The 448578-nt window shown below is 65.0% G+C and carries 453 protein-coding genes, 6 tRNA genes and 2 pseudogenes (1 of these 461 only partly in view); 269 read left to right on the forward strand and 192 right to left on the reverse strand.

The window, feature by feature from the left end; all coding sequences use genetic code 11:
* The 8 genes from J0H39_08215 to J0H39_08250 all read left to right on the forward strand — a co-directional run.
* On the forward strand, positions 1-957 hold a 957-nt coding region (locus J0H39_08215), incomplete at its 5' end, for a filamentous hemagglutinin N-terminal domain-containing protein (GenBank protein MBN9496725.1).
* A complete protein-coding gene (locus J0H39_08220) occupies positions 954-8495 on the forward strand; it encodes a hypothetical protein (GenBank protein MBN9496726.1) in 7542 nt (2513 codons plus the stop codon). The genes J0H39_08215 and J0H39_08220, both read left to right, overlap by 4 nt.
* Positions 8496-8602: 107 nt before the next feature.
* A complete protein-coding gene (locus J0H39_08225) occupies positions 8603-9211 on the forward strand; it encodes a TetR/AcrR family transcriptional regulator (protein ID MBN9496727.1) in 609 nt (202 codons plus the stop codon).
* 116 nt (positions 9212-9327) lie between these two features.
* Positions 9328-10200 (forward strand): TauD/TfdA family dioxygenase, encoded by an 873-nt coding sequence (locus J0H39_08230; GenBank protein ID MBN9496728.1) that lies wholly within the window; start codon positions 9328-9330, stop codon positions 10198-10200.
* 14 nt (positions 10201-10214) lie between these two features.
* A complete protein-coding gene (locus J0H39_08235) occupies positions 10215-11102 on the forward strand; it encodes a sugar ABC transporter permease (protein MBN9496729.1) in 888 nt (295 codons plus the stop codon).
* Positions 11092-11925: a carbohydrate ABC transporter permease gene (locus tag J0H39_08240; protein MBN9496730.1), complete on the forward strand. Its 834-nt coding sequence runs from the start codon at positions 11092-11094 to the stop codon at positions 11923-11925. The genes J0H39_08235 and J0H39_08240 overlap by 11 nt, the downstream gene beginning before the upstream one ends.
* Positions 11926-11974: 49 nt before the next feature.
* Positions 11975-13252: an extracellular solute-binding protein gene (locus J0H39_08245; protein MBN9496731.1), complete on the forward strand. Its 1278-nt coding sequence runs from the start codon at positions 11975-11977 to the stop codon at positions 13250-13252.
* 9 nt (positions 13253-13261) lie between these two features.
* A complete protein-coding gene (locus tag J0H39_08250; protein ID MBN9496732.1) occupies positions 13262-14818 on the forward strand; it encodes an FGGY-family carbohydrate kinase in 1557 nt (518 codons plus the stop codon).
* Here J0H39_08250 and J0H39_08255 read toward each other — a convergent pair.
* Positions 14815-15534: a GntR family transcriptional regulator gene (locus J0H39_08255; protein ID MBN9496733.1), complete on the reverse strand. Its 720-nt coding sequence runs from the start codon at positions 15532-15534 to the stop codon at positions 14815-14817. The two genes, J0H39_08250 and J0H39_08255, sit on opposite strands and share 4 nt — an antisense overlap.
* Positions 15535-15728: 194 nt before the next feature.
* Between J0H39_08255 and J0H39_08260 the strand changes: the two genes are divergently transcribed.
* The 7 genes from J0H39_08260 (at position 15729) to J0H39_08290 (ending at position 22997) form a co-directional block, all read left to right on the forward strand.
* On the forward strand, positions 15729-16781 hold the full coding sequence (locus tag J0H39_08260) for a cyanuric acid amidohydrolase (protein MBN9496734.1): 1053 nt from the start codon (positions 15729-15731) through the stop codon (positions 16779-16781).
* A complete protein-coding gene (locus J0H39_08265) occupies positions 16778-18148 on the forward strand; it encodes an amidohydrolase family protein (GenBank protein ID MBN9496735.1) in 1371 nt (456 codons plus the stop codon). The genes J0H39_08260 and J0H39_08265 overlap by 4 nt, the downstream gene beginning before the upstream one ends.
* 2 nt (positions 18149-18150) lie before the next feature.
* Positions 18151-19044, forward strand: coding sequence for a polysaccharide deacetylase family protein (locus tag J0H39_08270; protein ID MBN9496736.1), 894 nt, complete (start codon positions 18151-18153; stop codon positions 19042-19044).
* A gap of 120 nt (positions 19045-19164) precedes the next feature.
* Positions 19165-20223, forward strand: a complete 1059-nt coding sequence (locus tag J0H39_08275; protein MBN9496737.1) for an ABC transporter substrate-binding protein — start codon at positions 19165-19167, stop codon at positions 20221-20223.
* 61 nt (positions 20224-20284) lie between these two features.
* Positions 20285-21364 carry an ABC transporter ATP-binding protein gene (locus J0H39_08280; GenBank protein ID MBN9496738.1) on the forward strand — a complete coding sequence of 360 codons (1080 nt, stop codon included), beginning with the start codon at positions 20285-20287 and terminating at the stop codon, positions 21362-21364.
* The gene (locus J0H39_08285; protein MBN9496739.1) at positions 21361-22200 is read left to right on the forward strand and encodes an ABC transporter permease; all 840 of its coding nucleotides are present in this window, start codon (positions 21361-21363) and stop codon (positions 22198-22200) included. The genes J0H39_08280 and J0H39_08285 overlap by 4 nt, the downstream gene beginning before the upstream one ends.
* Complete coding sequence (locus J0H39_08290) at positions 22197-22997, forward strand: ABC transporter permease (protein ID MBN9496740.1); 801 nt, start codon at positions 22197-22199, stop codon at positions 22995-22997. The genes J0H39_08285 and J0H39_08290 overlap by 4 nt, the downstream gene beginning before the upstream one ends.
* Positions 22998-23025: 28 nt before the next feature.
* Here the strand turns inward: J0H39_08290 and J0H39_08295 are convergent, their stop codons facing one another.
* The gene (locus J0H39_08295; protein ID MBN9496741.1) at positions 23026-23874 is read right to left on the reverse strand and encodes an SDR family NAD(P)-dependent oxidoreductase; all 849 of its coding nucleotides are present in this window, start codon (positions 23872-23874) and stop codon (positions 23026-23028) included.
* Between the two features lie 119 nt (positions 23875-23993).
* On the opposite strand from J0H39_08295, the gene J0H39_08300 reads away from it, so the two are divergent.
* Complete coding sequence (locus J0H39_08300; GenBank protein MBN9496742.1) at positions 23994-24881, forward strand: LysR family transcriptional regulator; 888 nt, start codon at positions 23994-23996, stop codon at positions 24879-24881.
* A gap of 11 nt (positions 24882-24892) precedes the next feature.
* Here J0H39_08300 and J0H39_08305 read toward each other — a convergent pair whose 3' ends face one another.
* Positions 24893-26077: an acetyl-CoA C-acetyltransferase gene (locus tag J0H39_08305; GenBank protein MBN9496743.1), complete on the reverse strand. Its 1185-nt coding sequence runs from the start codon at positions 26075-26077 to the stop codon at positions 24893-24895.
* Between the two features lie 75 nt (positions 26078-26152).
* Here J0H39_08305 and J0H39_08310 point away from each other — a divergent pair, with 75 nt between their 5' ends.
* Positions 26153-26644, forward strand: a complete 492-nt coding sequence (locus tag J0H39_08310) for a helix-turn-helix transcriptional regulator (protein MBN9496744.1) — start codon at positions 26153-26155, stop codon at positions 26642-26644.
* A complete protein-coding gene (locus tag J0H39_08315) occupies positions 26641-27999 on the forward strand; it encodes an MATE family efflux transporter (protein MBN9496745.1) in 1359 nt (452 codons plus the stop codon). The genes J0H39_08310 and J0H39_08315 overlap by 4 nt, the downstream gene beginning before the upstream one ends.
* Positions 28000-28006: 7 nt before the next feature.
* On the opposite strand, the gene J0H39_08320 is transcribed toward J0H39_08315, so the two are convergent.
* The gene (locus J0H39_08320; protein ID MBN9496746.1) at positions 28007-28744 is read right to left on the reverse strand and encodes an Asp/Glu/hydantoin racemase; all 738 of its coding nucleotides are present in this window, start codon (positions 28742-28744) and stop codon (positions 28007-28009) included.
* 34 nt (positions 28745-28778) lie between these two features.
* Between J0H39_08320 and J0H39_08325 the strand changes: the two genes are divergently transcribed.
* Entirely contained in the window at positions 28779-30284 is a 1506-nt protein-coding gene (locus J0H39_08325; GenBank protein ID MBN9496747.1) for an amidohydrolase family protein, read from the forward strand.
* Positions 30281-31087: a beta-lactamase family protein gene (locus tag J0H39_08330; GenBank protein MBN9496748.1), complete on the forward strand. Its 807-nt coding sequence runs from the start codon at positions 30281-30283 to the stop codon at positions 31085-31087. The genes J0H39_08325 and J0H39_08330 overlap by 4 nt, the downstream gene beginning before the upstream one ends.
* On the opposite strand, the gene J0H39_08335 is transcribed toward J0H39_08330, so the two are convergent.
* The 5 genes from J0H39_08335 to J0H39_08355 are packed head-to-tail and all read right to left on the reverse strand — an operon-like array spanning position 31084 to position 35629.
* Positions 31084-31827, reverse strand: a complete 744-nt coding sequence (locus J0H39_08335; GenBank protein ID MBN9496749.1) for a hypothetical protein — start codon at positions 31825-31827, stop codon at positions 31084-31086. The two genes, J0H39_08330 and J0H39_08335, sit on opposite strands and share 4 nt — an antisense overlap.
* Positions 31827-32627, reverse strand: a complete 801-nt coding sequence (locus J0H39_08340; protein MBN9496750.1) for an ABC transporter permease — start codon at positions 32625-32627, stop codon at positions 31827-31829. Before J0H39_08340 ends, J0H39_08335 begins: the two co-directional genes overlap by 1 nt.
* Entirely contained in the window at positions 32624-33454 is an 831-nt protein-coding gene (locus tag J0H39_08345) for an ABC transporter permease (GenBank protein MBN9496751.1), read from the reverse strand. Before J0H39_08345 ends, J0H39_08340 begins: the two co-directional genes overlap by 4 nt.
* Before the next feature lie 2 nt (positions 33455-33456).
* Positions 33457-34545: an ABC transporter ATP-binding protein gene (locus J0H39_08350; GenBank protein ID MBN9496752.1), complete on the reverse strand. Its 1089-nt coding sequence runs from the start codon at positions 34543-34545 to the stop codon at positions 33457-33459.
* A gap of 25 nt (positions 34546-34570) precedes the next feature.
* Complete coding sequence (locus tag J0H39_08355) at positions 34571-35629, reverse strand: extracellular solute-binding protein (GenBank protein MBN9496753.1); 1059 nt, start codon at positions 35627-35629, stop codon at positions 34571-34573.
* A 269-nt stretch (positions 35630-35898) separates the two neighbouring features.
* Here J0H39_08355 and J0H39_08360 point away from each other — a divergent pair, with 269 nt between their 5' ends.
* Genes J0H39_08360 through J0H39_08380 form a run of 5 tightly spaced genes read left to right on the forward strand, consistent with a single transcriptional unit; the run spans position 35899 to position 40577 of the window.
* A complete protein-coding gene (locus J0H39_08360; GenBank protein ID MBN9496754.1) occupies positions 35899-36705 on the forward strand; it encodes a GntR family transcriptional regulator in 807 nt (268 codons plus the stop codon).
* Positions 36702-37754, forward strand: coding sequence for a TRAP transporter substrate-binding protein (locus tag J0H39_08365; protein MBN9496755.1), 1053 nt, complete (start codon positions 36702-36704; stop codon positions 37752-37754). Before J0H39_08360 ends, J0H39_08365 begins: the two co-directional genes overlap by 4 nt.
* A 60-nt stretch (positions 37755-37814) precedes the next feature.
* On the forward strand, positions 37815-38396 hold the full coding sequence (locus tag J0H39_08370) for a TRAP transporter small permease (GenBank protein ID MBN9496756.1): 582 nt from the start codon (positions 37815-37817) through the stop codon (positions 38394-38396).
* On the forward strand, positions 38393-39697 hold the full coding sequence (locus J0H39_08375; protein MBN9496757.1) for a TRAP transporter large permease: 1305 nt from the start codon (positions 38393-38395) through the stop codon (positions 39695-39697). The genes J0H39_08370 and J0H39_08375 overlap by 4 nt, the downstream gene beginning before the upstream one ends.
* Positions 39698-39701: 4 nt before the next feature.
* Entirely contained in the window at positions 39702-40577 is an 876-nt protein-coding gene (locus tag J0H39_08380) for a polysaccharide deacetylase family protein (GenBank protein ID MBN9496758.1), read from the forward strand.
* A 6-nt stretch (positions 40578-40583) separates the two neighbouring features.
* Here J0H39_08380 and J0H39_08385 read toward each other — a convergent pair whose 3' ends face one another.
* Positions 40584-41105 (reverse strand): PAS domain-containing protein, encoded by a 522-nt coding sequence (locus J0H39_08385; protein ID MBN9496759.1) that lies wholly within the window; start codon positions 41103-41105, stop codon positions 40584-40586.
* Positions 41106-41296: 191 nt separating this feature from the next.
* On the opposite strand from J0H39_08385, the gene J0H39_08390 reads away from it, so the two are divergent.
* The 13 genes from J0H39_08390 (at position 41297) to J0H39_08450 (ending at position 55158) form a co-directional block, all read left to right on the forward strand.
* Positions 41297-42256 carry a TAXI family TRAP transporter solute-binding subunit gene (locus tag J0H39_08390; protein MBN9496760.1) on the forward strand — a complete coding sequence of 320 codons (960 nt, stop codon included), beginning with the start codon at positions 41297-41299 and terminating at the stop codon, positions 42254-42256.
* A 302-nt stretch (positions 42257-42558) separates the two neighbouring features.
* Positions 42559-44283, forward strand: coding sequence for an SMP-30/gluconolactonase/LRE family protein (locus J0H39_08395; protein ID MBN9496761.1), 1725 nt, complete (start codon positions 42559-42561; stop codon positions 44281-44283).
* A 7-nt stretch (positions 44284-44290) separates the two neighbouring features.
* Entirely contained in the window at positions 44291-45298 is a 1008-nt protein-coding gene (gene ugpC / locus J0H39_08400) for a sn-glycerol-3-phosphate ABC transporter ATP-binding protein UgpC (protein ID MBN9496762.1), read from the forward strand.
* Positions 45295-46062 (forward strand): SDR family oxidoreductase, encoded by a 768-nt coding sequence (locus J0H39_08405; protein ID MBN9496763.1) that lies wholly within the window; start codon positions 45295-45297, stop codon positions 46060-46062. The genes ugpC and J0H39_08405 overlap by 4 nt, the downstream gene beginning before the upstream one ends.
* A 41-nt stretch (positions 46063-46103) precedes the next feature.
* On the forward strand, positions 46104-47384 hold the full coding sequence (locus J0H39_08410) for an extracellular solute-binding protein (GenBank protein ID MBN9496764.1): 1281 nt from the start codon (positions 46104-46106) through the stop codon (positions 47382-47384).
* Positions 47385-47391: 7 nt separating this feature from the next.
* Positions 47392-48342, forward strand: coding sequence for a sugar ABC transporter permease (locus J0H39_08415; protein MBN9496765.1), 951 nt, complete (start codon positions 47392-47394; stop codon positions 48340-48342).
* Positions 48342-49178 (forward strand): carbohydrate ABC transporter permease, encoded by an 837-nt coding sequence (locus J0H39_08420; protein ID MBN9496766.1) that lies wholly within the window; start codon positions 48342-48344, stop codon positions 49176-49178. Before J0H39_08415 ends, J0H39_08420 begins: the two co-directional genes overlap by 1 nt.
* Positions 49175-50095, forward strand: a complete 921-nt coding sequence (locus J0H39_08425) for a dihydrodipicolinate synthase family protein (protein ID MBN9496767.1) — start codon at positions 49175-49177, stop codon at positions 50093-50095. The genes J0H39_08420 and J0H39_08425 overlap by 4 nt, the downstream gene beginning before the upstream one ends.
* A complete protein-coding gene (locus J0H39_08430; GenBank protein MBN9496768.1) occupies positions 50092-51261 on the forward strand; it encodes a mandelate racemase/muconate lactonizing enzyme family protein in 1170 nt (389 codons plus the stop codon). The genes J0H39_08425 and J0H39_08430 overlap by 4 nt, the downstream gene beginning before the upstream one ends.
* Before the next feature lie 3 nt (positions 51262-51264).
* Entirely contained in the window at positions 51265-52185 is a 921-nt protein-coding gene (locus J0H39_08435) for a dihydrodipicolinate synthase family protein (protein MBN9496769.1), read from the forward strand.
* Complete coding sequence (locus tag J0H39_08440) at positions 52182-53426, forward strand: sugar ABC transporter substrate-binding protein (GenBank protein MBN9496770.1); 1245 nt, start codon at positions 52182-52184, stop codon at positions 53424-53426. The genes J0H39_08435 and J0H39_08440 overlap by 4 nt, the downstream gene beginning before the upstream one ends.
* Positions 53427-53437: 11 nt before the next feature.
* A complete protein-coding gene (locus tag J0H39_08445) occupies positions 53438-54322 on the forward strand; it encodes a sugar ABC transporter permease (GenBank protein MBN9496771.1) in 885 nt (294 codons plus the stop codon).
* A complete protein-coding gene (locus J0H39_08450; GenBank protein ID MBN9496772.1) occupies positions 54322-55158 on the forward strand; it encodes a carbohydrate ABC transporter permease in 837 nt (278 codons plus the stop codon). Before J0H39_08445 ends, J0H39_08450 begins: the two co-directional genes overlap by 1 nt.
* Here the strand turns inward: J0H39_08450 and J0H39_08455 are convergent.
* From J0H39_08455 to J0H39_08470, 4 genes are all read right to left on the reverse strand, one after another.
* A complete protein-coding gene (locus J0H39_08455; GenBank protein ID MBN9496773.1) occupies positions 55155-55898 on the reverse strand; it encodes an ABC transporter ATP-binding protein in 744 nt (247 codons plus the stop codon). The two genes, J0H39_08450 and J0H39_08455, sit on opposite strands and share 4 nt — an antisense overlap.
* A complete protein-coding gene (locus J0H39_08460) occupies positions 55895-56707 on the reverse strand; it encodes an ABC transporter permease subunit (GenBank protein MBN9496774.1) in 813 nt (270 codons plus the stop codon). The genes J0H39_08455 and J0H39_08460 overlap by 4 nt, the downstream gene beginning before the upstream one ends.
* 5 nt (positions 56708-56712) lie before the next feature.
* On the reverse strand, positions 56713-57747 hold the full coding sequence (locus J0H39_08465) for an ABC transporter substrate-binding protein (protein MBN9496775.1): 1035 nt from the start codon (positions 57745-57747) through the stop codon (positions 56713-56715).
* A 192-nt stretch (positions 57748-57939) separates the two neighbouring features.
* Entirely contained in the window at positions 57940-58140 is a 201-nt protein-coding gene (locus tag J0H39_08470) for a hypothetical protein (protein ID MBN9496776.1), read from the reverse strand.
* A gap of 152 nt (positions 58141-58292) precedes the next feature.
* Between J0H39_08470 and gcvA the strand changes: the two genes are divergently transcribed.
* Positions 58293-59222: a transcriptional regulator GcvA gene (gene gcvA, locus J0H39_08475; protein MBN9496777.1), complete on the forward strand. Its 930-nt coding sequence runs from the start codon at positions 58293-58295 to the stop codon at positions 59220-59222.
* A 68-nt stretch (positions 59223-59290) separates the two neighbouring features.
* Complete coding sequence (locus J0H39_08480) at positions 59291-61555, forward strand: xanthine dehydrogenase family protein (protein MBN9496778.1); 2265 nt, start codon at positions 59291-59293, stop codon at positions 61553-61555.
* Here J0H39_08480 and J0H39_08485 read toward each other — a convergent pair whose 3' ends face one another.
* From J0H39_08485 to J0H39_08510, 6 genes are read right to left on the reverse strand one after another with little or no spacing between them, the layout of a single operon-like run.
* Entirely contained in the window at positions 61556-62857 is a 1302-nt protein-coding gene (locus J0H39_08485) for a TRAP transporter large permease (protein MBN9496779.1), read from the reverse strand.
* Positions 62854-63348, reverse strand: coding sequence for a TRAP transporter small permease (locus J0H39_08490; protein MBN9496780.1), 495 nt, complete (start codon positions 63346-63348; stop codon positions 62854-62856). Before J0H39_08490 ends, J0H39_08485 begins: the two co-directional genes overlap by 4 nt.
* 58 nt (positions 63349-63406) lie before the next feature.
* A complete protein-coding gene (gene dctP, locus J0H39_08495) occupies positions 63407-64531 on the reverse strand; it encodes a TRAP transporter substrate-binding protein DctP (protein MBN9496781.1) in 1125 nt (374 codons plus the stop codon).
* A 19-nt stretch (positions 64532-64550) separates the two neighbouring features.
* A complete protein-coding gene (locus J0H39_08500) occupies positions 64551-65429 on the reverse strand; it encodes an amidohydrolase (protein ID MBN9496782.1) in 879 nt (292 codons plus the stop codon).
* Positions 65429-65899 carry a MarR family transcriptional regulator gene (locus tag J0H39_08505; GenBank protein MBN9496783.1) on the reverse strand — a complete coding sequence of 157 codons (471 nt, stop codon included), beginning with the start codon at positions 65897-65899 and terminating at the stop codon, positions 65429-65431. The genes J0H39_08500 and J0H39_08505 overlap by 1 nt, the downstream gene beginning before the upstream one ends.
* Positions 65896-66675, reverse strand: a complete 780-nt coding sequence (locus tag J0H39_08510; protein MBN9496784.1) for a crotonase/enoyl-CoA hydratase family protein — start codon at positions 66673-66675, stop codon at positions 65896-65898. Before J0H39_08510 ends, J0H39_08505 begins: the two co-directional genes overlap by 4 nt.
* Before the next feature lie 96 nt (positions 66676-66771).
* Here J0H39_08510 and J0H39_08515 point away from each other — a divergent pair, with 96 nt between their 5' ends.
* Positions 66772-68601: a feruloyl-CoA synthase gene (locus J0H39_08515; protein ID MBN9496785.1), complete on the forward strand. Its 1830-nt coding sequence runs from the start codon at positions 66772-66774 to the stop codon at positions 68599-68601.
* 4 nt (positions 68602-68605) lie between these two features.
* Complete coding sequence (locus J0H39_08520) at positions 68606-69367, forward strand: SDR family NAD(P)-dependent oxidoreductase (GenBank protein MBN9496786.1); 762 nt, start codon at positions 68606-68608, stop codon at positions 69365-69367.
* A gap of 3 nt (positions 69368-69370) precedes the next feature.
* Here the strand turns inward: J0H39_08520 and J0H39_08525 are convergent, their stop codons facing one another.
* The 6 genes from J0H39_08525 to J0H39_08550 all read right to left on the reverse strand — a co-directional run bounded on the left by J0H39_08525 (position 69371) and on the right by J0H39_08550 (position 74813).
* Positions 69371-70129 (reverse strand): ABC transporter permease subunit, encoded by a 759-nt coding sequence (locus tag J0H39_08525; protein MBN9496787.1) that lies wholly within the window; start codon positions 70127-70129, stop codon positions 69371-69373.
* The gene (locus tag J0H39_08530) at positions 70126-70905 is read right to left on the reverse strand and encodes an ABC transporter permease subunit (GenBank protein ID MBN9496788.1); all 780 of its coding nucleotides are present in this window, start codon (positions 70903-70905) and stop codon (positions 70126-70128) included. Before J0H39_08530 ends, J0H39_08525 begins: the two co-directional genes overlap by 4 nt.
* A 4-nt stretch (positions 70906-70909) precedes the next feature.
* On the reverse strand, positions 70910-71908 hold the full coding sequence (locus tag J0H39_08535) for an ABC transporter substrate-binding protein (protein ID MBN9496789.1): 999 nt from the start codon (positions 71906-71908) through the stop codon (positions 70910-70912).
* Position 71909: 1 nt separating this feature from the next.
* Entirely contained in the window at positions 71910-72689 is a 780-nt protein-coding gene (locus tag J0H39_08540; protein ID MBN9496790.1) for an ABC transporter ATP-binding protein, read from the reverse strand.
* On the reverse strand, positions 72686-74167 hold the full coding sequence (locus J0H39_08545) for a carboxylesterase/lipase family protein (protein ID MBN9496791.1): 1482 nt from the start codon (positions 74165-74167) through the stop codon (positions 72686-72688). The genes J0H39_08540 and J0H39_08545 overlap by 4 nt, the downstream gene beginning before the upstream one ends.
* A gap of 178 nt (positions 74168-74345) precedes the next feature.
* A complete protein-coding gene (locus J0H39_08550; protein MBN9496792.1) occupies positions 74346-74813 on the reverse strand; it encodes a MarR family transcriptional regulator in 468 nt (155 codons plus the stop codon).
* A 128-nt stretch (positions 74814-74941) separates the two neighbouring features.
* On the opposite strand from J0H39_08550, the gene J0H39_08555 reads away from it, so the two are divergent.
* From J0H39_08555 to J0H39_08625, 15 genes are all read left to right on the forward strand, one after another.
* Positions 74942-75937: an alpha/beta hydrolase gene (locus J0H39_08555; protein MBN9496793.1), complete on the forward strand. Its 996-nt coding sequence runs from the start codon at positions 74942-74944 to the stop codon at positions 75935-75937.
* A 47-nt stretch (positions 75938-75984) separates the two neighbouring features.
* A complete protein-coding gene (locus J0H39_08560) occupies positions 75985-76413 on the forward strand; it encodes an organic hydroperoxide resistance protein (protein MBN9496794.1) in 429 nt (142 codons plus the stop codon).
* A gap of 141 nt (positions 76414-76554) precedes the next feature.
* The gene (gene otsB, locus J0H39_08565; protein MBN9496795.1) at positions 76555-77286 is read left to right on the forward strand and encodes a trehalose-phosphatase; all 732 of its coding nucleotides are present in this window, start codon (positions 76555-76557) and stop codon (positions 77284-77286) included.
* Entirely contained in the window at positions 77283-79091 is a 1809-nt protein-coding gene (locus J0H39_08570) for a glycoside hydrolase family 15 protein (GenBank protein ID MBN9496796.1), read from the forward strand. Before otsB ends, J0H39_08570 begins: the two co-directional genes overlap by 4 nt.
* Positions 79073-80434 carry a trehalose-6-phosphate synthase gene (locus tag J0H39_08575; protein ID MBN9496797.1) on the forward strand — a complete coding sequence of 454 codons (1362 nt, stop codon included), beginning with the start codon at positions 79073-79075 and terminating at the stop codon, positions 80432-80434. The genes J0H39_08570 and J0H39_08575 overlap by 19 nt, the downstream gene beginning before the upstream one ends.
* Before the next feature lie 123 nt (positions 80435-80557).
* Complete coding sequence (locus J0H39_08580) at positions 80558-80860, forward strand: STAS domain-containing protein (GenBank protein MBN9496798.1); 303 nt, start codon at positions 80558-80560, stop codon at positions 80858-80860.
* Position 80861: 1 nt separating this feature from the next.
* Entirely contained in the window at positions 80862-82922 is a 2061-nt protein-coding gene (locus J0H39_08585) for a chemotaxis protein CheA (GenBank protein ID MBN9496799.1), read from the forward strand.
* Between the two features lie 11 nt (positions 82923-82933).
* A complete protein-coding gene (locus J0H39_08590) occupies positions 82934-83446 on the forward strand; it encodes a purine-binding chemotaxis protein CheW (GenBank protein MBN9496800.1) in 513 nt (170 codons plus the stop codon).
* Positions 83443-84270, forward strand: a complete 828-nt coding sequence (locus tag J0H39_08595; protein MBN9496801.1) for a protein-glutamate O-methyltransferase CheR — start codon at positions 83443-83445, stop codon at positions 84268-84270. The genes J0H39_08590 and J0H39_08595 overlap by 4 nt, the downstream gene beginning before the upstream one ends.
* The gene (locus J0H39_08600) at positions 84257-85339 is read left to right on the forward strand and encodes a chemotaxis response regulator protein-glutamate methylesterase (protein ID MBN9496802.1); all 1083 of its coding nucleotides are present in this window, start codon (positions 84257-84259) and stop codon (positions 85337-85339) included. The genes J0H39_08595 and J0H39_08600 overlap by 14 nt, the downstream gene beginning before the upstream one ends.
* A 50-nt stretch (positions 85340-85389) precedes the next feature.
* Positions 85390-85728, forward strand: coding sequence for a response regulator (locus tag J0H39_08605; GenBank protein MBN9496803.1), 339 nt, complete (start codon positions 85390-85392; stop codon positions 85726-85728).
* A gap of 10 nt (positions 85729-85738) precedes the next feature.
* Positions 85739-87835: a hypothetical protein gene (locus J0H39_08610; GenBank protein ID MBN9496804.1), complete on the forward strand. Its 2097-nt coding sequence runs from the start codon at positions 85739-85741 to the stop codon at positions 87833-87835.
* A 121-nt stretch (positions 87836-87956) separates the two neighbouring features.
* Positions 87957-89006 (forward strand): aromatic ring-hydroxylating dioxygenase subunit alpha, encoded by a 1050-nt coding sequence (locus J0H39_08615; GenBank protein MBN9496805.1) that lies wholly within the window; start codon positions 87957-87959, stop codon positions 89004-89006.
* A 5-nt stretch (positions 89007-89011) separates the two neighbouring features.
* Entirely contained in the window at positions 89012-89776 is a 765-nt protein-coding gene (locus tag J0H39_08620; protein ID MBN9496806.1) for a GntR family transcriptional regulator, read from the forward strand.
* A gap of 10 nt (positions 89777-89786) precedes the next feature.
* On the forward strand, positions 89787-90758 hold the full coding sequence (locus J0H39_08625) for an oxidoreductase (GenBank protein ID MBN9496807.1): 972 nt from the start codon (positions 89787-89789) through the stop codon (positions 90756-90758).
* Between the two features lie 25 nt (positions 90759-90783).
* Here J0H39_08625 and J0H39_08630 read toward each other — a convergent pair whose 3' ends face one another.
* The 9 genes from J0H39_08630 to J0H39_08670 form a co-directional block, all read right to left on the reverse strand.
* Positions 90784-91890: a 5-methyltetrahydropteroyltriglutamate--homocysteine S-methyltransferase gene (locus tag J0H39_08630; GenBank protein ID MBN9496808.1), complete on the reverse strand. Its 1107-nt coding sequence runs from the start codon at positions 91888-91890 to the stop codon at positions 90784-90786.
* Positions 91891-91910: 20 nt separating this feature from the next.
* Positions 91911-92621, reverse strand: coding sequence for an ABC transporter ATP-binding protein (locus tag J0H39_08635; GenBank protein ID MBN9496809.1), 711 nt, complete (start codon positions 92619-92621; stop codon positions 91911-91913).
* On the reverse strand, positions 92614-93366 hold the full coding sequence (locus J0H39_08640) for an ABC transporter ATP-binding protein (GenBank protein ID MBN9496810.1): 753 nt from the start codon (positions 93364-93366) through the stop codon (positions 92614-92616). Before J0H39_08640 ends, J0H39_08635 begins: the two co-directional genes overlap by 8 nt.
* A complete protein-coding gene (locus J0H39_08645) occupies positions 93363-94352 on the reverse strand; it encodes a branched-chain amino acid ABC transporter permease (GenBank protein ID MBN9496811.1) in 990 nt (329 codons plus the stop codon). The genes J0H39_08640 and J0H39_08645 overlap by 4 nt, the downstream gene beginning before the upstream one ends.
* 1 nt (position 94353) lies before the next feature.
* A complete protein-coding gene (locus J0H39_08650) occupies positions 94354-95169 on the reverse strand; it encodes a branched-chain amino acid ABC transporter permease (GenBank protein MBN9496812.1) in 816 nt (271 codons plus the stop codon).
* A gap of 100 nt (positions 95170-95269) precedes the next feature.
* Entirely contained in the window at positions 95270-96436 is a 1167-nt protein-coding gene (locus J0H39_08655) for an ABC transporter substrate-binding protein (GenBank protein MBN9496813.1), read from the reverse strand.
* A gap of 19 nt (positions 96437-96455) precedes the next feature.
* Positions 96456-97307, reverse strand: a complete 852-nt coding sequence (locus J0H39_08660) for a protocatechuate 3,4-dioxygenase (protein MBN9496814.1) — start codon at positions 97305-97307, stop codon at positions 96456-96458.
* Positions 97307-97645: an extradiol ring-cleavage dioxygenase gene (locus tag J0H39_08665; GenBank protein ID MBN9496815.1), complete on the reverse strand. Its 339-nt coding sequence runs from the start codon at positions 97643-97645 to the stop codon at positions 97307-97309. Before J0H39_08665 ends, J0H39_08660 begins: the two co-directional genes overlap by 1 nt.
* Positions 97642-98346: an alpha/beta fold hydrolase gene (locus tag J0H39_08670; protein MBN9496816.1), complete on the reverse strand. Its 705-nt coding sequence runs from the start codon at positions 98344-98346 to the stop codon at positions 97642-97644. The genes J0H39_08665 and J0H39_08670 overlap by 4 nt, the downstream gene beginning before the upstream one ends.
* Before the next feature lie 132 nt (positions 98347-98478).
* On the opposite strand from J0H39_08670, the gene J0H39_08675 reads away from it, so the two are divergent.
* The 7 genes from J0H39_08675 to J0H39_08705 all read left to right on the forward strand — a co-directional run bounded on the left by J0H39_08675 (position 98479) and on the right by J0H39_08705 (position 105758).
* Complete coding sequence (locus J0H39_08675; GenBank protein ID MBN9496817.1) at positions 98479-99387, forward strand: LysR family transcriptional regulator; 909 nt, start codon at positions 98479-98481, stop codon at positions 99385-99387.
* 131 nt (positions 99388-99518) lie between these two features.
* Positions 99519-100241, forward strand: coding sequence for a PIG-L family deacetylase (locus J0H39_08680; GenBank protein ID MBN9496818.1), 723 nt, complete (start codon positions 99519-99521; stop codon positions 100239-100241).
* Positions 100241-100939 carry a 4-carboxy-4-hydroxy-2-oxoadipate aldolase/oxaloacetate decarboxylase gene (locus J0H39_08685; GenBank protein MBN9496819.1) on the forward strand — a complete coding sequence of 233 codons (699 nt, stop codon included), beginning with the start codon at positions 100241-100243 and terminating at the stop codon, positions 100937-100939. Before J0H39_08680 ends, J0H39_08685 begins: the two co-directional genes overlap by 1 nt.
* Complete coding sequence (locus tag J0H39_08690; protein MBN9496820.1) at positions 100936-101760, forward strand: NAD(P)-dependent oxidoreductase; 825 nt, start codon at positions 100936-100938, stop codon at positions 101758-101760. Before J0H39_08685 ends, J0H39_08690 begins: the two co-directional genes overlap by 4 nt.
* Before the next feature lie 6 nt (positions 101761-101766).
* Positions 101767-103059: a gallate dioxygenase gene (locus J0H39_08695; protein MBN9496821.1), complete on the forward strand. Its 1293-nt coding sequence runs from the start codon at positions 101767-101769 to the stop codon at positions 103057-103059.
* Positions 103060-103104: 45 nt separating this feature from the next.
* Complete coding sequence (locus J0H39_08700; protein ID MBN9496822.1) at positions 103105-103557, forward strand: (2Fe-2S)-binding protein; 453 nt, start codon at positions 103105-103107, stop codon at positions 103555-103557.
* Between the two features lie 5 nt (positions 103558-103562).
* Positions 103563-105758, forward strand: coding sequence for a xanthine dehydrogenase family protein molybdopterin-binding subunit (locus J0H39_08705; protein ID MBN9496823.1), 2196 nt, complete (start codon positions 103563-103565; stop codon positions 105756-105758).
* Here J0H39_08705 and J0H39_08710 read toward each other — a convergent pair.
* Together J0H39_08710 and J0H39_08715 are read right to left on the reverse strand one after the other, a co-directional pair.
* Positions 105755-106123 (reverse strand): hypothetical protein, encoded by a 369-nt coding sequence (locus J0H39_08710; GenBank protein ID MBN9496824.1) that lies wholly within the window; start codon positions 106121-106123, stop codon positions 105755-105757. The two genes, J0H39_08705 and J0H39_08710, sit on opposite strands and share 4 nt — an antisense overlap.
* Positions 106111-106731, reverse strand: a complete 621-nt coding sequence (locus J0H39_08715; GenBank protein MBN9496825.1) for a DUF882 domain-containing protein — start codon at positions 106729-106731, stop codon at positions 106111-106113. The genes J0H39_08710 and J0H39_08715 overlap by 13 nt, the downstream gene beginning before the upstream one ends.
* Before the next feature lie 384 nt (positions 106732-107115).
* On the opposite strand from J0H39_08715, the gene J0H39_08720 reads away from it, so the two are divergent.
* From J0H39_08720 to J0H39_08730, 3 genes are all read left to right on the forward strand, one after another.
* Positions 107116-108738, forward strand: coding sequence for an MASE1 domain-containing protein (locus tag J0H39_08720; protein ID MBN9496826.1), 1623 nt, complete (start codon positions 107116-107118; stop codon positions 108736-108738).
* On the forward strand, positions 108735-109364 hold the full coding sequence (locus J0H39_08725; protein ID MBN9496827.1) for a response regulator transcription factor: 630 nt from the start codon (positions 108735-108737) through the stop codon (positions 109362-109364). The genes J0H39_08720 and J0H39_08725 overlap by 4 nt, the downstream gene beginning before the upstream one ends.
* Positions 109365-109446: 82 nt before the next feature.
* Positions 109447-109944: an Rrf2 family transcriptional regulator gene (locus J0H39_08730; GenBank protein MBN9496828.1), complete on the forward strand. Its 498-nt coding sequence runs from the start codon at positions 109447-109449 to the stop codon at positions 109942-109944.
* Here J0H39_08730 and J0H39_08735 read toward each other — a convergent pair.
* Both J0H39_08735 and J0H39_08740 read right to left on the reverse strand, forming a co-directional pair.
* Entirely contained in the window at positions 109941-110684 is a 744-nt protein-coding gene (locus J0H39_08735; GenBank protein MBN9496829.1) for an aspartate/glutamate racemase family protein, read from the reverse strand. The two genes, J0H39_08730 and J0H39_08735, sit on opposite strands and share 4 nt — an antisense overlap.
* Positions 110685-110693: 9 nt before the next feature.
* Complete coding sequence (locus J0H39_08740; protein MBN9496830.1) at positions 110694-111440, reverse strand: 3-oxoacyl-ACP reductase FabG; 747 nt, start codon at positions 111438-111440, stop codon at positions 110694-110696.
* A gap of 123 nt (positions 111441-111563) precedes the next feature.
* Between J0H39_08740 and J0H39_08745 the strand changes: the two genes are divergently transcribed.
* Both J0H39_08745 and J0H39_08750 read left to right on the forward strand, forming a co-directional pair.
* On the forward strand, positions 111564-112304 hold the full coding sequence (locus J0H39_08745; protein ID MBN9496831.1) for a hydantoin racemase: 741 nt from the start codon (positions 111564-111566) through the stop codon (positions 112302-112304).
* A gap of 4 nt (positions 112305-112308) precedes the next feature.
* Positions 112309-113175: a ribokinase gene (locus J0H39_08750; protein MBN9496832.1), complete on the forward strand. Its 867-nt coding sequence runs from the start codon at positions 112309-112311 to the stop codon at positions 113173-113175.
* On the opposite strand, the gene J0H39_08755 is transcribed toward J0H39_08750, so the two are convergent.
* From J0H39_08755 to J0H39_08785, 7 genes are all read right to left on the reverse strand, one after another.
* Positions 113159-113836: a hypothetical protein gene (locus J0H39_08755; protein ID MBN9496833.1), complete on the reverse strand. Its 678-nt coding sequence runs from the start codon at positions 113834-113836 to the stop codon at positions 113159-113161. The two genes, J0H39_08750 and J0H39_08755, sit on opposite strands and share 17 nt — an antisense overlap.
* Positions 113833-114756 carry a dihydrodipicolinate synthase family protein gene (locus tag J0H39_08760; protein MBN9496834.1) on the reverse strand — a complete coding sequence of 308 codons (924 nt, stop codon included), beginning with the start codon at positions 114754-114756 and terminating at the stop codon, positions 113833-113835. The genes J0H39_08755 and J0H39_08760 overlap by 4 nt, the downstream gene beginning before the upstream one ends.
* Before the next feature lie 11 nt (positions 114757-114767).
* Entirely contained in the window at positions 114768-115487 is a 720-nt protein-coding gene (locus J0H39_08765) for an ABC transporter ATP-binding protein (protein MBN9496835.1), read from the reverse strand.
* Between the two features lie 67 nt (positions 115488-115554).
* Positions 115555-116541: an ABC transporter substrate-binding protein gene (locus tag J0H39_08770; GenBank protein ID MBN9496836.1), complete on the reverse strand. Its 987-nt coding sequence runs from the start codon at positions 116539-116541 to the stop codon at positions 115555-115557.
* A gap of 50 nt (positions 116542-116591) precedes the next feature.
* A complete protein-coding gene (locus J0H39_08775; protein ID MBN9496837.1) occupies positions 116592-117380 on the reverse strand; it encodes an ABC transporter permease in 789 nt (262 codons plus the stop codon).
* Positions 117377-117829, reverse strand: a complete 453-nt coding sequence (locus J0H39_08780; protein MBN9496838.1) for a cupin domain-containing protein — start codon at positions 117827-117829, stop codon at positions 117377-117379. Before J0H39_08780 ends, J0H39_08775 begins: the two co-directional genes overlap by 4 nt.
* Positions 117819-118688: an IclR family transcriptional regulator gene (locus tag J0H39_08785; protein MBN9496839.1), complete on the reverse strand. Its 870-nt coding sequence runs from the start codon at positions 118686-118688 to the stop codon at positions 117819-117821. Before J0H39_08785 ends, J0H39_08780 begins: the two co-directional genes overlap by 11 nt.
* A gap of 132 nt (positions 118689-118820) precedes the next feature.
* Between J0H39_08785 and J0H39_08790 the strand changes: the two genes are divergently transcribed.
* The gene (locus J0H39_08790) at positions 118821-119591 is read left to right on the forward strand and encodes a DUF3750 domain-containing protein (protein MBN9496840.1); all 771 of its coding nucleotides are present in this window, start codon (positions 118821-118823) and stop codon (positions 119589-119591) included.
* A gap of 3 nt (positions 119592-119594) precedes the next feature.
* On the opposite strand, the gene J0H39_08795 is transcribed toward J0H39_08790, so the two are convergent.
* Genes J0H39_08795 through J0H39_08820 form a run of 6 tightly spaced genes read right to left on the reverse strand, consistent with a single transcriptional unit; the run spans position 119595 to position 125113 of the window.
* On the reverse strand, positions 119595-120407 hold the full coding sequence (locus J0H39_08795; GenBank protein ID MBN9496841.1) for an ABC transporter ATP-binding protein: 813 nt from the start codon (positions 120405-120407) through the stop codon (positions 119595-119597).
* A gap of 1 nt (position 120408) precedes the next feature.
* Positions 120409-121224, reverse strand: coding sequence for a creatininase family protein (locus J0H39_08800; protein MBN9496842.1), 816 nt, complete (start codon positions 121222-121224; stop codon positions 120409-120411).
* Positions 121225-121229: 5 nt separating this feature from the next.
* On the reverse strand, positions 121230-122048 hold the full coding sequence (locus J0H39_08805) for an ABC transporter permease (protein ID MBN9496843.1): 819 nt from the start codon (positions 122046-122048) through the stop codon (positions 121230-121232).
* Entirely contained in the window at positions 122027-123058 is a 1032-nt protein-coding gene (locus J0H39_08810; GenBank protein ID MBN9496844.1) for an aromatic ring-hydroxylating dioxygenase subunit alpha, read from the reverse strand. The genes J0H39_08805 and J0H39_08810 overlap by 22 nt, the downstream gene beginning before the upstream one ends.
* 5 nt (positions 123059-123063) lie before the next feature.
* On the reverse strand, positions 123064-124104 hold the full coding sequence (locus tag J0H39_08815) for an aromatic ring-hydroxylating dioxygenase subunit alpha (protein MBN9496845.1): 1041 nt from the start codon (positions 124102-124104) through the stop codon (positions 123064-123066).
* 31 nt (positions 124105-124135) lie between these two features.
* Complete coding sequence (locus tag J0H39_08820) at positions 124136-125113, reverse strand: ABC transporter substrate-binding protein (GenBank protein MBN9496846.1); 978 nt, start codon at positions 125111-125113, stop codon at positions 124136-124138.
* Positions 125114-125270: 157 nt separating this feature from the next.
* Between J0H39_08820 and J0H39_08825 the strand changes: the two genes are divergently transcribed.
* Positions 125271-126680 carry an FAD-binding oxidoreductase gene (locus J0H39_08825; protein MBN9496847.1) on the forward strand — a complete coding sequence of 470 codons (1410 nt, stop codon included), beginning with the start codon at positions 125271-125273 and terminating at the stop codon, positions 126678-126680.
* Positions 126681-126718: 38 nt separating this feature from the next.
* On the forward strand, positions 126719-128161 hold the full coding sequence (locus J0H39_08830) for a YdiU family protein (GenBank protein MBN9496848.1): 1443 nt from the start codon (positions 126719-126721) through the stop codon (positions 128159-128161).
* A 1-nt stretch (position 128162) separates the two neighbouring features.
* Here J0H39_08830 and J0H39_08835 read toward each other — a convergent pair whose 3' ends face one another.
* The 3 genes from J0H39_08835 to J0H39_08845 form a co-directional block, all read right to left on the reverse strand.
* Positions 128163-128630, reverse strand: coding sequence for a hypothetical protein (locus J0H39_08835; protein MBN9496849.1), 468 nt, complete (start codon positions 128628-128630; stop codon positions 128163-128165).
* Entirely contained in the window at positions 128627-130642 is a 2016-nt protein-coding gene (locus J0H39_08840) for a hypothetical protein (GenBank protein ID MBN9496850.1), read from the reverse strand. Before J0H39_08840 ends, J0H39_08835 begins: the two co-directional genes overlap by 4 nt.
* A 139-nt stretch (positions 130643-130781) precedes the next feature.
* Entirely contained in the window at positions 130782-131015 is a 234-nt protein-coding gene (locus tag J0H39_08845) for a hypothetical protein (GenBank protein ID MBN9496851.1), read from the reverse strand.
* Positions 131016-131192: 177 nt separating this feature from the next.
* Between J0H39_08845 and J0H39_08850 the strand changes: the two genes are divergently transcribed.
* Genes J0H39_08850 through J0H39_08860 form a run of 3 tightly spaced genes read left to right on the forward strand, consistent with a single transcriptional unit; the run spans position 131193 to position 134390 of the window.
* Positions 131193-131639: a pentapeptide repeat-containing protein gene (locus tag J0H39_08850; GenBank protein ID MBN9496852.1), complete on the forward strand. Its 447-nt coding sequence runs from the start codon at positions 131193-131195 to the stop codon at positions 131637-131639.
* 1 nt (position 131640) lies between these two features.
* The gene (locus tag J0H39_08855; protein MBN9496853.1) at positions 131641-133989 is read left to right on the forward strand and encodes a response regulator; all 2349 of its coding nucleotides are present in this window, start codon (positions 131641-131643) and stop codon (positions 133987-133989) included.
* Complete coding sequence (locus tag J0H39_08860; protein MBN9496854.1) at positions 133989-134390, forward strand: response regulator; 402 nt, start codon at positions 133989-133991, stop codon at positions 134388-134390. The genes J0H39_08855 and J0H39_08860 overlap by 1 nt, the downstream gene beginning before the upstream one ends.
* Here J0H39_08860 and J0H39_08865 read toward each other — a convergent pair whose 3' ends face one another.
* Genes J0H39_08865 through J0H39_08885 form a run of 5 tightly spaced genes read right to left on the reverse strand, consistent with a single transcriptional unit; the run spans position 134391 to position 137624 of the window.
* Positions 134391-134675: a hypothetical protein gene (locus J0H39_08865; GenBank protein MBN9496855.1), complete on the reverse strand. Its 285-nt coding sequence runs from the start codon at positions 134673-134675 to the stop codon at positions 134391-134393.
* Between the two features lie 60 nt (positions 134676-134735).
* Positions 134736-135932 carry a hypothetical protein gene (locus J0H39_08870; GenBank protein MBN9496856.1) on the reverse strand — a complete coding sequence of 399 codons (1197 nt, stop codon included), beginning with the start codon at positions 135930-135932 and terminating at the stop codon, positions 134736-134738.
* Positions 135914-136132, reverse strand: a complete 219-nt coding sequence (locus J0H39_08875; GenBank protein ID MBN9496857.1) for a hypothetical protein — start codon at positions 136130-136132, stop codon at positions 135914-135916. The genes J0H39_08870 and J0H39_08875 overlap by 19 nt, the downstream gene beginning before the upstream one ends.
* A gap of 27 nt (positions 136133-136159) precedes the next feature.
* Positions 136160-137380: an MFS transporter gene (locus J0H39_08880; protein ID MBN9496858.1), complete on the reverse strand. Its 1221-nt coding sequence runs from the start codon at positions 137378-137380 to the stop codon at positions 136160-136162.
* 1 nt (position 137381) lies between these two features.
* Positions 137382-137624 carry a hypothetical protein gene (locus J0H39_08885; GenBank protein MBN9496859.1) on the reverse strand — a complete coding sequence of 81 codons (243 nt, stop codon included), beginning with the start codon at positions 137622-137624 and terminating at the stop codon, positions 137382-137384.
* A gap of 352 nt (positions 137625-137976) precedes the next feature.
* Between J0H39_08885 and J0H39_08890 the strand changes: the two genes are divergently transcribed.
* From J0H39_08890 to J0H39_08900, 3 genes are read left to right on the forward strand one after another with little or no spacing between them, the layout of a single operon-like run.
* Positions 137977-138411, forward strand: a complete 435-nt coding sequence (locus J0H39_08890) for a helix-turn-helix transcriptional regulator (protein ID MBN9496860.1) — start codon at positions 137977-137979, stop codon at positions 138409-138411.
* Positions 138398-138691 carry a ribbon-helix-helix domain-containing protein gene (locus J0H39_08895; protein MBN9496861.1) on the forward strand — a complete coding sequence of 98 codons (294 nt, stop codon included), beginning with the start codon at positions 138398-138400 and terminating at the stop codon, positions 138689-138691. The genes J0H39_08890 and J0H39_08895 overlap by 14 nt, the downstream gene beginning before the upstream one ends.
* Before the next feature lie 50 nt (positions 138692-138741).
* Entirely contained in the window at positions 138742-139965 is a 1224-nt protein-coding gene (locus J0H39_08900) for an MFS transporter (protein ID MBN9496862.1), read from the forward strand.
* Here J0H39_08900 and J0H39_08905 read toward each other — a convergent pair whose 3' ends face one another.
* Positions 139966-140532: a hypothetical protein gene (locus tag J0H39_08905; GenBank protein MBN9496863.1), complete on the reverse strand. Its 567-nt coding sequence runs from the start codon at positions 140530-140532 to the stop codon at positions 139966-139968.
* On the reverse strand, positions 140529-141833 hold the full coding sequence (locus tag J0H39_08910) for an O-acetylhomoserine aminocarboxypropyltransferase (protein MBN9496864.1): 1305 nt from the start codon (positions 141831-141833) through the stop codon (positions 140529-140531). The genes J0H39_08905 and J0H39_08910 overlap by 4 nt, the downstream gene beginning before the upstream one ends.
* Before the next feature lie 65 nt (positions 141834-141898).
* On the opposite strand from J0H39_08910, the gene J0H39_08915 reads away from it, so the two are divergent.
* Together J0H39_08915 and J0H39_08920 are read left to right on the forward strand one after the other, a co-directional pair.
* Entirely contained in the window at positions 141899-143077 is a 1179-nt protein-coding gene (locus tag J0H39_08915; protein ID MBN9496865.1) for an MFS transporter, read from the forward strand.
* Entirely contained in the window at positions 143074-144246 is a 1173-nt protein-coding gene (locus J0H39_08920; protein MBN9496866.1) for an MFS transporter, read from the forward strand. Before J0H39_08915 ends, J0H39_08920 begins: the two co-directional genes overlap by 4 nt.
* Here the strand turns inward: J0H39_08920 and J0H39_08925 are convergent.
* Complete coding sequence (locus J0H39_08925) at positions 144236-144409, reverse strand: hypothetical protein (protein ID MBN9496867.1); 174 nt, start codon at positions 144407-144409, stop codon at positions 144236-144238. The genes J0H39_08920 and J0H39_08925 overlap by 11 nt on opposite strands.
* 139 nt (positions 144410-144548) lie before the next feature.
* On the opposite strand from J0H39_08925, the gene J0H39_08930 reads away from it, so the two are divergent.
* Genes J0H39_08930 through J0H39_08945 form a run of 4 tightly spaced genes read left to right on the forward strand, consistent with a single transcriptional unit; the run spans position 144549 to position 147448 of the window.
* Positions 144549-145424 carry a LysR family transcriptional regulator gene (locus J0H39_08930; GenBank protein MBN9496868.1) on the forward strand — a complete coding sequence of 292 codons (876 nt, stop codon included), beginning with the start codon at positions 144549-144551 and terminating at the stop codon, positions 145422-145424.
* A gap of 43 nt (positions 145425-145467) precedes the next feature.
* Entirely contained in the window at positions 145468-146343 is an 876-nt protein-coding gene (locus J0H39_08935) for a DMT family transporter (GenBank protein MBN9496869.1), read from the forward strand.
* Positions 146340-147206, forward strand: a complete 867-nt coding sequence (locus J0H39_08940) for a DMT family transporter (protein MBN9496870.1) — start codon at positions 146340-146342, stop codon at positions 147204-147206. Before J0H39_08935 ends, J0H39_08940 begins: the two co-directional genes overlap by 4 nt.
* Positions 147203-147448: a DUF2798 domain-containing protein gene (locus J0H39_08945; GenBank protein ID MBN9496871.1), complete on the forward strand. Its 246-nt coding sequence runs from the start codon at positions 147203-147205 to the stop codon at positions 147446-147448. The genes J0H39_08940 and J0H39_08945 overlap by 4 nt, the downstream gene beginning before the upstream one ends.
* Position 147449: 1 nt before the next feature.
* Here J0H39_08945 and J0H39_08950 read toward each other — a convergent pair whose 3' ends face one another.
* From J0H39_08950 to J0H39_08965, 4 genes are all read right to left on the reverse strand, one after another.
* Positions 147450-148382, reverse strand: a complete 933-nt coding sequence (locus tag J0H39_08950) for an alpha/beta fold hydrolase (GenBank protein ID MBN9496872.1) — start codon at positions 148380-148382, stop codon at positions 147450-147452.
* A gap of 146 nt (positions 148383-148528) precedes the next feature.
* On the reverse strand, positions 148529-148981 hold the full coding sequence (locus tag J0H39_08955; protein ID MBN9496873.1) for a hypothetical protein: 453 nt from the start codon (positions 148979-148981) through the stop codon (positions 148529-148531).
* Complete coding sequence (locus J0H39_08960; protein ID MBN9496874.1) at positions 148978-150981, reverse strand: hypothetical protein; 2004 nt, start codon at positions 150979-150981, stop codon at positions 148978-148980. Before J0H39_08960 ends, J0H39_08955 begins: the two co-directional genes overlap by 4 nt.
* 145 nt (positions 150982-151126) lie before the next feature.
* The gene (locus J0H39_08965; protein ID MBN9496875.1) at positions 151127-152341 is read right to left on the reverse strand and encodes an NADP-dependent isocitrate dehydrogenase; all 1215 of its coding nucleotides are present in this window, start codon (positions 152339-152341) and stop codon (positions 151127-151129) included.
* Between the two features lie 100 nt (positions 152342-152441).
* On the opposite strand from J0H39_08965, the gene J0H39_08970 reads away from it, so the two are divergent.
* Entirely contained in the window at positions 152442-153203 is a 762-nt protein-coding gene (locus J0H39_08970; GenBank protein MBN9496876.1) for a sulfite exporter TauE/SafE family protein, read from the forward strand.
* Here J0H39_08970 and J0H39_08975 read toward each other — a convergent pair.
* Entirely contained in the window at positions 153200-153784 is a 585-nt protein-coding gene (locus J0H39_08975) for a TIGR00730 family Rossman fold protein (GenBank protein MBN9496877.1), read from the reverse strand. The genes J0H39_08970 and J0H39_08975 overlap by 4 nt on opposite strands.
* Positions 153785-153958: 174 nt before the next feature.
* Between J0H39_08975 and J0H39_08980 the strand changes: the two genes are divergently transcribed.
* From J0H39_08980 to J0H39_09010, 7 genes are all read left to right on the forward strand, one after another.
* Complete coding sequence (locus tag J0H39_08980) at positions 153959-154405, forward strand: cytochrome c (GenBank protein MBN9496878.1); 447 nt, start codon at positions 153959-153961, stop codon at positions 154403-154405.
* Positions 154406-154501: 96 nt separating this feature from the next.
* Positions 154502-155383 (forward strand): c-type cytochrome, encoded by an 882-nt coding sequence (locus tag J0H39_08985; protein MBN9496879.1) that lies wholly within the window; start codon positions 154502-154504, stop codon positions 155381-155383.
* 79 nt (positions 155384-155462) lie between these two features.
* Entirely contained in the window at positions 155463-156467 is a 1005-nt protein-coding gene (locus J0H39_08990) for a LysM peptidoglycan-binding domain-containing protein (protein ID MBN9496880.1), read from the forward strand.
* A 109-nt stretch (positions 156468-156576) separates the two neighbouring features.
* Complete coding sequence (locus tag J0H39_08995; protein MBN9496881.1) at positions 156577-157272, forward strand: phosphatidylserine decarboxylase; 696 nt, start codon at positions 156577-156579, stop codon at positions 157270-157272.
* The gene (gene pssA / locus J0H39_09000) at positions 157272-158126 is read left to right on the forward strand and encodes a CDP-diacylglycerol--serine O-phosphatidyltransferase (protein MBN9496882.1); all 855 of its coding nucleotides are present in this window, start codon (positions 157272-157274) and stop codon (positions 158124-158126) included. Before J0H39_08995 ends, pssA begins: the two co-directional genes overlap by 1 nt.
* Before the next feature lie 144 nt (positions 158127-158270).
* On the forward strand, positions 158271-159137 hold the full coding sequence (gene motA, locus J0H39_09005; GenBank protein MBN9496883.1) for a flagellar motor stator protein MotA: 867 nt from the start codon (positions 158271-158273) through the stop codon (positions 159135-159137).
* Positions 159134-160795: a hypothetical protein gene (locus J0H39_09010; GenBank protein ID MBN9496884.1), complete on the forward strand. Its 1662-nt coding sequence runs from the start codon at positions 159134-159136 to the stop codon at positions 160793-160795. Before motA ends, J0H39_09010 begins: the two co-directional genes overlap by 4 nt.
* On the opposite strand, the gene J0H39_09015 is transcribed toward J0H39_09010, so the two are convergent.
* The 4 genes from J0H39_09015 to J0H39_09030 all read right to left on the reverse strand — a co-directional run bounded on the left by J0H39_09015 (position 160758) and on the right by J0H39_09030 (position 162167).
* A complete protein-coding gene (locus tag J0H39_09015; GenBank protein ID MBN9496885.1) occupies positions 160758-161042 on the reverse strand; it encodes a hypothetical protein in 285 nt (94 codons plus the stop codon). The two genes, J0H39_09010 and J0H39_09015, sit on opposite strands and share 38 nt — an antisense overlap.
* 36 nt (positions 161043-161078) lie before the next feature.
* The gene (locus J0H39_09020) at positions 161079-161567 is read right to left on the reverse strand and encodes a hypothetical protein (GenBank protein MBN9496886.1); all 489 of its coding nucleotides are present in this window, start codon (positions 161565-161567) and stop codon (positions 161079-161081) included.
* Between the two features lie 163 nt (positions 161568-161730).
* Positions 161731-161934 (reverse strand): hypothetical protein, encoded by a 204-nt coding sequence (locus J0H39_09025; GenBank protein MBN9496887.1) that lies wholly within the window; start codon positions 161932-161934, stop codon positions 161731-161733.
* A 159-nt stretch (positions 161935-162093) separates the two neighbouring features.
* A tRNA-Gln gene (locus tag J0H39_09030) sits at positions 162094-162167 on the reverse strand.
* 166 nt (positions 162168-162333) lie between these two features.
* Here J0H39_09030 and J0H39_09035 point away from each other — a divergent pair.
* The 8 genes from J0H39_09035 (at position 162334) to J0H39_09070 (ending at position 172243) form a co-directional block, all read left to right on the forward strand.
* Positions 162334-163278 (forward strand): Ppx/GppA family phosphatase, encoded by a 945-nt coding sequence (locus tag J0H39_09035; protein ID MBN9496888.1) that lies wholly within the window; start codon positions 162334-162336, stop codon positions 163276-163278.
* Positions 163271-163924, forward strand: a complete 654-nt coding sequence (locus tag J0H39_09040) for an RlmE family RNA methyltransferase (GenBank protein ID MBN9496889.1) — start codon at positions 163271-163273, stop codon at positions 163922-163924. Before J0H39_09035 ends, J0H39_09040 begins: the two co-directional genes overlap by 8 nt.
* A gap of 94 nt (positions 163925-164018) precedes the next feature.
* The gene (guaB, locus tag J0H39_09045) at positions 164019-165485 is read left to right on the forward strand and encodes an IMP dehydrogenase (protein ID MBN9496890.1); all 1467 of its coding nucleotides are present in this window, start codon (positions 164019-164021) and stop codon (positions 165483-165485) included.
* Entirely contained in the window at positions 165482-166804 is a 1323-nt protein-coding gene (locus J0H39_09050) for an RsmB/NOP family class I SAM-dependent RNA methyltransferase (GenBank protein ID MBN9496891.1), read from the forward strand. The genes guaB and J0H39_09050 overlap by 4 nt, the downstream gene beginning before the upstream one ends.
* Positions 166801-167397, forward strand: coding sequence for a GNAT family N-acetyltransferase (locus J0H39_09055; GenBank protein ID MBN9496892.1), 597 nt, complete (start codon positions 166801-166803; stop codon positions 167395-167397). The genes J0H39_09050 and J0H39_09055 overlap by 4 nt, the downstream gene beginning before the upstream one ends.
* Before the next feature lie 8 nt (positions 167398-167405).
* Entirely contained in the window at positions 167406-168953 is a 1548-nt protein-coding gene (guaA, locus tag J0H39_09060; GenBank protein MBN9496893.1) for a glutamine-hydrolyzing GMP synthase, read from the forward strand.
* 480 nt (positions 168954-169433) lie between these two features.
* Positions 169434-170792 carry a hypothetical protein gene (locus J0H39_09065; protein ID MBN9496894.1) on the forward strand — a complete coding sequence of 453 codons (1359 nt, stop codon included), beginning with the start codon at positions 169434-169436 and terminating at the stop codon, positions 170790-170792.
* On the forward strand, positions 170789-172243 hold the full coding sequence (locus tag J0H39_09070; GenBank protein MBN9496895.1) for a hypothetical protein: 1455 nt from the start codon (positions 170789-170791) through the stop codon (positions 172241-172243). The genes J0H39_09065 and J0H39_09070 overlap by 4 nt, the downstream gene beginning before the upstream one ends.
* A gap of 196 nt (positions 172244-172439) precedes the next feature.
* Here the strand turns inward: J0H39_09070 and J0H39_09075 are convergent, their stop codons facing one another.
* Positions 172440-173003, reverse strand: a complete 564-nt coding sequence (locus J0H39_09075; GenBank protein MBN9496896.1) for a TetR/AcrR family transcriptional regulator — start codon at positions 173001-173003, stop codon at positions 172440-172442.
* A gap of 49 nt (positions 173004-173052) precedes the next feature.
* Here J0H39_09075 and J0H39_09080 point away from each other — a divergent pair, with 49 nt between their 5' ends.
* Together J0H39_09080 and J0H39_09085 are read left to right on the forward strand one after the other, a co-directional pair.
* Positions 173053-173607: a dihydrofolate reductase gene (locus J0H39_09080; protein MBN9496897.1), complete on the forward strand. Its 555-nt coding sequence runs from the start codon at positions 173053-173055 to the stop codon at positions 173605-173607.
* 87 nt (positions 173608-173694) lie between these two features.
* A complete protein-coding gene (locus J0H39_09085) occupies positions 173695-174063 on the forward strand; it encodes a YciI family protein (protein MBN9496898.1) in 369 nt (122 codons plus the stop codon).
* An 11-nt stretch (positions 174064-174074) separates the two neighbouring features.
* On the opposite strand, the gene J0H39_09090 is transcribed toward J0H39_09085, so the two are convergent.
* The 3 genes from J0H39_09090 to J0H39_09100 are packed head-to-tail and all read right to left on the reverse strand — an operon-like array spanning position 174075 to position 175533.
* Positions 174075-174713, reverse strand: a complete 639-nt coding sequence (locus tag J0H39_09090) for a glutathione S-transferase family protein (GenBank protein MBN9496899.1) — start codon at positions 174711-174713, stop codon at positions 174075-174077.
* Positions 174710-175186: an SRPBCC domain-containing protein gene (locus tag J0H39_09095; GenBank protein ID MBN9496900.1), complete on the reverse strand. Its 477-nt coding sequence runs from the start codon at positions 175184-175186 to the stop codon at positions 174710-174712. Before J0H39_09095 ends, J0H39_09090 begins: the two co-directional genes overlap by 4 nt.
* Positions 175183-175533, reverse strand: a complete 351-nt coding sequence (locus J0H39_09100; GenBank protein ID MBN9496901.1) for a helix-turn-helix transcriptional regulator — start codon at positions 175531-175533, stop codon at positions 175183-175185. Before J0H39_09100 ends, J0H39_09095 begins: the two co-directional genes overlap by 4 nt.
* Positions 175534-175718: 185 nt before the next feature.
* Here J0H39_09100 and J0H39_09105 point away from each other — a divergent pair, with 185 nt between their 5' ends.
* Both J0H39_09105 and J0H39_09110 read left to right on the forward strand, forming a co-directional pair.
* Positions 175719-176360, forward strand: a complete 642-nt coding sequence (locus tag J0H39_09105; GenBank protein MBN9496902.1) for an FABP family protein — start codon at positions 175719-175721, stop codon at positions 176358-176360.
* 11 nt (positions 176361-176371) lie between these two features.
* Positions 176372-176785: a cupin domain-containing protein gene (locus J0H39_09110; GenBank protein ID MBN9496903.1), complete on the forward strand. Its 414-nt coding sequence runs from the start codon at positions 176372-176374 to the stop codon at positions 176783-176785.
* 13 nt (positions 176786-176798) lie between these two features.
* Here the strand turns inward: J0H39_09110 and J0H39_09115 are convergent, their stop codons facing one another.
* From J0H39_09115 to J0H39_09130, 4 genes are all read right to left on the reverse strand, one after another.
* Positions 176799-177743 (reverse strand): AraC family transcriptional regulator, encoded by a 945-nt coding sequence (locus tag J0H39_09115; GenBank protein ID MBN9496904.1) that lies wholly within the window; start codon positions 177741-177743, stop codon positions 176799-176801.
* Between the two features lie 57 nt (positions 177744-177800).
* Positions 177801-178289, reverse strand: coding sequence for an SRPBCC family protein (locus tag J0H39_09120; GenBank protein ID MBN9496905.1), 489 nt, complete (start codon positions 178287-178289; stop codon positions 177801-177803).
* Complete coding sequence (locus J0H39_09125) at positions 178286-178654, reverse strand: helix-turn-helix transcriptional regulator (GenBank protein ID MBN9496906.1); 369 nt, start codon at positions 178652-178654, stop codon at positions 178286-178288. Before J0H39_09125 ends, J0H39_09120 begins: the two co-directional genes overlap by 4 nt.
* A gap of 82 nt (positions 178655-178736) precedes the next feature.
* Complete coding sequence (locus J0H39_09130; GenBank protein ID MBN9496907.1) at positions 178737-179645, reverse strand: AraC family transcriptional regulator; 909 nt, start codon at positions 179643-179645, stop codon at positions 178737-178739.
* A 109-nt stretch (positions 179646-179754) separates the two neighbouring features.
* On the opposite strand from J0H39_09130, the gene J0H39_09135 reads away from it, so the two are divergent.
* The 8 genes from J0H39_09135 (at position 179755) to J0H39_09170 (ending at position 187151) form a co-directional block, all read left to right on the forward strand.
* Entirely contained in the window at positions 179755-180633 is an 879-nt protein-coding gene (locus J0H39_09135) for an NAD(P)H-binding protein (protein MBN9496908.1), read from the forward strand.
* Between the two features lie 67 nt (positions 180634-180700).
* Entirely contained in the window at positions 180701-181084 is a 384-nt protein-coding gene (locus J0H39_09140; protein ID MBN9496909.1) for a DUF1428 domain-containing protein, read from the forward strand.
* Between the two features lie 150 nt (positions 181085-181234).
* Positions 181235-181831, forward strand: a complete 597-nt coding sequence (locus tag J0H39_09145; protein ID MBN9496910.1) for a cold shock domain-containing protein — start codon at positions 181235-181237, stop codon at positions 181829-181831.
* A gap of 128 nt (positions 181832-181959) precedes the next feature.
* Positions 181960-182598 carry a tetratricopeptide repeat protein gene (locus J0H39_09150; GenBank protein ID MBN9496911.1) on the forward strand — a complete coding sequence of 213 codons (639 nt, stop codon included), beginning with the start codon at positions 181960-181962 and terminating at the stop codon, positions 182596-182598.
* Positions 182595-183920, forward strand: a complete 1326-nt coding sequence (locus J0H39_09155; protein MBN9496912.1) for a PQQ-binding-like beta-propeller repeat protein — start codon at positions 182595-182597, stop codon at positions 183918-183920. Before J0H39_09150 ends, J0H39_09155 begins: the two co-directional genes overlap by 4 nt.
* Before the next feature lie 10 nt (positions 183921-183930).
* Positions 183931-185331, forward strand: coding sequence for a ribosome biogenesis GTPase Der (gene der / locus J0H39_09160; GenBank protein MBN9496913.1), 1401 nt, complete (start codon positions 183931-183933; stop codon positions 185329-185331).
* Between the two features lie 45 nt (positions 185332-185376).
* Positions 185377-186291: a bifunctional helix-turn-helix transcriptional regulator/GNAT family N-acetyltransferase gene (locus J0H39_09165; protein ID MBN9496914.1), complete on the forward strand. Its 915-nt coding sequence runs from the start codon at positions 185377-185379 to the stop codon at positions 186289-186291.
* On the forward strand, positions 186288-187151 hold the full coding sequence (locus J0H39_09170; GenBank protein ID MBN9496915.1) for a DMT family transporter: 864 nt from the start codon (positions 186288-186290) through the stop codon (positions 187149-187151). The genes J0H39_09165 and J0H39_09170 overlap by 4 nt, the downstream gene beginning before the upstream one ends.
* On the opposite strand, the gene J0H39_09175 is transcribed toward J0H39_09170, so the two are convergent.
* The 14 genes from J0H39_09175 to J0H39_09240 all read right to left on the reverse strand — a co-directional run bounded on the left by J0H39_09175 (position 187152) and on the right by J0H39_09240 (position 199333).
* Entirely contained in the window at positions 187152-187862 is a 711-nt protein-coding gene (locus J0H39_09175; GenBank protein ID MBN9496916.1) for an SDR family NAD(P)-dependent oxidoreductase, read from the reverse strand.
* On the reverse strand, positions 187859-188314 hold the full coding sequence (locus J0H39_09180) for a hypothetical protein (GenBank protein ID MBN9496917.1): 456 nt from the start codon (positions 188312-188314) through the stop codon (positions 187859-187861). Before J0H39_09180 ends, J0H39_09175 begins: the two co-directional genes overlap by 4 nt.
* A complete protein-coding gene (locus J0H39_09185; GenBank protein ID MBN9496918.1) occupies positions 188311-189762 on the reverse strand; it encodes an amidophosphoribosyltransferase in 1452 nt (483 codons plus the stop codon). Before J0H39_09185 ends, J0H39_09180 begins: the two co-directional genes overlap by 4 nt.
* A gap of 47 nt (positions 189763-189809) precedes the next feature.
* A complete protein-coding gene (locus J0H39_09190; GenBank protein MBN9496919.1) occupies positions 189810-190508 on the reverse strand; it encodes a CvpA family protein in 699 nt (232 codons plus the stop codon).
* A gap of 25 nt (positions 190509-190533) precedes the next feature.
* Complete coding sequence (gene radA / locus J0H39_09195) at positions 190534-191937, reverse strand: DNA repair protein RadA (protein ID MBN9496920.1); 1404 nt, start codon at positions 191935-191937, stop codon at positions 190534-190536.
* Positions 191937-192710: an ATP-binding cassette domain-containing protein gene (locus J0H39_09200; GenBank protein MBN9496921.1), complete on the reverse strand. Its 774-nt coding sequence runs from the start codon at positions 192708-192710 to the stop codon at positions 191937-191939. Before J0H39_09200 ends, radA begins: the two co-directional genes overlap by 1 nt.
* Positions 192710-193486 (reverse strand): ABC transporter permease, encoded by a 777-nt coding sequence (locus tag J0H39_09205; GenBank protein ID MBN9496922.1) that lies wholly within the window; start codon positions 193484-193486, stop codon positions 192710-192712. Before J0H39_09205 ends, J0H39_09200 begins: the two co-directional genes overlap by 1 nt.
* Positions 193483-194577, reverse strand: a complete 1095-nt coding sequence (gene alr, locus J0H39_09210; GenBank protein MBN9496923.1) for an alanine racemase — start codon at positions 194575-194577, stop codon at positions 193483-193485. Before alr ends, J0H39_09205 begins: the two co-directional genes overlap by 4 nt.
* The gene (locus tag J0H39_09215; protein ID MBN9496924.1) at positions 194564-196132 is read right to left on the reverse strand and encodes a replicative DNA helicase; all 1569 of its coding nucleotides are present in this window, start codon (positions 196130-196132) and stop codon (positions 194564-194566) included. The genes alr and J0H39_09215 overlap by 14 nt, the downstream gene beginning before the upstream one ends.
* Before the next feature lie 180 nt (positions 196133-196312).
* On the reverse strand, positions 196313-196963 hold the full coding sequence (gene rplI / locus J0H39_09220; protein MBN9496925.1) for a 50S ribosomal protein L9: 651 nt from the start codon (positions 196961-196963) through the stop codon (positions 196313-196315).
* 20 nt (positions 196964-196983) lie between these two features.
* Positions 196984-197850, reverse strand: a complete 867-nt coding sequence (locus tag J0H39_09225) for a DUF2232 domain-containing protein (GenBank protein ID MBN9496926.1) — start codon at positions 197848-197850, stop codon at positions 196984-196986.
* 118 nt (positions 197851-197968) lie between these two features.
* Complete coding sequence (locus tag J0H39_09230; protein ID MBN9496927.1) at positions 197969-198256, reverse strand: 30S ribosomal protein S18; 288 nt, start codon at positions 198254-198256, stop codon at positions 197969-197971.
* 1 nt (position 198257) lies between these two features.
* A complete protein-coding gene (rpsF, locus tag J0H39_09235; GenBank protein ID MBN9496928.1) occupies positions 198258-198695 on the reverse strand; it encodes a 30S ribosomal protein S6 in 438 nt (145 codons plus the stop codon).
* A gap of 194 nt (positions 198696-198889) precedes the next feature.
* Positions 198890-199333 carry a copper chaperone PCu(A)C gene (locus J0H39_09240; GenBank protein ID MBN9496929.1) on the reverse strand — a complete coding sequence of 148 codons (444 nt, stop codon included), beginning with the start codon at positions 199331-199333 and terminating at the stop codon, positions 198890-198892.
* A gap of 126 nt (positions 199334-199459) precedes the next feature.
* Between J0H39_09240 and fabD the strand changes: the two genes are divergently transcribed.
* The 5 genes from fabD to mltG all read left to right on the forward strand — a co-directional run bounded on the left by fabD (position 199460) and on the right by mltG (position 203777).
* Positions 199460-200413, forward strand: a complete 954-nt coding sequence (gene fabD, locus J0H39_09245) for an ACP S-malonyltransferase (protein MBN9496930.1) — start codon at positions 199460-199462, stop codon at positions 200411-200413.
* A gap of 11 nt (positions 200414-200424) precedes the next feature.
* On the forward strand, positions 200425-201165 hold the full coding sequence (gene fabG, locus J0H39_09250) for a 3-oxoacyl-[acyl-carrier-protein] reductase (protein MBN9496931.1): 741 nt from the start codon (positions 200425-200427) through the stop codon (positions 201163-201165).
* Positions 201166-201291: 126 nt separating this feature from the next.
* A complete protein-coding gene (locus J0H39_09255; GenBank protein ID MBN9496932.1) occupies positions 201292-201528 on the forward strand; it encodes an acyl carrier protein in 237 nt (78 codons plus the stop codon).
* An 18-nt stretch (positions 201529-201546) separates the two neighbouring features.
* Positions 201547-202809, forward strand: coding sequence for a beta-ketoacyl-ACP synthase II (gene fabF / locus J0H39_09260; GenBank protein ID MBN9496933.1), 1263 nt, complete (start codon positions 201547-201549; stop codon positions 202807-202809).
* Positions 202806-203777, forward strand: a complete 972-nt coding sequence (gene mltG, locus J0H39_09265; GenBank protein MBN9496934.1) for an endolytic transglycosylase MltG — start codon at positions 202806-202808, stop codon at positions 203775-203777. Before fabF ends, mltG begins: the two co-directional genes overlap by 4 nt.
* Here the strand turns inward: mltG and J0H39_09270 are convergent.
* A complete protein-coding gene (locus tag J0H39_09270) occupies positions 203774-204535 on the reverse strand; it encodes an SDR family NAD(P)-dependent oxidoreductase (protein ID MBN9496935.1) in 762 nt (253 codons plus the stop codon). The genes mltG and J0H39_09270 overlap by 4 nt on opposite strands.
* Positions 204536-204606: 71 nt before the next feature.
* Here J0H39_09270 and J0H39_09275 point away from each other — a divergent pair, with 71 nt between their 5' ends.
* Genes J0H39_09275 through J0H39_09285 form a run of 3 tightly spaced genes read left to right on the forward strand, consistent with a single transcriptional unit; the run spans position 204607 to position 206991 of the window.
* Complete coding sequence (locus J0H39_09275; protein MBN9496936.1) at positions 204607-205497, forward strand: YicC family protein; 891 nt, start codon at positions 204607-204609, stop codon at positions 205495-205497.
* A gap of 4 nt (positions 205498-205501) precedes the next feature.
* Entirely contained in the window at positions 205502-206134 is a 633-nt protein-coding gene (gene gmk / locus J0H39_09280; GenBank protein ID MBN9496937.1) for a guanylate kinase, read from the forward strand.
* Positions 206131-206991, forward strand: coding sequence for a DUF1835 domain-containing protein (locus tag J0H39_09285; GenBank protein MBN9496938.1), 861 nt, complete (start codon positions 206131-206133; stop codon positions 206989-206991). The genes gmk and J0H39_09285 overlap by 4 nt, the downstream gene beginning before the upstream one ends.
* On the opposite strand, the gene rsmA is transcribed toward J0H39_09285, so the two are convergent.
* The 4 genes from rsmA to lptF are packed head-to-tail and all read right to left on the reverse strand — an operon-like array spanning position 206955 to position 211302.
* A complete protein-coding gene (rsmA, locus tag J0H39_09290; GenBank protein MBN9496939.1) occupies positions 206955-207806 on the reverse strand; it encodes a 16S rRNA (adenine(1518)-N(6)/adenine(1519)-N(6))-dimethyltransferase RsmA in 852 nt (283 codons plus the stop codon). The two genes, J0H39_09285 and rsmA, sit on opposite strands and share 37 nt — an antisense overlap.
* Positions 207803-209050 (reverse strand): peptidylprolyl isomerase, encoded by a 1248-nt coding sequence (locus J0H39_09295; protein ID MBN9496940.1) that lies wholly within the window; start codon positions 209048-209050, stop codon positions 207803-207805. The genes rsmA and J0H39_09295 overlap by 4 nt, the downstream gene beginning before the upstream one ends.
* Positions 209051-209084: 34 nt before the next feature.
* Positions 209085-210179: an LPS export ABC transporter permease LptG gene (lptG, locus tag J0H39_09300; GenBank protein ID MBN9496941.1), complete on the reverse strand. Its 1095-nt coding sequence runs from the start codon at positions 210177-210179 to the stop codon at positions 209085-209087.
* Position 210180: 1 nt separating this feature from the next.
* Positions 210181-211302 carry an LPS export ABC transporter permease LptF gene (gene lptF / locus J0H39_09305; GenBank protein MBN9496942.1) on the reverse strand — a complete coding sequence of 374 codons (1122 nt, stop codon included), beginning with the start codon at positions 211300-211302 and terminating at the stop codon, positions 210181-210183.
* A 168-nt stretch (positions 211303-211470) separates the two neighbouring features.
* On the opposite strand from lptF, the gene J0H39_09310 reads away from it, so the two are divergent.
* The 5 genes from J0H39_09310 to J0H39_09330 all read left to right on the forward strand — a co-directional run bounded on the left by J0H39_09310 (position 211471) and on the right by J0H39_09330 (position 216053).
* Positions 211471-212973: a leucyl aminopeptidase gene (locus tag J0H39_09310; protein ID MBN9496943.1), complete on the forward strand. Its 1503-nt coding sequence runs from the start codon at positions 211471-211473 to the stop codon at positions 212971-212973.
* Positions 212974-212984: 11 nt separating this feature from the next.
* A complete protein-coding gene (locus J0H39_09315; GenBank protein ID MBN9496944.1) occupies positions 212985-213446 on the forward strand; it encodes a DNA polymerase III subunit chi in 462 nt (153 codons plus the stop codon).
* Between the two features lie 135 nt (positions 213447-213581).
* Positions 213582-215135, forward strand: a complete 1554-nt coding sequence (locus J0H39_09320; GenBank protein ID MBN9496945.1) for an inverse autotransporter beta domain-containing protein — start codon at positions 213582-213584, stop codon at positions 215133-215135.
* 88 nt (positions 215136-215223) lie between these two features.
* Positions 215224-215646 (forward strand): nucleoside-diphosphate kinase, encoded by a 423-nt coding sequence (ndk, locus tag J0H39_09325; protein ID MBN9496946.1) that lies wholly within the window; start codon positions 215224-215226, stop codon positions 215644-215646.
* Between the two features lie 2 nt (positions 215647-215648).
* Positions 215649-216053, forward strand: coding sequence for a GFA family protein (locus tag J0H39_09330; protein MBN9496947.1), 405 nt, complete (start codon positions 215649-215651; stop codon positions 216051-216053).
* A gap of 12 nt (positions 216054-216065) precedes the next feature.
* Here the strand turns inward: J0H39_09330 and J0H39_09335 are convergent, their stop codons facing one another.
* Genes J0H39_09335 through J0H39_09350 form a run of 4 tightly spaced genes read right to left on the reverse strand, consistent with a single transcriptional unit; the run spans position 216066 to position 218754 of the window.
* Complete coding sequence (locus tag J0H39_09335; GenBank protein MBN9496948.1) at positions 216066-216833, reverse strand: DUF2927 domain-containing protein; 768 nt, start codon at positions 216831-216833, stop codon at positions 216066-216068.
* Between the two features lie 11 nt (positions 216834-216844).
* On the reverse strand, positions 216845-217012 hold the full coding sequence (locus J0H39_09340; protein ID MBN9496949.1) for an aa3-type cytochrome c oxidase subunit IV: 168 nt from the start codon (positions 217010-217012) through the stop codon (positions 216845-216847).
* A gap of 54 nt (positions 217013-217066) precedes the next feature.
* On the reverse strand, positions 217067-217687 hold the full coding sequence (locus tag J0H39_09345) for a phosphoribosylglycinamide formyltransferase (GenBank protein ID MBN9496950.1): 621 nt from the start codon (positions 217685-217687) through the stop codon (positions 217067-217069).
* Positions 217688-217692: 5 nt separating this feature from the next.
* Entirely contained in the window at positions 217693-218754 is a 1062-nt protein-coding gene (locus tag J0H39_09350; GenBank protein ID MBN9496951.1) for a phosphoribosylformylglycinamidine cyclo-ligase, read from the reverse strand.
* A gap of 85 nt (positions 218755-218839) precedes the next feature.
* Here J0H39_09350 and J0H39_09355 point away from each other — a divergent pair, with 85 nt between their 5' ends.
* From J0H39_09355 to J0H39_09425, 15 genes are all read left to right on the forward strand, one after another.
* Positions 218840-219946, forward strand: coding sequence for a DUF2066 domain-containing protein (locus tag J0H39_09355; protein MBN9496952.1), 1107 nt, complete (start codon positions 218840-218842; stop codon positions 219944-219946).
* Positions 219900-220508: a CDP-alcohol phosphatidyltransferase family protein gene (locus tag J0H39_09360; protein ID MBN9496953.1), complete on the forward strand. Its 609-nt coding sequence runs from the start codon at positions 219900-219902 to the stop codon at positions 220506-220508. The genes J0H39_09355 and J0H39_09360 overlap by 47 nt, the downstream gene beginning before the upstream one ends.
* A 50-nt stretch (positions 220509-220558) precedes the next feature.
* Positions 220559-221584 carry an AI-2E family transporter gene (locus tag J0H39_09365; protein MBN9496954.1) on the forward strand — a complete coding sequence of 342 codons (1026 nt, stop codon included), beginning with the start codon at positions 220559-220561 and terminating at the stop codon, positions 221582-221584.
* Positions 221581-222243, forward strand: coding sequence for a hypothetical protein (locus J0H39_09370; protein MBN9496955.1), 663 nt, complete (start codon positions 221581-221583; stop codon positions 222241-222243). Before J0H39_09365 ends, J0H39_09370 begins: the two co-directional genes overlap by 4 nt.
* 5 nt (positions 222244-222248) lie before the next feature.
* The gene (locus J0H39_09375) at positions 222249-223028 is read left to right on the forward strand and encodes an SDR family oxidoreductase (GenBank protein ID MBN9496956.1); all 780 of its coding nucleotides are present in this window, start codon (positions 222249-222251) and stop codon (positions 223026-223028) included.
* A 144-nt stretch (positions 223029-223172) separates the two neighbouring features.
* A complete protein-coding gene (locus J0H39_09380; GenBank protein ID MBN9496957.1) occupies positions 223173-224753 on the forward strand; it encodes a CHAD domain-containing protein in 1581 nt (526 codons plus the stop codon).
* 63 nt (positions 224754-224816) lie between these two features.
* Positions 224817-225167 carry a hypothetical protein gene (locus tag J0H39_09385; protein MBN9496958.1) on the forward strand — a complete coding sequence of 117 codons (351 nt, stop codon included), beginning with the start codon at positions 224817-224819 and terminating at the stop codon, positions 225165-225167.
* A 14-nt stretch (positions 225168-225181) separates the two neighbouring features.
* Positions 225182-227479 carry a response regulator gene (locus J0H39_09390; GenBank protein MBN9496959.1) on the forward strand — a complete coding sequence of 766 codons (2298 nt, stop codon included), beginning with the start codon at positions 225182-225184 and terminating at the stop codon, positions 227477-227479.
* A complete protein-coding gene (locus tag J0H39_09395) occupies positions 227479-227901 on the forward strand; it encodes a response regulator (GenBank protein MBN9496960.1) in 423 nt (140 codons plus the stop codon). The genes J0H39_09390 and J0H39_09395 overlap by 1 nt, the downstream gene beginning before the upstream one ends.
* The gene (locus tag J0H39_09400; protein ID MBN9496961.1) at positions 227898-228368 is read left to right on the forward strand and encodes a nucleoside deaminase; all 471 of its coding nucleotides are present in this window, start codon (positions 227898-227900) and stop codon (positions 228366-228368) included. Before J0H39_09395 ends, J0H39_09400 begins: the two co-directional genes overlap by 4 nt.
* 1 nt (position 228369) lies before the next feature.
* Positions 228370-229602 carry an MFS transporter gene (locus J0H39_09405; protein ID MBN9496962.1) on the forward strand — a complete coding sequence of 411 codons (1233 nt, stop codon included), beginning with the start codon at positions 228370-228372 and terminating at the stop codon, positions 229600-229602.
* Between the two features lie 54 nt (positions 229603-229656).
* The gene (gene ilvD, locus J0H39_09410; GenBank protein ID MBN9496963.1) at positions 229657-231387 is read left to right on the forward strand and encodes a dihydroxy-acid dehydratase; all 1731 of its coding nucleotides are present in this window, start codon (positions 229657-229659) and stop codon (positions 231385-231387) included.
* A gap of 9 nt (positions 231388-231396) precedes the next feature.
* Positions 231397-232902, forward strand: a complete 1506-nt coding sequence (locus J0H39_09415) for a M81 family metallopeptidase (GenBank protein MBN9496964.1) — start codon at positions 231397-231399, stop codon at positions 232900-232902.
* Positions 232903-232913: 11 nt separating this feature from the next.
* Positions 232914-233378: a molybdopterin-guanine dinucleotide biosynthesis protein A gene (locus tag J0H39_09420; protein ID MBN9496965.1), complete on the forward strand. Its 465-nt coding sequence runs from the start codon at positions 232914-232916 to the stop codon at positions 233376-233378.
* A 100-nt stretch (positions 233379-233478) separates the two neighbouring features.
* Positions 233479-234876, forward strand: coding sequence for a methyl-accepting chemotaxis protein (locus tag J0H39_09425; protein MBN9496966.1), 1398 nt, complete (start codon positions 233479-233481; stop codon positions 234874-234876).
* Here J0H39_09425 and xth read toward each other — a convergent pair.
* Together xth and erpA are read right to left on the reverse strand one after the other, a co-directional pair.
* On the reverse strand, positions 234873-235646 hold the full coding sequence (gene xth / locus J0H39_09430; protein ID MBN9496967.1) for an exodeoxyribonuclease III: 774 nt from the start codon (positions 235644-235646) through the stop codon (positions 234873-234875). The genes J0H39_09425 and xth overlap by 4 nt on opposite strands.
* Positions 235647-235652: 6 nt before the next feature.
* Positions 235653-236012 carry an iron-sulfur cluster insertion protein ErpA gene (erpA, locus tag J0H39_09435; protein ID MBN9496968.1) on the reverse strand — a complete coding sequence of 120 codons (360 nt, stop codon included), beginning with the start codon at positions 236010-236012 and terminating at the stop codon, positions 235653-235655.
* 145 nt (positions 236013-236157) lie between these two features.
* Here erpA and J0H39_09440 point away from each other — a divergent pair, with 145 nt between their 5' ends.
* From J0H39_09440 to J0H39_09535, 20 genes are all read left to right on the forward strand, one after another.
* Positions 236158-237321 carry a deoxyguanosinetriphosphate triphosphohydrolase gene (locus J0H39_09440; protein MBN9496969.1) on the forward strand — a complete coding sequence of 388 codons (1164 nt, stop codon included), beginning with the start codon at positions 236158-236160 and terminating at the stop codon, positions 237319-237321.
* Positions 237318-239075 carry an arginine--tRNA ligase gene (locus J0H39_09445; protein MBN9496970.1) on the forward strand — a complete coding sequence of 586 codons (1758 nt, stop codon included), beginning with the start codon at positions 237318-237320 and terminating at the stop codon, positions 239073-239075. The genes J0H39_09440 and J0H39_09445 overlap by 4 nt, the downstream gene beginning before the upstream one ends.
* A 2-nt stretch (positions 239076-239077) precedes the next feature.
* Positions 239078-240013 carry an SPOR domain-containing protein gene (locus tag J0H39_09450; protein ID MBN9496971.1) on the forward strand — a complete coding sequence of 312 codons (936 nt, stop codon included), beginning with the start codon at positions 239078-239080 and terminating at the stop codon, positions 240011-240013.
* A gap of 13 nt (positions 240014-240026) precedes the next feature.
* Positions 240027-241046: a beta-N-acetylhexosaminidase gene (gene nagZ / locus J0H39_09455; GenBank protein MBN9496972.1), complete on the forward strand. Its 1020-nt coding sequence runs from the start codon at positions 240027-240029 to the stop codon at positions 241044-241046.
* 148 nt (positions 241047-241194) lie between these two features.
* A complete protein-coding gene (locus tag J0H39_09460; GenBank protein MBN9496973.1) occupies positions 241195-242043 on the forward strand; it encodes a segregation/condensation protein A in 849 nt (282 codons plus the stop codon).
* A gap of 311 nt (positions 242044-242354) precedes the next feature.
* Positions 242355-243254, forward strand: coding sequence for an SMC-Scp complex subunit ScpB (gene scpB / locus J0H39_09465; GenBank protein ID MBN9496974.1), 900 nt, complete (start codon positions 242355-242357; stop codon positions 243252-243254).
* Positions 243255-243306: 52 nt separating this feature from the next.
* The gene (locus J0H39_09470) at positions 243307-244410 is read left to right on the forward strand and encodes an ABC transporter ATP-binding protein (protein MBN9496975.1); all 1104 of its coding nucleotides are present in this window, start codon (positions 243307-243309) and stop codon (positions 244408-244410) included.
* A 147-nt stretch (positions 244411-244557) separates the two neighbouring features.
* A complete protein-coding gene (locus J0H39_09475) occupies positions 244558-244791 on the forward strand; it encodes a twin-arginine translocase TatA/TatE family subunit (GenBank protein ID MBN9496976.1) in 234 nt (77 codons plus the stop codon).
* Between the two features lie 40 nt (positions 244792-244831).
* Complete coding sequence (tatB, locus tag J0H39_09480) at positions 244832-245305, forward strand: twin-arginine translocase subunit TatB (protein ID MBN9496977.1); 474 nt, start codon at positions 244832-244834, stop codon at positions 245303-245305.
* 43 nt (positions 245306-245348) lie between these two features.
* The gene (gene tatC, locus J0H39_09485; GenBank protein MBN9496978.1) at positions 245349-246260 is read left to right on the forward strand and encodes a twin-arginine translocase subunit TatC; all 912 of its coding nucleotides are present in this window, start codon (positions 245349-245351) and stop codon (positions 246258-246260) included.
* Positions 246261-246305: 45 nt separating this feature from the next.
* Positions 246306-247424, forward strand: coding sequence for a mandelate racemase/muconate lactonizing enzyme family protein (locus J0H39_09490; protein ID MBN9496979.1), 1119 nt, complete (start codon positions 246306-246308; stop codon positions 247422-247424).
* A gap of 111 nt (positions 247425-247535) precedes the next feature.
* On the forward strand, positions 247536-248354 hold the full coding sequence (gene surE / locus J0H39_09495) for a 5'/3'-nucleotidase SurE (GenBank protein MBN9496980.1): 819 nt from the start codon (positions 247536-247538) through the stop codon (positions 248352-248354).
* Positions 248351-248986, forward strand: coding sequence for a protein-L-isoaspartate(D-aspartate) O-methyltransferase (locus J0H39_09500; GenBank protein ID MBN9496981.1), 636 nt, complete (start codon positions 248351-248353; stop codon positions 248984-248986). The genes surE and J0H39_09500 overlap by 4 nt, the downstream gene beginning before the upstream one ends.
* Before the next feature lie 14 nt (positions 248987-249000).
* Positions 249001-250122: a LysM peptidoglycan-binding domain-containing M23 family metallopeptidase gene (locus J0H39_09505; protein MBN9496982.1), complete on the forward strand. Its 1122-nt coding sequence runs from the start codon at positions 249001-249003 to the stop codon at positions 250120-250122.
* 34 nt (positions 250123-250156) lie between these two features.
* Positions 250157-251236, forward strand: a complete 1080-nt coding sequence (locus J0H39_09510; GenBank protein MBN9496983.1) for a hypothetical protein — start codon at positions 250157-250159, stop codon at positions 251234-251236.
* An 84-nt stretch (positions 251237-251320) separates the two neighbouring features.
* Positions 251321-251848 carry a hypothetical protein gene (locus J0H39_09515; protein MBN9496984.1) on the forward strand — a complete coding sequence of 176 codons (528 nt, stop codon included), beginning with the start codon at positions 251321-251323 and terminating at the stop codon, positions 251846-251848.
* A 55-nt stretch (positions 251849-251903) separates the two neighbouring features.
* On the forward strand, positions 251904-252293 hold the full coding sequence (locus tag J0H39_09520; protein MBN9496985.1) for a helix-turn-helix transcriptional regulator: 390 nt from the start codon (positions 251904-251906) through the stop codon (positions 252291-252293).
* Positions 252290-253006 carry a DUF899 domain-containing protein gene (locus J0H39_09525; GenBank protein MBN9496986.1) on the forward strand — a complete coding sequence of 239 codons (717 nt, stop codon included), beginning with the start codon at positions 252290-252292 and terminating at the stop codon, positions 253004-253006. The genes J0H39_09520 and J0H39_09525 overlap by 4 nt, the downstream gene beginning before the upstream one ends.
* Positions 253007-253020: 14 nt before the next feature.
* Positions 253021-253632, forward strand: a complete 612-nt coding sequence (locus tag J0H39_09530) for a DUF899 family protein (GenBank protein MBN9496987.1) — start codon at positions 253021-253023, stop codon at positions 253630-253632.
* 4 nt (positions 253633-253636) lie between these two features.
* Complete coding sequence (locus tag J0H39_09535; GenBank protein MBN9496988.1) at positions 253637-254050, forward strand: GFA family protein; 414 nt, start codon at positions 253637-253639, stop codon at positions 254048-254050.
* Here J0H39_09535 and J0H39_09540 read toward each other — a convergent pair.
* A complete protein-coding gene (locus tag J0H39_09540; GenBank protein ID MBN9496989.1) occupies positions 254047-254904 on the reverse strand; it encodes an ATP-binding protein in 858 nt (285 codons plus the stop codon). The genes J0H39_09535 and J0H39_09540 overlap by 4 nt on opposite strands.
* A gap of 160 nt (positions 254905-255064) precedes the next feature.
* Between J0H39_09540 and yajC the strand changes: the two genes are divergently transcribed.
* Genes yajC through J0H39_09560 form a run of 4 tightly spaced genes read left to right on the forward strand, consistent with a single transcriptional unit; the run spans position 255065 to position 258617 of the window.
* A complete protein-coding gene (gene yajC, locus J0H39_09545; protein MBN9496990.1) occupies positions 255065-255619 on the forward strand; it encodes a preprotein translocase subunit YajC in 555 nt (184 codons plus the stop codon).
* Between the two features lie 16 nt (positions 255620-255635).
* On the forward strand, positions 255636-257243 hold the full coding sequence (secD, locus tag J0H39_09550; GenBank protein ID MBN9496991.1) for a protein translocase subunit SecD: 1608 nt from the start codon (positions 255636-255638) through the stop codon (positions 257241-257243).
* Positions 257244-257259: 16 nt separating this feature from the next.
* Positions 257260-258237 carry a protein translocase subunit SecF gene (gene secF / locus J0H39_09555; protein ID MBN9496992.1) on the forward strand — a complete coding sequence of 326 codons (978 nt, stop codon included), beginning with the start codon at positions 257260-257262 and terminating at the stop codon, positions 258235-258237.
* A gap of 2 nt (positions 258238-258239) precedes the next feature.
* Positions 258240-258617 carry an Mth938-like domain-containing protein gene (locus J0H39_09560; protein ID MBN9496993.1) on the forward strand — a complete coding sequence of 126 codons (378 nt, stop codon included), beginning with the start codon at positions 258240-258242 and terminating at the stop codon, positions 258615-258617.
* Between the two features lie 61 nt (positions 258618-258678).
* Here J0H39_09560 and J0H39_09565 read toward each other — a convergent pair whose 3' ends face one another.
* The 4 genes from J0H39_09565 to hpnC are packed head-to-tail and all read right to left on the reverse strand — an operon-like array spanning position 258679 to position 262185.
* Positions 258679-259278 carry a urate hydroxylase PuuD gene (locus J0H39_09565; GenBank protein MBN9496994.1) on the reverse strand — a complete coding sequence of 200 codons (600 nt, stop codon included), beginning with the start codon at positions 259276-259278 and terminating at the stop codon, positions 258679-258681.
* 14 nt (positions 259279-259292) lie between these two features.
* Positions 259293-260606 carry an FAD-dependent oxidoreductase gene (locus J0H39_09570; GenBank protein ID MBN9496995.1) on the reverse strand — a complete coding sequence of 438 codons (1314 nt, stop codon included), beginning with the start codon at positions 260604-260606 and terminating at the stop codon, positions 259293-259295.
* Positions 260603-261319: a squalene/phytoene synthase family protein gene (locus J0H39_09575; GenBank protein MBN9496996.1), complete on the reverse strand. Its 717-nt coding sequence runs from the start codon at positions 261317-261319 to the stop codon at positions 260603-260605. Before J0H39_09575 ends, J0H39_09570 begins: the two co-directional genes overlap by 4 nt.
* A complete protein-coding gene (gene hpnC / locus J0H39_09580) occupies positions 261316-262185 on the reverse strand; it encodes a squalene synthase HpnC (GenBank protein MBN9496997.1) in 870 nt (289 codons plus the stop codon). The genes J0H39_09575 and hpnC overlap by 4 nt, the downstream gene beginning before the upstream one ends.
* Here hpnC and J0H39_09585 point away from each other — a divergent pair.
* Positions 262162-262971, forward strand: coding sequence for a squalene/phytoene synthase family protein (locus J0H39_09585; GenBank protein MBN9496998.1), 810 nt, complete (start codon positions 262162-262164; stop codon positions 262969-262971). The two genes, hpnC and J0H39_09585, sit on opposite strands and share 24 nt — an antisense overlap.
* Here J0H39_09585 and trmFO read toward each other — a convergent pair.
* A complete protein-coding gene (gene trmFO / locus J0H39_09590) occupies positions 262954-264303 on the reverse strand; it encodes a methylenetetrahydrofolate--tRNA-(uracil(54)-C(5))-methyltransferase (FADH(2)-oxidizing) TrmFO (protein ID MBN9496999.1) in 1350 nt (449 codons plus the stop codon). The two genes, J0H39_09585 and trmFO, sit on opposite strands and share 18 nt — an antisense overlap.
* A gap of 40 nt (positions 264304-264343) precedes the next feature.
* On the opposite strand from trmFO, the gene J0H39_09595 reads away from it, so the two are divergent.
* Both J0H39_09595 and J0H39_09600 read left to right on the forward strand, forming a co-directional pair.
* On the forward strand, positions 264344-264736 hold the full coding sequence (locus tag J0H39_09595; protein MBN9497000.1) for a RidA family protein: 393 nt from the start codon (positions 264344-264346) through the stop codon (positions 264734-264736).
* Positions 264733-265662 carry a sel1 repeat family protein gene (locus tag J0H39_09600; protein MBN9497001.1) on the forward strand — a complete coding sequence of 310 codons (930 nt, stop codon included), beginning with the start codon at positions 264733-264735 and terminating at the stop codon, positions 265660-265662. Before J0H39_09595 ends, J0H39_09600 begins: the two co-directional genes overlap by 4 nt.
* On the opposite strand, the gene uvrA is transcribed toward J0H39_09600, so the two are convergent.
* Positions 265659-268556 carry an excinuclease ABC subunit UvrA gene (uvrA, locus tag J0H39_09605; protein MBN9497002.1) on the reverse strand — a complete coding sequence of 966 codons (2898 nt, stop codon included), beginning with the start codon at positions 268554-268556 and terminating at the stop codon, positions 265659-265661. The genes J0H39_09600 and uvrA overlap by 4 nt on opposite strands.
* Before the next feature lie 95 nt (positions 268557-268651).
* On the opposite strand from uvrA, the gene J0H39_09610 reads away from it, so the two are divergent.
* The 5 genes from J0H39_09610 to coaD all read left to right on the forward strand — a co-directional run bounded on the left by J0H39_09610 (position 268652) and on the right by coaD (position 273703).
* The gene (locus J0H39_09610) at positions 268652-269449 is read left to right on the forward strand and encodes a DNA/RNA non-specific endonuclease (protein MBN9497003.1); all 798 of its coding nucleotides are present in this window, start codon (positions 268652-268654) and stop codon (positions 269447-269449) included.
* A gap of 45 nt (positions 269450-269494) precedes the next feature.
* A complete protein-coding gene (gene ssb, locus J0H39_09615) occupies positions 269495-270001 on the forward strand; it encodes a single-stranded DNA-binding protein (protein ID MBN9497004.1) in 507 nt (168 codons plus the stop codon).
* 9 nt (positions 270002-270010) lie between these two features.
* A complete protein-coding gene (locus tag J0H39_09620) occupies positions 270011-270205 on the forward strand; it encodes a 4-oxalocrotonate tautomerase family protein (GenBank protein MBN9497005.1) in 195 nt (64 codons plus the stop codon).
* A gap of 256 nt (positions 270206-270461) precedes the next feature.
* A complete protein-coding gene (gene gyrA, locus J0H39_09625; GenBank protein MBN9497006.1) occupies positions 270462-273149 on the forward strand; it encodes a DNA gyrase subunit A in 2688 nt (895 codons plus the stop codon).
* The gene (gene coaD / locus J0H39_09630; protein MBN9497007.1) at positions 273146-273703 is read left to right on the forward strand and encodes a pantetheine-phosphate adenylyltransferase; all 558 of its coding nucleotides are present in this window, start codon (positions 273146-273148) and stop codon (positions 273701-273703) included. The genes gyrA and coaD overlap by 4 nt, the downstream gene beginning before the upstream one ends.
* 10 nt (positions 273704-273713) lie before the next feature.
* Here coaD and J0H39_09635 read toward each other — a convergent pair whose 3' ends face one another.
* The 3 genes from J0H39_09635 to J0H39_09645 all read right to left on the reverse strand — a co-directional run bounded on the left by J0H39_09635 (position 273714) and on the right by J0H39_09645 (position 276614).
* Positions 273714-274997: a TRAP transporter large permease gene (locus tag J0H39_09635; GenBank protein ID MBN9497008.1), complete on the reverse strand. Its 1284-nt coding sequence runs from the start codon at positions 274995-274997 to the stop codon at positions 273714-273716.
* An 18-nt stretch (positions 274998-275015) separates the two neighbouring features.
* Positions 275016-275540 carry a TRAP transporter small permease gene (locus J0H39_09640; GenBank protein ID MBN9497009.1) on the reverse strand — a complete coding sequence of 175 codons (525 nt, stop codon included), beginning with the start codon at positions 275538-275540 and terminating at the stop codon, positions 275016-275018.
* A gap of 84 nt (positions 275541-275624) precedes the next feature.
* Positions 275625-276614: a TRAP transporter substrate-binding protein gene (locus J0H39_09645; GenBank protein MBN9497010.1), complete on the reverse strand. Its 990-nt coding sequence runs from the start codon at positions 276612-276614 to the stop codon at positions 275625-275627.
* 209 nt (positions 276615-276823) lie between these two features.
* Here J0H39_09645 and J0H39_09650 point away from each other — a divergent pair, with 209 nt between their 5' ends.
* The 6 genes from J0H39_09650 to J0H39_09675 all read left to right on the forward strand — a co-directional run bounded on the left by J0H39_09650 (position 276824) and on the right by J0H39_09675 (position 284824).
* Complete coding sequence (locus tag J0H39_09650) at positions 276824-277555, forward strand: FadR family transcriptional regulator (protein ID MBN9497011.1); 732 nt, start codon at positions 276824-276826, stop codon at positions 277553-277555.
* Between the two features lie 84 nt (positions 277556-277639).
* Positions 277640-277715: transfer RNA gene (locus J0H39_09655), tRNA-Lys, on the forward strand.
* Positions 277716-277792: 77 nt separating this feature from the next.
* Complete coding sequence (locus J0H39_09660; protein MBN9497012.1) at positions 277793-278548, forward strand: FkbM family methyltransferase; 756 nt, start codon at positions 277793-277795, stop codon at positions 278546-278548.
* 313 nt (positions 278549-278861) lie between these two features.
* Positions 278862-281015, forward strand: a complete 2154-nt coding sequence (locus J0H39_09665) for a HAMP domain-containing histidine kinase (GenBank protein MBN9497013.1) — start codon at positions 278862-278864, stop codon at positions 281013-281015.
* Complete coding sequence (locus tag J0H39_09670; protein ID MBN9497014.1) at positions 280996-283224, forward strand: EAL domain-containing protein; 2229 nt, start codon at positions 280996-280998, stop codon at positions 283222-283224. The genes J0H39_09665 and J0H39_09670 overlap by 20 nt, the downstream gene beginning before the upstream one ends.
* Positions 283225-283318: 94 nt before the next feature.
* Positions 283319-284824: a diguanylate cyclase gene (locus tag J0H39_09675; protein ID MBN9497015.1), complete on the forward strand. Its 1506-nt coding sequence runs from the start codon at positions 283319-283321 to the stop codon at positions 284822-284824.
* 3 nt (positions 284825-284827) lie between these two features.
* Here J0H39_09675 and J0H39_09680 read toward each other — a convergent pair whose 3' ends face one another.
* Positions 284828-286075, reverse strand: coding sequence for a class I SAM-dependent methyltransferase (locus J0H39_09680; protein MBN9497016.1), 1248 nt, complete (start codon positions 286073-286075; stop codon positions 284828-284830).
* A 245-nt stretch (positions 286076-286320) separates the two neighbouring features.
* On the opposite strand from J0H39_09680, the gene ppa reads away from it, so the two are divergent.
* The 6 genes from ppa (at position 286321) to J0H39_09710 (ending at position 290221) form a co-directional block, all read left to right on the forward strand.
* The gene (gene ppa, locus J0H39_09685; protein MBN9497017.1) at positions 286321-286881 is read left to right on the forward strand and encodes an inorganic diphosphatase; all 561 of its coding nucleotides are present in this window, start codon (positions 286321-286323) and stop codon (positions 286879-286881) included.
* A 92-nt stretch (positions 286882-286973) separates the two neighbouring features.
* On the forward strand, positions 286974-287192 hold the full coding sequence (locus J0H39_09690) for a hypothetical protein (protein MBN9497018.1): 219 nt from the start codon (positions 286974-286976) through the stop codon (positions 287190-287192).
* Positions 287193-287237: 45 nt separating this feature from the next.
* A complete protein-coding gene (locus J0H39_09695; GenBank protein MBN9497019.1) occupies positions 287238-288203 on the forward strand; it encodes an NAD(P)-dependent oxidoreductase in 966 nt (321 codons plus the stop codon).
* A complete protein-coding gene (locus J0H39_09700) occupies positions 288200-289111 on the forward strand; it encodes a glycosyltransferase (GenBank protein ID MBN9497020.1) in 912 nt (303 codons plus the stop codon). Before J0H39_09695 ends, J0H39_09700 begins: the two co-directional genes overlap by 4 nt.
* Positions 289112-289220: 109 nt before the next feature.
* Positions 289221-289958 carry a hypothetical protein gene (locus J0H39_09705; protein MBN9497021.1) on the forward strand — a complete coding sequence of 246 codons (738 nt, stop codon included), beginning with the start codon at positions 289221-289223 and terminating at the stop codon, positions 289956-289958.
* The gene (locus tag J0H39_09710; protein MBN9497022.1) at positions 289955-290221 is read left to right on the forward strand and encodes a hypothetical protein; all 267 of its coding nucleotides are present in this window, start codon (positions 289955-289957) and stop codon (positions 290219-290221) included. Before J0H39_09705 ends, J0H39_09710 begins: the two co-directional genes overlap by 4 nt.
* Positions 290222-290224: 3 nt before the next feature.
* Here the strand turns inward: J0H39_09710 and J0H39_09715 are convergent, their stop codons facing one another.
* Entirely contained in the window at positions 290225-290707 is a 483-nt protein-coding gene (locus tag J0H39_09715) for a hypothetical protein (protein ID MBN9497023.1), read from the reverse strand.
* Positions 290708-290771: 64 nt separating this feature from the next.
* Here J0H39_09715 and J0H39_09720 point away from each other — a divergent pair, with 64 nt between their 5' ends.
* Genes J0H39_09720 through J0H39_09730 form a run of 3 tightly spaced genes read left to right on the forward strand, consistent with a single transcriptional unit; the run spans position 290772 to position 293625 of the window.
* Positions 290772-291881: an NAD(P)/FAD-dependent oxidoreductase gene (locus J0H39_09720; protein ID MBN9497024.1), complete on the forward strand. Its 1110-nt coding sequence runs from the start codon at positions 290772-290774 to the stop codon at positions 291879-291881.
* A gap of 28 nt (positions 291882-291909) precedes the next feature.
* Complete coding sequence (locus J0H39_09725) at positions 291910-292677, forward strand: 4-hydroxy-2-oxo-heptane-1,7-dioate aldolase (GenBank protein MBN9497025.1); 768 nt, start codon at positions 291910-291912, stop codon at positions 292675-292677.
* A gap of 3 nt (positions 292678-292680) precedes the next feature.
* Entirely contained in the window at positions 292681-293625 is a 945-nt protein-coding gene (locus J0H39_09730) for a 2-hydroxyacid dehydrogenase (protein MBN9497026.1), read from the forward strand.
* Here the strand turns inward: J0H39_09730 and J0H39_09735 are convergent.
* Positions 293619-294173: a hypothetical protein gene (locus J0H39_09735; GenBank protein MBN9497027.1), complete on the reverse strand. Its 555-nt coding sequence runs from the start codon at positions 294171-294173 to the stop codon at positions 293619-293621. The genes J0H39_09730 and J0H39_09735 overlap by 7 nt on opposite strands.
* Positions 294174-294185: 12 nt before the next feature.
* On the opposite strand from J0H39_09735, the gene J0H39_09740 reads away from it, so the two are divergent.
* Positions 294186-295058, forward strand: a complete 873-nt coding sequence (locus J0H39_09740; GenBank protein MBN9497028.1) for an alpha/beta hydrolase — start codon at positions 294186-294188, stop codon at positions 295056-295058.
* On the opposite strand, the gene recG is transcribed toward J0H39_09740, so the two are convergent.
* On the reverse strand, positions 295055-297151 hold the full coding sequence (gene recG / locus J0H39_09745) for an ATP-dependent DNA helicase RecG (GenBank protein MBN9497029.1): 2097 nt from the start codon (positions 297149-297151) through the stop codon (positions 295055-295057). The genes J0H39_09740 and recG overlap by 4 nt on opposite strands.
* A 72-nt stretch (positions 297152-297223) precedes the next feature.
* Between recG and J0H39_09750 the strand changes: the two genes are divergently transcribed.
* The 3 genes from J0H39_09750 to J0H39_09760 are packed head-to-tail and all read left to right on the forward strand — an operon-like array spanning position 297224 to position 303537.
* Positions 297224-297487, forward strand: coding sequence for a succinate dehydrogenase assembly factor 2 (locus J0H39_09750; protein ID MBN9497030.1), 264 nt, complete (start codon positions 297224-297226; stop codon positions 297485-297487).
* A gap of 31 nt (positions 297488-297518) precedes the next feature.
* Entirely contained in the window at positions 297519-301007 is a 3489-nt protein-coding gene (gene mfd / locus J0H39_09755; protein ID MBN9497031.1) for a transcription-repair coupling factor, read from the forward strand.
* 25 nt (positions 301008-301032) lie between these two features.
* A complete protein-coding gene (locus tag J0H39_09760) occupies positions 301033-303537 on the forward strand; it encodes an HAD-IC family P-type ATPase (protein MBN9497032.1) in 2505 nt (834 codons plus the stop codon).
* On the opposite strand, the gene J0H39_09765 is transcribed toward J0H39_09760, so the two are convergent.
* Positions 303534-304172: a DsbA family oxidoreductase gene (locus J0H39_09765; protein ID MBN9497033.1), complete on the reverse strand. Its 639-nt coding sequence runs from the start codon at positions 304170-304172 to the stop codon at positions 303534-303536. The two genes, J0H39_09760 and J0H39_09765, sit on opposite strands and share 4 nt — an antisense overlap.
* Before the next feature lie 77 nt (positions 304173-304249).
* On the opposite strand from J0H39_09765, the gene J0H39_09770 reads away from it, so the two are divergent.
* The 6 genes and pseudogenes from J0H39_09770 (at position 304250) to J0H39_09795 (ending at position 309873) form a co-directional block, all read left to right on the forward strand.
* Positions 304250-305896 (forward strand): acyl-CoA synthetase, encoded by a 1647-nt coding sequence (locus tag J0H39_09770; protein MBN9497034.1) that lies wholly within the window; start codon positions 304250-304252, stop codon positions 305894-305896.
* The gene (locus J0H39_09775) at positions 305893-306660 is read left to right on the forward strand and encodes an SDR family oxidoreductase (protein MBN9497035.1); all 768 of its coding nucleotides are present in this window, start codon (positions 305893-305895) and stop codon (positions 306658-306660) included. Before J0H39_09770 ends, J0H39_09775 begins: the two co-directional genes overlap by 4 nt.
* A gap of 16 nt (positions 306661-306676) precedes the next feature.
* Positions 306677-306976 (forward strand): annotated as a pseudogene (locus J0H39_09780) (NIPSNAP family protein).
* Positions 306959-307321: an NIPSNAP family protein gene (locus J0H39_09785; protein MBN9497036.1), complete on the forward strand. Its 363-nt coding sequence runs from the start codon at positions 306959-306961 to the stop codon at positions 307319-307321. The pseudogene J0H39_09780 and the gene J0H39_09785 overlap by 18 nt, the downstream one beginning before the upstream one ends.
* 9 nt (positions 307322-307330) lie before the next feature.
* Positions 307331-308527, forward strand: coding sequence for an acyl-CoA dehydrogenase family protein (locus J0H39_09790; protein ID MBN9497037.1), 1197 nt, complete (start codon positions 307331-307333; stop codon positions 308525-308527).
* Positions 308410-309873, forward strand: coding sequence for a phosphotransferase family protein (locus J0H39_09795; protein ID MBN9497038.1), 1464 nt, complete (start codon positions 308410-308412; stop codon positions 309871-309873). Before J0H39_09790 ends, J0H39_09795 begins: the two co-directional genes overlap by 118 nt.
* On the opposite strand, the gene J0H39_09800 is transcribed toward J0H39_09795, so the two are convergent.
* The 7 genes from J0H39_09800 to J0H39_09830 all read right to left on the reverse strand — a co-directional run bounded on the left by J0H39_09800 (position 309860) and on the right by J0H39_09830 (position 316031).
* Entirely contained in the window at positions 309860-310999 is a 1140-nt protein-coding gene (locus tag J0H39_09800; GenBank protein ID MBN9497039.1) for an alanine racemase, read from the reverse strand. The two genes, J0H39_09795 and J0H39_09800, sit on opposite strands and share 14 nt — an antisense overlap.
* Entirely contained in the window at positions 310999-312255 is a 1257-nt protein-coding gene (locus tag J0H39_09805; protein ID MBN9497040.1) for an EAL domain-containing protein, read from the reverse strand. Before J0H39_09805 ends, J0H39_09800 begins: the two co-directional genes overlap by 1 nt.
* Positions 312256-312430: 175 nt before the next feature.
* On the reverse strand, positions 312431-313234 hold the full coding sequence (gene blaOXA, locus J0H39_09810; protein ID MBN9497041.1) for a class D beta-lactamase: 804 nt from the start codon (positions 313232-313234) through the stop codon (positions 312431-312433).
* A complete protein-coding gene (locus tag J0H39_09815; GenBank protein ID MBN9497042.1) occupies positions 313231-313959 on the reverse strand; it encodes a class I SAM-dependent methyltransferase in 729 nt (242 codons plus the stop codon). The genes blaOXA and J0H39_09815 overlap by 4 nt, the downstream gene beginning before the upstream one ends.
* 80 nt (positions 313960-314039) lie before the next feature.
* The gene (locus tag J0H39_09820; protein MBN9497043.1) at positions 314040-314879 is read right to left on the reverse strand and encodes a class I SAM-dependent methyltransferase; all 840 of its coding nucleotides are present in this window, start codon (positions 314877-314879) and stop codon (positions 314040-314042) included.
* 104 nt (positions 314880-314983) lie between these two features.
* On the reverse strand, positions 314984-315688 hold the full coding sequence (locus J0H39_09825; protein MBN9497044.1) for a helix-turn-helix transcriptional regulator: 705 nt from the start codon (positions 315686-315688) through the stop codon (positions 314984-314986).
* 253 nt (positions 315689-315941) lie between these two features.
* A tRNA-Ser gene (locus J0H39_09830) sits at positions 315942-316031 on the reverse strand.
* A 109-nt stretch (positions 316032-316140) separates the two neighbouring features.
* On the opposite strand from J0H39_09830, the gene J0H39_09835 reads away from it, so the two are divergent.
* Together J0H39_09835 and J0H39_09840 are read left to right on the forward strand one after the other, a co-directional pair.
* The gene (locus J0H39_09835) at positions 316141-316905 is read left to right on the forward strand and encodes a HAMP domain-containing histidine kinase (protein MBN9497045.1); all 765 of its coding nucleotides are present in this window, start codon (positions 316141-316143) and stop codon (positions 316903-316905) included.
* Positions 316906-316957: 52 nt separating this feature from the next.
* Positions 316958-317881, forward strand: a complete 924-nt coding sequence (locus tag J0H39_09840; GenBank protein MBN9497046.1) for a YdcF family protein — start codon at positions 316958-316960, stop codon at positions 317879-317881.
* 1 nt (position 317882) lies between these two features.
* Here the strand turns inward: J0H39_09840 and J0H39_09845 are convergent, their stop codons facing one another.
* The 3 genes from J0H39_09845 to J0H39_09855 are packed head-to-tail and all read right to left on the reverse strand — an operon-like array spanning position 317883 to position 320475.
* A complete protein-coding gene (locus tag J0H39_09845) occupies positions 317883-318536 on the reverse strand; it encodes a histidine phosphatase family protein (protein ID MBN9497047.1) in 654 nt (217 codons plus the stop codon).
* Positions 318536-319348, reverse strand: a complete 813-nt coding sequence (locus J0H39_09850) for a 3-deoxy-manno-octulosonate cytidylyltransferase (GenBank protein ID MBN9497048.1) — start codon at positions 319346-319348, stop codon at positions 318536-318538. The genes J0H39_09845 and J0H39_09850 overlap by 1 nt, the downstream gene beginning before the upstream one ends.
* Positions 319345-320475, reverse strand: coding sequence for a phosphotransferase (locus J0H39_09855; GenBank protein ID MBN9497049.1), 1131 nt, complete (start codon positions 320473-320475; stop codon positions 319345-319347). Before J0H39_09855 ends, J0H39_09850 begins: the two co-directional genes overlap by 4 nt.
* Between J0H39_09855 and J0H39_09860 the strand changes: the two genes are divergently transcribed.
* From J0H39_09860 to J0H39_09880, 5 genes are all read left to right on the forward strand, one after another.
* Positions 320474-321463, forward strand: coding sequence for a lytic murein transglycosylase (locus J0H39_09860; protein ID MBN9497050.1), 990 nt, complete (start codon positions 320474-320476; stop codon positions 321461-321463). The genes J0H39_09855 and J0H39_09860 overlap by 2 nt on opposite strands.
* A gap of 78 nt (positions 321464-321541) precedes the next feature.
* Positions 321542-322753 (forward strand): septal ring lytic transglycosylase RlpA family protein, encoded by a 1212-nt coding sequence (locus J0H39_09865; protein MBN9497051.1) that lies wholly within the window; start codon positions 321542-321544, stop codon positions 322751-322753.
* Positions 322754-322818: 65 nt separating this feature from the next.
* Positions 322819-324030: a D-alanyl-D-alanine carboxypeptidase gene (locus J0H39_09870; GenBank protein MBN9497052.1), complete on the forward strand. Its 1212-nt coding sequence runs from the start codon at positions 322819-322821 to the stop codon at positions 324028-324030.
* The gene (tmk, locus tag J0H39_09875; GenBank protein ID MBN9497053.1) at positions 324027-324689 is read left to right on the forward strand and encodes a dTMP kinase; all 663 of its coding nucleotides are present in this window, start codon (positions 324027-324029) and stop codon (positions 324687-324689) included. The genes J0H39_09870 and tmk overlap by 4 nt, the downstream gene beginning before the upstream one ends.
* Positions 324690-324701: 12 nt before the next feature.
* Entirely contained in the window at positions 324702-325793 is a 1092-nt protein-coding gene (locus tag J0H39_09880) for a DNA polymerase III subunit delta' (protein MBN9497054.1), read from the forward strand.
* Here the strand turns inward: J0H39_09880 and hpxZ are convergent, their stop codons facing one another.
* Genes hpxZ through J0H39_09895 form a run of 3 tightly spaced genes read right to left on the reverse strand, consistent with a single transcriptional unit; the run spans position 325794 to position 327768 of the window.
* A complete protein-coding gene (hpxZ, locus tag J0H39_09885) occupies positions 325794-326177 on the reverse strand; it encodes an oxalurate catabolism protein HpxZ (protein MBN9497055.1) in 384 nt (127 codons plus the stop codon).
* Between the two features lie 14 nt (positions 326178-326191).
* Positions 326192-327583, reverse strand: a complete 1392-nt coding sequence (locus J0H39_09890; protein ID MBN9497056.1) for an AtzE family amidohydrolase — start codon at positions 327581-327583, stop codon at positions 326192-326194.
* Positions 327580-327768 carry a DUF4089 domain-containing protein gene (locus J0H39_09895; protein MBN9497057.1) on the reverse strand — a complete coding sequence of 63 codons (189 nt, stop codon included), beginning with the start codon at positions 327766-327768 and terminating at the stop codon, positions 327580-327582. Before J0H39_09895 ends, J0H39_09890 begins: the two co-directional genes overlap by 4 nt.
* Positions 327769-327848: 80 nt before the next feature.
* Between J0H39_09895 and J0H39_09900 the strand changes: the two genes are divergently transcribed.
* From J0H39_09900 to J0H39_09940, 9 genes are all read left to right on the forward strand, one after another.
* Entirely contained in the window at positions 327849-329435 is a 1587-nt protein-coding gene (locus J0H39_09900) for a methionine--tRNA ligase (GenBank protein MBN9497058.1), read from the forward strand.
* A complete protein-coding gene (locus J0H39_09905; GenBank protein MBN9497059.1) occupies positions 329435-330229 on the forward strand; it encodes a TatD family hydrolase in 795 nt (264 codons plus the stop codon). The genes J0H39_09900 and J0H39_09905 overlap by 1 nt, the downstream gene beginning before the upstream one ends.
* An 8-nt stretch (positions 330230-330237) precedes the next feature.
* A complete protein-coding gene (locus tag J0H39_09910; protein MBN9497060.1) occupies positions 330238-331053 on the forward strand; it encodes an MBL fold metallo-hydrolase in 816 nt (271 codons plus the stop codon).
* Between the two features lie 123 nt (positions 331054-331176).
* Positions 331177-332004 carry a pentapeptide repeat-containing protein gene (locus tag J0H39_09915; protein MBN9497061.1) on the forward strand — a complete coding sequence of 276 codons (828 nt, stop codon included), beginning with the start codon at positions 331177-331179 and terminating at the stop codon, positions 332002-332004.
* 22 nt (positions 332005-332026) lie between these two features.
* Entirely contained in the window at positions 332027-332836 is an 810-nt protein-coding gene (mazG, locus tag J0H39_09920) for a nucleoside triphosphate pyrophosphohydrolase (protein MBN9497062.1), read from the forward strand.
* Positions 332833-333690: an alpha/beta hydrolase gene (locus J0H39_09925; GenBank protein ID MBN9497063.1), complete on the forward strand. Its 858-nt coding sequence runs from the start codon at positions 332833-332835 to the stop codon at positions 333688-333690. The genes mazG and J0H39_09925 overlap by 4 nt, the downstream gene beginning before the upstream one ends.
* A gap of 74 nt (positions 333691-333764) precedes the next feature.
* Positions 333765-334751, forward strand: coding sequence for a threonine/serine dehydratase (locus tag J0H39_09930; protein ID MBN9497064.1), 987 nt, complete (start codon positions 333765-333767; stop codon positions 334749-334751).
* A gap of 155 nt (positions 334752-334906) precedes the next feature.
* Positions 334907-335950: an ABC transporter substrate-binding protein gene (locus J0H39_09935; protein ID MBN9497065.1), complete on the forward strand. Its 1044-nt coding sequence runs from the start codon at positions 334907-334909 to the stop codon at positions 335948-335950.
* A 158-nt stretch (positions 335951-336108) separates the two neighbouring features.
* Positions 336109-336477 (forward strand): response regulator, encoded by a 369-nt coding sequence (locus J0H39_09940; GenBank protein MBN9497066.1) that lies wholly within the window; start codon positions 336109-336111, stop codon positions 336475-336477.
* Positions 336478-336493: 16 nt separating this feature from the next.
* Here J0H39_09940 and J0H39_09945 read toward each other — a convergent pair whose 3' ends face one another.
* Both J0H39_09945 and J0H39_09950 read right to left on the reverse strand, forming a co-directional pair.
* Positions 336494-338701, reverse strand: a complete 2208-nt coding sequence (locus tag J0H39_09945; GenBank protein MBN9497067.1) for a xanthine dehydrogenase family protein molybdopterin-binding subunit — start codon at positions 338699-338701, stop codon at positions 336494-336496.
* 15 nt (positions 338702-338716) lie between these two features.
* The gene (locus J0H39_09950) at positions 338717-339175 is read right to left on the reverse strand and encodes a (2Fe-2S)-binding protein (protein MBN9497068.1); all 459 of its coding nucleotides are present in this window, start codon (positions 339173-339175) and stop codon (positions 338717-338719) included.
* Between the two features lie 263 nt (positions 339176-339438).
* Here J0H39_09950 and J0H39_09955 point away from each other — a divergent pair, with 263 nt between their 5' ends.
* Together J0H39_09955 and J0H39_09960 are read left to right on the forward strand one after the other, a co-directional pair.
* Positions 339439-339957, forward strand: a complete 519-nt coding sequence (locus J0H39_09955; GenBank protein MBN9497069.1) for a hypothetical protein — start codon at positions 339439-339441, stop codon at positions 339955-339957.
* Complete coding sequence (locus J0H39_09960; GenBank protein ID MBN9497070.1) at positions 339957-340499, forward strand: hypothetical protein; 543 nt, start codon at positions 339957-339959, stop codon at positions 340497-340499. The genes J0H39_09955 and J0H39_09960 overlap by 1 nt, the downstream gene beginning before the upstream one ends.
* A 7-nt stretch (positions 340500-340506) precedes the next feature.
* Here the strand turns inward: J0H39_09960 and J0H39_09965 are convergent, their stop codons facing one another.
* A complete protein-coding gene (locus J0H39_09965) occupies positions 340507-340749 on the reverse strand; it encodes a hypothetical protein (GenBank protein ID MBN9497071.1) in 243 nt (80 codons plus the stop codon).
* Between the two features lie 328 nt (positions 340750-341077).
* Positions 341078-341404 (reverse strand): DMT family protein, encoded by a 327-nt coding sequence (locus tag J0H39_09970; protein ID MBN9497072.1) that lies wholly within the window; start codon positions 341402-341404, stop codon positions 341078-341080.
* A 68-nt stretch (positions 341405-341472) separates the two neighbouring features.
* Here J0H39_09970 and J0H39_09975 point away from each other — a divergent pair, with 68 nt between their 5' ends.
* Positions 341473-341898, forward strand: coding sequence for a hypothetical protein (locus J0H39_09975; GenBank protein ID MBN9497073.1), 426 nt, complete (start codon positions 341473-341475; stop codon positions 341896-341898).
* 4 nt (positions 341899-341902) lie between these two features.
* On the opposite strand, the gene J0H39_09980 is transcribed toward J0H39_09975, so the two are convergent.
* Positions 341903-342781 carry a DMT family transporter gene (locus tag J0H39_09980; protein MBN9497074.1) on the reverse strand — a complete coding sequence of 293 codons (879 nt, stop codon included), beginning with the start codon at positions 342779-342781 and terminating at the stop codon, positions 341903-341905.
* Between the two features lie 52 nt (positions 342782-342833).
* Between J0H39_09980 and J0H39_09985 the strand changes: the two are divergent.
* Both J0H39_09985 and J0H39_09990 read left to right on the forward strand, forming a co-directional pair.
* Positions 342834-343499 (forward strand): annotated as a pseudogene (locus tag J0H39_09985) (RNA pseudouridine synthase).
* Positions 343500-344189: 690 nt separating this feature from the next.
* Positions 344190-344672, forward strand: coding sequence for a hypothetical protein (locus tag J0H39_09990; GenBank protein MBN9497075.1), 483 nt, complete (start codon positions 344190-344192; stop codon positions 344670-344672).
* Here J0H39_09990 and J0H39_09995 read toward each other — a convergent pair.
* From J0H39_09995 to J0H39_10035, 9 genes are all read right to left on the reverse strand, one after another.
* Entirely contained in the window at positions 344666-345661 is a 996-nt protein-coding gene (locus J0H39_09995) for a hydroxyacid dehydrogenase (protein ID MBN9497076.1), read from the reverse strand. The two genes, J0H39_09990 and J0H39_09995, sit on opposite strands and share 7 nt — an antisense overlap.
* 4 nt (positions 345662-345665) lie before the next feature.
* Positions 345666-346712, reverse strand: a complete 1047-nt coding sequence (locus tag J0H39_10000; GenBank protein ID MBN9497077.1) for a LacI family DNA-binding transcriptional regulator — start codon at positions 346710-346712, stop codon at positions 345666-345668.
* 9 nt (positions 346713-346721) lie between these two features.
* Positions 346722-348014 (reverse strand): TRAP transporter large permease, encoded by a 1293-nt coding sequence (locus J0H39_10005; protein MBN9497078.1) that lies wholly within the window; start codon positions 348012-348014, stop codon positions 346722-346724.
* Positions 348011-348493, reverse strand: a complete 483-nt coding sequence (locus tag J0H39_10010; GenBank protein MBN9497079.1) for a TRAP transporter small permease — start codon at positions 348491-348493, stop codon at positions 348011-348013. The genes J0H39_10005 and J0H39_10010 overlap by 4 nt, the downstream gene beginning before the upstream one ends.
* Positions 348494-348558: 65 nt before the next feature.
* The gene (locus J0H39_10015; protein ID MBN9497080.1) at positions 348559-349563 is read right to left on the reverse strand and encodes a TRAP transporter substrate-binding protein; all 1005 of its coding nucleotides are present in this window, start codon (positions 349561-349563) and stop codon (positions 348559-348561) included.
* Between the two features lie 133 nt (positions 349564-349696).
* A complete protein-coding gene (locus J0H39_10020) occupies positions 349697-350542 on the reverse strand; it encodes an amidohydrolase family protein (GenBank protein ID MBN9497081.1) in 846 nt (281 codons plus the stop codon).
* A 32-nt stretch (positions 350543-350574) separates the two neighbouring features.
* Positions 350575-351756, reverse strand: a complete 1182-nt coding sequence (locus tag J0H39_10025; GenBank protein MBN9497082.1) for an MFS transporter — start codon at positions 351754-351756, stop codon at positions 350575-350577.
* An 87-nt stretch (positions 351757-351843) separates the two neighbouring features.
* Complete coding sequence (locus tag J0H39_10030; GenBank protein MBN9497083.1) at positions 351844-352131, reverse strand: hypothetical protein; 288 nt, start codon at positions 352129-352131, stop codon at positions 351844-351846.
* 7 nt (positions 352132-352138) lie between these two features.
* Positions 352139-352717, reverse strand: coding sequence for a TetR/AcrR family transcriptional regulator (locus tag J0H39_10035; GenBank protein ID MBN9497084.1), 579 nt, complete (start codon positions 352715-352717; stop codon positions 352139-352141).
* 147 nt (positions 352718-352864) lie between these two features.
* Here J0H39_10035 and J0H39_10040 point away from each other — a divergent pair, with 147 nt between their 5' ends.
* Positions 352865-353710, forward strand: a complete 846-nt coding sequence (locus J0H39_10040; GenBank protein ID MBN9497085.1) for an SDR family oxidoreductase — start codon at positions 352865-352867, stop codon at positions 353708-353710.
* Positions 353711-353714: 4 nt separating this feature from the next.
* On the opposite strand, the gene J0H39_10045 is transcribed toward J0H39_10040, so the two are convergent.
* The 4 genes from J0H39_10045 to J0H39_10060 form a co-directional block, all read right to left on the reverse strand.
* Positions 353715-355397, reverse strand: a complete 1683-nt coding sequence (locus J0H39_10045) for an iron ABC transporter permease (GenBank protein MBN9497086.1) — start codon at positions 355395-355397, stop codon at positions 353715-353717.
* Positions 355394-356335 carry an ABC transporter substrate-binding protein gene (locus tag J0H39_10050; protein ID MBN9497087.1) on the reverse strand — a complete coding sequence of 314 codons (942 nt, stop codon included), beginning with the start codon at positions 356333-356335 and terminating at the stop codon, positions 355394-355396. The genes J0H39_10045 and J0H39_10050 overlap by 4 nt, the downstream gene beginning before the upstream one ends.
* A gap of 20 nt (positions 356336-356355) precedes the next feature.
* Entirely contained in the window at positions 356356-357309 is a 954-nt protein-coding gene (locus J0H39_10055) for an ABC transporter ATP-binding protein (protein MBN9497088.1), read from the reverse strand.
* A 185-nt stretch (positions 357310-357494) separates the two neighbouring features.
* Positions 357495-358565, reverse strand: coding sequence for a putative zinc-binding peptidase (locus J0H39_10060; GenBank protein ID MBN9497089.1), 1071 nt, complete (start codon positions 358563-358565; stop codon positions 357495-357497).
* 145 nt (positions 358566-358710) lie between these two features.
* Between J0H39_10060 and J0H39_10065 the strand changes: the two genes are divergently transcribed.
* Positions 358711-359580, forward strand: a complete 870-nt coding sequence (locus J0H39_10065) for a pirin family protein (protein ID MBN9497090.1) — start codon at positions 358711-358713, stop codon at positions 359578-359580.
* A gap of 11 nt (positions 359581-359591) precedes the next feature.
* Complete coding sequence (locus J0H39_10070; GenBank protein MBN9497091.1) at positions 359592-359891, forward strand: N-acetyltransferase; 300 nt, start codon at positions 359592-359594, stop codon at positions 359889-359891.
* Here the strand turns inward: J0H39_10070 and J0H39_10075 are convergent, their stop codons facing one another.
* Positions 359892-360791 carry an HNH endonuclease gene (locus J0H39_10075; protein MBN9497092.1) on the reverse strand — a complete coding sequence of 300 codons (900 nt, stop codon included), beginning with the start codon at positions 360789-360791 and terminating at the stop codon, positions 359892-359894.
* Between the two features lie 263 nt (positions 360792-361054).
* Positions 361055-361146: transfer RNA gene (locus tag J0H39_10080), tRNA-Ser, on the reverse strand.
* 324 nt (positions 361147-361470) lie between these two features.
* Between J0H39_10080 and J0H39_10085 the strand changes: the two genes are divergently transcribed.
* Together J0H39_10085 and J0H39_10090 are read left to right on the forward strand one after the other, a co-directional pair.
* Positions 361471-361701 carry a hypothetical protein gene (locus J0H39_10085; protein MBN9497093.1) on the forward strand — a complete coding sequence of 77 codons (231 nt, stop codon included), beginning with the start codon at positions 361471-361473 and terminating at the stop codon, positions 361699-361701.
* Positions 361702-361815: 114 nt separating this feature from the next.
* Positions 361816-362934 carry a 2'-deoxycytidine 5'-triphosphate deaminase gene (locus J0H39_10090; protein MBN9497094.1) on the forward strand — a complete coding sequence of 373 codons (1119 nt, stop codon included), beginning with the start codon at positions 361816-361818 and terminating at the stop codon, positions 362932-362934.
* Here J0H39_10090 and J0H39_10095 read toward each other — a convergent pair.
* A complete protein-coding gene (locus J0H39_10095) occupies positions 362931-364265 on the reverse strand; it encodes an MFS transporter (protein MBN9497095.1) in 1335 nt (444 codons plus the stop codon). The two genes, J0H39_10090 and J0H39_10095, sit on opposite strands and share 4 nt — an antisense overlap.
* A gap of 140 nt (positions 364266-364405) precedes the next feature.
* On the opposite strand from J0H39_10095, the gene J0H39_10100 reads away from it, so the two are divergent.
* Positions 364406-365311: a LysR family transcriptional regulator gene (locus tag J0H39_10100; protein MBN9497096.1), complete on the forward strand. Its 906-nt coding sequence runs from the start codon at positions 364406-364408 to the stop codon at positions 365309-365311.
* Here J0H39_10100 and J0H39_10105 read toward each other — a convergent pair.
* Genes J0H39_10105 through gatC form a run of 6 tightly spaced genes read right to left on the reverse strand, consistent with a single transcriptional unit; the run spans position 365286 to position 370605 of the window.
* Positions 365286-365906 (reverse strand): glutathione S-transferase N-terminal domain-containing protein, encoded by a 621-nt coding sequence (locus tag J0H39_10105; GenBank protein ID MBN9497097.1) that lies wholly within the window; start codon positions 365904-365906, stop codon positions 365286-365288. The genes J0H39_10100 and J0H39_10105 overlap by 26 nt on opposite strands.
* Positions 365903-366517: a glutathione S-transferase family protein gene (locus tag J0H39_10110; GenBank protein ID MBN9497098.1), complete on the reverse strand. Its 615-nt coding sequence runs from the start codon at positions 366515-366517 to the stop codon at positions 365903-365905. The genes J0H39_10105 and J0H39_10110 overlap by 4 nt, the downstream gene beginning before the upstream one ends.
* Positions 366514-367323, reverse strand: coding sequence for a glutathione S-transferase family protein (locus tag J0H39_10115; protein ID MBN9497099.1), 810 nt, complete (start codon positions 367321-367323; stop codon positions 366514-366516). The genes J0H39_10110 and J0H39_10115 overlap by 4 nt, the downstream gene beginning before the upstream one ends.
* Positions 367324-367372: 49 nt before the next feature.
* Positions 367373-368827, reverse strand: coding sequence for an Asp-tRNA(Asn)/Glu-tRNA(Gln) amidotransferase subunit GatB (gatB, locus tag J0H39_10120; GenBank protein MBN9497100.1), 1455 nt, complete (start codon positions 368825-368827; stop codon positions 367373-367375).
* 3 nt (positions 368828-368830) lie between these two features.
* Positions 368831-370294: an Asp-tRNA(Asn)/Glu-tRNA(Gln) amidotransferase subunit GatA gene (gene gatA, locus J0H39_10125; protein MBN9497101.1), complete on the reverse strand. Its 1464-nt coding sequence runs from the start codon at positions 370292-370294 to the stop codon at positions 368831-368833.
* Entirely contained in the window at positions 370294-370605 is a 312-nt protein-coding gene (gene gatC / locus J0H39_10130; protein ID MBN9497102.1) for an Asp-tRNA(Asn)/Glu-tRNA(Gln) amidotransferase subunit GatC, read from the reverse strand. Before gatC ends, gatA begins: the two co-directional genes overlap by 1 nt.
* 54 nt (positions 370606-370659) lie before the next feature.
* On the opposite strand from gatC, the gene ruvX reads away from it, so the two are divergent.
* Positions 370660-371130 carry a Holliday junction resolvase RuvX gene (gene ruvX, locus J0H39_10135; GenBank protein MBN9497103.1) on the forward strand — a complete coding sequence of 157 codons (471 nt, stop codon included), beginning with the start codon at positions 370660-370662 and terminating at the stop codon, positions 371128-371130.
* Here ruvX and J0H39_10140 read toward each other — a convergent pair.
* Positions 371127-371666, reverse strand: coding sequence for a hypothetical protein (locus J0H39_10140; protein ID MBN9497104.1), 540 nt, complete (start codon positions 371664-371666; stop codon positions 371127-371129). The two genes, ruvX and J0H39_10140, sit on opposite strands and share 4 nt — an antisense overlap.
* Positions 371663-372289 carry an HD domain-containing protein gene (locus tag J0H39_10145; protein MBN9497105.1) on the reverse strand — a complete coding sequence of 209 codons (627 nt, stop codon included), beginning with the start codon at positions 372287-372289 and terminating at the stop codon, positions 371663-371665. Before J0H39_10145 ends, J0H39_10140 begins: the two co-directional genes overlap by 4 nt.
* A 27-nt stretch (positions 372290-372316) precedes the next feature.
* Here J0H39_10145 and J0H39_10150 point away from each other — a divergent pair, with 27 nt between their 5' ends.
* On the forward strand, positions 372317-373897 hold the full coding sequence (locus tag J0H39_10150) for a Na+/H+ antiporter (protein ID MBN9497106.1): 1581 nt from the start codon (positions 372317-372319) through the stop codon (positions 373895-373897).
* A gap of 91 nt (positions 373898-373988) precedes the next feature.
* Here J0H39_10150 and J0H39_10155 read toward each other — a convergent pair whose 3' ends face one another.
* Positions 373989-374759 (reverse strand): sulfite exporter TauE/SafE family protein, encoded by a 771-nt coding sequence (locus J0H39_10155; GenBank protein ID MBN9497107.1) that lies wholly within the window; start codon positions 374757-374759, stop codon positions 373989-373991.
* Positions 374760-375097: 338 nt separating this feature from the next.
* On the opposite strand from J0H39_10155, the gene J0H39_10160 reads away from it, so the two are divergent.
* The 6 genes from J0H39_10160 to J0H39_10185 are packed head-to-tail and all read left to right on the forward strand — an operon-like array spanning position 375098 to position 380207.
* Positions 375098-376270: an FAD-binding oxidoreductase gene (locus tag J0H39_10160; GenBank protein ID MBN9497108.1), complete on the forward strand. Its 1173-nt coding sequence runs from the start codon at positions 375098-375100 to the stop codon at positions 376268-376270.
* A gap of 43 nt (positions 376271-376313) precedes the next feature.
* Positions 376314-377540 carry a CoA transferase gene (locus tag J0H39_10165; GenBank protein MBN9497109.1) on the forward strand — a complete coding sequence of 409 codons (1227 nt, stop codon included), beginning with the start codon at positions 376314-376316 and terminating at the stop codon, positions 377538-377540.
* Entirely contained in the window at positions 377537-377722 is a 186-nt protein-coding gene (locus tag J0H39_10170; GenBank protein ID MBN9497110.1) for a hypothetical protein, read from the forward strand. Before J0H39_10165 ends, J0H39_10170 begins: the two co-directional genes overlap by 4 nt.
* Positions 377723-377752: 30 nt before the next feature.
* Positions 377753-378106: a hypothetical protein gene (locus J0H39_10175; GenBank protein ID MBN9497111.1), complete on the forward strand. Its 354-nt coding sequence runs from the start codon at positions 377753-377755 to the stop codon at positions 378104-378106.
* Positions 378107-378148: 42 nt separating this feature from the next.
* Positions 378149-378670 carry a YcnI family protein gene (locus J0H39_10180; protein ID MBN9497112.1) on the forward strand — a complete coding sequence of 174 codons (522 nt, stop codon included), beginning with the start codon at positions 378149-378151 and terminating at the stop codon, positions 378668-378670.
* Position 378671: 1 nt separating this feature from the next.
* Positions 378672-380207: a copper resistance protein CopC gene (locus tag J0H39_10185; GenBank protein MBN9497113.1), complete on the forward strand. Its 1536-nt coding sequence runs from the start codon at positions 378672-378674 to the stop codon at positions 380205-380207.
* Here J0H39_10185 and J0H39_10190 read toward each other — a convergent pair.
* Positions 380204-380440, reverse strand: a complete 237-nt coding sequence (locus J0H39_10190) for a hypothetical protein (protein ID MBN9497114.1) — start codon at positions 380438-380440, stop codon at positions 380204-380206. The two genes, J0H39_10185 and J0H39_10190, sit on opposite strands and share 4 nt — an antisense overlap.
* Positions 380441-380584: 144 nt before the next feature.
* On the opposite strand from J0H39_10190, the gene J0H39_10195 reads away from it, so the two are divergent.
* The 10 genes from J0H39_10195 (at position 380585) to J0H39_10240 (ending at position 392975) form a co-directional block, all read left to right on the forward strand.
* The gene (locus tag J0H39_10195; protein ID MBN9497115.1) at positions 380585-381559 is read left to right on the forward strand and encodes an aspartate carbamoyltransferase catalytic subunit; all 975 of its coding nucleotides are present in this window, start codon (positions 380585-380587) and stop codon (positions 381557-381559) included.
* Positions 381556-382896 (forward strand): dihydroorotase, encoded by a 1341-nt coding sequence (gene pyrC / locus J0H39_10200; protein ID MBN9497116.1) that lies wholly within the window; start codon positions 381556-381558, stop codon positions 382894-382896. Before J0H39_10195 ends, pyrC begins: the two co-directional genes overlap by 4 nt.
* A 25-nt stretch (positions 382897-382921) precedes the next feature.
* On the forward strand, positions 382922-383572 hold the full coding sequence (gene plsY / locus J0H39_10205; GenBank protein MBN9497117.1) for a glycerol-3-phosphate 1-O-acyltransferase PlsY: 651 nt from the start codon (positions 382922-382924) through the stop codon (positions 383570-383572).
* Positions 383573-383603: 31 nt separating this feature from the next.
* The gene (gene dprA, locus J0H39_10210) at positions 383604-384713 is read left to right on the forward strand and encodes a DNA-processing protein DprA (GenBank protein MBN9497118.1); all 1110 of its coding nucleotides are present in this window, start codon (positions 383604-383606) and stop codon (positions 384711-384713) included.
* 42 nt (positions 384714-384755) lie between these two features.
* Positions 384756-387446 carry a type I DNA topoisomerase gene (topA, locus tag J0H39_10215; protein MBN9497119.1) on the forward strand — a complete coding sequence of 897 codons (2691 nt, stop codon included), beginning with the start codon at positions 384756-384758 and terminating at the stop codon, positions 387444-387446.
* A gap of 2 nt (positions 387447-387448) precedes the next feature.
* Positions 387449-389638, forward strand: a complete 2190-nt coding sequence (gene rnr, locus J0H39_10220; protein ID MBN9497120.1) for a ribonuclease R — start codon at positions 387449-387451, stop codon at positions 389636-389638.
* 141 nt (positions 389639-389779) lie between these two features.
* Entirely contained in the window at positions 389780-390154 is a 375-nt protein-coding gene (locus J0H39_10225; GenBank protein ID MBN9497121.1) for a DUF983 domain-containing protein, read from the forward strand.
* Positions 390155-390166: 12 nt separating this feature from the next.
* Entirely contained in the window at positions 390167-391768 is a 1602-nt protein-coding gene (locus tag J0H39_10230; protein ID MBN9497122.1) for a S41 family peptidase, read from the forward strand.
* Between the two features lie 120 nt (positions 391769-391888).
* On the forward strand, positions 391889-392056 hold the full coding sequence (gene rpmG, locus J0H39_10235; GenBank protein ID MBN9497123.1) for a 50S ribosomal protein L33: 168 nt from the start codon (positions 391889-391891) through the stop codon (positions 392054-392056).
* A 130-nt stretch (positions 392057-392186) separates the two neighbouring features.
* Positions 392187-392975 carry a sulfite exporter TauE/SafE family protein gene (locus J0H39_10240; protein ID MBN9497124.1) on the forward strand — a complete coding sequence of 263 codons (789 nt, stop codon included), beginning with the start codon at positions 392187-392189 and terminating at the stop codon, positions 392973-392975.
* 10 nt (positions 392976-392985) lie between these two features.
* On the opposite strand, the gene J0H39_10245 is transcribed toward J0H39_10240, so the two are convergent.
* Entirely contained in the window at positions 392986-394368 is a 1383-nt protein-coding gene (locus J0H39_10245) for a PleD family two-component system response regulator (GenBank protein MBN9497125.1), read from the reverse strand.
* A gap of 16 nt (positions 394369-394384) precedes the next feature.
* Entirely contained in the window at positions 394385-394750 is a 366-nt protein-coding gene (locus J0H39_10250; protein ID MBN9497126.1) for a response regulator, read from the reverse strand.
* A 110-nt stretch (positions 394751-394860) separates the two neighbouring features.
* On the opposite strand from J0H39_10250, the gene J0H39_10255 reads away from it, so the two are divergent.
* Positions 394861-395772: an ROK family protein gene (locus J0H39_10255; GenBank protein MBN9497127.1), complete on the forward strand. Its 912-nt coding sequence runs from the start codon at positions 394861-394863 to the stop codon at positions 395770-395772.
* Between the two features lie 19 nt (positions 395773-395791).
* On the opposite strand, the gene J0H39_10260 is transcribed toward J0H39_10255, so the two are convergent.
* The 3 genes from J0H39_10260 to aspS all read right to left on the reverse strand — a co-directional run bounded on the left by J0H39_10260 (position 395792) and on the right by aspS (position 399317).
* Complete coding sequence (locus tag J0H39_10260; protein MBN9497128.1) at positions 395792-396490, reverse strand: OmpW family protein; 699 nt, start codon at positions 396488-396490, stop codon at positions 395792-395794.
* Positions 396491-396650: 160 nt separating this feature from the next.
* Positions 396651-397436, reverse strand: coding sequence for a DUF1849 family protein (locus J0H39_10265; GenBank protein ID MBN9497129.1), 786 nt, complete (start codon positions 397434-397436; stop codon positions 396651-396653).
* 90 nt (positions 397437-397526) lie between these two features.
* The gene (gene aspS, locus J0H39_10270; GenBank protein ID MBN9497130.1) at positions 397527-399317 is read right to left on the reverse strand and encodes an aspartate--tRNA ligase; all 1791 of its coding nucleotides are present in this window, start codon (positions 399315-399317) and stop codon (positions 397527-397529) included.
* 109 nt (positions 399318-399426) lie between these two features.
* Between aspS and rnd the strand changes: the two genes are divergently transcribed.
* Positions 399427-400605 (forward strand): ribonuclease D, encoded by a 1179-nt coding sequence (gene rnd, locus J0H39_10275; GenBank protein MBN9497131.1) that lies wholly within the window; start codon positions 399427-399429, stop codon positions 400603-400605.
* Here the strand turns inward: rnd and J0H39_10280 are convergent.
* The 4 genes from J0H39_10280 to J0H39_10295 form a co-directional block, all read right to left on the reverse strand.
* Positions 400602-400802 (reverse strand): hypothetical protein, encoded by a 201-nt coding sequence (locus tag J0H39_10280; protein ID MBN9497132.1) that lies wholly within the window; start codon positions 400800-400802, stop codon positions 400602-400604. The genes rnd and J0H39_10280 overlap by 4 nt on opposite strands.
* 92 nt (positions 400803-400894) lie before the next feature.
* On the reverse strand, positions 400895-401575 hold the full coding sequence (locus tag J0H39_10285) for a dienelactone hydrolase family protein (protein MBN9497133.1): 681 nt from the start codon (positions 401573-401575) through the stop codon (positions 400895-400897).
* Positions 401572-403068, reverse strand: a complete 1497-nt coding sequence (locus J0H39_10290) for a Ppx/GppA family phosphatase (GenBank protein ID MBN9497134.1) — start codon at positions 403066-403068, stop codon at positions 401572-401574. The genes J0H39_10285 and J0H39_10290 overlap by 4 nt, the downstream gene beginning before the upstream one ends.
* A 1-nt stretch (position 403069) precedes the next feature.
* On the reverse strand, positions 403070-405223 hold the full coding sequence (locus J0H39_10295; protein ID MBN9497135.1) for an RNA degradosome polyphosphate kinase: 2154 nt from the start codon (positions 405221-405223) through the stop codon (positions 403070-403072).
* A gap of 82 nt (positions 405224-405305) precedes the next feature.
* Between J0H39_10295 and J0H39_10300 the strand changes: the two genes are divergently transcribed.
* Positions 405306-405839 (forward strand): histidine phosphatase family protein, encoded by a 534-nt coding sequence (locus tag J0H39_10300; protein MBN9497136.1) that lies wholly within the window; start codon positions 405306-405308, stop codon positions 405837-405839.
* Here the strand turns inward: J0H39_10300 and J0H39_10305 are convergent.
* On the reverse strand, positions 405809-406423 hold the full coding sequence (locus J0H39_10305; protein MBN9497137.1) for a hypothetical protein: 615 nt from the start codon (positions 406421-406423) through the stop codon (positions 405809-405811). The genes J0H39_10300 and J0H39_10305 overlap by 31 nt on opposite strands.
* Before the next feature lie 310 nt (positions 406424-406733).
* Here J0H39_10305 and J0H39_10310 point away from each other — a divergent pair, with 310 nt between their 5' ends.
* Together J0H39_10310 and J0H39_10315 are read left to right on the forward strand one after the other, a co-directional pair.
* Positions 406734-408761 carry a HAMP domain-containing protein gene (locus tag J0H39_10310; GenBank protein MBN9497138.1) on the forward strand — a complete coding sequence of 676 codons (2028 nt, stop codon included), beginning with the start codon at positions 406734-406736 and terminating at the stop codon, positions 408759-408761.
* Between the two features lie 64 nt (positions 408762-408825).
* A complete protein-coding gene (locus J0H39_10315; GenBank protein MBN9497139.1) occupies positions 408826-410541 on the forward strand; it encodes a sensor histidine kinase in 1716 nt (571 codons plus the stop codon).
* Positions 410542-410554: 13 nt separating this feature from the next.
* Here the strand turns inward: J0H39_10315 and J0H39_10320 are convergent, their stop codons facing one another.
* The 5 genes from J0H39_10320 to J0H39_10340 form a co-directional block, all read right to left on the reverse strand.
* On the reverse strand, positions 410555-413311 hold the full coding sequence (locus tag J0H39_10320) for a valine--tRNA ligase (protein ID MBN9497140.1): 2757 nt from the start codon (positions 413309-413311) through the stop codon (positions 410555-410557).
* Between the two features lie 34 nt (positions 413312-413345).
* The gene (locus tag J0H39_10325; GenBank protein ID MBN9497141.1) at positions 413346-414020 is read right to left on the reverse strand and encodes a DUF2497 domain-containing protein; all 675 of its coding nucleotides are present in this window, start codon (positions 414018-414020) and stop codon (positions 413346-413348) included.
* A 196-nt stretch (positions 414021-414216) separates the two neighbouring features.
* Positions 414217-415632, reverse strand: coding sequence for a TolC family outer membrane protein (locus J0H39_10330; protein MBN9497142.1), 1416 nt, complete (start codon positions 415630-415632; stop codon positions 414217-414219).
* A 34-nt stretch (positions 415633-415666) separates the two neighbouring features.
* Positions 415667-416002, reverse strand: a complete 336-nt coding sequence (locus tag J0H39_10335; protein MBN9497143.1) for a sulfurtransferase — start codon at positions 416000-416002, stop codon at positions 415667-415669.
* An 11-nt stretch (positions 416003-416013) separates the two neighbouring features.
* Complete coding sequence (locus tag J0H39_10340) at positions 416014-416568, reverse strand: protein-L-isoaspartate O-methyltransferase (protein MBN9497144.1); 555 nt, start codon at positions 416566-416568, stop codon at positions 416014-416016.
* Between the two features lie 164 nt (positions 416569-416732).
* On the opposite strand from J0H39_10340, the gene J0H39_10345 reads away from it, so the two are divergent.
* The 4 genes from J0H39_10345 to J0H39_10360 all read left to right on the forward strand — a co-directional run bounded on the left by J0H39_10345 (position 416733) and on the right by J0H39_10360 (position 417584).
* Positions 416733-416807: transfer RNA gene (locus J0H39_10345), tRNA-Cys, on the forward strand.
* Positions 416808-416882: 75 nt separating this feature from the next.
* A tRNA-Asn gene (locus J0H39_10350) sits at positions 416883-416957 on the forward strand.
* A 61-nt stretch (positions 416958-417018) separates the two neighbouring features.
* Positions 417019-417258, forward strand: a complete 240-nt coding sequence (locus J0H39_10355) for a hypothetical protein (protein ID MBN9497145.1) — start codon at positions 417019-417021, stop codon at positions 417256-417258.
* Positions 417252-417584, forward strand: coding sequence for a hypothetical protein (locus J0H39_10360; GenBank protein MBN9497146.1), 333 nt, complete (start codon positions 417252-417254; stop codon positions 417582-417584). The genes J0H39_10355 and J0H39_10360 overlap by 7 nt, the downstream gene beginning before the upstream one ends.
* Here J0H39_10360 and J0H39_10365 read toward each other — a convergent pair.
* Positions 417581-418447: an alpha/beta hydrolase gene (locus tag J0H39_10365; protein MBN9497147.1), complete on the reverse strand. Its 867-nt coding sequence runs from the start codon at positions 418445-418447 to the stop codon at positions 417581-417583. The genes J0H39_10360 and J0H39_10365 overlap by 4 nt on opposite strands.
* A 121-nt stretch (positions 418448-418568) precedes the next feature.
* Here J0H39_10365 and J0H39_10370 point away from each other — a divergent pair, with 121 nt between their 5' ends.
* Entirely contained in the window at positions 418569-419735 is a 1167-nt protein-coding gene (locus J0H39_10370; protein MBN9497148.1) for an MFS transporter, read from the forward strand.
* Here the strand turns inward: J0H39_10370 and J0H39_10375 are convergent.
* Positions 419732-420775 carry a lipid A deacylase LpxR family protein gene (locus tag J0H39_10375; GenBank protein MBN9497149.1) on the reverse strand — a complete coding sequence of 348 codons (1044 nt, stop codon included), beginning with the start codon at positions 420773-420775 and terminating at the stop codon, positions 419732-419734. The genes J0H39_10370 and J0H39_10375 overlap by 4 nt on opposite strands.
* 47 nt (positions 420776-420822) lie before the next feature.
* On the opposite strand from J0H39_10375, the gene J0H39_10380 reads away from it, so the two are divergent.
* Genes J0H39_10380 through J0H39_10390 form a run of 3 tightly spaced genes read left to right on the forward strand, consistent with a single transcriptional unit; the run spans position 420823 to position 423552 of the window.
* Positions 420823-421155, forward strand: a complete 333-nt coding sequence (locus J0H39_10380; GenBank protein ID MBN9497150.1) for a hypothetical protein — start codon at positions 420823-420825, stop codon at positions 421153-421155.
* 10 nt (positions 421156-421165) lie between these two features.
* Positions 421166-422707 carry a glycerol-3-phosphate dehydrogenase gene (glpD, locus tag J0H39_10385; GenBank protein MBN9497151.1) on the forward strand — a complete coding sequence of 514 codons (1542 nt, stop codon included), beginning with the start codon at positions 421166-421168 and terminating at the stop codon, positions 422705-422707.
* Complete coding sequence (locus tag J0H39_10390) at positions 422707-423552, forward strand: NAD(P)-dependent oxidoreductase (GenBank protein MBN9497152.1); 846 nt, start codon at positions 422707-422709, stop codon at positions 423550-423552. Before glpD ends, J0H39_10390 begins: the two co-directional genes overlap by 1 nt.
* Before the next feature lie 49 nt (positions 423553-423601).
* On the opposite strand, the gene J0H39_10395 is transcribed toward J0H39_10390, so the two are convergent.
* A complete protein-coding gene (locus J0H39_10395) occupies positions 423602-423754 on the reverse strand; it encodes a hypothetical protein (GenBank protein ID MBN9497153.1) in 153 nt (50 codons plus the stop codon).
* Between the two features lie 225 nt (positions 423755-423979).
* Here J0H39_10395 and J0H39_10400 point away from each other — a divergent pair, with 225 nt between their 5' ends.
* Both J0H39_10400 and J0H39_10405 read left to right on the forward strand, forming a co-directional pair.
* Positions 423980-424882: a hypothetical protein gene (locus J0H39_10400; GenBank protein ID MBN9497154.1), complete on the forward strand. Its 903-nt coding sequence runs from the start codon at positions 423980-423982 to the stop codon at positions 424880-424882.
* Between the two features lie 1329 nt (positions 424883-426211).
* On the forward strand, positions 426212-429460 hold the full coding sequence (locus tag J0H39_10405) for an error-prone DNA polymerase (GenBank protein ID MBN9497155.1): 3249 nt from the start codon (positions 426212-426214) through the stop codon (positions 429458-429460).
* On the opposite strand, the gene J0H39_10410 is transcribed toward J0H39_10405, so the two are convergent.
* Together J0H39_10410 and J0H39_10415 are read right to left on the reverse strand one after the other, a co-directional pair.
* Complete coding sequence (locus J0H39_10410; protein ID MBN9497156.1) at positions 429457-429912, reverse strand: MaoC family dehydratase; 456 nt, start codon at positions 429910-429912, stop codon at positions 429457-429459. The genes J0H39_10405 and J0H39_10410 overlap by 4 nt on opposite strands.
* Positions 429913-429917: 5 nt before the next feature.
* A complete protein-coding gene (locus J0H39_10415; protein MBN9497157.1) occupies positions 429918-430247 on the reverse strand; it encodes a DHCW motif cupin fold protein in 330 nt (109 codons plus the stop codon).
* Between J0H39_10415 and J0H39_10420 the strand changes: the two genes are divergently transcribed.
* From J0H39_10420 to J0H39_10435, 4 genes are all read left to right on the forward strand, one after another.
* On the forward strand, positions 430231-430473 hold the full coding sequence (locus tag J0H39_10420) for a hypothetical protein (GenBank protein MBN9497158.1): 243 nt from the start codon (positions 430231-430233) through the stop codon (positions 430471-430473). The two genes, J0H39_10415 and J0H39_10420, sit on opposite strands and share 17 nt — an antisense overlap.
* Positions 430470-431834: an amidase gene (locus tag J0H39_10425; protein MBN9497159.1), complete on the forward strand. Its 1365-nt coding sequence runs from the start codon at positions 430470-430472 to the stop codon at positions 431832-431834. Before J0H39_10420 ends, J0H39_10425 begins: the two co-directional genes overlap by 4 nt.
* A gap of 81 nt (positions 431835-431915) precedes the next feature.
* A complete protein-coding gene (locus J0H39_10430; GenBank protein ID MBN9497160.1) occupies positions 431916-433031 on the forward strand; it encodes an outer membrane beta-barrel protein in 1116 nt (371 codons plus the stop codon).
* 193 nt (positions 433032-433224) lie between these two features.
* Positions 433225-434343, forward strand: coding sequence for an outer membrane beta-barrel protein (locus tag J0H39_10435; protein ID MBN9497161.1), 1119 nt, complete (start codon positions 433225-433227; stop codon positions 434341-434343).
* A gap of 150 nt (positions 434344-434493) precedes the next feature.
* On the opposite strand, the gene J0H39_10440 is transcribed toward J0H39_10435, so the two are convergent.
* Both J0H39_10440 and J0H39_10445 read right to left on the reverse strand, forming a co-directional pair.
* Positions 434494-434997: a hypothetical protein gene (locus J0H39_10440; GenBank protein ID MBN9497162.1), complete on the reverse strand. Its 504-nt coding sequence runs from the start codon at positions 434995-434997 to the stop codon at positions 434494-434496.
* Positions 434998-435132: 135 nt separating this feature from the next.
* Positions 435133-436071: a 2-hydroxyacid dehydrogenase gene (locus J0H39_10445; GenBank protein ID MBN9497163.1), complete on the reverse strand. Its 939-nt coding sequence runs from the start codon at positions 436069-436071 to the stop codon at positions 435133-435135.
* 103 nt (positions 436072-436174) lie between these two features.
* Between J0H39_10445 and J0H39_10450 the strand changes: the two genes are divergently transcribed.
* Positions 436175-436996 carry an aspartate dehydrogenase gene (locus tag J0H39_10450; protein ID MBN9497164.1) on the forward strand — a complete coding sequence of 274 codons (822 nt, stop codon included), beginning with the start codon at positions 436175-436177 and terminating at the stop codon, positions 436994-436996.
* Here J0H39_10450 and J0H39_10455 read toward each other — a convergent pair.
* Positions 436993-437406: an OsmC family protein gene (locus J0H39_10455; GenBank protein ID MBN9497165.1), complete on the reverse strand. Its 414-nt coding sequence runs from the start codon at positions 437404-437406 to the stop codon at positions 436993-436995. The genes J0H39_10450 and J0H39_10455 overlap by 4 nt on opposite strands.
* 36 nt (positions 437407-437442) lie before the next feature.
* On the opposite strand from J0H39_10455, the gene J0H39_10460 reads away from it, so the two are divergent.
* Genes J0H39_10460 through sseA form a run of 3 tightly spaced genes read left to right on the forward strand, consistent with a single transcriptional unit; the run spans position 437443 to position 439975 of the window.
* Positions 437443-438066, forward strand: a complete 624-nt coding sequence (locus tag J0H39_10460; GenBank protein MBN9497166.1) for an NUDIX domain-containing protein — start codon at positions 437443-437445, stop codon at positions 438064-438066.
* Positions 438036-439106 carry a cysteine synthase A gene (locus J0H39_10465; protein MBN9497167.1) on the forward strand — a complete coding sequence of 357 codons (1071 nt, stop codon included), beginning with the start codon at positions 438036-438038 and terminating at the stop codon, positions 439104-439106. The genes J0H39_10460 and J0H39_10465 overlap by 31 nt, the downstream gene beginning before the upstream one ends.
* An 8-nt stretch (positions 439107-439114) precedes the next feature.
* Entirely contained in the window at positions 439115-439975 is an 861-nt protein-coding gene (gene sseA, locus J0H39_10470; GenBank protein ID MBN9497168.1) for a 3-mercaptopyruvate sulfurtransferase, read from the forward strand.
* 61 nt (positions 439976-440036) lie between these two features.
* Here sseA and J0H39_10475 read toward each other — a convergent pair whose 3' ends face one another.
* The 4 genes from J0H39_10475 to J0H39_10490 form a co-directional block, all read right to left on the reverse strand.
* Complete coding sequence (locus tag J0H39_10475; GenBank protein ID MBN9497169.1) at positions 440037-440765, reverse strand: amino acid ABC transporter ATP-binding protein; 729 nt, start codon at positions 440763-440765, stop codon at positions 440037-440039.
* A 56-nt stretch (positions 440766-440821) separates the two neighbouring features.
* Positions 440822-441919, reverse strand: a complete 1098-nt coding sequence (locus J0H39_10480; protein ID MBN9497170.1) for an amino acid ABC transporter permease — start codon at positions 441917-441919, stop codon at positions 440822-440824.
* Between the two features lie 2 nt (positions 441920-441921).
* The gene (locus J0H39_10485; GenBank protein ID MBN9497171.1) at positions 441922-443118 is read right to left on the reverse strand and encodes an amino acid ABC transporter permease; all 1197 of its coding nucleotides are present in this window, start codon (positions 443116-443118) and stop codon (positions 441922-441924) included.
* Between the two features lie 181 nt (positions 443119-443299).
* A complete protein-coding gene (locus J0H39_10490; GenBank protein ID MBN9497172.1) occupies positions 443300-444325 on the reverse strand; it encodes an amino acid ABC transporter substrate-binding protein in 1026 nt (341 codons plus the stop codon).
* 251 nt (positions 444326-444576) lie between these two features.
* Between J0H39_10490 and metC the strand changes: the two genes are divergently transcribed.
* The 4 genes from metC to J0H39_10510 all read left to right on the forward strand — a co-directional run bounded on the left by metC (position 444577) and on the right by J0H39_10510 (position 447101).
* Positions 444577-445761, forward strand: a complete 1185-nt coding sequence (gene metC, locus J0H39_10495; protein MBN9497173.1) for a cystathionine beta-lyase — start codon at positions 444577-444579, stop codon at positions 445759-445761.
* A complete protein-coding gene (gene hisI, locus J0H39_10500; GenBank protein MBN9497174.1) occupies positions 445758-446156 on the forward strand; it encodes a phosphoribosyl-AMP cyclohydrolase in 399 nt (132 codons plus the stop codon). Before metC ends, hisI begins: the two co-directional genes overlap by 4 nt.
* Positions 446146-446511: a LysR family transcriptional regulator gene (locus tag J0H39_10505; GenBank protein ID MBN9497175.1), complete on the forward strand. Its 366-nt coding sequence runs from the start codon at positions 446146-446148 to the stop codon at positions 446509-446511. Before hisI ends, J0H39_10505 begins: the two co-directional genes overlap by 11 nt.
* Before the next feature lie 194 nt (positions 446512-446705).
* Positions 446706-447101, forward strand: a complete 396-nt coding sequence (locus tag J0H39_10510; GenBank protein ID MBN9497176.1) for a hypothetical protein — start codon at positions 446706-446708, stop codon at positions 447099-447101.
* Here the strand turns inward: J0H39_10510 and J0H39_10515 are convergent, their stop codons facing one another.
* Positions 447102-448578 carry the 3' portion of a tetratricopeptide repeat protein gene (locus J0H39_10515; GenBank protein MBN9497177.1) on the reverse strand. It continues 347 nt past the right edge of the window, so 1477 of the gene's 1824 nt are visible here — the last part of the coding sequence; its start codon lies beyond the right edge, outside the window; the stop codon is at positions 447102-447104.

A 448578-nucleotide genomic window follows, 5' to 3' on the forward strand; every position in this document is an offset into this window, starting at 1 on the left:
CAGAGCTTCTCGATCGGGGCGGGCAATATCGTCCGCTTCATCCAGCCGGATAGCAGTTCGCTGGCGCTGAACCGCGTCATCGGCCCCGACCCGTCGATGATCTTCGGCTCGATCCAGGCCAATGGCCGGGTCGTGATCATGAACCCGGCGGGGATCTATTTCGGGCCATCGGCGATGGTCGACGTGAACGGCTTGGTCGCGACCACGTCGCGCATGAACCAAGCCGATTTCCTCGCCGGCAATCTCAACTTCTCGATCGCGGGCGACGTCAACGCGCGCGTAATCAACGAAGGCTTCGTCAACGTCGCCCAAGGCGGCTTCGCCGTGCTGTCGGCGGCGGCGGTCGAGAACAAGGGCACGATCGTCGCGCAAGGCGGCACGGTGGTGCTGGCGGGCACGCCGACCTTCACGTTGGATTTCTTCGGCGACGGGCTTTTGAAGTTCGCGTCCACCGGCACGGTCAATCAAGCGCCCACGGGCGCGAACGCGCTGGTCGACAACTCGGGCACCGTTCAAGCGAATGGCGGGCGCGTGCTGATGACCGCGCGCGCGGCGCGCGACGTGATCAACAACGTGATCAACGTGACGGGCATCGTCGAAGCGCGCTCGGCGCGCATCGAAAACGGCGAGATCGTCATCGACGGCGGCGAGAACGGCACCACGGTCGTCGCGGGGCGCTTGGACGTGTCCGGCAACGAAGCCGATGCCAAGGGCGGCAACGTCACCGTGCTGGGCGGGCGTGTGGAACTCGCGGCGGGGACGGATATCCGCGCTTCGGGCGAAGCGGGCGGCGGCACGGTGCTGGTCGGCGGCGGCCAGCACGGCCAGGGCACGGCCTACAACGCGCAAACGCTTTACATGGACGCGGCGGCGGTCATCGCCGCGTCGGCCACGCTCAACGGCGATGGCGGCAAGGTCGTGCTGTGGGCGGACGACACGGCGCGCGTCGAAGGTTGATCAACGGGCGCGACGGCACGCTGCTGATCGATCCCAACGATTTCAATATCGCGGCGACCCTTGGCGACATCACAGGGGCCGCGTTGGCGGGCCTGTTGACGAGCAGCAATGTCACGATCGATTCCGATACCGGCGGGACCAGTGGGACGGGTCTCATCAACGTAAACGATGCCATTACCTATACCGGCGGCGTGACGCGCACGCTGACGCTGAACGCCGTCGGCACGATCAATATCGACGAGACGATCACCGCCTCGTCCGGCACCCTCAATCTCGTCCTGCAAGCGGGCGGCGACGTTTCGATCACCTCCGCGATCACGACGAATAACGGTTTTATGCTGGTCGAAGGACGAAACGGCGTCGGGGCGCTCGGCGGTCTCTTCAACAACTCCAGCAGCGGAACGCTTTCGCTCGGCTCCGGCGCGCTGACGCTCACGACGAGCGGCGCCATCATTTTCAATCGCGAGGTGACGACGTCCGGCACGGTGACGCTGATGGCCAACGGCGCCGTCACGCAGACCTACGGCATTCTCGGCACGCCCACTTTGGTGGTGGGCGGCACCGGCGCCGTCACGTTGAACGAGAGCACCAACACGTTCGGAAGCATCATGCTGAACCGGACGGCGACGACGGAGAACGTGTCGCTCAATACGTCCATCTCGCCGAACCTTCAACTCTCGACGCTGGGCACGGGCACCTATTTCATCGGCGGCGTGGGCTTCACCCAAAGCGGCGCGATCACCCAGGATGCGGGCGGCGGCGGCGTCACGATCCAGGGCAATGCGGGTACCGTTACGCTGTCGAACGCCAATACATGGACGGGCGCCCTGACTGTACTGGGCAATACGATCAACGTGACCGGCGCCCAAACGGCGACGAGTGCGGGTTCGATCTCGCTCACCGCGACGCGGAATGTCGCAATCTCGTCGAACGTCACGACCGCGACAGGCGATATCCTCGTCAAGGCGAACGTGTCGTCGTGGACCTTGCCGCATACCGGCACGGATCCCGTCTTCGGCGCGACGACCGGTACCTTCGACGGCGTGGCGGTGAGCGGCGGCGCTGATTTGACGACGACGGGCGGCAGCATCGCGCTGGGCGGCAAGGGCGGCACGACCGGCGGCCGGGGCGTTTTTATCGATTCCGGCAGCGTGATCACGACCGGCGGCACGGGCACGGTCGTCCTCGCCGGCGCTGGCACGGCGGCCAGCGCGCATGGCGTCGAGCTCTATCAAATCACGGCGGGCACGAATTCGATCGTCGCGGGCGGTGCCGTCACCATCAAGGGCGGCGACGGCGCCGGGGGTGACGCGAATTGGTTCGGCGTCGTGATGAACGGCGCCCGCATTTCGGGCGCGGACGCCATCTCGATCACCGGCCGGGGCGGCGCCAACGGTTCGGGCACAGGCCTCAACATCATGAACGGCGCCGTCGTGTCGTCTTCCGGCGCCGGTGCGATCACGCTGGTTGGCGAAACCACTTATGCCGGTTCGTCCGGCTTCAGCCTGTCGGGCGGGTCAGTGTCGGCGTCGGGAACGGGCGCGATCACGATTTCGTCGGCGAAGAACGTCGCGATCGCCGCGAACGTAACGTCGAATTCCGGCGACATCACCCTGATGGGTAACGTGTCGTCGTGGACCGGCGACAAGTCGGTGAACGCCCCGACCTTCGGTGCAAGTTCCGGCACCTTCGTCGGTGTATCGCTGTCCGGCGGGGCCGACATTACCTCAACAGGCGGCAACATCTTCATCGCCGGCCATGGCGGTACCACCGGATTGAATCAGTTCGGTGTTAGTGCGGCGGCAAGCTCTGTCATTTCGACGACGAGCGCCGGCAAAATCATTATCCATGGCGAAGCCGGCGCGTCGGCGAGCAACAATTACGGCGACGGCGGTTCGCATACCGGCATCTATTTGAACGGCGCGGCCCCCGGAACGGCGGTCGATATTACGACGCAAAACGGTTTGATCAAGCTGGTCGGCGCCGGCGATCAGTCTGGCGGTGCGACCGACAACAACGGCGGCGTGGCGCTACTATGGGCGAAAGCCCGCGCCACGGGCACCGGCAGTATCGAAATAACCGGCACTTCGGCGCCCGTCGGCACGGGGCGCGGCGTCTATATCGGCCTGACCGGTTCGGAAGTGACGACGGCAAGCGGCAACGTGACGATCACCGGCACGGGTGGCGGTGCCCTGGTCGCAAGCGATCCAAACTTCTACAGCGCGGGCGTGGAGGTCGGTTCGGACGGCATCGTGCGTTCGACCGGCGCCGGCAATGTGACCATCACCGGAATCGCGGGATCGTCGGGTGCCGGAATCGAGTTCAGCGGCTCGGCCGCCACGATCGGCGATGCGGCGATGACCGGCAATCTCACGCTGCGCAGCAACAGCATCGCCAATTCCGCCTCCACGCTGTCGTTGCTGGGCACCAGCGGCGGGACGATCAGTTTCACCGGCGAGACCGATAGCACCACCATCGGCGTCAACGGCGCGTCGGGAACGGCCGCCGTGTCGGCGTTGTTGCTGGGCTGGGTGTCGGGCTTCGGGACGCTTCAATTCGGCTCGTCGACACAGACGGGCGACATCCAAATCCACAGTTCCACGTTCGGGCGCAATTTGACGATCCGCACGCAAGGCGCCGTCTTCACCAATGCCCTTACTATGGGCGCGAACGATCTGTTCGTCATCGCCGATGGCGGCTTCACGCAAGGGACGGGGGCGATCACGACCTCGGGCGCCGCGACTTTCTTCGGCCCCGGCAACGTGACGGCGACGAACGCGGGCAACTCGTTCGGCACCCTGGAAATTTCCAAATCCGGGTCGAGCGCGATCGTCAATATCGCCACACCCGGTGCGGGTTTCAATCTCGGTGCCGTGGATATGGGGACCGGCGCGTTGACCTTGTCCGCGGACAGGATGACGCTGACCGGCGCGTTGTCCACATCGGGCGGCGCCGTCAACTTGACGGCGGACCGGTACATCAATGTCTCGCAGAGTATCAACACGCAAGGCGGCAATATCACGATGGCCGCGAACGTCGCCGGGACCGGGGGCGGCGAGGATTTCGCCGGCGTGTTCATCAACGGCGTGGCCGTTCAGTCGCGCGGCGGCAATATCAACATCACCGGCAAGGGCAGCGCCTCCGGCACCACCGTCGCCGGTCAGCACGGGATTTTCCTTTATAACGGCGGCGTCATCAGCAGCTACACGGGCGGCGGCGACGCGACGACCGGGACGATCACGCTGACCGGCGTCGGCGGCACTTTTGCCGGTGGCGACAATGGCGGCGTCACCCTTGTCGGCGCGGCGAGCACGATTTCGTCGCGCGACGGCAATATCACGATCAACGCCACCGGGGGCACGGGCGCTTCGGGCGGCAACGCGGGGCTCTATGTCGGCGGCGGCGTGATCAGCACCGATGGTGCCGGCACGATCACGGTGACGGCGACGGGCGGTGAAGGGAACGCCTCGCGCGGCATCGCCGTGACCGGCAACGCGGGCGCCTATGGCCGGATCGAGACGATGGGATCGGGGAGTATCAACCTCACCGGCACCGGCGGCAGCACGGCCGGCAACAGCGTCGGCGTCTTCGTCTATGACGGGCTGGCGTCTGGATCGGACTACGGCCTCATCCGCGCCGCCGGCACGGGCAACTTGTCCATCACCGGTACGGGCGGCGTCGCGGCGGGCTCGAGCAATGTCGGCATCGCGGTGCAGAACACGAATTCTGCCATTCTGACGAATAGCGGCACGCTGACGCTCAACGGAACGGCGACCTCGTCGGGTAGCGATCCGCATGGCGTGTACGCGGCGCTTGGCGGGGCGGTGTCGTCGGCCTCCGGCGCGATATCGATCACGGGAAATTCCACGGACGGGCAGGGAATCTCTCTCGGCGCCGCCACGGTCGCGACCGGTGGTGCAGGCACCCTCACCATCGGCGGCACATCGACGAACCAGTCGGGGTTTGTCGTCACCGGGCCGGCGACATTCACGACGGCCAGCGGTGCGATGACGCTCACGTCGAACAACGGCCTCAATTTCACCAATACGGCCCTCGTCTCCGGCGGCGGCTTGGTTCTGACCGGCGGTGCGGGCGCGATCACGGCGACCAACGCCGGGAACGCCATCACCGGCACCATCGCATTCACGAATTCATCGGGCGGCGTTTCGCTGACGAATGGCGGCGCCAATTCGATCAATCTGGGGACATCGACGGCGGCGGGCAGTCTTACGGTCGTCGCGGGCGCGGGGATTACCCAATCGGGCGCGCTGACGGTCGGCGGTAATGCGAGTTTCACGGCCGGCGCCGCGGCGATCGATCTTGAGACAAACGGAACGGGCAACAGCTTTGCCGGATCGGTTTCGCTGGCGAATAGCGGCGGGAACGTATCCATCGCGGCGTCCGGCGACTTGACGCTGGCGTCCGTCTCGATGGACGGCAATTTCACCGCCACGGCATCCGGCATTGTCACGCTGAGCGGCGGCCTGACGATGACGACGACGCCGGGCCGTGCCGTTACGATGACCTCGACCAGTGCGTTGGCGGGGATCAATATCGAAGGCGCGATCACGCTCGACAACGGCAGCGTGACGCTCGCGTCCGACAACTGGATTTCGATCGACCAGAATATTTCGACCGGCGGCGGCAATATTCTGCTGGACGCCACGGGCCTCTATAGCGGCGCCTATGTCGGCGTCTCCATCGTCAACAGCGCCGTTATCAACGCGGGCGGAGGCAATATCGTGATCGACGGCACCGGCGGCAATACCGGCGCGGGCCAGCACGGCGTGACGATGGATGGCAGCACGCTGACGACGTCGGGGACCGGCACGATTTCGGTCACCGGCCAGGGCGGTCCGTCGTCGGGCGGCAGCAGTCGTGGCGTCTATCTGCAAAGCGGCGCCGATATCCAAACGGTCGATGGCGCGTTGTCGGTCAATGCGACGGGCAGCACCACCGGCGGATTCAGCAACGACGGCATCTGGCTGGCGGGTTCGACGATCCGTTCGACGGGGAACGGCAACGTGACGGTGACCGGCAACGCCGGCAATTATGGGGCCGGCTTCTATCTGACGGGGACGAATGCGGCGGTCCGCACGCTCAATGGCAGTATCAATATCTCCGGCCAAGGTATGCACGATTCCTCCGGCGTCGTGCTGCTCGATTTCTCGGGCACGGGCGTTATCGAATCCACCGGGACGGGCAATGTCAGCGTGACGGGTACGGGCGGCACGGCGCCCGGATCGACCGTCTATGGCATTCGTTTGGCCGATGCCGTTTCCATCACGTCCAATTCAGGCACGCTGACGCTGACCGGTACGGGCGGCTCGGGTGCGGGCGGCGGTGCCGACGGCATCAATGTCGGCAACGGCGCGACGGTTTCGTCGGGCGCCGGATTGCTGACGCTGGACGGGACCGGCGGTGCCAATGTGGGCGATGGCGTGAAGGTCGCGGGCGGCGGAACCGTCACGACGAATAGCGGCAATATCGCGATGAACGGCACGTCGACCGGCGGTTACGGCATCGCGATCGCCGGCGATATCGGCGACGGCGGGATGAGCGGCGACATCACGCTGATTTCCGATACTTTCAATATCACCACCGGCACCGCGACGATGTGGACCACCGGCGGCGTGACGATCAAGCCGTTGCTCGGCTCGGTCGGGATCGGCATCGGCGGCGGCAGCGGCACGCTGCAATTGGGGAACGACTTCACCTACATCTTGGCGAGCAGCCTGCATATCGGCAGCGCCACGACGCAGACGGTCGAAGTGGGGGCTGGCGGCCTGCTGGGCGCGTCGAACGTGCCGGTCTATCTCGAAGGTTCAGACATAGCACTGCTCGGCAATGTCGACGTGTTGGGCGGCAAGGTGACGTTGCACGCGCATTCGGGCGGCGTCACGCAATCCGCCGCGTCGAACATCTTCGCGCAGAATCTGATCCTGCGCGGGAACGGAACTTTCGATCTGACGCGCGCCAGTTCCGGTTACAACGACGTCGCGCGCGTTTCGGCGGACGTGACCGGCAATTTGCATTTGGCGCTGTTCGGCAACGGCGGATATGCCGACGCCGCGATCGCGAGCGATACCGCCGGCACGGTCACGGGTATCGCCGCCACGGGGAACTTCACCTGGGAAGCGCACGATTCGATCGGCCAGTTGAGCGGTGCGGTGCTGAATATCGGCGGCACGACGCAGCTCGACGCGCTGAACGGCGGCATCACGCTTTACGAATCCGCCAACAATCTCGGCACATCGATCGACGCCATAAACGGCGCGGGCACGGTCTCCTTGCGCTCGGCGTCGATCGCCGTCGGCGCGCTCGGCATATCGTCGATGGGCGATTTGATCCTTACCGCAACCGCCGGCGGCATCACCCAGAGTGCCGCCGTTGCGGCTTCCGGCAATTTCGTCGCGTCGGCGTCGGGCGGCGGCATCTCGCTGGGCGGATTCACCAATCTCGTCTCCGGCAACACGTCGCTGTCCGCTTCCGGCGGCAAACAGAATATCGGCTGGGCGCAGAGCGGCCCGATGGTCGCGAGCGCCATCTCGGCGACCGGCGCATTGACGATCGACGTGACCGGCGGTTCGCTCAGCCAGGTCGGCGCGATGAGTGCCGCCGATCCTTCATCGATATCGGTGACCGGCGGCAATATCGCGCTGACCCACGCGTCGAACGCGTTCGGCGGCGCTTTGTCGCTGACCGCGACGGCGGGTTCGATCGCGCTGACGAATTCCGGCGCGTTGACGTTAGGCGCCGTTACGGCGTCGAACGGTTTGACGGTCACCGCCGGCGGCACGCTGAGCCAGAGCGGTCCGATCGTCTTGACCGGCGGTTCGTCGTCGCTGTCGGCGACCGGCACGATGACGCTGACGGATGGGAGCAACAATTTCGGCAGCGCGTTGGCGCTGACCGGCGTGGGCGGCGATATCCAAGGCAGCGCGCCCGCGGTCGGATCGGTAACGGCGGTCGGCAATGGTTTCACTTTCAACAGCACGGCGATCGCGAATTCCAGCGGTAGCGGCGGCGGCGGCAACGAAGGCACGACGACCAGCACCGTCACGACCGAAACGCTGGCGCAGCTCATCACCCAGATCCTGACCTCGACCACCACGACGGCATCGTCCTCGACCGCGACGACCGACGCCACGACCGTCAACCCGGTCAGCCCGGCGGCGGTGCAGGCGATGCTGATCGCGATCCTGGCCGAAGCGGCCGCGCCCGCCGGTGGAACCGGCGGCGGCGAGCAAGGCGGCGAGGGGACCAACACGCAGGCCGGCAATACGGGGACGGGCAGCCCGCCGGCGGGCACGCCGACCGTGACCGCCGATGCGGGTACGTTCGGGGCCGGCACGACGATCACGATCAACACATCCGGCGGCACGGTCCAGTCGATCACCGTAACACCGGTCGGCGGCGGCGCGCCGGTCACGATCCTGCCGGGCTTGTTGAATCTGACGCCGCCCGCGATCCCGACCGCGACCGCGACGGGCACGCCCGGCATCTCGGGCAATTTCCCGCTCAGCTGGCGCCAGTAGCGCCGCGCGTCTTCGTCCACTATCGTGACGGCCGCTCGTGAACGAGGGAGTCGGCGTTGTCGCGCGTTCGGACGAAAACGAAGAAAGCCACGAAACCCCGCGCGCGGTTGAGCGCCGACCAGTCGCGCGAATTGATCCGCGGCGTGGCGCGCGATCTTTACGTTCGCAACGGCTATGCGGGGTTCAGCTTCGCCGATATCGTCGCTGTGACGGGCACGACGCGCGCCAATGTGCATCACCATTTCGGCGGCAAGCACCGGCTGATGGCGGAACTGGTCGCGCAATTCGCGGCGGATGCGGAGGCGCGCATCCTGTCGCATTGGGCGCGTCCGGGCGAAAGCTTCACCATGCGCCTGCGCCGCCAGTTGGCCGATTTGCGCGCGTTCTACGATCGCTACAACACCAAGCGCGGCGAACGCAATGTGTGGAGCCCGCTGGCACGGCTGCGCTTGGACCTGCCTGTGCTGGGACCGCTGGCCGCGCAAGCGCTGGAGCGCGTCGACAAAGTCTACGAAAAGGCGTTGACCCAAGCGGTGCGCGAGGCGGTCGCGGCGGGGGAGTTCGCGCCCGCGACACCGGTCGCCGACGTGGCGCGACTGGTGCGATTCGTCGTTCAGGCCTGCCCGCCGACGACCCAGGATACCGGCGGTTTCGAGAGCGTCGAAGCCACGTTCCGCGCGCTCGAAAGGGCGATCGCCGCCGCCTGGCGGCGCTGAATCCCGATATTGCGATGCGGCAAAGTGCGGCGGATTGACACGCCCTGTCCAATCCCCGATACTTACTTGCACGTAAGTCAGTCGCGATAGCGCGACGGCGATCGGGGAGGAAGCGAATGGCGCGCGAGACGAAATTCGAGCGGTTCCAGATCCGTCAGATGACGGGCACGATCGGCGCGGAGATTACGGGGCTCGATCTCGCCCGCGACCGCAGCCCGGAAACGATGGCCGAGATCAAGCGCGCGATCCATCGCTTCCACGTGCTCGCGATCCGCGATCAAAAGATGGCGCTGGAGGACGTGCACCAAGTGCGCGCCGCGTTGGGGCCGTTCAGCGGCAACCCCGTGCACGAGCCGATCGACGGCTACGACGATCTGATGGTCCTCAACCGCGAGCCGGACGAAACCGGCAAGGTGATCGGCGAGGATTGGCATATGGATCTCGCTTGGCTCGCCAAGCCGCCGGGCATCACCATGCTCTACGGCCATGAGGTTCCGCCGGTGGGCGGCGACACGTGCTTCACCAGCCTCGAATGGGCGTATCGCTCGCTGTCGCCGGCGATGAAGGCGATGATCGAGGATTTCGTCGTCGTCCATTCCGGCAAGGGCGTGCTGGGCCAGCAATACGGCAGCGTGAAGATGCGCGCCGACGTGCACAAGATCGCGAGCTTCGAGGTCGAGCATCCGCTGGTTTGCAAGGACCCGGTGACGGGCGAGCGCTATCTGTTCGTCAGTTCCGTCATCGATCGCATCAAGGGCTTCACGCCCGCGGAAACGCGCCCGATCATCGATTATCTGTTCAAGGTCGCGACGCGCCCCGAGTTCAATTGCCGTCTGCGCTGGGCGCCGGGCACGCTGGGCATGTGGCTGAACCCGTGCGTCATGCACACCGCGATCAACGATTATCCCGGCTATCGGCGCACGATGTACCGCTCGACCATCGAAGGCTGGACACCGATCGCGGCCAGCGGCGCGCGCGCGGCGGCCTGACGGATATCGGCGGTATGGGCTCGACAGTCACGAAACGGCAATTCGCCGCGGCCTTGCCGTGGATCACGCCGGCGCACGGGTTGCTGCTGACGGTGATCGTGATTCCGGCCGTCTATGTGATCTGGCTCAGCGTCACGAACTCGACCTTCGGCCGCGCGCCGAGTTTCGTCGGCCTCGTCAATTACGTGAAGGTGCTGAACGACACGTATTTCTGGCGCGCGTTGGGCAACACGATCTTCATCGTCGTTCTGGTCGTGCATCTGGAATTGCTGCTCGGCCTCGGCATGGCGTTGCTGTTCGCGTCGGGCCTGCCGTTCCGGGGCTTGCTGCTGGCGGCGGTGCTGGCTCCCTATGCCGTGTCGGAAGTCTCGGCCGCCGTGATCTGGCGCTATCTGTTCGATCCCGATGTCGGCCCCGTTAGCGTGGCGATGAAGGCGATCGGCCTGCCGATCCTGGAATGGTCGATCGAACCGTCGCATGGCCTGGCACTGATCTCGCTGCTGTCGATCTGGCTGCATCTGCCGTTCACCTTCCTGATCCTGTACGCCGCGCGGCTGTCGATCCCGCGCGAGCTTTACGAAGCCGCGTTGATCGACCGCGCCACACCGTTGCAGATGTTCCGCAAGGTGACGCTGCCTTTGCTGGTGCCCGCCCTCGTCGTCGCGGCGCTGTTCCGTTACATCTTCGTCTTCCGCATGTTCTCCGAAGTCTGGCTGATGACCCAGGGCGGTCCGGCGCGCCAGACGGAGGTGCTCGCGGTCTATCTCTATCTCGAAGCCTTCCGCTTCAACGCCTTCGGCGAGGCGGCGGCGACGGGCTGGATCATGCTGGCGATCTCGCTCGTGCTCGGGGCGGGGTATCTGTTCGCGCTGCGCAAGGATATGACCTCCGATGCGCGCTAATCGCCTGGGTGTCGGCATCGGCAAGACCGCCGCCGTGGCGGTCATCCTGCTGTGGTCGCTGTTCCCGATCGCCTTCATGGCGCTATCGTCGCTGAAGCCGGCGCGCGAGATTTTCGCCGTGCCGCCGACATTCGCCTTCGTCCCGACGCTGGAGCATTACACGGCATTGTTGGTCCGCTGGCCCGATTTTTTCCGGGGCTTGTGGAACAGCTTGATCGTCACGGTCGGCGCGACGGTGCTGACGGCGATCGTCTCGACGATGGCGGGCTACGCCTATTCGCGCTTCCGTTCGCCGGCGTTGACGCGCTCGGCGTCTTTCCTCGTCGCCGTGCGCCTGCTGCCGCCGATCGTGCTGACGTTGCCGCTGTTCCCGCTGATCAACTGGCTTGGCCTCAGCGACACGCATTTCACGCTGATCGTGCTTTACGCCACGTTCTTCGTGTCGCTGGGCACGCTGTTGATGCGCGCCTTCGTCGACAAAATCCCCGTCGAACTCGACGAAGCCGCGCTGGTCGACGGGGCGGGGCGGGGCACGGTGATCGCCAAGGTCATCGCGCCCTTGGCGCTGCCCGGCATGCTGGCGCTGTCGGTCTTCGTGATCGTGTTCGCATGGAACGAATTCCTGTTCGCCTTCGTGTTCACCTCGACGCGCGCCAAGACCGCGCCGCTGATCGTTTCCGAAATGCTCGGCTCGTTCGACGGGGTCGATTGGGGCGTGTTGTTCGCCGCCGCGACGATCCAGTTGCTGCCGATTCTGATCTTCGTCTGCGTCATGCAGCGCCACCTTGTGGCGGGGCTGACGTCGGGCGCCACGAAAGGCTGAGACTTCAATAACAACCCCCGGGAGGAACCCAACGATGACGACCTTCAAAATGAATCGCCGCACGGCTTTGGGCATGGGCGTGGGGGCTGCGGCTCTCGCGACGGGCATGGGAAGCGCACGTGCCCAGGCCAAGACGCTCAACATTCTCGCCCATCGCGTGCATCAGGTAAGCCTGACGCAAGGCCCCGCCGGTGACCTCACCAAGCCGTGGCGCGACGCGAATTCGACGGAAGTGAATTGGGCGACGTTCGATTCCAATCCCTTGCAGGATCGCCTGTTCCGCGAAGCGAGCCTTGGCAGCACCGATTTCGGCGTCGGCTTCCTGGTCAATAGCCGTGCCACGCGCGACGCCGCAAAGCTGATGGCCCCTCTCGACGATTTGCAGCGCGCCAATCCGATCGAAGATTTCGCGGATATCGCGCCGGGCCTCGTGGAAGCGATGCGCTTCGACGGCAAGCTCGTCTCCGTGCCGTTCCGCCATGCGACGATCGGCTTGTTCTACAACGAAGCGCTGCTCGAGGAGCGCGGCATCAAGGCGCCGCCGCAATCGCTCGAAGAACTCGTCGATCAGGCCAAGCGCCTGACCTTCACCTCGGCGGCGGGCACGCCCGTCACCGGCATGGTGCTGGCGAGCGATCTGTCGGTGTTCCCGGTCACCTTCGCGCGCGCCTTCGGCGGCGATTTCATTTCCGGCGATCTGAAGCTGGTGCCCGATCGCGGCGCGCTGGAAAAAGGCCTCGCCACGATGCAGGACTTGTTCAAGGCGGGCGCCTTGCCGCGCACCTTCGCCACGACGACGAACGACGATCAGGTGACGTGGATCCAGCAGGGGCGTGCGGCCTTCACCGTGCTGCCCTTCGCGCGCTTCGCCCAGCTCAACAACCCGCAGCAATCGAAGTTCCCGGGCAAGATCAAGGCGATCGAGTTCCCGATCTCCGAAGCCTTGCGCGGCAAGGTGCCCTTCGCCTCGGTCGTCGAGTTCTGGGCGATGAGCATCCTGGGCAACGCCCGCGACAAGGACCTGGCCTGGAGTTTCATCCGCACGATGTCGTCGAAGGCGGTCACGACCGGGGCGGCGCGCAACGGCAACGGGCCGGTGCGCGTGTCGACCTATCGGGATCCGGGCTTCGCGGCCGACCAGCCGCTCGCGGCCGTGGAATCGAAGGCGCTGGCGGGGGCCCGCGTGCCGCTGCCGGCTTTCCCGGAAGCCGCGCGTGCGCAGACGATCTTCCTCGAAGAAGTTCAACTCGCTGTGCTGGGCCGCAAGAACCCCAGCGAGGCGGTCGGGGCGATCATCGAGCGCGTGCGTCCGCTGCTGCCGGCGTAAGCTCGGCGGATGACGAAGCGCGATCTCGCGATCGGGGTGGATGTCGGCTCGACGAGCGCGCGGGCCGTCGTCTATTCCCGCGACGGAAAGGCGTTGGGCGGCGCGCAAACCGCCTTCGCCATCCGTCGCCCCGCGCCGGATTTCGCGGAACACGATTCCGGCGAGATTTGGCGCGCGGTCGCGACCTCGGTCAAAGCGGCAATGGCGGCGTCGGGTGCCAAACCCGGCGCCGTCGCCGCCATCGGCTTCGATGCGACATGTTCGTTGGCGATGTTCGACGCGTCGGGCGCGCCCGTCGGCGTATCCGACGACGACGATCGCTGGAACGTCATCATGTGGGCCGATCATCGCGCGATCGGCGAGGCTGCGGAAATCACCGCCACGCAGCATCGCGTGCTCGACTATGTCGGCGGCGTCATGTCGCCGGAGATGGAAACGCCGAAGCTGCTGTGGCTGAAGCGGAACCGGCCCGCAAAGTGGAAACGCTACGGCCTTGCGCTCGATCTCGCGGATTTCCTCGTCTGGCGCGCGACGGGGGCGGTGACCGGATCGGCCTGCACGCTGACCTGCAAATGGACCTATCTCAATCACGAGACTCCGGGTTGGCAGGCGGATTTCCTCGCCACGATCGGGCTCGACGGCGCTTGGGAAAAGCTGCGTATTCCCGCGAAGGCCGCCCAGCTTGGCGATCGCGCGGGGAACCTATCGGCCGAATCCGCCGCCGAACTTGGTCTCGAACCCGGGATCGCCGTCGCGGTCGGGTTGATCGACGCGCATGCGGGCGGGCTCGGGCTTCTGGCCGGAACCGCACCCGCCGAATTCGATCGCGCGATCGCGCTGATCGCCGGCACATCCAGCTGCCATATGGCGTTGTCGCCGCAACCCCGCGCCATCCCCGGCGTGTGGGGCCCGTATTTCGGCGCGATGATGCCGGGGCTGTGGCTCAACGAAGGCGGGCAATCGGCGACCGGCGCCTTGCTCGACCATATTCTCGATTGGCACGCGGAAGGCCGCAATCTCGGCCCCGATCGCCATGCGATCATGGCCAAGCATATCGCGGCGCAAGCGCCCGACTATGCGGCCGACATGCTGGTGATTCCGGATTTCCGCGGCAATCGCTCGCCGCTCGCGCGGCCCGAATTGAAGGGCGCCATCTTCGGCCTCGAACTCGATTCATCCTTCGAGAGTCTGGCGCGGCTTTATCATGCGACGGCCGTGGGCATCGCCTACGGCACGCGGCACATCGTGGACGCGATGAACGCGAAGGGCTACGCGATCGACCGCTTGCATCTGACCGGCGGCCATTCGAAGGCGGATTACTTGACGAAGCTTTACGCCGACGCGACCGGCTGCGACGTGATCCTGGCGGGCGAGCCCGATGCGGTCACGCTGGGTTCGGCAATCGCGGCGGCGTCCGCCGCGAAGCTCCATCCCGATCTTGGGTCGGCCGGGGCGGCGATGTGCCGGGAAGGGGCGCGTCTGCGGCCCGAAGCGAAAGCCCGCGCGATACACGATAAAGGCTATCGCCGCTTCCGCGCGGCGCTGGACGCGCGCGATAAAATCTAAGCGCGGGTCTTGGCCGATTTCGGCGACAAGGCCGCGGCGAGATCGACGCGCTGCGGGGTGTCATCGACGAAATGATGCGCGTGCATGTTGGTTTGCAGATGCGCCTTCATCAGCGCAATGCATTCCTTCGCCTTGCCGGCGGCGAGCAGATCGACCATGCGCGTATGTTCGTCGACCACGCAGGAATGGCCATCGGGCAGATACAGCGTGGTGATGATCGCCGCGCGCGCGACCAGGCCTTCCAGCAACTCGGCCAGCATGCGGTTGCCGCCGAGGCGCGCGATCTGCAAATGGAAATCGCCCGACAGATGGACGAACTCGCGTTTGTCGCGGCGCTTGCGCGCGGCCGCTTGCAACTCGATATGCGCGCGAAGTGCCCGGATATCGTTGGCGGTGCAGTTCTTCGCCACGTCTTCGATGATCGCGGCTTCGATGACCCGGCGCGCCGCGTAGACGTCGTCGGCATCCTTCACCGTCGGCCGTGCCACGAACGCGCCGCGCTGGGGCAGAATCTCGGCGATACCGCGGAAGGCGAGCTCCTTCAGCGCGTCGCGCACGATGGTGCGGCTGACTTCGAAAATGCGGGCGAGTTCGTCCTCGCCCAGCTTGGCGCCGGGCGGCAGACGGCCGTCGCAGATAGCATCCCACACCGCGGCGACGATCGCTTCGCGGCGGTTTTCGCCGCTTCCGACACCGGGCATATTGACGACGGCCATGCGACTCTAAAGCTCCCCGAACCTGATACGCGTTATTGCCCCTTGGTGGCGGGTCCCGTCAAGCCGCGCCGACGTCGCAGGTTGTGCGATGCACACAATTATGGCACGATGTATACAAAAATGCCCTTTTGCACGCCACACGAGGCCCCCGAAGCGGCGGTTTCCTTGGCATGGAACCTGCTGACCGAGGATTTATGAGCGCTTGTACCGTCTATCGTTTTCCGATGCGCGACCCCGACGACATGTCCGGTCTCGCAGGGCTATTGGACCAAGGGAACATTGCCGCTTCCGACATCAAGGCGGTGTTCTGCAAGACCGAGGGCAACGGTCTGAACAACGACTGGACGCGGCATTTCGTCGATCGCGCCGTGCGCGACACGATCGCCGCGCGCGGCGGCGACGATGCCGAAACATTGCGCCGCAAGGTTCTCGTGCTGATTTCGGGCGGCAGCGAAGGCGTCGTCTCGCCGCATATGCTGGTTCTTGTCGCCGTGCCGACCACCGGAACGGAACCGGGGCTGGCGCTGGGCATGGATATCCGCGATCTTGCGCCCGCCGAACTGGCGCGTCGGGCGCATTCGGCCGTGACGGCCGACATGGTTCGCGCCGCGATGAAAGCGGCGGGTGCGCGCGATGCGTCGCAAGTCGGTTTCGTAATCGTGCGTGCGCCCGGCGACGCCGCGCAAGGGGCCTCGTCGCCGCGCGTGCGCGCCGCCGTGTCGCTCGGCGTCGCGCAAGCCTTGGGCGAGATCGCCGGCGAGATCGACGAAGCGGCCTTCCTCAAGGATTTTTCGAAATTCTGCGGCCGCGTTTTCGTCGTGGCGCGCGACGATACGACGACGCAGCAAGTGATCGTCTTGGCCAACGCGCCCGGCGGCACGAAGGGCTTGCGCGTCGCCGCCGGAACGCTGCGCGATCCGCTGGACTCGCCCGGTGTCGCCGCTGTTCTCGCCAAGCTTGGTATCGCCGCCGCGCCGCAGGCGTCGCCCGATGCGAGTTCCCGGATCGTCGCGTCGCTGTCCAAGGGCGATCCGCCGGGCGATGGCTTTATCAGGGGTGCGCGCCACACCATGAACAGCGATAGCGACATCCATGAGCATCGCCACGGCCGTTCCGCCTATGGCGCGATGATCGCGTCGGTGATCGGCCATTCCTATTGCTTCGTCTCGGGCGGGGCGGAACATCACGGCCCCGAAGACGGCGGTCTGATCGCGTTGATCGCGCGCGACGAAGGATTCTCGGCATGACAACGCAAGTACCGCCGCAAACATGCGATCTGATCGTCGCTGGCGCCGTCATCGTCACCGGCGAGGGTACAGCGATCGGCGACGGCGCTGTCGCGGTGACGGGCACGCGCATCGTCGCGATCGGCGAAACGCGTGCGATCGACGCCGCCTTTAAGGCGGCGCGCCGGATCGACGCGAAGGGCAATATTCTGATGCCCGGCCTCGTCAACGTCCACAATCACACGCCGCTGACGATCGTGCGCGGGATGGTCGAGGATCTGGGGTTCGCGCCCGCTTATACGCCCGGCATTCCGCAAGGCCATTGGCTGTCGGACGAGGAGACCTATCTGTTTGCGCGGCTGGGTGCGTGGGAATTGCTGCGCATGGGCACGACCACGGCCGTCGATTACTACCGAAAGCCGCAAGCTTGCGCGGCCGCGTTGGCGGAGACGGGTTTGCGCGGCTTCGTCGGCGGGCGCATCCACGACGCGGACACCGCCGCCTTGGCCGACGGTGCGTGGGCGCATGATCGCAAGCTGGGCGAAGCCACGCTGGCCGAAAGCCAAGACATGATCGCCGCTTGGGACGGCAAGGCGGAAGGCCGTATTCGCTGCTTCCATGCGCCGCATGCGCCCGATACGTGCTCGCGCGATTTGCTGCGCATCGTCGCGGACCTTGCCGCGAAGGACGGGCGCCAAGTGCATACGCATCTCGCCCAATCGCCGATGGAGGTCGAGCGCGTGACGGCGCGCGAAGGCAAAGGTCCCGCGCAATTACTCGACGAAGTCGGGTTGCTGAATGGCGATCTGGTCGCGGCGCATTGCATCTTCCTGAACGAGGCGGAGATCGATCTGGTCGGCAAGGCCGGCATAAACGTGGCGCATGCGCCGGTCGGGAATGTGTCGTCGGGCATGATCGCGCCGATCGTGGCGCTGGAGAAGGCCGGCGCCACCATCGCCATCTGCACCGACACCAAAACCGGCGACATGTTCGAATCGATGCGCACGGCCTTGGCGGTCGCGCGCGTGCGCGGCGCGGGTTATGCCTGCGATGCACGCACGGTATTCGGCTGGGCGACGCGCGGCGGGGCGAAGGCGTTGGCGATGGACGGCGAAATCGGCGTTTTGAAGCCCGGCGCTAAAGCCGATTTCATTCTGCTGGATGCGGCGGCGCCGAATCTGCGCCCGATCGTCGACGGAATTGGTATCGTCGTGCATAGCGGCATCGGACCGAATGTTTCGACGACGGTCATCGACGGGAAAGTCATCATGGAAAACGGCAAGCCGACTTTGTTCGACGCGGACGAAGTGATCGTCGAAGCACAGAAAGCGGCCGACCGGTTATGGGCGCGCGCGGGCCGCCCCGGCGTGACGATGGAGATGGCTTGACCATGGCGCGCGATCTTCGCGGCTACGGTCCCAACCCGCCTTTCGCCGATTGGCCGGGCGGTGCGCGCGTCGCCGTCACCTTCGTCGTGAATTTCGAGGAAGGGGCGGAGCTATCGATCGCCGACGGCGACGAGCGCAACGAGAAAGTCTACGAAGTCGCGGACGAAGTCGTCGGCCGCCCGGACCCGTGTCTTGAATCCCATTTCGACTACGGCACGCGCGTCGCTTATTGGCGTATCGCCGAATTATTCGATCGCTACGGCGTGAAGTTCACGTTGTCCTCCTGCGGGCGCGCGATCGAACGCTCGCCCGAGATCACGATCGATGCGGCCAAGCGCGGCCACGAGATCGCGTGCCATGGCTGGCGCTGGGAAACCCATGCGACCATGCCATTGGAACAGGAACGCGAAGCGATCGCCAAGACCGTCGCGGTGATCGAGCGTACGACCGGCATGCGGCCCGTGGGCTGGCATACGCGCTCCGCCCCGTCGGCCAACACGCGCAAACTGCTGGTCGAGCATGGCGGCTTCCTTTACGACAGCGACGCCTATGGCGACGAACTGCCGTATTTCGTCGACGTCGCGGGCAAGCGCCATCTGGTGCTGCCTTATGCGTTCGACACGAACGACATGCATTTCCATCAGGGATTCCAACGTTTCGCGTTGGGCGGCGATTTCGCGACCTATACGACCGACGCGTTCGATTGGCTGCATGACGAAGGGGCGAAGACGCCGCGCTTGCTGCCGATCGGCCTGCATCTGCGCATGGTCGGTCGGCCGGGCCGCATGGCCGGATTGAAGCGTATCCTCGACCACGTGACGCGGCCCGGAGCGAAAGCCTGGTGTGCGACGCGCGCCGACGTGGCGCGGCATTGGATCGCGCGTTTCGGCAGGTAGATCGCACGGTCTTGTGACCATCGGTTTAGAGGACGATCTTCTCGCGCGAAGGGTGTAGCGCCCCATCGCTGGCATGGAACTTGCGGAATATCGCCCACCTGAACAGGAGAGGAGAGGGCGATGAAAAAGGTCGAAACGACCGAGCGGCAATCGTTAAGCCGTCGTTCCATGCTGCGCTTCGGCGCGCTCGCCGCCGGCGTGGCCGGGTTCCCGGCGATCCTGCGCGCGCAGACGAACGAACTCGTGATCGGCGGTGCGGCCAGCCACAAGCCGTGGATGGACTCGCACGTCATTCCGATGTTCGAAAAGAAGTATAACTGCAAGATCCTCTACGAAGGCACGCGCTCGACGATCAATCTGGAAAAGATGCGCGCCGCGAAGGACAAACCGATGATGTCCGTCATTCAGATGGACGATCCGGTGATGATCCAGGCCGTCGAGGAAAAGCTGATCGAGAAGCTGCCAGTCGCGCAGATTCCCAATCTTTCCAAGCTGCGCGCTTCCGCGATCCATATGGACGGCATGTGGGCGAACTATCAAGCGCCGTGGTCGGGCCTCGCCTACAACACGAAGTCGCTGGCTTCGGGCGTGCCGAGCTGGACGACGATGTGGGAGCCCCGGATGAAGGGCAAGGTGGCGCTGCCGTCGTTGCAGAACACCGACGGTCCCTGGGCGCTGTACATGGCGGCGCATCTGGAAACCGGCAAGCCGCTGAAGGACGCGCAATACGATTTCGAAGCGGGTTTCAAGAAGCTGCGCACGCTGAAATCGAGCCTGCTGACGATCTACACGAACCTACCGCAGTCGTTCAATCTGCTGGAACAGGGCGAAGCTTGGATCCACGGCACGTTCTCGTCCTACGCGCTGCTGCGCAAGCAGGCGGGCGCGCCGGTCGATCTCGCCGCCCCGAAGGAAGGCATCTTCGCCATGCCGTCGGGAATCTGCCTGGTCGCCAACGCGCCGAACAAGGATCTCGCGACCGCCTATATCAACGAGATGCTCGGCGCGCAGCTTCAGGCGGAGCTGACGCCGCTGACCTACTCGCTGCCGACGAACACCGACGCGCCGTCGACCGTTGCGCTGCCGGCGGGCGTCGAGGTCTTCGCGCCCGATTGGGGCTGGTTCACCAAGAACCGCACCATGCTGGTCGAGCGTTGGGACCGCGAGATGGCGATCTGACGAAAAGACGAAAGGACGCCGTCGCCCGCGACCCCATGCGCGGGCGGCGGCATTTCCGCGAATGACACAGGCTCACCTCGATATCCGCGGCGTTTCCAAAGCCTACGGCGAAACGACCGTGCTCGACCGGCTCGACCTGTCCGTCGGGCGCGGCGAGTTTATTTCTCTTCTTGGTCCTTCCGGCTGCGGCAAGACCACGCTGCTGCGCCTTGTCGCCGGGCTGTTGAATTCCGACAGCGGCACGATCGCCGTCGACGGCAAGGATTTGACCGCCTTGCCCGCGCATAAGCGCAATATCGGCGTCGTGTTCCAGAATTACGCGCTGTTCCCGCATCTGACGGTCGCGGAGAATGTCGCCTTCGGTTTGGAAGCCAAGGGCACGCCGAAGACGGAAGTCGCGGAGATCGTGAAGCGCACGCTCGAACTCGTGAAGCTGGCCGAGATGGCGCCGCGCACGATCTTCGCGCTGTCGGGCGGCCAGCAACAGCGCGTGGCCGTGGCGCGTGCGTTGGCGATCCGGCCGAGCCTGCTGCTGCTCGACGAGCCGTTCTCGGCCCTTGACCGCAAGCTGCGCGAATCCATGCAGATCGATCTTCGCCGCTTGTTGCGCGAACTCGGCATCACCGCCGTGTTCGTCACGCACGACCAGGAAGAAGCGATGGTGATGTCCGATCGCATCGCGGTGATGAATCGCGGCGCCATCGAACAGCTTGCCGCCCCCAAGACGATCTACGATCGGCCCGCGACGGCCTTCGCGCTCGAATTCCTCGGCGGATCGACGCGTCTGCGCGCGACCGTCGCGTCGGTCGATGGCGATTACGTGCAACTCGACACGCCGCTGGGGAAAATCGCCGGCAAGGGACATTTCCTGCGCGGCGTGGATGTGCTCGCGGGCGTGCGCCCGGAAAAGATCGCCGTCAATCGTCCGCCGTCGCCCGATCGCAACGCGCTGGCCGCGCGCGTGATCGATCGCGTCTTCCTCGGTTCCAAGCTGATGGTGATTTTCGACGCGGGCGAGGGCGGCCAAGGTGTCGCCGAACTCAACGCGGCCGACATGCCGGAATTGCCGGCCGATGGCGTGGTCGAGTTCTCCTGGCAGATCGCGGATACGCTTATCTTCCCGGCCGAGGCGCCGGCATGATCGCGGCGATACGCCGCCTCGATCCGCTCGCTTGGCTGGCCGTGCCGGCGACCGCCTATCTCGCTTTCGCCTTCGCGCTGCCCCTCGGCCTGCTGCTGATCAAAAGCGTGTGGACGGCGGATGGGTTCACGCTCGCCAGCTACGTCAAGTTTTTCTCGGATCCGTTCAGCTGGCGCGTGCTGACGAACACGCTGAAGATCGCGTTCCTCATCACGCTGGTCACACTGTTTTTGGGCTATCCCGTCGCGTTCGCGCTGGCGCTATCGCGCGGCTGGCTGCAAGTGATGCTGCTGGTCGCGATGATCCTGCCGCTGTCGATCGGCGCGGTCGTGAAGGCGTTTTCGTGGCAGATCGTGCTGCGCCGCGACGGCGTGGTGAACCGTTTCCTCGAATGGATCGGCCTGATCGACGAGCCGGTGCGCTTCCTGTTCACCGAAACCGGGCTCGTTTTGGGGGCTGCGAATATCTTTCTGCCCTTCATGGTGCTGCCGATCTATTCGGTCGTGCGCTTGATCGATCCGCGTTTGAGCGAGGCGGCGGCGACGCTGGGGGCGGGGCCGGTCTACGGATTCCTGCGCATCACCGCGATCCTCAGCCTGCCGGGCGTGGTCGCGGGCATCGCCTTCGTCTTCTCGCTGTCGATTTCGATGTATGTGATCCCGTCGCTGCTGATCGGCGACCGCTATCAATTGCTCGCGACGCTGACCGGCCGGTCGTTCCTGTTCCTGCGCAACGAAACGCTGGGGGCGACCGTCGCGGTGATCCTGCTGATCATCGCCATCGCGGTCGTGATGGTCAGCTCGTATCTCTCCAACCGCTTGCGGCCCGCGCGATGATCCGGGCGCGCCGTATTGCCATTTTCTATGTCGCGGTCGTGACGGCGCTGTCGGTCGTATTTTTGATGACGCCGCTGGTCGTCACGGTGATCGTGTCTTTCGCCAACTCGACGGTATTCACCTTGCCGCCGCCCGATTGGTCGTTCCGCTGGTACGAGCGCATGGCGGCGCGCGCGGGCTTGATTCCGTCGCTGCTGCTGTCGTTGCAGATCGCGGCGATCTCGACCGCGATATCGCTGGTCGCCGGCACGCTCTGCGCCATCGCCACGGTGCGCGGGCGCTTCCCCGGCCGCGACGCGATCGCGACCTTCGTCGTCTCGCCGTTGATGATGCCGGGCCTCGTGGTCGGCGTGGCGATGTTGCAGTTCCTGCGCGAGCTCGGCTTGCGCGACGCCTATACCAGCCTGTTGATCGCGCATATCGTCATCACCATGCCCTATGTCATGCGCACGGTGATGGCGAGCCTGTCGCTGTTCGATTTCTCGCTGATCGACGCGGCGCGCACGCTGGGCTGCTCCTATCCGCGCGCACTGCGCAAGGTGATGGTGCCGGTGCTGGCGCCGGCCTTCCTCACCTCGGGGCTGTTCGCGTTTCTCGCCTCGCTCGACAATTATCCGATCTCGATCTTCTTCACCGATCCGCGCACCAAGACGCTGCCGATCCAGATGCTGCAATTCCTAGAGGAGCAGCCCGATCCGTCGATCGCGGCGATGTCGGCCTGTTTGATCCTGCTGACGATCGGCGTGTTGTTCGTCGGGGATCGTCTGGTCGGCTTGCGGCGCCTGGCGGATTTCTGATCGCCGCCAAGCGCCGCCGCCGAGCCGCTCACGCGGCCTGCGGTGCCGCGAAATCGGTCGAGATCGCGACCGAACGCCATTTGTCGAGGATCGCGGCGTCGTCCTGGTGCTTGGCCGCGATCGCCGCCACCGTGTCGCTGCCCAAAGGCAGCCGGACGGGCGGGTTGGGCGCATCGGCGAAGGCGACGATGCTGCGCGCCAGCTTTTCCGGATCGCCCGGCTGATTGTGGCTGATCTCCGCCGCCACCTGGCGCACCTTGCCGGCGGTCGCGTCGTAATCCGGAATCCGGACCTGACTGACCGACAGCGAGGTCGCATCGAGGAAGTCGGTGCGGAAATAACCGGGCTCGATCACCGTCACATGGATGCCGAGTGGGGCGAGTTCGTCGTGCAGCGCTTCCGACAATCCCTCGACCGCGAATTTGGTCGAGCAATAGACGCCGAACCCCGCGCCGCCGCGATAGCCGCCGATCGAGGATATGTTCAGCACGCGCCCCGAACGCTGGCGGCGCATATGCGGCAGCACCGCGCGCGTCACGGCCAGAAGGCCGAACACGTTGGTGCGATAAAGCGCTTCGATTTCGCGCGCCGTGGCTTCCTCGACCGCGCCCAGCAGACCGAAGCCCGCGTTGTTCAGCAACACGTCGATCCGGCCAAAGCGTTCGACCGCGTGCTGGGCGGCGGCGCGCGCTTGCGCCTCGTCGGTCACGTCGAGTTTCAGCGCCAGCAGATTGGGGTGATGGCCGAGCGTTTCGTCGATGGTCGCGGGATTGCGCGCCGTGGCGACGACATAGTCGCCCTGGGCCAGGGCCCGGCTGGCGATCCGCGCACCGAAGCCGCGCGAGGCGCCGGTGATGAACCAAGTCTTGGGCTGCATTTTCTGTCTCCTTTTTCGATCGGTGGGGATCGTCCCCGTCCGTGCGAAAAGGGATACGCCCGGATAACTGATGAGATAATAGACTATTAAATACGTGAAGTAGTGAGTATAACTCATCAATGGATCGGATCGACCCCAGCGATTTGGCCGGGTTTCTGGCGATCGCGAAGCATCGCAGCTTCCGCCAGGCGGCGAACGAGCGCGGCTGCACGCCGTCGGCCTTGAGCCATTCGTTGCGCCTGCTGGAGGAACGGCTGGGCGTACGCTTGGTCAATCGCACGACGCGCAGCGTGGCGCTGACCGAGGCGGGGCGGCGTTTGCAAGCGCGCGTCGCACCGGCGTTTCGCGACATCGCCGACGCGATCGACGATCTGAACATGTTCCGGGATTCGCCGGCGGGCACGCTGCGCCTCAACACCGCCAACGCCGCCGTGCAGATCGTCGTACTGCCCTTCGTCGCGCGCTTCCTCGACGCCTATCCGGGCGTCAATGTCGAGATCGACATCGACAGCGCGTTGATCGACATCGTCGCCAAGGGTTACGACGCGGGCATTCGCTTCGGCGAAACCTTGGCGCAGGACATGATCGCGATGCCGCTGGGCCCGCGCCAGCGCGCGGCGATCGTGGCGTCGCCCGAATTTTTCCATCGCCATCCGAAACCGAAAACGCCCGCCGATCTGAAATCGTTGCCCTGCGTGCGTTTCCGCTTGGGCAGCGGGCGCGTTTACAACTGGGAGTTCGAACGCGGCGGCAAGGAAACGAAGGTCGAAGTCGAAGGCCGCTTGACGCTCGACGAGTTGAGTCTGTGCGTCCAGGCCGCGGTCGAAGGCGTGGGGATCACCTACGCGTTCGAAGCCCAGGTCGCCGAGCATTTGGTGGCGGGGCGGCTGGTGCGCGTGCTGGAGGATTGGTGCCCGGAATTTCCGGGCTTCTATCTCTACTACCCCAGCCGCCGGCAATTGCCCGCGGCCTTGCGCGCCTTCGTCGAATTCGCGAAATCCGCGTAAGACCGTCGGGGCTAGAGCGTTTCCAGCGCCAAAGCGATGCCTTGGCCGCCGCCGATGCACAAGGTGACGATGCCGTTGCGCAGGCCGTCGCGCTTCATCGAATGCAGCAGGCGCGTGGTCAGTACGGCGCCCGTGGCGCCGATCGGATGGCCATGCGCGATCGCGCCGCCGTCGACATTGACGATATCGGGCGGCAGGCCAAGCTCGCGCATCACCGCAAGCGGGACGGCCGCGAAGGCTTCGTTGATCTCGACGCGTTCGACGTCGGAAAGTTTCCAGCCCGCCTTGTCGAGCGCTTTGCGCACCGCCGGGACGGGGCCGATCCCGAACATCCCCGGCTCGACCGCCGCGACGCCGTAGCCCGCCAGGCGCGCGACCGGCTCGATCCCGGCCTTGTCGGCGGCGTCGCGCGACGCGACGATCATCGCGGCCGCACCGCTATTGAGGCCGGGCGAATTGCCGGCGGTGATCGTGCCGTCGGCGCGGAAGGCGGGTTTGAGCTTCGCGAGCACGTCGATCGTCGTGTCGGGGCGCGGCGCTTCGTCCCGCCCGAAAACTTCCACGCCTTTGCGCGTTTTGAGTTCGACCGGCACGATCTCCGCATCGAACTTGCCCGCACTTCGTGCGGCGGCGAAACGTTGCTGCGAGCGCGCGGCGAATGCGTCCTGCGTTTCGCGGGTCAATCCGTATTTCGCGGCGAGGTCTTCGGTGTGCCAGCCCGAATGCTTGCCCGAGAACGCATCATGCAGCCCGTCGGTGAGCATCGAATCGAGAATCTCCGCCGGGCCCATGCGATAGCCCCAGCGCCCGTTGTCGAGCAGATAGGGCGCGCGATCCATGTTCTCCATCCCGCCCGCGACGATGAAATCGGCATCTCCCGCCGCGATTTCCAATGCGGCCGAAACCACGGCTTGCGCGCCCGAACCGCAGACGCGGTTGACGGTCAGGGCCGGGATTGACACGGGCACATTCGCCCCGATCGCCGCCTGGCGGGCCGGATTCATCTTGTTGCCGGCCTGGATGACGTTGCCCATGACGACGGCGCCCAGCTTGTCGGCGCCGAGCCCCGCGCGCCGCAATGTCTCGCGCACGACCAGCGCGCCAAGTTCGGTCGCCGGCACGGTTTTCAGCGCGCCGTTGAACGCGCCGATCGCGGTGCGGATTGGGGCGGCGAGGACGATGTCGGGGCGGCGCATGATTTTCTCCATCTAGTTACTTGCATAATGATAGTAATGGGGTCATATCCCCGCAAGACCGGCGGAGAAAGAAAGATGAAGCGCAAGAGTTTCAAGCGGATGACCTGCCCGATCGCGCGCGGATTGGAACGCGTGGGCGAATGGTGGAGCATTCTGATCCTGCGCGATGCCTTCGCGGGGCTGAAACGCTTCGACGAATTCCAGGATAGTCTGGGGATCGCGCCCAACATGCTCACGCGCCGGCTAAAGGCGCTGGTCGCTTCGGGCCTGCTGGAGAAGCGCCGCTATAGCGAACGGCCCGCGCGTTACGAATACGTGCTCACACCGCGCGGCCGCGATTTCCGCTCCGTCCTGACCATGATGATGGAATGGGGCAACAAGCATTTCGCGCCCGAGGGCAAGAGCGTGCGGCTGATCCATGTGTCGACGGGGCGGGAGGCCGAACCGATCCTGGTTGACCGTGTGTCGGGCTTGCCGATCGCCGCACCGGAATTCCGCATGGCGGCGGGCCCCGCCGCCAATGAACGCACAAGGCGGCGTTATGAAGGCGCGGAGGGCGTGCGATGACGGCCGCGACCGCGACGATGGATCCGCGCACGCGCCGCTTGTTGGAAGCGCCGATCGTACCGCTGCTGCTGCGTATGGCGTGGCCCAATGTGCTGATCATGATCGCGCAGGCTTCGACCGGGCTGATCGAAACCTGGTGGCTCGCCAAGCTCGGCACCGACGCGCTGGCCGGCATGGCCCTGGTCTTCCCGCCCTTCATGCTGATGACGATGATCTCGGCGGGCGCGATGGGCGGGGGCATATCTTCCGCCGTCGCGCGCGCCTTGGGGGCCGGTAAGCGCGACGCGGCCGACGCGATCGTGCTGCATGCCGTCGTCGTCAATCTTGCCTTGGCGCTGGTCTTCGCGATCGTGTTCCTGGCCTTCGGCCGCGACATCTATCGCGCGATGGGCGGGACCGGCGGCGAATTGGAGGCGGCCCTCGTCTATTCCGACATCGTTTTCGCGGGCGGCGTGTTCGTCTGGGTGTCGAACGCGCTGGCGAGCGTCATCCGCGGCACGGGCAATATGCTGTTCCCGGCGATCGTCACCTCGATCGGCGTGGCGTTCCTGATCCCGGCGTCGCCGTTGCTGATTTTCGGCGTCGGCCCGATCCCGGCCTTGGGCGTGGCGGGCGGCGGGCTCGCCGTCGTGATCTTTTTCGCCGGCGCCACGCTCGCCTTCGCCTGGTACATCCTGACGGGGCGCAACGCCGCAAGGCTGCGTTGGGTCAAGCTGCGCTGGACGCCGATCGCCGACATTCTGCGGATCGGCGCGTTTTCGGCCATTTCGTCGATCCTGACGACGCTGGTGATCGCGGGCGCGACGGCGCTGGTGGCGCATGAAGCCGGGGCCGACGCCGTGGCCGGTTTCGGCACGGGCGCACGGCTCGAATATCTTCTGATCCCGCTGATCTTCGGCATCGGCGCGCCGATGGTGGCGCTGGTCGGCACCAATATCGGGGCCGGCAACCGCGACCGCGCGCTATCGATCGCGATGGTCGGCGGCGCGCTCGCCTTCGCGGTGACGGAAGCGATCGGCATCGTCGCCGCGATCTGGCCCGAAACATGGCTCGGCCTGTTCAGCGTCGCGCCCGCGATGATCGAAACCGGCAGCGCCTATCTACGCATCGTCGGGCCGTTCTACGGTTTCTTCGGCCTGGGGCTCGCGCTCTATTTCGCCTCGCAAGGGGCGGGGCGGCTCTTCTGGCCGTTGCTCGGCGGGCTCCTGCGCGTGGCGATCGCGTTGGGCGGCAGCGTGATCGCGTTGCGTCTCGGCGCGCCGATCGACTGGATCTTCGTATGTCTTGCTGCCGCACTCGCGGCCTACGGCATCGTGGTCGCGGTTGCCGTGCGCGGCGGCGCGTGGTTCCGATGAACGCCGATCACGGAATCTCGAACAAACGTCCCCAACTCTGCACGCGCGACGGTTTCTCGCCGATCAGACGCAGGCCGGTCCACACCGCCGTCGCGACCGTGTCGAGAACGGGGATGCCGAGTTCGCGTTCGAGTTCCGCCGCGATTTTGCCGCCGCGCATATTGGTGCACAGGATGACGATCGCGTCGGGCTTGGCGGCCGCAACCTCGCGGATCAGCCGGGCGATCGTCGCTTCGTCGATCTCGGCGAAGGCGTAGTTGACGCGCTCGCCCGTGTGCCGCTCAGCGGCGCAGGTCAGGCCTTCGCGTTCGAAATTGGCGACGATCTTCGCCTGCACATCGTCGAGATAGGGCGAGACGAGGCCGTAGCGTTTTACGCCGAACGCGCGGAACAACTCCATCAGTGCCAGGACCGACGTGCCGGCCTTGGCGCCGGTGCGTTCCGCGATTCGCGCGCAAAGCCGCCGGTCCGCATCGAGGCCCAGCCAGCTTGCCGACGTGCCGTTCCACACGATGGCGCCCGCGCGCGCATCAGCCAGCAATTCGGCGGCGGCCAAGATCGGCGTATCGTCGAACTGCGCCAGCGCCTTTTCGCCCAGCGAAATCTCCGTCACCCGGAAGCGGCCGAAATGCGCGGTCACGTCCGGCAGGCTCGCCAGCATCGCGGCGGTGACGGGTTCGAGCACCGTGTTGGAGGACGGCGTGAGCATGCCGATATGCTTGCGCGCAGACGGAAGGGGGGCCATGGAATCGTCGTTCTGTGTTAAAAGAGCCGCGACCATGACCCACGATTTGCTGATCCGCAACGCCCGAATCGTATCGCCCACGCGGCCGCGTTCGCTCATTCCCGCCGATATCCTGATCCGCGACGGCAAGATCGCCGCGATCGGCAAAGTCGCCGATCCGCCGCCGGGCGTCGAGGTCGTGCAGGCCGAGGGCAAGCTGGCGCTGCCGGGCCTGATCAACGCGCATGTGCATTCGCCCGGCAATCTGATGCGCGGCTGCCTCGATTCCTATCCGCTCGAAGTTTTCATGCTCTACGAGGTGCCGCCGCTGGCCGATAGCGCCACGGCCGGGCGGCTCGCCTATCTGCGCACGGCGCTGGGGGCGATCGAGATGCTGAAGCTTGGCATCACCACGGTCCTCGACGACGCGTTTTTCGTACCGACCGTGTCGCCCGACGCGATCGATGCGGTGATGACCGCCTATCGCGATTCGGGCATGCGCGCGACGGTCGCCCTCGATCAGCCCAATATCGTCGAATACGAGAAGCAGCCGTTTCTGGCCGAGTTGATCGACGCCGAAACGCGGGCGGCGATGGACGCCGCCCCCCGCCAATCGGCCGACGAATTGATGGCATGCTACGCCCATCTTGTCGGCAAATGGCACGGGGCCGCGCGCGGGCGTTTGGGCGCGGCCGTTTCGTGTTCGGCCCCGCATCGCGTGACGAAGGATTATTTTGGCCGCTTGTCGGCGCTGTCGCGCGAGCGCGATCTGCCGTTCTTCGTCCATATCCTGGAGACCAAGACGCAGCGTGTGTTCGGCGAGGAAAAGCTCGGCAAATCCCTCGTCAAATACGTGAACGATCTCGGCTTCCTGGATGAGCGCATGCTCGTCATCCACGCGATCTGGATCGACGACGAGGATATCGCCGTGCTGGCGAAATCGGGCTGCACGGTCGCGCATAACCCGATCTGCAATCTGCGCCTGGGCAGCGGCATCATGCCGTGGCGGCGTTTGCGCAACGCGGGCGTGCCCATCGCCATCGGCACGGACGAAGCGACGGTCGACGACACGCATAATCTTTGGCTCGCGGCCAAGGCGGCGGGGCTCGTTCACAATATCGCGCGCGAGGATTGGCGCGAATGGCCGTCCGCGCCGGAAGTTCTCGATGCGTTGTTCGACGGCGGGGCGCGTGCGGCCCGGCGCAATGAAAAACTCGGCAAGCTGGAGGTCGGGGCGGCGGGCGACGTGATCCTCGTCGATCTGGAAACGCCCGCCTTCGTGCCGCTCAACGATATCGAACGCCAGCTCGTGTTCTGCGAAACGGGTTCGTCGGTGCGCGACGTGATCGTCGACGGCGAGTTGGTCGTCCATAACGGCCGCTTGCTGACGCTGGACGAGAAGGCGATCTACGCAGAAATCGCCGAACTCACGCCCAAGCTCGCGGCCGATATGGCCGCGTTGCGCGTCGAGGCCACCAAGCTCGAGCCCGCCTATCGCGAAATGTATCAGCGCGCGATGGCGCGCGACGTGGGCCTGCAACGGCGCGGCGGGCAGGGGTGATCCCGGGTTACGCGCGGATCGAAGCCGGTCGCATCGTCGAAACGCGCGGCGATGCGCGCTTTTTCCAAGCGGCGTCGCTGGGCAAGATGGTGACCGCCGCGCTCGCGTTACGCCATCTCGATCTCGATGCGCCCGTCGCAACGGCAACCTGGACGCCGCCCTTCGACGCCGCCGATATCACGATCCGCGACGTGTTGATGCACCGCGCCGGCCTGTCCGTGCCCGATTATCCCGGCCGCGAACCCGATGCGCCCGTGCCTACATTGGCGCAATCCTTGGATGGGATCGGTGCGCCCGGACCCCTGCGCCGGACGGGACCGAATGGGCGCTTCGCCTATTCGGGCGGCGGCTATACTTGGCTGCAATTGGCGATCGAGGAAACGGCGGGCCGCAGCTTCGACGATCTGGTTCGCGAATGGGATTTGTGGGCCAACCCGACGGGCCTGTCATGCGAAACCGGACACGACGCGGCAGGCAATTCGCTGCCGTTCTATCGTTACGACGGCGCGGCGGCGGGGTTGCTCGCCACACCGTCCGCCTTCGCGCGTTTCATGATCGATGCGCCACTTGCGCACCTCGCCGAGGCGACGATCGAAACCGGCGGGGTCGACGGGCTATGGCCGCGTTACGGCTTGGGCGTCGAGATCGATAACGGCGTGATCGGCCATCACGGGATCAATCGCGGCTGGCGCGCTTTGGCGGCGTTCGATCCGGCGACGCGCGACGGGCTCGTGCTGTTTGCGAACCGCGACGGCGCGGAGGCCGAGTTGGAAGACGCCTATCGCGCGTGGCGCCGGCGTTAGAGCTTGAACACGCCGCCCCACGCGGCGGCGGCGGGCGAAGGGTCGACGCCCAGCATCTTCAACGCCTTCCAGATCACGATCGATGTCGCGTCGTGGAAGGGAATGCCCGTCTCGCCCTCGATTTCCGCCGCCACGATCGCGGCAGGGTAGTTCGTGCACCAGCCGATCAATACGTCGGGCTTCGCCTTGGCGGCGTCGCGCGCCTGCTCGCGGATCGTATCGAGCGGCACGAAGGCGTAGCTGAGATTGTCAGTGAGCCGCAGATTGGACCGCGACACGGTCTCGAACCCCAATGCCGCGAAATTCGCTTCGACCTTCGCTTGATACGGGTCGAGATAGGGTGTCACGAAGCCGATGCGTTTCGCACCCAGCGCGTTCAGCGCATCGATCTGCGCGAACAGCGACGTGGTCGCCGGACAACCGGCCGTTTCGGACAGGCGCTGGACGAGTTCCCCTTCGACCTTATGGCCGACCGAGCCGCCCTTGCTGCCGTTCCACACGATCACGCCCGGCTTGGCATGGCCGAGCAGTTCGGCGGCGCGGGTCATCGATTGCCAATCGTAGCTGCCGGGGAATGGGTCGCTGGTGCCGAATACGGGCGTGCGCGAATGCAGCGGCACGACCGCGGGGAAATGCGACAGCACGCCGGCGGTCACGCGCTCGACGACGTTGTTACCGGACGGTGTCACCACCGCCAGATATTTGTTCTGGGCGAGAAAACGTTCGGTCGGCGTGGGCATTACATCTCCGCGATTTTGCGCAGGCCGACCATACGTTCGCAGAGCAACAACAGCAACAAGACCAAGCCGATCAACAGGCTGGAAATCGCCGCGATCGTCGGGTCGGGCTGTTCTTCGACCAGATTCAGCATCTGGATCGGCAGCGTCTTCGTCCACGCGTTGGTGAAAAAGATCGACACCGCGTAGTTGTCCATCGACGCGAGGAACGCGAAGATTCCCGACGTGAGGAAGGCGGGCGCCAAGTTCGGGATCAGCACGCGCGTCACGGCTTGCGGCGCCGAACAGCCCAGCGTACGCGCCGCGTCGATCAGCGAGAAATCGAACAGCGTCAGCGCCGAATAGAGCGTGCGCGCGATATAGGGAATGGTGATGACGACATGGGCGAGGGCGAGGCTCAGCCACACGTCGCGCAACCCGGCGTAGCGGAAGGCCTGCAGGAAGGCGATGCCGAGCACGAGGCCCGGCAGCATCAAAGGCGAGGTCAGGAACGCGGCGATCGCTTCGCGGCCCGCAAAGCGCCCGCGCGCCAGCGCCGTCGCCGCCATGCCGCCGATCAACATCGAAACCAGTGTGGCGACCGCCGCGATCTGCGCCGAGACGATCAGCGAGCTCGACAATCCGCGCACATTCATCAAACGTTGATACCAGCGCATCGACCAGCCGGGCGGGGGCAGGGTGAAGAGATTGCTCGAGCCGAACGACACGACGATGGCGACGACCAGCGGGGTCAGCAGGAAGATGACCGTCGCGGCGGCAATCGCCCAGACCGCGACATTGGCGGTGCGTTCGGTCAGGGTCATCGCGAATCTCCCTTGCCGCGCGAGAGCAGCGCGCTGCACGCCACGATGGCGACCGCCAGGAACAGCAGGATCGTCGCGGTCGTCGCGCCCAGCGCCTCGTTACGCATCAGCAGGAAGGCGCGGCCGGTCAGCGTCGCCAGCGTTTGGAAGCGGTCGCCGATCAGCAGGCTGGGAATGACGTACATCGATGTGGCGAGCGAGAACACGATCGACACGCCGCCGACGATGCCCGGCATGGCGAGCGGCAGCGCCACGTTGAAGAAGCGGAACACGGGCGGTGCGCCCAGCGTCGCGGCCGCGTCCTGCAAATTCGGGTCGGCGAGTTTCAGCACCGAATAGATCGGCAGGATCATAAAGGGCAGGAACACGTTCGCGGCCCCCATGACGAGGCCGTGTTCGGTGAACAGCAGCAATTTGGGTTCGTCCCAAACGCCGGTCGCGACGAGAATGGCGGCGACAATGCCGTCGCGGCGCAGCACGATCTGCCAGGCGAAGGTCTTGACGACCACGCCGACCGACAGCGGCAGGATGATCGCGATCAGCATCGCCACTTGAACCGCGCCCTTGGAGCGCGCGAGGGCGACCGCCGTGGGATAGCCGAGAGCGAGGCACACGACCGTCGTCCAGAAGGCGACGCGCAGCGTGTTGCCGATGACGACCCAGTTGAACGGCTCGGACAGGAAGCTCGAGTAGTTCGACAGCGTGAAACCATCCGCGCCCATGAAGCCGCGCGCGACCAGCACCACGACCGGGATGGCGAACACGATCACCATATAGATCGCCGCCGGCAACGCCAGCAGCAGGACCGGATCGAAGCGGAGCTTCATCGTCATGCGGCTTGGGCCTCGGCGGGATAGATCAACGTGTCTTCCAAACGCCACCACAAGGTCGTTTGCGTGCCGATGGCAAGGCCCGGCGGCAAAGCGCTGGTTTCGACCATCGCACTCGCGCCATTCGCGCCGGCGAGCAGCACATGGATGCGCGAGCCTTGGAAGATGATCTCCTTCACCTCGGCGTCGATATAATTGACCGCCTCGTTCGCGGGCGGGGCGCCCAGCGCGATGCGTTCGGGCCGCACGGCGAGGGTGACGGCGGAGCCGCGCGTATAACCGGCCTGGACGAAGATGCGGCCGAACGCGGTGTCGACCGCCAGAATATCGCCTTCGGCGGGACCGGCCGTGCCGGCGATGCGCGTCGAATGGCCGACGAACTCGAGCACGAAGCCGGTCTTGGGCTTGTGATAGATGTCGAGCGGCGTCGCGAATTGCTCGATCGCGCCGCGGCTCATCACAGCGACGCGATCGGACATGACCAACGCTTCCTCCTGGTCATGCGTGACCAGAACGGTCGTGATGCCGAGCGAGCGCAGCAGGCCTTTCAGCTCGATCTGCATATTTTCGCGCAGCTTGCGATCGAGGGCCGAGAACGGCTCGTCGAGCAGCATCAGTTTGGGGGCGACCGCAAGCGCGCGGGCGACCGCCACGCGCTGTTGCTGGCCGCCGGACAAGCCCCGCACCGGCCGATCGGCGAAGGCCGTCATGTGCACGAGGCCGAGGAATTTTTCGATCGTCGCCTTGTGCTGGTCCTTCGGCACTTTGCGCGCGCGCAAGCCGAAGCGCACATTCTCGGCGACCGAGAGATGCGGGAATAGCGCGTAGTTCTGGAACACGACGCCGACGTCGCGCAGATGCGGCGGCGTATTCGTGATGTCCTTGCCGTCGAGTTTGACGACGCCTTGATCGGGGCTCATCAGCCCAGAGACGATGCGCAGCAACGTGGTTTTGCCGCAGCCCGAAGGCCCGAGGAGAGAGACGAACTCCCCTCGGGCGATCTTGATATCCACGCCGTTGAGCACGCGATGGCCGGCGAAGGATTTCTCCGCGCCGCCGACATCGAGAAATCCTTCGTTTCCGGTCATCGTATGCTTCTTCGTGTAGCTTCGATCAGAGCGACATTTCCTTATCCCAGCGGGTCACCCAGCTGGCGCGATTGGCCGACACATTCGCCCAATCGATCGGGTGGATGACCAGCTTGTCGAGACCGGCGGGGGCCGGCACCTTGCCGTTGGTCGGCAAGGCGTAGGTCGCGGCGGCCAGCTGCGCCTGGATTTCCGGGCTCAGCATCAGATCGATGTAAGCGGCCGCCATTTCGGGCATCGGACCGTCCTTGACCAGCGCCACGCCCGACGGCATCGAGAACGTGCCTTCCTTGGGGGCGGCCAACTCGATCGGTGCGCCGCGCGCCTTGCGCGCCAGCGCCAGGGTCGAGATCGAGCCGTAGACCATGAACGCTTCGCCCTGTTCGAGCAGATTGTAGGCTTGGCCTTCCTGCGTATAGGCCATCAGCAGGTTCGGCTTCATTTCCTTCAGCTTGGCGAAGGCCGCGTCCATATCCTTCTGCGCTTCGGCCATCGGCTTGCCGGTCTTGAGGAATGAGGCGAGGAACAGGTTCATCACGCCTTCGGTGTTCTGCAGGCCCGGCAGGATGACGCGGCTCTTGTACTTGGGATCGTAGGCTTCGGCCCACGAGGCCGGTGCGGCCATGCGGTTCGTGTTGTAGGCGATGCCGACCCAGGGCTGCAGGTAGTTGACCCACATGCCGTCCATATGCGTGACACCCGGCTTCAGCGACGCGGCGTTCGGCACGACCTTGGGCAGCGGCGTCAGCAGGCCTTCGGCGACGGCGGTGATCATCACCGGATCGTCCATCTGGACGAGCGACAGATATTGGCTGCCCTTGTTCTTTTGCATCTTCTCGAGGTTCACGAGCGAGCGCGTGCCCTCGTACACGACCTTGATGTTGTACTTCTTCTCGAAGGCCGGGATCATGATCTCGTTGGTCCAGGTCTGTTGGCTGGACGCACCGCCGACGACCATTTCCTTGGGCTGGGCGCGGACGATCGCGGGGGCGGCGAGAATGCCGGCGCCGGCGAGCGACGCGGCAAGGAAGCCGCGCCGATTCAGAGAAGAATGGCGCAGGGCGAGGCGGGTCGGTTCGGTCATGAAGCTCTCCTGATCTGGATGGGCGCCCGTTTTCGGGCGGCGCGGGATGGGGCGACGCGTGCTGATGTCGGGATGGATGAGCAATGCGTGTGCCACAGGGCGCCAGAGGCCGTTTTTCGGGCGTCCTTGCCGTCTCGCCGCTGGATTGGATACAATCATGTGTCCAATTCTCGCGATAAATCGCGATTGGCGCCGAATGTGCAATGCGCCGCGGTAGAGGTGCTGGGTGTGGCGCCGTCCGGAAACGCGAACGACGGAAAACGAACGTAATGCCGAATTCGAAGGCGATTGCCGCCCGCCCGGCGGGCACGCGGCGGAAAAAAGCGACGCCGTCGTCGAAGGCGGGGCCGCGCGGCCGGCGCGCGGGCGCCACGGCGGAGATCGTTTTCGAGCGCGTCGTCGAGGCGATCCAGTCCCATCGCCTGGCGCCCGGCACGCGCTTGGTCGAGGAGAAACTGGGCGCATATTTCGGCGTCAGCCGCACGATCGTGCGCCAGGGGCTGGCGAAGCTCGCCCAGGCCGGGCTGGTCGATTTGTCGCCGAACCAAGGTGCGCGGATCGCCTGGCCCGACGCCAAGCGCACGGCCGACGTGTTCGACGCGCGCCGCCTCATCGAAATCGAACTGGTCGCGCGCGTCGCCTCCAACGCGACGGCGGCCGATATCGCCAAGCTGCGCGGCCATTTGCGCACCGAGGATGCGGCGCGCAAGCGCGGCGACCGCATCGGCTTGGTGCGCTTGACCGGCGAGTTCCATCTGAAGCTCGCCGAGATGGCCGGGAACGCCATTTTGGCGCGCACGCTGGCCGAGTACGAGACGGTCACGTGCCTCGCCATTCTCGCGCATGACCGGACCGGCGAGTCCGCGTGCCCGCCCGACGAGCACGCGTCAATCGTCGATGCGATCGAAGCGCGCGATCCGCGCGCCGCGGCGGCGCTGATGCGCCGCCATCTCGACCATGTTCTCGCGGGGCTCGATCTCGACGCCGCCCCGCGCGATAGCGATCCGTTGGGGGCGGCCTTGTCGCCGCGTCCGGCGGTACCTCACCGCAGACGTCAAGGAAGGAGTCCGTTATGAAACTCGCGTTAGCCGCCGGCCTTTTGGCCGCGTGTCTGGCGGCCGTTCCGGCCGTTCAGGCGCAGCAAAACCCCAACGCCATGCGCATCGCCGGGAATTTCTCGTCGAACACCAAGCATGTCGACAACATCGAGAAGCCGTTCTTCCTGAATTTGCCGGCGTCGCTCGGCGTTCCGATGACGATCAACTACAACCCGATGGACGTGGTGAACGTCCAGGCGGCGGACGCGCTGCGCCTGCTGCGTTCGGGCACGTTCGACGTGATGTCGGTGCAGATCGGCATGGCCTCGCGCGACGACCCCTTCTTCGAAGGCATCGATCTGATCGGCGTGTCGACCGACATGAAGCAGCTGCGCGCGGCGGTCGACGCCTATCGCGAGGCTTTCGATCAGCGTCTCCAGACCAAGTTCAACGCCAAGGTCATGACGCTGTGGCCGTTCGGCCCGCAGGTCTTCTATTGCAGCAAGGAGATCAAGACGGTCGACGACGTGAAGGGCCTGAAGGTCCGTAGCTTCACGCCGTCGATGGCCGCGCTCGTCCAGAATCTCGGCGCCACGCCCGTGACGCTGCAATTCTCGGAAGTCTATCCGGCGCTGCAACGCGGCGTCGCCGATTGCGGCGTGACCTCGCCGACTTCGGGCAACTCGGGCAAGTGGCCGGAAGTCACGTCGTACTTCCTGCCGCTCTCGGTCTCGGGCTCGGTCCAGGGCCACTTCATGAATCTCGACCATTGGAAGCGCTATTCGCCCGCGATGCAGGCGAAGGTGCTGGCCGAGTTCAAGAAGATGGAGGATCAGATGTGGGATCTGGCCGAACGCGCGAACGGCGACGCGATCAACTGCAACGTCGGCAAGGATCCCTGCGTCGAAGGCACCAAATACAACATGAAGCTCGTCGAGGTTTCGGCCGCCGACGAGAAGAAGATCAACGCGGCGGTCACGGCCGTCGTTCTGCCGATCTGGAAGGAGACCTGCAACAAGGTCGACCCGTCCTGCACGGCGACGTGGAACGCGACCGTGGGCCGCGTCCGCGGCTTCAAGATCGACTGAACACGCGTTAAGGAAAGGGGCGGTCCGTTCCGGGCCGCCCCGTTCCCATCGAGGACGATCATGGAAAATCCCGTCGGCAAGATCGCCATACCCGTCGCGCGCTTCGTCGCGATCCTTTGCGGCTACGGCGTGCTGATTCTCTCCTTCGCGATTACGGTCGAAATCGTGGGGCGGAAATTCTTCGGCTTCTCCTTGCAGGGGATCGACGATATCGGCGGCTACGCGCTCGCCATCGTCGCCGCCATCGGCGCGTCCTACACGATGGCCATGCGCGGGCACACGCGCATCGACGTGTTTTTGATCCGTATGCCGGCGCTCTGGCAGGCCGTTCTCAACGCCGTCGCGATGGTGACGCTCGCCGGTTTCGCGATCTTCGCGTTTTATCGCGGCCAAGACGTGCTGTCCGAAAGCATCGAATTCCGGTCCGTCGCGACCAATCCGCTGCAAACGCCGTTGTGGATTCCGCAATCGACATGGCTGTTCGGCGTGGGCTTGTTCGCGGTCTTCGCGTCGGCCTATGCCGCGCATTCGCTCTATTTGCTGTTTGCGGATCGCCGCCGTCTCAATCGTCTCTACGGTCCCGCGACCGCCAAGGACGAAGTCGACGCCGAACTCGAAGCGCGCAAGGAGGAAGGCCGATGATCGATCCCTCGACCGCATTGATCGGTTTCGTGTTGCTGATCGGCCTGATGGCGATCGGCCTGCACATCGCCTTCGTCATGTTCGCGATCAGCATGATCGGCGCCGTGATGTTCCTCGGCACGCCGGCGGTGATGAATTTCGGCAATCAGTTTTGGGGCGCCACCAACAATTTCGTGCTCGTCGCGATCCCGCTTTTCGTGCTGTTGGGCGAAATTCTGGTGCGCGGCGGTTTCACCGACCGGATGTACAAGGCGTTGTCCGATTGGCTGAACCCGCTGCCCGGCGGCTTGTTGCACACGAATATCGGCGCCTCTGCGATGTTCGCGGCCGTGTCCGGTTCGTCCGTCGCGACGGCGGCGACGATCGGGACCGTCGCGTTGCCGGCGTTCCGCAATCGCGGCTACGACGAACGCTTGGTGCTCGGCACCGTCGCGGCGGGCGCCACGCTGGGCATTCTGATTCCGCCCAGCATCAACATGATCATCTACGGCGCGATGACCAATACGTCCGTCGGCCGGTTATACGCCGCCGGTGTGTTGCCGGGGCTGGTGCTCACGGGGCTGTTCATGTTGGTCGTGATCGTGCTGTGCAAATGGCGCCCGGCCTTCGCGGGGCCGGTCGAAGCGCGCGATCCGTTGCTGGTCCGGCTTGGACGCCTCGTCGATTTGTTGCCGCCGGCGGCGATCTTCGTCGCGGTGATGGGCACGATCTATGCGGGCTGGGCGACGCCCACGGAATCGGCGGCGATCGGCGTCGTCGTGGCGCTGGCGCTGGCGGCTTGCTACGGCAAGCTCAGCTTCCGCATGCTGCACGAAAGCTTCGTGTCGACCGTGTCGATCACGGCGATGATCATGCTGATCGCGGCGGCGGCGTTCTATTTGAACTTCGTGCTCGGCTTGATGGGCGTGCCGCAGGCCTTGGCGAATTACGTCAAGTCGATCGGCGCGTCGCCCGGGCAGATGATCGCGATCCTGACCGTGTTCTATCTCATCCTCGGGTGCTTCCTCGACGCGCTGGCGATGGTGATCGGCACGATCCCGATCGTGTTCCCGCTGGTCGTGGCGATCGGCATCGATCCGGTATGGTTCGGCATCTTCCTGGTGGTGATGGCCGAACTTGCCCTTATCACGCCGCCGGTCGGCATGAATCTCTACGTCGTGCAGGGCATTCGCGGCACGGGCACGATCACCGAAGTCATCGTCGGGACGCTGCCGTTTCTGTTCATGATGCTGCTGCTGATCTGGCTGTTGTGGATTTGGCCCGATATGGCGTTGCTGCTGCCGCGACTGTCGTTCGGGTGAAGCGATGAAGCGGTTGGCGCATCCGGGCCGGTTCGACGACACGCCGCTGCCGCATCGCCCCGTCGGCACTTGGCCGGGCGGGGCGAAACTCGCGGTCTACGTGGCGCTCAATCTCGAAAGCTATGCGTTCGGCGAGGGCTTGAGCGAGGATATCGTGCCGGGCTCCGGTCAGCCCGACGTTTTGAATTGGTCGTGGCGCGAATACGGCAATCGCGTGGGCGCGTGGCGGCTGCTCGACCTGTTCAAGGAATGCGGATTGCCGCCATCGCTGCTGGTCAATTCCGCGATATACGATCGCCATGCGCCGCTCGTCGCCGCCTATCGCGACGCGGGTGCGGCGATCGTCGCGCATGGCCGCACCAACAGCGAAAGCCAGGCGGGTCTCGACGAAGCTGGTGAGTGCGCGCTGATCGCCGAGGCGCGTGACGCCATCGCCGAGCGAGAAGGCAAAGCGCCACAAGGCTGGCTCGGCCCTTGGATCGCGGAGACTGCGCATACGCCCGATTTGTTGCGCGAAGCGGGATTCGGCTATTCGCTCGACTGGTGCATGGACGATCAACCGGTCGCGTTGGCGACGCGCGCGGGCGACTTGCTGACCGTGCCGTATCCGCAGGAGTTGAACGATTCGAACGCCATCGTCGCGCGCCGACATTCGGCGAGCGAGTTCGCGGATATGATCGTGGCGCAGTTCGACGAGATGCGTGCGCAAGCCGCGTCGGGGCCCTGTCTTGTGATGGGCGTCGCGTTGCACGCCTATGTCGCCGGTCAGCCCTTCAGGCTGCGCGCGCTACGCGATGCGCTACGCCATATCGGAACGGCCCATGCGGATGTGTGGCGCACGACGACGGATGCGATCGCGCAAGCCTGGTCGAACGGCTAAGCGCGACTACAGTTCGGCGAGGGCCGCTTCGGCGGGTTTGCCCATCGGCGCGAACTCCGCGGCGCCGATGACCGCGGCCAATCGCCCGTCTTCGTCCGCCAACGGACACAGCGCCTGCTCGACGTTGCGCATCCAGTTCGGCGGCCGGAACAAAGTTTCGCCTTTGTAGTATTGCGGCGCGCCGTCGGCGGCGATGCGCTGCAGAAGACCAAATAACGCGCGGCGCGTGCAGCCGGGTATTTCCGACTCGTTCATGCGCAGGCCGGTGAAGTCCGCGCCCGTCGCCTCGACCAGATAGGTTCCGTGAACGCGCACGATGAACTCCCGCGATTGCGCGTGGAAATCCAGCAGAAACAGATTTTTCCAACTACGCGCGGGAAGGTCGAGCGGCGTAAAGCGCTCGCGCAACGGCGCTTGGCCATTCTTGGCCAGAATCGACCAATGCGTTGCGAGTGCGCGCACGGGTTCGCTGGCGATCTTCGGCCAGGCGAAACGGCGATTCGTCGAATCAAAAGTAACGTCAGTCATGCGACGCTCAATTGGCGCGCGCACCGGCCACCGTCAAGGAAGACCGGTGTCGCGACACCGCATCCAGTCGCAAGAATACATACGGCGAGGGCGCCAGTTCAGGGTCCGCGAAGGAGCGGAGTTGGGAAGGTCGAAACATTCGTCGGAACTAGCTAATGCCGGACGAAATGTTTCGCGATATGATCGCCGCTATGCTTTTCCATCGTTTCAAGCGTTGCGTGTTGATCATGGCAGCCTGCGCGGCGCTGGTGACGCAGGGCCCGGCGCGCGCGCAGGGCAGCGGCGAATTGTCGCTGTATGGCGGCGCTGCGGGCGGCGCATTTTTGCCTTACGCGCAAGGCTTGGCGTCATTTCTAAGTCGCGATCGAGCGTTGCGCGTGCGCGCCGTCGAATCGGGCGGATCGATCGCCAATCTGACGGCCGTGCAACGCGAAGCGAACGCGATCGGCCTCGCCTTTCTGCCGACGGTGCAGGAGGCCGCGACGGCGACGGGTTTCGCGCAAGGGCGCAACTACGCCAATATCCGTGCGTTGTTGCCCGCGTTCCGCAGCACCTACCAGATCGCGGTTCGCGGCGATTCCGATATCGGCCGCATCCTCGATCTCGATCGCAAACGCGTCGGCGTCGGACCGGCGGGCGGGACCGACGAATTGCTGTTCGCGGTCGCCGCGAAGGATCTTTATCTCAAGCCCGTGTTCGTCAACGGGACGATCGCGAATCTCGGCGCGGCATTGCTCGATGGCGGGATCGACGCGTTGTGGGTGGGCGCGCGCAGCCCCATTCCCGCCATCGCCGACGTGACCGAAAACGGCGGGGCGCGTGTGATCGGGCTGTCCGCTTGGGACATCGCGGGATTGACCACGCGCTATCCCTATCTCACGCCCGCGATCGTGCCGGCGAATACCTATCGCGGTCAGGCGCGGCCGTTCGCCACAGTGGCGTCTTGGAATCTGCTGGTCGTGAACAAGGACCTGCCGGAGGAAACGGCGCTGGCGATCGTCAAAGCGATTTTAGATACGCCCGATCCCGCCACGGAAATCCATCCCTTCGCGAGCGAAACGCGTGTCGAGTTTTTGAACGAAAACCGCGTCGTCGATTATCATCCGGGATTGCTGCGTTATCTGCGCGAGCGCCCGGCCAAGCCGCGCTGAATCGTTTCGATCAAGCCTGCGATTTTTTCGGCCGACGCGCTTACCCGTTGCGGCGTGATTCGGCATGGCCGGGCTTCGATTCCGCAATGTCGTCGGCCCCGAAGCCTTACCGCCGGATGAGGGGGGATCCGTTGCGGCTTGCTAATTAACTTTATGATTATGTCGTAATATCTAGAAAAATAACGACAAAGTTATGATTTCTCCGCGCTCGTGCTCGACTTTCTGCGATTGTCGCATTGACATGAAATTCATATCCGTCATATGGAACTCCTGCGGCGGGCACACGCCGTAATGGGAGTGAAATGTCCGGTCGTACGCTCAGCGTGGTCGAGAATGGTGACGGCGAAGCCGCGCGGGAAATCCCGGGTGCGCAGGCGTTGCGCCGGGGGCTGTCGCTGCTCGACATCGTCGCCGAAAGCGACAAGCCGCTGCGCTTCGTCGAGATCGCCGAGCAATCGGGTCTGTCCAAACCGACCGCGCATCGCATGTTGGCGACGCTGGTCGAAGCGGGGCTGCTGCGCGTCGACGAGCGCGACCAGACCTATCGGCTCGGCTTCCGCCTTTTCCGCATGGCCCATCGCGTGTGGAACGAATTCGATCTGCGCGGGGCCGCGTCGCCCGAACTCGCGCGGCTCGCGGATTTGACCGGAGAGGCCGTGCGCCTCGCCGTGCTCGACGACACGTCCGTCCTTTATATCGACCAGCGCGACAGCGCCCAGGCCGTGCGCTTGGGGCTGGGCGTGGGCGCGCGCGTTGCCGCCCATGCCAGCGGGGCGGGGAAGGCGATCGTCGCCCATCTCGATCCCCAGCATCGCCAGACGATGGTCAGCCGCCTGTCGCTGGAACGCTTCACGCCGAACACGATCGTCGATCCGATCGAATTCGCGCGCGAGCTCGAACTCACCAAGGGGCGCGGCTACGCCGTTTCGTTCGGCGAGCAGCATGCCGATATCAGTTCGGTCGCCGCCCCCATTTTCGATCACCGCGCGATCGCCATCGGCGCGATCGCGATCGTCGGGCCGTCCTATCGCATGGGCGTGGACCGGCTTCACGCCCTGGGCCGCGACGCGATCGAAGCCGCGCGCCGCGTCTCGGGCAATGTCGGCCAGCTCGCCATGTCGATCTCCATCAATCCCCGCCCGCTGGGTCCCGCGCGCGACGATTTGCGCTGCGCCGTGCCGTCGAGCTGCTTCCTGGGCGAAGGCCCGGTGTGGTCCGCCGCCGACAAGCGCTTGCTGTTCGTCGATATCTTGGCGCCCTCGGTGATCCTCGCGGATCCCGAAAGCGGTCAGTTCGTATCGAAGCCGATGCCCGAATTGATCGGTGCGGCCGTGCCGCGCGCGCGCGGCGGGTTCCTCGCTGCGACGCAGAACGGCTTCAAGACCTTCGACTGGTCGTCGGACACGCTGACGCCGATCGCGCATCCCGAAGCGGGCAAACCCGGCAACCGTTTCAACGACGGCAAATGCGACCGGCGCGGGCGGTTTTGGGCCGGCACGCTGGCGATCACCACCGCGCCGGGCGAGGGCGCGCTGTATCGTCTCGACGCCGACGGCAAAGTCGCGACGATGGGGAAGGGCATCCACATCTCGAACGGTTTGGGCTGGAGCCCGGACGACAGGCGGTTTTACTTCACCGATTCCGGCGCGCGCCGCATCTATGTCTATGATTTCGATCTCGATGGCGGCGAAATCGCCAATCGGCGCGTCTTCGTGCAATTGCCGGAGAATGCGGGCATTCCCGACGGGCTGACGGTCGACGCGGAAGGCTTCGTGTGGAGTGCCCATTGGGACGGCTGGTGCGTCACGCGCTACGACCCCGACGGCAAGGTCGACCGCGTCGTCACGCTGCCGGTCCCGCGCCCGACGAGCTGCTGCTTCGGCGGGCCCGATCTTTCGACGCTTTACATTACGACGGCGCGTATCCGCATGTCGCAACGCCAGCTCGCGGAGGCGCCGCTGTCGGGCGGCGTGTTCGCGTTGCGCGCCGGCGTGCGCGGCCAAGCCGATACGCCGTTCGCAGGGTGATCCATACATGGCGCGTCTTCAGCTTTCCGGCATCAAGAAGAGTTTCGGCCCCGCCAAGGTGCTGCACGGCATCGATCTCGAGATCGGCGACGGCGAATTCACCGTCTTCGTCGGCCCGTCGGGTTGTGGCAAATCCACGCTGCTGCGCCTGATCTGCGGTCTCGACGAAATCGACGAAGGCACGCTCGCCATCGACGGCGAGATCGTCAACGACGTGCCGCCCGCCAAGCGCGGCATCGCGATGGTGTTCCAATCCTACGCGCTCTATCCGCATATGAGCGTGGCGCAAAACATGGGTTACGCGCTGCGTTTGGCCGATACGCCGCGCGCCGAGATCGACAAGCGCGTGGGGGCCGCCGCCGAAATTCTGCGCTTGACGCCGCTGCTCGAGCGCAAGCCGCGCCAATTGTCCGGCGGTCAGCGCCAGCGCGTGGCGATCGGCCGCGCCATCGTGCGCGAACCGCGCATCTTCCTGTTCGACGAGCCGCTGTCCAATCTCGACGCATCGCTGCGCGTCGATATGCGCGCGGAAATCGCGGCGCTGAAGCAGCGCCTGGGCACGACGATGATCTACGTGACCCATGATCAGACGGAAGCGATGACGCTTGCCGACAAGATCGTGGTGATGAATGCGGGCCGCCTCGAACAAGTCGGACGGCCGCTCGATCTCTATCGCAAACCCGCCAACCGCTTCGTGGCGCGCTTCATCGGCTCGCCGCGCATGAATCTGCTGCAAGGCGGTTTGCTGGGCGACCGCGCGGCGGAAGTGGGGCTGCGCCCCGAGGATTTGAAGCTGGTCGATACCCGCGATGCCAAGCTTTCGGGCGATGTGCGGCTGGTCGAACATCTGGGCAGCGATCTGTTCGCGCATGTGGCCGTCGAGGGGGCGTCCGAAACGGTGATCGTGCGCCTCGACGGACGGCGCGACGTTTCGGTCGGTGCGCGCGTCGGCTTGACGATCGACGCCAACGACATCCATCGCTTCACGGCCGATGGCTTGCGGGTATCGGCATGAGCGCGGTCTATCCCGATCTCGAAAACCTGCCCGTGCTGATCACGGGGGCGGCGTCGGGAATCGGCGCGTCGCTGACGGCGCATTTCGCGCGCCAGAAGGCGAAGCTTGGCTTGATCGACATCAACGAAGCGGGGCTGGCGCAGATTTCCGCCGATGCCAAGCGCGATGGTGCCAAACAAGTGGCGACGTTGAAGATCGATCTGCGCGACGTCGCGGCCTTGCGCCACGGCATCGCCGATCTCGCGACGAAGCTGGGTGCGTTCCGCGTGTTGATTAACAACGCGGGCGACGATGCGCGTTTGCCCGCCGATCAGGTCGAGCCCGATTATTGGGACGACCGCATGGCGGTCAATCTGCGTCACCAGTTCTTTGCCGCCCAAGCCGTTGCGCCCGGCATGCAACAGGCGGGCGGGGGATCGATCGTCAATCTCAGCTCGATTTCCTGGATGTTCGGCGCCGCTGGTTTGATCGCCTATACGACCGCGAAATCCGCGGTGATGGGCATGACCAAATCGCTGGCGCGCGAATTCGGGCCGCTGGGCATTCGCGTTAACTCGATCGCCCCCGGCATGATCTGGACGGAGAAGCAAACCGCGCGCGCGCAAGCCGACGATCCGGCCAAGCTCGCGCGTTATCTGGAACGGCAGTGCATCAAGGAACCGTTGGAGCCCGCGGACGTATCGCGGCTCGCTCTTTGGCTCGCGTCGGCGGAAGCCCGCCGCGCGTCGGGCCAGACCTACGTGATCGACGGCGGCGTCGTTTAGCCGCGCCTACCAAAACGACAAACCCACTCGGGAGAGGAAACATGAAGATCAATCGTAGAAACTTCGTCGCGTTGGGTGCGGCCGGTGCGGCCTCGCTCGCCATGCCGTCGCTCGTTCGCGCGCAAGGCGCGAACGTCACGTTCATGAGCTTCAACTTCGCCGAAGACCCGAACCGCCCCTTCATCCAGAAGGTGGTCGAGGACTTCAAGGGTTCGAGCGGCATCACTGTCGAGCCGATCGGTTCGGCCTGGGGCGACATGCAGCGCAATATCCTGCTGCGCCAGCGTTCGCGCACCTTGCCGCAGACCGCGCAGATCCAGGACCGCTGGCTGCCCGCGATCGCCCAGATGCAGGAAACCGTCGATATCGGCGCGCTGCTGGGCCGTCCGGCGATCGAAGAAGCGATCGATCCGGGCGCTTTGGGTCTCGGCCTCGTCGGCGGCAAGATCGTCGGCCTGCCGTTGATCTCCGGCTCGGTCGGTTTCGTCGCCAACAAGGAAGTGATGGCCAAGGCCGGTATCGCCAAGGTGCCGGAGACGATCGACGAGTTCCGCGCCGCGTTGCTCGCGGTGCGCGACAAGGTGCCCAACTCGGTGCCGTTCGGCATGGCGACCAAGAATCCGAGCTCGATCCCGCTCGACCTCATGCTTCTCGTCTGGGCGCATGGCGGCCGTTTGGTGGACGACGAAGGCAAGGTCGTCGCGAATTCGCCCGCGACGCGCGCGGCGTTCGAATTCATCGCCGGCCTGATGCGCGACCGCTTGGTGGCGCCGGAAATCGACCGTCCCGACGCGCGCCGCCTGTTCGCGCAAGGGACTTGCGCCTTCTACATCGACGCGCCGGCCGCGCGCACCTTCGCGCGCAGCTTCTCCGGTCGCGGCGAGGCGGCCGACGCCTTCGTGCTGCCGATGAAGACGCCGATCCTGCGCGCGGGCGATTCCCCGCGTTCGGTCGAATGGGGCCAGGTGATCTCGATGTTCGCGACGGCGCCGGTGGCGGCGGATGCGCCCGCCGTGCGCTGGCTGCGCAACTTCATCAGCGACGGCGTGCAGACGACGTTGCCGCTGCAGCTGGGCGGCTTGCCGACGACGAAGTCGGGCCGCAACTCGGCCGTGGTGCGCAACGACAACTTCCTCAAGGATTGGGCCGCCGCCGTCGGTGTGACGCGCAAGCACGAGATCGGCGTGTGGTCGAACGGGCCGGAACTCTCGACGATCCTCAGCGAGGAAATGCAGGCCGCGTTGCTCGGCCAGAAGAACGCCAATGCCGCGGTCGACGCCATACAGTCGCGTATGGAACAGTCGATGGCGCGCCGGGGCTGAGGCGGGCATGACGCAAGTCACGGGAAACGCGGCGGCGGGCGGTGAAATGCCGCCGCCGCGCATCTCGTCCGCCGCGCGATGGGGCGGGCTGAAAGCGGGGGAGCGGCGCGTCGGGCTGCTGTTCCTCGCACCCGCCCTGATCGCGTTCGGGACCGTGATCGCGTGGCCGTTCCTGCGGGCACTTGGTTACGCGTTCACGCGCTACGATCTGCAAACGCCGGTGCCACGCTTCATCGGCCTCGACAATTTCCGGATGATCCTGTCCACGCCGGAAATTCTCGGCAGCTTCATCACGACCGGAATCTATGTCGGCCTGGCGACGGGTTTTACCGTTTTGCTCGGCTTCGCCTGGGCGATGATCCTCAATCAGCCTTTCCGAGGGCGCGGTGCCATCCGTGCGATTTCGCTGATCCCTTGGGTGTTGCCGTCGACCGTGTCGGCGTTCGTGTGGGGCTGGATCTTCAATAGTCGCTACGGTCTGCTGAACGCACTGTTCCTGGAACTCGGTTTGATCGACCATCCGACCGCATGGCTGTCCACGCCCAATGGCGCGATGGCCGCCGTCGTCGTCACCAAAGTGTGGCTGTCGATCCCGTTATTCATGACCTTCTTCCTGGCGGGCCTGCAAAGCCTCGACCGCGAACAGATCGAAGCCGCGCGCGTCGATGGCGCCGGGAATTGGCCTGTGTTGCGTGATCATGTGTTGCCGCATTTGCGGCCGGTGTTGTTGGTCGTGATCGTGCTGGGCGTGATCGGGAACTTGCAGCATTTCGACACGATCTATGCGTTGACCGGCGGCGGTCCCGTGCGCGCGACCGCCGTGCTGTCGATCGAGGTGTATCGCCGCGCCTTCGATCAGTGGGATACGGGCCTCGCCTCGGCGATCGGCTTGCTGTGGGTCGCGACGATCCTGCCGGCTGCCGCCTATTATCTGCGTCATCTGTTGCGGGGCGTGTGATGCTCGATCTTTCTTCGCCCAGCGCACGTGTCGTTTTCACGCTGGTCCTCGGCGCGATCGCGCTGTTCCTGTTCTTCCCGATCTATTGGCTGACGATTTCGGCCTTCAAGGGCAACGCCGAGCTCTATCGCATCATCCCGACCTTGTGGCCGAACGCGCCCGTGCTCGACAATTTCGTCACCGCGTTCGGGCGCGGCCGCTTGCTCGATCAGCTGCGCAACAGTCTGGTCGTGTCGGGCTCGGCGGCGGCGCTCAACACGATGCTGGCGATGTATGCGGGCTATTCCTTCGCCAAGTTCCGCTATGCCGGCCGGCGCTGGACGATGCTGCTGCTGCTGTCCGCACAGGTGTTTCCGTTCGGCCTGCTGCTGATCAGCCTTTATCCGCTGGTCACGGAACTCGGTCTCATCGACACGCATCTCGGCCTCACGCTGTCCTACATCGTGTTCGCGCTGCCGGTATCGACCTACATGCTCTACAGCTACTTCACCCAGGTGCCGAGCGAGTTGATCGAAGCCGCGCGCGCCGACGGGGCGGGGGAACTGCGCATCTTCCATACGATCGTGCTGCCGGTCTCCGTACCCGCGCTCGTCACCGTGTTCCTCTACGGCTTCATGTGGTCGTGGAACGATCTGCTCTATTCGCTGACGCTGATCGTGTCGGAGGACAAGCGCACGATTGGGCCGGGCCTGCTGCTGTCCTATCTCAACGAAGTCAACGCGGATTGGGGCGGGGCGATGGCCGCGTCGCTGGTCGCGTCGTCCCCCATCGTCGTCGCGTTCGCATTCCTGCAACGCTGGTTCATCCAAGGCGTGACCGCCGGAGCCGTGAAATGAGCAAACTGAAAGGCGTTTTCCCCGTTCTGCCGACCCCGTTCGACGCGAAGGGCGCGGTCGATACGGCGTCGCTGCTGCGCTTGCTGGAATTCGCCGTGGAATCCGGCGCCGACGGTTTCGTCTATCCCGGCATGGCTAGCGAGGTCGAAACGCTGACCTCGGCCGAACGCGCGGCGGCGGTAACGGCACTCGGCAAGGCGCTGCGCGGACGGATCAAATTCGTCGTGGGGGCGAGTGCCGCCGATCCGGACGAAGCGGCGGCACGCGCGCGCGAAGGGGCGGAAGCCGGTGCGTCGGCCGCGATGATCATGGCGCCCGCCAAAGCGGGCCAAGATGTCGCGGCGCATATCGCGTTCTATGCCCAAGTCGCCAAGAACTGCCCGATCCCGATCATGTTGCAGAACGCGCCGGCGCCGAACGGTGCGGGGCTCAAGCCCGAGGCGGTCGTGCAGGTGGCATTGGCGGTTCCGACCGTGCGCTACGTGAAGGAAGAAACGCTGCCCTGCGGCCAGCATGTGACGAAGATCCTCGCGGCGGCGGGCGGCAAGCTCGACGGCGTGTTCGGCGGGGCAGGGGCGCGTTATTTGATCGACGAACTCGTGCGCGGCGCTGCGGGCACGATGCCCGCGACCGAAATGGCCGACGTGCATGTCGATATCGTGCGCGCGTTCGAGACGGGCGATACGAAGAAAGCGCGCTATCTTTATTCGCGCACGCTGCCGCTGCTGCTGTTCCAGCAAACCTTCCGCGTACGCATGACCAAGACCGTGCTGCAAGCGCGCGGGCTGGTCGGGTCCAACGCGTCGCGCGCCGCCGGGCCCGTCCCCGATGCGGGCGACAATGTGGAACTCGCCGCGTTGATCGCGGAAGCCGCCGATCTGTTCAACCGCCATCCGGTTCGTGAGGCCGCGCAATGAGCTTCGACGCGATCAAGAAGGTCGAAACCTTCATCATCTCCATCCCGCGCGACGTGCCGTATCTCGGACCGTTGCGCGAGGGCGAGAAGATCAACGAAAAGGGCTATCTGATCCGCAAGGGCAATCGCTCGATCTATCCCAGCAGCGACATGTCGATGCTGATCAAGATCACGTCGGAAAGCGGCAAGATCGGCTGGGGCGAAACCTACGGCATCGTCGCCCCGCATGCGGTGAAGGCGATCATCGACGACGTGCTCGGTCCCGTCATGGTCGGGCGCAATCCCGCCGAACCCGTGGTGCTGCACGAAGACCTCTACGATCTGATGCGCGTGCGTGGCTTCTTCGGCGGCTATTACGTCGACAGTCTTGCGGGCGTCGATATCGCCGTGTGGGATCTTTACGGCAAGCAGACGGGCCTGCCCGTGTCCGCACTTCTCGGCGGACGGCGTCATGCGTCGCTGCCCGCTTACGTCTCGGGCTTGCCCAAGGCGACGCTGAAGGAACGCTGCGACTTGGCGGTCGAATGGGTGCGCAAAGGCTATAAGGGCATCAAATTCGCCGCCGCCGTGTCCGACGAAGGCATCGTCGCCGAAATGGCGGCGTTGCGCGAGGCGGTCGGGCCGGGGATCGATCTGATGGTCGATCTGCATTGGAAGTTCACGTCGGCGGAGGCGGTGCGCCTCATTCGGCGTCTCGAATCATACAACCTCTATTTCGCCGAAGCGCCGTGCGAGCCCGAAGACCTCGAAGGCCAGACCATCGTCGCGCGCGGCATCGGTTGCCCGCTGGCGCTGGGCGAGGAATTGCGCACGGTGTTCGAATATCGCCCGCGCTTCGAAAAGCGCACGATGACGATCATCCAGCCCGAGATGGGCCATACCGGTATCACCGAATTCCTGCATATCGGGCGCTTGGCGCACGCCTTCCATGTCGACACGATCCCGCATGCGTCGATCGGCATCGGCGTGTTCATGGCGGCGAGTTTGCAGGCGACGGCGGCGTTGAAGCGCGTGCCGTATCACGAATATCAGCACTCGATTTTCGACAAGAACCTGAAATTCGTGACCGGCAAAATGGGCTGCGAGAAGGGCCATTATATTCTACCGGAAGGTCCCGGCCTGGGCGTCGAGCCGCATTCGTCCGTGTTCGATTACGTGATCGGCTAGGCGATGCGCTATTCCGGCATCTATCCCGTCCTCTACGCGTTCTTCCGCGAGAACGGCACGCTGGACGATGCGGCGATGGAAGCGCAAGTCGAGCATTGCCTGGACGCAGGCGCGCACGGGATCACGGTGCTGGGCCTCGTCACCGAAGTGAACAAGCTGACGACCGCCGAACGCCTGCATCTCGTTCACGTCGTCGGCAAGAAGATCGCCAAGCGCGTGCCCTATGCGGTGACGATCGCCGAGCCGGACGTGGCAGGTCAGGTGCAATTCGCCAAGGATGCGAAGGACGCCGGGGCGGATTGGGTGATCCTGCAACCCCCGCCGGGTCCAGCCGTGCCCGAGCGCGACTTGCAGCGCCATTTCGGCGGCATCGCCGACAAGGTCGATCTGCCGGTCGCGATCCAGAACAATCCGGTCAATCTGCCATCCTTCCTGTCGCCCGAGGCGCTGGTCGAGGTGTGCAAGGCGCATCCGAATATCCGCTTGCTGAAGGCCGAAGGCTGGTCGGTCGAAATCGCGCGTGTCCTCGATGCGCTGGGCGGCTCGGTCGACGCGTTCGGCGGTCATGGCGGGATTGAATTCCTGTCGCTGCTGCGCAGCGGCGGGGCGGGGCTGATCCCGGCCCCCGATTGCGTGGCGTTGCAGGTCGCGCTGTTCGAGGATTTCCAAAGCGGCGATCTGGCGCGCATCGAAAACGCCAAACGTCTGCACGCGACCGCGCTGCCGCTGATCGTGTTCATGACGCGCTCGCTGCCCGGCCTTGTCGCCTATGGCAAACGCCTGATGGCGCAGCGCCTGGGTCTGACGCAGATATTCGAGAAGGCGCCGTTCCACACGCCCACGCAATTCGGGCTCGACGAGTCCGATCGCCTGATCGCCGATATCAAACAAGTCGAAAAAACGCTCAAAAGGAGGAAACCATGAAACGTCGTACTCTTCTCGCGGCCGGTACCGCCGCCGCCACGCTCGCGGCCTTGCCGCGCGCCAATGCGCAAGCGCCGATCACGCTCGATTTTCCGTCTTGGCAGGCCGAAGAACCCGGCGTGTCCACATGGTGGAAGGCGCTGATCGCGGAGTTCGAAGGCGCCAATCCGGGCGTGAAGATCAATCTCTATTCGATCCCCTTCGCGCAATACGTTCAGCAGCAGACGGTGCGCTTCGCGGGCAATAACCCGCCCGACATCGTCCATTTGCCGACGCGCAATTTCGCCGCCTTCGCCTCGCAAGGCTGGCTGGCGCCGATCGACGATCGCATCGCCAAGACCGACATCCTGCAGAATTGGACGCCGTTGCAGGGCGACATGCGCTGGGACGGCAAGACCCAGGGCGTGCTGCTCATGGGCTACGGCTCGGTGCTGTACTACAACGAAAAGCTTCTGGCGGAAGCGGGCGTGGGCGTGCCGACGACCCCGGCGGAATGGCTCAACGCCATCGAGAAGACGACCAAGCGCGATCAAGGCCAATTCGGCCTCGTCGCCACGTCGGTCGAGCATCCCAATTTGGTCGTCGAAGCGGGCACGTGGCTGATGGGGCAGGGCCTCGATTGGGTGAAGGGCGGCAAATACGCCTTCACCGACCCGCAGGTCGTCGCGGTCGTCGAGCAGTATCGCCGTTCGATGCGCAACGCGCCCCCGGGCATGAACTCGGCGACCGGCCGTCAGTTGTTCATCGACGGAAAGGCCGCATTCTTGCGCGACGGGCCGTGGATCTGGGCCTTCGTCGAAAAGGCGCCGGATGCCGTTCGCGGTTCGCTGAAGGTCGCGCGCGTTCCCTTCCCGAAGGAAACGGGCGGCACGTCGAACTCGATCCATATGCCGGCCAATCTCGCGGCCAACAAAAAGGATCTGGTTTGGAAGTTCATCGAACTCGCCGCTTCGCCGAAATGGCAGTCGGAATACATTCTGAAATCGGCGGCACCGGCCCCGCGCCGCGGCGCGTTGCCGGCGGACGCCGCGCAGCGTCTGCCGCATCTCAAGATCGTCATGGACGCGGCGGCTTCGGCCGTGTCGGTGTTCCCGACGAACGCGGCGTTGCAGGAAGGCTATAACGAGTACGCGTCGCTGTTCGGCCGCGCGATGATGCGGTTGATCTCGACCGACGAAGCCACGGCCACGGTGCTCGCCAATCTCCAGCGCGAGCTGGAACGCGCGCTGCCGCTGGCTTGAGGGCAACGGGCATGGGCGCGCGGCGTCAGACCTATATCGCGTACGGGCTTCTGGCGCCCGCGTTCCTGCTCGTGGCGGGGTTGATCGTCTACCCGCTTTACATGGTGTTGGAGACGAGCTTGCGGGTGGGGCGTGCGCCGAACGTCGCGCGCCTCGACCGCTTGCCGCTTGGCTTCGGCAATTACTGGCGCGCGCTGACCGACGACGTGGTCTGGCATTCGGCCGGCGTCACGGTCGTCTACGCCGTCGGCACGATCGCGCCGGCGTTTCTGATCGGCCTGCTGCTGGCGCTGCTGCTCAATCGCGATTTTCCCGGACGGCGCTGGATCCGCAGCATGATGCTGCTGCCCTGGGCCGTGCCCGGCGTGGTCGCGGCGATCGCGTTTTTGTGGATGTTCGACTCCTCCTACGGCGTGGTGAACGCGCAATTGCGCAAAATCGGCCTCGCCACGACGGATATCGCCTGGTTCGTCCATGGCGATACGGCATTGTTCGCGGTGATCCTGCCGACGATCTGGAAATGCTTCCCGTTCTTCGCGTTGACGCTGCTGGCCGCGTTGCAGTCCGTGCCGCAAACGCTGTACGAGGCCGCGCGCGTGGACGGCGCCAGTCCGTTCCAAATTTTCCGCAACGTCACCTGGCCCGGCATTCGCGGTGCGGCCGCGCTGGCCCTCGTGTTGCAGGGCCTGTGGGTGGTGAAGGATTTCGACCTCGTCTTCGCCACCACCGGCGGCGGCCCGTCGCGCGCCACGCAAACCTTGTCGCTGCTGGTTTACGAAGAAGCCTTCCAATTCTTCCGCATGGGGCAAGCCTCGGCGATCGGCGTGCTGATGCTGATCTTGTGCGCGTGCCTCGCCTATCTCGCGATGCGCTGGGGCCGAAAGGATTTCCACTGATGCCCGTTCCGGTCTGGCGCCCGTATCTGCTGCTCGCGACGTCGCTGATCTGCCTCGTCGTCGTGCTGTTCCCGTTCTATTGGATCGTCATCACGTCGATCCTGCCGACGGAAATCGTGCTGTCGCGCAACCCGCCGCTGCTGCCGCCCTTGGGCGAGATCACTTTCGCCGCGTATTTCGAAGTGTTCGCGCGCAAGCCGCTGCTGACCTGGATCTCGAATTCGATGATGATCACGGCGGGCACGCTGGCGATCACGATTTCGACGGGCGCGATGGCGGGCTATTCGCTGTCGCGCTTCCGCACCAAGGCGCAGCAGGCGATGGGGTTCGGTCTGCTCGCCAGCAAGATGCTGCCGGGTTCGCTGATCATCATCCCGTTCTTCATCCTGTTCTCGAAGGCGGGACTGATCGAATCGAAGCTCGGCGTCATCCTGGCGAATTCGGCGACCGCCGTGCCGTTCGCGACCTGGCTGCTGAAAGGGTTTTTCGACGCGATCCCGCGCGAGTTGGAACAAGCCGCGATGATCGACGGCTGCAACGAATGGCAGGCTTTCCGCCATATCGTGCTGCCGCTGGCTGCACCCGGCCTCGCGGCCGCGTCGGCCTATATCGCGATCGTCACCTGGGCCGATCTCGTCTTCGCGCGCACGCTGAACTCCAAGCCCGACAATTGGGTCGTGACTGTGGGCTTGCAGTCCTTCACCGGCGAGTATCTCGTCGAGTGGGGCGCGCTAATGGCGGCCTCGGCCGTGTCGCTGCTGCCGATGCTGGTGCTGTTCCTGCTGTTGGAGCCCTTCCTGGTGAAGGGCAGCACGCAAGGTTCGCTCGCGAACTAGATTTCCAGCGCTTTGTGGATGTCGGTCGCGAGGTCGGACGACGCGACCGCGTCGCGCGCGCGCGGGTGCGCCGCGTCGATCCGGCGGTCGAGGCGCGCGCGGGCGGGCGAGCCCGCCAGCAGCACCACACGATCGGCGAGATAGAGCGCTTCGTCGACATCGTGCGTGACGAACAGGATCGTCTTGCCGGTCGCCGCACGGATGCGCAGTAACTCGTCTTGCAGGAAGCGCCGCGTGATCGCGTCCAGTGCAGCGAAAGGCTCGTCCATCAGCAGCAAATCGGGATCGACCGCCAGGGCGCGGGCAAGCGCCACGCGCTGGCGTTGACCGCCCGAAAGCTGATGCGGCCATTTCCCGGCTTGGTCGGCGAGGCCGACAAGCGCGAGCGCCTCTTCGGCGCGCTGGCGGCGCTCGGGCTTCGACAGTCCCAGGCCTTCGAGGCCGAGTTCGACATTCGCCAGAATGCGCCGCCAGGGCAGCAGCCGCGAATCCTGGAACACCAGCGCGATGGGCCGCGTGCCTTTTTTGTCGGACAGCGCCAGATCGAAACTGCCCGTGCTGGGCTTCGCGAGGCCCGCCAGGATGCGCAGCAGCGTCGACTTGCCCACGCCCGAGCGGCCGACGATGGCGACGAACTCGCCGCGCGAAACGCGCAGATCGAACGCTTCGAAGATCGGCGTCGTGCGATCCGCGCCGGCGAAGGATAGACCCAGACGGTCGAGGGTGATGGCGGCGGTCATGGCTTCCACTTCAACAAAGCGTCGCGCCACAGCACGAACAGGTAATCGCACAGCCCGTAAAGCGCCGCGATGGTCAGCATGTAGACGACGACGATCTCGGTCGCGAGCAAGCTGGACGCCTGCATCATGCGCTGGCCCAAGCCCGGCACGCCGAACAATTCGGCGGCGACGACGGCCATCCAGGCTTGACCCAAGCCGGTGCGCAACCCGCCCAGGATGCCGGGGGCGGCGGCGGGCAGAATGATCTTGGCGAGTTTGGCGCGGATCGAGCGATGGCCGAACGCCTCGGCGACCTCGATCAGATCGCGGTCGACCGCCTGCACCGCCGCGATGGCGGCGTAGAAATTGATCCAGAACACGCCGACCGCGACGATGAACGTGGCGCCGCCGGTGCTGACACCGAACCAGATGATCGCGAAGGGGACCCAGGCGAGGCCGGGGATCGGGCGCAGCACGCGCACGATATAGGACGTCGCGGATTCGAAGCGCGGCGACACGCCCGCCCAAACGCCGAGGCCGACGCCGAGGCCCGAACCGAGCGCGAGGCCGAGGAGGTAGTGCGACAGACTGTTAAAAATCGCCTCGTACCAAGCGCCGCTTTGCACGTCGCGCCAGAACGCGCCTGGCAGCGACGAAGGCGGGGGCAGCAGCAGCGGCGAAATCAGGCCGAAGCCCGGTGCCGCTTCCCACAGCAGCAGGAAGATCGCGAGACCGCCGAGACCGAGCGCGGTTTTACCCACGCGGGCACGGCCCTTCGCGCTTACGCGCGAAGGGATCGGCGAGATTGAAGGCAAGGCCGCGTCGGTCATTACGATCAGCCGGCCAGACGCGGCGCTTTGCGGAAATAGCTGTCGTCGAACAACCCGTCCAGCGGCGGCACGCGATCGTTGGCGCCGACCTTCACCTGGTATTCCAGCAAGGCTTGCGTCGACTTTACGATCTTGTTCGGATCGGCGGTGAATTTCGAGCCGGGCGAACGCAGGGCGCGCAGCACCGTGGCGTCGTCGACGATGCCGCGGCCGAGCACGGCCAGGATCGACGGCACGGCGCGCTCGGGCTGGTTGATCAGCAGATCGGTTGCGCGCACGGTGAGGTCGACGAGCTTTTGCACGGCCGCTTCATTCGACTTCACGAAGGCGCCGGTCACAGCGAACACGCCGCCGGGCTGGTCGGTCAGCATCTGCCCGCCCGACGCGATCAGCTTGGCACCCTTGTCGCGGTCGAGAATGATGGTGAGGGCGGGTTCGCGCACCGTGGCGCCGTCCACGGCCTTGGCGAGCAGGGCTTGCTGCGTCGCGTCGATGCCCATCGGCACGATTTCGACATGCGCGCGGTCGATCTTCGCGACTTCCCACAGCCAATGCTGCAAGGTGACGTTCGGCACCGAGCCAGCGGGCTGGGTGGCGACGCGCGCGGCCTTCTTGGTCGCCTCGAAGAAGCGCTTGAAGCCCGCGGCGGCATCGCCGTTCGCGGCGTCGATATCTTCGCGCAGGCGACCGCCGGCGATGAAAGCGAGTTCCTCGGTCGCGGTCGCGGCGACGACGCGGATATCGAGCCCCTTGGCGCGCGCGACGGCGAGCGGGGCGACACCCGCCCAATAGGTTTCGAGCGTGCCCGACGCGACCGCCTGGATCATGTTGGGGCCGCTGTCGAACTGAATGAGGCGCAGATCGATGCCCGCGTCGCGCGCCCAGCCATCCTTGTCGATGACGAAAAGCGGCGCGCCGCCGAGCACCGGGATATAGCCCGCGCGTACGACGATGCGGCTTTGCGCGATCGCGGGCGCGGCGAGGGCGGCGGCACCGGCGGCGATTCCGCCCAGCAGGGTGCGGCGGTTGAGATTCGACATGTTTGACCTCCAAAAGGAAAGGCGGGTGTATCCCCGCTTGCTGCATCGCGGAATTGAAGTCTTCTAACGTCGGGGTTGAGGATTATTTGCGACCGCTAAGCCGCAAGGCCGATCCAGCGGACCAGTCCGATGGCGAGCGCCACGAAAATCCCGGATTTGAAGGCGAGACCGAGCAGCTCGCGCGTGGCGACGTCAAACATGGCCGGCCTCCGCCTCCGCCGGACGCAAGCCCAGAACGGCCTGAATCCGCCGCCAACCCGGAAAACCGAAATCGGCCGCCACGCTCGGGAAACCGGGCTCAGCGCACAGACACAGCTCCAGCGCGATCCCCTCGAGGGTCGGCGCGAAGCGGGGGCTGGCGTCGAAAGCCGGAATCGTGGCGGTGTCGGTCATGCTGATTCTCCGGTTACGCGAAAATTGTCGGCGGATGGCGGCGGGGGCGCAATCCAGATTGCTTGCGCCGGCCGTTCGGTTTTTCTAAAGGCGCAGGAAAACTTGAACGGCCGTTTCGTATTTCTCCCGAACGTTTTCGGCGTTCCGCGAATATGTTCGCGGCCATGCGTCGTCGTTTGCCACCCCTGAACGCGTTGCGCGCTTTCGAAGCCGTCGCGCGCCATATGAGCGTCACCAAAGCCGCCGATGACCTGAGCGTCACGCCGGCGGCGGTGAGCCATCATCTGAAATCGCTGGAAGACCAGCTGCAGATCGCGCTGTTCTTGCGCACCAAGAACGGCATTCTGCTGACCGATGCGGGGCAGGCGATTCTGCCCGGCATTCGCGACGGGTTCGAGCGCTTCGCCGCCGCGATCGAGCAGATCGACAATCTGGGCGATTCGGGCGTGCTGACCGTTTCGGTCGCACCCTCGTTCGCCGCGAAATGGCTGTTGCCGCGCCTCGAAACCTTCCAGGCCGCCAATCCCGGCATCGACGTGCGCGTGGGTGCTTCGATGTCGCTCAGCGATTTTCACGGCGACGGCGTCGATATCGCCATCCGCTACGGCTCGGGCGGTTATCCGAACGTCAACAGCGAACGCCTGTTGGAGGAAGCCGTGTTCCCCGTATGCAGCCCGAAGCTGCTGAACGGCGCGACTCCGCTGTCGGGCGTCGACGATCTGCGCCATCACACGCTGCTGCACGACGACGGGCCGGACGAGGATCCGTCCTGCCCCAACTGGGCGATGTGGCTGAAGGCGGCGGGGGCGAAGAATATCGACGCCACGCGGGGCCCCAAGTTCAATCAGTCGAGCATGGTCATCGAAGCGGCGGTGCTGGGGCGCGGCGTGGCGCTCGCCAAAGCCTCGCTGGCGGCGGCCGATCTGGATGCCGGGCGCCTGGTCAAGCCCTTCGGCGAGGCGATCCCGATCGATTTCGCCTATTGGCTGGTATGCCCGGCGTCGAAGTTAGGGTTGCGAAAAGTCGACTTGTTCCGGAATTGGCTGAAATCCGAAGCGGCCGAATTCGCGGTCGCCGCCTGAATATCGTTGTCGCGGGCACCGTCCGGGGGGTCTAATGGGCCAACTCGTACGGGTGCGGAGCGATGACGATGGTAGTGCGGCGCGGGCGGATCGAAGACGACAGGCTGTTGCTGGGCAAGGGGCGTTACACCGCCGATAATCTTCCCGAAGGGTGCTTGCACGCGGCCTTCCTGCGCAGCCCTTACGCCCATGCGAAGTTGACCCGTTTGTCGGCCGATGCCGCCAAGACGATGCCGGGCGTGGCGGCGATCTTCACCGCCGCCGACCTTGGGCCGTTGCGCACCGGCGGTAAGATCGCGCTGAAACGTTCGGGTGGTGCCGACGCCCCGTTCACGCCGCGCCAAGTGTTGATCGACGGCATCGCGCGCCATGTCGGCGAGCCGGTCGCCATCGTGATCGCCCAAACCCAAGCGCAGGCGCAAGACGCGATCGAAGCGATCGAGGCCGAGTACGAGGAGCTTCCCGCGATCGTCGATCCGCGCGATGGGCTGGCGCCGGGTGCGGCGCCGATCTGGGGCGAAGCGCCGGACAATATCGCCTTCATTTGGCGCCACGGCGCCGTGGGGGAAGTCCAGGCGTATTTGAAATCCGCCGCGCATGTCGTGCGGCTGCGCTGCCCGATCACGCGCGTTTCGGCGGCGCCGATGGAAGGCCGTGCCGTGCTGGCGGTGCCTGCGGGAGAGCGGTTGGAAGCCATCGCCGCGACGCAATCGCCCTTCGGTTGGCGCGATAGCGTGGCCGCCGCTTTGGGCGTGGCGAAGGAAACGATCCATCTGCGCGCCGAGGATGTCGGCGGCGGCTTTGGGCTGAAAGCCGAAGCGACGCGCGAGGAAGTGGCGACGTGCTGGGCGGCGCGCAAGCTGGGCAAGCCGGTGCGCTGGATCGCCGATCGCGCGGAATCGCTGGTCGCGGACGATCACGGCCGCGACGTGGACGCGGAAACCGCCTTGGCGCTGGATGCCGACGGCAATTTCCTGGCCTTCCATGTCGATTACATCGTCGATATCGGCGCCTATGTTTCGGGCCGTTCGACCGGGCCGATCAACAATATCGGCGGCATCGCGGGCGTCTATCGCACCAAGGCGATCGCGGCCGAAGTGCGCGGCGTGTTCACGCATTCCGTGCCGACCGTGCCGTATCGCGGGGCCGGGCGGCCCGATGCGACCTATGTTCTGGAACGCACGATCGATCTGGCGGCGGCGAAGCTTGGGATCGATCCGTTCGAACTGCGCCGGCGCAATCTGGTACAGCCCGACGCGATGCCGTACCGCACGCCGTTCCTGTTCGAATACGACAGCGGCGACTTCCCGGCGGTGATGGAAAAAGCGCGCGGCTTCGCCGATCTTGCCGGGTTCGCCGCGCGCAAAGCGGCCAGCGCCAAGAATGGTCGCTTGCGCGGCATTGGTTTCTGCAATCCGATCGAGGTCGCGGGCGGACCGTTCACCAAACCGGGCGCCGATGGCGCCAGGATCGAAATCGACGCGGCCGGTCGCGCGCACATCTTCACCGGCGCTATGTCGGTTGGCCAAGGTCTCGAGACCGTGTGGCAGGACATGCTGATGGACCGCATGGGCATCGCCGCCGACAAGATCGTCTATCGCCAGGGCGATACCGATCTGATGGCGAGTGGCAAGGGCAGCGGCGGCTCGGGCGGGCTCAGCGTCAGCGGCGCATCCGTGGCGTTGGCGATGGACAAAGCGATCGAGGACGGCAAGAAGCGCGCGGCGGAGAAGCTGGAAGCGGCCTTGGCCGATATCGAATTCGGCGACGGCGTGTTCCGCATCGTCGGCACCGATCGCGTGGCGAACTGGGCCGAAATCGCGGGGCCGGAAGGCCTGAAGGCCGACGTGCATTTCCAACCGCCGGCGGTGACGTTCCCGAACGGTTGCCATGTCTGCGAGGTCGAGGTCGACCCCGAGACGGGCGCCGTCGAGGTCGTGTCCTATTCGGCGGTCGAGGATATCGGCAATGTGATGAACCGCCAGATCGCCGAGGGGCAGATTCATGGCGGTGTGGCGCAAGGCCTGGGCCAAGCGCTGATCGAGGAAGTGGTGCACGATCCCGCGACCGGCCAGGTGCTGACCGGGTCGTTCATGGATTACGCGATGCCGCGCGCGACCGACATGCCGATGATCCGCATCGAAACGCATGCGGTGCCCACGAAGGTCAATTTTCTCGGCGCCAAGGGCGTGGGCGAGGCGGGCACGGTCGGCGCGCTGACGGCGGTGATCAACGCGGCATGTTCGGCACTCGCTCCGTTGGGGGTCAAGCATATCGACATGCCGCTGACGCCCTATCGCGTCTGGGCGGCGATCCAGGCGGCGAAAGCCTGATCACATCATCGCGGGCAGATACATGATGAAGCCCGGGAACGCGATCGCGAAAGCGACGACAAGCAGATCGGCCAGGAAGAACGGCGTCACGCCCTTGAAGATCTGCGCGGTCGTCGCGTATTCCGACGCGACGTTGCGTATGACGAAGACGTTGAGCCCGACCGGCGGCGTGATCATGCCGATTTCCAAGAGCTTGACGACCAGCACGCCGAACCAGACGAAATCGATCCCCTGAACGCGCAGGATAGGCAGCAGCACCGGCAGCGTGATCAACATTGCGCCGAACGGTTCCATGAACATGCCCAGGATCAGGTAGAGCACGACGATCAGCAGCATCAGCTGCACGTAGGAAAGATCGGCGCCGGAAACCATGCTGGTCAAGAACCCGGTCAGGCCGGTCATGCCGACGAAGCGCGTGAACATCGCCGCGCCGATGCCGATGATGAACAGCGAGGCCGACGTCGTCAGCGTTTCGATCAGCGACGTTTTGAAATTATCGTAGGTCAGACGGCGCGTGGCGATCGCGATCCCGATCGCGCCGATGGCGCCGACCGCACCGCCTTCCGTCGCGGTGAACGCGCCGGAGAACAAGCCGCCGAACACGATCGCCATCAGCAGCAAGGCGGGCCAAATCTTCGCCAAGGCTTCGCGCGGAGAGATGCCGTCGGCGTCGAGCGGACGCGGCGGACAGATATCGGGGCGAAAGCGCGAGATGATCAGCACCACGGCGGAGTAAGCCGCCGCCGTCAGCAAGCCGATGCTAACCCCGCCCATGAAAACCTTGAGTACGGAAGTTTCGGCGAACACGCCATAGACGATCATCAGGATCGACGGGGGAATCAGCGCGCCGATCGTGCCGCCGGCGGCGATGGCGCCGCAGGCGAAGCTGGGCGAATAGCCCGAGCGCACCATTTCCGGGATCGCGATGCGGCCCATGGCGGCGGCCGTGGCGAGGGAAGAGCCGCAGATCGTCGCGAAGCCCGAGCACGCGAAAATCGCCGAGATCGCCAGTGCGCCGGGAATGCGGCGCAGGACCGCCTTGGCCGCTTCGAACAATCCCGTCGTCAAGCCGGCGTGATAGGCGACGAAGCCCATCATCAAAAACATCGGGACGGAGGACAGCGTCCAATTGTCGACGAACGAGTAAGGCGTGTTGGCGATGATGCCCAGCGCCGGTTCGACGCCGATTAGCCATGCCACACCGCTGAACGAGACGACGATCATCGCGATGGCGACCGGCACGCGCAGCACCAGCAGGGCGATCAGCAGCACAACGCCCGCGAAACCCGTTTCGACGCTCATGGCGCTTCGGACTTTCCAGGTTGAACGATGCGGATAGCGACGGCGACCGCCGCCAGCGCGAAGCCGAGCGGCGGCAGGAAGAAGCCCGGCCAGACGGGCAGCTGGTAGGTTTGCGCCATCACGAAGGCGCCCGTGGCGAAGGCATCCAGCGCGTCAGTCAGCGTGACCCAAGCGAGCGTGCCGTAGACGGCGGCGGAGAGCGCCGCGACCAGCCGCTCCAGCGCGTCGCGCGCAACGGCGGACAGGAACGGGTCGATCACCTCGACCTGCACCATGCCGCCGCGCCGCTCGACGAAGGCGAGCGGCACGAAGGCGAGCGCGATCATGTAGTACTTGGTCACGATCTCGTAGGTCGCGGGGATCGGCGTGTTGCTGACATTGCGCAGGATCACGTCGACGATGACGTGGAGCATCATCGCGACGATCGCGAGCGCGCCGATCAGAACGAGCGCGTCGAGTAGCAGCGAATGGAGACGGGCAAGGGGGCGCATCGATCCTCCGGCGTGAATCCGGAAGCCGGCGCCGCCGGCCTCCGGAATTCGGACCGCATCACATGCCGTATTTGGAATAGTCGAGTTTCGACCAGACTTCTTCCTGCAGCTTCACGGCCATCTGCTTGGGATCGCTGTTCACCGAATTGGCGATGGCGGTCCATTTTTCGGTCAAGGCCAGGAAACGCTTGATGCGTTCGCCCGCGTCCTGGATACCGAAATTCTTGGCACTAAGGGCGGCGACGGATTCGGGTTCCGTCTTGGCGAAGGCTTGGAACGCGGCCACGAACGCCGCGTCGGGCTGGATCATCTCGATGCCCTTGGCCTTGGCGGCGGCTTCGGCTTCCTTCTCCATCTCCGTGCCCCAGCGATGGGTGAAGTCGGTGTTGGCGCGGTTGGCCGCGCGCGCCATCGCCGCGCGATCCTGGACCGACAGGCTGTCCCAGGTCGCGTTCGCCGTGGCGAAGTTCGACGTCGATTGATAGAGCCCGATCGGCAGGTAGGTGACGTATTTCACCGTTTCGACCAAACGGAACGAGATCAGATCGGCGATCGACGCCATTGTGCCGTCGATCACGCCCTGGTTCATCGCTTCGAACTGGTCGAACACCGACATCTGCACGGGCGTCGCGCCGAAATGCTGCGCGAGCCGGGCCCACGGGGCGCCGCCCGACCGCAAGCGCAGACCTTTGAGGTCTTCGGGTTTGCGCACCGGTTTGGTCGTCATGATCTCGTAGACGTCCGAAGCGCCGGAACCCAGGAACACGACGCCGAAGCGGCGCATTTCGCGCTGGCAAGGTTCGCAGTTGACGACGAATTCGGTGACGGCGGCGGCGGTCGCTTGCGGGTTGGTGCCCAGCAGCGACAATTCGCCCGCCAGCGCCATGTTCGGCAGATCGGCGGGGAAATAGAGCGGCAGAAGATTGCCGACTTCGGTGATGCGGCTGCGCAGCGCGTCCTTCATCTGCCCGAGATTGACGACCTCGGGGCCGAGGATCTTGGCGGTCAGACGGCCTTGCGATTCCTCGGGCAGATACTTGGCGAAATTCGTGTACATCACGCCGTTCGCCGGATGGGCGGGCGGGGCGGCGGGGGCGGTGCGCAATTCGCGCGCGTTGACGGCCGACCCTAGTGTCAGCGACCCCGCTACGGCGAGGACCGCAAGCTTGACGAGCGTTCGCATGATAACCTCCCTGTGCGCCTCATTTGAGGTTCAAAAGCCTCGTTGCGTTTTCCTTCAGGATGAGGGGGCGCACCTCGTCCTTGAACGGCATTTGGGCGAAGTCGGCGAGCCACGTATCGGGCGTTATCGCCGGCCAGTCGGACCCGAAAAGCATCTTCTTCTTGAGCAGCGCGTTGGCGTACTTCACCAGAATTTCGGGGAAGTATTTCGGCCGCCAGCCGCTAAGATCGATATAGACGTTGGGCTTGTGCTGGCAGACGGCGAGCGCTTCCTCCTGCCAGGGGAAGGACGGATGGGCCATTACGATCGGCATGTCGGGGAAATCCGCCGCCACATCGTCGAGATGGATCGGGTTCGAGTATTTGAGGCGCATGCCCATGCCGCCGCGCATGCCCGAGCCCACGCCGGTCTGCCCGGTATGGAACAGCGAGATGGCACCTTCGGCGGCGATCGCCTCGTAGAGCGGATAGGCCATGCGGTCGTTCGGGAAGAAACCTTGCATGGTCGGATGGAACTTGAAGCCGCGCACGCCGAAATCGCGCACCAGGCGGCGCGCTTCGCGCGCACCGACGCGCCCCTTGGCGGGATCGATCGACGCGAACGGGATCAGGATGTCGGCGTTTTCGGCGCAGATGCGCGCGACCTCCTCGTTCGCGTAACGCTTGAATCCCGTCTCGCGCTCGGCATCGACGGGGAAGATCACCGCCGCGATCTTGCGTTCGCGATAATACGCGGCCGTCCGCTCGACGCTCGGCAGCATGCCGTCGGCACCGGCGGGATTGCAGAAATACCGGGCCATGCCGGCTTGGAATTCGTTGTAGCCGTCGTCGCGCGCGCAATCGCACGGCTCTTCCGCGTGGGTGTGGAAGTCGATCGCGACGATGTTCGCGAGATCGATCATGGGGGCGCCCCGATACCCGCGAATTTGCGCAGCAGCGCCACGAAATCCGTGTATTCGCGGTCGTTCAATGTGCCGCGCTCGGCGCGATGAATCGCGCGCATTTCCGTCCGGCTGCGCTCGTATGCCGACTTGCCCGCTTTGGTCAGCGACAGGCGGACGGAGCGCCGGTCGTTGGGCGGTACGTAACGCTCGATCAAGCCGTCGTCGACCATCGCGCGCACCAGCTTGGTCATGTGCGCGGGCTTGATCATCAAGCGCCGCGCGATGGCGCCCTGGCGCAAACCGGGGTTGAGGGCGATCACCCACAGCACCGTCAGCGCACCGGGTTTCAAGCCGAGTTCGGACACGCGGAAGAAATGCGCGAAGGCGCGCAGCTGCGCCATGCGCAGCAGGAAGCCGAGCGTCGTCTCGATTTCGCCCAGATCGACGCGTTCGGCCTCGATCTCCTCGCGCGTGAACTGATTCATTCGCCCCCACCCGGAGCGGCGACCTTCGCCGCGCGCTTTTCGAGGAAGGCTTTGAGCCGCGCTTCGGCCTCAGGGCTCGTCGCGGTGAGGGCAGCGACGAAGCTTTCCGCGAACAGCCCGTCGTCGTTGGACATGTCCTGGATGCGCGGCAGCGCGTTGACGATCGCGTAATTCGAAATTTCGGCGTTGCCGGCGGCGCGCGCGGCGAGCTCCAGCGCCTTGTCGAGCGCCTTGCCGGCGGGCACGACATATTGCACGGCGTTCCAGCGTTCGGCCGTCGCGGCGTCGATCGTGCGGCCGGTCAGCATCATGTCGGTGACGCGCGCGACGCCGAGCAAGCGCGTGGTCCGCACCGATCCGCCGCCGCCCAGGAAAATGCCGCGCTGGCCTTCGGGCAGCGCGAAGAACGCGGTTTCGTCCGCTACGCGGACATGGGTGGCGGAGGCGAGTTCCAGCCCGCCGCCGACCACGGCGCCGTGCAACGCCGAGAACCACGGCAAGCGCCCGCGATGGATGCGATCGAACGCGCGATGCCAGCGCCGCGAACCGTGCAGCCCGTCGAATGCGGATTTGCCGAGATGCTCGGCGAGATCGAGACCGGCGCAGAAATGCGGACCCGCGCCATGCACGATTCCGGCCTTCGCGTGACGTTCGGCCCAATCGACCGCCGCTTCGAGTTCGCCGATGACCGCGTCGCAAATCGCATTGCGCTTGTCCGGGCGGTTGAGCCCGATCAACGCGATGTCGCCGCGCAATTCGGTGACGAGAAACGGCATGAAGCGTTGGTCCTCCCGGAATTCGACGGCTTATTCGTGGAGATACTATCTTCGGAGATTGTTTCCATGTAAAGTATTTTCAGGGAGAGACGCCGAATGGCCGGAATAGGCTTTCGCGAAGTCGAATTATGGCGGGCGGATATCGCCTGGGAACGCCGGGCGGACGGTTCGATTCTTGTCCGGCAAACCGGTGCGCTGCCCGATTATCCGGATCGCATGTCCGATCGCATCGTCCATTGGGCGGCGGCCGCACCGGATCGAACATGGATGGCCGAGCGCGGGCCCGACGGTGATTGGCGCCGCGTGTCCTATGCCGAATTGCTGACGTCGATCCGCTCGATCGGGCAACGCTTGCTCGAGTTGGGGCTGGGGCCGGAACGTCCCTTAGCGATCCTGTCGGGCAATTCCATCGCGCATGGGCTGATGGCGCTGGGCGCGCAATACGCGGGCATTCCGTCCGCCGCGGTATCGACCGGTTATTCGCTCGCGGGCGACGGCTTCGGGCGATTGAAGGAAGTCGCCGCACAGACGATGCCGGGCGCGGTGTTCGCCGACGATACCGATCGCTACGCGGCCGCGTTGCGCGCGGTGTTTCCCGATCTGCCGCATCTGGGTTTGCGCGGACAAGGAAGGCGCTTGGAATGGCGCGACTTGATCGCGGCGACCGATACGGCGCAAGCCGACGCCGCCTATCGCGCGACCGGGCCCGACACCGTGGCGAAGTTCATGTTCACCTCGGGCACGACGGGAACGCCGAAAGCCGTGATCCAAACCCAGCGCATGCTGTGTTCGAACATGGCGATGGTGCTCGATTGCTACGCCTATCTGAAGGACGAGAATCCGGTCTTCGTCGATTGGGCGCCCTGGAGCCATGTCGCCGCCGGCAACAAGGTCTTCAACATGGCGATCTATAACGGCGGCACCTATTACATCGACGAAGGCAAGCCGACGCGCGCCGATATCGGCAAGTCGATCCGCAATCTCGCCGAGATCTCGCCCAACTGGTATTTCAACGTGCCCGCCGGTTACGAGATGCTGGTCGAGGCGATGCGCGCCGACCCGGCGATGGGCCGCAATTTCTTCCGCGACCTGAAGCTGTTGATGTATGCGGGGGCGGCGATGGGCGAGCATCTGTGGAACGAGATCGACCGTCAGGCCGAAGCGGCGACGGGCACGCGCATCCTGCAGACGACGGGGCTCGGTTCGACCGAGACCGCGCCCTTCGCGCTGTTTTGTACCGATCCGCAGGATCGGCCCGGCAATGTCGGCATTCCCGCGAAAGGCATCACGTTGAAGCTAGTGCCGCAGGACGGCCAATGGGAAGCGCGCCTCAAAGGCCCGAACGTGACGCCCGGCTATTGGCGCGATGCGGCGCAAACCGCCGCCGCGTTCGACGAGGAAGGCTTCTACAAACTCGGCGACGCGTTGCGCTTCGCCGATCCCGCGGACCCGGCGAAGGGTTTTTTCTTCGACGGGCGCACCGCCGAAAACTTCAAGATGTCGACCGGCACCTGGGTTGCGGTCGGCAATCTGCGCAAGCGGATCGTCGATGCGCTGAACGGTTTGGCGAGCGACGCCGTGATCGCGGGTGAAGGCCGCGAGGCACTGGGCGTATTGCTTGTGCCGTTCCGTCCGGCGATCGAGCGCGTCGTGCCGGGTGGCACGGAGTTGGCGGATTCGGAACTTTTCGCGCATCCGGCCGCGCGCGCGGCGGTCGCCAAGGCGCTCGAGGCGTATAACGCGAAGGCGGGCGGGGCGTCGGAGCGCGTCGCGCGCGCGCGATTTTTCGCGTCGGCCCCCGATCGCGCCAAGGGCGAACTGACCGAGAAAGGCTCGGTCAATCAGCGCGTCGCCTTGCGCTTGCGCGACGCGGAAGTCGCCGCGATGTTCGCGGGCGATGCGGCAACGATCGTTATCGGAAGGTAGCGTCATGGACATCCAAAACCGTTCCGCCTTGGTGACGGGGGCGGGCTCCGGCCTCGGCGCCGCCGTTGCGCGCGCCCTGGCCGCGCGCGGCGCGAAGGTCGCGGTGATCGATCGCGACGGCGACAAGGCGCGCGCGACCGCCGGTGAAATCGGCGGCTTGGCGCTGACGGCCGATGTGCGCCGCGAGGCGGAGATCGTCGCCGTGCTCGACGCGATCGATGAAGCGCATGGCACGGCAAGTATCGTCGTGAACTGTGCCGGCATCGGCACGGCGGGGCGAATCGTCGGCCGCGAAGGCCCGCTGTCGCTCGACGCGTTCGCGCGCGTGATCGACGTCAATCTGATCGGCACGTTCAACGTGATGCGTCTGGCCGCCGCACGGATGAGCGTGTTGGCGCCCGACGCCGACGGGGCGCGTGGCGCCATCGTCAACACCGCGTCAGTCGCCGCCTATGACGGGCAGATCGGGCAGGCGGCCTATGCCGCGTCGAAAGGCGGCATCGTGGCGATGACCTTGCCCGCCGCGCGTGAATTCGCGCGCTTCGGTATCCGCGTCAACACGATCGCGCCCGGCGTGTTCTTGACGCCGCTGCTGGGCGAGTTGCCGGAGGAATCGCGCCGCTCACTGGCGGCGGATATTCCGTTCCCGGCGCGGCTGGGCGGCCCGGACGAGTTCGCGGACGCGGTGCTGTTTTGCGTCGCCAACGGCTATATCAACGGCGAGACGATCCGTCTCGACGGCGCGCTGCGCATGAAAGCGAAATAACGCTCAGCGCTTGGGGGCGAATTTCCGGGCGAGCGGATCGAGGACGAGTTTCTCGCCCGCGACGAATAGCAGCACGATCGCCAAGCACGCGGCAATGACCGTCGCCATATCGGCCGAGCCTTGCGCCTGGAGCATCAGATAGCCGAGGCCCGATGTGCCGCCGAGCAACTCGGACACCAGCGCGATCTTCCACGCGATGCCGTAGGCGATGCGCAGCGACCCCAGGATATAGGGCAGCAGCAGCGGCGCCGCGACCATCGCCAGTGCGCGCGTGCGGTTGCGGGTGAAGCTTTGCGCCATCTCCATCGTTTCGGCGTCGATCTGGCGCAAACCTTCCGCGATATTGATCAAACAGAAGGGCGTGAGGATCGCGACCTGGACGAAGACGACCGGGAAATCGCCCGGCTGAAACCAGATCGCCGCCAGGATCGCCCAGCCGATCGACGGAAAGGAATTGAGGAAGGGCAGCGTCATGCCCCGGATCACCCAATCTAGCGCGGGCACGCCGCGATTGATCAGCGCCAAGCCGCCGCCCAGCACGAGGGCGAGCACGACCGCGAGCAACACGCGCCACACCGACGAGAATGTGTGCGAAAGGAAACTCGGCGTGACGAACATCGCGACCAGGCGTTCGCCGACCGCGATCGGGCCGGGCAGCACGAAATCGGGCAGGCCGCGGGCCCCCCACGCCCAGGCGAGGATCGCGAGCAAGACGGCGATATCAGCGGCGATTTGCGCCTTGCTGCGGCCCAGTACGTTCATCGCCGCTTTCCTTGCCGGCCGAAATGGCGCGACGTGGCGAATTCCAGCGGCGCGAAGATGAAGCGATCGGCGAGATAGACCGCGACCACGATCGTCAACACGACCGCGAAGATGATCTCCGTGTCGTATTCCTGGCGCGCGAGATTGATCAGATAGCCGAGACCTTCGCCGCCGCCGAACAACTCCGCCGTCAGCGTCACTTTCCAGGCGACGCCGAACATGATGCGCAGCGTGGCGATGGCGAAAGGAAACAGCGCGGGCACGACGATAAACAAAAACTGGCGGATGCCGCTGCGCCCGAAACTACGCGCCATTTCGTCGATCTCGCCGTCGAGCGCGTTCAAGCCTTCGCGCAGATTGATCAGCGCGAAAGGCAGCAGCACCACGGTGATCGCGAACACGACCGATGTCGTAGAGACACCGAACCAAATCGCGGCGAGCAGCGTCCAGCCGATGCCGGGAAAGGCGTTGAGGAACGGGCTGAAGCGCCCGTGGATCGTGGGGCCCGCGAAACGCGCGTAGTGGCACAGCAAGGCGAGCGCCGAGCCGAGCACGAAGGCGATGGCGATCGAAAGGCCGACATTGAACAATGTCGCCTTCAGATGCCCGATTTCGCGCGCGGAGGTGAAGAAGCGCGTCGCCGCGCGCAGCACCGCGTCGGGCGGCGGCATCATATAAGGCGGCAGGCGTGCCGACGCGGCGTACCAGCCCCCGGCCACAAGGGCGAGGAACAGCGCCGCGAAGGCCGCCTTAACTTGCGTTGAGTCCGCGCGCAAAATCTTAGCCGCGCAACGTCTGGTCCCAGGTCACGGATTCGACCGCGGGCGCGCCTTGGATCATGCCGAAGCGCAGGCCGATTTCCCACGCGCGGGTCACGGCCTGTGCTTGGGCGGGCCCGAAGATCGCGGGCACGTCGGTCGTGCGATCGAACCACCAATCGAAGAACGCGGGATCGATATTCGCTTGCGTGCCGACGGCGGTGAACACTTCCTTGCGATTGGCCATCGCGTAGTCGATCGACGCTTTGAGCATGCGGTTGAATTCGCGGAATTCCGCCGTGCGCGCGGCCAAGCGGTCGGCGTAACCGACATTGACGGCCGAGACGAGGCGGCCATGGATCTCGTTCAGGATCGAGCCGGTCTCGCAGATATTGACGTATTCGCCCGAGCTGCGCGCGCGGAACGCCTGGGAATGGATTAGCGTGGCGGCGTCGACGCGATTGGTCGACAGCGAGGCGGGCAGGTTGGGGGCGGCGATTTCGACCTGGCGGACGTCGCCGCCTTCCAGCGCCATGTTGAGGCCGAATTTCTTGTTCAGCGCTTCGCGCACGAACATATAGCCGGTTGCGCGCAGGCCGTAGGAACCGAGCGTCTTGCCCTTCAACGCCGCGGGGTCCTTCAGCGCGGAATCCTTGTTGACCCAAACGCCGCCGCCTTCGCCGTTGGCCGAAGCGTGCAACGCCGCCGACAGGATGCGCAGATCCAGACCGCGCGACAGCGCCGCCGGCACGCCGATCACGGCGGTCATCACGACGTCGTATTGGCGCGTCGCGGTGACCTGCAGCAGCGTGGGGATGTTCATGCCCGTCGCTTCGACGTCGATCAGGTCGGAGCGCACCTTGCCGTTGCGGATCGCCCAGACGACGGCGTCGTAGGCGGGATCGAGCAGATAGGCATAGGTGACTTTGGGCTTCGCTTGGCCGCGCACGACCGAGGGGGCGGCGAGCAGGGCGGCGGCACCGGCGAGAATTGCGCGGCGGCCGGGCAGGACGAGGGTCATTTCATTCCTCCGTGGTGGGGGCGTCGGGTTCGAGGGAGCGGAAAAGTTCGTTGAGGCGGTCGTGCATGGCGACCAATTCGGGATCATCCTTCAGCGCGCGCGGCCGCGCGGCTTTGACGTCGAAAATCTCGAGCACGCGGGTCGGCTTCTTCGACAGCAGCACGATGCGGTCGGCGAGCGTCAGCGCTTCGTCGATATCGTGCGTGACGAACAGGATCGTTTTGCCGGTTTCCTGCCAGATGCGCACGATCTCCGCGCGCAAGCGCCGGCGCGTGTTGGGATCGAGGGCCGAGAACGGCTCGTCCATCATGATGATCGCGGGATCGACCGCGAGGGCGCGGGCGATCGCCACGCGCTGGCGCTCGCCGCCCGACAGCATCAAGGGATATTTGTTGGCGCTGTCGGCCAGCCCGACAAGGGCGAGAAGATCGCGCGCTTTGGCCGCGCGCTTGCGACCCTCCGCGCGGCCGAAACGAAGTTCAGCCCCCAGCAACACGTTCGACAGCGCGTTGCGCCACGCGACCAAGCGCGGCGATTGGAACACGAAGGCGATATCCTGCCACGCGTCTTTGGGCGCCTTGCCCAGCACTTCGACGCGGCCCGCATCGGGCGGCACCAAATCGCCGGCGATGCGCAGCGCCGTCGACTTGCCGCAGCCCGAGGGGCCGAGCAGGCACACGAACTCGCCCTTGCGGACGGTGAAGTCGAGGCGGTCGTAGATTTGCTCCGCGCCCAGCTTCAGGCGCGCACCGTCGAAAACGATCGCGTCGGCGGCGCTCACGGCCAGTAGCGCCAGATCTTGCGGCCGGCCGGGTCCGCCGCGAGGCGCGACGGCGTATCGAACAGCATCGTCTCGCGGTCGGTCTGTTCGTAACGCCGCCAATGCGGCAGATGCGCGCCGTTGGGATTGCCGGTGCGCACGAAGGCGGCCCAGGTGTCGCGCATTTGCGCCGCCAGCGCGGTCATGCCCGCCTTGTCGCCGCCTTCCAGCATCGGCGCTTGATAGGTGGGAAGGCTGTCGAACATGAACGGCAATTCGATGCAGTGGCATGCCCCGAACGGATTGCCCGGTGCCGCCCAATCGAAGCGGTAGACATAGGCGGGTTTGCCGATCGTCGCCAGCGCGTCGCAGAAGCCGAGCGATTTGGCGGCGAGTGCGGCGTCGCCCACCATCGCGGAGATGAGCGAGACAGGCGTGTTCGATCCGGTGCGGATCACGTATTCGGCCATCGCGGCGCGCGCGTCGGCGCCGAAGAAATCGCGGAAGCGGCCTTCGACCTGCGCATCCGTCGCGTCGATCACGGGCTGCGCCTTGGCGAAGAAGGCCGCGGACTCGTCCTTCGTGTAGCCGATCATGATGTCGCGATCGGCGGCACCGGGCAGCGCCGACTGGAACAGATCGGCGCCGAACAATTCGCCGTCGGCGACCGGCCAGAAGGGCGGCGTCACGTCGGCGAATTTGGCGTAGTGCATCATCGTCTTGAGCTGGGCGGCGAGGATGTCGGGCACTTTCGCGTCGGCCCATTGCGCGGCCGATTTGATGCCCAGGAACTCCTCCATCTTCGCGGCGGGCTCGAGGCAGGATTCGACCGTGCGCAGCGGACGGCCGAACGGGGCGCTTTGAATGATCGCGCGCTTGAACAGCTTGCGCGCGGCGGGCAGGGCCAACAGCGCCAACACCGACAAGCCGCCGGCCGATTGGCCTGCGACGGTGATCGTCTCCGGATCGCCGCCGAACGCATCGATATTGGCGTGGACGAATTCAAGCGCCGCGATCTGGTCGCGCAAGCTGAGATTGGGTTCGGCCACGCCGGGCTTGTGCATGAAACCGAGCACGCCCAGGCGATAATTCACGCCGACGACGACCACATCGCCGAACTCGGCAAGGCGCGCGCCCGAATACCAATCGAGCGAGCCGGCACCGGAGACGAACGCGCCGCCGTGATACCAGACTAGCACCGGGCGGCGTTTGCCGTCGGGCTTGGGCGTCCAGATCGTCAGGGTCAGGCAGTCTTCGTCTTGGGCGCGCGTGAAATCGCCCATCGCGGCGGCGAGGCGCGAGCGGTTCTGCGGCGGAATGGGCCCGTGCTGCGTGGCGTCGCGTTCGCCCGACCAGGGCTTGGGCGCTTCGGGGCGGCGGAAACGGAGTTTGCCGATCGGCGGGGCGGCGTAGGGGATGTTGCGGAAGGCGACGACGCCGCCCTCGGTTGTGCCTTTCAGAACGCCAAGCTTGGTCTTCGCCACCAATGAATCGCTCACGTCGTGCCCTCCTGCCAGCGCGAATTTAAGCACAATTCGCCGGCACCTGTTCAATACACTTGTACGGTGTCGCGCGAAAAACAGCGCGCATCGCCGCTTGCGAAAACTCTCCGCCCGCGCGGACTGAAAAACCAGCCTGAATTTTCTGATCGATTGATCCGCCGCGCCGATAAATGCGTCAGCGCGGTTTTTTCGCGTCGGCGGCGAGCAAGCGTTCGCGCAAGCCCGTGATCTCGGCCGAGAGCGCGCGCAATGCGTCGAGCTTCATGCCGGACGCTTCGAGAATGCCTTCCGGCACGCAGCGCGCTTGTTCGCGCAACGCCTTACCTTTGGCGGTCAGGCGGACGCGCACCTGGCGCTCGTCGGCGGGATCGCGATTGCGCTCGACATGGCCCAGCGCTTCCAGCCGCTTCAACAGCGGGGTGAGGGTGTTCGACTCAAGGAACAGCTTCTCGCCCAGTTCGCCGACGGTCTGGTCGTCCTGCGCCCAGAGCGAGACGAGGGCGAGATATTGCGGATAGGTCAGGCCGAGTTCGTCCAAAAACGGCTTATAGACCCGGCTGAACGCCAGATTCGCCGAGTAGACGGCGAAACAGATGAATGGATTCAGACCGTTGGCGAAGGGTTCGGGGCGGGCGGCGGGCATGGTCATCGCTCCAGAAAGGGTTCCCTATAAATAAATCGCGCACGATCTAATCGCAAGAGCTTGACTCTCGATCCCGGTAGGAGCATATAGATCGCACGCGATTAAATCGCTTAAGATTTAAAGAAAGGATGACCCCTATGTCCGCCGCCGCACTGCTCGAAGCTCCCGCAGCCGAGACCATTCCCGTTCTCGAACCCACGACGCGCCGTTTCCTGGACGGGCTCGCCGGTGCCGCACCGATCTATACATTGACGCCCGACGGCGCACGCGAGGTATTGCGCAGCGTTCAGGCCGGCGCCGCGGCGCGGCGGAACGTCGCCATCGCCGACCATGTTCTGCCGGTGGGACCAACGGGCAGCACGCGGATCCGTATTCTGCGCCCGGCCGATGTGACCGGCGCGCTGCCGGTGTTGATGTATTTCCATGGGGCGGGGTGGGTGATGGGCGACCCCCAGACGCATGATCGGCTGGTCCGCGAACTCGCGGTCGAGGCCAATGTCGCCGTCGTGTTCGTCGACTACGAACGCTCGCCCGAGCATCGCTTCCCGATCGCGATCGAACAGGATTACGCCGCGACCAAGTATATCGCCGAGCATGGCGCGGAATTCGGCCTCGACGCGTCGCGTCTGGCGATCGGCGGCGATAGCGTGGGCGGCAACATGGCCGCGGTCGTGGCCCAACTCGCCAAGCTGCGCAACGGCCCCAATATCGCCGCACAATTGCTGTTCTATCCGGTCACGGATGCGCGCATGGACAACGGTTCCTACCGTGAATTCGCGGAAGGTCCGTGGCTGACCAAGACCGCAATGGCGTGGTTCTGGAACGCCTATTTGCCTGACGTCGAAGCGCGCCGCCATCCGGCCGTTTCGCCGCTGAACGCCAGCGTCGCCGATCTCGTGGGCCTGCCCCAGGCTCTGGTGATCACCAGCGAGAACGACGTGCTGCGCGACGAAGGCGAAGCCTATGCGCGCAAGCTTTCGGCGGCGGGGGTGCCGGTCGTGGCCACGCGCTACGAAGGCACGATCCACGACTTCGTCCTGCTGAACGCGCTCGCCCAAACACCGGCGACGCGGGCGGCCATCGCCCAGGCGGCATCGTTTGTTCGTAACGCACTCGCGGCCTGACTTCCATTGCGTCTCAATCAACCAACCAACCTGAAAGGAAGACTCCCATGACCGTTTCCAAAGTCGTTTACAGCACCGCCGCCCGCGCCACCGGCGGCCGCGACGGCAAGTCCGGCACGCTGGATGGCTCGTTCAGCGTGAACCTCGCCGTGCCGAAGGAAATGGGCGGCAACGGGCAAGGCGTGAACCCGGAACAATTGTTCGCGACCGGCTATTCGGCGTGTTTCCTGGGTGCGATGAAGTTCGTCGCCTCGCAAGGCGGCACGGCGAAGGTGCCGAATGACGCGACCGTCACCGCGACGGTCGGCATCGGCCCGCGCGTCGAAGGCGGGTTCGGTCTGGAAATCTCGCTGGCGATCGATCTGCCGGGCGTGCCGAAGGCCGAGGCCGAAGCGCTGGTCGAGAAGGCGCATCAGGTGTGCCCGTACTCGAACGCCACGCGCAACAATATCGACGTGAAGCTCAGCGTCGTCTGACGACAAGCGGGCGGCGCAAGACGGAAAATCTTGCGCCGCCAATCGCTTGGGCGATAGCGCCCGTCGATCAAGTACGTGCGAGCCCCTATGGGTCCGCCCGTATGGATCGAAACCACGGATCGTGCGGACTTTAGGTCCGTGATGACTCGATCCTTATTCGCAAACCGAAACGACGCCTTCTTTCTGGACTTCGACGGGACCCTCGTCGACCCAGCCCCCACACCCGATAGCGTGATCGTCGATCCGCGCGTGCCGAAGACTTTACGTCTTCTGTACGAGGCGACCGGCGGGGCGGTGATGATCGTCACCGGCCGCCCGTTGTCGGAGATCGACAAGCTGCTGGCGCTGGATTTGCCCGCCGCCGGCCGCCACGGCGCGGAAATCCGCCTGCCGGGCGAGAGCCATGCCGATATCCGCATCGAGGAATCGGCCTTCGCGGGTATCGCCGCCGCCTGCGGCGCCGTGGGCGCCAATTATCCCGGCATTCGCTTCGAATTCAAAAACCCGGTGATCGCGATCCATTATCCGGCGGACGATCCGCTCTTCGCCAAGTTGCGCGACGGTGTGGCGAAGCTGGTCGAGGCGTCGCCCGAGAAACTCGAATTCGTGATCGCGCGCAACGCGATCGAATTGCGCCCGCCGGGCGTGCACAAGGGCCGGGCGGTGCGCGCGGCGGCCGCCACGCAACCTTTCATCGGCCGCCGACCGGTGTTCATCGGCGACGACACGCCCGACGAAGACGGTTTCAGCGCCGCCCATGATCTTGGCGGCATCGGCGTTTGCGTCGGCATCCAGCGCCCGGGTGCGGCGCATCTGCTGAAATCGCCCGACGACGTTCTCGCGGCGCTGGCGGCGATCGCGGAGGCGCAATGAACGCGAAGCATTCCAAGCAAACCCTCGATCTCGGCATGATCGGAAACGGCCAGGTCGCCGCGTTGATCGATCCCGAAGGCGCGTTGGTCTGGCTGTGCCATCCGCGCCTGGATTCCGATCCGATCTTCGGCGCGCTGCTCGATGGCGGTGCGCCCGACGGCGCATGGACGATCGAAGCCGCGGGCACGCGTTCGATCGAACGGCGCTATATGCGCAACACGCCGATCTTGGAGACGCGCATTGCGTGCGCCGATCAATCGGCGTTGCGCATCGTCGATTTCGCGCCGCGCTTCAAACGTCACGGGCGGATTTTCCGCCCGCCGATGATCGTGCGCCGGATCGAACCCACATCCGGCACGCCGCGCATTCGCATGCGCATCCGGCCGCGCGATCTTCGCAGCGGCCAGCCGCCTTCGTCGAGCCAGGGCAGCCATCATCTGCGCTACGCCTTTCCCGGCGGCGGGTTCCGCATCACCAGCGACGCGCCCTTGTCCTATGTGCAGGACGAGATCGAGTTCACGCTGCTCACACCGCTCACCTTCGTGCTCGGCCCCGACGAAGCGCTCGCCGACGATCCCGCCCATCTGGGCGTCGACTGGATCGCGGAGACCGAGGCCTATTGGCTCGAATGGGTGCGCTATTTGTCGCTGCCCTACGAATGGCAGGAACAAGTCGTGCGTGCGGCGATCACGCTGAAGCTGTGCCAATACGAGGATACGGGCGCCGTGGTCGCGGCGATCACGACGTCGGTTCCCGAGGCGCCGGGCAGTTCGCGCAATTGGGATTATCGCTTCTGCTGGCTGCGCGACGCGTTCCACGTCGTCTACGCGCTGAACCTGCTGGGGGCGACGCGCACGATGGAGGAATTCATCCGCTTCGCGACCGATGTGGCGGGCGAGTCCGAAGCCGGCACGCTGCGCCCGCTTTATCCCATCGTCGCGCGCATTCCCCCGCCCGAAGAAGAACTCGCGCGCGCCCAAGGCTATCGCGGGCATAAGCCCGTGCGACTGGGCAATGCCGCGGCGTTCCAGGTGCAGAACGACGTTTACGGCAGCGTCATCCTGGCGGCCGCGCAGATGTTCTTCGACGAGCGTTTGCCGCGCATGGGCGATTGGTCGCTCTATCAAAAACTGGTGAAGCTTGGCCAGCGCGCGCGCGAAGTGGCACTCACACCCGATGCCGGCATTTGGGAATATCGCGGCCGCGCGTCGATCCACACGCATTCGGCGGTGATGTGCTGGGCGGGGCTCGACCGGCTCGCGCGCATCGCCAAGCGCCTGGGCGACCAAACCGCCGCGCAATGGCGCGCGGACGCCGACAAGCTGCACGCCGAAATCGTCGCGCGCGCGTGGGATGAAAAGCGCCAAGCCTTCGTCGGAACGCTCGACGGCGGCGAAATGGACGGCGCCGTGCTCGTCATGCCGATGGTCGGCTTCCTGCGCGGCGACGATCCGCGTTTGCGCACCACGCTCGACGCGATCGAACGCGAACTCGATCTGGGCGGCTTCATCGCTCGTTACGCGCATGAAGACGATTTCGGCAAGCCGGAGAGCAGCTTCGTCGTGTGCTCGTTCTGGTACGCCGAAGCGTTGGCCGCGGCGGGCGAGGTCGAACGCGCGCGCGCCGTGTTCGAACGCGTGATGGGGCAGGCGAGTTCGCTGGGCTTGTTTTCGGAGGACATCCTCGCCGCGACGGGCGAGCACTGGGGAAATTTCCCCCAAACCTACTGCATGGCGGGCCTGGTCGGCGCCGCGATGCGGCTTAGCCGAGGTTGGCGGGAGGGCGTATGGGACGGCTCGTTGTAGTTTCGAACAGGATCCCAGGACATGGAACCCGCGGCGGCAATGGCGGCGGTCTCGCGGTCGGGTTGAATGCGGCTTTGGCCAAACGGCCTTCGCTGTGGCTGGGCTGGAGCGGGGAGGTCGCGGAAACGCCGCCGCCGCCCGAGCGCCGGCATTCGCGGCGCACCGAGATCGTCGGCGTGGCGCTCACGCCGGCATTGCACGCGGGCTTCTATGCCGGTTTCGCCAACAGCATTTTGTGGCCGCTGTTCCACTACCGGCTCGGCTTGGTCGAGTATCGCCGTGCCGATTACGCGGCCTATATCGAGGCGAACGAATGGATCGCCTCGGCTTTGATGAACGAGTTGCGCCCCGACGACACGATCTGGGTGCACGATTATCACCTGATCCCGCTCGCCAAGATTTTGCGTGCGCGCGGTGTCGCCAATCCGATCGGCTATTTTCTGCATATCCCGTTCCCGGCGACGGAGGTGTTCCGCTGCCTGCCGGTCTATCGCGACTTGGTCGAAGCCTTGGCGCATTACGACCTGGTCGGATTCCAGACGGAATCCGACCGCGTGCAATTCGTCGATGTGCTGGGGGCACCCGACAAGCGCGCCGGCGATGCGATCGAGATGTTCGGGCGCGTGTTTCAGACCGGCGTATTCCCCATCGGCATCGACACCCAATCCTTCGCCGCTTTCGCCGCCAAGCCGTCGCCCGACGGACAGCGTTTGGCGGACAATATCGGCGATCGCAAACTGGCGATCGGCGTCGATCGCCTCGATTACTCGAAGGGCTTGCCCAACCGCATCGCCGCCTATGGTGCGTTCCTGGAACGCAATCCCGATTGGCGCGGCAAGGTGCAGTATCTCCAGATCGCGCCGATCTCGCGCGGCGAGGTGTCGAATTATCGCGCCCTGCGCCGCGAGCTCGACGGGGCGGCGGGCCGCATCAATGGCAAATACGCCGATTTCGATTGGACACCGCTGCGCTACGTCAATCGCGGCTTCCCGCGCGGCACGCTGGCCGCGTTCTATCGCCGCGCGCGCGTCGGGCTGGTGACGCCCTTGCGCGACGGGATGAACCTCGTGGCGAAGGAATTCGTCGCCGCCCAGCCGCAAGACGATCCGGGCGTGCTGATCTTGTCCGAATTCGCGGGGGCGGCGGTGGAATTGTCGGGTGCCTTGACGATCAATCCCTACGACGTGGACGGCATCGCCGACGCGTTGCAGCGCGCCTTGGAAATGCCCCTGGACGAGCGGGTTTCGCGGTGGCGCGCCGATTTCGACGTGATTTCCACGAATACGGCGGCGTTCTGGTCGGAATCGTTCCTGTCCGCCTTGGCCGCCGCCCGGACCACCTGACCCTGTCAGCCCGGACCATCGAAAATCCGTAAAAATTTCGGAAATTCTTGTCGGAGCCTCGGACCCGCGTTGTAATCTTACCCCACAAAGGGCGAGAGGATTCGCGCCCGAGGGGAAGCTCATATGGGCGGGGACGCGGCGAACGCGACCATCGAGTTGCCGTCGACGGGCGATGCGATCACCGTCGCGGCGCTGAAGACCGAACTGCTGGAACGGCTGGCGGCGGGCGAAGGCGTGCGCTTGGACGCCCGCCATGTCGCCGAGCCATCGACCGCGTTGATCCAGACGATCGAAGCGGGGGCCGCCGCCTTCGCCGAGAAGACACTGCCTTTCGGTTTGCTCGAACCTTCCGACGCGCTGTGCGGCGCCTATGAGACGCTGGGTCTGTTCACGGCGCTGATGTCGCGCATCGTGATGGAAATGTGAGATGAGCGCCGAGGACCAGGAACTTCGGCAGATATTCCTCCTCGAATGCGAGGAACTGGTCACGCTGGCTGAATCCAGCGTCGAGACCTTGCGTGCCGCCCCGACCGAAGACGCGATCCATGCGCTGTTCCGCGCGGTCCATTCGATCAAGGGCGGGGCGGGGGCGTTCGGGCTCGACCACATGGCGTCGTTCGCGCATGTGTTCGAGACCTATATGGATTTGCTGCGCAAAGGTAAGGCGACGCTCGACGACGCGGCGGTGGATCTGCTGTTCGACGGCGTCGATGTGTTGCGCCAATTGTCGGACGAGGCGCGCGACGGCGAAAAGGCCTCGACTCAGCGTTACGAGGCGGCGCTCGAAGCGTTGCGCGCGGCGGCGGGGCTGGAGGAAGATGCGGCTGCCGCCAAGCCGCCGCCCGCCGATTTCGATCCGATGGCGGAATTCGAAGCGCAGATGGCGGCCGTTCCCGCCGCGGACGAAGCGCCGCGCCGCAAATACAAAATCCGTTTCGTCCCCGGTCCCAAAATGCTGGAAGCGGGGATCGATCCCTTGCGCATTTTGGGCGTGCTTAAAACGTTGGGCGATCTGCAGGTCGAGATCGCGGGGCAATTGCCGCCGCTCGCCGACCTGAATGCGCAGATTTGCGCGTGGTCGTGGACCGGCACGCTGGAAACCGCCGCCCCGCAAGCCGATCTCGACGACGTGCGCGACATGATCGACGATCTGGCGGTGTTCGAGTTCGAGGGCGATGCCCCGCCGCCCGAATCCGAGAAACCTGCCGTTGCCGCGACCGCCGCCCCGGCGCCCAAGAAGCCGGCGGCAGCACCCGCCGCCGAACCGGCCAAGCCGCGCGACAAGCCGGTGGCGACCGTCCGCGTCGATGTCCCAAAGCTCGAGCGGCTTGGTAATATGGTCGGCGAACTTATTATTACACAAGCATTTTTAGCGCGTCAGGTCTCTGGCCTCGATCCCGAAGCGCATCGCCCGCTGTTCCGCGCCCTCGACGACATGGGCCAGCATATTCGCGAGGTCGCGGATGCCGCGACGTCGATCCGCGCCCAGCCGCTGAAGGCGGTGTTCTCGCGCTTCGGATCGCTGGTCCGGGATTTGGAGAAAACCACCGGCAAGCGTATCCGGCTGGAGATCGTCGGCGATCATACCGAGATCGATAAGACGGTGGTCGAGCGGTTGAGCGAGCCGCTGACCCATCTGATCCGCAATTCGATCGATCACGGGATCGAGAATGCCGAGGGCCGCGCCGCGGCCGGCAAGGACCCGGCCGGGCTGTTGCGTCTGTCGGCCGAGCAGCGCGGCGCGCAGGTCGTGATCGAACTCGCCGACGACGGCAAGGGCATCAACCGCGAGCGCGTGCTCGCCAAGGCGATCGAACGCGAATTGGTGTCGCCCGGCGCGATGCTGAGTGACCAGGAAATCGACGAACTGATCTTCCTGCCGGGCTTCTCGACCGCCGATCAAGTCACATCCGTTTCCGGGCGCGGTGTCGGCATGGATGCCGTGCGCCAAGTTATCGAGGAAATGGGCGGGAACGTGGCGCTCGCCTCGCGGCCCGGCGAAGGCACGACGTTTTCGCTGACCTTGCCGCTATCGCTCGCCATTCTCGACGCGATGGTGACGCTGGTCGGGCGGCAGAATTACCTCGTCCCCATCTCGGCGATCATCGATTGCCTGCGGCCCGAGGCGTCGGCGCTGGTGCGCATGGATGATCGTGGTGCAATGCTCGCCTGGCGCGGGCAGATCTTGCGCATTCTGCCGCTGGCGACGGAATTCGGTGTCGCGGGGGCGGAACTCGATCCCACGCGCGCGATCCTCATTCTGGTCAAGCCGTCGGGCGGCGAAACGGTGGCGATTCAGGTCGACGATCTGATCGGGCAGGAACCCGTTGTCGTCAAAAGCCTGGAACGCAACTATCGCAAAGTGCGCGGCGTGTCGGGCGCCACGATCCTGGGCGACGGGCGCCCGGCATTGATTTTGGATTTGTCGTCGCTGACGGCGGTGGACGGGCGCAATCGCCGCGCCCCGCGCGCGGCGGCGGAAGGATGAGGGCGGGAACGATGGCCAAGGAAGGCGAGAACGCGGCCGCGAACGCGGGGCAGGAAAGCCAATTCGTCAGCTTCGAAATCGGCGGCACGACGTTCCTGATCCCGATCGACCGGGTGATCGAGTTCCGCACTTGGACCGAGCCCACGCAAGTGCCGCACACGCCGTCTTACGTGCGCGGGATCGTCAATATCCGCGGCGAAATCGTGCCGATATACGACGTCGCCGCAAGGCTGGGGCGCGGGACGACCGATCCGGGCGCGCGCCATGTCGTGGTCATCGTGCGCGGTCATGAAGGCCGATCCGTCGGGCTGCTGGTCGACAGCGTGACCGATATCGTCGCAGCGCGCGACGCCGATCGCGCCCCGATGCCGACGATCGAAGGCGGCGACGCCACACCCTTCATGGCGGGCGTGGTGTTCTCGGCCGACCGCATTCTGGGCGTGACGGATGTCGATCGTCTGGTCGAAGAAACCTTCCCGCACGGCGAATACGCGGCCGCCGAAGGCGAGAGCCCGCCCGCATGAGCCCGCTTTCCAACATCGTCCCGGAACCGCAGGCCGATCCCGGCGATCTCGCGTTTTTCGCGGATGCGATGCGCGCGCGCACGGGCGTGCAATTGCCCGATACGAAGCGCGCGCTGATCTATCGGCGCCTCGTGCCGCGCTTGCGCGAATTGGGGCTTGGCTCCTTCGCCGCCTATCGCGCGCGCCTTGCGGACAACGCCGATCCCGAATGGGACGTCGTCGTCAACGCGCTGACGACGAACCATTCGCGTTTCTTCCGCGAGATCCATCATTTCAAGCTGCTCGACAAGCATCTCGAAAAGCTTTTGAACGCGCGCGCCAAGCGCATCCGCCTGTGGTCGGCCGCGTGTGCGGGCGGGCAAGAACCGTATTCGATGGCGATCCTGCTGCTGCGCGCCTTGGGCGCGCGGCGCGACGTGGACGCGCGCGTGCTGGCGACGGACGTCGACAACACCGCGTTGGACACGGCCGCCGCCGCGATCTATCCGCCCGAAGATGTCGGGCGCTTGCCGCGTTTCGCGCGCGAATATTTGAAGCAGGGCACCGACAAACGCTTCACGCTGGGCGAACGCCCGCGCAAGCTGGTCACGTTCAAGCGGCACAATCTGATCGGCGACGAATGGCCGATGAAAGGGCCGTTCGACGCGATCTTCTGCCGCAACATGCTGATCTATCTGTCGGTCGCCGATCAGGCCAAAGTGGTCCGGCGCTTGGTCGATCTTCTGGCGCCGGGGGGCATCCTTTGCCTCGGCCATTCCGAAACGGTGCGCGGTTCGCTGCCCCTGGAACGTCTCGAAACCGCGAGTGCCTATGTCCGAATCTGAAAACAAACCCGCCCGCGTTCTGATCATCGACGATTCAGCACTCGTGCGCGAATTGCTGACCGGAATCATCTCGTCCGATCCGCGGTTGACGGTGGTGGGCACGGCGCCCGATCCGATCATCGCGCGCGACAAGATCAAGGCGTTGTCGCCGGACGTATTGACCCTCGACGTCGAAATGCCGCGCATGAACGGCATCGAGTTCCTCGAAAAGATCATGCGCTTGCGCCCGATGCCGGTGGTGATGATCTCGACGCTGACGCGCGAGGGCGCGGACACGACCTTGCGCGCGTTGGAGCTGGGCGCGTTCGATTACGTCGCCAAGCCCACGCAGCGACTGACCGAGGCGATCGAGCCGTTGAAGCGCGAGATCTGCGACAAGGTCGCGGCGGCGGCGAAGGCGCGCGTGCGCGGCTTGTCGCCGGCGCCCAAACCCGCGCATGCGGCACCGGCGGCGGATGCGTCCGATCCCGCGCGATACGCGGGGCTGGACGTGATCGGGCTTGGCGCATCGACGGGTGGGGTGGAAGCCTTAGGCGAGTTGCTTTCCGCGATTCCGCCCGACGCACCGAGCATCGCGATCGTGCAGCATTTGCCCGGCGCCTATACGGCGCGCTTTGCGGCACGCCTCGACGGGCAGTTGCCGCTGAAGGTCGTCGAGGCGGAGGACGGCATGCCGATGCAGCCCGGTCATGTCTATATCGGGCGCGGCGAGAAGCGCTTCGAAGTGGTGAAGGGGGCCGGCGGTAAGCCGGTTTGCCGGGTCACCGACGGCGAGAAGGAAAGCGGCCATCTGCCGTCGATCGACCGCTTGTTCGCGTCGCTGGCCGCGTTCGGGCCGCGCGCGGGCGCCGCTTTGCTGACCGGCATGGGCCGCGACGGCGTCAACGGGTTGAAGCAAATGCGGGCGGCGGGCGCCGTCACCATCGCGCAGGATCAGGCGACGTCGGTCGTCTACGGCATGCCGCGCGCGGCGATGGAAGAGGGGGCGGCTTCGCGCCAATTGGCGCTGCCGCGGATCGCGGCGGCGCTGCTGGAAGCGGCGTCGCGCAAATCGGGGGTTGGGAAATGAGCGTACCGGCCAGAACGCTGCGGGTCTTGGTTGTCGACGATCAGGCGAGCATGCGCGCGCTGATTCGGTCTTACTTGCGCAAGATGGGGTTCGAGACGATCGACGAGGCGGATAGCGGCAAGGCCGCGTATCTGGAATTGGGCAAGCGGCCCTATAACCTCGTCATCTCGGACATGAACATGATCAACGGCACGGGGCTCGAGCTGTTGAAGATGATGCGCGCGCATCCCGTGCTGAAGCGCGTGCCGGTCATCATGGTGACGGGCAACAACGATTCCGGGACAGTGCAATCCGTCGTGCAGGCGGGCGTCAACGGCTACGTGGTCAAGCCGGTGGCGCAGGACCAGCTCGAAGCGCGCGTGACGAAAATCCTCGGACCGCTTTCCTAAGGACCGGCTCATGCGGATATCCACCAAACTCTCCGGCCTGATCGTCCTCTCGGCGATCGTCACCACGGCGCTGTTCGGCGCGGTGACGTGGCAAAGCTACGTGGATTTGCGCTACGTGCAGCGCGTCTCGGCGGCGGGTACGGAGATCCTGCCGATCCGCGCGCTCGGCGCTTCGCTCTTCCGCCACAAGGAGGAAATGCTCAAAAGCACCGCGAACGGCGGCAAGGCGGATGCCGACCAGCTCGCGCAGAGCAAGGATCGCATCGCCAAGGCGCTGACGGAGGTCGAGGCCACGCGCAAGCGGATGCGCGAAGACTTCGGCATGGCGGTCGAGGTGCAGGCCTTGCGCCCGACGATCGAACAGGTGCTGGCGTTGCGTCCGTCGCCGGAATTGTCGGCGGCGCAAGTGCTGGAGATTCAAGAGGCCGCCTTCGGACAGTTCATGGCGCTGGCCTACGCGTCGGCGGACGCGTTCAACATCCTGGGCGACACCGAGACCGATGTCGTGCTGATGCTGATCAATCAGTTCGACGTGTTTCCCAGCATGCTGCGCGGCAACGCCTATCTGATGGGCCGCCTGTTCTTGTTCGACGAAACGCTGTCCGGCAAAAGCGTGACCGCCGAAGGCTTGCAGGAACAGCTCGAGACGCTTCAGCGCCAGATCGGCGTCAATCAGGAAACGATGTCGCGCCAATTGCGCAATATCCAGCGCGCCATCGGATTCGACAAAAGCGATCGCGGCTGGGGCCAGCGTTTGCCCGATGCGCGCCGCCTGCATCAGCGCCTGGAACGCACCGAACGCGCGATGATGGCGGCGCTCGCCAATCCGCCCGGCGCCGTCCAGGCGGTGGGCGAATTCGATCAGGCGCTCGACGCGATTTTGGAAAGCTGGTCGAATTTGTCGGGGCTGCTCGACGTCACGCTCGACAAACGACTGAAGAAAACGACGCAGAAATTCTGGACGATGATCGGCGTGACGGCCGTGCCGGCCTTGTTGATTATGCTGGCGATGTTGCTGGGCGTGCTGCGCGTGTCGCGCGATATCGGCGTCGCGGAGGCGACGACCGGGCGCATCGCGGCGGGCGAACTCGACGATCCGGTCATGGGCACGGAACGCGGCGACGAAATCGGCGGCTTGATGCGCGCGGTCGAAGTGCTGCGCGGCAACTCGATCGAGCAGCGCAAGCTGCAAGCCAAGGAAACCGAGACGCTGCTGCGCATGTGGCGCACGGCGACGGAGGTGAAGGAATCCGTCGGCGCCATCCGGGCGGCGGCCAGCGAGATTTCGCAAGGCAGCGCCGACCTCGCCACGCGCACTGAACGCCAAGCCTCGGCGTTGCAGGAAACAGTCGCGACGATGGGCGAAATCGCGGCGACCGTCTCGACCAACGCGCAGAATTCCGAGCTCGCGCGCAAATTGGCGGCCGACGCGCTGGCGCGCGCGGAAACCGGCGGGCAGGCGATGACCAGCGTCACCGGCGCCATGTCGGGCATCGAGACGTCGTCCGCGCGTATCGGCGCCATCATCCAGGTGATGGAGGAGATTTCCTTCCAGACCAAGCTGCTCGCCCTCAACGCGGCGGTCGAAGCCGCGCGCGCGGGCGAAAGCGGGAAGGGCTTCGCGGTCGTGGCGCAGGAAGTGCGCTCGCTCGCCGATCGTTCGCGCCAGGCCTCGCAGCAGATCCGCGATCTGATCGGCGAAAGCTCGCGCGAGGTCGCGCAAGGCGTGCAACTCGCCGGGGCGGCGGGCGACGCGCTGTCGAACATCATCGATATCGTGCGCAAGGTCGCGGAGATCGCGCCCGAAATCGCGGCGGGCAGCCGGGAACAGTCGCGCTCGATCGCCGAGATCAACAAGGCGCTCAGCGATCTCGACGCCGCGACCCAACAGAATGCGGCGCTGGTCGAAGAAAGCTCGGCCTCGGCCGCGTCGCTCGCCGATCAGGCGACGCATCTCGTCGAGGTCGTGGCGGCGTTCGAAACCGCCGATACGAACGCACCGGCGGCACCGGCCGATGCCGAAGCGCCGGCGCCCAAATCCGCGCCGCCGGCCAAGCCCGCCCAAAGCACAGCGGCCAAGGCCAGCGAGTGGGACGAGGATTTCTAACCCTTTCCGGTATACATAAAATCCGATAATCGGGGCGTTTAGGCGCCTCGGCCTTGCGAATTTGTGCCGAAACAGCTAATTTGGCGTCAAATATGTATACATAAGGAATTCATAGATGGAGATGGCCCCCAGCTACCCCCTTAATGCTTGGTACGCCGCCGCCTGGGACGTGGAGGTCAAGCGCAGCCTGCTAGCGCGCACGATCTGCGACCGGCGGCTCGTCCTTTATCGCACCCAAGATGGCAAGCCCGTGGCGCTGGCCGATGCGTGCTGGCATCGCCTCGTGCCGCTGTCGCGCGGGCATCTGCGCGGCGACGAGGTGGTTTGCGCCTATCACGGCCTGGTCTTCGATCCGAACGGCCGTTGCACCCATATGCCATCGCAGGAGACGATCAACCCGTCGGCTTGCGTGCGCGCCTATCCGGTCGCGGAGAAGCATCGCTTCGTGTGGATCTGGCCCGGCGATCCGGCCTTGGCCGATCCCGCGAAGATCCCCGATCTGCATTGGAACCTGGATCCCGACTGGACGGGCGATGGCCGCCTGATCCACGCCAAATGCGATTACCGGCTCGTGATCGACAATCTGATGGACCTCACGCACGAGACCTTCGTGCATGGCTCGTCGATCGGCAACGCGGCCGTCGCCGAAACGCCGTTCGACGTGACCCATGGCGAGCGCACGGCGACGGTCACGCGCTGGATGGAAGACATCGAGCCGCCGCCGTTCTGGCGCAGCCAGCTCGGCAAGCCGGGCAATGTCGACCGCTGGCAGATCATTCGCTTCGAAGCGCCCGCGACCGTGGTGATCGACGTCGGTGTGGCCGTCGCGGGAACCGGGGCGCCGCAAGGCGACCGGTCGCAGGGCGTCAGTGGCCGGGTGCTGAACACGATCACGCCGGAGACGGGCCGGACCTGCCACTATTTCTGGGCCTTCGCGCGCGATTATCGCCGCGACGAACAGGCGCTGACGACGCAAATCTGCGACGGCGTCGCCGGGATCTTCCGCGAGGACGAGGCGGTGCTGGAAGCCCAACAGATCGCCATCGAGGAAAACCCGGACAAGATTTTCTACAACATCAATATCGACGCGGGCTCGATGTGGGCGCGGCGCTTGATCGACAAGATGATCGCGGCCGAACGCCCGCGAATCGTCGCATCGGCGGCGGAGTAAGCGCGATGGCCGCTTCGCTCGCGTCCAAAACCGAAGATCGCGGTACGTCGCAAACGATCCGCGCACAGCTGGCGTTGCGCGAAATGCTGATGGCGGGCGAGATCCGGCCGGGTGAACGCCTGTCAGAACTCGCCATCGTCGAGAAGATCGGCGTGTCGCGCACGCCGGTGCGCGCCGCGTTGATGACATTGGCCGAGGAAGGCTTGCTCGACGCGATTCCGTCGGGCGGCTACGCCGCGCGCGGTTTCACCGAACGCGAAGTGCTCGACGCCATCGAGGTGCGCGGCACGCTGGAAGGCTTGGCGGCGCGGCTCGCGGCCGAGCGCGGGGCGGGGACGATCGCGCTGCAATCGATGCGCGAAAGCCTGCTACGTTTGGACGATGCGGTGACGGCGATCGCCGAAGGCCGGGACGCGTTCGAAGCCTATATCGAGCACAACGCCGCCTTCCATCGCGCCATCGCGCGCATGGCGGACAACGCGGCGCTCGACCGGCAGATGGAACGCGCGATCGCGCTGCCCTTCGCCTCGCCCAACGCCTTCGTCAAAACCCAGGGCGAAACGCCCGAGACGCGCCGCGTGCTGCTGGTGGCGCAAGAACAGCATCGCGGCGTGTTCGAGGCGATCGAGCGCCGCGAAGGTTCCCGTGCGGAAGCCTTGATGCGCGAACATTCGCGCGTCGCCGCGCGCAATTTTGCCCAAACCGTGCGCAGCCGTGCGGCGTTGGATCGCGTGCCCGGCGGCGCTTTGATCCGCTTGGCGAGCGAATAGGAGACACGCGATGGCCCAAGCCGCCAAATGGATCGACGCGCGCGTGCGCAACGTTCGCGACGTGACGCATGACGTGCGCGAGTTCGAGATCGTGCCGGAAACCGGCGCCGTCCTGTCCTTCGCACCCGGCGCCCATATCGACGTGGGCGTGATGATCGGCGACGCACCGCAAACGCGCTCCTATTCGCTGGTCGGCATGCCGGGCGGCGATTGCTATCGCATCGCGGTCAAGCGCGTGGCGCCGTCGCGCGGCGGCTCGGCCTATATGTGGCGCTTGGCGCCGGGCGATCGCTTGCGCGCGACCGAACCCAAATCCGCTTTCGCCGTCGAATTCGGGCGGGCTTCGTATCTGCTGATCGCCGGCGGAATCGGGATCACGCCGCTGGTCGGCATGGCGCAAATGCTCGCCAAGCGCGGCGCCGATATGCGGATGCTTTACGCTGTCCGAAGCGAGCGCGATCTCGCTTACGCCGAAACCTTACGCGACGCGTTGGGCGATCGGCTGGAACTCCATATCGGCCGGCAGATCGATTTCGCCGCCGAATTCGCCGCGCTGAAGCCCGGTACGCTCGCGGCCCTGTGCGGGCCGATCCCGATGCTCGAAGCCGTACGCGGCGCGTGGGAAGCGGCGAAACTGCCCGTGGCCGATCTACGTTGGGAAACCTTCGGCTCGTCGGGACGGATGGCGGCGGCGCCGTTCAAGGTGCGCGTGCCCAGCCACGATCTGGAATTCGACGTGCCCGCCGACGCGTCGTTGCTCGACGCGTTGCGCAGCGCCGGGATCGACGCGATTTCGGATTGCCGGAAGGGCGAGTGCGGTTTGTGCGCGATGGATGTCGTCGCCTGCGAGGGCGAGATCGATCATCGCGATGTGTTTTTGTCGCCCGAGGAAAAAGCGCACGGGCGCAAGCTGTGCGTTTGCGTCTCCCGCGCGCGCGGCGTGCTGACGCTCGACAGCGGCTGGCGGCCGGACGCGATCTGACGATCGCATCCGGCGCCGGTCGTTCTTAGGCGTCGCCCCACACGTCGCGGGCGACGTTGACGATCATCTCCATCTTGCGCCACTGCTCGTCCTCGGCCAGCGTGTTGCCTTCCTCGGTCGAGGCGAAGCCGCATTGCGGCGACAGGCACAGCTGATCCTTGGCCGCGAATTTTGACGCTTCGTCGATGCGCTTTTTGACGTCGTCGGCCTTTTCGAGCGAGCCGGTCTTCGACGTGACGAGGCCGAGCACGACATGCTTGCCCTTGGGCAGGAAGCGCAACGGCTCGAACCCGCCCGCGCGATCCGTGTCCCATTCCATGAAATAGCCATCGACCGGCATGCGGTTGAACAGCGTTTCGGCGACCGGCTCGTACCCGCCCGAGGCGATGAAGGTCGAACGGAAATTGCCGCGGCACAGATGCATGGTAATCGTCAGGTCCGCGGGTTTGTCGGCCAGCGCCTTGCGCACCATGCCCGCGTAGATTTCCGGCTGCTTGTCCGGATCGTCGCCGCGCGAGCGCAGCATTTCGCGCTGCGCGGGATCGCACAGATAGGCGAAGGAGATGTCGTCGAGCTGCAGATAGCGGCAGCCCGCGTCGTAGAAGGCGCGGATCGCCTTGTTATAGGCCGTGCCGACGTCGTCGTAGAAACGCTCCATGTCGTCGTAGACGCCGGGATGGATCATCTTGCGGCCGCCGCGATAATGCAGCATCGACGGGCCGGGGATCGTCATCTTCGCCGTCTTCTTGGTATTGGCGGCGAGGAAGCGGAAATGGTCGAGCATCGGATGCTTGGGGTTGAAGCCCACGCGGCCCGTGACCTTCAGCGCCTTGGCGATGCCCACGCCGCCTTTGAAGTTCATGCCGGAATCCGCGTTGACGGATTCGACCGAGTCCAATTCCTCGAGGAAATCGAAATGCCAATAGGCGCGGCGGAACTCGCCGTCGGTGACGCCTTGCAAGCCCACGGCTTCCTGCTTGGCGATCAGCTTCTTGATCTCGGCATCTTCGACGGCCTTCAACGCGGCGGCGTCGATCTCGCCCTTGTGATGCTTGTCGCGCGCTTCCTTCAAGGGGGCGCTGCGCAGCAGCGAGCCGACTTGATCGGCGCGGAAAGGCGGTTTCTTGGCCATGGTGGTCTCCGTTCTAGGGATCAGTGTTTGGCCGCGACGCCGAGATGCAGTTCGAGCGGCGCGGGATTATCGAGAAGATCGCGGCTTGGTGCGGCATGTACCACGCTGCCGCGATCGAGGATTATGGAATCGTCGGTCAGCTTCAGGATCTTTTGCGCGTGCTGCTCGACGACGATCGCCGCCAAGCCTTCCTCGCGGATGATGCGCTTCAGCGCCGCCATCAACTCGTCGACGATGATGGGGGCCAGGCCCTCGGTCGGCTCGTCGAGCAGGATCAAGCGCGGATTGAGCATCAGCGCGCGGCCGATCGCCAGCATTTGCTGCTCGCCGCCGGAAAGCTGGTTGCCGAGATTGCGCTTGCGCTCCGCCAGACGCGGGAACATGGCGTAGACGCGGCTCGTATCCCAGGGGCCGGGCAACGCGACGGCGGTCAGGTTTTCCTCGACCGTCAGGGAGCGGAAGATATTCCGCTCCTGCGGGACCCAGCCGATGCCGGACGTCGCGCGCGTTTCGGGGGCGAGGCGCGTGATGTCGCGCCCCTCGAACTCGATGCTGCCGCCCAGATGCCGCGTGACGCCGATGACGGTGTTCAGCAGCGTTGTCTTGCCCGTGCCGTTGCGCCCCAGCACGGCGAGCGAGCGGCCTTGCTTGAGCGTCAGGTCGATGCCGTTGACGACTTTCGCGCGGCCATAGCCCGACGAAACGGATTTGAGGACGAGAAGCTCAGCCATGTTCGCCCTCGCCAAGATAGACGGCGCGCACGCGCGGATCGTTGGAAATCTCGGCGACCGTGCCGTCGGCGAATAGCGTGCCGTCGACCAGCACGGTGATCTTCTTCGCGAAGGAGAAGACGAGATCCATGTCGTGTTCGATCAGCAGGATCGAGACGTCATCCGGCAAGCGCGCGATGGTTTCGAGCAATTCGGCGCGCTCGGCCTCGGGCACGCCGGCCGCCGGCTCGTCCAGCAGCAACACGCGCGGTTTGCAGGCGAAGGCCAGCGCGATTTCCAGCAGGCGTTGCTTGCCGTAGGCGAGATTGCCCGTGCGCTCCTCCAAAACGTCGATCAGGCGGAAGCGCTCGGCGACTTCGACGATCTCGTCGGTGACGCTCGCTTTCGTACCGACGACGCGCCACCAATCGCGGCCGTGCCCTTGGCGTTCGGAGACGGCGACACCCAGCGCTTGCAGCGGTGTCATGCCGGCGAAAAGCTGGTTGATCTGGAACGTACGCACGAGGCCCATTTTCACCCGGGCTTCGGCTTTCACATTCGTGATGTCCTTGCCGTCGAGCGAAATACGGCCCGAGGTCGGTTCCAGCACGCCGGTCAGCAGATTGATGAAGGTCGTCTTGCCCGCCCCGTTGGGGCCGATCAGCGCGTGGCGCGCGCCCTTTTCGAGCGCGAACGTCACCGAATTCGTGGCCGTGATGCCGCCGAACTTCTTCACCAGCGCGTTCGTTTCAAGTACGGCGGTCATGCCGCACCGCCTTTGCCCAACAGGCGCGACCAGACACCCATCACGCCGTTGCCGATGCGCTGGCGGCCGATCAGCACGATCGCGACCAGGATCGCGCCGATCCAGAAGGTCCAGTATTGCGGCGTCCAGACGGACAGGATTTCCTGCAACACCTTGAACGCGACGGCGCCGATGATGCCGCCGTAAAGATAGCCCGTGCCGCCGATGACCAGCATCAGCAGCGCATCGGCCGAGCGATGGAAGGCGAGCACGTCGAGCGACACGAATTGCGCGGTCTGGGCGAGCAGCGCGCCCGCGACGCCGGCGATCGCGGCGGAGATCGTATAGATCGCGGTCAGACGGTTATTGACCGGAATGCCGATCGCCCGCGCGCGCAAGGGGTTGTCGCGGATCGCCAGCAGTGACAGGCCGAAGGGCGACACGACGATGCGCCGTGCCACGACGAACAACAAGAAGAACACCACAAGGCAGTAGACATAGCCGACATGGCCGAACAGATCGAACTCGAAGCGGCCCAGGATCGGCGCCATGAACACGCCCTGCAAACCGTCGGCGCCGCCGGTGATCTTGCCGGCCTTGTTGGCGATCTCGCCCAGCACCAGCGCCACGCCCAGCGTCACCATCAGGCGCGTAAGGTCGGCGCCGCGCAACACCAGGAAGCTCGTCGCGAAACCGAGGAAAGCTGCGACGATGGCGCCGGCGAAAAGACCGAGCAGCGGATCGTTGGTGACATGGATCGCGAACAACCCGGCGGCATAAGCGCCGGCACCAAAGAACGCGGCATGGCCCAGCGACGCGATCCCCGCATAGCCGAGGATCAGATCGAGCGAGACCGCGAACAGCGCGATGATCGCGATCTCGGTCAGTACCAGATGGTATTCGGTCAGCAACGGCACGCTGGCGGCGGCGGCGAGCCAGAACAAGATCTCCGGCAGACGCCAGCGGCCGAGCGTGGAGAGACGGGAGACGGCGGCTTTGCTGGGCATGTCAGGACCGCACGAAAAGGCCGCGGGGGCGGAAGACGAGCACGACGATCATGACCGTGTAGATGATGAAGGCGCCAAGATCCGGCACGAAATATTTTCCCGCGACGTCGGCGATACCCAGGATCAGCGAGGCGACGAACGGGCCGATCAAGCCGGTCGTGCCGCCGACGGTCACGACGATCAGGAAGTAGATCATGAACTTCAGCGGGAAGATCGGATCGAGGCCGAGCAATTCCGCACCGAGCGCGCCGCCGAGCCCCGCGAGGCCCGAGCCCGCCGCGAAGGTCACCATGAATACGCGCTCGACCGGAATGCCCAGGCCCCGCGCGACGCGCGGATCGTCGACGGCGGCGCGCAGACGGCTGCCGAAGCGCGTGCGGTTCAGCACGAGTTGCAGCGCCACGGTCAGCAGGCTGCACACGACGACGATGAACAGGCGATAACGGCCGATCTGCATGCCCAGGAATTCGAAGCGGCCGCTGAGCCATTCGGGCAAGCGGATCAACTGCGGCTGCGAGCCCATCAGATAATCGGTGCCGGCGACCGCCATGAAGACAAGGCCGATGGTGAACAGCACCTGATCGAGATGCGAGGCGTCGTAAAGGCGGCGATAGAGCGTGCGTTCCAGCACCACGCCGATCAGGGCGGGCACGAGGAAGGCGAAGGGCAGGGTGGCGACGAAGGGCCAGCCCCAGCGATTCATCAAAATCGTCGCCGCGTAGCCGCCCGCCATCGCGAACGCACCATGCGCCAGATTGACGAAGTTCATCAGCCCCAGCGTCACGGACAAGCCGCATGCGAGGACGAACAGAACCATGCCGTAGGCGATGCCGTCGAACAGGATGGTCAAGCGGGGGAACTCCGGCGAAAAAGCACGGCGGCGGCCCCCTCGAAGGAGCCGCCGCCGTTTGTGGAACTTACTTCGTCTTCGACGGATCCTTGACGTTCGGGATCGTCGCGAACTCGACGTTGTAGAGTTCGCCGCCGACGCGCTCGACGCGGCGGATATAGACGTTCTGCACGATCTCGCGCGTTTCGGGATCGATCGAGATCGGCCCGCGCGGGCTTTCCCAAGCGAGACCCTTCATCGCGTCGACCAGCTTCTCGCCGCCTTCGCCGTTGGTCTTCTTCAGGCCTTCGAACAGCACATGCATGCCGTCATAGCCGCCGACGGCCATGAAGTTCGGACGCAAGCCGTTATTGGCCTTGCCGAAGGCTTCGACGAACGCCTTGTTCGTGGGCGAGTTATGCGCGGCCGAATAATGGTGCGCGGTGATGACGCCCAGCGCCGCATCGCCCATCGGGTTCAGGATGTCGTCGTCGGTCACGTCGCCCGTGCCGATCAACTTGATGCCCGACTTGTCGAGGCCGCGTTCCACGAATTGCTTCATGAACTGCGAACCCACGCCCGACGGCACGAAGACCAGCAGCGCGTCGGGCTTCGAATCCGCCACGCGCTGGAGGAACGGCGAGAAATCGGGATTGGCGAGGGGGACGCGGATGTTTTCGACGTTGCCGCCGGCCTTCTTGAACGCGTCGGAGAAGAACGTCTCGACGTCGTGGCCCGGACCGTAATCCGACACGATCGTCACGACCTTCTTCATGCCTTGTTCGGCGACCCAAGTGCCGAACGGATAGGCGATCTGCGGCACGACCTGGCCCGAGCGGATGATGAAGGGCGAACGTTCGGTGATGATGCCCGTCGCGGCGGCCATGACGACCATCGGCGTCTTGGCTTGTGTGGCGAGCGGGGCCGTGGCCAGCGCCAGCGGCGTCAGGCCGAAACCGGCGATCGCCGTCACCTTGTTGTTGACGATCAATTCCTGCGCGATGCGGCGCGTGACGTCGGCCGTGCCGGTGTCGTCGCGGATCAGCAGCTCGACCTTGCGGCCGGCGACGGTCGCGTTCTGCTGCGCGACGTAGAGATTGGCGGCGGCCGAGATCTGCTTGCCGGTCGTCGAGAACGGACCGGTCAGCGGCAGGATCAGGCCGATGCGGATCGGCTCCTGTGCCATGGCGCCGAAGCTGGCGCTCGCCAGCGTGGCGGCGGCGAGGGCGCCGCGAAGGATTGTGCGTCTCAACATGGGGATTCCTCCTGTGGGATTATTGATTGGGTTGGTTTTCAAGCACCAGCATACCAACGCCGGTCATCGAAGCGGGCGCGAAATAATGAGTGTGGCGGACCGCGACTTGGGCGTCCATAGCGCCCCGCATGACCAGCCACATAATCAGCTCGGCGCCTTCGCTGCCGAATTCCCGGACGTAATCCTCGCGGCTCATGTTCACGAGCCGGTCCGGGGCGGCGGCGATATCGCGCAGGAAAGCTTTATCGGCGTCGCGGTTGATGAAACCGGCACGCGCCCCCTGCAATTGATGCGACAGCCCGCCCGTGCCCAGCACGACGAAGCGCTCGTCGCCGGGGAAAGAGTCGATCGCGGTGCGCAGGGCCTTGCCCAGCGCGTAACAGCGCGACGGCAGCGGGATCGGATACTGAATAACATTGACGAAGATCGGCACGATTTTGACCGGCCATGCGGCGCCCGGGCGGCCCCAGAACAGCTCCAACGGCACCTGCAAGCCGTGATCGACCTCGACTTCCTGGACAATCTCGGGATCGAAGCTGTTCTCGACCAGACGGTCGATCAGATGCCAGCCGAATTCCCGATGGCCTTGGAAGGCGGGTCGTTGGCGCGGGCCCCAGCCTTCGTCGGCGAGCGGATAATTCGCGGCACAACCGATCGCGAAAGTCGGCATGCGATCGAGGAAGAAGGCATTGCCGTGATCGTTGAAGATCACGACCGCGACGTCCGGGCGATTGGCTTCGACCCATTCGCGGCCCGGGACGGTGCCGTCGAAGAAGGGTTTCCAGTCCGGCGTGTCGGCGATGCCCCGGTCGATCGCCATCGCGATCGAAGGGACATGCGAGCAGCCCAATCCGCCGATCAGCTTGGCCATCAGCGTTTCCCCAAGCGATCGCGCAGGAACGTCGCGTGCTCGATCCCGGCTTGATGCGCGCCGATCTCTGTCATCGTCGCGGGCTCGATGGCGCCGAGCTTCAGAATGTAGAAGACGTTGCCGCCCAGGCGGACCATTTCGCGCCAGTCGCGCGCCAGCACGGCGCGCTTGGCGTCGTCGGGCACGCCGTAGGAATCGAGATACGCCGCCGGATCACGGCGATACGCGTCGCGCTTTTCCGGAATGCGCAGATCCTTCGTCGCCTTGTTGAGCGCGTAGCCGGCGCTTTGGCGCGCGCGGTCGAACAACGGCGTGTCGGGAATACGATCCGCGCTCATGCGAAACCCAGAAAATCGAGCAACGCTCTATTGACCGCTTCCGGGCGCTCGTAACAAGCGAAATGCCCGGCATCCTCGATCACGCTGAGCTTCGAACCGGGAATGGCGGCGACGAGCGCTTCGTGCTGTTCCAGCGTTGCCCAGCGATCCTGGCGCCCGACCATTACCAAAGTAGGGCAAGCGATCTGGGGCAGCAGCGGCCGCGCATCGGGCCGGCCCATCAATGCGCGGATCTGGCGCTCGTGAATCTCGGGCGTCATGTCCAGGACCATCTCGGTCAGCGGCATGATCAAGGCGGGATCGGTTTCGCGCGCCGGGTGCAGCATCGGCGGCAGCCATTTGGCGGCGAGCGCTTTCATCCCTTCCTTATGGGCAAGCTCGATCACCGCCAAGCGGCCGGGCATTTCCTTGTCGCTGCCGGGATGGGCACCCGTATCCATCAGCACCAGGCGTTCGACGCGGCTCGGGGCGAGGCGCACGGCTTCCAATGCGGCGCGGCCGCCCATCGAAAACCCGACGATCGTGAGGGGGCCCTCGAACGCGGCCAACGCGATCTCGCCCATTTCGGTGATCGATGCGGCTTTGGTGAAATCGGCGACCTTGGTTTCGGCGAACGGCGCCAACGCGCTTGTCTGCGCGGCAAAAACCCGCGCATCGCAGAGCAGACCCGGCAGAAATACGATTTGCGCGCGCGGCGCCATGGCGTCGTCCCGAAATTCTCGTTGGGGTTTGTCTAAGGGGCGGGGCGCAATTCCGAAAATGGATTGATTTGCTGGTTATATGAATTTCATGCATCATTAGCCGAATTCGGGAATTTCGGGAAGAAACACGCCATGCGCATCGATTTTCTGGGCCTTCACGCCTTCGTCGCCATCGCCGAGCGCGGCAGTTTCCAGAAGGCGGCGGCGCATCTCAACCTGTCGCAAACGGCGCTGAGCCATCGAATCCGCAAGATCGAGGACGATCTGGGCGTGCGGTTGCTGGCGCGCACGACGCGCGAGGTGTCGTTGACCTCGGCGGGCTTGCAATTGCTGCCGCGCGTCAAATCGATGATCGACGATCTGGGCGCGTCGCTGGAGGATCTGCGCGGACTCGCGCGCGTGCGCCAGGAACGCTTGTCGATCGCGTGTTTGCCGACGATCGCGGCGGGTTTCATGCCGCGCGTGCTGCCGCTGTTCCGCCAGGCGCACCCCGAAACCATGCTGCGCATCCACGACAACGCGGCGACGGAGATCGCGGAGCTGGTGCAGAACGGCACGGTCGAGTTCGCCGTGACGCTCGTCTCGGCCCATCGCTGGGATTTCGAAATCCAAACCCTGGCGCGCGATCCGTTCGTGTTGCTCTGCCACAAAAAGGCGTGGCCGGCCGAACGGACGGTCGCATCCTGGGCCGATGTCGCCGAGCAGCCGCTGGTGCGCATTTCCACGCAAACCGGCAATCGCATGATGATCGACGACGCGCTGGGCAGCCGTCGCGAAAGCGTCAAATGGCGCTACGAGGTGCAGCATATCGGCACGGCGATCGGCATGGTGCGCTCCGGTGTGGCGATGGCCGTGGTGCCGCGTCTATCGCTGGATTCGACCGATATCTCGGCCTTGCGCGTGGTCGAGCTGCGCAATCCCAGCGTCAACCGCCAGATCGGCATCGTGTCGAAACGCGCCACGCCCTTGTCGCAGCCGGCGGCCGATTTGAGGCGTTTGATCGTGCGCGAACTCTCCGGCAAACGGCGCAAAGCCGCCTAGATGCATCGGATTCATTAAACCGCGCGAAGTACGCATTTGCTTCACGTGACTTCGGCTCGGATAAGTTTCGCCCAACGCTAGGGAGAAACGCCGCCCGCTTGCCGCCGACGGCGCCGCATCGGAGTCGAATCATGTCCACGCAGAAATCGGGTCTCGTCGTATCCGCCCATCCGGGCGATTTCGTCTGGCGCGCGGGCGGGGCGATCGCGTTGCATGCCAAGCGCGGCTATCGGATGAAGATCGTCTGCTTCGCCTATGGCGAGCGCGGCGAAAGCCAATGGGCGTGGAAGAAGGCGGGCGTCGACATCAAGGACGTGAAGGCCCAGCGCCACGAGGAATCCGAGCGTGCCGCCAAGCTGCTCGGCGCGGAAATCGAATTTTTCGACGCGGGCGATTATCCGCTGCGCACGACCGACGCGATGCTCGACCGTCTCGTCGACATCTATCGCGAAGTGAAGCCGAGCTTCGTGCTGACCCACGCGCTGGAAGATCCCTACAACTTCGATCATCCGCACGCGGCGCATGTGGCGCAGGAAGCGCGCATCATCGCGCAGGCCGCCGGCCATAAGCCCGATCCGTCGCGCAGCTATTTGGCGCCGCCGGTGTTCCTGTTCGAGCCGCACCAGCCCGAACAGTGCAACTACAAGCCCAATCTGCTGCTCAAGATCGATGAAGTGTGGGAGACGAAGCGCCAAGCCTTCGAAATCCTCGCGGCGCAAAAGCATCTTTGGGAGTACTACACGCGCGTCGCCCTGAATCGCGGCGTGCAGGGCAGCCGCAATTCCGGCAAGCCGATGACCTATGCCGAAGCCTATCAGCGCATCTTCCCCGACGTGGTCGAGGAATTGGCCTGATGAAACCCGTCGTCGTCACCGGCGTGCCGCGCGTGGCGCCCGATAAGCTCGCGCGCCTCGCGACGTTGGGTGTCTCCACGGCGCACGAAGCGATGGGCCGTTCGGGGTTGCTGAAGCCCTATATGCGGCCGATCGATCCCGGTTCGGCGATCGCGGGCTCGGCCGTCACCGTATTGGCCCAGCCCGGCGACAATTGGATGATCCATGTCGCGATCGAGCAATGCGGGCCGGGCGATGTGCTGGTCGTCGGCGTTACCGCCGACAACACCGACGGCATGTTCGGCGATCTGCTCGCGACTTCGGCCAAGGCGCGCGGCGTCGTCGGTTTGGTGATCGACGCGGGCGTGCGCGATGTGGCGACACTCAACGAAATGGGCTTTCCGGTCTGGTCGCGCGCGATCTCGGCAAAAGGCACGGTCAAGGCGACGCTGGGTGCCGTCAACGTGCCGGTCGTGTGCGCGGGGGCGCTGGTGAAACCGGGCGACGCGATCGTCGCGGACGACGACGGCGTGCTGGTCGTGCCCAAGCGGGAGATCGACGCGACGTTGAAAGTTGGCGAAGCGCGCTTGGCCAACGAAACCGACAAACGCGCGAAGCTCGCTTCCGGCGTGCTCGGCCTCGATCTTTATTCGATGCGCAAGCCTTTGGCCGATGCGGGGCTTGTCTACCGCCCGTGGAATGAAAGCGAGGATCGATGACCTTTACCGTCGCCTTCATCGGATACGGCGAAGTCGGGCAGTTGTTCGGCAAGCAGCTTGCCGCGCAACAAGGCGTCGCTGTGCGCGCACATGATGTGTTGTTCGACGATGCGGCGAAAGGCTCGGCCCTGAAAGCCATCGCGGCCGAAACCGGCGTGGCGGTTTGCGGCTCGCATGTCGAAGCGTGCCGCGAGGCTTCGCTCGTGATCTCGGCCGTCACCGCCGATCGCGCGGTCGATGCGGCGCGCCAATGCGCCAATGCGCTCACACCCGATCAGATCTATGTCGATCTGAATTCGATCTCGCCCACGACCAAGGGCCAAGTCGCCGACGCGTTGCAGCGCGACGCCGCCGGTTTCGTCGAATTCGCCGTCATGGCGCCGGTCGCGGGGCCGGGGATCGCGGTGCCGATCCTCGCGGGCGGCGCCAAGGCGAAGATCGTCGCCGAAATGCTCAATCCGCTGGGCATGAAGATCGATGCGGTCGCCGAGAAGATCGGCGTGGCGTCGGCGACCAAGCTGTGCCGCTCCATCGTCATCAAGGGGATGGAAGCGATCATGGTTGATCTCAAAGCCGCGACCGAGGCGACCGGCGTGTGGCCCGCCGTTTTGGCGAGCCTGACCGCGTCCTATCCCGGCATGGATTGGGCGAAGATCATCGACTACATGCCGCCGCGCGTGAAGCGGCACGGCATTCGCCGCGCCGCCGAAATGCGCGAAGCGGGCAAGATGCTGGACGAGGCGGGGGCGAACGGCGATTTCGCCCGCGCGATCGCCGATGCGCATGAGCGCTACGCGCGCGCCAACGTAAAGCAAGGGTAGGGCACCATGGCGCGGATCATCGGCGGCTTGGCCGCATCGCATACGCCGACCATCGGCTTCGCCTTCGACAAGGACAAAGCGTCCGATCCCGTTTGGGCGCCGATCTTCAAGGATTTCGCGCCGCTGAAAGCCTGGATCGAGGCGAAGAAACCCGACGCGCTGGTCGTGATCTACAACGATCACATCACGTCGTTCTTCTTCGATCATTATTCGGCTTTCGCGCTGGGTATCGGCCCCGAATGGCGCGTGGCCGACGAAGGCGGCGGTGCGCGCGATCTGCCGCCATTGCCCGGGCATCCGGAACTCGCGCGCCATATCGGTGCGTCGCTGGTCGCCGACGAATTCGACATGTCCTTCTTTCAGGACAAGGCGATTGATCACGGCGTGTTCTCGCCGATGTGCATGATGATGGATCACAAGCCCGCCTGGCCCGTGCCCATCGTGCCGTTGCAGATCGGCGTGCTGCAAGCACCCGTGCCTTCGGGGGCGCGTTGCTTCAAGCTCGGCAAAGCCCTGCGCCGCGCGATCGAATCCTATCCCGCCGATATTTCCGTCGCCGTCGTCGCGACAGGCGGCCTGTCGCATCAAGTGCATGGCGAGCGCGCGGGTTTCAACAACACCGAATGGGATCGCCTTTTCCTCGACCTATTCGAGCGCGACCCCGAGCGTATCGCGGGCATGACCATCGCCGAACTCGCCACGCTCGGCGGGTTCGAGGGCGCCGAAGTGATCATGTGGCTGGTGATGCGCGGCGCGCTGCCGTCATCCGTGCGCAAGAGTCACGAAAGCTATTATCTGCCGTCGATGACCGGAATCGCGACCGCGATCTACGACGTCGACGATGCGCCGCCCGATGCGGCGCAAGTCGAACGCCAACGCGCGCATATCGCCCGGCAGTTCGATGGGATCGATAAACTGCACGGGACTTATCCTTTCACGCATGAACGCAGCGTGAAGGCGTACCGCATCAATAAGTTTCTCCACGGCCTGATCGCGCCCGAAGCGCGCAAGCGTTTCCTGGCCGATCCCGAGGCGGCATTCGAAACGGCGAAGCTGTCCGATGTCGAGCGCGATCTGATCCGCCGCCGCGATTGGCGCGGCATGATCCATTACGGCGTGATCTTCTTCATGCTGGAGAAGCTCGGCGCCGTCGTCGGCGTTTCGAATTTGCACATCTACGCGGCGATGCGCGGGCAGACGCTGGAGGAATTCCAGAAAACCCGCAACGCGCCCGGCGCGCTTTACTCGGTCGCCGGCAAGGAGGGACAAGCGACAAGCTGGTCGGCATCGAAAACCTAAAGTACAAAGTTAAAAAAACGACGAATAACCCCCTGGGAGGTCGACATGGCGAATTTGAACGTCAACGGACAGGTGCGGCAGATCGATGCGGCACCCGATACACCCTTGCTGTGGGTGCTCCGCGAACATCTGAAATTGACCGGCACGAAATACGGCTGCGGCGTCGCGGCCTGCGGTGCCTGCACCGTTCATCTCGACGGCGAACCGATCCGTGCCTGCATCACGCCGTTGTCGCAAGCCGAAGGCAAGCGCGTGACGACGATCGAAGGTCTGCCGGGCGGCGAGAATAATCGCCTGGTCCAAGCTTGGATCGCCGAGCAGGCGCCGCAATGCGGCTACTGCCAATCGGGCCAGATCATGCAGGCCGCCGGTCTGTTGGCGAAAACGCCGAAGCCGACGCGCGAGCAGATCGTCGAACATATGGACGGCAATCTCTGCCGCTGCGGCAGCTATGCCCAGATCGTCGCGGCCGTCGAACGCGCCGCGGGCGGGAGGTAAGCGCCATGACCAAGAACGCAATTCAAGCCGCCGGTATCGGCCGGCGCGGCTTTCTGAAGGGTTCGGCGGGCCTCGCCTTCGCCTTCGCTTTGATCGAAGCCGGCGATGTCATGGGGCAGGGCGCGCCCGCGCGTCTCAACGCCTATATCTCGATCGGCACCGACGGCACGATCCGCATCGCCGCACCGGCCCCCGAGATGGGGCAAGCGACGAACACGGCGTTGCCGCTGATCATCGCCGAAGAACTCGATGCCGATTGGGCGAAGGTCGTGGTGGAGACCGCACCCGTCGCCGCCGCCTATGACCATCCGATCTTTCGCGCGCAATTCGTCGTCGGCAGTTTGACGACGCGCGGCTATTGGATGGTGATCCGCACGGCCGGCGCGCAAGCGCGTCGCGTGCTGATCGACGCCGCAGCGCAACGCTGGAACGTGCCCGCGAACGAGCTATCGACCGAGCCGAGCACGGTCGTCCACAAGGCGAGCAATCGGCGTTTGAGCTATGGCGAGATCGCGTCCTTCGCCCAGGTTCCGGCGCAATTGCCGGAAATCCGGCCCGATATGCTGAAGAAGCCCGCCGATTTCCGGTTGATCGGGCGGGATGTGCGCCGCTGGGACGTGCCCGCCAAAGCGACGGGCAAGGCAATCTACGCGATCGACGTGCAGGTGCCCGGCATGCTCTACGCCACGCTGGCGCGTTCGCCGGTGATGGGATCGACCCCGCGCGGGCATAACGGCGCGGATCTCATGCGCCGTTCCGGGATCGTCGCGGTCGTGCCGCTCGCCCAGGGTGTCGCGGTCGTCGGCGACAAGATCGAAACCGTTCTGGCCGCGCGCGCCGATCTCAAAGTCGATTGGTCGCCCGCACCGGGTTCGAATTTCGATTCCGATCGCGGGCGGGAGATGTATCTCGCCCATGTGCGCGATCCGTCCGGGCAGAAGGTCGTCGTCGGCCGCCGCACGGGCGACGCCAACGCGGCGCTGCAATCGGCCGCGCGCGTCGTGTCGGGCGAGTTCACGACCGACTATGTCTATCACGCGCAGATGGAGCCGCTGACGTGCGTCGCCTCGGTCACCGCCGACGGCGTCGAAGTGTGGACCGGCACGCAATGGGCGTCGCGCGCGCGCGACGATGCCGCCAAGGCGGCGGGCGTGCCGCCCGAAAAGGTCAAGGTCAATATGCTGCAGATGGGCGGCGGTTTCGGCCGGCGCGCCCAGATCGAATACGTCGTCGAAGCGGTCGAGGTGTCCAAAGCGGTCGGCAAGCCGGTCAAGCTGATGTCGACGCGCGAGGACGACGTCGCCAACGCGCATTGCCGGCCGATGACCGCGCACAAGATCGATATCGGTCTCGACGCGGGCGGCAAGATCGCGGGCTGGCGCCATCGCATCGCGGCCGATCTGGTGGTGACGCAAGTCTACGGGCAGCCGCGCCTCGACGCGCAGAACGGCGTCGATCACATCGTCATGGCGCATGCCGACGTGCCGCTTTACGACGTCGCGTCGCATCTGGCCGAACATGTCTACGAAGCGCCGGGCGTGCGCTCGGCGGCGTGGCGCGGCATCGGGGCGGGGCCCAACGCCTTCGCGATCGAAGCGATGATCGACGAACTCGCGGCACTCGCGGGCGAGGATCCCGTCGCCTATCGCATGAAGCTGCTGAAGGACCGGCGCGCGCGCACGGCGGTCGAAGTCGCGGCCGATATGGCGGGCTGGCCCAAAGCGTCGCGCGGCGATACGGGCTTCGGCATCGCGTTGTCGCGCTTGGGCGTGCCGCAGTTGGGCGAGTCCATCGCGGTGACGATCGTCGAAGTGGCGCTGGACCGTACACGCGGCAACATCGCCGTGCGCAACATGTGGTGCGCCGCCGATGTCGGTTTGCCGATCCAGCCGCGCAATATCCGCCAGCAGGTCGAAGGCTCGCTCGTCTGGGGCTTGTCGGCCGCGCTGTCGGAACGCATCACGTTCAAGAACGGTGCCGTGCAGCAGCAGAACCTGTCGGATTACGAAGTGCTGCGCGTGTCGCGTTTGCCGAAGGTCGAGATCAACATCATCCGCAGCGGGGAGGTTCCGCTGCCCGTGGGCGAACTCGGGCTGGGCACCGTGGCGCCCGCGATCTCGAACGCGGTGCGCGGTTTGACCGGCAAGCGGCTTGCCGCGTTGCCGTTCACGCCCGATCGGGTGCGCGCGACGCTCGCTTAGGACGGGTGGCCGACGACGATCTGGATGCGATCGCAATCGCCGCGCGACGGCGCATTGCGATCGCTCGTCCGGACGGGTTCGAGCAGTATGGCGACGAGTTCGGACGTGCCGAGGCCCGGATTGCGGTCGCGCACGTCGCGCAGCCGCTTTTCGACGAACTTGCCGATCGCGCGTTCGGACACGCCGCAATCGCGCGCCTTCGCGGCGAAGGCGCCGATCTCGCGCACTTCGACGTTCACGTCGCGATCGGGCTGGCGCAGCCAGATGGCGCCCAGGAAAACAGCGACGAAAAGCACCAGGCCGGCGACGGTCGCCGCTTCCCGGGTTTTCAGATCGCGCAGGAACATGGGGTTCACCGTCGCCATGTGCGGTACGGGCCCGTATCGAGATGGACGAAGCCGCGCTTGCCGTAATTGCCGATGCCGCCGATCTTCTCGCGCCGCGCGGCGGCGGCGATGGCGTTGGGCGAACGGCCGATCATCGTCACGTCGACCGCGCGGCCTTGGGTGTGCATCGAACTGCGCGCGGCGGTTTTTTCGACGCGGCGGATCTGGTTCTGCGAGCGTACGGTGCGATAGGCGGAAAGGATGCGCCAAGGTTCGTCGGCATCGAGCCGGTTGCCGACGCGCCATAGCGCGTCGAGCAACGGCACGTTGATGCGCGCATGCGCGCCCGTGCGATGGTCGCGCAAAATGCGCGCGATCGCTTTGCCGGCCGCGTCGTCGATCTTGCCGTCGCGCCAATAGACGCCGTTCCAGGATTCGTTCGTATTGACGTTGACGAACGACAATCCGCGCGTCACGGGCAAACGCGCGGGCGCCGCTTCGGCGATGGCAGGCAAGAACGTCAATGCGGCGAAAGCGGCACCGATACCAGCGAGTGCGGTACGACGCGGAACGACGGACTCGCCGCAAAACGAGCAGTCGCAACCCGTATCGTCGTTGTCCGCCGGATCGAAGCAAGCGAAGCGCATATCGACTGTCTAGGGGGCGGACGCCCCGCAACGCCATACGGAAGCACACTTATTCGCCGCGCCCCGGGACCGGCCGGGTTGCTTATGGGCGCCCGCGCGCCTAGAGCCTATTTCGAGCGAATGAAATCGCCTGCGCCGCTGGGATTTTGCGACGCAGGTAGGAGAAGGGCGCCGCGCGTAGTGGTTCTACGCGCAAGTCCTTCGACGCCCCTGCGGCGCAAAAGAACGCGGCCCGAATGGGTTGGGTTCCGGCGGGCGCCCGCTTTGTTGCAGCCCTCGCCGATAGAACCACTATCGGCTTCGGACCGCGCCGCGCGGATCGCACACGCCGGAATCCCAACGCAGGCGGTTCCATCTGCTCGAAATAGGCTCTAGCTTTGCGCGATGGAATCTCAGGCGCGCATTTTGCGACTTACCGGCTTGTCCGGGCCGGGGTGGAGCGGGGCGGCTGCGCGGTTCGCCGTCTTCGTCGCGCTCTATGTCGCGTCCGATTGGATCAGCAATATCGATCCGCAAACGCCGTTCGGCTTCACCTTGTGGAATCCGCCGGCAGCACTGGCGCTGTTCTTGGGGCTGGTTTGGCGCTGGCGCGCTTTGCCGGCCATCGCGATCTCCGCGGCGCTGTCGGGGATTATGATTCGCGGCTACGCGCTCGACCTGCATTCGGCCTGGGTGACGCCGGCGGTGCTGTCCTTCGGCTATGCGGCGCTGGGCAACGCGCTCGCTTCGCGCCGCGACGCCGCCGCCCCGTTCGCCGAGCCGATGTCGGCACTCGCCTTCATGCTGCTGGCGATTTTCGGGGCGGGCGCCATCGCGGTCTTGCATGTCGGCGTGTTCGCAGCACTCGGCTTTCTCGATCCGTCGCTGCTGCTCGCCCTGTCGACGCGATCGTGGATCGGCGACGCGACCGGCATCGCGGTCATGCTGCCCGTGCTGGTGCAGTTCGGCGCCGTGCGCGCGGAGGAGGGCTGGCGCGATATCGCGACGGCCGATACGTTCGGCGCGATCGCGGCGGCGGCCACACTCGCGGGCATGGCAATATTGGGACCGGGAGCGACGACCAATCTCGCCTATCTGGTCATTCTGCCGGTCGTCTGGGTCGCGGTGCGGCGCGGCTTGTCGGCGACGCTCGCCACGCTGTTCGCGATCCAATGCGCGATCATTCTGTTCATCGTGCAGGACGAAGCGGCCGACACGGCGTTCTCGGAATTCCAGGTGCTGATCGTCGTCGTCGCGATGACGGGCCTGATCCTGGGCACGGCGGTCGGGCATATCCGGCGCTCCGCCGACGATCTGGCGCGCGCGCGCGCCGAGGGCGATCGTTTGGCGCGGTTGACGGCGGTCGGCGCGCTCGGCTCGGCCATCGCGCATGAATTGAGCCAGCCGCTTTTCGCGATCCGCACGGCCAGCCACGTGTTGATGCGCGGGCTGGAGCGCGACGGCGGAACGGGCGAAATGCTGCGCGCCGCGCGCACGATCGAAAGTCAGATCGAGCAGGCGAGTGCCCGCATTCGCGCCTTGCGCGCCGAGTTCCAAAGTGCCGGTCCGATGCCCAGCGTTTTCGATCTGGTCGTCGCGGCGCGTCAGGCGGCGCGCATCGTCGATGGCGGCGCGGCCATGGCGCGCGGCCAATTGACGGTCGAGGATTCGCCGCCGGTGCGCGTGCGCGCCGACCGCGCGCATGTCGCCTATATCCTCGACAATCTGTTCCGCAACGCGCTGGCGGCGATCCGCGCGCGCGGGGCCGGCGGGCGCGTGCGCGTCGTGTTCGGCGCCGCCGATGACATCGTTCGAGTCGAAGTCGTCGATAACGGTGTGGGCATTTCCGACGATCTCGCCGGGCGGTTGTTCGAACCGATGGTCACCGGCCGCCACGACGGCGTGGGGCTGGGCTTGTTCATCGGCCGCACGCTCGCCGAACTCAACGACGGCGCCTTGTCGCACCGGGCGACGAATGGCGGCGGCGCTACGTTCGTATTGGAACTTCCCGCGGGTGCAAACGCATGACCGACAATCCCCCCATCCCCTCGCATGTCGCCATCGTCGACGACGATCCCGCTTTGCGCGACACGCTGACGATGCTGTTCGAATCATCGGGGTATCGCGTCAGCACGCTCGATTCCGTGGAAGCGCTGCTCGACAATCCGGAAGCGCTGGGCGCCGCCTGCCTGGTGCTCGACCATACTTTGCCGGGCAAACAGGGAATCGACGCGCTGGAAACCTTGCGCGAACGCGGGCCCTTGCCGGCGATCGTGGTTTTGACCGGTTTCGGGACGATTCCGCTGGCCGTGCGCGCGGTACGCAGCGGCGCTTTTGAATTCCTGGAAAAGCCGGTCGAGCCCGATGTGCTGCTCGACGTCGTTGCCCGCGCGGTAAGCCATTCGCAGGCGCGCGGCGAGGCGGCGGCCGTGGAGGCCGAGGCGCGCGAACGTCTTGCCGGGTTGACGCCGCGCGAGCGCGAAGTGCTGGCCCATATGCTGGGGGGTGCTCCCAGCAAGGCGATCGCGGCGAAGCTGGATATCAGCCCGCGTACAGTTGAAATCCATCGCGGCCGGGTGATGGATAAGCTCGGCTGCCGGGGTCCCGTGGAGCTGTTCCGGCGCTATGCCGACCTAATCTCCACGGAGGTGTAGGTAGACACTCGTATTGCGGGAATGGCCCCGATCGGCGGAAGTGCATACCCAGACGACACACCACTGGCCTGGGAAAGCGAACATGCTCTATCTGAACCGCCGTGCTCTCGCGGCCATCGATGCCCTGATCGTTCTCGCCCGCGCTCCCGCGCCGGGCCGGATGCAACGTTCCGAAATTCAGGCCCGTTTGGGGCTCACGGACCGCTCGTTCGAAAGCGCGCTGTTCGAACTCGTGAAGGCGGGCATGGTCGAATCGCGCCGTGGCGTGGGCGGCGGTTACCGCCTGTCGCGCCCGGTCGAGGAACTGACCGTCATGTCCGTGCTGCAAGCGCTGGGCGAAACCGGCCGTCCCGCGACCGAAGGCGGCGAGACGCCCGAACCCGCCGCCGGCGTTCCGGCGATCCGCCGCTTGCAACGCGACTTCTGGAACGGCGTCGAGGCGAAGGTCGTCGATATGCTGTCGCGCACCACGCTGGGCGATATCCTGGAAAACGAGGATGCGTTGACGCAAGACACCGCGTCGGAATCGGCCGAACAGCAACGCGTGCGCGAGCACGCGGATGCGATTCAGGGCGCTTAAAGCACGTCCTTGCCGCCCAGCCGGGCGGCGAGCGCGGCCGAAAGTCCGTCGCTCGCGATAGCCGGTACCGCGCCCATCGCGGTGCCGGCTTTCGCTTTTTGAGGGCTGGGCGCTTTTTGAAGCGCGCGCAGCGACGCCTCCAGCGGATCGACGATCGCGATCTTCGTGCGCGCGCGAATGGGTGCGGCCAGACCGGCAAGCCCCGCACCGCCTAGGATCACGCATTCGGCACCGTCTTTCGCGGCACTATCCTCGATCGCTTCGACCAGCGATGCGATCGCCATATCCGGATCGGCCGCGATTTCCGCCCCCGACGGCGCCACGGTGCGGATCCCCGCCAGGGTTTTATCCTTGCCGGATGCCGCCAGAATCTCTCGCAATATGCCGTCCCACAACGCGCCGCCGGTGACGATCGCGTAGCGCTTGCCGCCGGTCGCGTCGACCGCCGCATCGAGCATGCCGACGACCGGTTTGGCCGATAGCTCGCGAAGAGCACCGAGCCCCGGATCGCCGAAACAGGCGAGCAGCGTGGCGTCGGTTTGCGCGTCGTGCTTGGCCCAAGCATCCAGCGCGGCATGCGCGGCGATCGCGTAGCCCGCGCGCGTGACGATGTATTTGGCGCCGAAGGTGCTCGTCGCGGGCACGATCTCGACGCCCGGTGCGGCGAGTTTGCGCGCCTCGCGCGCGACAAGCTCGGTGATCGCCGGCGTCGTATTCGGATTCAGCAGCAGGATGCGCATGTCGTCCCGTCAGGGCATGATCTCGCCGCCATTGGGATGCAGCAGCTGGCCGCAGAAATAGCGCGATTCCGCCGAAGCCAGAAACACGAAGCTGGGCGTCATGTCGCCGGGCGTGCCCAGGCGCTTCAACGGCAGGGCGGCGGCGTGGTCGCGCTTGGCCTTCTCGGGCAGCGGGTCGAAGCCGGTATCGACCAAGCCGGGCGATACGCCGTTCACCAGAATGCCGAACGGCGCCATTTCCTTCGCCAAGGCGCGGGTGAATCCGATCAAACCGGCCTTGGCGGCGGAATAGGCCGTGTAGTTCCCGCGCCCGATATAGCCGAGCTGCGAGCACACGGTGATGATCCGCCCCGATTTGCGCGGCTTCATCGCTTTGGCCGCCGCACGCCCGCACAGGAACGCGCCGCGCATGTGAACGGCGATCATGCGGTCCCAATCGGCGACCGACATCTTGTCGATCGGCTGCGATTTTTGGATGCCGGCGTTGTTGACCAGCACGTCCAGGCGGCCGAAATACTTCTTATGCGCGGCGAACAGCGCATCGACCTGTTTTTCGTCGGTCACGTCGGCGCGTACGGCAATGGCCTTGCGGCCCAGTTTGACGATGGCCTTGACGGTCGCTTCGGCGGCGCGCGGATTGTCGAACCAGGCGATCGTCACGTCCGCGCCCTCGCGCGCATAGGCCAGGGCGACGGCGCGCCCGATCCCCGTATTGCCGCCGGTCACCAGCGTCTTCAACCCCGTCAAACGACCCATTGCGCGTACTCCTTCACGAAAGGGGAAGATATCAGCAAAAACGGGGCCGGTTTTCATCCCCCTTGCGGGGTATCGCGTTCCTCGGCACTTTGGCCGCAACTCATTCCAAGGGGCTTCGATGCCATGCGCCTGCTGTTGATCAACGCGAATACGTCCGATTTCGTCACCTCGAAGGTCCGCGCGGCGGCGCAGGCTTGCGCCTCGCCGGGCACGACGATCGAAGCGGTGACCGGCACATTCGGCGGCCGCGTGATCGGCTCGCGCACCGAAAACGCGATCGGCGAGCATTCGGCCGTCGATCTGGCGGCGAAACACGCAGCCGGTATGGACGGCGTGCTGATCGCCGTGTCCTACGATACGGGTGCGAAGGCGCTGCGCGAGATGCTGGATGTGCCCGTCCTTGGCATGACCGAAGCCGCGTTGCATGCCGCGACGATTTTGGGCGGGCGCGTGGGCATGATCGTATTCGGGCCGCGCGTGCTGGGGCTTTATCGCGACGTGATCGACGCGACCGGCCTTGCGGGCAAGGTCGGCGGCTGGCGCGCGATCGACAACTCGAAACCCTATGCGCCCGGCGATCAGACCGAGGTCGAAGACCAAATCGTCGCCGCCTGCGACGATCTAATCGCCAAGGATTGGGTCGAATCGATCGTGCTGACCGGGGCGGTGATGGCGGGGGTGCCCGCGCGTATCCAGCATCGCGTCGCCGTGCCCGTGCTCGATGGTATTACGACCGGCGTGCCGATGCTCGAAGCCTTCGTGAAGTTCAAACCCGCCAAGCCGCGCACCGGCAGCTTCGCGCCGATCACGGGGCGCGAGGCGGTGAATGTCGATCCGGCGCTGATCGCCAAGCTGAAGGGCTGAACGTTTGATCGTCGTTTTCGGTTCGATCAATATCGATTTTCTGCTGCGCGTCGCGCGTTTGCCGGGCGAAGGCGAAACCGTCGGGGGGCAGGATGTCGCCTTGGCGCCGGGCGGGAAGGGGGCGAACCAAGCGCTTGCCGCGCGCAAGGCGGGGGCTTCGGTAAAGCTCGTCGGCGCGGCCGGCGGCGACGCTTTCGCCGATCTGGCGCTCGCCAATCTCGTCGCCTCCGGCGTCGATCTGTCGGGCTTGAGCCGCGTCACGCGGCCGACCGGGGCGGCGTTCATCACCATCGACGATGCCGGCCGCAATCACATCGTGCTGTCGCCGGGCGCCAATCAGGATGCGAAGGCGGCCGACTTCGTGCCCGTCGCAAGCGGGATTCTATTGGTTCAGCGCGAATTGCCCGAAGGCGAAACGCTGGCGGCGCTGCGCAAAGCTAAAGATGCGGGCATGACGACGATCGTCAACGCGGCACCCTCGGCCGGGTTTACGGCGGAGATGCGCGACCTCGCCGACATCGTCATCGCCAACGAGCACGAGATCGCCGATGTCGCGGGCCGCGTCGATACGCCCGAAGCGCTTGCCGTCGAGCTTGCCAAGACCGGCAAGTCGATCGTGCTCACACTCGGCGCCGAAGGGGCGCTCGCCGCCAAGGGCGGTCAGGTTTGGCGCGCCCCCGCCAGCAAGGTGAACGTGGTTGATACGACCGGGGCGGGCGACACGTTCTGCGGCGCTTTCGCGGCGGCCTTGGACGAGGGCAAGGATATCGGTGCGGCCTTGGCTTTCGCCGCCGCCGCCGGATCGCTCGCCTGCACGGGGCTGGGGGCGCAGAGCGCCACGCCCGATCGCGCCGCTATTTTGAAAGCGTGATCTGGTGGCGATAGATGCCGGCGGGCGCTACGCCGATCGCGCCGTGCTTGGCCAGCGCCTCTGGCGATAGAACGCCGCGCACGGTCGCGGCGAATTCCGGCATATCGCCCCAGCCTTCGACCAGCAGCGCCACGCGCGGCCGGTCGTTGGAAACGCCGCGCGCTTTCTCCTCCGCGTTCACTTCGCCGCTCGCCGCCTCGTCGGCGACGATGGCGGAAAGCGCCGCGATACCCGGCATCGTCATCAGCTTGTCAAATAACGGGGTGAGCGAGGCGACATGCGCCGCTTCGCCGCCGGGCTTGGTGTTGTAGCGCAATGTCGCCAGCAAGCCGCCATCGGCCGCCCCGCGATTGACCGCCACGCCGCACAGCGATCGCGCGACATTGCGGAAATGCTGGACGGCTTTCAGCGTCCAGGGTGTCGGCGAATTCAAACGCGCGCGATAATCGGGCCCAGCGACAACGCCCGCGTCGCGCGTTTCGTAGATGTTGAAAAAGCCGAGATCGGCGTCCAACGCCACAAAGCGCCGCCCACGCACGAAGCCGGGGATCGCGACACGCTCGGGCATATGCTCGCCGCCGTGCCAAGCGTAGAAATCCGCGAGACCATCGGGAACGATATCGTGCCAGATCGCGACCGCGCCGTTGCCTTGCAAACTCATCCGATCAGTCCTTGTTGGCGGCACAGGGCCGCGATTTCGGCGCGCTCGGCGTCGGAAATGCCGAGCTGCGGTTCGCGCACCGCCGCACTGGGGAAGATGCCCTGCAAGCGCAGCACTTCCTTCATGCGCGGGCGAAAATCGCGGATCGGGGCGCGCCAGCAATAGCGTGCGATGGGGCCAAGCTTGTCCCAAATCGTCTGCGCTTTGGCGAGATCGCGGTCGCGGCAGGCATGGATCATCGTCCGGAGTTCGGCGGTCGCCGTGCCCGCGAAGCCGATCAACGCGCCGTCGCAGCCCATCAACTGGGCTTCGAAGATGAACGTGTCGCTGCCGGTCAGCACGCCGATCTTGCGCGGCAGCTTGGCGACGGCCTCGACCGCCTGAATCGTCTGCGTCGCATCGAAGGAGGATTCCTTCATCGCGATCAGTTGCGGGATTTCCGCCATCGCCTGAAGAATGTCCGGCGTGTAATCCGGGCCCCAACCCCGCGGGAACTGGAAGCAGATGATCGGCAATCCCGCCGCATCGGCGATCGCGCGGTGATAGCGCACGATCATGTCGGCGGGGACCGGCGCCCCCGAGAAGGTCGGGAAGGCCGGGAACACCGCGAAGCCTTCCGCGCCGTTCTTGGCGAGCTTCTCGGCCTTTTTGGCCGCTGCCTTGGTCGAGCCGCCGCCGGCCCCCGACAGGAAGGGCACGCGCTTGGCGATGGCCCGCGAACAGAGTCGCGCGACTTCGTAGATTTCGTCGTCGTCGAGCGAGACGACTTCCGACGCGTCCATATTCATGACGATCGCGTCGGGCTTCTGGCCCGCGATCCAATCCATGTAGCGCTCAAGAGTCGCCCAGTCGATCGACTGGTCGTCTTTCATCGGCAGAAACGGTGCCGCGATGAGGCCGGAGAAGGGCCGGGGGAGCATGATGCGGGACCTCAATATTGGATGACGCCGCGGCGCATGAAGCACTCAGTGATTTCTTCGCAGTATTCCGAGAACTTCGCGCTGGCGATGATTTCCTTGTTGCGGGGGCGCGGCAGATCGATGTCGATGATGCGGTCGATCTTGCCGGGGCGCGGCGTCATGACGATCACGCGATCGGCCAGCGCCACGGCTTCCGAAATCCCGTGCGTCACGAACAGCGTCGTGTGGCGCCGGTCGAGCCAGAGTTTTTCGAGGTCGATGCGCATCTGTTCGCGCGTCAGCGCGTCCAGCGCGCCGAAGGGCTCGTCCATCAGCAGCAGCGGCGGATCGTGGATCAGGCCGCGCACGATGGCGCAGCGCTGGCGCATGCCGCCCGACAATTCGCGCGGCATGCGGTCGGTGAAGTCGCCCAAGCCGACCTTGCCGAGCAGCCGTAGCGCTTCGTCGCGACACTTGGCGGGATCGAGCCCGCGCAGTTCGAGCTGGACCAGCACGTTGTCCAACACGTTGCGCCAGTCGAGCAGCACCGGCGACTGGAACACGATACCGATTTCGGTCTGCGGGCCGGTCACGTCGCGCCCGGCGACCTTCACGTTGCCGGAACTATTGCGCAGCAGGCCCGCGACGATACGCAGCAACGTACTTTTGCCGCAGCCCGACGGCCCGACGATCGCGACGAATTCTCCCGCCGCGATCGTCAGGTCGACATGTTCGATCGCGTGCGTGACCATGTCTCCACGCCGGAAGACATGCGCCACGCCCGCGATATCGACGGACGAGCCGATTTTGTCGAGATCGTTACGCACTCGGCATGAACTCGTTGGTGTGGAACGCGGTCCAAGGCTGGTTCGTCTGCAATTCGCGATACTGCTTCAGCAGATCGATCGTCTGTTCCCAATCCTTCTGCGCGCCGAAACCGATGCGGCCCTTCGAATTCGCGGAATCGAGCAATTCGAAATCGACCAGCATCTGATCAAGCGTCGAGGCCGCGTTGAGGTCGGGTTTGACCTTCAATGCCGCTTCGACGGCGGCCTTCGGGTTCTTCTTCGACTCCTCCCACGAGCGCACGCTGGCGCGCACGAAGCGGCGGACCATGTCGGGCTTGTCGCGGATCGTCGAAAGCTGCGTCAGGATCGTCATGCCGACGATATTGGCGCCGTGATCGGCGTAGCGCAGCGCATGCGGCTCATGGCCCTGGTACTTGATCAGGAAGAACTGATCGTCGGCACCGCCGAGCAGCGCGTCGGCGCGCTTTTCCAGCACCGCCGCGACCTTGGCCGCGGGATCGACCTGGACGAAGCGGATCTTGCTCATGTCCAGCTTGTTGTGCGCGGCAAGGGCGCGGAACAACTGGCCCAGCGGATCGCCGGGCGACACGGCCAGCGACTTGCCTTCGAGATCCTTGGGCGTGCGGATGCCGGCCGAGGCGAGCGACACGACCGAAAAGCCGGTCGAGTTCAGCAGCGACATGACCGATTTGATCTCCGCCCCGCGCGCGGCGAGGCCGATCAGGCTGGAGGAATCCGCCATGCCGAACGTGTCGGATCCGGCGGCGACGACCTGCACCGTGTTGGCCGAGCCGCGGCCTTCGTTCAGCGTGATGTCGATGCCCGCGTCGCGGAACGCGCCGATGTCGCGGCCGTAGTAGAACGGCACGTGCAATCCGCCGAGATACCAGTTGAAGCGCAGCGAGACGGCGTCGCGGGCTTGCGCGATGGCGGGGGCGTAGGGGGCGGCGGCGAGGGCCAAGGCGCCCATGCCGAATTTGCGGCGTGTGGTTTTCATGGCGTTGTCTCCCTTGTGATTTGTTCGTTGGTTTTGGCCGTTGTTTTCGTTCAAGCGCCGGTCACGCCCGCGGGCCGTTGCGAGACGTGCCAGGGGATGGCGAGCCGTTCGATCAACTCGACGGCGTAGTAGACGACGAGGCCGATGATGCTGAGGATGATGATGATCGCGAAGACCATCGCCGTTTCGAACTGCCCGTTATACTGGAGCAGCAGATAGCCGAGGCCACGATCGGCGGCGACGAATTCGGCGACGATCGCGGCCGTGGCCGACAAGGCGGCACCGACCTTCAGCCCGGTGAAGATGTCGGGCAGCGCCTGCGGCAATTGGATGGTGCGGAACAGCTTCCATTCCGAAGCGCCCGTGGTGCGCGCGAAATCGGCGATCTCCGGATCGACCGATTTGAAGCCCGCCACACTGGCCACCACGATCGGGAAGAAGCACAGCAGGAAAACGATGATGACCTTCGGCGCGAAGCCGAAGCCCAGCCAGATGATGAAGAGCGGGGCAATCGCGATCTTCGGGATGATCTGCAGGAAGACGACGACCGGATAGATCGATTGCTCGACGAAGCGGCTGCGCGCCACGACCAGCGCCAAAGGCACGCTGACGACGATCGACAGCAGATAGCCCGCGAGCAATTGGCGCGAGGTGACATATGCCGCGTCCATCACGGCGGGCGCGCGTTTGACGAACTCGACCCAGACTTTGGTCGGCGGCGGCAGCAGATATTCCTTGATGCCGAACAGCTTCACGCCGAATTCCCACAGCAGAAGCAGGATCGCGAAAACGATCAGCGGCCCGGCGCGCCGCTTCGTCCAGTCGAGCAGGGCGGTCATTCCGCCACCTGCCGAGGCAAATCGAACGTGCCGAACTCGGCGGGCGTGTTGATCTCGATAAGCTCGAGATCGTCCGAACGCGCCAGCACGTTATGCGCGACACCGGCGGGCTGCGACAGGCAATCGCCCGCGCGCACGGTGATCTTGCCCTCGCGCCCGCGATAGCCGAACTCGATCCAGCCTTTCATCACGAATACGAAATGGCCGGTCATGTCGTGCCAATGCCAGCCGGTTTCGCCGGGGAACGGCTTGATCGCGCGAATATGCTTGGCGCCGATCTTACCGCCGCTGGCGGCGGCGAGCCCCAAATCGCGATATTCGACATCGGCGCGCGGGCCGTCGCGGGTAAACGGCGCGTCGGCAGAGACGAGGGCGAGTTTGCTCAACGCCTCGGCAAAGGGCAGCGGCCCGGCATAGGTTGGCGTCGCGGGCATAGCGTCAGACGGCATTGGCGAGCTCCGGCGGAAGGGCGGCGGGCGATCGGCCGACGAGGCCGGCGCGCAAGGGCCAGATGGCGGAAAGTTCTTGGGCCGCGGCGGCGAGGGTGCGCGCGAATTCGGCGCGCCGTTCGGCGGGGAAGCGGCTGATCGGCCCCGCAAGGCTCAACGTGCCCGCGACGGGCGCATCCGGTTGCGGCGACACGCGGAACGTGACGGCGACGGCGGCCGTCCCCAATTCCGCTTCCTCCAGCGCCAGGCCGTAGCCGCGCGCGCGCGTTTCGCGCAGTTTCGCTTTTAGCGCCTCGATCGTGCGCACGACATTGGGGCCGAACAAGGCGGCACGCGGGAAGCCGGCGGCGGTGACGATGCGCACCGCGTCCTTCTCCGGCAATGTCGATAGCCAGATCGATCCGACGGCGGTCGGGTGCAGGGCGACCAGGAATCCGGTATCTGGATCGTAGCGCAGGCCGTGGCGCGCCCCTTGGGCCTTCGCGACCCAGATCAGGCGTTCGTTGTCGACGATCGTCAGGCGCGCAAGCTCGCCGCTGTCGCGCGCCAGCCGGTCGAGGATCGGCTGCGCCACGTCGTTGATGCCCAGCCCCGCATAATGGCGCAGGCCCATCAGGCCGAGTTTCATCGTGAGTTCGTAATCGGCGGAGCCTTCATCCTGCTGCACGAAACCCTTTTCGATCAGCATCGCCAGCAGGCGATGGACGGCACTTTTCGGCAGCTTCAAGCGATCGCCGATATCGGTGATCGACAAACCGCCGGAATTGGCCGCGAGCAATTCGAGAATATCGAGCGTGCGGCGCGCGGCGGATTTGCCGCCGGCCGTTTTGTCGCTCTCCGATTTGCGCGTACCCGCCAAAAGCTTTCCCCGTCGCATTCCTGTTTTTAAATCGGAACGTGGTTCCAGTTTGTGCAGGACCGGATGCGGAGTCAAGCCGGTCGCTTGCTCCGGGGATGCGTTTTGTCGGCGGTTCGGGGTAGAATGATCCGTATGCGCCCCCTCCGCATTCTCCGCACCGTTTTGCTCGTTTTGGCTGTGTTGCTCGCCGGACCCGGCATCACCGCCCTGTCGCGCGCGTCCGACAACAACGATTGGCGGCGCGCGAGCCGCGAGGCGATGGGCTTGGCACCCGATCCCGCCGTCGCGCGCCAGGCGATGATCCGCGTTTATGGGGCCCGCACGCGCGGCTGGCGCGGGGCGTTCGGCGTTCACACCTGGGTCGCGGTGAAGCCGGAGAACGCGGCCGCGTGGACGACCTACGAGATCGTCGGCTGGCGCTCGCGCTGGGGCGGCGACGGGCTGGCGGTGTCGCAAGGGGCCCCCGACCGGCGCTGGTTCGGCGCCGAGCCCGAGCTCTACGCGCATCTGGAAGGGCCGGGCACGCAGGAAGCGATCGCGCGCGCGGTCGCGGCGGCCGAAGCCTATCCCTATCGCAACGAATACGGGCTGTGGCCGGGGCCGAACTCGAACACCTTCACTGCGATGGTTGCGCGCGCCGTGCCGGAGCTGCGGCTCGACCTGCCGCCCACGGCGATCGGCAAGGATTTTCTCGGCGGTGCGAAAATCGCCGCCCCTGCGCTATCGGGCACGGGCGTGCAATTCTCGCTGTTCGGCTTGCTCGGCCTCGTCGTTGCGGCCGAAGAAGGCATCGAGCTCAACGTCGCGGGCCTGACCTTCGGCATCGATCCGCTGGGCTTGGGCGTCAAGCTGCCCGGCATCGGCCGCCTCGGCCCCGCGCAGGATCCGGCGCGGCAGCTTTAGCGATTAATGCTCGTCGATGCCCGCCGGATTGGCGGCCATGGCGTCGTCGAGCAGTTCCGACACGCGCCGGCACGCGTCGTTATAGGGCTGCGAGGTGCGGAACGCTGTGCCGCGCGGATAGCCCGCATCGACGCCGAGCTCGCCGACGATCCGGCCCGGGCGTGCGGCCATGACGACGATGCGCGTCGACAGATAGACGCTTTCATAGACCGAGTGCGTGACGAACACGACCGTCCAGCGCTGCTTGTTCCAGAGTTCCAGCAGATCGTTGTTGAGTTTGAAGCGCGTGATTTCGTCGAGTGCGGCGAAGGGCTCGTCCATCAGCAGCACTTTGGGCCGCATGACCAGCGCGCGCGCGATCGACACGCGCATCTTCATGCCGCCGGACAATTCGCGCGGATAGGACTTGGCGAAACGCTCCAGCCCGACCATCTTCAACGCTTCGGCGACGCGGTCGGGCACTTCCCCTTTCGGCCGGTCCTTCAGCGTGAAGGGCAGGGCGACATTGTCGAACACCGTCGCCCAGGGCATCAGCGTGGGTTCCTGGAACACGAAGCCGATCTCGCGCTCGGGCTTGCCCGACGCATCGTACATCGCCGTCGGCCATTCGATCTCGCCTTCGCTGGCTTCGCCGAGCCCCGCGATCATGCGCAACGCCGTCGATTTGCCGCAACCCGAGGGCCCGAGCAGCGAGATGAACTCGCCCGGCATGATGTCGAGATCGAGGCCGCGGATCGCTTCTGTGCCGTTGGAGAAGACCTTGCGGATTCCCTTCAAGCGCACGAGCGGGCGGGCGGGGATGGAACCGTCGTCCATTTCAAGCGCTCCGCGTCACGAGATTGGCCAGCGGATAGCGATGCACTTCCGCGAGCAGGCGATTGAAGCCGGCGGCGGCGTGATCGATACACGCATTGCCGCGGGCGGCGTCGGCGTCCTTGGCGTTGCCGCAGGCACCGGCGGGATTCAGATCCTGCGTCTGCCAGCCGAAGCCGATGCGGCCCTCGGGCATCAAGAACTCGTATTCCTTCTCCATGGCGACGGAAATCGACACGAAATCGGCGGCATGTTCCATCTGCACGAGATCGGGGCGGCTCGCGAGCATCATTGACGTTTCGACCGACCCGCCATGGATGCCGTGGGTGAGCTCAAGTTCGGGGTACAGCCCGTCGGGCACGCCGAAGGAGAACGTGGCACAGGTGATGACGAACATGTCGAGGCGCACGCGCAGATCGCGCGCGACGATGTCCAGCACTTGCGGCTGGCCGCCATGCGAGTTGACGATCACCAGCTTGCGGATCCCGGCGCGATGCACGCATTCGCCGAGTTCCGTCCACATCCGGATCAGCGTTTCGGCCGAGAAGGACAATGTGCCCGGAAAGGCGAGATGCTCGTTCGACTTGCCGACCGGCATCGCGGGCAGCACGGTCACCGGCAGATCGGCCGGCATGGTTTCGACCGCGCGCGCGACGACGGCTTCGTTGAGGCACGCGTCGACATAGACCGGCAGATGCGGCCCGTGCTGCTCGATCGCCGCGACCGGTAAGACGGCGATCGTATCCTTCGGCAGGCGCGCGAATTCGGCGGTCGTCATGTCGCGCCACCAGCGGCGCGGCAGGCGGGGGGAAGTCGGCATGTCGATCAATTCTCGCGTTTCACTTCGCTCTCGTGCCAGCGATGCAGCAACGCCCATTGCAGCCACATCGTGGCGTAGAACAGGACGATGCCGAAGGCCGAGAGCATCAATAGCGCCGCGAACATGCGCGGCACGTTCAGCATGTTGCCGCTTTCGATGATGCGCCAGGCGAGGCCCGTGGCCGAACCCGAGCCCGCCGCGAACTCCGCGACCACGGCGCCGATCAAGGCGAGGCCGCTGGAGACGCGCACGCCGCCCAGGATATAGGGCAGCGCCGAGGGAAGCTGGAGATAGCGGAATTTCTTCCAGCCCGAGGCGCCGTAGAGATCGAACAGATTCTTGAGTCCGTGATCGGCGGAGCTAAGTCCGATCGTGGTGTTCGACAGGATCGGAAAGAACGCGACGATCCAGGCGAGGATCAGCAGCGCCAGCCACAGCCGGTCGAGCCCGATCCAGATGATTATGAGGGGCGCGATCGCCACAACGGGTGTCACCTGCAACACGACCGCATAGGGCCACAGCGTGCGCTCGATCGTGCGGTTGAGCGTGAACAACACGCCCAAGGTCATGCCGGTGACGACGGCGGCGAGGAACGCGACGACCGTGACGCGCGTGGTGAACCAGAGCGAGCCGAGCAGCGACGGCCCGTCCGACCAGAACGCCATCGCGATCAGGCTGGGGGCGGGCAGCACGAATTTCGGGATTTTCCAAGCCGTGACCGACCATTCCCAGAAGGCGAGGAAGGCGATGCCCGCCGCGAGCGGCAGGATCCAGCGCGAATGCTTCGACCAGAGTGTCCCGATCACGCCGACACCGCACGCGATTCCGTTTCGCCATGCGCTTCCAGCAATTCGCGCAAGCGCCGGCGCATGACCAAGCCCGGCTTGTCCGACGGCATGTGGAATTCCTCGCCGTCGACGACCGCGAGCGGCACGTCCGGGCTGCAGCCTTCCAGGATCAGCTTGTCCTCGTCGACGATCTTGCGGTCGAAGGCGATGACCTGTTCGGTCGAGACGTCGGCTTCCGTGTCGTTGCGGAAGCAGAACTGAATTACCATCGTGCGTGCGTCTTCCATTGGCGTCGCGGCAGTGACGATCGTGTGGCGCAGGCCGTTGGGATAGGTGATGCCCAAACGCCGCGCGAAGGGCATGAACCAGGTATTGGTGCGCCGGCGCGTGGTCGTGCCTTCGGCGATCTTCAGCGCATCGGCGGAATCCCCGCCGCGCACATCGACCTCGCTTTCGACGTAGTAGTCGAAGCCGTTCGCGTGCTCGGTGACGACCGGCATTTGCTCGGGCAGCGGCCGCGACGTGCTGCCGAACGTGCCGCGATGGACGAAGGCGGGATGCGCCACGTCGAAGGAATTCTCCATCAAGCGCAAAGCGCCGATCTTCCATTCCTCGTAAAACTGATCGACGCGGCGGAAGCCCGGCTCGTTCGCTTCGGGGATCTCGGGCAGCGGCGTCAACGGTTCGCCGAGCGCCACCCAAATATGGCCGTAGCGTTCTTCGACGCGATAGCCGTCGACCGCGATCTTGCCCGTCGCGGCCGGGTTCTCGCGCTGGGGAATGCGCACGCATTTGCCCGCGCAATCGAATGTCCAGCCGTGATAGCCGCAGACGAGATTGCCGGTCTCGTCGAGATAGCCAAGCGACAGCTTGGCCGAGCGATGCGGGCAGCGATCCGCGATCGCGGCAAGAGTGCCGTCCGGCTTGCGCCAGACGACGATATCCTCGCCCAACAAGCGGAACGGCTTCTGGCCGTCGTCGAGATGCGACGCGCGGAACACCGGATACCAGAAGCGGCGCAGGATCGGTTGGCGGGTCGGCAGCATGCGCGTTACTCCGCCGCCTGGGACGAGCGCACGTGGCGCGTCGCTTCCGTCTCGCCGTGTGCGGCCAGAAGTTCGCGCAGTTTACGGCGCATCACGAGGCCCGGCTTGTCCGACGGCATATGCTGCTCGAAACGGTCGTCGAGCGGCACGTCGGGATCGCAGGATTCGAGGATCACCTTGTCCTCCAGCGTCACCGCGCGATCGAAGGCGTTGACGTCGGCGGCTGGGGCCTGTTCCTCGGTGTCCGAGCGATAGCACCATTGCACCAGCATGGTCGTGTCGTCGGTCATCGGCGTGGCCGCCGTGATGATCGTATGGCGAAGCCCGTTGGGGTAGGTGATCCCGAGGCGCCGGACGAACGGCATGAACCAAGTGTTCTTGAGCTTGCGCACCGTGTCGCCCGGATCGGCGCTGAGCACCTTCGAGGCGAGATCGCCGCGGATCTTCACGGGGATTTCCGCGCGCAGATGGAAGCCGTAATCGTATTCCTCGATCTCGTTCTTCGCGGGGATCGGCTCCGACGCTTCGCCGAAGGTCTTGCGATGCGTGAAGGCGACATGCGCGTTGTCGAAAGAATTCTCCATCAAGCGCAGCGCGCCGATCTTCCAAGACTCATAGAATTGATCGATATGGCGCAGGCCCGGCTCGTCGGCCTCCGGGATATACGGCAGATCGGCCAGCGGCTCGCCCAGCACGACCCAGATATGGCCGTAGCGTTCGGCAGCTTGATAGCCGCCGATGCGCATCTTGCCGGTCGCGGTCGGGTTCTCGCGCTGGGGAATGCGCACGCATTTGCCCGAGCCGTCGAAGGTCCAGCCGTGATAGCCGCAGACGACGTTGCCTTCCTGCAAAAAGCCGAGCGAGAGCTTGGCCGAGCGATGCGGGCAGCGATCCTCGATGCAGGCGATGCCGCCGTCGGCTTGGCGCCACAGGACGATGTTCTGTCCCAGCAGCGTGAAGCCGAAGGGCTTGTCGGCCGTCACATCCGCCGCGCGCGCGACGGGATACCAGAAACGGCGCAGCACCGGTTGCTTGGTGTTCAGCATGAGGATCGCTCCCGATCTTCGTCGTTGCGGCTTAGAGGCCGCGGCGCTTGTTGATGAAGTCCAGCGTGAAACCCGAGCGCCAGTCGAAATCCGGCTTGTACAGGCCCTGGTCGCGCATCATTTCGAAATGGCCTTTGAAGCGCTCTTCGGAGATCGTGCCGATCCCGAATTTTTTGGCGTCGTCGTTCACGATCAACTCGTATTTCTTCATCGTTTCGATCGCGAAGGCCATCAGCTCGGGCGTATTATCCGGGTTGTCTTTCTGGATCAGCGCGTTCGCGGGCGCCGGATCCTTCAGATAATCGATCCAGCCGTCGATCGTGCCGTCGACGAAGCACTGCACGTTCTTGGGCTTCTCCTTGATGTATTTCGTCGGGAAGATGATCAGCGACGAATAGGAGAGATAGCCGAAATCGGCGAACAAGAAGACCTTGGGATCGACATTGCCTTCGGTCTTCACTTTGAACGGCTCGCTCGACACGAAGCCTTGCTGGATCGCGTTCTTGTCGATCAGCCACGGACCCATCTGGAACGTGTAGGGTCGGATCTGCGAATCCGTGAAGCCGTAGCGCGCGCGCAGGAACGGCCAATAGGTCGTGCGCGCCGATTGCGCGATCAGGATCGGCTTGCCGCGCATATCTTCGATCTTCTCGATTCCATTGCCCTGATGGGTCATGAAGATCTGCGGCGATTTCTGGAACGACGCCGCGACCGCCTTGGCTTCGAACCCCGCTTCGTTCAAGCGGAACGGATCGTCGGTGTAGGAACCCATCATCGCGTCCACCGCGCCGCCGGCGAGCAGCGCCTTGGCATCCGTGCCCGGGCCGCCCATGCGGATCGCGACGTCCAAGCCGCAGGCTTTATAGAAGCCCTTGGCGACCGCTTGGTAATAGCCGCCATGTTCGGCCTGGGCGCGCCAGCTCGACAGGAAATTCAATTTCTCCTGCGCTGACGCGGGAAATGCGGCCAGCAGGCCGGCCGTCAGAAGGGTCGCCAATCGCAGTTTCATCGCCGGGCTCCATTCTCGAAAGGAACAATCTCTGCCGCCAAAAGGAGCAAGCGTCATGCCAGAGCCGATTCGCGCCAAGCCTTTGGCGTTCTTGTTGCATTGATCACCGGGATCTCGCGGCGCCGACCGGTTGGGTGCCGCTTACATAGGCAGGACCATGCGCGACGCTACCGATCCCACCGCCCGGCTGTCCGCGTTCCGCGCGGCGATCGGCGACATTCCGCTGATCGACGATCTGCAAACGCGCAAGGCGATGAGCCGCGACTGGTCGTCGGTATCGCCGGTGCTGCGCAAATCCTTGCGCGGGCGGATCGCCGACGCGGTCGCCATTCCGCGCGATCGCACGCAGATCGCCACGCTGATCCGTGCGGCGGTTCGCACGGGCATGCCGTTGATCGCGCGCGGCGGCGGCACGGCGAATTACGGCCAATCGGTTCCGCTGGTGGGCGGTGTAACGATCGACTTCCGGCATTTCGCCGGCATCGTCGCGCACGACAAGACGCGTGTACGCGCGCTGGCGGGCACGAATACGGATGTGCTGGACGCCGAGCTTCGTGCGGCGGGCACGGAACTGCGCATCCATCCGTCAACACGGCATGTATCGACACTCGCCGGGTTCATCGCCGGCGGCTCGGGCGGGATCGGGTCGATCCGCTGGGGATTGCTGCGCGATCGCGGAAACATTTCCGCAATCAAACTGCTGTCGATCGAGGAATGTCCGCGCGAGGTCGAGTTGCGCGGTAAGGATGTGCTGCTGGCCCATCACGCCTATGGCACCAACGGCCTGATCGTCGAGATCGAGATGCCGCTGGAACCGGCGTGGGATTGGCGCGAACTCGTTTTCGCCTTTCCCGATTTCAAATCCGCGCTCGACGCCGGATTGCGCTTGGGCCACGAGGACGCGCTGCTGCTGAAGGTGCTGTCGTTGCAGGAATGGCCGATCGCGCGCTTGATGCCGGCCTTAGGCGCCGTCGTGCCCGAGGGCCAGACGATGATTTCGACGATGGCGGCCGCCCAGCATCGCGACGAGGTCGTGGAACTCGCGGCCGAATATGGCGGACGGCTGGTCCATGATCACGCCGAGGGCCAAGGTCCTTACGGCGAGCCGCTCTACCGCTTCTGCTACGGCCATTCGCTGATGCAGGTGCAGAAGAAGGACACGAAATATACGAGCGTGCAAACGATGTTCGGCGGCGGCGATCTGCGCGGCCAGTTGTTGGGCCTGCATCCCGAATTCGAAGGCACGATGCCGTTCCGCCTCGAATTCCAAAAGTCGCAAGGCAAGCTCGTCGCCGTCGGCTCGCCGCTGTTCCTTTACGAAAGCGAAGCGCAGATGGCGGACGTGGTGCGCCGCGTCCAAGCCAGCGGCGCGCATGTCGCCAATTCGCACACGACGTCGATCCGCAATGTCGGCATGAAGACGCTGACCCAGGCCGATCTCGACTTCACCCGCGCGATGGACCCGCATGGTTTGTTGAACCCCGGCAAGGTCGATCTCGACGACGAAACGCTGGAAAACGAACTCGACGTCAGCGGCTGGCATTTTGAAGAAGCGCAGGCGCGCTGATTGTTGCCTCGCGCGCCCGCAAGGCGTAGGGAAGGGGCATGCAAGCCCCCCCGATCGTCTTCGACAACAGCTACGTCAAACTGCCCGACCGTTTCCACGCCAAGCTGCCGCCGACACCGGTCGCAGCGCCCGCTTTGCTGCGCGTCAATGTCGATCTCGCGCGCGAACTCGGCATCGATCCGCATTGGCTGGCGAGCGCCGATGGCGTGGCTACCGTCGCCGGAAACGCTTTGCCGCCAGGGGCGGAACCGCTGGCGATGGCCTATTCCGGCCATCAATTCGGCCATTGGTCGGGGCAGCTCGGCGACGGGCGCGCGATCTTGCTGGGCGAGACGATCGGGCGCGACGGCAAACGCTACGACATCCATCTGAAGGGCTCGGGCCGCACGCCGTTTTCGCGCGGCGGCGATGGGCGCGCGGCGATCGGCCCCGTGTTGCGCGAGTTGGTCGTCAGCGAGGCGATGCATCGCCTGGGCGTGCCCACGACGCGCGTTTTGTCGGCGGTGATGACGGGCGAAGCCGTGCTGCGCCAGGACGGGCCCTTGCCGGGCGCAGTGCTGGCGCGCGTGGCGCGCGGGCATATCCGGGTCGGCACGTTCGAGCATTTCGCGTCGCGCGAGGATCGCGATGGATTGACGATTCTGACCGATTACGCGATCGCGCGTTTCGATCCCGAATTGGCGGCGTTGGGCCCAAATCGGGTGCTCGCGTTATTCGACGCCGTCGTCGCGCGCACGGCCAAGCTGATCGCGCAATGGCAGTGCCTTGGCTTTATCCACGGCGTGATGAACACCGACAACGTGACGATCTCGGGCGAGACGATCGATTACGGCCCGTGCGCCTTCATGGACGCCTACGATCCCGACGCGGTGTTCAGTTCGATCGATCATGGCGGGCGCTATCGCTATTCCAATCAGCCGCGCATCGCCCATTGGAACATGGCGCGGTTCGCCCAATGCCTGCTGGCGATCGTCGAAGGCGACGGCAAGGCTGCGGCCGATGCCGCGCAAAAGAAGCTCGACGCGTTTCCGGTACTGTTCGAACAAGCGTGGCTCGCGGGCATGCGGCGCAAGCTGGGCTTGCTGACGGCGCAGGACGGCGACCAGGAATTGGCCGAGGCGTTCTTGTCGCTGCTCACCGAAACAAAATCGGATTTCACCAATACGTTCCGGCTGCTCTGCGACGATCTGACGCTCGACGGGTTCGAAGCGTGGCGCGCGGCGTGGCACACACGCCGCGCGAGGGAAGACGTGCTACCAGAGGCCCAGCGTACGGCGATGCTGGGCGCCAATCCGGCTTTCATTCCGCGCAATCATCGCGTCGAAGCCGCCCTTACGGCGGCGCAGGACGGCAATTTGGCGCCGTTCGACGAATTGATGGATGTGCTGAAAGCGCCTTACGACGACCGGCCGGAATACGCGGATTACAAAACGCCGCCCGCCGAACACGAAATCGTCCGCGCGACGTTCTGCGGAACGTGAATTAGGCGTCGTCCTTGGGCAGCGGACGGGCGAGGCGATCGCCCCACACTTCGCGCAATTCCTGCGCGCGGATTTCCATACGGTCGAGCGCCTTGCTCTGTTCCTTGGTCTTCACGCGCCCGAAAATCCAGGGCAGCGCGATCGCCATGATCGCGGCGAGAATCATGCCCGCGAATGGCACGATCCACGAGCGCAGTTCCAAATGCAGGGCGCGGTCGTGGTTGAGGAATCCCGCGAGCAGCACCGGTGCGGCCAAGGCGGCGCCGATCGTCGCGCAGGACGCCGACAGCAAACGCGGGCGCGCCGTTTCGAACGCGTAGATGATCGCGATGGGCAGCGAGATCCCGGCGACGTAGACCAGCAGGATCGGCCGGATCAGCACGATCGCGACGCAGATCGCCAGCATGCCGCCGATGACGAGCAGCGGCCCGAGCTTGCTGGCGCGTTTCGCGGGGGCTTCGTCGTTCATCGCCCGACCCCGATGGTCATGAACAACATGGCGAGGAACCCGACCGAACTCGTCAGGCTCAGCAGAATATAAGCCATCGCCGTACCGCGTTCCTGGCCCATCAGCCGTGCCAGGATCAGCAAGCCTTCGCGGTTGGCCAGCGCCACGCCGATCGAATCGTATTCGCGCTTGGCTTCGAGGAAGTCGCGCTTGTCCTTGGCGATGGTTTCCTCGTCCATCACCACGTCGACCATGCCGGTGATCGAACCGCTGCGCGCGTGATGCTCGGCCTCGGCCAGCAAACGCTCGCGCGTCTTGGGGTGGTTGATTTCCTCGATCAGCTTCTCGGCGCTGCGCAGGCACACTTGCGCGAGCTTGGGCAGCGTTTCGGCCTGCGCTTCGGCTTGTAGCTTGTTGGAGACTTTGAGGACCTTGGGCGCGCCCTTCGCGTCGACATTGCCGAGATTGTACCAAGGGGCGAGCATGTCGTCGGAAATGTCGGCCTTGGCGCCCAGGAAACCGACCATGTGGCGGTCGATGCCCGGCTTGTCGGGATCGGCGCAGGCCGCTTCGATCGGCTTCACCAGATCGACATGCGAGACCGTCCATTGCCCGTCGAGTTTGGGCGACAAGCATGGCGCGTCGGGGTTGAGCTTGTAGAGGGCGGCTTCGAGATTGTTGCCCGTGCGCTCGTAGCTGCGCTCGATCTCCTCCAATTTCTTGGCCGCCATATCGACCAAGCCGAATTCGGCGGCCCCCTTCATCCAATAGGAGATGAGCTTGCCTTTCAGCGCCTCGCCGAACTCCGCCCAACGCGGCGGATCGTTGGCGATCTCGCGCAGCAGAGCGCCCACGCCGGCGGGATAGAAGGACAGGGACTTGAACCGGATCGGTCCGCCGGGATCGCAACGCGCGATCGCCTTGGCGAGCGCCACGTTATCGTCTTCGTTCTGGCGCGCCGCCGCGATCGCCGTTTGGGGATTGTCCGCCTCGGCCAATTCCTTGCCCGCCATCGCCGCGGCGCGCTTGGGATTGTTCTCGACCATCCATTTGTCGATCACGCCGCTGCGCACCAGCGGAATGCCTTCGGTCTGGTATTTGTGGAGCGCGAAGGCGACTTCCTTCGGGCCGTAGCAAGTCATCGGGCCGACGCGGATCGACATCGCGCGTTTGCCGAGTGACCGAACCTGCTTCACCTCCGGCTTGCGGCCGCTGCACCAATCCGACAGCGTTTGGATGTTCCAGCGCAGCTTGACGTCGTCCTGCATCAAGCCTTCGACCGCGTCCTTGATTTCGATCGGCATGGCGCCGGTATCGACCATGGTCGAGATCGAGCCGAACTCCAGCCGGCGGCGTGTGAAGTCGGCCGGGTCCATGCCTTCGCCGGGCAGGCGGCCGGCGGCGAGGCAATAGAAGGTGACGCCGAGCGCGAACATATCGTCGGCGGGCGCCACGGGACCTTTGGAGATCGGGTTGGCAAGCGCGCGCTCGATGGGCTCGAAAATCGCGGGCTGGTCGTAACCGGGCGGGCACAGCGTGCAGGGGCCCAGCGTCAGCAGCGAATAGCGGCTGTCCTGACCGAACAGATTGTCGGGCCTTATCGCGCCATGGCCTTCATGCGCTTCCGACAGGCTTTGCAACGCCGCGATCGCCGGGCGCAGGAAATTCTTGATCAGCGTCGGGACGGGGTAGTGGCCCCACAACGCGCGCGGCGGCGTGCCCATCAACGGGCGTTCGTAGACGAAGGCGTAGCGGTCGCGCATGCCTTTGATGCGCAGCGGCCCGTGATGGAACAGGCGCAGCATGCCCGCGCGTTCGATCGAGCGCACGCGGCGCGCGGCATCGACGCGCGGTCCCGGCAGATCGTTGCAGACATAAGCGATCAACGGGACGTCGGCGAATTCGATGTGCTGGGCGACATAGGCCGACGCATGGGCGCGCGAAAACATCGCCAAGGGTTGCCCCATGTCGATCATGTGTTCGGGCCCGAACGCGATCCGCGTTTCGGTGTCTGCGCCGGCGGCGTCGGCCAAGTGATGGGATCCCTGGAGGATGAACCGGGCTAAGGCATCGCAAATCCCGCGCCATCAAACAAGTTTTGCGAAACGTAACGACGGCCGGAAGCTACGGATTAAGCTAAACAAATTCGCAAATTGCGAATATTGGGAACGTTCAGGACCGCTTAAAGGATGGGAGATCTTTGTCGCGGATCGTTTCTTCCGCCATCCAGCGCGCCATATCGCGGATTTCCATGCGCACGTCGCGCGACAACCCGTCGAAACCGGCCTTGGCGAGCAGCCAGTCCATCCCATCGTCGGTGCGCATCGCCTTTTCGACATCCCGAACGACCGGGTCATCCGGTCCCAGAACGGCGGCCATCGCACGAAGGACGATTTCGTTCTGCATGAGGTTGCGAATCCGACTCCCTGACTCATGTATGAGATTTCTTTATCGAGTCGGTCAACATCCGGCCGCGTAACACCCTGACAACGCAGGAAACAGGCCTCCGTTACGTCGGAATTGACCTTTCCGGCGAAACCGGGACACTGGCCGCAATTCGAGGTCCGGGGAGCGATCGAGGCGATGCGTTACGTGGGTATTGCGCTTGTAGGTTTGGGCTTGGCGGCGATCGATGCGCCGGCCATCGGCCAGTCTTTGCCCCCGGGCTGCCGATTGGGGCCGGATGCACAATGCGCGGGCGCCAATCTGGAAGGCCGCGATATGCGCGGGGCCAATCTGCGCCGCGCCAATTTGAAGGGTGCCAAACTGCGCGGCGCCAATATGGCGGGGGCCGATCTGGGCGGTGCGGATCTGACCGATGCCGATATGCGCTTCGTCAATATGGGCGGCGTTGCGCTGTTCGCCACCAAGCTGACCGGTGCCAATCTGAAAGACGCCGGTCTGCGCTACCAGGATCTGAAATCCGATACCGAGATCAGCCGCGCGATCATGCCCGATGGCAAGATGTGCGCCGAAGGCTCCGTCGGCGATTGCCGCAACCCGACCGTTCCGCCGCCCGCGCGGCGCTGAGATGGCTTCCGACGACATCGATCCGCATGTCGAACTCGCGAGGTTGCGCAAGGAATTGGCGCGCGAGCGCGAATTGCTGCGTGCCGTGCTCGACAATATGGACGAAGGCGTCGTCGTGTCGGATTCGGGCTTCAACGTCGTCGCGTATAACCAGCGCTTCCTCGAATTCTACGCCGTTCCCGACGAACTTCTGACCGGGCCCGATCCGCGCAAGGCGCTGACGCGATTCATGGTGGCGCGCGGCGCCCTCGACGTGCAGGCCGCCTTCCGCAATTGGCGGGCGGGCGAAAGCAAATCCTCGTTCGAAGTGACACGCCCCGACGGGCGCACGCTGGAAGTCCACTCCAACCCGATGCCCGAGGGTGGATTCGTGTCGACCTATGTCGACGTGACCGATCGCAAACATTTCGAGCGCGATTTGTTGCTGATGGGCCAGCGCGCCGAGGCGGCGAACGAAGCGAAGTCGCGCTTCCTCGCCTCGATGAGCCACGAAATCCGCACGCCGATGAACGGCGTGCTGGCGATGCTCGAATTGCTCGGTCAGACCGATCTCGACAGCGAGCAGTTTTCGATGGTCGAGGTGGTGCGCGACAGCGCGTCCTCGCTGCTCAAGATCATCGACGACATTCTCGACTTCTCGAAGATCGAAGCGGGCAAGCTCGATCTCGAAAGCGTCGATATGTCGCTGGCCGCGATCGTCGAAGGCGTGGCCGAAACCTTGATCCCGCAAGCGCGGCGCAAGGATCTGGCGCTGACGACCTTCATCGATCCCGCGATTCCGCGCGCGGTGAAGGGCGACCCGGTGCGCCTGCGCCAAGTGCTGTTCAATCTCGCGGGCAACGCGATCAAATTCACCGAAGCGGGCGAAGTCTTCATCGCGGTCGAAGCCGTCGCGGGTGCGCCGCCCGGCACGATCCGTATCGGCGTGCGAGATACCGGCATCGGTCTGTCGACGGAAGCGCAAGCCCGGCTGTTCCAACCCTTCAGCCAGGCCGATAGCTCGACCACGCGGCGCTTCGGCGGCACGGGGCTGGGCCTGTCGATCTCGATGCGCATCGTCGAGTTGATGGGCGGTCGGATCGAGGTCGAGAGCACGGAAGGCGAAGGCTCGGTCTTCCATTTCCAGATCGCGTTGCCGCCGGGGCGCGAAATGCCGCCGCTGCCCGATCTTACGGACAAGCGCGTGCTGGTCGTCGAAGACAATCGCTCGATGCGCGAGGCGTTCGCGATGTATTTGCGCGCCGCCGGTGCGGCGGTCGAAACCATCGCGGCGGGCAAGCCCGCCTTGACGGCGATGGAGAAAGCGGTTCGCGACGGCAAACCCTTCGACGCCGCATTGATCGATTTCCGCCTGCCGGATATCGACGGCATCGTGCTGGGCGAGGCGATCCGCGGCACGCCCGAACTTTACGAAACGCGTCTCGTGCTCGCGACCGCCTTCGACGAAAGCGGCCATCGCAAACGCGCGCTGGAACGCGGGTTCGACGCGTATCTGCTGAAGCCGGTGCGCCGTGAATCGCTGCTGCGCGCACTCGCCAATCAATTCGGGCCGGCGCGGAAATCCGCTCCCGCCGGCGCCATCGTGACGGCACCGGGTGCCCGCATCCTGGTGGCGGAGGACAATCCGACCAATCGCGCCGTCGTGCAGCGCCAATTGGTGCGGCTGGGCTATCGCGCCGAACTTGTGCCCGACGGCAAGCAGGCATTCGATCTGTGGCGCGAAGGGCGGTTCGACGCGATCCTGACCGACGTGCATATGCCCGGTATGGACGGGTTCGAATTGGCGCAAGCCGTGCGCGCGGCGGAAGCGGGCAAGGGGCGCCGCATTCCGATCGTGGCGCTGTCCGCCGCCGCGATGACGGGCGAGGCGGAGCGCTGCCTTGCCGCCGGGATGGACGAATTCGTCGTCAAACCCGCCACACTCGGCATGCTGGGTTCGGCGCTGGCGCGCGCCATGGGCATCGCGGATACGTCGGGCTTGGTCGAGGAAGATGTGCCCGCCGAGACGGGCCCCATGCGCGACGTCGATCTCGACGTGCTGCGCAAGCTTTACGGCGCGCAACGCGGCGAGATGGCCGAGGTGATCGAGATGTTCCTCGACAACGCCGCGCGCCAGATCGCGACGATCGACGAGCGGATGCGCGCGGGCGACGCTTCGCACGCGCAAGACGTCGCGCATGCGCTGAAGGGCGCGTCGCATTCGGTCGGCGCGCATGCGCTGGGCGAGGCCGCGTCGAAACTGGAATTGGAACTGCGCACGGGCAGCGCCAAGCCGGGCTCGGCCGAAACCTTGCGCGTCAAACTCGAGGCGGCGCGGCCCGTGTTGATGCGGGCCACGGAAGGGCAGTGATGGCGGACGAGCGTCCTTACGCGAAATTCGGCGTGCTGGTGATCGACGATTCCCCGGTCGTGCGCGCGATGGTGTCGCGCATGCTCGACCAGCTCGGCTTCGGCCGCGTGCAGGCGGAGGCCGACGGATCGGCGGCATTGACCTATCTCGAGACGGCCGACCCCGCGCCGAATTTGATCGTCTGCGATATCGGCATGAAGCCGATGGACGGGATGAAATTCGTCGAAGCCTTGCGCGCCTTGCCCGCGTTGCATCTGGCGCGCTTGCCGGTGATCTTTCTGACCGCGACGGCGACCGATGAACTTGTGCGCCGGGCGCGCGAGCTGAACGCCAACGGCTATATCGTTAAGCCGGTGACGCCCGAAGTGCTGGCGCTGCGCGTCGAGCGCGCGCTGGCCTGACTAAGCGACGATATCGAATTTGTGCTGGTTCGCCGGCTTGCGGCCGCGTTTCGCTTTGGCGCCCACGGCATTGGCGTCGTTATCGACGCTTTCGCCCGTTTTGGTGCCGTCGCGCGATTCCTTGGTGCCGGCAGCCCCGGCCCCTTGGCGCAATCCTTTGGCGGTCTGGGCATTGGCCGTTTGGGCGCCGGCCTGCATCGCGGCAAGCTGTTGCTGCTGCGCGTTCGGGGTGTGGATCTGTGCTGGCGTCACCGCCAGCGGTGCGGAGATCGGCAATACCGGCATAAAGCGAAATGTAACACGACTTACGCCATCGCGTCAGTTTCGGCTTCTACGTATATGAAATTATTGCTGTCTGACGCCGACGGCGATGTCGAAATCGAGGGTCGTGACCGGACCTTGGCCGAAGCTCGCGTCGATGCGCACATGGCGGCCTTGGGGCGGCACTTCGACGACGGCGGTGAAGCTGCCATCGGCGTTGAACACGACTTGGGCATCTTCGATTTTGAGATCGGTCAGCGTTCCGTCGCCGCGCACGCGGCCGACCAAGCTGACGAAGCCGGGATCGGAGACGGTCATGCGCCGCCCGGTGCGGCCCGGGTCCCAGGCGGGGAAGTTGATCTGGATTTCGCGCGGGGCGCGCGCGACCGAGGCGGTGACCGGCGGGCGCGAGCCGATGGCGGCCGAAGGCACGAAGCCGACCACGCCGCCGCCGGTCGCGACCAGGCTCCAGCCCGCGACGGTCGCCTCGCCCAGCCGGACCAGCGGCCGGCCGGCGGGCAGGATTTCGACATTGGGGCTTTGCGCGTCGGCGGCGGCGCGCAGTTCGACGCTGCGCGTCGTCACCACGTCGGCGACGAGCCCGCGCGTCGAAATACGCGGCGTGGCGACGAGCGGTGCTTCCGCCGCCGGCGGCGGTGCGGCGGCGCGCGCCGGCGTCGTCGTCGGGCGGCGGGCAAGCTCGCCTTCGACGCGCTGGATGCGTTCGATCAGCACGAGGTTCTCGGCGCGCAGGCGTTCGATCTCGGCGAGCGCGTAGGGGCCTTCGTATTCGTCGAGCTTGGCGCGCGCCATCGCATAGGCTTGGCGCAGCGCCTCGACCGACTCAGGTGCGCGGCCATCGATCGCGAGTTCGAAATCGGCGAAGATCAGCTTGCCGGTCAAGCGCCCGTCGGCCACTCGCGCATCCAGCTTCACGCGTTGTTGCTGGTTGGCGGGATCGACCGCGTCGCCGGTGAAATGCCCGTCGGCGAAGCGCGCGGGCTTGAACACGATGCCGCGCGGCTGGATCTCGATCGTCAGCGCGCCATTCTCGCGGCGGATGTCCCATACGGCGCGCGGATTGCCCATGCGCGTGCGCAGATTGGCGCCGAACAACGGAATACTGGCGAGGGTTTCGTTGACGTCCGGCCCGGTCTCCGCGACCAGCCAGAACCCGGCGGGATCGTCGAGCGGCGAGGGCTGTTCCTGCGCCGCCGCCGGCATCGCCAGCACCAGCGCCGCCGCCAGCAGAAATTTCGCGATCAGCTGACTTGCTTGCACGCCAAAATCACGAAGCCCTGATCCTGCGGGTAGCGCGAGCGGATCCGGGTGGTCGCGTCCTTTTCGCTATAGGCTTCGATTTCGATGAAATGCTGGTTCTGCCACTCGTCCTTGAAGAACTTGTGGTGCTCGCCGCGACGCACGGCGTCGCGCACGACTTCGTTATAGATGGCGAATTCGAATTTTTGCTTCTTGATCATCACGGTATCCGGCGGTGTGGGGCGCGGTCATTGTGGCTGATTTTTCGCGCGGCGCAAGACAAGCCAAAGCCAGCCGGCACCTTGCATGGCGATCAGTCCGAGCATGACGGCACGATGGCCGTCGGCGGGGGCGCCGGGGAAATGCGACAATGCCACGCCGATGCCCCATTGCACGACGAAGGCGAGGGCGAAAACCAGCATGTTGATCGAAGCGCCCACGCGGCCCGCCATCTCCTTCGGAAAACTTTGCGTGGCGACGGCATAGCCCAGGATGGTGCCGCAGCCGGTCAGGCCGAACAGCGCCCAGAAGCCGAGCGGGTTATGCGTCCAGCCCGCCGCCATCGGTATTTGCGCCACCATGAACAGCACCACGAAGACCGCGAAGATCGCGCGCGTGGAAATGCCGCGCGCGGCCAATCGGTCGGCCAGAATGCCGAACAGCGGATACCCGATCGCCATGGTCGCGTTGACCATGAACAGGCCTTGCGCGACCGCGAACCGGTCGAGCCCCGCGACGTCGCGCATCCAAGGGCCCGCCCACAGGGCTTGATAGGAGAGGTAGACCGCGTGCGTGGCGGTCGTCGCCGGGGCGACGCGCCAAAAGGCCGATGCCGACAGCACCTTGCCGATGCCGCGCAATTGCGCGCCGAAGGTGACACCGGTCGGATGCGGCGTTTCGCGCGGGGCGGCGAAGAAAATCGCCAGCGCCACGAGCAGCGTGAGCCCGGCCATCGCCAGCAGCACGAAACGCCAGCTGGTCGCGGCGAGCATCAATTCGACCGGCAGCGTGGCCGCACCGGCCCCCAATCCGCCGAAGCCCATCAGCAAACCGTTGGCGAGCGGCAAGCGTTCGATCGGCCAATAAAGCGTGTTGGCCTTCATCGCCGCGATCAGGCACGAGGCGACGCCGAAGCCGATCAACGCGCGACCCAAGGCGAGTCCGGCCACACCGCCGGCCAGCGCGAAAATCACGGCGCCGGCGGTCGCGAACAGCAGCAGCGTGAATTCCACGCGGCGCGGGCCCCAGCGGTCGAGCGCCACGCCCATCGGCAATTGCGCGGCGGCGAAGGCGGCGAAATAGGCGCTGGTGACGGCCCCCAACGCGGCGGAATCGAGGCCGAGTTCGCGCGTCATGTCGGGCGCGATCGCGCCGTTCACCACCCGGAACGCATAGGACAGGAAATACCCGGCCGCGAAGGGCAGATAGCAGCGCGCGACGCGCAGCGCGAAATTGTCCGGCACGCTCACGTTAGGCCGCGGACTCGAACAGCGCGCGGCCTTTGTCGGTGATCTTACAGACGAGCCAATCGGGCTTCGTCGGGTTGGAATACCAAGGCTCGCACCAGCCTTTGTCGAGGCAGGATTTAACCGTGCGGGAATCGATTTTCTGCCCGTCCTGCATGAACAACGGCAGCTTGCCGCCGGCTTGATCGAGCGCGCGCGCGAGCCAAGCACGTTGCAGAGCCGTGGGTTCGCCCGGGGCGGGCGGCAGGCCTTTGGGTTTGGCGGCGGCGCGCGGCAGGGGCGGCGGCTCGTCGAAACCCGACACGCGGCGCACCGGAAACGGAATGGGTTGTGCGGACATTGATGCTGAGGACTTGTTTCTTTTTGTAACGACGGGAAACCGGAAGACGCAGTTTATCCCGAGCGTGAGCGAAGCACCAAGTGCAGCGCATTCGTCGAGACATTTCAGACTGTTGTATGTTCCGGGCGATCGCCGCGCGGGGGCGGCGTGGGGTGCCGCGACAGGGTGCTTCAGGAACCTTAAGCGAGCGTTCAGGCGGCGGGCGCAATTTTCCGTCGAATCGCGCAACGGGCGCGATCAAGCACAAAGGAAGTGTCATATGGCCGCGAAGAAACTGAATGGCCGCCGGAAGAGTGCCGACCGCGTTGCCGCCCGCCGTTCGACCCCCGTTGACGTGCAGGTTGGCCGCAACGTGCGCAAGCGGCGCATCGAACTCGGTCTGTCGCAGACCGAACTCGCGCAAGCCTGCGGGATCACGTTCCAGCAGATCCAGAAATACGAGAACGGCGCCAACCGCGTGTCGGCGTCGCGTCTGTGGCAGTTCGCGGCGGTCCTCGGCCTGCCGGTGGGCGAATTCTTCGAAGGCCTGGGCAAGCCCAAGGTCGCGGCGGCCGCGCCGATTCCCGACGCCGCCGAGCGCAAACTCGACGACGAAACCGCGAAACTCGCGCGCCGCTTGGCCGCGATCCGCGACGTTCGTCTGCGCCAGCGCATCAAGACGATGCTCTCCGCGATGGCCGATGGGCAGCACTAGATACATCCCGCGCGTCGCGAAAGCGGCGGGAGCGAAGCGGCGGCTCGACGACATCGTCGAGCCGCGTTTCGTTCGCATCGGCACACGGCGCACTGCGTTGCGGCTCGAGCCCATCTTCTGGGCCGCGCTGCAGGAGATCGCGGACGCGCGCGGCCAAGCGGTCGAAGAATTGTTGCGGGACATTGTGCCGCCGCCGCCGCCGCGCAATTTGACGTCGCGCGTGCGGGTCGCGATTCTGGCGCAATACTGGTCCGCAGATGACAATCCGCGTTTTGCTTAGACCGACCCATCTTGCGTAGATCGAATGCCGCGCGCAAAATGCGCGCCGTCATGTCGCCCCAATCCATTCCCGGTTCGCCCGCGCTCGCGCGCAGCTTCTCGAACGTCGGCCATGCGTATTCGCATCTGCTGATGATGCTGTTTCCTACCGTCGTACTGGCGCTGGAAAAAAGCTGGAGCATGACCTACGGCGAATTGATCGTGCTGATGCTGGCGGGCCAGGTCCTGTACGGTGTCGCCGCATTGCCCGCCGGCTGGTTCGGCGATCGCTGGTCGGCCGTCGGCATGATGACGATCTTTTTCGTCGGCACGGGCCTTGCGACCGTCGCGACCGGCTTGGCGCGTTCGCCCGTCGAATTGGCGCTGGGCTTGGCGTCGATCGGCTTGTTCTCGTCGATCTACCATCCAGTTGGCATGGCGTGGCTGATCCGCATGGCCGAAAATCGCGGCCGTGCGCTGGGCGAGAACGGCATCTACGGGGCGGTCGGCATCGCGCTGGCGCCGTTGGTTGCCGCCGCCCTTACCGACGCGATTTCGTGGCGCGCCGCCTTTATCGTGCCGGGCGTCACGTCCGTATTGATCGGCCTCGGCCTTTGGGCCGCCTGGCGTATGGGCAAGGTCGTCGATGTCGAGGCCGACGCGAAGCCGGTGCCCGAACCCAGCAAGGGCGACGCGGTACGCGCCTTCTTCATTCTGTCGGTGACGATGACCTGCGTGGGCTTCGTCGGATCGACGCTCGGCGTCGTGCTGCCCAAGCTGTTCGAACAGCGTTTGACGGGGCTCGGCGACGGCGTGTTGGGCACGGGCGCGATGGTGGCGCTTGTGTATTTGATCGCGTCGACCGGCCAATTGATCGGCGGGCGTTTGGCCGACCGCTTCGCGATGAAGCGCGTCTACGTCGCGTGCTATTTCGTCGTGACGCCGTGCCTGCTGCTCGCGGCTTATGCGGAATCCTGGCCGCTGCTGGCCGTCGCGATGGCGGCCGTCTATCTCAACATCACGTCGCTGCCGTCGGAAAACGCGATGCTCGCGCATTTCACGCCGGCGAGCTGGCGCGCGACCGCCTACGGCGCCAAATTCGTTCTGGCGCTGGGCGTCGCCGCGATGGCGGTGCCTGTCGCGGGCTGGGTGCAGGACACCTACGGCGATTTCTTCTGGCTGTTCGTGTTCATGGCCGCGGCCGGCGTATTGGTGCTGTTGTTCGGGCTGATGCTGCCGGACGACAAGAAAGTCGCGAAGCCCGAACCTGCGCTCGCGGCACAGCCCGCCGAGTAATCAGCGCAGCGGTTTTTTCGCCCGCAGCACGATCGCGATCTGACCGCACACGTTGTTGAAGTGGCGGATCGCGTCGTCGATCGCCGCACGGTCGACTTCGCCGGCGGCGAGGCGCTTGTGCCATTCCGGCGTCAGCTGGAAATCGACCTTCTCGATCGCGAAATCGACGTCGAGCTGAAGGCCGAGCGGCGTGTTCGCCGCACCGGTCTTCGCCCATTCGCGGTTCAGCGTGCGGTCGAACAACGCGAGCCCATCGGGCGTGATCGCGCGGACATGGGTGGGATCGTTGAGGAACGCGTCGGAACGCGGATGCGGCACGACGATTTCGATTCGGGCCTCGGGGGCGCAGACGCGCCAGAGTTCGCGGATCATGCCGAGATAGCCGTCCGTCGTGGCGCCCAGATGTTCGAGCGCGTGGATCAACGCGACATCGGTGACGGATGAATCCGCCCACGGCCAGGGCGAACGCTCGAGATCGACGACCTGATCGGGCGCGCAGCCGGCGAATTTATCGACATTGATCCAGCCGGCGCGTTTGGCGTTGCCGCAGCCGAGATTGAGTTTCATGTCGCGGCCAAGGCGGTGTCGAGATCGCGGATCAGATCGTCCACGTTCTCGATGCCGATCGACAAGCGAATGACGTCGGGGCCGGCACCGGCCTTCACGCGCTGTTCCTCGGTCAATTGGCGGTGGGTGGTGGAGGCGGGATGAATGATGAGCGAACGCGTGTCGCCGATATTGGCGAGATGGCTGAACAACTCGACCGTCTCCACGACCTTCATGCCCGCGTCGTAGCCGCCCTTCACACCGAAGGTGAAGACCGAGCCGGGGCCTTTGGGCAGGTATTTCTTGGCGAGCGCGTGATAGGGGCTCGACTTCAACCCGGCATAGGAGACCCAAGCGACCTTCGGATGGGCGGCCAGGAACGCCGCCACCGCTTGCGCATTGGCCACGTGCGCCGCCATGCGCAGATGCAAAGTCTCGATGCCGGAGATCGTGAGATAGGCGTTGAGCGGGGCCATCGTCGGGCCCAGATCGCGCAGGCCCACGGCGCGCGTTTTCATCGTGTAGCCGAAATCGCCGAAGGTCTCGGCGAATTTGAGGCCGTGATAGGCGGGATCGGCTTCGGTCATCGATGGGAATTTGCCGGACGCGAACCAATCGAACTTGCCGCTTTCGACGACCGCGCCGCCCATCGCGTTGCCGTGGCCCGACAGGAACTTGGTCGTCGAGTGCAGGATAATGTCCGCCCCCCAATCGAAGGGCTTGCACAGGAAAGGCGTGGCCAGCGTGTTATCGACCATCAGCGGGATCTTCGCCTTGCGCGCGACTTGCGCGACCGCTTCCAGGTCGACGATCACGCCGCCGGGATTGGCGAGCAATTCGCAGAAGATCGCCTTGGTGTTCGGGCCGATCGCGGCATCGAAATTCTTCGGGTCCGACGGGTCGACGAAATCGACCCCCCAGCCGAATTTCTTGAAGGCGTGGGTGAACTGCGTGACCGAGCCGCCATAGAGATTTCGGCTGGCGACGAAGCGGTCGCCCGGCTCCATCAGCGAGAAGAAGGCGAGCAATTGCGCCGCGTGGCCCGAGCTCGTGCATACCGTGCCGCGCCCGCCTTCGAGACTGGCGATGCGTTCCTCCAGCACCGCGACGGTGGGGTTCGTCAGACGCGAATAGATATAGCCGAAAGTCTGCAGGTTGAAGAGCGAGGCGGCATGATCCGCATCCTCGAACACATAGGCCGTCGTCTGGTGGATCGGCGTCGAGCGCGCCCCCGTCGTCGGGTCGGGCGTGGCACCGGCATGCACGGCACGCGTGGCGAAACCGAATTTTTCGCGTGGAGCGCCGGGGCGTTGGTCGGGCATGTTTGGTTCTCCCAGGAGTCGGCGGCATGTTGCATCGCGGGCCCGGGGAAGGGAAGTTTCTCGTCATGCGCGAATGGCGGTTGGTGATCTGGCTTTCGCTCGCCCAGATGATTTCCTGGGGGACGCTGTTTTACGGCTTCGCGGTGATCGTGGGGCCGATGGAGCGCGAACTCGGCTGGTCGAAAACCGAAATCTACGCCGCCGCGTCGATCGGATTGATGGTCTCGGGGCTCGTCGCGTTGCCCGTGGGCGCATGGATGGACCGGCATGGCGGCTTGCTGTCGATGACCGGCGGCTCGATCGCCGGCGGCTTGCTGATGATCGCCTGGGCCTTCGTACAAACGCCCGCGCAGTTCTACGCGATCTGGATCGGCATGGGCGCCGTGCTCGCTTGCGTGCTTTATCAGCCGGGCTTCGCGGTCGTCGCGGCGAATGTGCGCGATTGGAAGCGCGGCATTCTGATCATGACGTTCCTGGGCGGGCTCGCCAGCACGGCGTTCATTCCGCTGGGCCACACCATCAACGACCTGCTCGGCTGGCGCATGACGGCGACGATTTGGGGCGCCGTGAACCTCACCGTTTGCGTCGCGATCCATTTCTATTGGTTGCGGGGCACGCGCGCGAAAGGCGAAGCGGCGGAGAAGGCGGATGCCGGCGCTTCCGAATCCGCCCTCAAACTCGCGATGCGCCGGCCGGCGTTCTGGGGGCTCGGCTTCGTCTATTTCGTCTATAATTTTTCGGTCAACGCGATCACCTTCCATTTGATCGGGTTGTTGGGCGAACGCGACGTCGATCCCGACACGATCATTCTCGTCTGGGCGACGATCGGGCCGATGCAGGTCGCGGGCCGGATGAGCCTGTTCGCCTTCGGACCCAAGCTCGACGCGCGGCTCGTCGCGCGCGTGGCGATGGCGGGCTTGCTGATCGGCATGGTGACGCTGGCGACGGGTGCGGCCACATTGGCGCCCCTGCTGGTGTTCGCGTTTTTCCACGGGGCGGGGAACGGCTTGATGACGATCGTCAAAGGCACGATCGCGCCCGATATTTTCGGGCCGCGCGCCTATGCGACAGTCAACGGCGCCTTGACCGTGCCGCATCAATTCGCCGCCGCCGCGGCGCCGGTCGCCGCCGCCGCCTTGTGGGGCGTGTTCGGCTATGACGGCGTGCTGCTGATCTTGCTCGGCCTTTTGTCGGCGGGTTTCCTCGCCATGCTCGCGGTCACGACGGTGCGGCGCGCTTCATGAAGGAGATGCGTTTCGTCGTTTGGTTTTCGATCGCCCAGCTCATCGTGGGCGGCGCGCTCTACTACAGCTTCGCGGTGATCGCGGGGCCGATGGAACGCGATCTCGGCTGGACGAAGCCCGAGATCTACGGGGCGTTGACGCTCGGGTTGGTCGTTTCGGGCCTGTCGGCGCTGCCCGTGGGCGCGTGGATGGACCGATATGGCGGGTTCTGGCCGATGACGCTGGGATCGATCGCCGGCGGTCTGTTGATGGTCGCCTGGGCGTTCGTCGAAACGCTGCCCCAATTCTACGCGCTGTGGGTCGCGATGGGGATGGCGTTCGCGTGCTCGCTTTACGATCCCGCATTCGCGGTCGTCGCGGCGAATGTCCGCGACTGGCGGCGCGGCATATTGACCATGACGCTGATCGGCGGCTTCTCGATCACCGTCTTCGTGCCGCTGATGCATTATCTCAACGAGGCCTTCGGCTGGCGAAACGCGTTGATCGCGACGGGATGTCTGACCGCGATCACGTGCGGCTCGATCAATTTCTACTGGCTGCGGGGCGCCCGCGCCAAAGGCGTCGCGGCCGAAGCGGCCGATGCGACGCAAACCGGTTCGGCTTTGGCGGCGGCGTCGCGCCGGCCGGCGTTTTGGGGATTGGGCTTCGTCTATATCGCGTATAATTTCGCGATCGGCGTGGTGACGTTCCACCTGATCGGCTTGCTGGGCGAACGTGGCGTCGATCCTGATACGATCGTGCTGGTGTGGGCGGCGATCGGGCCGATGCAAGTCGTCGGGCGCTTGACGCTGATGGTGCTGGGCGCGCGCGTCGACGGGCGGTTGACCGCGCGGGTCGCGATTTTCTGCTTGTTGATGGCGATGGCGTTGCTGGTCAGCGGGATCGACGCGCTCGTGCCGCTGCTCGCTTTCGCCGCGATCTACGGTATCGGTAACGGGTTGATGACGATCGTGCGCGGCACGATCGTGCCCGAGCTGTTCGGCCCGCGCGATTACGCGACCGTCAACGGGGCGCTGGCGCTGCCGTTCAATTTGTCGCGGGCACTCGCCCCGGGGATCGCGGCCGCGCTGTGGCGCATTTCCGGCGGCTATGACGGCGTGACGCTGGCGCTGTTCGCCGCGTTGAGCGCCGCCTTCGTCGCAATCTGGCTGGTGACGATCAGGAAATGACCGTGCGCTTGCACGGGGCATTCAACGCCGCCGGCGCGATCTGTTCGGGCACCGCCCGGAACAAAGCCGCGATCTTGGCGAAGACCGCGCCAAAGGCTTGCGCGCGCAGCGTGCGCGCGTTGGCGATGTGGAACTCGAGTTCGGCGGCGGAAATCTGCGGCATGGGGGAGCTCCAAGGCGGCGGTAACGGGATTGCGTAACTGGAGCTTGTTAGGGTTCGCCGCTGGCGATAATCACCGATTTTGGCCTATCATTTGTGAACCAACGTCACAAATGGGGCCGGTATGGATCAATCGGGGGAAATGGCCGCTTTCGTCGCCGCGGTCGAGCGGGGCGGGTTTTCGGCCGCCGCGCGGGCGATGAAGCTCACGCCGTCGGCGTTGTCGAAGCTCGTCGGGCGATTGGAAGCGCGGCTTGGCGTGCGCTTGCTGGCGCGCACGACGCGCACCGTGACGCTGACGCCCGAAGGCGAAGCCTATTACGCGCGCGCTCGGCGCATCGTCGCCGATATCCGCGAAGCGGAGTTGGAGGTCGCGGGTTTCCGCGCGCGGCCGCGCGGCGTGCTGAAGATCAACACCGGCAACGCGTTCGGCTATCACCAGCTGGTCCCCGCCTTGCCGGAATTCCTGGCGCGCAATCCCGATCTGCGCGTGCAGCTATCCTTCGTCGATAAGCGCGTCGATCTGATCGAGAGCGGCGACGATGTCGGGATCCGGATCGGCGAAGTCGTCGACGACCGTTTGGTCGCGCGGCGCATCGCGGAGGTGAGCCGCACGATTTGCGCGTCGCCCGCTTATCTTGCCCGGCGCGGCGTGCCCAAGCGGCCGGAGGATCTGCGCGACCACGATTGCGTGACCATGTCCGACATTCCGCATCTCGCGCATTGGCCGTTCAAATCGGGCATCGTCGAAGTGACGGGCCCGGCGAGCGTCGACAGCGCCAACGCGATGCTCGATCTCGGCATCGCGGGCGTTGGCGTCATCCGAATGGGCGATTTCGCGCTGATCGACGCGATCCGCGACGGCCGCTTGGTGCCGATCCTGACGGATTGGCATGTCCGCGATCCGGTGACGATCTGGGCCGTCTATCCGCAAACGCGCAATCGGGTGCCGAAAACGGCGGCGTTCGTCGAATTCCTGCAAGGCAGGTTCGGCCATGCCCCATGGCGGATCGCCTGACGGGCTGCTAAGAAGGCGCCGGAGAAACCGTCAGACGAGATAAATGATTCTTTCCGACAACGCGCGTGGCGCGCTGCTGCTGTCAAGCGCGATGACGATCTTCGTCGCCAACGACGCGGCGATGAAACTCGCCGCCCAGAACATTCCGATGATCCAGGCGCTCGCCGTGCGCGGCGTGTTGGCGACGTCGCTGTTCTGTTTGATCGCGTGGCGGGCGGGCGCCTTCGCCAAGATTTCGACGCTGCGCGATCCCAAGATGATGCTGCGTACGGTGGCGGAGGTCGTGGGATCGATGCTGTTCATGCTGTCGCTGGCGCATATCCCGCTGGCGACGGCGGCGGCGCTGAACCAGGCCGTGCCGCTGCTGACGATCCCCTTCGCGATGCTGTTGCTGGGCGAAAAAGTCGGCTGGCGGCGCATCGCGGCGCTGCTCGCCGGCTTCGCGGGCGTGATGCTGATTTTGAAGCCGTCGCCCGCGGGCGTCGATCCATGGCTGCTGGCGTCGTTCGCATCGGCCTGGGTATTCGCGTTCCGCGATTCGATCACGCGGATGCTGTCGTCGCATATCCCCACAGTTCTGGTCACGTTGCTGATGTCGGCCTCGATGATGACCGTCGGCGTGATCGGCACGATCGCGACGGGCTGGACGGCGATGTCGCTCGAAAGCTGGGGCCTGATTGCGATCGCGACGGTCGCGGTCGCAGGCGGCTACACGCTTCAGGTCGCGGCATTTCGCGTGGGCGAGTTGTCGCTGGTCGGCGGCTTTCGCTACGCCGGGCTGATCGGTTCTGCATTCGCGGGTTGGGTCTTGTGGGATTATCTGCCCGATGCGCTGACCTGGACGGGTATGGCGCTGATCGTCGCGTCGGGGATTTACGCGCTGCATCGCAGCCGCGTGCGCGCGGGACGCGCGCCGTGACCCCGGGCAACCGCAACGGCATTTTGGCGGTCGTCGTGGCGATGACGCTGTTCGCCTTCTCCGACACGATCATGAAACTCGCCCTTGCCGACGTGCCCGCCGGCCAGTTGCTGTTCGTGCGCGGCATCATTCTGGTGATCGCCGGCTCGTTTCTGGTTTGGCGATCGGGCGGCTTCGCCCAGCCGCGCGCGTTCATCGAGCCGCATACGGTGCTGCGCGGGTTGATCGAGGCGGTCGCCGCCTTCTGCTTCATCGCGGCGCTGGGGCATATCCCGCTCGCGCTCAACGCCACGATCAATATGGCGACACCGTTGCTGGTGTTGCCGGTCGCGGCGGCGCTGCTGGGCGAGCGTTTCGGCTGGCGGCGCGTCGGCGCCATTCTGGCGGGCTTCGCCGGCGTGCTGCTGATTTTGCGCCCCGGCGCGGAAGGGTTCGACATTTGGCTCGCCGTGTCGTTCCTGTCGGCGGTTCTCTGCGCCGTTCGCGACGTCATCACGCGGCGCATTCCGCAATACGTACCCTCGGCGGTCGTGACGCTCGTGACGCTGGCTTCCGTCGGTTTGTTCGGCGGCGCGGTCGCGTTTTTGCAAGGCTTCGTGCCGATGCCGGGCTTCGCGTGGTTCGTGGTTTTCGCCTCCGCGCTGATCTCGGGCACGGGGATGTATTGCATGGTTCTGTCGATGCGCTTGGGCGAGGTGACCGTCGTTTCGCCGTTCCGCTACACGGGTCTTATCAGCACGACGCTGCTGGGCTGGGCCGTCTGGGGTTATCTGCCGGATGTCTACGCGTGGTGCGGCATGGCGTTGATCGTCGCGGCGGGGCTTTACGCGCTGTGGCGGGAGCGAAAGGTGAGGGCGGCATGAGCACCGCGTTGAAGATCCGGCTGGCGTTTTCCGGCCTGCTGACCGTCGTGATGACGGCGATCGTGTCGTGCATTTCGACGGTCCGTGTTCTCGGCCCCGCCGACGTCATTGCCGATCCCGCCGCGTTCTTCGACGCGTGGATTCATGCGTGGTTCTATTCCTGGATCGTCGCGGCACCCACGGTCTATTTCGTGGCGCCGTGGGCGCGCGGCAAGGTCGAAGGCTGGTTCGCGCCGAAGTGATTCAGCGCCATAAGCCCCGGCGCATCAGCCAATCCTGCACGCGCTCGGCGACTTGGTCCGAATTCTTGTCCATCATCGGCATATGGCTGTTGCCCGCGATCCCGCCGCGCGGCAGGTCGAGCACGTCGACCTGCGCGCCGGCGGCGCGCAAGACTTCGAAATAGCGCAATCCATTGCCCTTGATCGCGGGCCAGCGCGTATCCTGTTCGATGTAGTCGCCGTAGATCGCCAACACGGGCACGCCCTTGATCTCGGCCGCACGGCCGGGATCGCCGAAACCCGTCGGCTCGATCGCCACGATCGCGCGCACCTTGTCGGGCCGCGCTTCGGCCGCGCGGAAGGCGAATTGCCCGGCCTGGCTATGCGCCACCAGCACGCAAGGGCAGCTGCGGTCGACCAGCGCGATATAGGCTTCGGTGATCGCGTCGTCGGTCGAGGTCCATCGCGGCACCATCTGGCGCACGAGCTGGTCGTAGGTATCGGCCGGGAATTGATTGCCGGCCAGCACCTCGCGCTTGGCGAAGGAGCCGGGCCCGTCGCCGATGCGGAAGCGCTCGAAGGCTTCGGGCTGCGCCAGGAACACCGGCTCGCCCCGGAAGATATCGGGAAATTGCGCCCAACCCGCGCGCCCGCGTTCGACCGCGTCGGCGTTGTGCACGGTCCAGCCGCGCCGCAGGAAGAAATTGAGCCAGCCATCGCGCCCGTCGGGCGTGGTTTCGTACTGCACGCCCGTCATGCCGCCGCCATGCATCAGCACCAGCGGTGCGGCACCGCGCTTCCAGCGCGGTTCGAACCATTGCGCGTACATGTGTTCGACCAGGAACGTGCCATTGGGATCGATGCGCGCGATCGGCCCGCCGGGCGTGAACTGCACGTCGCGCACCGGCTTGCCCACGATCGTCACCGCGCGCCCGCCGACATGGTACGAGCCCATATTCGCGAGAACGATATCGCCTTTGGGCGACGATGCGGGCGTGCCATCGGCCGCGACGGTCGATCCGCCGCCGCCACCGCAAGCGGCGAGGGGCAACAGGCAAGCGACGGCAAGCGACAATCGGCGGAAAAGCGGCATGGCGGACCTCAACCCGGTGGAGTCAGCGGTTCTTTGATCGACTCGCCCCACTCGCCGATCAGCGCGGTTTGACGCTCTTCCAGGATCGCGAACTGTTCCTTTTGTTCGCGCGTGGTGATCGCTTCGCCGATCGCGGGCACGATGATGGCGACGGCGGTCCCCGCCATTCCGGCGGCGACGGGCACGCCCCAGGCCCACATATCGCCCATGATGAAGCGCGTGTTGTCGAGCAAGCCCGCCAGCACGACCGGGCCGGCGGCGGCCAGCGTCATCGCCGCCGAACCGATCCAGGCGAAGCGCCGCTTGCTGCCTTCCATGATGTAGACGGCCGCGCACGGCGTGAACACGCCGATGATATAGGCGAGCAGCGCGGGCTTCAGGATCAGTACCGCGACGGCAAGCACCGTGGCGCCGAGAATGGCGAGAGCGATCAGGATTCCGCGGAAGCCGAGCGATCTCATCGCGCCATCACCCAGAAATAAAGCTGTGCCAGCAGCGTGCCGACCGCCAGCGCCGATAGAACGGCGAGCGCGATTTCCTGGCCCTTGTCGCGGCCGATGCGCCGCGTCGCGTCGACGATCGCTTCGCGATGGTCGAGCACGCGCTGATTGGTGTCGAATTCCGATTTCACGGCCGCGAACTCGGCCTGATCCTGGCCGAACACGTCGGGATCGGTCGCGAGATCGACGAGGCCGGGAATATCGCCCGCATTCGCCAGCGCGTCGGATTCCGCGAGTTTGCGTTCGCGCAATTCGGGCTTCTTCAGCCGGTTGATCATCGTCTTCGCCGCATCATGGCAAAGCTTGGTGAGGTTGGGCAGCTTCTTGCCCTTGGCGTCGACCGCGAAACGCATCGACGCCTTCAGCACGGCGGCGGCGCGGCGCTGATCCTTGCCGTCGAAACTTTTGAGCGCGCCGATATCGGCGGCGGAAATGCCGCTGCGCGCGCCCAGGAACGCGACGACATGGCCGTCGAAATCCATCTTGCCTTGGCCGATCGACGTCTCGATGAAGTCGAGCAGATCGCCCGCCTGATCGACCCATTTGCCTTGCACGGCGGGCGACAGGCACGGCGCGTCGGCGTTGAGGCGATATAGCGCCGCTTCCAGCTTGTCGACCTTGTTGGAGATGCGGTCTTCGACCTCCAAAAGCTTGCGCGCTTCTTCGTCGAGCAGGCCGAATGAATTGGCGGCTTTCGACCAGACATGGGCGAGGCGCCAGGAGAAGAACTCCTCCAACTGGCCGCGCTTGTTGGGATCGAGCATCGCGGCATGCGCGACGGCACCCGCCCCGCCGGGATGGAAGGCGAGGTCGCGATACCGCAACGGCCCGTGCGGATCGAGACGCATCACCGTGCGCGACAGCATCACTTCGGGCGGCGGCGCGTTGACTTGCGTCTTGTCTTCGCCCGCGAGGGCCGCGACGCGCTGCACGTCGTTATCGCGGATCCAGTTCGTCACGTCGTCGCCGGTGACGGCCGCCTGACCTTCTTTCTGGAAGCGATGCAAGGCGAAGGCGAGTTCGGCGGGTTCCAGCGCGCTGACCGAGCCGATCTTCAACGGCGATCCGCGCCGCGCGATCGTCTTCTTGGTTGGCAAGGTCGGCCGCCGCCCGGCGATCCAATCGAGCAGCGTGGCGAGCGTCCAGCGCGATTTGAGATCGTCGTCGATCAGCGCCGTGATCGGATCGAAAATTTCCGACGGAATCTGCGACGTGTCGATCATCGTGCCGATCGAGCCGTAGGCGATGCGCCGCGCCATCAGCGCGTCGGGGTTCTGGCCTTCGCCCGGGTATTTCCCGGTCGCGAAGCAGTAAAGCGTCATGCCCAGCGCGAACATGTCGTCGAGCGCGCCGCCGGGGCCTTTGCCGTCGGGCGTCGCAAGGGCGCGTTCGATCGGCTCGAACACCGCCGGCTGGTCGTAGCCGACGGGCCCGAGCACGCAAGGGCCGAGGGTAAGCAATTGTCCGCGCGTATCCTGCATGAACACGTTGTCGGGGCGGATCGAGCCGTGGATCTCGTCGCGATCCGACATGTCTTTGAGTACGAGGGCGACCGGCTTCAGGAAATTCTGCACCAGCGTGCGCGGCGCCCAGCCCGACCACATGCGGCGCGGCGGCGGCGGACCGACCGGCTTTTCCATGACGACGGCATAAGCGTCGCTCGCACCCGGCCGCTGGAGCACGCCTGTTTCGAGGATGGCGAGCATGCCCGAGCGCGAAATACCGCGTAAGCGCTGCGCCGCCCGGATGCGCACCGAACGATCGGGCTCGCACACGAAGGCAACGTGCTGGGCGTCGGCGAAGCGCTTATCGACGGCCGCGTAGGCTTTGGCGCCGGGCTTGTCGAACGCGGGCAGGGGCGTATCGAGATCGACCAGAACATGCTCGCCCAACGGCAAACCGCCGCCGCCGGCGCCGTCGGGCGCGCGCAGAAAGGTCGGGCGTTGCACGAACGAGGTCACCACAGTTTGCCGGATATCCCGCGAAAGATTCGACGTTTCGAGAGTGCGCGAAAGGCGAGGCGGTCGCAACAATTCCGCCGACCGTCAACGAAACGGCCCGGTGCGGAACACCGGGCCGTTCGCGGCCGGAACCCTCGTGGACGGTTCAGGCGTAGGCTTTCTTCAAGTTCTCGTCGATCTTGTCGAGGAACTTGGTCGTCGTCAGCCACGGCTGGTCGGGCGAGATCAGCACCGCGAGATCCTTGGTCATGAACCCGGATTCGACGGTATCGATGCACACCTTTTCCACCAGCTTGGCGAAGTCGCTGACGTCGGGCGTGTTGTCGAACTGGCCGCGATAGGCGAGGCCGCGCGTCCAGGCGAAGATCGACGCGATCGGGTTCGTCGACGTTTCCTTGCCCTTCTGGTGCTCGCGGTAGTGGCGCGTGACCGTGCCGTGGGCGGCTTCCGCCTCCACGCAGTCGCCGGTCGGCGTGGTCAGCACCGAGGTCATCAGACCCAGCGAACCGTAGCCTTGCGCGACCGTATCCGACTGCACGTCGCCGTCGTAGTTCTTGGTGGCCCACACGAAGCCGCCCGACCACTTCATCGCCGCGGCGACCATGTCGTCGATCAGGCGATGTTCGTAGGTGATGCCCTTCGCCTGGAACTTGTCCTTGAACTCCGCGTCGAACACTTCCTGGAAGATGTCCTTGAAGCGGCCGTCATAGGCCTTGAGGATCGTGTTCTTGGTCGAGAGATAGACCGGATAGTTGCGCGCGAGGCCGTAATTGAGCGAAGCGCGCGCGAAGCCGCGGATCGATTCATCCACGTTGTACATGGCCATCGCCACGCCCGAACCCGGGAAGTCGAAGACCTTGTGGTTGATGTTCGTCTTGCCGTCCTTCGAGACGAAGGAAATGGTCAGCTCGCCCGCCGACGGCACGACGAAATCGGTCGCGCGATATTGGTCGCCGAAGGAGTGGCGGCCGATGACGATGGGCTGCGTCCAGCCCGGCACCAGGCGCGGCACGTTCTTGCAGATGATCGGCTCGCGGAAGATCGTGCCGTCCAGAATGTTGCGGATCGTGCCGTTGGGCGACTTCCACATCTTCTTGAGATTGAATTCCTTCACCCGGCCTTCGTCGGGGGTGATCGTCGCGCACTTGACGCCGACCTTGTACTTCTTGATCGCGTTCGCCGCGTCGATCGTGACCTGATCGTCGGTCTTGTCGCGATACTCGACGCCAAGGTCGTAGTACTTCAGATCGACGTCGAGATAGGGAAGGATCAGGCGTTCGCGGATCAACTTCCAGATGATGCGCGTCATCTCGTCGCCGTCGAGCTCGACGATCGGGTTTGCGACCTTGATTTTCTTCATGGAATTACTTCTCCCAGCGGCGGAATAGGCATCGGAAATACTACGATGCCCCGTATGTTTCCAGCGATTTCCGGGCTGGCGAGGATTACTCTCCCGGCGCATGGAATCGGAACTGCTTCTGGTGCTTTTCGTCACGGGGCTGGCGGGCGGCGTGGTCACGGCGCTGGTTGGCGGCGCCACGCTCGTCACGTTCCCGATCATGTTGATGGCGGGATTGCCGCCGGTCGTCGCCGTCGCGTCGAATTTGGTGGCGCTGGGGCCGGCGAATTTCATGGCCGCCTTGGCCGATCGCGGCCGATTGCCGCCGTTCGACAAGCATGTCCGCCGGATCATGGCGGGCGCGTTCCTTGCCGGCGCGGCGGGGGCGGGGATTCTTCTGGCGATGCCCGAGAAAGCGCTGGAGGACGTGGTACCGGCGCTGATCGGCGCCGCGACGCTGCTATTCGCCTTCGCCGATAGGATCAAACGCCATGTTCAGCGCCGCCGCCAGGGCGTGGCCGCCGATATGCGCAATGTCGTCGCGCCGTCGATCGCGGTATCGATCTATGGCGGCTATTTCGGCGCCGGGCTCGGCGTCATGTATCTTTCGCTGTTCACGCTGGGCGGCATTTCGGATTTGCGCGCCGCGAACGCGCTTAAGAATCTCGTCAACGCACTGAACTCCGCCGCCGCGATCGCGATCTTCATCGCCTCGGGCAGCGTCGATTGGCACGCGACACTCGCTATGCTCGCGGGCGGTTTGATCGGCGGCTATTCGGGCGGCGTCGCGATGCGCTACATCGCCCCGCTCGTGTTCCACCGTTTGGTGACAGCGATCGGCGCGGTGATGACGCTCGTCTACGCTTGGCGCTTCTGGTTCTAAAATTTCTGCGGCTGCGGCGGAATCGCGGGCGGCGGCTCGTCGCGCAGCAGCGGCAGGATTTCGTCGATGCCGTCGACGACCTTGTAGAACTCGCGGAACGACGGCTTGGCGTATTTCGCGTCGATGATGCCGTCGATCAAACCGATCAGGCCGTCCCAATAGCCGCCGAGATTGCAGAGCACCGTCGGCTTGTCGTGCAGCGCCAATTGGCGCCAGGTCAGCATCTCGAACACTTCGTCGAGCGTGCCGGGGCCGCCGGGCAGGGCGACGAACGCGTCCGAGCGCTGGAACATCATGGCCTTTCGCACATGCATGGATTCCACCACGTGCAATTCGGACACGCTGCCATGGCCGACTTCCGCGCGCATGAGATGCTCGGGAATGATGCCGACGACATGGCCGCCTTCCTCGATGGCGCCATCGGCGACGGCGCCCATCAGCCCGACGCGCCCGCCGCCATAGACGAGATCGATTTTCGCCTTGCCGAGAATCTGGCCGAAGCGCCGCGCTTCCGTCCGGTGCAGGACCGGCCCTTCGTTCGACGAACCGCAATAGACGCAAACCGACCGCAATGGACGCATGGACCTGCACCGGAAAATTACCGCGACGCCGGTCTGATTAGAGCGGTTCGCGGATAGGGACAAGAGGCGCGGGAATAATCTCGGATCGGGGGTGTATATCTTCCCAAGCGCGGCGTTCCCGCCGCGTGGAACGGCTCGCAAAACCAAGTAAACCGACCCAAAAGGGGACACCGAATGCGCTCGAAACTCCGTCTGGCCGCCATCGCGTTGGGCCTGACCTTTGCCGCCACGGGCGCCTTCGCCCAAGCGCCCGAAATCGGCCAGCGCCAGAACGCCATGAAGGCGGTCGGCGGTGCCGTCGGCCAGATTGCGCCGGTTATCCGCAACGAGCGTCCTTGGGACGGTGCGGCGGTCGCCCAGCAGGCCCAGACCGTCGCCACGAACCTGTCCGCCGCCAAGGCGCTGTTCCCGGCCGGTTCCACCGCCGACAATTCGCGCGCTCTGCCCGCGATTTGGGAAAGGAAGGCGGATTTCGATGGTCTGATGGATCGCGCCGCGGGCGTCGCCACCAATCTCGCCCAGCTCGCCGCCGCGAATAACGAGGCCGGTTTCCGCGCCGCGTTCCCGCAGCTCGGCCAGGCTTGTGGCGCCTGCCACACCCCGTACCGTCGCCCGCAATAATACCCCCCGGCGGACGCGACCCTACCCCGCTCGCCGGAGACCCTCTCCTCGGCGGGCGGGGTGGACGCGACCTCGCGCGACGTTCACAATCGACTTATGACTCGAACCCCCATCGTCGCCGCTTTCGCGGCGTTTTTCGTTTTCGCCGCCGGCGCCGTCCAGGCCCAGGACGTGAAGCGCGGCGAATACATCTTCGCGGCCTCGGGCTGTGCGGGCTGCCACACCGATACGGCGAATAACGGCCAATTGCTGGCCGGCGGACGCGCCCTCAAAACGCCGTTCGGCAATTTCTATGGGCCGAACATCACAGCACACCCCGATGCCGGCATCGGCAAATGGTCGGACGCCGATTTCATTACGGCGCTGCGCCAAGGCCGGCGCCCCGATGGCGCGCATTACTTCCCCGTGTTTCCGTATACGTCGTTCACCAAGATGACCGACGCGGATATGCGCGATCTCAAAGCCTATATCTTCTCGCTGCCGGTTTCGGATCGCCGCAACAAGGCGCACGATATCGGCTTCCCGTTCAATCTGCGCGCGTTGCAATTCGGCTGGAAGCTGCTGTTCTTCACGCCGGGCGAATTCAAGCCCGATCCGGCGAAATCGGCCGAGATCAATCGCGGCGCTTACCTTACGCAAGCGATGGGCCATTGCGCCGAGTGCCATACGCCGCGCAATCAACTTGGCGGTTTGCGGACCGACATGATGTATGCGGGCGATCTCAACCATGCGGGGCAGGGCACGAAGGTGCCGAACATCACGCCGCATCCCACGACCGGCATCGGGTCGTGGACGCCGGGCGTCTACGAGGATCTGCTGTCGATGGGCATGACGCAGGACGGCGATTCCGTCGGCGGCGATATGGGCGAGGTGGTCGCGAATTCGACCTCCAAGCTCACGCCCCCGGATCGCGCGGCGATGATCGCTTATCTGCGCCAATTGCCGCCCGTCGATCACCGGGTTCGTGGCGGGAATTGAACGATTTCCGGGAATTGAGTTTAGGTCCCATTCGGGCCTAACCTGAACCTATGTATTTCCCGAGTCCCGCGAGGGGGCAATGAGTAAGACCACCATCATCGCGATCGTCGGCGCGCTCTGCGTCGTCGTCGCCCTGTTGCTGGGCTTCCGTGGCTTCTTCGTGCCCGAGCCTCCACCGCCCAATCGCACCCCGTCGCCGCCGGTCGCTTCGGCGCCGGCGACGCCGGCACCCGCACCGCAAGCGGCAGCCCCCATTCCCGTGCCGGAAACGGCGGTGGTTCGTCCGTCCTTTGACGTCGTGCGCGTGTCGCCGACGGGCGAGGCGGTGATCGCCGGCCGTGGCGCCCCCAATGCACCGATCGTGATTTTGGACGGCGAGAAGGAAATCGGCCGCGTCACCGCCGACGGTCGCGGCGAATGGGTTTTCGTGACCGTCGATCCGCTCGCGCCGGGCCCGCATGAATTGCGGCTGCGGATGGACACCGACAAAGGTCCGGTCTGGTCCGAGCGTAACGTCGCCGTCGTTGTGCCGCCGCGCGGGACCGGCACGGGCGGCGGCCCGCTGGTCGCCTTGTTGCCGGCCGAAGGGACCGGCCCCGCGACCGTGTTGCAGGTGCCGGGGCCTGGCGTGGGCAGCCAGCGCATGTCGATCGACGCGATCGATTACGGCGATGCGGGCAGCGTGACCGTGACCGGCAAAGGCACGGCGGGCGCCACGGTGCGCCTCTACGCCGACAACAAATCGGTGGGCGAGGCGGTGGTCGGTCCCGATGGGCGTTGGCGCGTCGACATTCCGCAATTGGGCGAAGGCAATTACACGCTGCGTGCCGACGAACTCGGCGCCAATGGCCGCGGCGTGGCGGCGCGCGCCGAAACGCCGTTCCAGCGCGCGGTGGTCCCCGCACCGGGGCCGGGCGAGCAGATCGTCGTCGTCCAGCCAGGCAATTCGCTGTGGCGGATTTCGCGGCGCATCTACGGCGAAGGCCTGCGCTACACCACGATCTACGAGGCCAATCGCGACCAGATCCGCAACGCGGATTTGATCTATCCCGGCCAAATCTTCGCCATTCCCAAGACGAACTGACGCGCCATAACGATCCCGACGCGGCCGGGCCGGGGTAGCGGCCCGGAGCGGGCTTTGTTATGATGCGGCTCAATATCTCGAAACCAGATTAACAGCGGCTTCTAATCTCATGAGCGATATGTGGAAATCCGTCGCGGCTCCGATCCATAAGGCGGGTGTGCCGTTCGTCGCGGCGGCGGTCGTCGCGACCTTCGTGCTGGGCTGGATTTGGGGCCCGCTCGCCGCTATCGGCGCGGTGGTGACCTTGTGGGTCATTTATTTCTTCCGCGATCCGGAGCGCACGATCCCGACACGCGACGGCCTGATCGTGTCGCCCGGCGATGGCATGGTGCAGTTGATCGTCGATGCCGTACCTCCGCCGGAACTGGAAATGGGCGATGCCCCGCGTCCGCGCATTTCGATCTTCCTGAACGTGTTCGACGTGCATGTGAACCGCGTGCCGATCGGCGGCACGGTACTGCGCGCGCGCTATCAGCCCGGCCGCTTCCATAACGCCGCCCTCGATAAGGCGTCGGCGGAGAACGAGCGCATGTCGATCCGCGTGGGGCTCGTCGATGGCCGCGACGTGGGCTTCGTGCAGATCGCCGGTCTCGTCGCGCGGCGCATCCTTTGCGATCTGCGCGAAGGGCAGAACGTACGCACCGGCGAACGCTATGGCCTGATTCGCTTCGGCAGCCGCTGCGACATCTATTTGCCCGAGGGCGTGTCGCCGCTGGTTGTGGTCGGCCAACGCGCGATCGGCGGCGAAACCGTGCTCGCCGATCTGCAATCCAGCGAAGCGCCGCGCCAGGGCGAGGTGCGCTGATGTTCGGCCGCAACCGTCGGCGCGCGCGTGATCGCGCAACGCTTCCCGGCGGCGGCACGATGAACCGCCTGATCCCCAACGCGATCACCGTGGGTGCGCTGTGCGCTGGCCTGTCCGGCATTCGCTTCGCGATGGACGGGCGCTGGGAATGGGCGGCGACGGCGATCGTCGTCGCGGCGATCCTCGATGGGCTCGACGGGCGCATGGCGCGCTTGCTGAACGGCACGTCGAAATTCGGCGCCGAGCTCGACTCCCTGTCCGATTTCGTCGCCTTCGGCGTGGCGCCCGCCCTCGTGATGTATATGTGGGTGCTGAACGCCTGGGGCGCCATCGGCTGGATGCTGTGCTTGGCCTATGCCGTGTGCATGGCGCTGCGCCTCGCGCGCTTCAACACCATGCTGTCCGACCCCAATCCGCCGAAATGGCAGGGCTATTTCTTCGTCGGCGTACCGGCGCCGGCGGGGGCCGCCTTGGCGCTGTTGCCACTGATGATGCATTTCCAGGCGGGACCGGGCTGGTTCGACAAGGCCGCGATCGGCGGGCTGACGATGGTCGTCGTCGCGTTTCTAATGGTCAGCCGCATTCCGACCTTCTCGGCTAAGAAGGTCCATATTCCGCGCGGCTGGATGGTGCCGTCGCTGGTCGGTGTGGGTGTGGTGTTCGCGGGGCTATTCAACGCGCCCTGGGCGACGCTGGTGATATTGGGCCTGATTTATCTGGGTTCGATCCCGGTCTCGGTCGCCATGCAAGCGCGTATGCGCGCGGCCGAACCCGCCCCGGAAACGCCGGCGAGCCACATCACCGTGACGGTGGAGCCGGCGGCGCCGACCCCGCGACACGGCGAGTCCGCTTGACGGGCGCGAAAAACAGTTCATCCTAATCGCTTGAAGCCGTTGGCGTTTCGGGCGAGTTTGCGGATCGTTAACCATCGGGCGCATAATTTGGCCCCGAATTGGCAATGCTAGGTTCCGGTGTTCCGGGATCGGCGGAGGAAATCGATGTTCGCGATCGGCGGTCTGGTTTTCGTGTTCTTGTGCGTGTTCGGGGGCTACGTGCTCGCCGGCGGCAAGCTCGGCGTGATCATGAAGGCGCTGCCCTTCGAGTTCATGATCATCGGCGGTTCGGCTGCGGGCACGTTCCTGATCGGCAACTCCGGCTCGATCATCAGCCACGCGCTCAAGGATTTCGGCAAGGTCTTCGGCGGGCCGAAATACAAGCGCGACGACTTCATCGATCTGCTCTGCCTCATCTTCACGATCCTGAAGCTCGCGCGGTCGAAGGGCACGCTCGCGGTCGAACCGCATATCGAGAAGCCCGACGAATCCAACATCTTCATGGCGTATCCGAAGATCCTCGCGAACAAATACGCGATCATGCTGATCTGCGATCACATGCGCATGCTGTCGATGGGCGTGGAAGACGCCCACCAGCTCGAGGAAATCTTCAACAAGGAACTCGAAAAGCACCATCACGAGACGCTGCGCGGCGCCCAGGCGCTCGCCACCGTCGCCGATGCGTGCCCAGCACTCGGCATCGTCGCCGCCGTCATGGGCGTCATCAAGACCATGTCGTCGGTCGACCAGCCGCCCGTCATTCTCGGCGGCCTGATCGCCTCGGCGCTCGTCGGTACGTTCTTGGGCGTGTTGCTGTCCTACGGCATTTTGGGCCCGATGGCCGGCCGCTTGAAGCAGTGCTACGAGGATGAGTTCAAGTACTACGAAATCATCCGCGACACGTTCGTGGCCCATCTGCAAGGCAACGCGCCGCAGATCTCGACCGAGATCGGCCGCAAGAGCGTGCCGAGCGAACTCCAGCCGACCTTCTACGAATTGGAAGAGGCGATCGCCTCCAAGCCCGCGGCGTGAGTTCCGACCCGGGGGGCGCCGCTGCGGCGCTCCAAGAAGGATTGGCGGCCGCACAGCGTGGCGACGCCGAAGGCGCGCTTAGGGCGTGGCGCCGCGCCCGCACTCTCGATCCCGCCGATCAAGGCACCATCCTGCGTCTGGGCGATTTGCTGATCCGCATCGGCCGTTTTGCCGAAGCGGACGATGCGCTCGCCGAAGGAACTCCCAATCCCGCCATCGCACGACGACGCGCGATCTGCGCGCTCGCCTTCGGCCATTTTACGGCGGCCGAGGCTTTCGCGCGCGCGGCGCTCGATGACGCGGCCGAAGGGGCGCAAGCCCGCCAGTTTTTGGCGAGCGTGCTGATCCAGCGCGGCGACGTGCAAGGGGCCCGCGAACAACTGGCGCTCGCCAAAGCCGCCGATCCGGCGTTCGAAACCGCCTATACCGACGATCTATTCGCCGCGAATTACGATCCGGCGATGACCGGTGCGGCGCTCAAAGACCTCTACGCCGATTGGGCGCAGCGCTTCTGCCCGCCGGAAGCGCCGCTTGCCGCGCCGGCGCCGGGGGGACGTCGCTTGAAGGTTGCTTACGTTTCGCCCGATCTGCGCCGCCATTCGCTGCGCCACTTTATCTCGCCGATCTTCCGGCACCACGATCGCGCGAAGATCGAAGTTCACGCCTATGCGCTGAGCGGCACGCCGGATGCCGAGGCGGCGGCGCTGCGCAAACGCGTCGATGTTTGGCACGATTGCCAAGCGCTCGACGATGACGGGCTCGCGGCCAAAGCGCGCGCGGACGGGATCGACGTCGCGATCGATCTCGCGGGGCACACGGCGGGCGCGAAACTTAAAGCCTTCGCGCGGCGTTTGGCGCCCGTGCAGGTCACTTGGCTCGGCTATGGCGGCACGACCGGCGTGGGCGCGATGGATTGGTATCTCGGCGACGCGCATATGGCGCCAAAGGGCAGCGATGCTGCGTTCACCGAACGCGTCTGGCGCCTGACGCGCGCGGCTTTCGCTTTCGATCCGCCGCCCGAGATGCCGGCGGTTTCGCCGTTGCCCGCCCAAGCGAAAGGCCATGTGACTTTCGGCAGTTTCTCGCGCCTCGTGCGGATCAACGACGCAGTGATCGCGGCGTGGGCCGCGATCCTCGCCCAAGTGCCGGGCTCGCGTTTGATGCTGAACGCGCTGCCCTTCGTCGATGGCGCGGTGCGCGAAGACTACGCCGCACGTTTCGCGCGGCACGGGATCGCCGCCGAACGGCTCGATCTTATCTACACCTCGCCGCAACCCGCGACCTGGGCCGCCTATGGCCAGATCGACATCGCCCTCGATCCGTTTCCGCATAATGGCGGCGTGACGACGTTCGAAGCGTTGTGGATGGGCGTGCCGATGGTCAGCCTGCGGGCGCGCCCGCCGCTCGGCCGCTACGGCGATTGCTTGCTGACGGCTTTGGGGCTCGACGATTTCTGCGTCGATACGGTCGAGGCCTATATCGCGCGTGCGGTCGATGCCGCGCGGGATTTGCCGACGCTGGCGGCGCTGCGCGGCGGTTTACGTCCGCGCATGGCGGCGAGCGAACTTTGCGACGGGAAGGGGCTCGCGGCGGCGTTGGATACGGCTTACGCGGCGATGTTCAACGCCCGGGCGGAATCTTCGTCCGGTAGCGTTTGACCGGCACGGTCTGGCCCGGCAGCCATTTCTTCACCGCCTGCGGCTTCGACGCCTTCTTGCCGATCGTCGCTTCTTCCAGCTTGTCGGCGAGGCTTTTGTAGTTGTCCATCGTCTGGGCCAGCAGATCGCGCTTGGCGATGCCCATGGCGATTGCGCTGTCGCCTTTCATCTGCGCTTGGCGCAGCAGATAGATCATCAGCCGCGCTTCGTCGCCCGAGATTTTCAGCGTGTAGATGGGGCCGCTCATGATCGATCCTCGATTCGTCGCCGAGGACCGATAATATCACGCGGCGAGGGGCGCGACCTTGTCGCGGAACGCCTCGAAGCCCGCGAGGACCAGCCACAAGCGCCCGACTTCGGCCGTGCGCTTGGATAGCGGGATGGACAGGCGCGAATAGCGCCACGTGCCTTGCGGGGTCTGCGCTTCGATCGTGTGCAGCAGCGGCTGGCGCGCTTGCACGATTTCGCGGAACTGGCCGCACAGCAAATCGCGGAACGCCGGATCGGGGATCGCTTCGATCTCGCAGCAGCCATTCGACGTCTCGCCGCAAACTTTGAAGTCGCAGCCCATGCCGCGCACGTCGAACACGGCGAGCTTGTCTTTGAGGCCCGGCACTTTTTCGGGGTGCAGCGAGTCCGCGCAGACCAATCCCGCCTGACGTTCGCCGTCGGCCCAGTGGAGCAGAGCCAAGCGCTGGGCCGGATCCGCCGCCTGGCAATAATGGGCGGAGGTTCCGGAAAAACGCGTCGTGCTGGCGATCGTCGAAGTCATGGCGGACGGGTTCCCGAAGATGTCCCGTCGTAAATAAGGGTTTTTGCGCCGGATTAAAGGGGGGGTGCCCGGTTTCTCGACAATATGCCGCAAGGCGAACGCCAAAAACCGCCCCCGAGGCGGGGACGGTGCGGGTCGGCCCGATACCGGAATGTCGCCGACGTTAGGCGGAGATATTCAGCTTCGCGCCGCGGCCCTGGAGGGACGCGATCGAATTGCTGGCGATCTCGTTACCTTGCGCCACGCCCTTGAGGATCTGGCCTTGGTAATTTTCGGCGAATTTTTCGGTCACGTCGCGGAACGCGGCCGTCTTTTGATTGCGGAAATCGATCACAGGCTGAGCGGCCTGCGAGATAGACGCTGCCATCGGGATTCTCCAGTGGCGTTGGTTTTCAAGACAATCAGTATAGTTAATGGCCGTTTACCAAGTCAACGACCGAGTCGCAATCTTGGATGGGAATTGCACTCGTTAAGTCCGCAAAATTTATTGGATTTGGGAAGCGAGGCGCCTTGGCGCCCTGGAAATTGGCTGGGGGACTAGGATTCGAACCTAGACAACCAGAGTCAGAGTCTGGGGTCCTACCGTTAGACGATCCCCCAGCGGGACGCGTCCGCCGGACGGGGCGAAACCCCGACCAAGCGGCGCTGTCTATATCGCCCTTCGCCCGGATCGTCAAACCCGGTTACAGTACTGGTCAAAATAGCGACGCGAACTTGGGGAGTTGCTTCTGTGGAGACGGCGCAAGCCCGAAGGGACGAGGGGCCGATACTCGCGGCCCTCGACCTCGGCACGAATAATTGCCGTCTGTTGATCGCCAAACCGGCCCCGGACGGGTTCCGGGTGGTGGACGCGTTCTCGCGCATTGTGCGCTTGGGCGAAGGGCTGGAACGTAGCGGCAATCTCGCCGAAACGGCGATGGTTCGCGCGTTGGACGCGCTTCATGTCTGCGCGGCCAAAATGGACCGGCGCGGCGTGACTAGTTTTCGCGGCGTGGCGACCGAAGCCTGCCGTCGGGCCGAAAACGGGGCGGCCTTCCTGTCGCGCGTGCGCGAGACGACGGGCATCGAGCTCGAGCCCATCGCGGCGGACGAGGAGGCGGATCTCGCCTTGGCCGGCTGCGCGGCGCTGCTCGACGCGGGCAAGCCGCACGCCATCGCCTTCGATATCGGCGGCGGCTCGACCGAAGTGATGTGGCTGGAACGCGACGGCGATTCGTGGCGGCGGATCGATTTCGTGTCGCTGCCGCTGGGCGTCGTGGCGATTGCCGAGCGCTTGGGCCCCGACAAAATCCCGTGCGACGCTTACCAAGCCGCTGTGGCCGATATTTCGGCGCGGCTGGCCGATCTCGACGCGCGCCACGATATCGGGGCCCAAATCGCGGCCGGAAATGTCGAGATGGTGGGCACGTCCGGCACGGTCACCACGCTGTCGGGCATCGCCATGGGCTTGCAGCGCTACGAACGCGCGTTGGTCGATGGCTCCTGGCTCGATTTCGCGCAGATCAAGGCGCTGTCGGCGGACCTCGCCGCCGCCGATCTGGCGGGGCGGGCGCGGCATGGCTGCATCGGGCGCGAACGCGCCGATTTGGTCGTCGCGGGCTGCGCGTTGCTGGAGGGGATTTGCGCGCGCTGGCCGGTCGGACGCTTGCGCGTCGCCGATCGGGGCTTGCGCGAAGGCATTCTGATGGGTCTATTGCGCGGGCATGAGTGATTCCCGCCGCCTCGCCGAACGCCTGAAGACCGCCAAGGGCCGTTCCACATCGCAGCAGAACTGGCTGCGCCGCCAGCTCAACGATCCTTACGTCGGCAAGGCGAAGGATGCGGGCTATCGCAGCCGCGCGGCCTTCAAGCTGATCGAGATCGACGCCAAGGTGCGGCTGTTCCGCCCGGGCATGAAGATCGTCGATCTGGGTGCGGCCCCCGGCGGCTGGACGCAAGTCGCGATCGAACGCAAAGCCGGTACGATCGTCGCGCTCGATATCCTCGAGATGGATCAATTGCCCGGCGCCGTCGTGCTGCAAGCCGACTTTCTCGATCCCGCCGCGTCGGAAAAGGTCAAAGCCGCGTTGAACGGTCCGGCCGATTTGATCCTGACCGACATGGCGCCGTCGACGACCGGCCATCGCGAGACCGATCATTTGCGGATTATCGCGCTGGTCGAAGCGGCGTTCGAATTCGCCTGCGACGTGTTGAAACCGGGCGGCGCCTTCGTCGGCAAGCTGCGCCAGGGCGGCGAGGAGCAGCAACTGATGAAGGCGGTGCAGGCGCGCTTCGCCAAGCTCCAGCGCATCAAGCCGCCCTCCAGCCGATCCGAGTCGGCGGAGTTTTACTTCGCCGCGACCGGCTTCAAAGGCTGATTTCCTCGTCATTTCAACGCGATTCGACCCCATTTCGATCTTCACGAACGGGGTGTATAGATGCGCGCCACTTCCCGCGACCCCAGGAGGCGGCATGCATATCCGCGAAGCGCTTACGTTCGACGACGTCCTTCTGGAGCCCGGCGCCTCCGCCGTTTTGCCCGGCGACGTCACCACCCGGACGCGGATCACCCGCAATATCGAACTCGGCATTCCGCTCGTGTCCTCGGCGATGGACACGGTGACGGAAAGCGCGCTCGCCATCGCGATGGCGCAAGCCGGCGGCATGGGGGTCATCCACAAGAATCTCGATATCGAGCTTCAGGCGCAGGAAGTGCGCAAGGTGAAGAAGTTCGAAAGCGGCATGGTCGTCAATCCGCTGACCATCCGCCCGGACGCCACGCTGGCCGATGCGCTGCAGATGATGGCGGCCAATCACATCTCCGGCATTCCGGTCACGGAAGCGAATGGCCGCCTCGTTGGCGTGCTGACCAACCGCGACGTGCGCTTCGCCAGCGATCCGCGCCAGAAGGTCAGCGAGTTGATGACCCGCGACAAGCTGGTCACCGTGACCGAGGGCGTGTCGAAGGAAGAAGCCAAGCGCCTTCTGCACCAGCATCGCATCGAGAAGCTGGTCGTCGTCGACCAATCCTATCGCTGCATCGGCCTGATCACCGTCAAGGACATCGAGAAAGCGCAGCGTTTCCCCGCCGCCACGAAGGACGAGAAGGGCCGCTTGCGTGTGGCCGCCGCCACGGGCGTGGGCGATAAGGGCCTGGCGCGCGCCGAAGCGTTGTTCGACGCCGAGGTCGATATCGTCGTCGTCGATACCGCACACGGCCATTCGGAAGGCGTGCTGAATTCCGTGCGTGCGATCCGCAAGCTCGGCAATTACACCCAGATCATCGCCGGCAATATCGCGACCGCCGAGGGCGCCAAGGCGCTGATCGATGCGGGGGCCGACGCCGTGAAGGTCGGCATCGGCCCCGGTTCGATCTGCACCACGCGCATCGTCGCGGGTGTGGGCGTGCCGCAGCTCACCGCCGTGATGGATTGCGTCGAGGTCGCGCAGAAAGCGGGCGTGCCCGCGATCGCCGATGGCGGCATCAAATTCTCGGGCGATCTCGCCAAGGCGCTGGCCGCCGGGGCGGAATGCGCGATGATCGGCTCGCTGTTCGCGGGCACGGAAGAAGCGCCGGGCGAAGTGTTCCTGTTCCAGGGCCGCTCCTACAAATCCTATCGCGGTATGGGCTCGGTCGGCGCGATGGCGCGCGGCTCGGCGGATCGTTATTTCCAGCAGGAAATCAAGGATACGCTGAAGCTCGTACCCGAAGGTGTCGAGGGCCGCGTGCCCTATAAGGGCCCGGTCGGCGCGGTCATCCACCAGCTCGTCGGCGGGCTTCGCGCCGCGATGGGCTATACGGGCAGCGCCACGCTCGCCGATCTGCGCAAGAACGCGCGGTTCCTCAAAATCACCAATGCGGGCTTGCGCGAAAGCCATGTCCACGACGTCGCGTTGATGCGCGAAGCGCCGAACTACTCGGGCGGTTCGGCGGCATGACACCCGGCGGGCGGATCGCGGCGGCGATCGAAATTCTCGATCTGGTTCACGCCCGCAAAGCGCCCGCCGATCGGCTCGCCAACGATTATTTCCGCGCGCGCCGGTTCATCGGCTCCAAGGATCGCACCGCGATCTCGGGGCTGGTCTATGGCGTGCTGCGCAAACGCGCCCAGTTGGAATGGTGGCTCGCGCGCGTGCGCGAAGGGGCGGCGCGTGTACCCTTCGCGCCCAACGGCCGTTCTTGGCTGCTTGCCTATCTCGCCATCGTCGAAGGCTGGGAAGCGGGGCGCATCGAACACGCGTTCTCGGGCGAGCGTTACGATCCGCAGCCGCTGAAAGCCCACGAACAGGCGAGCATCGCATCGCTCGCGGGCCGTTCGCTCGACCATCCCGAACAGCCCGACTGGGTGCGCTTCAATCTGCCGCCCTGGGCCGCCGAACGTTTTACCCAGCGCTTCGGCGAACGCGCGCGCGCCGAGATGGCCGCGATGGGAACGGAAGCGCCGCTCGATCTGCGCGTCAACGTGCTGAAGGGCAAGCGCGACGCGGTGCGCAAGGCGCTGAAGGAAGCGGGTATCGCGACCGAGGCGACGAAGATGTCGCCGTGGGGTTTGCGGACCGAGGAACGCGCCAATGTCATGGCGAGCGCGCCGTATAAAGCCGGCCTCGTCGAAATTCAGGACGAAGGCTCGCAACTCGTCGCGCTGCTGGTCGACGCCAAGCCCGGCATGCGCGTGTGCGATTTTTGCGCCGGTGCCGGCGGCAAGACGCTCGCCATCGCCGCGACGATGGAGAACAAGGGCCAGATCGTCGCCTGCGATACGTCGGAAAAGCGCTTGGCGGGGGCGACCACGCGCTTGCGCCGCGCCGAAGTGCATAACGTCGAGCGCCGCTTGCTGGAAAGCGAGCGCGACGGCTGGGTGAAGAAGCACAAAGGCGGGTTCGATCGCGTGCTGGTCGACGCACCCTGCACTGGGACGGGCACCTGGCGGCGCAATCCCGATGCGCGCTGGACGCTGGTGCGCGACGAGATCGCGGAATTGACCGCCAAGCAGGCGCGCATTTTGGAGAGTGCCGCGCGGCTCGTGAAGCCGGGCGGGCGCTTGATTTACGCGACATGTTCGGTGCTGCCGGAGGAGAACGAAGCGCAGGCCGAAGCGTTCCTCGCCGCGCAAAGCGATTTCGCGGCTGTGCCCGTTGGCGCCGTATGGGAAAAGGCCGGCGAGGGCACGACGCTCAGCTTGAGCCCCGCCAAGGACGGCACCGACGGTTTCTTCGTCGCGGTGTTCGAACGCAAAGAGGCGCCGTCCGCCGCATGACGGTCACGCTGCTCAAAGCCACGCAAGGACATGTCCGCGGTATTTCGCGGGTCTATGTCGATGCGTGGCGGGCGACCTATGCCGGGCTGCTGCCGCCCAAAACGCTGGTCGGCATGGATTACGACCGGCAGGCCGTCGAATGGGCCTACCAGATCCGCCACAAATCGCTGCATGCACCCATTCTCGTCGCCTATGACGACAAATCGGGCGTGGTCGGCGTGACGAGCTTCGGCCGCAGCCGCATCGAAGACCGGCCCGCGCGCCCGCCCTTCACGCAAGTCGGCATCACGCTCGGCTCGGGCGAGGTGTTCACGCTTTACGTGCATCCCGATCACCAGAACCGGGGGATCGGCGCGGCGTTGATCGGCGGCGCCTTCGAAACCTTGCGCGAACGCGGCCTCAACCAGGCTTATGTCTGGGTGCTGCACGACAATCCGGCGCGTTATTTCTACGAACGCATGGGCGGGCGCTTCATCGCCACGCGCCGCGAACGCCTGTGGGGCTCGGACGTGGCGCAAGCCGCCTATGGCTGGCCCGACCTCGCCAAAACCCTCGCTTTGCCGGGGCTTGTCCGCTCCGCCCGACTGGGATAAATCGCACCATGACCGACAAAATCCTGATCCTCGATTTCGGCAGCCAAGTCACCCAGCTCATCGCGCGCCGCGTGCGCGAAAGCGGCGTTTACTGCGAAATCCATCCGTTCAATACCGACGAATCCAAGCTCAAGGCGTACGGCGCCAAGGCGATCATCCTGTCGGGCGGTCCCGCCTCGGTGACCGAAAGCCACACGCCGCGCGCGCCGGGCTTCGTGTTCGAAGCGGGCGTGCCCGTCCTCGGCATTTGCTACGGCGAGCAGACGATGTGCGCCCAGCTCGGCGGCAAGGTCGAAAGCTCCGACCATCGCGAATTCGGCAAGGCGTTCATCGCCATCGAACGCGATTGCAAATTGTTCGACGGCATCTGGCCCGTCGGCTCGCGCGAGCAAGTGTGGATGAGCCATGGCGACCGCGTGACGGCGCTGCCCGACGGTTTCCGCGTCGTCGCGACGTCCGAGGGCGCGCCCTATGCCGCCATCGCCAACGACGAGAAGCGTTTCTACGGCGTGCAGTTCCATCCCGAAGTCGTGCACACGCCGCATGGCGCTGCGTTGCTCAAGAATTTCACCCATCGCGTCGCCGGCTGCTCGGGCGATTGGACGATGGCCGCGTTCCGCCGTCAGGCGATCGAGCGCATCCGCGCCCAAGTCGGCAAGGGCCGGGTGATTTGCGGGTTGTCGGGCGGCGTGGATTCCTCCGTCGCCGCCGTGCTGATCCACGAAGCGATCGGCGATCAGCTCACCTGCATTCTGGTCGATCACGGTTTGATGCGCGAGGGAGAGGCCACGCAGGTCGTCGACCTGTTCCGCGGCCATTACAACATTCCGCTGGTGCACCGCGACGCCAGCGACATGTTCCTGTCGCGTCTCGAAGGTGTCACCGACCCCGAGACCAAGCGCAAGCTGATCGGCGCGACCTTCATCGAAGTGTTCGAGGAAGAGGCGAAGAAAGTCGGCGGGGCCGATTTCCTCGCCCAAGGCACGCTCTATCCCGACGTGATCGAAAGCGTGTCGTTCATCGGCGGGCCGTCGGTGACGATCAAATCGCATCATAATGTCGGCGGCTTGCCCGAGCGCATGCGCATGAAGCTCGTCGAGCCGCTGCGCGAACTCTTCAAGGACGAAGTGCGCGACCTCGGCCGCGAGCTTGGCTTGCCCGAAACGCTGGTCGGCCGCCACCCCTTCCCGGGGCCGGGCCTCGCGATCCGCATTCCCGGCGCCATCGACCGCGACAAGCTCGCGATCCTGCGCAAGGCCGATCTCGTCTATCTCGAGGAGATCCGCCGCGCGGGCCTCTACGACGCGATCTGGCAGGCCTTCGCGGTGCTGCTGCCGGTGAAGACCGTCGGCGTGATGGGCGATTCACGCTCCTACGATTATGTCTGCGCGCTGCGCGCGGTGACGTCGACCGACGGCATGACGGCGGAATCCTATCCCTTCGATCACGCGTTCCTGGCGGCGACGGCGACACGCATCATCAACGAAGTGCGCGGCATCAACCGCGTCGTCTACGACGTGACCTCGAAGCCACCCGGCACGATCGAGTGGGAGTGAGGGGTGTTGTAAAATAGCTCGATAGCGGGAGGTCACTAGTTGCGTTACGATTCGATGGTAAGCTATCTGCGTATGTAACAAATTATAAAATGGGGAAGAGATGGCTACGAATAATGAGAAGTATTCAGAAGCTGCACTTCGGCATTTTATCGACTCAGAGACCCTAGCCACCGTATCGCGGTGGAGCAATGCGGGACATCTTGTTGGTTTCGCGGGCGAATGTGCGATAAAATATTACATTCGATCGCAATTTTCTCCCCATGTTCCTCACGGCCATTTTCCCAACATCACTGCAATCGCGCTAAAACATTTGAGCGGTCGTCGTGGCTCGACGATGTTTAAGGTATTAAAACTTCCTAATCTTATGAGTGGGTGGGACGTATCTCATAGATATGCGTCAGACATAGTTATTGGTCAAGCTGAGTACAATCTATGGAAGACACATGCCAAGCGCCTGCTAGGCGCAGCGGGGATTCGCCAATGAAGAAATTAAACGGATCGCGCCGTCAAGCTACCGTGGCTCGGTATGATGATGCCTTGCCACTATTTACACAATTGGTGCTGAATCATCTTGGCGAGGAGGCGCTGGCAAAGAATTGTTTTCTTCGAGACGCTGAAGGAAATTTGACTTTTGTTCATCGCGACGAATTACCCAGTTCTAAACTAAGTCGGCTCAGCCATGACGCAAAGCTCACGCTGGGCCCATATCTTTCAGGCCAACCGGTTTGCACTCCGTTTGAATTGTTAGACGATGAGCTCGTTAACTTATCCAATGATAAACTTGAATTTGTCTCAGGTGAAGGCTTCGAGATTTTTGTCCGGTTGGTAGAACGACGGATTGTTGGTCAAGATTGGGTTCGCGGCATTTCTCCACCCATAAAGGGAGCCCCACCAATTGTGGTGTTTGCCAGCCATAAGGGGGGAGTGGGCCGGTCTACGGCGTTGGCAGTTGCAGCTGCTGAATTTGCAAGCCGGGGGCACTCTATACTGGCAATTGATGCAGATTTGGAGGCGCCAGGATTGGGGGAAATGTTTATTCTTGAAAACGAGCAACCAGAATTCGGAGTACTTGATTATTTTGTCGAGAATGGGCGCGGAACCGTCGATAAAAATTTCTTAAAGCAGATGCTAGCGCCTAGTGCGCTGACACGTGGCCGTGGAAATGTCTTGGTTGTACCAGCGGTAGGTAGGAGATGTCGTCGGTATCCTCAGAACGTAATCGGAAAAATTTCGCGGGCTTATCTCGACGATATGTCGAGCGATGGAAGGCACAGCCTCACGCTGCTAGATCAGATGCGTCGCATGATAAAAGATTTGTGTGCACGTCAAAAATTTGACGCGATTTTCGTTGATGCGCGTGCAGGTTTGAATGAAACGACTGCTGCTACAGTGCAGGGGCTGGGGGCAGAAATTTTACTTTTCGGAGTTGATACACCGCAAACTTGGGATGGCTATCGTTATTTTTTGGCTCACTTGGCTCGATTTAAGCCCGAGGATAAAAGCGAAGATTGGCGCTTCAGACTCAAGATGATTCACGCGAAAGCCACTAGCGACCGAAATTCTGAAGCACGTTTCCGTGACAATGCTTTTGAATTATTTGCGGAGCGTTTTTATGATGAAATCGATGAAAGTGACGCACAAAGAGACGATGGTAGCTTGGCATTTGGATTTGACTTAGATGATCGTACGGCGCCTCATTACGCGTGGCCGATAAAAATGAACAAAAAATATTATGAATTTGATCCAGTCGATCATCCTCAACAGCTGGATCGTGAGCAATATTTCGATGTATTCGGAGAGTTCATCGAGAGCCTAGCTGAGCGACTTAGGTTAAAATGATGATTTCGCAAATCGACATCGCTGCCATTCGTTCGGTGCTTGCAAATATGGATCCCAAGTCGGCCGTGAGTGCGGCGCGACCAATGAGCATTACTGATCTCTATGCACCTCCCTTGCATTCTAAGGCATTGCGTTTCAACTCATCTTTAGTCGTAGGAAATCGCGGCGCAGGAAAAAGTGTTTGGTCCGGCGCGCTTGCGGATAAAGAAACTAGGATGGAACTAGCCAGTCATTATGATCGACTTGGGCTAGATAAGATGGTCGTAGTTCTGGGGTTCCACGAGGATGCAGGTAAAGTTAAAGGGGTCGCCCCCTCTCCGTTGACTTTGAGTTCTATTTTGGCAAATGGCGTTGATCCGGAAACTATCTGGATGGCGGTTTTATTGAAGGCGATTGCCACGGAGATTGAGGTGGATGTTCCATCGAATCTTCGGGAGACCGTCAATTGGATGCTCGATGATCCGGAGCGGTTTGAGGCAGTATTACGAAAAGCAGATCACCATTTCGGGCGCCGACAGCAGAAATTTTTACTTGTATTTGATGCGGTCGATCGATTGGCTAATAGTTGGGATAAAATTCGACCACTAAGCCAGGGAATTTTGCGCCTTGGTCTCAGCATGTTGGGATTTGAAAACATGCGAGCCAAAATATTTCTCCGTACAGATCAGGAAGGGGATGAAGCGCTATTCAATTTTCCCGATGCTTCAAAGATTCGGGCGATGACTGTGCGCCTAGCTTGGCATTCTTCTGAGCTGTATGGTTTGTTATTCAGCACCCTTGAGCGCGATGAGATTTCAAAAAAAGCATTTCAGAATATCAAGAAGTTCGTTGGAAACGTTATCGACATTGATATCAATAGCGAAGAATTTCAGCGGTCTGTTTTTTCATTGATCGCTGGTGAGTTTATGGGGGCAGATCACAGAAGAGGTAGGACCTACACTTGGTTAATTGACCATTTGGCTGATGCATTTCATGAGACGAGCCCACGTAGTTTTTTGATCGCGCTTCAGCGCGCGGCTTCATCGCATTCAAAGCCTTCAAGAACTGTAATTGATCATCATGGTATTCGTGAGGGCGTGCAAGCGGCATCAGCAGTTCGAGTAAATCAACTTGAAGAGGATTACCCTTGGATTCAAACTGTGCTTGGAGAACTTGAGGGCCTGGAGGTTCCTTGTAAGCCCGATGCATTCATAAAGCGTTGGGTTAATGAAAATACGGTGGCTCAGGTCATGCGCGTTGCCAAGACAACAGGCAGGCCTGGTCCAATTGGGCTTGAAGGTACCGGTTCGCGTGATCGGGAAAATTCTCTACTCGAAGCGCTTAAGAATATTGGGGTGGTGGAAGAGCGCTCTGCGGATCGTATCAACATGCCAGATATCTTTCGAGTGGCGGCGAAGATCAAACGGCGCGGCGGTGTACGGCCCCCATCGGGAAAAGTGCGGCGCAAATAGGTTGTAAACCGGCAGATGTGCGCGACGCCATTACTATAACCGATCACGTAGCCAATACGACGATCGCGCTGACGACAGGGCACGGCTGCCACTATGCGTTCGAAGTGCGCTATTTGGTTGGCGTGAGCTGTTCCCGCTAAGCTCGCGCGCCGCCGAATTTGCGATCGCGCTGACGGGTCGGGGAAGGGTGGCGTTCTCACATCGCGCCGACGCTTCGGCACCAATCCACCAAGGCGACGCGGATCGCATCTCGCGGAGCGGCGTCGCGTTTGAATGCCGTCCAGATAAGGGTGCCCTGCCAGACGCTGGCCATCTGCCATCCCATCCGCTCGGCATGCTTGGTTCGCGTCGTAAGGCGCCGGCCCAAGGCCCTGGCGAGCGAAGCCCCCCAAGCGGTACCGCGCTTGCGAAGTGTGGGGTTCCGGATATCTTCGCGCAGCAACAGAAGCCCGTCGGCCAGCGCATATTCCGTCCGGCTGGCCGGTATGAGTCCCAGCAATATCGAGATGGCCCCGGCCGGGCTCGCCGGCGCTTTGGCATCGGCCGCCGCCGTCGCCGCGTCGAGGCGATCCCAAGCATAAAGCAGAACGGCCTCGATCATCGCCTCGCGGGTTCCGAAGCGCTGCACCAGCGTGGGGGCGGATAGCCCCACGGCGCTCGATGCCTTGGAAAACGACAATCTTTCCGGCCCCGCCGTTTCCAGCGCGGTCAAAAGTTTGCCGAGCACCGCCTCATCCGAAATCGTCTTGCGTCTCGCCATATCCAAAAATATAAACGAATATTCATTTATATTCAAATGGAGAAGCTCGATGGCCAAGATTCTGGGATACATCGCAACCAGCCTCGACGGCTTCATCGCCACCGAGCAGGACAGCCTCGATTGGCTTTTCGCGTACAACGATATGGATCTCGGCGCGTATGACTACCGCGCGTTCATCAAGCGCATAAAAACGATCGTCATGGGGCGCGGCACCTATGATTTCCTCGCCAAGGACGCCGCGCCCTGGGCCTATGACGCGCAGCGCGTGTTGGTCGTGACGTCGCGGCCCATTGCCGATCCGAAGGGGAAGTTGGAAACGCGAAGCGATGTCGATGCCCTCGTCGCGGAGTTGCGGGGACTGCGCGACGGCGATGTGTGGCTGGTCGGGGGCGGGCGGTTGCAGATGGCCTTCATCGAGCGATCGGCGCTGGACGAGATCGAGATTTACGTGATGCCCGAACTCATCGGCGGCGGGCGGCCGCTTTTCCCCTCGGCCGGCGTTCGAACGCGCCTGCGCTTGCTGCAGACGAATGCGCTGGACAAAGGTTGCGTCCGGCTTCACTACGCCTTCGATCACGCGCGCCCGGCGGCGGCCGCGGTATAACCCTAAGTCGCGTAGTTCCACGTATTCTCAATTTCTCTACGTACGCGCTCTAGCGTCGGCATTCGTTCTCGAGCCAAGGAGATTAAGATGCGCGTCATGGTGCTGGTGAAGGCGACGGCGTGGAGCGAGCAGGGTTTCTCGCCCGACGCGTGGACCGCCGAAATGATGGCGGCGATGGGCAAGTTCAACGATGAACTGCGCGATGCCGGAATCCTCGTGATGGGCGAGGGGCTGAAGCCCACCTCGCACGCCAAGCGCGTCGCGTTCGACGGGGCGGGGCGCACCGTGGTCGACGGGCCCTTCGCCAATCCGAACGAACTTGTCGCCGGCTTCTGGCTGTGGGACGTCAAGGATATGGACGAAGCCGTTGCTTGGGTGAAACGCTGCCCCAATCCCATGAAGGGGCCGAGCGAGATCGAAATCCGGCCGCTTTACGAAATGTCAGATCTCGCCTAAAGCGGTGCGCGTCAATCCGCCTTGGCGAAATGCGCCATCTGGTCGGCGTGCGATTTGACGAAGGCGGGGCGGGACGTCGCGCGCGCGACGTAAGCTTTGCACGCCTTGTACTCGCCGAGCCCGCCGAAGCTGTCGACCACCCGCAGCGCGTCGGCCATCTGGATATCGGCGATCGAAAACTTCCCGGCCAGCCATTCGCGCGTCGCCAGCACTTTCTCCATATGCCCCAATCGCCCGGCGAGAAACGTGTCGAGCAGTTTCTTGCCCGGCGTCTGGCTGTCGTCGTTCTCGAATTTGAACAGCGCCCAAGGCAGGCTCGCCATCTCGACCGAGTTGAGGGCCGCGAACGCCCATTGGATCACGTCGGCGCGGCCGCGCGCATCCTTCGGCATCAGATTTTCGCTGCGCTCGGCGAGATACAGTAAAATGGCGCCGGTCTCGAAGATCGAGATATCGCCGTCGGTCAGCCAGGGCACTTGGCCGAAAGGCTGATGCGCGAAGTGATCGGCGCCGCGTTCGCGGAACGGCACGCCGACGACGCGATAGGGCATTCCCGCTTCCTCCATCGCCCAGCGCACGCGGATATCGCGCACGAAGCCGCGCGGCATTTGCGGCACCCAATCGAAAGTGTGGACGATCAGCTCGCTCATGCGCGCAATCCTTCGCGTTCGGCGATGGCGAAATTCTCGGCATAGACTTGGAACTTATCGAACAGCGAGTTCCAGCCGCCGATATGGCTGTCGCGCGTCGCGACGTCGGTGAACGGCGTTTGATGGAAAGTCTGGATCGTTTTGCCGTCTTTCTCGGCGAAGGTCACGGTCACCAACGTTTCGGGATAGCGGCCGGGTTCTTGATCCCAGCGGAAGGTGAACACGATCCGCTTTTCGCGCACCACTTCGCGAACGATGCCGGAAAAGCGGCTGAGTCCGTGTTGCTTCGAGGTCATCGCGCCCCGCCACGGCCGGCCGGGGGCGAGCGCCCAATCGAGTTCGACGGCCGTGAATTCCGCCGGCCCCCACCAGCGCATCATGTGATCGCGGCTTTCCCACAGCCGGAAGACCAGGGCCAGGGGCGCATCGAATTCGCGTTCGATTGAAAGCTCGTCGTCACGAATAGCGATCATTGCTTGCGTCCCTTCTTCGGCGGTTTGGCGAGATCGGCCAGCAGCGCGTCCATCTTGTCGAAGCTGCCGGTCCAGAATTGGCGATAGGTCTCGAGCCATGAATCGAGCTTTTTGAGCGGGGCGGTGTCGAGCGTGCAGGGCCGCCATTGCGCTTGGCGGCCGCGCGCGATCAGTCCCGCGCGCGCCAGAACTTTGAGATGGCGGGAGATCGCCGGCAGCGACATCTCGAAAGGTGCGGCCAGTTCGTTGACGGTCGCTTCGCCGCGGCTCAAGCGGGCGAGGATCGCCCGGCGGGTCGGATCGGCCAAGGCCGCCAAGGTCGCGCTCAAAGGGTCGGTCGCCGGCATATTTATCAATTCCGTTAATTAACTTACTTGCTAAATAATGTATCCAACATGTCGCGTCAAGGGGCGCGTGCAGAGCCGGTTGCGCGGCGGCATTTCCGCATACGCCTTCCGATTGATTCGGCGCTACGCTTCCGCCAAGCTGGCAGCGCTTTCGCCGACGCCGAACGATTCTGAGAGGGAAATTCGTGGTCAATATTCCGGACGATATCTATACCGAGCCCGACGATATTTCGCCGGATACCTTGGCCAATCTCGGCCCGCTGCGGCGTTTGGCCGGCGTGTGGGAGTCCGATCAGGGCGTCGACATCAATCCGAAAGCCGACGGGCCCGAGCGGCGCGTGTTTCGCGAATATATCCGGTTCGATCCGATCGACCCGCAGCCGAACGGCCCGCAGCTCCTTTACGGGCTGCGCTATCACTGCCATATCAACACGCCGGAAGAAGCGACCACGTTTCACGATCAGGTCGGCTATTGGCTGTGGGAACCGGCCACGGGCCTGATCATGCAGTCGCTGACCATTCCGCGCGGGCAAGCCGTTCTCGCCGGCGGCACCGCGAAACCGGACGACGATCATATCTTCGTCGAAGCGAAGCGCGGCGACACGAGCTTCGGGATTTGCTCGTCGCCCTTCCTCGAGGCGGCGTTCCGCACGGATTATTACCGCATCGACATCACCTTCAACGCCGACGGCAGCTGGAGCTATGTGACGCGGACCGATCTGGCGATCCGCGGCCGCACGCCGCCCTTCGACCATCGCGATACGAATACGTTGCGCCGGATCGAGGGGCCGCAGCCGAACCCGCTGCTATCGGCAAGCCGGACTTAGCGCCGAAGCCGATGACCGGCGATCCGGCCAAAACGGCGATCGCGTTGACGGCGGAGCAGGGCCGGCATTACGCGCTGGGCGATAAGCTCTCGGCGCGCTTCCTCGCCGACGAGGCCGAGACGGGCGTGCGCTATAGCATTTCCGAATGGCGGCTTGAACCGGGGCAAGAAGGCGTTGGCGCCCACAGCCACGCCGAAAACGACGATATCTTTTACGTGCTCGATGGGCGGATCGAATTCCTGCTCGGCGAGACTTGGACCGCGTACGGCCCCGGCGCCTTCATCCGCGCGCCCGCCGGCGTCACGCATGATTTCCGCAATCGCGGCGCCGCGCCCGCGCGGCTCTTGAACATCTATATTCCCGGCGGGTTCGAACGCGACATGCCGGGCATCGTCGCCTGGTTCGCCGCGCAAAAATCGGCATAGGCCGCCCGCGCGATCAGGCGTCTTCCAATTCGCGCGCTTCCAGTTTGGCGGCGGCGCGCTGGCGTCGCGGCGAATGGCCGATCACGCGTTTGAACGCGGTGCTGAACGCGGCCTCGGACATATAGCCGACCGATCGCGCGATGCGCGCGACCGGCTTGCCGCTTTCGCGCAATTCGCGTTCGGCCACGCGCATGCGCCATTCGGTGAGATAGGCGAGCGGCGCCATCCCCGCGACGGCTTTGAAATGCGCGGCGAAGGCGGTGCGCGACATCGCGGCGGCCTTGGCAAGCTCGGGCAGGCGCCAATCGCGCGCCGGGTCGCCATGCATCAGGCCGAGGGCGGGGGCGAGCTTCGGATCGCACGCCGCGCGCAGCCAGCCGATTTTGACGGCACCGGCTTTCGCGATATGCGCGCGCAGCAAATGCAGGAAAACGAGTTCGACCATGCCCGAGCACGCCGTTTCGGCGCCGGGCATCGCGTCGCTCGTCTCGCGCATCATCTCGCGGATCAGCCATTGGATTTTGTCCGCACCGGCATCGGTCGCGCGCAGATGGACGATCGGCGGCAAGCCGCCTTTCAGCAGCCGCATGCCGATCTCGTTCAACTCGATATGGCTGCCGATCAGCATCACGTCGTCGCCGCCGCCGACGGCGAGAATTCCGCATTTGGGCGCGCTTGCGTAGAGCTGTTCGAAGTCGCGCGGCCGCAACGCGAGGTCGGTCGCGATCGAATAGGACCGGCGCGCGATGTTAAGGAACACGTCGCCTTCGACCAGATGGCGCGGCCGTTTCTCGCCATCGACCGAGATGAAGCATTGGCCGCGCGCGATCACCATCAGCTTGACCTGCTCGGGCGGCGGAACGCGAAACGCCCATTTGCCGCCGGCGGTGATGCCGCCGGTATAGACGCCGCGCGCTTCGATCAAAGACAGGATGGCGGAAAGGGGATCGCGTTGCATGCCCGGACTATCGCGAAAGAAATGCGGTATTTCAAGCGCGATCGTCCGGAATGCGGTTCATCCCATCTTGGTTTTGATATGCGCGACGAGCTGGTCGAGCACGGTCGCCCAGCCGTGATGGAAGCCCATTTCCTCGTGCTTCTTGCGCGTCTCCTCGTCGCCATGGATTGCCGTGGCGACGTAGCGCGTGCCTTTGGCGATCTTTTCCAGCGACAAGGCGCCGACGAAGAAGGGTTTCGGCGCGGGCCGGAACCCGGCAAGCAGCGCGTCGGTGAACACGAGATGGCGCAGATGTTCGACCGCGAGCACGCTGCCCTCGTTGGGGAATTCCTGGCCTTCGGGCGAGCGCATCGTGGTGTTGAACACGCCGCCCGGCCGCAGATCCATCTCGCAATGCGTGACGGTCCAGGGCTGGGGGCAGAACCAATGCTTGAAATGCTCGGGCGTGGTCCAGGCTTCCCAAACGAGTTCGACGGGGACGTCGATGTCGCGTTCCAGCACGAGGTCGAATTTGGGATTGGGCTTGGCGAAGAAGATGCTGCTCATAGGCCGCGTTCCTTTTTGAGGGCGAGGAGATAATTGTCGAGACGGTCGAGGCGCGCTTCCCAGATGGCGCGCTGGCGATCGAGCCAGGATTGCGCGACGCCGAGTTTTTCCGGCGCCAATTCGCAAGTCCGCACGCGGCCCGATTTTTTCGAGCGCACGAGGCCGGCCCCTTCGAGCACTTTGATGTGCTCGACGAAGCTGGGCAGCGCCATGCGGTGATCGGCGGCGAGCGTGCTGACCGACGCGGCCCCTTCGCCCAATCGTTCGACGATTTTGCGGCGCGTGGGATCGGCCAACGCGCGGAAGATCGCGTCGATCTGCGCGGGGCTGGGCGGTTTTCGCGAGGCGGCTGCGCTGTGAAGCATGGCGCCGGTTTAGCGCGAATCAATACTTAGGACAATACCTAAGTTTTGCGGCGACGCGCGGGAACGCGAAAGGCGGGGCGCCTTATTCCGCGCGCGAATATTGCCGGGGCGAGACGCCCATGACGCGTTTGAAAGCCGCCCCGAACGCGCTATCGGAATCGTAGCCGAGCGACGCGGCGACGTTCGATATCGTCGCGCCGGATTGCGCGAGTTTGTCGCCGGCCAGCAGCATCCGCCAGCGCAGCAGATATTCCATGGCGCCCATGCCCACGCGTTCCTTGAAGCGCGTGGCGAAGATCGTACGCGACAAACCGACATGCGCGGCGAGTTCGGCCAGCGTCCAGCGTTTGGCCGGATCTGCGTGCATCAACCCGATCGCCGTGCCGATATGTTTGTCGGCGAGGGCGGACAGCCAGCCCGCCTGCGCTTGCGCCGCGCCGTCGGCCAGATAAATGCGCAAGACGAGGACCAGCATCATATGCGCCAGATGCGTGGCGACGACCGCACCGCCGGGCCGCGCTTCGCGCAACTCCGCGCGGATCGTCTCGATCGCCCAGCGCAGCGTATCGCGATCCTCGGCTTTGCGGATCAGCAATACGGGCGGCAACATGCCGAGCAGAAGATCGGCGTGGCGGCCGGAAATCAAAAAGCGGCTGCCGAGCATCGCGAAATCGCCGCCGCCATTGCAGGTGACGATCCCGCCGGGACTCGCGGGCGGGAACAACGCACCGGCGTCGAGCGGCTTCAGGGCTAGATCGCTCGCCAGCCGGAACGGCACGCCGCGCGGCAGCAAGAAGCAATCGCCCGCCTCCAAGCGCAGCGGCGCGGCCAAGCCTTCGGCGTCGAGCCAGCAAGCGCCCGCGACGATGGCGTTGCATTTGATGCCCGCATAGCGCGGAAACGCGATCGCCCAATCGCCGCCGGCCTCAAGCGCGGCGGCGGTGTAGTTGCGCGGCTTCAGCAGCGAAAGAACGTCGGATAGCGGATCCATCTTCGGGCGTCCGGAACGATCGCGACGAAAACGCGGACGGCGCGGCATAGCGTTCGCGCGCGGGTCCGCTTACGAGCGTCGCGGGTTTCATCGAATTGCGGGAGATTACATGATCGTCGTCACCGGGCCTACGGGCAATATCGGCGCCAGGGTTCTGGCGCGTTTGGCGCAAGGCCCCGAACCCGTGCGCGTTATCGCGCGCGCACCGGACAAGATTCCGGCCGCGTTGCGCGCGAAGGTCGAGATCGTCGCGGGCGATTACACCGATCCGGCGATCGTCGCGAAAGCGTTCGAAGGGGCACGCGCCGTGTTCTGGCTGATGCTCGGCGATCCGCGCGCCGCCAGCGCCGAGGCGGCCTTCGTCGACGCGACGCGTCCCGCGGCGGCGGCGATGCGCGCACAAGGTGTCGCGCAGGTCGTGACCGTCTCGGCACTCGGGCGCGGCTGGCCGCACGCGGCCGGGCACGCGGCGGCGAGCCAGCGCATGGACGATCTGATCGCGCAAACCGGCGTGTCGCTGCGCGCCTTGGCGTGTCCGTCGCTGATGGAGAACGTGCTGCGCCAAGTCGACGGCATCGCGACGCGCGGCGTCTTTTTCGGCGTGGCGCCGCAAGGCCAGCGTGAACCGCTTTGCGCTTGCGCGGATGTCGCGAGGGCGGCAGCGGATCTTCTCGCCGATCCGGATTGGCGCGGCGTCGCGGATGTGCCGTTGCTGGGGGCCGAGGATATTTCCGGCGAAGAGATGGCCGCGACCATGACGGATGTTTTGGCGCGGCCGGTCGCCTATCGCGAAATGCCGGTCACCGATTTGCGTGCGGGCATGTTGGCGCGCGGTGCATCGCCGGGTATGGCGCAGGCGATGGCGGAAATGATGGACGCGAAAATCGCGGGCATGGATCGCGTCGTGCTGCGCGCCGCGAACAACACGACGGCCACGCGGTTTCGCGAATGGTGCCAAGCCGTGTTGAAGCCCGCCATGGCGCGCTAGGGCTCGAGTTGCGGTGACTCCGTTTGCCATGTCAAATTGCACCGGCAAACGATCGACGGAGGAAACCATGGCGGCCAAGAAGAAAACGGCGACGACGAAACTCGGCTATGTCGAAGGCTTCGTATTGGCGGTGCCCACGCGCAACAAAGCGGCCTATCGCAAGATGGCGGCGGGGGCGTTGCCGATGTTCAAGGAATACGGCTTGCTGCGGCTGGTCGAGTGCTGGCAGGACGACGTGCCCAAGGGCAAATGGACCGATTTCTTCCGTTCGGTGAAGGCCAAGCGCAACGAAAGCATCGTCTTCGCGTGGATGGAATGGCCGGATAAGAAGACCCGCGATTCCGGCCATAAGAAGATGATGGCCGATCCGCGCATGTCGCAGTTCAAGGACATGCCCTTCGACGGCAAACGGATGATCTGGGGCGGTTTCAAGCCGATCGTCGAGGGCTGAGGGGGCCGGGGGCTTGGCAGAGGCGGCGGGTCGCGCCATATACGCCGGTAACACGGGCTTTTAGGCCCGTCTTACGGATATCTGGCGTTCGGACGCCGGTTTCAGTAGCTTGCCGCCTATCGAACTTACCCCTGGAGCAACTTACACCCTATGCCGCCTTTCAATCCCGGCCCGACCAAGACCGTCGAAGCGGTCGTTAAATGGTTCAACACGACCAAAGGCTTCGGTTTCATCGCGCCGACGGACGGTTCGCCGGACGTATTCCTGCACGCCGCCGCCCTCGAACAGGCGGGGCTGCCCCCGCCGGGCGAAGGCGCCAAGATCAAGTGCGATGTCGGTCCCGGCAAGAAGGGTCCGCAGGTCGTCCGCGTCCATGAACTCGACGGCCGTGCCGGTGCCGCCGGCGGCGCCGGCGGGGGTGGCGGCGGCGGCGGGGCTGGCCCCGGCGGCGGTGCGCCGCGTCCGCGCGGCGGTTTCCGCGATCGCATGGGCGGCGGCGGCGGGCGCGAGCGCGACGATGTCGACATGACCGGCGCGCAGGACGTCGAAGGCGTCGTCAAATGGTACAGCCCCGAAAAGGGCTACGGTTTCGTGGGCGCCAATGACGGCGGCAAGGACGTGTTCGTCAATGCCGCGTGTCTGCGCCGTTCGGGCGTGCCGTCGATCGATACCGACGTCCAGGTCCGCACGACCTATGTCAGCACGCCGCGCGGCCGCGAGGCCCGCTACATCCGCGTCGTGGTGTAAAACACCGGGTAAGCGGCCGTAATTCCGCCGTTTTTTCCGGATTATTGAGGGTGGCGCGGGGCCGCGCGAAGGGGTAACTTCCCGGTCCCACGCAACCCTCTTTTTCTTAGATTCGGCGGACGAGCGAAGTGGCGGACGTTTTCGACGAAGTCGACGAGGAACTCCGGCGCGACCGCGCGGAGAAGCTCTGGAAGAAATACGGCGCCTATGTGCTGGCCGCCGCCGTGGCGATCGTCGTCGCCGCGGGCGCTTATTCGTTCTGGCGCGACCACCAGCGCAAGACGCTGGAGGCCGACGGCGTGCGCTTCGCCGCCGCCGACGCGCTGCTCGTCGGCGATCGCGACAAGGCGCTCGCCGAATTCCGCGAACTCGGCCAGACCGGCAGCGGCGGCTACAAGGGCATCGCGCGCATGCGCGAGGCGGGGCTGACCGCCGAGAAGGATCCCGCCCAAGCGTTGACGCTTTATCGCGCCATCGCGGCCGATGCGGGTCTCGATGCCGAAATCCGTCGCATGGCTTCCGCACTTGTCGCGTTGCTGTCGGTCGATGCGGCCGATCGCGCGTCGGCCGAACAAGCCGCCGCGGCGCTGCAAACGCCGGGCAATCCGTTCTTCAATTCGGGCCGCGAGGCCGCCGCTTTGGCGGCGCTGCGCGCCGGCGACGCGGCCAAGGCGCGCGAGCTTTATCGCGCCATCGCCGACGATCTGAACGCGCCGGGCGGCATGCGCCAGCGTGCGGCCGAAATGCTCGCGGCATTGGGTTCTTGAAGCGCATGCGCGCGCGCCTGCTTCTTCCGTTTCTCGTGACGGCGGCCGCGTTGGGCGGCTGCAGCTGGTTCGGCGGCGAAAGCAAAACGCCGCTGCCGGGCACGCGCGTCGCCGTGATGGGGGCGGAGCGCAAGCTCGAGCCCGATGCGCGCGCGCAGGATCTCGCCGTGACGCTGCCCGAGGCGAAAGACGTCGCCGAATGGCCGTTGCCGCAAGGCACGCCGGGGACCAGCATCGGTGCCGTAAAGGTCGACGGCCTCAAATACACGTGGCGCGCGTCGGTCGGGGCGGGCAATAGCCGCTCGGGCCGCGTCTCGGGCGTGCCGATCGTCGCCAAGGGGCGCATCTACGCGGTCGGCGCGGATTCCAATCTCACCGCGCTCGACGTCCAATCGGGTGCGCGCATTTGGAGTTTCGATCCGGAGCCGCCGCAGGATCGTTCGGGCGGCGGGCATGGCGGCGGTGTGGCCGTCGACGGCGATCGCGTTTATTTCGCGACCGGCTACGGCCAGGTCGTGGCGCTGGAAGCGGCGACGGGCAAGGAAGTCTGGCGCTATCAGATGACCGCACCGGCGCGTTCGGGCCCGGCCGTGTCGCAAGGGCGCGTCTACGCGATCTCGATCGACAACACGACGCATGCGATCGACGCCAATTCCGGCCGCCGGTTGTGGAGCCATTCGGGCATTTCCGAAAGTGCCGGCTTCACCGGGGCGGGCAGCCCGGTGATCGACGGCGGCACGCTGATCGTCGGCTACTCCTCGGGCGAGATTTTCGCGCTGCGCGCCGAAGGCGGGCGCGTGTTGTGGTCGGACTCGCTGTCGGGCGTGATTCGGTCGGGCGAGATTTCGGCGATGGCCGATATCCGCGGGCTTCCGGCCATCGATCGCGGTCTCGTCATCGCGTCGTCGCAGGCCGGGCGCACCGTCGCGATCGATCTGCGCTCGGGCGCGCGCATCTGGGAACAGGAAGTCGGCTCGCTGGGCCAGCCTTGGGTCTCGGGCGATTTCGTCTATGTGATGGGCGTGAACGGCGAACTCGCGTGCCTCGTGCGGCGCGACGGCCGCGTGCGCTGGGTCGTGCAATTGCCGCGCTTCCGGAACGAGGAACGCAAACGCGATCGCATCATCTGGACGTCGCCCGTCGTCGCGGGCGGCAAGGTCATTGTCGCGAATTCCGAAGGCTACGCGCTGGCCGTCGATCCCAAGGACGGCGGATCGCAGGAGCGAATTTCCTTGCCCGGTTCCGTGTCCGTGGCGCCGATCGCCGCACAGCGTTCCGTCATCTTCCTGACCGATGACGGCGATATCGCCGTCGTCCGATAGAAACGATCCCATGTCCTGGCGCATCGCCATCGTCGGCCGGCCCAATGTCGGCAAATCGACCCTGTTCAATCGCCTGACCGGGCGCCGCCGCGCTTTGGTCGACGACACGCCGGGCCTGACCCGCGACCGGCGCGAAGGCGCAGGGAAACTCTACGATCTTCGCTTCACGCTGATCGATACGGCCGGCCTCGAAGAAGCGCCGTCGGACTCGCTGATGGGCCGCATGCGCGAACAATCGATGCGCGCCGTCGCCGATTGCGATCTGGCGCTGTTCGTGATCGACGCGCGCGACGGCGTCACGCCGCAGGACGAGCATTTCGCGCGATACCTGCGCAAAGCGGGCAAGCCCACGCTCGTCCTCGCCAACAAGGCGGAGAGCAACAAGACCGACTATGCCGTGGCCGAGGCCGCGGGGCTGGGCCTGGGCGATGCGCTGGCGATTTCCGCCGAGCATGGCGACGGGCTCAGCGATCTGCATTCGGTGCTGCGCAAGATGGCGCCCGAAGGCTCGATCGTCGTCGACAACGGCGAATTCGACGACCGCCACGCCGAGAAGCGCTCGGCGCCGGCCGAGGGCACGACGCCGCATCTGGCCGATATCGCCATCCGCATCGCGTTGATCGGCCGCCCGAACGTGGGCAAGTCGACGCTGGCCAACGCGCTGCTGGGCGAAGACCGCATGCTGACGAGCCCGGAGCCGGGCACGACGCGCGACGCGATCTCGACGCCCTTCTTTTGGAAGGAGCGCGAATACCGGCTGATCGACACGGCCGGTTTGCGCAAGAAGGCGCGCATCGACGAGAAGATCGAGCAGATGTCGGTCGGCGAGACGATCCGCACGGTGCGCGAGGCGCATGTCTGCGTGCTGGTGCTCGACGCGACGACGATGCTCGAAAACCAGGACCTCCAGATCGCGCGTCTGGCGACCGAGGAGGGCCGCGCCATCGTCGTGTGCCTCAACAAATGGGATTTGGTCGAGGACGCGCAGGCGGCGCTGCGCAAGCTGCGCGACCGCCTCGAAATCTCGATGCCGCAGGTCGAAGGCGTCATTTTCGTGGCCGTCTCGGCGCTGCACGGGCGTAAGCTCGACGCGCTGATGGAGGCGGTCGTGACGGCGCATGAGCGCTGGAACACCGATCTGCCGACCACCCAGCTCAATCGCTGGCTGGCGGGCGTCACGCAAGCCCATCCGCCGCCCTTGGTGCGCGGCTTGCGCCCGCGCTTGCGGTTCTGCCGCCAAGTCTCGGTCCGGCCGCCGACGATCGCGCTTTTCGGCAACAAACTCACGGATTTGCCGGGGGATTATCAGCGTTATCTGATCAATTCCCTGCGCGACACGTTCGAGCTGCCGGGCACCGTGATCCGGCTGCAGTTGCGCGCCAGCAAAAACCCCTACGTCGAAGACCGTTAAGCCGACGATTGACGGCATCAAGCAATCGGTTGATGCTATCAACCGATGATGAACCGTATCGACGCCATAAGACGATTCAACCGCTTTTACACCCGCAAGATCGGCGTGTTCGACCGAAGCTTCGACGGGTCGCCCTTCGGCCTCGCCGAAGCGCGCGTGCTTTACGAGCTCGACCGGCGCGACAAGGCCGTGGCGTCGGAGATTTCGGCCGAACTCGGGCTCGATCCGGCGCATCTGTCGCGCATCCTGGCGGGCTTCGCGCGCAAGGGCCTGGTCACGCGCAAGGTCGCTTCGGCCGACCGGCGCCGCCAATTCCTGACTCTGTCGCCCAAGGGCAAGATCGCGTTCCGTCGTTTGCGCGCCGGAACGGAGAAGCGGCTTTCGGCGTTGTTGAAACCCTTGTCGCCGGCGTCGCAGGACGCGTTGACCGGCGCCATGGGCACGATCGAGCGGGTACTTGGCGGCGAAGCCGGGCCGGTCACGCTGCGCGACCCGGTTCCCGGCGACATGGGCGCGGTGATCGGCGGCCAAGCGCGCATCTACGCCGAGGAGTACGGCTGGAACTGGGAGTTCGAAGGTTTCGTCGCCGAAATCTGCGGCAAATTCATCCGTGACTTCGACCCGAAATGGGAAAAGGCATGGATCGCCGAGCGCGACGGCCGTGTCGTTGGGTCGGTGTTCTGCGTGCGCGAAAGAAAGTCGGTCGCCAAGCTGCGGATGCTTTACGTCGATCGCGACGCGCGCGGCACGGGCACGGGCGCGCGGCTGGTCGACGAAGTGATCGCATTCGCCAAGGCGAAGAAATATCGCCGTTTGGTGCTGTGGACGAACGATATCCTGACCGCCGCGCGGAAGATCTATCTCGCGCGCGGATTCGTGCTTGAGAAGTCCGAGAAGCATCGCAGCTTCGGCAAGGCGCTGGTCGGCCAGTATTGGTCGCTCGATCTCGCGAGCAAATGACGACGGAACGCGTCGCGCTCGGGATCGCCATCGCGACCGGCGTGCAGGTCGGTGCCGCGATCGTCGCGACGCGCGCGGTCGCGGGGGCCGTCGATCCCGTCACGCTCGCCTTGCTGCGCTACACCGTCGGTGCGGCGGTAATGGTGCCGATCGCACTGGCCGCGCGCGTTTCCTGGCGCATGGCGCCGCGGGATTTCGCGGCCGTCGTGGTGCTGGGCATCCTGCAGTTCGGTGTGCTGATCTGGCTGCTGAATTGGGGCATGGCGCATGTGCCCGCCGCCGACGGAGCGGTGTTGTTCGCGACGTTTCCGTTGCTCGCGCAGATTTTCGCCGCCTGGGCGGGCTACGAAGCCTTGTCGCGCGATCGCGTGTTGGGGGCACTCTGCGCCTTCGCGGGCGTCGTGATCGCCCTCAGCGGCCATCTTTCCGGCGATGGGTTCGGCGCCGGCGCGCTGCTTGGTGCGGGCGCGGTGTTGCTCTCCGCCATCATCGGGGCGGCGTGCTCGGTCGCATATCGGCCCTATATCGGCCGTTATCCGCCGCTTGCCGTCGGCACGATCGCGATGCTCGCCTCGCTCGTCGCCTTGGCGCCGTTGAGTTTCGTGCAAGACGCCGCGACGTCGTTGGACGCGGGCGGCTGGGCTGCCGTCGTCGGGCTCGGCGTTTCCAGCGGCGTGTTTTATTGGCTGTGGCTCGTCGCGTTGAAGGTGATCGGTGCCGCGCGCACGTCGGTCTTCCTGTCGCTCGGGCCTCCGGCCGCCGGAATAATCGGCGCCGTGTGGCTCGGCGAATGGCCGGGCATCGAGCTCTGGGCCGGGATGGTCGCGGTCGCGTTCGGCCTGCGCCTGGCGACGCGATAGTCAGCTCGTCAGCGAAATCGTCTCGCCGTGCCGCGTGCAGCCGGGCAGTGCGAGATCGACGAACGCGCCGGCGATGTCCTCCGGTTTGCGCAGCGTCGCGGGATCTTCGCCGGGAAAGGCGGAAGCGCGCATGCGCGTGGCGATGGGGCCGGGCGACAGAAGATTGACGCGCACCTTGGTGTTGGCGAGTTCGTCTGCCCAGGTCAGCGCCATCGCTTCCAGCGCCGCCTTCGACGCGGCATAGGCGCCCCAATAGGCGGTGTTGCTGCGCGCCGCACCGGAGGTGACGATGATCGCGCGGCCCGCATCGGACAAACGCAATGCCGGTTCCAGACTGCGGATCAGCCGGAAATTGGCGTGGACGTTGATGCGGAACGTCTCTTCCCACAATTTCGGCTCGTGGTGGGAAATGGGGCCGACCGTGCCGAGCCCGCCCGCATTGGCGACGAAGATGTCGACCTTGCCGAAGCGCTGATAGAGCGACGGCCCGAGCGCTTCGAGCTTATCGAGATCGTTGAGATCGACGGGGACGAGTGTCGCCGAGCCGCCTCGCTTGCCGATTTCGTCGTCGAGTTCCTCGAGCGCGCCGACGGTGCGAGCCAGCGCGATCACATGCGCCCCTTCGGCCGCGTAACGCAACGCGACCGCCCGGCCGATGCCGCGCGAAGCGCCCGTCACGACCGCGATACGACCATCCAAAACGCCGCTCATCGCGCATACCCCGCGTGTTGGCGCGGCAGGAAAAGCCGCGCGATTGCCGCGAGGATCGCGGAGGACATCAAACCGAGCAGCAAGCCGATCGCGCCGAAGCCGAGGGAATCGAGATCGAAGCGGAGGCCGGGCTGCATCATGCCTAGCGCGCGCTTGGCGACGTCCATGTCGAGATCGAAGGCGGCGCGCAGGCGGCCGAAACCGCCTTGGGCGAGAAGATCGAGGCGCGCACGCAAGGCGGGCAATTCGGCTTCGGTGCGGGCGATCGTGGTGGCGTCGGGTGTGGGCGAAGCGCGCATCGTGGTCAGCAGATTCTCGATCGTGACCCGCTTTTCGTCGAGCCGATGGTGATAGAGCTCGAAGAACACGGGCAATTGCAGAAAGGCGAGCACAAAAGCCACGGCGAAGACGGCGTCGAAAAGACGCCTTATCTGCGTCGTGACGAAGTTCATGCGATTTGAAGCAGCGTCGCGCGCGCGGGCGTTTCGCCGCGGTCCTGGAAATCGGTGAGTTCGATCGGATACTCGCCGGTGAAACACGCGTCGCAGAATTTGGGTGCGGCGGGGTTGCGGCCCTTTTCGTTCATCGCGCGGTAGAGACCGTCGATCGAGATGAAGGCGAGGGAGTCCACACCGATCAAGCGCGCCATTTCCGGCACGTCGTGGCGCGCGGCGAGCAGTTGGTGCCGCTCGGGCGTGTCGATGCCGTAGAAGCAGGAATGCGTCGTCGGCGGCGAGGAAATGCGCATATGCACTTCCTTGGCGCCGGCCGCGCGCACCATCTCGACGATCTTGCGCGACGTCGTGCCGCGCACGATGGAATCGTCGACCAGGATCACGCGCTTGCCTTCGATCTGCGCGCGATTGGCGTTGTGCTTCAGCTTCACGCCCAAATGGCGGATCTGATCCGTCGGCTCGATGAAGGTGCGGCCGACATAGTGGTTGCGGATGATGCCGAGGTCGAACGGAATGCCGGATTCCTGCGCGTAGCCGATCGCTGCCGGCACGCCGGAATCGGGAACCGGCACGATCAGATCGGCGGCCACGCCGCTTTCGCGCGAGAGTTCGGCGCCGATGCGCTTGCGCGCCTCGTAGACGCTTTGGCCTTCGACGACCGAATCCGGCCGCGCGAAATAGATATACTCGAACACGCAAGGCCGCTTGGTGTGCTGCGGGAAGGGCCGCATCGAGCGGAAGCCCTTGCGGTCCATCACCAGCATTTCGCCGGGTTCGACGTCGCGCACGTAATCGGCGCCGATGATGTCGAAGGCGCAGGTTTCCGACGCGACGATATAGGAATCGTCCAGCTTGCCGAAAACGAGCGGACGCACGCCGCGCGGATCGCGCACGGCGATGATCTTGTCCTCGGCGATGCAGGTCAGCGAGTAAGCGCCTTCGACCTGGCTCAACGCCGTGATGAGGCGCGTGACGACGTCGCCATGGGCCTTGGCCATCAGATGGATGATGACTTCGGTGTCGGTCGACGACTGGAAGATCGAGCCTTGGCCGATCAGCTTCTTGCGCAGGAACGCGGCGTTGGTGAGGTTGCCGTTATGCGCCAGCGCGAAGCCGCCGAACTCGAACTCGGCGAACAGCGGCTGGATGTTGCGCAAGGCCATGCCGCCGGTCGTCGAATAGCGCGTATGGCCGATGGCGAGATCGCCCTTCAGGGAGTCGATCACCGAGCGCGCGCTGAAATTGTCGCCGACCAAGCCGACCGCGCGATGCGTATGGAACTGCGCACCCTCGAGCGCCACGATGCCCGCCGATTCCTGGCCGCGATGCTGGAGCGCGTGAAGCCCCAAGGCGGTCAAAGCGCCGGCGTCCTTATGGCCGTGGATGCCGAAGACCCCGCACTCCTCGTGGAGCTTGTCGTCGTCGAATGGATTGGTCGTCGGCAAATCACCGTCCATACGAGAAGTCCCCTTCGGGTTCGATCGATGACGTTTCAGCGCGGAGATTTAGGCGGTTCGGTGCGGCGCAACAACTGCCCGATCGCGTCGTCGGATTTATATCCGGTTTCGTTCCCGGCCGGGAGATTATTCGGCTGGGGCGAAGTGCTTGTTCCGGCGGGATTTCCGACCTGCTGGAGCGCTTTGATGGCCTGGGTTGCGCGATCCGCATCCTGGCCCGCCTGGCGGACCTGGCCGCGGAATTCGGGCGGCGCCAAGCCGACCAGCATTTCGGCCACCCATTCGACCGCCGGGCGGGTGCGCGAATCGTGGATCCAGCCGGGCTGGCGCTCGACCGGCAGGGCCCAGGAAAGGGCGAGCCAGCCCAAGCCCAGCAGGATGGCGCCACGGCCGATCCCGAACACGAAACCGAGCGAGCGATCGACCGCCGATAGGGCGCTGGATCGATGCACCAGCGCCGCAATGCCATGCGCGATCATCGCGAAGACCAGCAAGCTGACCACGAACAAGGCGATGCCGGCGGCGACGTCGGCCAGCAACTGGCTATCGATGAAGGCACGCGCATAGGGCCGCGCGTAATTGAGGCCCCAAAGGGTGACCAGCACCGCCCCGGCCCAAGCGGCGAGGCTCAAGACTTCCTTGACGAAGCCGCGCCACATCGCGATCAGCGCCGAAATCAGGACGACGCCGATGACGGCCAGGTCGAATGGGGAAACGGGCAACGAATCGGGCATGATCGGGCCCTAAGTTACCACCGCGCTAAACCGCGCGCACCGGCGCGGTTTGGCGTTTCGGGCCCGGCGGCGGGGTGCCCAACGCCTCGACGAGGTCGGTCAGCAGCCGCATTTCGACCGGCGCCATACCCGCAACATTTACGGCCCGTTTGCCGCGCGCGGGTGCGAACGCCTTGGTGAAGCCGAGCTTGGCGGCTTCCTTCAACCGCGCTTCGGTCTGGCCCACGGCGCGGACTTCGCCCGACAAGCCGATTTCACCGAACACGACCGTCTCGTTGGGGACGGGTGTATCTGTCAAGGCCGAGACGAGCGCCGAGGCAACCGCGAGATCGGCGGCGGGTTCCGCGATGCGTAAACCGCCGGCGACGTTTAGGTAAACGTCCGCCGCCCCGAAGGCGAGGCCGCAGCGCGTTTCCAGCACGGCGAGAACCATGGCGAGGCGTCCGGAATCCCAGCCGACGACGGCCCGGCGCGGCGTGCCATAGGACGTGGGCGAGACAAGGGCCTGGATTTCGACCAGCACGGGCCGCGTGCCCTCCATCCCGGCGAAGACGGCGGCGCCCGAGACCTCGCCGCGCCGTTCGGCCAGGAACAAGGCCGACGGGTTGGCGACTTCCGACAACCCGCGCTCGGTCATCTCGAACACGCCGATCTCGTCGGTCGGGCCGAAGCGATTTTTGACCGCGCGCAGAATTCGGAACTGGTGCCCGCGCTCGCCTTCGAAATAGAGCACCGTGTCGACCATGTGTTCGAGCACGCGCGGGCCGGCGATGGCGCCTTCCTTGGTGACGTGGCCGACCAGGATGACGGCCGTGCCCCGGCGTTTGGCGAGGCGGATGAGCTCGCTTGCCGACGAGCGTACCTGTGCGACCGTGCCCGGCGCTGAGTCGAGCTGATCGACATACATCGTCTGGATTGAATCGATGACCGCGAGGTCGGGCGCGTCGTTGGCGTCCAACGTCGCCAGGATGTCACGCACATTGGTCGCCGAGGCGAGCGCGACGTTCGATTTCGACAAGCCCAGGCGCGCCGCACGCATGCGGATCTGGTCGACCGCTTCTTCGCCCGAAACATAGGCGACGCGCGCGGTTTTGGAGAGGGCCGCCGCCGCTTGCAGCAGCAGCGTCGACTTGCCGATCCCCGGATCGCCGCCGACCAGCACAGCCGAGCCTTTGACCAAGCCGCCGCCGAGCACGCGATCGAGCTCGGCGATCCCGGTCGTGCGGCGCGGCGCCTTGTCGCTTTCGCCGTCGAGGCCGACAAAGGCAATCTTGCGCCCGCCCTTGGGCGACACACCTTTGGGGGCGGCTTCGGGAACCGCTTCCTCGATGATGCTGTTCCACGCCCCGCAGGCTTCGCATTTGCCCGCCCAGCGCGGCGTAACGGCACCGCATTCCTGGCAAACGAATTGGCTGCTCGCTTTTGCCATCACACGGGGATCTGCATCCGGATCGGGCCCTCGGCCCGGCCATGGATGAATTGATCGACGAACGGATTGTTCGAATGATCGATCTCAGCGACCGGGCCGTCCCAAATGATCTTGCCCTGATAAAGCATCGCCACGCGGTTGGCGATTTTGCGGCAGCTCGCCATGTCGTGCGTGATCGACAGCGCGGAAGCGCCCAGCACATGCACGCAGTCGACGATCAGATCGTTGATGACGTCCGACATGATGGGGTCGAGGCCGGTCGTCGGCTCGTCGAAGAAAATGATCTCCGGCTGCGTCGCGATGGCGCGGGCAAGACCCACGCGCTTCTTCATGCCGCCGGACAGTTCGGCCGGATAAAGCTCACCGGTTTGTGGCGGCAAGCCGACCTGGCCGAGTTTTTCGATCGCGATTTTCTTCGCTTCGGCCTTGGGCAGTTTCTGCGCCGCGATCAAACCGAAAGCGACGTTCTCCCAGACGCGCATTGAGTCGAACAACGCGGCCGACTGGAACAACATGCCGAATTTCGTGTTGATCGCCTCGCGCTCGCGCCCGCGCATCCCGACGACTTCCTGGCCGTCGATCTTGATCGAACCGGCTTCGGGCTCCAGCAAGCCGAGGATGCATTTCAGCAGCACGGATTTGCCCGTGCCCGAACCGCCGATGACGACGACGGATTCCGCGACGCCGACATCGAGATCGATGCCGTCGAGCACGACCTTGGGGCCGAAGCGCTTCTTGAGACCGCGGATGGAGATTTTCGGCGTCGCCATGATCAGCGCCCCGAGAAGAAGATTTCAGTGATCCCGTAATTGAATACGAGGATCAGGATGGAGGCGGAGACGACCGCGTTGGTCGTGGCGCGGCCGACACCTTGCGCCCCGCCCTCGGAATTGTAGCCGTGATAGCAGCCCATCAGCGAAATGATGAAGCCGAAGACCGAGGCTTTCACAAGGCCCGAAACGACGTCCATCACTTCGAGATAGTCGAAGGTCTGCTTCAAATAGGTGCCGGCGTTGAAGTCGAGCTTATAGACGCCGACGATATAGCCGCCGAACACGCCGATGATATCCGCGACCAGCACCAGCAGCGGCAGCATGGCCGCACCGGCGATGATGCGCGGGGCGACGAGATACTTCATCGGGTTGGTCGATAGCGTGTGAAGCGCGTCGATCTGTTCGGTCACGCGCATCGTGCCGATTTCGGCCGCCATCGAGGCGCCGATGCGCCCCGCGACCATCAGGCCCGCGATGACGGGGCCAAGTTCGCGGGTGATCGACACAACCACGACTGTGGCGACCGCGCCCTCGGCGGAGAAGCGCGCGAAGCCGGTATAGCTTTGCAGGGCCAGCACCATGCCGGTGAACAGCGCGGTCATGCCGACGACGGGCAGGGAGTAATAGCCGATCTCCATCATCTGCAAGCCGACATGGCGCAGATAGAAGGGCGGGCGCACGCAATGCGACACGGCGCGCGAGGCGAAGAACGCCACGGCGCCGATGCGCTGCAGGAAGGCGATCGCGAAACGGCCGATCGTGGCGAGCGGGTTCATGGTTCGATATAGGTCCGCGCGAAACGCGCACCCAAGCGCGTGAGGATTTCGTAACCGATCGTGCCGGCCGCTTCCGCCACCGCATCGACCGGCAGATTCGGCCCCAGCAATTCGACCATTCGTCCTTGCGTCGCGGAAGCCATGTCGCTCACGTCGATTGTGATCAGGTCCATAGACACGCGCCCGATGAAGGGAAGGGACCGACCATCGATCCACGCCTGCCCCTTACCCTGGAACGTGCGCAGCCAGCCATCGGCATAACCGCAAGCGATCGTCGCCACACGCGTGGGCCGAGTCGCTTTCCACATCGCACCGTAGCCGACGGTTTGGGGCGAATCAATTTCGCGGACCTGGAGGATACGCGCCTCCAATTTGGCCGTTCCGCGCATGGGATTTGGACGATCCGGCGTGGGGTTGATGCCGTAAAGCGCGCAGCCGGGCCGGGCCACGTCGAAATGATATTCCGGGCCCAGGAAGATGCCGGAGGAGTTGGCGAAACTCGCCGCCACATCCGGAAACGCCGCGCGCCATTTCTTGAAAGCCGCAAGCTGTGTCGCGTTGATCGGATTGTCGCGTTCTTCTGACGCGACCAGATGGCTCATCACATAGGAAAGCGCGATCCCATCAAGCTTCGTGCGGTCGGCGAGCAGAGCGTCGCCTTCCCGGGGCGTGAGGCCCAGGCGCGACATGCCGGTGTCGAAATGCAATGTCGCGGCAAGTTTCTCGCCCGCCGCTTTGGCCTGCGCCGACCACTCGGCGATCTGCCCCGGATCGTTGAGCGATGGCGTCAAGTTGCGGCGGCGATAGAGCTCGGCTTCGCCTTTCATCAGACCGTCGAGCACGGTGACGCGGCAATCTTCCGGCACCGCATCGCGTACGGCCAAGCCTTCGTTGAGGCGGGCGACGAAGAAATCGCGGCAACCGGCTTTGGCCAAGGCGTGCGCGACGGCGACGGAGCCGAGGCCGTAGCCATCGGCCTTTACGACGGCGGCGCAGCGTGCGGGCGCCACACGCGCGGCAAGGTCGCGCCAATTGGCGACGATGGCGCCCAGATCGACGGTCAGCAGCGAAGCCGGATCAGCCTTCGCCATCGCCGCCGTAGCCGGCCATCTCGGCCGGGTCGAGATTGTCGAACTTGGTGAATTCGCCGATGAATTTCAGCGGCACCGTGCCGATGGGCCCGTGACGCTGCTTGGCGATGATGATCTCCGCCTTCGCGTGGATCAGGTTGCCGCGCTCCATCCACTTCTGATGACGTTCGTTGAATTTCGAATCGTCCTCTTCGGGGCGGCGCATCGGCTCGGCGCGCGAATGGTAGTACTCCTCGCGGAACACGAACATCACGACGTCGGCGTCCTGTTCGATCGTGCCCGATTCACGAAGATCGGAAAGCTGCGGGCGCTTGTCTTCGCGTTGTTCGACGGCGCGCGACAGCTGCGATAGCGCCACGACGGGCACTTCCAATTCCTTGGCGAGCGCTTTGAGGCCGCGGGTGATCGCGGAGATTTCCTGCACGCGGCCTTCGGCGCGCGCGTCGGGCGGGCCGGAGAGCAGCTGCAAATAGTCGATCACGATCATGCCCAGGCCGTGCGTGCGCTTCAGGCGCCGCGCACGCGTGCGCACGGCCGTGATCGACAGGCCCGGCGTGTCGTCGATGAACAGCGGCAGGCGGGCGAGTGTGGCCGACGCATGCGCGAATTTCTCGAAATCCGAGGCCATGACTTCGCCGCGCCGGATCTTGTCCGACGGCACTTCGACCTGTTCGGACAGAAGACGATTGGCGAGCTGCTCGGCCGACATTTCGAGCGAGAAGAACGCGGTCACACCGCCTTCCGCGCCCTTGGGATCGGGCTCATTGCCCAGCCGCGGATTGTCCTCGCGCCATTTCATGCGCGCTTGCGCCGCGTTGAAGGCGATCTTGGTCGCGAACGCCGTCTTGCCCATCGAGGGACGGCCCGCGACGATGATGAGGTCGGAGGGGTGGAAACCGCCGAGCTTGTCGTTGAGCGCGTCGAAGCCGGTCGTCACGCCCGTGACGGCGCTGTCGCGCTTGAACGCGCTGTCGGCCATGTCGATGGCGACACCCAGCGCCCGGGAGAATTCCTTGAACCCGCCTTCGGACGAGCCCTTTTCGGCGAGGTCGAACAGCGCGCGCTCAGCTTTTTCGAGCTTCGCGGCGGAATCTTCCTCGACGTCGAATTCATGCGCTTCGTTGACGATGTCCGTGCCGATGCCGATCAATTCGCGCCGGCGATAGAGATCGAAAATCTGCTCGGCATAGTCCTTCGCGTTGATGATCGTGACCGCGTTGGCTTGCAGGCGGGCGAGATACTCGGCCCCGCCGATATCCTTCAGCTCCTCGTCGCGATCGAAATAGCTTTTGAGCGTCGCGGCGTTCGCTTGGCGGCCTTGTTCGACCAGCTTGCGGATGGCCGCGTAGATGCGTCCGTGGCGGCCATCGGCAAAATGTTCGGGTTCGAGAATCTCGCCCACGCGCTCGAAGGCGCGATTATTGGCGAGGAGGGACGCCAGCAGGCCCATCTCGATTTCGAAATTATGCGGCGGAATGCGAGGTGCAGGCGTGCCCTCGCTGCGTTCGCTCGCGGCGGGATGGGTGACGACGTTATCGCGGGCTGGCGTTTCCATGGGGAGGCGGACCTTAGGATGCGACAGGCGGCGGAACAAAGGAAATGCGTGGGGCTTGCGACAAGCGCGAGGTTATCCACGGGATAGTGTGAACAACTCCGCCCGTCCGCCCCAAACGAAAACGGCGCGCCCCGCAGGACGCGCCGTTCATTCGTGAAGAAAGCGAGAAGAGCGAGGGGCTTAGGCTTCCTCGGTCTTTTTTGCTTTCTTGGCCTTCTTGGGCTTCGCATCGGCGGCCGGGGCTTCTTCCGCGGCCGACTCGGCAGGCGCCGCTTCGGCCGGGGCTTCCGCCGGGGCGGCTTCGGCGACCGGGGCTTCCTCGGCGTCCGCGTTGCGGCGGACGGCCTTGCCTTCGGCCTGGAGCTTCGCTTCTTCTTCCGACTGCGCGACGTTGACGGTGATCGTCACCGACACTTCCGGATGCAGCGCGATGCGGGTCTTGAACAAGCCCAGCTCCTTGATCGGCTGGACGAGCAGAACCTGCGCGCGGCCGATCGTGACGCCGGCCTTGGTCACCGCTTCGGCGACGTCGCGCGTGGCGACCGAGCCGTAGAGCTGACCGGACTCGCCGGCCGAGCGGATGATGACGACCGAGAACGTGTCGCCCATCTTGGCCGCGACCGCTTCGGCTTCGCCCTTGGCCTTCAGGTTCTGGGCTTCGAGCTGGGCGCGCTGCTTGTCGAAGTATTCGCGGTTCGCCTTGGTGGCGCGCAGCGCTTTCTTCTCGGGCAGCAGGTAGTTGCGAGCATAGCCCGGCTTCACCTTCACCACGTCGCCCATCTGGCCGAGCGATTCGATGCGTTGAAGCAGAATGACGTCCATCTGCGACATGGGTTGTCTCCTTTGTCTTTCTATTCCGAAGCGCCGCGCGCTTTGGCGCGCGCTTTGAGTTGGGTGAGGGGTTCGGCCAAGCCCAGCACGGCGACGACCGCGATAGGCCAACCGAAAACGATGATGGCACCGTAGCTCGCACCCAGAGCCACGCCGCGCCATTGCAGCTTCGCCGTCACCGCGTGCAGGACCGAAAGCCCCGCGAGCGCGTAAACGGCGACGAACAGGACGATCATGTTGCGCGACACGAAGCCGCCGAGCCCGTCGAGCAGGCTGCCGGCCGCGAAGATCGCGACCAGCCCCATCAGCGAAGCGGGAAGATCGAGATCCTCCATCTTCGGAGCGGGCCGGATCGGCTGGGCGAAGCGCTTGACCAACGCAAACGCCAAGGCCGCGTTGACCACGCTCATGAACAGCCACGACACGCCCAGGATCCCGGGGAAGAAGCGGGCGACCGCTTCCGCGAAGGGTTCGAGGCGCGACGTGTCGATCCCGGGGGCGCGCAAGCTGCGGAAGGCTTCGATGATGAAGTCCTTCAGCGCCGCTTCCAGCCCGCCTTCCGGTCCGGCGAAGGCGAAGACGAGGCCCGCGAACAACGCGCCGAGCAGGCCCACCAGGGTCAGCAACACGTTGCCAATCGGATAGAACTCGATTCCGCCGTCCGGTGCCGGGCGCCAGCGCAAGGCTTGGCGCACCAGCACATAGGCCGGGCCCGCATTGGCCAGGAAATAGGCCAAAGCGAACACGAAGCCGCCGGTCACGAACGCGATCAGCGTGCCCATCGCCACCGCCACACCGGCGGCGGACGTGCCCATCCACAAGCCGGCCGCGAAAAGCGGCAGCTGTGCGAGATAGGCCAGCAGGAACGATGCGGGCGAACCGGTCATCAACGATCCGTGAAGGACCGCGCTGACCGCTCCCATACCGCCTGCGATGAGCAACGCTTGGGTTTTCATGATCGTTGAAGGCCCGGCTCGCCCGAAAGCGAACCGATCCTTCCCGTCCTTAGCTCACCAGATAGGGCAGCAGGCCCAGGAAGCGCGCGCGCTTGATCGCCTTGGCGAGTTCGCGCTGCTTGGGCGCCGACACGGCCGTGATACGCGCCGGCACGATTTTGCCGCGCTCGGACACGTAACGCTGCAGCAAGCGGATGTCCTTGTAGTCGATCTTCGGCGCGTTGGGGCCGGAGAACGGGCAGGACTTGCGGCGGCGGAAGAACGGACGACGACCGCCGAAGCCGCCGCCGGAAGCGCCCTTCTCGGCGCCGGGATTTTCGTTGCTGGGACCGGTCATATCAGTTCACTCCCATCGCGGGGGCTGCATCGTCGAAATCGCGACGGCGGGGACGGTCGCCGCGATCGCCGCGGGGGCCGCCGAAGCCGCGATCGTCACGATCGCCGCGATCTTCGCGCTTCTGCATCATCGCCGTCGGGCCTTCTTCGAAGGCTTCGTCGACGCGCACAGAAAGGAAACGCAGCACGTCTTCGTTCAGACGCAGCTGACGCTCGAGTTCGGCGAGGGCGGCACCCGAGCATTCCAGCCCGAGATACACGTAGTGGCCCTTGCGGTTCTTCTTGATGCGATAGGTCAGCGAACGCAGACCCCAATATTCGCGCTTCTTCACTTCGCCGCCCAACCCCTTGAGGAGTTCGGTCATCTGATCGGCGAGCGCGTCGACTTGGGCTTGCGCCAAGTCCTGACGCGCGATGAACACGTTCTCGTAGAACGCCATCGTTGGCATCTCCTGCTCGGTTTACGGACCAAAGCCATACCCAGGATGGGAACGACCCGGCCCTCAGCCCGCCTCTCGATCCAATGGGGATCGGCCAAGACGGGCAAGGAGGACGGACGGGATATGGCCCCGACCGCCGTTGAGGCGCGGCTTATAGGCGGTTTCCCGGGCTATAGCAAGCCGGGGCGGGGCGGTCAGTGCCCCTGGCCGTGGCCGCCGGCGCGGGGCTGGCGAACCTCGACTTGGACCTGGACTTCGCCGCCGCGCTCGAATTTGAGGGTCAGCGGGAATTTTTCCCCCAGTTTGAGGGGGGATTTGAGGTCCAGCAGCATCACATGCAGCCCACCGGGCTGGAGTTTCACCTCCGTGCCCGGCGTCACCTGAATGGCGTCCACGGGGCGCATCTGCATGACGTTGTTGTTCATCGTCATGCTGTGCAGTTCGGTCTTGCCCGCGACCGGGGCGCTGGCGGCGACCAAGCGGTCGGGCGCGCCGGTCGTGGTGATCGTCAAGTAGGCCGCCCCGTTGCGGGCTTGGCCCAAGGTCGGACGCGCCCAGGCATCGTCCACCTTGATATCGGCGGCAAGCGCGGGAAAAGCGAACAGGGCCGCGAATGCGGCGATCAGGATGCGTTTCATGCCGGGAGTCCTACCAGGGGCGGCCCGGCGCCGCCACCGGGTGCGACGGCTTGACACGGGGGGCCGCGCTTTGTACGCAGACGGCCTTCCCGACAAATTCCCCTCTCATCGCGACGGTATTTCCGCATGCGCGCTTTCACGTTTCCCGGTCAAGGTTCCCAGGCACCCGGCATGGGCAAGGATCTGGCGGAAGCCTTCGCCGCCGCCCGCGCGGTGTTCGAAGAGGTCGACGAGGCCCTGAAGCAGAAGCTGTCCAAGCTGATGTTCGAAGGCCCGGCCGAAGAACTGACCCTGACCGCGAACGCCCAGCCCGCGTTGATGGCGCATTCGATCGCCGTGCTGCGCGTGCTGGAAAGCGAAGCGAAGCTCGATTTCGGCAAACACGTGTCGTTCGTCGCCGGGCATTCGCTGGGCGAGTATTCCGCACTGGCCGCCGCGGGCACGTTCAGCCTGTCGGATGCGGCGCGCCTGCTGCGTTTGCGCGGTACGGCCATGCAAGCCGCCGTACCCGTGGGCGAGGGGGCGATGGCGGCCCTGCTGGGGCTCGATGCGCCCGCCGCCGAAGAAGTCGCCGCTGAAGCCCGCAAGAGCCCCGAGGGCAAGGACGAGGTTTGCGACTTCGCCAACGACAACGCGCCGGGTCAGGTCGTCGTGTCGGGTGCGAAGGCCGCCGTCGAACGCGCCCTCGATATCGCCAAAGCGAAGGGGGCGAAGCGCGCTGTACTTCTGCCGGTGTCGGCACCCTTCCATTGCGCGCTGATGAAGCCCGCCGCCGACGCGATGGCCGAAGCGCTCGCCAACACGAAAATGGCGCCGCCCAAAGTGCCGCTGGTCGCCAATGTGACCGCCGCCCAAGTCTCCGATCCCGAGACGATCCGCGAGCTGCTGGTGAAGCAGGTGACCGGCCGCGTGCGCTGGCGCGAATGCGTTTCCTATATGAAGGCGCAGGGTGTGGCGCAGCTTTACGAACTGGGTGCGGGCAAGGTTTTGTCGGGTCTGGTGAAGCGTATCGAGCCGGATGTCGTCGGCACCGCGCTCAACGGCCCCGCCGATATCGAAGCTTTCGCGAAATCACTGTAAGGAATTTCCGCATGTTCGATTTGACCGGTAAGACAGCGCTCGTCACGGGCGCTTCGGGCGGCCTGGGTACAGCGATCGCGATCGCGTTGGCCAAAGCCGGCGCGAAAGTCGCGCTGTCGGGTACCCGCGTCGAAGCGCTGGAAACGGTGAAGGCGAAGATCGGCGACGCGGCCGTGGTCGTCCCCGGCGATCTTTCGGACGCGGCGGTCACCGAGAAGCTGTTCAAGGACGCCGAAGCGGCCTTGGGCGGCGGCGTCGATATTCTGGTGAACAACGCCGGCCTGACGCGCGATGGCCTTGCCATGCGCATGAAGGACGAGGATTGGCAGAAGGTCATCGACGTCGACCTGACGGCCGCCTTCCGCCTGTCGCGCGCCAGTTTGCGCGGCATGATGAAGCGCAAATGGGGCCGGATCGTCGGGATCACTTCCATTGTCGGCGTCACCGGCAATCCGGGTCAGGCGAACTACGCCGCCGCGAAGGCCGGCATGATCGGTATGTCGAAGGCTTTGGCCCAGGAAGTCGCCTCGCGCGGCATCACGGTCAATTGCGTGGCGCCGGGCTTCATCGTTTCGCCGATGACCGACGCGCTGAACGACGAGCAGAAAACCCGGCTTCTGGGCGGCATTCCGTTGGGACGCATGGGCACGGCCGAGGAAATCGCCGCCGCCGTTCTGTATCTTGCGTCGAACGAAGCCGCCTTCGTCACCGGCCAGACCTTGCACGTCAATGGCGGGATGGCCATGATCTAAGGCCCAAGGTATTGGCAGGGCGGGTATTTCCCCCGCTTTCCATGACCCGCGAATTCGTGTTAGCTACCCCCGTTTTTCCAGACGACTCCGCACGAGGCGGCGCGTCCCTTAGAAAGGTAACGAGAAATGAGCGACATCGCCGACCGCGTTAAGAAGATCGTCGTCGAGCATCTGGGCGTCGAAGAAGCCAAGGTCACGGAAGCGGCGAGCTTCGTGGACGACCTCGGCGCCGACTCCCTCGACACGGTCGAGCTGGTCATGGCCTTCGAAGAGGAATTCGGCATCGAGATTCCGGACGACGCGGCCGAGAAGATCTCGACCGTGAAGGACGCGATCGACTTCATCGGCAAGGCGAAGGCCTAACCGGGACCGCCGCCGCTTATGCGCCGCGTCGTCGTCACCGGGCTGGGTTTGGTCACACCGCTGGGTTGCGGTGTGAAAACCTCGTGGGATCGCATCGTGGCCGGCGAGTCCGGCCTTGCGGGGATCCAAGCCTTCGACGTTTCCGATTTGCCGGCCAAAGTGGCGGCGATGGTGCCGCGCGGCGATCTCGCGTCGGGGAAGTTCAATCCCGACGATTGGGTGCCGCCCAAGGAACAGAAGAAGATGGACGACTTCATCGTCTATGGCGTCGCCGCGGCGACCCAGGCGGTGGAGGATGCGGGCTGGAAGCCGACGGACGAGGAAAGCCTCGAACGCACCGGCGTGATGATCGGCTCGGGCATCGGCGGCTTGCAGTCCATCTACGAAGGTTCGATCACGCTGAAGGAACGGGGCCCCCGGCGCATCTCGCCGTTCTTCATTCCCTCGGCGCTGATCAACCTCGCGTCGGGCCATGTGTCGATCAAATACGGCTTCAAGGGCCCGAACCATTCGGCCGTGACCGCCTGCGCGACGGGTGCGCATGCCATCGGCGATGCGGGCCGTTTGATTGCACTTGGCGATGCCGACGTGATGGTCGCGGGCGGTGCGGAAGCGGCGATCTGCCGCCTGGGCATCGCGGGCTTCGCGGCCGCGCGGGCGCTCTCGACCAATTTCAACGACGAGCCGCAACGCGCGTCGCGTCCTTGGGATAAGGACCGCGACGGTTTCGTGATGGGCGAAGGGGCGGGCGTCGTCGTGCTCGAGGAATACGAGCACGCGAAGAAGCGCGGCGCCAAGATCTACGCCGAGCTCACCGGCTACGGCCTGTCGGGCGACGCGCACCACATCACCGCCCCGCCGGAAGACGGCAATGGCGGGTTCCGCGCTATGACCGCCGCGCTGCGCAACGCCAAGCTCGACAAGACGTCGATCGACTACATCAACGCGCATGGCACCTCGACGCCGCTGGGCGACGAGATCGAACTCGGTGCGGTCAAGCGCCTGTTCGAAAGCCACGCCTATTCGCTGTCCATGTCGTCGACCAAATCGGCGATCGGGCATCTGCTGGGGGCCGCCGGCGGCGTTGAAGCGATCTTCTCGATCCTCGCCATCCGCGATCAGGTCGCACCGCCCACGCGCAATCTCGACAATCCGTCGGAAGGCTGCGACATCGACCTGGTTCCCAAGCAGGCGAAGCCGCGCAAGATCCGCCACGCGCTGTCGAACTCCTTCGGGTTCGGCGGCACCAACGCGGCGGTGATCTTCTCGAGCGTGAATTGAAGCCGGCGCGCTTCGCCGCCTTCCTCATCGTTGTTTTAGGGTTGGCCGCGACCGGTTTCTGGTTCGCGGCCAATCTCTATTTGGGGCCCGGCCCATCGACCGAGACCGTGCGCGTGCTGATCCCACGCGGAAGCGGGGCGCAGGACATCGCCGAACTTCTCGAAGCCAAACGCGCCATACCCAACGCCTGGGTGTTCCTGGGCGGCGCGCAGTTCGACGGCCAGCTCGCGCGCTTGAAAGCGGGCGAGTACGACATTCCGCCGCGCGCGTCGGGGCGCGAGATCGCTTCGTTGATCGCGTCGGGCAAAGCGGTCGTGCGGCGCATCACCTTCGCGGAAGGTTTGATGTCGGGCCAGATCGCCGCGCTGCTGAACACCGCCGAAGGCTTGGACGGCGATCCGGTGGCCGTACCGCCGGAAGGCAGCGTGTTGCCGGACACGTATTTCTACGCGTGGGGCGACCCGCGCGGGCGGATCGTCGAACGCGCGACCCGCGCGATGCGCGAGACGCTGGCGGAGCTTTGGGCCAAACGCGCCGAGAATCTGCCGTTACGTGATCCCGCGGAGGCTTTGGTGCTTGCCTCGATCGTCGAGCGTGAAACCGGCCATGCCGACGAGCGCGGGCGCGTCGCCGCCGTGTTCGTCAATCGCCTGCGACGCGGCATGCGGCTGCAAGCCGATCCGACCGTGGCATACGGTATCGACCGGATGGCGCCGTTGGGACGGCCGCTGTCGCGCGCCGATCTCGATACGCGCCACGACTGGAACACCTATGTGATCGCGGGTTTGCCGCCCACGCCGATCGCCAATCCGGGGCGCGCGTCGATCGAAGCCGTGCTCAACCCGCCGCAGACCGACGAGCTTTACTTCGTCGCCGATGGCGAGGGGCGCCACGCCTTCGCGCGCGACTTGGCCGAGCATAACCGCAACGTCGCCAAGCTTCGCGAGATCGAGCGCAATCGCCGTTAGCCCTTCTTGGGCATTCGCGCCATCAGCATGTCGGTCAGGAATTGCGGCAAGCCCGCGATCAGTCGCGTCGCCCAATAGGTCGGCCAGGGATAGGCGATGCGCGGTTTGTCGGCCGCAAGGCCGCGCAACATGATCCGCGCCGCGCGATCCGCGTCCATCAGGAACGGCATTTTGAAATTGTTCTTGGCGGTCATGCGCGAGCGCACGAAACCCGGGCAGATCACGTTGATCTTCAAGCCGCGCGGCCGCCAATCGGCCCGCAACGCTTCGCCCCAGACGCGCACGAAGGCTTTCGAGGCGCAATAGGTCGGCGCCCCGCCGAAACCCCGGAAACTCGCCAGCGACGACATGATCGCGATCTGTCCCTTGCCGCGTGCCGCCATCGCGGCCAAAGCGGGCCGCACGGTGGCGATCACGCCGTCCACGTTCGCGGCGAGGATTTCGGCGATCTGCTCGTCGGTTTCGTCGCCGCCGCCCGTACCGGCCGACACGCCGGCATTGGCGATCACCAGATCGAGCGGCACTTCCGCCTCGATCTCGCCAATCAGTCCGGCCATCGCGGTGAAATTCGCGGCATCGATCTGGAAGGCGCCAACGGCCGCCCCCTTCATTTTGCAGGCGTCGGCCACACCGTCGAGCCGGGCTTTGTCGCGCCCCGTGATCGCCAGAAAAACGCCCGGTGCGGCGAGTTCCAGCGCCATGGCCTGTCCAAGGCCTGACGAGCCGCCGGTGATCAGGATCGCCTTCCAGGGCCACATGAGATTGTTCCTTTCGCCGCCCGGAGTATAAGTCGGACGGAATTCGACCACGACGAGTCGCGGGAGTGACGATGAGCCTCGCCAGCATGACCGGTTTCGCGCGCGCCACGGCCCAGATACTGGGCCGCGCGGTTGTTTGGGAAGGCCGGTCGGTCAACGGGCGCGGGCTCGAAGTTCGTCTCCGCTTGCCGCCGGGTTACGACAGAATTGAGGCGGAAATTCGCGCGCGTGCCGCAAAGCGTTTCGATCGCGGCAATGTGACGATCAATCTTGCGGTCGAAACGCCGCCGCAAGCGCCGAAATTGCAGATCAATCGCGCGGCGTTGGATCAGATCATCGGACTGGTGAACGATCTTCAGGGCCAGGTCGATGCGGCGGCCCCGCGTCTCGATGGGTTGCTGGGTTTGCGCGGCGTCATCGAGACCGTGCCCGAACAAGGCCTCGACGAAGCCGGGATGGCCGAGCTCGACAAGGGTATCCTCGCCGCGTTCGACCAATGCCTCGACGGGCTCGCCGCCGCGCGCGCCGGCGAGGGCAAGGCGCTGGCCGGAATTCTCAATTCGGCCCTCGCCGAAATCGAAGCGCTGGTCGGCGAGGCGACCGCCAACGCCGCGAGCCGCGCGCCCGCGATCAAGGCCAAGCTCGAAGCGCAGATCGCCGAGTTGATCGGCGGCACGCATTCGGTCGCGCCCGAACGTCTGGCGCAGGAAGCCGCGATGCTGGCGGTCAAAGCCGATGTGCGCGAGGAATTGGATCGGCTGACCGCGCATATCGAGCAAGCGCGCGAATTGCTCGCCAAGGGCAAGTCGATCGGCCGCAAGCTCGATTTCCTGTCGCAGGAATTCAACCGCGAGGCCAATACGCTCTGCTCCAAATCGGGCGATATCGCGCTGACGCGCACGGGCCTCGCCCTCAAAACCGCGATCGATCGGCTGCGCGAGCAAGCCGCCAACGTGGAGTAGGGACATGGCCGACATCACGCGAAGGGGCCTCATGCTCGTTCTGTCCTCGCCCTCGGGGGCGGGCAAAACGTCGATCTCGCGCGAGATCCTGCGCCGCGAGAGCGGCCTTACCATGTCGGTCTCCGCCACGACGCGCGCCAAGCGGCCGGGCGAGATTCACGGCACGGATTATTTCTTCGTCGACAAGACCGAGTTCGGTTTGATGCGCAATCGCGGCGAGTTCCTGGAACACGCCAAGGTCTTCGACAACTACTACGGCACGCCGCGCAGCTTCGTCGAAGAGAAGCTGTCCGCGGGGCTCGACGTGTTGTTCGACATCGATTGGCAGGGCACGCAGCAATTGCGCGAGGAAGCGCATACGGATCTCGTATCGGTCTTCATCCTGCCGCCGTCGACCTACGAATTGGAGCGCCGCTTGAATGCGCGTGCACAGGACCCCGCCCATGTCGTCGCCGCGCGCATGTCAAAGGCCGCCGACGAGATGAGCCATTGGCCCGAGTACGACTACATCATCGTCAACAGCGATCTCGACGTGTCGGTCGCGCGCGTGCAGTCGATCCTGACGGCGGAGCGCTGCAAGCGCGACCGTCAGGTCGGCCTGGGCGATTTCGTCAAACGACTGCGCGACGGCCAATGATCCTTCACATCACCAACGGCGATATCGCGGCCGACAAAATGGCGGCGGCGGGGATCGCGCCCGTCTTGCGCTGGCGCGACGTGCTGCATGACGGCGAATTGCCGGCCGATCCAACGAGCGAAACCTTCCGGGCCGCGCGCGTCGCGTTTATCGTCGAGCGCGGCTGGGCGCCCGAGCATCTGGTCGCGTCGGCTTTCGCGGCGCGCGACGCGGCTTTGGCGCTGGCGGCCAAAAGCGGCGACGAATTCGTGCTGTGGTTCGAAGCCGATCTCTACGATCAGTTCCAAATGCTCGATGTATTGGAACGGTTGCGCCGCTACGGCGTCGCCGCCGATCGGATTTCGGCGCATGTCGTCGACGCATGGCCGGGGATCGCGCGTTTCGCCGGGCTCGGCCAATTTTCGCCCGAGGATTTCAAGACCCTGGCGGCTCAAGCGCCGGCGCCGGTCGATCTCGATTTCGCCGGGCGCGCTTGGGCGGCGCTGACGGTCGCTCCCCCGCATCTGGCCGCGATCGCGCGCGCGAAGATCGGCGGCGCGCTGCGTTTCGTGCCGGACGCGTTCGCGCGCTGGATGCGCGAATTCCCGTGGACCAGCGACGGTCTGACGCTAACCGAGCGTCGCGTGGTCGATGCGTTGGCGCAAGGTCCGGCGAGTGCCGACGATCTGTTCCGCGCGATCGGCCAAGCCGAGATGCGGCCCTGGCTTGGCGATCTGTCGTTCTACGATCGGCTGGACGCGCTGGCCGAGATGGGGGCGATCCGCGCCGATGGCGATGTCTATCGCGCGGGCAAAGGCAAGATGCCTTCCCGGCCCTGGCGCTACGATCCCGAACGCGACGCGGTCGTGGCCGCGTAAGCGCGGGCGAGCGCGCAGAATTCCTCGACCGACAGCGTTTCGGCGCGGCGCGTGGGATCGATCCCGGCGGTTTCGAGCATGCTGGCCGCGTCGCCGATCGATTTGAGCGATTGGCGCAGCATCTTGCGCCGCTGGCCGAAGGCGGCGGCGACGACGCGTTCCAGCGCTTTCGCGTCCGCCTCGGCCAAGGGTTTGGCGCGCGGCACGATTTCGACCACGGCGGACATCACGGCGGGCGGCGGCACGAAGGCCGAGGGCGACACGTCGAACAGCGGCCGCGCTTGCCAGCGCCATTGCGCGGCGACCGCCAGGCGCCCGTAATCCTTGCCGCCGGGCTCGGCGCAAATGCGCTCGACCACTTCCTTTTGCAGCATGATCACGATGCGCTCGAACGCGTCGGGCCGGGCGAGCCAGCCGAGCAGCATATGCGTGCCCGCGTTATAGGGCAGGTTGGCGATGATCCGGCGCGGGGCCGTGCCCAGTGCGGCCGCGTCGACCGCCAGCGCGTCACCTTCGAAGATTTCGAGCTTGCCCGGATAGGCGGCGGCGATTTCGGCGAGGGCGGGCAACGTGCGCGCGTCGCGCTCGATGGCGATGACGCGCGTCGCCCCTTCCATCAGCAACGCGCGGGTCAGGCCGCCGGGGCCCGGGCCGACCTCGATCGTCGTGCCTGTGGCGAGATCGCCGCCGTTGCGCGCGATGCGCCGCGTCAGATTCAGATCGAACAGGAAATGCTGGCCGAGGGATTTCCGCGCATCGAGCCCGTATTTGCGGACCGTCTCCGCGACCGGCGGAAGGCCGTCGTTGGTGCTCACGCGCGAATATCGACCACGGCAACGCGGCGCAGATCGCGCAGATAGCGGCGCGCGGCGTTCTCGATCCGCTGACGGGCGAGATTGTCCTCGATATCGGTTTCGGTCGGCACGTTCGATTGCGCTTCGGTGCGCACGCAAATCATCGCGACGGCCTCGCCGCGATCGGTGTTGAACACTTCGGTCGATTCGCCCACGCCCAAATCCTTGACGCGCGCGCGCATGTCGGGCGTGAGATCGCCCACGCGCAAATCGGCGATGCGCTGCGGCTCGGGGATTTTGGCTTCCGTCGCGACGCGGTCGAGATCGGCGCAGCCTTGCACGGTTTCGCGCACCATCTCGGCCAGCGCCTTGGCGGCTTCGCGCTCGGCGGGGTTGGTCGCGGGGAAGACGAGCTGGGCGAGATCGACGCGCGCGTCCTCGGGCTTGGGCGGCGCGATCGTGCGCGAATCGCGCATCGCATAAAGATAGAAACCGGCGGCGACGCGCACCGGGCCGACCAACTGGCCGCGCTGTGCCGCCGCGATCGCCGGGCTTACTTCCGGATCGAGCGTTTCGCGCTCGACCCAGCCGATATCGCCCTGTTCGCCGGCGGAGGCGGATTGCGAATATTGCTGGGCCAGCACCGCGAACGGCACGCCACGGCGCAACTGCGCGATGATGTCCTCCATCCGCTCGCGCACTTCGTCTTCCTGGTCGGGCTGATCGACCGCCAGGAAGATCTCGCTCAGTTGGAACTCCTGCACCGGCTCGCCGGTCTGGTAGCGGCGCAGCACTTCCTCGACCTCGTCGCGGCCGATCTCGACCGTCGGGCGCAGGCGGGCACTCACCACGCGCTGCCAGGATTGCGTGGCCTCGATCTGGCGTTCCAGCGCCACCAGCGGCACGCCGCCTTGGCGCAACGCGCGCTCCAGCCCGCCTTGCGGCAGGTTGTTGGCCTGTTCGATGTTGCGCAGAATCTTGTCGATCTCCGCGCGCGGCAGCGACAGACCCAAGCGCCGCGCCTCCTGCATCTGGATGCGCTCGTCGATCAACTGGCGCAGCACTTGCGAGCGCATGCGCGCGCGGGTTTCGGGCGTGTCGGCGGGGCCGGCCCCCATCATCATCAATCCGACGCGCGCGTCGATGTCAAAATTCGAGATCACGTCGTCGTTTACGACAGCGACGATGCGCTGTTCTTGCGCCGCCGCGAAAGGCGGGGCGGCGAGAACCAGGGCGAGGGCGAGTCCGGCGAGAAGACGCTTCATGGCGGGTCTTATACGGGAGATGGAGGGAAGAGGGCTAGCCGTCCTCGAGATGGAGCAAAAGCGCCACCCCGAGCATGGCCGAAACGGCCGCCGGCGACCAGGCGGCCAGGATGACCGGAATGGCGGCACTTTGGCCCAGCGCGCCGACCAGACTGGAGACGAAGAAAAGGAGGAATCCCGCCCCCACGCCCGAGCCGATCAGCAGGCTGGTGCCGCCGCGCCGATGCGGGCGAAGCGAGAATGTCGCGGCGATCAAAACCATCGCCGCCAGCAGCAGCGGGATTGCCAGCAATTGGTGCCAATGCAGACGATGGCGCGTGGCGGAGAAGCCGGCCGCTTCCAGCAGGCGGATGAAGCCCGGCAATTCCCAGAACGAGATCGTTTCGGGCGACGAGAACGAATCCTGGATCTGCTCGGCCGTCATGTTGGTCGGCACGCGATAGCTGCGCTCGAACCGCGAGGGGCGGTTGGGCGCGGTGATCCAGGCGTCGGACACGTCCCAATAGCCGGGGGCGAGGACGGCCTTGGCGGCGTCCACACGGCCGATGAAGCGGTCCTTGCCTTCGAAATTGAAAATGATGACGTCGTAGAGCGCCATTTCGGCGGAAGTCACGCGCCGCGCATGGACGACCGAATTGCCCTGGTCGTCGATCTGGCGCAGCCAGAACCCGTTTTCCGACACGGCAAGCAGGCTGGAACTGCCGCGCAGCAACTGCGCTTCCATGCGTTCGTAGCCCGCGTAAAGAACGGCGGCGGCCGGGTTGATAACCGTAATCTTGAACATCCCGAACAACGCCGCGACCGCGACGACCGGCAACAGGAACTGCCAGACCGACACGCCCGCGGCGCGCGCGACGGTCAATTCGTGCGAGCGCGTCAGCCGCCAGAAGGTGATGATCGCCGCGAACAGCACGACGAAGGGGGCGAGCTGCTCGGCCATGTAGGGAAGCTTCAGCAGCGCCATGCGCAGCACCAGCCCGGTCGAGGCTTCGGGGCGGCTGGCAGCCCGGCGCAGCAATTCGATCGCGTCGAACATGTAGACGACGATCATGAACAGCGCGAGGAAGCCGATCAGCGCCAGTGCGAATTGGCGGCCGATATAGCCCGACAACGTGGTGGAGACGCGCATGCTACGCCGCCTCCGGCATCGGGCCGGGATTGCGCTTGCGGCGCGGGCCCTGCACCAGCGCCCAGGCGGAAATCGAGATCGCCGCCAGCGGAACCGCGTAGAGGAACGGGATCGTCGCCGGGATGCGCGCGGCGAGATTGGGCAGCGCGATCGAAATCGCTTGCACCGCGATGCCGGCGGCGGCCGCGGCCAGCACGCGCTTGCCCATGCCGCGGCGGTTGAAATCGCCCGGTAGCAAACAGGCGAGACCGACGATCACCAGCGCGAAGACGTAAAGCGGCGTCGATAAGCGCGTATGCGCCTCCGCGATCAGCTTGTTGGCGAAATAACGGTCGTTGCTGTTGTCGTAATCGGGCCAGAGAAGCTCGTGCAGATATCGCTCCCCGGGTTCGCGCCAGCGATACTCGGCCTGCGCGCCCGATTGCCCGATCTCGACCGAATAGCGTTCGAAATAGAGCAGCGACAACTTGCCCGCCTCGCGATCGACCTGCTGGCGATTGCCGTTGAGCAGGATGACACGCGGGCCTTCCTCCGTTGCGGCGAGGGTGCCGCGCTCGGCCAGCAGCGTGACCGGGTTCGAAGGGTCGCGCGAATCATGGACGATAAGCCCATGCAGATCGCCATTCGCCTCACGCTCGCGGACATAGACGGTGAGGTTGCCGCCGATGCGCGTGAAGGCGCCTTCCTGCAACAACAGGCCGGAATAATCGGAGCGGATATCCGCTTGCAGATTTTTGAACTGGCTGAAGCTCGCCGGGATCAGCCACAGGTAAAACACATAGGCGATCAGCGTAGCGCCGGCGGCCAGCAGTAAGGCGGGGCGGGCGAGTTGTCCCGGCCCGTAGCCGACCGCGCGCATGACGACGAGCTCGCTGTCGCCGGTCAGGCGGTTGTAGACGAACATCGTCGACACGAAGAGCGCGATGGGCGTGACCAGCGCCAGGAAGCTCGGCATCAACAGCGTGGTCAAAAAGAAATAGCCGCCGATCGTCAGGCCGCGATTGACGATCAGATCGATGAACCGCAGCGACTGGGTCAACCAGATCGCAAGGGTCAGCGTGACCAGCACGAACAACGCCGTGGTCAGCACCTGGCGCAGGATATAGGCGGTGATGCGGGACATGGGATTCGCCTAATTATAAGCGTTTACGGCCCCGTTGCCGCCGGAACTTTCATCGAACACGATGCGGGCCGCGCTTTTATTTCCATTCCGGTCGGCTATTGTGACGGCCAACCCGGCATCCTTCGTCGGGATCGTAAAAATCGCATCGCCGCAAGGACTCCTCCGCCCATGAAGATCGCATTCTCGAAGCCCGAGACGCCGACCACCGGCAGCTATGTCGTGACCGTTCTCGAGGACCGCAAGCTGGCCCCCGCCGCCGCCGCCCTCGACAAGAAGACCGGCGGCGTCATCACCCGCGCGATGGGCGCGACGCGCTTCAAGGGCAAGAAGGACGAGTTGCTCGATATCCTGGCGCCCAAGGGCGTGCCCTTCGCGCGTATCGTGCTGGCCGGTCTCGGCAAGCTCGACAAGCTCGACGCCAACGGCGCGGAAGCTTTGGGCGGCAAACTCGTCGAACACCTCAACCGTGCGGGCGAAACCCAAGCGACCGTTTCGGCCGAACAGATCCCCGGCTCGCCGTTGGGCGCTTCGGAGTTTGCCGCGCATGCGGCGATGGGGGCGAAGCTGCGCAGCTATCGCTTCGATAAATACAAGACGCGCGAAAAGGAAGACGCGAAGCCGACGCTGAAGGCGATCAACTTCCTGGTCACCGACGTCGCCGCCGCGCGCAAGGTCCATGGTCCGCTCGACCATGTCGCCGATGCGATCCATTTCACGCGCGATCTGGTGTCGGAACCGCCGAACGTCCTTTACCCCGAAAGCCTTGCGGAGCGTTGCAAGCGCTTGGCGTCGTTCGGCGTGAAGGTCGAGATTTTCGACGAGAAGCAGCTTGAGAAGCTGGGTGCCGGCGCGTTGCTCGGCGTGGGCCAGGGTTCGGTCCGCCCGTCGCGCATGGTGATCCTGCGCTACGAAGGCGCACCCAAAGCCAAGGACAAGCGCCCGGTCGCCTTCGTCGGCAAGGGTGTCACGTTCGACACCGGCGGGATCTCAATCAAGCCGTCGGCCGGCATGGAAGACATGAAATGGGACATGGCGGGTTCTGCCGCCGTTATCGGCACGATCGAAGCGCTGGCCGCACGCCACGCCAAGGTCAACGCGATCGGCGCGGTCGGCCTCGTCGAGAACATGCCCGGCGGGAACGCGCAGCGCCCGTCGGACATCGTGAAGTCGATGTCGGGCAAGACGATCGAAGTTCTGAACACCGATGCGGAAGGCCGCCTCGTGCTCGCCGACGTGCTGTGGTACGTGCAGGACCGTTTCAAGCCCAAGGCGATGGTCGATCTCGCCACGCTGACCGGCGCGGTCATCATCGCGCTGGGCCACGAATATGCGGGCATCATGGCGAACGACGACGCGCTCGCCGACAAACTGATCGCGGCGGGCAAGAAGACGGGCGAGCCGTTGTGGCGCCTGCCGCTGGGCGAAGCTTATGACCGCGACATCGACAGCCCGGCCGCCGACGTGAAGAACATCGCGGCGGGGCGGGGTGCGGGGTCGATCATCGGCGGCCAGTTCCTGGCGCGCTTCGTGGGCGAAACCGCGTGGGCGCATCTCGACATCGCCGGCGTGGCGTGGTCGAGCAAGGACAAGCCGACCTGCCCGAAGGGGGCGACGGCGTTCGGCGTGCGTCTGCTCGACCGCTTCGTCGCCGATCATCACGAGGAGAAGTGAGCGGGGCGGCGATGGCCGAGATCCGCTTCTATCATCTGACCTCGTCGACGCTCGATCGCGCGTTGCCCGCCATCCTGCAAAAGGCCTTGGCGAACGGGCAGCGTGCGGTCGTCGTCGCGGGCAGTCCCGAGCGCGCCAAGGCGCTCGACTTGCAGCTCTGGACCTACGAGGAGCGCTCGTTCCTGCCGCACGGGCTCGCCCCCGCCTCGGGCGAGGACGAGTTCGCGGCCGATCAGCCGATTTGGCTCACCACCAAGGTCGAGAACCCGAACGGCGCGGGGCTGCTGGTGCTGATCGACGGCCAGACGGTCGACACACCCGACGATTGGAAACTCGTCTGCGAGATTTTCGACGGCAACGACGACGATGCCGTTACCGCCGCGCGCGCGCGCTGGAAAACGCTGAAGGCGCAGAACCACGAGCTCGCCTATTGGCGCCAAACACCGTCCGGCGGCTGGGAAAAGGCCGCGTAATTTGCGGTGTTCGTAAGAAAACTTACGGCCGTGATTTCGGAAAATCACGTATCCACACTTTCCATCACTGCGGGAATCCCGTTAATTTAATGACGGATGAAAAATGCCGTTTTAACGATTGCCGTTGTTGCGCTGTTGGGATTTTCGACCGGCGATAGTCGCGCCGAGCCGCCGAAATGGGGCGCGCATATCGATCTGGAAGGCAAGATCGGCAGTAAGCGCGATCTGGGCGAGGCCGATATGTTCGTGCCGCTCGCGCAGAACGCGCGGACGTTGTTGTTCGGCAATCTGCGCGCGCGTTTGGACGATAACGAAAGTCAGGAAGGCAATTTCGGCGTCGGCCTTCGGCACATGCTCGACGCGGGCTGGAACCTCGGCGCCTACGGCTATTTCGACCGGCGCCGGACCGAGATGCGCAACGCCTTCTCGCAAGCGACGCTCGGCCTGGAAGCGCTGTCGCTCGATTGGGATTTCCGCGCCAATGCCTATGTGCCGACGGGCCGGCGCGTCTACGAGGTCGATCGCTTCAATACGGCGGAGGTATCTGGGACGACCGTGATCTTCCGCGGCGGCGAAGAGCGCGCGATGGGTGGTTTCGACGCCGAGATCGGCTGGCGCGCGCCGATTTTCGCGCCCGAAGACGGCAAGCAATTCCGCCTTTATGCGGGCGGCTACCGCTTCACCGAAGACAGGCTGCCCGATGTCGCGGGGCCGCGATTGCGGGCGGAATTCGTGCTCGATCAGGTTCCCGGGCTTTGGAACGGCGGGCGCCTGTCGTTGGGCGCCGAATGGCAGCGCGATACGCCGCGCGGCGCGCAGAATTTTTTCGGGGCGCGGTTGCGCGTTCCGCTGCAATGGGGCGGCGGCCCGGCGCGCGCGTTGACGCCGATGGAGCGGCGCATGACCGATCCGGTCGTGCGCGATATCGACGTCGTCGCGCAGGCCGGCACGTTCGGCGCGCCGGAAGCCGCGACGGCGAAAGCGGGCGGCGGTGCTTTCACCGTGCTCAATAGCGCCACGACGACCGGCGCCAATCTCGCGACGGCCATCACAAACGCCGGCAACAACAGCACGGTTCTGCTGTCCGGCAATTTCGATACCGGCGCGACGCTGCTGAATATGGCGACGGGGCAAACCTTGACCGGTACGATGACAGTACAAAGCGCGTCGGGCCGTTTGGCGACCGTCAATACCGGCGCCACGATAACAGCCGCCAACGCGTCCAGCGCGATCCAGGTCAATGCGGGCGGTACGGTATCCGGATTGGCCGTGTCGAACGTCTATAGCGGCGGTGCGGGTGGGCGCACCATTCTCGTCACGGACGGTTCCACCAACGTAAATATCTTCAACAATCGCATCACCGCCACGCAAAGTGGCGCCAATGGGGCGCTAGCTATCGCCGTCGGTCAGAACACGTCCGCGACGATCGCCGGCAACACGCTCATCGTTACGGGTAGCGGCGGTGCCCAAACGCTGACCGCGTTGGGGATAAACAGCAACAATACGACCGTTACGGTATCGAATAATTCGCTCGGTGCGTCGGGCGGGACCACGAACAATATCGTCTGGTCCACCGGGACGACGACGATTAACGCCGGATCGACGGGCAATATCCGCGGTTCGGGCGTATGCAACGGGACCAGCGCCAGCGGTTCCGTGGCATTCACCAATGGGACGACCTGTCCGTAATTCCTGGGGGCAAGGGCGGGGGGGTTGCCCCCTTGGCCGGGCGCGGCTATAAGCCCGGACCCTTTTCCAAGACGGATACGAGAGACCCATGGCCATCGAGCGTACCTTTTCGATCATCAAGCCCGACGCGACCCGCCGCAATCTGACGGGCGCCATCAACGCCCTGATCGAGAAGTCGGGCCTGCGCATCGTCGCCCAGAAGCGCATTTGGATGACCAAGACCCAGGCCGAGACGTTCTACGGCGTCCACAAGGAACGCCCGTTCTTCGGCTCGCTGGTCGCGTTCATGACCTCCGGCCCCGTCGTCGTGCAGGTGCTGGAAGGCGAAAACGCCGTCGCCAAATATCGCGAAGTGATGGGCGCCACCAACCCGGCCAACGCCGCCCCCGGCACGATCCGCAAGGAATTCGCGGAATCGATCGAGGCGAACTCGGCGCATGGTTCGGACAGCGTCGAAAACGCGGCGATCGAAGTCGCGTTCTTCTTCGCCGGCCTCGAAATCGTCGGCTGAAGATGAAGATCGCGGGCGGTTGTCACTGCGGCGCCGTCCGCTACGAGATCAATGGCGAAGCGCTGACGCATGCGCTTTGCCATTGTTCCGATTGCCGCCGGCATTCGGGCGCGCCGATGGTCGCTTGGGCGATGTTCCCGGCCGACGCGGTCAAGACGACCAAGGGCACGACGAAAACCTACGCGTCCTCGACGGACGGACGGCGCTATTTCTGCGCCGATTGCGGCACCGGATTGTTCTATACGAACGCGGCGATCCTGCCCGGCATCACCGACGTGCAGAGCGCCACATTCGACGATCCGAACGCGCTGCCCGCGCACGCGCATATCCAAACGGCCGAGCGTATCGGCTGGATGGAAGCCGCGCACGATCTGCCGATGTTCGAGCGTTATCCGCCGCAGAATTAATTGACGGGCGCTTTAGCGCCCCGGCCGCCACTCGTCCAATAGCCGCCGCGCCAGGGCTTTCGCATCGGCCGGCGGCGTTCCGATCCGCATGCGCGGCTCGTAGAGCAGCTTCAGCATCATTTCGTCCGGCGGCGTCAGGTCCACATAAGGCGTGCGATCGTTGAAGATCGAATAGGTGTTGAGCTCGCTGTCGTTGAACAGCCCCAGCGACTGGGTGATCTCCTCCACGATGCAGCGCCACGCGGTCGACGGATCGCGCTGCGACGGGATGACCGCCAGCGCGCCGGCGATGCCTTGGCCGCCGCCGCGAACGTTGAAATAGCAATTGGCCGTGCGCGGCTGGTTGGCGACGAAGGCTTCCAGCGCCGCATCGTCCCCGCCCATCAACGCGCGCATGGCGTTGCGCACATTGCCTTGCGGCTGCGCGAAAATGTCGGGCGTGAAAACGACGACGAAATTCGCCTGACCCGCCGTGATGACCTGGATGTCGTGGCCGGTGATCCGGCGCAGCAATTGGACATGCCGCTCGACGAAGGGGCGGAAGATCGGCACGCGATCGCCCATCACGCCGATGCGCACCGGTGCGGCCCATTTGACGATCGGGCGCTCGATGCCCTGGCGGTTTTCCGATTGCAGCGCCACGCGGCCGAACCATTCGGCCAGCAACGCGTTGGACGGATCGAACTCGATCGCCGCCGGCGGCGTCTGCGCGAACGCGGCTGAACCAAAAAGACAAAGGGCCGCCCCGAGGAGGCGGCCCTTCCACGTCGCGCGGTTCACGCGACGGAAGCTCAGACGGGCTTGCCGTGCGGAACCAAGAAGGCCCACATCAGGATGAGGAGCAGCACGGTCAGGCCGAGCGTCCACTTGGCGAGCGAATTGAAATTCGCCCAGGTTTCCAAATGCGGCGTCATGTCGTGCTTGAAGTTCGGGTCGTTTTCTTGCGGGGCGGCGGCCATAGCTGACTCCGTTTCGTGAATTCCGCCCGGAACATAGCCGAGCTTGGGTTTTCGTCAAAGAGGCGGATTATAGACCGTCGGGACGGCGCCGGCCGGTGCCGGCCTGCCCGATGCGACCGCGGCCAAGGCGGCCGGGTAGATCTTGTGCTCGGCGACCAAGACGCGGGCGGCGAGGGTAGGGGCGTCGTCGCCCGGCAGGATGGGCACGGCCGCCTGGGCGACGATCGGGCCCACATCCATTTCGCTGGTCACGAAATGCACCGTGCAGCCGCCGAACTTCGCCCCGGCATCGATGGCGCGTTGATGCGTGTCGAGGCCCGGAAAGGCGGGCAGCAGCGACGGGTGGATATTCAGCATCTTGCCGGCCCACGCATCGACGAAGAACGGCGTCAGCAGCCGCATGAACCCGGCGAGGCAGACGAGTTCCGTGCGCGCTTCCAGCAGGCGCGCATGCAGTTCGCGTTCGAAGGCTTCGCGCCCGCCTTTGCCGCGATGGTCGATCGTCGCGGTGTCGATCCCGGCCGCACGCGCGATGTCGAGCCCGCCGGCCCCGGGCACGTTCGCGGCGACCAGGACGATCTCGGCCGGGTAGGCGGGGTCCTTCGCCGCGTCGAGCAGCGCCTTCATGTTGGAGCCGCGCCCGGAAATCAGCACGGCGGTCCGCACGCGTTTCATGCGCGTCAGATCTTCCACGCGTCGAGATTGGCAACGACGCAGCCCGGCGCCTCGGCCGAGGGCTTGTCGGCGACCACGCCGATCTCGAACGCCGTTTCGCCATGCTCGCGTGCCAGCTTCAGCGCCGCGTCCTTGTGCGCGGGATCGACGATCATGACCATGCCCACGCCGCAATTGAACACGCGCACCATCTCGGCCGCCGAAACCTTGCCCGCACGCGCGAGCCACGCGAAGACCGGGGGTAAGATCCAGGAACGCGCGTCGATCTGGACTTGCACGCCGTCGGGCAGGACGCGCGGCACGTTCTCCACCAAACCGCCGCCGGTGATATGGGCAAGCGCCTTGGCGTGGCCCGCGCGGACGAGCTTGATGCAGGATTTCACGTAGACGCGCGTGGGGGTGAGCAGCGCGCGCGCCAGCGTATCGTTGGCAAACGGGGCGGGCGCATCCCAGGCGAGTTCGGCGGCCGCGACGACTTTGCGCACCAGCGAGAAGCCGTTCGAATGCACGCCGGTCGAGGCGAGGCCGACCACCACGTCGCCCGCCTTCACGGTCGATCCGTCGATGCCGGCACCACGTTCCATGGCACCGATCGAGAAACCGGCGAGGTCGTAATCGCCGCTCGAATACATGCCAGGCATTTCGGCGGTTTCGCCCCCGACCAGCGCGCAACCCGCTTGGCGGCAGCCTTCGGCGATGCCTTTGACGATCGCGGTCCCGGCGGCGACGTCGAGCTTGCCGGTCGCGTAATAGTCGAGGAACAGCAAAGGCTCGGCGCCCTGGACGACCAAATCGTTGACGCACATGGCGACGAGGTCGATCCCGACCGTGTCGTGCTGGCCGCTTTCGATGGCGATTTTCAGCTTCGTGCCGACGCCGTCGGTCGTGGCGACCAGGATCGGGTCCTTGAACCCGGCGGCTTTCAGGTCGAACAACGCGCCGAAACCGCCCAATCCGGCCTCGGAACCCGGCCGGCGGGTGGATTTGGCCAGCGGCTTGATCGCTTCGACAAGTGCTTCGCCCGCATCGATATCGACACCGGCTTCGGAATAGCGGTTCGTGGTCATTGGCGCCCCTTTGCGGGACCGGCTATAACACCCCGGCGCGGCTCGTTACAGGGCCGGAAAAATATCGGTTTTGGAAAGGGTTGGGATGGCGTTGCGGGCCTTCCTACTGGCGATTTTAGTGGCGTTGGCGGCGACTCCGCCGGTTCACGCCCAGCGCGCGGGCGACGGCGTGTTCACCGTACGCGGCGTGGAAATCGACCGGACCGCGCCCTCGGCCCCCCAGGCGCGCGATCAAGGCGTGACCGAAGGCCAGCGTTTGGCGTGGCGACGGCTGGTCGAGCGCTTGGTGCCCGTCGCCGGGCGCGGCAATCTCGCTTCGTTGCCGGCCCCGCAGATCGCCGAATTGCTGGAAAGCTACGAGATCGAAGCCGAGCGCGCGACCGGCAATCGCTGGATCGGGCGCGTGGCCTATCGCTTCGAGGCGGAGCGGGTGCGCAATCTTTTCCGGACCCGCGAAGTCGCTTACGCGGAAACGCGCGCGCGTGCCGTGCTGATCGTGCCGCTGCTGATCGACAACGGCATTCCCAAATTATGGGAAGAAGAAAACCTCTGGAAGCGCGCCTGGGTGGCGCTGGGCATCGACGACGGCTTGCAGCCGCGCCGCGTGCCCGAAGGCAATCTCGAGGATATCGCCACGCTTGAAGCCGCCCAGGCCGATGCCGGCGATGCGGCCGCTTTGCGCCGCCTGGCCGAAGTCTATCAGGCGCAAGGGGCGATCGTCGTGCGCGTGCAGGTCGATACGATCGAAGGCCAGACTCTGGCGGTCGTGACTTTCGATCGCGTGGGTGCCCGTGCGCAGGATCAAAGCTGGCAGAAGATCGAAACGCTGAAGCCGGGCGAAGATCTCGAAGCCGCGTTCAAGCGTTTGGCGCAGGAAGCGGCGAACGAGATCGAGGAGCGCTGGAAACAGGAAGTGCTGGTCGGCACGGGGGCGGGGCAAGGCGGCACGCTGCGCGCGCAGATCCGCGCCGAGGATATCCGCGATTGGGTCGCCGTGCGCGCGCGCTTGGCGGAGGTCGCGGCCATCCGCAATATCGACGTATTGGCTATGGGGCGCGGCGGTTTGATCGTCGACGTGGATTACGACGGCGCGGTCGAAACCTTGCGCGCGGCGATGGCGCAGCGTGAATTGACGCTCGCCGCCGATGGCGAAGCGTGGATCATCGCCATCGCGGGACAGGCCACACGTTGACGGCCGGCACTTGATCAATCTTCCCAACATCCTGTCGTTCTGCCGCCTGATGGCCGTGCCCGTCGCCGTCTGGCTGATGCTCGACCAGCATTTCCCGGCGGCGTTCTGGCTGTTCGTCGCGGCCGGCCTGACGGACGCGATCGACGGTTTCCTCGCCAAGCGTTTCGGCTGGGAAACCGAGCTCGGCTCCTATCTCGATCCGCTGGCCGACAAGGCGCTGCTCGTTTCGGTATTCGTCGTTCTGGGCTGGATCGGGCATATTCCCGTCTGGCTGGCGATCATGGTCGTGTTCCGCGACTTGCTGATCATCGGCGGGGCGCTGGTGGCCGTGGCGATCACCGGCACGTTCAAGGCCGATCCCATGTATGTCAGCAAGCTCAACACCACGGTGCAGATCGCACTCGCCGCCGCCGTGCTGGCGAAATTGGGGCTGGGGCTCGATCTCGACACGCCGATTTGGCTGCTGGTCGCACTCGCCGGGATCACGACGTTCGCGTCGGGTATTGCGTATCTCGTGCGCTGGACGCGCATCATGAGCGCGCAGGAGGAAGAGCCGTCATGACCGCCGAACCTTCGCCGCAAATTCCGTGGGGCCGTTTCGTCGCGTGGCTGATGATCCTGGGGGCGCTCGGCTTCACGATCTACGCGCTTTCGGCCGTGCTGCTGCCGTTCCTAGTCGGGGCGGGGGTCGCCTATCTGCTCGATCCCGTCGTCGATCGCGCGGAAAAGGCGGGCGTGCCGCGCGCCTACGGCGCCGCTATCGCGACCGCGATCTTCTTCGTCGCCGTCGGCGTCACGCTGGCGCTGCTCGCCCCCGTGCTGCAAACGCAGATCTTCGGCCTTGCCGAACGCCTCGCCGTCGTTATCCGCCACGGCATCGAATGGGCCCGGCCCTATCTCGAGGAGTTTTTCGCCCAGATCGGCCACGCGGACTCCCAGCAATTGCGCGGGGCGGGCGATGCCGCGCGCCAAGTCCTGTCGGTCTTGGCGAGTGCGGCCGTCGGCGTGCTGACCAGCGGCATCGCCATCGTCAATCTGATCTCGCTGCTGCTGATCACGCCGGTCGTGTCGTTCTATCTGATCCGCGATTGGAACAAGGTCGTGGCGCGGATCGACACGTGGCTGCCGCGCGACCACGCGAACGATCTGCGCGGTGTGGCCAACGAAATCGACGAACGCCTTGCGGGCTTCCTGCGCGGCCAAGCCTTGGTCTGCGTGTGCCTGGGCATTTTCTATGGCGTGGGCCTGACGCTCGCCGGCCTCAATTACGGCTTGCTGGTCGGATTGATGACCGGCTTGTTGGGCTTTATCCCGTTCGTCGGCGTGACCCTCGGCACGGTCACGGGCCTCGCCATCGCGTTCTTCCAATTCGGCGATTGGGTCGGCATCGCGATCGTCGCGGGCGTTTACATCGCCGGTCAATTGCTGGAAGGCAGCGTGCTCACACCCAACCTCGTCGGCGATCGCGTCGGCTTGCATCCGGTGTGGATGATCCTGGCGATCCTGGCGGGCGCATCGCTGTTCGGCTTCACCGGCGTGTTGCTCGCCGTACCCATCGCCGCGGCGATCGGCGTGTTGTTGCGCTACGGGCTCAAACGCTATCTCGGCTCGTCGCTTTATCTCGGCCGGGGGCGATGAGCCCCACGCAACTGACCTTCAACCTGCCGCATCGATCGGCGTTGGGGCGCGAGGATTTTCTCGTCGCGCCCGCCAACGAAGCGGCGGTCGCGTGGCTCGATTCATGGCCCGACTGGCCGAGCCACGGCTTGGTCGTTCACGGGCCCGAGGGCAGCGGCAAAACGCATTTGGCCCAGGCGTGGCGCGCGCGCAGCGGGGCGAAACCCGTCGCCGGCGACATCGATGAGTCGCGCGAATGGCTGCTCGACGACGCGGATCGCGTGGCACCCGACGAGACCGCGTTCTTCCATCTGTTGAACATGATCGCCGAACGGCGCGGGCATTTGCTGATCACGGCCCGCACGCCGCCCGCGCGCTGGAACGTGAAGCTGCCCGACCTCGCCTCGCGCTTGAAGGCGCTGCCCGCCGTCGGGTTGGGCGCGCCCGACGACGCGCTGGTCGAAGCCGTGCTGGTCAAACACTTCGCCGACCGCCAATTGCGCGTGGCACCCGAAACGGTACGCTTCGTCGCGCGCCGGCTTGAGCGATCGCTCGGCGCGGTCGCGCGGGTTAGCGACGCGCTCGATCGTGCCGCCTTGGCGCAAGGCCGGGCGATTTCCATACCGCTTGCGCGCGACGTGCTCGCCGCGCAAGGATTCGCCACGACATCCGAGGAGTAGGGACGATGGATCTGGGATTGAAAGGCCGCAAGGCGATCGTGTGCGCGGGCTCGAAGGGTTTGGGCAAGGGCTGTGCGGCCGCCTTGGCGGCGGAAGGCGTCGATCTCGTCGTCAACGGGCGTGGTGTCGAAGCGCTCGAAGCCACGGCCGCCGAACTGCGCGCCAAATACGGCGTGAAGGTCACCGCTGTCGCCGCCGACGTGACGACCGCCGAAGGCCGCGCCAAATTGCTCGCCGCGTGCCCGGATCCCGACATCCTGATCAACAATGCGGGCGGTCCGCCGGCTGGCGATTTCCGCGAATGGGACGAGGCCGCGTGGCACAAAGCGGTCGAAGGCAACATGATCACGCCGATCATGCTGATCAAGGCGACGATCGACGGCATGATCGGCCGCAAATTCGGCCGCATCGTCAACATCACCTCGGGCGCCGTGAAGGCGCCGATCGCGCAGCTCGGCCTGTCGAATGGCGCGCGGACCGGCCTGACCGGCTTCGTCGCCGGGCTGTCGCGCCAGGTCGCCAAGCACAACGTCACGATCAACGGGTTGCTGCCGGGCCCGTTCGAGACGGATCGCTTGCGCTCGCTGTTCACCGCCGCGTCCAAAACCAGCGGTCAGCCGATCGAGCAGGTGGCCGAGGCGCGGCGCAAAGCCAATCCGGCCGAGCGCTTCGGCACGGCCGAGGAATTTGGGGCGGCCTGCGCCTTCCTGTGCAGCGTCCATGCGGGCTACATCGTCGGCCAGAATATCCTGCTCGACGGCGGCGCCTTCCCGGGCACGTTATAATTCGTGCATTAGCTTAGAGTCCCCCTGTAATCCTTTATAATTACAGGGGGAATTTGCATGTCATTAAAGAGTAATTCTTTGCCAGTTGCCGCCCCTCAAGGGGCCCCCTAAGGTCTGCCGCGCCGGGCAAACGAGGGCGCAGCAGTGTCGAGCGAAGCCAAAAACGCGACGGAGATCGAGCTGAAGCTCGCCGTCCCGGCCGAAGCCTTTGCCAAATTGGTCCGCGCGCCGCGTTTGTCCGCGTTGTTCGCGTCGAAAGCCCCGATCCGCAAACGCTACGTCACCACCTATTTCGACACCGCCGATCGCCGCTTGGCCGAAGCCGAGCTTGCCTTGCGCGTGCGCCGCGACGGGCGCCGGCGCATCCAGACGGTCAAGACGGCGGCCGCGCCGGAGATCGCCGGCCTCGCGCGCGGCGAATGGGAACGCGAGATCGTCGGCGAAACGCCGGTGCTGGACGAGGCCTGGATCGCCGAAATCGGCGACAAGAACGTGCGCAAGGTTTTGGGCAAGCCCAAGATCCAGGCCGGTTTGGCGCCGTTGTTCACGACCGATTTCCGCCGCCAAGCCTGGCGCGTGCGCTATGGCGTTTCCGATATCGAAATGGCGTTCGACAAGGGCGAGATTTCGGCCGGCAAGGGCAGCGCGCCGATCGCGGAAGTCGAACTCGAATTGAAGGACGGCGATCCCGCCGATCTTTACGGGCTCGCGCGCGATATCGCGAATATCGTGCCCGCCAGCGTGGAAGCGCGCACGAAGGCCGAGCGCGGCTACGCGCTACTCGACAAGAAAGGCGCGGGAAAATCGCCGTCGGCGGTGCGCGCCGCACCCATCCGCTTGGCGCCGGAAACGACGACGGCCGAAGCGTTCGCGCTGATCGGCCGCGCGTGCTTCCGGCATATGCGCGCCAATGAATCGCTGGTGCGCGGCAAACCCTTCGTCGAAGGCGTGCATCAGCTGCGCGTGGCGCTGCGCCGCCTGCGCTCGGCCCTGTCGGCGTTCCGCGACATCCTGCCCGAGGACGATCGCAAGACGATGTCGGAGGAATTGCGCTGGATCGCGTCCGCCTGCGGTCAGGCGCGCGACTGGGACGTATTCCGCAGCGAATTGCTGAAGCCGCTGGCCGAACATGTCGAGGACGATCCCGCCTTGGCCAATGTGGCCGCCGCCGCCGATCGCGCGCGCAAACGCAGCTACGCCGACGTGACGGCGACCTTGGCGAGCCCGCGTTTGACCCAAGCGCTGCTCGACGTCGAAGCGTGGTGGGAGAAGGGCGCTTGGCGCGAAGGCATGGGCAGCTGGGCGTTGCTGCCGGCGGAGGAATTCGCCGCCGCGACGCTCAAGAAGCTCCATCGCAAGGTCGAGAGCTTGGGCGAGCAGATCGGCGATCTGGAGGAAGTCGAACTTCACGAGCTTCGCATCCGCTGCAAGAAGCTGCGCTACGCCGCCGAGTTCTTCCGCGGCCTTTATTCCAAGAAATCCGCAAGCGCCTATCTCGACGCGTTGGCCGGCGTGCAGGAACATCTGGGCGCGCTCAACGACGCGGTCGTCGCCAAGGCGCTGATCGCGCGGCTGGGCAAGTCGTCGAAGGATTTGTCGCCGGAGGTTTTGGCGCGCGCCGACGGCATCGTCACGGGCTGGATCGCCGCCCGGATCAAGTCCGATCTCGAGGAATTGCCGGGCGTTTGGGACGAATTCCGCCGCCGCAAGCCCTTCTGGAAGTAACGTTTTCCCGGTTTTGCGCGAAATCTCCGGCAAGGCTATTCTGCACGCCAGGGAGTTCCGCGAATGCGTATTCACATTGTACCCGTCTTGGCGGCGGCGATCGGCATCGCGGGCGGTTTTTCGGCCGCGAGTTTCGTCTTCGCGCAAGCCGCACCGGGCGAGATCGTGGTCGTGCAGCGCGACATCGATTTCGACAAACGCGCGGTGACGATCCGGGCCGGCGGTCAGGTCGTCTATATCAACGAGGACCGCTTCGGTCATAACGTGTTCTCCGAAACGCCGGGCGGCGAGTTCGATATCGGCCGCCAAGCGCCGAACAGCCGTGTCGGCGTGCCGTTCCGGCGTCCCGGAACCTTCACGGTCAATTGCCGGATCCATCCGCGCATGGAAATGACCGTGACCGTGGTTCAATAGGCCGCCGCCCGGCCATGTCGCGCCTGTCGCTTCGCGTCAAACTCATCGCCGCGTTCCTGTTGGCGCTGGCGGCGGTCGGCACGCTGGGTGTGGGCGCGTTCGACGCGACGCGCACGCTCGGCTCGCTGACTATGCAAATGTTCGACGGGCCGTTGCAGGCGATCAATTTCACGCGTTTGGCGCAGACCGATTTCGCCGTTCTGCAGCGGCGCGAACACGAAATGGGCGCCGCGCCCGACGAGTCCGCGATGCGCGAGATCGAGCGGCTGGTCGAGGATTTCCGCAAGGACCTTGCCGTCGCCGGACAGCGTTCGGCTTCGCCCGACGTGCCCGAATTGATCGCCGGTATAATCAACGATCTCGACGCATGGGAAAAGGCGATCCGCGCGGCGCGCGTGGCGTCGGGCCCCGGCACCGTGTCCGAAGCGGCCCGCGAACTCGGTTTCAAGATCCGCGGCGAGTTGGAGATCCTGACCCAGATCGCCGCCGACGAAGGTTATGTCTTCCGCGAGGAAGCCGCCGCACGCATCGACGAAACGCGCGATTACCTGATGGCCGTTATCGCGGGCACGGCATTGGTGCTGTTCGCGGTCGCGGCCTTGCTGGTGCGCGACATCGTGCTGCCGCTCAACGCGCTAAACCGCAAGATGCGCCGCATCGCGCGCGGCGACGACGACGTGCACGTCCTCTATGTCGACCGCAAGGACGAGTTGGGCGATACGGCGCGCGCCATGACGGTGTTCAAACGCGTCATGGGCGAGATCAGCGGCGCGCGCGACGAGGCCGAAGCGGCGACGAAGGCGAAATCCGAATTCCTCGCGATGATGAGCCACGAGATCCGCACGCCGATGAACGGCATTATCGGCATGTCGCGCTTGCTGCTGAAATCGGAGTTGACGCGGGAGCAGCGCGAGAACGCGCGCATCGTGCTCGATAGCGGCGAGGCGCTGCTGCAAATCCTCAACGACGTGCTCGATTATTCGAAGCTCGAAGCGGGCAAACTCGACGTCGAAAGTATCGATTTCGATTTCCGCCGCATGCTGGAGGATGTCGGCGCGCTGATGGCCTCGAAAGCGGCGGAAAAGGGGATATTCCTGGTCGAGCGATGCGATTCCGGCGTGCCGCGCTTCCTGAAGGGCGATCCCGGCCGTTTGCGTCAGGTGCTGCTGAACCTCACCGGCAACGCGATCAAATTCACCGAAAAGGGCGGCGTCACCATCGTCGCGGCCGGATCGGAAAGCGGCGGGCGCGTGCGCTTGCGCGTTTCGGTGCGCGATACCGGCATCGGCATTTCCAAGGAAGCACAGGCCAAATTGTTCGGCAGTTTCGTGCAGGCCGATTCCTCGATTACGCGGCGCTTCGGCGGAACAGGATTGGGCCTCGCCATCAGCCGCCGGCTGGTCAACGCGATGGGCGGCGATATCGGCGTCGTCAGCGCGCCGGGCGAAGGCTCGGAGTTCCATTTCACGCTCGACCTGCCCGCCGGCGTCGAACCCGCGGAGATCGATCATGCGGCGGAAATCGGCGGCGATCTGCGACCGCTGCGTATTTTGCTGGCCGAAGACAACATCGTGAACCAGAAAGTGGCGCTCGGCCTGCTGAAACCCGGCGGCCATAGCGTGGACGTCGCCAATGACGGCCGTGCCGCTTTGGCGCTGGCGACCGCCAATGATTACGACGTCGTGCTGATGGATATGCATATGCCGAATATGGACGGCATCGAGGCGACCAAGGCGATCCGCGCCTTGCCGGCGCCGCGCGGCACGGTGCGCATCATCGCCGCCACGGCGGGCGCGTTGCAGGCCGATATCGACCGGTGCCTGGAAGCGGGTATGAACGATTACATCGCCAAGCCGATCGTGCCGGAAAAGCTGTTCGCCGCGTTGTGCGCGGCGGCACCGGCGGCCGCGCCCGTTTCGACGCAAGATCTGCTTGCGGCGAGCGATGCGGTGCTCGATGCGAATGTCATCGCCACGCTGGAAAGCCAGATCGGCGCCGATACCGTGGCAATGCTGGTCGACGATTTCGCGGCGAGCGCCGACGAGGCCGTCGCCCAGATCGCGCGGGCGCGCGCGTCGGACGATTTGGTCGTATGGACGCGGGCCGCGCATTCCTTGAAAAGTGCCGCCGCCAATATGGGCCTCGCGCGCGTGTTCCAACTGGCCGATGCGATCGAAGCGGCGGGGGGAAAGCGCGATCGGTCGACGATGGAAGCGTCCTCGGATAGATTGGCCGGCGCGGCGGCCGAAGGTGTGTCGGCTTTGCGCGCGCGCTATGCGGCGATCGCGGCCGGCGAGGAAACGGTGAATTGATGAACACGCAACAAGGCGCGCCCGGCGATCCGCTTTTCGCCAATCTGTCCGTGCTGCTGGTCGAGGACGACGCCTTCGCGATCAAGATCGCGCAGACCGTGCTGCGCCAATTGAAGGTGCCTTATATCAGCACCGCCAAGGACGGCGCCGAGGCGCTGGACGTGCTCAATTCCGGTACGCAGCGCTTCGATCTGATCATCTCCGACTGGAACATGCCGGAGATGAGCGGCCTGCAACTGCTCAAAGCCGTCCGCATGAAGTGGGCAGGGATGCCGTTCATCATGCTGACGGGCAAGGCCTCGCCCGAATTCGTCGTCGAGGCGCGCGACAACGGCGTGGACGCCTATGTCGTCAAACCTTTTTCCCCCGCTCAGCTTGGGCAGAAGATCGCGGCCGTGGTCGCGGCGAAAGCGAAGAAATGACGGACGAGATCTATATGCGCCGCGCGATCGAGTTGGCGCGCGAACATTCGATGTCGGGCGCGGGCGGTCCGTTCGGCGCGGTCGTCGTCAAAGACGGCAAGATCGTCGGCGAAGGGTGGAACCGCGTCACCTCGACCAACGATCCCACGGCCCATGCCGAGATCGTGGCGATCCGCGAGGCCTGCAAGGCCCTCGGCACGTTCGATCTGACCGGCGCGACGGTCTATACGAGCTGCGAGCCGTGCCCGATGTGCCTGTGCGCGATCCTGTGGTCGCGCGCCGAACGCATGTGCTACGCCGCCAACCGGCGCGACGCGGCCGAGATCGAATTCGACGACGAGGCGTTCTACGTCGAAGTCGCCAAGGATATCGACAAGCGCGACCTGCCCACATCGAACGTGCTGCGCGACGAAGCGCGCGCGGTTTTCGCCGAATGGTTCGTCAAGCCCGACAAGGTCGCCTATTGAAATGACCGGCGGCCGCGCGGTCTTCGCCTTTGTCCTGGCGGCGTCGTTCTTCACCTATGCGTTCGTGCAACGCGTGGCGCCGTCGGTCATCGTCGGCGAGTTGATGGCGGAATTCGCCGTCGGTGCTGCGGTGCTCGGCAATCTCGCGGCTTTCTATTTCTACGGCTACGCGCCGCTGCAAATCCCCGTCGGCATGTTGATGGACCGGTTCGGGCCGCGCCGGCTGATGAGCTTCGCGGTCGGCGTGTCGTCGATCGGGGCCGTCATCTTCGCGATCGCCCCGACGATCGAGATCGCCTATCTCGGCCGCTTGCTGGTCGGCATCGGCGCGGCGTTCGGCTGGGTCGGCGTGCTGACCGTCGCCACGCTATGGTTCCCGCCGACGCGTTTCGCGATGCTGACCGGGATCGCGCAATTGTTCGGCATGATCGGTGCGATTTTCGGCCAAGCGCCGTTGGCGCTGTCGGTCGATGCGTGGGGCTGGCGCGGCACGCTGGGGGCCCTCGCCGTGTTCGGCGCGTTGCTCGCGGTCGCGATCTTCGTCGTGATCGCCGACAAGCGTACCGCACCGGCGCACGTGACGGGCAGTTTCGCCGCCGGCTTGCGTGGCGTGTTGCGCGCGCGCGATGTGTGGATCGCGACGGTCTATGGTTTCGCGATGACCGGCACGATGCAGTCCTTCGCGGCACTTTGGGCCGTGCCGTGGCTGATGCAAGCGCATGGGCTGGAGCGCGGATCGGCGGCGCTGTTGAGCTCGGCCATGTTCGCGGGCTGGGGGATCGGGGCGCCGATCATCGGCTATGTCGTCGATCGCTTGGGACGGCGCGTCGGCCCGATGCGCCTGCTCAGCGCGGCTATGGCGATTTCGCTCGCCGCGATCCTCTACTGGCCGGGCCTGGGATTACCCGCGCTCGCGGTGTTGATGTTCGTCAACGGCGTATGCGCGTCGTCGATGGTGATCTCCTATGCCCATGCGCGCGACCATTCGCCGGCCCATGCCAGCGGGGCGGCCTATGGGCTGGTGAACACCGCCGTGGTGGGGTCGGGGGCGGTGCTGCAGCCCGCCATCGGCGCGCTGCTCGATCGCGCGTGGGACGGCGCGCTTTCGGGCGGCAGCCGCGTTTATTCGCCGGCGGCTTTCGAGCAGGGGTTCTCGATCTTGCTGGCCGTGGCGGTTTTGGGCGCGCTGTCGGCATGGCTGATGCGCGAGCCGGCCCCGGCAAAAACCCTTTAACAACGAGGCCTTGAAACGCTACCTTCGCGTCCGGTTCCCGGGAGGAGTCCTGTTATGTCCGCGACGAAATTCGACAAATCGAAGCTGCCCAGCCGCCACACGACCGTGGGGCCGACCAGTGCCGCGCACCGCGCGATGCTCTATGCGATGGGCCTGACCAAGGAACAGATCGCCCAGCCGCTGGTCGGCGTCGTCACGACGTGGAACGAGGCGGCCCCCTGCAACATCACGCTGTCGCGCCAGGCGCAGGCGGTGAAGAAGGGCGTTTCGTCGGCCGGCGGCACGCCGCGCGAATTCACCACCATCACCGTGACCGACGGCATCGCGATGGGCCATGCGGGCATGAAGGCCTCGCTCGCCAGCCGCGAAGTGATCGCGGACTCGATCGAACTCACCGTGCGCGGCCATTGCTACGACGCGCTGGTCGGTCTCGCGGGCTGCGACAAGGCGCTGCCGGGATTGATGATGTCGATGGTGCGTTTGAACGTGCCCTCGATCTTCATCTATGGCGGCACGATCATGCCGGGCAAATTCCAGGGCCGCGACGTGACGATCGTCGACGTGTTCGAGGGCGTGGGCAAGAACGCCTCGGGCAAGATGACGGATGCCGAGCTCGAGCATCTTGAGCAAGTCGCGCTGCCCACGGGCGGCGCTTGCGGCGGCCAGTTCACGGCCAACACGATGGCCTGCGTCTCCGAGGCGATCGGCCTGGCGCTGCCGGGTTCGGCCGGCACGCCCGCACCCTATGAAAGCCGCGACCGCTGGTGCTATCAGTCGGGCGAGCAGATCATGAATCTGATCGCGCAGGGTCTGCGCCCGCGCGACATCGTCACCCGCAAATCGCTGGAAAACGCCGCGCGCGTCGTCGCCGCCACGGGCGGGTCGACCAATGCGGCACTGCATTTGCCGGCCCTCGCCAACGAAGCGGGTATCGATTTTGACCTGCACGAAGTCGCGCGCATCTTCCGCTCGACGCCCTACATCGCCGACATGATGCCCGGCGGCAAATACACGGCGTTCGACCTTTACTCGGTCGGCGGCATTCCGGTCGTGATGAAGGAGCTGCTGGACTCCGGCTTCCTGCACGGCGACTGCATCACCGTCACCGGCAAGACGATGGCCGAGAACCTCAAAGACGTGAAGTTCCCGGAAAACCAGGAAAAGAAGATCGTCTATCGCGTCAAAAACCCGATCTCGACCACGGGCGGCGTCGTCGGCCTCAAGGGCAATCTCGCGACCGAAGGCGCCATCGTGAAGATCGCGGGTTTGAAGAAGCTGACCTTCAAGGGCCCGGCGCGCTGTTTCGACCGCGAGGAAGAAGCCTTGGCCGCCGTGCTGAAGCGCGACCTTAAAGACGGCGAAGTCATGGTCATCCGCTACGAAGGGCCCAAGGGCGGCCCCGGCATGCGCGAGATGCTGTCGACGACCGCCGCTCTTTACGGTTGGGGCAAGGGCGACGAGATCGCGCTGATCACCGACGGGCGTTTCTCGGGCGGTACGCGCGGCTTCTGCGTGGGCCATGTCGGACCCGAAGCGGCGGTCGGCGGTCCGATCGGCCTGCTGAAGGATGGCGACATCATCACTATCGACGCCGAAAAAGGCACGTTGGACGTCGACGTGTCGGCCGAGGAGATGGCCAGGCGCAAGGAAGCCTGGAAACCGCGTCCGCACGAATACCAGTCGGGTTCGATCTGGAAGTATTCGACGACCGTGGGCTCGGCCGAGAAGGGCGCGGTCACGCATCCGGGTGCTTCGAAGGAAACCTTCGACTACTCGCGGAGCTAAGGAAGGCGCATGGCCCGCATCGCCGTCGGCACGTTCCAACACGAGACGAATACCTTCGCGCCGACGAAGGCGGATCGTGCGGCATTCGTGAATGGCGGCGGCTGGCCGTCGATGGTTCGGGGGGACGCGATTCCCCCGGCCTTCGCCGGCATGAACGTGCCGATCGCCGGCTTCATCAAAGCCGCGACCGCGCGCGGACATAAATTGGCGCCGCTGATTTGCGCGAACGCCACGCCGTCCGCGCATGTGACGGACGAGATTTTCGAAAGCGTCGTCAAAACGCTGTGCGAAGATCTCGCCAAGGCATTGCCGGTCGATGCGGTCTATCTCGATCTGCACGGCGCGATGGTCACCGAAAGCCTGGAAGACGGCGAAGGCGAGATTCTCGCCCGCGTGCGTGCGGTCGTCGGCCCGCGCATTCCGGTCGTCGCCTCGCTCGATCTGCACGCCAACGTCACCCAGCGCATGGTCGATCAGGCCGACGGTATGGTCGCCTATCGCACCTATCCGCATATCGACATGGCCGATACGGGCGAACGCGCTTGCGACATGCTGGAGGCGATGCTGAAAGCGGGATCGCCGCCGGCGAAGTTCTTCCGCCAATTGCCGTTCATGATTCCGATCACGGCCCAGTGCACGTTCATCGAGCCGGGGGCCGCGATCTATAAGCGCCTCGCCGAGATCGAGGCGACCAGCGGCACGATGCTGTCCTATTGCTCGGGCTTCCCGGCCGCCGATATCCGCGATTGCGCGCCGTCGGTGTTCGGGTTCGGCGCGGATGCGCGCAAAGCCAAGGACGCGACCGACGCGTTGTACAACGTCGTCGCGGACGCGGAGCGCGACTACGTCGCCGAGATCTATTCGCCCGAGGATGCGATTGCCCGCGCCGTGGCGCGCGGCGGGCGCAACGGCAAGCCCGTGGTGCTGGCCGATACGCAGGACAATCCCGGGGCGGGCGGCAACGGCGACACGACCGGCTTGCTCGCCGCGATGCTGCGTTTGAAACCGAAAGACGCCGTGCTCGGCATGTTGATCGATCCCGCATCGGCCAAGCGCGCGGTCGAAGTGGGGGCGGGTCACACCGCGCCGTTCAAGCTCGGCGCCATTTCCGGCTGGCCGGGCGTTTCGCCCATCGAACGGCCGTTCAAGGTCGAGCGCATCGGGACGGGCGAAATCCTGTGCACCGGCCCGTTCTATGGCGGCAGCAAGATGAAGCTGGGGCCCATGGCGCTGCTCGAAGCCGAAGGTGTGCGCGTCGTCGTCGCCAGCCACAAAGTGCAGGCCGCCGATCAGGAATTCTTCCGCCATCTCGGCATCGAGCCGATCCAGCAGAAGATCGTCGCGGTCAAAAGCTCGGTCCATTTCCGCGCCGACTTCCAGCCGATCGCGGAGGAAGTTCTGGTCGTCGCATCGCCGGGCCCGAACCCCGCCGATCCCGCCGATCTCGTCTGGAAACGACTGCGCCCCGGCCTGCGCTTGAAGCCGCATGGCCCCGTGTTCCAGGGGCGCGCGTGATCCGCGCCGCGATCCTTGCCGTCGCGTTGATCGCGGGTTTGGCGCCGGGTGCGCAGGCCCAACAGCGCGACCGCCATGCGGGCTATTACTATCCCGTGCCGCATTCGACCGAGACGTATGTTTCGCGCGCCAAGGTGCTGATCGACTCAGATCGCTCCAAGCGGCTCGAATTCGTCAACGGCCTGACCGCGGCGCAGTTGAGCCTGCCTTATCGTCCGTCCTACGCGATTTTCGCCAAGGGCGATCGCGCCGACCGTTTGATTATTTCGGCCTTGGACAAGGGCCATCTCGACACGGTCTATCGCGCGCGGGCGTTGCTGGCGCAGCTCACCGCCGCGTCGCGCACCAGCCCGATGTTCGTCGAATACGGCGTGGACGAGCTGTTTACGTTCCTGGACCTGCTGAAACTGCTCGGTTTCACCACGCTGACCATCGGCGACGGCGAAAATTTTGCCCATCAAATCGCGATACGTTAGACACCGGGCCGTTGAACAACCTTTCCGATATCGCTTAACCTGCCTGTAACCGGACCCTCCGATCCTGTCGGACGAAGGTTCGCGTGCGAGGGAGGTTGCGATGGACGGGACGGGACCGGCGGCCGCGCATTCGGGCGTGCTGACCGACGTGGCGGTCGAGGCGGGATCGCTGGGCGTCGAACTCGCCGACGTCGCGGGATACATCGACGACATCGCGGCGAATTTGCAGCGTCAAGTCGGGCTGTTCGGCGAGACACGCCAAGCCACCCAGGAACTCGCCGCCGCGAACGCCGACGCCGCGCGCGCGGCGGACGAGGCGAAGGATCTCGCCGGCAAAGTCTCGGCGGAAATGGGCGCCTCGCGCGTGCAGGTCGATCAAGCGATGGGCGACATCTCGGCGCTGGTCGGGGCGGCGCGCGAGATCGCGGCCGATTTGGGCGGATTGCAAACGGCCCTCGAGCGCATCGGCAAAGTCGCCAAGCAGATCGACGCGATCGCGCGCCAGACCAATCTTCTCGCCCTCAACGCCACGATCGAGGCGGCGCGCGCGGGCGAGGCGGGGCGCGGCTTCGCCGTCGTCGCGGGCGAGGTGAAAGCGCTCGCGCGCCAGACCGCCGAAGCGACGGCGGAGATCGGCGGCACGCTCACCGAACTCGGCCAGCAGGCCAAACGCCTGATCGGCCGCTCGGAAGAAAGCCAGGCGCGCGCGCAATCGGCCGAGACCGGGGCCGCCGCGATCGGCGGCGTGATCGGCACCATCGCGACGCATGTCGACGAAGTGGCCGGACGCATCGATCGGATTTCGGGTGCGGTGCGCGAAATCGACGCGCGCTCGGGCAAGGTGCTCGACGCGATGGGGGCGTGCGGCGACGGCGTGACCGCTTCGTCCAAAGCCATCGACGGCACGAAGGAACGGCTTTCGCGCCTCGTTTCGATGGGCGAGCGTTTGATTCAAATCACGGCCGCGTCGGGCGTCGAAACGGTCGATACGAAATTCATCGCCGCCGCGCGTGATGCGGCCGCCAAGCTATCGGCGGCATTGGAAGGGGCGGTGTCGCGCGGCGAAATCCGTCTCGACGATTTGTTCGACGAGAGCTACGCGCCCATTCCGGGCAGCAATCCGCAACAGGTGCGCACGCGCTTCCTCGATGTGGCGGATCGCTATTTCCCCGCGATCCAAGAACCGCTGCTCGATCTCGATCCGCGCGTCGTGTTCTGCGCCGCCGTGGATCGCAACGGGTACCTGCCCACGCACAACAACAAATTCTCCAAGCCACACGGACCCGACCCGGCGTGGAACACGGCCAACGGCCGCAACCGGCGCATCTTCAACGATCGCGTCGGGCTCGCCGCCGGGCGCAACCGCGCGGATTTTCTGGTGCAGACCTATCGCCGCGACATGGGCGGCGGGCAGTTCACGCTGATGAAGGACGTCTCGGCGCCGATCGTCGTGCAGGGCCGTCCCTGGGGCGGCGTGCGGCTCGCCTACAAAATCTAGTCGCGCAGTTCGATCCACGCGGGCGTGTGATCGGACGGTTTTTCCAGCGTGCGCGGATTGCGGTCGACGCCCGCTTCGCCCAAGCGGTCGGCGGCTTCGGGCGACAGCAGCAGATGGTCGATGCGCAAACCGTGATCGTGGGTGAAGCGATCGCGGAAATAATCCCAGTAGCTGTAAAGCCGCGCGGCCGGATGGCGATGACGCAAAGCATCGGTCCAGCCTTGATTGACCAGGGCGCGCCACGCTTCGCGCGCTTCGGGTGAAATCAGCGCGTCGCCCGCCATCGCCTTGACGTCCCAAAGATCGATGTCGGTCGGGCAGACATTGTAGTCGCCGCCCAGCACGACCGGCTTCTCGAGCGCGAACAGCGTTTTGGCGTGTGCTTGCAGGCGCGCCATCCAGCCGAGCTTGTAGTCGAATTTCGGGCCGGGGCAGGGATTGCCGTTGGGCAGATAGATCGACGCGACGCGTAACCCGTCGATTTCGGCTTCGATATAACGCGACTGAACGTCGGCATCGTCGCCGGGCAGACCGCGCCGCACGATATCGATCTTGCGGCCCTTCGCGAGAATGGCGACACCGTTATAGGTCTTCTGGCCATGCGTCTCGACGGCATAGCCGAGCGCTTCGACCTCCAGGCGCGGGAACTCGCCGTCCTGGCATTTCAATTCTTGGAGCAGCGCGATATCGGGCGCGAAATCGGTCAGCCAGCGCGTGAGATGCGCGGTGCGCGCGCGCGCCGAGTTGACGTTCCAGGTCGCGATCTTCAAGGGAAGTTAGACCGAGAACGAGTTGCCGCAGCCGCAGGAGCTCTTGGCGATCGGGTTCTTGATCTGGAACGAGGCGCCGATCATGTCCTCGACATAGTCGATCATCGAACCGCCGAGCAGTTCCAGCGACGTGTTGTCGATCAACACCGTGGCGCCGTCCTTCTCGATCTTCAGATCGTCGTCGTTCGCCGTATCGTCGAAGGTGAAACCATATTGGAAGCCCGAACAACCGCCGCCCGAAACGGCGATGCGCAGCATCATGCCGGGCTGGGCTTCCTGCGACAGCACGAAGGCGATCCGCTTGGCGGCGGCGTCGGTGACGACGACCGGGGCGGTTTGCGGTTCGGCGAGGGCGGTATCGGACATACGGAAACTCCTTGGTCCTTCAGAGTTAAGGAGCGCCCCCGGATATGTCAATGCACGGGCGTGAACAAAGCGCGAAAAAGCCCCGAATATCAGCGAGTATATAGGGCGTTGCGGGGTATGTAACGCGACGCTAGCTTGGCCCGATATGACGGCCTTACCCAAATCCGAGTCGCCCGAACGCGCGGGTTTGGCGCCTTATGCCTGCGATTGGCGCGCAAGCCGCGGCCGGCGTCATGCCGAACGGCCCAGCGCTTTGCGCTCGCCATTTCAGCGCGACCGCGACCGGGTGATCCATTCGACCGCGTTCCGCCGCCTGAAGCACAAGACCCAGGTCTTCGTGGCGGGCGAAAGCGACCATTTCCGCACGCGGCTGACCCATTCGATCGAGGTGGCGCAGATCGCGCGCACGATTGCGCGCGCATTGGGCCTCGACGAGGATCTGACCGAGTGCTTGGCGCTCGCCCACGATCTTGGCCATACCTGCTTCGGCCATGCGGGCGAGGATGCGCTCGACGCCGCCATGAAGGATCACGGCGGCTTCGATCACAACGCGCATACGCTGCGTTTGCTTACCGAGCTTGAGTGCCGCCATATCGGCTTCGACGGTTTGAACCTGACCTGGGAATCCCTGGAAGGTGTGGTCAAGCATAATGGTCCGGTGACGGGATCGGACGTGCCGGGCGCCATCGTCGAATTCGACCGCGTCTATCCGCTCGATCTTTCGACCTACGCGTCGGCCGAGGCGCAGGTCGCGGCCTTGTCCGACGACATCGCCTATAACGCCCACGATCTGGACGACGGATTGCGCGCCGGGCTGTTCGGCGAGGACGATCTGGCCGAAACCCCGTTGTTCGGGCCTATTTTCGCCGGAATTCGCAAGCAACATCCCGGGATCGATGTCCAACGCCGCCAGGCCGAAGCGGTACGTGAGGCGATCGGCCGGATGGTGGAAGATTTGCTGTCGGAAACGCACAAGCGCCTTCGCGCCTGGCGCCCGCGCGATGCGGACGCGGTGCGGGGGCTCGGCAAACCGCTGGTCGGTTTTTCGGACGCGATGCGCGCCGATATCGAAGGCGTGCGAAAATTCCTGTTCGCGCGTATGTATCGCCACGCCAAGGTCGTCGAACGCACCGACGCGGCCAAGGCGATCGTGCGCGACTTGTTCGCGCGTTACTGCGCGGCGCCCGACCTTCTGCCGGAGGAATGGCGACGACGCGAACCGATCCATCGCGCGGTCGCCGACTACATCGCCGGCATGACCGATCTTTTCGCCCAAAACGAACACCGACGGCTTTGCATCCCCTCATGAATATCTTCGCCGAATTCCACGCCGTACTCGCCAAGGCCCTCGACGCGCTGGTCGCAGAAGGCAAGCTGCCCGCCGGGCTCGACCTCTCGCGCGCCGTGGTCGAACCGCCGCGCGACATCACGCACGGGGATTTATCGACCAACGCCGCTTTGGTGCTGTCAAAGGGGGCGAAGATGAAACCGCGCGACGTGGCGGAATTGCTCTCCGCCAAGCTCGCCGCCGATCCGCGCATTGCCGGAACCGATATCGCCGGGCCGGGCTTCGTGAACATGAAGCTCAAGCCCGAGATTTGGCGCGATCTCGCACGTTCGATCCTGACGCTGGGCGAAAAATTCGGCCACGGTGCGATGGGCGGCGGCAAGAAGGTCAACGTCGAATACGTTTCCGCCAATCCGACGGGGCCGATGCATGTCGGCCATTGCCGGGGAGCGGTCGTCGGCGATGCGCTGGCCGCGTTGCTGGAAAAAACCGGCCACGACGTGACGCGCGAATACTACATCAACGACGCGGGCGCGCAGGTCGATGTGCTGGCACGCTCCGTCCATCATCGCTATCGCGAAGCTTTGGGCGAAAATGTCGGCCCGGTCGCCGAAGGGCTTTACCCGGGCGATTATCTGAAGCCGGTCGGTGCCGCACTCGCCGCCGAATTCGGCGCCAAGTATCAAACGGCGGCGGAATCCGAGTGGCTCACACTGTTCCGCGAGCGCGCCATCGCCGCGATGATGGATTTGATCCGCGAGGATCTGAAGGCGCTGGGCGTCGTCCACAAGGTCTTCTCCAGCGAGAAGAACGACATCGTCGGCAAGGGCCGCGTCAACGATGCGATCGAATATTTGAAGGCGCGCGATCTCGTTTACACCGGCGTGCTCGAACCGCCCAAGGGCATGAAGCCCGAAGATTGGGAACCGCGCCCGCAAATGCTGTTCCGCGCCACGTCGTTCGGCGACGACGTTGACCGGCCGCTCGCGAAGTCCGACGGCACCTGGACCTATTTCGCGGCTGACATGGCCTATCACCTCGACAAATATCGCCGCGGTTTCGAGCGCTTGATCGACGTATGGGGTGCCGATCACGGCGGCTACGTGAAGCGCGTCGACGCGGCCGTGAAAGCGTTGTCCGAAGGCCGCGCGACGCTGGAAGTGAAGCTCTGCCAGATGGTCAATCTTCTGGACAAGGGCGAGCCGGTGAAGATGTCCAAGCGTGCCGGCACCTTCGTCACGCTGCGCGATGTGGTCGACGAAGTGGGTGCCGACGTCGTGCGCTTCGTGATGCTGACGCGCAAGCAGGATCAGCATATCGATTTCGACTTCGCCAAAGTGCGCGAGCAGTCGAAGGACAATCCGGTCTTCTACGTGCAATACGCGCATGCGCGGCACCATTCGGCGTTCCGCCAAGCGAAGGCGACATTCGACGGGATCGACCTGTCGGACGCCACGCTTGCGAAAGCCGATCTTTCGCGCATCGGCGACGCGGACGAACTCGCCTTGCTGCGCATGTTGTCGGGCTATCCGCGTATGCTGGAAGCGGCGGCGGAGGCGAGCGAGCCGCATCGCGTCGCGTTTTGGCTTTATGATCTTGCTTCCGCGTTCCATGCGCTGTGGACGCGCGGCAATGCCGAGCCCGGTTTGCGCTTCGTGCTGCCCGAAGATCGCGACACGACGCTCGCGCGTTTGGCCTTGGTGCGCAGCGTCGGCATCACGGTCGCTTCGGGCTTGCGCTTGCTGGGTGTGACGCCCGCCGAGGAGTTGCGCTGACGATGCTGCCCGAAGGCGCCAAACCGATCTTGTCGAGCGGCGACGAGCCCGCCCCGTTGAGCGGCGGGCCCCAACGCACGCGCGGCAATGGCGGCGGCGGGCGCAATTGGGGGCGCCTCATCGCGGCCGTTTTCGCGTTCGCGGCCGTGGTCGGCTTCGGCTCGCTGCTTGCCTACACGTATTTGGAAACGCGCGACGGATCGACCGATCCCAATTCGTTGCCGATCGTGCGCGCCGATACGCGGCCGATGAAAACGCGGCCCGATCAGCCCGGCGGCATCGAGGTGCCGTTCCAGGACAAGGAAATCTATAACCGCGTCGGCCAGCAATCCTCGGGCGGTGCCACGACCCAGGCCGCGCAAGGCGGGCAGGTGGAACGCTTGCTGCCCGGCCCCGAAGCCGTGATGCCGCGCCCTGTGCCCGAACCGCCGCCGGCCCCCCGTGTGGTGGTGCCCGACGCGCCGCAGGTCGAGCCGACCGCCGACGCCGTGCCGGTGACCGCACCGCCGCGCGCCTCGATCCAGCCGGGCGGGGCGAACGCGCCCGCCCCCGTGCCGCCACCGGCACCGTTGCAGGCGCCGTCGGCGCCGCGTCCGCAACAAGCGGCCCCCGCGGCCCCCACGACTGCGGCTCCGGCCGCACGCCCGGCGACGCCGGCTCCGGCCCCGCAAGTCGCGGCCGCACCCGCCGCCGGGGGCATTCGCATTCAATTGGCGTCGGTACGCAGTCAAGCCGATGCGCAGCGCGAATGGGAACGTTTGCGCCGCCAGCATGGCGACGTGCTCGGCAATCTGACCGCCAGTTTCCCGACCGTCGATCTGGGCGATCGCGGCATGTTCTGGCGTATCCAAGCGGGCGGTTTCGCCAATGCCGATGCGGCGCAAGCCGCGTGCGCCGCGTTGCGCGCGCGCGGGGCGGGCTGCAACGTGGTGCGATAGGAGAGGAGAAGCCATGCGTCCTTCCGCGATCATTTACGGCTGTGCGGGCACGTCGCTGACCGCCGAGGAACGCGCGCTCTATCGCGATGTCGATCCGCTGGGCTTCATCCTGTTCGCGCGCAACGTGGGCACGCCCGACGAAGTGAAGGCGCTGGTCGCGGATATGCGAAACTGCGTGGGCCGCGCCGACGCGCCTGTGTTGGTCGATCAGGAAGGCGGACGCGTCGCGCGGTTGAAGCCGCCGCATTGGCGCAAGGCGCCGCCCGCGATGACCTTTGTCGAGCGTGCGGGATCGCGCGGCGAAGCGGCCGCACTCGCGGCGTTGCGCACCAACTTCCATCTGATCGCGCGCGAATTGCTGGATGTGGGCATCACCGTCGATTGTGCGCCGGTCGCCGACGTGCCGGTTCCCGGCGCGCACGACATCATCGGCGATCGCGCTTACGGCAGCGATCCCGCCGCGATCGGCCGCTATGGCCGCGCCGTCGCGGAAGGCTTGCTCGATGGCGGCGTGTTGCCGGTGCTGAAGCACATTCCCGGCCATGGGCGCGCGCGCGCCGACAGCCATTTGGAATTGCCGGTCGTCGAAGCGAGCGTGGAAGAACTCGAACGCACGGATTTCGTGCCGTTCAAGGCGCTGGCCGATCTGCCCTGGGGCATGACCGCGCATGTGAAATTCCCGGCCTTCGATCCCGATCGCCCGGCGACGACCTCGCCCGTGGCGATCGAGGCGATCATCCGCCGCCGGATCGGGTTTCAGGGCTTGCTGTTGTCGGACGATCTTTCGATGAAGGCGCTCGACGGTGATTTCGAAGCGCGCACGCGCGCCTGCCTCGACGCCGGCTGCGACGTGGTCCTCCATTGCAACGGTGATTTCGCCGAGATGAAGGCGGTCGCCGTGGCCGCGCGCCCGCTCAACGATTCCGCGATGGCGCGGGTGGAGGCGGGGGAACGCCTGCGCCTGTCGCGTGCGCAAAGGTCGTTCGACGAAGCGGCGGCCAAAGCGGAGCTGGACGCGTTTTTGGCCGCATAACAGGCCGTTAGCCTGTGGATAATCTTGCGCTTTTCCGGGGTTTTGCTTTGGCGTATCCAAGATGCAGGTGGTGGCCCCGAGTCGCAACCACCGCATCTTGTGGACCAAGGGCTTAGCCCCCGATCTTAAAGCAGTGCCCGCCGCCGATATGACGATCGAAACCGCAGCCGAGTTCGAAGCCGATCCCGAGCGCCGCCAAGCGGCGCCCGAGGCCGATGGCTTGCTCGTCGTCAATCTCGGCGCGTTCGACGGGCCGCTCGACCTGCTGCTGTCGCTCGCGCGCGATCAGAAGGTCGATCTCGCCAAGCTGTCGATCCTGGCGCTGGCCGAGCAGTATCTGACCTATATCGCCGAAGCCAAGCGCCTGCGCTTGGAAGTCGCCGCCGATTATCTGGTCATGGCGGCGTGGCTCGCGTTCCTCAAATCGAAGCTGCTGCTGCCGCCGGAGCCGACGGAACCCGAGCCCGAGCCCACGGCCGCGCAGATGGAAGCCGCGCTGCGCTACCAGCTCCAGCGCCTGCAGGCCATGCAGGAAGCCGGGGCGGGCATGATGGCGCGCGCCCAGCTTGGCCGCGACACGTTCGTGCGCGGCATTCCCGAAGGCGCGCCCGTCTCGACGACCGAGACCTGGGACGTGCGCCTGATCGACGTGCTCAAGGCCTATGCCGATTACCGCAAGCGCACCGACAAGCCGGTGCTGCGCATCGTGGCGACCGAGCTCGACACGATGGATGCGGCGATCGAACGCCTGTCGCGCATGCTGGGCGACATGGCGATCCCCGAATGGACGACGCTCCAGAACTTCCTGCCGCCCGACATCGCGGCAGGAACGATCGGACGCTCCTATGTGGCAGCCACGCTTGCCGCCACGCTTGAACTCGTGCGGACCGGCAGATTGCAGATCCGGCAGGAAGGCAACTTCCAGCCGATCTTCGTGCGCCGCCCGCCCGAAAACCCCGTTTCCGAATTTCCCGCCGACCGTACGGTGCCGCAATGAGTAAAAGCGCCCGCAAAGCCCGCCGCGAAGCCGCAGCCCAGGAAGCCGCCGAAGCGGCCGCCGCTGCCGCACAGGGCGAAGCGCAGATCGTCGAATTGACCGTCGTTGAGGAAACGGCCGTCGTTGAAGAAATCGCGATCGTCGAGGAGACGACCACGAGCGACGAACCCGTCGAGACGCAAGCCGCCGAGGAAACGCCGGCGGAAGAAATCGCGCCGGATGCGGCCGTCGCGGTCGACGGCGAAGCCGCCCCGGTGGAAGACGCCGCCGCAATCGTCGAATTGCCGCCCGAGGAATTGCGCGCGCAGGCGATGCGCGTCGTCGAAGCGATGATCTTCGCGTCGTCCGAGGCGTTGTCGGTCAAGGAAATCGCCAAGCGTCTGCCCAAGGGCGTGGACGTGCCGGGGATCGTCGCGGAAATCGAAACGCATTACGCGGCGCGCGGCGTCAATCTCGTGCGTGTGGCGGGCAAGCTCGCCTTCCGCACGGCGTCGGACGTGGCCGAGAAGCTGAAGATCGAGCGCGTCGTCGCGCGCAAGCTGTCGAAGGCGGCGACCGAAACGCTGGCGATCGTCGCCTATCAGACCGCCGAGGGCCGCCCCGTCACGCGCGCGGAGATCGAAGAAATCCGCGGCGTCGCGCTGTCCAAGGGCACGCTCGAAATCCTGATGGAAGCGGAGTTCGTGCAGCCCAAGGGCCATCGCGAAACGCCGGGCCGCCCCGTCACCTACGCGACGACCGACAAGTTCCTGGAGCATTTCGGCCTCGACAGCATCAAGGCGCTGCCGGGCTTGAAGGAACTGCGCGAGCTGGGCTTGCTCGATACGCGTCCGGCCGTCAGCGCCTATAGCGAAGACGGCGGCCTCGCCGAGCCGCCCACGATGGGCGAAGCGGCCGAGGAGGAGGAGGGCCCGATCGACGAGCGCGAAATGGCGCCCGAAGATCGCCCGTCCGCCGAGATCGTCGAATTGCATGCGGGCACGGATTCCGAAACGGCCGAAGCCGATGCGGAAACCGCGACCGAAGAAGCCGCCGTCGAAGAAGACTCCGACGCCGTCGATGACGACGTGGAAGACGATGACGACGACGAGAGCGAATTCGAAGACGACGACGAGGACGACGAGGATTTCGACGATGAAGAATCGTCGGGGGAAGAATCGTCGGACGAAACCCCGGTCGATGACGAAGACCGAGAGCGTAAGCCGGAGTAGTCCTTCGTCGCCATAAGTTGCGAGAGCTTCGCAACTATCATAGTTTCCGTCGATGGACGGAAATACGGCGAAACTCGATCTGCCCGGCCTGCATCTGCGGGACATTTCCCACGCCTTTGGCGCGCGCCGGGCGGTCGATCGCGTGACATTGTCGGTCGCCCCGGGCGATCTCGTTTGTCTGCTCGGGCCTTCCGGCTGCGGGAAGACGACGTTGCTGCGTTTGGCGGCGGGGCTCGAAACGCTGCAAGCGGGCAGCGTGGCGCTCGACGGCCGCGTGCTCGCCATGCCCGGCCGCGCAATTCCGCCCGAAGCGCGCGGCATCGGACTTGTGTTTCAGGATTACGCGCTGTTCCCGCATCTCGATGTCGCGGGCAATGTCGCTTTCGGCATCGGCGCGTTGCCGGCCAAGGAACGCGAGGCGCGCGTGGCCGAAACCCTCGCGCAAGTCGGCATGCTCGATTACGCGAAAGCCTGGCCGCATGAATTGTCCGGCGGGCAGCAGCAGCGCGTGGCGCTGGCGCGCGCCTTGGCGCCCAAACCCCGCGTGGTGCTGATGGACGAACCGTTCTCCGGTCTCGATTCACGTCTGCGCGAAACGATCCGCGACGACACGCTGCATGTGTTGAAGGAAAGTGGTGCTGCGACGCTGATGGTCACGCACGATCCGGAGGAAGCGATGTTCATGGCCGACCGGATCGCGGTGATGCGCGACGGCCGCATCGAACAATTCGCGGCCCCCGATCGCGTTTACGGCGAACCCGCCAGCGCCTTCGTCGCGCATTTCTTCGGCCAGGTGAACGAATGGGTCGGCCATGTCGCGGGCGGCAAAGTCGCCACACCGTTCGGCGCGGTCGATGCGGCGGGGCACGCGGACGGCGCGAAAGTGCGCGTGTTGATCCGCCCCGAAGCGCTGAAGCTATCGCGCATCGCCGACAACGCGGCAGAACCCGCGTGCGTCGCCAAGGTGATCGCCGCGCGGCTGCTGGGCCGTTCGTCGTGGGTGCATTTATGCTTGGGACGCACGCAAAAACCCGATGCGCATCTGCATTTCCACGCCCGCGTCCCCGGCCGTTTTCTGCCGGCGGAGGGGGAAGTGCTGGCGGTCGCGCTCGATCCGCGCGAGGCCTTTATCTTCGCCGCCGACGTTCCTAACTAATTGACTTAAGGCACGTAAGGAACGTTGCGGGCGGCGTCGCACTCGGCCATACTCCGCCCCTCATTTGGACCCTGGCGCGCCCGGAACCCTAGTTCCATCAGCGCGTTAGCGGCCGGAACTCAACCTCTCCACCACGGGAGCGAAGCGATGGGTATGACGAGCATTTGGCACTGGCTGATCCTGCTGGTGGTCGTGCTGTTGCTGTTCGGCGCGGGCAAGATCCCCAAGCTGATGGGCGACGTCGCGGGCGGCATCAAGGCGTTCAAGAAGGGCATGAAGGAAGACGAGGGCGAGAAATCCGACGCCGCGTCCACGCCGGCCCCGCAAGTGACCGGCCAGACGACGACTACGACCGAAGCCTCCGACAAGTCGAAGGTCTGATCCGCGACGACCACGGCGCCGGTACGAGGCGGGGGACGACATGCTCGATCTGAGCTGGGGCGAGATCATGATCATCGGCGCGGTCGCCGTGATCTTCATCGGCCCGAAGGAACTGCCGGGCGCGTTGCGGACCGTGGGCAAGTTCGTGGGCAAAGCGCGCATGATGGCGCGCGAGTTCCAGAACAACGTCGACGACATGGTCCGCGAGGCCGAACTCGAAGAGGTCAAGAAGCAGGTCACCAAGGCGACCGATTTCGCGACCGGCGGCATCGCGGGCGCCATCAAGAACGCGGTCGATCCCAAGGGCGAACTCGAAAAGGCGATGCAAGCACCCGACCTGGGCACGCTTGGCGCCGAAACGCCCAAGCCCGCCGATCCGGCACCGGCGCCCGCGACGACGCCCGCCGCCGTGACGTCCGAACCCGCACCCGCTTTGCCGGCACCCGCCGCGACGCCCGCAGCAGCACCGGCACCGGAACAACCGGCGGCCGTTCCCGCCACCAAACAGGCTTAGGCTTCGTGTCTTGAGCAGCACCGACGATATCGAAGACAAGAAGATGCCGCTGATGGAGCATCTGGTCGAGCTGCGCACGCGGCTGCTCTATTCGATCGTCGCGTTCATCGCCGCTTTTGGCGTCGCTTATTATTTCCACCAGCCGATCTTCAACTTCCTGGTGACACCGCTGAACCATGTGTTCGAAGGCCAGGCAGGCCGGCGGATGATCTTCACCGCACCCACGGAAGCCTTCTTCACCTATATCAAGGTCGCGTTCTTCACGGCTTGCGCGTTGTCCTTCCCGGTGGTCGCCAATCAGGTTTGGCTGTTCGTCGCCCCGGGCCTCTACCGGAAGGAAAAGAACGCGTTCCTGCCGTTCATCGTCGCCACACCGGTGATGTTCGGGATCGGCGCGGGGCTGCTTTATTACTTCGTGCTGCCCGTCGCGTTGAAATTCTTCACCAGCTTCGAATTGCCCGCCGCCGAAGGCCAATTGCCGATCCAGCTCGAAGCGAAGATGAGCGAGTATCTCTCGCTCGTTATGGCGTTGATCTTCGCCTTCGGCGTCAGCTTCGAATTGCCGGTGCTGCTGCTGTTGCTGGTGCGCGTCGGGCTGGTTTCGGCCGAAACGCTGGCCGGCAAGCGGCGCTATGCCGTGGTCGGCTGCGTCGCGTTCGCGGGCGTCGTCACGCCGCCGGACGTATTCAGCCAGCTGTCGCTCGCCATCCCGATGTATCTGCTCTACGAAGCGTCGGTGTGGATCGGGCGCTGGATCGAAAAGGGCAAGGCCGAGCGCGAAGCGGCGGAAGCCGCCGCCGAAGCGGCCGAAAACGGCGAAACGCCCTCGTCGCCCGCACCGTCGGCGCCGCCCAGTGCCGCACCCGCCGCGGCGGCTGCGACGGCGGCCGTGGTCGAAACGTCCGCGACGGGCACGACGCCGCCCGGCGAAACCGACTTCAACCAGTCACGTTAAGCGGCGTTCCGCGTTCGAACGCGCGGCGATAGGGAAGATAAGCCGATGCGGATCGTCGCCGTCGAGCCGTTCATCGCCCATTGCCCGATCCAGCAAGGCTCGATCCGGGATTCGACGCACAGCATCACCCATTGGGGCGTCGTCGGCTGCGTGATCCGCACGGACGACGGGCGCGAAGGCTGGGGCTTCACCGGCACGCATGCGCATCTGCCGTCGGATCGCTTGGTCACGTCGTGCATCCGCGATTGCTACGCCGATCTGCTGATCGGGGAGGACGCGATGGATGGCGATCGCTTGTGGCGCAAGCTCGCGCGTTATCCCGCCGTGCAATGGGTGGGGCGCGCCGGTATCACGCATATCGCGCTCGCGGCCGTGGATATCGCGCTGTGGGATTTGCGCGCCAAAAAGGCGGGCGTGCCGCTGTGGAAATTGCTCGGCGGCGCCACCAAGCCGAAGCTCGAAGCCTACAACACCGATATCGGCTGGCTGTCGATCCCGCTGCCCGAAATGCTCGATCTGTGCAAAGCCGCGATCGAGCGCGACGGGTTCCGGCGGATCAAAATCAAAGTCGGGCACGACGATCCGACGGTCGATTTGAAGCGCCTGGAAGCGGTGCGCCGACTGATCGGACCCTCGGTGACGATGGCGATCGACGGCAACGGCAAATGGGATCTGCCGACGTGCCTGCGCTTTTGCCGCGCGGCCGAAGCGCTCGACATTTTCTGGTTCGAGGAACCGCTCTGGTACGACGACATCGCCGGGCATGCCGCTCTCGCGCGCGCCACCAGCATTCCCGTGGCCCTGGGCGAGCAGATCTACACCGCCGAAGCCTTCGAGCAATTCATGGGGCAGGGGGCGGTGCATTACGTGCAGCCCGACGTCACGCGGCTTGCCGGCATCACCGAATATATCCGCGTGGCCGATGCGGCGCATGGACGGCGTCTGCCTGTCTGCGCGCATGCCGGCGACATGACGCAGGTACATGTGCATCTGGCGTGGTGGCATCCGGCGTCGACGATGCTCGAATACATTCCCTGGATCCGCGAATGGTTCGCCGAGCCGATCGCGGTCGAAGGCGGGAACTACAAGCTGCCGCAAATGCCGGGGGCGGGCACCACGATGCGAGCGGGCGCGCTGGACCGGGTCGGCCGGCCGCTCGGCTAAGCGCTTGAAAAGGATTCGCTTCCGGCGATCTGTGGACGCGTCGCGAAGCGCTCACGTATAAACTCGGAGTCGCGCCTCGTTCCGGCATTTTTCCCGCGCGACCGAGGGGCCATGTTCGGCAAACCGATCGATCCCGCCACGGCGCGCATTCTTGTCGTCAACGACGACGGCTATCGCGCGACCGGCATCGGCCTGTTGGAGAAAGTCGCGCGCCAGCTTTCGCGCGACGTGTGGGTCGTCGCCCCGGAAACCGAACAAAGCGCCGTCAGCCATTCCTTGACGATCCGCCGGCCGTTGCGCGTGCGCAAGCTGAAGGGCAATCGCTACGCGGTCGACGGCACGCCGACCGATTGCGTGATGCTCGCGGTCCAGGAAATCATGAAGGACAAGCCGCCCACGCTATGCCTGTCGGGCATCAATCGCGGCGGCAATCTGGGCGACGACGTGACCTATTCGGGCACCATCGCCGCGGCGATGGAAGCGACCATTCTGGGCGTGCCGTCGATCGCGCTGTCGCAGGTTTTGACCGCCCCGCATCCGGTGAAATGGGCGACGGCCGAGCACCATGCCGAGACGACGATCCGTCATATCCTGAAACTCGGCTGGCCGGCGGAAACGCTGATCAATGTCAATTTTCCCGATGTACCCGCGGCCAATGTGCGTGGCGTCGCCGCCGCGCGCCAAGGCCGCTACAAAACCGGCGACGAGATCGTGCGCAATCTGGATCCGCGCGGCGAACCGTATTTTTGGATCGGTGCGGCGCGGCGCGGTCACGACACGCGCGCCGGCACCGATATCCATTCCTGCGATCGCGGTTGGATTTCGGTCACGCCGATCTTCCTCGATCTCACGCACAAAGCGACATTGAAACGGTTTTCCGCGTCTTTAACCAAGGCATCGACCCAGGCTTCGAAAGGCCGTCGCGCATGAGCACGCCCAACCACAAGATCCGACTGGTGATGGAGTTGCGCGCGGCCGGCGTGGCCGACGTGGGCGTTCTCGCCGCGATCGAACGCACGCCGCGCGAAGTTTTCGTGCCGCCGACCTTCCGCGACCGCGCCTACGAGGACGCGGCTTTGCCCATCGGGCATGCGCAAACCTTGTCGCGGCCGTCGGTCGTCGGATTGATGAGCCAGGCCCTGGAGGCGGGGCCGCGCATGAAGGTCTTGGAGATCGGCACGGGTTCGGGTTACCAAACTTGCGTGCTCGCGCGCATGGTGCGCCGAGTCTACACGATCGAGCGGCATCGCGAATTGATGGTCCTGGCCGAAGAGCGGTTCAAAGCGTTGCGCGTCCACAACGTCGTCACCAAATTCGGGGACGGCTGGGCGGGCTGGCGCGAGCAAGCGCCCTTCGAACGGATTATCGTCACGGCAGCGCCTTCGGATATTCCCGGGGCGCTGGTCGATCAACTCGCCGAAGGCGGCGTGATGATCCTGCCCGTGGGGCGCGAGAAGCGCACCCAGGCACTCGTGCGTTTGCGCAAGCTCGACGGCCGGACGACCATCGAGGAACTCGACGCGGTACGCTTCGTTCCGATGGTGGCCGGCCTGCCGAATTAGAAGGCGCGGGGCCGTTGCGGCCGCCCGCCCTTAAATTCGCCGCCGCCCTGGCGCTGCTGGCGCTGGCCGCGTGCGAACGCGGCAGCCCGCCGGCGCCGATCTTTGTCGGCGGCCGCCCGCAAGCCCAGCCGCAACAGCAGCAAACCCAACAACGCGCCGCCGCACCGGTCGCGGGTACGCTGCAACCGGGCACGACGCATGTCGTCGTTCCCGGCGACACGGTGTTCACGCTGGCGCGCCGTTCGGGCGTGCCCACGCGCGCGATCATCGACGCGAACCGCCTGCAAGCGCCCTATGCGCTCAATCCCGGCGACAGGCTGACCATTCCCGCCGTGCGTGTGCACGAAGTGCGCAGCGGCGATACGGCCTCGCAAGTCGCGCAGCGCTACGGCGTCTCGCTCGCCGATCTCGTGCGCGCCAACGGCATCGAAGCGCCCTACATCATCCGTATCGGCCAGCGTTTGGTCATCCCGGGCAGCGCGCAGCAAACGCAGACCGCGATCGCCGCCGCACCGATCCAGACACCGGTTCAGCGCCCGGTCGAACAGGCCGCACTTCCGCCGCCGCCCGTCGCCGTGCAGCCCATGCCGGCCCCGCCGGCCAATTCACCGCCGTCGGCGGCGGTACCGCCCGTTGCGGTCGTGGTCCCGCCACCCGCACAGCCCGCTCCGCAAGCGGCGCCGCAGCCCGCACCGCCTGTACCCTCGGCGTTGACCGCGCCCGAGCCGGTCGATCCCGCGCGCGCCGGGCGTTTCCTGTGGCCGGTGCGCGGCATCGTCGTGTCCGATTACGGGCCCAAGCCCGGCGGCTTGCAGAACGATGGCGTGAATATCGCGGCCCCGCGCGGCACGCCATTTCGCGCGGCCGAGGCGGGGACAGTGATCTATGCTGGAAACGAGCTTCGCGGCTTCGGCAACCTTTTGCTGCTGCGTCACGACGGCGGTTACGTGACGGCTTATGCGCATGCCGACGAGTTGCTCGTGCAGCGCGGCGACAATGTGCGGCGCGGCCAAACGATCGGGCGCGTGGGCTCGAGCGGCGGAGTGGCGACGCCGCAGCTTCATTTCGAAGTGCGGCGGGGGACGCGCGCGGTCAACCCGACCGAATATCTCGGCAGCCAAAGCGCGTCGAATTGAGTTAACATCCCCGATCTTCGGTTGGGGATTCGCCATGAAGATTTTCGCGATCGTTTTGGTGCTGCTGTTGAGCGCCCAAGCCTATGCGCAGGACGTCATCGTCGAGGAAGCGCTGCTACCTGTCACGATTCACGGCCGCGAGTTCAAGCTCGATACCATCGTGGTGAAGCGCAAGGATCTCGACGGGCAGCGCCTGCCGATCGCGCTGCTAACGCATGGCGTGTCGCGCACCGCGCAGGAGAATGCCGAAGTCACGACCGGGCGGTTGCGCGGGCAGGCGGTCGATATGGCGCTGCGCGGCTATCTCGCCGTTGGCCTCATCCGGCGCGGCTTCGGCCGATCCAGCGCCTATACGCGCCCGCGCGGCTGCGGTTCGGGCAGTTTTCTGCCCAGTTTGCGCGATCAAGCCGCCGACATCGAAGGCGTGCGCAAAGTCGTCGTCCAACGGCCCGACGCCGATCCCGCGCGCATCGTCGGGCTTGGCGTTTCGGTCGGCGGGATCACGATGTTGGCCTGGGCCGACGAGCGCCCCGAAGGTTTGATCGCCATCGTCAACGTGTCGGGCGGGACGGGATCGACCGCGACCGATACGAATTGCGACGAGCCGGCGCTCATCGCGGCGGCGCGTTCTTTCGGCGATGCGCGCAACGCGCCGTCGATCTGGTTCTACGCCGCCAACGACACGTATTTCGGTCCGCGGGTCGTGTCGCGGATGCATGAAGGCTTCACCGCGCGTGGCGGCAAGGCGGAGCTTCACGCATTCGACGCCATCGGCAACGACGGGCATCAGCTGTGGTCGCTGTCCGATGGCCGTCAGCGCTGGCTGCCGGAGATGGACGCGTTTTTGAGCCGGTTCGGTCTGCCAAGCTGGGACCCCGCACCCGTGGCCAAGTTCGCCGCGGGATTGAACGAGTCCAACAAACGGACTCTGGACCGCTATCTCGCGTCGCCCGGACATAAAATCCTGATGATGGCGCCCCGGAAAGGCAGTTTGCACACTTGGCGCGGCGCTTCCGATTTGGATACGGCCCGCAAGAACGGATTGGAATCGTGCGAGAAATCGGCCGGCGAGAAGTGCCGGGTGGTGATGGAGAATTTCCAGCCGGCGCCGTAGCCGGATTGCGGCTTGACGGAAGGTTGTATCTCACCGAGAATATTTGCTGGGCAGAAGGCCCGGTTTCGAGACGGGAGAATTCCGATGGTTGATTCGATCGCCGCTTCGCGCGGTGCCGCCAGTTATTCCACGACCGCCCGCACGCCGACTTCGTCGGATGCGTCCGCTGCCGCCAAGGACAAGATCGATCCGGCGGTCATCCTGCAAGGTATGGCGGGCTTGAATGCCGCCTTGAAGGCGCGGCTTGGCGATTTGATCACGTCCTTCAATTCGCAAGCGCCCGCGAACGGCGAAACCGTGCGCACCGCCGACGGCATGGATACGCGCCGATTGCGTGATCGTCATGGCCGCGAGTTCGAGGAAAAGCGGCTGCGCGATCCTAAGACCGGCCTCACACTTTTCCTGACGCTCACGCCGACCGATGGCGGGGTCGGGCGCGTGACCATCATGGGCGGCGAAAAGAACAACCCCAATTTCACCATCGCCATGCGCAAGAAAGACGCGAAGCGTGTGCCCGGCGATCTGATCGCGGCCGCGCTGGTCGATCTCGCACGCGAGCGCGGCTTCGACGATACGGAGAAGCTGAAACTGACCGTGCGTTTCGATCGCTGAACAACATTCAACAAACTCGTTGACATTCAACTGATCGGTTGATAGTAAGGGCGGCATGAACCGCCCCGCTTTTCTGCGCGAACTCGTTTCCGATCCCGCCACGCAAGAGGCCACGCTCGATCGCGTGTTCTTCGCGCTCAGCGATCCGTTGCGCCGCGCGCTGCTCGATCGTCTGGCGCAAGGACCCGCGACGGTCGGCGAATTGGCCGCCCCGCATCCCGTGTCGTTGCAGGCGGTGTCGCGCCATATCCAGGTTCTGGTCCAGGCGGGCCTGATCGCGCAGGAACGCGACGGGCGCATCGCGCGCTGCAGCCTGACGGCGGAGCCCGTGCAGGTCGCCGCCCTCTGGATGAACCGCTACGCCAAATACTGGCAGCACCAGTTCGAAGCCTTGGTCGCTGCGTTGCCCGATCCCGTTCCCCCGAAAAAGAGGAAGCGTAAATGAGCTTGTCCGCCGAAATCGTCTCGCGCGAAGAATGGCGCCGTCGCCGCTTGGCGCTGTTGAATGCCGAAAAGGAATTGACCCGCGAGCGCGATCGCATCGCCGCCTTGCGCCGTGAAATGCCGTGGGTGCGGGTCGAGAAGGACTACGCCTTCGAAGGTGCGGACGGCGTCAAGCCGCTCGCCGGTCTGTTCGGGCCGCATTCGCAATTGCTCGTCTATCATTTCATGTTCGCGCCCGAATGGGAGCGGGGCTGCAAAAGCTGCTCGATGTGGGCCGACGGTTTCGACCGGCAGGCGCCGCATCTGGCCGCGCGCGATATCGCTTTCGCCGCGATCTCGCGCGCACCCTTCGCGAAGCTCGCCGTGTTCAAAGAAAATCTCGGCTGGCAATTCCCTTGGTATTCCTGCGGGCCCGACGGCTTCGCGCGCGATTTCGGCGTGGAGTTCACCGCCGGCGACGAAGCGGCGGAATACAATTTCGTGCCCAAACCCGCCGGCGCCAAGAACATGACCGATCTGCCCGGCGTATCGGTTTTCGCCAAGCTGCCCGACGGCGCGATCTTCCACACCTATTCCTGCTATTCGCGCGGCATCGAGCAGATCAATCCGACCTACGGCTTGATCGATCTCGTGCCCAAGGGCCGCGATGAGGCGGGCCTGCCCTTCGACATGGCGTGGGTCAAGCTGCGCACCGAATACGACACGGCGATTTGAGGGAGGAAGGAACGATGGCCAGTCCCGATAACACGCAAAGCGGTTGCTGCGGCAACGGCAAGCAATCGGCCGACGAACTCGACGTCTATCGCCGCGAGATCCGCGAGATCCGCGCGCGGATGACCGAAGCGCGCCGCAAACGGCCGCTGGAGCCCGTGCTCGATCATGTGTTGTTCGGCATCGATGGCGAGAAGCGCTTGTCCGATCTGTTCGGCGATTCCGACGATCTGATCCTGATCCACAACATGGGGAAGGGCTGCCCCTATTGCACGCTGTGGGCGGACGGCTTCAACGGCGTCTACGACCATCTCGCCAATCGGGCCCCCTTCGTCGTGACGAGCCCCGACGCGCCGGAGGAGCAAACTGAATTCGCCAAATCGCGCGGGTGGCGCTTCCCGATGCTCAGCCACAAGGGCAGCGACTTCGCGCAAGCGCTCGGGTTCCGCGATCCCAAATCGGGCTGGCTGCCGGGCGTTTCGACCTTGAAGCGCACAAAGCAAGGCATCTTCCGCGCGGCGGCCGAGGAATTCTCGCCGGGCGACGATTTCTGCTTCGTCTGGCCGATGTTCGATTTGTTGCCGGAAGGCGCTGCCGGCTGGCGTCCGCGCTATCGTTACGCGAGCTGAACCGATGACCAAATCCTATACCGGCGGCTGTGCTTGCGGCGCGCTGCGTTACGAAATTCCGGGCGAGCCGGTGTTCAGCAATCACTGCCAATGCCGCGATTGCCAGCGCGACAGCGGCACCGGCCACGGCTCGTATTTGACCTTCATGCGCGACGGCGTGAAGGTGATCGGAGCGGCCGCGACCTGGGACATGGTCGCGGATAGCGGCAACGTCAAAACCCGCGGCTTCTGCCCGAAATGCGGCACGTCGGTGTTTTTGAACTTCGCCGCCGCACCGGGCATTTTCACGGTCAACGCCGCGAGCCTGGACGCGCCCGAACGCTTCAAGCCGCAAGTCGTGACATACGCGGCGCGGGGCCTCGCGTGGGACAATCTCGACCCGGCGCTGACGAAGTTCGAGAAAATGCCGACCGGTTAGTCGACACGTTTGCCCAGGCGCCCGGCGAGATCGACGACGAATTGCCAGGCGACGCGGCCCGACCGCGCGCCGCGCGTCACCGACCATTCATTGGCTTGGCGGCGCAGTTCCTCGACCGGCATGCCGAAGCCGTAGCGCTGGGCGTAGCCTTCGATCATCGCGAAATAGGTGTCCTGGTCGGCGTTGTGGAAGCCGAGCCATAGGCCGAAGCGGTCGGAGAGGGAGACTTTCTCCTCCACCGCCTCGGCGGGATTGATCGCGGTCGAGCGTTCGTTCTCGATCATGTCGCGCGGCATCAAGTGCCGGCGGTTCGACGTCGCGTAGAACACGACATTGTCGGGGCGGCCTTCGATGCCGCCGTCGAGCACCGCCTTCAGCGATTTATAGGCGGCGTCCTGGCCGTCGAACGACAGATCGTCGCAGAAGATCACGATGCGCCGATCGGTCTGACGCACATGGGAAAGCAGCTTGGGCAGCGAGGGGATATCCTCGCGATGGATTTCGATCAGCGCCACGGAGCGTTTGCGCGTCTCGCAGATCTGGGCATGGACCGCCTTGACCAGCGACGATTTGCCGGTCCCCCGCGCGCCCCACAGCAGCACGTTGTTGGCGGGCAAGCCATCGGCGAAGCGCTTGGTGTTGTCGTAAAGCTGGTCGCGTTGACGCTCGACGCCTTTCAACAGCGAGATATCGACCCGATTGACCTTGGCGACGGCTTCGAGGCGCGCGCCCTCCGCATGCCAAACGAAGGCGTCGGCCCCATCCATATCGGCCGAAATCCGGGCGGGCGGGGCGATGCGATCCAGCGCATCGGCGATGCGCGCGAGAAGCTGTTCGACGTTGCTTGTGTCCATGTGCGGCGATTCCGTCCCGAAGCTGGGGGCGAACGCTAGTCCCCGGGCGCCAAGTGGTCAATCCGAAAGGAAAATCCGGCCTGGAGGGGGTGTTGCTTTTCGGGGGGAGGTGGCTATAGTCGCGCGCCTTATCCCTTTCCCCGAGACGACGGAGTTTTCGATGTTCATTTCCCCCGCTTACGCGCAGGCCGCCGGGGGCGGCGGCGGCAGCGACTTCATCATCCAGCTTTTGCCGCTGGTTCTGATTTTCGTCGTTTTCTACTTCCTGATCATCCGGCCGCAGCAGAAGAAGGTGAAGGACCACAAGGCGATGGTCGAAGCGCTGAAGCGCGGCGATCGCGTGGTCACCACGGGCGGCCTGATCGGCACGATCCAGCGCGTCGTGTCGGACCGCGAAGCGGTGCTGGAAATCGCCGACGGCGTGCGCGTGCGCATCATCCGTTCGATGATCGCGGAAATCACCGCGAAGACCGAGCCGGTCGCCGCCGACGACAAGCCGGAAAAGGCCGAGAAGAAGGCGCCGTCGGGCCCGACCTATTGGGAAATTCTGGGCGTGCCGGAAGGTGCGGGCCAGGCCGAGGTCGACACCGCCGCCGAGAAGAAGGCCGGCGACGCCGCCGCGGCCGAAGCGATCGAGACGCTGAAGGACCCGGTCAAGCGCAAGCTCTACGCGCGCCTGGGTCACGACGAGTACGTCTCGGCCGTCAAGGGCTGAGAATACCGACCCGCCGATGCTGTTCTTCTCGACCTGGAAGAAGTGGACGATCGCCGCCATTTGCGCGGCCGGCGTCCTTATGTCGTTGCCGAATTTCTTCGCCAAGCCCGGCTGGTGGCCGAGCTTCGTACCCTACACCGCGATGAATCTCGGCCTCGACCTGCGCGGCGGGTCGTATCTGCTGCTTGAAGTCGATATGCAGACGGTCGTGCGCGAGCGCCTGAACTCGATCCAGGATCAGGTCCGGGCGCGCATGCGCCAGGCCAATATCCAGATCGCGGGCGTTTCGGCGCGCGAGAACACGGTCGTGTTCCAGGTGCGCGACGCGGGCCAAGCGCCCGAAGCCGCGCGCCTGTTGCGCGAGATCGTGGTGATGGTCGGCGGCGGGGCCTTGGGCGGCGGCACGCCCGATCTCGACATCCAGACCCAGCCCGACGGCACCGTCACGCTGACGCTGACCGAAACCGCCTTGCGCGACAAGGCGACCCAGGCGATCCAGCAATCGATCGAAATCGTCCGCCGGCGCATCGACGAAACCGGCGTCAACGAACCGCAGATCGCGCGCCAGGGGGCGGCCCGCATTCTGGTGCAGTTGCCGGGCGTGGACGATCCGGACCGTGTGAAACGTTTGCTCGGCACGACCGCGCGGATGACCTTCCATCTGCTCGATCCGAATTTCGATCCCTATTCGGGCCAGCGCCCGCCGCCGGGCACGCTGCTGCTGCGCGCCGACAAGGACACGCTGCCCAACGGCCAGCCCGCGATGTACGCGGTGCGCCAGCGCGTGGAAGTGGAGGGGGCGAGCCTTACCCGCGCCTCGGCCGGCACCAATCCGCAATCCGGCGAGTGGATCGTCAATTTCGAATTCGACACGATCGGCGCACGCCGCTTCGGCGACGTGACGCGCCAGAACGTGGGCCGGCCTTTCGCCATCGTGCTCGACGACAAGGTGATTTCGGCCCCGGTGATCCGCGAACCCATTCTGGGCGGTCGCGGTCAGATTTCGGGCCGCTTCACCGCCGCCGACGCGCAGGATTTGTCCGTGCTGTTGCGCGCGGGCGCGTTGCCGGCACCTTTGACGATCGTCGAGGAGCGCACCGTCGGTCCAGATTTGGGCGCGGACGCGATCAAGGCCGGGATCATTTCGATCCTCGCCGGCGGCGCGATGGTTTTCATCTTCATCGGCTGGAGCTACGGCCTGTTCGGCTGGCTCGCCTGTATCGGCCTCGTGGTCAATTTGGCACTGACCGTCGCGTGCTTGTCGCTGTTGCAAGCGACGCTGACGCTGCCGGGTATGGCGGGTTTGCTGCTCACGCTCGGCCTGTCGGTCGACGCGAACATCCTGATCAACGAGCGTATCCGCGAGGAAGTGAAGGCGGGCAAGACGCCCTACGCGGCGATGGAAGCGGGCTACGCGCGCGCTTTCTCGACCATCGTGGACTCGAACCTGACCACGCTGCTCAAAATGCTGCTGCTGTTCGCTTTCGGCACGGGTGCGGTGCGCGGCTTCGCGGTCACCATCACGCTCGGCATCATCACGTCGTTCTTCTCGGCGACCGTCGTCGTGCGATTGATGATGGTCATGTGGCTGCGCGCGCGTAAGCGCGATCGCCTGCCGGTCTGAGGGGCGAGGGAACATCATGATCAAGCTCTTCCCCATGCTGCGCCTGGTGCCGGAGAAGACCGACATCAAATTCATGAAGGGCCGCTTTCTGGGCCTTATCGTGTCGGCGGTGCTGTCGATCCTGTCGGTCGGGCTCTATTTCTATCCCGGCATGAATTACGGCATCGACTTCAAGGGCGGCATCGTCATGGAAGTGCGCACGCCGCAGGACGCCGATTTCACGCGGATCCGCGCCGTGCTGTCGCAGCAGAACGTGGGCCAGGCCGGCTTGCAGCAATTCGGCGGTAATAACGACGTGCTGATCCGCCTGGAACGCCAGCCGGGCGACGAAGCCGCCCAGCAACGCGCGGTCGAGCGCGTGCGCGGCGCGTTGACCGAAGCCTTCCCCGGGCTTCAGGTGCGCCGTGTCGAGGCCGTGGGCGCTTCCGTCTCGCGCGAATTGTTCGTCAACGGGATGACCGCGATGGGGCTCAGCTTCGTCGCGATGCTGATCTATATCTGGTTCCGTTTCGAATGGCAGTTCGGCATCGGCGCGGTCGTCACGCTGCTGCTCGACACGACGAAGATGATCGGCTTTTACGTGATCACCGACTTCCAGTTCAATCTGGTGGCGATCGCCGCGATGCTGACCGTGATGGGCTATTCGATCAACGACAAGGTCGTCGTCTACGACCGCGTGCGCGAAAACCTGCGCAAATACAAATCCATGTCGCTGCGCGATCTGATCGACCTGTCGATCAACGAGACGCTATCGCGCACGATCGGCACCTCGGTCGCCTCGCTGCTCGCCACGCTGCCGCTCGCCTTGTTCGGCGGCGAAGCGCTGGAGGAATTCGCCTGGGCGATGGTGTTCGGCATTTTCCTCGCGACGTCCTCGTCGATCTTCATCGCCGCGCCCATCCTGCTGTTCCTGGGCGAGGACAAGCTGCGCCGCGGCCCGCCCCCTGGAAAGACGACCGAGGGCGACAAGACCGCTTCCCCCGCCACGCCGTAACGATGGCGGCCCCGCTTCCCGAACCGGGCGCGGAGCGTAAGCTCGTCGATGGCTATGGCGGCGGCGGGATTTCCATTCGCGGGACCGTCTATCGCCGGCCGATCGTCGTGCTGGGCGACCGCGTGCTCGATTGGCACTTCGCGGATATCGCGGCACTGACTCTCGCGGATTTCAAAGCGCTGCTCGATCTCGACGACAAGCCGAACATCCTGCTGCTCGGTATGGGCAAGCGCGGGTTGTTCGTGCGGCCGGATGTGCGCCAAGGGTTGCGCGACGCCGGGATCGTCGCCGATTTGATGGATACCGGTGCGGCGTGCCGCACCTACAATCTGCTGCTGGCCGAGGAACGGCGCGTCGCCGCCTGTCTCGTCCCGGTCTGAATTCCGCGCAAAAAAACGGGGCCCCGAAGGGCCCCGTTCCGTTTCGAACCGAATGTAAGGTTCAGTTCGTCGAGACGTTCTGCGCGGCCACCATGAAATAGAGCATGGGGATCGACAGCATCGTGTTGACGCGCGAGGTGATCATCGCCGTGCGCGCCGCCTTCTTCTTCGTGTCGGCGTCGGCTTCGACCATGCCCAGCGCGATCTTCTGGTTCGGCCAAATGATCATCCACACGTTATAGGCCATCAGCAGACCCAGCCACATGCCGATGCCGATCAGGCGCGACGGGCCCGCCTGCAGCGTCAAAGCCTGGACGATGTACATGTTCATCGACGCGAGCAGCAGGCCGGTGACGACCGTGGCCAACGCGGCCCAGCGGAACCAGAACAACGCCGTCGGCGCGATGACCTTGGAGACGGCCGGCTTCTGATCGTCGGGGATCTTCGGCATCGACGGGATCTGGACGAAGTTGAAGTACCAGAGCAGGCCGATCCACATCACGCCGCACAGCACGTGCAGCCAGCGCATGAAGAACGCGAACCATTGATGTTGGAAGTAGACAGAACCGGTCAACAGCGCCAGCACCACCGCGATGCCGACACCGTAGATGACGGCTCGTTCGAGCTTGTCGAGCCCGAGCTTCGCCAATAAATCGACCATTTTTCAAGACTCCGTCACGTTGGGCGGGCACCGTCATGCGGCGCCTCGCGGGGGATTGTCGCGGGCCGAGCGTGTCCTTGCAGGATGGCGCGCGAAACGGCTCGGCCCGACCGAATCGCGGACTCCATTGTCGGGGGCAGATCGGTTTGGGTCCAGTCCCCCGCCAAAAACAGATTCTGGGTCGCGGTCAGCGGGCCGGGCCGCAACGCCTCGGCGCGCGGCGTCAGGCGTAACGTGGCGCGCCGTTCCTTGACCGTGCGGTATGGCGGCACGGGAAAAGGCGGCTTTCCCAACGCCTTGGCGATTTCGCGCCAAATCAGCGCCGCGACCGCGTCGTTGGGCCGTTCGACGAGGTCGTCGGCCGCACTGACCGTCACCGACACCACGTCGCCGCGCGCGATCAGCCATTGCGCCGTGCCGCCGACGAGGCCCAGCAAGCGGGCCCCGCCGGGCAAGGCGACGGCTTCGTCCAAGCGGAAATGGACGTTGACGATCGGCGACATTTCTTGCGGCAGCTTCAAATCCGGCAGCAAGCGCGCGATAGCATACGGGGGTAGTGCCAGCACGACGCAGGCATCGCCGACCGAAACGTCGCCATCGGCGAAGCGCAAACCGGTGACCCGGCCGCCCTGGACCGACAGCGCCTCCAGCGGCACGCCGAAGCGGCGCGTCACGCCCATCCGCGCCAGCGCCAAAACGGCGGGGTCGATCAAAGCGGGCGTCAAGCCGTTGCGCGGCAAATAGGGGCGGCACGCGACTTCGCCCTTACCGAAGCTTTCCGCCAGCACGCGGGCGAGGGGCTTGGCCGCCGCTTCGCGCGGGTTCGTGTTCAGCGCCGCGACGCAAAGCGGTTCCCACAACGCCTGGAACAGCGGGCCGTCGGGATCGAGACGCCGCGCGACCGTATCGGTCTCGGACGCGAAATAGAGATTGAGCGCTTCGGCGTAATCGGCGGGCCGCGTTCCAGGCACGCGGCGCGACGGCGCCATGATCCACCACGGGATCGGCCCCGCGTTGGGGCGGATCGACCAGGTTTCGCCCGTCGCCAGATCCATGAACGGGAAGGCGGCGGGGGCGATCGCCTCCATCTCCGCGCGCGAACCGATGCGGTCGAGATAATCGAACACGGCCTTATTGCCGCCGAGCAGCACATGGCCGCCATTGTCGATCTCGCGCTCCAACACTTGATCGGCGAAGGACCGGCAGCGCCCGCCGGCTTGCGGGGCGGCTTCGTGCAGCGCGACGCGCGCACCCGCATCGGCCAAATCCAGAGCGGCCGACAATCCCGCAAGCCCCGCGCCGATCACATGAACATCGACGCCGATCATCGGCTTTTCCACAAGCCGATCGCGACGGCGCGCAATTTGGCAAAGCGGCTCAAGCGCCGTTCGCCGCGCAAGATCGCCGCCAGCAATGCGCGATATAGTTCGGTCATCACCAAAGCGGGGCGCAAGGCGCGCGTGTCGAGGCCTTTGCGCAGTCGCTCCGCTTCGGCCAGTTTCGCTTGCGCCGTGGCGGCGAGATCGGTGCCCGGCGGCACGTAATCGCGCCCGCGCGCGCGATCTTCGTCGATGTCGCGCAGGATATTGATGCGCTGGAACGTTTCGCCGAGCGTCGTCGCGTAATCATCGGCGCGCACGCCCAAGATGGCGAGAGTCAGCATGCCGATTGTGCCTGCGACGCGCCGGCAATACAGCACCAGCCGCGCCTCGTCATAGGCGCCGCCGTCAAGATCCATCTCTTGGCCGTCGATCAACGCGTCGAACTCGGCGCGCGGCAATTCGAAGCGCTTCACATAAGGCAGGATCGCGATCGTTTCGGCGCGCGTCGGTTGACCGCGATAAAGGGCGTCGATCTCGTCACGCCACCCGGCGACCGCTTGGCGCTTCGTCGCGAGCGGCGCATCGTTATCGGCCGCGTCGTCGATCGCGCGGGCGAGATCGTAGAGCGCGAACATGGCCCCACGCTGGGGCTCGGGCAGCAAGCGCATGCCCCAATAGAAGCTCGAGCCTTTGGCCCCCGACTTGATCTTTGCGCTCATCGCGCGATGCCGGCCCACAGCCCGGACAAGCCTGCGCCGATCTTGTCGAGTTTCGACAACGCGACGCGCTTGGCGAGCGGGTCCTGGCGGCGCAAACGGGCGGCGAGCTTATGCGAAATCGCGACGATCGCCGCCGCTTCCATCCGCATGCGCCGGTCCTTGATCGCGCCGGGCAGGGCGGCGGCTTGGGCGTTCAGCCCGTCCACGCGATCGAGCAGCTTGTCGTAAACGTCGCGCAAGGCGGGCGAGATTTGCGCGGCCAGCAGATCGCGTTCGGTGAGATCGGCACGTGCCAGCATATCGCCCGGCACGTAAAGCCGGCGCAGATTGAACCAATCCTCGGCGGCATCCTGAAGATGGTTTTCGATCTGCAACGCGGCGCACAGCGCGTCGGAGGCGAGCCATGTCTCGCGGTTCTCGCCATGCAGATCGAGCAAGAAACGCCCGACCGGTGCGGCCGAGTAACGGCAATAGGCGAGGAGGTCGGACCATGTCCGGCAATTGCGGCCCGACGCGTCGGCCTTGAAGGCTTGCAGCAAATGGCGGGCGTGGTCGATCGTCAGACCGCGCGCGTCGAGGATTTCGCGCAAAGCAACCGCTTCGGCCGGCCCGTCGCCGCCCAGCAGCGCCGCGTCGAATGCTTCCAGCAGCACCAGCTTGTCGGCGTTTTCGCGGTTTGGATCGTCGGCGATATCATCGGCCGCCCGGGCGAAGGCATAGAACGCGTGCACCGCCGCGCGATGGGCGGGGGCGATCAGCCAGGAGCCGACGGGGAAATTCTCGGTTTGGCGGGTTCTTGTCACAGGTCGATTCCGGCCGATACACCGTCTATATAGCACCCCATGTCGGACGATACCCTTGCCCATGCGGACCGCGAACTTCGCGGTTCCGACCCCGATCGCTGGCGCACGACCCTGTTCGCGCGCGGGGAACTGCGCGCCCGGCTGATCGCGGTTTACGCCTTCAACGCCGAAATCGCCCGGGTGCGCGAGACCGTGTCGGAAGCCATGTTGGGCCAGATCCGGCTGCAATGGTGGCGCGAGGCGCTGGACGAGATCGAGACGGGGGCGAAACTGCGCAAACATCCCGTGGTTCTGGCTTTGGCCGCCGCCCGGCCGGAATTCGCGCCGTTGCGCGCCGCCATCGACGCGCGCGAACGCGATCTCGACGATCAACCTTACGCGACGCTGGCGGAGATGATCGACTATGCGCGCGGCGTCGGCGGTTCGATCGCGCGCGCCGCCTATGGGCTGGATCACGCTTCGGCCGAGCTGATCGGGACGGCTTATTCGCTCGCCGGTATCCTGCGTGCGTTGCCGTTCTTCGCGCGCCAGCGCCGCACGCCGTTGCCCGCCGATTTGCTCGACGCCGCGAAGATCACGACCGATACGCTGCACGAGAACAAGGCAGGCGCCGCCTTGCGCCAAGTGATCGAGCCCATCGCCTTGCGCGCGCGGGAATTGTTGGACGAAGCCCGCGCGAACAAGCCGCCGCGCGATATCTTCGCCGCCGCCTTGCCGGGCAAGGTCGCGGCCCTGGCGCTCAAGCGCCTCGAAAAAGCGAATTACGATCCGTTCGCGCCGGTTTTACGCCAACCCGCACCCGCCGATATTTGGCGGCTGTGGCTGGCGCATTCATTGCGCCGCTTCTGACCGCCCCAGCCACGTATCGAGCGCTTCGGCCGCGCGATGGGCATGCGCCTTTTTGCGGTCGAAATGCTTCTTGCCCTTGGTCGGCACGTTCTCCAGCGGCGGGAACAGGCCGAAATTGCAATTCATCGGCTGGAAGGTCTTGGCGTCGCCCCCGCCGGTGATATGCGCGAGCAGCGCGCCGAAGGCCGTGACGGGCGGCGGCGGAACAAAGGGCTGGCCCAAGGCTTCGGCGGCCGCGAATCGTCCCGCGAGCAGACCGATCGCCGCACTCTCGACATAGCCTTCCACGCCGGTGACTTGGCCCGCGAAACGCAAATTCGGCCGGGCTTTCAGGCGCAAGCTAGGATCGAGCAAACGCGGCGAATTGATGAAGGTGTTGCGATGGATGCCGCCGAGCCGCGCGAACTCGGCGTTTTCGAGCGCGGGGATCATCCGGAAGACGCGGCTTTGCTCGCCGTATTTGAGCTTCGTTTGGAAGCCGACCATGTTGAACAACGTGCCCAGCGCGTTGTCTTGGCGCAGCTGTACGACGGCATAGGGGCGCCGCTCGGTCGCCGGATCGCGCAAGCCGACGGGCTTCATCGGCCCGAAGCGCAGTGTTTCGATCCCGCGTTCCGCCATCACCTCGATGGGCAAGCAGCCCTCGAAATAGGGCGTGTCTTTCTCCCACTCCTTGAACTCGGTCTTTTCGCCCGCGAGCAAGGCGGCGATGAACGCCTCGTATTGTTCCTTGTCCATCGCGCAATTGACGTAGTCCTTGCCGTCGCCCTTGTCCCAGCGCGATTGGAACCACGCTTTGGAAAAGTCGATGCTGTCCCGATGGACGATGGGTGCAATCGCGTCGAAAAAGGCAAGGGAGTCTTCGCCCGTCGCCTCGCGGATCGCTTGCGCCAAGGCGGGCGAGGTCAGCGGCCCGGTCGCGACGATGGTGCTGCCCCAATCCTCGGGCGGCAGGCCGGCGACTTCCTCGCGCCTTATTTCGATCAAGGGCTCGGCCTCGATCGCATCGGTCACGGCTTGCGAGAAGCCCTCGCGGTCGACGGCCAAAGCCGCCCCGGCGGGCACGCGATGCGCGTCGGCCGCCTTCAGCACCAGCGAGCCCGCAAGCCGCAATTCGCGGTGCAGAAGGCCGACGGCATTGGCTTCCCACTCGTCCGAGCGGAAGGAATTGGAGCAAACCAGCTCGGCGAATTTCGGCGTCTGATGCGCCTCGGTACCGCGAACGGGCCGCATTTCGTGCAGAATTACGGGTACGCCGGCCTTGGCCAGCGCCCAGGCGGCTTCGGACCCGGCCAAGCCGCCGCCCACCACATGTACGGGTTTTTGCGTCATCTGCTATTCTCATAGCCCCAGACGGAGTCAGGTTCAACGCATGCCGAAAACCTACAATCCCGCGACCATCGCCAAGCCCACGGGCCGCTATCAACACGCCATCGAGGTGAAACAAGGGGCCCGCACGCTTTATCTGTCGGGCCAGGTCGGGAATTTGCCCGACGGGTCGGTGCCCAAGACGATCGAAGCGCAGGCCGCGGCCGTGTGGGCGAATATCGGCGCCATTCTGGCCGATGCGGGCATGGGGTTCGCGGACCTCATCAAGATCACGATCCTGCTGACCGATAAGGCCTATATCCTGCCGAGCCGTGCGGCGCGCGACAAAGCTTTGGGCGATATCCGACCACCCGCGTCGACGCTGATGATCGTCTCGGCGCTCGCCAGCCCCGATTTCATGATCGAGATCGAAGCGATCGCGGCCAAGGAAGAATGATCCGCATCCTCGCATTCTGCCTTGGCTTGCTGGCCGGGCCGGTTTTGGCGCAAACGCCGGGCCCTGTGCCCGAGCGTTTGCCGCCGCCGGCCCCGCCGCCGCGCATCGCCGAGGATTTCCTGCAAGGCAAGGCGGAGTTCGCGAAGAACAATCTCGGCCCCGCTTATTTGCTGCTGCTGCCTTTCGCGCAGCGCGGCAATCCGGAAGCGCAATTCATCATCGGCAGCATTTCGGATACCGGGGGCGGGGGCATCGATCTGGACCCGCACGAAGCCGCCCGCTGGTATCGCATGGCCGCCCAACGCGATTGGGCGCCGGCGCATTATCGTCTCGCCAAATCCTACGCCGCCGGGCGCGGCGTGGAATTGTCGGCCGATCGCGCGCTCGATCATCTGCAGCGCGCGGCCGAACTCAACTTCACGCCCGCGATCCTGGATCTCGCCGGTTTGCTCGACGACGGGCGCGGCGTTGTCGCCGATCGCGAGAAAGCGTTCGCTTGGTACAAGCGCGCCGCCGATCTCGGCAATACCGAGGCGCGGTTCCTCGTCGGTGAACGCACCTATCGCGGCGACGGCACACCCGAGGATCGCGACCTTGCCAAGGAATGGTACGGGCTCGCCGCCGCGCGCGGCCATCCGGGCGCGATGTTCCGCTTGGCGCAGATCGGCTTCGGCCGCGACCAAGGGGTCGACTACCGCATCAACGCCTATTTCCAGCTGACCATGGCGATCCAGCGCGGCGGCCCGGCGATCCGCACGGAAGCCCAAGCGCTGCGCGATCAGTTGAACCGCAACATGATCGACGTCGATATCCAGGCGGCGATGCTGCGCGTGCGCAATTGGAAACCGTCGCCGCCGCTGCCCGGCGAGCCGATCGACCCCGAAGATCCCTATAACCGGCCCGAAGGCCCGCCGGTCACGCGCTAAGCGCGTTTCTTCGCCATACCGCCGCGCGTGAGATACGGCGCGAGGTATTTGCCGGTGAAGGATTCCTTCGTCTTGGCGACTTCTTCCGGCGTGCCCGATGCGACGATGCGCCCGCCTTTGCCGCCCCCCTCGGGGCCCAGATCGATCACCCAATCGGCGGTCTTCACGACCTCCAGATTATGTTCGATGACAACGATCGTATTGCCCTGGTCGACGAGGGCGTGGAGCACTTCGAGGAGCTTGCGCACGTCTTCGAAGTGCAAACCCGTCGTCGGCTCGTCGAGGATATAGAGCGTCTTGCCGGTCGAGCGGCGCGAGAGTTCCTTGGCGAGTTTCACGCGCTGCGCTTCGCCGCCCGACAGCGTCGTCGCCTGCTGGCCGACATGGATATAGCCAAGGCCGACCTTGACCAGCGTATCCATCTTCTCGCGGATCGCCGGGACCGCCGCGAAGAACGATGCACCTTCCTCGACCGTCATTTCCAGCACGTCGGCGATCGACTTATCGCGATACTTGATCTCCAGCGTTTCGCGGTTGTAGCGCTTGCCGTGGCACGCGTCGCACGTCACGTACACATCCGGCAGGAAGTGCATCTCGATCTTGATGACGCCGTCGCCCTGGCAGGCTTCGCAGCGCCCGCCTTTGACGTTGAACGAGAAACGCCCCGGCCCGTAGCCGCGCGCCTTGGCTTCCGGCAAGCCGGCGAACCAGTCGCGGATCGGCGTGAAGGCGCCGGTATAGGTCGCGGGGTTGGAACGCGGCGTACGGCCGATCGGCGACTGGTCGATATCGATCACCTTGTCGAGATGATCGATGCCCAGGATCGTGTCGTGCTCGCCCGCGATTTCGCGCGCCCCCATCAAGCGGCGCGCCAGCGCCTTGTAGAGCGTCTCGATCACCAGCGTCGATTTGCCGCCGCCCGAAACGCCGGTGACGCACACGAACGTGCCGAGCGGCAATTCGACCGACACGTTTTTGAGGTTGTTCGCCTTGGCGCCCTTGACCGTCAGCTTCTGGCCCTTATGGCCCGCGCGGCGTTGTTTCGGGATTGCGATCTGGTCGAACCCGGCGAGATAGCGGCCCGTGGTGCTGTTGGGATTGGCGATGATCTGGGCGGGCGTGCCTTGCGCGATGATCTTGCCGCCGTGAACGCCGGCCCCCGGGCCCATATCGACGACCCAATCGGCGACGCGGATCGCGTCCTCGTCGTGTTCGACGACGATCACCGTGTTGCCGAGGTCGCGCAGACGCTTGAGGGTTTCGAGCAGGCGATCGTTGTCCCGCTGGTGCAGGCCGATCGACGGTTCGTCCAGAACGTACAACACGCCCGTCAGGCCCGAGCCGATCTGCGAGGCCAAGCGGATGCGCTGGCTTTCGCCGCCCGAGAGCGTGCCCGACGCACGGGCGAGGGTGAGATATTCGAGGCCGACATCCACGAGGAAGCCGAGCCGCGCGTTGATCTCCTTCAAGATGCGGACGGCGATCTCGTTCTGCTTCTTGGTGAGTTGCGGCGTCAGCTTCTTGAACCAATTCGCGGCCTCGTCGATCGCGAATTGGCAGACTTCGCTGATATGCAGGCCGCCGATTTTGACGGCGAGGGCTTCGGGCTTCAAACGATGGCCGCCGCACGCCTCGCAAGGCCGCGCCGATTGGAAGCGCGAAAGCTCTTCCTTCGTCCAAGCGCTGTCGGTCTCGCGATAACGGCGTTCGAGATTGGGGACCACACCTTCGAACGGCTTCGTCGTCTTGTAGTCGCGCAGACCGTCGGAATAGACCATCGTCACCGGCTCGTCGCCCGAGCCGTGGAGAATGACGTTTCGCGCCTTGGCGGGCAGCTTCTCCCACGGCGTGTCGAGGTCGATCTTCAGATGCTTGGCGAGGCTCGCCAGCGTCTGGGCGTAGTACTTGTTGCTGTCCGACGCCCAGGGCGCGATCGCGCCGCCGTTGAGCGACAGGAGACCGTTGGGCGCGACCAGCTCGGGATCGAAATACTGTTTCTCGCCCAAACCGTCGCATGACGGGCACGCGCCGAACGGGTTGTTGAACGAGAACAGGCGCGGCTCGATCTCCGAGATCGTGAAGCCGGAGACCGGGCAGGCGAATTTGGAGCTGAACACCGTGCGCTCGCCATTGTCGGCGTTCTCGGCGAAGAGCAAACCGTCGGCGAGGCCCAGCGCGGTTTCGATCGAGTCCGCGAGACGCGGGCCCAAATCGGGCTTCACGACCAGGCGATCGACGACGATTTCGATATCGTGTTTGCGCTTCTTGTCGAGGGCTGGCACCGCGTCGATTTCGTAGAGCTTGCCGTCGACCTTGGCGCGCTGGAAACCCTTCTTCTGATACTCGGCGAGTTCCTTGCGGTACTCGCCCTTCCGGCCGCGCACGACGGGCGCCAGAAGATAAAGCCGCGTGCCGTCCGGCATCGCCAGGATGCGATCGACCATCTGCGTCACGGTCTGGCTTTCGATCGGCAGACCGGTCGCGGGCGAGTAGGGCACGCCGACGCGCGCGAAGAGCAGGCGCAGATAGTCGTAAATCTCGGTGACCGTGCCGACGGTCGAGCGCGGATTGCGGCTCGTCGTCTTCTGCTCGATCGAAATCGCGGGCGAAAGCCCCTCGATCGAATCCACATCCGGCTTGCTCATCAGCTCCAGGAACTGGCGCGCATAGGCCGACAGGCTTTCGACGTAGCGGCGCTGGCCTTCGGCATAGATCGTGTCGAAGGCGAGCGAGGATTTGCCCGAGCCCGACAAGCCGGTGATGACGACCAAAGAGTCGCGCGGCAGATCGACGTCGACGCCTTTGAGATTGTGCTCGCGCGCACCCCGGACGGCGATGCGCGGGCCTTCGAACAGGGCGCCGAGCGCCGTACCCGATGCTGATTTCGTGGACATGGGCGGAATATAGGGCGGGGGTCGCTTGTTTTCGACGGGCACGAGCGGCGCTGTGGATCGTTTTCTTCCGTCCCGAAACCTGTTATTTAACGCGAATGCATTTACTTATTTTCTCTCTTTTTAGTATTTTTCTGGCCGCGCCCGTTGCGGCGGAACCGGCACGTTTCGCGGGCTGCCGCGAGGTTTTTGCGGCCCAAACGCCGCCGGTCGAACGTCTCGATACGATCGAAACCTGCCGGCCCGGGCGCGACGGGGCGTCCTTCGCCGTCGCTTTTGCGCCAGCACGGCGCGCACCCGCCTGGGCGGGCTATTCGTTGACCCGCGCCCAGGCTTTGACAGGATCGCCGAGGCGCTTGGCGGATTTCTCGCCCGATCCCGATCTGCCGAAGGATTTGCAGGCGCGCGACGCCGATTTCCGCCGCTCGGGCTTCGATCGCGGGCATCTCGTGCCCTCGGCCGTGGCGGGGCGGCTGTCGCCCGGCGCCAAGATCGCGAGCTATTGGTACAGCAATGTCGCCGCACAGAACCCCAACCATAATCGCGGGCTGTGGGCGCAGGTCGAAGCCTGGGTGCGCGAACGGGCCAAGGAAACCGGCGAAATTCGGGTGATCGTCGGGACCGTTTTCGACGAGCACGCTGTCCCGACCTCAATCGGGGCGGGCGTGGCGGTGCCGAGTCATTTCTTCCTGACCGTTTACGCGCCGGGCGACGCCAAGCTCGCCACGCTGATCGCCGAAAACGGCCCGAACGCGACGGAGGATTGGCGGGCGCTGGACGATCTCGCCCCCCGATTGCGCGCGCTGGAGGCCCGGATTTCCGAGCTTTTGCCGGCCGAGCGGCGGCCGAACGTCCGCGGGACGCTCGACTTGGACTATTGGGCCTTGCGTAGATAAGGCGGCGAGTGCAATTTCCCGCTTCGTTCTAGCTGGGAGTCGCACATGGCCGGATCCGTCAACAAAGTCATTCTCATCGGCAATCTCGGGCGCGATCCCGAAGTGCGCTCGATGAACAACGGCGGCAAGGTCGTGAACCTGTCGATCGCCACGTCCGAAACCTGGCGCGACAAGAATTCGGGCGAACGCCAGGAAAAGACCGAGTGGCACCGCGTGGTGATCTTCAACGAGAAACTGGGCGAAGTCGCCGAACGCTTCTTGAAGAAGGGCTCCAAGGTTTATGTCGAGGGTGCCCTCCAGACCCGCAAATGGACCGACCAGTCGGGTGCGGAGAAATACTCGACCGAAGTCGTCCTGCAGCGCTTCCGCGGTGAGCTCACGATGCTCGACGGCAAGGGCGGCGGCGGGGGTGGTGCTGGCGGCGGCGGCGACGATTACGGCGACGATTACGGCGGGGGCGGCGGCAATGGCGGCGGTGGCCGTTCGTCGGGTGGCGGCGGCGGCGGTTCGCGCAAGCCCTCCGGCCCGATCGACGACGATATTCCGTTCTGAGCTGTCTCGATGCCCTTCATCAATATCAAGATGACCGCCGGTGCGACGAAGGAACAGAAGTCGCAGATCGTGCGCGAATTCACCGATACGCTGGTGCGCGTGCTGGGCAAGAACCCGCAGAACACGCATATCGTGATCGACGAAGTGACGCGCGAAAATTGGGGCCATGCGGGCATTCTGGTGAGCGACCGGCCCAAGGCCTGAGTGCGGCTTTCCCGAATCGAAAACGGGCCTCGATTGCAGCGCAATCGAGGCCTTGTTTTTATCCCCAATCCGCGGCCAAATTCGCGCGTGATTTCAGCGGGTTGCGCGCCGGTTTTCGGCGTTGTGAGCGCATGTTGCGATTGCTAGACTCCCGCTTCGTTTTCGCCCTCGTTTTGTAGACTGGCCCGTGACCGAAACAGCGCCTCCCAACGTTCCCGGCCCCACCGATATTTCGCCCGTCTCCATCGAAGACGAGATGAAGCGCAGCTATCTCGATTACGCGATGAGCGTGATCGTGAGCCGCGCTTTGCCCGATGCGCGCGACGGTTTGAAGCCCGTGCATCGGCGCATCCTGTTCGCGATGCAGGAGGCGGGCTACGACTGGAACCGCCCGTATCGCAAATCGGCCCGCGTCGTCGGCGACGTGATGGGTAAATATCACCCGCACGGCGACAGCGCGATTTACGAATCCATGGTCCGCATGGCCCAGGATTTCTCGATGCGGCTGATGCTGATCGACGGCCAGGGCAATTTCGGCTCGATGGACGGCGATCCGGCGGCGGCGATGCGCTACACCGAAGCGCGCCTCACCAAGGTCGCATCGCTGATGCTGGCGGACCTGGAAAAAGACACCGTCGATTTCCAGCCCAACTACGACGACAGCTCGCAAGAGCCCACGGTCGTCCCGGCGGTGTTTCCGAATTTGCTGGTTAATGGCGGCTCGGGCATCGCCGTCGGCATGGCGACGAACATCCCGCCGCATAATCTGGGCGAAGTGATCGACGCGTGCTGCGCCTATCTCGCCGATCCGGCGATCTCGCTCGACAAGCTGATCGAACTCGTTCCCGGTCCCGATTTCCCGACCGGCGGCATCGTGCTGGGGCGCGGCGGTATTCGCGAAGCCTATCGCACCGGCCGCGGCTCGGTCATCGTGCGCGGCCGCGCGAATGTGGAGGAAATCCGCAAGGATCGCGAGGCGATCGTCTTCACCGAGATTCCCTACCAGCAGAACAAGGCGCGTCTGCTGGAGCGCATCGCCGAATGCGTGAACGAGAAGATCATCGAAGGCATTTCCGATCTGCGCGACGAATCCGACCGCGACGGCGTGCGCGTGGTGATCGAGCTGAAGCGCGACGCGAACGCGGAGATCGTGCTCAATCAGCTCTACAAATACACGGGCCTCCAGACCAGCTTCAGCTTCAACATGCTCGCCCTCAACCGGGGCAAGCCGGAGCTGATGGGCCTAAAGGAATTGATCCAGGCCTTCGTCGAGTTCCGCGAAGAAGTCATCACGCGCCGCACGCGCTTCGAATTGCGCGAAGCGCGCAAGCGCGCGCATATCTTGATCGGCCTCGCGGTCGCGGTCGTCAATCTCGATCCGGTGATCGAACTCATCCGTAAGTCGCCCGATCCGGTCGTGGCGCGCGAACGCCTGCTCGAACGCGATTGGCCGGTCGCCGATATCGCGTCCTATATCGAACTGGTCGGCGAGCCGGGCCGGGGCGTGATCGACGGCACCTACAAGCTGTCGGAAGAGCAAGCCCGCGCGATCCTGGAATTGCGCCTGCAACGCCTGACCGGGTTGGAGCGCGACAAGATCCTCGGCGAGTTGAAGGAGATCGTCGACAAGATCGCCGATTTCCTCGACATCCTCGCCTCGCGCGAACGTCTCTATTCGATCCTGAAGGCCGAGCTGATCGCGATCCGCGAGGAATTCGCCGACAAGCGCCGCACGACCTTCGAAGAAGGCGACGGCGATCAGGATATCGAAGACCTGATCGCGCCCGAAGACATGGTCGTGACGGTCACCCATGCGGGCTACATCAAGCGCACGCCGCTTTCCGCCTATCGCGCGCAACGGCGCGGCGGCAAGGGCCGCGCCGGCATGGCGACGCGCGAGGAGGATTTCGTGAGCCAGGTCTTCGTGGCGAACACGCACGACCCGGTGCTGTTCTTCACGAATAAGGGGCTTGTCTTCCGGCTGAAATGCCATCGCTTGCCGCTGGGCAACCCGCAAGCGCGCGGCAAGCCGATGGTCCAGCTTCTGCCGCTGGCCGACGGCGAAACGATCGCGACCGTGCTGCCCTTGCCGCGCGACGAAACGCTGTGGAGCAGCCTCAACATCATGTTCGCCACGTCGGCGGGCAATGTGCGGCGCAACGCGCTATCGGATTTCGAGAACATCATGGCGAAGGGCAAGATCGCCATGAAGCTGGAGGAAGACGGCGAGCGTCTGGTCGCGGTGCAGCCTTGCACCGAGCGGCAGGACGTCGTGCTGGCCACGCGCTTAGGCAAGTGCATCCGCTTCCCGGTGACCGACGTGCGCGTCTTCGCCAGCCGCAATTCGACCGGCGTGCGCGGCCAGAAACTGGCCGCGGGCGACGAGATCATTTCGATGACCATGCTGCGTCATATCGAGCTCGATACGGCCGAGCGCGAGGCGTATCTCAAAATGGCCCGCGCGCGCCGGGGCGGGGCCGACGATACGGCCGAAACGGCGGCGCCGGACGACGGCGAGGCGGCGGCCGCGCAGGCCGTGACGCTGAGCGAGGAACGCTATGCCGAGCTCGCCGAGGCCGAGGAATTCCTGCTGGCGATCACCAGCAAGGGCTTCGGCAAGCGCAGCTCGTCCTACGAATATCGTCAGACCGGGCGCGGCGGCTCGGGCATCGCCAATATCGAACTGACCGAGAAGAACGGCGACGTCGTCGCGTCCTTCCCGGTCGCCGAGGGCGATCAGCTGATGATCGTATCCGACGCCGGCACGCTGATCCGCACGCCGATCGACGATATCCGCATCGCGCGCCGCCAGACCCAGGGCGTTACGGTGTTCCGGGTGGGCGAGGGCGAGCGCGTGGTTTCCGTCGCGCGCCTGGGCGATCTGGGCGGCGACGAAGCCAATGGCGAGATCGCCGACGGCGCCGAGGGGAGCGGGGGCAAATGAGCAAGCGCATCGGCATTTACCCCGGCACGTTCGATCCGGCGACCAACGGCCATCTCGACATCATCCATCGCGGCACGGCGCTGGTCGATCGCTTGATCGTCGGCGTCGCGGTCAATCCCGGCAAGGGCCCGCTGTTCACGCTGGACGAGCGCGTGGCGCTGGTGAAGCGCGAGGTCGCGGCGCTGCCGCTTTCGGAAGCCGCGCGCATCGACGTGGTGCCGTTCGAGAGCCTGCTGATGCAGTTCGCCGAGAAGGTCGGCGCCAAGATCATTCTGCGCGGGTTACGCGCCGTCTCGGATTTCGAATACGAGTTCCAGATGGCGGGTATGAACAAGCGCCTGGGGCCGGAAGTCGAGACGGTGTTCTTGATGGCTTCGGAAAGCCAGCAATTCATCTCCTCGCGCTTCGTCAAGGAAGTGGCGCGCCTGGGCGGCGATATCTCGCATTTCGTTTCGCCTAGAACCGTCGCGGCGGTGCGTGCGAAGCTCGCCGGTCAGCCGATCGACGCGGAAACGCCGACGATCCCCACACTCGCCCCGCGCGCACCCCTCTAAATCGGGCGCCTCAGCCCAGCAGCAGCTTGGGCAGCCATAGCGTCAAAGCGGGAATGTAGGTCACCAGACCGAGCACGATCAGCATCGGTATGTAGAAGACCATGATCGATTTGGAGACTTGCTCCATCGATACTTTGCCGATGGCGCACCCCACGGCGAGCGTCGGCCCGACCGGCGGCGTGATCAGCCCGATGCCCAGATTGAAGATCATGATGATCCCGAAATGCACGGGGTCGATACCGAATTTCGCGATGATCGGCAGGAAGATCGGCGTGCAGATCAGCAGCATGGGCGCCAAATCCATGAACGTGCCCAGCGCCAGAAGCAGGACGTTCATGTAGAACAGGAACGTGTATTTGTCCGACGAGATCGCGACGAAGAATTCCGTCGCCTTCGCGGGGATGCGCATCAGCGTCATCATGTAGGCGAAGGCGACCGAGAAGCCGATCATGATCATGACCATGCCGACGGTGCGCACGACGCGGCCGATCAGATGCGGCAATTCGCGGATCTTGTAGTCGCGATAGATGAACACGGTGACCAGGAACGCCCAGATACACGCGACGGCCGCCGATTCCGTGGGCGTGAAGATGCCCGACAGGATGCCGCCCAGAATGATGATCATCGTCACGAGGCCCCAAACGGCTTCGTAGGCGATGCGTCCCGCCTGGCGCAGCGAAATGACCTCGCCCTTCGGGTAGTTGCCGCGATGGGCGATGATCAGGCACAGGATCATCAGCGACAGGCCGAGCAGCAGGCCCGGAATGACACCCGCCATGAACAGATGCGCGACCGAGACCGATCCGCCGGCGGCCAGCGAATAGATCACCATGTTGTGCGAAGGCGGAATCAGCAGCGGCTGCAACGCGCCCGAAATCGTCACGTTGACCGCGAACAAGCGCGGATAGCCCTGCTTGACCATCTGCGGAATCATCACCGAGCCGATCGACGCGGTGTCGGCGACGGACGAGCCCGAAATGCAGCCGAACATCGTGGACGCCAGGATGTTCACCAGCGCCAAGCCGCCGCGGATGAAGCCGACGAATATCTTGGCGAGATTGACGATGCGCGCCGCCATCCCGCCTTCGGCCATGATGGCGCCCGCCAGGATGAAGAACGGAATGGCGAGCAGGGGGAAATCGTCCATGCCGTCGGAGGTTTTCAGCGCGATCGCTTCGAGCGGAATATCCATCCATAAAGCGGCGCAGATGGCCGATAGGCCCAGCGCATAGGCGACGGGCACGCCCATCAGACAGAAAACGACGAAGCCGCCGAGCAATACGAGCGCGTCCATGTGGTGCTGTCCCCGGAGTTATTCGGTCGAAACGGTCTCGCGCGGGTCGTCGTCGACCTCGATCGCGGGGAAGAAATCGCCCTTCATCACGCGCTCGACCACCAGCAGCGCCGTGACGGCGCCGGCGATCGGCACGGGCAAATAGGAGACGCCGACCGACATGATCGGGAATTCGGCGATGCTCTGATACCAGGTCGTCTGCACCAGCTTGACGCCGTACCAGAGCAGGAACAGCCCGGTCGTCAGCATGCAAAGCTCGACGGCCAGACCGAGCATGTATTTGGCGCGCCCGCGCAGCAAATCGGGAACGATGTTGACGCCGATATGCCGGTGCTCGCGATAGCAGATCAGCGCCGACAGGAACGACAGCCAGATCATCATCAGGATGGCCAACGGTTCGGGCCACGACGACGCGCTGTTGAGCACGTAGCGCGTGAACACGCCCCACGGGATGATCAGGGTGATGACGACGAGGGCGACGCCCGCGAGAAACACGCTCGTTTTGTGTAGCGCGTCCATCGCGCGGAAATAGGTCTCACGCATACGTTCGGCCGCCGGTAACGGAAATGGAGCGGGGAAGGATCGGTCCGGCGGCGTTGCCGCCGGACCGTGCCCTTGCGGACGGACTTAGTTGACCGCCTGGATGCGGTCGATCAGCGCCTTGTGCTGGCCCGCGTACTTGTCCCAAACCGGTTTGACCGCGTCCTGGAACTCCTTCTTGTTCGGCACGGTATTCATCACCACGCCGGCGGCGAGCATCTTGCGGGTCGCTTCCTTCTCGGCCTCGTACCACAGCGCGCGCTGCTCGAGTTGGGCCTCCTTCGACAGACGCGCGACCAGCGCGCGATCGTCGGCCGACATCGCGTTCCACTGGCGCTTCGAGAAGACCAGGATTTCCGGGATCATCAGATGTTCGGTCTTCGAGAAGTACTTGGCGTAGCGGTAGTGCTGGCCGCTGTCGTAGCTGGGTTCGTTGTTCTCGGCGCCGTCGACGACGCCGGTCTGCATGGCGTTGATCAACTGGTCGAAGCCCATCGCCACGCCGTTGCCGCCCAGCGCGTTCATCGTATCGACGAACAGGGGGTTGCCCATCATGCGAATCTTGAGGCCTTTGAGGTCCGAAACCTGCGTGATCGGGCGCTTGGAATTGTAGACCGAACGCGTGCCCGCGTTCATCCAGCATAGGCCGATCAGATTGGCCGTCGGATGGTCCGACAGCTTCTGCATGATCTCGGAGCCGATCGGACCGTCGATCACCTTCTCCATATGCGCGGCGTCGCGGAAGACGAAGGGCAGGTTGAAGACGTTCATTTCGGGCACCAGCGGGCCCATCGGGCCGACCGAGATGCGCGCGATGTGCAAGGCGCCGACCTGGGCCTGCTCGATCATTTCTTTTTCGCCGCCGAGCTGCATCGAGGGATACATCTCGACCGAAATGCGGCCGTTGGTGGCGGCTTCGAGCTTCTTGCCCATGCGCACGACGGCTTCGACCGTCGGATAGCCGAGCGGGTGGACGTCGGTCGCCTTCAGCACCAGCTTGGATTGCGCGCGGACCGAACCGGTCGTGGCGACGATCGCCGACGCGGCGGCGGCCGTCATGAATTGGCGGCGTTTCATCTTTGGATCTCCTCCCTGTGACCGGACGGGGGATCCCGCCGGCCGGTTATCGAGCACGTTTGGCGTATTGGTTACGTCGTACTTGTTTGAGTCGCGACCCGTCGTTTGCGGCGGGTCGGAACTTCGTGCTAAAAATTTGTACGATGACCCGACAACAAAAGTCCAGCACCGTTTCGGCCGGCGTGGCGGCGAATACAGAAAGCGCCGCCATGATGACGCCCGTGCGCCCCGGGCGCAGCCTGACCAAAGAGGTCGTCGACCGTTTGATGGCCGAAATCGCCAGCGGGCGCTGGCCGGCGGGGCAGCGTCTGCCGACCGAGCGCGAATTGGTCGAAGGCATGCAGGTCAGCCGCACCGTGGTGCGCGAGGCGGTCGCGGCGCTGAAGGCGCGCGGCCTCGTCACCACGCGCCAAGGCTCGGGCGCCTTCGTGTCGCAAGCGCCACGCGACGAATTTCGTCTCGATCCCGAATTGCTGCGCTCGCTCGATTCCGCGATCAACGCGCTCGAACTGCGCTTGGCGCTGGAAACGGAGGCCGCGGGCTTGGCCTGCCAGCGCGCGACACAGCCGGCCCTCGAAGCGATCGCGGCCGCGCATCAAGCTTTCGAGCGCGCGATCGATTCCGGCCGTTCGGCGGCCGACGAAGATTTCGCCTTTCATGCCGAAATCGCGCGCGCGACCGGCAATCCGCATTTCCCCGAATTGCTGCGCATGATGGGCGGTTTCGTCATCCCCCGGCGCGACGAGAAGGTCTGGCGGATGACGGCGGCGGGGCAGGCGGCCTATCTCAAACGCATCCGCGACGAGCATCGCGCCATCGCTGAAGCGATCCAGGCGCGCGACGGCGACTCGGCGCGACGGGCGATGCGCCGGCACCTGACCAACGCCGCCGAACGCTACCGGAATTTCGTCGCGGCCTCGGAAGCCGTGCCCGCCGTATAAGCATTTGATCGATATTCGGAAATAAGCGCGACGGCGAGGTTGACCCGGGGCCCTCGAAGCCCTAGTTTCCCGCCGCCTTGGTATGAGCGCGTAGCTCAATCGGTAGAGCACGACACTTTTAATGTTGGGGCTCCGGGTTCGAGTCCCGGCGCGCTCACCAAGGCGTTCCTCATCGATCATCGATAAAGATAGGCCGTGCGCTTGCCGCGACGCGGGGCGCGGCTTTAGCATCGTTCGATGGATCATCATCAGGCGTTCAACGCGGTGCGCGACGGGTATCTGGTCAAGCTGACCAAGACGCGGCCGGAAATCCGTTACCTCGTCATCGGCGCGAACGACGGCACGAAGGGCGATCCGCTTTACAAATACACGGGCCATCCCAAATGGCGCGGCACGCTGTTCGAGCCGCTGCCGGTCCCGTTCGCCGCGTTGCAAGCCAATTACGCGGACCGACCGGGGGCGGTGCCGCGCAATGCCGCGATCGTCGCCGACGCGCCGGGCGGCAAGCGGAAATTCTATAATGTGCCGTCGTCGTCGGTGCTGGCGTCGTTTCGGCCCGAGATCATCCAGCGCCATATGCTGATGCCGGAGTTCCAGCACGTCGAAAAGGAAATGGTCGAAGTCGAGGTCGATTGTTTGCCGATCGCCGAATACGCGGCCGAGCCGGATTTTACGCCGCCCGATGTGTTGATGACCGACACCGAAGGTTACGATTTCACGCTGTTCCAAGCGTGGTGGACGCTCGGCTGGCGGCCGTCTTTCGTCGAAATCGAAGTCATCCACATCACCGAGGCGGAGCGCGTCGTCATTCGCGATGTGCTGCATCACGGCGGATACGAAACGTTCTGGTACGAAACCGACGTGTTCGCGCTGCGCGGCGACACGATCGAACCCGAGGATTTGATGCTGTATCGCGCGGCGCGCGATCAGGCGATTTCCGTTTATCGCCTCGCCGAAATGTTGGTCCAAGCCGGCGTCAAGCCGAAATCCTAATCGGCGATCAACGGTAGGTAATATAGGACGTCGCACGGCCCCGTTTGGGCGTTTAGCGACCCAATGTCGTAATTCCGCATACTTTGCGGTGATGTTTTGCCCATTGCTCTGCATACCGGCAAAGGCGCAGGATTCTTTACGACTTGTTAATACGAGAAATCCAGGATCGAACCACTTATGCCGCAACGTATGATCTTTGGTGTACAACAACGGATCTACGATCGCCCGGAGAACGCATGACGCCTCGTCCGCGCGAAAACTCGAAAAAGCCGTTCATCGATCGCCGCCGATCCGGCCGGCGCAAGGACGGCGCATGAGATTTTCCGCCAGTCTCCGCTTTACGCTTCTAACGCTGCTGGGCATCAACACGGCGATCGCGCTGTGGTTCGCGATCGACATGTCGCTCGACGCCGTCCGGCAACGCGAAGTGGCGCTGCTAGCGAAGCGGAGCAACGCGATCTCCGACCTGCTGATCGAGGCGACGGCCGCGCGCGCGCGCGAACGCGGGATGACCGCCGTCGCCCTCAACCGGCCCGAACCGATCCCCAAGCAAACGCGCGACGGGATCGATGTGGCGCGCGTGGCCGGCGATACGGCGCTGGCCGAAGCGCTGGTCAAACTGCGCGCGATCCCGCCGCAGCCCGATTGGATGCTGGCGCGCGGGGAAGCCGAAGCCGCGCAAGAAAGTCTGCTGCGCGCGCGCGAAGAGGCGGACGGTTTGATGACCCTGCCGGCGCAAGAACGGCCGCGCGATCGCGTCGACGCCTGGTTCCACGAGGTGACGGGCGCCATCGATCGCGCCAACGCGCTGCGTCTGGCGCTCGATTTCGGGGCGCTGTCGGCCCAGCCCGTGCTGAACGGCTTCGTGCCGCTGAAGAACGAGCTTTGGGCGATCAGCGAGTTCGCCGGCCGGCAGCGCGCGATCATCGGGGCGCATATCGCGCGCGACGAGCCGTTGATGCTGCGCACCATCCAAGATCTCGACCTGCTCGACGGCGCGATCCTGCGCGCCAACGGGCAGATCAACAATCTGCTGCGCAACCGATTGATCGCGTCGAACGTGTCCGCCGATATCGCGACGACACGCATGATCTTCGACGCCGAATTCCAGCGCGCGCGCGACGCCGCGATTCAGTCCGGACGCACGGGCCAGGCCTATCCGATGAACGCGACGCAATGGTTCGATACTGCGACGCTGGGGATCGAGGTGGTGCTGAATATGACGGCCGTCGCCTCGCAAACCGCGCGCGCCCAGGCCGACGCGGCCGTACGGAAGGCCGACGAAGGCGTGATCGTGGCGTCGATCATTTTCGCGCTGATCTTGGCGGCCGCGATCGTCGCGTTTCTGGCGCTCGAATGGCGCGTGATCCGGCCGCTCGAATCCTTGACCACGATCATGAACCGGCTGGCGAGGCGCGATTGGGCCGTGCAAGTGCCCGTTCTGGCGCGCGGCGACGAAATCGGCGCGATGGCGCGCGCCGTCCAGGTGTTCAAAACGTCCGGCATCGAACGCGAATTGCTGGAAGCCGAAGCCCTCGCATCCCATCGGCGCGAGAAATTGCGCGAGAACGAGAAGCGCGAGCTTGCCGAAAGTGCCGCCCAAGCCGCGCATGAGCGCGTGCTGGCGCTGGAGGAGAAGATGCGCATGGAGGCGGAGTTCGCGCGCGTCGAGCGTCTGGCCAATCTCGGCGGACTGGTCGCGGGCGTGGCGCACGAACTCAACACGCCGATCGGCAATGCGGTCACCGTCGCGAGCACGCTGTCGGAGCGCGCCGAAGGTTTCGCGCGCGAACTGGCGGCGGGGCAGGTGCGCAAATCCTCCCTCGAACGGCTGATCGACGAATTGCGCGACGGAACGGCGATATTGATGCGCGGCTTGCAACGCGCGTCCGACCTCATCCAGCATTTCAAGCGCGTCGCCGTCGATCAAACGAGCGAACAGCGGCGCGTGTTCCGCATCGACGAGCTGGTCAGCGATATCGCCGGCACGATGGCGCCCCAATTGTCGCGCGCGGGCGTTGCCTTGAACGCCGATATCGACGTCAAGCCGCCGCTCGATTCCTATCCCGGGCCGCTCGGCCAGGTGCTGCTGAACCTCGTCGGCAACGCCCAGATCCACGGGATCGGCGAAGGCAATTCGGGCGCGATCACCATCGCGGCGCGCCAAAGCGGCGCGGATGCGATCGAGATTTCGGTTCGCGACGGCGGAAAAGGCATTCCCGCCGGGTTGCGCGACCGGATTTTCGAACCATTCTTCACAACAAGGCTGGGGCAGGGCGGCAGCGGCCTCGGCCTTAGCATCGTCCACAACATCGTCACGAAGGTTTTGGGCGGTACGATCCGCGTCGACAGCGAAGTCGGACACGGCACGACGATGACCTTGCGCATCCCCTTGCGCGCGCCCACCGGCGCGCAAGGGCAACTCGAAGGGACTTACGATGTCGGACATGCCAAACGCGCCGGCTGACGATCTGCTGGAGCTCGCCCCCGAAGACGGCGCCCCCGAACGTTCGGGGGCCGCCGGTGCCGCGCGGCCATGGTATGTCATGGTCGTCGACGACGACGACGACGTTCACGCCACGACGCGTTTCGCTTTGAACGGCGCGCGCGTGCTGGGCCGGCCGATCGAACTCGTGCACGCGCACTCGGCCGCCGAAGCTTGGGCGAGACTGGGCGAGGTGAAGGATATCGCCGTCGCCTTGATCGACGTGGTGATGGAATCGCCCGATGCGGGCTTGCGTTTGGTGCGCGAGTTGCGCGAGGCGGGAATGCGCGAGATGCGCATCGTGCTGCGCACCGGACAGCCCGGCTACGCGCCCGAAGTATCGGTGATCTCGTCCTACGAGATCGACGACTACCGCACCAAGTCGGAATTGACCCAAACGCGGCTGCTGACCGTCCTGACCGCGACGATCCGCGCCTACGACCAGATCCGCACGATCAGCCGCAGCCGCGCCGGGCTCGAGATGATCGTCGAAAGCGCCACCAAGCTGTTCACGCGTACGAATCTGGAACTGTTCTCGCGCGGCGTGCTGACCCAGATCGCGGCGTTGCTGCGCGTGGCGCCCAACGGGCTGGTCTGCGTCGATGGCGGCCAAGGCGCGGACGACGGCGCGATGATCGTCAGCGCCGCCGGCAGTTTCGCCGCCTATGCGGGACGGCCGCTGTCGGCGTTGCCCGACCGGACGCTCGCCCGGCTGATCGCCGAATTTCCGCGCCAAGGCGATCCGGTCGTCGAGGGCGGATTTATGATGATGCATTTCGGCACCGAGCCCGGCCGCGCGTTGATCGCCGTTATCGAAGCGGGCGGGGAAATCGCCGACGCCGACCGGACCTTGCTGCGGCTGTTTGCGACCAATATCGCGATCGGCTTCGAGAACCAGGCGCTGATCGACCGCCTTGACCATATGGCGCATGTCGACCCCGTGTTCGACGTGCCGAATTTGAACGCCTTCGAAACGGCGTTGGGCGAGCGCTTCGCCGTCGATCCGGTCGATGGGCGGATCGCGCTGGTTCATCTCGAATCCCACGCCAGCATCGTCGCGGGTTACGGGCTGCGCATCGCGCGCAACTATCTTCGCGCGATCTATGCCGCCCTCGCGGATTTCGAGATGGGGGCGCTGGTCGTGGCGATGATCGGCGACGGCACTTTCGCGCTGATCGGCGAGAAGACGCATCTCGATCCCGCACGCCTGCATGCGCTGGTAACGGCGGCCTACACGACCGACGGCGTGGAAATCGCCTCGACCGCGACGGCGGCGCTGCTCGATCTCGACGCGGCGCCGGGCGAGGATACCGCCGCGACGATGCGTGCGCTCGCTTCCGCGCTTCAGCATGTGCGCCGCACGCGGCGCAACGAAAGCGTCGTGTTCGACGCGACGATGCGCGCGGAATCCGACCGCCGTTTCACGCTTCAGCGCGAAATGAAGCGCGCGGCGCCGAGCGGCGAGGGTTTCGCCGTCCATCTCCAGCCCAAAGTCGATATCGCCAGCGGGAGCGTCATCGGCGCGGAAGCGCTGCTACGCTGGCGTTACGACGGGCGGCCGGTGTCGCCGGTCGAATTCATTCCGATCGCCGAAGCGTCGGGCTTGACCGAGCCGCTGACCGATTTCGTCGTCGCGGAGATCGGCCGCTGGGCGCGCGCGCGCGCCAAAGCCGACGCCGCCGCCGTGCCGGTCGCGGTCAATCTTTCGCCCATCGATCTCGGCCGCCAAGGTTTCGCGGCGCGGCTGATCGAGCGGGTTCATGGCGCCGGGCTTTCGCCGTCGACGGTCGAGTTCGAGGTGACCGAAGGTGTGGCGATGCAAGCGACGCCCTGGGCGATCGATCAGCTGCATATTTTGAAGAAGGCGGGATTCCGCATCGCCCTCGACGATTTCGGCACGGGCTATTCGTCGCTCGGCAATTTCGGTGATTTCCCGATCGATACGCTGAAGATCGATCGCAGCTTCGTGACGCCGCTGACCGTGGCGACCGCGCGCGAAAGCCTCGCCGCCGTTATCCTCGCGATGACCCTGACTTTGCGCGTGGGGTGCGTGGCCGAAGGCGTCGAAACCGATGAACAACGCCAAGCCTTGCGGTTCCTGGGTTGCGAAGTGGCGCAAGGCTATTTGTTCGGAAAACCGGCGGAAATCGACGGATTTGACAGCACATTCGGCGCCAAAATCCGCGCCTGACGGGTAACCGGAAAAATTCCAGGTCGCGCGGACGGGCGGGATCGTCTTTAATCCCTATTGTATGCGCCAATCTGAGCGTGTACGCCCCCGTCGCATGATGTTGAGAATAGCCGGATTTCGCCATTACAGCATTTTGGCGGTCGCGATCGCAGCCTGCTTGGCGCTGGCGGCGGGCGAAACGCTTCGAATATTGGAACAGCGCGAACGGACCGAAGGCAACGCCAGGACCTACCTCGAAAACGTCGCGCTGACCTTGACCCAGACGGTCGAAGGCGTGTTCACGACGGCCGAAGCGGCCGTGTTGCTGACCGCCGGACTGGTCGCGCGGCGCGGCATCGAGAGCAGCGCCGACCGCGAACTCAGCCAAATTCTCGTCTCCCTGGCGCATGGTTCGCGCAGTATCCGGAATATCCGGGTGCTCGATCGGCAGGGTAAGGTACTCGCGTCTTCGGCGATGGAGCTGCCGGGGTCGGTCGATTTTTCCAGCCGCGAATATTTCCACTACCACGCCAATTCGGGCGACCGGGCGCCGCGCATCGGCTTGCCAGTCGTCGGCATGCAGGTGCCGAGTTGGCTGATCCCCGTCACGATCGGTCTGTTCGATGGCGCCGGCGCTTTCGTCGGCCTCGTGGTCGTGTCGATCGATATGCAGTACTTCCTGCGTCAACTGGAGCGTATCGACATCGGCCGCGACGGTTCCATCGCGCTACTCACGCTGAACGGCGCGCTGCTCGTCCGCCGGCCGTTCGTCGCGAGCGAAATGGCGCGCGACTTTTCGCAATCCGAACTGTACCGCGAGCGTTTGTCCCGCGCCCCGGCGGACACCTACGTATTGCTTTCGCCGATCGACGGTAAGCGCCGCTATTTCAGTTACCGGAAATCCGACAATTCGCCGCTGGTCGTGTCGGTTGCGATTTCGGTCGACGAGATACTCGAGCCGTGGATACGGGAATCCTGGCGTAGCGCCACGGTCGTGGCGCTCGTCTCGCTGGTGTTGATCGGTTTCGCGACCGCCGCGTTCGTCATGCTGCGGCGTTCGGATCGCAATGCGGAAGCGGCGCGGGCGGTCGAGGCGCGGCGCATCACCGACCTCGCCAATCTCGACGCGCTGACCGGTCTTGCGAACAGACGCGCGGGTCTCGATCTGTTGCGCGATCAGATCGCGAAAGCCGAGGCGAGCGGGCGGCGGGTCGCGATCCTGCTGATCGACCTGGATAAGTTCAAAGCGATCAACGACACGCACGGCCATCGCGCGGGCGATGCGGTTCTGATCGAGACCGCGGCACGGCTGCGCCAATCGACGCGCGAGAAGGACGCGTTGGCGCGCCTGGGCGGCGACGAATTCCTGGTCGGGCTCGGCGATCTGGAAGACGCCGCGATGGCCGGCAAACTCGCCGAGCGTATGATCGCTATTCTGCTGACGCCGGTCGTGTTCGAAGGCAAGGAACTCGCCGCCGGATGCAGCATCGGGATATCCGTCTATCCCGACGACGCGCGCGATCTGCCGCTGCTGATCCAATACGCCGACGAGGCGATGTATGTCGCCAAGTCGCGCGGCCGCGGCACGATCCGCAGCTACGCGGATATCAACACGGTCTAGACTTCACGATGCGCGCGCCAGGCCGGCGGCGGCTTTCGCCCCGTCGTCGTAAAGATAGGCGCGCGTCGCCGGCACGGCCGAAACCGAGCGCGACAATTGCGCTTGGAAAATGATGTGCCCCTGGTAGCGAAACGCGCATTCGCTGCCGGCGAGATAGAATTCGAACATCCGGCAGAAACGTTCGTCGTAGATCTTCGCGATCTCGTCGCGCTGGGCGTGGAAGCGCTGGCGCCAATGGCGCAGCGTTTCGGCGTAATGCAGGCGCCAGATTTCGAGGTCGGTCACGTACATGCCCGTGCGCTCGATCGACGGCAGCGTCTCTGAAAGGGCGGGCGAGTAGCCGCCCGGGAAAATGTATTTGCGGATCCATGGATTGGTGACGCCCGGCCCGTCGGCGCGGCCGATCGAATGCACCAGCGCCACGCCGTCCGGCGCCAGCAGATCGCGGATCTTCGCGAAATACGTGTCGTAATTCGGCACGCCGACATGTTCGAACATGCCGACCGAGACGACGCGATCGAACGGGCCTTTGATCTCGCGATAATCGGCGAGCTCGAAACGCACGCGGTTCGCCACACCCGCTTCGGCCGCGCGGATGCGCGCGTATTCGAGCTGTTCCTTGGACAGCGTGACGCCCAGCACCTCGACCCGCGCCTGGCGGGCGAGGGTGATCGCCAAACCGCCCCAGCCGCTGCCGATATCGAGCACCCGCTGGCCGTCGCGCAGCAGCAGCTTCTTGGCGATGTGATTCTTCTTGGCGATCTGCGCTTCGTCGAGCGTCATGTCCGGGCGTTCGAAATAGGCGCAGGAATACTGCATGTCGCGATCAAGGAAGCGGCGATAGAGATCGCGCGACAGATCGTAATGATGCGCCACGTTCCGCCGCGATCGCGCGAGCGAATTCAATTGTTGTAGCGGCCGCAGCACGGGGCCTAGCCGATGGCGCCATTTGTCGAAAGCACCGCCTTGTACGGCGATCCCCATATTGCGCGTCACCAGCGCCAACAGATCGTAGATCGTGCCGCGTTCGATCGTCAGCGTGCCGTTCATATAGGCTTCGCCGGCGTAAAGGCCCGGATTGAGCCCGAGCTTGAAGCCGGTCATCCGATCGGCGATGCGGATGACGACCGGTGGTTCGTCTTCCGGTGTGGCGTCGTCGCGCCGCCCGAACTGGGTGCGCGCACCGCTGGGGTCGATGACCGTGAGTTCGCCCGAACGGACGAAGGGTTCCAAAAATTTCGACAGCAACATCGGATCGTCTCCTCGCGCGCGGATGAACGGCGGAAGGGCCGGGAGCCCGTATCTTTCAAATCTTGGGATCGTTCTAAAGTCCTACAAGGGGTGGGCAAGTCCGAATAACTACGTGGGTACCGGTAAAATTTGTTCCGCAAGCCGGAACTTCGGTAAAATGATCCGCGATTTTTTGCATCTGCACAGTTTTCGCTGCGCCGCAAAATCGCTATGGTGCGCCTCCTTTTCCCAGGGACTCCAGCGCTATGAACATCGACAAAATCTCGATCGGCCCGAACCCGCCGAGCGACGTCCACGTGATCATCGAAGTGCCGGCCGGCGGCGAGCCCGTCAAATACGAGCTCGATAAAGCCTCCGGCGCGCTTTACGTCGACCGCTTCCTGCACACGGCGATGTTTTATCCGGCCAATTACGGCTTCATCCCGCACACGCTGTCGGGCGATGGCGACCCGGTCGACGTGATCGTGGTCGGCCCGGCGCGCGTGGTGCCCGGTTCGGTCATCCGCTCGCGCCCGATCGGCGCCTTGCTGATGGAGGACGAAGCCGGTCCGGACGAAAAAATCATCGCGGTGCCGGTCGACAAGCTGCACCCTTTCTATAAGGGCATCAAAGAATACGACGACCTGCCGCCGATCCTGCTCGAGCAGATCGCCCATTTCTTCAAGCACTACAAGGACTTGGAGAAGAACAAGTGGGTCACGATCGTCAAATGGCTCGATACCAAGGGCGCCGAACGTTTGATCCGCCAGGGCATCGAGCGCGCCAAGCGGGCCAAGACCAAGCGTCGTTCTCCCGCGAAAAAGTGATGCATTTTAAATAAGTTCCACGCGAAACTTGATGACTTGGATCGGGTTTGGCGGGAAGATCGGTTTAGAAACCAGAGCTTCGGAGAATTCCGATGGCAGCCAACGGTCTTACCGGTCTTTCCGCGACCTTCTATCCGGTCATCCAAGCGAGCTTGAACAAGCTTGAGCAGTTCAAGCAGGTCACGAAAGAAGTGACCGACAACACCGCGCAGATCATTTCGCGCGGCGTGCAGGCGGCGGCGTCGCCCGAAAGCGACACCTCCGCGACCGCGCTGACCGGCCGCGGTCAAAAGGTCGATATTCAAATCTAATCTCACGAACTGACGGAATCGGGCGGCACTTGTAAGCTCCCGCCTATGTCTCGTGTCGTCGTCCTTGGTGCGACCGGCTTCGTCGGCCGCAACATCGCCCGTCATCTCGCCGAAGATCCCGCGTTCAACGTCGTCGCGGTGCGCAACACGCGCGCCGAATGGGCGCATCCGCGCGTCGAATGGCGCCAAGCCGACCTCACGCGCGAAGCGGACGTGATGCGCGCCCTCGACGGCGCCGACATGGTCGTGCACGCGGCGGCGGCCACGGCGGGGGCCGCGGCTCATCTCGCCGATCCCTTGTCGATGGTCGTCGACAATCAGGTGATGAATTCGCGCATCTTCGCGGCCGCGCATCGGCTGAACGTCCGCCATCTGCTTTGGTATTCGTGCTCGATCATGTACGCGTCGAAGGACCGCGCGCAAAGCGAAGCGGATTTCGATCCGGGCGCGCCGTTGCACAAAGCCTATGTCGGGGCGGGAACGACGAAGGTCTATTTCGAACGCATGTGCGCCTGGTACGCCGGGTTGGGCCGCACGCGCTTCACCGTGTTCCGCCATTCCAACGTCTACGGGCCTTACGACAAATTCGATCTCGGCCGCAGCCATATGTTCGGCGCGACATTGACCAAAGCGCTGACCGCGCAAGACGGCAAGATCGTGCTGTGGGGGAACGGTGCCGAAGGCCGCGATCTCATTCACGCCGACGATCTGGCGCGCGCGACGAAGGCGGCATTTCTGCGTCAATCCGTTCCTTACGCGCTCTACAATATCGGCTCGGGCCAAGCGCTGCCGGTGATCGAGATCGCGCGGCGCATCGTGCGGGGTACAGGCCGCGATCTTACGATCGAAACCGATCCGGCGAAGCCGTCGATCCCCGTCACCATCGCGCTCGATTGCGCGAAAGCGAAAGCCGAGCTTGGCTGGGCGCCGCAAGTCGCACTCGACGACGGCATCGCGCGCACGATCGCGTGGTGGCGCGAAAATCGTCCCGCCGGGGCGGCCGCGCCATGAAACTCTCCGTCGTTCTGCCGACGATCTTCGCCGAATTGCTGCCCGGCGCCATCGACGCGGCCAAATCGGCGGCCGGCGACGTGCCGCACGAAATCGTCGTCGTGTCGCCCTTCGATCCCGCGCGCGGCGACGTGCGCTGGGTGCCCGAAACCAGCCCGCGCGGTTCGATCGCGGCGGCGAATACCGGTTTCGCGGCGGCGCAAGGCGAGGTGGTGGCGCTCGTTTCCGACGATACGCGTTTGACGCCCGGCGCGCTGGTCGCGGCGCTGGCCAAGCTCGAGACGCTACCGGGCGGCATGGTGGGATTCCCGCGCGTCGTCGGCGGCGAGAATTATATCGGCACGGTGTTCGGCCATTTCTATCCGTATTATTTCGCCGTGCGGCGCGCCGATCTCGATCGCGTCGGCCGCTTCGACGAAGGCTATCGCAAGCATTACGCCGACCCCGACCTCGCCTTGAAGATTTGGATTTCGGGCGGGCGCTGCGAGATTTTGCGCGATGCGGCGATCGTCGATATCCCGACGCGCGGCAATGCCGGCGAGGCGCCGGACAAGGCGCTTGGCTCGCGCGAAGCCGATTTCGCGCGGTTCGCAGGCCTGTGGGGCAAGCATTTCGACGCGGCCTGGGGTGTCGAAGAGACGGGGATCAATCTCGATCTCGCCCTCGACCTTGTTCAGCTCGCCGGCGGCGACGCCACGACGATCGCGCTGCGCAATCCCGGCAAAATCCTCGATTTGCGGATTTTAAGCGGGCTCAGCCTCGTCGGGCTCAATCACCGGACCAAAATCGGGCTCGGACGGGCAGCCCAAGCCTTGGACTATTTGCGATGGCTGGCCGCCCTCGACCCCAGCCCGGTCAATATCGTGGTCGGGGCGGGGACCAAGGCGCTGCTGGCGAAACCCTTCTAGCGGCTTGTATTTTTTATCCCGCGCCAAGCGAACGACCCGCGTGATAATCTTTGCATAAGGTTTCCCTCGTAGAAATGGGGGTATGACCCGCGATTTCACGAGGCGCGCCATGGCGGTACCGCAACGACCGATTTTTACGGCCGAGAAGCATCTGAAGCGCGACATCCGTCCGCTCGCCAATGGGCGTGCGACGCCCGTACCGGAAACGATCGTCGCCCAGGCCGATCCCAACACGGCTTTGGCGATCGAATCGCTGCGCGGCGAGATTCAGGATCTCGGGCGTAAGCTCGACGGGTTCCTCAACGTCGATCACACCGAGATCGAGCGCATCCGCAACGAAGTGACGGGCATCGCCTCGCGCATCGAGCAGACGAAGCGCGAGATCGGCGCGTTGCGTCATCCGTTGTCGCAGGAAGACAAGCTCAGCTCCGCGACGTTCGAGCTCTCGTCGGTCGTGTCGCAGACCGAAGACGCGACGACGCGCATTTTCGACGGCGTGGAAAAGATCGAGGAGATCGTGCGCGAACTGGGCTCGACCAAGCTCGACGATTACGCGTCTTCGCGCATGGGCGAAATCGGCGATCTGTGCACGGGCATCATCGAAGCCTGTTCGTTCCAGGATCTGACCGGCCAACGCATCAACAAGGTCGTGCGCACGCTCGCCTTCATCGAAGAGCGCGTGCAGAACATGCTCGAGATTTGGGGAGCGAGCGAAATCGAGCGCGAAACGTCGCCCGAAGACGGCGCCACCCATATCGTCGACGAAGGGGCCGGAATCGTGCTGCATGGGCCCCAGGACCTCGAGAAAACCAACTCCCAAGCGGATATCGACAAGCTGTTCGAATGAGCGATACGCCCGAGACCATTCTGGCCAAAGCGATCCGCGCGGCCGACACAAGGTATTTCTTCGAGAATTACACGAAGCAGGCGGTCGCCGCGATCCAGGCTTTGGAAAAAGCCGGCTTCGTCATCGTGCCGAAATACCCGACGCGCGAGATGCACGAGGCCGCGAAGAAAGCCATCGTCTACGGCCAGCGCAAACCCGGCGAAGTCGTCGGCCCGATTTGGGGCGCCATGGTCGACGCCGCACCCGGCCCGTATCAGGATTGACCGCTAACGGCGCGTTTCTTCCGCCGGACGCGGCATGCGCGGGCGTTCGGAAACGGGCCCGCGCGTCATGGTGCCGGGATTGCGCGCGACGGTGATCGCATAGCCGTAGGCGAGCGAGCGGCCATTGGCGTCCAGCGCCAGCACTTCGACGCGATATTGCGACGACGAGGTTTCGCCCACGCACGGCCCGCGATAATCGGCGTAGGTGCCTTCCGCGATACGGCCGGGCGTGGTGGCCGGCGCCTCGTATTCGAACGACGGCGCGATCAACACGCTGATATTGGTGTAGCGCACGCGATAACGCGCGGCGCTGGCGGGCGAACGATCGAGCTCGATCGGCGGCGAAATGCCCAGCGAGCAGACATGGTCGGGGCCGAAGAACGTGCGCACGCCCATCACGGGCACGCCTTCGGGGCCGGGATAAAACGGCGCGCAGGCCGATATGAGCAACGCCGTACCGGCGAGGATGAGGGTTTTCAGACGCATCGCACTGTTCTACCTTGCCCGGCGGATTCTTCAACTTCTCTCGATTTCAGTGGTTATGTCCGATATCGAAACGATCGATTGCGCCGTCGTCGGGGCGGGTGTCGTGGGCCTCGCCGTCGCGCGCGAATTGGCGTTGGCCGGGCGCGAAGTCGTGGTGTTGGAGGCGGCCGACGCGATCGGTACGGAAACCTCCTCGCGCAACAGCGAGGTGATCCATGCCGGGATCTATTACCCGACCGGCAGTTTGAAGGCCAAGCACTGCGTCGCCGGCAAGAAATTCATCTATCAATTCTGCGCCGAGCGCGGAATCCGCGCCTGGAATTGCGGCAAGCTGATCGTCGCGAGCTCGCCGGCCGAGGTCGCCTATCTCGAAAAGCTCAAAAAACAGGGCGAGGCGAACGACGTCGACGATCTGGAACTGATCGACGGCAACGAAGCGCGCAAGATCGAACCGCTGCTGTCCTGCCACGCGGCTTTGCGCTCGCCCTCGACCGGCGTGGTCGACAGCCACGCGATGATGCTGGCCTTCCAGGGCGACGCGGAGGCCAATGGCGCCGCCATCGCTTTCGAAACGCCGGTCCTCGGCGGCCAGGTCGCCAATGACGGCATCGTGCTGGAAACGGGCGGGGCGGCGCCGATGCGCCTTAAAGCCTCGCTGGTCGTCAATGCCGCCGGGCTTGGCGCCAACAAATTGGGCCGCGCCATCGCCGGCATTCCGCCCGACACGGTGCCGCCGCTTTACTACGCGAAGGGCAATTATTTCTCGCTGCAAGGCAAGTCGCCGTTTTCGCGGCTGATCTATCCGGTTCCCGCACCCGGCGGGCTGGGCGTACACATTACGGTCGATCTTGCCGGGCAAGCGCGCTTCGGGCCCGATGTCGAATGGATCGATGAGATTAATTTCGACGTCGATCCGTCGCGCTGCGACAGTTTCTATGCCGAGATCCGCAAATATTGGCCCGGCCTCAAGGACGGCGCGCTCATCCCCGCCTATTCGGGGATCCGGCCGAAGATCGTGCCGGCCGGCGCGCCCAACCCCGATTTCGTGATCCAAGGTCCCGAAACGCATGGCGTGCCGGGATTGATCGCGCTTTACGGGATTGAGTCGCCGGGGCTCACAAGTTCGGCTTCGATCGCCGCCGAAGTGGCGCGCATCGCGGCCGCGATACGCTGACGAAGAACAAACGAAGGGAACGCGCAACATGGTCGATCTACCGGTCAACGCCTTCAAGAAGGCCCTGAAGGAGGGCCGCCCGCAAATCGGCCTATGGTGCAGCCTGTGCTCGCCGATGGCGGCCGATGCGATCGCCGATGCCGGGTTCGACTGGATCCTGATCGACACCGAGCATTCGCCCAACGAACCGCCGGACGTGCTGGCGATCCAGCGCGCGTTGCGCGGCGGCTCGGCCACGCCGATCGTGCGCCCGGCCTGGAACGATCCCGTGCTGTTCAAGCGCTTGCTCGATATCGGCACGCAGACCTTGCTCGTGCCCTTCGTGCAGAACGCCGAGGAAGCGCGCAAGGCCGTCGCCGCGACGCGCTATCCGCCCAATGGCATTCGCGGTGTGGCGACGTCGACGGTCGCGGGCCGTTTCGGCCGCATCAAGGATTATCTCAAGACCGCGCATCGGGAGATCTGCGTGCTCGTGCAGGTCGAAACCGTCGAAGCGCTGAAGCAATTGCCCGAGATCGCGGCGGTCGACGGTGTCGACGGCGTGTTCATCGGGCCGTCGGATCTGGCCGCGTCGATGGGCCATCTCGCCAATCCGATGCACCCGGATGTGCAGGCCGCGATTTCCTCGGCCGTCGGGCCGATCCGCAAAGCGGGCAAGGCGGCGGGATATCTCACCTCGAACGAGGAAGAGGCGAAAAAGCGCCTCGCCGAAGGTTTCCAATTCGTCGCGGTCGGGGCCGATATGGGCATTCTGGCGCGCGGCGCCGATGCGCTGATCAAGCGGTTCAAGGAGTAACGCATTATGGCGAACAAACCCGATTGCCTCCTCCTCACATCGCTTCGCGCGACGCCAACCGCACGCCTTAACGCCGAGTTCAACGTTTTGGTGGCGCCCACGACGCCGGCCGAGCGCATGGCGTTCATCAAAGCGCATCCCGACACGCGTTTCGTCGCGGCGAGCGGCGGCTGGGTGCCGGCCGAAGTCTTCCAGGCGCTGCCCAAGCTCGAAATCGTGTCGTGCTTCGGCGTGGGTTACGACGGCGTGGACATCGCCGCCGCCAAGGCCGCGAAGGTGCCGGTCACCAACACGCCCGACGTGCTGAACGATTGCGTCGCCGACACGACGATGGGCATGGTGCTGGGGGCGATGCGCAAATTTCCCCAAGCCGATCGCTTCGTGCGCGACGGCAGCTGGCTGAAGGGCGGGCAGGCGCTGACGACATCCGTCCATCACAAGAAGATGGGTATCGCCGGTTTGGGACGCATCGGCAAAACGATCGCCAAGCGCGCGCAAGGCTTCGATATGGAAATCGCCTATTACGGGCGCTCCAAACAGGCCGACGTGCCGTTCAAGTATTTCGCGGATATCGCCGATATGGCGGCTTGGTGCGACGTGCTTGTCGTCATCACGCCGGGCGGGGCGGCGACGCGCAACATGATCGATGCGCGCGTGCTGAAGGCGCTGGGCCCGAAAGGCTATCTCGTCAATATCTCGCGCGGCTCGGTCGTCGATGAACCGGCGCTGATCGAAGCGCTCAAAACCGGCGCCATCGCGGGGGCGGGTCTCGACGTGTTCGCCGACGAGCCGCGCGTGCCCGAAGCGCTGCTCGCGCTCGACAACGTGGCGCTCGCCCCGCATGTGGGTTCGGCCACCAACGAAACGCGCGACGCGATGGGCAATCTCGTCGTCGACAATCTGGTCGCGGTCAAGAACGGCCAGAAGCCGCTGACGCCGGTTTATTGAGCCGGTTCTTCGGGGATCGCGCCCGTCGCGGCGCGATCCTCCAACGCCGCGCGCTCGCGCAAAATCCACGCGCCGGCCGCCACGAAGATCGGCGCCAAAAGCCACGCGCCGAACGCAAAAGGCAACAGGGCGAACTCCGCCAGCGTCGTCCAGAAAATCCGGCGGCGCAGCTTGGCGGGCGGCGGCGGCGCGAAAAGCCGCAAACTCCATTCCTCGCCGAGTGCTTGCAGCGTCCATAGACGCAACACCACGACCGGGGCGAAGGCGATCAACGCCGGCCACCACAATCCGCGCGTTTCGACGGCGGTGTAGGTGAGGGCGAAGAGCCAAACGCCGTGCAGGATCGCCAGCCGCTGGTGATTGCCGCGCCCGTATTCGACGGCGCCCGACGCCGCTAGGTTTTCCGCATTGCGCCGCGCGCGCGTGTACTCGATCAAGCGCAGCAACAGCAAAGCGCCGATGGCGAACTGCGCATCGCCGGCGGTGGTGTCGAGGAAACGCTCCATGTTGCCCTTATCCCACGCTTGCGGCGTGACGGGGAGAGGCACAAACTCTCCGCTATGTTCGAAGGGTTCGAAGCGGGCGTCACCCGCGTTGGCGATGTCGAGATTTTCCGGCGCATCGGCGGCGAAGGCCCACCTTTGCTGCTGCTGCACGGCTATCCGCAGACGCATCTGATGTGGCACAAAGTGGCGCCGTCGCTCGCCCAGCGCTTCACGGTGATCTGCCCCGATTCGCGCGGCTATGGCGCGTCGTCGAAGCCTGAGCCCGATCCCGAAAATCTGCTCTATTCCAAGCGCGCGATGGCGGCCGACATGGTCGGGTTGATGGCCGCACTCGGCTTCGAGACATTTGCGGTCGCGGGGCATGATCGCGGCGGACGTGTGGCCTATCGTTTGGCGCTCGACCATCCGGAACTGGTGACGAAGATCGCGACGCTCGACATCGTGCCCACGCTTTCCAATTGGAATCGAATGGCCGATATGGCGATCGGCTTGCGCACCTATCATTGGTATTTCCTGGCGCAGGCCGGCGGTCTGCCGGAACGCATGATCGCCGCCGATCCCGACGCCTATCTCGAGTACACGGTCCGATCCTGGGTGAAGGATTTCGGCGCGATCGGCGACGACCCTATGCAGGCGTACAAAGACGCGTTCCGCGCGCCGGGCGCGATCGCGGCAGCGTGCGCCGATTATCGCGCCGGGGCGACGACCGACGTCGAACACGACCGCGCCGATTTCGGCACGCGCAAGATCGCGGCGCCTTTGCTCGCCTTGTGGGGCGGGAAGGGGCTTGCGACCGACAAAGGCGGCCAGATCGAAATTTGGCAGCAATGGGCCGACGATGTGCGCGGCCGGCAGTTTCCATGCGGGCATTTCCTGGCGGAAGAAGCGCCGCTCGAAACGATCGAAGCGCTGCTCGATTTCTTCTAACCGGTGCGCGCCAGTTTGAAGGCGGCGTCACGCTCGAACAGATAAAGCAGCGTGCGCACCGCCTTGCCGCGCGGGCTGTCGAGTGTGGGGTCGGTTTCGAGCAACACCCGCGCATCGTCGCGCGCGATCTCCAGCAGATCGGCGTGCGCCGCCAAATCGGCCAGGCGGAATTGCGGCAGGCCCGATTGCTTAGTGCCGAGCACTTCGCCGGCCCCGCGCAAACGCAAATCCTCCTCGGCGATGCGGAATCCGTCTTCGGTTTCGCGCAGGATTTCGAGCCGCGACTTCGCGGTCTGCCCCAAAGGCTGGCCGTAGAGCAGCACACAGGAGGATTCCGCGGCGCCGCGGCCGACGCGCCCGCGCAGCTGATGCAATTGCGCGAGGCCGAAACGTTCGGCGTGTTCGATCACCATCACGGTCGCCGAGGGCACGTTGACGCCGACTTCGATCACCGTCGTCGCCACCAGCACGCCGGGCGGGCCGTTGACGAAGGCTTCCATCGCCGCGTCTTTCTGCGTGGGCTTCAGTTTGCCGTAGATAAGGTGAACGCGGCTTTCGCCGAAACGCGCGGTCAAATCGGCGTGGCGTTCGGTCGCGGCGGCGAGGTCCACAACCTCCGACTCATCGACCAGCGGACAGACCCAATAGACGCGCGCGCCCTTGTCGATCAGGGCGCGCACGCGCTCGACGACTTCGTCCATGCGTTCCAACGGCAAGGCGACGGTCTTCACCGGTTTGCGGCCCGGCGGCTTCTCGGTGAGTTTGGAAACATCCATGTCGCCATAGGCGCACATGACCAGCGTGCGCGGGATCGGCGTGGCGGTCATGATCAGCGTGTCGACGCCGCCTTCTTCCGAAGCACCCTTGGCGGCGAAGGCGACGCGCTGATGCACGCCGAAGCGATGTTGTTCGTCGATGACCGCGAGGCCGAGATTGTCGAAGGCCACGTCGTCCTCGAACAGCGCATGCGTGCCGACGACAACGGAAATCTCGCCGGCGGCGAGGCGTTCGAGTGTGGCTTGCTTGACCTTGCCCTTGTCGCGGCCTGTGAGCACCGCGACCTCGATCCCGGCGGCCTCGGCCAGCGGCAGGATCGTTTCGTAATGCTGGCGGGCGAGGATTTCGGTCGGCGCCATTAGCGCGGCTTGGTAGCCCGCTTCGATCGCCGTCAGCATCGCCAGAAACGCGACGACGGTTTTGCCGCTGCCGACATCGCCTTGCAGCAAACGCTGCATGCGGCCGGGGGCGCCCATATCGCCGAGGATTTCGGCGAGCGCGACCGTCTGGCTGCCGGTCAATTTGAAGGGCAGGGCGGCAAGCACCTTCTCGCGCAAGCGCCCATCGCCTTTGACGCTGCGCCCCGGCCGGCGTTTGTCGCGCGCGCGCACCAGCGCCAGGGCAAGCTGGTTGGCGAACAATTCGTCATAGGCCAAACGGCTACGCACGACCGTGCCGGGCTGCGTATCGGAATTTTCCTTGGGCGCATGGGCCTGCGTTAGCGCCGCGCGCCAGGATGGCCAGCCGCGCTGCGCCACGAGGTTCTTGTCCGCCCATTCGGGCAATTCCGGCGCCTTGGCGATTGCCGCTTTGATCGCCTTGACGAGCACTTTGGGCGATAGGCCCGCCGTCAGTCCATAGGTCGGCTCGACCGTCGCGATCGCTTCGAACTGCTCGGGCGGCGCGACATGATCGGGATGCGGCATTTGCACGCCGTCGCGATAACGCTCGATCTTGCCGCTGACGACCCGATCGGCGCCGACGGGCAGCAGCTTTTCGAGGTAATCGCCCTTGGCGTGGAAATAGACCAGCTCGATCTCGCCGCTCGCATCCTCGCAGCGGACCTTGTAGGGCATGCCCCGGCGGCGCGACGGAAAATGCTCGGCCACGCGCACGCGCAAGGTGACGACGGCGCCTTCGGGCGCGTCGGCAATGGCGGGCGAGAAGCGGCGATCGACCAAGCCGGTCGGCAAATGCCACAGCAGATCGACGATATGTGGCCCGGCCGCGCGCTCGACCAAAGCGGCGATTTTCGGCCCCAGCCCTGGCAGGGTTTTGATGTCGGCGAAAAGCGGAAAAAGAATCGACGGACGCATAATGGCGGGCAGGGTGACAGGAAGCCCCGGCAGGCGCTATACCCATGCCCCGATTCCGGCCGAGCCGCGAACATGCCCGAAGCGATCGAAATCCGCCGTAAGCGTCTGATCCATCGCAGCCTTTACACGGGCATGAAGGAGACGGACCTGTTGCTCGGCGCCTTTGCCAAGGCCCATTTGCCGGGCTTCGACGAAGGACAACTGGACCGCTACGAAGCCCTGCTGGAAGCGGGCGACCCGGTCATCTTGGATTGGGCCTTGGGCCGCGAGGAACCGCCGCGCGAATTCGATACCGATGTTCTGATGCTGCTCCGTAACTTTAAACTCGTGCCGTAAAACTTTGCTTTTACTTTCATTTACCAACGAACTGGCCAGCGGCAAGCGCCTCGACCTGCTGGGGGCGCCCCCGGGCGTGGACGCCGCTGCCTTGGCCGCTTTGGCGCGCCAGGGCAACGACGTGCTGCATATCGCGCGCGACGATTCGCGCGTGTCGCAATTGCTGGAAGGTTTGCGGTTCTTCCAGGCCCCGGCGACGGTGATCTCGTTCCCGGCCTGGGATTGCTTGCCGTACGACCGCGTCTCGCCGAACAGCGAAGTCGTCAGCCGGCGATTGGATGCGCTGGTCGATCTCGCCCAGCCGCCGGATGCGGGTAAGGGGCGGCGGATCGTTCTGACGACCGTCAACGCGATCACCCAGCGCGTGCCCGCCAAGGCGCAATTCGCCCGCGCGATGTTCCGCGCCGAGACCGGCGGCAAGTTGCGCCTCGACGCGTTGCTCGCCTTCCTGGTGCGCGACGGCTACCGCAAGGCCGAAACGGTGCGCGAGCCCGGCGAATACGCGCTGCGCGGCGGCATCGTCGATCTGTTCCCGCCGGGCTTGGCCGAGCCCGTGCGCCTCGATCTGTTCGGCGACACGCTGGAAGCGATCCGCCGCTTCGATCCGATGACGCAGAAGAGCACCGGGCGGCTGGACGGTTTCGCGCTGAAACCGGTCAGCGAAGTGCTGCTCGACCAAGCGTCGATCGAGCGTTTCCGCACCGGCTATCGCGACAATTTCGGCGCCCCGTCGCCGGCCGATGCGCTGTATGAATCGGTTTCGGCGGGCCAGCGTTACGGCGGCTTCGAACATTGGCTGCCGCTGTTCCACGAAAAGCTGGAAACGCTGTTCGATTATCTGCCAAACGCGGTCGTCTCGCTCGACCCGCAGGCCGACGAAGCCGCCGCGTCGCGCTTCGAACAGATCCAGGAATTCCACGACGCGCGCGCCTTGGCCCGCGAAGCCTTCTCGAAAGGCAAAAACGCCGATCGCTTCGGCGAGAGCGCGTCGGCCTATAACCCGCTGCCGCCGAACGCGCTTTATCTGGCGCCGAAAGAATTCCACGCCGTTCTGGCCGCGCGCGCGACCGTCGCCATGTCGCCCTTCGCGAAAGCGCCGGGCGCCAAGGGCCTGGATGCCGGCGGCAAAATCGGCGTCGATTTCTCCGCCGATCGCGCCAAAGCCGCCGACACCAATCTGTTCGACGCGGTGCGCGCGCGCGTCGCCGCCGAGCGCGCCGCCGGCAAGCGCGTGCTGGTCTGCGCCTATTCGGCCGGGTCGCGCGAACGGCTCGCGCATTTGATGCACGAACACGGCCTGACCGAGACGGCCGTGGTGAAGAATTGGGGCGAGGTCGAGAAACTGCCCCAACAGGTCGTCGCGACGACCGTGTTCGGGCTGGAGAACGGCTTCCAGACAGCGACCGTCGCCGCGATCACCGAGCAGGATATCCTTGGCGATCGTTTGGTGCGCGCGGCGCGCAAGCGCCGTCGGCCCGAGAATTTCCTGACCGAAGCCTCGGCGCTCGCCGAAGGCGATCTGGTCGTGCATGTCGATCACGGTATCGGGCGCTATAACGGCCTCGTGACCATCGAGGTCGCGAACGCGCCGCATGATTGCCTGCGCATTCTCTACGCCGACAACGACAAGCTGTTCGTTCCCGTCGAGAATATCGACACGCTGACGCGCTACGGCTCCGAAGACGCCGGCGCGATGCTCGACAAGCTCGGCGGGGCGGGGTGGCAGGCGCGCAAGTCGAAGGTCAAGAAGCGGATCGCGGATATCGCGAACCATCTGATCAAGCTCGCCGCCGAACGCCAGATGCGCGAAGCCGAACGCTTCACGGTCCCCGAAGGTCTGTTCGACGAGTTTTGCGCGCGGTTTCCCTTTCAGGAAACCGAGGATCAAGCGCGCGCCATCTCGGATTCGATCGAAGATCTGGCGGCGGGCAAGCCGATGGATCGGCTCGTGTGCGGCGACGTCGGCTTCGGCAAAACCGAAGTCGCCTTGCGCGCGGCCTTCGTCGCGGCGATGTCGGGCGTCCAAGTCGCGGTCGTCGTGCCGACCACGCTGCTGGCCCGCCAGCATTTCCGCAATTTCACGCGCCGTTTCGAAGGCTTCCCGATCCGCATCGCGCAGATGTCGCGTCTCGTCTCGGCCAAGGATCAAGCGCAAGCGCGCGCCGACGCTGAATCGGGTGCGGTCGAGATCGTCGTCGGCACGACCGCGCTGCTGGCGAAGGGCGTCAAGTTCCGCCATCTCGGCCTCGTGATCGTCGACGAGGAACAGCATTTCGGCGTGGCGCAGAAGGAGCGCCTCAAGGAAATGCGCTCCGACGTGCATGTGCTCACACTGACCGCAACGCCGATCCCGCGCACGCTGCAAATGGCGCTGACCGGCGTGCGCGATTTGTCGCTGATCGCTTCGCCGCCGGTCGATCGCTTGGCGGTGCGCAGCTTCGTGCTGCCTTTCGATCCCGTGGTGATCCGCGAAGCCATCCTGCGCGAGAAGTTCCGCGGCGGGCAGGTTTTCTACGTCGTGCCGCGCATCGAGGATTTGGGCGCGGTCCGCGAACGGCTTGAAACCCTCGTGCCCGAGTGCAAAGTCGCAATCGCGCACGGCCAATTGCCGCCCACGACGATCGAAAACACGATGTCGGCCTTCGTCGACGGCACCTACGATATTTTGCTATCGACCAACATCGTCGAAAGCGGTCTCGACATCCCGAGCGCGAACACGATCATCCTGCATCGCGCCGACATGTTCGGCCTCGCCCAACTCTATCAGCTGCGCGGGCGCGTCGGCCGGTCGAAGCTGCGCGCTTACGCGTATTTCACCGTGCCCGGCGATCGCGTGCTGACCCAAGCCGCGCAAAAGCGGCTCGAAGTCATGCAGACGCTCGACAGTCTGGGCGCAGGCTTCCAGCTCGCCTCCTACGATCTCGATATTCGCGGGGCCGGCAATCTGCTGGGCGAGGAACAATCGGGCCATATCAAGGAAGTCGGCGTCGAACTCTATCAGCAGCTTCTGGAAGAAGCCGTACGCCAGGCGAAGTCGCGCGGGGCGAAGGGCGAGGACGGTGCGCCGGACGAATGGTCGCCGCAGATCGGCATGGGCATGCCGGTGCTGATCCCGGAGACTTACGTGCAGGATCTGACCGTGCGCCTCGGCCTTTATCGCCGCGTGGCGACGCTGGCCGAGCGCAGCGAGATCGACGCTTTCGCCGCCGAACTCGTCGATCGCTTCGGCCCGATGCCCGACGAGGTGCGCAACCTGCTCGACATTATCGAGCTCAAGCGCCTGTGCCGGGCGGCGGGCGTCGACAAGGTCGATGCGGGGCCCAAGGGTGCGGTGCTCGGCTTCCGGCGCAACAAATTCGCGCGGCCGGAGAAGCTTGTCGATCTGATGATGAAGCAACCGCAGCTCGTGAAGCTGCGCCCCGATCACAAGCTCGTCTATATGCGCGCCTGGGATACGGGCGCGGAGCGACTGAAAGGCATGCGCAAATTCCTGGGCGAACTCGCCAAGCTGGCGGCCTAGGACCCATAACGCGTACTCTACGCGGATGGCCGTCGAATTCCACGCGGAGCCTGCAGATAAGGTCCTCGAAACGCTGGACGCGCGCGCCGAAGGGTTGACGGCGCAGGCCGTCCAAGCGCGCCTCGCGAAATACGGACATAACGCGTTGATCGAACGCGAACGGCCGGGCGCCGCGACGCGCCTCCTCCGGCAATTCCACAACGTGCTGATCTACGTGCTGCTGGCGAGCGGCGCGATCGTGCTGGCACTGGGGCATTTCATCGACGCGGGCGTCATTCTCGTCGTGGTCCTCGTCAACGCGATCGTCGGCTTCGTGCAGGAAGGCAAGGCGGAGGATGCGCTGGCCGCGATCCGCGCGATGGCCGCCCCCGGCGCCAATGTCCTGCGCGACGGCAAACGCGTATCGGTGCCCGTGCGCGATGTCGTGCCCGGCGACATCGTGCTGCTTGAAGCGGGCGATCACGTGCCCGCCGATCTGCGTCTGCTGCGTGCCAGCCGATTGACGATCGAAGAGGCCGCGCTGACCGGCGAATCCGTGCCGGTCGTGAAATCGGCCGATCCAGTCGCGCGCGAAACGCCGCTGGCCGAGCGCGCATCGATGGCTTACGCGGGCACCCTCGTCGCGGCGGGAACCGGGACGGGTGTGGCTGTCGCGACGGGCGCTTCGAGCGAACTCGGCAAGATCGGCCGTCTGGTCAGCGATGTCGACGACACGCCGTCGCCCTTGGTCAAACGCATGGACGCGTTCGGCCGCCAGATCACGATCTTGATTTTGGGATGCGCCGCGATCGTTTTCGCCATCGGCACCTTCGGCCACGGCGCGAAGCTGGACGAAACCTTTCTCGCCGTCGTCGGGCTGGCCGTCGCGGCGATCCCCGAAGGACTCCCGGCGGTTCTGACCATCGTCCTCGCGATCGGCGTCCGCCGGATGGCCAAGCGTAACGCGATCGTGCGCCGCTTGCCGGTCGTCGAGACCTTGGGGTCCGTCGGCGTCATCTGCACCGACAAGACCGGCACGTTGACGCGTAACGAGATGCACGTCGCCGACGCGGTCGGCGACCGGGCGGGCATCGCGATGGCGGCCGTGTTGTGCAACGACGCGGAAGTGAAGGACGGCAAGATCGCCGGCGACCCGATGGAGGGCGCTTTGCTCCATTGGGCGCAAAAAGAGGGGCTCGATCCCCGCGCGACCCGCACGGCGCATCGCCGCATCGACGAGGTCCCGTTCGACGCGGCCCATCGCTACATGCTTACACGCCAAGCCGACGGCACGGCGTGGATAAAGGGGGCACCCGAAGCCGTTCTCGCCATGTGCCCCGGGACGGATATCGACCATTGGCGCAAGATCATCGACGCGCAGGCCGACGAAGGAAGGCGCGTATTGGGATTCGCAACGCAAGGATCGGATGACGCGGCAGCGCGCTTCCTGGGGCTCGTCGGCTTCGTTGATCCGCCGCGCGACGCGGCGAAGGAGGCGGTCGCGGCGTGCCGTTCCGCCGGCATTCAGATCAAGATGATCACCGGCGATCACGCGCGCACCGCTTCCGCCATCGCACGCGAGTTGAAACTTGCGGACGACACAAGGGCGGCCGAGGGCCGCGACCTTGCCGGGCTCGATGCGACGAAGCTCGCCCAAGTCGCGAACGATTGCGCCGTGTTCGCGCGCGCGAGCCCGGAGGACAAGCTGCGCTTGGTCGATGCGCTGCAAGCGCAAGGCAAGGTCGTGGCGATGACCGGCGACGGCGTGAACGACGCGCCGGCCTTGAAACGCGCGGATATCGGCGTCGCGATGGGGCGCAAAGGTACGCATGCCGCAAAGGAAGCGGCGGGAATCGTCCTCGCCGACGACGATTTCTCCACCATCGTCGCGGCGGTGCGTGAAGGCCGCACGGTCTACGACAATATCCGCAAGGTCGTCGTGTGGATGATGCCGACGAATGGCGGCGAAGCGCTGCTGGTGGCGCTGGCCGTTTTGTTCGGCGTGGCCCTGCCGATCACGCCCGTACAGATCTTGTGGGTCAATCTGGTGACCGAAGGCGCGCTGGGTTTGGCCCTGGCCTTCGAACCCGGCGAGCCGGACGCGATGCGCCGGCCGCCGCGCGACCCGAAGGAAAGTTTGATCGGCGGCGAGTTGGTGTGGCGCATCGTTTCCATATCGTTGGCGATGGCGCTCGGCACTTTCGCGGTTCACGCATGGGCGCTGGGGGCGGGTTACGACGCGGCCATGGCGCGCACGGTCGCGGTCAACACGATCGTCTTCATGCAGATCGGCTATCTGTTCTCGGTGCGTTACGCCCACGGGCCGGCGCTGACGATCGAAGGCTTGAAAGGCACCGCAGCGGTCTGGATCGGTGTCGCGATCTGCTTCGGCGCGCAAATGGCGTTCACCTACGCGGCGCCGTTCCACACGATTTTCGGGTCGGCGGCACTGGATGCGCGCGCGATGGCGGTCTGCGCGGGAGCCGCCGCCGCGTTGTTCTTCCTCGCCGAGGCCGACAAATTGCTGCGCCGCGCGTTGCGGAAACGTTAGGCGGTTTCGCGTTCGGCCCGTACGCGCGCGAAGACTTCGGCGAAAGCCTCGGGCGGTTGCGCGCCGGAGACGGCGTATTTACGTTCCACGATGAAGCAGGGCACGCCCTGCACGCCGATCTGGCGGGCGAAGTCGATCGCTTCCAGCGTTTCGGCCTCGTCTTCCGTGCCGTCGAGATAGGCGGCCGTCCCCGTCGGATCCATGCCGAGCGCGCCGGCGATGGCGGCGAGGGTGGCCGTGTCGCCGACATCCTGCCCGCGCATGAAATAGCCGGTGAAAAGCGCCTCGACCAATTGGTCCTGAAGCCCCTTCGCTTCGGCATGCTTGATCAGGCGATGCGCCTTCAGCGTGTTGGGCGAACGCTTGATCGCGTCGAAATCGAAGGGAATGCCTTCCTCCAGCCCGATCGCGGTCAGGCGCTTGTGGATTTCGGCGATCCGTTCCTCGCCGAATTTGGCGCGCATATACTCGCGCCGATCCATGCCCTCGGGCGGCAGATCGGGATTGAGCTGGTAGGGCCGCCAGCCGACGATGATTTCGCCGGGCGCTTCGGCGGCCAGCGCACGTTCCAACCGGCGCTTGCCGACGAAACACCAGGGACAGACGACGTCTGAAACGATATCGATGCGGATCATGAGAAGAACTTAGCACCCTCGCGGTTGACGGGCGAGGGGGACGGGCCCGACAATCGATATCGACAGGGAGACCGCCCGTGGCCGCGAAAACCAAGCCCGATCCGTACGAGCTCGACCTCGGCAAAACACGGGCGAACTACGCCCAATTGACGCCGCTGACCTTCCTGTTCCGTACCGCCGCAACCTATCCGAAGAAGGCGGCGGCGATCCACGGCCGCACGACGATCACCTATGCGGCGATGGCCGCGCGCGTGCGCCGCTTCGCGTCCGCATTGGTCAAGCGCGGTGTAAAAAAGGGCGACACCGTCGCGATTTTGGCGCCGAATATTCCGGCGATGCTGGAAGCGCATTACGCCGTCCCTTTGGCGGGCGCGATCCTCAATCCGCTGAACTATCGCCTCGACGCCGCGACGATCGCCTTCATCCTCGATCACGCGAACGCCAAGGTGCTGCTGGTCGACCGCGAGTTTTCCGCCACGGCCGACGCGGCTTTGCGCCAGTGCAAGGCCAAGCCTTTGGTGATCGATATCGACGATCCCGAATATGACGGGGCGGGGGCGAAACTCGGCGCCGTCGAGTACGAGGATTTCCTGACCCAAGGCGAGCCCGATTATCCCGGTCGCTGGCCGGAGGACGAGTGGCAGGCGATCTGCCTGCTTTATACGTCCGGCACGACGGGCGATCCGAAGGGTGTCGTCTATCACCATCGCGGCGCGTATCTGAACGCGCTGGGCAACGCGCTCGCCTTCGGGCTGCGGCCGGAAAGCGTGTATCTGTGGACGCTGCCGATGTTCCATTGCTCGGGTTGGAGCTACACCTGGGCCGCGACCGCGCTGGGTTCGACGCATATCTGCCTGCGGCGCGTCGATCCGGCGTTGATTTTCTCGGCGATCGCGACCCACAAGGTCACGCATATGTGCGGCGCGCCGATCGTGCTCAATCTGCTCGCCCATGCGCCGGCCGACGTGAAGCGCAAACTGCCCCATCGCGTGGAGGTCGCCACGGGCGGTGCCGCCCCGCCCTCGGCGATCATCGCAAGCATGGAGGAACTCGGCTTTCGCGTGACGCATCTTTACGGCCTCACCGAAAGCTACGGCCCCGCGACGATCTGCGAATGGCAGAGCGGCTGGGCGGAACTGCCGCTCGATCAGCGCGCACGCCTGATCTCACGCCAGGGTGTTCGCTACATCACGGCCGACGACCTGACCTTGCGCGACGCCGATACGGGCGAGGAAGTGCCCAGCGACGGCAAGACGCTGGGTGAGATTTGCCTGCGCGGCAACACGATCATGAAGGGCTATCTCAAAAATCCGAAAGCCACGCGCAAGGCGTTTCGCGGCGGCTGGTTTTGGACCGGCGATCTCGCCGTGCGTCACCCCGACGGCTATGTCGAGGTCAAAGACCGATCGAAAGACATCATCATTTCCGGCGGCGAGAACATCTCCTCGCTCGAAGTCGAAGAAGCGCTCTACAAACATCCCGCGATCATGGAAGCGGCGGTCGTCGCCAAACCCGACGCGAAATGGGGCGAAACGCCCTGCGCCTTCGTGACGCTGAAGCCGGGCGTTTCGCCGGTCGCGGCCAAGGAAATTTCCGATTGGCTGCGCGGGCGGATCGCGGGCTACAAAGTGCCAAGATTCGTGGTGTTTGGCCCGCTGCCGAAAACCTCGACCGGCAAGATCCAGAAATTCACGCTGCGCGAGCGTGCGAAGGACATCAAGTGAGCGCGATCTTCGATTTGACCGGTAAGGTCGCGCTCGTCACCGGCGCTTCGTCGGGGCTGGGCGCCCATATGGCCAAGACGCTCGCGAAATCTGGTGCCAAAGTCGCCATCGCCGCGCGGCGCGTCGATCGGCTTGAAGCGCTCGCGGCCGAGATCGCTGCCGCCGGGGGCCGGGCTTTGCCCGTCGCGATGGATGTGACCGATGCGCAAAGCGTGACCCGCGCCTTCGACGAAGCGGAGACCGAACTCGGCGCGCTTGGCGTTGTGGTCAACAATGCCGGGATCGCGCGGAAAGAGAACGCGACCGCGATCGACGATCCGGCGTGGCGCGAAACCCTCGCCACCAATCTCGATGGCGCCAATCTGGTGGCGCGCGCGGCCCTCGCCGCATTCCGCAAGCATGGCCATGGCGGGTCGCTGGTCAATATCGCGTCGATCCTGGGCTTGCGCGTGTCGGCGCGCGTCCCCGCCTATTCGGCGGCGAAAGCGGCGCTGATCAGCCTGACCCAAACGCTGGCGCTGGTCGCGGCGAAGGACGGTATCCGCGTCAACGCGATCGCGCCCGGCTATATCGAAACCGATCTGAACCGCGAATATCTCAACTCGCAAGCCGGCGCCAAAATGGTCGAGCGCGTGGCAATGGGCCGCTTCGGCCGTCCCGAAGACCTCGACGGCGCATTGCTGTTGCTCGCCGCCGATGCCGGGCGCTACATGACGGGCGCGGTTCTGGTCGTCGATGGCGGACATACGCTGTCGTTTCTCTAAGGGAGTTGCAGAAACTATGATCGTTGATGTCCGCACCTATACGGCCCAGCCGGGCCTCGTGCCGAAATATTTCGCCGATTACGCGGCGCAAGCCTTCGCGACGCAGACCAAGCATCTCGGCAATCCGCTCGGCTACTACATGGTCGAAACCGGCGTCGTGAACACCGTCGTCCATCTCTGGGGCTACAAGGATATCGCCGAGCGGCAAGCCAAGCGCGACGCGCTCTACGCCGATCCGGTTTGGCAGGCCTGGATGAAGGACAATGCCGGCACATTCGTGGCGCAGAACAACACGATCATGAAGAATGTGCCGTTTTGGCCGGCCGAAGGGCACGGGCAGGGCGGTTACGGCTTGGTCGATTTCCGCAACTACACCTTCAAGCATGGCAAGCTGGGCGAATTCTTCAAGCTCTACAAGGAAGAAGGCTGGCCCGTGCAGTCGAAGATCCTCGGCAATTGCATCGGCTACTATCAATCCGACATTGGCGGCCTCAACCAGATCCTGCATCTGTGGGCCTATAAGGATGCGGCCGACCGTGCCGCGCGCCGCGCGGCGCTGGGCGCCGATCCGGCGTGGAAGGCTTACCTCGCCAAAGCCTCGCCGCTGCTGATGCGCATGGAAAACACGCTGCTGGTCAACGCGCCGTTCTTCAAGCCGTAAGGTCCGCTCATGGATTTCGCCCTCGCCCCGAAGATCGAGAAAACCCGTGCGGCGATCCGCGCCTTCGTCGAGAAGGAGCTAATCCCGCTGGAGGATCACGACATCAATTGGGGCGACGGCGAAAACGTGCGGCTCGACACGCTCGCCAAACTGCGCGCCAAGGCGAAGAAGGCGGGCATTTGGGCGCTGCAAACGCCCAAGGAACTGGGCGGCGGCGGTTTGAATATGGCCGCGATGGCCGTGTGCTACGAGGAGATGGGCCGCGCATTGTTCGGGCCCGTCACCTTCAACTCCGCCGCCCCCGACGACGGCAACATGATGCTGCTGGCCAAGGTCGCTACGGCCGCGCAGAAGAAGAAATGGCTGCTGCCGATCGTCGACGGGCGCGTGTGCTCGTCCTTCGTGATGACCGAGCCGCATCCCGGCTCCGGCTCCGATCCCACGATGATGCTGACGACCGCGACCAAGAAACGCGGCAAGTGGATCGTCAAAGGCCGCAAATGGTTCATTACCGGGGCGGGGCAGGCGAAGCACTTCATCCTGATCGCGCGCACGTCGAACGACGCGCGCAAAGGCCTGTCCGCCTTTCTGTTCCACGCCGATCAGCCGGGCTGGCGGATCGTGCGACGCATCCCGATCATGGGGCCGGAGGAACATGGCGGCCATTGCGAGATCGAGTTCGACGGGCTGGAGATCGCAGATGCCGACCGCCTGATGGATGTGGGCGACGGGTTGAAGGCCACGCAAATCCGCCTCGGCCCGGCGCGCCTGACGCATTGCATGCGCTGGCTCGGTATGGCGCGCCGCGCGCTGGAAATCGCGTTGCCCTATGTCGAACAGCGCAAAAGCTTCGGCAGCAAGCTGATCGACCATGAAGGCGTGCAATGGATGCTGGGCGAGGCGGCGATGAATATCGAAATCGGCCGCTTGCTGACCATGCGCGCGGCATGGAAACTCGACCAAGGCGATTTCGCGCGAAAGGAGGTGTCGATGGCCAAGGTCGCCGTCGCCGATGTGCTGCACAAATCGATCGACACGGCGATCCAGTTGCTCGGCGCCAAGGGCTATTCGCGCGACGTGAAACTCGAATGGATGTATCGCTACGCGCGCCAAGCACGCTTGGTCGATGGCGCGTCCGAAGTGCACAAGATGGTGCTCGCCAAATTCCTCGCCAAGGAAGGCACGGAGTTCTGGGCGTGGCGCTGAACCCGGCGACCGCGTCGCCGATCCTGGCAGGCTGGCTGATCGGCGCGCTCGGCGCCAATCAGGTGCAGGTCGCGCGCCTGCACAAGCTCTCCGGCGGCGCCATTCAGGAAAACTGGGCCTTCGACGCGCGCGTGCGCGGCGGCAAATACGAAGGCGTGATCCCCTGCGTGCTGCGCACCGATGCGCCCACGGGTGTCGCCGTCAGCCATAGCCGTGCGGCCGAATACGCGATCCTGAAAGCCGCGTTCGCCGCCGGCGTCAAAGTGCCCGAACCGCTGGGGGCTTGCGAAGATGCCGGCGTGATCGGCAAGCCGTTCTACGTGATGCGGCGCCTGGAAGGCACGGCGCTTGGCCATATCCTGACCGACGATCGCAAATGGCAGGGCGACCGCGCGAAACTCGCCCACGACCTCGGCGCCGAACTCGCCAAGCTGCATAAGGTCGTGCCGCCGCGCGCCGATCTTTCCTTCCTCAAGAAGCTCGAGACGTCGCCCGCGTTGGCGGCGATCGGCGAATATCGCGCATGGCTCGATACCTATCGCGATCCGCGGCCCGCGCTGGAATATGCGTTGCGCTGGCTGGAACTGAACGCGCCGGCGAAAGGCGCAATCGCGCTGTGCCATCGCGACTATCGCACCGGCAATTACATGGCCGACGACGAGGGCCTCACCGGCATTCTCGATTGGGAATTCGCGGGTTGGAGCGATCCCGACGAAGATCTCGGGTGGTTCTGCGCCAAATGCTGGCGCTTCGGCCGCTGGGATCGCGCGGCGGGCGGCATCGGGGCGCGTGAGGATTTTCTGGCGGGTTACGGCCTCACCGTGGCGCCTGAAACGCTACGCTATTGGGAAATCATGGCCCATGCGCGCTGGGCGGTGATCGCGCTCCAGCAAGGCGATCGTTTCGTGGGCGGCGGCGAAGCCTCGCTCGACCTCGCACTCACCGGAAGGCGCATCGCCGAGCTCGAATTCGAATTGCTGAACGAGATCGCACCCGATGCGGCGCCCGGATTCGATCTGCCGTCCTTGCCGGGCGACCGCGCCGACGCGCTGGAATTGCTCGGCATCGCACGCGATACGCTGACCAAGAATCTTCTGTCGCTGTTGCCCGAGGAAAAGCGCCTGGACTCGTTGATGGTCGCGAACGCGTTGTCGATCGCCGCGCGCGAATTCGAGAAGGCGGCCACGCCGCGCATCGATCCAGCTGCGGGCAAGGCGCTCGTCGCGGCGATCCGTTCGGGAAAACACGATAACGATGCGGGGCTGGTGGGCGCCTTGCGCGAAAACGCGCGCGTTCGAACGGCGCTGGCGAACCCGAAATATCCGGGCGTTTCTACCAGCCGTTAACCCGGTTCCAGACTTCGACGATTTCGTCAGAACCATCGACGACGTGATAGCGGTCGTACATCGCCGCCGTCATGCAGACATGGTTGGGCAGTACGACCAAGCGCCCGCCGACAGGATAATCGGCATAAGGGAATGGATCGACCTGATCGAGCCCGCGCGCATAGCTGGCGATCCCGTGCTCCTGATGCACGTCGAGGATCGCGAGCGGCTTTTCCGGCAAGGCGCCGGTCGCCGGACGCAATAATCCGAAGCCCGCATCCATATGCCGGTTGGCGCCGGTATCCTTCGACAAGGCGAGGGCGCCGGCGTCGAGCAGGATCTGTTTGCGCGCGGTGCGATGCGAAGTGATCGTCGTCAGCACGCCGACGGCGACGTCGCCGATCTCGCAGCTGCCGATCCCGGTCTGGAACAGATCGAAGAACACGAAATTGCCGGGCCGCATTTCGGTGACGCCGGCAAGGTGCTTGCCGTAAAGCGCCGTCGGCGTCGACCCGACGCTGACGATATCCACTTTACGCCCTTGCGCGCGCAAATGCTCGGCCGCCGCGACCACGCCGGCGCGCTCATCCTCGGCGATTTCCTGAATCTCGGAAATGCCGTCGGCCCCATAGGAATGGCCCGCATGGGCGAGCACGCCCGCGAGCATCCCGGCATCGTCCAAAATCTTACCGATCGCGTCGAGCTCGGGCGAGGCGGGCAGCACGCCCGCGCGCTCACCGCCGGTTTCGATCTCGATCAACGTGCGGAACTTGACGCCCAACGCCTTGCCGCGTTCGGCGATGGCTTGCGCCACGCCGACTTCGTCGGTGAGGATTTTAAGATCGACGCCGCCCGCCATCAGCTTCGCCGCGCGGTCGAGCTTGTCGGGCGAGATGCCGACCGCATAGACGATGTCGGTGAAGCCGTGCTTGGCGAAATATTCGGCTTCGGCCAGCGTCGAGACGGTAATCGGTCCCGCTTTGCCGCCGTGCACGCGGCGCGCGACCTCCGCCGATTTCGCGGTCTTCATATGCGGGCGCAGCGTCACGCCCAATTCCTTCGCACGGGCGTTCATGCGCGCGATGTTGCGCGTCAGAACCGCGCGATCGAGAACGAGGCAGGGGGTTTGAAGATCGGCGAGCCGCATCAGGGGCGGGGCGCGCCGACCGCCGGGGCCTGGGCGCGCATCAGCGCGTCGATATGCCAGCCTTGGAACATCCGGATGCCGACGGCTTGGCCAAGCTCGAACGCCAGCGGCGTTTCGCAGCGGCTCATGATCACGCGGTTGATGTCGGCCTCGGCCAGCATGGCGCCGAGCCCGCGCATCTTCCAATCCTCGGCATGGTCCTTCATGAAGACCATCTTGATGAGGTCGGCGCGCAGATCGGCGCGACGGAAGAAGGTCAGCACGTCGGGCGTGAGGCCGTCGAGCAGCGTGCGGTACCCGGCCTTCTGCAGCACGTCGACCGCGCGGTTATAGCCTTCGAGATCGGCGAACACGTCGAAGCGCGGCAGTTCGACGATGATGTTGCCCTTCGCGAGGAACGTGCCGATGCGTTGATCGAATTCGCGGAACTTGTCGGACAGCACCGTCTCGACCGTCAGATTGATCGAGATATTGCCCGACGTCTTGCCGAGATAGCCTTCCTGCAACGCGCGCAGCAGGCGGTGATCGAAGGTGCGGAACAGCATCTGCAACAGGCCGCGCTGGCCGCGCATATTGAGGCGCGGCTGCATCAGGTTGCGCACGTCGTTCACGGAGAAATAATACTCGCGGAAGATCGGGCGCAGCTGGTTGCCGGTCAGCGCGATGCAGATCGGCTGGTTGCGCAGGAACGATTTGATGTCGGACCGGCCGAAAATCTCCTCCGTCGCCGACAGCGACGAAGCGGTGAAGGCCTGGAAGTTTTGCGCGAACAACGGCGGCGGGGCGTTGGCGCCGGCGCGCTGAAGGGCGCGGGTGCGTGCGTCCTGCTGGCTCTTGTAATCCTCCAGCGCCGCGCGCGCGTAATCGTGGAAATCGTTGAACTGCGTTTCGAAATTATACCAGGTGCAGCTCTCTTCGATTTCCTCGTCGGGCAGGCCCGTGGCGACCGAGTGGCGGCGGAGCAGATCGTCGAGCTCCGTCACGACGCTTTCGAACTGGTTCGGGTTGTCGACGCGGAAGATGAACACGATGTCGAAATTGGAAAGCTGATAGACGCTGCCTTCGAGGCGGCCGACCATTTCGCGGATCGCGTGGAACACGACGTAGAAATTCTCGCGCCGCCGGTTGAACCATTGCGAGCGCTTCATCGACAGCACGACCGCCATGCGCGGAACGGTGTTACCCGTCCGCTTGATGCGGTCGATGTCGGAGATCAGCGTCTCTTCGTCGGTTCTGGGATTGGTGGGCGCGTCCATCAGCGTCTGTGATCGGCGAGTGGGAAAGGGCGGCGAAAGTCTTAACGAGCGGCGATGCTTTTGTTTTTACGCGGCGAATCACTCTCGCACGCGGGTACCGGCGGATACAATACCACGAGCTTCGCCGCGCTGTACCGGGATCGCGACCGGAACGGAACAAGTACGCCGAAGTTTTCTAAGGGGCCCCGGCATCGAACAAGTCGCGCAGCAGCGCATCGCGTGCGGCGGGGCCCGAGGGGCCCGGCGGGCGGGCGGTCGCTTGGGTCAGTCTTGCGAAAACCATGCGCCGCTCGCCTTTGACCGCCCAGCCGACGAACCAGCCCCAGGGCCGCGCATGGTTGAGCGTGCCGTCGGCGTTGCGCGGCGGGGCGCTGCCGGTCTTGCCGTAGACGCGCCAGCCATCGCCGCGTAGCCCCTGATCGAGTAACGCCGTGGTCATATCGATCGCCTGCGGCGAAACCGGCAGTTCGCGCGCGAGCAGCTTGCGCAGGAATGCGACCTGCTCGTCGGGCGAAATCGCGAGCGACGAGCTGAGCCACGCGCGATCGAGGCCGTTCTCCTTGCCGGGATCGCCGCGCGTGTCCCGATTGCCGTAGCCGAACGCGCGCGCATAGGCCGCGAAGCGGTCCTTGCCCAGCGCGTGCGTCACGCGCTGCGAATACCAGACGACGGACTCGCTCATCCATTTCGCCGGATCGGTCGGCGATTTCCACGCCGGGTTCCAGGCGGGATAACCGTCGCGATAGGGCAGGACCGGCGCGTTCGCATCCTGCAAGAAGCCGGAATCGTATCCCATCAGCGCGATCGGGATTTTGAACGTCGAGGCGGGCGGGGCGCGGCGCGCGCAATCGCCGTCGCGGCGCAGAACCTTTCCGTTCGCCGCCTCGACGACGATCGTGCAGATCGTTTTCGTTTCGGCGTGGGCGGGCGAAGCGGCGAAGAGTGCAAGCGCGACCGAAAACCAGCGTCGCAAGTTCATCGCAGCGCCGAGACGAGCAACAGACCGGGCCGATCCAGTTCCGCACGCAGCGACGGATCGGCAGCGGCTTCCTCCGGCGTGGGCGCGTATTCGTCGATCCGGGCGATCGTGAAACCCGCATCGATCAAATCATTCAGCGTCGTCGCCAGCGTGCGATGGAATTTCAGCACGTCGTCGGCGAACCAATCCGTGCGCCGCTCGCCCTCGATCCCGTAATCATAAACGGGCCATATCTTGCGTCCGCCGGGGCCGTCGATCCAATCGATCTTGCCGGCGGCCATATAGATCGGATGCTCGACCGAAAAAACCAGCGCGCCGCCGGGCACGAGGCCGCGATGGATCGTCGCGACGAGCTTCGGGAAATCGGCGACGTAGTGGAAGGCAAGGGAGCTGTAGACCAGATCGAACGCGCCAGGCGACAGATCCAGCGTGTCGAGATCGGCGCGGCGATACGCGATCGCCGGATCTTCCGTGTCGCGCCGCGCGCGGGCGAGCATGTTCTCCGACAGATCGAGCCCGAGCACGGACGCGGCACCGTTCTCGCGGGCCCAGCGCGCGAACCAGCCGAAGCCGCAGCCCAGATCGGCGACGTGCGCGCCGGCAAGCGCCGGCAGCATCGCGCGCAAACGCGGCCATTCCGGCGCGCCGTCGAGGCCGATCTTCTGCCGGCGCAGCGTCGTATAGCCGGCGAAGAACTTGGGATCGTCGTAGATGTTCTGGGCCATCGCCGGGTTTTAGCGGGACGACGTCCTTCTCGGCAACGTCGATGCCCCGTCCGGGCGAACCGGACGGGGCATGGCGTTACTTAGGGCACGCGGATTGTGACCCGCAGGAACGCGGCGGGGATCATCGTCGTGTCGTTGGTCTTGGCTTGGTTCTGCCGGTTGAACAGCAGATCGAGCTCGTTGTGCAGTTCCTCGGCCTTACCGGATTTGGCCGCCGCTTCGAACGCGTTCATCGTCGGGCCATAGAAATTGCGGAACCGATCGAGGAATTCCGACGCCGGACCCGCATGCCGGAACACGTAGCTGTCCTTCTCGCACACGACGTTGGCGGCCGGAACGCCGGCGGCCGCAAAACGCTCGACCACGTTGGCTTCCACGCCCCAGGTCATCGGGCTGACGAAACCTTCCGGCGGCGGCGGCGAATAGGCCGAGCTGATCTTCAGGATCTGCGCCACCAATGTGGGGTCGCCCGGAATCCAATTGCCCATCACGATCCGGCCGCCGGATTTCGTGACGCGCACCATTTCCTTGGCGACGTCGAACGGTTTGGGTGCGAACATCGCGCCGAAGATCGAGACGACAAGATCGAAGCGCATATCCTCGAGATTAGCGAGATTGCTCGCATCGCCTTCTTCGAAGCGGATATTCGAAAGCGCGAGGGCCTGGGCGCGCGCATTGCCGGCGGTGACCAGATTACGAGCGATATCCACGCCTAGAACTTCGGCGCCGGCTTGCGCTGCGGGGATCGCCGTCGTGCCGTCGCCGCAACCGAGGTCGAGCACCTTCATGCCCTTCAAAACGCGCAGCGATTTGACGAGGGCTTCGCCGCTTTCGCGCATCGTCGCGGCGATGCGGGTGAAGTCACCTTTTTCCCAAAGCGCCTTGTTGGCGTTGGGAACGGAGATCGGTTTGGTATCCATGCTGGGTTTCCTTAGTGGTTGAAGGCCCCCAAAGGATCATCGCCGCATTCGCCGCGATAGTGCAGGAAGTGGAGCGACCCGATACAGATTGTGAAGCGCCCGCGTCAGGCGGCCGTGCGTTGTTCCGCCGCCGCCGCTCCGTAGCCGCTGCACACCATCCATTTTTCCAAAGTGGCGATCAGCTTGCGATCGCCGATCAAGGCGATCTTGTTGGCGTCGATTTCGGCGCGCAGGCGCGACCAGCCCATCCACGCCGATGTCATCGCTTTCAGATCGGCCCGGATGAAAAGATCGACGTCATGGCCGGGATCGAGCAGGCAGAGATCGACGGGTTGGCCTTGGCGCGCCACCAGCCAGTAATGTTGCTCCTTCGCGGGCAACTCCGGATAGGTGAATTGTATCACCGTCGTCTTGCCGCGCGGCAGCGCGGCGGCATCGATCCTCCGGCGCATGTTCCACATCAATAAACGCGCGTCTAGTTTTTCGAGCGAGACATCCTTGTCGATATTGCGATGCGCCCATTTGCCCAAGGCTTGCACCACGGGCACCAATTCGTCGGCCATGGGCGTCAGGGTGTAACGCGTCTCGCCGCCATCGGCTTGGGTCCGGCGAACCAGACCATGCTGTTCAAGTTCCTTCAGACGCTTCGACAGAAGCGTGGGCGAAATGCCGGGCACGCCGCGCCGGATTTCGTTGAAGCGCGCCGCACCGCTCGCCAATTCGCTGAGGATCAACAGCGTCCAGCGCGGCTCGATGATTTCGCAGGCCTTGGCGACCGGGCAAAAACTGGCATAGCAATCGGTTGTCATGAATTCTCTCCGCAAAAGGACATATTCTGAATACCGGAATTCGCGGCGCGTCCAGTCCAGAAAGTGTAGCGCTTTGGAACTTGGTGGCGGGGGTGGGATTGAAAATCCGCGCTGATGGCGCGGAATTTTCCTCGCGTTGCGCGGACTTCGCTGACGCTACGCGCCGCACGCGGTGCGAACGGTCGAACCTTGGGTTCGTTCACCGCATCCCCGTCGCCAGATTTGCGAGGGCCCGTTTGGGCCCCGGCAAATCTGGCGGAGGGGGTGGGATTCGAACCCACGAAGACGTTGCCGCCTTGCCGGTTTTCAAGACCGGTGCCTTAAACCGCTCGGCCACCCCTCCGCATTTGCGTCCATCCGGTCCGACGGGCCTTGCGGGCGCCGCAACATAGCGCGGACGACCGCGCGGCGTGAACACACTTCCTTAACCCCCGTCGCCCAGTCTGGCGGGTATGGATGCCGCGAAACCCGAAACCGCCGAGCAATTGCGCGCCTTGCTGGACGACGCCTTGCGCGTCAACAGCGCCAAGAGCGAGTTCCTGGCCCATACGAGCCACGAGCTGCGCACGCCGCTCAACGCCATTATCGGCTTCGCCGAGTTGCTGCAGATCAAAGCGAGCGGGCGGCTCGATCCGCGCGAGCGCGGCTATCTCGACGACATTGTGCAGGCCGCGTTCCATTTGCAGGCGGTGATCCAGGGCATTCTCGATTTCTCCCGCCTCGAAGCCGGAAAATTACCGCTGGCCGAGGAACCCGCGCGCCTCGCCGAAGCGGTCGAGGCGAGTTTGCGCTTGGTGCGCAAACAGGCGGAATCCAAGCGCATCGCCTTGTCGCATGCGGCAGAGCCCGCGTTGCGCGTGCTGGCCGATCCCACCAAGCTGCGCCAGATCTGCACCAATCTTTTGTCGAACGCGGTGAAGTTCACCAAGCCCGGCGGCACGATCCGCGTCGAGGCGGGCGAGGACGCGGCCGGTCCCTTTATCCGCGTGGCCGATAGCGGCGTGGGGATGTCGGCGGAGGATATCGTGCGCGCGCAAAAACCCTATATGCGCGTGGCCGACAGCCCGTTCGTCGCGCGGGAAGGCGGCATCGGTCTGGGCCTGCCGATCGCCAAGGCGCTGACCGAGTTGCATGGCGGCACGCTGGAAATCGAAAGCGCGCCGGGCGAGGGCACGCGCATTACAATGCGCCTGCCCGCGACGCGCCGGTTGGCTTGAGTTTTCCGTCAGTTGCCCTGGGCCTGTGCGGGCGCGTAGAGTGCCCGCCCCAATGAATATCGACTTCCAACTCTGGCTTTCCAAGCTGGTCTGGCTGATCGCCGAACCGGCCAGCTTGCTGCTTTCGATCTGGGTCGCGGGCTGCCTCGTGCTGTGGACGCGCTGGTGGCGGCTGGGCCGTTTCCTCGTCTGCGTGTCGGCGTTGCTGACCACGGCCGTGGCGCTCTATCCGATCGGGCAGATGGCGCTGCGCCCGATCGAAGACCGGTTTCCGCCGGTCGTCACGCTGCCGCCGCGCATCGACGGCATTCTCGTGCTCGGCGGCGTCATCGATTACGACGTGATCGGCAAGCGCGGCGTGCCGTCCTCGCTGCTCGCCGCGGGCAGCCCGCGCCTCGACGCGTTCGTCGAACTCGCGCGGCGCTATCCGATGGCGCGGCATGTGTTCACCGGCGGCTCGATCGAATTGATCGACGGCCGCGATACGGAAGCCGACGTCGTGCGCCGCATCTTCGCGCGCATCGGCCTCGACACCACGCGGATCATCTTCGAGGACAAGTCGCGCAACACGTTCGAGAACGCGCGCCTCAGCCTCGAGATGATCAAGCCGGAGCCCGAGGAAACCTGGCTGCTGATCACATCGGCCCGCCATATGCCGCGCGCGGTCGGCACGTTCCGCAAAGCCGGCTGGCCGAATTTGATTCCCTATCCGATCGACTACGCGACCGATCCCGATCGGCCCTTCGATAGCCAATTTCGCTTGGGCTACAATCTCAATTACCTGTCCGAGGCGATCCGCGAATATATGGGCCTCGGCTATTACTGGTATTTGAAGCGCACCGACGCATTGTTCCCGGGGCCCGACGCGCCCAAGCCCGAAGGCGAAACGACGCCCGCGAGTGAAGCGCCGGTCGAACCGCCCGCCGAGGCGGCCCCCGAACCCGCGCAACCAGAAGCGCCGTCCGCCTCCGAGTAATTCAGGATTCGGCCCAGGCCTTGAGTCGGGCGGGGGCGGGCGCTTCGTTCCAGAAATCGACGCGCAAGCGCCCGCTATCGATCGACACGCCGCAGCATGATCCCGTCGCGACCGCCATGCCTTTGCCGTCGGCTTGCGACAGGCCGCGCGCGTGGAATTCCGCGTCGCGCTTGCCGACGAACTTGAGGATACCCTGCGAAGTACACACGACCGGGATCGTCGTCTCGGTCATCGCGGCGAGATCGGCGATCACTTCGCCGATATTGGCCTCGAGCTTGTCGAGATCGGGCTTCCAGCCCTGCAAACGCGGCCACACGCCGCGCTTGCTCCACGCCTCGACCATCTCGGCGCCGACTTCCGCCGCGACGTCTTCGGTCGTGCGGCCTTCCCATTTTCCGTAATCGATCTCGGCCAAGCGATCGTCTATCTCGGGGGCCGCGTCGAACGCCACGCGCAGATATTCGCGCGTGCGTTTGAGCGGTCCCGACCGCAACGGCCCGACCGATAAACCGGCGGCGCGCACGGCCTCGCCGAACAATCGCGCTTGGTCGAGGCCCTTGGCGACCAGCGGCAAGTCGCTGCGCAGGCCGACCCACACAGCTTTCTCGCCGGGGGCAAACGTATTGCCGTGGCGGGTGAACAGAACTTTGCGCATCAAAGAACCTTCGCCGTGCCGTCATAGACGGGCAGCAATTCGCCTTCGCGTGCGATGATCGCTTCGGCTTGGGTGAGGTCGTCGGGGCTGTCGATCGACCAATGCGTGCGGCCGCGATAATCACACGGCACGACGCGCATCTTGATGCCGTTCTCGAGCGCGCGAAGCTGTTCGAGCTCCTCGGCCTTCTCGAACGGGCCCATCGGCAGCGTCACGTATTCCGCCAGCGTTTCCGCGCGGAAGGCGTAGATACCGATATGGCGCCAGACCGGCGGCGCGCCATCGGGCTTCTTCACGAAGGGAATGATCGCCTTCGAGAAATAAAGCGCGTCGCCGTTCTTATCGAAGGTCACGGTCGTGCCGCCGGCTTGGCCCGCGGCTTTCTGTTTGCGCAACGCGTCGATCGTTTCGGGCGCCATGCGCGTGGCAAGCGTGGCGGTGCGCACGGATCTGTCGCGCGCCAACTCGGTCGCCAGCGCGCCGATCACCCAAGGCGGCGTCAGCACCGCGTCGCCTTGCAAATTGATCACGTCCGCATCGCCCAAGCCCAAGGCGACGGAAGCCGCATGGGTACGTTCGGTGCCGTTGCGGCAGCTTTCGGGCGTCATGACCGCTTCGCCGCCGAAGCCGCGCACCGCATCGAAAATCCGCGCATCGTCGGTCGCGACCACGGCACGGCCCACACCTTCGGCCGCCATGGCGATCGCCCAAACGCGGCGGATCATTTCGACGCCCGCGACCTTGGCCAAGGGTTTGCCGATGAAGCGCGACGAGCCGTAGCGCGCGGGGATGATGGCGATGGCGCCTTTCATGCGGCCTCCGCGAGACGATCGAGGGCCGCGCGATAAATCTCGGGCCCGGCGAACAGGATCGGCGTCGGGCGGCCTTGTTCGCGCCGTTCGCTTTCGAAGCGCCAGACGCGCAGCAGCCACAAGGCCTCGCACGCGGCGAACACGTCGGCATCGAGCGTGCGGCCGGTCTTGGTTTCGTACGCCGACAGGATCGCGCCATACATCGCCGCGTCGGCGGAAAGATGGCCCGTGGCGGCGTCGATGCGCGTCCAGTGTTTGAGCTTCACGAAATCGAGTTCGGACGGCGCGACCAGCGCGTTGTCCCAATCGATGATCCACAGGCGCTGGGCCGCCGCATCGTCGATCAGATGAAGCCCGTGCAGATCGTTATGCACAAGCGTCCAGCGCGCGACGGGTTTCGCCTTGCGGGCGATGGCGCGGGCGTAACCGTCGATCGCACCCGGAACGGGGCCGCGCGCGAGTTCGCGTTCGATCGCCCCGCCGACCCAGGACGCGAAATCCTGGTCCGGCCCGGCGAGGTTCAGCAGATCGGCTTTGCCGCCGTCGAAGGCGACGGCGTGAATATCGGCAATGGCGTGGGCGGCACGAATCAACGCGGCGGCGGAAGGGGTGGCATGCGCGGCGCCGATCGCATCGCCCGGACACCAGCTTGCGATCTCCCAGGGCAGGGGCCACAGATCGTCGCCGTCGCTCCAATGATGAAGCTGAGGCGCGTGCGGCGGCGCCTTGCCGTTGGGCTTCGCGGCGGCGGCCAAACGATCCGTCGCGCCGTCGCGTTTGGCGGCGTGGATCGCGCCGACAAGGGCGCTTTTGGCGATGCCCTTCTCGTACCGGAAGCCGGCTTCGTTGACGCGCAAACGTAACGCATAGCGCGTATCGTCGAGCGTCACCGGAAAAGTGCGGTTGATGGCGCCGTCGATGGGCGCATCGATAAGAGCTGCGGCCGCGCGCGCGCCGAACACGCGGGCGAGCAGCGCTTGCGCGCGCGTCGAATCGGGAAGATCTGTCGTCGGGTTCCGCAAAGTGCGGGGAAACTGCCCCTTTTTTGCCGCAATGGCAACATGGTAGGCCGCGCGAAGCACTACGCATTGCCACGACGCGAGGGTCCATGGCATGAGATTCGCCATGTCGTACTTTCCGAATCGCCGCGCCGTTCTGGCGGGCCTCGCCGCCGCGTCTTCTCTGCCGGGCTTCGCTATGGCGAACGACCAGCCTTTCGACGCGTGGCTGCGCGATCTGCGCGCCGAGGGCCGCCAAAAGGGCCTGAAGGATTCGACGCTCGACGACGCGTTGCGCGGCGTTTCGCCGATCGCGCGCGTGCTGGAACTCGACCGCGCCCAGCCTGAAATCCGCCTGACCTTCGAGGAATATCTCGCCCGCGTGGTCAACGACCAGCGCGTGCGCAACGGCCGCGACCGGGTGAAGGAAAACGCCGAGTTGCTCGACCGCGTGACCCAGCGTTTTCCCGTGCAGCCGCGCTTCATCGTGGCGCTGTGGGCGATCGAAACGAATTTCGGCGCCAACACGGGCGGCTTCAACATTTTCGCGGCCCTCGCGACCCTCGCCTATGACGGGCGGCGCGCGGCGTTTTTCCGCGAGGAATTGTTCAACGCTTTGCGCATCGTCGATCGCGGCCACGCCAAGGCGTCCGACATGCGCGGCTCCTGGGCCGGGGCGATGGGGCAGTGCCAGTTCATGCCGTCGTCCTATTTGGCCTATGCCGTGGATTTCGACGGCAACGGGCACCCGGATATCTGGCAAAGCCGGCCGGACGTATTCGCCTCGATCGCCAATTATCTGGTCAAGGCCAATTGGCGCGGGACCGAGAATTGGGGCCGCCAGGTGGCACTCCCCGCCGGTTTCGCGCGCGATCTGGTCGACCACAACAAGGTCACCAAGCCCTTGTCCGAATGGCAAAGCCTGGGCGTGCGGATGCCCAATGGCGCCGATCTGCCCGTGGCGCCGGACCTGCCGGCGTCGATCGTCCAGCCGATGGGCGAGGGCGGGCGCGCCTTCGTCGTCTACAACAATTTCCGCAGCATCATGCGCTGGAACCGGTCGGTGAATTTCGCTTTGTCGGTCGGCCACCTTGCCGACCGTATCGGCGAGGTTTAATTTTTAAGGGTTCGGCGAATCGAGGCGATTCGCCGCGTTTTTAGGACCGGTCCGGGCCGGCTTTGTATCGTTCGCGTCATGCGGATTTCATCGATCTCTCGCGCCGGCGCGCTGCTGGCGATCATGCTGGCCCTTGGCGCTTGCTCGCAGCTGAAGCTGGGAGCGACGGCGGTCAAATCCATGCAAGGGCCCGAACCGGCGCCCGAACAGCCCGCGCGCGCCCAAGGCATCTATAAGGTCGGCGATCCCTACCAGATCCAAGGCGTTTGGTATTACCCGGCCGAAGATTGGAACTATGTCGAGACGGGCATCGCCTCGTTCTACGGCGGCGAGCGTTCGGGCACGGATTTCCACGGCAAGCTGACCGCGAACGGCGAACTCTACGACATGAATTCGCTGACGGCCGCGCATACGACGCTGCCGATGCCCAGCCTCGTGCGCGTGACGAATATCGAAAACGGCCGCTCGATCGTGCTGCGGGTCAACGATCGCGGGCCTTTCGCGCGCGGGCGCATCATCGACGTGTCGCGCCGGGCCGCTCAGCTTCTTGGTTTCGAAGGGCAGGGCACGGCCCGCGTGAAGGTCGAACTCTTGGCCGACGAAAGCCGCCAGTTGAAGGCCGCGCTCACGGGCCGCGACGAGAACCGCACTTTCGCCGCCGTTCCGCGCACGGAAGTGGCATCCGACGCTTTGCCGCCCCCGCCGGGCTCGCGCGCGTCTTCCGGCCCCGTGCAGTCGTCGGCTTTGCCGCCGCCGTCGCAAATATTGCAAGGCCAAGCACCCGCGAACGGCAATTCGCGCAACGCCGCGAATAACAACGCGCGCCAGGCGCCGCTTGCCCAGCGTGCGGCCCCGATCCCGACGCAGGCCGCGAACGATCCGGCGCCGGCGGCGCAAGCGCCGGCGGCGAATTCGTCGTCGCGCGGCGCGCCCGTGGTCAACGGCCGCGCCCCGGCCAACCAAGTCGCGCAAGCCGGCCCGCCGGTTTCGCGCGAAGTCGCGGCCTTGCCGGTCGAGCAGCAAGCCATGGCGCGCCCGACCTTGACGCAGACAGCACCACGCGCCTCGAGCTTGTGGGTCCAGGCCGGCGCGTTCGGCAATTACGAGAACGCCTATCGTTTGTCGGTTCGTCTGTCGCGCTACGGTTCGACCAAGGTGATCCCGGCCAGCGTCAACGGCGCGCAGGTCTACCGGGTGCGTTTGGGACCGATCGCCGATGTAACCGAGGCCGACCGCGTTTTGGCCACATTGGGCAGCGAAGTTCCCGAAGCGCGAATCGTCGTCGATTGAAAGGCGAGACTATGTTGCCCGTATTGACCCTCGTCCTGGCCGCCGCACTGGCGGCCGCTCCCGTCATGACGCCGGAAACGGCGCAGGCCCAGACGCGTCAGCAACAGCAGCAACGTCAGGCGCAGCCGCCGGCGGCGCCCGCCCAACGCGCGGCCCCCGCGCGCGGCCCCGCCGTCAACGCCGACGGCGTGCCGGAGATGACGGCGCGCCAGATTTTGGTGATGGATTACCAGACCGGCTTCGTGATGCTCGACCGCAACGCGGACGAGCGCATGCCGCCGTCGTCGATGAGCAAGATCATGACCGCCTACATGGTCTTCAAGGCGGTCAAGGAAAAGCGCATGGCGCTCGACGACATGCTGCCGGTTTCCGAACGCGCATGGCGCATGCAGGGCTCGAAAATGTTCGTGCCGCTGGGCGGGCGCGTGAAAGTCGAAGACCTGATCCGCGGCATGATCATCCAATCGGGCAACGACGCGTGCATCGTGCTGGCCGAAGCGCTGGCGGGCAGCGAAGAAGCCTTCGCCGAACAAGCGACGGCCGAGGCCAAACATATCGGTCTGCGCGATTCGAATTTCCGCAATTCGACCGGCTGGCCCGATCCCGATCACTACATGACCGCGCGCGATCTCGCGACGCTGGCCAAGCGGATGATCGACGACTTTCCGGAGTATTTCCATTACTACAGCGAACTCGATTTCACCTACGGGCGCGACGATCGCACGGGCAAGGAAATCAAGCAGGGCAACCGCAACCCGCTGCTCTATCGCAACACCGGGGCGGACGGCATGAAGACCGGTCATACCGACGCGGCCGGCTATGGCCTCACCGCCACGGCGCGGCGCGACGGGCGGCGCGTGATCGCGGTGTTCAACGGCTGGCCGTCGATGCGCGCGCGCGCCGAGGAATCCGAGCGGATGATCGACTGGGCCTTCCGCGAATTCCAGACCTACAAACTGTTCACGGCCGGTCAGGAAGTTGACCGCGCGGATATCTGGCTCGGCCAGAAGCCCGGCGTGTCGCTCCTCACGGCGCAGGACGTGGCGATCACCATGCCGCGCCGCCTGCGCCCGCAACTTCAGGCCAAGATCGTCTACGACAATCCGGTCGCGGCGCCGATCCAGGCGGGTCAGGTACTCGGCAAGGTCACGATGTCGGCACCGGGCGTCACGCCGGTCGAAGTGCCGCTGGTCGCGTCGGAAGGCGTGGATAAGCTCGGCTTCGGCGGGCGGATGACGGCGGCGGTCAATTACCTGGTCTTCGGCGCGCGGAAATGATCGCGCGCGGCCGCTTCGTTACCTTCGAAGGCGGGGAAGGGGCCGGCAAATCGACGCAGATCGCGCGTCTGGCCGCGCGTTTGTCGGCGTTAGGGATCGACATTCGCCGAACGCGCGAGCCCGGCGGCCCGGCGGACGGTTCGATCGAACAAGCCGCGACCTTGCGCAAGCTGCTGGTCGAAGGCGATCCCGGCCGCTGGTCGCCGCAATCGGAAGGTTTGCTCAACTACGCGCAGCGCGTCGAACACGTGAACCGCTTCGTCAAACCCGCGCTCGACACGGGCGCTTGGGTTCTCTGCGACCGCTTCGCTGACTCGACGATGGCCTATCAGGGCTATGCGCATGGCCTTGGCCCCGCTTTCGTAAAATCGCTGCATCGCGCGTCGCTGGGGGCGTTCAAGCCCGATTTCACGCTGATCCTCGACATCCCCGTCGCCGACGGTTTGGCACGTGCGGGTGCGCGGGCCGGGGCCGAAACCCGCTTCGAGCGTTTCGGGCGCGATTTCCACGAGCGCGTGCGCAAAGGCTTCCGCGCCATCGCGAAGGCCGAACCCAAACGCTGTGCTGTGATCGACGCGCGCGGCTCGCTCGACCAGGTCGAAGCGCGGATATGGCGCGCCCTCGTCAAACGCTTTCCCACGCTCGCCGCCGCGCGCTAAGGTCGGCGCGCAATGTCCGATCCCGGCGAATTCCAACGCGCACCCCGCGCCAATCCCGATCTCATCGGCCATGAAGCGGCCGAGGCCACGCTGCTCTCGGCGTGGAACTCGGGCAAGCTGCCGCATGCGTGGCTGATCGCGGGCCCGCGCGGTATTGGCAAAGCCACGCTCGCCTATCGCTTCGCGCGCTTCGTGCTGGCCGAAGGCGCCAAGCCGCAAGGGGATTCGCTGTTCGGCGCGCCGGCGCAACCCAGTTCGATCGCTTTGTCGCCGGCCGATCCCATCTATCGCCGCGTCGCGTCGGGCGGACATTCCGACATGAGTGTGGCGGAATGCACGGTCCATCCGAAGACCGGCAAGATGCGCAGCGAGATTCCAGTCGATGACGTGCGCGGCGTCGTCCAGTTCCTGCACATGACGCCGGCCGAAGGCGCTTGGCGCGTCGTCGTCGTCGATGCGGCGGACGAAATGAATACCGAGGGTGCGAACGCGCTTTTGAAAGCCCTCGAAGAGCCGCCGCCGCAAGCGCTGTTGCTGCTGGTCACGCACGCGGCCGGACGTCTGCTGCCGACGATCCGTTCGCGCTGCCGGATGCTGTTCCTGCAACCGCTGCCCGAGGCGAAGGTCGTGACGCTGTTGTCGCGCTATCGGCCGGAAATCCCCGGCGACGAGCGCGCGGTATTGGCGTCGCTGTCCGACGGTTCGATCGGCCGCGCGATGGATTTGGCCGATCGCGGCGGGGCGGAGCTCTATCGCGAAGTTCTGGCGCTGGTCGCCGACCTTCCCAAGCTTGATGCGCTCGCCGTGCAGCGCTTCGCCGATCAATTGGCGCGGGGCGGGGAGGATGCGGCGGCGAGCTTGCGCACCGCCCTCGATCTGATGGGCGGGCTCGTCCATCGCCTCGCCAAATCGGCGGCGGGACAACCCGCCGCGTTGCCCGAGGAACATGCGCTGGCCGCCCGCGCCGCGGCGCGCGGCGCCCAAGCCTGGGTCCAGGCGTGGGAGCGTATCGGGCGCCTGGGCTCGGCGGCCGAAGGCCTCAATCTCGACCGCAAGCAGACGATCCTCGCGGCGTTCGGCGCGCTTCAACAAGCGGCGGCTTAGTTACGCCTTCGGTTCGTCGATGATCGACACGTGGGCGGCGACGACGCGCCAGCCTTCGGGGAAGCGCACCCAGGTTTGCATCTGACGGCCCACGCGCCCCGGCGTGCGGCGGAACATCGTCGAGGCCGTGCCGAAATCGCGCCCGAAGGTCGTGATGACCGGCTTTTCCAGCGTGCGTTGCAAACCCACGCTGGGCCGTGCCGCACGGAATGCCGCGATTTCGAGATAGCCGTAGAGATTTTCCGCCATGCCGTAGCGGATCGTGTAGGGCGCGTTCTTGAACAACTCGTCGAGCGTTTCGACGTCGTTGGTCGTCAGCGCCTTTTCATAGCGCTCGAACATCGCGGTCAGTTCGGCCTTCACCTCGGGAATATCGACTTCCATCTTCGCGCTCTTTCTTAGAGTCCGGCGACCGGGGCGGTCGCGATACCTTGGCGTTCGAGTTCATAGGCGACGCGCAAGGCGATATCCTCGCGCCACGGGGCGGCGACGATCTGCACGCCCAGCGGCATGGCGCCCTTGGTGTGGATCGGCGCCAGCGCCACGGGCAGGCCGATGAACGAAATCGGCTGGGTGTAGATCCCAAGATTGGGCCGCACCAGCATTTCCTGGCCGCCGATATTCATCGTCACCTGACCGAGCTTTGGCGCGGCGCAGGGCGTGGCGGGCAGCAGGATCGCATCGACATCGGCGAACAGCTTCAGCACTTGATCGGCGTACCAGCGGCGGAAGCGTTGCGCCTTCACATACCAAGCGGCGGGCACCATCAAGCCGGCGAGCAAACGATCGCGCGTCGCAGGGTCGAAATCGGCGGCGCGGGTGCGCAAGCGCTTCTCGTGCAACTGCGCGCCTTCGATCGTCGTGATCGTATAGGCGGCGGCGCGCGCGCGCTGCGCTTCGGGGAGAATCACCTCGCGCGTCGCATTCAGCGCTTTCGCGGCGCGCGCGACGGCATCGAACACGACCGTTTCGCCGCCTTGGGCGAAATAACCGCCGCCGACCGCGATCCGCAAACCATCGGCGCCGAGCCCGACATTGGTGAAACTGGGTTCGATGTCGCGCGGCGTCTGGCCCGCATCGGCTTCGTCAGCACCTTGCAGCGCGTCGTAGACGAGCGCGAGATCTTTCGCCGAGCGCGCGAAGGGCCCGAGGTGATCGAGCGAACCAACGAACGGAAACGTATCGCTGCGACCGAGGCGGCCATAGGTCGGCTTCAAGCCGAAAATGCCGCAGAGCGCGCCGGGCACGCGGATCGAGCCGTTGGTGTCGGAACCCAGCGCCACCGGCACCATGCCCGACGCGATTGCCGCACCCGAACCGCCCGACGAGCCGCCGGCCATGCGCGTGCGGTCATGCGGATTGCGCGACGGGCCGTCATGCTCGTTCTCGCCGGTGAAGTCGTAGGCGTATTCGCCCATGTTGAGCCCGCCAAGGCAGATCGCATCGGCCGCGTTCATCCGGCGGCCGAGAAACGAATCCCGTTTGGCGGGCGGCAGGTCGCGATTGATCTTGGAGCCCGCGCGCGTCGGCAGGCCTTCGATGTCGAACAGATTCTTGACCGCATAGGGTACGCCGGCGAGGGGACCCAGCTTCTCGCCCTTGGCGCGCTTGGCGTCGATCGCATCGGCTTGCGACAGCGCACGGCCCGCGATCACGTCGGTGAAGGCGTTGATCTCCGGATTCTGGCTCGCGATGCGCACCAGCATCGTCTCGACGATCGCGTGCGCCGATATCCCGCCCGAGGCGACGCGTCGCGCGATCTCGTGCGCCGAAAGCTCGATCGGGGTCACTTCAACCCCTCCGGCCGCCAAACGGGAGCGGCTTCGAGATCGTCGGGCAGGTCGAACTCGGTCACCGCCTTGGCGATGGCGAATGTGCGTTCCAGGTTGCCGCGAACCCCCGGCCGATAGGCGGGGTCGATCTTGAGGCCAAGAATTGCGGCGGTTTGGTCGAGATAGGCGTCGATGTCATCCATGGCGGGCCGGAAGGAAGCAAGAACCCGGCCAATTTGTCGCGTGCTTGCACGGAATTAGCGGGCGGGCCATATATCCTGCCATGAAAAGCTTCTACGTCACTTCGCCGATCTATTACGTCAACGACGTTCCCCATATCGGGCATGCCTACACCTCGCTGGCTTGCGACGTGCTGGCGCGCTTCATGCGGTTCGACGGATACCGCGTGCATTTCCTGTCGGGCACCGACGAGCACGGCCAGAAGGTCGCCAAGGCGGCGGCCCTGGCCGGCGTCGATCCGCAGGCTTTCACCGACAAGGTTTCGCAAAACTTCCGCGCGTTGCTGCCGGCCCTGGGCTGCTCCAACGACGATTTCATCCGCACGACCGAGCAGCGCCACAAGGATTCGGTCCAGGCGATCTGGCGTGCGATGGCCGCGCGCAAGACGCCCAAGGGCAACGACAACATCTATCTCGGCAAATACGACGGCTGGTACGCCGTGCGCGACGAAGCCTATTACGACGAGTCCGAGCTCACGACCGGGCCCGACGGCAAGAAGCGCGCACCTTCGGGCGCCGAGGTCGAATGGGTCGAGGAGCCGTCGTATTTCTTCCGCCTGTCGGATTGGGGTGATTGGCTGCTCGAATGGTACGAGAAGAACCAAGACGCGGTCGGCCCGGCCACGCGCCGCAACGAAGTGATGAGCTTCGTGAAGCAAGGGCTGCACGATCTGTCGATCTCGCGCACCACGTTCGACTGGGGCATCAAAGTGCCCGGCGACGAAAAGCACGTGATGTATGTGTGGCTCGACGCGCTGACCAACTACATCACGGCCGTCGGCTATCCCAACGTCGAGGACGAGAAGTTCAAGACCTTCTGGCCCGCCTCGGTCCATATGGTCGGCAAGGATATCGTGCGCTTCCACGCGGTCTATTGGCCCGCGTTCCTGGAAGCCGCCGGTCTGGCGCCGGCCAAACGCGTCTACGCGCATGGCTGGTGGACCAATGAAGGTCAGAAGATTTCGAAGTCGCTCGGCAACGTCATCGATCCCTTGAAGCTGATCGAAACCTACGGCCTCGACCAGGTGCGCTATTTCCTGATGCGCGAAGTGCCGTTCGGCCAGGACGGCGATTTCTCGCACGCGGCGATGATCCGGCGCATGAACACCGATCTCGCCAACGATCTCGGCAATCTCGGCCAGCGCGTGTTGTCGTTCGTCGCCAAGAACGCCGGCGCTTGCGTGCCCACGCCGGGCGACTTCACCGACGCCGATCGCGCGATGCTCGACAAGGCCGCCGCGTTGCTGGCGATCGTGCGCGCGGACATGGCGCAGCAAGGGTTCCACAAGGCGCTCGACGCGGTGTTCGCGGTCGTCGCCGACGCCAACCGCTATGTCGATGCGCAAGCGCCCTGGACCTTGCGCAAGACCGATCCCGCGCGCATGGCGACGGTGCTGTACGTGCTGATGGAAATCCTGCGCCGCGCGGCGCTGTTGCTTCAGCCCTATATGCCCACGACGATGGCGAAGCTGCTCGACCAGCTCGCCGTTCCCGCCGATGCGCGCGACGCGACCGCTTGGGACAAGGTGCTGGTCGCGGGCACGGCGTTGCCCGCCCCGCAAGGCCTGTTCCCGCGCTATGTCGATCCGGCGGCGGAGGCGGCGAAGCCGGGGGCAGGGACCAAGAAATGATCTTGGTCGACTCGCATTGCCATCTCGACTACCCGGAACTGCAAAAGGATTTTCCGGGCGTGCTGGCGCGCGCGCGTTCGGCGGGCGTGGAAACGATGCTCGCCATCGGCACGAAGCTGTCGGCGTTCGACAACGTGCGCAAGATCGCAGAAAGTGCCCCGAACGTGTTCTGCACGGTCGGCGTCCATCCGCACGAAGCCCAGCACGAGCAAGCCGCGACCGATGCTTTGGTCGCCGAGGCGGCGCATCCCAAAGTCGTCGGGATCGGCGAAACCGGCCTCGATTACTATTACGAGAAAAGTCCGCGCGAGCCGCAGCGCGAGAATTTCCGCGCCCATCTGCGCGCGGCCCACGCGACCGGTTTGCCGGTCGTGATCCATACGCGCGATGCCGATGCCGATACGATCGAGCTTCTCGATTGGGCGGCGGCGGAATTGCCGGGTGTCACCGGCGTGCTGCATTGCTTCACGTCGAGCCTGGAACTGGCGCAGCACGCGATGAAACTCGGTTATTTCATCTCGATCTCCGGCATCGTCACGTTCAAGAACGCCGAGGATCTTCGCCGCACGGTGAAGGAGATCCCGCTCGACAAACTGCTGGTCGAAACGGACTCGCCGTATCTGGCGCCGATCCCGATGCGCGGCAAACCCTGCGAGCCGAGCTACGTGATCCACACGGCGCGCTGCGTCGCCGGCCTCAAGAACGTCACGGTCGAGGAGCTGGGCCGCGTCACGACCGAGAATTTCTACAAGCTGTTCGCGCGCGCCAAACGGCCCGCGGCGGCGGCGGCGTGAGCCAAAACCTGAAAGTCACGATGCTGGGCAGCGGCGCCTCGGCCGGCGTGCCCCTCGTCGGCTGCACGTGCGCCGTTTGTTCCAGCGCCGATCCCCGGAACAAACGCACCCGGGTTTCGATCGTCGTCGAAAGCGCCACGACGCGCATTCTGGTCGATGCCAGCCCGGACCTTCGCCAGCAGCTTTTGGCCTCGGGCCTGACCAAGTTCGACGCGGTGATATTCACCCACGAACATGCCGACCACATGCACGGCATCGACGATCTGCGCACGCTGAACTGGCTCAAAAACGGTGCGCTGGATTGCTATGGCGACGCGCGCACTTTGGCCGAAGCGAAACGCCGGTTCGGTTACGCGTTCGAGCCGCCGAACGAATTGGCGCTCAAAGGCGCTTGGGTCGTGCCGGTACTCGTACCCAAGGTACTGGAGCCCGGCCAGACCGTGCGGATCGGCGATATCGACGTGTCGGCCTTCATGCAGGTCCATGGCGGCGATCGCGACCCGACGCTGGGGCTCCGGTTCGGCGATTTTGCGTATTCGACCGACGTCAAGGAACTGCCCGAAGCCGCGTTCGCGGCCTTGGCCGGGATCGACAGCTGGATCGTCGATTGCCTGCAGGAGCAGCCGAACTTCGCCCATAGCCATCTCGACCAGACGCTGGAATGGATCGCACGGGTAGGGCCGCGCCGGGCGGTTCTGACCCACATGAACCACCGGCTGGATTACGCAGCGCTGGCCGCCAAGCTGCCGCAAGGCGTCGAACCAGGCTATGACGGACTGATCCTGGACGTGGTTGCGCGCCAGGCGGTCCAAGCTGCGAAATAAGCGCCAAAAACAGGCGTAAGCATATGCGTCAAATACGTATCTTATATTTTTGATAATATACATTATGCGATTTATGGAATGGCGTTGGACGGCGGTCCGGCGACTCCGTACGCTCCACCCCCAATGTCCGGCGAACTCGAGTATTTCTGGTTTTGGCTGCTGGCCAACGCGGCCGATCTGCGCGACGTGACGGTCGCGGCGGCGGCCTTCGCCGTTCTGCCGTTCCTGGCTTGGCGCGCCTGGACCGCGCGCAAACTGGTCGAGGCGCAGCAGCGTACGGCCGAAGCGACGGAGATCGGCAAATCGGCGGAGATCATGGCCCAGGCCTTCGCCGGGCTTGGCGACGACAAGGTCCAGGTCCGGATCGGCGCCGTGTACTCGCTGGAGCGCCAAGCCCGCGCCCGGCCCAAGGACCAAGGCCCGATCGTTCAGACCCTCGCCGCCTTCGTCCGTGACCGTTGCCCGCCGCCCGTCCAGCCCGCGACGGCCGAAACGGTCTATCTGCCGATCCAGACCGATGTGCAGGCCGCGATCGGCGTGCTCGGCCGCCGCGTCCGCGCCAACGACCCGGCCGGCACGCGACTCTCGTTCGCGGGCTCCAATCTGTCCGGCTACGATCTGTCGGACGGCGATTTCACCGGCGCCACCTTTAAGGGTGCCTATCTGTGCGCCGCGAACTTTGCCGGAACGCGGCTCGCGCGGGCGGATTTCCAACTTGCCGTCGGCGATCAGGCCGATTTTTACGGCGCCAAGGCCCGCGAAGCGTCGTTTTCGTCGGCCTATTTCGCCAATGCGCGCTTCGCCCATGCCGATCTGACCGGGGCGGCTTTCGTCGATTCAGATTTGTCCGGCGCGGACTTAGCCCATGCTCAGGTTGAGGGCGTGGATTGGCGGGGTGCTGCAATAGACAACGCAGCCCTGCCCGCCAAGGCACTACCGAAACCGCAATAGCCTCTCTATACCCTCGCCCATCATGACCAACCCGCTCGACAAAACGGCGCCGCCGATGGCGCGCCTTCTGGCCGTTATGGCCAAGCTGCGTGACCCTGCGACCGGCTGTCCCTGGGATCTCGAACAGAGCTTCGCCACGATCGCGCCCTACACGATCGAAGAAGCCTACGAGGTCGCCGACGCGATCCAGAAGAACGACATGGCGCATCTGCGCGAGGAACTGGGCGACCTGCTGTTCCAGGTCGTGTTCCATTCGCGCCTCGCCGAAGAAGACAAGGCCTTCGCTTTCGACGACGTCGCGCGCGACCTTGCGGACAAGATGATCCGCCGGCACCCGCATGTCTTCGCCAAGCGCGAGGACAAGACCAGCGAGGAACAGACCGAAGCCTGGGAGGCGACCAAGGCGCATGAGCGTCAGGCGAAGTCCCAAGGCGGCGCGCTGGACGGCGTGCCGCTGGCCCTGCCCGCGGCGTTGCGCGCCCAGAAGCTGCAAAAGCGCGCGAGCCGCGTGGGCTTCGATTGGGGTACGGCCGGTGCGGCCCTCGACAAGGTCGAGGAAGAAGTTAGCGAACTTCGCGTCGAGCTCGCCATCGCCGACCCGAAGAAGCTCGAGGAAGAAGTCGGCGATTTGATGTTCGCGCTGGTCAACGTCGCGCGGCTTGCGGGCGTGGACGCCGAGACGGCGTTGCGCGGCGCCAACGCGAAATTCGAGCGCCGCTTCGGGCGCGTGGAAGAAAAGCTGCGCGAACGCGGCCGCACGCCGGCGGAATCCGATCTCGCCGAGATGGACAAGCTCTGGGACGCGGCGAAGAAAGAGGAACGCGGCGGATGAAATCGGCGCGGCGCTTTACGGCGTCCGACGGATTGTCGCTGCATTACGCCGAATGGGCGCCGGAAGGCACGCGCCACGCGCCCGATATCCTGTGCCTGCCCGGCCTCACGCGGCACAGCGCCGATTTCGATTGGGTCGCGACGCATCTCTCCAATAACGGCTATCGCGTCGTGTCGCCCGATCTGCGCGGGCGCGGCAAGTCGGACTACGCGCGCGACATCTCGACCTATGCGCCGCAATATTACCTCGACGATCTGCGCGCCTTGACGATCGCCGCACGCATCGACCGCTTCGTCGTGATCGGCACATCGTTCGGCGGCTTGCTGGCGATGGCTTTGGCGACGATGCTGCCGAGCCAGGTCGCCGGGCTGGTCGTCAACGATATCGGCCCCGATATCGCGCAAGACGGCGCCAAACGCATCCTCGATTACATTTCGGTCGACAGGCCACAGCCCGATTGGAACGCGGCGTCGATAGCCCTGCGCGAATTCCTGCCCGACGTGCTGGCGAACGATCCGGAAGGCTGGGATCAACTCGTGCGAAATACCTACCGCACCGGCGACGACGGCAAGCTGCACTACGATTGGGACGTGAAGATCGCCGCCAATCTTCAGCCCGGCGGCGATCCCGAGATCGATTTGTGGGCGCTGTGGCGCGCGGCGTCGGCGCTGCCCGCTTTGGTCGTGCGTGGCGCCAAGTCGGATGTGTTGTCGGCCGAGACCTTCGCCCAGATGAAGGCGACGAAACCCGATTTGATGCAGGTCGAAATTCCCGATACGGGCCATGCGCCCACGCTCGACGAACCCGTCTGCCGCATGGCGCTGGCGGCGTTGTTGGCGAAGGCATCGAGGTAATTGTCGGGCGACATGTTCGCCCTTGATCGCGGCCCCTGCCGCGCGCCACTCTCGCGCGTCCGATTATAGCGAGGATGAAGATGGCCCTGCCCGTGTTCGACGACGTCGTTGCCGCCGCCAAGCGGCTCGAAGGTTTCGCGGTCAAAACGCCGCTGCTGGAAGCGCCGTTGCTGAACGCCAAACTCGGCGGGCGGTTGCTGCTGAAGGCGGAGCCGTTGCAACGCACGGGCTCGTTCAAGTTCCGCGGCGCGTATAACGCGATCAGCCAAATCCCGGCCGACAAGCGCAAGAACGGCGTCGTCGCGTTCTCGTCGGGCAATCACGCGCAAGGTGTCGCGGCGGCCGCGCAAATGCTCGGCATGCCCGCCTGGATCATCATGCCGGAAGACGCGCCCGCGATCAAAATCGCGCGCACCAAGGCCTTCGGCGCGACCGTCGTGCCCTATGATCGCTACACCCAGGATCGCGAAAAGATGGGCTTGGAGCTGCAAGCCAAGTACGGCGCAACGCTCGTGAAGCCTTACGACGATCCCAACATCATCGCGGGCCAAGGCACGATCGGCTTGGAAATCGCGCAGCAATGTCAGGCGATGGGCGTGACGCCCGATGCGGTCGTGGTGTGCTGTGGCGGCGGCGGCCTCGTCTCAGGCACCGCACTGGCGCTGTCGGGCACCCTGCCCGGCGTGCCGGTCTATTCGGCCGAGCCCGTGGGTTTCGACGATACGAAGCGCAGCCTGGAAGCGGGCACGCGGATCAAGAACGACCCCAACGCGCGCTCGATCTGCGATGCGCTGCTCGCCCCCACGCCCGGCGAGATGACTTTCGCGCTGAACAGCAAGCTGCTCAAAGGCGGTTTCGCGGTGACCGACGAGGAAGTGAAGCGCGCGATGGCGACGTTGTTCCAGGAATTCAAACTCGTCGCCGAGCCGGGCGGTGCGGTCGCCGCCACGGCCGTTTTGGCCGGCAAGTTGCCGATCAAGGGCAAGACGGTGGTCGCGGTGGTTTCGGGCGGCAATGTCGATCCGGCGACCTTCGTCGATGCGCTTTCGCTCGCCGCGTAAGCACGGCGGGTAAAATTTAGGCAGAAATCGGCTTAAGTATACGAAATGGGCCCAGCAACGGGCTGGCCCTGGGTTTGCTTTATCGGTGGCTACGGAATGACGCCGGACTCTCGCCGGCGCCCGTCCGAACCCATAAACCGAAAGGCAAACCAAGCATGACCGGGAAGATTTCACGCCGCACCTTCGGCCTTGGCGTCGCTGGCGCGGCCGCCGCGGCGCAGTTCAAGCTGGCGGCCCCCGCCCTCGCCCAGGCGCGTACCCGCGTGCGATTCACGCTCGACGTCGATTTCTGGGGCCCGCAATCGAACTTCCTGCTCGCGGTCGAAAAGGGTCTCTACGCGGCCGAAGGCCTGGACGTGCAGGTCGATGGCGGTGCGGGTTCCGGCCAGGCCGTGACGCGCGTCGCGCAAGGCACCTACGACATCGGCTTCGGCGATTTCGGCACGATGGCGCGCTTCACCGCCACCAACCCGGCCACGCCGGTCACCGCGTTCTTCGTGATTTGGGACCTTCTGCAGCACGGCATCGTATTCAAGAAGGGCGCGATCAAGGACGCCAAGGACATCGAAGGCAAGACGCTCGCCGCCCCGGAACCCGACGCCGGCCGTCAGATGTTCCCGTGGTTCGCCAAGGCTGCGGGCATCGATATGTCGAAGGTCACGCTGCGCCATATCGACTTCCCGCTGCGCGAAACGCTGGTCGTGCGCGGCGAAGCGCAAGGTGCGACGGGCTTCGTGTCGTCGGTCGCCCTCAACATGGTCCGCGCGGGCGTGCCGCTCGATCAGATCGCCTGGATCCAGTACGCGACCGCCGGTATCGACCTGTTCGGTTCGTCGATCTTCGCGAAGAAGGAATGGCTCGCCGCCAATCCGACGGTCGCCGCCGGTTTCGCGCGCGCCACGGCGCGTTCGATGCAGGAAATGATCAAGGACCCGAAGGCTTCGGTCGCGGCCGCCGTCCGCCGCCAGCCGCTGAACTCGCCCGAAGTCGAGCTGCCGCGCTACCAGATGGTGTTCGAGCAGTCGATCTCGACGCCGACGACGCGCGCCAACGGTATCGGCCATGTCGATCAAGCGCGTCTCACGCGCAACATCGCCGGCCTGTGCGACGCGTTCAACGTGACGCCCGTGCCGCCGAACGATCTGATCTACACCGATGCCTTCCTGCCGCCGGCGGAATTGCGCAAGATCCCGACCTAAATCCGGATCGAAAGCCGAAAGCGACGCGGCCGGCGGGGAAACCCGCCGGCCGTTTTCGTTCGGAATTACATATGGTTACGCGCCGTTAAGAGATCGTCCATAGGTGCCGTGTAGGCTGACGGGAATATTTACTACGTCCCCCGAGCGTCACGCACCCGATGGCCTGCAAAACCGTTCTGATCGTCGAAGACAATCCGCTGAACATGAAGCTGTTCGGCGATGTGCTCGAAGCGCAAGGCTACACGACGCTGCGCGTGCGCGACGGCGAAGCGGCGATCGACGCCGCGCGCCAAGGCCAACCCAATCTCGTGCTGATGGATATCCACCTGCCCGGCCGCTCGGGCGTGGACGTCGCCAAGGAAATGAAACTGGACCCCGCGTTGCGCGACATTCCCGTCGTCGCGATCACCGCCTATGCGTTACGCGGCGATCGCGAGCGTATTCTGGCCGCGGGCTGCAGCGACTACGTCGCCAAGCCGGTCTCGATCGACCGCTTGATCGACGTCGTCGCCGCGTATGCCGCCTAACTTGGGCGCCGCCTAACTACACGCCGTTTTCCAACGCGGTCTCGAACGGCAAGGCGCGGATGCGCTTGCCGGTCGCGGCCGCATAGGCGTTGGCGACCGCCGGGCCGATCAACGGCACGCCGGGTTCGCCGATGCCCGTGGGCGGCGCGTTCGATGGAACAATATGCACCTCGACCTTCGGCATTTCGTCGATGCGCAACGGGCGGTACTGGTCGAAATTCGTTTCGACGACCTTGCCGCCTTCCAGCGTCAGTTTCTCGCGCAAGACCGAACCGAGGCCGAAGCCCACGGCGCCTTCGATTTGCGCGCGCACCTGATCGGGATTGATCGCGATGCCGCAATCGACCGCCGCGACGACGCGCTCAACCTTGAATTCGGTCGCACTCGTCATGCGGATCTCGGCGACCATGCCGACGGTGGTGCCGAAACTTTCATGCACCGCCACGCCGCGATAGATGCCCTCGGCCGGTTTCTCGTTCCACTTCGCCTGGCGCGCGACGAGTTCGAGCACGCCCAGATGTTTGGGCTTGCCCGCCAGCAATTCGCGGCGCAACGCGACCGGGTCCTTGCCCGTCGCCGTCGCGACCTCGTCGATCGCCGTCTCCATCGCGTAGGCGGTGTGCGTGTGGCCGACCGAACGCCACCACAAAACCGGCACGCCAATTTGGGTGGAGGTCAGTTCCACGCGCCGATCGGGAATGGCGTAGACCGTGTGCGCAACGCCTTCGACCGAGGTGACGTCGATGCCGTTCTGGATCATGCCCGCAAAGGGCGTGCCGCTTAGGATCGACTGGCCGACGATACGATGATGCCAGCCGGCGAGCCGCCCTTGCGCGTCGATCCCGATCTTGACCTTGTGCATATACATCGGGCGATAGCGCCCGCCGGCCATATCGGTCTCGCGCGTCCATTGCAGCTTCACGGGGGCACGGAAGCCGATCGCCTTGGCGATCTCGACCGCTTCGATCACCACGTCGCCGTCGCCGACCGCGCGCCGGCCGAAGCCGCCGCCGGTCTTCATAATACGCATCGAAATCTTGTCGGGCGTCGTGCCCGCCGCGCGCGCGGCCAGCCCCTGATAGAGATCGGGGATCTGGTGCCCGCCATAGATTTCGATCGTGTCGCCCGTGCGCCGCACGACGGCGTTGAGCGGTTCCAGCGCCGCGTGCGCGAGATACGGGAACTCGTAGGTCGCCTCGATCGTTTTGACCGCGCGGCCCAACGCGGCTTGCGCATCGCCGGTCGTATCGGCGACATGCGTGCCCGGCACTTCCAGCGCGGCGAGATACTCGGCGCGCAATTCGGCCGTGCTGCGCTTCTCGGCCGACGTTTCGTCCCACACGATTTGCAGCGCCTCGCGGCCTTTGTTCGCGGCCCAGGTATCGCGCGCGAGCACGGCCACGCCGGTCGGGATCGTCACCACATCGACCACGCCGGGGATGGCTTTCGCGGCCGTCGCATCGACCGACGCGACCTTGCCGCCGAAAACCGGCGGATGTTCGATGGTCGCGATCAACATGCCCGGGAAGCGCAGATCGATCGTGAAATCATGCGTGCCGTTGGTCTTCGGCGCGCTGTCGTAGCGGCGCTGGCCCGGCTTGCCGATCAGCGTCCATTCCGCGGGCGATTTCAGCGCGACGTTCTGGGGCACGGGCTCCTTCGCGGCGGCGTCGGCGAAGGCGCCGAACGTGGCGCCCCGGCCGCTGGCCGCATGGAACAACGTGCCTTTCGATACGGCGATTTCCGACGCGGGCACATTCCACGCCTTGGCGGCGGCGGAAACCAGCATCGTGCGCGCGATGGCGCCCGCCTTGCGATAACGTTCCCAGGACGACGACATGGCGGTCGACCCGCCCGTCCCTTGCGCCGCCCCGCCCCAGGCGGCATTGCCGTAAAGGGCGAGATTGCCGCTGCCGCCTTCGACGCGGATCGTCGACCAATCGGCCCCCAGCTCCTCGGCGACCAGCGTGGCGATGCCGTTATAGACGCCCTGTCCCATATCCATATGCGCGGACAGCACGGTCACCGCATTGTCGGTGCCGATGCGCACATAGCCCGCGAAGGGGTTGGGGACGGCGGCGGCGGCCGGCGCTTGGGCCGAAACCGGGAAGCCGATCGTCAGCCCCGCGCCGGCGGCGGCCGTGCCGACCAGGAATTGGCGGCGCGTCGGGCGGAAGGAAGCGGCCGTGGCGCGCTTGGCGAAGAATTTGTCGATGAAGGTCATGTTGCGCCCTCCCCCTCAAGCCAGCGACTTGGCGGCGTCATGGATCGCCGCGCGGATGCGTTGATAGGTGGCGCAGCGGCACAGATTGCCCTGCATCGCCGCGTCGATGTCGTCGTCGCTCGGCTTCGGGTTTTCGCGCAGCAGCGCCACGGCCGACATGATCTGACCCGATTGGCAGTAGCCGCATTGCGGGACGTCGAGTTTGACCCACGACGCCCGGATCGCAGTCGCGATCTTGTCGGTGATGCCTTCGATCGTCGCGATCTTTGCGCCGACGGAGGTTTCGACCGGCGTCTGACACGCGCGCACCGGCTGGCCGTCGAGATGGACCGTGCAGGCGCCGCATTGGGCCATGCCGCAGCCGAATTTCGTGCCGGTCATGCCGAGCTGGTCGCGCAGCACCCACAGCAACGGCATATCGGGGGGCGCGTCGACCGCGATCTTGCGGCCGTTGATGTCGAGCTGCATTTGCATAATCGAGCCTCCTGCCCGGCCGAAACGGCCGGAATCCTGTTTGCGATTTCGAATATCGGCGCGCGTCGAAGGGGATCGGGGGAATGGTTCGAGCCTGGGCCGCGCGGCCGTTACCGGGCAAGATCGGTATGCGCGTGCGCGGCTTCAAGAGCCGTTTGCCACGCGGGCGGATTCGCGAAGGAATTCCGGACGCTCGCGAAAGTCGCAAACTGGTTGCGCCCCGCCGCGTCCGCCGCCATTCTGCCGCTATGGCCGGAAAAACGGTGACTCAGCAACATACGCGCGCCGAGGTCGAGGGGCTCCTCGCGGCGCTCGAAGGTCACGCGGATGGCGTGATCGAGGCGGCCAAGCTCGTCTCCAACAAGATCAGCGAGCAGGAATGGCACGCCTATTCGGCGTTCCGCGACCGTTGCGACGATTTCGATACGCTGGCCATCGTCATCGAATACCGGCTTAAAAATCTGCGCGGCGGACGCGACACGCAGCTGGAGCGGCAATTCGAGGAATTGCAGCTTTTCATGCTGACCGCGACGCTGCAAACCAGCCTGCACTTCCTGAGGATCCTGTCGCAGAAGAACGATCTGCCGCTCGGGTCGAAGGATATTCTTCTGGGCGAGTTGCGATCGATCTATCGGGTCAAGCAATTGCTCGAGCTCGATCGGTACAAAACGAAAATCTCGAGCCGCGCCGCGAAGGACATCGAAACGGCCGAGGAAATCCTCTCCCTCATCATCGAGCGCGCGCCGAGCCTGTTGCAGCTCGGCGTCGTCGAGGACGCCTGATGCTGATAACACCCGAAAACGTCGCCAAACAAAACGAAGTCCAACTCGCCAAGATCCGCGAGATGCTGACGGCGCTGGAACAAGGTGCCACGCGCGTCATCATGGCGGCGCGCCAAGCCTCGGCCGACGCAAGCCAGGACAAGTATCACGCCTATCTGAACTTCCGCGAAGTCGTCGACGATTTCGACACGCTCGCCATCGTCATCGAATACAAGTTGAAGCGCATGCGCGACGAGAAGGCGGAAGCGCTCGCCGAAAAATTCGACGAGCTGACGGCGTTCATGCTGTCGTCGATCGTCAGCGCGTCGCTTCATTTCCTGCGCATCCTGTCGGAGAAGACCGAGATGCCGTTGGGTGCCCGCGACGTGTTCAAGTCGGAGCTGCGCAGCCTCTATCACGCCAAGGATCGGATCGAGACCGATCGCTATATCGGTCGCTTGAACGAGCGCACGCGCGCCGATCTGGTCGCCGCCGAGCAGATTTTGGAAGTCGTGATCGAAAAGGCGCCGCGCCTGCTGCGCTTCGACGATAAGGAAGATTGAGCGTCGCTCAGCGCTTCTGCTTGGCTTTGTCCTGGAAGATTTTGCGTTCGACCGCGCGTTCGCAGCGCAGCTTGGCGATACCGGCACGGTGCTGGCTTTCGCGGAGATTCCGCTGCGTTGCCGTCACGGCCTTTTTGAGCTCCGTGTCGTAGAGCTTTTGGCAATCGGCCATGGTCTTTGGCGGCGCCTGGGCAAAGCCGGGCGGCGCGAGCAACACACCGAGTATGGCGACCAAAACGCGGATAACCATGCCGCATGTTATCGCGACAGCCGCATGGAAGGCCAAGTTTTTAGATTAAAAATGCATCGTAACTATTTATAAAATATAGATAGGATTTCGATCGACGTTGAATCCAAAGATTCCCTATAAAAACTTATTGACCTTTACCTAAATTTATAGCTAAATCCGTATCGAACTTGACGGACATCTTGTGGAACGAGGCTCCTCTCCGCCCCAAGCCCTTTCAAGTCCCTTCTGGTCTCGCAGGCCACGGTCTCTCCTTACGGCCGAACTGCCGAGCCTCACGGGCGGATGCCAGGTTGGTCCCGGGCATCCGCCCTTTTTCTTTTGAAGTGCCTTATTCCCAGAACATGAAGAACGCGGCGCCGACGAGGCAGCCAAACGCGGCCAGGTGATTCCATTTCAACGTCTCGCCGAGCCAGAACACTGCGAAACCCGCGAACACCGTTAGCGTTACGATTTCCTGGATGGTTTTAAGTTGTGCGCCGGTGAACTGGCCATAGCCCCAGCGATTGGCCGGCACCATCAGCAGATATTCGAAGAACGCGATGCCCCAGCTGATCAAAACCACCTGCCACAGCGGCGCGTTGGGGAATTTGAGATGCCCGTACCACGCGAAAGTCATGAAGACGTTCGAGCAAATCAACAAAGCGATCGTGAGCATTCGTGGGGGAGCCTTTCTGCACCGGAACGGCGTTGAATAACCATCACTTATTGGTACACTATCGATCGATGGAGTCGGAAGAAACCTCCGCCGTCGATAAGACGGCTCTGCAGATTTTGGCGAGCTCGGTCGGGCAGATCCTGGGCGAACACTCCAAGATCCATCAATTCGTGAAGCTGGCGGCCGAGCGGCCGACCGGCATCAACATTGATCGCGCCAAGCGGACCTTCGACTCCCTGCCCGTCTATCAGCGCAAGCGCGTCGCCGAAACGGCCGAAGGCCAGGCACATAAGCACAAGACCAGTATGACGATGTCCGGCATTCTCGGCCGCCTGGGCGGCGACGCGAAGCCGCGTGCCGCCACGCCGCGCACGGTCACGCCGCCGCCGGGCCCGGGCGTCAAGATCATCGCCCCGCCGACGATCGGCCGTCCGAAAGAAGGCGCCGCGGCGCCCGCGAAAAAGAAAAGCGTCAAAGAACTCGTCTGGAAGTGACGCTTCAGTCCCGCGACCGGTCGGACCGATCGCGCACGACCCACACCGCGCCGATCCCGATCAGCACCATGCCAGCCAGCGTCGTCCAGCGCGGCACTTCGCCGAACATCAGCACGCCGCCCAACGTCGCCACGCCGACTTGGGCGAAGGCCAGCGGCGCCATTTTCGAGAACGTGCCGATCGCATAGCCGCGCGACAGGCCCCATTGCGATACGGCCGCACACGCCCCGATCGCCACGATCCACGGCAGATGCGCGAACGCGATCGGCTGCCAATCGAACAGCGCGAACGGCACGCCGCACAACACGCCCGTGCACAAATACCAGAAGGCTATGCGATCGGGCGGCTCGCTGGCCGACAGGCGCTTGACCATCATCATCGCGAGGCTGGTCAGGAACGCCGAGAACAACGCGACGCCGACGAACCACAGATCGCCGATATCGGACGATCCCGGCCGCGCGATCAGCGCCACGCCGGTGAACCCCACCATCGTCGCCAGCACGCGCGCCGGGCCGAACCGTTCGCCGAACGCGATCACCGCCAGCCCCAGCGACCAGAATGGCGTGGTGTAGGACAGCGTCACCGCGTCGCCGACGGGAATATTGATCAGCGCTTGCAGGAACAGGATGAAGCCGAACGCGCCGAAGGCGCCGCGCATCAGATGCGACAGCGGCCGCTTGGTAATGAAATAGCGCGGGCCCGAACGCCAGAACAACGGCAGGAAAAACGGCAGCGCCACGGCGTGACGCAATACGACAAGCTGCCCCCAGCCGAGTTCGTCGCCCAGATGCTTGAGGGCGAGCGCGCCGAAAGCCGAGCTGACGGCGCCGGTCAGGATATAGACGGCGCCGAGCGCGTCGTTCTTCGTCGCGGTGGAGTCCATTTCGAAACCACCCTACCCCACGGCACCGGCGCGGTGTAGGTTCCCGGCGATCATGGACCTCGAATCCCGACTTCTTTATCGCGACGCGCTTTTGCTGGTGATCGACAAACCCGCCGGGATCGCGGTGCATGCCGGCGCCTCGGGTGGCGACCATCTCGGGACATACCTAAGGCAGCTGCGCTTCGGCCTGCCGCAGGATCCCGAACTCGCGCACCGCCTCGACCGCGACACCAGCGGGTGCCTCGCGCTCGGCCGACATCGCAAGGCGCTGGCCAAGCTCGGCAAGCTGTTCGCCGACGGCCAAGTGCGCAAAACCTATTGGGCGATCGTCGTCGGCCGGCCGCCGCAAAAAGACGGCAAGGTCGATCTGCCGCTGCTGAAGGAAACCAAGCGCAGCGGCTGGAAAATGCGCATCGACGCGAAGGGGCAGCCCTCGCTCACCGAATACCGGACGATCGGCGAAGGCGACGGCATGACGTGGCTCGCCCTCGAACCGCGCACCGGCCGCACGCATCAATTGCGCGCGCATATGGCGGCGATCGGCTGCCCGATCCTGGGCGATCCGATCTATGGCGGTGCAGCGACGCGCGCGAATGAATTGCCGCTGCAGCTTCACGCGCGCGCGCTGAAGATCCCGCTCTATCCCCGCCGCGAACCGATCAAGACGGAAGCGCCCGTGCCCGACCATATGAAGGAAAACATGCGCGCCTGCGGCTGGAAGGACGGCCCGCGCGGCCGTGTCGTCGCGGTCGCCGCCGCGCCCGGCCATAATTTCTCGAAGATCGCGACGACGAAGATCGAGTTGATCGCCGGCGAAGGTGTGGCGGGCGACGGGCATGCGGGCGTCACGGTCAAACATCGCAGCCGCGTGGCGCGCGATCCCACGCAGCCCAATCTGCGCCAGGTGCATCTGATCCATTCCGAATTGTTCGACGAACTTCGCGCCAAGGGTTTCGACATCAAGCCCGGCGATATCGGCGAGAATATCGCGACCCAAGGTCTCGATCTTTTGGCGTTGCCCACAGGCACGCGATTGCGCTTTCCCGGCGGGCCGGAAATCGAGATCACGGGCCTGCGCAATCCTTGCGCGCAGCTCGACAATTTCAAAAAGGGCCTGACCGAAGCCGTGCTCGATCGCGACGCAAACGGCGAATTGATCCGCAAAGCGGGCGTGATGGCGATCGTGCATAAAGGCGGGCGCATCGCGTCGGGCGATCCCATCGCCGTCGATCTGCCGGCGGAGCCGCATCGCAAGCTGATGCCGGTGTAGCCCGCGATCCGATCCGGCGACACGCTTTGATAGAACCTCCGGTCGCAAGGCCGGCGGTTGTTTTATTGTCCAATTTTTGTATTATATTTTCATAACGTTCGAGGGTGATTGGTTTCCGCGGCCTTGGGAGGGGCGCCGATGCCAGCATTCGATCTGCGCAAGCGTATTCATTTGCTCAATATCACCGATACGACGATCGCAAATTTGCGCGCGTTCCATCCGCTGGTCGTCGCCAATCTCGACGACCTGATCGCCGAATTCTACAAATTCGTCCTTCAGATGCCCGCGACGTCGGCCATCTTCCGCGATTACGACATCGAGAAACATCTAAAGCCCGCGCAACGCCGGCATTGGGATTTGCTGTTCGCGGGCAATTTCAACGACGAATATGTCGATCAATCGATCCGCATCGGCGCCATCCACTACAAGCGCAAAGTGGCGCCGTATCTCTATATCGCCGGCTACAACTATTTCCATTGCGAGCTGATCCGCCTCGCCGCCCTGCACTACCATTCGATGGATATGGCGCAGGTGCTGCAAGCCATCACCAAGGCGATCGCGCTGGATATCGATCTGGCGCTGACGACCTACACGCGGCAGGCCTGGACCGGCGATCAGTAACGAACACCCAACCGCGCGAGCCGCGTCGCGCGCGCGGGATTGACCGCGAGATCGGGCATCTTGCCCGAGGCCAGCGCTTCGACTTGGCGCACCGTGTCGAAGGCCTGATGCGCGATCGCCTGCGGCGTCAACCCGCCGATATGCGGTGTCGCGACCACATCGGCACGCGCGGCCAAACGCATCATCGGCATCTGATCGGGCGCCATGCCGACATCCATCGCGGCACCGGCGAGATGACCGCGATCCAGGGCCGCTTCCAACGCCGCCTCGTCGACTAGTTCGCCGCGCGCGAGATTGACGAAGTAAGCGCCCTTCCCCATCCGCGCGAACGCGGCCGCGTCGAACAGATGATGCGTCGCCTCGGTCGCGGGCACGAGGCACACGACGAAATTCGATTTCGCCAGCATTTCGTCGAACGGAGCTTGCGTGGCCCCCGGCGGCGGCGTCTTCGTTTCGGGATCGCTGAAGATGACGTTCATGCGCAAGGCGACCGCCGCTTCGGCCAAGCGCCGTCCGATCGCGCCCAAGCCGGCGACGCCCAGCGTCGAACCCGCCAATTGCCGTCCCATGCGCACGACGGGCGCCTTCCCGGCGCGATAGGCGTTCGTCGCCGCGCTGACCCCGCGCGCAAGGTCGACCATCATGCCGATACCGAGCTCGACGACGGAATCGATGAACCCCGCCGTCGCGCGCGTGACCAGCACGCCCGCTTTCGACGCCGCCTCGACATCGATATTGCGGATATCCATGGCGCAGCGGACATAGGCGGCGAGATCGGGCAGGCCCGCGAAGACTTCGCCCGGCGCCGCCGTCTGCCGGTCGCTGACGATCACGTCGATCCCCTTGCCGGCGGCGATCAACGCTGCCGGGTCGAGCGGCGTCTCGCTGTCGTGAAGGACGACGTCGCCGGCCCCGCGCAAACGCGCGAGCGCTTCGTCGCCGTAGTAATTCGCGCGGAACGATGGCGTATGGGTCAGCAGAATGCGCATCGGCTCAGCTCCGCTTCGATTTCGCGGGCGGAACGGCGGAGCCGCGCACCAGCAACGACGGCGCGAAACGGAACTCGGCCGGCGTGGTTTCGGGTTTCTTCAAACGCAGCATGATCCGATCGACCATCGTTCGCGCGAGTTCGGGCACGGGCAGCTTCACCGTCGTCAACGGCGGTGCGGTGAACGCGCCCAGCGGAATGCCGTCCATGCCGATGACCGACATATCGGCCGGCAGCGACAGGCCTTCCGATTTCAAGCCAGCGATCAATCCAATCGCCATAATGTCGTTGATCGCGATCGCCGCCGTCGGTTTGGCGCGATGACGCAACAGCTTCTTGGCGAGGCTTTGGCCAAGCTCCGCCATTTCCGCGTCGGCGTAGCCCGGCGTCACCTCGCCCTCGATGATCACGCCGCGCGCACCCGCCGCTTCGATCGCCGCCGCGAAGCCATCGCGCTTTTCCTCGCGGCTGAACGTCCAGCTTCCCGGCGTCAGGAACGCGATCGCGCGATGGCCGAGCGAGACGAGATACTCGACCGCCTGCTTGGCGCCCGCGACGTTGTCGGCCGACACGTAATCGAGCAGCGGGCGCGCGTTGCGCCGCGAGTGGCTGTCGTAGCTGACCGCCACCATGCCGCGCGCGGCCGGCTCCTCCAGATGGCTTTCGTCCGACAGCGACGAAATCACGATCACGCCGCGCACGCCTTGCGCCGCCATGTCGTCGATGAAAGCGCGTTCGTGCTTGGGATCGCGGTAGGTATTGGCGACGACGACGCGATAGCCGTAACGGTCCAGCGCCGCGAGCTCGATCTCCCGCGCCACGACGCCGTAGCTCGGGTTCCCGAGCGACGGGACAAGCAGCCCGATCATCGACGCCTCGCCGGTCTTCAACTGGCGCGCGGCCTGATTGGGCCGATAGCCGAGCTTCTCGACCGCGCGCTGCACGCGTTCCAGCGTGGCTTCGCTCATCTGGCCGGTGCGTCCGTTCAGGACGTTCGATACCGTCGAGATGGAAACCTTGGCCAGTTTTGCGACATCGTTGATGTTGGACATGGAACCGTTCTAGCCGAGAACCATCCTGGGAATCCACGTCGCCAGTTCGGGGATCAGGATCACCAGGACCAGAACGGCGACTTCCGCCGCGATGAAGGCCCAGCAATACCGCACCGTTTCGTTGTAGCTGCAACCCGCGATGCTGGTCGCGACGAACAGCAGCACGGCCACGGGCGGCGTGGTCGATCCGATCTGCGTCGCCATCACCATCAGCAGACCGAGGTGGAAATCGTCGATGCCGAATTTCCGCCCGATGATGACCGCGACCGGGATCATGATGATCAGGATCGCCATCGAATCCACGAACATCGTGAGCACGAGCATGATCGCCATCATGATCAGCAGCACGGCGATGCGCGTCCCCGCGACCGAGCCGATGGCGTTCAGCACCAGATCGTTGAAATTGAGATAGGCGAGCAGCCAGCCGAACGCGCCCGCCACGCCGATGATGCCCGACACCAGCGCCGTGGTGATCCCGGCTTGGACGAAGATCTCCGGCAGGTCGCGCAGCTTCACGGTCCGGTAGACGAAGAAACCGATGAAGAAGCCATAGAAGCACGCGACGACGCCCGCTTCCGTCGCGGTGAAGATGCCGCCCAGAATGCCGCCCAGCACCAGCACGGGCGCCAGCAACGCGGGCCACACCAGCATCGCCGCTTTGACCACGACCATCAGCATGAATTTGCCGGTCGTGCGCCGCAACTCGGGGAAATCGGGATGGCGCGCATAGAGCGCCACGACGATCATCAGACCGATGCCGATCAGAATGCCGGGAATGATGCCGCCCAGAAACAAACCGCCGATCGACACGTTCGACATCGAGCCGTAGACGATCATCGTCATGCTCGGCGGGATGATCGCGCCGATCGTGCCCGCGCACGCGACCAACGCCGCCGCGAAACCGGGTTTGTAGCCGCGCGACTTCATCGCGGGCACGAGGATCGAGCCGATCGCCGAGGTGTCGGCGACGGACGAACCCGACACGCCCGCGAACACCATCGACGATACGATCGAGGCGTGGCCCAAACCGCCGCGCCAATGGCCGACGACGGCTTCGGCGAATTCGACCAGACGCTTGGAAATGCCGCCGCGCGAAATCAACTCGCCCGCCAGAATGAAATACGGCAGCGCGAGCAGGCTGAAATTATCCAGCATCGCGAACATTTTCTGCGGGAACAGGGCGGGCACCAAGGCGGGCTGCGTCAGCATGCCAACCAAACCCACGACGCCCATCACCAGCAGAATCGGAATGCCGACGGTGATCAGGCCGAGCAGCAGCGCGAAAAGAAGGACGAGTGTCATGCCAGCGTCTCCGCGAGCGAAGGCTTGAAGAACGCGACGATGCGGCGAACGGCGATCAGCGCGAGATACGCGGCCCCCAGCACCATTCCCGCATAGACCCAATCCATGCGCAGGCCGAGGCCGGGGCTGTCTTGGAACTTAGCGACTTCCATCAGCCGCAAGGTGAAGACCCCGATCGCGATCGCCATGATCAACCACATGATTTCCGAAATCAGCGCGATGGCGCGCTGCACGCCCTGCGGCATTCGCGTCAAGATCGCGTCCATGCCGATATGGGCACCCTTGCGATAGGCGACGGGAATGGCGATGAACACCATCCACACATGCCCGAATTTCTGGAACTCCTCGCTCCAGCTCAGCGGCAGGCCGAGCGCGAAACGGTTGAAGATCTGCAAGCCCCCGACCAGCGAGAAGGCCAGGAAGATCGCGAACAGCGCGAATTCCATCGCGCGGTCGACGGCGGTGAGCACGGCACGCATCGGAAAATCCCCGAAAAGACGGAACGGCCGGCGAAGGAATCGTCCCCGCGCCGGCCGCCGTTTCGTTACTTCGTCGCGCGGATGATGCGCAGCAGATCCTCGGCGCCGATCTGCTTGGCGAGTTCGTCCTGCACGGGGGCCGCCGCCGTCACCAGCGGCGCCTTGTCGAGCGTCGTGACGATCATGCCCTTCGACTTCAGCAGATCGATCGCTTCGGCGTCGCGCTGCGCGGACAGATTGCGGTTCACGTCCTGCGCCAGTTTCGCGGCCTCGGCCAGAACCTGACGCTCCTTGTCGGTGAAGCTCTGCCATTCGCGCATCGAGCAGGCCGTAACCGTCGGCCCGAACAGGTGCCCCGTCAGCGCCACGTATTTCGCGACTTCGTAGTATTTGCCGGTGAACACGACCGGGGGCGAATGTTCGAACCCGTCGAGCACGCCGGTTTGCAGCGCGGTGTAGACCTCGCCGAACGCCATCGGCGTGGCGCTCGCACCCATCGCGTTGAGGGCGGCGACGTAGGTCGGCGTCTGGATGGTGCGGATCTTCAGGCCCTTCAGATCGGCGGCCGTCTTGATCTCCTTCTTCGTCGTCACGACGTTGCGATAGCCCCAGCTATCCTGCCAGCCGAGGATCTTGATGCCGCGCGCCTCGTATTCCTTGGCCAGCGACTTGCCGACTTCGCCGTCCAGTACCTTGTGCGCGTGATCGTAGCCCTGCCACATGAACGGCAGATCGAGCACGCCCATGCGGCGCACGAAGTTGTTGTGGATCGCCGTGCCGCCGATATGGCACGTGGCGCCGGCCCCCAGCTGCATGCCTTCGACGACCGCGCGTTCCTCGCCCAGCTGGTTGGCGCCGTAGATGCGCGCGTCCAGCGTGTCCGAGTATTCGTTGATGTAGTTGCGCATCACCCACGCGACCATGTGGTTGTCGTTGCCGAGATCGACGGCGGTCGCGTGCGAGAGCTTGATTTGCTTCTTGGCCTGGGCGACGGCGACGTCCGGCGCCAGGACCGCCAGCGCCAAAGCGCCGGCCGCGGCGACGCCGCGAAGGAACGATTTACGGTTCATTGCGTTTCTCCCCTTTTTTCGGTCGCGGCTTATGCCGCTTCCCGTTCGATGGCTCGCCTTTACTAAAACGATTTAGTAAAACGGTACACTAAAGCGACAAAGCGTCAAGCCGCTTTTCACGCGGGACGCGATCTCAGGCGGTAAAGCCGTAAAGCTTGGCGGGATTATCGACCAGGATTCGCGTGCGCAACGCCGGATCCGCGATCCAATAGAGCAGCGTGTCGAGTTCGCCGGCGTCGTCCGGCGGATCGGCGAGTTTCGACACATGCGGCCAGTTGCTGGCCCACACCATGCGCTCGGGCGCCAGACGCGCGGCTTCGGTCGCCAGCGCACCGGTGTCGCGGAAATCGGGCGGACCGGCGCGCGACACTTCGTAGGCGGCCGACAATTTCAGCCAGACGCGCCCTGTGTCGAGCAGCGACGCCAGCGCCTTGAAGCCGGGATGTTCGATCGTCACCGGCTCCAGAAACTTGCCGACATGATCGACGACCAGCGTGCAAGGCAGCGTTTTCAGGAAATCGACGCGCTCGTGCAGATGGCGGCCATCCATCTGCATCTGCATATGCCAGCCGTGATCGGCCGCCTTGCGGGCGAGCGAGGCCATATCCTCCCACCCGACCGCGCCGCCGGGCAGCATATGCATACGCAGGCCGCAAGCGCCGGCGGCCGAAAGACGGCGCCATTCCGCGTCCGGTGTGGCGTCGTTGACGACCACGACCGCGCGCGCCTTGTCGCGGCCCAACGCCGCGACGCCGTTCAGCGTGACCGAATTGTCGAGACCGTAGGCCGAAGGCTGCACCACGACCGCGCGGGAAATTCCCAGACGCGCCTGCACCTTGCGATAAGCCTCGACATTGGCCCAAACCGGCGGCGGCACGACGGCCGTTTTCGCCACGGGCGTCGCCGCATCGTAAAGATGCATATGGCTGTCGATCGTATTCGCGGGTGCGACGAGGCGCGGCTTCTCGGTTCCGTTCATGACGTCGTGTTCCTCCCTTTATTGGGAGGTCTCTACGCCACGCGGCGCCGGAAAGCGAGAATTTGAATCGCAACCGCGATCATGCCGAACCCGATACCGAGCGCCGAGACGTAGAACCAGCCGCCCGCGTTCCATGCCGCCACACCCAGCGCCGAACCGGCGGCACCGCCCAGGAACATCGTGCTCATCAACACCGTGTTGATGCGCGAGCGCGCCGCCGGCCGCAGCGCGAACACGATATGCTGGTTGGCGATCAAAGCGCTTTGCAGGCCCAGATCGAGCAACACGACGCCGATCACCATGCCCGGAATTGCGGCCCATGCGCCGAACACGAGCCACGAGACGAGTGTGACGATCGCGCCCATCAACACGGTCGCGGCGGAGCCGCGTTTGTCGACGAAGCGGCCGACGATCGGCGCCGCCAGCACGCCGATCAAACCGATCAGGCCGAACAGCCCGGCGATGTCGGCCCCCAAACCGAATTCAGGTGCGGCAAGCCGGAACGGCAGCACCGTCCAAAACAGCGTGAAACACGCGAACAACGCGGCCTGGGTCAACGCCGCGCGGCGCAAGGGGGCGAACTCGATCCACAGCGTCGCCATCGAACGCAACGCGGTGAAATAGGGCAGCGGCGCCTCCGGCTCGCTCCGCGGCAGCAAAAAGCGCAACGCCAATGCGGCCGCCAATGCCAGCGGGACGGCCAGCCAGAACATCTCGCGCCAACCCGCATGCGTGGCGACGAACCCCGCCAGCGTACGGCTCAACAAAATACCGGTGAGCAAACCCGACAACACGAAGCCGACGGCCGCCCCGCGCTTCGCGGGGCCCGCCAGATGTGCGGCGAACGGCACGACTTGCTGGGCGACCGCCGCGAGTGCCCCGATGGCAAGCGACGCGGCCGCCAACGCCAAGCCGCCGGGCGCCATCGCCGCGAAGACGAGGGCTGCGGCCAGCGCCACGAAATGCGCGACGATCAAGCCGCGCCGTTCGACGATATCGCCCAGCGGTACGAGCAACAGCAATCCGGCGGCATAGCCAAGCTGTGTGGCCGTCGGGATCGCGGCAGTCGCCGCCCCCGGCAAGTCGCGCTCGATCACTTCGAGCATGGGCTGGTTGTAGTAGATATTCGCGACCGCAAGGCCGGCGGCGGCGGCCAGTGCAAAAGCGGCGGTACGGCTCAAGCCCGGCGCGGACTCCGTTGGGGTGTTCGACATGCCGCGAACATAGAGGCGGCACCGCGCGACGCGCACACCTAAAATTCGATTGCAGCTATTCCGCCGCCCTTGCCGAATTTTTGCGCATTAAGCCTTCAAAAATGCGAGACGCGGATCGACGCGGCCCGGCTCGATCTCGACGAAATCCGGCACGACGATCTCCTCCGCGACGAACGGATCTTCGGCGATGCGCGCTTCCAGATCGGCGCGGGCGATTCCGGCGGCGACGATCCCGCCCCCGCCCGCGGGTTTGAGGCTGCCGGCGAGCAGAAACACGCCGTCGTCGAAGCCGCGCTTGAGCCAAGCGTTATGCGCGTCCATGAATTTCGGCGCGGCCGATTTGTTCGCGCCGAAACGCAGCGTCACCAGAAACATCGTCCCCTCATTTCTTCCGTTGAACTTTCAGTTCGCCGTCGAGCCATTTCTCCATCGCGGCGACTTCGCGGCGGATGAACTTCGCGTCGTGCAACGCGTTGGCGAGCGCCGAGACGCCTTGCGCGCGCGCCAGCAGATGCCGCGCGAGTTCGGGCGCCTTCTTACGTTTTCCCGCTTCGACGAAACGCGCCGTCAGCCAATCGGCGAATTGCGCCATGATCTTGTTGGCGCCTTTCTGTGCGGCATGATCGAGTTTGGAGAGTTCGCCGCACAGCGTGCCGACCGGGCAGCCATAGAGCATGATCGTCGTACGGTTATCGATCAACATGCGGATGAAGGCGACGATCCGCGCGCGCGGCGTATCCGCCCCTTCGGCCCAGGAATCGAGCATCGTGCGCGTGCGCGCGGCGCGAAGATCGATCACCGCGTCCAGGATCTCGTCCTTGGTCTTGAAATGATAATAGAAATTGCCGCGCGAGATCTTCACCGCCGCCGCGATATCAGCGAAGGAGGTGCGCTCGTAACCCTGGCGATAGAACAAATCGTCGGCTCGGGCGACGATTTCGGCGCGGGTTTGAAGGGGCATTGAGAATTTTTAGGACGATCGTCCTATGCCGTCAATACGGCAAAAGTTGCCCGCGCGAGCGCTACTTACTTCTGCGTGCCTACTTTCCTTTTCCGCGTCGATAACGAACTCTCCCGGCATCGCCAGAAGAAAACCAGGAGCAAAGACATGACCATCGCGATCACCGGCGCCACGGGCCAGCTCGGCCGCCTCGCCATCGCCGCCCTCAAACGTCGGGCCCCCGGCGCCAAAATCATCGCCCTCGTGCGCGATCCGGCCAAGGCCGCCGATCTGGGCGTCGAAGCCCGCGCGGCCGACTACACCAAGCCCGAAACCCTCGCGGCGGCGCTCAACGGCGTGGAGACGCTCGCGCTGATCTCGTCCAACGATTTCAACGATCGCGCCGGGCAGCATCGCAACGTCATCGACGCCGCGAAGAAAGCCGGCGTGAAGCGCATCGTCTATACCAGCATTCTGAAGGGCTTCGCGTCCGGCATGTGGCTCGCCCTCGATCACCAGGCGACGGAGAAGGCACTGGCCTCTTCGGGTGTCGCGCACACGATCCTGCGCAACGGCTGGTACACCGAAAACTACACCGGCGCATTGAAAGCCTCGGTCGAGCACGGTGCCATCATCGGCGCGTCGGGCACGGGCAAGATCGCGACGGCGTCGCGCGCGGATTACGCCGAAGCGCTGGCGGTCGCCCTGCTCGACGCGGCGCATGCCGACAAGGTCTACGAGTTGGCGGGCGATACGGCGTTCACGATGGCCGATTTCGCGGCCGAAGTGTCGCGCGCGGCGGGCAAGACGATCGCCTACAACGATCTGCCGCAGGCGGCCTATGCGGGCGCGCTCAAATCCTTCGGCCTGCCGGAAGGTTTCGCCAACGCGATCGCCGATGCGGACGCCCACGCGGCCAAGGGCCAGCTATTCGACGATAGCCGCACGCTGTCGCGGCTGATCGGACGGCCGACGACGCCGATCGCCGTTACGATCAAGGCCGCCCTCGCCTAATCGGTCATACGCCTCGGCCGGCGAGCGTTTCGCGCCGGCCGAGGAGACCGATCACGATCAAGGGAATGATGGTCGTCAGCACGATGGCGACGAAGGCCATCGCCATGCCTAAGCCGACCGAGCCTTGGTCGAATTGCTTCCAAATAAACGTCGCGACGGTCTGCGTACCGACCGGCGCCACCAATGTCGATGCGACCAACTCGCGTGTCGCGACGGCGAAGACGAGCAGCATCGCCGTTATCACGCTCGGCGCGATCAATGGCAGCACGATGCGCCGGAACGCGACGAAGGCGTTCGCGCCCGAGACGCGTGCCGCCGCTTCCAAACTATCGCCGACCTGGACCAGTGCTGCCGTCGCGTAGCGTACCGGCTGCGGCAGCAAAATGCAGGCATAGGCGAGCAGCAAGATAAGGGGCGTACCATAGGGTGTGAACGGCAAAGCGGGCTGGTTCCAAGCGAGAATCAGCCCGACTGCGACGACCACACCCGGCAAGGCATGCGGCAGCGCCGTAAGCATATCCAGCGACGCGCGGGCCCGGAATTTCGTCTTCACCACGACATAGGCCGTGCCCAAGCCAAGCGCGCCGGTCAGCAGCGCCGTCGCGATACCCAGCGTAACGCTGGTGGTCAGCGCGCGCATCGCCCCCGCCCCGTCATTGCCGATCGCCGCGAAATGCTGAAGGCCGAGATTGCCGAAGGCGAGTCCGCCCGACACGGTGCGTGACAACGCCGTCGCCAGAATACCGCCCAGCGGGATCAGCGTGGCGACGGTCGCAACGGTCGCGAACAGCAGCAGGACCGGCACGGTCCAGGCGCCGAGGGCCCGCTTATCTTTGTCCAAAGGTTTGCCGCCGGTCGTGACCCAATTGCCGCGCGCGACGATCGCGCGCTGGATCAGGAACGCCGCGAGCGATAGCGCCACCAGAATCAGCGAGAAGAACGCCGCGCCCGCCAGATCGATCGGCCAGTCGGCGACGCGATGGTCGATCTCGGTCACCAGCACGTCGAAGCCGGAGCGGCGTCCCAACGTGGCCGGCGTGCCGTATTCCTCGATCGTCGCGGCGAAGACGAGCAACAGACTCGCCGCCAAACCGGGCGTGGCGAGCGGCAATGTCACGCGCCAAAAGGCGCGGCCGGGTGTCGCGCCGAATACGCGCGCGACATCGGCCCAGCGCGCGCCGATCGCTTCGACGATCCGCGATACGGCGAAATAGACCAGCGGAAACGTGTGCAGCGCCATGACCAGCGCCATGCCCCAGACCGAAAACAGAAACGGCCCGAGATGGAAGCCGAAAATCTGCTGGGCATAGCCGCGCGGCTGTAACGTCATCACCCAGCCCAGCGTCGCGATGTAAGGCGGGATCATGAACGGGACGAGCATCGCCACGTCCCAGAACTTTGCGAAGGGCACGCGAAACAATGCGCGCAAAATCGCCAGCGGCACGGCGATCGCCGCCGCCAGCGCCGAAACTCCCACGCCCAATGCCAGCGTGTTGAAGGTCAAGCGGATCAGCTTGGGATCGTCGAGCAACTTCGGCAGATGCGCGAAGGGCTTGGCGAGGGAACCTGCCCCGATCTCCGGAAAGATCGCTTGCAGAACGACGAACGCGACGGGGAGTGCGACGACGAGGCCGAGCCCCGCCGCCGCACTCCAGCCGAACGCGCTGGCGCCGGACGAAACGCTCACTTCGCGAAGTTCTTGGCGAAGTCCTTGAGGATTTCGTCGCGGCGGCGATACGTCGCTTCGACGTCGAACTCGAGCAGTTTCAGATCGCGCATCAGCGGCCGGTTGGCGGCGATGTCCGCGCGCGCGGGGATCAGATACGTATCCGCGACCAGCTTTTGGCCTTCGTCGGACAGCATATAGTCGATGAAAGCTTTCGCTTCCGTTTGGTTCTTCGACCATTTGAGGATCATCGCCGGGCGCGGGGCGATCACCGTGCCCGAAGCCGGGAAGATCACGTCGATCGTTTCGCCCTTCGCCTTGGCGGCGAGCGAGATGTAGTCGACCGCGCCGAACACCGCGGCTTTGGCGCCCTGCATCACCGGGTTCAGCGCGTCGGCATTGGCGCCCGCGACGATGGCACCGTTCGCGGCGAGGTTCTTGAACAGATCGGGCGCATGCGCCTGCAACGCCGCGACGAGTTCGAAGGACGAGCCCGATTGCGCGGGATCCGGCAGATTGACCAGATCCTTATAAGCGGGCTTCGTAAGATCGGCCCATTCGGCGGGTTTGGGCGTCTTGCTGCCGGGATTCCAGGCGATACCGAGCGCCGAGACGCCTTGCGCGACGGCCGTCTCGGTCTTCAGGAACGCAGGCACCGTCGTCGCGTTCGGGCTCGTATAGGCGAGCAATCGGTCGCGCTTGGCGAAGTCGGTCGCCGTGTCCCACGAAGCGGAGATCAGCACGTCGACGACCGGGTTCGCCGCCTCGGCTTCGATGCGCGCCATGATGCGCCCCGTCGTCGCCTGGAATGTCTTCACCTTGATGCCGGTCTTCTTGGTGAAGCCTTCGGCCATCTTGTCGATCAAGCTGCCGGGCCCGGCGGTGTAGACCGTGATATCCGCGAGCGCGGGGTTGGCCGCGAACAACAGCGCGCCGGCGAAAAGGATTTTCCGGATCATCGTCTTCTCCTTGATTGAAATCATTCGGCGAACCAGCGCAACGCCGCCGGATCGATATGCAGCGCCACTTCCGCGCCGATCGCGGCGCGCGCTGGCGCCACGAACGACAGATCGAATCCGGTTTCGGCCGGGCCGACGCGCAAGGTCGTGAAATGCCCGTCGCCGCGGAACACCGATGCACGTGCCTGGCCTTGCAGATTCAATGGCCCCTCGCCCAGCCGCACGTCGCGCGAAGGGATCAGCACGCGACGCGGGTTCGCGATCGGCGGTTCGGGCAAGCGGATATCGGTGCCCGCCAAGCGCCAAGCGGCCCCGCTTTGGGTGACGGCGACGACGGCACCCACGCGCAGGAACTCTGCGACGGCGGCGCTGCCGGGTTGATCGACCAGATCTTCGGGCGGTGCGAGTTGTTCGATCTTTCCGCCGCGCATCACCGCGACTTCGTGGGCGAGCGAGAACGCCTCGCTTTGGTCGTGGGTCACGTAAAGCGCGGTAAGCCCCAATTGCGCCACGAGCGACGCAAGCTCGCCGACCATCGTTTCGCGCAGCTCACGATCAAGATTCGACAACGGCTCGTCGAACAGCACGAGATCGGGTTCGGCGACGATGGCGCGCGCGATCGCCACGCGCTGCTGCTGGCCGCCCGACATATCGGATACGCGTCGCTCGGCATAAGCCGACAAGCCCACGCGCGCCAATGCCGCCTTGACGCGCGCGTCGCGCTCCGCCCGCCCAACCTTGCGCATCTCCAGCGGAAACGCCACGTTGCCCGCGACCGGCAGATGCGGCCACAGCGCGTAGTCCTGGAAAACCATGCTGAGATTGCGCCGCTCGGGCGGCACGAACGCGCCGGTCGCGGCATCGGCGACGGGCGTGCCGGCGAACAGAATGCGGCCTTGCGTCGGCGCCAATAGACCGGCGATCAAGCGCAGCAACGTCGTCTTGCCGCAGCCCGAGGGACCGAGCAGCGCCATCGTTTTCCCGCGCTTGAGACCGAGATTGATCTCGCCCAAAGCTGCGCCGCCGCCCGGATAGGCGAAGCGCAAGTTCCGAATCGAAACCGCGTCGATCGAAGTATCGTTGGCTTTGTGAATCACTTTTCGTCCGTCGATTGCAACGGACGCTAAGGCGGTTACGTGACGCTTGCGCGTCGAGTTTGTTACGATCCGGCGACAGCCGTCCGGCCATTCGCGATCACGCGATGGATATAACGCAGCTTCTCCACGACCGCTTGCGGGATCACGAAAGGATAGAGATCGGGAACGCCCATCGTGCGATTGAGGCTGTTGATCGCGTAGGTCAACGGCAGCCAAACCGCGAGCAGCGCATCGACGTTGCGCGCGCGATAGGGATCGAACGCGACCTTGGTCTCGACGCCCGCCTCGTCGCCCACTTCGGGATTGACGCTGACGCCGAAGGCGCCCGCCATCTCTAGCGCGTCGACGATGTGCAGATAATGGGTCCAGGTCTCGGCCCAATCCTCCCACGGATGCATGGTGGCGTACGCGCTGACGAAGTTTTCACGCCAATCCTCCGGCGCGCCCTCGCCGTAATGACGCGCCAGCGCCGCCCGGTAATCGGCGCGCTCGTCGCCGAACAACGCGCGGAAACTGTCGAGTTCGTCGCGATCGCGCACGAGTTTATCCCAATAATAATGGCCGATCTCGTGCCTGAAATGGCCGAGCAGCGTGCGATAGAGTTCGCCCATCGACGCGCGCGCCGCTTCGCGCTGCGCGTCGTCGGCCTCCTTCAGCGCGATGGTGATGACGCCGTTGTCGTGGCCGGTCAGCACATGCGGGCCGTCGGGCGGATCGGCGAGAAAATCGAACACCAGCGGGCCGGGTTCGCCGCTGGCCAAGGTCGGATGCGGCAGGCCGAGGCGGATCAACGAATAGATCAAGCGCCGTTTCGCCCCTTCGATCTTCAACCAGTTCTGGCGATTCTCCGGCAGCGAGATATCGGGGATGATCCGGTTATGCCGGCACGCCGCGCAAAATTCCTGCCCCTCCGCGACATCGACCATCCAATTGCAGCCCCTCTCCTCCCAATTGCGGCAGAAGCGATAGCGCGAGTCCGGTCGCGCGAGCGCGATCCATTCCGCACCCTCCGCCTCGACCGCGCTGAGCACGCCCGCATCGGGCAGATAGCCGAGCGTATGGCCGCAACGCTCGCACAGCGTGTTTTCGAAGTAGAGTCGCTGCGCGCAAGACTGGCACTGGAAAATCTGCATAAAAATTCGTCCGATCGATGGGTTCGCGCCATCATGCGCCCCGCGCGGCACGGTTCCTACCGGGAAACTCTACGCGCTCCGCGGTCTTGAAAATTCCGCCCGAAAACATAGGTTAGACGCTTCGCGTGTGCGATCGGAGACGATGATGGAAAAGCAAGTGCTCGGCGGGTTCGGCAATGATCGCGGCCATTGGGTCGGCGACGGATTCCCGGTGCGCTCGCTCTTCTCCTACGACCGCTTCGGCGAGCATATCAGCCCGTTCCTGCTGCTCGACTATGCCGGCCCGCATCGTTTCGAACCGACCAATGCGCGCCGCGGCGTGGGCGAACATCCGCATCGCGGTTTCGAAACGGTAACCATCGTCTACGAAGGCGAGGTCGAGCATCGCGATTCCGCCGGTCATGGCGGGATCATCGGTCCCGGCGACGTGCAATGGATGACCGCCGCGGGCGGCATCGTGCACGAGGAATATCATGCGCCTTCCTTCGCGCGCAGCGGCGGGCCGTTCCGTATGATCCAGCTTTGGGTCAATCTGCCCGCCAAGGACAAGATGGCCCCGGCCGGCTATCAAGGCATCCTCGCCGCCGATATCCCGACCGTGCCCCTCGCCGACGGCAAAGCGCCGGTGCGAATCATCGCGGGCGAATTGAACGGCGCGCGCGGCCCCGCCAAGACCTTCACGCCGGTCAATGTCTGGGACATGAAGATCGCCGCCGGCACGGAAGTGTCGCTGCCCTTGCCCGACGGGCATACGACGATGCTGATCGGCTTGGGCGGCACGGTCGTGGTCGCGGGCGAACACGAATTGCGCGAAGCCAAGGGCATGCTGCTGAGCCTTGACGGCGATACGGCGACGATCCGCGCCAAGGACGATGCGATGCTGCTGGTGCTGACCGGCACGCCGCTGGGCGAGCCGATCGTCGGCTATGGCCCGTTCGTGATGAACAGCGAAGCCGAGATCCGCCAAGCGATCGACGATTTCAACAGCGGCCGTTTCGTTCAACCCGCCGCTTGAGGACGCAAGCCATGGCCGCGCGCACGCCCGCCGACGTGATCGACAATCCCGAACGCCATCGCTTCGAATTGCCGCTCGACGGCGGCGACGTCGCCGCCGCCTATTACAAGCCCGATGACGACGACCATTTGATCTTGACGCATACGGTCGTGCCGCCCGCGCACGAAGGCAAAGGCTACGCCTCGATCCTGGCGCGCGGCGTGTTCGATACGGCGCGCAAACGCGGCATCAAATTCGTCGTCAAATGCCCGTATATGGCGGCGTGGTACGCTAAACACCCGGATTACGCGGATGTGGTCGCGGCTTTATAGCTATTGCTTGAAACAGTACTCACGATGCCACGCTAAGAATCTCGGATGGGGCCGATCACCTACCCGCTTAGGTGAATGCGCATGCATGGATTTATTGACGAAGCTACGGACACTCTCAATATCGTTCACTTGTCTTGAAATTAAAATCTCAAGATTATCCGACAGGCTGATCAACCCGCGGTCGAACATCCAATGCGCTGTTCCAGAAAGTGCGATCCCATTCTGTAGCACGTCGGGCCCATTGCATTCGACCGGTCGAATATGTGCAGCCGCAACTTCGGCCCGCCCGCCGCCATTGATGAGTTTAAGGCCTGTTACGGCACAACGCTCGTCATAGGCCCGCAAAACCAACTTTCGAAAGACCTTATCGCGGACAGGTCGGGTCGTTAACTGAAGAATGCGTTCCCTATCCTGTTCGAAAGCAAATGGCGCTTGTCCTTCTTGCAATTGCAACACGGGCTCTTGAATTCCAATTCGAGGCAGCAATGGTGCTTGATCGTCGATTCCGCGCTCGACGATACGCAAAAAGTCTTGAGTGGATATTGGCCGGACAGCGGATTGTGCCCGCCCGGATAGCCTGCCCTCTTCGTTGAGCAATCCGCGCTCGATCGGTCGACCGCCATCGTTAAACGATACAGAATTTGCGAATTCGAGATACGATCCAGGTTCAATGATCGCCAAATACATATCCGACGCATTCGGATCAGGGATGACTTGTTGAACTCGTGCGATGGCGAAATAGCCACGTGTTCCGGCTACTTTTGATGGCTCTAAATAGACGACCCAATCGCCAATACAAGCCTCAACCCGTTTCAAATATTGTTTTGGAAATTGATATCGCTCCGCCGGCGCATCGTCGTAGACGGAATCAGACCGATGAATGAAAACCCCATAACTCATTAGAAGATGCTAGCCCGACGCTCACGCCACATCGGAGAACTTTATTCTCATTTCCTGATTCATCATCTGCGGCGAGTTCGAAGTTACCTGCGGAGGGGATGGGATTGAAAATCCGCGCTGATGGCGCGGATTTTTCCTCGCTGTACTCGGACTTCGCTGACGCTCCGCGCCGTTCGCGTTGCGAACGGCCGAACCAAGGGTTCGTTCACCGCACCCCCAACAGCATTACGCCTGGACCTCCCGATTGGGAGGCCCAGGCGTAATGGCGGAGGGGATGGGATTCGAACCCACGATACCGGTTTCCCAGTATAACAGTTTAGCAAACTGCCGCCTTCAGCCACTCGGCCACCCCTCCGCCGGGAGTGGGTTAACACGGCATATGCGGGACCGCTTCTAGGGCCCCGCCCCCGGCCTGTCAACGTAAGCGGATCATTGGGGATTTTTCGGATTTCGTGCTCCGCCCGGCACGTTGGATCGTTGCTTCTTTGCAACATCCGTCAAATCCTGAATCAGTTGAATCAAAATACCGAACAAGTTTTAGGGATCGTTAACCAATGCGGCGCATCTTATCCACACGCAGCCCGCACTGGGTTGCCCGAATTGGATGGATCGGAAACCCGTCTTCGGACCTGTCAAAAAACGTTCGGCGCAAGCCGGAAAGACCAGAGGAGCCAAAGAGATGTCCCAACAACTGAGCCGCCACGTGATCGACACCCTGCTCGATCTGGTCGACAACAAGTTGACCGCGATGGACGTGATCGACCGCGAAGACACCCGTATCCATTCGGTCCTGGAAGTCGCCAAGCGCGAGCTGGTCGCGATCCGGGGCCCGGCCCTGCCGCGCCGCACGTTGCGCCCGCGCAACAGCATCCGCCCGATGCACCCGGCCGCGAACATCCAGGCCGCCTAACGGCGCCTAAATCAGCTGTTTAAGGGCGCGGGCGCCAATGGCCCCGCGCCCTTTGCGTTTGGGGCGACAAGTCGTTAGCGTGCGCGGCCACGTTTTCGACGGGAATTCGAGTCTTTGGCCGCCAAAAAAACCGCCCAGCCCGGCATTTTGCCCTCGCAGGATTATCGCGCCTTCTTCAAATCGGGGGCGATTTCCGCCGCGCGCAAACTGCGCGACGACCAAATCCAGCCCGCGTCGATCGATTTGCGCCTGGGCGCCAAGGCGTGGCGCGTGCCCGCCGGCTTCCTGCCCGGCCCCAAGGCGAAGGTCGCGGACAAGCTCAAGCTCCTCGCCATGCACACACTCGACCTCGCCAAGGGCGCGGTGCTGGAACGGGGCTGCGTTTACATCGTCGAACTCGCCGAACGTTTGGATCTGCCCGACGACGTGGCGGGCACCGCGAATCCGAAAAGCACGACCGGGCGGCTCGATATCTTCACGCGATTGCTGTGCGACCGGGCGCGGGAGTTCGAAAAAGTTCCCGCCGGCTATAAGGGCCCGCTCTATCTCGAAGTCAGCCCGCGCACCTTCTCGATTCTGGCGCGCGAAGGCCAGGCGTTGAACCAATTGCGCTTGCGCCGGGGCGCGCCGAACTTCGACGACGCGGCGTTGACGGCGCTCGACAAGAAACTCCACCTCGTCTTCTCGCCCGGCGACAAGCGCGAACGCGCGACGATCGGCCAAGGGTTGTGGATTTCGATCGACCTCGAAGGGCCCGACACCGATCTGATCGGCTATCGCGCGCGGCGCAACACGCCGCTGATCGATCTTTCCAAGATCGGCCATTACGAGATCGCGGAATTCTGGGAACCGATCCGGCGCACCAAATCGCGCGGGCTGATCCTCAATCCCGACGATTTCTATATTCTGGTGAGCCGCGAGAAGATCCGCGTGCCGCATGATTACGCCGCCGAAATGGTGCCCTACGACACCTCGGTCGGCGAATTCCGCGTCCACTACGCCGGGTTCTTCGATCCCGGTTTCGGCTTCGGCGGATCGTCGGAAATCCAGGGTACCCGCGCCGTGCTGGAAGTGCGCTCGCACGACGTGCCGTTCCTGCTGGAACATGGCCAGGTCGTCGGCCGCTTCGTCTACGAAAAGCTGACCGAAACGCCCGATCGCATCTACGGCCGCGATATCGGATCGAATTATCAGCGCCAGACGCTGAAGCTCGCCAAGCAGTTCAAGTCCTAGCGCCGGAGCGCCGCCTTGCGCGCGGCGAAGAAGATCGCGATACCGATCAGCAGCGTTGCGACGGCATAAGTCGCGCGCGTGCCGAAATCAACAGCTTCGGGCGCGGCGTGCAGCACGTCGACCGGGCCGGACGCGAATGCGAACAGCGCGCCCATCGCGGCGGCCCCGGTCACTTGGCCCAGATTGCGCGACAGATTGATCAGGCCCGAAACGACGCCGCGCTTGCGCGGCTCGACCCCTTGCATCACATGGGCGTTATTCGCGTTCTGGAACAGCGCGTAGCCGATCGTCAACACGACCGTCGCGAACAGATAACCGAACGGGCCCCACGTGGCGGGCACCGTCACGATCAAGACGCAGCCGATCTCGATACCGATCAATCCGGCGAGCGACACGGGGCCGGCGCCGAAGCGATCGGCCAAGCGCCCGGCCGGCACGCCGACGAAAGCGGCCGCGATCGGGCCCGCCGCGACGATGGCGCCGATCGCCGCCGGCGGCAATTCGAACACGCGCGCCAGATGGAACGGCCCGACGATCAAGGTCGCGAACAACACGGTCGAAACCAGAAAACTGCACGCGAAGCCCGCGCGCAAAATCGGATCGCGGAACAAATCGCGGCTGATCAAGGGCGACGGCGCGCGCGTTTCGATCTTGAGGAACGCGAAGAAGCCGATCGCCGCCGCCGCCAGCATGCCCGCATTGACCGCGCCGAAATCGCCGCGCCCCAGCGTCATCGCCAGCGCATAGGCGCCCAAGGCCAACGCCATGACGCCGATCCCCGCGAAATCGAACGCGGGCCGTTCCACGCCGTCGCGCGATTTGTCCGCCGGCAAGCCCGTGATCGTCAGATACAGCGCCCCTGCCCCCAGCGGCAGATTGATCAGAAAGATCGACCGCCAGCCGAAAGCGTCGATCAACACGCCGCCCAGCGACGGCCCGATCGATGTGCCGACGGCCGACATCGTACCGAGCAAGCCGATCGCGGCCCCAAAGCGTTCCTTGGGCGCGATATCGCCGACGAAAGCCATCGATAGCGCCAACAGCACCGCCCCGCCCAAGCCTTGCAGCGCGCGCCCCGCGATCAGCGTTTCAAGCGACGGCGCCATGCCGCACAACGCCGACGCCGCGAGGAAAAGGATCAAACCGCCGATCAGCAACCGGCGCCGTCCGATCGCATCGCCCAGCCAGCCGACCGCGACGACGCTGCACGTCACCATCAGCACATAGGCGATGACGATCCATTGCACGGCCTGGAACGGGGCGGCGAACGCGGCGGCGAGGTTCGGCAGCGCCACGTTCGCCACACTCGTTCCCAGCGACGACAGCACCATCGACAGCGACAATCCGGCCAAAGCCCAGCGATACGACAATTTCGATTTCCTTCGTTTCCCACTTCGATCGGTCGCAGTATGGCGCTTTCCGCGTCTGTCGATTCATGCAACATTCGCAATGAATAGCTGCACGGAACGACATGCCGAAACCGGACCTCAATCTCCTCGTGGCGCTCGATACGCTGCTCGCCGAAGGCAGCGTCGCCAAGGCCGCGTCGCGCCTCGGGCTCAGCGCGTCGGCGATGAGCCACACGCTTGCGCGGTTGCGCGAAGCGACCGGCGATCCCCTGCTGGTGCGCGCCGGGCGCGGGCTGGTACCCACGCCGCGCGCGCAGGAACTGGCGCGCCATGTCGGCCGGGTGGTCCGCGACGGCGAGGCGATGCTGCGCCCGGCGGGCGATTTCGATCTTTCGAAATTGGACCGCGTGTTCACGCTGCGCGCGCGCGACGGCTTCGTCGAAAGCTTCGGCCCGGCTTTGATCGCGCGGATCGCCCGCGAAGCGCCGCGCGTGCGCCTGCACTTCATCGCGAAATCGGACAAGGAAAGCGCCCCGTTGCGCGACGGGGCCGTCGATCTCGAAACCGGCGTGGTCGACGCCGCGACCAGCCCCGAGCTGCGTGCGCGCCGCCTGTTTCGCGATCGTTGGATCGGCGTGGTGCGGCGCGGCCATGCTTTGGCGCGCGGCAAGGTGACGGCCGATCGCTACGCCGAGAGCGGCCATATCCTGATCGGGCGACGCTTGCGCGAGGACGGCCCGGTCGATATCGCCGCGCGGGCGAAGGGTCTTGCGCGCGATATCGCCATCGTCGTCGGCAGTTTCGCGGCGGCCCTGGCGTTAGCGCGCAATACCGACCTGGTCGCCAGCGTGCCGGATCGGCACACGCAAGCGCTGCGCGGCGATCTGCATATCTTCGCGCTGCCCTTCCCCACCAAGCCGATCGACGTGTCGCTGATCTGGCATCCGCGCCTGGACGCGGACCCCGCGCATCGCTGGCTGCGCGACTGCGTGTTCGCGGCCGTTAGGGAACCGCCATCCCCTTCTTGACCGCGGGCCGCGCGGAGATCGCGTCGTACCAGCGCTTCACGTTGGGGAACGCCGCCAGATCGACTTGGTGATATTCGTAACGCGCGACCCAGGGATAAGTCGCCATGTCGGCGATCGTGTAGTCGGCGCCCGCCAAATACGCGTTGTCGGCGAGCCGCTTGTCGAGCACGCCGTAAAGCCGCTTGGTTTCCTTGCCATAGCGCTCGATGCCGTATTCGACCTTCACAGGTGCAAATTTCATGAAGTGATGCGCCTGGCCGAACATCGGGCCCACGCCGCCCATCTGGAACATCAGCCATTGCAGCGTCACGCTGCGCCCGCGCGCGTCCTTAGGCAGGAACTTGCCGTATTTCTCGGCGAGATAGATCAGGATGGCGCCGCTTTCGAACACGTTGATCGGTTGGCCGTCGGGCCCGTCGCTATCGACGATCGCCGGGATCTTCGAATTCGGATTGATCGCGACGAATTCGGGCGCGAACTGATCGTTCTTCGAGATGTTGATCGCGTGCGTCGTATACGGCACGCCCAGCTCTTCGAGCAGGATCGAGACCTTGCGGCCGTTCGGCGTGCTCCAGGTATAGAGATCGATGGTCATGCGGGAATCTTCATGCCTTTTTGAAAAGACTCGCGACCTGCGAGATCGTCGCGCCAACGGCGCAAATTGGGGAAGGGTTCGAGATCGATCCCTTGCCAGGACGATCCCATCACCCACGGAAAATGGGCGATATCGGCGATCGTGAGTTCGTCGCCCGCGAGATAGGGCGCATGGCCCAAACGCTTGTCGAGCACGCCGTAGAGCCGCGCGAGATCGGCGCGCAGCATCGTCGCGGCCTGCTCGTTCTTCTCTTTGAGGCCGATATAGAACAGCCAAAACGCGTCGGGCGATACGCCGCTCGCCTCGACCTGCAGCCATTGCAGCGTAGCATAACGCGCAGCGCCCTTATAGGGCAGCAAGCGCCCGGTCTTGTCGGCGAGATAGATCAGGATCGCCGCACTTTCGAACATGACGAAACGCTGGCCGCCGGGACCGTCGGGATCGACGATCGCCGGGATCTTGCCGTTCGGATTGATCTGGAGATATTCGGGCGTGCGGCTCGCACCCGCCTGCGTATCGATTCTGATCGCGTTGTAGGGCAACGCGAGTTCCTCCAGCGCGATCGATATCTTGCGGCCGTTGGAGGTCGTGTTCGTATAAAGCTCGATCACGCGGACACCTTATCTTCCGTGGGCAGCAGCGCGTAAGGATGCGCGACACCGGGCAGCTTCAACATGCGCAGCGCCCAATCGCGCAGATTGGGGAAATGGGCGGGATCGAAACCCGCCTCCTCCGCCACGGCGATCCAGCCGAAAATCGCGATATCCGCGATGGTCGGATGCATACCGGCGACGAATTTGCTCGTGCCCAAATGCCGATCGAGAAACTCGAGCGACGCCCGGGCGCGCGCTTCGACGAACGCCAAAGCCGGATGGTCGGGCTGCTTCATGAAGCGGCGGATGAACCGCACTTGGCCAAGCGTCGTCAGCTTGTCGAGATCCCAGGCGAGCCATTCGGCGATACGCCGGCGCTCGGCGGGCGTTTTGCCGCCGAACTTGCCGAATTTCTCGGCGAGATATTGCAGGATGACGTTCGATTGAACGACGACTTCCTCGCCGTCGACCAAAGCCGGCACTTGCTGGAAGCGGTTGATCTTCGCGTAATCAGGCGTCTTGTGCGCCCCGCCGGGCAGATCGACATGGCGGTAGTCGTAAGGCTCGCCGAGCATCGCGAGCATCAAGGCCACCTTGCCGCTGGGCGTCGAGGGCTGAAGGCCGTACAGCACGAGCCGCGCCGACGGTTTGGCCTTCGCCGGCTCGTAACCCGAGACCTTCTTGATCTTGGCGCCCTTGGCGGCCTTCTTCGCCGATTTGACGGCGGAAGCCTTGATCGCGGTCGTCGCCTTCAGAACCTTCTTCGCCTTCGCTTTGGGCGCAGGTTTGGCCTTCGGTTTCGATGCTTTTTTCTTTACGGCCATGACTCGAACCCTCCCGACGTGGAGAGTTCGAGCCTAGCCCGACGGCGGGTTACCCCGCCAGCTTCGCTTTCAGGATCTCGTTGACCTTGGCCGGGTTCGCCTTGCCGCCCGTGCCCTTCATCACCTGGCCGACGAACCAGCCGAACAGCGTGACCTTGCCCGAACGATATTCGGCGACCTTCGCCTCGTTCTCGGCCATCACCTTGACGATGGCCGCGTCGATAGCGCCGGTGTCGGTGACCTGCTTCAGGCCTTTTTCCTCGACGATCGACGCGGCGTCCTTGCCCGTCTCGACCATGATCTGGAAAACGTCCTTGGCGATACGGCCCGAGATCGTGTCGTTCTCGATCAGATCGAGCAGACCGGCCAGGTTCTTGGCCGAGACCGGGCTGTTGGTGACGTCCTTGCCCTGCTTGTTGAGGGCGCCGAAGAGTTCGACGATCACCCAATTCGCGGCGAGCTTCGGGTCCTTGCGGCCCTTGGCCACTTCCTCGAAGAACGCGGCTTGCTCCTTCTCCGCGACCAGCACCGACGCGTCGTAAGGCGTCAGTTTATACTGATCGACGAAGCGCGCCTTCTTGGCGTCCGGCAATTCCGGCATCTCAGCCTTGATGCGCGCGATTTCCTTGGGATCGAGGACCAGCGGCAGCAGATCGGGATCGGGGAAATAGCGGTAGTCGTGCGCGTGTTCCTTCGAACGCATCGAACGCGTGACGCCTTTCGACACGTCCCACAGACGCGTCTCCTGCTTCACCGTGCCGCCGTCCTCGATCAGTTCGACCTGGCGCGTGGCTTCGTATTCGATCGCCTGCATGACATAGCGGATCGAGTTGACGTTCTTGATCTCGCAGCGCGTGCCGAATTCGGTCGTGCCCACGCGGCGCACCGATACGTTCGCGTCGCAGCGCATGGAGCCTTCCTCCATGTTGCCGTCGCACGTGCCGAGATAGCGCAGGATGGCGCGCAGTTTCTTGAGATACGCCCCCGCCTCTTCCGGCGTGCGGATCTCCGGCTCCGACACGATCTCCATCAGGCACACGCCCGAGCGGTTGAGATCGATATAGGATTTCGACGGGTGCTGATCGTGGATCGATTTCCCTGCGTCCTGCTCCATATGCAGGCGCGTGACACCGATCTCGCGCGTCTTGCCGCCGGGCATGTCCAGCACCAGCCGCCCGCCCGAGACGATCGGGCGCGTGAACTGGCTGATCTGATAACCCTGCGGCAGATCGGCGTAGAAATAGTTCTTCCGGTCGAATACCGAGACTTCGTTGATCGTCGCTTCGATGCCCAGACCCGTCTTGATCGCCTGTTCGACGCAGAACGCGTTGATCACGGGCAGCATGCCGGGGAACGCGGCGTCGACGAAGCTGACTTGCGTGTTCGGCTCGGCGCCGAACGCGGCACTCGAGCCCGAGAACAGCTTCGCGTTCGACACGACCTGGGCATGCACCTCCAGGCCGATGACGAGTTCCCAATTGCCGGTCTTGCCTTCGATGATCATCGCTTACGCTCCCGGCCGCGCGGTGAAGTTGGCGGCGGTCTCCACGACGCCGCCGACCCGCAGCAGCGTCTCCTCGTCGAACGGTTTGCCGATGAGCTGCAAGCCCAGCGGCAGGCCCTCGGCCGACAATCCGGCCGGGACCGACAGGCCGGGCAAGCCGGCGAGGTTCACCGGCACGGTGAACACGTCCTGCAGATACATCGACAGCGGATCGTCCTGATTCTCGCCGATCGCGAACGCCGCCGACGGTGTGGCGGGCGTCAAGATCACGTCGCACTGATCCCAGGCCTTCTGGAAGTCCTGGAAGATCAGCGTGCGGACTTTCTGCGCCTTCAAGTAATACGCGTCGTAATAACCGGCCGAGAGCACATAGGTGCCGATCAGAATGCGGCGACGGACCTCGGCGCCGAAACCTTCGGCGCGCGTGTTCTCGTACATTTCATCCAGCGAATTGCCGGGCACGCGCAGGCCGTAGCGCACGCCGTCATAGCGCGCGAGGTTCGACGACGCTTCCGCCGGCGCGATGATGTAATAGGTCGGCAGCGCGTATTTGGTGTGCGGCAACGAAATCTCGACCGGCGTGGCGCCGGCCGCCTTCAGCCACTCGATGCCCTGCTGCCAAAGCTTCTCGATTTCGGCCGGCATGCCGTCGATCCGGTATTCCTTGGGAATGCCGAAGCGCAGGCCTTTCACATTGCCGGTCAGCGCCTTTTCGTAATCGGGCACGGGGCGCGGCACGGAGGTCGAATCCTTCGGATCGTGCCCGGCCATCGCCTTCAAGAGGATCGCGGCGTCGCGCACGTCGCGCGCCATCGGGCCCGCCTGATCGAGCGACGACGCGAAGGCGACGATGCCCCAGCGCGAGCAGCGGCCATAGGTCGGCTTCAAGCCGACGATGCCGGTCAGGCTCGCGGGCTGGCGGATCGAACCGCCGGTGTCGGTCCCGGTCGCACCCGCGACGATGCGCGCGGCCACGGCCGCGGCCGAACCGCCCGACGAACCGCCGGGGACGAGATCTTTGCCGTCCTTGCGCTTCCACGGGTTCTTCACGTTGCCGAAATGCGAGGTGATGTTGGCCGAGCCCATCGCGAATTCGTCGAGATTGAGCTTGCCGAGCATCGTCGCACCCGCGCCGAACAGATTCGACGTCACCGTCGATTCATATTGCGGCACGTAGCCCTTCAGGATTTTCGACGCGGCAGTCGTCTGCACGCCCTTGGTGCAGAACAGATCCTTGATGCCCAGCGGCACGCCTTCCAGGTCGCGCCCCTCGCCCTTCGCCAAGCGCGCATCGGCTTCTTTCGCCTGGTCGCGCGCGAGGTCGGGCGTTTCGACGATGAAGGCGTTCAGATCGCGCGCCTTCTCGACCGCGCCGATATAGGCGTCCGCCACTTCGACGGCCGAGAATTTCTTGGCGCGCAAGCCGTCGCGCAACTGCGCGAGCGTGAGTTCGACGATCCCGGCCATTATTCGACCACCTTCGGCACGGTGAAGAAGCCGCCGGCTTCCTCGGTGTTGGAAATGCGCACGGGCTCCGTCGCGTTGGCGAGGATCGCGGCCGGATAGTCGCCGTCGGTCACCTTGTCCGCACGTTGCGGCAGGACCATTTCGACGGTCGAGGTCATCGGCTCGACCTTCGAGGTGTCGAGGTCCTTCAGCATCTCGACCCAGTCGAGAATGCCGGACAATTCCTTGGCCATTTTCTCGCGGTCGGCTTCGGGCAGTTTGATGCGCGCCAGAACGGCAATCCGGGCGACGGTGGCTTGGTCCAACGACATAAGGTATGTCTCTGTACGGAATTGAAAAACAGGAACTAGCTTCTAGCCGCCACGATGCCGATCCGCAACCCCGCCGACCTGATCGACGATTTGCCCGAAAAATCATGCCTGATGGGGCTGGATGCGGGCGAAAAGACCATCGGCATGGCCGTTTCCGACCCCGGTTTGTCGATCGCCTCGCCGCTCGACACGGTCCGGCGCGGGCGCAAGGCGTCGGCCGATTACGACCAGGTCGTGGCGCTGGCCAAGGCGCGTAACGTGGGCGGCTTCGTTTTGGGCATGCCGGTCAATATGGACGGCACGGCCGGCCCCCGCGCCCAGGCGACGCGGGCCTTCGCGCGCAACCTGCTGGCCAAGATCGACCTGCCGCTGGTCATGTGGGACGAGCGCATGTCGACCCAGGCGGTCACGCGCACGCTGCTCGACGCCGATATGAGCCGCGCCAAACGCGCCGAGGTCGTCGACAAGATGGCCGCCGCCTTCATCCTGCAAGGCTATCTCGACTGGCTGCGCATCGGGCGCTAGGCGCTCGCGAATTTTAGCGCCACACGCATCCGCGCCAAACGGCGATTGAGCAGCGCTTCGCGGCGGATCGGCCACCAGCGATACAGGAAGATATCGACCGGATGCCACATCGCGATCCAGCCGACGATGGTGAGCCCTTCCTCGATCCAGGCGAGCCAGGGCGAGTCCGTCGCGGCCGCGATGATCTCGCGCGCCAGCGTGCACGCGGCGAGGAACATCAAGCCCATGAAAAAGGCTTGGCGGCCTTCCGCCAGCCGCAGGCGCAGATCGCGCCACGCCATCTCCTCGCGCCATTCGAAATAGGCGCGGATCGCGGTTTCGAGGCCGCGCACCTCCTCGCTCTCCGCCTCGGCCGACGGCAACTCGATCGCGAGTTCGAGGGCCGCGTCGTGCGACAGATCGCGCGCCCGGCCGACGATATAGGCGACGGCGTCGGGATCGAGGTCCTTGTCGTGGAACGGCGCGGGATCGAGGCTTTGGAAAAGCTGGCGGACCGTGTGCAGCCGAAGCTCGATCCGTTCGGGCGCATCCGTCATCGCGCAACACCCTTCCCGCGCCCGACGGCTTTGCCCGAGGCATCCCAGAACGCGCCTTCGTCGGCGCGCTTGTAGATGCGCAAGATCAGCTCTTCGATCTTGGGATGCGCCTCGCGCGCGGGGCGCGTGCGTTCCAGCGTCTGGTCGCGGGTAACGCCGATCTCCGCCCAGGACAGGCCTTCCGACAAATAGGATTGCAGGAACCCCTGCACCCGGTCGCAGGCATTGGCGAGCTTCGCCTCGGGCGTTTGCTTCGCCTCGAATTCGCGCCACAAACCGTCGAACTCGGCGCCCAAATCGGGCGGTAGCGATCCGAACAGCTTTTTGGCGGCCGCGTCTTCCTTCGCCGCGGCCGCCGCGCGCGCGGCGACGTCGTAAGCTCCGGCGTCGCCCGCATAGATCTCGACCAAATCGTGGACCAGCACCATCGACAGCATCCGGGCAAGATCGCCGGTGAACTTGGTTTCGCGCGCCAAAACCATGGCGACCAACGCCATATGCCAGGAATGCTCGGCCGAATTCTCGCGCCGGGACATATCGCCCAGCAACGCACGGCGTTCGACCTTCTTGAAACGGTCGACGAGAGCGAGAAAATCGAGGATAGAGTCGAGGCGGTCGGTCATGGCACCGAGTTTATCAGGGGCTTTCCTTTGGCGTTGCTCGAAATCGTTCTGATCATGCTGGCGGTCGCCGTCGCGTTGGGCCGCTTTTCCGACGTGCTGCGCCTGCCCTACCCGGTGCTGCTGGTCTTCGCCGGCATGGGGCTCGCTTTCGTGCCCGGCCTGCCGGATGTGCGCCTCGACCCCGAACTGACGCTGGCGCTGTTCCTGCCGCCCTTGCTGTTCGCCTCGGCCTTCTACACATCGTGGCGCGATTTCCGCATGTATATAAGGCCGATCCTGCTGCTCGCGATCGGCCTCGTCTTCGCGACGACGCTCGGCGTCGGGCTCGTGTTCAAATGGCTGGTGCCGGACGTGCCCTGGGCGGCGGCGTTCCTGCTCGGCGCCATCGTCTCGCCGCCCGATGCGGTCGCGGCCGCCGCGATCATGGAGCGGTTGAAACTGCCAAGGCGCATCGTCGCGATCCTGGAGGGCGAAAGCCTCGTCAACGACGCGACCGGCCTTGTGCTCTACAAATTCGCGCTCGCCGCCGTGTTGACCGGCACGTTCTCGGTCTGGGAAGCGGCGGCGACGTTCACGATCTACGCCGCCGGCGGGACGGGACTGGGCGTCGCGTTGGGATTCGGCGCCGTCGCGGTGATGAAACGGCTCGACGAAACGCTGTTGCAGATCGTCGCCTCGTTCATCATTCCCTATGTCGCCTTCCTGCTGGGCGAGCAGATCCATGTCTCGGGCGTTCTCGCGGTCGTCGCCGCCGGCCTGGTGATCGGCTGGCACGTGCCCGAACTCGCCAGCGCCGAAGCGCGCATGCAAAGCAACATGGTGTGGGGCGCGGTCGTGTTCGTGCTCAACGCCATCGTGTTCATCCTGATCGGATTGGAGCTCGACGGCATTCTCGGCCGCTTGAGCGCCTATTCCATGACCGAGCTGATGACCTGGGCAGGCGCGATCTCGGTCGCCGCGATCGTCATCCGGATGCTTTGGGTCTTCCCCAACGCCTATGTCCCGCATCTGTTCGAAGCGGTGCGCCGTATCGAGCCCAAGCCGCCGGTCGCGATGACGCTCATCATCGGCTGGTGCGGCATGCGCGGCGTGGTCAGCCTCGCGGCCGCGCAAGCGATCCCGCATTTCGCGGCGGCGGGCGAGCCGTTCCCGGCGCGCGACCTGATCGTGTTCCTCTCCTTCGCGGTGATCTTCGCCACGCTGATCGTGCAAGGCACGACGCTGGGGCCCCTGATCCGCATGCTCAAATTCGGCGGCGACCGCAACGAGGAAGCCGAAGAAGAAACCGCGCGACGCAAAATGGCGCATGCGGGTTTGACCGAGCTCGAAGATCAAGCGCAGCACGATATTGTGGCACTGGATTTGGCGCCGACGCTGCGGCGCATCTATCAGGCGCGCTTGCTGGAACAGGCGCCGACGCAGGACGATTTGGATTTCGCGCAAGCCCGCGCCCAGGCGCGCCATGTGCGCGAGGCGCTGCTGGCGGCCGAACGCAAACGTCTGTTGAAGCTGCGCCGCGAGCGCGAAATCGGCGACGGCGTGCTGCACAAGCTGCTGCGCGAACTCGATATCGAGGAAATGCGCCTCGCGACCAACCGCGATTTCTGACGTTTGCGTCATCCCGGCCGAGCACCGCGAGAGCCGGGATCCCGGGTCGCGCGCGGGCTTCGCCGCGCTTGCCCGGGATGACGATTAGGGCTCAGCCAAAGACGCCGACGATTCCGTCATAGGCGAGTTTCAAGCCCGCCAGGAACAGCAGCACGTAGCAGATCCGGTAGAGCTGCGGTCCGTCGAGCCGGTCGTGGAATTTGCGCCCCAGCCACACGCCCAGCGGTACCGACGGCGACAGGATCAGCGCCATCCACAGCAGATGCGGCGTCGAACCGGCGATATAAAGATAGGGCGGCAGCTTCAGCACATTGCCGACCGCGAAGAACACCGCCGACGTGCCGGCATAGACGGTTTTGTCGAGGCCGCGACGCAGCATGTAGATGTTCAAAGGCGGCCCGCCCGAATGCGCGACGAAGGTCGTGAACCCGGCCATCGCGCCCCACGGCATCGCGTTGCGCAAGGATGCGGCGATCGGCGCGACGTTCGATTTTCCGCCGCCCAGAAACCAGCGAATCGTGAAGATCAGCGTGATCGCCGCGATGGCAAGCTCGATCAGATGCTGATCGACATAGACGAACGCCAAAAAGCCGATCGCCAGCCCGACGAGCAGCCCGGGAATCAGAAACTTGAGATCGGGCAAGCTCCATGTCGCGCGCCGGAACGAGTTCAGCGTGAACACGTCCATGAACGCGACCAGCGGCGCCATCATGATCGCGGCGTCGATCGGCGACATGACGAACGCCAAAAACGGAATGCCGAGCGTGGCGAAGCCGCCGCCGAAACCGCCCTTGAAGAAGGAGATGACGAAGATCGTCGTGAATGCGACGGCGTAAAAGGCGGGATCGGTCGGAATGTCCATGTCGGAAGCGACTTTCGAACGCGATCGCGGTGCCACGCAAACGAAACTTCGTCAGGCCTGATATTCCGCCGTCTATTCAATATCTTATCGCCGACCGCATTGTTGTCACAATGCCGCTTCACTATATCGGTCGTTGAGGTTTCGTATCATGTCGACCGACAAATTCATGTTCGATCGTTTCATGCGCGATGTCGCATCGCGCGCCGCCTATTCGCCCGAACCGGACCGTTAGCGTCCGCGCGTTCGAATAGCGCGCGTTCACGCGCACCCTCGATCCATCCCTTTATCGAAAAGCAGCGGACGGCCCCGATCGGGCCGGCCGCCGGAATTGTTGTGTCATGTCTTCCCTTCGTACCGAAATCTGCGTCGTCGGCGCCGGTTATGCCGGTTTGTCGACGGCCCTTCACGCCGCCAAGCGCGGCTACGACGTCGCCATCCTCGAAGCGACGCGCGCCGGGGCCGGTGCCTCCGGCCGCAATGGCGGCCAAGTGCTGCCCGGCTTCGCCGCCGATCCCGCCGCGATGATCGCCGAGTTCGGCGAAACCCGCGCGCGCGAGTTGTGGCAAATCAGCCTGCGCGGGCTCGACAAGGTGCGCGCCCTCGCGGGCAACGCCTGCGATATCCGCGACCATGTCGCGGTCGTCGCCGCGACGAAAGCCGATCTGCCGCGTCTCGCGCGTCAGGCCGAATTGCGCCGCAATGTCTTCGGCGACGACGCGACGGCGACTCTCGACGCCGCCGCATTCAAGCGCGCATTGCCCGGTCTCGCCGGGTACGGCGCGTTGATCGACAAGCGCGCCTTCTCGATCGATCCGGTGAAATACGTCGCGGCCTTGGTGGCGCAAGCCAAGGCGGCGGGTGCGGGCTTGCACGAGCGCCGCCCCGCGACCGGGATCGCGCGCGACAACGGCAAATGGCGTGTCGCCACCACCAAGGGCGACGTGATCGCCGATCGCGTCGTGCTCGCCGCCAATGTCGATCTGCCGGGGCTCGAAGCGGGTACCGACCGCCTGCTCGCCCCCGTGCGCACCTTCATGCTGGAAACGGCCCCGCTGGCGAAGTTCCCCGCCTGGGCGACCGGGGCCGCGTACGACACCAGCCCGGCGCTACGTTATATGCGCCGCACCGCCGATGGGCGTTTGCAATTCGGTGCCGGTGGATGGCCGGGACGCGGCAACCCGCCGCTCGCCGAAACTTGGCTGCGCCGGGCGCTGCGCAAAGCCTTGCCCGATCTGGCGCAGGCGAAGATCGCGCGCGCGTGGAGCGGCTTGGTCGACGTGACGACCGACGGCATGCCGCGCTTCGCCGATCGCGAGGGCCTGATCCATCTGGTCGGGTTCTGCGGCCATGGCGTGGCGTTGACCACGCTGGCGGGCCAGATCGTCGCCGACGCGATCGAGGGCGAGGATGCGGATTTCCGCCGCTTCGCAGGCCTGCCGCAAACGCCGACCTGGCCGACCTCGTTCGGCCAAGCGGCGCAGCTCATCCTCGGCCGCGCGGCACCGGTGTGATCGAACTTGCATGCGCGCAAGCGGGGCGGCATGGTTCGCCGCCATGACCGCCCTGCCCCTGTCCGGAATCCGCATCTTCGACCTCACCCGTATTCTCGCGGGCCCCACCTGCACGCAGCTCCTCGGCGATCTCGGCGCCGATGTGATCAAGATCGAGCGCGCGGGGGCCGGCGACGATACGCGCAAATGGGGCCCGCCTTACGTCACCGGCAAGGACGGCAAGGCGACCAGCGAGAGCGCTTATTATCTCTCCGCCAATCGCAACAAACGCTCGATCAGCCTCGATCTCTCGAAGCCGGAAGGCCAAGCGATCGCCAAGCGCTTGATCGCGAAGTCCGACGTGTTCATCGAGAATTTCAAGACCGGCGATCTGAAGAAATTCGAGCTCGACTACCAAACCCTGTCGGCGGAATTCCCGCGCCTCGTCTATTGCTCGATCACCGGCTTCGGCCAGACCGGGCCTTATGCGCCGCGCGCGGGCTACGACATGCTGGCGCAAGGTTTGGGCGGCATCATGTCGATCACCGGCCCGGCCGAGGGTACGCCCGGCGGCCAGCCGCATAAGGTCGGTGTCGGCATCGCCGACATCATGACCGGCATGTACGCCGCCGTGTCGATCCTGGCGGCGTTGCGCCATCGCGACAACACGGGCGAAGGCCAGCAGATCGATATGGCGCTGCTCGACACGCAAGTCTCGTGGCTCGCCAACGAAGGTCTCAATTATCTCGTCTCGGGCAAAGTGCCCAAGCGCCAAGGCAACGCGCATCCGAACATCGTGCCCTACGAAGTTTTCGAATGCGCCGACGGGTTCGTAATCTTGGCCGTGGGCAATGACGGCCAATTCCGCAAGCTATGCGAATTCGCAGGGCACGGCGCGCTGGCCGACGATCCGCGCTTCGCGACCAATCCGCAACGCGTCGCCAACCGCCAGGAGATCGTGCGCTTGGTCAACGCGTTCATGCGCACCAAGCCGCAAGCGCATTGGGTCGAAGGTCTCGCCAAAGCGGGGGTGCCCTGCTCGCCCGTCAACGATATCGGCCAAGTTTTCGAGGATCCGCAAGTCCTCGCGCGCGGCATGAAGATCACGATGCCGCACGCGTCGGGCGTCGACGTGCCGCTGATCGCCAGCCCGATCAAAATGTCGAAGACGCCGCCCAGCTATCGCCGCGCCCCGCCGGTGTGCGGCCAGCATACCGACGAAGTACTGGCGGAATTGCTGGGCCTCGACGCCGACGAACGCGCCGCGTTGCGCGGCCGGGGCATCGTTTGAGCCTGCTGCTGACGCCGGATTTCGGCGGGCCGATTCTGTTGCTGGTCGGCGTGATGGCGATGATCGCAGCGCTGCTGCTGCGCGGCAGATTGTCGCTGGTGCTGGGAATTGCCGCCGCCGCGCTGTTGGCGGGCGGGCTCTGGGCGACGGCGCTTCTGGTATTTCGCGAAGTCTCCCGCTAGAACATTTCCCCAAGGGAAACGTTCCGCCGCATGAATCCGTTCCGCCGCCTCTGGACGCGCGAACTGGGCCTCTACGCCACGGCTCTGGCGCTGCTTGTCCAGATTCTGATGGCGGTGGCGCATACGGTTCCCGCGCGCGCCGGTGGCCTCGACCATTCGGCGTTCTGCGTCGTCGATACCGGCGAAACGCAAGATCCCGCCCTGATCGCGCAGAGCTGCCCGCTTTGCCATATCCCCGATCCGATGGCGTTGAAGCCGCGCGATCCGTCGCTGACGGTCGCGTTGCTTTGGACGCCGGTCGTCTACGCGCCTGCGCAAAGACGCATCGACGCGCAATCGGATTTCGTCAACCCGCCCGCGCGCGGCCCCCCAGCTCCGGCCTGAGAAACCTTTTTCGCTTTTTCTCAAGATCCGGAGTCTTTCCGAATGTCGAAGAACATCCTCGCGGCCGCGTGCGCGGCCGCTCTCCTGTCGTTGTCCGCTCCCGCCTCGGCGCATATCACCCTCGAACAGGGCCAAGCCATCGCCGGTTCGACCTATAAGGCCGTGCTGCGCGTGCCGCATGGCTGCTCGGGTTCGGCCATCACCGCCGTGCGCGTGAAAATTCCCGACGGCATGGTCAGTGTGAAGCCGATGCCCAAACCCGGCTGGCAGCTCTCCACGACCAAGGGCAAGCTCGCCACGCCGATCAGCGACGGCCATGGCGGTCAGATCACCGAAGGCGTGACCGAAGTTCTGTGGAGCGGCGGCAAGCTGCTCGACGAACATTACGACGAGTTCGTGTTCCGCGGCGCGCTGCCCAACACGCCGAACACGGTCGTCTATTTCCCGACCGTGGCCGAGTGCGAAAAGGGTGTGGATCGCTGGATCGAAATCCCGGCCGCGGGTCAATCGTCCAACGATCTGAAATATCCGTCGCCGGCGCTGCGCCTGACGCCGAAGCCGTAAGATGCGGTTCCTCGTTTCCATCCTCGCCGCTTGGCTGCTGATTGCCGCCGGGCAAGCCGCAGCGCATGCGGTGCTGCTGGAAACGGCACCGGCTGAAGGGGCGCGTCTGACCGACGCGCCCCGTTCGGCGGCGCTGCGTTTCAACGAACCGGTGACACCCGCCGCGATCCGCTTGGTCGGCCCCGGTATCCAGCAAGAGCTCGTCGCGCGCGCCGAGAACGACCGCATCGTCGTCGACCTGCCCGTCGATCTGAAGGCGGGCGGTTATTATCTCGTGTGGCGCGTCGCGTCCGCCGACACGCATCCCATCGCCGGCACGATCAGTTTCGCGATCGGCGATGCGGCCCTGCCCGTCCCGCCGCCGGATTCCGGCGCGCATGCGTTCGATCCGCGCACGCCCATCGCGATGTTCGTGCGCTTCGCGCGCGATCTTGCTTTGGCGATCGGCGTCGGCGGGCTCGCTTTTCTCGCCTTCGTCAATGCGGGATCGCGCGAAGGGCCGCGCCGCGCGATCCGTGCAGCGCTTTTCGTCGCATTCGCCGCCGCCGCTTTGTCGCCCGCGATGGCGGGAGCACGCATCGCCGATTTGGCGCCCTGGACCGCGCAAGCCTGGCGCGCGGGCTGGCATTCGAGTGCGGGCCCCGCCGCGATCGCGATGCTGATTAGTATCGCTTTGGCTTTCGTGCCCAAGCGGATCGCGGCGTTCGGGGCGTTGATCCTCGCCGGTCTTGGCACCGCCTTGACCGGCCACGCGACCGCCGGCGGAATGCCGATCCAAGCCGTCCAAACGCTGCACAGCGTCGCGGCGTTGTTCTGGCTCGGTGCGTTCGTGCCGCTGTTCCATGCCGTGCGAAACAGCCCGGTCACGGCCGCGCATTGGGGCACGGCATTTTCGCCCGCCGGAATCGCCGCCGTCGTTATTGTCGCTGTCAGCGCGATGTGGCTGGGCGTGCCGCGTTTGGAAGGCGAGCTTGGCCGATACGCGGCGCTGATGGCGATCAAGGCGGCGTTGTTCGCGGGGCTCATCGCCATCGCCGCGCATAACCGCCAACGCGCCGTGCCGCAGGCCAAGGCGGGCGATCCCGCAGCGCTGGGTCGCAATCTCAAACTCGATCTTGCTTTCGGTCTGGCATTGGTCGGCGCGACCGCGATGCTGACTCACACGCCGCCCGCCGTGCATCTGCACGGGCAAGGCGGCCACGATCACGATCATGCGCAGACGCATGCGCCACGCAGCGGCTTGTCGCTGATCGCCACGCAGGCGAACCGCATGCTGTGGATCGAAGCGTCGGGTACGCGCCTGGAAATGCGTTTGCTCGACGCCAGCAACGCGCCGGTTGCGCCAAAGGAATTCGAGATCGAGCTAAAGTCGTCCGCCGCCGGGATCGAAGGTTTGCGCCGCCAGCCGGCGATCCTGGGACCGGGTTATTACGGGATCGACGAAGCGGCCTTGGCCTTGCCCGGCCCCTGGACCTTGCGTGCCGAAGCGCTGATCGACGATTTCACCAAAGTGATTTTCGAGATCGAATTGCGTTAGCGCTTCGGTTTCGCGCCGTCGAAAGGCGCGATGTCGAGCGCTTGGAAATGCCGCCCGACCGATTGCGACAGCTCGTCGGCGAGCATTCGCGACAGCTTGGCTTTCGCTTTGGGCGATTGGTGCTGGTTCTCCGCGATCGCCAGCAACCGGTCGAGGGCGGCCGTCGCGGATTCCGGCGCGATGCCGATATCTTTACGGCCTGTCTTGGGCGGCGTATCGCGGACGACCGTCATGGGCTGGGCTCTCGCGAGTCGTGGAAACCGATCCGAATTATCCACCGGATCGGTTAACCGCAGATTAGCGGAATTCCGGGGTTTTGGCGCGGTTCGCGCAGCCGCCTTGCGGGGGGCCGGGGGCACGCTTATAACGCCGCTTTAATGTCCGCCGTCCAGTTAGCGCCGACGCGCTTCCGCCCCCGACACCTGCTGGGTATCGAGGGGCTTTCCCGCGAGGAGATCACCCTCCTCCTCGACCTTTCCGATTCCTACGTCGAGCAAAACCGCGCCAGGGAAAAGAAATCGACCCTGCTGCGCGGGCGCACGATCATCAACCTGTTCTTCGAGAATTCGACGCGCACGCGCACCTCGTTCGAACTCGCCGGCAAGCGCCTGGGCGGCGACGTCGTGAACATGTCGGCCGAAGCCTCGTCCATCAAGAAGGGCGAGACGATGACCGACACGGCGACGACGCTAAACGCCATGCTGCCGGACGTGCTGATCGTCCGCCATGCTGACTCGGGTGCGGTAAAACTTCTTTCCGAGAAGGTCGATTGCGCGGTCATCAACGCGGGCGACGGCACGCACGAGCATCCCACGCAGGCGCTGCTCGACGCGCTCGCCATCCGCCGCCACAAGAAGCGCCTGGAAGGGCTGCTGGTGGCGATCTGCGGCGATATCCTGCATAGCCGCGTCGCGCGCTCGAACATCCATCTGCTGTCCACGATGGGGGCGCGCGTGCGCGTCGTCGGCCCGCCGACGCTGATGCCCTCGCAGATCGAGCGCATGGGCGTGGAAGTCTTCCACGACATGAAGAAGGGTCTGGCCGACGTCGACATCGTGATGATGCTGCGCCTCCAAACCGAGCGCATGCAGGGCAATTTCGTGCCGTCGGTGCGCGAATATTTCCGCCATTACGGCCTCGACTACCAGAAGCTGGAGGTCGCCAAGCCCGACGCGCTGATCATGCATCCCGGCCCCATGAACCGGGGCGTGGAAATCGACTCCGAAGTCGCCGACGACGTCGATCGCTCGCTGATCCGCGAACAGGTCGAACTGGGCGTGGCCGTGCGCATGGCGTGCCTGGACGTGCTTACCCGCAATCTGCTCTCCAACACCGAGGGGAACGGCAAATGAGACTCCCCGAAGGTGCCATCGCCGGCCGCACGCCCGGCGGGCGCGGCGGCCCCGCGCTCGCCTACGTCAACGCGCGCTTGCTCGATCCCGCGACCGGCATGGACGCGCCCGGCGGTTTGGTCGCGCGCGACGGCATGATCGCCGATATCGGCGCGCATCTTTCTAAGGCCGGCGCGGTCGCCGCCCAAGGGATCGAGACGATCGATCTGGGCGGCAAATGCCTCGCCCCCGGTCTTGTCGATATCCGCGTGCAGTTGCGCGAGCCGGGCGACGAGCACAAGGAAACGATCTCGACCGCGTCCGCCGCCGCCGCCGCTGGCGGCGTCACCACGATGGTGGCACTTCCCAATACGCATCCCGCGATCGACGACGCGGCGCTGGTTGAATCGGTCGCGCGTATCGCGCGCGAAACGAGCCTCGTGCGCGTCGAAACCTACGCGGCGCTGACGCGAGGGCTTCAGGGCAAGGAAATGACCGAGCTCGGCCTGCTGGCCGAAGCCGGCGCGCTCGGTTTCACAGACGGGACGCAAGCGACCAAGGACGCGCAGTTGATGCGCCGCGCCTTGTCCTACGCGAAGGTCTTCGGCAAGCCGATCCTGCAACATCCCGAAGAGCCCACGCTGTCGCGCGGTAGCATGAACGAGGGCGAGATCTCGACCCGCCTGGGCCTGCCCGGCATTCCGGCGGCGGCCGAGATCATGCAGATCGAACGCGATCTACGCCTCGTCGCGTTGACCGGCGGGCGCTTGCATATCCCTTGCGTGACCACGGCCGAATCGCTGCGCGTGATCCGCGAGGGCAAAGCGCGCGGGCTCAACGTCACCTGCGATACGGCGGCACATTATTTCGCGCTGAACGAACTCGCGGTCGGCGATTATCGCACTTTCAGCAAGGTCGCCCCGCCCTTGCGCACCGAGGACGATCGCCGCGCGGTCGTCGCGGCACTGAAGGACGGCACGATCGACGCGATCGTTTCCGACCATGCGCCGCATGATCAGGACTCCAAGCGCCTGCCCTTCGCGCAGGCCGCGTTCGGGACCGTGGGCCTCGAAACCTTGCTGCCGATCACGCTGGAACTCGTCCATAAGGGCGAACTCACGCTGCTCGCCGCCCTCGATTTGCTGACCGCGCGTCCGGCGAAGCTGCTGGGCCTGTCTTCCGGACGGCTAGCCAAGGGCGTGCACGCCGATTTCGTGGTCTTCGATCCCGACACGCCGTGGAAGGTCGACGCCAAGAAACTGCTGTCGAAATCCAAGAACTCGGCGTTCGACGACCGGCTGGTGCAAGGACGCGTTTTGCGTACGGTGTGCGGCGGCCTGACCGTGTATAAAGTCTGACATCGTGTTCGCACCCCAGCTCCTCATCCATGCGTGGCCGTTCTATTTGGCCGCGATCATCGGCGGCTATCTGCTCGGCTCGATCCCGTTCGGGTTGGTGCTGACGCGCGCCGCCGGTCTTGGCGATATCCGCAAAATCGGCTCGGGCAACATTGGTGCGACCAACGTGCTGCGCACCGGCAACAAGCCGCTGGCGTTGGCGACCTTGCTGCTCGACGGCGGCAAGGGCGCGATCGCGGTTTTGATCGCGCGTTATTTCTGGGGCCCAGATGCGGCGTTGCTGGCCGGTGCGGGTGCCATGCTCGGGCATCTCTTCCCCGTGTGGCTCGGCTTCAAGGGCGGCAAGGGTGTGGCGACGACACTCGGCACGCTGCTCGCCGCCGATTTCCCCGTCGGGATCGCGGCGTGCCTCACTTGGGCGCTGGTCGCCGCGATCTTCCGCTATTCATCACTCTCGGCGCTCGTCGCGGTCGCCCTCGCCCCGGTCTATGCCTATTTCCTGCCGTTGATCTGGGCACCGGGCGTGGAGCGCATCGGCGATCTGCAAATGGCGTTCTTCGCCGCCTTCCTCGCCGTGCTGGTGTGGATCAAACACCATAGCAATATCGCGCGGCTGCTGAAGGGCGAGGAACCGAAGATCGGCGCGAAGAAAAAAGACACGAACACTTCCGGTTGACCGCGACGCGCGGCCGCGCTTTAACAAGCGCATGGCCGCAAAGCAATTGAGCGACGCCGAACGCAGCCTATGGCTGCGCCTCTACCGGTCCGAGAATGTCGGGCCGATCGCATTCCGCCAATTGCTGCAACGCTACGGCTCGGCGCAGGAAGCGCTCGACGCATTGCCCGATCTCGCCAAACGCGGCGGCAAGCGCGGCTTCAAGGTTTTTGCGGCCGCCGACGCCGCGCGCGAGATCGAAACGCTGGGCAAGCTCGGCGCCAAGCTGATCGCTTCTTGCGAACCCGACTACCCCGCCTTGTTGCGCGAGGCCGAAGACGCGCCCGCCTTGGTCGCGGTGCTCGGCCATCCGCATCTCTGGTCCAAACCAAGTGTGGCCATCGTCGGGGCGCGCAACGCGTCGTTCAACGGCTTGCGCCTCGCCGAGGATCTCGCCCGCGATCTGGGCGACGCGGGGCTATGCGTCGTCTCCGGGCTTGCGCGCGGGATCGACACGGCCGCGCATAAGGGGGCACACGCCACCGGCACGGTCGCGGTCATGGCCGGCGGCGTGGATGTCTGCTACCCGCCCGAGAACAAGGGTCTCTATGACCGCATCGCCCAGGGCGGCGCGCTTATCTCCGAACTGCCGCCGGGCATACAGCCGCAAGCGCGCCACTTCCCCCGCCGCAACCGGATCGTCGCCGGCATGACGCTCGGTACGGTGGTGGTCGAGGCGGCCTTGCGCTCGGGTTCGCTGATTACCGCACGCCTCGCCGGCGAGTATGGGCGGGAGGTTTTCGCCGTCCCCGGATCGCCCCTCGACCCGCGCGCCAAGGGGACCAACGACCTGATCCGCAACGGCGCCACGTTGATCGAAACGGCCAAAGACGTGCTCGACGTGGTGCTGCGCCGGTCGCTGGCAGAGCCCTCGAAAGAACACGAGGAACTCTACGCAAGCCTTTCTTATTTAAAGGATAAAGATGTCGAACAAGCCCGCCTTGCGATCCTCGAGCGGCTGGGCCCTGTCCCGACCAATGTTGACGAAATCGTCCGCGAGTGCCAATTGTCCGCCCCCGCAATCCTGGCCGCCCTCCTCGAATTGGAGCTGGCTGGGCATATTGAGCGGTACCCGGGTAACAAGGTCGCCAAGCGCGCCTGACGGTCCGGGCTCCGGCTCCGGACGAAGGGCCTTCTAGTCTCGATGAAGCTGGTTATCGTCGAATCGCCCGCGAAGGCGAAAACGATCAACAAGTATCTCGGCACCGATTACACGGTGCTGGCGTCGTTCGGCCATGTCCGCGATTTGCGCGAGAAGGACGGCGCGGTCGAGCCGGATCGTGAATTCGCGATGCACTGGGAAATCGGCGACCGCGCGCGCAAGCCGGTCAACGAGATCGTCAAGGCGCTGAAGGGCGTCGACACCCTTATTCTCGCGACCGACCCCGATCGCGAGGGCGAAGCGATTTCCTGGCACCTGAAAGAGGTGCTGGAGGAAACCAAGAAGCTGAAGAACGTCGACGTGAAACGCGTCGTGTTCAACGAAATCACCAAGAACGCGATCTTGGAGGCGATGCGCCATCCGCGCGACCTCGACCGCGATCTGATCGACGCCTATATGGCGCGCCGCGCGCTGGACTATCTGGTCGGCTTCAACCTGTCGCCCGTCCTGTGGCGCAAGCTGCCGGGCAGTCGCTCGGCCGGCCGCGTGCAATCGGTGGCTTTGCGCTTGATCTGCGAGCGCGAGAACGAGATCGAGCGTTTCAAGGCGCGCGAATATTGGTCGATCGCGGGCACGTTCAAAGCGCCGGGCGGCGAGTTGTTCGACGCCAAGCTCACGCATATCGACGGCGTGCGTCTCGACAAATTCGATCTGCCCAACGAAGACGCCGCGCGTGCGGCCGTCGCCAAGATCGAAGCGGGCGATCCCTTCCGCGTCGGCTCCATTGAGAAAAAGCGCACGCGCCGCAATCCGATGGCGCCCTTCACGACCTCGACGCTGCAACAGGAAGCCTCGCGCAAGCTCGGCTTCGGCGCCTCGCGCACCATGCGCTTGGCCCAGCAGCTTTACGAAGGGGCCGATATCGGCGGCGAGACCGTCGGCCTCATCACCTATATGCGAACCGATAGCGTGACGCTGTCGCAGGAAGCCGTGCGCGCTGCGCGCGCGCTGATCGCGGACCAGTACGGGAAGAAATTCCTGCCCGACCAGCCGCGCGTGTGGAAGACCCAGGCGAAGAATGCCCAGGAAGCGCACGAAGCGATCCGTCCGACCGATCTGCTGCGCCGCCCCGACGATGTGCGCCGCTATATTTCCGACGATCAGTTGAAACTCTACGAACTGATCTGGCGCCGCACGGTCGCCTCGGAAATGGAAAGCGCGCAGCTCGACCAGACGGCCGTCGATCTCGTGTCGAAGGACGGCAAGACGACGTTGCGCGCGACGGGCTCGATCATCGTGTTCGAAGGCTTCCTCGCCCTCTATCGCGAGGACAAGGACGACGCCTCGCCCGAGGACGACGAGGAAAATCGCCTGCTGCCGCCCTTGGCCGAAGGCGACGCGACCCCGCGCCAATCGGTGAAGCCCGAGCAGCATTTCACCCAGCCGCCGCCGCGTTATTCGGAAGCGAGCCTGGTCAAGCGCATGGAAGAACTGGGCATCGGCCGCCCGTCGACCTACGCATCGACGCTGGAGACGTTGCAGGAGCGCGGCTATGTCCGCCTCGACAAGCGCCGCTTCATCCCCGAGGATCGCGGCCGCGTCGTCACGACCTTCCTCGAGCATTATTTCCGCCGCTACGTCGAATACGATTTCACGGCGAAGCTCGAAGATCTGCTCGACGAGATTTCCGGCGGCCGCGCCGATTGGCGCAAGGTGCTGACCGATTTCTGGACGCTGTTCTCGAAATCGATCGACGACACCAAGGAACTCAAGATCCGCGACGTCATCGACGCGCTGGACGAGGCGTTGGGCCCGCATTTCTTCCCCGACAAGCCGGGCGGCACCGATCCGCGCGTATGCCCGGCCTGCAACGACGGCCGCTTGGGCCTGCGTTTGGGCAAGCGCGGCGCCTTCATCGGCTGCTCGCGTTATCCCGAATGCAGCTTCACGCGTCCGCTCAGCGTCGATACAGGCGACGGCGACGGCACGTCCGCGGGCGGCATCGCCAACAAGGTGCTCGGCGTCGATCCCGAAACGAACGAGGAAGTGCATCTGAAGAACGGACCTTACGGTCCCTATCTTCAACTCGGCACGGGCGGCGCGAAGGAAAAGCCCAAGCGCGTCTCCATTCCGCGCGACATCAATCCCGGTGACGTGACGCTCGAACTGGCACTGAAACTGCTGACCCTGCCCCGCCCCGTCGGCACGCACCCGACGGACGGGTTGCCGATCGTCGCGGGCCTCGGCCGCTTCGGGCCCTACATCAAGCACGGCGACAAATACAAATCGATCCCGACCACGCAGGACGCGCTCGAAATCGGGCTGAACCGCGCGGTCGACATTCTGGCGCAACCGTCGACCGGACGGCGCTTCGGCCGCGCGGCGGGCCCGGTGGGCCGTGTCGTCGGCAACCATCCCGATGACGGCCAGCCGATCACCGCCGCCGCCGGCCGCTACGGGCCTTACGTGAAGCACGGCTCGACCTACGCGAACCTGCCCAAGGACGGCTCGCCCGATACGGTGACGCTGGACGAGGCGGTTGCGCTGCTGGCCGAACGCCGGGCGCGCGAAGCCGCCAATGGCGGGCCCAAGGTGAAGCGCGGTGCCGCGAAGAAGGCCGCCAAGCCCAAGGCCGAAAAGGCGCCGAAGGCCGAGAAAGCCGAGAAGCCCGCGAAGGCCGCGCCTAAGGCGAAAAAGGCGAAGAAGGCTCAAGCCCCCGCCGAAGAAGGCTGAGCGTGGCGAAGGTTGAAGACGGTTCCTGGCCGACGAAGGAACGCGTCCTCGAAACCTTGAAGCATTCGAACAAGCCCGTCGAAAAGCGGCGTTTGGCGAAGTTCCTTCACCTCAAAGGCCCGGCGCGCGATGCGCTGAAGAACTTGCTGCGCGACATGCTGCGCGACGGCGATCTGATCTCGCTCGACGAAGGCAAAGTCGCCTTGCCGCGCCGCGACGGCGTGCCCGTCGGCGCGCAAATGGTCGAGATCGTTGAAGCCGATATCGAAGAAGGCGTGTTGCGTGCGAAGCCCATCGATTGGGAGGGCGACGCCCCCGCCCCGCTCGCCCGCGTGCGCTTGCCGCATGGGCATCCCGTCCCGCCGGTGGGCGCACATGCGCTCGCGCGACTGAAGCGCGACGACGCTAGCAAGGAAGATGGGGGTTGGCTCGCGGATGTGTTGCGCATCGCCGATCGTCAATCGGAACGCTTGGTCGCAAGGCTCGACCGCGTGGGTGCGGGCTGGCGCTTGATCCCGACCGACCGCAAACTGCGCGTCGAGTTCGGTCTCGTCGGCGATCCGCCCGACGACGTGAAGCCGGGCGATCTGGTGCTGGCGGAAGTCAGCCCCGCGCGCCGCTTGGGCTTGCCGCGCGCCAAGATTTTGGAGCGCGTGGGCCACGAGCGCGATCCGAAGGCCGCGAGCCTGATCGCGATTTTCAGCCAAGACATTCCGACCGTTTTCTCGCCCGCCGCCTTGGCGCAGGCGGAACGCGCCAAGCCCGCCACGCTCGGCGACCGGCTCGATCTTCGCGATCTGCCGATCGTGACGATCGACGGCATCGACGCACGCGATTTCGACGACGCGGTCCATGCCCGCCCCGATCCCGAGAACCCCGACGGATTCGAATTGATCGTCGCCATCGCGGACGTCGCGTATTACGTGCGGCCGGGCGACGCCCTCGACCGCGACGCCTACGATCGCGGCAATTCCTGCTACTTCCCCGATCGCGTCGTGCCGATGCTGCCCGAGCGTCTGTCGAACGATCTGTGTTCGCTGCGCCCCAACGAGGATCGGCCCGTGCTGGGCGTGCGCGTGCGCATCGACGCGAGCGGGCGCAAGATCGCGCATAAATTTTTCCGCGGCCTGATCCGCTCGGCCAAGCGCTTTACCTACGAGGAAGTGCAGGACATCGCCGACGGGAGCCCGCACGAGTTGGCGCCCATCGTCGCACCGCTTTACGCCGCCTATCGCGCGTTGCTGAAAGCGCGCCAGGATCGCGGCGCGCTCGATCTCGACCTCGAGGAACGCAAGGTCGAGATCGACGATTTGGGCCGTGTGGCGTCGATCAAGCCGCGCAAACGCCTCGACAGCCATAAGCTGATCGAGGAGTTCATGATCCTCGCCAATGTCTGCGCCGCCGAGACGTTGGAGAAGCGCAACCGGCCGTGCATGTATCGCGTGCACGAGCCGCCGGCCGAAACGCGCATCGACGCGCTGCGCGAAGTGCTCGACGGCCTCGATTTTCATTTGGCCAAGACCGCACTACGGCCCAAGGATTTCGGCCGCATCATCGAATGGGCGGCGGACAAGCCGTGGCGCCACATGGTCAACACGATGGTGCTGCGCTGCCAATCGCTCGCCGTCTACGCCCCCGAAAACGCCGGGCATTTCGGCCTGTCGCTGGCGCGCTACGCGCATTTCACCTCGCCCATCCGCCGCTACGCCGATCTGCTGATCCATCGCGCGTTGATCGACGCGGAGAAGCTGGGCGACGGCGCGTTGACCGAAGGCCATGTCCCCGATTTCGAGAAGGCGGGCGAACATATCTCCGCGACCGAGCGCCGGGCCGTCGCCGCCGAGCGCGACGCGATGGCGCGCTACATGGCCGCCTATCTCGCCGACAGGCAGGGTGCCGCCTTCCCCGCGCGCATCTCGGGCGTGCAGAAATTCGGCGTCTTCGTCACGCTGGACGAGATCGGCGCCGACGGTTTGGTCCCGGTGCGCGCTTTGCCCCAGGATTTCTATCATTTCGACGAGCGAAGCCATGTGCTGAGCGGAGCGCGCACGCGGCGCACCTTCAGCCTGGGACAAGCGGTCGATGTCCGCCTGCGGGAAGTTGACGCATTGACCGGCTCGCTGACCTTCGATCTGCTCGATGGCGGCGGCCGCCCCTCGGGCCGTGGGAAATTCCCCCGGAAAAAGAGGTAAATTCCGGCATACATTCTCCGATCCCGGGGAGTGTTGCCGGATTGCCGCGCCTGCGCGACCTTTCTGCCATGCTTTGGCGGAAGGGGTGGCCGGACGCCGTCCGGCCTATATGATGTGCATTCGAGAAGGAGTTTCGGAAGAATGTCCGCCGATCTGCAAGCGCCCGCCGCCCGCGACTGGTCAAAGTCGTTCTGGCGCGGTCTGGCGTGCAAATGCCCCGCCTGCGGCGAGGGTCCGGTTTTCGCCGGCTATCTGCGCGTGACGCCGAAATGCGCCGCCTGCGGCGAGGCGCTCGACGATCTGCGCGCCGACGACGCCCCGCCTTATTTCACGATCTTCTTGGTCGGCCACATCATCGTACCGCTGATCCTGATCGTGGAACGCGCCTATATGCCGCCTATCTGGCTCCACATGGTGGTGTGGCTGCCGCTGACGACGCTGCTGAGCCTCGCCTTCCTGCGCCCGATCAAGGGTGCCGTGGTCGGCGTATTATGGGCGCAGCGCGAGAAACCGTAACGGACCCAAGACATGCGCGCCGCCTATCGCCCCTCCTCTCTGCGTAAGCCGCGTTCGCGGCTGGGGGTGTTGGCGGCGGCGCTGGTGCTGTTCGCGACCGCTTGTGCCGGCCCGCGCGAAACCGTGCGCCCCGAACAAGCGGCGGTTCCCGCGCCGCGTGCGGCCCAGGTTTCGCCCACGCAGTTCTTCCATCGCGCTTACGACGAACTCGCGGTGCGCTACATCCAGCCGATCGATATGCCCGTGCTGGCGAGCACCGGCTTGAACGGGCTGTCGAAGATCGATCAGCGCGTCGCGGTCAAACGAACTGATACGCGATTGCAGGTGATGGACGGCGCCATCGTCGCCGCGAGCTACGATCTGCCCCGGCGCGACGATGCGCTCCGCTGGGCCCAGTTGACCGCCGCCGCGATCGACTCGGCCCGCAATATTTCGCCGACATTGCGCGACACGCCGAACGAGCGCGTGTTCCGCGCGGTGATGGACGAAGCGCTCGCCCCGCTCGACGCCTATACGCGCTACGACGATCCCGACCGTGCGCGCGACGCGCGCGCTTCGCGCGACGGATTCGGCGGCATCGGCGTGACCGTGGGGTTCGAGCAAGGCGAAGTCCGCGTCGATGCGGTGACGCCCGATTCCCCCGCCGCGCGCGGCGGCATCCGCGTGGGCGATCGTTTGGTCGCCGCCGACGGCCGCGCCTTTCTGGGCATGCCCGAGCGCGACGTGATCTCGCGTCTGCGCGGGCCGATCGGCAGCGAGGTGCGGATCGAAATTCGCCGCCCGCCGGCCGAGACGCGCAGCGAAATCAAGCTGACGCGCAGCCATATTGTGTCGCCGACGGTCACCTATCGGCGCGACGGCGATATCGCCTATTTCCGCGTGACCGGCTTCAACCAGCGCACGACCGATACGCTGACCGACGCGGTGCGCCGCGCGAAGGCCGAGATCGGCCCGAAATTGCGCGGCGCCGTGCTCGACCTGCGCGGCAATCTGGGCGGCCTGCTCGATCAGGCGGTCGGCGTCTCCGACCTGTTCCTGGCGCGCGGCACGATCGTGTCGACGCGCGGGCGCCATCGCGGCGCGCTGCAATCGATGACGGCGCAGCAAGGCGACATCGGCGAGGACGTGCCCTTGGTCGTGCTGGTCAACGGGCAATCGGCTTCGGCGTCGGAAATCGTCGCGGCCGCGTTGCAGGATAACGGCCGCGCCGTGGTCGTGGGCACCACGTCCTTCGGCAAGGGGTCGGTCCAGACGCTGGTGCCGATGCCCAATGACGGCGAGCTCGTCATCACCTGGGCGCGCTTCCACGCCCCCACGGGCTATCCGCTGGCCGATCTGGGCGTGATACCGGCCGTGTGCACGTCGGGCAACGATCAGATCGCCCCGGCGCTCCAGGCGATCAACCAGGGCCGCACGACCGGCCCCGAGGTGATGGTGCGCTGGCGTGCCGCCGATCATTCGGACATGGACGGCTTGAGGCGCCTGCGCCAGATTTGCGCGCCCGAAAACGCCAACCGCGAAAGCGATCTGGGTATCGCCGAAGCGCTGCTGCGCGACCGCACTTTGTTCTCCCGCGCGCTCGAATCGGTCCAACTGGCCGCCGAGGCGCGCTGAAAACCGCAGTTAAACCCCTGAAACAAGGGCGCTTCCCCCGCGCTTGACATTGCGGCACAGGCGGTTATGTTCCGCGCCCTGCCGCCCTTTCCGGGGCCACCCAATTTCGAGAACGCGATCATGGCAAAGTCCAAGCAACTGCTCATCAAGCTCAACAGCACCGCGGACACGGGTTACTACTACGTGACCCAGAAGAACCCGCGTAAGACCACGGAGAAGCTTGAGCTGCGCAAATACGACCCCGTCGCGCGCAAGCACGTCGTGTTCAAGGAAGGCAAGATCAAGTAACTCGCGGCCTTCGGGCCCGCGTTTACTTTCTTCGCGTAAAAGCCGGGACCGTCCCTGACGGCCCGGCTTTTCGTTTGTGGCGCTCCGACTTCGTTATATTCTTATGAACATAACGAAGGAATCCCGTTCGATGACGACGACCAGAAATGCGCCGAGCGCGATCGGCAGCGGCGCGCTGATCGGCGTTCTCGGCGGGTTGATCGGCCTGGGCGGCGCGGAATTCCGCCTTCCGCTGCTGATCGGCTATTTTCGTTTCGCGGCGCTCGAAGCCGTTATCGTCAATAAGGCGACGAGTTTGATCGTCGTCCTGACGGCGCTCCCATTCCGGGCGGAAACGATTCCATTCTCCGCGATCGCCGAGCGTTGGGATGCGATCCTTGCTTTACTGCTGGGATCGCTTCCCGGCGCTTGGCTCGGCGCCGGATGGGCGACGCGTTTGCGGTCGGCGGCCCTTCATAAGGTCATCGCGATCATGCTGATCGCGATCGCGGCGATATTGCTGTTCGGCCACGAGGCGACCGCATTCGGGCAAATGCCGCTTCCGGACGGATACCGCATGTCGATCGGGGTCGCCGCCGGTTTCGGCATCGGCGTCGTCGCCGCGCTTTTGGGCGTTGCAGGCGGCGAATTGCTGATTCCGACCTTGATTCTACTGTTCGGCGCGGACGTAAAACTCGCCGGCAGTCTTTCCCTGGTCGTCAGCCTGCCGACCATGCTGGTCGGCTTCGCGCGATATAGCCGCGATCAGACCTTCTCGGTATTGGGCCGAAACCGCGGCTTCGTTTTTTACATGATGGGCGGTTCCATTCTGGGAACCTTCATCGGCGGCTACATGCTGGGGAGCGTGCCCGGCAACGTGCTGCTGCCGTTCCTCGCCGTCTTGCTGATTCTGTCCGCCGCGAAAATGTGGCGGCACTGACCACGGCGGCTCACGCCTCCGGTGGGCCTTCGACGCGATTGCGCCCGCCTTGCTTGGCGCGATAAAGCGCCTCGTCCGCCGCGCGGATCAGATCGGGCAGATCGCTCAAGCCGCCATCCGTCGCCGAGACGCCGACCGATATCGTCACCTCGACGCCGTCGTCTTTGCCGTCGATCGAGATACGTTCGGCGGCCACTTTGCTGCGCAAGCGTTCGCCCACCATGCGGCCGATCTTCGCATCGGCCTCCGGCATCACGACCAGGAATTCCTCGCCGCCCCAACGCGCGACGGTGTCGAACGGGCGCAGATTGCGTTGCAGACGATTGGCGACGACGCGCAACGCCTCGTCGCCCGCCAGATGGCCGTAGGTGTCGTTGACCGTCTTGAAATGGTCGATATCGATCATCAACAACGCCAAGGGCCGGCGCGAATGCGCCGCGCGCTGCACGAGGCTGGACAGATGCGCTTCCATATAGCGCCGGTTATGCAGGCCCGTCAGCGCGTCGGTCAGCGCCAGCGCCATGTTGCGTTCGAAATTGGCGCGCAGCGCGTCCATATAGCGCTTGCGGCGGATTTGAGTGCGCACGCGCGCGACCAATTCGTTGGGCTCGATCGGCGTCAGCAGATAATCGGTGACGCCCAGATCGAGCGCCTTGGCCAAACGCGGATCGTCGCCGTCGTCGAGCACCGCGACCAAGGGCACGTTGCGCGCGCGCTCGCTCGCCCGCAATTCCGCGCAGAGGCGCAGGCCGTCGGTCTTGCGCATCAGCGTATTGACCAGCAGCGTGTCGCACGTGCCGCTTTCCGCCAGCGCGCGCGCCGCACCGGCATCGGCGACGAGTTCGACCGTCGAGTTGTCGCCCGCGACCGCCTTGCCCAGCGTGCGCGCCAAGCCCGGCATGTCGTCGACGACGCAGATCTTGGCGTTGGTGACGGGCAATTCGCGCTCGACCGTATCGGCGCCATCGGGCATGTCGAATTGGCCCGATGTCACGGAGCGCAGGCGCCATTCGTCGCCCAACATTTTCAAGCGGACCAACGAACGTATCCGCGCGTAAAGCGCCAAATCGCGCACCGGCTTGGTCAGGAAATCGTCGGCGCCGCTTTCGATGCCGCGCAAGCGGTCTTCGGCGGCGGACAAGGCCGTGACCATCACGACCGGAACATGGCGTGTGCGCTTGTCCGCCTTCAGGCGGCGGCAAACTTCGAAACCGTCCATGCCCGGCATCATGACGTCGAGCAGCACGATGTCGGGCGGGTCAGCGATCGCCTTTTCCAGCGCCTCGGGCCCGGAAAACGCCGTCGCGACGTTGAAATACTCGGCCGTCAGCCGCGCTTCGAGCAGCTTGACGTTCGGCAGGAGATCATCGACGACCAGGACCCGGGCTGACATTCCGGTACCGTTCCGGTCAGTTCAGAAAGCGCTGAACGGTTTCCAGGAACTTGGCGACCGAAATCGGCTTGGCGATATAGGCCTCGCACCCGCCCTGGCGGATCTTGTCTTCGTCGCCCTTCATCGCGAAAGCCGTCACCGCGACGACCGGAATCGCGCGCAATTCCGGGTCTTCCTTCAGCCATTTGGTGACTTCCAGCCCCGAAACTTCCGGCAGCTGAATATCCATCAAAATCAGATCCGGGCGCTTCTGACGCGCGATCTTCATCGCCTCGATCCCGTCTTTGGTCTGCAGGGTCGCGTAGCCATGCGCCTCCAGCAGGTCGTGAAAGAGCTTCATATTGAGCTCGTTATCTTCGACGATCAGGACGGTCTTCGACATGGAGGGGCTCGCGAGCGCGTTCGCTTCAAGGTATAGAGGCGGCGTATGGTTTAGCACGGCAATCGGGCGGCGTAAAACCCGCCCGGAGCCCCAAATCGCACGGCGGTAGAATGCGTTACGGAATCGATCTGGGCGGCACCAAAACCGAGCTGGCGGCGTTGAGCGACGACGGTACGATCGTCCATCGCGAGCGCGTCCCCAGCCCCAAAGGCGATTATCGCGCGACGGTCGAGGCGATCGCCGGGCTGGTCGAACGGGCGGAGGCCAAAACTGGCCAGCGCGGCAGCGTCGGTGTCGGTATACCGGGAACCATCTCGCCGGTCTCGGGTTTGGTTAAGAACGCGAATTCGACGTGGCTGATCGGCCACCCCTTGGACCGCGACCTGTCCGAACGTCTCGGCCGCCCGGTGCGCCTGGCCAACGACGCCGACTGCTTCGCGCTGTCGGAAGCGTCGGACGGGGCCGCGGCCGGCGCGCGCTCGGTTTTCGGGGTCATCATCGGCACGGGCGTGGGCGGCGGGTTGGTCTTCGAAGGACGGCCGGTCGGCGGGCCCAATGCGATCGCCGGCGAATGGGGCCATAATCCCCTGCCCGCGATGCGCGTGATCGACGGGCTGGACGAACGCCCCGGCCCGCAATGCTATTGCGGCCATACGGGGTGTATCGAAACCTATCTGTCGGGTGGTGCGCTCGCCGCCGATCATCTTCGGTATACCGGCAAGAAAATGTCGGCCGAGGAAATCGTCGCCGCCGATCTCGCCGGCGACAAAGAAGCCGACGCCACGATGCGCCGCTATATTGACCGGCTGGGCCGGGCCCTGGCGACCATCGCCAATATCTTCGATCCCGAAACCATCGTGCTGGGCGGCGGCCTGTCGAACGCCGCGCGGCTTTATCGCGATGTGTTGCCGGTGATGAAGGCGCATACGTTCACGGACGAGCTCGTCACCAAGCTCGTCCGCAACAAACACGGCGATTCCAGCGGCGTGCGCGGGGCGGCGTGGCTGTGGCCCGCCGCCTGACGCGCATGCGCCGATCGCGTCAGAACCGGTAGCCGATCCCAGCGCCGAACACCCACGGATCGAGCTTCACGTCGTCGACGCGCAAGCCCGTCGCCGGGTTCAGATTCACCGTCGCCTCGGTCTTCAGGAAGATCTTCTTCACGTCGACATTCAGCGACCACGGGCCGGTCGTCAGCACGTCCACGCCCGCCTGCAACGCCCAGCCCCAATTGTTCTTGAGCTTGAGGCCGTTGAAGTTCGCCACGTCCGGCTCGACGTTGTAGAAGAACGTGTAATTCACGCCCGCACCGAAATACGGGCTGAAAGTCGATTTCGGCAGCGGGTGATATTGCAACGTCAGCGTCGGCGGCAAAACGCCGACATTGCCGAGCTTGGTGCCGTTGTTGAACGACGGCGCGCCGACACTCAGCTTATGCCGTGTCGTGGCCGCGATCAGCTCGAACGCGATGTTCGACGTGACGAAATAGCTGAAATCGATTTCGGGCGCCGCGGCATCATCGACGCGTTCCAGCGTCGAGGCCTTCGCCCCCGTCGTCGCGTTGTTGACCGGCCGCGCGCCGTTGTCCGGCACCACCGCGATGCCACGCACACGAACGTTGAAATCGCCCGCCTGCTTGCCGCGAATTTCTTGGGCGCCGGCCCCCGCCGCCGCCAGAAGAACGATCGACGCCGCCGTCACGGCCAGCATCTTCGTCGTGTTCAGAACTTCTTTGCGCATAACCCCTCCGCTTCGCGCTGACTTCACTCTCGACCGCGCGGCGGACTCCCCGCGCGGCGACGCGAATCAACGTCTCACGGAATTCACTTTCAGAAAGTGTGCAATCTTGCCGCAGGCGCGTGGACGCGCGCCGGGCGTTGCACCAAATCAACAGTGAAATTCAGCAGCGCGGTTTGGGCAATGCTTCCAGGCGTTCGAGTTTCGCCTTCATCGTGAACTCGGGATACTCGAACGTGTAGTCGCCCGCCACACCGTTATCGAGCATCCGCATCGACGTTTCGTATTGCGGCGTGCCGGTCTTGTCGTCGGGATTGAAATAAGCCATGCGCACGCGGAACGCCGGGCGCTTGCCGATCTCGGGCGTTTGCGCGCCGATCAGCATCTGCCCCGGCTGCTTGTCGGTGAAGATCGCGGTCACGTCGAGCGCCCCGTCCAGCGTGGCGCCATCGAAAACGGCGCGCAGAATCACGCGCTCCCCGCCCTCGGCGAGATTGAGCAGCAGCAGCGCATGCGCGGTCGGGAACATCGTGCCCGGCGGCAATTCCATCTCGGTCTCGGGCTCGGTGAAGACCGCCTTGCCGCCCTTGTCGGGATCGAGCGTCGCGCGGCCTTTCAATTCCTCGACGACCTGACCGTCGCGCGCCGTGCGCAAGGTGAAGCGATAGGACGTGCCGTCCTTGGATTCGAACGACGAGAACAGGATGTCGCTTTCGGTCGTCCCCTCCTCGGCCGTCGTCATCGTGAACCGCATGCGCTGGTTGAGGGTATAACCCTCGCACATTTCCGCCCAGTCGATGACCAACGCGCCCTCGAGCGCGCCCACCTGCCCCTTGTTGTCGCCCAGCGACAACGAATACGCCGCGCGATGGGGGGCAAGGCTTTGCGCCGCCGCCATGCCCGGCAGGAACCCGATCAGGGCCGCAACGAACGCGAATAGAAGGCGCATGGGGACTCCGGAAAACGGGGGGAATGCCGAATGACCCGACATTCCCCGAACAATATGGCGTTTTCCGGACCGGTTATCCAGGTACCGGGGTCAATCCTTCTTTTTGACCGGCGGCAGATCCGGCTTGATGTGCAGCTCCTTCAACCGGATCGGATCGACCGAGTTGGGGGCCTGCATCAACAGATCGACGGCGCCCTGGGTCATCGGGAAGGCGACGACTTCGCGGATATTTGGCTCGTCCGCCAGCAGCATAACGATGCGGTCGATACCGGGGGCCGAGCCGCCATGCGGAGGGGCCCCGAACTTGAACGCGTTGAGCATGCCGCCGAACCGGCTTTCGACGTCGGCTTGGCTATAGCCCGCGATCTCGAACGCCTTGTACATGATTTCCGGCAAGTGATTGCGGATCGCCCCCGACGAGAGTTCGACGCCGTTGCAAACGATGTCGTACTGATACGCCTTGATCTCCAGCGGATCCTTGGTCGTCAGCGCTTCCAGACCGCCTTGCGGCATCGAGAACGGGTTGTGGCTGAACTCGATCTTGCCGGTGTCTTCGTTGAGCTCGTACATCGGGAAATCGACGATCCAGCAGAAGCGGAATTCGCCTTCCTTGATGAGCTCCAGCTCCTCGCCCAGCTTCTTGCGCGCGGCCCCCGCGAGCTTCGCGGCGGCGAGCTTCTTCTTGTCGGCGACGAAGAACACCGCATCGCCCGCCCCTACGCCCGCCAGCGTCTTCAACTTCGCGAGGCGTTCGTCGTTCAGGAACTTGGCGATCGGGCCTTTGGCCGTATCGCCTTCGAACACGATATAGCCGAGGCCCGGGGCACCTTCGCTTTGCGCCCAGGCGTTCATCTTGTCGAAGAAGGAGCGCGGGCGATCGGCAGTCTTGGGGGCCGGAATGGCGCGCACCACGCCGCCGCCCGCGACGATACCGGCGAACACTTTGAAGTCGGAGCCTGCGAAGACCTCGCCCACATCGGCGATCACCAGCGGGTTACGCAGATCGGGCTTGTCGGAGCCGTATTTCAGCATCGCATCGTCGAAGGCGATGCGCGGGAATGGCGGCTTGGTGACCTTGCGGCCCTTCGAGAATTCGTCGAACACGCCGCCGAGCACGGGCTCGATCGCCGCGAACACGTCGTCTTGCGTGACGAAGCTCATTTCGAAATCGAGCTGGTAGAACTCGCCGGGCGAACGGTCGGCGCGCGCGTCTTCGTCGCGGAAGCACGGCGCGATCTGGAAATAGCGATCAAAGCCCGAGACCATCAGCAGCTGCTTGAATTGCTGCGGGGCCTGCGGCAGCGCGTAGAACTTGCCCGGATGCAGGCGCGACGGCACCAGATAGTCGCGCGCCCCTTCGGGCGACGACGAGGTCAGGATCGGCGTCTGGAATTCGGTGAAGCCCTGATCGATCATGCGCCGGCGGATCGACGCGATGACCTGCGAGCGCAGCACGATATTGGCGTGCAAACGCTCGGTACGCAGATCGAGGAAGCGATATTTAAGCCGCATTTCCTCGGGGTAATCGCCTTCTTGCGCGACCTGGAACGGCAGCACTTCCGAGGCCGATTGCAGCAACGCGGCTTCGATGCGTACTTCGATTTCGCCGGTCGGCAGCTTCGGGTTCACGGTCGAGGGCTCGCGCGCCACGACCTTGCCGGTCAGCGTCACCACGCTTTCGGGGCGGAAGGCTTCGACCGTTTTGAACGCCGGGTTTTCGGTATCGAGCACGAATTGCGTGATGCCGTAATGGTCGCGCAAATCGACGAACAGGAGATTGCCGTGGTCGCGCTTGCGGTGGACCCAGCCCGACAGGCGAACCTGGGCGCCCACATCCGTGGCGCGCAATTGACCGCAAGTATGCGAACGGTAGGCGTGCATCGCGTCGAATCTCCTTTGAAAATCGGGCGTTAATGGCCCATGAAGGGCTTCGCTTGTCAACCCCCACGCCCCCTCTTGTTGCGCCAAAGACGCAAGGTTAAACAAGGACATGACATTGATCGTCGAGTCCGCCCCGCTGGCGGCGTTCTGCGCCAAGGCGGCCGCGTCCAGTTACGTCACCGTCGATACCGAGTTCATGCGGGATAAGACCTATTACCCGCAGCTTTGCCTCGTGCAGGTCGCGGGCGAGGACGATGCCGCCGTGATCGACGCGCTGGCCCCGGGGCTGGACCTTTCGCCGCTGCTGGCGCTGATGGACAACCCGGCCGTCCTCAAAGTGTTCCACGCGGCGCGCCAGGATTTGGAAATCTTCCATAACCTTACCGGCCGCGTCCCCGCCCCGTTGTTCGATACGCAAGTCGCGGCGATGGTGTGCGGCTTCGGCGAACAGGTCAGCTACGAAAACCTCGCCGCCCAGCTCGCCCGCGCGCGGATCGACAAATCGGTGCGTTTCACCGATTGGGCGCAACGCCCGTTGTCGGCCAAGCAGATCAGCTACGCGTTGTCGGACGTGACGCATCTGCGCCCGGCCTACGAGGCGCTCGCCCGCAAGCTCGGCCAAAGCGGCCGTGCCGGCTGGCTCGCCGAGGAAATGGCGATCCTGATGGATCCCGCGACCTATCGCGCGGACCCGGAGGAAGTCTGGCGGCGCATGAAGCCGCGCGGCGCCAAGCCGCGTTTCCTCGCGATCCTGAAGGAAGTCTGCGCCTGGCGCGAACGCGAGGCCCAGCGCCGCGACACGCCGCGCAACCGCGTGGTGCGCGACGAAACGATCCTCGACGTGGCCGCACACGCGCCGGAATCGCTGGAAGATCTCGCGCGCATGCGCGGCATCAATCGCGGCTTCACCGAAGGCCGCCTCGGCCAGGAGATGATGGAAGCGGTCAAGCGCGGCTTGGCCACCCCGGTCGACAAAGCGCCCGCCTTGCCGGAATCGCCCGATCTGCCGCCGGGCCTCGGGCCCGTGGTCGAGCTCCTTAAAGTGCTCCTCAAAATGAAATGCGAGGAACATGGTGTGGCGCAGAAGCTCGTTGCGACCACGGCGGATTTGGAGCGCATCGCGGCCGACGACGTCGCCGACGTGCCTGCCCTTCAGGGCTGGCGGCGCGAAGTGTTCGGCGAAGCCGCCCTCGATATGAAGGCGGGCCGGCTCGGCTTCACGCTGAAAGGCAAAAAGATCGTGCTGATGCGCCTGGACGGCGCCGCGACGGCGGTCGCTTCGACTTAAGCCGTGACGTCGACGTTGCGGCCGCGGCCGGAATCCGACGGCGGCGCCGTCAGGTTCTGCGCGGCGGCACCCAGCTGCGGGCGCGCTTCTTCGGCGGGCGACGCATCCGCACTCGACGGCGCGGGACGCGACGTTTCCAGCGACGACAGCTGGCTGGCGGGCGAATATTGCGTATTGCCGATGGAACTGGCGGCCATGGTTCCTCTCCCCGAAACGGGATGCGGATAAGATTAGGCTCGGATTCCGCTTTCGGCAAGGCTTCCGGCGCCGAAAACCTCATCCGGTACCGTCACTTCGCCGCGTAAGCATCCAAAAAGATGCGTAAATCCGAAAACGCCGCATCGCGTACGGCTTTGTTATGGGCACTGGCCGCACTCGACCGCCAAAACGCCCAGCCGGGGCCGACATCGTCGAACCCGTGCGAGGCCCCGCCATAGCGGACCGCCAAAACCTTATCCGCGTCTTGCGCGCGGCTGACGGCGGCCAAGCAGGTCTCCGGCGGGGCGACGGTATCGTTTTCCCCCATCATCAACAGCACGGGGCCGGTCGGGCGCCATTCGCGAAGCCCCGCGCAAGAAGGATAGAACGCAGCGGCCGAACGCACGCCGGTGCGCGCCATGGCGACAAGGACCGACGCCCCGCCTTCCGCCCAGCCGACCAGATGCAGCCGCGTACGATCGACACCCGGCACGGCGGCAAGCCGCAGCACGGCGCGTTCGATCGCCGGCACGCCCGCGGCGGCATCGTCCGCCCGGCAAGCCCCCGACGGCCAATCGAGCGTGGCAACCGCGAAACCCGATTGCGTCAAATCCTGCGCGGCACGCGTAATGTGATCGCCGGGCCCCGCGCAGCTGGGCACGAGCAGCACCGCGCCGAAGGGTCCGGCGCGCAAAGGTGTGGCGATCGGGTTCGGGCGCGCGCACGCGGTCAACGCCATCGCGGCGGCGAACAGAGCGAGGATGGTTTTCATCGCGGCCGGATACGCGGTTTCTTGTCGAAGGCCGAAGCGACGGATTCAAGCCGCCGCCCGACCATCTCGCCCACCATGCCGACATCGCGCTTGGGCACTTCGAGGATAAGCTCGCGGCCGTCCATAACGAGCCGCGTGCGCGCGAGCACGGCCGACGCCCCGCCCGACAGGCGATAGGCAAGCCGCAACGCGAGCCCCAAGCGGAACGCCTCGCGCAACGAATCCTCGTCGAGCATGCGCCAGGAAATCTGCGCGGTTTCCCCGCCCGGCTCGCCGTCGTACCGCGCGAACAAAGCGAGCGCCACATAAGCGCGGCCGGGATGGTCGATGCCCGCGACGGGCATATAGAGTGCGCGCCGATACGCGATCTCGCCGCGATGATCGGGATGCTCGCTCCAAGCGAGGTCCGACAAATGGCACGTCGCAAGGCGCAATCGCGCGCGCGATTTGTCCTTGAACAGCGGCTCGATCCAGCGCTGAAGTTCTTCCGCCTTCACGTGATAGCGGCGGTTCTGCGCGGCGATGGCGGCCACACCCGAGATCAGCGGATCCATCCGCTTCAACGCGGGGCTCAACGAATCGTAGAGGCAGCCTTCGCGCAATCCGTAGGCGGAGAAGACCAGCGTCTTGGGCTTCATCCGGCGCAATACGCGCTCCAGCACCGTCGCGGCGAGCGGGATCGTCTCCAAGCGCTTGCGCGAAATGCCGCTGAAGCCTTCGAGCGAGGCGCGGCTTTGCGTCGCCATCAATTCGAGGAAGTCGATCGCCCGATCGCGCGCGATCGTATAGTGGTGGATGATCTCGAGCCCGTAGCCCGCATGCGCCATATGCAGCTTGGCGATCGCGCGCCATGCGCCGCCCACGGCGTAGAATTCGGCGTCACGGCCCTTGTCGAGGAAGTCGAGCGGCTTCAAACGCTCGTCGATCATGTCTTTAAGACGCCCGCGGCCTTTTTCGGCGTATTCCTTCAAGCGCAGCGGCCCGAAGGGCAGCGTCACATAGCCGCGCGTCTTGCCTTCGCCCAGCGCCACGAGTTCGAGACTGCCGCCGCCCAGATCGCCCATCGCGCCTTGCGAGCCCGGCGTGCCGGCGAGCACGCCCAGCGCCGAGATGCGCGCTTCGTCCGCGCCCGACAGGATGCGCACGGGCAGCCCCGTGACTTTCCGCACGCGCGTGATGAATTCGGGGCCGTTGCTGGCGTCGCGCGCCGCGGCGGTGGCGAGCGCATAGGTCCGGCGCACGCCCATCGCGCGCGCAAGCTCGGCGAAGCGGCGCAGATTGACCAATGCCTGCTCGACGCCCGTTTCGTCGAGCTTGCCGGTGCGCTCGATCCCCTTGCCGAGGCCGCAGAGGACCTTCTCGTTGAACAACGGCAAGGGTACGCGGCTCGTCCCGTCGAACACGACGAGACGGATGGAGTTGGAGCCGATATCGACGACCGCGACGGGGCGCCTGTCGATGCTGACGCCGGACGTGGCGCGCCGTACCGCCATCTCAATCTTTCGGTTTGGTTTTGACCTTGGCCTTGCCCGGCTTGTGAAGCGCCTTGCCGCGACCGGAGAGCGAAGGATTGGTCATGAAGAACTCGTGCGCACTGAACGCGTCGGCCCCGCATTCGAGGCGTTTGTAGTCGCCCGCCGAATCGAGAACCCAAGTTTGCGCCACGTCGCGCAGGTTCGCCACCATGATCTGGTCTTGGATCTGCTCGTGAACCGTCGGGTTTTCGATCGGCACGAAGGTTTCGACGCGCCAGTCGAGATTGCGCGGCATCCAATCGGCCGACGAAATGAACAGCTTCGATTCCGGATGCGGCAAGCCGAACCCGTTGCCGAAGCACACGACGCGCCCGTGCTCCAGGAACCGGCCGACCAAGCTGCGCACGCGGATATTCTCCGACATGCCCTTCACGCCGGGCCGCAGACAGCAAATGCCGCGGATCACCAGATCGATCTGCACGCCGGCGTTGCTCGCCTCGTACAGCTTGTCGATGATCCTGGCGTCGACCAGCGCGTTCATCTTCGCCCAGATCGCCGCCGGGCGGCCCGCCTTGGCGTGCGCGATCTCCGCGTCGATATGCTTCACCAGCGTCGCGCGCAGGGTCAGCGGCGCGAAGGCGAGCTTCTCCATCGCCTCGGGCTTGGCGTAGCCGGTCATGAAGTTGAACAGGCGCGCGGCGTCGGAGCACAGGCCCGGATCGCAGGAGAAGAACGACAGGTCCGTATAGATGCGCGCGGTGATCGGGTGGTAGTTGCCCGTGCCGAAATGCACGTAGGATCGCAAGGCCGGGCCTTCGCGGCGCACGACGTAGGAAATCTTCGCGTGCGTCTTCAAATCCATGAAGCCGTACACGACCTGCGCGCCCGCGCGTTCCAGATCGCGCGCCCAGCGGATATTCGCTTCCTCGTCGAAGCGCGCTTTCAGTTCGACCATCGCCGTGACCGACTTGCCGCTTTCGGCGGCTTCGACCAAAGCGCGCACGATCGGCGAGTTATCCGACGTGCGATAGAGCGTCTGCTTGATCGCCACGACCGCCGGATCGCGCGCCGCCTGGCGCAGGAACTGGACGACGACGTCGAAGCTCTCGTACGGGTGATGGACGACGATATCCTTGTGGCGGATCGCCGCGAAGCAATCGCCGCCGAAATCGCGGATACGTTCGGGGAAGCGCGGGTTATAGGGCGGAAACAGCAGATCCGCGCGTTCGGACAGCACGAGCTGCTTCAAATCGGCCATGCCGAGCATGCCGCCCAGGCGGAAGCAATCCTCGGGCTTCACTTCCAATTCGCTCAGCACGAAATTCTGCAGATCCTCGGGCATTTCCGCGTCGAAGGCCAAGCGGATCACCTCGCCCCGCCGGCGGCGCTTCAAGGCGCTTTCGAACACGCGCACGAGATCCTCCGCTTCCTCGTCGATTTCCATTTCGGAATCGCGCAACAGGCGGAAGCGGCCGGCGGCCTTCGTTTCGAAGCCCGGGAACAACGTGCCGAGGTTGAGGCGGATCGTCTCCTCGACCGGGATGAAGCGGATCGTCTTCCCCGGCAGGCGGACGAAACGTTCGACCTGCTGGGGCACGGGGATCAACGCTTGCAGCACGCGGCTATCGGTCGGCGAAACAAGCCGCGCGACGAGGGCAAGCCCCTTGTTCTGAATGAACGGGAACGGGTGTGCCGGGTCGATCGCCAGCGGCGTCAGGACCGGAAATATCGCTTCCTGGAAACGCTGTGCCAGGAACGCGCGATCGTCGTCGCTGAGCTCGCTCGGCCCCACGACCGCGATGCCCGCGGCGCGAAGCTCCGCGACCAGTTCCATCCACACGTTCTGTTGAACGTTCATCAACTGGCCCGCGCGCCGGTTGATCGCGGCGAGCGCTTGGGCGGGCGACAAACCGTCTTCCGACGGCGTGGTCACACCTGCGGCGACCTGGCCCTTCAGCCCGGCGACGCGCACCATATAGAACTCGTCGAGATTCGACGCCGAGATCGACAGGAAGCGCAGCCGCTCCAACAGCGGATGGTGATGATTGGCGCATTCCTCGATCACGCGCTCGTTGAACGCGAGCCAGGACAGCTCGCGATTGATGTAGCGCGACGTTTCGATCTCGCCGATGTCGACCCGCTCGGGGGTCCTGCTCTCGCCGTCCACGGTCATTCTCCTTGCCCGAGGCTGATGCCGACGGGCCGTTTATGGTATCACGCGCGGGCGACTCTAGCGGGCGAACGGTGTCAAGATTTTGAAACCCAAGCGACTTTTCCTGCTCCGGCACGCGAAATCCGCGTGGGACGACCCGTTCGTCCAGGATTTCGATCGTGACCTCAACAAGCGCGGGCGCAAGGCGGCGCGCGGCCTTTCCAAGTGGCTGGAAAACAAGGGTTATACGCCCGATTTGGTGCTGTGCTCGGCGGCGTTGCGCACGCGCCAGACCCTGGAATTGACCCAAGAGGGGTTCGGCGGCCGCCCCGAAATCTCGATCGAGAAGCGGCTTTACCTGGCCGATGTCGAGGATTTGCGCCGGCGCCTGGCCGAACTCGACCGGCGCAGCCCCTGCCCGGACGCCGTGCTGATGATCGGCCATAATCCGGGGCTGGAGGAATTCGCCCTCGACCTGATCCCGCCGGCCGAGGCCGACACGCGCGCGCGCATCGCCGCGAAATTCCCGACCTGCGCCTTCGTCGCCTTGCGCTTTGCCGATTGCCCGTGGGGCTCGATCGGGCCCGCGCGCGCCACGCTCGAAGCCTACCGCATCCCCGCCGACGACGAGGATTGAAGCAACTCCTCGTAAGGGTAGACCGACTTGAGCTTCAAGTCGTTCGGGTAGCTGCAGGCGACGAGGATCATGTCGACATTCCGCCCGTCCGACGCGAGCGGGAAATAGACGCGCTCGCTGTCGATGAATTCGCGGCCCGGATGCGGCATCGGAAAGCGATCATAGACCGCCGCGCGCGTGCGCACGACCGTGCGCATATTCACCAGAATGCGATCGACATAGACGGGCAACACCGCGTCCTCGACGAACAGCCCGGTGATCTCGCGCCGCGCAAGCTCCGTCTGCGTCGTTCCGACCAGACGGAATCGGAACCGCGCCGCGCCGTTCGCGCCGCGCACGACCTCGACCAGATTTACCAGACGGAGATTGCCGCGCAGCCAGCACGGATCGAAATCCGCGCGCGATGCGATTCTGCCCGGCCCGGCGATCGAAGCGAGATAGTCGCGGATCGCGGCGAACCAGGGATGCAGCGCTTCGTAATCCGGCGGCAAAGCGCGGCCGGCGCGATCGCCGTTCCCTTCGCCGGTCTCCGCGGCGGCGTGAACTATCCGAAGATGCTTTTTGCGCGAAGGGCTGAAAAGCATCGCTTTGGCTCCTCCCATTTACGGCCGGCTGCCGCACGGACAGTATTCAATAGTATGTCACCCGTTTAAGATGATCGGATATCGAAATCGAGAGAATTTTTTAAAGTCTCGGGCATGCGCTGCAGATTGCAACGCGATCAAACATCCGGTCCGACTTTTTGACCGGCCTTGGAATACAAACTCGAGAAAAGTGTACAGCGGCGCAACCGATCATTTCGGCCGCTTCAGAGTCTCTTAATGGGACGTCATTTTAAATCGACGCAACAAACCCCGGGCCGTTTACGGCTCGCGAATGCCAAGGAGAACCAGGATGTCCGCCCTTTCCGCGATCAACGGCCGTTTCTCGATCGGCACACGCATCGGATTCGGCTTCGCCATCGTCCTGACCCTGCTCGCCACATTGGCCATGAATGCTTGGATCGCCCTGCGCGACGTCCAGCATGAATTCACGACGTTTGAATCCATCTCCTCGAACGCGCTCGCGGTGGAAGACGTCGCGGTCGAATTCAACGAGCTCCGCCGCCAAGTTTTGATCTACGTCGCCAGCGGCAACCCCGACGCGGAGAAGCGCGTATCGGAAAAGGCCAGGGAAATCCGCGAAACAATCCAAGCCGTGATTCCGAAGTTCGTTTCCGCGCAGCGCCAAACGCAGGCGCGCGAGATCGCGGCGTTGACCGAGGAGTATGTCGGCAACTTCGCCAAGGCGGTGGAATTGCGCAAGCAACGCGAGGATGCCATTACCGCTAAATACGAGCCGGCCGCGCTCAACGCGCGCCAGAAGCTGACGGAAGCGTTCGATGGCGCGATGAAAACGGGCGAGGACACGCTCAGCGCCGCCGCCGGAAAATCGCAAGACAATCTCGGTATTCTGCGAATCCGCGTCGCGCGTTTCCTCGCCAATCCGACCGAAGCCGGCGTCACGTCGATCAATGCCGCATTGACCGACCTCGAAGGCTCGATCGCCGCCGCACGGCAAGCCGCCGCGCGAAGCCCCGCGCGCGACGCCGTCGAAGCGGCGGCGCAGGCCGTTGCGCCGCTGCGCGGCATGTTGCAGGCGGGAATGCGCGCCTCGCTCGAAATGGCGGAGTTCGTGAACGTCACCAACGCCCGCGTGGCCGAACGCCTTTCGGGTCGGATCGAAGAACTCGTCAACGCCCAGAAATCCGCTACGGCGGCGATCGCAAACGAAGTCCGCGCGGCGGTCGCGGAGGATATCTCGATCACGCTCGCGCTTTCCGCGATCGCCCTCGCGCTCGGTCTTATCTTCGCCTTCCTGATCGCCAAGGGAATCACGGCGCCGATCGGCGGCATGACCGGCGCGATGACCAAACTCGCGGGCGGCGCACTCGAGACCGACGTCCCTTCCCTGTCGAACAAAGACGAAATCGGCGCCATGGCGAAGGCCGTCCAAGTGTTCAAGGACAACGCGCTCAAGGTCCGGGCGCTGGAGGCGGAGCAGAAGGCCGCCGAAGCGCGCGCCGCCGAGGAGAAGCGCGCGGCCATGAACGCGCTCGCCGACGGTTTCGAGGCGAAAGTCGGCGGCGTGGTCACGGAAGTTTCCACCCAAGCGACGCGCATGCAGGAATCGGCGTCGCAGATGACCGCGACGGCGGAGGAGACCAGCCGTCAGGCGACGGCCGTCGCCGCCGCGTCCGAAGAAGCGTCGACCAACGTTCAGACGGTCGCCGCGGCGACGGAGGAGCTTTCCTCGTCGATCAGCGAGATTTCGCGCCAGGTCACGGAATCGGCGCGCATGTCGAGCAAGGCGGTCGACGATGTCGGCAAGACGAGCCAGACGGTCGAAGCGCTGGCGAACGCCGCGCAGAAGATCGGCAACGTCGTGCAATTGATCTCCGAGATCGCGTCCCAGACCAATCTGCTGGCGCTCAACGCCACGATCGAAGCGGCGCGTGCGGGCGAAGCCGGCAAGGGCTTCGCGGTCGTGGCGTCGGAGGTCAAGAGCCTCGCGAGCCAAACCGCCCGCGCGACCGAGGAGATCGGCACCCAGATCAACGAGATCCAGACGGCGACCGGCCAATCAGTGGAAGCCATGCGCTCGATCGGCGAAACGATCGCCAGCATGAACGCCATCGCGTCCACGATCGCGGCGGCGGTCGAGGAGCAAGGTGCGGCGACGACGGAAATCGCGCGCAACGTCCAGCAAGCGGCCGCCGGCACAAGCGAGGTGTCGTCGAACATCACCGGCGTCACGCGCGCGGCCGAGGATACCGGCAGCGCCGCCAGCCTCGTGCAACAAGCCGCCGTCGATCTGGGCTCGCAGGCCAAAGACTTGCGCGCCGCCGTCGAACAGTTCCTGCTTCAGGTCCGGTCGGCCTGATCGATCGGACGGGGCGTCGGGGTTCGACATGGATCGCTGGATACGCAGGGAGCGCCGCGGCCCGATGCGCCACGTGGCACCCGGCAACCTCGCCTTCCTATTCGCGGCGCTGATCGCGGCCGCCGTCTGGTCGCTGGCGCTGTGGAAAGTCGGCGACGACAGTCGTGAAGTCCACGCGAACGCGCAGTCGGAATTGCTCGGCGCTCAGAATCTGCTGGCCGCGCATTTCGCCCGCGCTATCGACACGGCCGTGTTGTTCGCCGACACGACCGACCGCTGGATGTCCGAGCAACGCGTATCGTTCTCGGAATCCGCCGATCAATTGGCGCTCGAGAGTTTCATCGAGGGCTTCGGCAATCATCAATCCTTTTCGATCCGACTGCGCCTGTTCGACGCCGCCGCCAATCGAATCGCGTTGCCAAGCTTCCCGGAGCCGGAGTTCAACATCGCGGATCGAGAGTACATCACGGACCTCGAAAACAAATCCTACGATTTCTTCAAAATCGGGCTGCAATCGCGCTCGCGCGCGACCGGCGACGACATCATTCCGATCTCGAAGATCGCGCGTCCCAATATTTTCAAGGTTAAGTACATCGTCGCGGTGATCGACGTTCCCGATCTCAACCAATTATTCGACCGGATATTCATCACTGCGCCCGGCTACGTCGGCGCATTCCGCGAAGACGGTTATCTGATCTATCGCAACCCCGATCCGGACCGCTACGTCGGCATCAAGCTCGATCTCGATTACTTCATGGGGTCGGAAGTAATGCGGAACGATCTTGGCGTTATCCTCAATCGCAAGGACCCCGACGGACGAGAGCTGACGGTCGCCTACAAACATATCGAACGACATCCGATCTATGTCTATGCGAGTTTCCGCAATGCTGACTTGGACAAACGCAGCTTGGCGCGACTGCCGATCTATTTCGGATTCGCGACGCTGGCGACCCTATTGAGTTTCGCTATGGCTGGGCTGATCGCCTATTTTGCGCATATCCGCGAGCGCGAAGCCGCCGCGCTGCGGGCGGCGCTGATTACCGCCGACGCCGCGAATATCGCCAAGCGCGACTTCCTCGCGAATGTCAGCCACGAGCTGCGCACCCCGTTGAACGCCATCATCGGTTTTTCCGAGATGATCGGCACCGGTATTTTCGGAAAATTGACCGAAAAAAACGCCGAGTACAACGACGACGTCGTCACGGCGGCAAGGCATTTGCTGACGGTCGTCGATCAATTGCTCGATATCGCGGCGATCGAGGCCGGCCGCGCGCGGCTGCGGCCGGAAGAGTTGGATTTGAATCCCTTCCTGCACGACATCGCCCATATGCTTGCCGCAAAGGCCGCGTCGCGCAACGTTGCCATCGATGCGATCGCGCCCGACGGCCGGCGCATCCTTTACGCCGATAAGCGCGTGCTACGCCAAATTCTGCTGAACTTGATCGACAACGCGATCAAGCACAGCCAACCCAATGGCCGCGTACGGGTCGGCTGGCGCGAAAGCGCGCCAGGACGCATCAGCATCTTCGTCGCCGATCAGGGCGTGGGCATCGCCCCCGACGAATTGCCGCATATTTTCGAGCCGTTTTGGCGCAGTTCGGACGCCTATATCGCCCGGCCCGACGGCGTCGGGCTCGGCCTGATGGTGACCAAGCAACTCGTCGCCCAGAGCGGCGGCACCATCTCCGTCGAAAGCGCGCTCGGTCGAGGCTCGGAATTCGCCATCGACATTCCCGACACGGCCGTTCCGATCGCCGCCGTCCCGTCCCGCGCCGCCTGATGCCGGCGACAGCTCAAATATCCTTGAGACGCTCCAGCGCCACGGCGAAGCGCGTCCGCGCGGCCTTGGCTTCGGCCAAATGCTCGCGCTGATCTTCGACCGCTTCGGGATCGGCCTTGGCGACGAAATCGGCGTTCGACAATTTCTTGTCCGCCTTCGCGATCTCACCGTCGAGCTTGCCGATTTCCTTTTCAAGGCGCTTGCGCTCCGCCCCCGCATCGATCAACCCGGCGAGCGGCAGCACCAGCGTGGCGCCGGCGAGCGCCACCGGCGCCGAACCCTTCGTCGGTCCGCCGGTTTCGGCGGCGATGCTCTCGACGCGCGCCAGCGTCTTGATCAGCCCTTCATGGCGCGCGAGCCGTGCTTTCGCCGTGTCGTCCGCGTCGCGATAAAGCAACGACGGTTTGGCGCCCTGCGGCACGTTCATCTCGGCGCGCAGCGCGCGGATGCCCGTGATCGCGTCGACGACCCAGTTCATCTCGGCCTCGGCCGCGGCGTCGCCGAGCCCCGCGCCGTATTCCGGCCAGGTTTCCGACATCAACTGCGTCTCGCCCTGCTTGTAGCCGAGCGTTTCCCAGAGTTCTTCGGTCACATAGGGCGCGATCGGGTGCAGTAACTTCAGCACCTGGCCGATCACGTAGGACGTCGTCGCGCGCACTTCCGCCTTCTCGGCGTCGCTGCCCTGCTGGAGCAGCGGCTTGGTGAATTCGAGATACCAGTCGCAGAACGTGCCCCACACGAAGCGATAAAGCGCTTCGGCGGCTTCGTTGAAACGATAGGCGTCGATCGCGGCGGTGACCGCCTTGGCGCATTTGGCGAGTTCACCGACCAGCCATTTATCGACCGTCAGCGTCACCTTCGCCGGATCGTAACCGGCGACGGGGGCCGCCCCGTTCATCTGCGCGTAGCGGCAGGCGTTCCACAGCTTGGTGACGAAGTTGCGATAGCCTTCGACGCGCGCGGTTGCGAGCTTCACGTCGCGGCCTTGGGCTGCCAGCGCGCACAGCGTGAAGCGCAGCGCGTCGGTGCCGTATTTGCCGATCAGGTCGAGCGGGTCGATGATATTGCCCTTCGACTTCGACATTTTCTGGCCGCGCTCGTCGCGCACCAGCGCATGAATGTAGACGGTCTTGAACGGCACGCGCTCGGCCAGCGGCTTGCCCGGATTGCCGAAATGGATGCCCATCATCATCATCCGGGCGACCCAGAAGAAGATGATGTCAAAGCCCGTGACCAGCACGTCGCCGGGATAATAGCGCTTGAGATGGGCGGTCTGTTCCGGCCAGCCGAGCGTCGAGAACGGCCAAAGCGCCGAGCTGAACCACGTATCGAGCACGTCGGGATCGCGTGTGAGTTCGACGTCCTTGCCGAACTTGGCGCGCGCGGCCGCCTTGGCGGCGTCTTCCGTTTCCTCGACGAATACACTGCCGTCGGGCGCGTACCAGGCCGGGATCTGATGGCCCCACCACAACTGGCGGCTGACGCACCAGGGCTGGATGTTGCGCATCCATTCGTAATACGTGTTCTCCCATTGCTTGGGCACGAACACGGTATGGCCCTTCTCGACCGCTTCGATCGCCGGCTTGGCCAAGGTCGCCGCATCGGCGAACCATTGATCGGTCAGCCACGGCTCCAGCGCCACGCCCGAACGGTCGCCATGCGGCACCATATGCGTATGCGCTTCGATCTTCTCGAGCAGACCCAGCGCCTCGATCTCGGCGACGATCGCCTTGCGCGCGGCATAGCGTTCCATGCCGACAAAGCGCTCGGGCACGTCGCCGGAAATATGCGCGTCCTTGTCCATGACGTTGATCATGGCGAGCTTGTGCCGCTTGCCGACTTCGAAATCGTTGAAGTCGTGCGCGGGCGTGATCTTGACGGCACCCGTGCCCTTCTCGGGGTCCGAGTATTCGTCGGCGACGATCGGAATTCGGCGACCGACGATGGGCAGGATCGCGAATTTGCCGACCAGCGATTTGTAGCGTTCGTCGTCGGGGTGCACCGCGACGCCGCTATCGCCCAGCATCGTTTCGGGGCGCGTCGTCGCGACCACGATGAAGCGGCCGGGCTCGCCCTCGATCGGATATTTGAAGTGCCAGAGATGACCCTTGATCTCGCGCTGCTCGACTTCGAGGTCGGAGATCGCCGTGTGCAGCTTCGGGTCCCAATTGACCAAGCGCTTATCGCGATAGATCAGGCCCTGGCGATGGAGTTCGACGAACACGCGGCGCACGGCCAGCGACAGGCCTTCGTCCATCGTGAAGCGCTCGCGCGCCCAATCGGGCGACGCCGCCAGACGGCGTAACTGGCGCGTGATCGTGCCGCCGCTTTCGGCCTTCCATGCCCAGGCTTCTTCCAGGAACTTCTCGCGCCCGATCAGCGTCGCGTTGCCCGTGTCTTTGCCCTTGGGCGCCACGCCGCCGCGATCGAGGAACACGCCCTTCTCCGCCAAGCGCCGCTCGACCACCATCTGCGTGGCGATACCCGCATGGTCCGTGCCCGGCTGCCACAGCGCGTCGCGCCCGCGCATGCGCTGAAACCGGATCAGCGTGTCCTGGATCGTGAAGGTCAGCGCGTGGCCCATATGCAGCGAGCCCGTGACGTTGGGCGGCGGCATCATGATCGTATAGGGCGTCTTGGCCGAATTCGGATCGGCGGCGAAAGCGCCGGATTTCTCCCACGCTTCGTAGCGGCGGGCTTCGATCTCGGCGGGCGAAAAAGTCTTGGCGAGACCGCCTTGGGCGGTCTCGTCGTTTTGCGTGTCTGTCATGGCCGGAAGGGTTTAACCGGGGCTTAGCCCCGGCTCAATAGTCCTGCGACTCACGCGTGATGCGGCGGATTTCCCGCTGCACCATGCGCTCCACCAGATCGGGCAGATACTGGTCGAGCCACGCTTTGAGGATCGGGCGCAATTCGGCGCGCACCAGATCTTCGATCGTCAGGTCCGAATTGCCCAGCAGCAGGTTGCGCGGCACGCGCGCCTGCAAGCCTTGCAGCGAATCCGACGCGCGGTTCGCCGTGTCGTCGGACATCAGGCGGCGCGGCTCGTCCGACATCACCGGCGGCGGCTTGTCGACGACGTTGGTCAGTTCCAGCACGTCGTCGATCGGCTCCGGCTCCGGCATCGGCATGCGCGGACGCGGCGGCGGAGGGGGTGGCGGCGGCGGCGGTGGCGGCGGAGGGGGTGGCGGCGGTGGCGGCGCCATCATCTCCATAATGGGTTCGGGCTCCGGCTCCGGCAGCATCGGCTCCGGTTCCGGCATCATCATGGGCTCGGGCTCCGCCGGCGGCGGCGGCGGCGGTGGAGGAGGTGGCGGCGCAGCCGCAGGGGGTGGTGGCGGCGGCGGCGGCGGCGGCGCTTCGGCGGCGGGTGCGGCAGGCGGCGCTTTCCCCGCATCGCCGTCTTCGGAAATGATACGGCGGATGGAGGCGAGGATTTCCTCCATCGACGGTTCTTGTTGGTTCTTCGGATCCGTCATCTTCGTCCGGGTTCCAGTCGCCTGTTCAAACCGCCAGTGCGGTTCGAACGCCGAGGGTTCGAAACCGCCCTAAATTGCCATGGCGGAACGGTAAACGCGTGCGAATCGCCGCTAAGCCGTTCCGCGACCAAAGATTAAGCGACAGAACAGCCCGACGCCAGAGATAAACCCCGCCCCCTCGGGCGGGGTTAAGGCGTTACTTCTTGGCCGCTTCGCCGGGTATGTCGTTACCCGACCACCGGTCACGCGTCGCGCTGAGATTGCTCGCCGGATCGTAGATTTCGACCGGCAAACCCAGCTCGCGGGCTTGGAGCTTGCCCACCGCCGACAGCAGCTGGAACGACGCCAGCACTTCGTCGCGCTGGGCTTGGACCAAGCTCACGCGGCTATTCAGCAATTCCTGCTCGGCGTTCAGCACGTCGAGCACGGTGCGCGAGCCCACGCGGGCTTCCTGTTCCACGCCTTCCAGCGCGATTTCGTTGGCGCGGATCTGGGCGGTGAACGATCCGATCTGGGCGCGCGCGGTCGAAAGCTGCTGCCACGCGGTCGTCGCGTCGTTGATCGCCTGGCGCAAAGCCACGTCGACCTGCGTGCGGCGCTGACCTTGCGTCTGCTTGGCGCCGCGCACGCGCGCGTCGGTCGCCCCCTGCTGATAGATGGGCACCGAGAAGGTCAGCAACACGTCCACCGTGTCGCGGATTGTGCCGCGCGTCTGGGTTTCCTTGCCGCGGATCGCGTCGGCCTGCAACGCGATGGTCGGCAGCTGTTCGCCTTCGACCAGCGCCACGTCCTGCCCGGCGGATTCATGCGCGTAGCGCGCCTGGATGATGTTCGGGTTCTGCGCCTGGGCCCAGGCGCGCGCTTCTTCAGCACTGCCCGGCAAGCCGCGCGGCACCGGCGGCACGCTGACGCGGCCCGCTTCCATACCCGTCGTGCGCAGGAAGGTCGCGCGCGCCGTGTTCACGTCGCCTTCCGACTTGGTGCGGCTCGCCTGCGATTGCGACAAGCGCGCTTCGGCCTGACTCACGTCCGTCCGGGTGATTTCGCCGACCTGGAAACGGTCGCGCGCGGCGTCGAGCTGGCGCTGCAACACCTGGACGTTGTTGATGTTGAGGTCCAGCACCGCAAGGGCCTGGGCGAGGTTGATATAGGCGGTCGCGCTATCGAGCAGCACGCGCTGTTCGACGGCCCCGAGCTGCGCCCTGCCCGCTTGCACGTTGGCTTCGGCGCGCGCGAGTTCGGCGGTCGAACGCCCGCCGCGATAGAGCGGCTGGGTGACGGTCAGCGTCGCCTGCAACGGCGTGCGGTCGCGCTCGTTCTCGGTCGTCTGCTGATCGCGCGAACCGTTGGCGCCGTAGACCGTGGTGGTGGTCGTGTTGAAGTCGCGCGCCTTGCCGGTATTGCCCGACAGCGTGACCGACGGGCGCCATTGCGACAGCGCTTGCGGCACGGTTTCGTCGGTCGCGCGCAACGCGGCGCGCTGGGCGAGCAGTTCGGGATTGCTGCGATAGGCGTTGGCGAGCGCCTCGTCGATCGTCTGTGCGCCGGCCATCGGCGCCAGCGCCATCACGGCCGCCAAGGCCGCGCCCGCTACCGTCGCCTTCAATGCCATCCGTCGCGTCGCCATCGAATAACCCTCTTCCAAATCAGTAACGCGCCATGTCCGGATCGACCTGCGCGGCCCATTGATCGACTCCGCCCGCCAAGTTGATCGCCCGATCGATCCCTTGCTGACGCAGCCAAGAAACTACGCGTGCGGACCGCCCGCCGTGATGACACGTCACCACCAAGGGTCCGTCCTTCGGCAAACGATCCAGCGAATCGGGAATCGTTCCCATCGGAATATGTAAGCTACCCGCGATTCGGCAAATTTCGTACTCCGAAGCTTCGCGGACATCGATAATCGCGGGTTTTTTGCCGTCGTCGAGCCAGCGTTTCAGCTCGGCCACGCCGATTTCGAACGGATACGTTTCGTCTTTCACAACAGCGCCGTTCAAAACACGAAGCCGGGCTGCTTCTCGAAGCCCGGCAGCACCGGCGTCGCGGCGTCGAACATCGTGATGCTCGTCATGTCGCCCGCGAATTTGCGCCACAGCGTGGCCCGCCCCGGTTCGCCCGGTGCGGCCAGCACGCCCGCGATCCGACCGCCTTCGTTGAGGCGGCGCGTGTAGCTATCGAGCAACTCGCCGATGGCGCCGGCGAACAGCACCGCGTCGACGGCCGAATCGTCGGCGTCCGACGCGAGCGTAACGCCCATCTCCTTCAGCACCGTGGACGCGTAGCCGGTGAAGTCGCCCACGACCAGCACGCGCTGGGCCGGCTCGAGTGACAGCGCCTGAACCAAACGCGCGAACACCATCGGCTCCATCAGATATTTGCCGCCGCCCAGCGCCAGATCCTCGTCGACATAGGCGACACCGGCGAACTTGGCCGGCACGAATTTTTCGCGCGGGACCGAGGACATCGCCGCGATCAAGCGCTCGTCGATCACCTTGTTGGTGCGCAACTGGCCTTCCACCATGTTGCGGCGGCGTTCGGCGAATTCCATGTCTTCGGGCTCCCTTGGGTCGAGCGGTCGGGGTCGGCGACTTATATATGGTGCGTCGCCACAAGGGACAACTGAAAGCGCGTAAGTGCCGGTAACGGAACGGCTCTCGGCGGCGATATTGACCCCGGGCGGCGCCTTGCCTATACGTGGCGCCCGCGTGGCCCGGCCGAGTAGCAAAGTGGTAATGCATCGGATTGCAAATCCGATACGCGGCGGTTCGATTCCGCCCTCGGCCTCCACGCGCTTCCGCCCAGGGTTCTTTTCCCTGGCGACGCGCCGGGGCTTCGGCTATAAGCCCCGCCCGTCGTTGCCGTTCCCCGGTAGCTCAGCGGTAGAGCAATCGACTGTTAATCGATTGGTCGCAAGTTCGAATCTTGCCCGGGGAGCCAACCTTTCCAATTCGGAATATTTCACGCCGACCGCCCGTTGCCCTAGCGACGGGAGGCGGACATGCGCGCGATTATCGGATTGTCTGGCATCGGACTGACCGGCTTGCTGATCGCCGGCGCGGCCGAAGCGGAACCCAAACGGGAACCGTGCTTACCGCCGGCGGTTTTCGCGCCCAGAGTCCTTTTCATGCCCTGCCGCGATCAGCGCGCCGAGGAACCCAAACCCGCCGACCGGATGCCTTTCGACCGTTGGCTTTGTCGTGAGGGCGCCAGATCGGCCGAACGACGAACGACATGTTGATTCTTCGCCCCCTTCTTGCTTTGGCCGCCCTGCTGGCGCTGTCCGCCTGCGGGCCGCCGATGCGTTGGGAACATCCCGCTTTGTCGGACGCGCAAGCCCAAGCCGAGATGGGCGATTGCCGCCAGCAAGCTTGGAGCGAGGCGCAGTCGCGCGCTTTCTATAACCGCTTCGCCTATGGCCCCACTTACGTGCGTGGCCGCGACGGGCGGCTTTATATGGCCGACCCGTGGATGCGCCCCGGCTTCAACGATACCTGGTTCGAAGAACAGCGCCTGCGCGACTTCTGTCTGCGCAACAAAGGCTTCCGCTTGGTGCCGGGGAGTTAGCGCGTCGTCGCCGCGACGAACGCCGCAACGCGTTCGCGGATCGCGCGCATATGCGTGAAAAGGCAAACATGCTCGCCGCCCGCGATCGGCATCAAGGCGGCATTGGGAATTTCCCCCGCCAACCGCGCCGCATGGGCGAACGGCACCACCCGATCCGCGACGCCATGCACGATCAGCACGGGCACGGCGATATCCGCCCCCGCGATATCGGCCTGCGCCGAAAACACATCCATGTCGTTGACCGTGCCCGGTAAACGTTCGCGAAGCCGGTCGAACGTGCCCGACAGCAGCGCGCGAAATAACGGCCCCGCTTCGGGATCGGCAAGCGTGCGCGCGGCCACTGCCGGATCGGGGATCGAACGACGCGCGGCCCGCGCCGGGTCTTTCGCCGCGCGCCGGCGCAGCAGCCAAGCGAGCCCCGGAATGCGCGCGAACCATTTCATCATCGGCATGCGCTTGCGGATCTCAGGCGGAATTTCGAGCCGCCCGGTGCAGCACGAGACAAGGACGAGGCCGGCACAGCGCGTCGGATGACGGCGCGCGAACGCCAAAGCCGACGGCCCCCCGGCCGACACCGCGACGACATACGCCTGCGCGATCCCCAGCGTATCGAGCGCGGCGGCGTAAAGATCGGCCTGCGCGTCGGGCGTGCGCGCATCCGCCATCGGCGTGCCGAGATAACCCGGCCGCGAAACGGCGACGATACGCACGGGCGCTGCGAACGTCGCGTGGCCCAAAATCAGGCTTTGATCGTAACCGCCCATTCCGCCGTGAATCGACAGAACCGGCGATCCATCGCCCGCAAGCGCCACTTCGATCGCGCCGCGGCGCGTCGTCAGAATTTCCGTTCGAATGCCGTTCATCGTCGCGCTCCGCGCGCAGCCTTAACGCGAAATCCTGCGTCCGACCATTCCAAATGCGCCGCGTATTGCGGACATCGCTTCCCTCGTCTATACGCGTCGCCCCTTTCCGATCGGCGCCGCCATGCAAGCTCAGACATCGCTCAAGCTTCTGCCGCTTTTCGTGCTCACCGCGGCGGGCATGCTGACGGTCGATCTCTATCTGCCCGCCGTGCCCACTTTACCCGCCGATCTCGGCGGCACGATCGTCCAAGCGCAAGCCACGCTCGCGGTGTTTTTCGCGGCGTTGGCGGCCTCGCAACTCGTGTGGGGGGCGGCGGCGGACAAGTTCGGCATCAAGCCCGTGCTGATCGTCGCGATCACGTTGCAGATCGCGGCGGGCTTCGTTTGCGCCGTGGCGCCAAGCGTGGAAACGCTGATCGCCGCGCGCGGCGTGCAAGGCTTCGGCGTGGGGGCCGCCGCCGCCGTCGTGCCCGCCCTCATCCGGCGCAATCTCGACGAAGCCGCCTCGGTGCGCGCGATGTCGCTGCTCGCCACCGGCGAAAGCATGATCCCCGCGATCGCGCCGATCCTGGGCGCGCTGCTGCTGCTGGTGACCGATTGGCGCGCGAGCTTCTGGATCGTGGCGCTGCTGACCATCGCGGCGACGCCCTTTGCGCTGCGCGCCATTCCCCCGGCCCCGCCGGTGTCGCGCGAAACGCGCAAGGCGGCGGGCGGCTATGGCGCGCTGCTGCGCGACCGCGTCTATTTCGGCTACGCGCTGGGCCACGGTCTGTGCTTCGGCGCGCTGCTGGTGTTCGTCGCCAGCGCGCCGCAAATCATCGAATTGTGGCTCGGCGGAAGCCCGCGCGATTTCGCGATCCTGCAATGCTGCGGCGTGCTCGCCTTCAGCGTTGCCGCGTCGCAAAACGGGCGGCTGACCAAACGCTTCTCGCTCGACGCGATGATCGTGTCCGGCGTTCTGATTCAAATCGTCGCGACAGTCGCGCTGCTCGCCCTCGCCTGGGTCGATTACAAATCCTTCGTGGCGCTGGGCCTCGTTTGGATGATGTTCTGCGGGGCGCTGGGCTTGCGCGGGCCGTCGACGATGGCACGCGCCTTGTCGGTCGATTCCGCGATCGTCGGCCGCGCCTCGGGCCTGCTGATGTTCATGGGGCTGGGCCTGTCGTCGGCGGGCACGCAAGCCGTGGCGCCGTTCCTCGAGCAAGGCCTGATGCCCGTGGCGCTTACGGCCCTCGCCTTCACGCTGGCGAGTGCGGCCCTCGTGCTGGGCGCCACACGCGCGCGTTAAAATCGATACGAGATCGACAGCGCGCCGAAACGGTCGGGCTTGTTCTGATCTTCGAATTCGCGCGTGCGCATCACGTAGCTGAACGTGCCGCGAATACGCTCGACCACCACCGCGACGCCCATTTGCAGATCGCCGACAAGCGGCCGGCGATTGACGGAATGGCTGCGCGCGAACGTATTGCCGTCCAGCGTGACGTCGCGCGCCACGGCACGGCCTTCGAAGCCGAAAAACGCGTAATAGGCGTAGCGGTCGAGCGGCGGATCGACATGCAGCGAACCCGCAAGGCCCGGCCGGATGCGCGGCGGGCCGTAATCCACGCCCAGATCGCGGCCGATGCGGAACGTGGCGCCGACGGCGCCATAGGTGAAGACGTTGCCGACCGACGCGCCGACATGCGGCGTCATATCGAGTTCGAGCAGCGGGAAATCGGGCAACGGCGTGCGCATACGGCGCCATTTGCGCTCGTAGAACAGCGCGACACCCGGCTCGTTCTTCAACTGGTTGCCCCAGCCCATCGGCATACGCGCGCCGATCAGCTTGTGATATTCCTTCTGCGTCTGCTCGGCGTAGCTTTGCGGGCCGATGATCCCGACCTGCAGTTCCAGCGTGTCGAGACGGCCGCGATTTTGCCCCTCGCCCAGATCCGAGGTCAGCGCCGCCGCGAGATACGTCCATCCCGAATAGGGCCGATCGTTGGTGACGAGGTCGCGGCGCGAAATATCCTCGGGCGTATACATGTTCTGCCCGAAGCCAAGCCCCGCGCGCGTCTTGCCCGAGGCGTCGAACACCGGGATCCAGCCCGCGAGTTCGCGCAGCGGCCCCCAGCGCAAACCGGGCTCCGACATCCAATTGAACCGGATACCGTTGGTGAAATTGCGGTCGGTCTGCTTGGCCTGATCGAAGGAACTGAACTTGTCGTTCTCGACGATCACCGAATAGGTGCCGCGCCAGCTCCATTCCCCGGCGTCCCTGGGCGCGTCCTGGGCGGCGACGGGGCTGGCAAGTGCGGCAAAAAGGACGGCCAAAAGGGGGCGACTCATGGGAATGCTCTTAACCGAACCCGGCGGTTGAGGCTAGTTTATCGGCCATGAAACTCGTGAAGATTTGTGGCGCGATTGCGGTTCCGATTGTGGCGGCCTTGGGGCTTTCCGCTTGCGCGCAAGAAGATCGCTGGTCCCACCCAAGGCTTTCGTCCGAAGCCGCAACCGCCGCGCGCCAGGCCTGCGACATCCGCGCCGAAGCGGCGTCGGGCCCGAGCGAGCTTCCGCCCCGCCCTTGCGGCAGCGAAATCGACGCCAATGCGCGCGACCGCTGCGCGCGGGAAAACGACGCGGCCTATGCCCGCCTCGCCGCAAGGCTGCGCGCGCGCGAAACGGCGTTCGCCGCTTGCATGGGTGAAGCCGGCTTCCAACGGCAGTAAAGTCCGGGTCATGTCCGAGTCCACTCCCCTATACGATCTCGCGATCATCGGCGGCGGCGTCAACGGTTGCGGCATCGCGCGCGACGCTTCGGGCCGCGGCCTCAAAGTGCTGCTCGCCGAGCAAAACGATCTTGCGTCCGCCACGTCGTCGGCCTCGTCGAAGCTGATCCATGGCGGCTTGCGTTACTTGGAGCATTACGAGTTCCGCCTGGTGCGCGAAGCCTTGGCCGAGCGCGATGTGCTGCTCGAAAGCGCCCCGCATATCGTGTGGCCGATGCGCTTCGTGCTGCCGCATGACGCAAGCCTGCGCCCGGCCTGGCTCATCCGGATGGGCTTGTTCCTTTATGATCATCTCGGCTGGTCGCCGAGGCGCAAAACGCGCCTGCCTGGCTCGCGCCAGGTCAATCTGCCTTCCAGCGAATACGGGCGGGGCTTGCGCGCCGACGTGCCCACGGGCTTCGTCTATTCCGATTGCTGGGTCGACGATGCGCGTCTCGTCACGCTCAACGCGCGCGCCGCCGCCGATCTGGGTGCCGATATCCGCGTGCGCACGCAAGTCACCTCCGCGCGGCGCGAGAACGGCGAATGGCGTTTGGCGCTGTCCGACCGCTTGGGCGGCGGCCAAACCGATATCCGCGCCAAGGCGCTGGTCAACGCCGCGGGCCCGTGGGTGATGTCGACCATCACCGGCGTCATGGGCCAGAACGCGCCCGCGAAGCTGAAGCTCGTCAAAGGCAGCCATATCGTCGTGGCGCAGCAATACGCGGGCGAGCACGCCTTCATCCTGCAAAACGTCGACCGGCGCATCGTGTTCGTCATTCCCTATGAAGGGCGCTTCACGCTGATCGGCACGACCGACGTGGTCTATGAAGGCGATCCAGGCCGCGTCGCGATCTCGACCGAAGAAACGGATTATCTGTGCAAGGCGGCGAACCGCTTCCTCGCCAGGCCCGTCACGCCGGCCGACGTGGTGTGGAGCTATGCCGGCATCCGCCCGCTTTACGACGACGGTTCCGACAACGCGAGTGCGGTGACGCGCGATTACGTGCTGGAACTCGATGCGGGCGAAGGCCGCGCGCCCGCTTTGTCGATCTTCGGCGGCAAGATCACCACGTTCCGGCGTTTGGCCGAACACGCGCTCGAAAAACTCGCGCCGTTTTTCCCGCAAGCGACGGGCGCTTGGACGGCGGGTGCGAAACTGCCAGGCGGCGAGCTCGACGGAAGCGACGCGGATTTCGAGCGTTTCGTCGACGATCGCGCGCGCGAATGGACCTGGCTGCCGCGCGAGCATTTGCGCGGCATTCTGCGCCGCCAGGGTTCGCGCGCGTTGAAGTTCCTCTCGGCCGCCAAATCGCTCGACGATTTGGGCCCGCATTTCGGTGCGGGGCTTTACGGCGCCGAAGTCGATCTGATGGTGCGCGAGGAATGGGCGCGCACGTCGAACGACATTCTGTTCCGCCGCACCAAGACCGGCTTGCATCTCTCGCTCGCCGAACAGGCCGTGCTGGGCGGCTATCTCGCGCGCGTTCACGGATTGGGGCAGACCGGCTGATGGCAAGGATCGCGTTTTTCGGCTTGGGCCGGATGGGTTCGGGCATGGCGGCGCGTTTGCGCGATGCCGGGCACGAAGTTCGCGTGTGGAACCGCACGCCGAAGAACGAGCCCGGCTTCGTCGCGAAGATCGAAGACGCCGCGAAGGATGCCGACGCCGCTTTCGCGATGCTGGCGGACGACGCGGCCTCGCGCGAAGTTTGGGATCGCGCGTTGTCGGTGTTGCCCAAAGGCGCCTTCGCGATCGAGTTTTCGACGCTGTCGCATGACCGCGTGCTGGAACTGGCCGCGCAAGCGCAAGCCAAGGGCCTGCGCTATATCGACAGCCCCGTGACCGGCCTGCCCGACGTCGCGGCGGCGGGCAAACTCACCTTGTTCGTCGGCGCCGATAAGGCGGATCTCGACGCCGCGCGCCCGTTGCTCGAACCGCTCTCGGCGGCGATCGCGCATTTCGGTCCCGTCGGGGCGGGCACCGTGTTCAAGCTGATGATCAATCTGATGGGGGCCGTGCAGATCGCCGCGGTCGGCGAAGGCTTGGCGCTCGCCGCCAAGGCCGGGCTCGATCTCGAACAGGTCGCCGCGTTCCTCGCGAAAGGCCAAGCCGCGAGCCCGCAAGCCGTGCGCAATGCGAATTACATCGCCGGCGGCGATCACACGACCAACATCACCTTCACCGGCAAACTGCGCCGCAAGGACACGGCCTACGGCGTGGCGCTTGCGCGCAAATTCGATATTCCCGCACGGCTGGGCGAAACGGCGCTCGACGCCTATGACCGCTTGCTGCGCGCCGGGCTCGGCGATCAGAACGAAAGCAAGATCGTCGCGGTCTACGAAGACAAACTCTGAAACGAAAACGGCCGCCCGAAGGCGGCCGCATTTTTCGCTGATCCGAAGCTCAGTGCCAGTTCGGGTTCGGCAGCAGCCCGTCTTCGCGCAGGATCTCCTTCATCGAGATCAGCACTTCGCCGATCGGCGGAAGTTCCGCGTTGGACTTCGTCGCGACCTTCTTCGGGGCGCGGGCGGGAAGCTTGCGGGGGGCGCTGGGCATTGTGGGGCTCATGGCGACCGGGTTGGTTAATCTGGAATTGAATATGCCCCGCCCTTTCGCATTTTGCAAGGGGGTATACGATCAGTTTTGCTAATTTAAGTGCCATCGAATCGCATTTCGCGAATATGCGAAGGGCGCAAGGTTAGCTCTTGACGGTTCACGCGGCCGGGATTAGAACAAAAACCGAATACGAATGAAGAGTGAACTTTGTGACAGGAGCGGAAGATGAACCTTCAAACCTCGACCGGTTTTCCCGCGATCATCCGGGCTTTCCCGCCGCCCGCCCCGGCGATGGCGCCGATCCCGGCCCATCGCCAGGAAATGTTCGGCACGCTTCGTAATCCGCTCCTCGGGAAACATTTCATGAATATGCCGTCGCCGCCCCGCCGCCCCGCCTCGACCACGGTCCAGGAACTCAAGGCGCGACTGGCGAGCTTCGCCGCCCGCCCCGGTTCGGGCGACGGCAGCGTGGGTTTCGGCATCAAGGCGATCGACACGCATCTGCCCTGGGGCGGCATCCCGCGCGGCGCGCTGCACGAAATCGCGGGCGTGGAAGCCGACGGCCCGGCGCAGGACGGCGCGGCCGGCGGTTTCGCCGCCGCCCTGCTCGCCCGCTTCGCCAAGGATGCGGCCAAAGGCGGCCCGGTCGTGTGGATCGCGCGCCGCCCGAATTTGACCCAGGCGGGTCTCGCCGCGCTCGGCCTCGACCCCGCGCGTCTGCTGCTGGTCGACGCGCCCAAACGGATCGACGCGCTATGGGCGTTCGAGGAAGCGTTGCGCTGCCGCTCGCTCGCCGCCGTGGCGGCCGAAATCGACGGCGTCGAACTCGTCCAGACGCGCCGCTTGCAGCTTGCCGCCGAACTCGGCGGCACGGCCGCTTTCCTGCTGCGCCCGCAAGCCGAATTCGCCGAGCCGAGTGCCGCGCGCACGCGCTGGCGCGTGGCGGGTGCCGCATCGCCGACGAATGCGCGGCGCTGGAACGTCGAACTCTTCCGCGCGCAAAACGCCGCCCCCGGCGCCTGGACGGTCGAACTCGCCGGGCAGAACTGGTCCCTCGCCGATGACCAAGCGAATCATCGCGATCTTCCTGCCGTTTCTGCCGACCGATCGCGCCGCAAGGCGGGCTGAGCGTGATGGCGTCCCGCCGCATTGCCCCCGCGCGACGTTCGCCGCAACCGCCGGCGCGCTGCGTCTGGCGGCGGTCGATGCGCGTTCGCGCCAGGCGGGGCTCCATCCCGGTCTCGGCCTTGCCGAGGCGCGCGCGCGATGCCCGGATCTGGTCGCGACGCGTCACGATCCCGACGGCGACGATGCGGCGCTGAAATCGCTCGCCCTCTGGGCGCAGCGCTGGTCGCCGTCGATCGCGCGCGTCGCCGACGGGCTGCTGCTCGACGCGACCGGGGCCGCGCATCTGTTCGGCGGCGAGGATGACTGGCTCGCCGCGATCCCGCGCGAACTCGGCCGATTCGGTCTGCAAACGCGCGCCGGTATCGCCGACACGATCGGGGCCGCCTGGGCCGCCGCGCGTTATGGCGCAAGCGCCGCCACGCACATCGCGCCCGGCGAAACGCGCACCGCCCTCGCCGATTATCCGCCCGCCGCCTTGCGTCTATCGCCCGATATTCTCGGCGATCTCGACCGGCTGGCCTTGCGGCGCATCGCCGATCTCGCCGCCCTGGTGCGCGCCAACGATCCGCGCCGCGGCCTCGACGCGCGGTTCGGGCCCGAACCGTTGCGCCGCTTGCGCCAGGCCTTCGGTGACATCGACGAACCGCTCGATCCCGACATCCCCGTGCCGGCGATGCGCGCCCGCCTCGTTTTCGCCGAGCCCGTGTCGACGCCCGAAGATCTCGCGCGCATCGTCGAACGCTTGGCGCTCGAACTCTGCGCCAAGCTCGAAGCCGCCGAGCTCGGCTTGCGGCGCGCGCGTCTGATCGCCCTACGCGCCGACGGCACGGCCGCACATCTCGCACTAGGCACCAGCCGGCCGATGCGCGACGCGAAAGCGCTCGTGCGGCTCTTCGCCGAACATCTACCCAAGCTCGATCCCGGTTTCGGCATCGATACGGCCTTGCTCGACGCCGAAATCGCGAGCAAGCTGAGTTTGCGCCAAAGCGCCATATCGCTGCCGGATGGCGATCCCGATCTCGGCGAGCTTGCCCCGCTGGTCGATCGCCTGATCAACCGCCTGGGGGCCGCGAGCGTCGTGCGCTTGGCGCCGTTCGAAAGTCACATTCCCGAACGCGCGCAGATCCGCCTGCCCGCCCTTGGCAGCGTGCCGGCGCATTTGCGTAGCGCCAAGCCGCCCGCCAATCCGCGCCCGCTGCGCTTGTTGGCGTGGCCCGAGCCGATCGAGGCGTTGGCCGAACTGCCCGACGGGCCGCCGCGCCGTTTCCGCTGGCGCAAGCGTCTGCACGACGTGGTGCGCGCCGAAGGGCCCGAGCGGATCGAGCCCGAATGGTGGCGGGCCCCCGCGCCGCCGCGCGATTACTTCGCGATCGACGATCGCGAGGGCCATCGCTTCTGGGTCTATCGCGAAGGGGCCGCCGGCGGTTTGCGCTGGTTCCTGCACGGGCTGTTCGCGTGACAACCCCTCTCTACGCCGAGTTGGGCGTCACGACGAATTTCAGCTTCCTGCGGGGCGCTTCGCATCCCGAGGAATTCGCGCGCCAAGCCCAAACGCTCGGCCTCGCCGCCATCGGCATCGCCGACCGCGCGAGCTTCGCGGGCCTCGTGCGCGCCCATGTCGCGGCGAAGGAAGCGGGCATCAAATTGCTGATCGGCGCACGGCTCGATCCCACGGACGCGCCGCCGCTGCGCATCTTCGTCAAAGACAAGATCGGTTACGCGGCTTTGTCGCGCGCGATTTCGACGGGCCGTTTGCGCGCGGGCCATAACAAAGGCTGCGTGCTGACCCTCGCCGAACTCGAAACCTTGCGCGGCCATGCGCTCGTGCTCGCCCTCGAACCGCGCGGCTTGAACGAACTCCGCAGGCTATTCGGCCGCGACGCCTCTCTCGCCGTCGCGTGCCGTTTCGACGGCAACGACGCCGCACATCTGGCCGAATACGCGGCCGCCGCACGTGATGCGCAACTGCGCCTCGTCGCGACCAACGATGCGCATTATCACGTCCCCGAACGGCGGCGTTTGCACGACGTGCTGGCTTGCGTGCGCGAGGGAACGACGATCGACCAAGCGGGCTATCTGCTCGCCGCCAATGCCGAGCGGCATTTGAAAACGCCCGCCGAAATGGTGCGGCTATTCCGCGATTATCCCGATGCGATCGCGACGACGGCCGATATCGCCGCCGCCTGCACGTTCTCGATGGACGAGCTGCGCTATCTCTATCCCGAATTGCCCGACGCCGAACCGGGATCGAGCCAAGCCACCCTCGAACGCCTGACGCGCGAAGGGGCGCGGAAACGCTATCCCGACGGCGTGCCCGCGAAAATCGCCGACCAGATCGCGCGCGAATTGGAAATCGTCGCGCGGTTGGGCTATGCGCCCTATTTCCTGACCGTTCACGACATCGTCGTGTTCGCGCGGTCGCGCGGCATTTTGTGTCAGGGGCGCGGCTCGGCGGCGAATTCGGTGATCTGCTTCATCCTCGGCATCACCGGCGTCGATCCCGAGCAGATCGACGTGTTGTTCGAGCGTTTCGTGTCCGACGCGCGCGACGAGCCGCCGGATATCGACGTGGATTTCGAGCACGAGCGGCGCGAGGAAGTGATCCAGTTCATCTACGAACGCTACGGCCGCACGCGCGCCGGCCTCGCCGCGACGGTGATTTCCTATCGCACGCGCTCGGCCTTGCGCGACGTGGGCAAGGCGCTGGGCCTGTCGGAGGACGCGGTGCAAGCGCTGTCGGGCTCGGTCTGGGGCCGGTCCGACGGTTTGCAGGATGCGCATGTGCGCGAGGCCGGGCTCGACCCCGATCAGGAACGCTTGCGCTTGGCGCTGGAACTCGCGCGCGAATTGCGCGGCTTTCCGCGCCACCTCTCCCAGCATGTCGGCGGCTTCGTGATCGCGCGCGGCCGGCTCGACGAACTCTGCCCCGTCGTCGACGCGGCGATGGAGGCGCGCACCATCGTCGAATGGGACAAGGACGATCTCGACGCGCTCGGCATCCTCAAAATCGACGTTCTTGCGCTGGGGATGTTGACCTGTATTCGCAAAGCATTCGATCTGATCGTCGACGCGGGCGGCGAGCGCTACACCCTCGCCGACGTGCCGCGCGACGACGACGGCGTTTACGACATGCTGTGCAAGGCGGATTCGATCGGCGTGTTCCAGGTCGAAAGCCGCGCGCAGATGAGCATGCTGCCGCGCCTCAAGCCGCGAACCTTCTACGATCTGGTGATCGAAGTCGCGATCGTGCGCCCCGGCCCGATCCAGGGCGACATGGTCCATCCCTATCTGCGCCGGCGCGAAGGCAAGGACCCGGTCGAATATCCCAAGCCCGAATTGCGCGCCGTTTTGGAGAAGACCAAAGGCGTGCCGCTGTTCCAGGAACAGGCGATGAAGATCGCCATCGTCGCGGCGAATTTCCAGCCGTCGGAGGCCGACGCACTGCGCCGCGCGATGGCGACGTTCAAACGCCACGGCGACGTGCATCGCTTCCGCGACAAATTCGTCGGCGGCATGATCGCCAACGGCTACACGCCCGACTTCGCCGAACGCTGCTTCAAGCAGATCGAAGGCTTCGGCAATTACGGCTTTCCCGAAAGCCACGCCGCGGCCTTCGCGCATCTCGTTTATGTCTCGGCGTGGCTCAAACGCCGCCATCCGGCGGCGTTCGCGGGGGCGCTGATCAACAGCCAGCCGATGGGCTTCTACGCGCCCGCCCAGATCGTGCGCGACGCGCGCGAACACGGCGTCGCCGTCCATCCGCCTTGCGTCAACGCCAGCGACTGGGAATGCAAGCTGGAGGATGCGAACACGCTGCGCTTGGGGCTTTGCCAGATCAAATCGCTGTCGCAAGCGGCGGCCGAGGAATTGATCGAACGCCGCCCGCCGAATGGCTGGCAAGGCCCGCATGAATTGGAGTTCCTGCCCCAACGCGATCGCGCGGCCTTGGCCAAAGGCGATGCGTTCGCGTCGCTCGATATCGGGCGGCGACCGGCCTTGTGGCAGACGATGACCAAGAAACTCGCCCCGTTGCCCTTGTTCGCGAACCTGCCCGCGAAAGCCGAGCCCTTGCCCGATCTACCGGAGATCGGCCCCGGCGAGGCGGTCGCCCTCGACTACACGCATCTGCGCCTATCGCTGAAGGCGCATCCGGTCGGCTTGTTGCGCGGCGTACTGGCGAGAACCGGCTTACGGCCCTGTTCGGCGCTGGCCACGGCGCGCGACGGTTCGACGATCGCGGTCGCGGGACTGACATTGATCCGCCAGCGGCCGGGCACGGCCAGCGGCGTCATCTTCATCACGCTGGAGGACGAAACCGGCATCGCCAATCTCGTCGTCTGGCCGGCGGTGTTCGAGCGCTTCCGCGCGGTCGTGCTGGGCGCGCGGCTGATGGCGGTGCGCGGCGCCGTGCAACGCGAAGGCGACGTGATCCATGTGATCGCGCGCAAACTCGAATCCCGCGACGCGCTGCTGGGCCCGCTATCGTCGGGCGCATTCGACGCCGGTATCGCGCGCGCCGACGAAGTGCGCCGCCCGGGCGAAGACCGGCGCCGCTTTCCCAGCCGGGATTTTCACTAGATCGATACCGGCCGCCGCCAGACGAGCAGATCGCAGGTCATGATCTGCAACTCGTCGCCGTGTTGATTGCGGGTCGTGACGCGCGCTTTGAGCGTGCCGCGCTCGGGCCTGGAACGCGAGGCGCGCAGCTCCAGCACTTCGATCCGGATCGACAACACATCGCCCGGTCGCGTGGGGCGCGGCCAGGTCAGCGAACCGCCCGCCCCGATGATCCCGCCGGCGAGTTGCAGGCCGCTCTCGACGATCAAGCGCATCGTCATCGCCGCCGTGTGCCAGCCGCTGGCGGCGAGCCCGGCGAAGAACGTGTCCTTGGCCGCATCGGCATCCAGATGGAATATTTGCGGATCGAACTGACGCGCGAAAGCGACCACGCTTTCCTCGGTCACCGCGATCTCGCCGTGCTCGAACACCTGCCCGACCGCGATATCCTCGAAATGGCGGCCATCGATCATTCGCGTCAATCCACGATGAAGAGTTTAGCGCCGGTCGCGGTGCGCGAGCGATGCGGCTCGGCGCCGTCGGCGACCTGATAGCTTTGCCCGGGCTTCAGCATGAATTTGCGCCCATCGGCGAGTTCGGTTTCCAGCTCGCCCGCGAGAACGAGCAGCACATGCCCCTTCTCGCACCAATGATCGGCCTCGTAGCCCGGCGAATATTCGACCATGCGCACGCGGATATCGGCGAAGTTCCGCGTGCGCCATTGCGCCTCGCCGGTCGTGCCCGCATGGCGCGTGGGCGTTACGTCGGCCCAATCGACCGTGGCAAAAGGAATGCCGCTCATCTTCATTCGGCGCTGGCTCCCAGGCTGCGTTTCGGTCCACCATAGCCGCATGGCCGATACCGACACCGCAACCGAAATTCTTGCCCGCGCGCGCATGGCGGGCTTGCATCGCTTCGCCGACCTTTACCCCGACGCGTTGATCCGTGCGGGCGAAGGCATGGCGCGCCACCTCGCGAATATCCCGGCGAGCGACGATCCGGCGATCGAGCCCGCGACGCGCTTCATTCCATGAGCGAGGCGTTGCACTATCTGACGATCGTCGAGATCGGGCGGCGCTATCGTTCCGGCGCGCTCAGCCCCCGCGATTACGTCGAACATCTGATCGCGCGGGTGAAGCGGCTCGACGGCAAGCTCAACGCCTTCCTGCATCTGGACGAACGCGCCGCGCGCGACGCCGCCGACAAGGCCGGCGCCGAACTTTCGGCGGGCCATGATCGCGGCGCCTTCCACGGCATTCCCGTCGGCATCAAGGATATCGTCGCGGTCGCGGGCGACGTGACGACCGCGCATAGCCGCGTCCACGATCCCAGCCCTGAAACGCACGACGCTGTCGCCGTCGCTTCGTTGCGCGCGGCCGGGGCGTTTCCCTTCGGCAAGCTCGCCTTGCACGAACACGCGCTCGGCGGGCCCGCCTTCGATCTGCCCGCCTCGTCCGCGCGCAATCCCTGGGATCTATCGCGCATGCCCGGCGGCTCGTCGAGCGGTTCGGGTGCGGCGTTGGCCGCCGGTCTGCTGCCCGCCGCGATCGGCACGGATACCGGCGGCTCGATCCGCGGGCCCGCCGGTTTCTGCGGCATCGTCGGTTTGAAACCGACTTACGAACGCGTCAGCCGCCAAGGCGTGTTGCCGCTCGCCTGGTCGCTCGACCATATCGGGCCGATGACGCGCGACGTGCGCGACAACGCGCTGATGCTGAACGCGATGACGCACGGCGGCGAGGATTTCGCGCGCGAGATCGGGCAGCCGATCGCGGGTATGCGCGTCGCCTATGCCAAGCTTTGGCACACGCGCGATGTCCCTTGCGAACCGGCCGTCGCGCAAGCGATGGACGCAGCGGCCGAACGCTTGCGTCGCTTGGGCGCCGAATTGGTCGAGATCGATCCCGGCGAGTTCGCGGCTTACGGATCGACCAATTGGACGATCCTCGCCGCCGAGGCCTTCGCGGTGCATGAGAAGGTTCTGCGCGAACGCCCCGAGGATTACGGCGCGCGCGCGAGAGAGTTGTTCGCGGCGGGCGCGTTCGTTTCGGCCGCCGATTACATCCGTGCGCAACGCGCGCGCGCCACATTGAAGGCGAATCTCGACACGATCCTCGACAGCCACGACGCGCTGCTCTGCGCGGGGGCGGGGTTGCAGCCTTGCGCGATCGACGATCCCGCCGCGATCGCGCGCTTGCTGGGATCATCGTTACGCGGCGCTTTCAACTTGAGCGGGCATCCCGCGATCGCGCTTCCCGCCGGCTTCGATACGCGAGGTTTGCCGCTGCATGTGCAGTTGGCGACGGCAACAAACAGCGAAGCGAAACTTTATCGTCTCGCCGCCGCGTTCGAAGCGGCCGATACCGATAAGAGACACCCCGCTGAATTCGCCTGACCGGCATTCGAGTCGTCCTTGGGCGACTCGGAACCCGTGTGACAGGGTGCTGTGGATAACCTCGAATCGGTACGGTTCCACATGCGCTTGCACATTCTATCCCCAGTCCTCTTGGCCGCGTCGGTGCTGGCCTTCTCGGCCACGCTTCCGCTCGCGTCCAACGACGTGCACGCGCAGTCCCGTCCGCAATTCTCGGAAGGCATCTATGTCGGCGCGGGTGCGGGCGCGCACAAGCCGCAAAGTGCGGATGTTTCGCGCGCGGGCGGCAATGGCGGCGGCGTCGATCTCAAAACCGGTTTCGCCGGGGCGGCGGCGGTCGGCTACGCGTTCGGCAACGGTCTTCGCGCCGAAGTGGAATTGGCGCATCGCCTGTCGAAAGCCAAATCGGGCGCGTTCGGCCAGCCCGCGTCGGGCAAGCTCGACGCGACCAGCGTGATGGTCAACGGTTTGTACGACATCGCGACCGGTACGGATTTCGTGCCCTATGTCGGCGGCGGTGTGGGTGCCGCGCGATTGCGCGCCGATAATTTCGGCGCGCTGCCCGGCGGCGTGACCGTCGGCGGCAACGACACGGTCTTCGCGTATCAAGGCATTGCGGGCCTCGATTATCTGATCGATCGCAACGTCGCGATCGGTGCTTCGTATCGTTACTTCGCCACGCAGAAGGCCGAGATCGGTACGTCGGCCGGCGACACGGCGAAGATCCCCTATCGCGATCACGCCGTGTTGGTCGGCATGCGCTGGAGCTTCGGCGCGCCCGCGACCCCGGCGCAGCCGGTTCAAGCCCAAGCGCCCGCGACGCCCGCACCGGTTGCGGCACCGCCCGCCGCACCCGCCTTGCCCGCCCCGGCCGCTGCGACGGCCGGCCCGCGCCAATTCACCGTGTTCTTCGATTTCGACAAGGCCGATATTTCGGGCGACGCGAACCGCGTGCTCATTCAGGCCGCCGATTCCGCGAAGTCGGGCAGCTTCACCCGCATCACCGCGACCGGCCACACCGACACGATGGGCACGCCGCGCTACAACATGGCGCTGTCGATCCGCCGGGCGAACGCCGTGCGCGACGTGCTGGTCCGCGAAGGCATTCCCGCCTCGGCGATCGTCGTGATCGGACGCGGGGAAACGCAATTGCTGGCGCCCACGCCGGATCAAACGAAAGAACCGCGCAATCGCCGGGTTGAAATCGTTATTGAATAATGGCTTACAAGGTGTTTTTAACCGCAATTCGAGCGTGACCTTCGCGCCACACTCGCCGAAGAACAACCATCACTCTCATTTTGCGCTGGGCACCCCGGCAAGCCTTTGTGATACATAATCGTTACGCGAGTCGGTACGCCTTACCGTCGCGCCGAGTTTTTGGTTCTAAGTTTCGAAAGAAGAGGAACACGAGATGCGCTTGCGCACCGCCCTTTTGACTGCCGCGACCGTCATCGCGCTGGCCGCCCCCGCCGCCGCGCAGAGCACGACCGGTTTCTACATCGGCGGCGGCGCCGGCGTGAACTGGCTCCAGGAGCAGGGCGGCAGCACGAGCCCGGCGATCGCCAACACGAATAGCGATTTCAAAACCGGTTACGGGCTGCTTGCGGCGCTCGGCTACGGTTACGCCAATGGCTGGCGCACGGAAATCGAAGCCAACTGGCGCGACAACAAGGTCGACGGCGTTTCGCGTAACTCGGTGGCGCAGACGACCCCGGGCGGCAACACGAGCACGTTCGGCCTGTTCGGCAATGCGCTGTATGACTTCAACCTCGGCTCGCCGTTCGTGCCGTATTTGGGCCTCGGCCTCGGTTGGGTCCGCTCGAATGCGGAACTCAAGGGCGGTGGCCTGACGATCGCCGACGATCATGACGATCTCGCCGGCTACCAGCTGATCGCGGGTGTGGCCTATCCGCTCGCCAGCCAGTTGAAGGTCACCCTCGACTATCGCTTCCTGTCGACCTTCTCGAAGCCGGAATACTCGACGACGGCTGCCTACCGCGCCGCCAATGCCGGTCAGAACACGGTCACACTCGACCGTCCGATGAACCACTCGATCATGCTCGGCCTGCGTTACGAGTTCGGCGCACCCGCGCGTCCGGCCCCGGCCGCTGCTCCGGCGCCGGCCCCCGTCGCCGCGCCGGCGCCCGCCCCGGCACCGGCCCCCGCTCCGGCGGCGGCCCCGGCCCCGGCTCCGCAGATCCAGCGTAACTTCCTCGTCTTCTTCGACTTCGATCGTTCGAACCTGACGCCGGAAGCGACCCGCATCATCGGTCAGGCCGCCACGGCATCGCGCCAGGGCAACGTCACGCGCATCACCGCGACGGGCCACACGGATACGTCGGGCACGCCGCAGTACAACCAGCGTCTGTCGGAACGCCGCGCGGCCGCCGTGCGCGACGAACTCGTCCGCCAGGGCATCCCCGCGAACCAGATCGTTACGGTCGGTCGCGGCGAAAGCGAACTGCGCGTGCGCACCGCCGATGGCGTGCGCGAGCCGCAGAACCGCCGCGTCGAGATCGTTCTCCAGTAACGATCCCGCCTCACGGCGCTACGGAACAGGGCCGGTCGCAAGACCGGCCCTTTTTCGTTGGGCTCTTTGATTTCGCGCAAAGAGAAAGGGCCGGTCTTGCGACCGGCCCTTTTTCATTCGGCGCTGGCGCGCGAGGGCGACCCGCGCGTGTTAACGCGCCAACGCGTACTGCATGGCCGGATCGCGGCCGCATTGCTCGCCGGTGCGCAAGCTCCCCTCGCGGCCCAGATTGGCGACATAAGCGCCCAGGCGCCCGCGCTCGACCGCCGCGATCGCGTCGAACAGCTTGTACGACGTCTCGCAGAAATCGGCCGCCCCCAGCGAGCGGTTCGACGCGTCGTTGGCCAGCGCCGTGGTGAAGGTGTCGTAGCGGCGCTGGGCGTTGCCGCCCGTCCGGCCGAAATGCTGCTGGATCACGCGATTATGGCGCTGCAGCTCGGCCGAATGCCGATCGATGAAGCTATTATAGGCGGCCTCGTGGCTGACCGCGCGCCGGCACGACAAAGTCGCAACCATCAGCTCGGTCTGCAGCATACGGGCCTTGATCGCGACGGCTTCGTCGTTGGTCAGGCAGTTGGCGTTTTGGGCGATGGCGACGCCGGCGCTCAGCAGCGTGGCCAGAGCGGTACCGGCGAGAATGGAACGGAATCGCACGCGGGTTTGCTCCTCGAAAAAGGTCGCTTCTTATACATCAGCGGCCGCGCCATAAAAATCCTCTTGGCGTAACCGATAAACGGCTGAAATCGGCCGAAATTCCGTACCGGCAAGGCTTGCGGCGGACGACTCGCGTCAGCCCGGGACCGGCGTCGGGAGCTTTCGGCCCTCGAAATGCGCCGTCACGTTCTCGAGCATCAACCCGGCCATCGCCGCTTCGGATTCCGGCGCAAGCCCCGCGACATGGGGGCTCAGCACGACATTCTCCAGCGCCGCGAGTTCCGGCGGCACGGCGGGTTCGCCGTCGACCACGTCGAGCCCCGCCCCGGCGATCTTGCCGGACTTCAGAGCATCGATCAGGGCGGCCTGGTCGACGATGCTGCCGCGCGCGATGTTGACGAGATAGCCTTCGGGCCCCAAGGCCGCGAGCACCTCGGCGTTCACCAGATGGCGTGTGCCCGGACCGCCGGGCGAAGCGATCGCCAGGAAGTCGGCCCATTCGGCCAGCGCCACCAGGCTGGGGAAATAGGTCCCCGAAGCGCCTTCGACCGGCCGGCGATTGTGATAGCCGATCTTCATGTCGAAGCCGCCCGCCCCGCGCTTGGCGATGGCGGCCCCGATCCGCCCCATGCCGAGAATGCCGAGCTTCTTGCCCGTGATCGTCGGGCGCATCTGCTTGCCCTTCGACCAGTCGCCCGTCCGCGCGATGCGGTCGCCCGGCACGATCAAGCGTGCCGTCGCCATCAACAACGCCATCGCGTGATCGGCGACGGAGGTCACGTTGGTGCCGGGCCCGTGCGTGACCGCGATGCCGCGCGCACGCGCCGCCGCGACGTCGATATTCTCGTAGCCCGCACCGATCGCGCAGATGATCTCCAGATTGGGCATGCGGGCGATATCGGCGGCCGAGAACCCCAGCGTGCCGAAGGTCAGCACGCCGCGGAATTCGGCGCCGCGCGTCGCGATGATTTCGGCGTGATTCTCGACGGCCATATGCAGCGCGAAACCGGCCGCTTCGAATTGCGGCACGAATTTCGGGTCGAGGGGCAGCGTGACGAGCAGCGGAATGGGCATATGACCTCGGCGTCGAAAAGCGAAGCCCGGATCATGCCCCGATCGCGGCGCGATGCAAGCAAGCCTTGATCGCAAACCCGTCCTGCGCTCCACTGCGCGCCGCATGAACAATCCCTCTCCCACGCTGAAAATCGGCATCGTCGGCACCGGCGCCATCGGCACCGCCGTCGCCGCCCGCCTCGCCGCCGGCGAACCGCGTCTCGCCCTTGCCGGCATGGCCGCGCGTGATATCGCCAAGGCCGAAGCGGCGTTGCGCGCCAAGTCGATCGTCACACCGGTGATGTCGGTCGCCGATCTCGCCCGGCACGCCGATCTGCTGGTCGATTGTGCGGCGGGTGCGGCGTTGCGCGACGTGGCGCTGGCTGCCTTCGCGCAAGGCAAGTCGCTGGTCACGGTCAACGCCGCCGCGTTGCTCGATCATATGGACCTTGTCGACATCGCCGCACGCAACGGCGCGAAACTGATCGTCGCGACTGGCGCGTTGCTCGCGCTCGATGCCGTCGCCGCTGCGGCGCTCGGCCGGATCGAACGCGCGACGATGCGCAATCGCAAGCCGCCCAAGGGCTGGTCGGGCGCGCCCTATGTCGTCGCCAACAAGATCGATCTCGACGCGATCGACAAGCCGACGCGCATTTTCACCGGCACGGCGCGCGAAGCGGCGAAGGGGTTCCCGGCGAACGTCAATGTCGCGGCGGCGTTGAGCCTTGCGGGGCCCGGCCCCGATCGCACGCAGGTGGAGATCTGGGCCGAGCCGGGCTTGACCCGCAACGTTCACGAATTCGACATCGTCGCCGATTGCGTGAAATTCTCGGTCTCGACCGAAGGCCTGCCCTCGCCCGACAATCCGAAGACCAGCGCCATCGTGCCGCTGTCGGTGCTCGCGACGTTGAAGCGCCTCGTCGATCCGCTGCGGATCGGGACTTAAGCGGCGACCGTCTCGATCGCCTTCTGCCCGAGCAGGAATTTATGCACCGGGCAATGCTCGGCGATCTGGATCATGCGCGCGCGTTGCTCGGCATCGAGATCGCCGTCGAGCGTGATCGCGCGCACGATCCGGTCGATCTTGCCCTTGCCGTCGGGCGCGGCGATCTTTTCCATCGTCACGCGCACGCTGACGTTTTTGAGCGGCCAGCCTTTGCGATCGGCATACATGCGCACGGTCATCGACGTGCACGCCCCCAGCCCCGCCAGCACGTATTCGAAAGGCTGCGGTCCCGCATTGCCGCCGCCATCGGCGACGGGCTCGTCGCAGATCAATTCGTGGCCCGAGGCCTCGACTTTATTGGCGTATTTCACGCCTTTTTCGCTGACGACAACCGGACCCGGACCGGACATGGCATTCCCCTGCGGCTTCGGACTAAACTCGCCGCCATGAATCGCGACGACGTCGAAATCCTAGCACGCGAACGCCGCTATGGCGGATTCCTGAAAGTCGAGGAATACCGGCTGCGCCATCGCCTGTTCGCGGGCGGGTGGAGCGAACCGCTCGGCCGCGAATTGATGGAACGCGGCCACGCGGTCGCGGCGGCCCTCTACGATCCGGTGCGCGAGCAGCTCGTGTTGATCGAGCAATTCCGCATCGGCGCTTACGCCGCCGGCGAAGCGCCGTGGATGGTCGAATGCGTCGCGGGAATGCGTAAGGCCGAAGAAGACCCGATCGCGGTCGTGAAGCGCGAGGTCAAAGAAGAAACCGGCCTCGACGTGCGCGAAATCGAATTCGCCTGCCGCACCATGGCGTCGCCTGGCGGCACCAGCGAGTGCTGCGATATTTACGTGGCGCGCGTCGATGCGCGCGATGCGGGCGGTATCCACGGCCTCGCGCACGAGGGCGAGGATATCCGCGTTCTCGTCGAGGATTTCGACGACGCCTATGCCAGTTTCTTCGATGGGCGGCGGCTGGGCAGCGCCTTCACGCTGCTGGCATTGCAGGCTTTGGCCTTGAATCGCGCGCGGCTACGCGCCACATGGCTCGGTACCAAGGAGACGCAAACGTGAGCGACATCAAGAACGGCTTCGTCGATACGATCGGCAACACGCCCCTCATCCGCCTGCGCAAGGCGAGCGAGATGACCGGCTGCGAAATCCTCGGCAAGGCCGAGTTCATGAACCCCGGCGGCTCGGTCAAGGACCGCCCGGCCTTGTTCATGGTGCTCGACGCCGAGAAGAAGGGCCTGCTGAAAAAGGGCGGCACGATCGTCGAGGGGACCGCCGGCAATACTGGTATCGGCCTCGCCCTCGTCGCCAATGCGCGCGGCTATCGCAGCGTGATCGTGATCCCGGAAACGCAGAGCCAGGAAAAGAAGGATTATCTTCGCCTGATCGGCGCGGAGCTGCGCGAAGTGCCGGCCGTGCCCTACGCCAATCCGAACAATTACGTGAAGGTGTCGGGCCGCTTGGCGGAGGCGATCGCCAAGAGCGATCCCAACGGCGCCATCTGGGCCAACCAGTTCGACAACGTCGCCAATCGCCAGGCGCATGTCGAAACGACGGCGCCCGAAATCTTTCGCCAGACGGCCGGCAAAGTCGACGGCTTCATCTGCGCCGTGGGTTCGGGCGGCACGCTCGCGGGCACGGCGATGGGACTGCGGTCGCTGAAGCCGTCGGTCAAGATCGGCATCGCCGATCCGCACGGCGCCGCCCTCTATTCCTATTTCACGACGGGCGAGCTCAAATCCGAGGGCGGATCGATCACCGAAGGGATCGGCCAGGGCCGCATCACGGCCAATCTTGAGGGCTTGAAGGTCGATCACGCCTATCGCATCGCCGACGCGGAAGCCGTGCAGATCGTGTTCGATCTGCTGCTGGAGGAAGGCCTGTTCCTGGGCGCGTCGTCGGGCATCAACGTCGCGGGCGCCATCGCGCTGGCCAAGACGCTCGGCCCCGGCCACACGATCGTGACGATCCTGTGCGACGGCGGGGCGCGCTACGCGTCCAAGCTGTTCAATCCGGACTTCCTGCGCACGAAAAACCTGCCCGTCCCCGCATGGATGGACAAGGACGCGCCGAAGGTGCCGGTCCCTACCCCGTTCCAGTGAGGTCGAACATGGCTTACGCGCATCCCGAAAGCCTCGTCTCGACCGAGTGGCTCGCGGCACACCTGGGCGACAAGAACATCCGCGTGCTCGACGGCACGTATCACCTGCCCACGGTCAAGCGCGACGCGCGCGCGGAATTCGCCGCCAAGCATATTCCGGGAGCGGCGTTCTTCGACATCGACGGCATCGCCGATCATTCGATCGACCTGCCGCATATGCTGCCGGCGCCCGAGGTTTTCCAGGCGGAAATGCGCAAGCTCGGTATTTCGGCCGAGACGCGCGTGGTCGTCTACGACGCCTATGGCTGGCAATCGGCCGCGCGGGTGTGGTGGAGCTTGCGCATCTTCGGCCACGACAACGTGGCGCTGCTCGACGGCGGCTTGCCCAAATGGCTCGCCGAAAATCGGCCGACCGAGGCGGGTACGCCCGCCCCCGCCGCCGGAAACTTCGTCGCCAAGTTCCGCCCGGAACTCGTGCGATCCAAGGCGCAGATCGTCGCGAATATCGATACGAAGGCGGAGCAGGTTCTGGACGCGCGCGCCGCGGGTCGCTTCGAAGGCACGGCACCCGAACCGCGCGCCGGTTTGCGCGGCGGGCATATTCCGGGCTCGCGCAATCTGCCGATGTCGGAACTGGTCGATCCCGCGACCAAACAGCTCAAATCGGCGGAAGATCTCGCCAAGCTTTACGCCGCCGCCGGGATCGACGTGAAGAAGCCGATCGCCACGACCTGCGGCTCGGGCGTCACGGCCTGCGGCCTCGCCTTTGGGCTTTATCTGATCGGCGCCGACAAGGTCGCGATCTATGACGGCTCGTGGTCGGAATGGGGCCTGCCCGACGGCCCGCCGATCGCCACCGGCCCGGCATAACTCCCAAACAAAAACCCCCGGATTTGCGTCCGGGGGTTTTCGCCTTCGCGCGGCGCGATCCTTAGTGATTCAGGATCTGCGACAGGAACAGCTTGGTGCGCTCGTTCCGCGGATTGGCGAAGAATTCGTGCGGCTCGTTGGCCTCGACGATTTCGCCCTTGTCCATGAACACGACCGCGTCGGCGACGGCTTTGGCGAAACCCATTTCATGGGTCACGCAGATCATCGTCATGCCTTCGCGCGCGAGTTCCACCATCGTGTCGAGCACTTCCTTGACCATTTCGGGGTCGAGGGCCGAGGTCGGCTCGTCGAACAGCATGATCTTCGGCTTCATGCACAGCGAGCGCGCGATCGCCACGCGCTGCTGCTGACCGCCGGAGAGCTGGCCCGGATATTTGTTCGCCTGCTCGGGGATGCGCACGCGCTTCAGGAAGTGCATCGCGGTTTCCTCGGCCTCGGCCTTCGGCACCTTGCGCACCCAGATCGGCGCCAGCGTCAGGTTTTCCAGCACCGTCAGATGCGGAAACAGGTTGAAGTGCTGGAACACCATGCCGACTTCGCGGCGGATGGCTTCGATGTTCTTGAGGTCGTTGGTGAGTTCGATCCCGTCGACCACCAGCGAGCCCTGCTGATGCTCCTCCAGGCGGTTGATGCAGCGGATCATCGTCGACTTGCCCGAACCCGACGGGCCGCACACGACGATTTTCTGGCCCTTATGGACCTCGAAATCGATGTTCTTGAGGACGTGGAAATCCCCATACCACTTGTTCAGCTTCGAGAGCTTGATGATCGGCTGGCCCGATTGCTGGGCGGCGGCGGCGGTCGCGGACATCTGACGTAGCTCCCTTAGCGATGCTTGTGGCGATTGAACTCGGTTTCGACCTTCTGGCTGTATTTCGACATCGCGAAGCAGAACACGAAATACAGCAGCGACACCCCGAAATATACCTCAGGCCCGTAGCCGCGCCAAAGCGGATCGGCGGCCGCGGTCTTGGCGGCATTCAGGATGTCCAACAGGCCGATGATAAGGACCAGCGACGTGTCCTTGAACAGCCCGATGAAGGTGTTGACGGTCGGCGGAATGACCAAGCGCAGCGCCTGGGGCAGGATGATCATGCGCATCGCCTGCCAATAGGACAGGCCCAGCGCGTCGGCCGCTTCGTATTGGCCCTTGGGCAGCGCCTGCAAACCGGCGCGAACGACTTCGGCGAGATAGGCGGCGGCGAACAGGATGATGCCAACCTGGGCGCGCAGCAGCTTGTCGATCGTGATCCCCTCCGGCAGGAACAGCGGGAACATCACCGACGCCATGAACAGCACCGAAATCAGCGGCACGCCGCGCACCAATTCGATGAAGGCGATGCACAGCGTCTTGATCGCCGGCATGTCGGAACGGCGGCCGAGGGCGAGCAGGATCGCCAGCGGGAATGCGAGTGCGATGCCGAACGTCGCGAGGATGAGGGTGAGCACCAGCCCGCCCCAACGCTCGTTGGAGACGTAGGACAGCCCCAGCAGCCCGCCCCACATCAGGATGGCGATGGCGAGCAGCCCGCCGCCCCACACGTAGAACAGGTTCGAGTTCCAGTTCCGGCGCATCGCGCTGAAACCGTAGAGGAACAGGAAAATCGCGCAGGACAGCGCGGGGCGCCATTGCTCGTCGTAGGGATAGGTGGCGAACAGGATGAAGCGCCACTTCTCGGGGAAGAAAGCCCAGCACGCGCCGACGCCCTTGACGGCCTTGCATTCCTCCGGCGTGCCGATCCACACCGCGTTGACGATGCCCCACGGCACGAAGCCGAACAGCGTGCGCGCGATGATGTAGAAGACGACGAGCGTCAGCGCGGTGTTGAGCCAGCTCGAGAACAGATTCGCCTTCAGCCACGCGACGGCCTTGATGGGAACGACCGGCGCGCTCATGCCGGCGGAAGCGGGAATTCCGGCCATGCTCAGCGCTCCTTGAAAGCGATGCGTTTGTTGTACCAGTTCATGAACAGCGAGATCGACAGCGAGACCGTCAGATACGCGGCCATGATGATGGCGATGCCTTCGATCGCCTGCCCGGTCTGGTTCAACGTCGTGTTGGCGATGGAGACGAGATCGGGATAGCCGATCGCGACCGCCAGCGACGAGTTCTTGGTCAGGTTCAGATACTGGCTGGTCATCGGCGGCACGATGACGCGCAGCGCCTGCGGCAGAATGACGAGCTGCAGCATCTTGCCCCGGCGGATGCCGAGCGCCGATGCGGCTTCGGTCTGGCCGTGCGGCACGGCCAGGATGCCCGCGCGCACGATCTCGGCGATGAAGCCCGCCGTGTAGGTGACGAGACCGACCAGCAGCGCCGCGAATTCCGGCGTCAGCGTCAGGCCGCCGGCGAAGTTGAACCCCCGCAACTCCGGCCAGTCCATCGTGACCGGCGCGCCGCCGATCAGCCACACGACGAAGGGCAAGCCCAGGATCAAACCGAGCGTCGCGCGGAACACCGGGAATTGTTCGCCCGTCGCCGCTTGGCGCGCGGCGGCCCAGCGCCGCATCACGACCGAGGCTGCGATGCCGATCAGGAACGCCAGCCCCATCCAAGCATGGATCCAGTGTTCGGCCGGGATCGGCATTTTGATGCCGCGGTTGGAGAAGAAGAACCCGGTGATCGGCTCCAGCGCCTGACGCGGGCCGGGGAACGCGTCTTGGAACAGCGCCCACCAGAAGAACAGCTGCACCAGCAGCGGCAGGTTGCGCATGAACTCGACATAGACCGAGCAGACTTTGGCGATGAGCCAGTTTTTCGACAATCGGCCGATGCCGATGAATGTGCCCAGGATCGTCGCGAGCACGATGCCGACAACGGCGACGCGCAGCGTATTGACGATGCCGACGAGGATGGCGCGGCCATAGCTGTTTTCGGGGCCGTATTCGATCGGCGTTTCGCCGATGGCGAAGCCGGCTTCGCGGCTCAAAAAGCCCCAGCCGGTCGCGATTTTGCGGACCTCGAGATTATGCAGCGTATTGGAAATCAGAAACCAAAGGATCAGGCCGATGAAACCGACGACCACGATCTGCCAGAAAATGGCGCGGAATGTGGGGTCGTTCAGCGACAGCCGAATGGCCGGTTTTCCGCGTGCCCCGGAGCTCGCCGCGATATCGGCCATGCCCCTCTCCTTTTTGCTGACCTGTTCGTCTCAACACCCGCCGCGTGCCGTACCAGCACTTTGGCGTCTTCCGAGTTCCGCAAGTCCCGCTCTAAACGGCGAAATCGCGCGGTCCGGAGGTATTCAAAAACCGGGCCGGACGGGGCGGCGAACCGCCCCGTCCGGGAACCGTCGCGGCCGTTTAGCGGATCGGCGGCGCGTACATCAGGCCGCCTTGCGACCAAAGGCGGTTGACGCCGCGCTCGATGCCCAGCGGAACGATGTTGCGTTCGTACTGCTCGGCGTAGTTACCGACCTGCTTGATGATGTTGTAGGCCCACTTGTTGTCGAGGCCGAGCATCTGGCCCAGACCGCCCGTGGCGCCGACGAAGCGCTGAATCGACGGGTTGGTCGAATTCATCTGCGAGTCGATATTCGCCGAGGTGAGGCCGAGCTCTTCGGCTTCCAGCGTCGCGAAGAACGCCCACTTGACGATATCGCCCCACTTGGCGTCGCCATGGCGGACCGACGGGCCCAGAGGCTCCTTCGAGATCACTTCCGGCAGGATCACGTGGTCGGCGGGGACCGGCGTGTTCGCGGCGCGGATCGAGGCGAGGCCCGAGATGTCGGTCGTGAACGAATCGCAACGGCCCGCGAGATAGGCGGCGATGTTCTCTTCCAGACGCTCGATGACGACCGGGGTGAAGCGGATGTTGTTGGCGCGGAAATAATCCGCGAGGTTCAGCTCGGTCGTGGTGCCCGGCTGCACGCAGATCGTGGCGCCGTTCAGCTCCTTGGCCGACTTCACGTTCAGCGACTTCTTCACCATGAAGCCCTGGCCGTCGTAGAAGTTCGTCGCCAGGAAGTCGAGGCCGAGCGACGTATCGCGCGACAGCGTCCAGGTCGTGTTGCGAACGAGCAGGTCGATTTCGCCCGACTGCAACGCCGTGAAGCGCTGCTGCGCCGTCGTGGCGACGTAGCGGACCTTCGTCGCGTCGCCGAACACGGCCGCCGCGACCGCGCGGCAGACGTCGACGTCGAGACCCGTCCATTCGCCGCGCGCGTTGGGCATGCCGAAACCGGCCACCGAACCGTTCGCGCCGCAGATCAACTGACCGCGCGCCTTGACGGCGTCGAGGGTCGGCGAGCCCGAACCTTGCTGGGCTTGGGCCGGCAATGCGGCGACGGCAATGGCCGCCGCGGCGATGGCGCTGGCAAGAGCTTTCATGAACCAATCTCCCTTCGGCGCCCCGGGAATGGGGCGCTGGTTTCCAGTGATATCGTGTCCTCCCTGCCGGCCGAGGTTGTTTGAAACAATCGCTCGTTACCCGTCAGGAAGCGCCACGCTAGCACGCGCTCGATACCGCTCTCAAATGGTTTGTATCGATACGAAAAATCGAAAGACCCCCTATAGAAAGGCGGCGCTATAGTGCGCGGATCGTCCGTGAAATCCGGATACTCGAAACGAGCCAGACGCGCATGAAAACCGACACCAAGCTCACCTCCCTCGGCCGCGACCCGCACGCCAATTTCGGGGTCGTCAATCCGCCCGTCTACCACGCGTCGACGATCGTCTTCCCCACGCTCGATGCGCTCGAAGCGGCCCAGAAAACCAAGACTAAAAATCAAATGCGCTACGGCCGTTACGGCACGCCGACGACCTTCGCGCTGACCGACGCGATGGCGGAACTCGACGGCGGCTACGCGTCCTTCGCGGTGGGTTCGGGGGCGGCCGCGATCCTCGCCGTGCTGATGGCCTTCACCAAAGCCGGCGATCACGTGTTGTGCGTCGACACGGCTTACGCGCCGTCGCGCCATTATTGTAACGGCGTCCTCAAGCGCTTCGGCGTCGAGACGACCTATTACGATCCGGCGATCGGGGCTGGCATCGCAGACCTCATAAAACCCAACACGAAGTTGTGCTTGCTTGAGTCGCCGGGCTCGCTGACATTCGAAGTGCAGGACGTGCCCGCGATCGTCGCCGCGTGCCAAGCGAAGGGTGTCGCCACGGCGATCGACAATACTTGGGCGACGCCCGTCTATTTCCGCCCCTTCGATTTCGGCGTCGATGTGACGATCCAGGCCGGCACCAAATATATCAGCGGCCATTCGGACGTGATGCTCGGCATCGTCTCGATCCGCGAAGAACGCCTGTACCAAACCGTGCGCGCGGGCGTTGACGATCTGGGTGCGGCGGTCGGGCCGGACGACGTCTATCTCGCCTTGCGCGGCCTGCGCACGCTGGGCGTTCGCTTGCCGCGTCACTACGAAACGGGCTTGAAGCTCGCGAATTGGCTGGCGCAACAGCCCGAAGTCGATCGCGTGCTGCACCCGGCTTTGCCCGCCTGCCCCGGCCACGAATTCTGGAAGCGCGACTTCAAGGGCGCGTCGGGCTTGTTCTCGTTCGTGTTGAAGGATACGCCGCGCGTCGCCTTGGCCGCCTTCGTCGACGATCTTGAGCATTACGGCATGGGCGCTTCGTGGGGCGGTTTCGAAAGCCTGATTCTGCCCAGCAAGGTCGACACGATCCGCACCGTGAACAAATGGGCCGGCCCCGGTCCGTTGCTGCGCGTGCACGCGGGCCTCGAAGATCCCGCCGATCTGATCGCCGATCTCGACAAGGGCTTCGCGCGATTGCGCGCGGCCGCCAAGAGCGCCAAATGAGCGCGCCCGATCTCGCCCCCATTCTGGCCGAGATCGCGTTCGACGCCACGGGGCTGGTCGTCGCCATCGCGCAGCAGCACGACACGGGCGAAATCCTGATGGTCGCGTATATGAATCGCGCGGCGGTCGAGGAAACGCTGACGACCGGCACGGTCTGCTATTGGTCGCGCAGCCGCATGAAGCTGTGGCGCAAGGGCGAAAGCTCGGGCCAGACGCAGCGTCTGGTCGAATTCCGCGTCGATTGCGACGGCGACGCGGTGCTCGTGCGCGTCGATCAAACGGGTGTGGCCTGCCATACCGGGCGGCGCGACTGCTTCTTCCGCGTCGTGCGCGACGGGGCGCTTGTCGTCGATAAGCCCGTGCTCGTCGATCCGGACAAGCTCTATGGCGGCTGATCCCAAACCGCGCTTGCGCATCCTGCTGGGCTCGGCGATCGCGATCGGGCCCGGCAAGGCCGATCTGCTCGACGCGATTTCGCGCACCGGCTCGATCTCCGCCGCCGCGCGCGAGATGGACATGTCCTATCGCCGTGCCTGGCTGCTGGTGTCGGAGATGAACGACGCGTTCCGCGAGCCGCTGGTGACCGCCGGTGCCGGCGGGCGGCGCGGCGGCGGGGCCGAGGTGACGGCCTTGGGCCACGAAGCCCTCGCGCGCTACCGGGCGATGGAGTCACGCGCGCAGCATTTTTTAGCGCCGGACGTCGAGACTTTTACAAAGTTAATGCGCAAGAAAGATCGCGCTAAAGATTAAGACTTATCCACAGACATTTGATTTATAATAATTTTTAGGCACCTGAACCCGGCCTGAATTCCGCGTATTGCAACGTTTTCCCGTTAAGCATATATTGGTATTCAGGAAAAGGGGCTCGAATTGCGTCTTTTCCGGTTGTGAACGCCACTTTCGTGGCGCAGCGACCGTTGCAGAGGGACCAAGAAATGGTGGCTTTGCCGCCTCTCGCAGCGACGACGACCTTCCCGGGTCTCACCCGCCCGGCGCCGGTTACCCAACCGGGCGCCGCGAGTGACTCTGCGCGTGCGCCCGAAGCTCCTGTTATCAGCTCCGCCGCCTCCGCCAAGATCCGCCAGCAGCAGGATCAAGCCGCCGCTCTGGCCGAGCAGGCTCAGGCGCAGAACCAGCGCAGCGGCGAAAGCCGTCAGGCCCCGGCCCTGCCGCCCTCGCCCTATTCGCAGAATGTCGGGCTGTTCGACAATTCGTTCCGCGTGTTCGTGGATATCGTGTTGTCGAACGACGAGAACCGCACCGTCGCGCGCGTGTTCGGCACCCCGCCGGCGCAAAAGCCGACCGCGTCCGCTTCGAAGCCGGTCGATATCTTCGCCTAACTAGGCGCGTTCCTCACATCGCAATCGCCACATGCCGCGGAGCGCGGCGGCGAAGTCGCGCGCATAGGCCGGCGCGTCGCCCAACGCCGAGTTCGCGACGCGCGCGCGCAGCCCGTGGCGCAGCGCGTTGAGCGCCGCCGGATCGCCGGCCGCCGCGACCGCGCGCGCGACGAAGGCGTCGTCGTCGTCCACGACCCAATCGCCCAGGCCGCAAGCGCCGAGGATCGAATCCCCGAACCGTCCCAGCGGTGCGCGGTCGCGCTTCGACAGGACCGGCACGCCCATCCAAAGCGCCTCGAACGTCGTCGCCCCGGCATTATGCGGGAACGGATCGAGGGCGATGTCGATATCGCCATACGCGGCCCAGGTGACCGACTGCGGTGCCGTCGCGATCAGATCGAGGCGTGAAGCATCCCCGCCCCACTCGGCGAAGCGGCGCTGGAAAAGCGCACGTGTCTCGGCCTCGCCGAAGACCAGCGCATTGAGCACCAAGCGCGCATTCGGAATCGCCGCGAGGATGCGCGCCCAGAGGCGCAGACAATGTTCGTTGTAGCGCACCGTGCGGCTGAAGCAGCCGAAGGTCGGATAGCCATTGCGCAGCACCGGTGCCGACCCCGGTCCGGGCATCGCGTCCTGCGGCGCATAGACGAACGCCGTGTGCGGCAAGCGCCAGACCTTCTCGACGAACGCGGCTTCGGCCCCCGGTGGCACCAAGCGTTCGTCGCCGATATACCAATCGATCGCGGCAAGACCCGTCGTGCCGCCATAGCCGAGCCACGTTGCCTGCACGGGTGCGGCTTTACGCGCGAACACGCCCAGGCGATTGCCCTGGCTGTGGCCCGACAGATCGACCAGCACGTCGATCTTCGCGGCGGCGATCAAGGCGGCGGCCGCGTCATCGTGCAACTCGCCGATCGCATGCCATTCGGCGAAAGCGCCGCGATAGCGCCGCGTCCATTCGTCGTCGGCGCTCGGATCGGTCGCGAAGGCGATCAGCGTCGCGGCGTCGCGCGGAAAATGTTCGAGCAGCGGCCACAGGAAATGCCGCGCCGAGTGGCGGCGGAAATCGCCCGACACGAAGCCGATGCGCAAACGCCGTTCGGGCGAAAGTTCGGGCGTCAGCGTGATCGGCGGCCGCGCGCGTCGGTTACCCCACGCGACGTAAAGCGCCGTGATGGCGGCGCTGTCCATCGCCGGATCGTAATTCGCGGTGAACAGCCGATTGCTTTCGATATCCGGCCGGCCCGGCTCGCGCGCCAGCGCCGCCGCGTAGTCGGCCATGGCGCCCGCGTGATCCAGCAGATCCTGGCGCACGCTCGCCGCGGCGCCCGGTGAGTCGTTCGCCGCGAATATCGCCAAGGCCGCCATCGGCCGGTTCGCGGCTTTCAGCGCGACGCCGAGATTTTCGCGCAGCGCCTTGACGCCGGGCATCGCCGCATCCGCCGCCGCGATATCCGCGACGGCGCCATTCGCATCG

The sequence above is a fragment of the Alphaproteobacteria bacterium genome, from assembly GCA_017308135.1.
Lineage (GTDB): Bacteria > Pseudomonadota > Alphaproteobacteria > CACIAM-22H2 > CACIAM-22H2 > Tagaea.

What these genes read in the sequence shown, in the direction of transcription:
- J0H39_08800 (MBN9496842.1), bottom strand. Translation starts at nt 121,224, where the DNA reads ATGCCGACTTCCCCCCGCCTGCCGCGCCGCTGGTGGCGCGACATGACG.
- J0H39_09355 (MBN9496952.1), top strand. Translation starts at nt 218,840, where the DNA reads ATGGCGTTGCGGGCCTTCCTACTGGCGATTTTAGTGGCGTTGGCGGCG.
- otsB (MBN9496795.1), top strand. Translation starts at nt 76,555, where the DNA reads ATGACTCGATCCTTATTCGCAAACCGAAACGACGCCTTCTTTCTGGAC.
- J0H39_08335 (MBN9496749.1), bottom strand. Translation starts at nt 31,827, where the DNA reads ATGCCCACGCCGACCGAACGTTTTCTCGCCCAGAACAAATATCTGGCG.
- J0H39_09740 (MBN9497028.1), top strand. Translation starts at nt 294,186, where the DNA reads ATGTTCGAAGGGTTCGAAGCGGGCGTCACCCGCGTTGGCGATGTCGAG.
- rpsF (MBN9496928.1), bottom strand. Translation starts at nt 198,695, where the DNA reads ATGGCGTTCTACGAGAACGTGTTCATCGCGCGTCAGGACTTGGCGCAA.
- J0H39_08830 (MBN9496848.1), top strand. Translation starts at nt 126,719, where the DNA reads ATGCAAGCCCCCCCGATCGTCTTCGACAACAGCTACGTCAAACTGCCC.
- J0H39_08695 (MBN9496821.1), top strand. Translation starts at nt 101,767, where the DNA reads ATGGCGCGGATCATCGGCGGCTTGGCCGCATCGCATACGCCGACCATC.
- J0H39_09725 (MBN9497025.1), top strand. Translation starts at nt 291,910, where the DNA reads ATGGTCGATCTACCGGTCAACGCCTTCAAGAAGGCCCTGAAGGAGGGC.
- J0H39_08600 (MBN9496802.1), top strand. Translation starts at nt 84,257, where the DNA reads ATGTCCGAATCTGAAAACAAACCCGCCCGCGTTCTGATCATCGACGAT.
- J0H39_10340 (MBN9497144.1), bottom strand. Translation starts at nt 416,568, where the DNA reads ATGGAATTCGCCGAACGCCGCCGCAACATGGTGGAAGGCCAGTTGCGC.
- J0H39_10315 (MBN9497139.1), top strand. Translation starts at nt 408,826, where the DNA reads ATGCGCCACGTGGCACCCGGCAACCTCGCCTTCCTATTCGCGGCGCTG.
- J0H39_08345 (MBN9496751.1), bottom strand. Translation starts at nt 33,454, where the DNA reads ATGAAGCTCCGCTTCGATCCGGTCCTGCTGCTGGCGTTGCCGGCGGCG.
- J0H39_09980 (MBN9497074.1), bottom strand. Translation starts at nt 342,781, where the DNA reads ATGGACTCCACCGCGACGAAGAACGACGCGCTCGGCGCCGTCTATATC.
- glpD (MBN9497151.1), top strand. Translation starts at nt 421,166, where the DNA reads ATGTCCGAGTCCACTCCCCTATACGATCTCGCGATCATCGGCGGCGGC.
- yajC (MBN9496990.1), top strand. Translation starts at nt 255,065, where the DNA reads ATGTTCATTTCCCCCGCTTACGCGCAGGCCGCCGGGGGCGGCGGCGGC.
- J0H39_10405 (MBN9497155.1), top strand. Translation starts at nt 426,212, where the DNA reads ATGGTGGCGGGCCCCCGCGCCGCCGCGCGATTACTTCGCGATCGACGA.
- J0H39_09015 (MBN9496885.1), bottom strand. Translation starts at nt 161,042, where the DNA reads ATGAGCGGCCCCATCTACACGCTGAAAATCTCGGGCGACGAAGCGCGG.
- J0H39_08845 (MBN9496851.1), bottom strand. Translation starts at nt 131,015, where the DNA reads ATGCAGAACGAAATCGTCCTTCGTGCGATGGCCGCCGTTCTGGGACCG.
- alr (MBN9496923.1), bottom strand. Translation starts at nt 194,577, where the DNA reads ATGGCGAAGGCTGATCCGGCTTCGCTGCTGACCGTCGATCTGGGCGCC.
- J0H39_09680 (MBN9497016.1), bottom strand. Translation starts at nt 286,075, where the DNA reads ATGTTGCTGTCGAAATTTTTGGAACCCTTCGTCCGTTCGGGCGAACTC.
- J0H39_09025 (MBN9496887.1), bottom strand. Translation starts at nt 161,934, where the DNA reads ATGGCAGCGTCTATCTCGCAGGCCGCTCAGCCTGTGATCGATTTCCGC.
- J0H39_08775 (MBN9496837.1), bottom strand. Translation starts at nt 117,380, where the DNA reads ATGACCGCCCTGCTCGACTGGACGAAGCGGCGCGCCGGGCCGCTGATC.
- J0H39_10460 (MBN9497166.1), top strand. Translation starts at nt 437,443, where the DNA reads ATGAATCGCGACGACGTCGAAATCCTAGCACGCGAACGCCGCTATGGC.
- J0H39_08585 (MBN9496799.1), top strand. Translation starts at nt 80,862, where the DNA reads ATGAGCGCCGAGGACCAGGAACTTCGGCAGATATTCCTCCTCGAATGC.
- J0H39_10445 (MBN9497163.1), bottom strand. Translation starts at nt 436,071, where the DNA reads ATGCCCATTCCGCTGCTCGTCACGCTGCCCCTCGACCCGAAATTCGTG.
- J0H39_10100 (MBN9497096.1), top strand. Translation starts at nt 364,406, where the DNA reads ATGCCGAAACCGGACCTCAATCTCCTCGTGGCGCTCGATACGCTGCTC.
- J0H39_10185 (MBN9497113.1), top strand. Translation starts at nt 378,672, where the DNA reads ATGCGGTTCCTCGTTTCCATCCTCGCCGCTTGGCTGCTGATTGCCGCC.
- J0H39_09575 (MBN9496996.1), bottom strand. Translation starts at nt 261,319, where the DNA reads ATGAGCGCAAAGATCAAGTCGGGGGCCAAAGGCTCGAGCTTCTATTGG.
- J0H39_08745 (MBN9496831.1), top strand. Translation starts at nt 111,564, where the DNA reads ATGCGCCTGCTGTTGATCAACGCGAATACGTCCGATTTCGTCACCTCG.
- J0H39_09315 (MBN9496944.1), top strand. Translation starts at nt 212,985, where the DNA reads ATGGCCGAGATCCGCTTCTATCATCTGACCTCGTCGACGCTCGATCGC.
- J0H39_09540 (MBN9496989.1), bottom strand. Translation starts at nt 254,904, where the DNA reads ATGGACACAAGCAACGTCGAACAGCTTCTCGCGCGCATCGCCGATGCG.
- J0H39_08790 (MBN9496840.1), top strand. Translation starts at nt 118,821, where the DNA reads ATGCGCCCCCTCCGCATTCTCCGCACCGTTTTGCTCGTTTTGGCTGTG.
- J0H39_10245 (MBN9497125.1), bottom strand. Translation starts at nt 394,368, where the DNA reads ATGTCAGCCCGGGTCCTGGTCGTCGATGATCTCCTGCCGAACGTCAAG.
- J0H39_09440 (MBN9496969.1), top strand. Translation starts at nt 236,158, where the DNA reads ATGACGGCCTTACCCAAATCCGAGTCGCCCGAACGCGCGGGTTTGGCG.
- J0H39_09925 (MBN9497063.1), top strand. Translation starts at nt 332,833, where the DNA reads ATGAAATCGGCGCGGCGCTTTACGGCGTCCGACGGATTGTCGCTGCAT.
- J0H39_10360 (MBN9497146.1), top strand. Translation starts at nt 417,252, where the DNA reads ATGTTGATTCTTCGCCCCCTTCTTGCTTTGGCCGCCCTGCTGGCGCTG.
- J0H39_10505 (MBN9497175.1), top strand. Translation starts at nt 446,146, where the DNA reads ATGGCGGCTGATCCCAAACCGCGCTTGCGCATCCTGCTGGGCTCGGCG.
- J0H39_08390 (MBN9496760.1), top strand. Translation starts at nt 41,297, where the DNA reads ATGCTTTTCCATCGTTTCAAGCGTTGCGTGTTGATCATGGCAGCCTGC.
- J0H39_08890 (MBN9496860.1), top strand. Translation starts at nt 137,977, where the DNA reads ATGGCCGCGAAGAAACTGAATGGCCGCCGGAAGAGTGCCGACCGCGTT.
- J0H39_08360 (MBN9496754.1), top strand. Translation starts at nt 35,899, where the DNA reads ATGCCGAATTCGAAGGCGATTGCCGCCCGCCCGGCGGGCACGCGGCGG.
- J0H39_10015 (MBN9497080.1), bottom strand. Translation starts at nt 349,563, where the DNA reads ATGAACCGTAAATCGTTCCTTCGCGGCGTCGCCGCGGCCGGCGCTTTG.
- der (MBN9496913.1), top strand. Translation starts at nt 183,931, where the DNA reads ATGTCCTGGCGCATCGCCATCGTCGGCCGGCCCAATGTCGGCAAATCG.
- J0H39_09710 (MBN9497022.1), top strand. Translation starts at nt 289,955, where the DNA reads ATGAGCGATACGCCCGAGACCATTCTGGCCAAAGCGATCCGCGCGGCC.
- J0H39_10190 (MBN9497114.1), bottom strand. Translation starts at nt 380,440, where the DNA reads ATGACGGTCGTCCGCGATACGCCGCCCAAGACAGGCCGTAAAGATATC.
- ppa (MBN9497017.1), top strand. Translation starts at nt 286,321, where the DNA reads ATGAACATCGACAAAATCTCGATCGGCCCGAACCCGCCGAGCGACGTC.
- J0H39_08645 (MBN9496811.1), bottom strand. Translation starts at nt 94,352, where the DNA reads ATGCCCAGCAAAGCCGCCGTCTCCCGTCTCTCCACGCTCGGCCGCTGG.
- J0H39_09860 (MBN9497050.1), top strand. Translation starts at nt 320,474, where the DNA reads ATGTCGTACTTTCCGAATCGCCGCGCCGTTCTGGCGGGCCTCGCCGCC.
- pssA (MBN9496882.1), top strand. Translation starts at nt 157,272, where the DNA reads ATGTTCGGCCGCAACCGTCGGCGCGCGCGTGATCGCGCAACGCTTCCC.
- fabD (MBN9496930.1), top strand. Translation starts at nt 199,460, where the DNA reads ATGCGCGCTTTCACGTTTCCCGGTCAAGGTTCCCAGGCACCCGGCATG.
- J0H39_08860 (MBN9496854.1), top strand. Translation starts at nt 133,989, where the DNA reads ATGGCGGACGAGCGTCCTTACGCGAAATTCGGCGTGCTGGTGATCGAC.
- ssb (MBN9497004.1), top strand. Translation starts at nt 269,495, where the DNA reads ATGGCCGGATCCGTCAACAAAGTCATTCTCATCGGCAATCTCGGGCGC.
- J0H39_09930 (MBN9497064.1), top strand. Translation starts at nt 333,765, where the DNA reads ATGAAGATGGCCCTGCCCGTGTTCGACGACGTCGTTGCCGCCGCCAAG.
- J0H39_09895 (MBN9497057.1), bottom strand. Translation starts at nt 327,768, where the DNA reads ATGGATGACATCGACGCCTATCTCGACCAAACCGCCGCAATTCTTGGC.
- J0H39_09750 (MBN9497030.1), top strand. Translation starts at nt 297,224, where the DNA reads ATGCCCGAAGCGATCGAAATCCGCCGTAAGCGTCTGATCCATCGCAGC.
- J0H39_09805 (MBN9497040.1), bottom strand. Translation starts at nt 312,255, where the DNA reads ATGGACGCGCCCACCAATCCCAGAACCGACGAAGAGACGCTGATCTCC.
- J0H39_08925 (MBN9496867.1), bottom strand. Translation starts at nt 144,409, where the DNA reads ATGCCGCAGATTTCCGCCGCCGAACTCGAGTTCCACATCGCCAACGCG.
- J0H39_09085 (MBN9496898.1), top strand. Translation starts at nt 173,695, where the DNA reads ATGCGCGTCATGGTGCTGGTGAAGGCGACGGCGTGGAGCGAGCAGGGT.
- J0H39_09570 (MBN9496995.1), bottom strand. Translation starts at nt 260,606, where the DNA reads ATGATCGGCGTCGATGTTCATGTGATCGGCGCGGGGCTTGCGGGATTG.
- J0H39_10260 (MBN9497128.1), bottom strand. Translation starts at nt 396,490, where the DNA reads ATGCGCAAAGAAGTTCTGAACACGACGAAGATGCTGGCCGTGACGGCG.
- J0H39_09230 (MBN9496927.1), bottom strand. Translation starts at nt 198,256, where the DNA reads ATGACCGGTCCCAGCAACGAAAATCCCGGCGCCGAGAAGGGCGCTTCC.
- fabG (MBN9496931.1), top strand. Translation starts at nt 200,425, where the DNA reads ATGTTCGATTTGACCGGTAAGACAGCGCTCGTCACGGGCGCTTCGGGC.
- J0H39_08560 (MBN9496794.1), top strand. Translation starts at nt 75,985, where the DNA reads ATGACCGTTTCCAAAGTCGTTTACAGCACCGCCGCCCGCGCCACCGGC.
- J0H39_10050 (MBN9497087.1), bottom strand. Translation starts at nt 356,335, where the DNA reads ATGATCCGGAAAATCCTTTTCGCCGGCGCGCTGTTGTTCGCGGCCAAC.
- J0H39_09880 (MBN9497054.1), top strand. Translation starts at nt 324,702, where the DNA reads ATGTCCGATCCCGGCGAATTCCAACGCGCACCCCGCGCCAATCCCGAT.
- J0H39_09225 (MBN9496926.1), bottom strand. Translation starts at nt 197,850, where the DNA reads ATGACCGGTTCGCCCGCATCGTTCCTGCTGGCCTATCTCGCACAGCTG.
- J0H39_09855 (MBN9497049.1), bottom strand. Translation starts at nt 320,475, where the DNA reads ATGGCGAATCTCATGCCATGGACCCTCGCGTCGTGGCAATGCGTAGTG.
- J0H39_08355 (MBN9496753.1), bottom strand. Translation starts at nt 35,629, where the DNA reads ATGACCGAACCGACCCGCCTCGCCCTGCGCCATTCTTCTCTGAATCGG.
- J0H39_09130 (MBN9496907.1), bottom strand. Translation starts at nt 179,645, where the DNA reads ATGGATCCGCTATCCGACGTTCTTTCGCTGCTGAAGCCGCGCAACTAC.
- J0H39_08770 (MBN9496836.1), bottom strand. Translation starts at nt 116,541, where the DNA reads ATGAAAACCACACGCCGCAAATTCGGCATGGGCGCCTTGGCCCTCGCC.
- J0H39_10030 (MBN9497083.1), bottom strand. Translation starts at nt 352,131, where the DNA reads ATGTTTCTGGTGACGCTGCGTTTCGGCGCGAACAAATCGGCCGCGCCG.
- J0H39_10330 (MBN9497142.1), bottom strand. Translation starts at nt 415,632, where the DNA reads ATGGCATTGAAGGCGACGGTAGCGGGCGCGGCCTTGGCGGCCGTGATG.
- J0H39_08425 (MBN9496767.1), top strand. Translation starts at nt 49,175, where the DNA reads ATGAGCAAACTGAAAGGCGTTTTCCCCGTTCTGCCGACCCCGTTCGAC.
- J0H39_09090 (MBN9496899.1), bottom strand. Translation starts at nt 174,713, where the DNA reads ATGAGCGAGCTGATCGTCCACACTTTCGATTGGGTGCCGCAAATGCCG.
- gatA (MBN9497101.1), bottom strand. Translation starts at nt 370,294, where the DNA reads ATGGCCGGGATCGTCGAACTCACGCTCGCGCAGTTGCGCGACGGCTTG.
- J0H39_10435 (MBN9497161.1), top strand. Translation starts at nt 433,225, where the DNA reads ATGCGCTTGCGCACCGCCCTTTTGACTGCCGCGACCGTCATCGCGCTG.
- J0H39_09965 (MBN9497071.1), bottom strand. Translation starts at nt 340,749, where the DNA reads ATGGTTATCCGCGTTTTGGTCGCCATACTCGGTGTGTTGCTCGCGCCG.
- J0H39_08555 (MBN9496793.1), top strand. Translation starts at nt 74,942, where the DNA reads ATGACCCCTATGTCCGCCGCCGCACTGCTCGAAGCTCCCGCAGCCGAG.
- J0H39_08460 (MBN9496774.1), bottom strand. Translation starts at nt 56,707, where the DNA reads ATGACCGACGCGGCCTTGCCTTCAATCTCGCCGATCCCTTCGCGCGTA.
- J0H39_09765 (MBN9497033.1), bottom strand. Translation starts at nt 304,172, where the DNA reads ATGATCCGCATCGATATCGTTTCAGACGTCGTCTGTCCCTGGTGTTTC.
- secD (MBN9496991.1), top strand. Translation starts at nt 255,636, where the DNA reads ATGCTGTTCTTCTCGACCTGGAAGAAGTGGACGATCGCCGCCATTTGC.
- J0H39_08635 (MBN9496809.1), bottom strand. Translation starts at nt 92,621, where the DNA reads ATGGCTGAGCTTCTCGTCCTCAAATCCGTTTCGTCGGGCTATGGCCGC.
- J0H39_09565 (MBN9496994.1), bottom strand. Translation starts at nt 259,278, where the DNA reads ATGGTCGATTTATTGGCGAAGCTCGGGCTCGACAAGCTCGAACGAGCC.
- J0H39_09800 (MBN9497039.1), bottom strand. Translation starts at nt 310,999, where the DNA reads ATGCGGCTCGCCGATCTTCAAACCCCCTGCCTCGTTCTCGATCGCGCG.
- J0H39_09270 (MBN9496935.1), bottom strand. Translation starts at nt 204,535, where the DNA reads ATGTGGCCCTGGAAGGCGATCCTGATCACCGGCGGCTCGTCAGGCCTT.
- J0H39_09650 (MBN9497011.1), top strand. Translation starts at nt 276,824, where the DNA reads ATGATGACGCCCGTGCGCCCCGGGCGCAGCCTGACCAAAGAGGTCGTC.
- J0H39_10065 (MBN9497090.1), top strand. Translation starts at nt 358,711, where the DNA reads ATGGAAAAGCAAGTGCTCGGCGGGTTCGGCAATGATCGCGGCCATTGG.
- J0H39_08995 (MBN9496881.1), top strand. Translation starts at nt 156,577, where the DNA reads ATGAGCGATATGTGGAAATCCGTCGCGGCTCCGATCCATAAGGCGGGT.
- J0H39_08505 (MBN9496783.1), bottom strand. Translation starts at nt 65,899, where the DNA reads ATGAATCAGTTCACGCGCGAGGAGATCGAGGCCGAACGCGTCGATCTG.
- J0H39_08945 (MBN9496871.1), top strand. Translation starts at nt 147,203, where the DNA reads ATGAGCACCGCGTTGAAGATCCGGCTGGCGTTTTCCGGCCTGCTGACC.
- J0H39_09050 (MBN9496891.1), top strand. Translation starts at nt 165,482, where the DNA reads ATGACACCCGGCGGGCGGATCGCGGCGGCGATCGAAATTCTCGATCTG.
- J0H39_10325 (MBN9497141.1), bottom strand. Translation starts at nt 414,020, where the DNA reads ATGACGGATCCGAAGAACCAACAAGAACCGTCGATGGAGGAAATCCTC.
- J0H39_09065 (MBN9496894.1), top strand. Translation starts at nt 169,434, where the DNA reads ATGAAGAAATTAAACGGATCGCGCCGTCAAGCTACCGTGGCTCGGTAT.
- J0H39_08725 (MBN9496827.1), top strand. Translation starts at nt 108,735, where the DNA reads ATGACCGACAATCCCCCCATCCCCTCGCATGTCGCCATCGTCGACGAC.
- J0H39_09585 (MBN9496998.1), top strand. Translation starts at nt 262,162, where the DNA reads ATGTCGGACGATACCCTTGCCCATGCGGACCGCGAACTTCGCGGTTCC.
- J0H39_08655 (MBN9496813.1), bottom strand. Translation starts at nt 96,436, where the DNA reads ATGTTGAGACGCACAATCCTTCGCGGCGCCCTCGCCGCCGCCACGCTG.
- J0H39_08310 (MBN9496744.1), top strand. Translation starts at nt 26,153, where the DNA reads ATGAAGCGCAAGAGTTTCAAGCGGATGACCTGCCCGATCGCGCGCGGA.
- J0H39_08720 (MBN9496826.1), top strand. Translation starts at nt 107,116, where the DNA reads ATGGAATCTCAGGCGCGCATTTTGCGACTTACCGGCTTGTCCGGGCCG.
- J0H39_10490 (MBN9497172.1), bottom strand. Translation starts at nt 444,325, where the DNA reads ATGAAAGCTCTTGCCAGCGCCATCGCCGCGGCGGCCATTGCCGTCGCC.
- surE (MBN9496980.1), top strand. Translation starts at nt 247,536, where the DNA reads ATGTTCGGCAAACCGATCGATCCCGCCACGGCGCGCATTCTTGTCGTC.
- J0H39_09330 (MBN9496947.1), top strand. Translation starts at nt 215,649, where the DNA reads ATGAAGATCGCGGGCGGTTGTCACTGCGGCGCCGTCCGCTACGAGATC.
- J0H39_10010 (MBN9497079.1), bottom strand. Translation starts at nt 348,493, where the DNA reads ATGCGTGCCGTGCTCACCGCCGTCGACCGCGCGATGGAATTCGCGCTG.
- J0H39_09995 (MBN9497076.1), bottom strand. Translation starts at nt 345,661, where the DNA reads ATGCGCATTCTGCTGACCCATACGCCATCGTTCCGCGCGAATTACTAC.
- J0H39_09620 (MBN9497005.1), top strand. Translation starts at nt 270,011, where the DNA reads ATGCCCTTCATCAATATCAAGATGACCGCCGGTGCGACGAAGGAACAG.
- J0H39_08580 (MBN9496798.1), top strand. Translation starts at nt 80,558, where the DNA reads ATGGGCGGGGACGCGGCGAACGCGACCATCGAGTTGCCGTCGACGGGC.
- J0H39_08730 (MBN9496828.1), top strand. Translation starts at nt 109,447, where the DNA reads ATGCTCTATCTGAACCGCCGTGCTCTCGCGGCCATCGATGCCCTGATC.
- J0H39_09310 (MBN9496943.1), top strand. Translation starts at nt 211,471, where the DNA reads ATGAAGATCGCATTCTCGAAGCCCGAGACGCCGACCACCGGCAGCTAT.
- J0H39_10410 (MBN9497156.1), bottom strand. Translation starts at nt 429,912, where the DNA reads ATGATCGATGGCCGCCATTTCGAGGATATCGCGGTCGGGCAGGTGTTC.
- gatC (MBN9497102.1), bottom strand. Translation starts at nt 370,605, where the DNA reads ATGTCGTTGGACCAAGCCACCGTCGCCCGGATTGCCGTTCTGGCGCGC.
- J0H39_08625 (MBN9496807.1), top strand. Translation starts at nt 89,787, where the DNA reads ATGGCCCAAGCCGCCAAATGGATCGACGCGCGCGTGCGCAACGTTCGC.
- J0H39_08430 (MBN9496768.1), top strand. Translation starts at nt 50,092, where the DNA reads ATGAGCTTCGACGCGATCAAGAAGGTCGAAACCTTCATCATCTCCATC.
- J0H39_10025 (MBN9497082.1), bottom strand. Translation starts at nt 351,756, where the DNA reads ATGTCGAACACCCCAACGGAGTCCGCGCCGGGCTTGAGCCGTACCGCC.
- J0H39_08975 (MBN9496877.1), bottom strand. Translation starts at nt 153,784, where the DNA reads ATGCGTCCATTGCGGTCGGTTTGCGTCTATTGCGGTTCGTCGAACGAA.
- J0H39_09825 (MBN9497044.1), bottom strand. Translation starts at nt 315,688, where the DNA reads ATGACAACCGATTGCTATGCCAGTTTTTGCCCGGTCGCCAAGGCCTGC.
- J0H39_10115 (MBN9497099.1), bottom strand. Translation starts at nt 367,323, where the DNA reads ATGGCCGTAAAGAAAAAAGCATCGAAACCGAAGGCCAAACCTGCGCCC.
- J0H39_09205 (MBN9496922.1), bottom strand. Translation starts at nt 193,486, where the DNA reads ATGAACCCGCTCGCCACGATCGGCCGTTTCGCGATCGCCTTCCTGCAG.
- J0H39_08450 (MBN9496772.1), top strand. Translation starts at nt 54,322, where the DNA reads ATGCCCGTTCCGGTCTGGCGCCCGTATCTGCTGCTCGCGACGTCGCTG.
- J0H39_10075 (MBN9497092.1), bottom strand. Translation starts at nt 360,791, where the DNA reads ATGAGTTATGGGGTTTTCATTCATCGGTCTGATTCCGTCTACGACGAT.
- J0H39_10295 (MBN9497135.1), bottom strand. Translation starts at nt 405,223, where the DNA reads ATGACCGTGGACGGCGAGAGCAGGACCCCCGAGCGGGTCGACATCGGC.
- J0H39_08985 (MBN9496879.1), top strand. Translation starts at nt 154,502, where the DNA reads ATGACTCGAACCCCCATCGTCGCCGCTTTCGCGGCGTTTTTCGTTTTC.
- J0H39_09705 (MBN9497021.1), top strand. Translation starts at nt 289,221, where the DNA reads ATGGCGGTACCGCAACGACCGATTTTTACGGCCGAGAAGCATCTGAAG.
- J0H39_08405 (MBN9496763.1), top strand. Translation starts at nt 45,295, where the DNA reads ATGAGCGCGGTCTATCCCGATCTCGAAAACCTGCCCGTGCTGATCACG.
- J0H39_09415 (MBN9496964.1), top strand. Translation starts at nt 231,397, where the DNA reads ATGGCCCGCATCGCCGTCGGCACGTTCCAACACGAGACGAATACCTTC.
- metC (MBN9497173.1), top strand. Translation starts at nt 444,577, where the DNA reads ATGAAAACCGACACCAAGCTCACCTCCCTCGGCCGCGACCCGCACGCC.
- J0H39_10265 (MBN9497129.1), bottom strand. Translation starts at nt 397,436, where the DNA reads ATGCGCCTTCTATTCGCGTTCGTTGCGGCCCTGATCGGGTTCCTGCCG.
- J0H39_09100 (MBN9496901.1), bottom strand. Translation starts at nt 175,533, where the DNA reads ATGCCGGCGACCGACCCTTTGAGCGCGACCTTGGCGGCCTTGGCCGAT.
- J0H39_09945 (MBN9497067.1), bottom strand. Translation starts at nt 338,701, where the DNA reads ATGACCTTCATCGACAAATTCTTCGCCAAGCGCGCCACGGCCGCTTCC.
- J0H39_09040 (MBN9496889.1), top strand. Translation starts at nt 163,271, where the DNA reads ATGAGTGATTCCCGCCGCCTCGCCGAACGCCTGAAGACCGCCAAGGGC.
- ndk (MBN9496946.1), top strand. Translation starts at nt 215,224, where the DNA reads ATGGCCATCGAGCGTACCTTTTCGATCATCAAGCCCGACGCGACCCGC.
- J0H39_10320 (MBN9497140.1), bottom strand. Translation starts at nt 413,311, where the DNA reads ATGACAGACACGCAAAACGACGAGACCGCCCAAGGCGGTCTCGCCAAG.
- J0H39_09470 (MBN9496975.1), top strand. Translation starts at nt 243,307, where the DNA reads ATGGACGGAAATACGGCGAAACTCGATCTGCCCGGCCTGCATCTGCGG.
- J0H39_08520 (MBN9496786.1), top strand. Translation starts at nt 68,606, where the DNA reads ATGGACATCCAAAACCGTTCCGCCTTGGTGACGGGGGCGGGCTCCGGC.
- J0H39_08410 (MBN9496764.1), top strand. Translation starts at nt 46,104, where the DNA reads ATGAAGATCAATCGTAGAAACTTCGTCGCGTTGGGTGCGGCCGGTGCG.
- J0H39_08660 (MBN9496814.1), bottom strand. Translation starts at nt 97,307, where the DNA reads ATGGCCAAGCTGATCGGCGGATTGGGCTGCTCGCATGTCCCTTCGATC.
- J0H39_08240 (MBN9496730.1), top strand. Translation starts at nt 11,092, where the DNA reads ATGCGCGCTAATCGCCTGGGTGTCGGCATCGGCAAGACCGCCGCCGTG.
- J0H39_09535 (MBN9496988.1), top strand. Translation starts at nt 253,637, where the DNA reads ATGACCAAATCCTATACCGGCGGCTGTGCTTGCGGCGCGCTGCGTTAC.
- J0H39_09135 (MBN9496908.1), top strand. Translation starts at nt 179,755, where the DNA reads ATGATCGTCGTCACCGGGCCTACGGGCAATATCGGCGCCAGGGTTCTG.
- hpnC (MBN9496997.1), bottom strand. Translation starts at nt 262,185, where the DNA reads ATGGGCAAGGGTATCGTCCGACATGGGGTGCTATATAGACGGTGTATC.
- J0H39_09360 (MBN9496953.1), top strand. Translation starts at nt 219,900, where the DNA reads ATGGCGAAGCGTGGATCATCGCCATCGCGGGACAGGCCACACGTTGAC.
- J0H39_09845 (MBN9497047.1), bottom strand. Translation starts at nt 318,536, where the DNA reads ATGCGCAAAGTTCTGTTCACCCGCCACGGCAATACGTTTGCCCCCGGC.
- J0H39_08740 (MBN9496830.1), bottom strand. Translation starts at nt 111,440, where the DNA reads ATGGGTCGTTTGACGGGGTTGAAGACGCTGGTGACCGGCGGCAATACG.
- J0H39_09645 (MBN9497010.1), bottom strand. Translation starts at nt 276,614, where the DNA reads ATGAAACGCCGCCAATTCATGACGGCCGCCGCCGCGTCGGCGATCGTC.
- J0H39_08875 (MBN9496857.1), bottom strand. Translation starts at nt 136,132, where the DNA reads ATGATCAAGAAGCAAAAATTCGAATTCGCCATCTATAACGAAGTCGTG.
- J0H39_08300 (MBN9496742.1), top strand. Translation starts at nt 23,994, where the DNA reads ATGGATCGGATCGACCCCAGCGATTTGGCCGGGTTTCTGGCGATCGCG.
- J0H39_10250 (MBN9497126.1), bottom strand. Translation starts at nt 394,750, where the DNA reads ATGTCGAAGACCGTCCTGATCGTCGAAGATAACGAGCTCAATATGAAG.
- J0H39_08610 (MBN9496804.1), top strand. Translation starts at nt 85,739, where the DNA reads ATGCGGATATCCACCAAACTCTCCGGCCTGATCGTCCTCTCGGCGATC.
- J0H39_08620 (MBN9496806.1), top strand. Translation starts at nt 89,012, where the DNA reads ATGGCCGCTTCGCTCGCGTCCAAAACCGAAGATCGCGGTACGTCGCAA.
- J0H39_09390 (MBN9496959.1), top strand. Translation starts at nt 225,182, where the DNA reads ATGTCGCGCCTGTCGCTTCGCGTCAAACTCATCGCCGCGTTCCTGTTG.
- J0H39_10005 (MBN9497078.1), bottom strand. Translation starts at nt 348,014, where the DNA reads ATGACACTCGTCCTTCTTTTCGCGCTGCTGCTCGGCCTGATCACCGTC.
- J0H39_08270 (MBN9496736.1), top strand. Translation starts at nt 18,151, where the DNA reads ATGGCGCGCGATCTTCGCGGCTACGGTCCCAACCCGCCTTTCGCCGAT.
- J0H39_08370 (MBN9496756.1), top strand. Translation starts at nt 37,815, where the DNA reads ATGGAAAATCCCGTCGGCAAGATCGCCATACCCGTCGCGCGCTTCGTC.
- J0H39_10020 (MBN9497081.1), bottom strand. Translation starts at nt 350,542, where the DNA reads ATGAACGGAACCGAGAAGCCGCGCCTCGTCGCACCCGCGAATACGATC.
- recG (MBN9497029.1), bottom strand. Translation starts at nt 297,151, where the DNA reads ATGCGTCCGTCGATTCTTTTTCCGCTTTTCGCCGACATCAAAACCCTG.
- J0H39_09900 (MBN9497058.1), top strand. Translation starts at nt 327,849, where the DNA reads ATGAAAAGCTTCTACGTCACTTCGCCGATCTATTACGTCAACGACGTT.
- J0H39_09935 (MBN9497065.1), top strand. Translation starts at nt 334,907, where the DNA reads ATGACCGGGAAGATTTCACGCCGCACCTTCGGCCTTGGCGTCGCTGGC.
- J0H39_10310 (MBN9497138.1), top strand. Translation starts at nt 406,734, where the DNA reads ATGTCCGCCCTTTCCGCGATCAACGGCCGTTTCTCGATCGGCACACGC.
- J0H39_09960 (MBN9497070.1), top strand. Translation starts at nt 339,957, where the DNA reads ATGCTGATAACACCCGAAAACGTCGCCAAACAAAACGAAGTCCAACTC.
- J0H39_09020 (MBN9496886.1), bottom strand. Translation starts at nt 161,567, where the DNA reads ATGACTTCGACGATCGCCAGCACGACGCGTTTTTCCGGAACCTCCGCC.
- J0H39_09835 (MBN9497045.1), top strand. Translation starts at nt 316,141, where the DNA reads ATGGATGCCGCGAAACCCGAAACCGCCGAGCAATTGCGCGCCTTGCTG.
- J0H39_08245 (MBN9496731.1), top strand. Translation starts at nt 11,975, where the DNA reads ATGAATCGCCGCACGGCTTTGGGCATGGGCGTGGGGGCTGCGGCTCTC.
- nagZ (MBN9496972.1), top strand. Translation starts at nt 240,027, where the DNA reads ATGCGTCCTTCCGCGATCATTTACGGCTGTGCGGGCACGTCGCTGACC.
- J0H39_08480 (MBN9496778.1), top strand. Translation starts at nt 59,291, where the DNA reads ATGGTAGTGCGGCGCGGGCGGATCGAAGACGACAGGCTGTTGCTGGGC.
- J0H39_09255 (MBN9496932.1), top strand. Translation starts at nt 201,292, where the DNA reads ATGAGCGACATCGCCGACCGCGTTAAGAAGATCGTCGTCGAGCATCTG.
- J0H39_10230 (MBN9497122.1), top strand. Translation starts at nt 390,167, where the DNA reads ATGCGCGCCGCCTATCGCCCCTCCTCTCTGCGTAAGCCGCGTTCGCGG.
- J0H39_08485 (MBN9496779.1), bottom strand. Translation starts at nt 62,857, where the DNA reads ATGAGCGTCGAAACGGGTTTCGCGGGCGTTGTGCTGCTGATCGCCCTG.
- J0H39_09070 (MBN9496895.1), top strand. Translation starts at nt 170,789, where the DNA reads ATGATGATTTCGCAAATCGACATCGCTGCCATTCGTTCGGTGCTTGCA.
- scpB (MBN9496974.1), top strand. Translation starts at nt 242,355, where the DNA reads ATGCGCGTCGTCGAAGCGATGATCTTCGCGTCGTCCGAGGCGTTGTCG.
- J0H39_08820 (MBN9496846.1), bottom strand. Translation starts at nt 125,113, where the DNA reads ATGAAACTGCGATTGGCGACCCTTCTGACGGCCGGCCTGCTGGCCGCA.
- J0H39_10095 (MBN9497095.1), bottom strand. Translation starts at nt 364,265, where the DNA reads ATGGTGCTGTCGTCGCTGGGAACGAGTGTGGCGAACGTGGCGCTGCCG.
- J0H39_09375 (MBN9496956.1), top strand. Translation starts at nt 222,249, where the DNA reads ATGGATCTGGGATTGAAAGGCCGCAAGGCGATCGTGTGCGCGGGCTCG.
- J0H39_09975 (MBN9497073.1), top strand. Translation starts at nt 341,473, where the DNA reads ATGGAGTCGGAAGAAACCTCCGCCGTCGATAAGACGGCTCTGCAGATT.
- J0H39_08900 (MBN9496862.1), top strand. Translation starts at nt 138,742, where the DNA reads ATGTCGCCCCAATCCATTCCCGGTTCGCCCGCGCTCGCGCGCAGCTTC.
- ugpC (MBN9496762.1), top strand. Translation starts at nt 44,291, where the DNA reads ATGGCGCGTCTTCAGCTTTCCGGCATCAAGAAGAGTTTCGGCCCCGCC.
- J0H39_09110 (MBN9496903.1), top strand. Translation starts at nt 176,372, where the DNA reads ATGACCGGCGATCCGGCCAAAACGGCGATCGCGTTGACGGCGGAGCAG.
- secF (MBN9496992.1), top strand. Translation starts at nt 257,260, where the DNA reads ATGATCAAGCTCTTCCCCATGCTGCGCCTGGTGCCGGAGAAGACCGAC.
- J0H39_09405 (MBN9496962.1), top strand. Translation starts at nt 228,370, where the DNA reads ATGACCGGCGGCCGCGCGGTCTTCGCCTTTGTCCTGGCGGCGTCGTTC.
- J0H39_08835 (MBN9496849.1), bottom strand. Translation starts at nt 128,630, where the DNA reads ATGAACGACGAAGCCCCCGCGAAACGCGCCAGCAAGCTCGGGCCGCTG.
- ilvD (MBN9496963.1), top strand. Translation starts at nt 229,657, where the DNA reads ATGTCCGCGACGAAATTCGACAAATCGAAGCTGCCCAGCCGCCACACG.
- J0H39_10160 (MBN9497108.1), top strand. Translation starts at nt 375,098, where the DNA reads ATGTCTTCCCTTCGTACCGAAATCTGCGTCGTCGGCGCCGGTTATGCC.
- J0H39_08980 (MBN9496878.1), top strand. Translation starts at nt 153,959, where the DNA reads ATGCGCTCGAAACTCCGTCTGGCCGCCATCGCGTTGGGCCTGACCTTT.
- J0H39_08570 (MBN9496796.1), top strand. Translation starts at nt 77,283, where the DNA reads ATGAACGCGAAGCATTCCAAGCAAACCCTCGATCTCGGCATGATCGGA.
- J0H39_09365 (MBN9496954.1), top strand. Translation starts at nt 220,559, where the DNA reads ATGATCCTGGGGGCGCTCGGCTTCACGATCTACGCGCTTTCGGCCGTG.
- J0H39_10085 (MBN9497093.1), top strand. Translation starts at nt 361,471, where the DNA reads ATGTCCCAACAACTGAGCCGCCACGTGATCGACACCCTGCTCGATCTG.
- J0H39_09395 (MBN9496960.1), top strand. Translation starts at nt 227,479, where the DNA reads ATGAACACGCAACAAGGCGCGCCCGGCGATCCGCTTTTCGCCAATCTG.
- J0H39_09120 (MBN9496905.1), bottom strand. Translation starts at nt 178,289, where the DNA reads ATGAGCAGCATCTTCTTCGCCAAGCCCAATCCCAAATTCGACCTCGTG.
- J0H39_09475 (MBN9496976.1), top strand. Translation starts at nt 244,558, where the DNA reads ATGGGTATGACGAGCATTTGGCACTGGCTGATCCTGCTGGTGGTCGTG.
- tatC (MBN9496978.1), top strand. Translation starts at nt 245,349, where the DNA reads ATGCCGCTGATGGAGCATCTGGTCGAGCTGCGCACGCGGCTGCTCTAT.
- ruvX (MBN9497103.1), top strand. Translation starts at nt 370,660, where the DNA reads ATGCCGATCCGCAACCCCGCCGACCTGATCGACGATTTGCCCGAAAAA.
- J0H39_10465 (MBN9497167.1), top strand. Translation starts at nt 438,036, where the DNA reads ATGGCTCGGTACCAAGGAGACGCAAACGTGAGCGACATCAAGAACGGC.
- J0H39_09170 (MBN9496915.1), top strand. Translation starts at nt 186,288, where the DNA reads ATGACGACGGAACGCGTCGCGCTCGGGATCGCCATCGCGACCGGCGTG.
- J0H39_10285 (MBN9497133.1), bottom strand. Translation starts at nt 401,575, where the DNA reads ATGAAAACCATCCTCGCTCTGTTCGCCGCCGCGATGGCGTTGACCGCG.
- pyrC (MBN9497116.1), top strand. Translation starts at nt 381,556, where the DNA reads ATGAGACTCCCCGAAGGTGCCATCGCCGGCCGCACGCCCGGCGGGCGC.
- J0H39_10070 (MBN9497091.1), top strand. Translation starts at nt 359,592, where the DNA reads ATGGCCGCGCGCACGCCCGCCGACGTGATCGACAATCCCGAACGCCAT.
- J0H39_10305 (MBN9497137.1), bottom strand. Translation starts at nt 406,423, where the DNA reads ATGCTTTTCAGCCCTTCGCGCAAAAAGCATCTTCGGATAGTTCACGCC.
- J0H39_08630 (MBN9496808.1), bottom strand. Translation starts at nt 91,890, where the DNA reads ATGGCCAAGAAACCGCCTTTCCGCGCCGATCAAGTCGGCTCGCTGCTG.
- J0H39_08855 (MBN9496853.1), top strand. Translation starts at nt 131,641, where the DNA reads ATGGCTTCCGACGACATCGATCCGCATGTCGAACTCGCGAGGTTGCGC.
- J0H39_10480 (MBN9497170.1), bottom strand. Translation starts at nt 441,919, where the DNA reads ATGGCCGGAATTCCCGCTTCCGCCGGCATGAGCGCGCCGGTCGTTCCC.
- J0H39_09450 (MBN9496971.1), top strand. Translation starts at nt 239,078, where the DNA reads ATGCTGCCCGAAGGCGCCAAACCGATCTTGTCGAGCGGCGACGAGCCC.
- J0H39_08970 (MBN9496876.1), top strand. Translation starts at nt 152,442, where the DNA reads ATGGAATCGGAACTGCTTCTGGTGCTTTTCGTCACGGGGCTGGCGGGC.
- J0H39_09600 (MBN9497001.1), top strand. Translation starts at nt 264,733, where the DNA reads ATGATCCGCATCCTCGCATTCTGCCTTGGCTTGCTGGCCGGGCCGGTT.
- J0H39_09820 (MBN9497043.1), bottom strand. Translation starts at nt 314,879, where the DNA reads ATGGATACCAAACCGATCTCCGTTCCCAACGCCAACAAGGCGCTTTGG.
- J0H39_08705 (MBN9496823.1), top strand. Translation starts at nt 103,563, where the DNA reads ATGACCAAGAACGCAATTCAAGCCGCCGGTATCGGCCGGCGCGGCTTT.
- J0H39_09815 (MBN9497042.1), bottom strand. Translation starts at nt 313,959, where the DNA reads ATGGCCCAGAACATCTACGACGATCCCAAGTTCTTCGCCGGCTATACG.
- erpA (MBN9496968.1), bottom strand. Translation starts at nt 236,012, where the DNA reads ATGTCCGATACCGCCCTCGCCGAACCGCAAACCGCCCCGGTCGTCGTC.
- J0H39_09850 (MBN9497048.1), bottom strand. Translation starts at nt 319,348, where the DNA reads ATGAAAGGCGCCATCGCCATCATCCCCGCGCGCTACGGCTCGTCGCGC.
- J0H39_10375 (MBN9497149.1), bottom strand. Translation starts at nt 420,775, where the DNA reads ATGAGTCGCCCCCTTTTGGCCGTCCTTTTTGCCGCACTTGCCAGCCCC.
- J0H39_08715 (MBN9496825.1), bottom strand. Translation starts at nt 106,731, where the DNA reads ATGCGCTTCGCTTGCTTCGATCCGGCGGACAACGACGATACGGGTTGC.
- J0H39_10425 (MBN9497159.1), top strand. Translation starts at nt 430,470, where the DNA reads ATGAGCGAGGCGTTGCACTATCTGACGATCGTCGAGATCGGGCGGCGC.
- J0H39_08810 (MBN9496844.1), bottom strand. Translation starts at nt 123,058, where the DNA reads ATGCTGCCGACCCGCCAACCGATCCTGCGCCGCTTCTGGTATCCGGTG.
- J0H39_09840 (MBN9497046.1), top strand. Translation starts at nt 316,958, where the DNA reads ATGAATATCGACTTCCAACTCTGGCTTTCCAAGCTGGTCTGGCTGATC.
- J0H39_10055 (MBN9497088.1), bottom strand. Translation starts at nt 357,309, where the DNA reads ATGGCGCTGCTCGGTCCCTCGGGCTGCGGCAAGACGACGTTGCTGCGC.
- J0H39_09670 (MBN9497014.1), top strand. Translation starts at nt 280,996, where the DNA reads ATGCCAAACGCGCCGGCTGACGATCTGCTGGAGCTCGCCCCCGAAGAC.
- J0H39_08965 (MBN9496875.1), bottom strand. Translation starts at nt 152,341, where the DNA reads ATGAAGAAAATCAAGGTCGCAAACCCGATCGTCGAGCTCGACGGCGAC.
- gatB (MBN9497100.1), bottom strand. Translation starts at nt 368,827, where the DNA reads ATGATCATCGAAGGCAAGACCGGCAATTGGGAACTCGTCATCGGCCTG.
- J0H39_10105 (MBN9497097.1), bottom strand. Translation starts at nt 365,906, where the DNA reads ATGACCATCGATCTCTATACCTGGAGCACGCCGAACGGCCGCAAGGTC.
- blaOXA (MBN9497041.1), bottom strand. Translation starts at nt 313,234, where the DNA reads ATGAACTTGCGACGCTGGTTTTCGGTCGCGCTTGCACTCTTCGCCGCT.
- J0H39_08990 (MBN9496880.1), top strand. Translation starts at nt 155,463, where the DNA reads ATGAGTAAGACCACCATCATCGCGATCGTCGGCGCGCTCTGCGTCGTC.
- sseA (MBN9497168.1), top strand. Translation starts at nt 439,115, where the DNA reads ATGGCTTACGCGCATCCCGAAAGCCTCGTCTCGACCGAGTGGCTCGCG.
- J0H39_09215 (MBN9496924.1), bottom strand. Translation starts at nt 196,132, where the DNA reads ATGGAAACGCCAGCCCGCGATAACGTCGTCACCCATCCCGCCGCGAGC.
- J0H39_08685 (MBN9496819.1), top strand. Translation starts at nt 100,241, where the DNA reads ATGAAACCCGTCGTCGTCACCGGCGTGCCGCGCGTGGCGCCCGATAAG.
- J0H39_08290 (MBN9496740.1), top strand. Translation starts at nt 22,197, where the DNA reads ATGATCCGGGCGCGCCGTATTGCCATTTTCTATGTCGCGGTCGTGACG.
- J0H39_08550 (MBN9496792.1), bottom strand. Translation starts at nt 74,813, where the DNA reads ATGCCCGCCGCCCGCCCCGAACCCTTCGCCAACGGTCTGAATCCATTC.
- J0H39_08470 (MBN9496776.1), bottom strand. Translation starts at nt 58,140, where the DNA reads ATGACCGACACCGCCACGATTCCGGCTTTCGACGCCAGCCCCCGCTTC.
- J0H39_10395 (MBN9497153.1), bottom strand. Translation starts at nt 423,754, where the DNA reads ATGCCCAGCGCCCCCCGCAAGCTTCCCGCCCGCGCCCCGAAGAAGGTC.
- topA (MBN9497119.1), top strand. Translation starts at nt 384,756, where the DNA reads ATGAAGCTGGTTATCGTCGAATCGCCCGCGAAGGCGAAAACGATCAAC.
- J0H39_08950 (MBN9496872.1), bottom strand. Translation starts at nt 148,382, where the DNA reads ATGGGCTCGTACCATGTCGGCGGGCGCGCGGTGACGATCGTGGGCAAG.
- radA (MBN9496920.1), bottom strand. Translation starts at nt 191,937, where the DNA reads ATGGCAAAAGCGAGCAGCCAATTCGTTTGCCAGGAATGCGGTGCCGTT.
- J0H39_09285 (MBN9496938.1), top strand. Translation starts at nt 206,131, where the DNA reads ATGATCCTTCACATCACCAACGGCGATATCGCGGCCGACAAAATGGCG.
- J0H39_08895 (MBN9496861.1), top strand. Translation starts at nt 138,398, where the DNA reads ATGGGCAGCACTAGATACATCCCGCGCGTCGCGAAAGCGGCGGGAGCG.
- J0H39_09295 (MBN9496940.1), bottom strand. Translation starts at nt 209,050, where the DNA reads ATGAAGCGTCTTCTCGCCGGACTCGCCCTCGCCCTGGTTCTCGCCGCC.
- J0H39_09990 (MBN9497075.1), top strand. Translation starts at nt 344,190, where the DNA reads ATGCCAGCATTCGATCTGCGCAAGCGTATTCATTTGCTCAATATCACC.
- J0H39_08690 (MBN9496820.1), top strand. Translation starts at nt 100,936, where the DNA reads ATGACCTTTACCGTCGCCTTCATCGGATACGGCGAAGTCGGGCAGTTG.
- J0H39_08510 (MBN9496784.1), bottom strand. Translation starts at nt 66,675, where the DNA reads ATGCCGTTTCTCGTCACCGAATTGCGCGGCGACATCGCGTTGATCGGG.
- J0H39_10040 (MBN9497085.1), top strand. Translation starts at nt 352,865, where the DNA reads ATGACCATCGCGATCACCGGCGCCACGGGCCAGCTCGGCCGCCTCGCC.
- J0H39_09190 (MBN9496919.1), bottom strand. Translation starts at nt 190,508, where the DNA reads ATGCCCGATTCGTTGCCCGTTTCCCCATTCGACCTGGCCGTCATCGGC.
- J0H39_08515 (MBN9496785.1), top strand. Translation starts at nt 66,772, where the DNA reads ATGGCCGGAATAGGCTTTCGCGAAGTCGAATTATGGCGGGCGGATATC.
- J0H39_08755 (MBN9496833.1), bottom strand. Translation starts at nt 113,836, where the DNA reads ATGAGTTTGCAAGGCAACGGCGCGGTCGCGATCTGGCACGATATCGTT.
- J0H39_09665 (MBN9497013.1), top strand. Translation starts at nt 278,862, where the DNA reads ATGAGATTTTCCGCCAGTCTCCGCTTTACGCTTCTAACGCTGCTGGGC.
- rplI (MBN9496925.1), bottom strand. Translation starts at nt 196,963, where the DNA reads ATGTCGCAGATGGACGTCATTCTGCTTCAACGCATCGAATCGCTCGGC.
- J0H39_09510 (MBN9496983.1), top strand. Translation starts at nt 250,157, where the DNA reads ATGAAGATTTTCGCGATCGTTTTGGTGCTGCTGTTGAGCGCCCAAGCC.
- hpxZ (MBN9497055.1), bottom strand. Translation starts at nt 326,177, where the DNA reads ATGGAAGTCGATATTCCCGAGGTGAAGGCCGAACTGACCGCGATGTTC.
- J0H39_08535 (MBN9496789.1), bottom strand. Translation starts at nt 71,908, where the DNA reads ATGACCCTCGTCCTGCCCGGCCGCCGCGCAATTCTCGCCGGTGCCGCC.
- trmFO (MBN9496999.1), bottom strand. Translation starts at nt 264,303, where the DNA reads ATGACGCAAAAACCCGTACATGTGGTGGGCGGCGGCTTGGCCGGGTCC.
- J0H39_08250 (MBN9496732.1), top strand. Translation starts at nt 13,262, where the DNA reads ATGACGAAGCGCGATCTCGCGATCGGGGTGGATGTCGGCTCGACGAGC.
- J0H39_08385 (MBN9496759.1), bottom strand. Translation starts at nt 41,105, where the DNA reads ATGACTGACGTTACTTTTGATTCGACGAATCGCCGTTTCGCCTGGCCG.
- J0H39_08780 (MBN9496838.1), bottom strand. Translation starts at nt 117,829, where the DNA reads ATGCCGTCTGACGCTATGCCCGCGACGCCAACCTATGCCGGGCCGCTG.
- J0H39_09525 (MBN9496986.1), top strand. Translation starts at nt 252,290, where the DNA reads ATGAGCTTGTCCGCCGAAATCGTCTCGCGCGAAGAATGGCGCCGTCGC.
- J0H39_09400 (MBN9496961.1), top strand. Translation starts at nt 227,898, where the DNA reads ATGACGGACGAGATCTATATGCGCCGCGCGATCGAGTTGGCGCGCGAA.
- J0H39_08605 (MBN9496803.1), top strand. Translation starts at nt 85,390, where the DNA reads ATGCGCGCGCTGATTCGGTCTTACTTGCGCAAGATGGGGTTCGAGACG.
- gyrA (MBN9497006.1), top strand. Translation starts at nt 270,462, where the DNA reads ATGAAGCGCAGCTATCTCGATTACGCGATGAGCGTGATCGTGAGCCGC.
- J0H39_10140 (MBN9497104.1), bottom strand. Translation starts at nt 371,666, where the DNA reads ATGACGGATGCGCCCGAACGGATCGAGCTTCGGCTGCACACGGTCCGC.
- J0H39_08365 (MBN9496755.1), top strand. Translation starts at nt 36,702, where the DNA reads ATGAAACTCGCGTTAGCCGCCGGCCTTTTGGCCGCGTGTCTGGCGGCC.
- J0H39_09715 (MBN9497023.1), bottom strand. Translation starts at nt 290,707, where the DNA reads ATGCGTCTGAAAACCCTCATCCTCGCCGGTACGGCGTTGCTCATATCG.
- J0H39_10255 (MBN9497127.1), top strand. Translation starts at nt 394,861, where the DNA reads ATGCGTTACGGAATCGATCTGGGCGGCACCAAAACCGAGCTGGCGGCG.
- J0H39_09940 (MBN9497066.1), top strand. Translation starts at nt 336,109, where the DNA reads ATGGCCTGCAAAACCGTTCTGATCGTCGAAGACAATCCGCTGAACATG.
- J0H39_09870 (MBN9497052.1), top strand. Translation starts at nt 322,819, where the DNA reads ATGACGCCGGAAACGGCGCAGGCCCAGACGCGTCAGCAACAGCAGCAA.
- J0H39_08915 (MBN9496865.1), top strand. Translation starts at nt 141,899, where the DNA reads ATGCGCGAATGGCGGTTGGTGATCTGGCTTTCGCTCGCCCAGATGATT.
- J0H39_09115 (MBN9496904.1), bottom strand. Translation starts at nt 177,743, where the DNA reads ATGCAACGCGATCCCCTTTCCGCCATCCTGTCTTTGATCGAAGCGCGC.
- J0H39_09515 (MBN9496984.1), top strand. Translation starts at nt 251,321, where the DNA reads ATGGTTGATTCGATCGCCGCTTCGCGCGGTGCCGCCAGTTATTCCACG.
- J0H39_09175 (MBN9496916.1), bottom strand. Translation starts at nt 187,862, where the DNA reads ATGAGCGGCGTTTTGGATGGTCGTATCGCGGTCGTGACGGGCGCTTCG.
- fabF (MBN9496933.1), top strand. Translation starts at nt 201,547, where the DNA reads ATGCGCCGCGTCGTCGTCACCGGGCTGGGTTTGGTCACACCGCTGGGT.
- tmk (MBN9497053.1), top strand. Translation starts at nt 324,027, where the DNA reads ATGATCGCGCGCGGCCGCTTCGTTACCTTCGAAGGCGGGGAAGGGGCC.
- J0H39_08930 (MBN9496868.1), top strand. Translation starts at nt 144,549, where the DNA reads ATGGCCGCTTTCGTCGCCGCGGTCGAGCGGGGCGGGTTTTCGGCCGCC.
- J0H39_09490 (MBN9496979.1), top strand. Translation starts at nt 246,306, where the DNA reads ATGCGGATCGTCGCCGTCGAGCCGTTCATCGCCCATTGCCCGATCCAG.
- rnd (MBN9497131.1), top strand. Translation starts at nt 399,427, where the DNA reads ATGACATTGATCGTCGAGTCCGCCCCGCTGGCGGCGTTCTGCGCCAAG.
- J0H39_09095 (MBN9496900.1), bottom strand. Translation starts at nt 175,186, where the DNA reads ATGATCGCTATTCGTGACGACGAGCTTTCAATCGAACGCGAATTCGAT.
- J0H39_09790 (MBN9497037.1), top strand. Translation starts at nt 307,331, where the DNA reads ATGGATTTCGCCCTCGCCCCGAAGATCGAGAAAACCCGTGCGGCGATC.
- J0H39_09075 (MBN9496896.1), bottom strand. Translation starts at nt 173,003, where the DNA reads ATGGCGAGACGCAAGACGATTTCGGATGAGGCGGTGCTCGGCAAACTT.
- J0H39_08305 (MBN9496743.1), bottom strand. Translation starts at nt 26,077, where the DNA reads ATGCGCCGCCCCGACATCGTCCTCGCCGCCCCAATCCGCACCGCGATC.
- J0H39_10280 (MBN9497132.1), bottom strand. Translation starts at nt 400,802, where the DNA reads ATGGCCGCCAGTTCCATCGGCAATACGCAATATTCGCCCGCCAGCCAG.
- J0H39_10225 (MBN9497121.1), top strand. Translation starts at nt 389,780, where the DNA reads ATGTCCGCCGATCTGCAAGCGCCCGCCGCCCGCGACTGGTCAAAGTCG.
- J0H39_10355 (MBN9497145.1), top strand. Translation starts at nt 417,019, where the DNA reads ATGCGCGCGATTATCGGATTGTCTGGCATCGGACTGACCGGCTTGCTG.
- J0H39_09950 (MBN9497068.1), bottom strand. Translation starts at nt 339,175, where the DNA reads ATGCAAATGCAGCTCGACATCAACGGCCGCAAGATCGCGGTCGACGCG.
- J0H39_08955 (MBN9496873.1), bottom strand. Translation starts at nt 148,981, where the DNA reads ATGAGATCGCTCGGCTTCCGCGGAATCCTGATCGCTCTCGCCATTCTC.
- J0H39_08575 (MBN9496797.1), top strand. Translation starts at nt 79,073, where the DNA reads ATGGGACGGCTCGTTGTAGTTTCGAACAGGATCCCAGGACATGGAACC.
- J0H39_08435 (MBN9496769.1), top strand. Translation starts at nt 51,265, where the DNA reads ATGCGCTATTCCGGCATCTATCCCGTCCTCTACGCGTTCTTCCGCGAG.
- J0H39_10175 (MBN9497111.1), top strand. Translation starts at nt 377,753, where the DNA reads ATGAATCCGTTCCGCCGCCTCTGGACGCGCGAACTGGGCCTCTACGCC.
- J0H39_08280 (MBN9496738.1), top strand. Translation starts at nt 20,285, where the DNA reads ATGACACAGGCTCACCTCGATATCCGCGGCGTTTCCAAAGCCTACGGC.
- J0H39_08710 (MBN9496824.1), bottom strand. Translation starts at nt 106,123, where the DNA reads ATGGCGACGGTGAACCCCATGTTCCTGCGCGATCTGAAAACCCGGGAA.
- J0H39_08455 (MBN9496773.1), bottom strand. Translation starts at nt 55,898, where the DNA reads ATGACCGCCGCCATCACCCTCGACCGTCTGGGTCTATCCTTCGCCGGC.
- J0H39_08590 (MBN9496800.1), top strand. Translation starts at nt 82,934, where the DNA reads ATGGCCAAGGAAGGCGAGAACGCGGCCGCGAACGCGGGGCAGGAAAGC.
- J0H39_09695 (MBN9497019.1), top strand. Translation starts at nt 287,238, where the DNA reads ATGTCTCGTGTCGTCGTCCTTGGTGCGACCGGCTTCGTCGGCCGCAAC.
- uvrA (MBN9497002.1), bottom strand. Translation starts at nt 268,556, where the DNA reads ATGTCCACGAAATCAGCATCGGGTACGGCGCTCGGCGCCCTGTTCGAA.
- J0H39_08235 (MBN9496729.1), top strand. Translation starts at nt 10,215, where the DNA reads ATGGGCTCGACAGTCACGAAACGGCAATTCGCCGCGGCCTTGCCGTGG.
- coaD (MBN9497007.1), top strand. Translation starts at nt 273,146, where the DNA reads ATGAGCAAGCGCATCGGCATTTACCCCGGCACGTTCGATCCGGCGACC.
- guaA (MBN9496893.1), top strand. Translation starts at nt 167,406, where the DNA reads ATGACCGACAAAATCCTGATCCTCGATTTCGGCAGCCAAGTCACCCAG.
- J0H39_09345 (MBN9496950.1), bottom strand. Translation starts at nt 217,687, where the DNA reads ATGAAACGCGTGCGGACCGCCGTGCTGATTTCCGGGCGCGGCTCCAAC.
- J0H39_08905 (MBN9496863.1), bottom strand. Translation starts at nt 140,532, where the DNA reads ATGAAACTCAATCTCGGCTGCGGCAACGCCAAACGCGCCGGCTGGATC.
- J0H39_08320 (MBN9496746.1), bottom strand. Translation starts at nt 28,744, where the DNA reads ATGGCCCCCCTTCCGTCTGCGCGCAAGCATATCGGCATGCTCACGCCG.
- J0H39_10415 (MBN9497157.1), bottom strand. Translation starts at nt 430,247, where the DNA reads ATGAAGATGAGCGGCATTCCTTTTGCCACGGTCGATTGGGCCGACGTA.
- J0H39_09785 (MBN9497036.1), top strand. Translation starts at nt 306,959, where the DNA reads ATGAAGAATGTGCCGTTTTGGCCGGCCGAAGGGCACGGGCAGGGCGGT.
- J0H39_10180 (MBN9497112.1), top strand. Translation starts at nt 378,149, where the DNA reads ATGTCGAAGAACATCCTCGCGGCCGCGTGCGCGGCCGCTCTCCTGTCG.
- J0H39_10390 (MBN9497152.1), top strand. Translation starts at nt 422,707, where the DNA reads ATGGCAAGGATCGCGTTTTTCGGCTTGGGCCGGATGGGTTCGGGCATG.
- J0H39_10420 (MBN9497158.1), top strand. Translation starts at nt 430,231, where the DNA reads ATGCCGCTCATCTTCATTCGGCGCTGGCTCCCAGGCTGCGTTTCGGTC.
- J0H39_09340 (MBN9496949.1), bottom strand. Translation starts at nt 217,012, where the DNA reads ATGGCCGCCGCCCCGCAAGAAAACGACCCGAACTTCAAGCACGACATG.
- J0H39_10365 (MBN9497147.1), bottom strand. Translation starts at nt 418,447, where the DNA reads ATGAACGGCATTCGAACGGAAATTCTGACGACGCGCCGCGGCGCGATC.
- J0H39_08445 (MBN9496771.1), top strand. Translation starts at nt 53,438, where the DNA reads ATGGGCGCGCGGCGTCAGACCTATATCGCGTACGGGCTTCTGGCGCCC.
- J0H39_09675 (MBN9497015.1), top strand. Translation starts at nt 283,319, where the DNA reads ATGATGTTGAGAATAGCCGGATTTCGCCATTACAGCATTTTGGCGGTC.
- J0H39_09460 (MBN9496973.1), top strand. Translation starts at nt 241,195, where the DNA reads ATGACGATCGAAACCGCAGCCGAGTTCGAAGCCGATCCCGAGCGCCGC.
- dprA (MBN9497118.1), top strand. Translation starts at nt 383,604, where the DNA reads ATGGCCGCAAAGCAATTGAGCGACGCCGAACGCAGCCTATGGCTGCGC.
- lptG (MBN9496941.1), bottom strand. Translation starts at nt 210,179, where the DNA reads ATGCGCGTCTCCACCACGTTGTCGGGCTATATCGGCCGCCAATTCGCA.
- J0H39_10000 (MBN9497077.1), bottom strand. Translation starts at nt 346,712, where the DNA reads ATGTCCAACATCAACGATGTCGCAAAACTGGCCAAGGTTTCCATCTCG.
- J0H39_10155 (MBN9497107.1), bottom strand. Translation starts at nt 374,759, where the DNA reads ATGGACATTCCGACCGATCCCGCCTTTTACGCCGTCGCATTCACGACG.
- J0H39_09595 (MBN9497000.1), top strand. Translation starts at nt 264,344, where the DNA reads ATGCCGAAAACCTACAATCCCGCGACCATCGCCAAGCCCACGGGCCGC.
- J0H39_08675 (MBN9496817.1), top strand. Translation starts at nt 98,479, where the DNA reads ATGCGCATCGATTTTCTGGGCCTTCACGCCTTCGTCGCCATCGCCGAG.
- J0H39_08525 (MBN9496787.1), bottom strand. Translation starts at nt 70,129, where the DNA reads ATGAACGTACTGGGCCGCAGCAAGGCGCAAATCGCCGCTGATATCGCC.
- J0H39_09690 (MBN9497018.1), top strand. Translation starts at nt 286,974, where the DNA reads ATGGCAGCCAACGGTCTTACCGGTCTTTCCGCGACCTTCTATCCGGTC.
- J0H39_09795 (MBN9497038.1), top strand. Translation starts at nt 308,410, where the DNA reads ATGGATGTATCGCTACGCGCGCCAAGCACGCTTGGTCGATGGCGCGTC.
- J0H39_10455 (MBN9497165.1), bottom strand. Translation starts at nt 437,406, where the DNA reads ATGTCCGGTCCGGGTCCGGTTGTCGTCAGCGAAAAAGGCGTGAAATAC.
- J0H39_08865 (MBN9496855.1), bottom strand. Translation starts at nt 134,675, where the DNA reads ATGCCGGTATTGCCGATCTCCGCACCGCTGGCGGTGACGCCAGCACAG.
- tatB (MBN9496977.1), top strand. Translation starts at nt 244,832, where the DNA reads ATGCTCGATCTGAGCTGGGGCGAGATCATGATCATCGGCGCGGTCGCC.
- J0H39_08935 (MBN9496869.1), top strand. Translation starts at nt 145,468, where the DNA reads ATGATTCTTTCCGACAACGCGCGTGGCGCGCTGCTGCTGTCAAGCGCG.
- J0H39_08465 (MBN9496775.1), bottom strand. Translation starts at nt 57,747, where the DNA reads ATGTCGAATCTCAACCGCCGCACCCTGCTGGGCGGAATCGCCGCCGGT.
- J0H39_08680 (MBN9496818.1), top strand. Translation starts at nt 99,519, where the DNA reads ATGTCCACGCAGAAATCGGGTCTCGTCGTATCCGCCCATCCGGGCGAT.
- J0H39_08415 (MBN9496765.1), top strand. Translation starts at nt 47,392, where the DNA reads ATGACGCAAGTCACGGGAAACGCGGCGGCGGGCGGTGAAATGCCGCCG.
- J0H39_08850 (MBN9496852.1), top strand. Translation starts at nt 131,193, where the DNA reads ATGCGTTACGTGGGTATTGCGCTTGTAGGTTTGGGCTTGGCGGCGATC.
- J0H39_08765 (MBN9496835.1), bottom strand. Translation starts at nt 115,487, where the DNA reads ATGGTCACGCACGCGATCGAACATGTCGACCTGACGATCGCGGCGGGA.
- J0H39_10240 (MBN9497124.1), top strand. Translation starts at nt 392,187, where the DNA reads ATGACGACGACCAGAAATGCGCCGAGCGCGATCGGCAGCGGCGCGCTG.
- J0H39_09865 (MBN9497051.1), top strand. Translation starts at nt 321,542, where the DNA reads ATGCGGATTTCATCGATCTCTCGCGCCGGCGCGCTGCTGGCGATCATG.
- J0H39_09125 (MBN9496906.1), bottom strand. Translation starts at nt 178,654, where the DNA reads ATGCTTCACAGCGCAGCCGCCTCGCGAAAACCGCCCAGCCCCGCGCAG.
- J0H39_08350 (MBN9496752.1), bottom strand. Translation starts at nt 34,545, where the DNA reads ATGACCGGAAACGAAGGATTTCTCGATGTCGGCGGCGCGGAGAAATCC.
- J0H39_09140 (MBN9496909.1), top strand. Translation starts at nt 180,701, where the DNA reads ATGGCGGCCAAGAAGAAAACGGCGACGACGAAACTCGGCTATGTCGAA.
- J0H39_09080 (MBN9496897.1), top strand. Translation starts at nt 173,053, where the DNA reads ATGGCCAAGATTCTGGGATACATCGCAACCAGCCTCGACGGCTTCATC.
- J0H39_08260 (MBN9496734.1), top strand. Translation starts at nt 15,729, where the DNA reads ATGAGCGCTTGTACCGTCTATCGTTTTCCGATGCGCGACCCCGACGAC.
- J0H39_10370 (MBN9497148.1), top strand. Translation starts at nt 418,569, where the DNA reads ATGCAAGCTCAGACATCGCTCAAGCTTCTGCCGCTTTTCGTGCTCACC.
- J0H39_08595 (MBN9496801.1), top strand. Translation starts at nt 83,443, where the DNA reads ATGAGCCCGCTTTCCAACATCGTCCCGGAACCGCAGGCCGATCCCGGC.
- J0H39_08255 (MBN9496733.1), bottom strand. Translation starts at nt 15,534, where the DNA reads ATGGCCGTCGTCAATATGCCCGGTGTCGGAAGCGGCGAAAACCGCCGC.
- motA (MBN9496883.1), top strand. Translation starts at nt 158,271, where the DNA reads ATGTTCGCGATCGGCGGTCTGGTTTTCGTGTTCTTGTGCGTGTTCGGG.
- J0H39_09350 (MBN9496951.1), bottom strand. Translation starts at nt 218,754, where the DNA reads ATGACCACGAACCGCTATTCCGAAGCCGGTGTCGATATCGATGCGGGC.
- J0H39_08650 (MBN9496812.1), bottom strand. Translation starts at nt 95,169, where the DNA reads ATGGTTCTGTTCGTCCTCGCATGCGGCTTGTCCGTGACGCTGGGGCTG.
- J0H39_10035 (MBN9497084.1), bottom strand. Translation starts at nt 352,717, where the DNA reads ATGCCCCTTCAAACCCGCGCCGAAATCGTCGCCCGAGCCGACGATTTG.
- J0H39_08375 (MBN9496757.1), top strand. Translation starts at nt 38,393, where the DNA reads ATGATCGATCCCTCGACCGCATTGATCGGTTTCGTGTTGCTGATCGGC.
- J0H39_09660 (MBN9497012.1), top strand. Translation starts at nt 277,793, where the DNA reads ATGGATCATCATCAGGCGTTCAACGCGGTGCGCGACGGGTATCTGGTC.
- J0H39_08420 (MBN9496766.1), top strand. Translation starts at nt 48,342, where the DNA reads ATGCTCGATCTTTCTTCGCCCAGCGCACGTGTCGTTTTCACGCTGGTC.
- J0H39_09165 (MBN9496914.1), top strand. Translation starts at nt 185,377, where the DNA reads ATGATGAACCGTATCGACGCCATAAGACGATTCAACCGCTTTTACACC.
- J0H39_08275 (MBN9496737.1), top strand. Translation starts at nt 19,165, where the DNA reads ATGAAAAAGGTCGAAACGACCGAGCGGCAATCGTTAAGCCGTCGTTCC.
- J0H39_08325 (MBN9496747.1), top strand. Translation starts at nt 28,779, where the DNA reads ATGACCCACGATTTGCTGATCCGCAACGCCCGAATCGTATCGCCCACG.
- J0H39_09700 (MBN9497020.1), top strand. Translation starts at nt 288,200, where the DNA reads ATGAAACTCTCCGTCGTTCTGCCGACGATCTTCGCCGAATTGCTGCCC.
- J0H39_09145 (MBN9496910.1), top strand. Translation starts at nt 181,235, where the DNA reads ATGCCGCCTTTCAATCCCGGCCCGACCAAGACCGTCGAAGCGGTCGTT.
- J0H39_09520 (MBN9496985.1), top strand. Translation starts at nt 251,904, where the DNA reads ATGAACCGCCCCGCTTTTCTGCGCGAACTCGTTTCCGATCCCGCCACG.
- J0H39_08315 (MBN9496745.1), top strand. Translation starts at nt 26,641, where the DNA reads ATGACGGCCGCGACCGCGACGATGGATCCGCGCACGCGCCGCTTGTTG.
- J0H39_10290 (MBN9497134.1), bottom strand. Translation starts at nt 403,068, where the DNA reads ATGGCGGTACGGCGCGCCACGTCCGGCGTCAGCATCGACAGGCGCCCC.
- J0H39_09425 (MBN9496966.1), top strand. Translation starts at nt 233,479, where the DNA reads ATGGACGGGACGGGACCGGCGGCCGCGCATTCGGGCGTGCTGACCGAC.
- J0H39_09760 (MBN9497032.1), top strand. Translation starts at nt 301,033, where the DNA reads ATGGCCGTCGAATTCCACGCGGAGCCTGCAGATAAGGTCCTCGAAACG.
- J0H39_09610 (MBN9497003.1), top strand. Translation starts at nt 268,652, where the DNA reads ATGCATTTACTTATTTTCTCTCTTTTTAGTATTTTTCTGGCCGCGCCC.
- J0H39_08795 (MBN9496841.1), bottom strand. Translation starts at nt 120,407, where the DNA reads ATGGACGACGGTTCCATCCCCGCCCGCCCGCTCGTGCGCTTGAAGGGA.
- J0H39_10060 (MBN9497089.1), bottom strand. Translation starts at nt 358,565, where the DNA reads ATGCAGATTTTCCAGTGCCAGTCTTGCGCGCAGCGACTCTACTTCGAA.
- J0H39_08910 (MBN9496864.1), bottom strand. Translation starts at nt 141,833, where the DNA reads ATGCCCGACCAACGCCCCGGCGCTCCACGCGAAAAATTCGGTTTCGCC.
- J0H39_08340 (MBN9496750.1), bottom strand. Translation starts at nt 32,627, where the DNA reads ATGACCCTGACCGAACGCACCGCCAATGTCGCGGTCTGGGCGATTGCC.
- J0H39_10380 (MBN9497150.1), top strand. Translation starts at nt 420,823, where the DNA reads ATGAAACTCGTGAAGATTTGTGGCGCGATTGCGGTTCCGATTGTGGCG.
- J0H39_09635 (MBN9497008.1), bottom strand. Translation starts at nt 274,997, where the DNA reads ATGGACGCGCTCGTATTGCTCGGCGGCTTCGTCGTTTTCTGTCTGATG.
- J0H39_08760 (MBN9496834.1), bottom strand. Translation starts at nt 114,756, where the DNA reads ATGCTCCCCCGGCCCTTCTCCGGCCTCATCGCGGCACCGTTTCTGCCG.
- J0H39_08615 (MBN9496805.1), top strand. Translation starts at nt 87,957, where the DNA reads ATGGCCCCCAGCTACCCCCTTAATGCTTGGTACGCCGCCGCCTGGGAC.
- J0H39_08380 (MBN9496758.1), top strand. Translation starts at nt 39,702, where the DNA reads ATGAAGCGGTTGGCGCATCCGGGCCGGTTCGACGACACGCCGCTGCCG.
- J0H39_08230 (MBN9496728.1), top strand. Translation starts at nt 9,328, where the DNA reads ATGGCGCGCGAGACGAAATTCGAGCGGTTCCAGATCCGTCAGATGACG.
- J0H39_08295 (MBN9496741.1), bottom strand. Translation starts at nt 23,874, where the DNA reads ATGCAGCCCAAGACTTGGTTCATCACCGGCGCCTCGCGCGGCTTCGGT.
- J0H39_08920 (MBN9496866.1), top strand. Translation starts at nt 143,074, where the DNA reads ATGAAGGAGATGCGTTTCGTCGTTTGGTTTTCGATCGCCCAGCTCATC.
- J0H39_10195 (MBN9497115.1), top strand. Translation starts at nt 380,585, where the DNA reads ATGTCCGCCGTCCAGTTAGCGCCGACGCGCTTCCGCCCCCGACACCTG.
- J0H39_08815 (MBN9496845.1), bottom strand. Translation starts at nt 124,104, where the DNA reads ATGCTGAACACCAAGCAACCGGTGCTGCGCCGTTTCTGGTATCCCGTC.
- gcvA (MBN9496777.1), top strand. Translation starts at nt 58,293, where the DNA reads ATGTTCGCGGCCATGCGTCGTCGTTTGCCACCCCTGAACGCGTTGCGC.
- J0H39_09640 (MBN9497009.1), bottom strand. Translation starts at nt 275,540, where the DNA reads ATGCGTGAGACCTATTTCCGCGCGATGGACGCGCTACACAAAACGAGC.
- J0H39_09500 (MBN9496981.1), top strand. Translation starts at nt 248,351, where the DNA reads ATGAGCACGCCCAACCACAAGATCCGACTGGTGATGGAGTTGCGCGCG.
- J0H39_08265 (MBN9496735.1), top strand. Translation starts at nt 16,778, where the DNA reads ATGACAACGCAAGTACCGCCGCAAACATGCGATCTGATCGTCGCTGGC.
- J0H39_09240 (MBN9496929.1), bottom strand. Translation starts at nt 199,333, where the DNA reads ATGAAACGCATCCTGATCGCCGCATTCGCGGCCCTGTTCGCTTTTCCC.
- J0H39_08395 (MBN9496761.1), top strand. Translation starts at nt 42,559, where the DNA reads ATGTCCGGTCGTACGCTCAGCGTGGTCGAGAATGGTGACGGCGAAGCC.
- dctP (MBN9496781.1), bottom strand. Translation starts at nt 64,531, where the DNA reads ATGCGAACGCTCGTCAAGCTTGCGGTCCTCGCCGTAGCGGGGTCGCTG.
- J0H39_09970 (MBN9497072.1), bottom strand. Translation starts at nt 341,404, where the DNA reads ATGCTCACGATCGCTTTGTTGATTTGCTCGAACGTCTTCATGACTTTC.
- J0H39_08735 (MBN9496829.1), bottom strand. Translation starts at nt 110,684, where the DNA reads ATGCGCATCCTGCTGCTGAATCCGAATACGACGCCGGCGATCACCGAG.
- mazG (MBN9497062.1), top strand. Translation starts at nt 332,027, where the DNA reads ATGACCAACCCGCTCGACAAAACGGCGCCGCCGATGGCGCGCCTTCTG.
- J0H39_10145 (MBN9497105.1), bottom strand. Translation starts at nt 372,289, where the DNA reads ATGACCGACCGCCTCGACTCTATCCTCGATTTTCTCGCTCTCGTCGAC.
- J0H39_09915 (MBN9497061.1), top strand. Translation starts at nt 331,177, where the DNA reads ATGTCCGGCGAACTCGAGTATTTCTGGTTTTGGCTGCTGGCCAACGCG.
- J0H39_09445 (MBN9496970.1), top strand. Translation starts at nt 237,318, where the DNA reads ATGAATATCTTCGCCGAATTCCACGCCGTACTCGCCAAGGCCCTCGAC.
- J0H39_09275 (MBN9496936.1), top strand. Translation starts at nt 204,607, where the DNA reads ATGAGCCTCGCCAGCATGACCGGTTTCGCGCGCGCCACGGCCCAGATA.
- J0H39_08440 (MBN9496770.1), top strand. Translation starts at nt 52,182, where the DNA reads ATGAAACGTCGTACTCTTCTCGCGGCCGGTACCGCCGCCGCCACGCTC.
- J0H39_09560 (MBN9496993.1), top strand. Translation starts at nt 258,240, where the DNA reads ATGGCGGCCCCGCTTCCCGAACCGGGCGCGGAGCGTAAGCTCGTCGAT.
- J0H39_08670 (MBN9496816.1), bottom strand. Translation starts at nt 98,346, where the DNA reads ATGGCGCCGCGCGCGCAAATCGTATTTCTGCCGGGTCTGCTCTGCGAT.
- J0H39_08825 (MBN9496847.1), top strand. Translation starts at nt 125,271, where the DNA reads ATGCGCGACGCTACCGATCCCACCGCCCGGCTGTCCGCGTTCCGCGCG.
- J0H39_08640 (MBN9496810.1), bottom strand. Translation starts at nt 93,366, where the DNA reads ATGACCGCCGTACTTGAAACGAACGCGCTGGTGAAGAAGTTCGGCGGC.
- J0H39_09385 (MBN9496958.1), top strand. Translation starts at nt 224,817, where the DNA reads ATGCGTATTCACATTGTACCCGTCTTGGCGGCGGCGATCGGCATCGCG.
- aspS (MBN9497130.1), bottom strand. Translation starts at nt 399,317, where the DNA reads ATGCACGCCTACCGTTCGCATACTTGCGGTCAATTGCGCGCCACGGAT.
- J0H39_09370 (MBN9496955.1), top strand. Translation starts at nt 221,581, where the DNA reads ATGAGCCCCACGCAACTGACCTTCAACCTGCCGCATCGATCGGCGTTG.
- lptF (MBN9496942.1), bottom strand. Translation starts at nt 211,302, where the DNA reads ATGTCCCGCATCACCGCCTATATCCTGCGCCAGGTGCTGACCACGGCG.
- J0H39_09180 (MBN9496917.1), bottom strand. Translation starts at nt 188,314, where the DNA reads ATGAACTTCGTCACGACGCAGATAAGGCGTCTTTTCGACGCCGTCTTC.
- J0H39_10485 (MBN9497171.1), bottom strand. Translation starts at nt 443,118, where the DNA reads ATGGCCGATATCGCGGCGAGCTCCGGGGCACGCGGAAAACCGGCCATT.
- J0H39_08490 (MBN9496780.1), bottom strand. Translation starts at nt 63,348, where the DNA reads ATGCGCCCCCTTGCCCGTCTCCATTCGCTGCTACTCGACGCGCTCGTT.
- gmk (MBN9496937.1), top strand. Translation starts at nt 205,502, where the DNA reads ATGGCCGACATCACGCGAAGGGGCCTCATGCTCGTTCTGTCCTCGCCC.
- hisI (MBN9497174.1), top strand. Translation starts at nt 445,758, where the DNA reads ATGAGCGCGCCCGATCTCGCCCCCATTCTGGCCGAGATCGCGTTCGAC.
- J0H39_10430 (MBN9497160.1), top strand. Translation starts at nt 431,916, where the DNA reads ATGCGCTTGCACATTCTATCCCCAGTCCTCTTGGCCGCGTCGGTGCTG.
- J0H39_08285 (MBN9496739.1), top strand. Translation starts at nt 21,361, where the DNA reads ATGATCGCGGCGATACGCCGCCTCGATCCGCTCGCTTGGCTGGCCGTG.
- rpmG (MBN9497123.1), top strand. Translation starts at nt 391,889, where the DNA reads ATGGCAAAGTCCAAGCAACTGCTCATCAAGCTCAACAGCACCGCGGAC.
- J0H39_08665 (MBN9496815.1), bottom strand. Translation starts at nt 97,645, where the DNA reads ATGAGCGCGGATCGTATTCCCGACACGCCGTTGTTCGACCGCGCGCGC.
- J0H39_08700 (MBN9496822.1), top strand. Translation starts at nt 103,105, where the DNA reads ATGGCGAATTTGAACGTCAACGGACAGGTGCGGCAGATCGATGCGGCA.
- J0H39_09055 (MBN9496892.1), top strand. Translation starts at nt 166,801, where the DNA reads ATGACGGTCACGCTGCTCAAAGCCACGCAAGGACATGTCCGCGGTATT.
- J0H39_10400 (MBN9497154.1), top strand. Translation starts at nt 423,980, where the DNA reads ATGAACCTTCAAACCTCGACCGGTTTTCCCGCGATCATCCGGGCTTTC.
- J0H39_09530 (MBN9496987.1), top strand. Translation starts at nt 253,021, where the DNA reads ATGGCCAGTCCCGATAACACGCAAAGCGGTTGCTGCGGCAACGGCAAG.
- J0H39_10165 (MBN9497109.1), top strand. Translation starts at nt 376,314, where the DNA reads ATGACCGCCCTGCCCCTGTCCGGAATCCGCATCTTCGACCTCACCCGT.
- guaB (MBN9496890.1), top strand. Translation starts at nt 164,019, where the DNA reads ATGCATATCCGCGAAGCGCTTACGTTCGACGACGTCCTTCTGGAGCCC.
- J0H39_10450 (MBN9497164.1), top strand. Translation starts at nt 436,175, where the DNA reads ATGAACAATCCCTCTCCCACGCTGAAAATCGGCATCGTCGGCACCGGC.